Origin of the sequence: Streptomyces sp. NPDC007983 (assembly GCF_042958345.1) — a bacterium.
Taxonomy (GTDB): domain Bacteria; phylum Actinomycetota; class Actinomycetes; order Streptomycetales; family Streptomycetaceae; genus Streptomyces.
In genome coordinates this window covers 115,344-498,232 of sequence record NZ_JBIBJI010000007.1, presented here as the reverse complement: position 1 = coordinate 498,232, position 382,889 = coordinate 115,344, and the positions used below count along the sequence as shown (strand labels likewise).

The 382,889-nt window shown below is 72.5% G+C and carries 335 protein-coding genes and 6 pseudogenes (1 of these 341 only partly in view); 173 read left to right on the top strand and 168 right to left on the bottom strand.

Translation table 11 applies throughout. The features are described 5' to 3' along the window. Positions 1-91: 91 nt before the first annotated feature. The 5 genes and pseudogenes from ACFZCY_RS24825 to ACFZCY_RS24805 all read right to left on the bottom strand — a co-directional run bounded on the left by ACFZCY_RS24825 (position 92) and on the right by ACFZCY_RS24805 (position 2,613). A complete protein-coding gene (locus ACFZCY_RS24825) occupies positions 92-1,045 on the bottom strand; it encodes an IS481 family transposase (protein WP_391177189.1) in 954 nt (317 codons plus the stop codon). A gap of 119 nt (positions 1,046-1,164) precedes the next feature. Then, positions 1,165-1,374, bottom strand: coding sequence for a transposase (locus tag ACFZCY_RS24820; RefSeq protein ID WP_391177186.1), 210 nt, complete (start codon positions 1,372-1,374; stop codon positions 1,165-1,167). Between the two features lie 44 nt (positions 1,375-1,418). Beyond that, positions 1,419-1,937: pseudogene (locus tag ACFZCY_RS24815) on the bottom strand (hypothetical protein); the annotation flags it as partial. Then, the gene (locus tag ACFZCY_RS24810; protein WP_391177183.1) at positions 1,934-2,218 is read right to left on the bottom strand and encodes a helix-turn-helix transcriptional regulator; all 285 of its coding nucleotides are present in this window, start codon (positions 2,216-2,218) and stop codon (positions 1,934-1,936) included. The pseudogene ACFZCY_RS24815 and the gene ACFZCY_RS24810, both read right to left, overlap by 4 nt. 11 nt (positions 2,219-2,229) lie before the next feature. Continuing rightward, on the bottom strand, positions 2,230-2,613 hold the full coding sequence (locus ACFZCY_RS24805) for an ATP-binding protein (protein WP_391177243.1): 384 nt from the start codon (positions 2,611-2,613) through the stop codon (positions 2,230-2,232). Between the two features lie 150 nt (positions 2,614-2,763). Here ACFZCY_RS24805 and ACFZCY_RS24800 point away from each other — a divergent pair, with 150 nt between their 5' ends. Together ACFZCY_RS24800 and ACFZCY_RS24795 are read left to right on the top strand one after the other, a co-directional pair. Continuing rightward, positions 2,764-3,585: a Scr1 family TA system antitoxin-like transcriptional regulator gene (locus ACFZCY_RS24800; RefSeq protein ID WP_391177180.1), complete on the top strand. Its 822-nt coding sequence runs from the start codon at positions 2,764-2,766 to the stop codon at positions 3,583-3,585. Continuing rightward, entirely contained in the window at positions 3,582-3,824 is a 243-nt protein-coding gene (locus tag ACFZCY_RS24795) for a DUF397 domain-containing protein (RefSeq protein ID WP_391177177.1), read from the top strand. Before ACFZCY_RS24800 ends, ACFZCY_RS24795 begins: the two co-directional genes overlap by 4 nt. Here the strand turns inward: ACFZCY_RS24795 and ACFZCY_RS24790 are convergent. Both ACFZCY_RS24790 and ACFZCY_RS24785 read right to left on the bottom strand, forming a co-directional pair. Next, complete coding sequence (locus tag ACFZCY_RS24790; protein ID WP_391177173.1) at positions 3,808-4,713, bottom strand: DNA-3-methyladenine glycosylase family protein; 906 nt, start codon at positions 4,711-4,713, stop codon at positions 3,808-3,810. The genes ACFZCY_RS24795 and ACFZCY_RS24790 overlap by 17 nt on opposite strands. A 3-nt stretch (positions 4,714-4,716) precedes the next feature. Then, complete coding sequence (locus ACFZCY_RS24785; RefSeq protein WP_391177170.1) at positions 4,717-5,085, bottom strand: VOC family protein; 369 nt, start codon at positions 5,083-5,085, stop codon at positions 4,717-4,719. 81 nt (positions 5,086-5,166) lie between these two features. Here ACFZCY_RS24785 and ACFZCY_RS24780 point away from each other — a divergent pair, with 81 nt between their 5' ends. Continuing rightward, positions 5,167-5,628, top strand: coding sequence for a MarR family transcriptional regulator (locus ACFZCY_RS24780; protein ID WP_391177168.1), 462 nt, complete (start codon positions 5,167-5,169; stop codon positions 5,626-5,628). 11 nt (positions 5,629-5,639) lie between these two features. Here the strand turns inward: ACFZCY_RS24780 and ACFZCY_RS24775 are convergent, their stop codons facing one another. Together ACFZCY_RS24775 and ACFZCY_RS24770 are read right to left on the bottom strand one after the other, a co-directional pair. Then, complete coding sequence (locus tag ACFZCY_RS24775) at positions 5,640-6,851, bottom strand: cytochrome P450 (RefSeq protein WP_391177164.1); 1,212 nt, start codon at positions 6,849-6,851, stop codon at positions 5,640-5,642. A gap of 119 nt (positions 6,852-6,970) precedes the next feature. Then, complete coding sequence (locus ACFZCY_RS24770) at positions 6,971-7,429, bottom strand: hypothetical protein (RefSeq protein ID WP_391177161.1); 459 nt, start codon at positions 7,427-7,429, stop codon at positions 6,971-6,973. A gap of 127 nt (positions 7,430-7,556) precedes the next feature. Between ACFZCY_RS24770 and ACFZCY_RS24765 the strand changes: the two genes are divergently transcribed. After that, positions 7,557-8,501 carry a DUF5996 family protein gene (locus tag ACFZCY_RS24765; RefSeq protein WP_391177158.1) on the top strand — a complete coding sequence of 315 codons (945 nt, stop codon included), beginning with the start codon at positions 7,557-7,559 and terminating at the stop codon, positions 8,499-8,501. A 67-nt stretch (positions 8,502-8,568) separates the two neighbouring features. Here the strand turns inward: ACFZCY_RS24765 and ACFZCY_RS24760 are convergent, their stop codons facing one another. Further along, positions 8,569-9,702, bottom strand: a complete 1,134-nt coding sequence (locus ACFZCY_RS24760; protein WP_391177155.1) for a Fic family protein — start codon at positions 9,700-9,702, stop codon at positions 8,569-8,571. A gap of 141 nt (positions 9,703-9,843) precedes the next feature. On the opposite strand from ACFZCY_RS24760, the gene ACFZCY_RS24755 reads away from it, so the two are divergent. Next, on the top strand, positions 9,844-12,252 hold the full coding sequence (locus tag ACFZCY_RS24755) for a SpoIIE family protein phosphatase (protein WP_391177153.1): 2,409 nt from the start codon (positions 9,844-9,846) through the stop codon (positions 12,250-12,252). Positions 12,253-12,380: 128 nt separating this feature from the next. Continuing rightward, positions 12,381-13,058 (top strand): polysaccharide lyase family 7 protein, encoded by a 678-nt coding sequence (locus ACFZCY_RS24750; protein WP_391177150.1) that lies wholly within the window; start codon positions 12,381-12,383, stop codon positions 13,056-13,058. Positions 13,059-13,118: 60 nt separating this feature from the next. Here ACFZCY_RS24750 and ACFZCY_RS24745 read toward each other — a convergent pair whose 3' ends face one another. Then, positions 13,119-13,829 carry a TetR/AcrR family transcriptional regulator C-terminal domain-containing protein gene (locus ACFZCY_RS24745; protein ID WP_391177147.1) on the bottom strand — a complete coding sequence of 237 codons (711 nt, stop codon included), beginning with the start codon at positions 13,827-13,829 and terminating at the stop codon, positions 13,119-13,121. Between the two features lie 124 nt (positions 13,830-13,953). Between ACFZCY_RS24745 and ACFZCY_RS24740 the strand changes: the two are divergent. Both ACFZCY_RS24740 and ACFZCY_RS24735 read left to right on the top strand, forming a co-directional pair. After that, positions 13,954-15,133, top strand: a pseudogene (locus ACFZCY_RS24740) (FAD-dependent oxidoreductase). Continuing rightward, positions 15,130-15,876: an alpha/beta fold hydrolase gene (locus tag ACFZCY_RS24735; RefSeq protein ID WP_391177144.1), complete on the top strand. Its 747-nt coding sequence runs from the start codon at positions 15,130-15,132 to the stop codon at positions 15,874-15,876. The pseudogene ACFZCY_RS24740 and the gene ACFZCY_RS24735 overlap by 4 nt, the downstream one beginning before the upstream one ends. Here ACFZCY_RS24735 and ACFZCY_RS24730 read toward each other — a convergent pair. From ACFZCY_RS24730 to ACFZCY_RS24710, 5 genes are all read right to left on the bottom strand, one after another. After that, complete coding sequence (locus tag ACFZCY_RS24730; protein WP_391177142.1) at positions 15,859-16,446, bottom strand: hypothetical protein; 588 nt, start codon at positions 16,444-16,446, stop codon at positions 15,859-15,861. The two genes, ACFZCY_RS24735 and ACFZCY_RS24730, sit on opposite strands and share 18 nt — an antisense overlap. Positions 16,447-16,531: 85 nt before the next feature. After that, positions 16,532-17,263: an NAD(P)H-binding protein gene (locus ACFZCY_RS24725; RefSeq protein WP_391177139.1), complete on the bottom strand. Its 732-nt coding sequence runs from the start codon at positions 17,261-17,263 to the stop codon at positions 16,532-16,534. A gap of 2 nt (positions 17,264-17,265) precedes the next feature. Then, positions 17,266-17,697 (bottom strand): cupin domain-containing protein, encoded by a 432-nt coding sequence (locus ACFZCY_RS24720; protein ID WP_391177136.1) that lies wholly within the window; start codon positions 17,695-17,697, stop codon positions 17,266-17,268. Positions 17,698-17,772: 75 nt separating this feature from the next. Then, a complete protein-coding gene (locus ACFZCY_RS24715) occupies positions 17,773-18,438 on the bottom strand; it encodes a nitroreductase family protein (RefSeq protein WP_391177133.1) in 666 nt (221 codons plus the stop codon). 159 nt (positions 18,439-18,597) lie between these two features. Then, complete coding sequence (locus ACFZCY_RS24710; protein ID WP_391177129.1) at positions 18,598-19,083, bottom strand: MarR family transcriptional regulator; 486 nt, start codon at positions 19,081-19,083, stop codon at positions 18,598-18,600. Positions 19,084-19,163: 80 nt separating this feature from the next. Between ACFZCY_RS24710 and ACFZCY_RS24705 the strand changes: the two genes are divergently transcribed. Continuing rightward, entirely contained in the window at positions 19,164-19,643 is a 480-nt protein-coding gene (locus tag ACFZCY_RS24705) for a GNAT family N-acetyltransferase (RefSeq protein WP_391177126.1), read from the top strand. Positions 19,644-19,781: 138 nt separating this feature from the next. Here the strand turns inward: ACFZCY_RS24705 and ACFZCY_RS24700 are convergent, their stop codons facing one another. Then, positions 19,782-20,369, bottom strand: coding sequence for a MarR family transcriptional regulator (locus ACFZCY_RS24700; protein WP_391177123.1), 588 nt, complete (start codon positions 20,367-20,369; stop codon positions 19,782-19,784). Positions 20,370-20,467: 98 nt separating this feature from the next. Here ACFZCY_RS24700 and ACFZCY_RS24695 point away from each other — a divergent pair, with 98 nt between their 5' ends. Further along, positions 20,468-21,250, top strand: a complete 783-nt coding sequence (locus tag ACFZCY_RS24695) for an MBL fold metallo-hydrolase (protein WP_391177241.1) — start codon at positions 20,468-20,470, stop codon at positions 21,248-21,250. Further along, positions 21,247-21,870 carry a VTT domain-containing protein gene (locus ACFZCY_RS24690; RefSeq protein ID WP_391177120.1) on the top strand — a complete coding sequence of 208 codons (624 nt, stop codon included), beginning with the start codon at positions 21,247-21,249 and terminating at the stop codon, positions 21,868-21,870. The genes ACFZCY_RS24695 and ACFZCY_RS24690 overlap by 4 nt, the downstream gene beginning before the upstream one ends. A gap of 83 nt (positions 21,871-21,953) precedes the next feature. On the opposite strand, the gene ACFZCY_RS24685 is transcribed toward ACFZCY_RS24690, so the two are convergent. Next, the gene (locus ACFZCY_RS24685; protein WP_391177118.1) at positions 21,954-23,591 is read right to left on the bottom strand and encodes an FAD-dependent monooxygenase; all 1,638 of its coding nucleotides are present in this window, start codon (positions 23,589-23,591) and stop codon (positions 21,954-21,956) included. 160 nt (positions 23,592-23,751) lie between these two features. Here ACFZCY_RS24685 and ACFZCY_RS24680 point away from each other — a divergent pair, with 160 nt between their 5' ends. The 9 genes from ACFZCY_RS24680 to ACFZCY_RS24640 all read left to right on the top strand — a co-directional run bounded on the left by ACFZCY_RS24680 (position 23,752) and on the right by ACFZCY_RS24640 (position 30,752). Further along, positions 23,752-24,927, top strand: coding sequence for a SchA/CurD-like domain-containing protein (locus ACFZCY_RS24680; protein WP_391177115.1), 1,176 nt, complete (start codon positions 23,752-23,754; stop codon positions 24,925-24,927). 63 nt (positions 24,928-24,990) lie between these two features. Then, positions 24,991-25,398, top strand: a complete 408-nt coding sequence (locus ACFZCY_RS24675; RefSeq protein ID WP_391177112.1) for a cupin domain-containing protein — start codon at positions 24,991-24,993, stop codon at positions 25,396-25,398. Then, a complete protein-coding gene (locus ACFZCY_RS24670) occupies positions 25,395-26,657 on the top strand; it encodes a beta-ketoacyl-ACP synthase II (protein WP_391177109.1) in 1,263 nt (420 codons plus the stop codon). The genes ACFZCY_RS24675 and ACFZCY_RS24670 overlap by 4 nt, the downstream gene beginning before the upstream one ends. After that, positions 26,654-27,928, top strand: a complete 1,275-nt coding sequence (locus ACFZCY_RS24665) for a beta-ketoacyl synthase N-terminal-like domain-containing protein (RefSeq protein WP_391177106.1) — start codon at positions 26,654-26,656, stop codon at positions 27,926-27,928. Before ACFZCY_RS24670 ends, ACFZCY_RS24665 begins: the two co-directional genes overlap by 4 nt. After that, positions 27,928-28,185, top strand: a complete 258-nt coding sequence (locus ACFZCY_RS24660; protein WP_391177104.1) for a phosphopantetheine-binding protein — start codon at positions 27,928-27,930, stop codon at positions 28,183-28,185. Before ACFZCY_RS24665 ends, ACFZCY_RS24660 begins: the two co-directional genes overlap by 1 nt. 1 nt (position 28,186) lies before the next feature. Beyond that, positions 28,187-28,651: an SRPBCC family protein gene (locus ACFZCY_RS24655; protein ID WP_391177101.1), complete on the top strand. Its 465-nt coding sequence runs from the start codon at positions 28,187-28,189 to the stop codon at positions 28,649-28,651. A gap of 5 nt (positions 28,652-28,656) precedes the next feature. Then, the gene (locus ACFZCY_RS24650; protein WP_391177099.1) at positions 28,657-28,980 is read left to right on the top strand and encodes a TcmI family type II polyketide cyclase; all 324 of its coding nucleotides are present in this window, start codon (positions 28,657-28,659) and stop codon (positions 28,978-28,980) included. A gap of 334 nt (positions 28,981-29,314) precedes the next feature. Continuing rightward, a complete protein-coding gene (locus ACFZCY_RS24645; protein ID WP_391177096.1) occupies positions 29,315-29,914 on the top strand; it encodes a hypothetical protein in 600 nt (199 codons plus the stop codon). 106 nt (positions 29,915-30,020) lie between these two features. Then, positions 30,021-30,752, top strand: coding sequence for a class F sortase (locus tag ACFZCY_RS24640; protein ID WP_391177093.1), 732 nt, complete (start codon positions 30,021-30,023; stop codon positions 30,750-30,752). A 70-nt stretch (positions 30,753-30,822) separates the two neighbouring features. Here ACFZCY_RS24640 and ACFZCY_RS24635 read toward each other — a convergent pair whose 3' ends face one another. From ACFZCY_RS24635 to ACFZCY_RS24615, 5 genes are all read right to left on the bottom strand, one after another. Then, entirely contained in the window at positions 30,823-31,896 is a 1,074-nt protein-coding gene (locus tag ACFZCY_RS24635; protein ID WP_391177090.1) for a methyltransferase, read from the bottom strand. Between the two features lie 11 nt (positions 31,897-31,907). Continuing rightward, complete coding sequence (locus ACFZCY_RS24630) at positions 31,908-32,984, bottom strand: right-handed parallel beta-helix repeat-containing protein (protein WP_391177087.1); 1,077 nt, start codon at positions 32,982-32,984, stop codon at positions 31,908-31,910. A gap of 72 nt (positions 32,985-33,056) precedes the next feature. Beyond that, the gene (locus ACFZCY_RS24625; RefSeq protein ID WP_391177085.1) at positions 33,057-34,136 is read right to left on the bottom strand and encodes an MBL fold metallo-hydrolase; all 1,080 of its coding nucleotides are present in this window, start codon (positions 34,134-34,136) and stop codon (positions 33,057-33,059) included. Positions 34,137-34,164: 28 nt separating this feature from the next. After that, a complete protein-coding gene (locus ACFZCY_RS24620) occupies positions 34,165-35,385 on the bottom strand; it encodes an aminotransferase class I/II-fold pyridoxal phosphate-dependent enzyme (protein WP_391177082.1) in 1,221 nt (406 codons plus the stop codon). A gap of 84 nt (positions 35,386-35,469) precedes the next feature. Further along, positions 35,470-36,216 carry an ANTAR domain-containing protein gene (locus ACFZCY_RS24615; RefSeq protein WP_391177079.1) on the bottom strand — a complete coding sequence of 249 codons (747 nt, stop codon included), beginning with the start codon at positions 36,214-36,216 and terminating at the stop codon, positions 35,470-35,472. 115 nt (positions 36,217-36,331) lie between these two features. Here ACFZCY_RS24615 and ACFZCY_RS24610 point away from each other — a divergent pair, with 115 nt between their 5' ends. Then, positions 36,332-37,555 carry a PAS domain-containing protein gene (locus tag ACFZCY_RS24610; RefSeq protein WP_391177076.1) on the top strand — a complete coding sequence of 408 codons (1,224 nt, stop codon included), beginning with the start codon at positions 36,332-36,334 and terminating at the stop codon, positions 37,553-37,555. A 23-nt stretch (positions 37,556-37,578) separates the two neighbouring features. On the opposite strand, the gene ACFZCY_RS24605 is transcribed toward ACFZCY_RS24610, so the two are convergent. After that, a complete protein-coding gene (locus tag ACFZCY_RS24605; RefSeq protein WP_391177072.1) occupies positions 37,579-38,427 on the bottom strand; it encodes a SigB/SigF/SigG family RNA polymerase sigma factor in 849 nt (282 codons plus the stop codon). A gap of 234 nt (positions 38,428-38,661) precedes the next feature. Here ACFZCY_RS24605 and ACFZCY_RS24600 point away from each other — a divergent pair, with 234 nt between their 5' ends. The 5 genes from ACFZCY_RS24600 to ACFZCY_RS24580 all read left to right on the top strand — a co-directional run bounded on the left by ACFZCY_RS24600 (position 38,662) and on the right by ACFZCY_RS24580 (position 45,426). Beyond that, positions 38,662-39,627, top strand: a complete 966-nt coding sequence (locus tag ACFZCY_RS24600) for a TIGR03557 family F420-dependent LLM class oxidoreductase (RefSeq protein ID WP_391177069.1) — start codon at positions 38,662-38,664, stop codon at positions 39,625-39,627. Between the two features lie 87 nt (positions 39,628-39,714). Then, complete coding sequence (locus tag ACFZCY_RS24595) at positions 39,715-41,547, top strand: thiamine pyrophosphate-requiring protein (protein ID WP_391177066.1); 1,833 nt, start codon at positions 39,715-39,717, stop codon at positions 41,545-41,547. 13 nt (positions 41,548-41,560) lie between these two features. After that, complete coding sequence (locus ACFZCY_RS24590) at positions 41,561-42,652, top strand: enolase C-terminal domain-like protein (RefSeq protein WP_391177063.1); 1,092 nt, start codon at positions 41,561-41,563, stop codon at positions 42,650-42,652. Between the two features lie 96 nt (positions 42,653-42,748). Beyond that, entirely contained in the window at positions 42,749-43,321 is a 573-nt protein-coding gene (locus ACFZCY_RS24585) for a DJ-1/PfpI/YhbO family deglycase/protease (RefSeq protein ID WP_391177239.1), read from the top strand. Beyond that, positions 43,321-45,426 carry a catalase gene (locus ACFZCY_RS24580; RefSeq protein WP_391177061.1) on the top strand — a complete coding sequence of 702 codons (2,106 nt, stop codon included), beginning with the start codon at positions 43,321-43,323 and terminating at the stop codon, positions 45,424-45,426. Before ACFZCY_RS24585 ends, ACFZCY_RS24580 begins: the two co-directional genes overlap by 1 nt. A 392-nt stretch (positions 45,427-45,818) precedes the next feature. Here ACFZCY_RS24580 and ACFZCY_RS24575 read toward each other — a convergent pair whose 3' ends face one another. Beyond that, positions 45,819-46,424, bottom strand: a complete 606-nt coding sequence (locus tag ACFZCY_RS24575; protein WP_391177058.1) for a TIGR03086 family metal-binding protein — start codon at positions 46,422-46,424, stop codon at positions 45,819-45,821. Positions 46,425-46,652: 228 nt separating this feature from the next. On the opposite strand from ACFZCY_RS24575, the gene ACFZCY_RS24570 reads away from it, so the two are divergent. The 5 genes from ACFZCY_RS24570 (at position 46,653) to ACFZCY_RS24550 (ending at position 50,063) form a co-directional block, all read left to right on the top strand. Then, positions 46,653-47,825: a Vms1/Ankzf1 family peptidyl-tRNA hydrolase gene (locus ACFZCY_RS24570; protein WP_391177055.1), complete on the top strand. Its 1,173-nt coding sequence runs from the start codon at positions 46,653-46,655 to the stop codon at positions 47,823-47,825. A 59-nt stretch (positions 47,826-47,884) separates the two neighbouring features. Continuing rightward, positions 47,885-48,268 (top strand): DUF2795 domain-containing protein, encoded by a 384-nt coding sequence (locus ACFZCY_RS24565; protein WP_391177053.1) that lies wholly within the window; start codon positions 47,885-47,887, stop codon positions 48,266-48,268. 42 nt (positions 48,269-48,310) lie between these two features. Next, positions 48,311-48,691: a CBS domain-containing protein gene (locus ACFZCY_RS24560; RefSeq protein WP_391177050.1), complete on the top strand. Its 381-nt coding sequence runs from the start codon at positions 48,311-48,313 to the stop codon at positions 48,689-48,691. A gap of 173 nt (positions 48,692-48,864) precedes the next feature. Then, a complete protein-coding gene (locus ACFZCY_RS24555) occupies positions 48,865-49,677 on the top strand; it encodes a methyltransferase domain-containing protein (protein ID WP_391177047.1) in 813 nt (270 codons plus the stop codon). 32 nt (positions 49,678-49,709) lie between these two features. Beyond that, positions 49,710-50,063 carry a VOC family protein gene (locus ACFZCY_RS24550; RefSeq protein WP_391177044.1) on the top strand — a complete coding sequence of 118 codons (354 nt, stop codon included), beginning with the start codon at positions 49,710-49,712 and terminating at the stop codon, positions 50,061-50,063. A gap of 61 nt (positions 50,064-50,124) precedes the next feature. On the opposite strand, the gene ACFZCY_RS24545 is transcribed toward ACFZCY_RS24550, so the two are convergent. Continuing rightward, positions 50,125-50,667: a GNAT family N-acetyltransferase gene (locus ACFZCY_RS24545; protein ID WP_391177041.1), complete on the bottom strand. Its 543-nt coding sequence runs from the start codon at positions 50,665-50,667 to the stop codon at positions 50,125-50,127. Between the two features lie 252 nt (positions 50,668-50,919). On the opposite strand from ACFZCY_RS24545, the gene ACFZCY_RS24540 reads away from it, so the two are divergent. Then, complete coding sequence (locus tag ACFZCY_RS24540) at positions 50,920-52,284, top strand: MFS transporter (protein ID WP_391177038.1); 1,365 nt, start codon at positions 50,920-50,922, stop codon at positions 52,282-52,284. Positions 52,285-52,309: 25 nt separating this feature from the next. Here ACFZCY_RS24540 and ACFZCY_RS24535 read toward each other — a convergent pair whose 3' ends face one another. The 8 genes from ACFZCY_RS24535 to ACFZCY_RS24500 form a co-directional block, all read right to left on the bottom strand. Next, positions 52,310-53,035, bottom strand: a complete 726-nt coding sequence (locus tag ACFZCY_RS24535; RefSeq protein WP_391177035.1) for a 4'-phosphopantetheinyl transferase superfamily protein — start codon at positions 53,033-53,035, stop codon at positions 52,310-52,312. A gap of 102 nt (positions 53,036-53,137) precedes the next feature. After that, on the bottom strand, positions 53,138-55,141 hold the full coding sequence (locus ACFZCY_RS24530; RefSeq protein WP_391177236.1) for a prolyl oligopeptidase family serine peptidase: 2,004 nt from the start codon (positions 55,139-55,141) through the stop codon (positions 53,138-53,140). Between the two features lie 16 nt (positions 55,142-55,157). Then, the gene (locus ACFZCY_RS24525) at positions 55,158-56,513 is read right to left on the bottom strand and encodes a M20/M25/M40 family metallo-hydrolase (protein ID WP_391177032.1); all 1,356 of its coding nucleotides are present in this window, start codon (positions 56,511-56,513) and stop codon (positions 55,158-55,160) included. Further along, a complete protein-coding gene (locus tag ACFZCY_RS24520; protein ID WP_391177029.1) occupies positions 56,506-57,339 on the bottom strand; it encodes a M55 family metallopeptidase in 834 nt (277 codons plus the stop codon). The genes ACFZCY_RS24525 and ACFZCY_RS24520 overlap by 8 nt, the downstream gene beginning before the upstream one ends. Positions 57,340-57,394: 55 nt before the next feature. After that, positions 57,395-58,123: a methyltransferase domain-containing protein gene (locus tag ACFZCY_RS24515; RefSeq protein WP_391177026.1), complete on the bottom strand. Its 729-nt coding sequence runs from the start codon at positions 58,121-58,123 to the stop codon at positions 57,395-57,397. A gap of 52 nt (positions 58,124-58,175) precedes the next feature. Then, positions 58,176-60,662: a SpoIIE family protein phosphatase gene (locus ACFZCY_RS24510; protein WP_391177023.1), complete on the bottom strand. Its 2,487-nt coding sequence runs from the start codon at positions 60,660-60,662 to the stop codon at positions 58,176-58,178. Positions 60,663-60,837: 175 nt separating this feature from the next. Continuing rightward, positions 60,838-63,453, bottom strand: a complete 2,616-nt coding sequence (locus ACFZCY_RS24505) for a DHA2 family efflux MFS transporter permease subunit (protein ID WP_391177020.1) — start codon at positions 63,451-63,453, stop codon at positions 60,838-60,840. Between the two features lie 193 nt (positions 63,454-63,646). Next, the gene (locus ACFZCY_RS24500; protein WP_391177017.1) at positions 63,647-64,102 is read right to left on the bottom strand and encodes an SRPBCC family protein; all 456 of its coding nucleotides are present in this window, start codon (positions 64,100-64,102) and stop codon (positions 63,647-63,649) included. A 199-nt stretch (positions 64,103-64,301) separates the two neighbouring features. Between ACFZCY_RS24500 and ACFZCY_RS24495 the strand changes: the two genes are divergently transcribed. Beyond that, positions 64,302-65,336, top strand: a complete 1,035-nt coding sequence (locus ACFZCY_RS24495) for an Rv2578c family radical SAM protein (RefSeq protein ID WP_391177233.1) — start codon at positions 64,302-64,304, stop codon at positions 65,334-65,336. A gap of 59 nt (positions 65,337-65,395) precedes the next feature. Further along, positions 65,396-65,806, top strand: a complete 411-nt coding sequence (locus ACFZCY_RS24490) for a Rid family hydrolase (protein ID WP_391177014.1) — start codon at positions 65,396-65,398, stop codon at positions 65,804-65,806. On the opposite strand, the gene ACFZCY_RS24485 is transcribed toward ACFZCY_RS24490, so the two are convergent. Next, positions 65,803-66,156 (bottom strand): MerR family transcriptional regulator, encoded by a 354-nt coding sequence (locus ACFZCY_RS24485; RefSeq protein ID WP_391177012.1) that lies wholly within the window; start codon positions 66,154-66,156, stop codon positions 65,803-65,805. The two genes, ACFZCY_RS24490 and ACFZCY_RS24485, sit on opposite strands and share 4 nt — an antisense overlap. A gap of 38 nt (positions 66,157-66,194) precedes the next feature. Beyond that, a complete protein-coding gene (locus ACFZCY_RS24480) occupies positions 66,195-66,950 on the bottom strand; it encodes an SDR family oxidoreductase (RefSeq protein WP_391177009.1) in 756 nt (251 codons plus the stop codon). Between the two features lie 90 nt (positions 66,951-67,040). On the opposite strand from ACFZCY_RS24480, the gene ACFZCY_RS24475 reads away from it, so the two are divergent. Continuing rightward, a complete protein-coding gene (locus ACFZCY_RS24475; protein WP_391177006.1) occupies positions 67,041-67,547 on the top strand; it encodes a GNAT family N-acetyltransferase in 507 nt (168 codons plus the stop codon). 646 nt (positions 67,548-68,193) lie between these two features. Here the strand turns inward: ACFZCY_RS24475 and ACFZCY_RS24470 are convergent. Beyond that, a complete protein-coding gene (locus tag ACFZCY_RS24470) occupies positions 68,194-68,847 on the bottom strand; it encodes a HEAT repeat domain-containing protein (protein WP_391177003.1) in 654 nt (217 codons plus the stop codon). A gap of 410 nt (positions 68,848-69,257) precedes the next feature. Here ACFZCY_RS24470 and ACFZCY_RS24465 point away from each other — a divergent pair, with 410 nt between their 5' ends. Together ACFZCY_RS24465 and ACFZCY_RS24460 are read left to right on the top strand one after the other, a co-directional pair. Continuing rightward, entirely contained in the window at positions 69,258-71,096 is a 1,839-nt protein-coding gene (locus tag ACFZCY_RS24465) for a 3-hydroxybutyryl-CoA dehydrogenase (protein ID WP_391177001.1), read from the top strand. A gap of 85 nt (positions 71,097-71,181) precedes the next feature. Next, entirely contained in the window at positions 71,182-72,003 is an 822-nt protein-coding gene (locus ACFZCY_RS24460; RefSeq protein ID WP_391176998.1) for a TetR family transcriptional regulator, read from the top strand. Positions 72,004-72,068: 65 nt separating this feature from the next. On the opposite strand, the gene ACFZCY_RS24455 is transcribed toward ACFZCY_RS24460, so the two are convergent. After that, positions 72,069-73,928, bottom strand: coding sequence for a glycoside hydrolase family 97 catalytic domain-containing protein (locus tag ACFZCY_RS24455; protein WP_391176995.1), 1,860 nt, complete (start codon positions 73,926-73,928; stop codon positions 72,069-72,071). A gap of 171 nt (positions 73,929-74,099) precedes the next feature. On the opposite strand from ACFZCY_RS24455, the gene ACFZCY_RS24450 reads away from it, so the two are divergent. The 8 genes from ACFZCY_RS24450 (at position 74,100) to pssA (ending at position 85,114) form a co-directional block, all read left to right on the top strand. Then, a complete protein-coding gene (locus ACFZCY_RS24450) occupies positions 74,100-76,976 on the top strand; it encodes a Tat pathway signal sequence domain protein (RefSeq protein WP_391176992.1) in 2,877 nt (958 codons plus the stop codon). Between the two features lie 381 nt (positions 76,977-77,357). Next, on the top strand, positions 77,358-78,731 hold the full coding sequence (ccrA, locus tag ACFZCY_RS24445; RefSeq protein ID WP_391176989.1) for a crotonyl-CoA carboxylase/reductase: 1,374 nt from the start codon (positions 77,358-77,360) through the stop codon (positions 78,729-78,731). Beyond that, complete coding sequence (locus ACFZCY_RS24440) at positions 78,731-80,749, top strand: methylmalonyl-CoA mutase family protein (RefSeq protein WP_391176987.1); 2,019 nt, start codon at positions 78,731-78,733, stop codon at positions 80,747-80,749. The genes ccrA and ACFZCY_RS24440 overlap by 1 nt, the downstream gene beginning before the upstream one ends. Beyond that, a complete protein-coding gene (locus ACFZCY_RS24435; protein ID WP_391176985.1) occupies positions 80,746-81,723 on the top strand; it encodes an aldolase/citrate lyase family protein in 978 nt (325 codons plus the stop codon). Before ACFZCY_RS24440 ends, ACFZCY_RS24435 begins: the two co-directional genes overlap by 4 nt. Before the next feature lie 5 nt (positions 81,724-81,728). Continuing rightward, positions 81,729-82,235 carry a MaoC family dehydratase gene (locus ACFZCY_RS24430; protein WP_055549999.1) on the top strand — a complete coding sequence of 169 codons (507 nt, stop codon included), beginning with the start codon at positions 81,729-81,731 and terminating at the stop codon, positions 82,233-82,235. A gap of 1 nt (position 82,236) precedes the next feature. Next, entirely contained in the window at positions 82,237-83,439 is a 1,203-nt protein-coding gene (locus ACFZCY_RS24425) for an acyl-CoA dehydrogenase family protein (RefSeq protein WP_391176983.1), read from the top strand. Between the two features lie 180 nt (positions 83,440-83,619). Further along, positions 83,620-84,267 (top strand): phosphatidylserine decarboxylase, encoded by a 648-nt coding sequence (locus ACFZCY_RS24420; protein ID WP_391176981.1) that lies wholly within the window; start codon positions 83,620-83,622, stop codon positions 84,265-84,267. Then, positions 84,254-85,114 (top strand): CDP-diacylglycerol--serine O-phosphatidyltransferase, encoded by an 861-nt coding sequence (gene pssA / locus ACFZCY_RS24415; protein WP_361480452.1) that lies wholly within the window; start codon positions 84,254-84,256, stop codon positions 85,112-85,114. Before ACFZCY_RS24420 ends, pssA begins: the two co-directional genes overlap by 14 nt. An 82-nt stretch (positions 85,115-85,196) precedes the next feature. Here the strand turns inward: pssA and ACFZCY_RS24410 are convergent. Next, positions 85,197-85,406, bottom strand: a pseudogene (locus ACFZCY_RS24410) (hypothetical protein); the annotation flags it as partial. A gap of 57 nt (positions 85,407-85,463) precedes the next feature. After that, the gene (locus tag ACFZCY_RS24405; protein WP_391177231.1) at positions 85,464-86,639 is read right to left on the bottom strand and encodes a glycerate kinase; all 1,176 of its coding nucleotides are present in this window, start codon (positions 86,637-86,639) and stop codon (positions 85,464-85,466) included. Positions 86,640-86,777: 138 nt separating this feature from the next. Between ACFZCY_RS24405 and ACFZCY_RS24400 the strand changes: the two genes are divergently transcribed. Next, entirely contained in the window at positions 86,778-87,848 is a 1,071-nt protein-coding gene (locus ACFZCY_RS24400; RefSeq protein WP_391176977.1) for an ADP-ribosylglycohydrolase family protein, read from the top strand. Here ACFZCY_RS24400 and ACFZCY_RS24395 read toward each other — a convergent pair whose 3' ends face one another. Both ACFZCY_RS24395 and ACFZCY_RS24390 read right to left on the bottom strand, forming a co-directional pair. After that, positions 87,849-90,137, bottom strand: coding sequence for a PQQ-binding-like beta-propeller repeat protein (locus tag ACFZCY_RS24395; RefSeq protein WP_391176974.1), 2,289 nt, complete (start codon positions 90,135-90,137; stop codon positions 87,849-87,851). Positions 90,138-90,166: 29 nt separating this feature from the next. Continuing rightward, positions 90,167-91,048: a helix-turn-helix domain-containing protein gene (locus ACFZCY_RS24390; protein ID WP_391176971.1), complete on the bottom strand. Its 882-nt coding sequence runs from the start codon at positions 91,046-91,048 to the stop codon at positions 90,167-90,169. 104 nt (positions 91,049-91,152) lie between these two features. Between ACFZCY_RS24390 and ACFZCY_RS24385 the strand changes: the two genes are divergently transcribed. Both ACFZCY_RS24385 and ACFZCY_RS24380 read left to right on the top strand, forming a co-directional pair. After that, positions 91,153-92,133 carry an SDR family NAD(P)-dependent oxidoreductase gene (locus ACFZCY_RS24385; RefSeq protein ID WP_391176968.1) on the top strand — a complete coding sequence of 327 codons (981 nt, stop codon included), beginning with the start codon at positions 91,153-91,155 and terminating at the stop codon, positions 92,131-92,133. Positions 92,134-92,183: 50 nt separating this feature from the next. Next, entirely contained in the window at positions 92,184-92,843 is a 660-nt protein-coding gene (locus ACFZCY_RS24380) for a hypothetical protein (RefSeq protein WP_391176965.1), read from the top strand. Here ACFZCY_RS24380 and ACFZCY_RS24375 read toward each other — a convergent pair. After that, complete coding sequence (locus tag ACFZCY_RS24375; protein WP_391176963.1) at positions 92,819-93,835, bottom strand: MFS transporter; 1,017 nt, start codon at positions 93,833-93,835, stop codon at positions 92,819-92,821. The genes ACFZCY_RS24380 and ACFZCY_RS24375 overlap by 25 nt on opposite strands. Before the next feature lie 61 nt (positions 93,836-93,896). Between ACFZCY_RS24375 and ACFZCY_RS24370 the strand changes: the two are divergent. Together ACFZCY_RS24370 and ACFZCY_RS24365 are read left to right on the top strand one after the other, a co-directional pair. After that, positions 93,897-94,120, top strand: a pseudogene (locus tag ACFZCY_RS24370) (TetR-like C-terminal domain-containing protein); the annotation flags it as partial. Continuing rightward, positions 94,115-94,372: pseudogene (locus ACFZCY_RS24365) on the top strand (ADP-ribosylglycohydrolase family protein); the annotation flags it as partial. The pseudogenes ACFZCY_RS24370 and ACFZCY_RS24365, both read left to right, overlap by 6 nt. Before the next feature lie 357 nt (positions 94,373-94,729). Here the strand turns inward: ACFZCY_RS24365 and ACFZCY_RS24360 are convergent. The 4 genes from ACFZCY_RS24360 to ACFZCY_RS24345 form a co-directional block, all read right to left on the bottom strand. Next, positions 94,730-95,440: a hypothetical protein gene (locus ACFZCY_RS24360; protein WP_391176961.1), complete on the bottom strand. Its 711-nt coding sequence runs from the start codon at positions 95,438-95,440 to the stop codon at positions 94,730-94,732. Between the two features lie 84 nt (positions 95,441-95,524). Further along, positions 95,525-96,967, bottom strand: a complete 1,443-nt coding sequence (locus ACFZCY_RS24355) for a gluconate:H+ symporter (protein ID WP_391176958.1) — start codon at positions 96,965-96,967, stop codon at positions 95,525-95,527. Continuing rightward, positions 96,964-98,247 (bottom strand): MFS transporter, encoded by a 1,284-nt coding sequence (locus ACFZCY_RS24350; RefSeq protein WP_391176955.1) that lies wholly within the window; start codon positions 98,245-98,247, stop codon positions 96,964-96,966. Before ACFZCY_RS24350 ends, ACFZCY_RS24355 begins: the two co-directional genes overlap by 4 nt. Positions 98,248-98,290: 43 nt before the next feature. Continuing rightward, positions 98,291-99,073, bottom strand: coding sequence for a UTRA domain-containing protein (locus ACFZCY_RS24345; RefSeq protein ID WP_391176951.1), 783 nt, complete (start codon positions 99,071-99,073; stop codon positions 98,291-98,293). A gap of 64 nt (positions 99,074-99,137) precedes the next feature. Between ACFZCY_RS24345 and ACFZCY_RS24340 the strand changes: the two genes are divergently transcribed. Next, a complete protein-coding gene (locus ACFZCY_RS24340; RefSeq protein ID WP_391176948.1) occupies positions 99,138-100,001 on the top strand; it encodes an amidohydrolase family protein in 864 nt (287 codons plus the stop codon). Positions 100,002-100,010: 9 nt separating this feature from the next. Next, positions 100,011-100,760 (top strand): Sir2 family NAD-dependent protein deacetylase, encoded by a 750-nt coding sequence (locus tag ACFZCY_RS24335; protein WP_391176946.1) that lies wholly within the window; start codon positions 100,011-100,013, stop codon positions 100,758-100,760. Between the two features lie 15 nt (positions 100,761-100,775). Here ACFZCY_RS24335 and ACFZCY_RS24330 read toward each other — a convergent pair whose 3' ends face one another. The 4 genes from ACFZCY_RS24330 to ACFZCY_RS24315 form a co-directional block, all read right to left on the bottom strand. Beyond that, positions 100,776-101,927 (bottom strand): TolB family protein, encoded by a 1,152-nt coding sequence (locus ACFZCY_RS24330; RefSeq protein WP_391176943.1) that lies wholly within the window; start codon positions 101,925-101,927, stop codon positions 100,776-100,778. Further along, a complete protein-coding gene (locus tag ACFZCY_RS24325) occupies positions 101,924-102,466 on the bottom strand; it encodes a SigE family RNA polymerase sigma factor (protein WP_391176940.1) in 543 nt (180 codons plus the stop codon). Before ACFZCY_RS24325 ends, ACFZCY_RS24330 begins: the two co-directional genes overlap by 4 nt. 102 nt (positions 102,467-102,568) lie before the next feature. Beyond that, on the bottom strand, positions 102,569-103,075 hold the full coding sequence (locus tag ACFZCY_RS24320; protein ID WP_391176938.1) for a methylated-DNA--[protein]-cysteine S-methyltransferase: 507 nt from the start codon (positions 103,073-103,075) through the stop codon (positions 102,569-102,571). Positions 103,076-103,125: 50 nt separating this feature from the next. Beyond that, on the bottom strand, positions 103,126-104,598 hold the full coding sequence (locus ACFZCY_RS24315; protein ID WP_391176935.1) for an AlkA N-terminal domain-containing protein: 1,473 nt from the start codon (positions 104,596-104,598) through the stop codon (positions 103,126-103,128). Between the two features lie 152 nt (positions 104,599-104,750). Between ACFZCY_RS24315 and ACFZCY_RS24310 the strand changes: the two genes are divergently transcribed. Genes ACFZCY_RS24310 through hemC form a run of 5 tightly spaced genes read left to right on the top strand, consistent with a single transcriptional unit; the run spans position 104,751 to position 113,508 of the window. Further along, entirely contained in the window at positions 104,751-105,155 is a 405-nt protein-coding gene (locus tag ACFZCY_RS24310; RefSeq protein WP_391176932.1) for a CU044_2847 family protein, read from the top strand. 3 nt (positions 105,156-105,158) lie between these two features. Continuing rightward, entirely contained in the window at positions 105,159-107,321 is a 2,163-nt protein-coding gene (locus ACFZCY_RS24305) for a trypsin-like peptidase domain-containing protein (protein ID WP_391176930.1), read from the top strand. Positions 107,322-107,373: 52 nt separating this feature from the next. Further along, complete coding sequence (locus ACFZCY_RS24300) at positions 107,374-108,354, top strand: AAA family ATPase (RefSeq protein WP_391176927.1); 981 nt, start codon at positions 107,374-107,376, stop codon at positions 108,352-108,354. Positions 108,355-108,357: 3 nt separating this feature from the next. Next, positions 108,358-112,542, top strand: coding sequence for an SAV_2336 N-terminal domain-related protein (locus ACFZCY_RS24295; RefSeq protein ID WP_391176923.1), 4,185 nt, complete (start codon positions 108,358-108,360; stop codon positions 112,540-112,542). A 30-nt stretch (positions 112,543-112,572) separates the two neighbouring features. Then, positions 112,573-113,508 carry a hydroxymethylbilane synthase gene (gene hemC / locus ACFZCY_RS24290; RefSeq protein WP_391176921.1) on the top strand — a complete coding sequence of 312 codons (936 nt, stop codon included), beginning with the start codon at positions 112,573-112,575 and terminating at the stop codon, positions 113,506-113,508. Positions 113,509-113,524: 16 nt separating this feature from the next. Here hemC and ACFZCY_RS24285 read toward each other — a convergent pair whose 3' ends face one another. Next, positions 113,525-114,931, bottom strand: coding sequence for an FAD-dependent oxidoreductase (locus ACFZCY_RS24285; protein WP_391177228.1), 1,407 nt, complete (start codon positions 114,929-114,931; stop codon positions 113,525-113,527). Positions 114,932-114,993: 62 nt separating this feature from the next. Continuing rightward, on the bottom strand, positions 114,994-115,821 hold the full coding sequence (locus ACFZCY_RS24280) for an inositol monophosphatase family protein (RefSeq protein WP_391176919.1): 828 nt from the start codon (positions 115,819-115,821) through the stop codon (positions 114,994-114,996). Between the two features lie 190 nt (positions 115,822-116,011). Between ACFZCY_RS24280 and ACFZCY_RS24275 the strand changes: the two genes are divergently transcribed. From ACFZCY_RS24275 to ACFZCY_RS24235, 9 genes are all read left to right on the top strand, one after another. Beyond that, a complete protein-coding gene (locus ACFZCY_RS24275; RefSeq protein ID WP_361480548.1) occupies positions 116,012-116,893 on the top strand; it encodes a transketolase in 882 nt (293 codons plus the stop codon). After that, a complete protein-coding gene (locus ACFZCY_RS24270) occupies positions 116,890-117,861 on the top strand; it encodes a transketolase C-terminal domain-containing protein (RefSeq protein WP_391176916.1) in 972 nt (323 codons plus the stop codon). The genes ACFZCY_RS24275 and ACFZCY_RS24270 overlap by 4 nt, the downstream gene beginning before the upstream one ends. Then, complete coding sequence (locus ACFZCY_RS24265; protein WP_391176913.1) at positions 117,848-119,452, top strand: FGGY family carbohydrate kinase; 1,605 nt, start codon at positions 117,848-117,850, stop codon at positions 119,450-119,452. Before ACFZCY_RS24270 ends, ACFZCY_RS24265 begins: the two co-directional genes overlap by 14 nt. Then, positions 119,449-120,237 carry an SDR family oxidoreductase gene (locus tag ACFZCY_RS24260; RefSeq protein WP_391176910.1) on the top strand — a complete coding sequence of 263 codons (789 nt, stop codon included), beginning with the start codon at positions 119,449-119,451 and terminating at the stop codon, positions 120,235-120,237. Before ACFZCY_RS24265 ends, ACFZCY_RS24260 begins: the two co-directional genes overlap by 4 nt. A gap of 88 nt (positions 120,238-120,325) precedes the next feature. After that, positions 120,326-121,348 (top strand): ABC transporter permease, encoded by a 1,023-nt coding sequence (locus ACFZCY_RS24255; protein WP_391176907.1) that lies wholly within the window; start codon positions 120,326-120,328, stop codon positions 121,346-121,348. 76 nt (positions 121,349-121,424) lie between these two features. Further along, positions 121,425-122,402: a sugar ABC transporter substrate-binding protein gene (locus ACFZCY_RS24250; protein ID WP_361480563.1), complete on the top strand. Its 978-nt coding sequence runs from the start codon at positions 121,425-121,427 to the stop codon at positions 122,400-122,402. Positions 122,403-122,437: 35 nt separating this feature from the next. Further along, positions 122,438-123,919 carry an ATP-binding cassette domain-containing protein gene (locus ACFZCY_RS24245; protein WP_391176904.1) on the top strand — a complete coding sequence of 494 codons (1,482 nt, stop codon included), beginning with the start codon at positions 122,438-122,440 and terminating at the stop codon, positions 123,917-123,919. 7 nt (positions 123,920-123,926) lie between these two features. Then, positions 123,927-124,958: a sugar-binding domain-containing protein gene (locus ACFZCY_RS24240; RefSeq protein ID WP_391176901.1), complete on the top strand. Its 1,032-nt coding sequence runs from the start codon at positions 123,927-123,929 to the stop codon at positions 124,956-124,958. A gap of 40 nt (positions 124,959-124,998) precedes the next feature. Then, positions 124,999-125,766: an SDR family oxidoreductase gene (locus ACFZCY_RS24235; protein ID WP_391176898.1), complete on the top strand. Its 768-nt coding sequence runs from the start codon at positions 124,999-125,001 to the stop codon at positions 125,764-125,766. Between the two features lie 31 nt (positions 125,767-125,797). Here the strand turns inward: ACFZCY_RS24235 and ACFZCY_RS24230 are convergent, their stop codons facing one another. From ACFZCY_RS24230 to ACFZCY_RS24220, 3 genes are read right to left on the bottom strand one after another with little or no spacing between them, the layout of a single operon-like run. After that, positions 125,798-126,613, bottom strand: a complete 816-nt coding sequence (locus tag ACFZCY_RS24230; RefSeq protein WP_391176896.1) for a TIM barrel protein — start codon at positions 126,611-126,613, stop codon at positions 125,798-125,800. Positions 126,614-126,643: 30 nt separating this feature from the next. Continuing rightward, a complete protein-coding gene (locus tag ACFZCY_RS24225; RefSeq protein ID WP_391176893.1) occupies positions 126,644-127,564 on the bottom strand; it encodes a TIM barrel protein in 921 nt (306 codons plus the stop codon). 4 nt (positions 127,565-127,568) lie between these two features. Then, positions 127,569-128,744: a Gfo/Idh/MocA family oxidoreductase gene (locus ACFZCY_RS24220; RefSeq protein ID WP_391177225.1), complete on the bottom strand. Its 1,176-nt coding sequence runs from the start codon at positions 128,742-128,744 to the stop codon at positions 127,569-127,571. 219 nt (positions 128,745-128,963) lie between these two features. Here ACFZCY_RS24220 and ACFZCY_RS24215 point away from each other — a divergent pair, with 219 nt between their 5' ends. The 7 genes from ACFZCY_RS24215 to rph all read left to right on the top strand — a co-directional run bounded on the left by ACFZCY_RS24215 (position 128,964) and on the right by rph (position 137,947). After that, a complete protein-coding gene (locus ACFZCY_RS24215; protein WP_391176891.1) occupies positions 128,964-130,241 on the top strand; it encodes an ROK family protein in 1,278 nt (425 codons plus the stop codon). Between the two features lie 151 nt (positions 130,242-130,392). Then, the gene (locus ACFZCY_RS24210; RefSeq protein ID WP_391176889.1) at positions 130,393-131,508 is read left to right on the top strand and encodes a Gfo/Idh/MocA family oxidoreductase; all 1,116 of its coding nucleotides are present in this window, start codon (positions 130,393-130,395) and stop codon (positions 131,506-131,508) included. A 171-nt stretch (positions 131,509-131,679) separates the two neighbouring features. After that, positions 131,680-133,008 carry an MFS transporter gene (locus ACFZCY_RS24205; protein WP_391176885.1) on the top strand — a complete coding sequence of 443 codons (1,329 nt, stop codon included), beginning with the start codon at positions 131,680-131,682 and terminating at the stop codon, positions 133,006-133,008. 36 nt (positions 133,009-133,044) lie between these two features. Further along, a complete protein-coding gene (locus tag ACFZCY_RS24200; RefSeq protein WP_391176882.1) occupies positions 133,045-133,374 on the top strand; it encodes a hypothetical protein in 330 nt (109 codons plus the stop codon). Positions 133,375-133,480: 106 nt separating this feature from the next. Next, entirely contained in the window at positions 133,481-134,290 is an 810-nt protein-coding gene (locus ACFZCY_RS24195; protein ID WP_391176880.1) for a hydrolase, read from the top strand. Positions 134,291-134,427: 137 nt separating this feature from the next. Next, positions 134,428-134,856 carry a hypothetical protein gene (locus ACFZCY_RS24190; RefSeq protein ID WP_391176873.1) on the top strand — a complete coding sequence of 143 codons (429 nt, stop codon included), beginning with the start codon at positions 134,428-134,430 and terminating at the stop codon, positions 134,854-134,856. 475 nt (positions 134,857-135,331) lie between these two features. Beyond that, the gene (rph, locus tag ACFZCY_RS24185) at positions 135,332-137,947 is read left to right on the top strand and encodes a rifamycin-inactivating phosphotransferase (protein WP_391177222.1); all 2,616 of its coding nucleotides are present in this window, start codon (positions 135,332-135,334) and stop codon (positions 137,945-137,947) included. Between the two features lie 32 nt (positions 137,948-137,979). On the opposite strand, the gene ACFZCY_RS24180 is transcribed toward rph, so the two are convergent. From ACFZCY_RS24180 to ggt, 6 genes are all read right to left on the bottom strand, one after another. After that, a complete protein-coding gene (locus ACFZCY_RS24180; protein ID WP_391176870.1) occupies positions 137,980-138,981 on the bottom strand; it encodes a TIGR03842 family LLM class F420-dependent oxidoreductase in 1,002 nt (333 codons plus the stop codon). 11 nt (positions 138,982-138,992) lie between these two features. Then, positions 138,993-140,393 (bottom strand): dihydropyrimidinase, encoded by a 1,401-nt coding sequence (hydA, locus tag ACFZCY_RS24175; RefSeq protein WP_391176867.1) that lies wholly within the window; start codon positions 140,391-140,393, stop codon positions 138,993-138,995. Next, positions 140,393-141,715: an aminotransferase class III-fold pyridoxal phosphate-dependent enzyme gene (locus tag ACFZCY_RS24170; protein WP_391176865.1), complete on the bottom strand. Its 1,323-nt coding sequence runs from the start codon at positions 141,713-141,715 to the stop codon at positions 140,393-140,395. The genes hydA and ACFZCY_RS24170 overlap by 1 nt, the downstream gene beginning before the upstream one ends. After that, a complete protein-coding gene (locus tag ACFZCY_RS24165) occupies positions 141,712-142,554 on the bottom strand; it encodes a nitrilase-related carbon-nitrogen hydrolase (protein ID WP_391176862.1) in 843 nt (280 codons plus the stop codon). The genes ACFZCY_RS24170 and ACFZCY_RS24165 overlap by 4 nt, the downstream gene beginning before the upstream one ends. Before the next feature lie 197 nt (positions 142,555-142,751). Next, positions 142,752-144,818, bottom strand: coding sequence for a hypothetical protein (locus tag ACFZCY_RS24160; RefSeq protein ID WP_391176859.1), 2,067 nt, complete (start codon positions 144,816-144,818; stop codon positions 142,752-142,754). A 166-nt stretch (positions 144,819-144,984) separates the two neighbouring features. Beyond that, positions 144,985-146,856, bottom strand: coding sequence for a gamma-glutamyltransferase (gene ggt, locus ACFZCY_RS24155; protein WP_391176856.1), 1,872 nt, complete (start codon positions 146,854-146,856; stop codon positions 144,985-144,987). Positions 146,857-146,982: 126 nt separating this feature from the next. Here ggt and ACFZCY_RS24150 point away from each other — a divergent pair, with 126 nt between their 5' ends. Continuing rightward, positions 146,983-147,735, top strand: a complete 753-nt coding sequence (locus ACFZCY_RS24150; RefSeq protein WP_391176854.1) for a hypothetical protein — start codon at positions 146,983-146,985, stop codon at positions 147,733-147,735. A gap of 172 nt (positions 147,736-147,907) precedes the next feature. Next, positions 147,908-149,500 (top strand): alpha/beta fold hydrolase, encoded by a 1,593-nt coding sequence (locus ACFZCY_RS24145; RefSeq protein ID WP_391176851.1) that lies wholly within the window; start codon positions 147,908-147,910, stop codon positions 149,498-149,500. A gap of 273 nt (positions 149,501-149,773) precedes the next feature. Here the strand turns inward: ACFZCY_RS24145 and ACFZCY_RS24140 are convergent, their stop codons facing one another. From ACFZCY_RS24140 to ACFZCY_RS24125, 4 genes are all read right to left on the bottom strand, one after another. Next, the gene (locus ACFZCY_RS24140; protein ID WP_391176848.1) at positions 149,774-150,775 is read right to left on the bottom strand and encodes a peptidoglycan-binding protein; all 1,002 of its coding nucleotides are present in this window, start codon (positions 150,773-150,775) and stop codon (positions 149,774-149,776) included. Position 150,776: 1 nt separating this feature from the next. Continuing rightward, positions 150,777-150,923 (bottom strand): hypothetical protein, encoded by a 147-nt coding sequence (locus tag ACFZCY_RS24135; protein WP_391176845.1) that lies wholly within the window; start codon positions 150,921-150,923, stop codon positions 150,777-150,779. Positions 150,924-150,990: 67 nt separating this feature from the next. Next, the gene (locus ACFZCY_RS24130; RefSeq protein ID WP_391176842.1) at positions 150,991-152,145 is read right to left on the bottom strand and encodes a GH25 family lysozyme; all 1,155 of its coding nucleotides are present in this window, start codon (positions 152,143-152,145) and stop codon (positions 150,991-150,993) included. Beyond that, positions 152,142-153,059, bottom strand: coding sequence for a peptidoglycan-binding protein (locus ACFZCY_RS24125; protein WP_391176840.1), 918 nt, complete (start codon positions 153,057-153,059; stop codon positions 152,142-152,144). Before ACFZCY_RS24125 ends, ACFZCY_RS24130 begins: the two co-directional genes overlap by 4 nt. Positions 153,060-153,286: 227 nt before the next feature. On the opposite strand from ACFZCY_RS24125, the gene ACFZCY_RS24120 reads away from it, so the two are divergent. Further along, entirely contained in the window at positions 153,287-157,135 is a 3,849-nt protein-coding gene (locus tag ACFZCY_RS24120; protein WP_391176837.1) for a hypothetical protein, read from the top strand. 8 nt (positions 157,136-157,143) lie between these two features. Here the strand turns inward: ACFZCY_RS24120 and ACFZCY_RS24115 are convergent, their stop codons facing one another. The 5 genes from ACFZCY_RS24115 to ACFZCY_RS24095 all read right to left on the bottom strand — a co-directional run bounded on the left by ACFZCY_RS24115 (position 157,144) and on the right by ACFZCY_RS24095 (position 160,854). Then, positions 157,144-158,007: an ABC transporter permease subunit gene (locus tag ACFZCY_RS24115; RefSeq protein ID WP_391176834.1), complete on the bottom strand. Its 864-nt coding sequence runs from the start codon at positions 158,005-158,007 to the stop codon at positions 157,144-157,146. Further along, on the bottom strand, positions 158,004-158,648 hold the full coding sequence (locus ACFZCY_RS24110; RefSeq protein ID WP_391176831.1) for an ABC transporter permease subunit: 645 nt from the start codon (positions 158,646-158,648) through the stop codon (positions 158,004-158,006). Before ACFZCY_RS24110 ends, ACFZCY_RS24115 begins: the two co-directional genes overlap by 4 nt. 11 nt (positions 158,649-158,659) lie before the next feature. Further along, positions 158,660-159,577, bottom strand: a complete 918-nt coding sequence (locus ACFZCY_RS24105; RefSeq protein WP_391176827.1) for a transporter substrate-binding domain-containing protein — start codon at positions 159,575-159,577, stop codon at positions 158,660-158,662. A gap of 8 nt (positions 159,578-159,585) precedes the next feature. Beyond that, positions 159,586-160,332 carry an ATP-binding cassette domain-containing protein gene (locus tag ACFZCY_RS24100; protein ID WP_391176824.1) on the bottom strand — a complete coding sequence of 249 codons (747 nt, stop codon included), beginning with the start codon at positions 160,330-160,332 and terminating at the stop codon, positions 159,586-159,588. 81 nt (positions 160,333-160,413) lie between these two features. Next, positions 160,414-160,854 carry a DUF6278 family protein gene (locus ACFZCY_RS24095; protein ID WP_391176821.1) on the bottom strand — a complete coding sequence of 147 codons (441 nt, stop codon included), beginning with the start codon at positions 160,852-160,854 and terminating at the stop codon, positions 160,414-160,416. A 154-nt stretch (positions 160,855-161,008) separates the two neighbouring features. Here ACFZCY_RS24095 and ACFZCY_RS24090 point away from each other — a divergent pair, with 154 nt between their 5' ends. Continuing rightward, complete coding sequence (locus tag ACFZCY_RS24090; RefSeq protein ID WP_391176819.1) at positions 161,009-162,832, top strand: GDSL-type esterase/lipase family protein; 1,824 nt, start codon at positions 161,009-161,011, stop codon at positions 162,830-162,832. A gap of 63 nt (positions 162,833-162,895) precedes the next feature. Here the strand turns inward: ACFZCY_RS24090 and ACFZCY_RS24085 are convergent, their stop codons facing one another. The 14 genes from ACFZCY_RS24085 to ACFZCY_RS24020 all read right to left on the bottom strand — a co-directional run bounded on the left by ACFZCY_RS24085 (position 162,896) and on the right by ACFZCY_RS24020 (position 177,112). Further along, entirely contained in the window at positions 162,896-163,675 is a 780-nt protein-coding gene (locus tag ACFZCY_RS24085) for an exodeoxyribonuclease III (RefSeq protein WP_391176815.1), read from the bottom strand. A gap of 30 nt (positions 163,676-163,705) precedes the next feature. Further along, complete coding sequence (locus ACFZCY_RS24080) at positions 163,706-164,350, bottom strand: MBL fold metallo-hydrolase (protein WP_361480644.1); 645 nt, start codon at positions 164,348-164,350, stop codon at positions 163,706-163,708. Positions 164,351-164,379: 29 nt separating this feature from the next. Beyond that, positions 164,380-165,717 (bottom strand): 4-carboxymuconolactone decarboxylase, encoded by a 1,338-nt coding sequence (pcaC, locus tag ACFZCY_RS24075; RefSeq protein ID WP_391176811.1) that lies wholly within the window; start codon positions 165,715-165,717, stop codon positions 164,380-164,382. Positions 165,718-165,750: 33 nt separating this feature from the next. Beyond that, entirely contained in the window at positions 165,751-166,332 is a 582-nt protein-coding gene (locus tag ACFZCY_RS24070) for a hypothetical protein (protein WP_391176808.1), read from the bottom strand. A gap of 32 nt (positions 166,333-166,364) precedes the next feature. Continuing rightward, positions 166,365-167,519: an ROK family glucokinase gene (locus ACFZCY_RS24065; protein WP_361480653.1), complete on the bottom strand. Its 1,155-nt coding sequence runs from the start codon at positions 167,517-167,519 to the stop codon at positions 166,365-166,367. Between the two features lie 190 nt (positions 167,520-167,709). After that, a complete protein-coding gene (locus ACFZCY_RS24060; RefSeq protein WP_391176804.1) occupies positions 167,710-168,495 on the bottom strand; it encodes an ATP-binding cassette domain-containing protein in 786 nt (261 codons plus the stop codon). Next, a complete protein-coding gene (locus ACFZCY_RS24055) occupies positions 168,492-169,544 on the bottom strand; it encodes an ABC transporter permease (protein ID WP_361480659.1) in 1,053 nt (350 codons plus the stop codon). The genes ACFZCY_RS24060 and ACFZCY_RS24055 overlap by 4 nt, the downstream gene beginning before the upstream one ends. After that, positions 169,541-170,524 carry a substrate-binding domain-containing protein gene (locus ACFZCY_RS24050; protein ID WP_391176800.1) on the bottom strand — a complete coding sequence of 328 codons (984 nt, stop codon included), beginning with the start codon at positions 170,522-170,524 and terminating at the stop codon, positions 169,541-169,543. Before ACFZCY_RS24050 ends, ACFZCY_RS24055 begins: the two co-directional genes overlap by 4 nt. 155 nt (positions 170,525-170,679) lie before the next feature. Beyond that, positions 170,680-171,399 carry a UTRA domain-containing protein gene (locus tag ACFZCY_RS24045; RefSeq protein ID WP_391177220.1) on the bottom strand — a complete coding sequence of 240 codons (720 nt, stop codon included), beginning with the start codon at positions 171,397-171,399 and terminating at the stop codon, positions 170,680-170,682. A 116-nt stretch (positions 171,400-171,515) separates the two neighbouring features. Further along, positions 171,516-172,511 (bottom strand): oligopeptide/dipeptide ABC transporter ATP-binding protein, encoded by a 996-nt coding sequence (locus ACFZCY_RS24040; protein WP_391176797.1) that lies wholly within the window; start codon positions 172,509-172,511, stop codon positions 171,516-171,518. Continuing rightward, complete coding sequence (locus ACFZCY_RS24035) at positions 172,508-173,548, bottom strand: oligopeptide/dipeptide ABC transporter ATP-binding protein (protein ID WP_391176793.1); 1,041 nt, start codon at positions 173,546-173,548, stop codon at positions 172,508-172,510. The genes ACFZCY_RS24040 and ACFZCY_RS24035 overlap by 4 nt, the downstream gene beginning before the upstream one ends. Then, positions 173,545-174,444 carry an ABC transporter permease subunit gene (locus tag ACFZCY_RS24030; protein ID WP_391176791.1) on the bottom strand — a complete coding sequence of 300 codons (900 nt, stop codon included), beginning with the start codon at positions 174,442-174,444 and terminating at the stop codon, positions 173,545-173,547. Before ACFZCY_RS24030 ends, ACFZCY_RS24035 begins: the two co-directional genes overlap by 4 nt. Then, complete coding sequence (locus ACFZCY_RS24025) at positions 174,441-175,424, bottom strand: ABC transporter permease subunit (protein WP_391176788.1); 984 nt, start codon at positions 175,422-175,424, stop codon at positions 174,441-174,443. Before ACFZCY_RS24025 ends, ACFZCY_RS24030 begins: the two co-directional genes overlap by 4 nt. 17 nt (positions 175,425-175,441) lie before the next feature. Further along, positions 175,442-177,112, bottom strand: coding sequence for an ABC transporter substrate-binding protein (locus tag ACFZCY_RS24020; protein WP_391176785.1), 1,671 nt, complete (start codon positions 177,110-177,112; stop codon positions 175,442-175,444). A 304-nt stretch (positions 177,113-177,416) separates the two neighbouring features. On the opposite strand from ACFZCY_RS24020, the gene ACFZCY_RS24015 reads away from it, so the two are divergent. After that, positions 177,417-179,366, top strand: a complete 1,950-nt coding sequence (locus ACFZCY_RS24015) for a cellulase family glycosylhydrolase (protein WP_391176782.1) — start codon at positions 177,417-177,419, stop codon at positions 179,364-179,366. A gap of 18 nt (positions 179,367-179,384) precedes the next feature. Here ACFZCY_RS24015 and ACFZCY_RS24010 read toward each other — a convergent pair whose 3' ends face one another. The 5 genes from ACFZCY_RS24010 to ACFZCY_RS23990 form a co-directional block, all read right to left on the bottom strand. Continuing rightward, complete coding sequence (locus ACFZCY_RS24010; RefSeq protein WP_391176779.1) at positions 179,385-180,671, bottom strand: cytochrome P450; 1,287 nt, start codon at positions 180,669-180,671, stop codon at positions 179,385-179,387. A 449-nt stretch (positions 180,672-181,120) separates the two neighbouring features. Next, the gene (locus ACFZCY_RS24005; protein ID WP_391176776.1) at positions 181,121-181,969 is read right to left on the bottom strand and encodes a transporter substrate-binding domain-containing protein; all 849 of its coding nucleotides are present in this window, start codon (positions 181,967-181,969) and stop codon (positions 181,121-181,123) included. Between the two features lie 124 nt (positions 181,970-182,093). Further along, entirely contained in the window at positions 182,094-182,750 is a 657-nt protein-coding gene (locus ACFZCY_RS24000; protein WP_391176773.1) for a bifunctional 4-hydroxy-2-oxoglutarate aldolase/2-dehydro-3-deoxy-phosphogluconate aldolase, read from the bottom strand. A 226-nt stretch (positions 182,751-182,976) separates the two neighbouring features. Further along, complete coding sequence (locus tag ACFZCY_RS23995) at positions 182,977-183,942, bottom strand: PfkB family carbohydrate kinase (protein WP_391176770.1); 966 nt, start codon at positions 183,940-183,942, stop codon at positions 182,977-182,979. 229 nt (positions 183,943-184,171) lie between these two features. Next, positions 184,172-184,597 carry a ribonuclease domain-containing protein gene (locus ACFZCY_RS23990; RefSeq protein ID WP_391176766.1) on the bottom strand — a complete coding sequence of 142 codons (426 nt, stop codon included), beginning with the start codon at positions 184,595-184,597 and terminating at the stop codon, positions 184,172-184,174. 167 nt (positions 184,598-184,764) lie between these two features. Between ACFZCY_RS23990 and ACFZCY_RS23985 the strand changes: the two genes are divergently transcribed. The 4 genes from ACFZCY_RS23985 to ACFZCY_RS23970 all read left to right on the top strand — a co-directional run bounded on the left by ACFZCY_RS23985 (position 184,765) and on the right by ACFZCY_RS23970 (position 187,107). Then, entirely contained in the window at positions 184,765-185,421 is a 657-nt protein-coding gene (locus ACFZCY_RS23985) for a helix-turn-helix domain-containing protein (protein WP_391176764.1), read from the top strand. Next, positions 185,418-185,603: a DUF6126 family protein gene (locus ACFZCY_RS23980; RefSeq protein WP_391176760.1), complete on the top strand. Its 186-nt coding sequence runs from the start codon at positions 185,418-185,420 to the stop codon at positions 185,601-185,603. The genes ACFZCY_RS23985 and ACFZCY_RS23980 overlap by 4 nt, the downstream gene beginning before the upstream one ends. An 81-nt stretch (positions 185,604-185,684) precedes the next feature. Further along, on the top strand, positions 185,685-186,545 hold the full coding sequence (locus tag ACFZCY_RS23975) for a hypothetical protein (RefSeq protein ID WP_391176756.1): 861 nt from the start codon (positions 185,685-185,687) through the stop codon (positions 186,543-186,545). A gap of 88 nt (positions 186,546-186,633) precedes the next feature. Continuing rightward, the gene (locus tag ACFZCY_RS23970; protein ID WP_391176753.1) at positions 186,634-187,107 is read left to right on the top strand and encodes a carboxymuconolactone decarboxylase family protein; all 474 of its coding nucleotides are present in this window, start codon (positions 186,634-186,636) and stop codon (positions 187,105-187,107) included. Here ACFZCY_RS23970 and ACFZCY_RS23965 read toward each other — a convergent pair. Then, a complete protein-coding gene (locus tag ACFZCY_RS23965; protein ID WP_391176751.1) occupies positions 187,104-187,313 on the bottom strand; it encodes a hypothetical protein in 210 nt (69 codons plus the stop codon). The genes ACFZCY_RS23970 and ACFZCY_RS23965 overlap by 4 nt on opposite strands. Continuing rightward, the gene (locus tag ACFZCY_RS23960; RefSeq protein ID WP_391176748.1) at positions 187,310-187,708 is read right to left on the bottom strand and encodes a hypothetical protein; all 399 of its coding nucleotides are present in this window, start codon (positions 187,706-187,708) and stop codon (positions 187,310-187,312) included. Before ACFZCY_RS23960 ends, ACFZCY_RS23965 begins: the two co-directional genes overlap by 4 nt. 143 nt (positions 187,709-187,851) lie before the next feature. On the opposite strand from ACFZCY_RS23960, the gene ACFZCY_RS23955 reads away from it, so the two are divergent. The 3 genes from ACFZCY_RS23955 to ACFZCY_RS23945 are packed head-to-tail and all read left to right on the top strand — an operon-like array spanning position 187,852 to position 192,868. Next, a complete protein-coding gene (locus tag ACFZCY_RS23955; protein WP_391176745.1) occupies positions 187,852-189,120 on the top strand; it encodes a hypothetical protein in 1,269 nt (422 codons plus the stop codon). Beyond that, complete coding sequence (locus ACFZCY_RS23950; protein ID WP_391176742.1) at positions 189,120-189,695, top strand: GNAT family N-acetyltransferase; 576 nt, start codon at positions 189,120-189,122, stop codon at positions 189,693-189,695. The genes ACFZCY_RS23955 and ACFZCY_RS23950 overlap by 1 nt, the downstream gene beginning before the upstream one ends. After that, the gene (locus tag ACFZCY_RS23945) at positions 189,692-192,868 is read left to right on the top strand and encodes an NACHT domain-containing protein (protein ID WP_391176739.1); all 3,177 of its coding nucleotides are present in this window, start codon (positions 189,692-189,694) and stop codon (positions 192,866-192,868) included. The genes ACFZCY_RS23950 and ACFZCY_RS23945 overlap by 4 nt, the downstream gene beginning before the upstream one ends. Here ACFZCY_RS23945 and ACFZCY_RS23940 read toward each other — a convergent pair. Together ACFZCY_RS23940 and ACFZCY_RS23935 are read right to left on the bottom strand one after the other, a co-directional pair. Continuing rightward, positions 192,865-194,130 carry an amino acid permease gene (locus tag ACFZCY_RS23940; protein WP_391176736.1) on the bottom strand — a complete coding sequence of 422 codons (1,266 nt, stop codon included), beginning with the start codon at positions 194,128-194,130 and terminating at the stop codon, positions 192,865-192,867. The two genes, ACFZCY_RS23945 and ACFZCY_RS23940, sit on opposite strands and share 4 nt — an antisense overlap. Positions 194,131-194,182: 52 nt before the next feature. Further along, entirely contained in the window at positions 194,183-195,034 is an 852-nt protein-coding gene (locus ACFZCY_RS23935; RefSeq protein ID WP_391176733.1) for a helix-turn-helix domain-containing protein, read from the bottom strand. 87 nt (positions 195,035-195,121) lie between these two features. Here ACFZCY_RS23935 and ACFZCY_RS23930 point away from each other — a divergent pair, with 87 nt between their 5' ends. Continuing rightward, the gene (locus ACFZCY_RS23930) at positions 195,122-195,916 is read left to right on the top strand and encodes a glucose 1-dehydrogenase (RefSeq protein WP_391176731.1); all 795 of its coding nucleotides are present in this window, start codon (positions 195,122-195,124) and stop codon (positions 195,914-195,916) included. A 57-nt stretch (positions 195,917-195,973) separates the two neighbouring features. Here ACFZCY_RS23930 and alc read toward each other — a convergent pair whose 3' ends face one another. Further along, on the bottom strand, positions 195,974-197,104 hold the full coding sequence (gene alc / locus ACFZCY_RS23925) for an allantoicase (RefSeq protein WP_391176727.1): 1,131 nt from the start codon (positions 197,102-197,104) through the stop codon (positions 195,974-195,976). Next, positions 197,101-198,486 carry an allantoinase AllB gene (gene allB / locus ACFZCY_RS23920; protein ID WP_391176725.1) on the bottom strand — a complete coding sequence of 462 codons (1,386 nt, stop codon included), beginning with the start codon at positions 198,484-198,486 and terminating at the stop codon, positions 197,101-197,103. Before allB ends, alc begins: the two co-directional genes overlap by 4 nt. Before the next feature lie 240 nt (positions 198,487-198,726). On the opposite strand from allB, the gene ACFZCY_RS23915 reads away from it, so the two are divergent. Then, positions 198,727-199,509 carry an IclR family transcriptional regulator gene (locus ACFZCY_RS23915; protein WP_361480725.1) on the top strand — a complete coding sequence of 261 codons (783 nt, stop codon included), beginning with the start codon at positions 198,727-198,729 and terminating at the stop codon, positions 199,507-199,509. 204 nt (positions 199,510-199,713) lie between these two features. Here ACFZCY_RS23915 and ACFZCY_RS23910 read toward each other — a convergent pair whose 3' ends face one another. Further along, positions 199,714-200,025, bottom strand: coding sequence for a DUF5955 family protein (locus ACFZCY_RS23910; RefSeq protein ID WP_391176722.1), 312 nt, complete (start codon positions 200,023-200,025; stop codon positions 199,714-199,716). A 194-nt stretch (positions 200,026-200,219) separates the two neighbouring features. Between ACFZCY_RS23910 and ACFZCY_RS23905 the strand changes: the two genes are divergently transcribed. Together ACFZCY_RS23905 and aceB are read left to right on the top strand one after the other, a co-directional pair. Continuing rightward, on the top strand, positions 200,220-200,828 hold the full coding sequence (locus tag ACFZCY_RS23905; protein WP_391176718.1) for an NTP transferase domain-containing protein: 609 nt from the start codon (positions 200,220-200,222) through the stop codon (positions 200,826-200,828). Positions 200,829-200,942: 114 nt separating this feature from the next. Beyond that, positions 200,943-202,562, top strand: a complete 1,620-nt coding sequence (gene aceB / locus ACFZCY_RS23900; RefSeq protein ID WP_391176715.1) for a malate synthase A — start codon at positions 200,943-200,945, stop codon at positions 202,560-202,562. Between the two features lie 54 nt (positions 202,563-202,616). On the opposite strand, the gene ACFZCY_RS23895 is transcribed toward aceB, so the two are convergent. The 5 genes from ACFZCY_RS23895 to uraD all read right to left on the bottom strand — a co-directional run bounded on the left by ACFZCY_RS23895 (position 202,617) and on the right by uraD (position 207,778). After that, positions 202,617-204,461, bottom strand: a complete 1,845-nt coding sequence (locus ACFZCY_RS23895) for an alpha-L-fucosidase (RefSeq protein ID WP_391176711.1) — start codon at positions 204,459-204,461, stop codon at positions 202,617-202,619. Positions 204,462-204,649: 188 nt separating this feature from the next. Next, the gene (locus ACFZCY_RS23890; RefSeq protein ID WP_391176708.1) at positions 204,650-206,020 is read right to left on the bottom strand and encodes an 8-oxoguanine deaminase; all 1,371 of its coding nucleotides are present in this window, start codon (positions 206,018-206,020) and stop codon (positions 204,650-204,652) included. Positions 206,021-206,046: 26 nt separating this feature from the next. Continuing rightward, on the bottom strand, positions 206,047-206,928 hold the full coding sequence (gene pucL / locus ACFZCY_RS23885) for a factor-independent urate hydroxylase (RefSeq protein WP_391176705.1): 882 nt from the start codon (positions 206,926-206,928) through the stop codon (positions 206,047-206,049). Between the two features lie 5 nt (positions 206,929-206,933). After that, positions 206,934-207,263: a hydroxyisourate hydrolase gene (gene uraH, locus ACFZCY_RS23880; protein ID WP_391176703.1), complete on the bottom strand. Its 330-nt coding sequence runs from the start codon at positions 207,261-207,263 to the stop codon at positions 206,934-206,936. Further along, positions 207,263-207,778 (bottom strand): 2-oxo-4-hydroxy-4-carboxy-5-ureidoimidazoline decarboxylase, encoded by a 516-nt coding sequence (gene uraD / locus ACFZCY_RS23875; RefSeq protein WP_391176700.1) that lies wholly within the window; start codon positions 207,776-207,778, stop codon positions 207,263-207,265. The genes uraH and uraD overlap by 1 nt, the downstream gene beginning before the upstream one ends. Before the next feature lie 103 nt (positions 207,779-207,881). On the opposite strand from uraD, the gene ACFZCY_RS23870 reads away from it, so the two are divergent. Further along, the gene (locus tag ACFZCY_RS23870; protein WP_391176698.1) at positions 207,882-208,334 is read left to right on the top strand and encodes a hydrolase; all 453 of its coding nucleotides are present in this window, start codon (positions 207,882-207,884) and stop codon (positions 208,332-208,334) included. Here the strand turns inward: ACFZCY_RS23870 and ACFZCY_RS23865 are convergent. After that, positions 208,285-208,680, bottom strand: a complete 396-nt coding sequence (locus ACFZCY_RS23865) for a helix-turn-helix domain-containing protein (RefSeq protein ID WP_391176695.1) — start codon at positions 208,678-208,680, stop codon at positions 208,285-208,287. The genes ACFZCY_RS23870 and ACFZCY_RS23865 overlap by 50 nt on opposite strands. Further along, a complete protein-coding gene (locus tag ACFZCY_RS23860) occupies positions 208,677-208,928 on the bottom strand; it encodes a hypothetical protein (RefSeq protein ID WP_391176692.1) in 252 nt (83 codons plus the stop codon). Before ACFZCY_RS23860 ends, ACFZCY_RS23865 begins: the two co-directional genes overlap by 4 nt. Positions 208,929-209,134: 206 nt before the next feature. Between ACFZCY_RS23860 and ACFZCY_RS23855 the strand changes: the two genes are divergently transcribed. Together ACFZCY_RS23855 and ACFZCY_RS23850 are read left to right on the top strand one after the other, a co-directional pair. Further along, entirely contained in the window at positions 209,135-209,827 is a 693-nt protein-coding gene (locus ACFZCY_RS23855) for a hypothetical protein (protein WP_391176690.1), read from the top strand. Positions 209,828-209,863: 36 nt separating this feature from the next. Further along, the gene (locus ACFZCY_RS23850) at positions 209,864-210,583 is read left to right on the top strand and encodes a neutral zinc metallopeptidase (protein WP_391176688.1); all 720 of its coding nucleotides are present in this window, start codon (positions 209,864-209,866) and stop codon (positions 210,581-210,583) included. Positions 210,584-210,589: 6 nt separating this feature from the next. On the opposite strand, the gene ACFZCY_RS23845 is transcribed toward ACFZCY_RS23850, so the two are convergent. Next, positions 210,590-212,299 carry an AMP-binding protein gene (locus ACFZCY_RS23845; RefSeq protein ID WP_391176685.1) on the bottom strand — a complete coding sequence of 570 codons (1,710 nt, stop codon included), beginning with the start codon at positions 212,297-212,299 and terminating at the stop codon, positions 210,590-210,592. 65 nt (positions 212,300-212,364) lie between these two features. Continuing rightward, positions 212,365-214,074 (bottom strand): AMP-binding protein, encoded by a 1,710-nt coding sequence (locus ACFZCY_RS23840; protein ID WP_391176682.1) that lies wholly within the window; start codon positions 214,072-214,074, stop codon positions 212,365-212,367. A gap of 111 nt (positions 214,075-214,185) precedes the next feature. Between ACFZCY_RS23840 and ACFZCY_RS23835 the strand changes: the two genes are divergently transcribed. Then, the gene (locus tag ACFZCY_RS23835) at positions 214,186-215,037 is read left to right on the top strand and encodes a LuxR C-terminal-related transcriptional regulator (RefSeq protein ID WP_391176679.1); all 852 of its coding nucleotides are present in this window, start codon (positions 214,186-214,188) and stop codon (positions 215,035-215,037) included. Positions 215,038-215,069: 32 nt separating this feature from the next. Here ACFZCY_RS23835 and ACFZCY_RS23830 read toward each other — a convergent pair whose 3' ends face one another. Beyond that, entirely contained in the window at positions 215,070-215,654 is a 585-nt protein-coding gene (locus ACFZCY_RS23830; RefSeq protein WP_391176676.1) for a TetR family transcriptional regulator, read from the bottom strand. Between the two features lie 359 nt (positions 215,655-216,013). Here ACFZCY_RS23830 and ACFZCY_RS23825 point away from each other — a divergent pair, with 359 nt between their 5' ends. The 8 genes from ACFZCY_RS23825 to ACFZCY_RS23790 all read left to right on the top strand — a co-directional run bounded on the left by ACFZCY_RS23825 (position 216,014) and on the right by ACFZCY_RS23790 (position 228,541). Continuing rightward, the gene (locus ACFZCY_RS23825; protein WP_391176673.1) at positions 216,014-217,204 is read left to right on the top strand and encodes a CorA family divalent cation transporter; all 1,191 of its coding nucleotides are present in this window, start codon (positions 216,014-216,016) and stop codon (positions 217,202-217,204) included. 200 nt (positions 217,205-217,404) lie between these two features. Then, positions 217,405-217,809, top strand: coding sequence for a hypothetical protein (locus ACFZCY_RS23820; protein ID WP_391176671.1), 405 nt, complete (start codon positions 217,405-217,407; stop codon positions 217,807-217,809). 256 nt (positions 217,810-218,065) lie between these two features. Further along, on the top strand, positions 218,066-219,604 hold the full coding sequence (locus ACFZCY_RS23815; protein WP_391177217.1) for a carboxyl transferase domain-containing protein: 1,539 nt from the start codon (positions 218,066-218,068) through the stop codon (positions 219,602-219,604). A gap of 46 nt (positions 219,605-219,650) precedes the next feature. Then, a complete protein-coding gene (locus ACFZCY_RS23810) occupies positions 219,651-221,426 on the top strand; it encodes an AMP-binding protein (protein WP_391176668.1) in 1,776 nt (591 codons plus the stop codon). Further along, on the top strand, positions 221,423-225,394 hold the full coding sequence (locus ACFZCY_RS23805; protein ID WP_391176666.1) for a beta-ketoacyl synthase N-terminal-like domain-containing protein: 3,972 nt from the start codon (positions 221,423-221,425) through the stop codon (positions 225,392-225,394). The genes ACFZCY_RS23810 and ACFZCY_RS23805 overlap by 4 nt, the downstream gene beginning before the upstream one ends. A gap of 13 nt (positions 225,395-225,407) precedes the next feature. Next, complete coding sequence (locus ACFZCY_RS23800; RefSeq protein ID WP_391176662.1) at positions 225,408-226,358, top strand: alpha/beta hydrolase-fold protein; 951 nt, start codon at positions 225,408-225,410, stop codon at positions 226,356-226,358. A gap of 122 nt (positions 226,359-226,480) precedes the next feature. Further along, positions 226,481-227,818 carry a helix-turn-helix domain-containing protein gene (locus ACFZCY_RS23795; protein ID WP_391176659.1) on the top strand — a complete coding sequence of 446 codons (1,338 nt, stop codon included), beginning with the start codon at positions 226,481-226,483 and terminating at the stop codon, positions 227,816-227,818. A gap of 81 nt (positions 227,819-227,899) precedes the next feature. Beyond that, a complete protein-coding gene (locus tag ACFZCY_RS23790) occupies positions 227,900-228,541 on the top strand; it encodes a cutinase family protein (RefSeq protein ID WP_391176656.1) in 642 nt (213 codons plus the stop codon). A 69-nt stretch (positions 228,542-228,610) separates the two neighbouring features. Here the strand turns inward: ACFZCY_RS23790 and ACFZCY_RS23785 are convergent, their stop codons facing one another. Next, on the bottom strand, positions 228,611-230,353 hold the full coding sequence (locus tag ACFZCY_RS23785; protein ID WP_391176653.1) for a hypothetical protein: 1,743 nt from the start codon (positions 230,351-230,353) through the stop codon (positions 228,611-228,613). A gap of 182 nt (positions 230,354-230,535) precedes the next feature. Between ACFZCY_RS23785 and ACFZCY_RS23780 the strand changes: the two genes are divergently transcribed. Continuing rightward, on the top strand, positions 230,536-231,420 hold the full coding sequence (locus ACFZCY_RS23780; protein ID WP_391176650.1) for a phosphatidylinositol-specific phospholipase C domain-containing protein: 885 nt from the start codon (positions 230,536-230,538) through the stop codon (positions 231,418-231,420). 77 nt (positions 231,421-231,497) lie between these two features. On the opposite strand, the gene ACFZCY_RS23775 is transcribed toward ACFZCY_RS23780, so the two are convergent. The 4 genes from ACFZCY_RS23775 to ACFZCY_RS23760 form a co-directional block, all read right to left on the bottom strand. Further along, positions 231,498-233,048, bottom strand: coding sequence for a glycoside hydrolase family 6 protein (locus ACFZCY_RS23775; protein ID WP_391176647.1), 1,551 nt, complete (start codon positions 233,046-233,048; stop codon positions 231,498-231,500). A gap of 154 nt (positions 233,049-233,202) precedes the next feature. Next, positions 233,203-235,572: a xanthine dehydrogenase subunit D gene (pucD, locus tag ACFZCY_RS23770; RefSeq protein WP_391176644.1), complete on the bottom strand. Its 2,370-nt coding sequence runs from the start codon at positions 235,570-235,572 to the stop codon at positions 233,203-233,205. A 2-nt stretch (positions 235,573-235,574) separates the two neighbouring features. After that, positions 235,575-236,129 (bottom strand): 2Fe-2S iron-sulfur cluster-binding protein, encoded by a 555-nt coding sequence (locus tag ACFZCY_RS23765; protein WP_391176641.1) that lies wholly within the window; start codon positions 236,127-236,129, stop codon positions 235,575-235,577. Continuing rightward, positions 236,120-237,010: an FAD binding domain-containing protein gene (locus tag ACFZCY_RS23760; RefSeq protein WP_391176638.1), complete on the bottom strand. Its 891-nt coding sequence runs from the start codon at positions 237,008-237,010 to the stop codon at positions 236,120-236,122. The genes ACFZCY_RS23765 and ACFZCY_RS23760 overlap by 10 nt, the downstream gene beginning before the upstream one ends. 205 nt (positions 237,011-237,215) lie before the next feature. Between ACFZCY_RS23760 and ACFZCY_RS23755 the strand changes: the two genes are divergently transcribed. Further along, positions 237,216-238,901, top strand: a complete 1,686-nt coding sequence (locus ACFZCY_RS23755) for a PucR family transcriptional regulator ligand-binding domain-containing protein (RefSeq protein WP_391176635.1) — start codon at positions 237,216-237,218, stop codon at positions 238,899-238,901. A 152-nt stretch (positions 238,902-239,053) separates the two neighbouring features. After that, complete coding sequence (locus ACFZCY_RS23750; protein ID WP_391177214.1) at positions 239,054-239,857, top strand: hypothetical protein; 804 nt, start codon at positions 239,054-239,056, stop codon at positions 239,855-239,857. A 316-nt stretch (positions 239,858-240,173) separates the two neighbouring features. Here ACFZCY_RS23750 and ACFZCY_RS23745 read toward each other — a convergent pair whose 3' ends face one another. Next, complete coding sequence (locus ACFZCY_RS23745; protein ID WP_391176632.1) at positions 240,174-240,974, bottom strand: FCD domain-containing protein; 801 nt, start codon at positions 240,972-240,974, stop codon at positions 240,174-240,176. A gap of 369 nt (positions 240,975-241,343) precedes the next feature. On the opposite strand from ACFZCY_RS23745, the gene ACFZCY_RS23740 reads away from it, so the two are divergent. After that, positions 241,344-242,543, top strand: a complete 1,200-nt coding sequence (locus tag ACFZCY_RS23740) for a DUF2637 domain-containing protein (protein ID WP_391176629.1) — start codon at positions 241,344-241,346, stop codon at positions 242,541-242,543. Positions 242,544-242,572: 29 nt separating this feature from the next. On the opposite strand, the gene ACFZCY_RS23735 is transcribed toward ACFZCY_RS23740, so the two are convergent. Next, a complete protein-coding gene (locus tag ACFZCY_RS23735; protein ID WP_391176627.1) occupies positions 242,573-243,025 on the bottom strand; it encodes an ATP-binding protein in 453 nt (150 codons plus the stop codon). Positions 243,026-243,202: 177 nt separating this feature from the next. Between ACFZCY_RS23735 and ACFZCY_RS23730 the strand changes: the two genes are divergently transcribed. Continuing rightward, on the top strand, positions 243,203-246,343 hold the full coding sequence (locus ACFZCY_RS23730) for a glycoside hydrolase family 38 C-terminal domain-containing protein (protein ID WP_391176624.1): 3,141 nt from the start codon (positions 243,203-243,205) through the stop codon (positions 246,341-246,343). Between the two features lie 60 nt (positions 246,344-246,403). Here ACFZCY_RS23730 and ACFZCY_RS23725 read toward each other — a convergent pair whose 3' ends face one another. After that, on the bottom strand, positions 246,404-247,036 hold the full coding sequence (locus tag ACFZCY_RS23725) for a TetR family transcriptional regulator (protein ID WP_391176622.1): 633 nt from the start codon (positions 247,034-247,036) through the stop codon (positions 246,404-246,406). A 74-nt stretch (positions 247,037-247,110) separates the two neighbouring features. On the opposite strand from ACFZCY_RS23725, the gene ACFZCY_RS23720 reads away from it, so the two are divergent. The 6 genes from ACFZCY_RS23720 to ACFZCY_RS23695 all read left to right on the top strand — a co-directional run bounded on the left by ACFZCY_RS23720 (position 247,111) and on the right by ACFZCY_RS23695 (position 251,456). After that, positions 247,111-247,908 carry an ATP-binding cassette domain-containing protein gene (locus tag ACFZCY_RS23720; RefSeq protein WP_391176619.1) on the top strand — a complete coding sequence of 266 codons (798 nt, stop codon included), beginning with the start codon at positions 247,111-247,113 and terminating at the stop codon, positions 247,906-247,908. Positions 247,909-247,928: 20 nt separating this feature from the next. After that, positions 247,929-248,681 (top strand): ABC transporter permease, encoded by a 753-nt coding sequence (locus tag ACFZCY_RS23715; protein WP_391176616.1) that lies wholly within the window; start codon positions 247,929-247,931, stop codon positions 248,679-248,681. Positions 248,682-248,750: 69 nt separating this feature from the next. Continuing rightward, a complete protein-coding gene (locus ACFZCY_RS23710; protein WP_391176613.1) occupies positions 248,751-249,476 on the top strand; it encodes an FCD domain-containing protein in 726 nt (241 codons plus the stop codon). A 106-nt stretch (positions 249,477-249,582) separates the two neighbouring features. After that, positions 249,583-250,668 carry an Ldh family oxidoreductase gene (locus ACFZCY_RS23705; protein WP_391176610.1) on the top strand — a complete coding sequence of 362 codons (1,086 nt, stop codon included), beginning with the start codon at positions 249,583-249,585 and terminating at the stop codon, positions 250,666-250,668. Next, the gene (locus tag ACFZCY_RS23700) at positions 250,665-250,967 is read left to right on the top strand and encodes an antibiotic biosynthesis monooxygenase (protein WP_391176607.1); all 303 of its coding nucleotides are present in this window, start codon (positions 250,665-250,667) and stop codon (positions 250,965-250,967) included. The genes ACFZCY_RS23705 and ACFZCY_RS23700 overlap by 4 nt, the downstream gene beginning before the upstream one ends. Positions 250,968-251,021: 54 nt before the next feature. Next, complete coding sequence (locus ACFZCY_RS23695; protein ID WP_391176604.1) at positions 251,022-251,456, top strand: cupin domain-containing protein; 435 nt, start codon at positions 251,022-251,024, stop codon at positions 251,454-251,456. A 7-nt stretch (positions 251,457-251,463) separates the two neighbouring features. Here ACFZCY_RS23695 and ACFZCY_RS23690 read toward each other — a convergent pair whose 3' ends face one another. The 4 genes from ACFZCY_RS23690 to rsgA all read right to left on the bottom strand — a co-directional run bounded on the left by ACFZCY_RS23690 (position 251,464) and on the right by rsgA (position 257,412). Then, positions 251,464-253,206 (bottom strand): pyruvate dehydrogenase, encoded by a 1,743-nt coding sequence (locus tag ACFZCY_RS23690; protein ID WP_391176601.1) that lies wholly within the window; start codon positions 253,204-253,206, stop codon positions 251,464-251,466. 72 nt (positions 253,207-253,278) lie between these two features. Beyond that, positions 253,279-254,580: a protein phosphatase 2C domain-containing protein gene (locus ACFZCY_RS23685; protein ID WP_391176598.1), complete on the bottom strand. Its 1,302-nt coding sequence runs from the start codon at positions 254,578-254,580 to the stop codon at positions 253,279-253,281. A gap of 132 nt (positions 254,581-254,712) precedes the next feature. Continuing rightward, positions 254,713-256,152 (bottom strand): FAD-dependent oxidoreductase, encoded by a 1,440-nt coding sequence (locus ACFZCY_RS23680; protein ID WP_391176595.1) that lies wholly within the window; start codon positions 256,150-256,152, stop codon positions 254,713-254,715. A 150-nt stretch (positions 256,153-256,302) separates the two neighbouring features. Further along, positions 256,303-257,412 carry a ribosome small subunit-dependent GTPase A gene (gene rsgA / locus ACFZCY_RS23675; RefSeq protein WP_391176592.1) on the bottom strand — a complete coding sequence of 370 codons (1,110 nt, stop codon included), beginning with the start codon at positions 257,410-257,412 and terminating at the stop codon, positions 256,303-256,305. A gap of 275 nt (positions 257,413-257,687) precedes the next feature. Here rsgA and ACFZCY_RS23670 point away from each other — a divergent pair, with 275 nt between their 5' ends. Together ACFZCY_RS23670 and ACFZCY_RS23665 are read left to right on the top strand one after the other, a co-directional pair. Next, a complete protein-coding gene (locus ACFZCY_RS23670) occupies positions 257,688-257,972 on the top strand; it encodes a hypothetical protein (RefSeq protein ID WP_391176588.1) in 285 nt (94 codons plus the stop codon). Then, positions 257,954-258,367 (top strand): DNA-binding protein, encoded by a 414-nt coding sequence (locus ACFZCY_RS23665; protein WP_391176585.1) that lies wholly within the window; start codon positions 257,954-257,956, stop codon positions 258,365-258,367. Before ACFZCY_RS23670 ends, ACFZCY_RS23665 begins: the two co-directional genes overlap by 19 nt. Positions 258,368-258,524: 157 nt before the next feature. Here ACFZCY_RS23665 and ACFZCY_RS23660 read toward each other — a convergent pair whose 3' ends face one another. Then, the gene (locus tag ACFZCY_RS23660; RefSeq protein WP_391176582.1) at positions 258,525-260,363 is read right to left on the bottom strand and encodes a DUF262 domain-containing protein; all 1,839 of its coding nucleotides are present in this window, start codon (positions 260,361-260,363) and stop codon (positions 258,525-258,527) included. Positions 260,364-260,734: 371 nt separating this feature from the next. Here ACFZCY_RS23660 and ACFZCY_RS23655 point away from each other — a divergent pair, with 371 nt between their 5' ends. Both ACFZCY_RS23655 and ACFZCY_RS23650 read left to right on the top strand, forming a co-directional pair. Then, positions 260,735-261,214 carry a MarR family transcriptional regulator gene (locus ACFZCY_RS23655; protein WP_391176580.1) on the top strand — a complete coding sequence of 160 codons (480 nt, stop codon included), beginning with the start codon at positions 260,735-260,737 and terminating at the stop codon, positions 261,212-261,214. Positions 261,215-261,440: 226 nt separating this feature from the next. Beyond that, a complete protein-coding gene (locus ACFZCY_RS23650) occupies positions 261,441-263,648 on the top strand; it encodes a tetratricopeptide repeat protein (RefSeq protein ID WP_391177211.1) in 2,208 nt (735 codons plus the stop codon). Here the strand turns inward: ACFZCY_RS23650 and ACFZCY_RS23645 are convergent. Then, positions 263,549-264,190 (bottom strand): hypothetical protein, encoded by a 642-nt coding sequence (locus ACFZCY_RS23645; RefSeq protein WP_391176577.1) that lies wholly within the window; start codon positions 264,188-264,190, stop codon positions 263,549-263,551. The genes ACFZCY_RS23650 and ACFZCY_RS23645 overlap by 100 nt on opposite strands. 5 nt (positions 264,191-264,195) lie before the next feature. Then, a complete protein-coding gene (locus tag ACFZCY_RS23640) occupies positions 264,196-265,476 on the bottom strand; it encodes a hypothetical protein (protein WP_391176573.1) in 1,281 nt (426 codons plus the stop codon). A 306-nt stretch (positions 265,477-265,782) separates the two neighbouring features. Here ACFZCY_RS23640 and ACFZCY_RS23635 point away from each other — a divergent pair, with 306 nt between their 5' ends. Further along, the gene (locus ACFZCY_RS23635) at positions 265,783-268,926 is read left to right on the top strand and encodes a BTAD domain-containing putative transcriptional regulator (protein ID WP_391176570.1); all 3,144 of its coding nucleotides are present in this window, start codon (positions 265,783-265,785) and stop codon (positions 268,924-268,926) included. A 287-nt stretch (positions 268,927-269,213) separates the two neighbouring features. Here ACFZCY_RS23635 and ACFZCY_RS23630 read toward each other — a convergent pair whose 3' ends face one another. Together ACFZCY_RS23630 and ACFZCY_RS23625 are read right to left on the bottom strand one after the other, a co-directional pair. Beyond that, on the bottom strand, positions 269,214-269,915 hold the full coding sequence (locus ACFZCY_RS23630; protein ID WP_391176567.1) for a methyltransferase domain-containing protein: 702 nt from the start codon (positions 269,913-269,915) through the stop codon (positions 269,214-269,216). 43 nt (positions 269,916-269,958) lie between these two features. Then, positions 269,959-271,194 (bottom strand): YhjD/YihY/BrkB family envelope integrity protein, encoded by a 1,236-nt coding sequence (locus ACFZCY_RS23625; protein WP_391176565.1) that lies wholly within the window; start codon positions 271,192-271,194, stop codon positions 269,959-269,961. 192 nt (positions 271,195-271,386) lie between these two features. Here ACFZCY_RS23625 and ACFZCY_RS23620 point away from each other — a divergent pair, with 192 nt between their 5' ends. The 12 genes from ACFZCY_RS23620 to ACFZCY_RS23565 all read left to right on the top strand — a co-directional run bounded on the left by ACFZCY_RS23620 (position 271,387) and on the right by ACFZCY_RS23565 (position 282,574). Then, positions 271,387-271,920, top strand: coding sequence for a GNAT family N-acetyltransferase (locus ACFZCY_RS23620; RefSeq protein ID WP_391176562.1), 534 nt, complete (start codon positions 271,387-271,389; stop codon positions 271,918-271,920). A gap of 395 nt (positions 271,921-272,315) precedes the next feature. Further along, positions 272,316-274,010, top strand: coding sequence for a nitrite/sulfite reductase (locus tag ACFZCY_RS23615; protein WP_391176559.1), 1,695 nt, complete (start codon positions 272,316-272,318; stop codon positions 274,008-274,010). Continuing rightward, a complete protein-coding gene (locus tag ACFZCY_RS23610) occupies positions 274,007-274,192 on the top strand; it encodes a hypothetical protein (protein WP_391176555.1) in 186 nt (61 codons plus the stop codon). The genes ACFZCY_RS23615 and ACFZCY_RS23610 overlap by 4 nt, the downstream gene beginning before the upstream one ends. Then, positions 274,189-274,890 (top strand): phosphoadenylyl-sulfate reductase, encoded by a 702-nt coding sequence (locus tag ACFZCY_RS23605; protein WP_391176552.1) that lies wholly within the window; start codon positions 274,189-274,191, stop codon positions 274,888-274,890. The genes ACFZCY_RS23610 and ACFZCY_RS23605 overlap by 4 nt, the downstream gene beginning before the upstream one ends. Further along, complete coding sequence (gene cysC / locus ACFZCY_RS23600) at positions 274,890-275,462, top strand: adenylyl-sulfate kinase (protein WP_391176549.1); 573 nt, start codon at positions 274,890-274,892, stop codon at positions 275,460-275,462. The genes ACFZCY_RS23605 and cysC overlap by 1 nt, the downstream gene beginning before the upstream one ends. Then, entirely contained in the window at positions 275,459-276,409 is a 951-nt protein-coding gene (gene cysD, locus ACFZCY_RS23595; protein WP_391176544.1) for a sulfate adenylyltransferase subunit CysD, read from the top strand. Before cysC ends, cysD begins: the two co-directional genes overlap by 4 nt. A 2-nt stretch (positions 276,410-276,411) precedes the next feature. Further along, a complete protein-coding gene (locus ACFZCY_RS23590) occupies positions 276,412-277,794 on the top strand; it encodes a GTP-binding protein (protein ID WP_391176542.1) in 1,383 nt (460 codons plus the stop codon). 206 nt (positions 277,795-278,000) lie between these two features. After that, positions 278,001-279,152 carry an aliphatic sulfonate ABC transporter substrate-binding protein gene (locus ACFZCY_RS23585; RefSeq protein ID WP_391176539.1) on the top strand — a complete coding sequence of 384 codons (1,152 nt, stop codon included), beginning with the start codon at positions 278,001-278,003 and terminating at the stop codon, positions 279,150-279,152. A 60-nt stretch (positions 279,153-279,212) separates the two neighbouring features. Then, complete coding sequence (locus ACFZCY_RS23580) at positions 279,213-280,028, top strand: ATP-binding cassette domain-containing protein (protein WP_391176537.1); 816 nt, start codon at positions 279,213-279,215, stop codon at positions 280,026-280,028. Continuing rightward, positions 280,015-280,938: an ABC transporter permease subunit gene (locus ACFZCY_RS23575; protein ID WP_391176534.1), complete on the top strand. Its 924-nt coding sequence runs from the start codon at positions 280,015-280,017 to the stop codon at positions 280,936-280,938. The genes ACFZCY_RS23580 and ACFZCY_RS23575 overlap by 14 nt, the downstream gene beginning before the upstream one ends. Positions 280,939-280,958: 20 nt before the next feature. Continuing rightward, entirely contained in the window at positions 280,959-281,711 is a 753-nt protein-coding gene (locus ACFZCY_RS23570) for a CbiX/SirB N-terminal domain-containing protein (protein ID WP_391176531.1), read from the top strand. A gap of 290 nt (positions 281,712-282,001) precedes the next feature. Further along, on the top strand, positions 282,002-282,574 hold the full coding sequence (locus ACFZCY_RS23565) for a Uma2 family endonuclease (RefSeq protein WP_391176529.1): 573 nt from the start codon (positions 282,002-282,004) through the stop codon (positions 282,572-282,574). A gap of 30 nt (positions 282,575-282,604) precedes the next feature. Here ACFZCY_RS23565 and ACFZCY_RS23560 read toward each other — a convergent pair whose 3' ends face one another. From ACFZCY_RS23560 to ACFZCY_RS23550, 3 genes are all read right to left on the bottom strand, one after another. Further along, entirely contained in the window at positions 282,605-283,249 is a 645-nt protein-coding gene (locus ACFZCY_RS23560) for a disulfide bond formation protein DsbA (protein ID WP_391176527.1), read from the bottom strand. 75 nt (positions 283,250-283,324) lie between these two features. Continuing rightward, positions 283,325-283,648, bottom strand: a complete 324-nt coding sequence (locus tag ACFZCY_RS23555; protein WP_391176525.1) for a cupin domain-containing protein — start codon at positions 283,646-283,648, stop codon at positions 283,325-283,327. A gap of 140 nt (positions 283,649-283,788) precedes the next feature. After that, on the bottom strand, positions 283,789-285,009 hold the full coding sequence (locus ACFZCY_RS23550; RefSeq protein WP_391176522.1) for a S8 family serine peptidase: 1,221 nt from the start codon (positions 285,007-285,009) through the stop codon (positions 283,789-283,791). 335 nt (positions 285,010-285,344) lie between these two features. Here ACFZCY_RS23550 and ACFZCY_RS23545 point away from each other — a divergent pair, with 335 nt between their 5' ends. After that, positions 285,345-285,506 (top strand): hypothetical protein, encoded by a 162-nt coding sequence (locus ACFZCY_RS23545; RefSeq protein ID WP_391176519.1) that lies wholly within the window; start codon positions 285,345-285,347, stop codon positions 285,504-285,506. A gap of 215 nt (positions 285,507-285,721) precedes the next feature. Beyond that, positions 285,722-286,546 carry an ErmE/ErmH/ErmO/ErmR family 23S rRNA (adenine(2058)-N(6))-methyltransferase gene (erm, locus tag ACFZCY_RS23540; protein ID WP_391176516.1) on the top strand — a complete coding sequence of 275 codons (825 nt, stop codon included), beginning with the start codon at positions 285,722-285,724 and terminating at the stop codon, positions 286,544-286,546. Here the strand turns inward: erm and ACFZCY_RS23535 are convergent. The 8 genes from ACFZCY_RS23535 to ACFZCY_RS23500 all read right to left on the bottom strand — a co-directional run bounded on the left by ACFZCY_RS23535 (position 286,500) and on the right by ACFZCY_RS23500 (position 294,583). After that, positions 286,500-287,798 carry a macrolide family glycosyltransferase gene (locus tag ACFZCY_RS23535; protein ID WP_391176514.1) on the bottom strand — a complete coding sequence of 433 codons (1,299 nt, stop codon included), beginning with the start codon at positions 287,796-287,798 and terminating at the stop codon, positions 286,500-286,502. The genes erm and ACFZCY_RS23535 overlap by 47 nt on opposite strands. A 27-nt stretch (positions 287,799-287,825) precedes the next feature. Further along, complete coding sequence (locus tag ACFZCY_RS23530; RefSeq protein ID WP_391176511.1) at positions 287,826-289,085, bottom strand: extracellular solute-binding protein; 1,260 nt, start codon at positions 289,083-289,085, stop codon at positions 287,826-287,828. Beyond that, the gene (locus ACFZCY_RS23525) at positions 289,085-290,011 is read right to left on the bottom strand and encodes an ABC transporter permease subunit (RefSeq protein WP_391176508.1); all 927 of its coding nucleotides are present in this window, start codon (positions 290,009-290,011) and stop codon (positions 289,085-289,087) included. The genes ACFZCY_RS23530 and ACFZCY_RS23525 overlap by 1 nt, the downstream gene beginning before the upstream one ends. Next, positions 289,936-290,877 carry an ABC transporter permease subunit gene (locus tag ACFZCY_RS23520; protein ID WP_391176505.1) on the bottom strand — a complete coding sequence of 314 codons (942 nt, stop codon included), beginning with the start codon at positions 290,875-290,877 and terminating at the stop codon, positions 289,936-289,938. Before ACFZCY_RS23520 ends, ACFZCY_RS23525 begins: the two co-directional genes overlap by 76 nt. 32 nt (positions 290,878-290,909) lie before the next feature. Then, positions 290,910-291,641 (bottom strand): alpha/beta fold hydrolase, encoded by a 732-nt coding sequence (locus ACFZCY_RS23515; RefSeq protein ID WP_391176502.1) that lies wholly within the window; start codon positions 291,639-291,641, stop codon positions 290,910-290,912. Positions 291,642-291,761: 120 nt separating this feature from the next. Then, a complete protein-coding gene (locus tag ACFZCY_RS23510; protein ID WP_391176499.1) occupies positions 291,762-292,736 on the bottom strand; it encodes a chlorinating enzyme in 975 nt (324 codons plus the stop codon). Between the two features lie 15 nt (positions 292,737-292,751). Further along, positions 292,752-293,012 carry a phosphopantetheine-binding protein gene (locus ACFZCY_RS23505; protein ID WP_391176496.1) on the bottom strand — a complete coding sequence of 87 codons (261 nt, stop codon included), beginning with the start codon at positions 293,010-293,012 and terminating at the stop codon, positions 292,752-292,754. Beyond that, positions 293,009-294,583: an amino acid adenylation domain-containing protein gene (locus ACFZCY_RS23500; protein ID WP_391176494.1), complete on the bottom strand. Its 1,575-nt coding sequence runs from the start codon at positions 294,581-294,583 to the stop codon at positions 293,009-293,011. The genes ACFZCY_RS23505 and ACFZCY_RS23500 overlap by 4 nt, the downstream gene beginning before the upstream one ends. A gap of 346 nt (positions 294,584-294,929) precedes the next feature. Here ACFZCY_RS23500 and ACFZCY_RS23495 point away from each other — a divergent pair, with 346 nt between their 5' ends. From ACFZCY_RS23495 to ACFZCY_RS23460, 8 genes are all read left to right on the top strand, one after another. Then, positions 294,930-295,910: an EamA family transporter gene (locus tag ACFZCY_RS23495; RefSeq protein ID WP_391176491.1), complete on the top strand. Its 981-nt coding sequence runs from the start codon at positions 294,930-294,932 to the stop codon at positions 295,908-295,910. A 323-nt stretch (positions 295,911-296,233) separates the two neighbouring features. Beyond that, positions 296,234-296,536 (top strand): response regulator transcription factor, encoded by a 303-nt coding sequence (locus ACFZCY_RS23490; RefSeq protein ID WP_079038317.1) that lies wholly within the window; start codon positions 296,234-296,236, stop codon positions 296,534-296,536. 258 nt (positions 296,537-296,794) lie between these two features. Beyond that, complete coding sequence (locus tag ACFZCY_RS23485; protein ID WP_391176487.1) at positions 296,795-298,180, top strand: MFS transporter; 1,386 nt, start codon at positions 296,795-296,797, stop codon at positions 298,178-298,180. Positions 298,181-298,301: 121 nt separating this feature from the next. Then, positions 298,302-300,371 carry a molybdopterin-dependent oxidoreductase gene (locus ACFZCY_RS23480; RefSeq protein ID WP_391176484.1) on the top strand — a complete coding sequence of 690 codons (2,070 nt, stop codon included), beginning with the start codon at positions 298,302-298,304 and terminating at the stop codon, positions 300,369-300,371. Continuing rightward, positions 300,368-301,777 carry an FAD-dependent oxidoreductase gene (locus ACFZCY_RS23475; RefSeq protein WP_391176481.1) on the top strand — a complete coding sequence of 470 codons (1,410 nt, stop codon included), beginning with the start codon at positions 300,368-300,370 and terminating at the stop codon, positions 301,775-301,777. The genes ACFZCY_RS23480 and ACFZCY_RS23475 overlap by 4 nt, the downstream gene beginning before the upstream one ends. Next, positions 301,774-303,030 (top strand): FAD-dependent oxidoreductase, encoded by a 1,257-nt coding sequence (locus ACFZCY_RS23470; protein ID WP_391176478.1) that lies wholly within the window; start codon positions 301,774-301,776, stop codon positions 303,028-303,030. The genes ACFZCY_RS23475 and ACFZCY_RS23470 overlap by 4 nt, the downstream gene beginning before the upstream one ends. Further along, the gene (locus tag ACFZCY_RS23465) at positions 303,021-303,566 is read left to right on the top strand and encodes a nitroreductase family protein (protein WP_391176475.1); all 546 of its coding nucleotides are present in this window, start codon (positions 303,021-303,023) and stop codon (positions 303,564-303,566) included. The genes ACFZCY_RS23470 and ACFZCY_RS23465 overlap by 10 nt, the downstream gene beginning before the upstream one ends. 105 nt (positions 303,567-303,671) lie before the next feature. Then, positions 303,672-304,580 (top strand): phosphotransferase, encoded by a 909-nt coding sequence (locus tag ACFZCY_RS23460; protein WP_391176472.1) that lies wholly within the window; start codon positions 303,672-303,674, stop codon positions 304,578-304,580. On the opposite strand, the gene ACFZCY_RS23455 is transcribed toward ACFZCY_RS23460, so the two are convergent. The 3 genes from ACFZCY_RS23455 to ACFZCY_RS23445 all read right to left on the bottom strand — a co-directional run bounded on the left by ACFZCY_RS23455 (position 304,577) and on the right by ACFZCY_RS23445 (position 309,283). Continuing rightward, on the bottom strand, positions 304,577-305,194 hold the full coding sequence (locus ACFZCY_RS23455) for a TIGR03086 family metal-binding protein (RefSeq protein ID WP_391176469.1): 618 nt from the start codon (positions 305,192-305,194) through the stop codon (positions 304,577-304,579). The two genes, ACFZCY_RS23460 and ACFZCY_RS23455, sit on opposite strands and share 4 nt — an antisense overlap. 92 nt (positions 305,195-305,286) lie before the next feature. Continuing rightward, on the bottom strand, positions 305,287-306,006 hold the full coding sequence (locus ACFZCY_RS23450) for an exonuclease domain-containing protein (RefSeq protein WP_391176466.1): 720 nt from the start codon (positions 306,004-306,006) through the stop codon (positions 305,287-305,289). 106 nt (positions 306,007-306,112) lie between these two features. Continuing rightward, a complete protein-coding gene (locus tag ACFZCY_RS23445; RefSeq protein WP_391176463.1) occupies positions 306,113-309,283 on the bottom strand; it encodes a BTAD domain-containing putative transcriptional regulator in 3,171 nt (1,056 codons plus the stop codon). Positions 309,284-309,437: 154 nt separating this feature from the next. Between ACFZCY_RS23445 and ACFZCY_RS23440 the strand changes: the two genes are divergently transcribed. The 8 genes from ACFZCY_RS23440 (at position 309,438) to ACFZCY_RS23405 (ending at position 320,652) form a co-directional block, all read left to right on the top strand. Next, a complete protein-coding gene (locus ACFZCY_RS23440) occupies positions 309,438-312,014 on the top strand; it encodes an FtsX-like permease family protein (RefSeq protein WP_391176460.1) in 2,577 nt (858 codons plus the stop codon). A 51-nt stretch (positions 312,015-312,065) separates the two neighbouring features. Continuing rightward, a complete protein-coding gene (locus tag ACFZCY_RS23435) occupies positions 312,066-312,833 on the top strand; it encodes an ATP-binding cassette domain-containing protein (protein WP_391176458.1) in 768 nt (255 codons plus the stop codon). 2 nt (positions 312,834-312,835) lie between these two features. Continuing rightward, positions 312,836-315,403, top strand: coding sequence for an FtsX-like permease family protein (locus ACFZCY_RS23430; RefSeq protein ID WP_391176455.1), 2,568 nt, complete (start codon positions 312,836-312,838; stop codon positions 315,401-315,403). A 129-nt stretch (positions 315,404-315,532) separates the two neighbouring features. Further along, positions 315,533-316,678, top strand: coding sequence for a radical SAM protein (locus ACFZCY_RS23425; protein ID WP_391176450.1), 1,146 nt, complete (start codon positions 315,533-315,535; stop codon positions 316,676-316,678). Beyond that, positions 316,675-317,655 (top strand): radical SAM protein, encoded by a 981-nt coding sequence (locus ACFZCY_RS23420; protein WP_391176447.1) that lies wholly within the window; start codon positions 316,675-316,677, stop codon positions 317,653-317,655. Before ACFZCY_RS23425 ends, ACFZCY_RS23420 begins: the two co-directional genes overlap by 4 nt. Before the next feature lie 156 nt (positions 317,656-317,811). Then, complete coding sequence (locus ACFZCY_RS23415) at positions 317,812-318,381, top strand: iron-containing redox enzyme family protein (protein WP_391176444.1); 570 nt, start codon at positions 317,812-317,814, stop codon at positions 318,379-318,381. Between the two features lie 109 nt (positions 318,382-318,490). Further along, positions 318,491-318,691, top strand: a complete 201-nt coding sequence (locus tag ACFZCY_RS23410; RefSeq protein ID WP_039937244.1) for an aroma-sacti cluster domain-containing protein — start codon at positions 318,491-318,493, stop codon at positions 318,689-318,691. Positions 318,692-318,816: 125 nt separating this feature from the next. After that, positions 318,817-320,652, top strand: a complete 1,836-nt coding sequence (locus tag ACFZCY_RS23405; RefSeq protein ID WP_391176440.1) for a BTAD domain-containing putative transcriptional regulator — start codon at positions 318,817-318,819, stop codon at positions 320,650-320,652. Between the two features lie 21 nt (positions 320,653-320,673). Here the strand turns inward: ACFZCY_RS23405 and ACFZCY_RS23400 are convergent, their stop codons facing one another. The 6 genes from ACFZCY_RS23400 to ACFZCY_RS23375 are packed head-to-tail and all read right to left on the bottom strand — an operon-like array spanning position 320,674 to position 328,717. Next, a complete protein-coding gene (locus ACFZCY_RS23400; protein ID WP_391176437.1) occupies positions 320,674-321,366 on the bottom strand; it encodes a GAF domain-containing protein in 693 nt (230 codons plus the stop codon). Continuing rightward, a complete protein-coding gene (locus ACFZCY_RS23395) occupies positions 321,367-322,188 on the bottom strand; it encodes a S8 family serine peptidase (RefSeq protein WP_391176434.1) in 822 nt (273 codons plus the stop codon). Beyond that, entirely contained in the window at positions 322,185-325,355 is a 3,171-nt protein-coding gene (locus ACFZCY_RS23390; protein WP_391177208.1) for an adenylate/guanylate cyclase domain-containing protein, read from the bottom strand. Before ACFZCY_RS23390 ends, ACFZCY_RS23395 begins: the two co-directional genes overlap by 4 nt. Before the next feature lie 55 nt (positions 325,356-325,410). Continuing rightward, entirely contained in the window at positions 325,411-326,940 is a 1,530-nt protein-coding gene (locus ACFZCY_RS23385) for an MFS transporter (protein WP_391176431.1), read from the bottom strand. Continuing rightward, positions 326,940-327,635, bottom strand: coding sequence for an iron-containing redox enzyme family protein (locus ACFZCY_RS23380; RefSeq protein WP_391176427.1), 696 nt, complete (start codon positions 327,633-327,635; stop codon positions 326,940-326,942). Before ACFZCY_RS23380 ends, ACFZCY_RS23385 begins: the two co-directional genes overlap by 1 nt. Next, positions 327,632-328,717 carry a radical SAM protein gene (locus tag ACFZCY_RS23375; protein WP_391176424.1) on the bottom strand — a complete coding sequence of 362 codons (1,086 nt, stop codon included), beginning with the start codon at positions 328,715-328,717 and terminating at the stop codon, positions 327,632-327,634. Before ACFZCY_RS23375 ends, ACFZCY_RS23380 begins: the two co-directional genes overlap by 4 nt. 208 nt (positions 328,718-328,925) lie before the next feature. Here ACFZCY_RS23375 and ACFZCY_RS23370 point away from each other — a divergent pair, with 208 nt between their 5' ends. Beyond that, positions 328,926-329,615 (top strand): FCD domain-containing protein, encoded by a 690-nt coding sequence (locus tag ACFZCY_RS23370; RefSeq protein WP_391176420.1) that lies wholly within the window; start codon positions 328,926-328,928, stop codon positions 329,613-329,615. Continuing rightward, positions 329,612-330,460, top strand: a complete 849-nt coding sequence (locus ACFZCY_RS23365) for an ATP-binding cassette domain-containing protein (RefSeq protein WP_391176417.1) — start codon at positions 329,612-329,614, stop codon at positions 330,458-330,460. The genes ACFZCY_RS23370 and ACFZCY_RS23365 overlap by 4 nt, the downstream gene beginning before the upstream one ends. A gap of 102 nt (positions 330,461-330,562) precedes the next feature. On the opposite strand, the gene ACFZCY_RS23360 is transcribed toward ACFZCY_RS23365, so the two are convergent. Beyond that, positions 330,563-331,015 carry a helix-turn-helix domain-containing protein gene (locus tag ACFZCY_RS23360; RefSeq protein WP_391176414.1) on the bottom strand — a complete coding sequence of 151 codons (453 nt, stop codon included), beginning with the start codon at positions 331,013-331,015 and terminating at the stop codon, positions 330,563-330,565. A gap of 250 nt (positions 331,016-331,265) precedes the next feature. Here ACFZCY_RS23360 and ACFZCY_RS23355 point away from each other — a divergent pair, with 250 nt between their 5' ends. Both ACFZCY_RS23355 and ACFZCY_RS23350 read left to right on the top strand, forming a co-directional pair. Beyond that, positions 331,266-332,780 carry an alpha/beta fold hydrolase gene (locus ACFZCY_RS23355; RefSeq protein ID WP_391176411.1) on the top strand — a complete coding sequence of 505 codons (1,515 nt, stop codon included), beginning with the start codon at positions 331,266-331,268 and terminating at the stop codon, positions 332,778-332,780. Between the two features lie 183 nt (positions 332,781-332,963). Then, positions 332,964-333,392 (top strand): annotated as a pseudogene (locus ACFZCY_RS23350) (ATP-binding cassette domain-containing protein); the annotation flags it as partial. A 91-nt stretch (positions 333,393-333,483) separates the two neighbouring features. Here ACFZCY_RS23350 and ACFZCY_RS23345 read toward each other — a convergent pair. The 3 genes from ACFZCY_RS23345 to ACFZCY_RS23335 all read right to left on the bottom strand — a co-directional run bounded on the left by ACFZCY_RS23345 (position 333,484) and on the right by ACFZCY_RS23335 (position 335,591). Further along, entirely contained in the window at positions 333,484-334,716 is a 1,233-nt protein-coding gene (locus ACFZCY_RS23345; protein ID WP_391176409.1) for a serine hydrolase, read from the bottom strand. A 150-nt stretch (positions 334,717-334,866) separates the two neighbouring features. Further along, positions 334,867-335,256 carry a DUF1048 domain-containing protein gene (locus ACFZCY_RS23340; RefSeq protein WP_391176406.1) on the bottom strand — a complete coding sequence of 130 codons (390 nt, stop codon included), beginning with the start codon at positions 335,254-335,256 and terminating at the stop codon, positions 334,867-334,869. Between the two features lie 2 nt (positions 335,257-335,258). Continuing rightward, positions 335,259-335,591 (bottom strand): helix-turn-helix transcriptional regulator, encoded by a 333-nt coding sequence (locus ACFZCY_RS23335; RefSeq protein WP_391176403.1) that lies wholly within the window; start codon positions 335,589-335,591, stop codon positions 335,259-335,261. 166 nt (positions 335,592-335,757) lie between these two features. On the opposite strand from ACFZCY_RS23335, the gene ACFZCY_RS23330 reads away from it, so the two are divergent. Next, complete coding sequence (locus ACFZCY_RS23330; RefSeq protein ID WP_391176400.1) at positions 335,758-336,075, top strand: hypothetical protein; 318 nt, start codon at positions 335,758-335,760, stop codon at positions 336,073-336,075. 378 nt (positions 336,076-336,453) lie between these two features. Here the strand turns inward: ACFZCY_RS23330 and ACFZCY_RS23325 are convergent, their stop codons facing one another. After that, on the bottom strand, positions 336,454-337,242 hold the full coding sequence (locus tag ACFZCY_RS23325) for an SDR family NAD(P)-dependent oxidoreductase (protein WP_391176396.1): 789 nt from the start codon (positions 337,240-337,242) through the stop codon (positions 336,454-336,456). 63 nt (positions 337,243-337,305) lie between these two features. Here ACFZCY_RS23325 and ACFZCY_RS23320 point away from each other — a divergent pair, with 63 nt between their 5' ends. Both ACFZCY_RS23320 and ACFZCY_RS23315 read left to right on the top strand, forming a co-directional pair. Continuing rightward, positions 337,306-337,692, top strand: a complete 387-nt coding sequence (locus tag ACFZCY_RS23320) for a MerR family transcriptional regulator (RefSeq protein ID WP_391176393.1) — start codon at positions 337,306-337,308, stop codon at positions 337,690-337,692. 325 nt (positions 337,693-338,017) lie between these two features. Continuing rightward, a complete protein-coding gene (locus tag ACFZCY_RS23315) occupies positions 338,018-338,350 on the top strand; it encodes a YciI family protein (protein WP_391176390.1) in 333 nt (110 codons plus the stop codon). 181 nt (positions 338,351-338,531) lie between these two features. Here the strand turns inward: ACFZCY_RS23315 and ACFZCY_RS23310 are convergent, their stop codons facing one another. The 3 genes from ACFZCY_RS23310 to ACFZCY_RS23300 all read right to left on the bottom strand — a co-directional run bounded on the left by ACFZCY_RS23310 (position 338,532) and on the right by ACFZCY_RS23300 (position 342,044). Next, positions 338,532-339,782 (bottom strand): SAV2148 family HEPN domain-containing protein, encoded by a 1,251-nt coding sequence (locus tag ACFZCY_RS23310; protein WP_391177205.1) that lies wholly within the window; start codon positions 339,780-339,782, stop codon positions 338,532-338,534. A gap of 94 nt (positions 339,783-339,876) precedes the next feature. Then, entirely contained in the window at positions 339,877-341,187 is a 1,311-nt protein-coding gene (locus ACFZCY_RS23305; RefSeq protein ID WP_391176387.1) for a copper amine oxidase, read from the bottom strand. A gap of 50 nt (positions 341,188-341,237) precedes the next feature. Continuing rightward, positions 341,238-342,044 carry a Tat pathway signal sequence domain protein gene (locus tag ACFZCY_RS23300; protein ID WP_391176384.1) on the bottom strand — a complete coding sequence of 269 codons (807 nt, stop codon included), beginning with the start codon at positions 342,042-342,044 and terminating at the stop codon, positions 341,238-341,240. Positions 342,045-342,287: 243 nt separating this feature from the next. Here ACFZCY_RS23300 and glgX point away from each other — a divergent pair, with 243 nt between their 5' ends. The 5 genes from glgX (at position 342,288) to treZ (ending at position 351,405) form a co-directional block, all read left to right on the top strand. Further along, positions 342,288-344,426, top strand: a complete 2,139-nt coding sequence (glgX, locus tag ACFZCY_RS23295) for a glycogen debranching protein GlgX (RefSeq protein ID WP_391176381.1) — start codon at positions 342,288-342,290, stop codon at positions 344,424-344,426. 138 nt (positions 344,427-344,564) lie between these two features. Beyond that, positions 344,565-346,979 carry a malto-oligosyltrehalose synthase gene (gene treY / locus ACFZCY_RS23290; protein ID WP_391176378.1) on the top strand — a complete coding sequence of 805 codons (2,415 nt, stop codon included), beginning with the start codon at positions 344,565-344,567 and terminating at the stop codon, positions 346,977-346,979. A 132-nt stretch (positions 346,980-347,111) separates the two neighbouring features. Next, positions 347,112-348,209 (top strand): lytic polysaccharide monooxygenase, encoded by a 1,098-nt coding sequence (locus tag ACFZCY_RS23285; protein WP_391176375.1) that lies wholly within the window; start codon positions 347,112-347,114, stop codon positions 348,207-348,209. A 352-nt stretch (positions 348,210-348,561) separates the two neighbouring features. After that, positions 348,562-349,470, top strand: coding sequence for a GNAT family N-acetyltransferase (locus tag ACFZCY_RS23280; protein ID WP_391176372.1), 909 nt, complete (start codon positions 348,562-348,564; stop codon positions 349,468-349,470). 96 nt (positions 349,471-349,566) lie between these two features. Next, positions 349,567-351,405 (top strand): malto-oligosyltrehalose trehalohydrolase, encoded by a 1,839-nt coding sequence (gene treZ / locus ACFZCY_RS23275; protein ID WP_391176369.1) that lies wholly within the window; start codon positions 349,567-349,569, stop codon positions 351,403-351,405. Here treZ and msrB read toward each other — a convergent pair. The 4 genes from msrB to ACFZCY_RS23255 form a co-directional block, all read right to left on the bottom strand. Continuing rightward, positions 351,365-351,772 (bottom strand): peptide-methionine (R)-S-oxide reductase MsrB, encoded by a 408-nt coding sequence (gene msrB, locus ACFZCY_RS23270; RefSeq protein ID WP_055549538.1) that lies wholly within the window; start codon positions 351,770-351,772, stop codon positions 351,365-351,367. The genes treZ and msrB overlap by 41 nt on opposite strands. 13 nt (positions 351,773-351,785) lie before the next feature. Then, positions 351,786-353,255, bottom strand: a complete 1,470-nt coding sequence (gene murC / locus ACFZCY_RS23265; RefSeq protein ID WP_391176364.1) for a UDP-N-acetylmuramate--L-alanine ligase — start codon at positions 353,253-353,255, stop codon at positions 351,786-351,788. Positions 353,256-353,349: 94 nt separating this feature from the next. Beyond that, positions 353,350-353,853 (bottom strand): indole-3-glycerol phosphate synthase, encoded by a 504-nt coding sequence (locus ACFZCY_RS23260; RefSeq protein WP_391176361.1) that lies wholly within the window; start codon positions 353,851-353,853, stop codon positions 353,350-353,352. A gap of 71 nt (positions 353,854-353,924) precedes the next feature. Continuing rightward, positions 353,925-354,746, bottom strand: a complete 822-nt coding sequence (locus tag ACFZCY_RS23255; protein ID WP_391176358.1) for a dihydrofolate reductase family protein — start codon at positions 354,744-354,746, stop codon at positions 353,925-353,927. Positions 354,747-354,812: 66 nt separating this feature from the next. Between ACFZCY_RS23255 and zapE the strand changes: the two genes are divergently transcribed. Both zapE and ACFZCY_RS23245 read left to right on the top strand, forming a co-directional pair. After that, positions 354,813-355,916 carry a cell division protein ZapE gene (gene zapE, locus ACFZCY_RS23250; RefSeq protein WP_391176355.1) on the top strand — a complete coding sequence of 368 codons (1,104 nt, stop codon included), beginning with the start codon at positions 354,813-354,815 and terminating at the stop codon, positions 355,914-355,916. A gap of 313 nt (positions 355,917-356,229) precedes the next feature. Continuing rightward, positions 356,230-357,633: an alkaline phosphatase PhoX gene (locus tag ACFZCY_RS23245; protein ID WP_391176352.1), complete on the top strand. Its 1,404-nt coding sequence runs from the start codon at positions 356,230-356,232 to the stop codon at positions 357,631-357,633. Positions 357,634-357,667: 34 nt separating this feature from the next. Here the strand turns inward: ACFZCY_RS23245 and ACFZCY_RS23240 are convergent, their stop codons facing one another. Further along, on the bottom strand, positions 357,668-358,336 hold the full coding sequence (locus ACFZCY_RS23240; protein ID WP_391176349.1) for an ABC transporter: 669 nt from the start codon (positions 358,334-358,336) through the stop codon (positions 357,668-357,670). Further along, the gene (locus ACFZCY_RS23235) at positions 358,333-359,310 is read right to left on the bottom strand and encodes an ATP-binding cassette domain-containing protein (protein ID WP_391176345.1); all 978 of its coding nucleotides are present in this window, start codon (positions 359,308-359,310) and stop codon (positions 358,333-358,335) included. The genes ACFZCY_RS23240 and ACFZCY_RS23235 overlap by 4 nt, the downstream gene beginning before the upstream one ends. A gap of 69 nt (positions 359,311-359,379) precedes the next feature. On the opposite strand from ACFZCY_RS23235, the gene ACFZCY_RS23230 reads away from it, so the two are divergent. Beyond that, complete coding sequence (locus tag ACFZCY_RS23230; RefSeq protein ID WP_391176342.1) at positions 359,380-360,156, top strand: peptidyl-tRNA hydrolase; 777 nt, start codon at positions 359,380-359,382, stop codon at positions 360,154-360,156. Here ACFZCY_RS23230 and ACFZCY_RS23225 read toward each other — a convergent pair. Beyond that, on the bottom strand, positions 360,127-361,008 hold the full coding sequence (locus ACFZCY_RS23225; RefSeq protein WP_391176338.1) for a helix-turn-helix domain-containing protein: 882 nt from the start codon (positions 361,006-361,008) through the stop codon (positions 360,127-360,129). The genes ACFZCY_RS23230 and ACFZCY_RS23225 overlap by 30 nt on opposite strands. Before the next feature lie 163 nt (positions 361,009-361,171). Between ACFZCY_RS23225 and ACFZCY_RS23220 the strand changes: the two genes are divergently transcribed. Next, positions 361,172-361,648, top strand: a complete 477-nt coding sequence (locus ACFZCY_RS23220; RefSeq protein WP_391176334.1) for a nitroreductase/quinone reductase family protein — start codon at positions 361,172-361,174, stop codon at positions 361,646-361,648. A gap of 204 nt (positions 361,649-361,852) precedes the next feature. Here ACFZCY_RS23220 and ACFZCY_RS23215 read toward each other — a convergent pair whose 3' ends face one another. Then, entirely contained in the window at positions 361,853-362,776 is a 924-nt protein-coding gene (locus ACFZCY_RS23215; protein WP_391176331.1) for a class I SAM-dependent methyltransferase, read from the bottom strand. A 240-nt stretch (positions 362,777-363,016) separates the two neighbouring features. On the opposite strand from ACFZCY_RS23215, the gene ACFZCY_RS23210 reads away from it, so the two are divergent. Next, complete coding sequence (locus ACFZCY_RS23210; RefSeq protein WP_391176328.1) at positions 363,017-364,081, top strand: NAD-dependent epimerase/dehydratase family protein; 1,065 nt, start codon at positions 363,017-363,019, stop codon at positions 364,079-364,081. 23 nt (positions 364,082-364,104) lie between these two features. Here ACFZCY_RS23210 and ACFZCY_RS23205 read toward each other — a convergent pair whose 3' ends face one another. Together ACFZCY_RS23205 and ACFZCY_RS23200 are read right to left on the bottom strand one after the other, a co-directional pair. Continuing rightward, positions 364,105-365,217 (bottom strand): ATP-binding protein, encoded by a 1,113-nt coding sequence (locus ACFZCY_RS23205; protein ID WP_391176325.1) that lies wholly within the window; start codon positions 365,215-365,217, stop codon positions 364,105-364,107. Further along, the gene (locus ACFZCY_RS23200) at positions 365,210-365,983 is read right to left on the bottom strand and encodes a response regulator (protein ID WP_391176322.1); all 774 of its coding nucleotides are present in this window, start codon (positions 365,981-365,983) and stop codon (positions 365,210-365,212) included. Before ACFZCY_RS23200 ends, ACFZCY_RS23205 begins: the two co-directional genes overlap by 8 nt. 116 nt (positions 365,984-366,099) lie before the next feature. On the opposite strand from ACFZCY_RS23200, the gene ACFZCY_RS23195 reads away from it, so the two are divergent. Genes ACFZCY_RS23195 through ACFZCY_RS23185 form a run of 3 tightly spaced genes read left to right on the top strand, consistent with a single transcriptional unit; the run spans position 366,100 to position 368,164 of the window. Further along, positions 366,100-366,825 (top strand): glycosyltransferase, encoded by a 726-nt coding sequence (locus tag ACFZCY_RS23195; RefSeq protein WP_391176319.1) that lies wholly within the window; start codon positions 366,100-366,102, stop codon positions 366,823-366,825. Further along, on the top strand, positions 366,822-367,463 hold the full coding sequence (locus tag ACFZCY_RS23190; RefSeq protein ID WP_391176316.1) for a DUF2064 domain-containing protein: 642 nt from the start codon (positions 366,822-366,824) through the stop codon (positions 367,461-367,463). The genes ACFZCY_RS23195 and ACFZCY_RS23190 overlap by 4 nt, the downstream gene beginning before the upstream one ends. Further along, complete coding sequence (locus ACFZCY_RS23185; RefSeq protein WP_391176313.1) at positions 367,460-368,164, top strand: methyltransferase domain-containing protein; 705 nt, start codon at positions 367,460-367,462, stop codon at positions 368,162-368,164. The genes ACFZCY_RS23190 and ACFZCY_RS23185 overlap by 4 nt, the downstream gene beginning before the upstream one ends. On the opposite strand, the gene ACFZCY_RS23180 is transcribed toward ACFZCY_RS23185, so the two are convergent. Together ACFZCY_RS23180 and ACFZCY_RS23175 are read right to left on the bottom strand one after the other, a co-directional pair. Further along, entirely contained in the window at positions 368,115-368,585 is a 471-nt protein-coding gene (locus tag ACFZCY_RS23180) for a hypothetical protein (RefSeq protein WP_391176310.1), read from the bottom strand. The genes ACFZCY_RS23185 and ACFZCY_RS23180 overlap by 50 nt on opposite strands. Beyond that, on the bottom strand, positions 368,582-369,841 hold the full coding sequence (locus ACFZCY_RS23175) for a molybdopterin-dependent oxidoreductase (protein ID WP_391176307.1): 1,260 nt from the start codon (positions 369,839-369,841) through the stop codon (positions 368,582-368,584). Before ACFZCY_RS23175 ends, ACFZCY_RS23180 begins: the two co-directional genes overlap by 4 nt. Positions 369,842-370,005: 164 nt before the next feature. Here ACFZCY_RS23175 and ACFZCY_RS23170 point away from each other — a divergent pair, with 164 nt between their 5' ends. Next, complete coding sequence (locus ACFZCY_RS23170; RefSeq protein WP_391176304.1) at positions 370,006-371,424, top strand: hypothetical protein; 1,419 nt, start codon at positions 370,006-370,008, stop codon at positions 371,422-371,424. Between the two features lie 174 nt (positions 371,425-371,598). After that, positions 371,599-372,849, top strand: a complete 1,251-nt coding sequence (locus ACFZCY_RS23165) for a hypothetical protein (RefSeq protein ID WP_391176301.1) — start codon at positions 371,599-371,601, stop codon at positions 372,847-372,849. Between the two features lie 78 nt (positions 372,850-372,927). On the opposite strand, the gene ACFZCY_RS23160 is transcribed toward ACFZCY_RS23165, so the two are convergent. Then, positions 372,928-374,961, bottom strand: a complete 2,034-nt coding sequence (locus tag ACFZCY_RS23160; protein ID WP_391176299.1) for a transglycosylase domain-containing protein — start codon at positions 374,959-374,961, stop codon at positions 372,928-372,930. A 340-nt stretch (positions 374,962-375,301) separates the two neighbouring features. Between ACFZCY_RS23160 and ACFZCY_RS23155 the strand changes: the two genes are divergently transcribed. The 4 genes from ACFZCY_RS23155 to ACFZCY_RS23140 all read left to right on the top strand — a co-directional run bounded on the left by ACFZCY_RS23155 (position 375,302) and on the right by ACFZCY_RS23140 (position 380,402). Beyond that, positions 375,302-376,606, top strand: a complete 1,305-nt coding sequence (locus ACFZCY_RS23155; protein ID WP_391176296.1) for a DUF692 family multinuclear iron-containing protein — start codon at positions 375,302-375,304, stop codon at positions 376,604-376,606. Positions 376,607-376,611: 5 nt separating this feature from the next. Further along, entirely contained in the window at positions 376,612-377,637 is a 1,026-nt protein-coding gene (locus tag ACFZCY_RS23150; protein WP_391176293.1) for a TIGR04222 domain-containing membrane protein, read from the top strand. Positions 377,638-377,718: 81 nt separating this feature from the next. Continuing rightward, positions 377,719-378,525 (top strand): TIGR04222 domain-containing membrane protein, encoded by an 807-nt coding sequence (locus ACFZCY_RS23145; protein ID WP_391176291.1) that lies wholly within the window; start codon positions 377,719-377,721, stop codon positions 378,523-378,525. Between the two features lie 83 nt (positions 378,526-378,608). After that, a complete protein-coding gene (locus ACFZCY_RS23140; RefSeq protein ID WP_391176288.1) occupies positions 378,609-380,402 on the top strand; it encodes an alpha/beta fold hydrolase in 1,794 nt (597 codons plus the stop codon). Between the two features lie 15 nt (positions 380,403-380,417). Here ACFZCY_RS23140 and hemQ read toward each other — a convergent pair whose 3' ends face one another. The 3 genes in view from hemQ to ACFZCY_RS23125 are tightly spaced (at most 5 nt apart) and all read right to left on the bottom strand, a layout consistent with a single transcriptional unit that may run on beyond the window. Beyond that, a complete protein-coding gene (hemQ, locus tag ACFZCY_RS23135; protein ID WP_391176284.1) occupies positions 380,418-381,170 on the bottom strand; it encodes a hydrogen peroxide-dependent heme synthase in 753 nt (250 codons plus the stop codon). A 5-nt stretch (positions 381,171-381,175) separates the two neighbouring features. Next, a complete protein-coding gene (gene hemG, locus ACFZCY_RS23130) occupies positions 381,176-382,627 on the bottom strand; it encodes a protoporphyrinogen oxidase (protein ID WP_391176280.1) in 1,452 nt (483 codons plus the stop codon). Continuing rightward, positions 382,624-382,889, bottom strand: partial view of an IclR family transcriptional regulator C-terminal domain-containing protein gene (locus ACFZCY_RS23125; protein ID WP_391176277.1) — the 3' end only. 1,621 nt of this gene lie beyond the right edge of the window; only the last 266 of its 1,887 coding nucleotides appear in the window; its start codon lies off the right edge, out of view — the gene reads right to left on this strand; its stop codon occupies positions 382,624-382,626. Before ACFZCY_RS23125 ends, hemG begins: the two co-directional genes overlap by 4 nt.

The window sequence follows — 382,889 nt, the reverse complement described above, 5'->3', positions numbered from 1 at the left end:
TGAGTTGCCTACGTGTCACACCCAGCGTCCTACCAGGTCCTGCCCCCGCAAGGGACCAAAACCCGAGATTGATCACGACCTCACACAGGCCCTAGGTGTGCTGTCCGGAGAGGTTGGTGATGCGGCTGGCTGGGGTGTGGCCGCTGATTCCGGTGTGGGGTCGGTGGTAGTTGTACCAGTCCAGCCAGCCGGGAAACGCTGCCTGACGCTCGCTTTCTGAGGTGTAGGGCCGCTGGTAGGCCCATTCGTCCAGCAGGGTGCGGTGGAAGCGCTCGACCTTGCCGTTGGTCTGCGGTCGCCAGGGGCGGGTCCAGCGGGGGCTGATGCCCAGGTCATGGCAGGTCTGTTGCCAGGTGTTCTTGCTGTAGGCCCAGGCGTTGTCGGTCAGCACCCGCTCGAGGGTCACGCCGCGTGCGGCGAACCAGGCGGCAGCTCGTCGTAGGAAGGCCGCGCAGGTGGCCGCCTTCTCGTCGGGCAGGTTCTCGGTGTAGGCCAGGCGGGAGTGGTCATCCAGCGCGGTGTGCAGGAAGGCGTAACCGGTGCCGGTGCGGTTCTTGCGGCCGGCCGCGCGGCCCAGGACTTTGTGGCCGCCGCCGTCGGGGATGCGGCCGAGCTTCTTGACGTCGATGTGGACCAGTTCGCCGGGTTGGGAGCGTTCGTAGCGGCGGACGGGTTCGCCAGTGGCCCGGTCGCAGATGGTCAGCGGTGGCAGGCCGTGGCGTTGGAGGATGCGGTGGGCGGTTGAGGCGGCGACGCCAGCACGGGCGGCCAGCCGCAGCGGGCCGATCCGATGTTCACGGCGCATCCGCAGCACCCGCTCCTCCACACAGGCGGGTGTCCGGCGTGGTGAGTGATGGGGGCGGCTGGAGCGGTCCTGCAGGCCCGCTGCCCCGTGGTGGCGGTAGCGGTGGGCCCAGCGGGCGGCGGTGGTGTGGCTGACCTGGAACCGTTCGGCCGCCCGCCGCAGCGGCCATCCGTCCTCGACGACACACCGGGCCAGACGCAGCCTGCCGGTCGGAGTCAGCGGGGCGTTACGGTGGATCAACGAGGGCCTCCTGCGTGTTGGTGAAGATGTCGCAATCCACACCGAAACCAGAGGCCCTCGCCTCGTTCAAGCACCACCCACGGCGCGTCGCCCGTCACCAACGTCCCCGGACAACACACCTAGGCCCAGCGGCGGAAGCGGGTGTGCAGCGTGGCCCACGAGCCGTACCGCTCGGGCACGTCCCGCCAGGCCGTGCCGGTCCGGAACTTCCACACGATCCCATTGAGGACCGTCCGGTCATCCAGCCGTCTGCGGCCCCGCTCGCACCGGGGCAGCAACGGCTCCACGAAGGCCCATTCGGCATCGGACAGTTCATGGCGACGTATCACCCGACCATGATCCATGACCCAAGATCATTTGACGACAGACTCTAGTAGCCCAGGCCCGCCTTGACCTCGTCACCGAAGAACGTACTGCTGTTGAACGTGGCACCGGCGTAGAGCATCGCTGCCGCGGCCGGCAGGGCGATCCACGGCTTGCCGCGCAGCAGGGCGATCAGGCAGACCAGCGGAAGCAGCCCGTAGGGCGGGAGCCGTGTCTGCGCGCCGGGACCTTGCGCCCACGGATACCAGCCGGCGAAGCGGAAGGCGATGGCATACCGGCCGGGATCGATGTGCAGCGCCCAGTGCCACACATCTTGCAGGTACGGCACCAGCGCCAGCGCGGCGAGGACGAGAGCGGCCAGCTGGATGCCGTCCAGCCACCACGGCCGGGCCGTGTCGTCGACGACGGCACGGGCGCGGGCCTGCAACCCGGCACGCGTCAAGGCGACGACCTCCCGCGACGGGGGCCAGGAACGGCCGGGATAGGCCTCGGCCAGGCAGGCCGGCAACTCCTCTCCCTGCCGGGAGCGGTAGGGCTCGGGATAGGCCGCGAGCAGCAGACGGTTCACGCCGGGGCCGTCCCGGCATCCCCGGAGCGTCCGATGACGACGGCCGCCGCCTGCTGCATCCGCAGCGCCTCCCGGCCGAGCGCCTCGGAGCCGTCCTCGGTGAGCCGGTAGTAGCGCCGCGCCCGCCCGTCCACGATCTCCTCGTCACCGGCGGCCACCAGCCCGGCCCACTCCATCCGCTCCAGCGCGCCGTAGAGGGTGCCGACGGCGATCCGGAGCCGCCCGCCGGTGGCCCGCTCGGCGGCCTTGATGATGCCGTAGCCGTGCAACGGCCCGTCCATGAGCGCGTGATTTAGAGACGGACGCGGGCCCAGACGGTCTTTCCGACGACGCGCTCCCGTACGCCCCACGCCTCGGCGAACGCCTCCACGATCGCCAGCCCACGCCCGCGCTCGGCGTCCGGCGCCGCGTCGCCGATCAGCGGTAGGCCGTCGCCGGGGTCGGACACCTCGACGCCGACCAACTTCTCTGCGTCGTATGCGATACGCACCTCGTAGTACCGGCCGGGTACGCGGCCATGTCGTACCGCGTTGGTCGCCAGCTCCGAGAGGACGAGCAGCACGACTAAGGCGGAGCCAGGAGCCACGCCCCACGTGCTGAGTGCGACCTCAACGGCGTGGCGAGCGCGATGGACCGATGGGGGTACGGGCGTGAACCTCTTCACCCAGCGATACATGGGGACGACGTCGTGACTTTGTGCGTTCATGCCTCAACTGTGGGTGTCAATAGCTACCTTGACCAGGGGAAACGACTCAACGCTGCAAAGCGTCAAGTCCAGTCGAACACCCGTTGAGTGACGTTGAGTGGCGTTGAGAGGGCGACAGAGGTGGCCAAACCGAAGAAGAGAGACGCGGCATCACCGACCGTGCAGTACTTCGCTGCCGTACTGAAGCTGCTGCGCCAACAGGCGGGGCTGACGCAAGGCGAGCTCGGCGAGCGGATGGGGTACACCGGCTCCGCCGTGAGTGCGGTGGAGACGTGTACGAAGCCGCCGACGGACGAGTTCATCGAAGCGGCCGAGAAGGCACTTGACGCGGGAGGGTTGCTGAGGGCGGCCATCGGGTTCCTGCGGCTGGAACGCTACCCGGAACACTTCCAGGGCTTCGTAAAGCTTGAGCAGGAGGCGATCAGCGTGTCGTCGTACTGCATGCAGTTGATCGATGGCCTGCTCCAGACTCCGGACTACGCCCGCGCGTTGTTCGATCACGCATTCCCGCCGGTCGACGCGGACGAGGCGGATCGTCTGGTTGCGGCCCGCCTGGATCGCAAGGCGCTGTTCGACCGCAAGCCGGTAGCAGTCGTCAATGTGATCCTGGAGGAAGCAGCGCTGCGCCGACACATCGGCGGGCTGGAGATCATGCGAGCCCAGTACGCGTACCTCATCGAGTGCGCGCGGCGTCCCAACGTGGTCATCCAGGTGATGCCGCAGAGCCGAGGCGGGCACGCTGGCCTTCCGGGCCCGATGAAGCTGATCGAAACCCCGGACGAGACGACCCTTGTCTATCTGGAGGGCCAAGGGAAGAGCATGCTGGTTTCCAAGCCGGACGAGGTAGGTGTCCTGTCCCGCCGCTATGCCATGATCAGGTCCCAGGCTCTCGGGCCCGAGGAATCCGTACGCTTCATCGAGCAGTTGATGGGTGAGCTATGAGCAGACTCAGGTGGTTCAAGAGCAGCTACAGCGACAACACGGGCGGCGACTGCGTCGAGGTCGCCCTCGACTGGCACAAGTCGAGCTACAGCGACAACACCGGCGGTCAGTGCGTCGAGGTGGCACACACCCCCGCCACCGTCCACATCCGCGACTCCAAGATCCCCGACGGGCCGAACCTCCAGATACCCGCCGACGCCTGGTCGGCCTTCCTGACGACCGTCAACCACCCCCGGTAGCCGCCATGCGGGCGCGCAGCAGGAGGGCGACCCAGCTGCGGTACGGGCGCCACGCGTCCGCGATCGCGGCGAGCCGGGAGAGGCCCGGGGCCTCGCCCAAGCCGTACTCGGTGGCCACCGCACGGTGCACCCGGGGTTCGGCGGTGGGGAAGAGGTCGGGGTGGCCCGCGCCACGGATCAGGATGAGTTCGGCGGAGAACGGGCCGATCCCCGGCAGAGACTGAAGGTCTTTGAGGGCCTGGTCGGCGTCCCGCGCCCGCAGCGCCGAGGCGTCCAAGTCCCCGTCCAAGGCGGCTTCGGCGATGGCATGCAGGCGTTCGATCTTGACGTCGGTCAGGCCCGGGATACGGGCCAGGGCCCGCAGCACCGCCGGGGTCGGGAAAGCATGGAGCCGCCGGCCCGCGACGTCGACGGGCCGGCCGTGGTCGCGGGCGAGGCGGCCCTTGATGGCCGCTGCCTGGGTCTTGCGGATGCGGTGACCGATGACGGCCCAGGCGGCGGCCTCGTACGGGGAGTGGAAGCAGACGGGCCGCAGCCCCGGGAACTCGGCCCACAGGCTCGCCACCACGGGGTCCCTCTCACCGACGGCGGGGAATCCGGTGCCGTCGATGTCCAGGGAGAGGATCCGGGCGATCTGGTTCCGGGCGGCCTTCCCAGCCGCGCTGTCGGCGTGGACCGTGAACTCGGCCGAAACTACCCCGGGTTCACCGACCGCCTCCTTCTGGCGCAGGGCGCAGCCGATGACGCTGTGGTGGTCGTCGGCGGGGAAGGCCAGGCGCAGCAGTCCGTCGGCCGCGTGGTCGTAGGAGGCGGGGGTGAAGCCCTCCAGGAACCGGATGGACGAGGCCAGGGAGAACGGGCCTTGGGGGGCGAAGGAGGCGGTGGTCACGCGTCAGGCTCCGTGGGCGGTCAGGACGTAGCCCTCGGGGCCGACGAAGGAGAAGAACGGGCCGAACGGGCTGTCGGCGAGCGGGGTCAGGACCGTGACGCCGTCCGCGGTGAGCTTGTCGTGCAGCGCCTGGGCGTCGGGGGTGGAGAACCACAGGGCGACCCCCAGTCCCGGGCGGCCGGAGTCCAGGTCGGTGCCCGGCAGCGGCTCGCGCACGGCCATCGGGCAGGGCTTGGTGTCGAAGACGACCGCGCCCGGCGGCGAAGCGGGGGTACGGCGCAACCCGAGGTGCTTCTCGCAGAACTCGGCCGCCGCCTCAACGTCACGGACCTGAAGAGCGACGAAGTCGGGGCCGTCGATGCTGATGGACATGAGTGTCCTCCTCGAATCAATGTCAGGACTTTGACATGCGCCAACGCTAGACGTGGCCCACACGTGTGTCAAAGTATTGACATGAAGGAGAGTTCGCAGGCGGAGCCGCCGCACCCGGCAAAGGACGTACTTGATCACGTGGGCTACCGGCTCAAACGCGCACACGCCGCGCTGCGCGGCGCCATGGACCAGGCGCTGCGCGAGCACGGCCTGACGGTGCCGCAGTACGCCTGCCTGGAGGTCCTGGCGGCACGGCCCGGCATGTCCAACGCGGACCTCGCCCGCGCCACGTTCGTCACCCGCCAGTCGATGAACGTCGTCCTGCGCGGGCTGCAGGAGGACGGACTGCTCGCCCGCCCCGACACCGTCGGCCACGGCCGCGCCCGCCCCGTCACGCTCACCGAGGCAGGGTGGCAGCGCCTGCACGCCGCGCAGGCATCCGTCTACGCGATCGAGGCCCGCATGGTCCAGGCCGTCCCCGCGGAGCGTCTCGCGGGGCTCCTCGAAGACCTCGACCGCGTGGCGCAGGCCCTCAAGGACTGACGCTCAGACCCTCACGCGTCCCAGGTGACCGGCAGCCTCCGCACGCCGCGCGTGGACACGCCCACCTTCCACTCCACGTCCCGCTCGGCGTCGGCGAACCGCAACCCCGGCAGCCGTTCCAGCAGCGTCCGCAGGGCGATCTGTAGTTCCATCCGGGCCAGCGGAGCGCCCAGGCAGTGGTGCGGGCCGTGGCCGAAGCCGATGTGGGTCGCCTCGTGGCGGCGCAGGTCGAGCTGGTCGGAGCCGGTGTAGACGCTCTCGTCGCGGTTGGCCGAGTTGATGGCCACGACCACCGGCTCACCGGCCCGTACGGTCACCCCGCCCACCTCGACGTCCTCGACCGCGTACCGGGGCTGGAGGCTGCCGGAGCCGAGCGGGGTGAAGCGCAGCAGTTCCTCGACCGCCTGCGGTACCTGGTCGAGGTCCGCGCGCAGGGCGGCGAGGTGTTCGGGCTGGGTGAGCAGGACGTAGAGGAAGTTCGCGATCTGCGTGGCGGTCGTCTCGTGGCCCGCGATGAGGATCGACTCCGCCAGCGAGAGCAGTTCGTCCTCGGACAGCCGGTCGTCGTTGTCGCGCGCCGCGACGAGGGAGCTGAGCAGATCGTCCTGCGGCGCGGTGCGGCGCTGTTCGACAAGACCGGCCATGTAGTCCCGGAGCAGGGCCCGGTAGCCCTTGATTTCCTCCAGCGTGTACTTCGTCGTGGAGAGGAACGCCTCGGACCACAGCCGGAAGTCGCCCCGGTCCTCGAACGGCACGCCCAGCAGCTCGCAGATGACCGTGATCGGCAGGGGCAGGGCGAAGTCCTCGACGAGGTCGGCGGGGGCGCCGTCGGCCCGTATCGCGTCGACCAGTTCGTCGGCGATCTGCTGGGCGCGTGCCCGCATCCGGTCGATCTGGCGCACGGTGAACGCCTTGGTCACCAGGCGGCGCAACCGGCTGTGCTCCGGCGGGTCGAACGTACTGATCGTGCCGGGGCCGGGAGCGTACGGCCGTACGCGCGGCGCGTCGCGCCCGACGGCCGCCGCCCGGCTGAAGCGCGGGTCGCCGAGGACGAGCCGGGCGTCCTCGTAGCGGGTGGCCAGCCACGCCGGTTCGCCGTACGGGAGCTGGACCCGGGCCAGCGGCTCCTCGCGGCGCAACCGCTCGTACAGCGGGGCCAGGTTCAGCTTCTCGGCCGCGAACGGATAGGTCAGGGGCTCGGCGGCGGGCTGGGCGGACGTCATGCATCCTCCTTGGCGGCCGGGTGGGGGGAGGTCGGCCACCTCGGATCGCATTGTCCCCGCCGGGGATCAGGGAGATCATTAGAAATCCGTGGAGATCCTCAGCGATCCGCGGAGACGTCTCACCTCCTGATGTGCGCGCGGCCGCTCTCCAACTCCTCGCGGGCCGCCTCCATGAACGCCTCACGACGCTCGCGCTTGACCGGCGACCGCCCCTGCTCGCTGCGCATCAGCGCGTGCAGCACGGTGGTGTAGTCGTGCGCGGCCTGGGCGGCCCGCGTGGAACACACCAGCTCGACCGCCTTCTTCGCCAGCCATAAGTCGTGCAGCTTCTCGTCCTCGGGGTCGTCGAGGGTCGGCATGCCGAGCTTTCGGCGGTCCAGGATCAGCTCGACCCGTTGCACCGCCTTCAGATACCCCGATATGGCCTCCTTGCGCTCCGCCCGCGCCGCGTCAGCGCGCTGCCGCTGGTCGCGCTGCACCTCGACGCGGTTCGCCAGTTGCTGCCCTATGAGGGTCCCCGTCGTCCCCAGCAGAACGCCGACCAGGGCGAGACCCGTACCGACCGTGACTCCGTCCACGGCACCCAGCTTTGATCAGGCCGCCACCACTGCGCCACACCCCCCGCAATCCGGGAAGGTTTTTCACTCGCCACGACACGGGTACTCGATGGCCCCGGCTGCGAGTCGCCGACGCGCGGGAGGCGAGATGGCCGAGCAGAGGACACCATGGGCCGGCGCCTGGCCACGGCTCCGCGTGGCGGACTGGGCGGAGGCCCGGGACACGCTGCACATGTGGACTCAGATCGTCGGCAAGATCCGGCTGGCCCACGCCCCGCCGGCCAACCACTGGTGGCATGTCACGCTGTACGTCACCCCGCGAGGGCTGAGCACGTCCGCGATCCCGTACCGGACCGGTGCGTTCGACATCGAATTCGACTTCATCGATCACCGCCTGCGCGTGCGGGCCAGCGACGGAAGCCGCCGCGAGCTGGCGCTGGAGTCCAAACCGGTGTCCCAGTTCTACGGCGAGGTCATGGGCGCCCTGGGAGACCTCGGCATCCGGACTCGCATCCATCCCCGCCCGAACGAGGTGGACCCGGCGATCCCCTTCGCGGAGGACCACCGCCACGCGACGTACGACCCGCACGCCGCGCACCTCTTCTGGGGCCAGCTCACCCGCGCGAACCAGGCCTTCGAGGAATTCCGGTCCGAATTCGTCGGCAAAGCCAGCCCCGTGCACTTCTTCTGGGGCTCCATGGACCTGGCCACCACCCGCTTCTCCGGCCGCCCCGCTCCCCCGCACCCGCCCGACGGCATGCCCAACCTGCCGGACTGGGTGACCGAGGAGGCCTACTCCGTCGAGCTGTCCAGCTGCGGCTTCTGGCCCGGCGGCGGCGAGGAGGGCGCGTTCTACGCCTACGCCTACCCCGAGCCGGCCGGCCTCGCCGACCACCCGATCCGCCCTGCCGCCGCGTCCTACCAGCGGGAATCCGGCGAATTCGTGCTCCCCTACGAGGCGGTCGCCACCGCCCCCGATCCGGACCGGGCCCTGAGCGAATTCCTGCACACCACGTACGCGGCAACCGCCGAACTGGCCCACTGGGACCGCGCGGCGCTGGAAGCGGATCCTCACCGGCTGGAACACCACTGACCGCGCACCGCTGACGTGCGTCGCAGCCGTGAACTCGCCTCTGATCTTCCCGCGATCGATCGGGAGGTCACGCATACGGTTCGCGCAAGGGCCGAGGCCGCAGCACTCCCCGTGTGATGGACTCGGGCATCCCCTCGCCGGCGGTGTAATACCGGCCTTGCGCTTCGCCGTGCGGAACCAGCCACCTCGTGCGCACGAGTTCGCGGATGTCCCGCTGGGCCTGCTGCTCGCTCAGCTCGGCGTCCGCCTGGTACGTCGCCCGGCGGACGCGGTTGCCCATCGCCGCCGGGTACAGGGCGTACAGCAGGCGCTCGGCCCAGCCCTGCTTCTCGATCGCTTCCTCCAGGGCGGCCCATAGCGTCCGAGTGGTTTCCACCTGGCGTTCCACCGTCTGGGCCTGCTGATGGTGGGCGCGCAGGCAGAAGCGCACCCAGGGGCGGGTGTCCCGGTCCGGCGTCCATACGGGACCGCCGACCTCGGCCAGCACGTCGTAGTAGCGGTAGGTGTTGCGGGCCCGCCCGAGCCACTCCTCGATGCTGGAGAACTCCGGTGCCACCAACCCCTCGCGGGCCAGCACCAGGGTCTGCAGGGCGCGGGACATCCTGCCGTTGCCGTCCGGCCACGGGTGGATGGCCACCAGGTTCAGGTGCGCCATGGCGGCCCGTACCAGCGCCGGGGTTTCGAGGTCGCCCTCGTTCAGCCAGGCCACCAGTTCGTCCGCCAGGCCGGGCACACGCTCCGCTTCCGGGGCCGTGTACGCGGCGATGGTGGGGTCTTCGGGCGGCGTGACGTACACGGGGCCGGAGCGCCACCATCCGGGCCGCTTGGGCAGGTGATGCCCCTGCATCATGAAATGCAGGCTGTTGAGCAGCCCCTTGCCGTAGGTGAAGTCGGGCCCGGCGTCGGCCAGCCGCTGGATGTAGGTCATGGCCTGCCGGTAGCCGTCGATCTCCGTGGCCACCGCCCCGCTGGCCTCGATCGGGGCCTCACCGAGAATGATGTCCTCGACGTCGGCGACGCTCGCGGCGTACCCCTCGATGGTGTTCGACCCGGCGATCGCCCGCGCGGTCAGATTGCGGCGGAGCTGGCCTTCCCAGCGCCTGGGCGCCCGAAGGTGCAACCGCAGACGCCCCCGCATCGCGTCGATCTCATCGAGAACGCGCACATCGGCGTCGTCCAGCTCAGGTACCCGGTACAGCATGACCCCATGACACCATCCTCCCATCAAGCGGTCAAACCACCGTGTGTCACCCCACGCTTCAGCAGCGTGACGAGCAAGGCTCCGCGCTCGTTTGAAGGCCCCCGGCGGGAGGTGCATGCTCGGTATGGAGGAGATGGGCGCATGAACGCCGAGGCCCCGCGGACCGCCGTGATCACCGTCGATGAGTCCGGCATCGTCACGGGCTGGAATCGCGGTGCCGAGCGGGCGCTGGGGCATGCCGCCGGGGATGCCGTGGGGCGGCGGGCCGGGGAGTTGCTGGTGCCCGAGAGCGGGACGCCGTTCTGGGACGGTCCGCCGGAGCGGGACCACTGGCTGGGGTGGGTTTCGGTGCGGTGTGCCGATGGGCGGGTGCTGCGGGTACGCGGGACGGGGCACCGGCTGATGGACCGGGATACGCGGGGCCAGTGGGTGCTGGTGGCGCCCGTCGAGGACGCCGCCGGGCCGCGGCAGCGGCCGCTGCCGCAGGAGGTGGAGCGGGCGGTCGTGGACTGGCTGTTCTCGCGCTCCCCGGTGGCCGTGACCATGTACGACACCGACCTCAGGTGCATCCGGCAGAACACCGCCATGACGCGGCTGACCGGGATCTCGGAGGCCGACCGCAAGGGGAAGCGGCTGCCGGAGGTGTTGTCGGGGCCGGACGCGGAGCCGTGGGAGCGGCGGCTGCGGCAAGTGGTGGAGACCGGCGAGGCCGCGTTCAGCGGGGAGATGCGGGGCCGGCTGCCCGCGGATCCGGACCGGGAGAGCGTCCTCCTGGCCACGGCCTCCGCGCTGCGGGGCGCGGACGGGCAGACACTCGGGCTCTGCACGACGGTCGCCGATGTCACCCAGCAGATCCGGTCGCGGGAGCGGCTGACGCTGCTGAACGAGGCGAGCACCCGGATCGGCAGCACGCTGGACGTGATGCGCACCGCGCGGGAACTGGCCGACGCGGCGGTGCCGCGGCTCGCGGACTGGGTCACCGTCGATCTGCTGGAGACGCTGCTCAGGGGCGATGAGCCGGGTCCGTTCACCGGGGTGGTGGCGCTGCGCCGGGCGGCGAACCAGTCGATCATCCAGGGGGCGCCCGAGGCGGTGCGGCAGCCGGGCGAGGTGGACTTCTACCCGCCGTACACGCCCGCCGTGCGCTGCATGGCGACGGGCCGGTCGGCCCGGCACCGGGTCACGGACGGGGACATGCGGGACTGGCTGGCGCGGGATCCGGCCCGGGCGGAGAAGTTCCGGGAGTTCGGATTCCAGTCGATCATGGGGGTGCCGATCCGGGCGCGCGGGATGACCCTGGGCATCACCATGTGCTACCGGCGGACCAAGGAGCCGTTCACGGAGGACGACCAGCTGCTGGCCGAGGAGCTGGTGGCGCGGGCCGCCATCTGCCTGGACAACGCGCGCCGCTTCGCGCGCGAGCGCACCGCCGCGCTCAGCCTCCAGCAGAGCCTGCTGCCGCAGGGGACTCCGGTGCAGGCGGCGGTCGAGACCGCGTCCCGCTATCTGCCCGCGGGAGGCCGGTCCGGGCTGGCGGGCGACTGGTTCGATGTGATTCCGCTGTCCGGGGCGCGGGTCGCCCTGGTCGTCGGGGATGTCGTCGGCCATGGCATCGGCGCGGCGGCCACCATGGGCAGGCTGCGCACGGCGGTCCGCACCCTGGCGGACGTCGATCTGCCGCCGGACGAGCTGCTGACGCATCTGGACGATGTGGTGATCCGGCTCGCCACCGAGGCGGAGGGCACCGGCGCCCCCGGTGATCCCGCCATCCTCGGCGCCACCTGCACGTACGCGGTCTACGATCCGGTGTCCCGGATGTGCTCGCTGGCCCGGGCCGGGCATCCGCCGCCCGCCGTGGTCACCCCGGACGGCGAGGCACGGCTGCTCGAGGTGCCCGCCGGTCCCCCGCTGGGCCTGGGCGGCCTGCCGTTCGAGGTGGCGGAGGTGGAGCTGCCGCCGGGCAGTCTGCTCGCGCTCTACACCGACGGGCTGCTCGGACTCCGCGAACGGGAACGCGAACTGGACGGCGCGCTGGACGCGCTGTGCCGGGCGCTCGGCGAACGCGCGCCCTCCCTCGACGCGCTGTGCGACCGCGTCATCGGCGATCTGCTCCCGGATCACCCCGCCGACGACGCCGCGCTGCTCATCGCCCGCACCCAGGCCCTGGGCACGGACCGGTACGCCGTACGGGATCTGGCGGCCGACCCGGTCACGGTGGCGACCGCCCGTGCGTGGGCGTCGCGCCGTCTCGACGCCTGGGGGCTCGCGGACGCGTCGTACATCACGGAGCTGGTGGTGAGCGAGCTGGTCACCAACGCCATCCGGCACGCGGAGGCCCCCATCCAGCTGCGGCTGATCCACGACCGGACGCTGATCTGCGAGGTGTCCGACGCCAGCTCCACCTCGCCCCATATGCGCCGGGCCCGTCTGTCGGACGAGGGCGGCCGCGGTCTGCTGCTGGTCGCCCAGCTCACCCAGCGCTGGGGCACCCGGCACACCCACACGGGCAAGACCATCTGGTGTGAGCAGCTGGTCGGGTCACATGCTTGAACGGAATCTGTGAATACGAAGAACTCCGTTCATTGATATGGACACGTCACCGCCTCTGCCCTACGTTGACCCTTGGTCCGGACCATGATCCGTAACCGAGAGGGAACCACTGGACTGGAGGTGGGCGTATGCCCGCGTTACGCATGCGGGTCAGAGCCGGCGTCGCCGTCGGCGCACTCGTGGCCGCGCTGGCGGGGACGACGAGCGCGCAGGGCGCGACGGCGGCCGATCCGACGGACGGCTGGACGCAGAAGTCGTTCTCGTACAGCATGCAGAAGCCGTACGACCTGGATCTCGGCGAGCGTTACAGCTACGACTCGGGCACCAAGACCCACACCATGTGGGTGAACTCCACCGACAAGCCGTTCGAGGAGGGCAGTTCGACCAATCCGCGCACCGAGATGCGCTGGAAGAACGACTACACCTCGGGCAAGCACATGTGGGACGCCGACGTGTACGTGCCGTCCGGCACCAACGGCGCGGACATCATGCAGATCCTGCGCACCAAGCGCCCCTCCGGGACCCCGGCCACCGACATCATGTTCCGGGCGTCCAGCGCGAACGGCGGCACGCTCAAGCGCTACACGAACGAGGTCATCAAGACCGGGATCTACAACACCTGGTGGAACCTGAAGGTCGCCCACGACGCGAGCGCCGGAACCATCCAGGTCTACGCCGACAACAAGCTGGTGCTGACCGCCGACGACCGCGGCGAGGCCACGCGCTACTTCAAGAACGGCGTCTATCACCACGGCTCGGGCAAGGCCGAGGCCCGCTTCCGCAACGTGCGCTACTGGACGAAGTAGAGCCGTACGCCACCATGCCGGCCGCCGGGCACGGCGGCCGGCATGAGGCGTTTCCAGCCCCTACAGCGGTCTCGGGACGTCCGGTACGGGGGTGTGCGCCGCGCCGTTGATCAGCACATGGAAGCCCCAGACCAGCCGCTCCTGAGGGGACCCGGAGAGCAGCAGGGCGCCGAGCGCGGCGATGCGCGGATGGGTCCGCTCCGGGGCACCCATCACCCCGGCGGCCATCGCCTCCCAGTCCTCCTCGTTGTGGCTGTCCTCGTCCGCGCCCCGCCAAGCGTGCTCGGCGGCGGTCGCGGTGCCGTACTGGAGCAGTGCGTCGAGCAGCCACGCCGCCCGGTCGGGGGCGACCCCGCCCTCGTGCAGCAGGGCCAGCACGGCCTCCGTGAGGTTCAGGAAGTGCTTGCCGAAGGGGCGCGCGGCCACCGCGGAGCGGGCGAGGCCGGGGTGCTCGAACAGCAGCTCCGTGTACGACATGAGAAGCCGCACCAGCCGCTCGCGCCAGTCGCCCTCGGCCGTGGCCGGGCTCAGGTCGACCCCGGCGAGCAGTTCGTCGAGGACGGCCGCGTGCAGTTCGGCGGTGTTGCGGACGTACACGTAGAGCGAGGCGGGCCCGGTGTCCAGCTCCCGCGCCAGCCGGCGCATGGTGACGCGCTCCAGCCCCTCGGCCCGCATGAGGTCGACCGCGGTGGCGACGATCCCCTCCCGGGTCAGGGCCGGTTTCGCCGGACGTTCGCGGGGGCTCGGGCGCGCGGCGGAGTTCCCTTTCATGGGCTCATGCTATCCGCCGGTGAACGCGTTCGTGACGAACACGTTTGCCACGAACATGTTCGTCCCGCTACTCTCCTCGCGTCCGGCACGACAGGAATCCACCGCTTCGCAGAGGAGGCGACGTATGTCCACCGCACCCACCATCGCGATCGTCGGAGCAGGGCTGGGCGGGCTGACGCTGGCGCGCGTCCTGCGCACCCACGGCATCGCCTCGACCGTCTACGAACGGGACGCGTCACCGACCGCCCGCGACCAGGGCGGCACGCTGGACCTGGACGAGGAGTCCGGACAGCGGGCGCTGAGCGCCGCCGGGCTGCTCGAGGAGTTCCGGGAGCTGAGCCGCCCGGAGGGCGGTGAGCTGCGCCTGCTCGGCAAGGACGCCTCGACCGTGCTCCACGCGCCCGCTCCGGAGGGCGGCGGCGAACGCCCCGAGATCGACCGCAGCGCGCTGCGGGGGCTGCTGCTGGACTCCCTGCCGAGGGGGACGGTGCGCTGGGGGCGCAAGGTATGTGACGTCGCCGCCCCTTGGGCGGGACGCCCCACGCTCACCCTGTCCGACGGCGAGACCGTGGAAGCGGATCTCGTGGTCGGCGCCGACGGGGCCTGGTCGCGGGTCCGGCCGCTGCTGTCCGACGCCTTGCCTGCCTACTCCGGGGTGACGATGTCGGACAGCTGGCTGGAGGACGTCGGCACCCGGCACCGTGCCCTCGCCGAACTCGTCGGCCACGGCTCGATGTTCGCCCTCGGCGACGAGCGGGCGGTGGTCGCGCAGCGCAACGGCGGCGAGCGCGTCCGCGTCTACAGCGCCGTCAAGGCCCCCGAGGGGTGGGCCGATGCGGAGGGCGCCGCCCCCGAGGCCGTCACCAAGCGCGTCCTGGACCTCTTCCCCGACTGGGACGACGCGCTGCGCGCGCTGATCGCCGACACCGACGGCCCCCTCGTCCTCCGGTCGGTTCCACGCCCTGCCCGTGGGACACCGCTGGGACCGGGTGCCCGGCGTCACCCTCCTGGGCGACGCCGCCCATCTGATGTCCCCCTTCGCGGGCGCGGGGGCCAACCTCGCCATGCTCGACGGGGCCGAACTCGCCGGGGCCATCGCCGCGCACGATGACCTGGAGGCGGCGCTGACCCGTTACGAAACGGCCCTCTTCCCGCGCAGCGAGACCGCGGCCGCCCTCTCGGCCGCCAACCTCACCGGCTTCCTCAGCCCCGACGGCCTGCGCATCGCGCGGGACCTCTTCGCCTCACACACCTCAGGCACCTCACACGCCTCGGACGCAACATCAGGAGACGACGCCCGATGACCACCCACCCCACCACCCCTCCGCCGCTCCAGCCCTACCCCGGCCTTCCGCTGACCCTGACGGACGTGGGCGAGGGACGGCCCGTCCTGCTGCTGCACGGCGGCGCCGGTCCGGCGAGCATGACCGCGATCGCGGACCACTTCACGCCCACCCGCCGGGTGCTGACCCCCACCCACCCGGGCTGGAACGACGCCCCTCGGCCCGACTGGTTCACCGGAGTCGACGGCCTCGTGGAGACCTACCTGGACCTGCTGGACGACCTCCGGCTGCACGACGTCCTGGTCCTCGGCAGCTCCTTCGGCGGCTGGCTCGCCGCCGAGATGGCCGTACGCGACCGTGGCCGCCGCCGCATCGGGCAACTGGTGCTGGTGGGGGCCATCGGACCCGAGGTCCCGGGGCACGCGGTGCGGATGCCGACCCCGGCGCCCGGCGTCCCCGGCCCATCCCCGGAAGCCATCCGCACCATGCTGGCCTACACCGGCCCGGCCCTGGCCGACCCGAAGCTGCTGCACCGCCTCGCCCGCGTCACGGTGCCCACCCTGGCGGTATGGGGCGAGAACGATGCCGTGGTCACCCCCGACTTCGGCCGCGCGTACGCCGGCGCCATCCCGGACGCCCGCTTCGAGGTGATCCCCGGCGCGGGCCACCTCCCCTGGCAGGAGGCACCGGACACCGTGCTCTCCGTCATCGACGCGTTCGTGACCGCCGGGACGGCCGACTCACGGTCATCCGAAAGGCTGTGACGTCGCGCTCTTGACGATGGTCACCCGGGGGTTCTCCGGTACCGGACTCCCCGGGTCCCGCGCGGTGAGTTCGGTGGGCCACGAAGTCCCCGGGTAGAGGCCGACCACTTCGCTCTTCATGCGTACCGTCGCGTCGAATCCCCGAGGGCCGGTCACGCGGATGGCGACGTCGTAGAACGTGCGTTGATCGCCATGATTGGTGATCTTCACCGGCACCGTCAGAGCGGATCCGCTGCGAACCGGCTTGAAGACCGTCACGTCGCCCTTTGTCGTCAGGGGGTGCGTGAAGACCTCGCTTTCCTTGCCGTCCCCCGGTGTGACCGGAACGCCGCTGGGAGCCGCCGCGGCCCGTTCCCGGCCCGCTTCCTCCTGCGCGCGCTGCTCGGCCGTCAGGGCGGTGGGAGAGCTTTCCGCCGCCGATGCGGAGGGTTCGGGCGATTCCACGACACGCGACGGAGGTGCCGTGGCAGCGCTCGAACCGCCCGCATCGGCGCCGCAAGCGGTGGTGAGAAGACCTGCCGACATCGTCAGCGCGGTCAGGGTGAATAACGAACCAGCCGATCTGTGCATGCCCCGATTGCTCCTCGGTCCAGACGTGCCGCGGCCCATGAAATCGGGCCTGAGCTTACACACACCTCGGCCGGCGGCGGTGGGCTCAGGACAGCCAGTCGGTGTAGTGGGTGGGGGCGAGTCGGGCGTCGCCCTTGGTGGTGAGGGCATCGCCGCGGACGGCCGCGAACATCCCGGCGGTGTCGTCCACGACGACCTCGCGGCTGTCGGAGCGCGCGCGCAGCGTGATCCGGCCGAGTTCGTCGAGGGTGTAGACATCGGGTCCGCCGATGTCGCGGGTGCCGTTCAGCGGGGGGCCGGCGGCGACTTCGGCGACGGCGTCGGCCACATCCTGGGCGGCGATCGGCTGGATCGGGGTGGCGGGCAGGCGGACGATGTCGCCGTCGCTGGTCCAGGACAGGACCGCGTCCATGAACTCCATGAACTGGGTGGCGCGGACGATCGAATACGGAATCGGCCCGGCCTTGAGAATGTCCTCCTGGAGGACCTTCGCCCGGTAGTAGTCCAGCTCCGGCACCAGTTCCGCGCCGACGATCGACAAAATGACGACGTGCCGCACCCCGCCCTTCCCGGCGGCGGCCAGAAGGTTGTCCATCGATGTCCGGAAGAACGCCGCGGAGGCGGCGTCGAAAGTCGGTGAATTCGTCAGGTTGACCACGACATCGGCACCGGCCACCGCCTTCCCCACCCCCTCGCCGGTGATGATGTCGACCCCGGTGGACTGCGAACACGGCACGGCCTCATGGCCCGCCGCGTTCAGGTTCTTCACGACCTTCGACCCGATCAGGCCGGTACCGCCGACAACTGCGATCTTCATGGTCATCCTCTCTTCCGCGGAGCGCGTCGGTTTGTGCGCCGGGCCAGTTCCTCGTCGTCGACCAGGGTCAGCATGGGCTGGCCCGGGGCGCACATCATCGTCACGAGGAAACGGCTCCAGGAATCCGTTCGGTTGTTCCCGTCCTGGTAATGGATGACGTCGCCACCCGGCTCCCAGAACGTCTCCCCCGCCCTGATCACACGCTCCGGCTCGCCTTCCAGCTCGAAGAGCATCTCTCCTTCGAGCATGTATCCGAAGGCCGGACCGGAGTGCCGGTGCGGAGGGGTGCCCGGGTCACCCGGGGGGAATTCGACGAGGACGGTCATCGCGTGGGCTCCCTCCGGAATGAAAGGCGGCTTTGCCGTCTGCAGCGTGGTCAGCGCCGTCTTCCACGCCTCGGACCGTGGTTTCTCGCTGGGCTCATTGCTCGACATGAGTCATAAGTAAAGACCGGAGCGGCCTTTTGGCCGTGACGACCCGCGCGAGCATTTCCGGCGTTCGCCCGCCGGCTATCCCCCGATGAACGCGACTGTCTCGGCGAGCGGCGCCCGGCCCGTGCGGGTGTCGTCCGCCGTGATGTCCTCGTATCCGATCGACATGCCGCAGAAGAGGATCAGTTCACCCGGGGGCGACAGCACCTCCGCGACGGTCCGGTGGAACTTCGCCCACGCCATCTGCGGGCAGCTGTGCAGTCCTTCGGCACGGAGCAGCAGCATGACGGTCTGGAGATACATGCCGACGTCGGACCACTGGGCCGGGCCCAGGCCGCGGTCGATGTAGCAGAACAGGGCGGCGGGCGCGCCGAAGCAGTCCCAGTTCGCGGACGCGGCCCGCTGGCGTGCCTCCAGGTCCTCGCGCGCGATGCCACGTGCGCCGTAGCGCTGCTCACCGAAGGCGGACCGGCGCTCACGGTACGGGGACTTCAGCGCGGGCGGGTACTGCTCGTACTCCGGCTCGTCCCAGGGGTCGCCCACGGCCAGCCGCTCGCCCGCGCGCTTCTTCAGCTCCGCCAGCGGCCCGCCGGTCAGCACGTACACGTGCCACGGCTGGAGGTTCGACCCGGACGGCGCCCACGCCGCGGCGGACAGCACACGCTCCAGCGTCTGTCGCGGGACGGGCCGGTCGGTGAAGCCGCGCACCGCGCGTCGGCTCGCGACCGCCTCATAGACGTCCAAGATCGCCTGCCTCTCAGCTGTTCGACCCACCGTGTTTCGTTACACTCGCAACAGTATCACTCGATACCATCTCGCGCGAGACCCCCGCCGCCGACAGCGCGGCCTTCGAGAGCACGGCCATGAAGACGGCCGTAAAGGCTGGCAAGGAACGCGTGGCGCTTACGCCTCGTCGTCCACGGGATGAGCGAACCGGGTGAGCAGATCCGTCAGCTGCTCCGACTCGCCGGTGCCCAATTCGGCCACCAGCCGCTCGGCCAGCGGCTCCGCCGCCACATGAGCCGCGTCGAAAAGCTCGACGCCCTGCGGCGTGATCTCCACCGCCCGCACCCGCCGGTCCCCCGGGACGGCCTTGCGCACGGCCAGACCCTTACGCTCCAGGTCGTCCACGATGCGCATGATCCCCGCCTTGTCCGACCCCGTAGCCGTCGCCAAGTCCCGCTGTACGGTGGGCCCTTGGTTGACCAGCACGATCAGCACGGAAAAGTGCCGCAACTCGATGCCGTACGGCCGAAGCGCCTTCGACATCACCGCGGCCACGCGCGCGTGCGCCCGGCGCAGCAGCAAGCCGAGAGCGAAGGGCGACTCGTCCCCGGGGCGGTCCGTAGCACGCGAAACGATGCTTTTGCGGGGAACGTCAGCGGTCACCTTCGCGACGGTATCACGTGAAATCACCCGTGGCGGCTTGGGTGAGCTGGGACAACGCCCCTCGGTGCAGACTTGAGGGCATGAGCGGACCCAGGGTGCGACTGCGTGCGGTGAACCGGGACGATCTCGCGGTCTTCTTCGACTACCACCGGGACGCGGAGGCCAACCGCATGGCGGCCTTCACCGCCGAGGACCCGGACGATCGCCAGGCTTTCGACGAGCGGTGGAACCGGATCCTCGGCGACGACACCGTCGTCAAGCGGACGGTGCTGTACGACGGGCGGGTCGCCGGGAACATGCTGGGGTTCGAGCAGTACGGCGATCCGTCCGTCGGCTACTGGATCGGGCGCGAGCACTGGGGCAAGGGGATCGCCACCCGCGCGCTGGCCGCGTTCCTGGCGGAGGTGCCGACGCGCCCGCTGTACGCCCGGGCTGCCGCGGACAACGCCGGTTCGCTGCGGGTGCTGGAGAAGTGCGGGTTCCGGGTGATGCGGGAGGAGCGGGCGTTCGCGGTGGCGCGGGGGCGGGAGATCGGCGAGCTGGTGCTGGTCCTGGGGTGAGCGCCCGCCGTACCGGCCGTCTGGGCGCAGGCCGCGACGGTCACGCCGTGGTGGCGGCGGGAGACCAGGCCGCTGAGGAAGTGGGTGGCGCCGAAGCCCAGCGCGGAGGTGGGAGCGAGCAGTTCGCCCATCGCGGACTCACTCCTCGGGGGCGTGGTCCGCGGCCTCGCGCTCGGCGGTCGCCGCCCGGTCCGCGGCGCCGACCGGGCACGGTGCGCCCTGGTGGGTGCAGGCGTCGCGGTCGCACATGCGGCACATCCGGTCGGCCGCGCCGCAGCCCTGGTAGAGGCCGTCGAGCAGCTTGGCCAGCAGTCGGCCGAGGTCGCGCACCTCGGTGCGGTCCAGGCCGTTCAGCACTCCGGCGAGATGGGAGGTGCGAGCGGTCAGCAGGTGTTCCGCGGTGCGCCGGCCGTGGGAGGTGGGGTGGACACCGGTCCAGTTGCCGACCGTACGCCGCCGCTCGACCAGACCGGACCGCTCAAGACCGTCGACCATCCGCACCGCGGCGGACTGGGTCAGCCCCACCCGGCGGCCCAGTTCGGTCACGCTCACGCCGGGGTCGGCGTGCAGGACGATCAGGGCGGCGGCCGCGCTCATGCTGAGGCGGGACGCGGCGGCCGGGGCGGTGAGCAGGTCGTCCGTGACGGCGAGCGCCGCGGCGCCGAGCAGATTCGCCACGCGTTCGATGTCGGGTTCGGTGTCGGTGCGGGTTCCGGAGTCATGCATGACTCATGCATACCCTGCTCGGGTGACTGCAATCAGGGGCCGCCGAGGTGAGAGGATCGGTGCGGACGGTGTGGTTCGTGCGCGACGGGAGGCACCGCGTGTCGGTGGAGATCACCTGGTGGGGGCATGCCACCGCGACCGTGCGGGATTCCGGCGTGACGGTGCTGACCGACCCCCTCTTCGTACGGCGGCTGGCCCATCTGCGGCGCCGCCGCGGACCCGTGCCCACGCCCGACGCGGCGGTCGCGGACATCGCGCTCGTCTCGCATCTGCACGCCGATCATCTGCACCTGGGTTCGCTGGCCCGGCTGTGGCCCGGCACCCGGCTGGTCGTGCCGTACGGCGCCGGGCGGGCCGTGCCGGGGCTGCGGCGGGTGGCCGCGGCGGGCGGTCTGCGGGTCACCGAGGTGCGGCCGGGCGACGAGGTGACGGTCGGTGACCTGCGGATCCGGGCCGTGCCCGCCGCGCACGACGGCCGCCGTCTGCCGTTCGGGCCGCACCGTGCGCCCGCGCTCGGGTACGTGCTGCGCGGCGAGGCCACCACGTACTTCGCGGGCGACACCGGGCTGTTCGACGCGATGGCCGACGCGGTCGGCCCCTGCGACGTGGCGCTGCTGCCGGTCGGCGGCTGGGGCCCGTACCTCGGCCACGGCCACCTCGACGCGGGCCGCGCGGCCCAGGCGCTGGCCCGGCTCGGGGCGCGCAGCGCGGTGCCGGTGCACTACGGGACGTACTGGCCGATCGGCATGGACGCGGTGCGGCCGCACGAATTCCACGCGCCGGGGGACGACTTCGTCCGCCACGCGGGGCGGCTGGCCCCCGACGCCTCGGTGCACCGGCTGGGCCACGGCGAGTGTGTGCGGCTGGAGCCCGCCAGGTGATAGGCGAGCTGATACGCACCGTGCCACCGGAGTCGACCCAGCAGGCGGTGGGCTATCCGTCGCTGTTCCTGCTGGTGGTGCTGGGGTCGCTGGTACCGGTGGTGCCGACCGGGGCGGTGGTCAGCTCGGCGGCCGTGGTGGCGATCCACCAGTCCTCGCCGTTCTCGCTGCTGTTCTCCTTCTGCGTCGCCGCGCTGGCCGCGCTCCTGGGGGACCTCGCGCTGTACTGGCTGGGGCGGCGCGGGGTGCGCTCGAAGAACGGTTCGCGGTGGCTGGAGCGCATCCACGACCACGCGGCGCCGGAGCGGCTGGACCAGGCCCAGACGAAGCTGAGCGAGCACGGGGTGGCGGTGCTGGTGCTGTCCCGGCTGGTCCCGGCGGGCCGGATCCCGGTGATGCTGGCCTGTCTGCTGGCCCGCTGGCCGCTGCGGAGGTTCGCCCGCGGCGCGGCCCCGGCGGCGCTGGCCTGGGCCGGGACGTACCAGCTGATCGGCCTGCTCGGCGGCTCGCTGTTCCGCGAGCCGTGGGAGGGGGTGGTGGCGGCCGTGCTGCTGACGGTGGCGGTCAGCGTGGCGCCGGGGGTGTGGCGTCGGGTGGTGCGGCGCCACGACGCGGGTTAGGTGCGGGGGCTCCGCCCCGCACCCCCGCTCCTCAAACGCCGGAGAGGCTTGTTTTGGTGCACATTCGCCCTCAGCCTCCGGTCTCAGTCACCCAGCCGCAAAACGTCCCGCAAAACCTCCGTCAGCAGTGCGTACGGGTCGGACGCCGCGCGTTCCGCGCGCCAGGCGACGAAGCCGTCGGGGCGGACGAGGACGGCGCCGTCGGGGGCGGTGCCGTGGAGTTCGGCCCAGTCGGTGCCCGGCTCGGGGGCCAGTTCGTGGTCCGGTTCGGTGCCCACGCGGTAGCAGTCGAGGGGGACGCCGAGGGCGTCGGCGGCGCGGCGGCCCGCCTCGTGCCAGGCGGCGCCGCCCGGGCCGGTGAGCAGCACGCAGGTGCGCTCGTACAGGTCGAGGGTGGAGAGCCGGACGCCGCAGCGGTGGACCCACATGTGGGGGGCGCGGCTGCCGGGTTCGGCGGTGACCTCGAAGCGGTCGGGTACGGCGGGGGCGGCGGGGTTGGCGCCGAGGACCGCGCCGGTCACGTAGCGGTAGCCCATGGCGACGGCCATGACGTTGCTCTGCGGGCCGGCGGTGGGCGGGGCGGAGTAGCCGGGGTGGCTGTGCTCGGCCGAGCGTGAGGCGGCCCGGGCGCTGGTGGCCTGGGCGACGGGCTGCCGTTCGGCGCCGTAGGTCTCCAGCAGGCCGGCTCCCGCCCAGCCGCCGAGGACGGCGGCGAGCTTCCAGGCGAGGTTGTGGGCGTCCTGGATACCGGTGTTGGAGCCGAAGGCGCCGGTGGGGGACATTTCGTGGGCGGAGTCCCCGGCGAGGAAGACACGGCCGGAGCCGTAAGCGTCGGCCACCCGCTCGGCCGCGTGCCAGGGCGCCTTTCCGGTGATCTCGACCTCCAGGTCCGGCATGCCGACGGCGGTGCGGATGTGCTGGGCGCAGCGTTCGTCGGTGAACTCTTCCAGGGTCTCGCCGCGCTCGGGGTGCCAGGGGGCGTGGAAGACCCACTGCTCCTGGTTGTCGACGGGCAGGAGCGCGCCGTCGGCCTCGGGGTTGGTGAGGTAGCAGGCGATGAAGCGCCGGTCGCCGACCACGTCCGCGAGCCGCTTGGCGCGGAAGGTGATGGACACGTTGTGGAACAGCTCGCCGCGGCCGCTCTGGCCGATGCCGAGCGCCTCGCGCACCGGGCTGCGGGGGCCGTCGGCGGCGATGAGGTAGTCGGCGCGGACGGTGGAGCGGGTCTCGGTGCGGCGGTCCAGGATGTCGGCGGTGACCCCGTCGGCGTCCTGCTCGAAGGAGAGCAGTTCGGTGCCGAAGCGGAGATCGCCGCCGAGGTCCTGGGCGGCCTGTCGGAGGACCGGTTCGAGGTCGTTCTGGCTGCACAGACACCAGGCGGAGGGGCTGATCCGGGCGGCCTTGCCGCCGGGGTCGATGTCCCGGAAGAGCCAGTTGTGCTCGGTTCCGGTGAGCGACGGGGTCTGCATGATGCCGTGGTTGTCGGCCAGGACGGCCGCCGCCTCGCGGATCGCGGACTCCACTCCGGCGGTGCGGTACAGCTCCATCGTGCGGATGTTGTTCCCCCGTCCGCGCGGGTGGTGGGAGGTCCGCGGGTGCTTCTCGACGAGCAGGTGGCCGATCTCCAGACGGCCCAGGAACAGGGAGGCGGACAGGCCCACCAGGGAGCCGCCCGCGATGAGTACGGGCACGTGTGTCGCAGTGTCGGCAAGACGGTTCATCTTGCTGCTATGCCCGGTGTTTCCAGGCCCGTTCGGGGCCCTGACCAGGCGTTCCCTCAGATGGCTCACAAATCTCGCGCCATACGTGGGAGCGCCCCACGATCGGTCTGACGGGCGGCGTGCCCAAGGAAGGGCGCCGCCTCATGAGGAGGAGTGGAACATGAGCACCCTGCCCCGGACTCCACAGCCCGCCACGACACCATCCACGGCCACGCGGCCCTCGCGGTCCTCACTGGCCGATTCGCGGCTGCGCGTGGTGCTGCTGCTGGATGTGCGCAGCGGTGCCGAGGAGCGTTTTCTGCGCGCGTACGACGAGCTGTGCCAGCAGGTGGCCTCGGTTCCGGGGCATCTCAGCGACCAGTTGTGCCAGTCGATCGAGGATCCTTCCAAGTGGCTGATCACCAGTGAGTGGGAGAGCGCCCCGCCCTTCCTGGCCTGGGTGGACAGCGCGGCGCACCGGGAGATGGTCAAGCCCCTCCACGGCTGTGTGGAGGACACCCGCTCGCTGCGGTTCAGCATCCTGCGGGAGACCTCGTCCCACGCCGGGGCGGGGGAGGCGGGGAACCGGGGAAAAGGCCGGCTGCAGGCGGTCCCGCGGATCGGTGACGGGATCGTCCGGCATGCGCTGACGTTCACCGTGAAGCCCGGCACCGAGAAGGACGTGGCGGCCATCCTGGCCGACTACGCCTCCCCCGAGGCGCGGGTGGACGACACCACGCGGCTGTGCCGGACCTCGCTGTTCATGAGCGGCAACCGGGTGGTCCGGGCGGTGGAGGTGAAGGGCGACCTGGTGGCGGCGCTGCGCCATGTGGCACGGCAGCCGGAGGTGCGTGCGGTCGAGGAGGCCATCAACCCGTATCTGGAGGAGGCCCGCGATCTGGACGACCCGGATTCGGCGCGGGAGTTCTTCATGCGCGCGGCGCTGCCCGCGGTGCACCACCAGGCGGCGACGAACGGACACGCGTCGGAGCCCGCGGGCGCGATGCGGCGTCACGCGCTGCTGTATCCGGTCAAGGAGGGCTGCGGCACGGCCGTCGCGCAGCTGCTGGCCCGCCAGGACGAGCTGGCGTTGACCGGTGGCGCCGGGACTCCCCTGGTGAGCAGCACGATCTTCCAGCACGAGGACATCGTCGTCCGGCTGGTGGACCTGCGGGCGCGGCTGGACCGGGACCCGGCCCTCGCGGCCGGTGTCGGCGGCAAGCGTGCCGCGGCCATGATGAGCCGTCTCATCGACCACGGCCCGGACCGGGACCTGTCCCACGAGGACGGGTTGCGGCGCTTCCTCGCGGACTGCGACATGGAGCCGGTCACCGACCGCCGGTCGGCGGACTACTGACGTCCACGATTCCCCTTAGCCCCTTATGTCCCATGTCACGTTCCCTGTCCGGAGGCACCGATCATGACCACGCAGTCCCCCCACATCGTCGACCTCGCCGACGTCGCTCACAACACGCGGCGCGGCGGCGATCTGCGCGCCATGCTCACCCCGAGCACGGTGGGCGCCACCAGCGGCTTCATGGGCCTGGCCCTCATCCAGCCGGGTGACCGCATCGGTGAGCATTACCACCCGTACTCCGAGGAGTTCGTGTTCGTCGTTTGCGGCGACCTGGAGGTGGACCTGGACGGGACCGCGCACCGGCTGCGCCCCGACCAGGGCCTGCTGATCCCCCGCGACATGCGGCACCGCTTCCGCAACGTCGGGGACACCGAGGCCCGGATGGTCTTCCATCTGGGCCCGCTGGCTCCCCGTCCCGAGCTGGGGCACGTGGACACGGAGGCCACCGAACCTGCCGAGGCGTCATCGTGACGCGACGGGTGGCGATCACCGGGCTCGGCGTGGTCGCACCGGGGGGCGTGGGTGTTCCGGCCTTCTGGGACATGCTCACCGCCGGGCGCACGGCGACGCGCGGTATCACGCTCTTCGACCCCGCGGGCTTCCGTTCGCGGATCGCCGCCGAATGCGACTTCGACCCGGTGGCCGCCGGGCTGGCCGTGGAGCAGGTCGAACGCTCCGACCGCTACGTACAGTTCGCGCTGGCGGCCTCCAGGGAGGCCGTACGGGACGCGGGTCTGGAGACCGGCGCGGGCGACCAGTGGCGTACCGGGGTGTCGCTGGGCACCGCGGTCGGCGGCACCACCCGGCTGGAGCACGACTACGTCGAGGTCAGCAACAAGGGCGAGTCGTGGAACGTGGACCACCGGCGGGCCGGGCCGCATCTGCACCGGGCGTTCTCGCCCAGCGCGCTGGCCTCCGGGGTGGCGGAGCTGATCGGGGCGCAGGGGCCGGTGCAGACCGTCTCGACGGGCTGCACCTCGGGTCTGGACGCGATCGGGTACGGCTTCCAGGCGATCGAGGAGAACCGGGCCGACGTGTGCGTCGCGGGCGCGGCGGACTCGCCGATCTCCCCCATCACGGTGGCCTGCTTCGACGCGATCAAGGCGACGTCGGCCAACAACGAGGACCCCGAGCACGCGTCGCGGCCGTTCGACGCGCGCCGGGACGGCTTCGTGCTGGGCGAGGGCGCCGCCGTGCTGATCCTGGAGGAGCTGGAGCACGCGCGCGCCCGCGGCGCCCGGATCTACTGCGAGATCAGGGGCTTCGCCACCTACGGCAACGCCTACCACATGACCGGTCTGACCCGGGAGGGCCTGGAGATGTCCGAGGCCATCGACCACGCGCTCGGCCACGCCCGGGTCAACAGCTCCGACATCGACTATGTCAACGCGCACGGCTCCGGCACCCAGCAGAACGACCGCCATGAGACGGCCGCGGTCAAGCGCTCGCTGGGCGATCACGCGTACCGGACGCCGATGAGTTCGATCAAATCCATGGTGGGGCATTCGCTGGGCGCCATCGGGGCCATCGAGATCGTGGCCTGCACCCTGGCCCTCGCGCACGGCGTGGTGCCGCCCACGGCCAACTACGAGAATCCCGACCCCGAGTGCGATCTGGACTACGTACCGCGCACCGCCCGGTCCCTGCCGCTGCGCCACGTGCTGTCGGTGGGCAGCGGGTTCGGCGGCTTCCAGTCCGCGGTGGTGCTCAGTCATGGGGGTGCGTCATGAACGCGACCGTGAAGACGGACCGGAAGGCCGCGACCGGGCGGCACATCCGGGGCGCGGCGATCACCGGAATGGGGATCGTGGCGCCGGGTGGCGTGGGGACGGACGCCTTCTGGAAGGGCGTACGGGAGGGGATCACCTGCCTCGACCGGCTCACCCGCGAGGGCTGCGAGGACTTCCCGCTGCGGGTGGCGGGCCAGGTCCGTGACTTCGAGCCGGGATCGCTGATCGAGGAGCGGTATCTCGTCCAGACCGACCGCTTCACCCACTTCGCGATGGCCGCGGCCGAGCTGGCGCTGGACGACGCGAGGCTGCCGCGCCGGGACATGTCGCCGTTCGCGGTGGGCGTGGTGACCGCGTCCGGCTCGGGCGGCGGCGAGTTCGGCCAGCGCGAGCTGCAGCAGCTGTGGGGCAAGGGGCCGCGCTATGTGGGCCCGTACCAGTCCATCGCCTGGTTCTACGCGGCCAGCACCGGCCAGATCTCCATCCGCGGCGGGTTCAAGGGCCCGTGCGGGGTGGTGGCCAACGACGAGGCGGGCGGCCTGGACGCACTCGCGCACGCCTGCCGGTCGATCCGGCACGGGGCGGACGCGATCGTGGCGGGCGCCGCCGAGGCGCCACTCGCCCCGTACTCGGTGGTGTGCCAGCTGGGGTACGAGGAGATGAGCCTGGCCCGGGACGCGGGCCGGGCCTATCTGCCGTTCACCGCCGAGGCCTGCGGCTTCGCCCCGGGCGAGGGCGGGGCGATGCTCATCGTCGAGGAGGAGGGCGCGGCGCTGCGCCGCGGGGCGCGCGTGCGCGGCCGGATCCTGGGCCACGGCGCGACCTTCACCGGCCCGTCGATGTGGGAGCGGTCCCGGGAGGGGCTCGCGCAGGCCATCCGCGCGGCGCTGGCCGAGGCCGGCTGCGCCCCGGAGGAGATCGACGTGGTGTTCGCGGACGCCCTCGGCGTACCGGAGGCGGACCGCTCCGAGGCCCTGGCGATCACGGACGCGCTCGGCGCGCACGGCCGCCGGGTGCCGGTGACCGCCCCCAAGACCGGCTTCGGCCGGGCGTACTGCGCGGCCCCGGTCCTGGACGTGGCGGCCGCGGTGCTCGCCATGGAACACCGCGTCGTGCCGCCCACCCCGTACGTCACCGACGTATGCCATGACCTCGACCTCGTCACCGGCAGTTCCCGCGCCGGGCGGCCGCGGACCGCGCTGGTGCTGAGCCGGGGGCTGATGGGTTGCAACGCGGCGCTCGTGCTCCGCGGCCCGGAAGGAGATATCTGATGTCCAGTCAACTGTCCTACGGAGACCTGGCCTCGCTCATGAAGCGCTGTGCCGGACTGACCGTCGACCCGGAGCTGATGCGCACCCGGCCGGACTCCCCGTTCGAGGAGTACGGCCTGGACTCGCTCGGCCTGCTCGCGATCGTCGGCGAGCTGGAGAACCAGTACGGCACCCCGATCGAGCCCGGCGCCGAGAGCTCCAAGACGCCCGGTGACTTCCTCGACGTCATCAACACCTCACTCACCACGGGAGCATGAGATGACCGGCCACACCGACAACGAAATCCTGATCAAGGCCCCTCTGGATCTCGTCTGGAACACGACGAACGACCTGGAGAACTGGCCGAACCTGTTCAGCGAGTACGCGTCGGTCGAGGTGCTCCAGCGGAACGGGGACACCACCACCTTCCGGCTGACCATGCACCCGGACGAGAACGGCAAGGTCTGGAGCTGGGTCTCCGAGCGCGAGACGGCCCGCGATGTGCGGACCGTCTGGGCGCGCCGGGTGGAGACCGGGCCCTTCGCCTTCATGAACATCCGCTGGGAGTACGAGGAGGAGGCCGAGGGCACCCGGATGCGGTGGACCCAGGACTTCGAGATGAAGCCGGACGCGCCGGTGGACGACGCCGGAATGACCGAGCACATCAACCGAAACTCCAAAATCCAGATGGAGCTGATCCGGGACAAGATCGAGCAGCGCGCCCGCGCGCGGGTCGGGGCGTGAGGAAAATGCACCGTGAACTGATCGTGGCCCGCATGAAGGAGAACGCGGCGCAGGAGATAGCCGCCGTCTTCGAGGAGTCGGACCGCCATGGGGAACTGTCGCATCTGATAGGCGTGCGCGGCCGGAGTCTGTTCCAGTTCGGTGATGTGTATCTGCATCTCATCGAGGCCGACAAACCGCCGGGGCCGGAGGTCGCGCGGGTGACCGGCCATCCGGAGTTCCGCGCCATCAGCGAACGGCTATCGGCGTATGTACAGGCCTACGACCCGGCGACCTGGCGCGAGCCGAAGGACGCCATGGCGAGGGAGTTCTACCGCTGGGAGCGCTGAACCGGGCCGGGCGAGGGCCCGGCCCGCTTTCGTACGCGCTCTTCGTACGCGCTTTTCGAACGGGCTGTTTTCGAACCGGCTGCCGCGTCCGCGGAAGCCGGTTTCGGCGTTTGAAAGCCTGTCGTCCGATCAGTTGAATGACCATCAGCCCGTTCGCGCGGCAAAAGAGTGATCAACAGCCGGAACTCCACTCGGAGGGCTTACATCCGTCAGATTTGCGGGCCGCGCCAAGTGGCAGCGGGCCCTCTCTTCGCTGACGGTGGTTAAGACGCCGACGCGATCCCTTTGTCTGGCAAATAGTCAGTAATCGTGCCGGTGCCGGAAGGAATGACTCATGCGATCTACTCGCGCACTCTTCGCCGGGGCGGCGATTGCCGCCACCCTGACCCTGGGCGCCCCCGCCGCCGCGTTCGCTGCCGACGTCTCGGACCCGGGCGGTCACGGCGGGTACTCGAGCAGCCAGGAGTCCTCCGAGGACGGCTACGGTCAAAGCGGCAGCTCCTGGAAGGACAAGGACAAGGACCAGAAGGAAGAGCACGGCAAGGAAGAAGAGCAGGGCAAGGAAGAGCAGGGCAAGGAAGAAGAGCACGGCAAGGAAGAGCAGAAGGGCAAGGACGAGGACCCCAGCGACCACGACTGGTCCGGCAGCAGCAAGGGCAAGGACGAGGACGAAGAGCACGACTGGTCCGGCAGCAGCAAGGGCAAGGACGAGGACGAGGAGCCCCGCGAGCACGACTGGTCGGGCAAGAAGGGCGACTGGGACGGCGGTTCCTGGAAGAGCCACGAGAAGCCGAAGGGTGGCGTCCACACCGGTGGTGGCGGCATGGCCACCACGGGCAGCGGCATGGCCGCCGGTTCGGTTCTGCTCCTCGGTGGTCTCGGCGCCGGCGCCTACGCCCTGCGTCGCCGCAAGCCGTCCGGCACCGCGATCTGAGCCTGACGCTTCGGAAAACCCGTGCTGCCGTGGCACCACCGCTGGCTTCGGCGGAGGTGCCACGGCAGCGCCACGAACGGGCGCTGTGAGAAAGGCGAACACCCGCATGGGCAAACAGGGCAAGCAGGGCGGTACTGACAGCAACACCCGTACGCTCCGATGGGCCGCGGCATCGGCTCTCATCGGTGTCTTCCTCATCTACAACTCGGTCGACGCCTCCTCCCAGTCCTCCTCCCCGGTGTCACCGGCCACGCCCGCGGCCACCGCCGCCGAGACGGATTCGCAGCCGGAGACGGCGGAGGTGCCCCCGGAGGACCGGTCCGACGCCCAGTCACCGGCGGCCAGGCCCGCGTCCCGGCCCGGGCCCGCGCTGCCGCGGTCGGCCCCGAACCGGCTGGACATCCCCTCGATCGGTGTGAGCGCCCCGTTCACCGCGCTGTCGCTCAACCCCCAGGGCACGCTGATCCCGCCGCCCGACACCGACAACAACCTCGTCGGCTGGTACGAGGCCGGCCCCTCCCCCGGTGAGCGCGGCAACGCCATCGTGGCCGGCCACGTGGACACCAAGTCCGGCCCGGCGGTGTTCGCCATGCTCAACTCCCTGAAGGCGGGCGGCAAGGTGACCGTCACCCGCGACGACGGCATCCTCGCCACGTTCGTCGTCGACGAGGTGCGGACCTTCAAGAAGAAGGACTTCCCGGACCGGGAGGTGTACGGGGACACCAACGACGCCCAGCTGCGCGTGATCACCTGTGGCGGTGCGTACGACCACACGGCGAAGGACTACACGGCCAACGTGGTGGTGTTCGCCCACCTCAGCTCGTTCCGCTGGGCCTGAGCCGCCCCGGAACACCACGGTGCCCGCGCCCCTCCTGGAGGGGCGCGGGCACCTTCCTGCGCACCGGCGGCTAGCCGGGCACCCGGCTGTCGATGGCGTGCAGATACGCGTTGACGGGACGGCTCTCGGTGACGCTCAGCCCGGCCTCGGTCATCCGCGCCACCAGGCTGTCCGTGGTGTGCTTGCGGCCGCCCACGTTGAGCAGCAGGAACAGGTCCATGGCCGTGGTGAACGAGGAGCGGCTGTTGTCGATGAGGTTCTCGATGACGAGCACCCGGGCGCCGGGCCGCGCGGCCGCGACCACGTTGGCGAGCGTGCGGCGGGTGTTCTCGTCGTTCCATTCCAGGATGTTCTTGATGATGTAGAGATCGGCCCGCACCGGGACCTCCCGGCGGCAGTCGCCCGGCACCAGCGTGGCCCGCTCCGCCAGCGCGCCGCCGTCCCGCAGCCGGGGGTCGGCGCCCGCCACCACCTGCGGCAGGTCCAGCAGGGTGCCGCGCAGATCGGGGCGCCGCTCCAGCAGGCTGGCCAGCACATGGCCCTGGCCGCCGCCGATGTCGGCGACCTCCTTGACGCCGTCGAGGTCGACGAAGGCGGCGACATCGGCCGCGGACTGCCGGCTGGAGGTGGTCATCGCCCGGTCGAAGACCTCGGCCGACTCGGGCGCGTCCTCGTGCAGATAGGTGAAGAAGTCCTTGCCGTAGAGGTCGTTGAAGACGATGCCGCCGGAGCGCACCGCCCGGTCGAGCCGCGGCCAGACCTCCCAGGTCCAGGGCTCGGTGCACCACAGGGAGATGTACCGCAGGCTGCGCGGGGCGTCCTCGCGCAGCAGCCGGGACATCTCGGTGTGGACGAAGCGGCCGTCGTCGGTCTCGGCGAAGATCCCGCAGCAGGCCAGGGCGCGCAGCAGGCGGCACAGCGGATCGGGTTCGGCGTCCACCGTGGCGGCGAGCTCGCCGACGGAGGTGGGCTGCTCGCCCAGCGCGTCGGCGACGCGCAGCCGGGCGGCGGCGCGTACGGCGGCGGCCCGGGCGGCGCCGAAGGCGATCTCCCGCAGCTGCATGGCCGCCGCCTGGGACGCGGCCGCGGGGGTGTCGTCGCCGGGGGCCGGGGTGTCGGGGGCCGGGGTGGCCGTGGTGGTCATGTCGCCGCCTCTCAGCACCGGCCGGTGGGCACCGACAGCGTGCAGACGTTGCCGGTGAAGGTGTTGCCGGGGCCCTTGTCCCGGTCGGCCACGTCGGCGGGCTTGTTGCCGGTGAGCACATTGCGGCTGATGGCGTTCTTGCTGTTCGCGATGCCGACGACGCTCTTGAACAGCACGATCCCGCCGGACATCGGCGAGGTGCCGACGTTGTTGTGCACCTGGTTGCCGGTCACCCGGGTGCCCTCGGTGCCGGTGAGTACGATGCCGGCGCCCTGGATGAACGGCAGCCGGGCGTTGGGCGCGCAGTAGGCGTTGTTCTCGTGGACGGCGTTGTGGGCCACCGTCAGGTCCCCGGCGCGCGGCTTGGACTCGTCGCCCACGACGAACACCCCGCCGCAGTTGCCGGTGGCGGTGTTCTGCTCGACGGTCAGGTTCCGCAGCCGGCGCACCACGACGCCGATCCGGTTGCCGGACAGCCGGTTCTCGGCGACCCGGGTGCCCTTGGCGTCGGTGGCGCCACCTTCGGCGTCGACGGTGTTGGCGAGGAAGATGCCCGATTCCTTGTTGTTGCGGGAGACGTTGCGGAGGAAGGCCCCGCGGGTGGACAGCTCCTGGCCGATGCCCTGCTGCCCGTTCTTCTCGGCGAGGGTGGCGCGCACGTCCATCCGGACGGTGCGGGAGCCCCAGATGCCGTTCTTGGGGAAGCCGCTGACGGTCAGCGAGCGGATCCGGACATTGCTGACGGGGTGTTGGGCCGTACCGGTGACGCAGACGCCGTGCCCGGCCTTGCCGCAGGCGTTGGCCGACGCCTTGGCGGGCGCGGTGAGGACGGTCGTCCGGCCCACGCCCCGCAGGGTCAGCCGGCTCTTGGTGATCTGCACGTTCTCCCGGTAGACACCGGCCCGCAGCTGGATGGTGTCCCCGGGCCGGGCCGCATTGACCGCGGCCTGGATCGACTGGCCCGGCTTGACGGTGTGCACGGTGGGCGCGCTGGGTGCCGGGGCGGCGTGGGCGCCCGGCAGCTGGGTGAGTTCGATGGCGAGGGCGGCCGTGAGGCCCGCGAGGTAGCGAAGCTTTCGTGTGCGCATGAACAGGAAGTTATGGGCGAGTTGCATCACTCGCCACTTATTCCCCCTTTTGTCCGCTACGCCCTTTGGCCGCTACTCCAGCACCCGGGAGCCGCCGACCGGCAGGTCCCACAGCTCCTCGCGGGGACGGCCCGTCGCCTCGAAGGCGGCGCGGACCCGGTGCAGCGGCTCCAGCGGCGGCTCGGCGGAGAGCAGGAACGTCGACCAGTGCATCGGGACCAGCGTCCGGGCCCCGAGGTCCAGATACGCCCGTACGGCCTCCTCGGGATCGGTGTGCACCGGGCACAGCATCCAGCGCGGTTCGTACGCGCCGATCGGCAGCAGCGCCAGGTCGATGCCCGGGTAGCGGCGGCCGATCTCCTGGAACCAGTGGCCGTAGCCGGTGTCGCCCGCGAAGTACACCCGCTGCCCGTCGGGCCCGGTGACGACCCATCCGCCCCACAGCGAGCGGCAGGTGTCGGTCAGGGTGCGCTTGCTCCAGTGGTGCGCGGGGACGAAGTCGAAGCGGACCGGGCCGCTCTCGCCCGGCAGTTCGGCCGCCTCCCACCAGTCCAGCTCGGTCACCCGGGTGAACCCGCGCGCCCGGAACCACCCGGCCAGCCCGGCCGGGACGAACAGCGGCGTGTCCCGGGGCAGCCGCTTGAGGGTGGGCGCGTCGAGGTGGTCGTAGTGGTTGTGGCTGATGACCACCGCGTCGACGGGCGGCAGATCCTCCCAGCGCACCCCGGGCGGGGTGACCCGGGCCGGGGTGCCGAGGATCCTGCGGGACCAGACCGGGTCGGTGAGCACGGTCAGCCCACCGATCCGCAGCACAAAGCCGGCGTGCCCGGCCCAGGTCAGCGCCACCTGCCCGGGGCCGGCCTGCGGCAGCGGGCCCGGCGCGAAGGGGAGGTCCGGGATCTGGTGCAGCGTCTCCGCCGGCGGCCGCAGCCGCCCCTCGCGGGCCAGCCGGGCGAGGGCGCGCACCCCGGGCAGCGGGGAGGTGAGCCGGTGGAGGAACGACCGCGGCCAGGTGCGGACCTCGCCGAGCGGACGGGGCGCGGACAGCGGCGGGGGCGCGACGGACGACGGATGTCCCGCACGGGGCGGCCGCGGCGCAAAGGGCAGGCCGCGGCCCTCGCCCGCCTCGGTGGGTTCGGCCTGGTCGGTCATGGGGTGCGCTCCCTTCGCGGTGGGCCGGTCATGGCGCCCCGGCCCGGACGAGGTCACCGAATACCCTTTCGAAGGCGGCCAACTTCCCTGCCACAGAGGGAAGTTCCAGCGGGTCCGGGGCGGCCAGCGCGGCGAGCCGCAGCTCGTCCGACGCCCCGAGCAGCGGCAGCGTCGCCAGCCGGACCCGCAGGGTGTGCGGCGGGTCGCCGAACCGGTGGCCGCCGGCCACCGCCGGGCCGAGCCGCCCGGCGAGGTAGCGCTCCAGCTCCACCGAATCGGTGAGGGAGCGGGCGGCGAGCACCCCGCGCAGCTCGTCGAGGTCCGCGTACAGCTGGCGGCCGGCCTGCGGCGGGCGGCAGAGCGCGCCGACGGCGGTCAGCGCCCGGTACGCCGCGGCCGCCACCGCCCCGTGCGCGCGGGCGGCGGCCGCCATCCGGCGGCGGACCGGCTCGGGCTCGGTCAGCGCGTACCCGGCGGCCACCGAGACGGCCGCGGGCAGCCCGGCCCGTACGGCGGTGAGCATGGACAGCACCCGGGCGCGCAGCTCCGCGCCGCGCTCGGTGGCCGGGAACCGGGCCACCGCGGCGGGCCAGCCGACCGGGGTGAGGGCGCCCGCGAGGTCGGTGAGCACGACCACGTCCTCGGGTGCCATCTCGGCGGGGCTCAGCAGCACCGTGCCGTGCGGATGGTGCACCGTGTCCCGCCACGTCTCGTCGCTCACGATCAGCAGCCCCTCGGCCACCGCCGCCTCGCACACCTCGTGCAGCAGCTCGGGCGGGGCCACGGTGCCGGTCGGGTCGTCGGCGACGGACAGCAGCAGGATGCGCGGCACCCCGCCCTCGGCCCGGACCCGGCGGACGGTCTCCAGCAGCGCGAACGGATCGGGCAGCCCGCCGCACTCGGCCGGCACCGGGGCGTGGTGGCCGCGCCGGTCCACCAGCCGCACCAGAGGCTCGTACCAGGCGGCGCAGGGGCGGGGCAGCAGGACGTCGCCGCCGGGGGCCGAGGCGAGCAGCGCGAGCAGCAGCGGCTCGGCGCCGGGGGCGGCCACGACATGCGCGGGGTCGGTCCACAGCCCGCGCCGCGACCAGTAGCCGCAGGCGGCCGTGCGCAGGTCGGCGGAGCCGCCGACCGGCTCCGGCGCGCCCCGGTCCGCGGCCGCCGCGAAGCACGCGGCCAGCTCCGGGAGGACCGGCAGCCCGCCGTCGTCCCGCTCGGCCGGCGCCGGTGCGGTCCACTGCCGTTGCATTCGTCCACACCTTTCGTGTGTGTGCCGACGCTGTCCACCTTCGCAGATCGGCGGTGGTGGCGGCGTGGGACGACACCCGGGCGGTCAGGCGGAGCCGCCGTCCTGGTCCAGTGCCATCAGCCGGCGCTCCATGCCGCGGCCGCGGGTCCGGACGACCGTCTCGGCCAGGCTCACCAGCTTGCGGTTGGTCCGCTGCGAGGTCCGGCGCAGCAGGTCGAAGGCGCGGTCGGCGTCGCAGCCCAGCACGTACATCACGATCCCGCACGCCTGGTCGACCACGGGGCGCGACCGCAGCGCCGCGTCCAGCTGGTCCACCTGGGCGAGGGCGGCGCGGTAGAGGCGGTCCCGGGCCAGGCTCTCGGTGGTGAGGTCGCCCAGCAGCTCGGTGGCGCCCTGAGCCGCCTTCTCCAGGGGGCCGGGCCGCAGGCCGTAGAGGGAGATCGTCACCGTCAGCCCGTCGCATTCGAACGGCAGCGTCGCGCTGGACCGCACCCCCGCGTCCAGTGCCCGGGCCCGGTAGCGCGGCCAGCGCAGATCGTGCAGCAGATCGTCGGCGCCCGTCGGGCGGCCGGTGTCCAGGGCGGCCAGGATCGGACCCTCACCCGACATCATCTGCACCGACACCAGCGCCGACAGATCGGGGTGGGTGGCGGCGGTCGTCCGGTCGTCCTCCGCGTCGACGGGCGCGTCCTGCGGCAGGAGCGCCGTGGCGGTCGCCCCGCAGCTGGCCGGGGTGCACGAGGCGGCCTGTTCCGCCAGCTCCGCCAGGCCCCGTCCGAGCGACGGGGTGTCGGGCTGGCACTGCGGACGGCTGTACGGGCGTTCGGGCATCGCCGGCTCCGGTCCTTTCCTTCCGTGAGGGTCCCTTTCGGTCGGCTTCCCGCTGGCTTGCGCGGAAAACAACACCGGACCAGTGCCCCGCTGCCGGTCCGGCTAACGTATGCGCATGTCCCGGGCGCAGGATTTTGGTGCGGAACTCACGGATTTCCGCAGACGTGTCGATGAATTGCGAACGGCGAGGGCACTGCCCTCGCAGGAGCGGCTGTCCCTGCTGGACGCCGCTCTTTTCGAGCTTCAGCACGTGGTCGACGTGCTGTGGCCGCGGTACGAGGAGCTGGCCGCGGCCAGCCGCGTCCCCCCGGGAGGCCGGTCCGACCCCCATGAACAGCAGCTTTTGCGCGCTCTGTTCCAGCGACTGCCCATTCCCGTCGTCTTGCTGGACCGGGAGTCCGTCGTCCGGCGTATGAACTTCGCCGCGACCCAGCTGTTCAACACCCGCGCCGGATACGCCACCGGCCGCCCGCTGACGTCGTCGCTGCGCCGCGACGGGCAGGCGGCGCTGCGGTCGCAGGTCGCGGCGGTGGCGCGTGGGGAGGGCGGGCGCAGTCTGACCGTGCACCTGTCGCAGCCCGGGCCGGACGGCGCCCTGCGGGTGACGCTGGCGGCCCTGCGGCCACCGGGCGAGCCGCACCCAGCGGTGCTGGCCGCCTTCCAGCCGGACCGCGGCACGGCGGCCACCTCCTCGGTCACCCTCCCGGTGCCCAGGACCGCCGGGAAGGACACGGTGGACGGGACGGCCGCCGCGCAACCGGATCTGGCCGAGGTGACGCGCCACGCCGAGCTGCTGGATCTGGTCGACGACATGGCGACGGCGCTGCTGGGGGCGACCCTCGAGGGCAGCGGGCCGGAGGAGGTGCTGGGGCGGGCGGCGGAGCTGCTGCACGGCCGGTTCGCGGACTGGGTGATCGCCGACGTGGCCACGGACGGCACCGGCGCGCCGCGCCGGATGGTGGCGCTCGGCCCGCCGGAGGCGGCCGGTGAGCGGACCGCGTCGCTGGCCGGGCAGGATCCGGCCGGCTGCCCGCTGGTGGCCGACGCGCTGGACGACGGGGTGGCGGCCCTGCGGGTGAGCCCGCCGGACGCGAACGCCTTCGGCCGGGACGCCACGGGCGCGCCCGTGCTGGTCCGGGAGGAGGTCGTCTCGCTGCTGTGCATCCCGCTGCGGGTCTCGCCCACGGCCCCGGTCCTCGGCGCGCTCACGCTGTTCCGTACGGCCGGCCGGAGCCCGTTCGAGATGGCGGAGGCGGGCGCGGCGGACCGCGTCTCCCGCCACATCGCCCTGGCCCTCAGCCGCCCCCGGGTCCGAGAGGCGGGGGCGGCGGAGGGCTAGGGCGGGTGTCGGGTGGGCTTGGGCTAGGCGGCCTGCGCGTTGACTTCCTCGCCCAGGCGCTCACAAGTGCGGCTGATCAGCCGGGACACGTGCATCTGGGAGATGCCCAGCCGGTCGGCGATGCGGCCCTGCGTCTCGTCGCAGAAGAAGCGCAGGTACAGGATGCGCCGTTCGCGTTCGGGCAGGGCGCGCAGGCACGGCTTGAGCGCCTCGCGCTGGATGACGCGGTCGTAGGAGGGCTCCGGTGAGCCGAGGGTGTCGATGAGCGCGTATCCGTCCTCGGCGCCGCGCAGTTCGGCGTCCAGTGACAGGGGGCTGTAGCTCTCCAGCGCCTCCATGCCCGCCCGGACGTCCTCCTCGCTCAGCCCGGTGTGCTCGGCGATGTCGGCGACGCTCGGGGTGCGGGAGTCCGGGGAGCGGTTCAGCTCCTGGACCGCCGTACGGACCCGGTTGCGCAGTTCCTGGACCCGGCGCGGGACGTGCAGGCCCCACAGGTGATCCCGGAAGTGGCGCTTGACCTCGCCGACCACCGTCGGCACGGCGTAGCTCTCGAAGGCGGTGCCGTGGTCCGGGTCGTAGCGCTTGACGGCCTTGACCAGGCCGAGCATGGCCACCTGACGCAGATCGTCCGCGGACTCGCCGCGGTTGCGGAACTGTCCGGCCAGCCGCTCGGCCATCGGCATCCAGGCCCGGACGACGTCCTGGCGCAGGGCTTCCTTCGACGGGCCCTCCGGCATGGCGGAGATACGGCGGAACTGGGCGGCGGTGTCGGGGGCGTCGTCGTGCGAATGCCGGTGCTTGCGGGAACGCACCTGCCGGGTGTGCGTCTCCCGGGTGTGCGTCTGGCGGGGCTGTGCTCGTACGGCTGTCATGCGGCCGCGCCTCCCTTGGGCTATCGTATGGCACCGTGGGAGCAAATCGGACAAAAGAGGCGACCACTTGGGACACGCCTGTCGCAGTTGTCCTGCTCCTGTGGCGTGCCTCCGGTCCGAAGCACTAAAGGTCGCGTGCCCGTCCGAGACCCTGCCAAACAAGGTTTCCCGCTGTGTTTTCTTCCCTGCGCGCCGGTTACCCGTTTCACCGCATCCGCGCACAAGGAGGGTCCGATGACCGAGTACGGCTACTTCCTGGCCGCCGAGGAACACGGTCCCGCCGAGCTGATCGAGCAGGCGCGGATGGCGGAACAGGCCGGGTTCACCTCGCTGTGGATCTCCGACCACTACCACCCCTGGAACGAGGCGCAGGGCCAGAGTTCGTTCGTCTGGTCGGTGATCGGCGCCCTGGCGCAGGCCACTTCGCTGCCCGTGCAGACCGCCGTCACCTGCCCGACGTTCCGCATGCACCCCGCCATCGTCGCCCAGGCGGCCGCCACCAGCGCGGTGCTGCTGGGCGGCCGGTTCCGGCTGGGCGTGGGCAGCGGTGAGGCCCTGAACGAGCATGTGCTGGGCGACCGCTGGCCCCCGGCCCCGATCCGGCTGGAGATGCTGGAAGAGGCCGTGATGGTGATGCGCCAGCTGTTCGAGGGGCGCCGGGTCAACCACCACGGAAAGCACTACACGGTGGAGAACGCCCGGCTGTTCACGGTCCCCGACGAGCCGGTGCCCATCGACATCGCCGCGTTCGGCGAGTCCGCCTGCGCGCTGGCCGGGCGGGTCGGCGACGGCTTCATCACCATGGGCCCCGACGCGGAGCTGGTGGAGCGGTTCCGGCGCGGCAGCGGCGCGAGCGGCAACCACAAGCCCGTACGCGGCGGCCTGAAGGTGTGCTGGGGCCCGGACGCCGACGAGGCGCTGCGCACCGCACACCGGCTGTGGGCGGTCGAGTCGCTGCCCGGCCAGCTGCTGACGACACTGCCCACCCCGGCCCACTTCGAGCAGGCCGCCGAACTCGTCACGCCCGAGCGGATGGCGCGGAGGGTGACCTGCGGCGACGACATCGACGCGCACATCGGCGCGCTGTCCGCCTACGCCGAGGCCGGGTTCGACACCGTCTACGTCAACCAGATCGGCCCCGACCAGCGCGGCTTCTTCGACTTCTACCGCACCAAGGTGCTGCCGCAGCTGGCCGGTTGAGCCCGCCGGGCGTTCCCGGGCCCTCGCGGTTCCGCCCCGGGCAATCCGACGCACCCCGAGCCACCCCCACAGGAGTGAGTGAGCGCCATGACCACCAAAGTCGCCGACTACGTCCTCGCCCGGCTGCGCGAGTGGGGCGTCGAGCACGTCTACGGGTACCCGGGCGACGGCATCAACGGCCTGCTCGCCGCCTGGGGCCGGGCGGAGAACGAACCCCGGTTCATCCAGGCCCGGCACGAGGAGATGGCCGCGTTCCAGGCCGTCGGCTACGCCAAGTTCAGCGGGCGGCTCGGCGTCTGCACGGCGACCTCGGGGCCGGGCGCCATCCACCTGCTGAACGGGCTGTACGACGCCAAGCTGGACCACGTCCCGGTGGTGGCGCTGGTCGGCCAGACCCACCGCAGCGCGATGGGCGGTTCGTACCAGCAGGAAGTCGACCTGCACAGCCTGTACAAGGACGTCGCCTCCGACTTCCTGGAGACCGTGACCGTCCCCGAGCAGCTGCCGAACGTCCTGGACCGGGCCATCCGCACCGCCTACGCCCGGCGCGCCCCCACCGCCGTGATCATCCCGGCGGACGTCCAGGAGCTGGACTACTCCCCGCCCACCCACGACTTCAAGATGGTGCCCTCCAGCCTGGACCGCAGCGGCTGGTCCGCGGTGCCCTCCAGCCGCTCCCTGGAGCGCGCCGCCGAGGTGCTGAACGCGGGCGACCGGGTCGCCATCCTGGTCGGCCAGGGCGCCGCCGGGGCGCGCGCCGAGGTGCGGCAGGTGGCCGACACGCTCGGCGCGGGCATCGCCAAGGCGCTCCTCGGGCTGGACGTGCTGAGCGACGACCTGCCGTATGTCACCGGGCCCATCGGGCTGCTGGGCACCCGCCCCTCCTACGAGCTGATGCGCGACTGCGACACCCTGCTGACGATCGGCTCCAGCTTCCCGTACACCCAGTTCCTGCCGGAGTTCGGCAAGGTCCGGGCCGTGCAGGTCGACCTCGACCCGCACATGATCGGGATGCGCTACCCGTACGAGGTCAACCTCGTCGGGGACGCGCGCGAGACGCTGCTGCGGCTGCTGCCGATGCTGCGCCGCAAGGAGGCCCGCGACTGGCAGGAAGAGATCACCGCGGGCGTACGGCGCTGGCACGAGGTGATGGAGCAGCGCGCCGAGGTCTCCGCCGACCCCATCAACCCCGAGTACGTGGCCCACTGCCTGAACCCGCTGCTCCCCGACGACGCCATCCTCACCTGCGACTCCGGCTCCGTCGCCAACTGGTACGCCCGCCATGTGCGGATGCGCGGCCGGATGCGCGGCTCGCTGTCCGGCACGCTGGCCACCATGGGCAGCGGTGTGCCGTACGCGATCGGCGCCAAGTTCGCGCAGCCGGACCGGCCCGTGGTGGCCCTCGTCGGGGACGGCGCGATGCAGATGAACGGCATGGCGGAGCTGATCACCGCGGCCAAGTACCGCCACGCGTGGGACGATCCGCGGCTGATCATCGGCGTCTGGAACAACCAGGACCTCAACCAGGTGACCTGGGAGATGCGGGCGATGGGCGGCGCGCCCCAGTTCCTGCCCTCGCAGGAGATCCCCGACGTGTCCTCGGCGCGGTTCGCCGAATCGCTCGGCCTGAAGGGCATCCGGGTGGAGAAGCCCGAACAGGTCGAGCCGGCGTGGCGCGAGGCGCTGGGCGCGGACGGCCCGGTGTGCGTCGAGTTCCTGACCGACCCGGCCGTGCCGCCGATCCCGCCGCACGCGACGTGGGAGCAGATGGAGGCCACGCTCGGATCCATGGTCAAGGGCGACCCGGACCGCACCGGCATGGTGCGCCAGGGGCTGAAGGCGAAGATGCAGGAGTACCTCCCGCACCGGTCGCACCGGGAGCCGCACCGGGCCAAGAAGGCCGACGGCGGCGACGCGTGAGCGCAGGCATCTCGTGAAGATCGAGCGGCTGGACGTCACGGCCTACACGGTGCCGACCGACGCCCCCGAGGCGGACGCCACCCTCGCCTGGGACGAGACCACCGTCGTGGTGGTCGAGGCGCGCAGCGGGACGACCACCGGCCTCGGCTGGACCTACGCACCGGCCGACGCCGGGTCGGTGGTCTGCGACCTGCTGCGCGGCCATGTCCTGGGCCGCTCCCCCATGGACGTCGCGGGGACGAACGAGGCCATGGGCCAGGCCGTGCGCAACGCGGGGCGGCCGGGGCTGGTGTCCTGCGCGATCTCCGCGGTGGACATCGCCCTGTGGGACCTCAAGGCCCGGCTGCTGGAGCTGCCGCTGCCGCAGCTGATCGGCGCGGTGCACGACACCGTGCCGGTCTACGGCTCCGGCGGCTTCACCACGTACCACGACACCCATCTGGCCACCCAGCTGACCGGCTGGGTGCACGGCCAGGGCATCGAACGCGTCAAGATCAAGATCGGTGAGGCGTGGGGCCGGGCCGTCGAACGCGACCTCGCCCGGGTGGGCCACGCGCGCGACGCGATCGGCCCGCACGCCGAGCTGTACGTGGACGCCAACGGCGGGTACAACCGCAAGCAGGCGGTGCGCATGGGCCACGCGCTCGCCGAGCACGGGGTGGGCTGGTTCGAGGAGCCGGTCTCCTCCGACGACCTGGAGGGCCTGCGAGTCGTGCGCGACCTGGTGGTCTGCGATGTCGCGGCGGGCGAGTACGGCTACATGCTGCCGTACTTCGCGCGGATGGCGCCGGTCGTGGACTGTCTGCAGGCCGACGCCACCCGCTGCGGCGGGCTCACCGTCTGGCTGCGCGCCGCCGCCCTCGCCGAGGCCACGGGGCTGGAGATCTCCGCGCACTGCGCGCCGCACGCCCACGCGCACGCGGCCGCGTGCGTACCGAACGTGCGCCACCTGGAGTGGTTTCACGACCACGCCCGCATCGAGTCCACCCTCTTCACCGGCGCCCTCGACCCCACCGGCGGCTCGGTGCGGCCCGGGGTGAGCGGCGCGCCGGGACACGGCATGTCCTTCCGCCACGAAACGGCGACGCCGTACCGGGTGCTGTGAACGGTTTCGGCACGGTCCTGCTGGCTACCCGCCGGGCCGACGACGGATGACATGACTCTACGGATGACGGATGACACCGGAAAGGACGTGAACGCGATGAAGGTCGCCTTTCTCGTCGCCCCCGAAGGCATTGAGCAGGTCGAACTCACCGATCCCTGGCAGGCGGTCCGCGACGCGGGCGGCACGCCCCGGCTGGTGTCCACCGCGTCCGGCCGCGTCCAGGGGTTCCACCACCTCGACAAGGCGGACACCTTCGAGGTCGACCAGACGGTGAAGGACGCGACCGTGGAGGAGTACGACGGCCTGGTGCTGCCCGGCGGGGTCGCCAACCCCGACTTCCTGCGCCTGGACAAGCGGGCCGTCGCCTTCGTCAAGGGCTTCTTCGACGCGGGCAAGCCGGTCGCCGCGATCTGCCACGCGCCCTGGACGCTGGTCGAGGCCGACGTCGTACGCGGCCGCACCCTCACCTCGTGGCCCAGCCTGCGCACCGACATCACCAACGCGGGCGGTGTCTGGGTGGACGAGCAGGTCAAGATCTGCGACGGCGGTCCCAATGTCCTGATCACCAGCCGTAAGCCGGACGACCTCAAGGCGTTCGACGAGGCCTTTGTGGACGAGTTCGCGAAGGCCGCCGGAGCCACGGGCTCGGCGCGGAAGGGAGCGGCGTGATGACCGAGCAGCCGGACCGCAAGGAGCGGCAGCGCGAGGCGCACCGGGCCCCCGACCCCGCCGAAGGGCCGCTGACCACCGACCAGGGGGTGGCGGTCGACCACACCGACGACTCGCTCGCGGCGGGCGAGCGCGGCCCCACGCTGATGGAGGACTTCCACTTCCGCGAGAAGCTCACCCACTTCGACCACGAGCGGATCCCGGAGCGGGTGGTGCACGCGCGCGGCGCGGGCGCCTACGGGTTCTTCGAGCCGTACGAGTCCTGCGCGGAGTTCACCAAGGCCGCCTTCCTCCAGGACCCGTCCGTCCGCACCCCCGTGTTCGTACGGTTCTCCACCGTGCAGGGGCCGCGCGGCTCGGCCGACACGGTGCGCGACGTACGCGGCTTCGCCACCAAGTTCTACACCTCGGAGGGGAACTACGACCTGGTCGGCAACAACATGCCGGTCTTCTTCATCCAGGACGGCATCAAGTTCCCCGACTTCGTGCACGCGGTCAAACCCGAACCGCACAACGACATCCCGACGGGTGCCTCCGCGCACGACACCCTGTGGGACTTCGTCTCCCTCCAGCCCGAGACCCTGCACATGATGATGTGGCTGATGTCGGACCGGGCGATCCCGCGCAGCTACCGGATGATGCAGGGCTTCGGCGTGCACACCTTCCGGTTCGTGAACGCGAACGGCAAGGGCACGTTCGTGAAGTTCCACTGGAAGCCCAAGCTCGGCGTCCACTCCCTGGTGTGGGACGAGGCCCAGGAGTGCCAGGGCCGGGACCCCGACTTCAACCGGCGCGACCTGTGGGACGCCATCGAGGCGGGCGAGTACCCGGAGTGGGAGCTGGGTGTGCAACTGGTGCCGGAGGAGGACGAGTTCAACTTCGACTTCGACCTGCTCGACGCCACGAAGCTCATCCCGGAGGAGCAGGTGCCGGTACGGCCCATCGGCCGCATGGTCCTGGACCGCAACCCGCACAACTTCTTCGCCGAGACCGAACAGGTCGCCTTCCACACCGCCAACGTCGTCCCCGGCATCGACTTCACCAACGACCCGCTGCTCCAGGCCCGTAACTTCTCCTACCTGGACACGCAGCTGATCCGGCTCGGCGGCCCCAACTTCGCCCACCTCCCGGTCAACCAGCCCGTCGCCCCCGTCCGCACCAACCAGCGCGACGGCTACCACCAGAGCACGATCCACACCGGGACGAACTACTCCCCCAACTCGCTGGGCGGCGGCTGCCCCGCCCTCGCCGGGGCGGACGGCTACGCCTACACCCACTACGCGGAGCGCGTCGACGGCGACAAGATCCGCAAGCGCAGCCCCAGCTTCAAGGACTTCTACAGCCAGGCCGCCATGTTCTGGAACAGCATGAGCGACTGGGAGCGCAAGCACATCGTCGACGCCTTCCGCTTCGAGCTGGGCAAGGTCGGCGCGGTGCGGGTGCGGGAGCGTACGGTCGGCGAGCTGGCCCACATCGACTACGGCCTGGCCACCGCGGTCGCCGAGGGCATCGGCATCGCCAACCCCGCCCCGGGCCCCGACAACCACAAACCCGTCGCCTCCCCCGCCCTCAGCCTGGACAACCTGGGCGGCGACCACTCCATCCGCACCCGCACCGTCGCGGTGCTCGTCACGGACGGCGTGGACGTCGAACAGCTCACCCGGGCCCAGGAGGCGCTGACCGCCGAGGGCGCCGTCGTCGAAGCGCTCGCGGCGCACGACGGCAAGGTGCGCGGCAGCGACGGCAACGGTTACGCGGTCGACCGCGCCCTGCCGACCGTCGCCTCCGTCCTGTACGACGCCGTCCTGCTGCCCGGCGGTCCCCCCGGCACCCCCGACCTGGCCTCCGACGAAGCCGCCATGCGCTTCGTCCGCGACGCCTACCGGCACGGCAAGCCGATCGGCGCCCTGGGCTCCGGCGTCGGCCTCCTCACCGCCCTCAACCCCGACGGGCTGCACCTGTCCGCCGCCCACGGCCAGGTCTGTGCCGACCGGGGCGTGGTCACCGATACGACGACGGGTACGGCGAGCGAGGAGTTCACCCGCGCCTTCGCCGAAGCGATAGCCGCCCACCGCCACTGGACCCGCCCCCCGGCCCGCCCCTGACCACACACCACCGCGCCGGCCCTGCCCCCGCCACGGGGTGCAGGGCCGGTCTCTCCCCTACCCCGCCCCTTCCCGAAACCGGGGCGCTGCCCCGGACTCGAGGGGCAGCGGTGGGCTGCGCCCGGCGCCCATGCCGGGTGGCGCCCGCGCGCAACAGGTACCGGGGGCGAGCCGCCGCCCCGGACCCGGGGGGGAGGGGCAGCTGTGGCCCGCGCCGGCCTCCGCCGAGGCCGGCGCGGGCGCCGGCCGGATCGCTGCGCAACAGGTCCAGGGGCGAGCCCCCACCGGCCCGTGGGCACCGCTGCGCCGCCCCGGGGGCGAGCCGCCGGCCCCTGGGCGACCGCCGGCGCGGGGCCTCGGCCCGGCGGGGTCCGGGGCGGAGCCCCGGTTGGCTACGGTTCGCGGCCCAGCAGGGCCAGGAGTTTCGTTTGGGCGTCGGCGTTCGGTGGCGGGTCCACCGGGGCCGCGAAGAGGCCGCTCTTCTCCAGGTCCGCCGCGTACGGCGCGACCTCCCGTACGGAGAAGTCGACCAGCGGCTTGGGGAGCCGTTCGTCGGCGCCGATGGCCCGGGCCAGATCCCACGCGTGGACCGTCGCGTCGGCGGTCATCTGGGCGCAGTACTCCGTGGCGGGGCTCGCGCCGTAGGAGAGGGCTACGGTGCGTTCCAGGGCGCCCGGCTCGTGGAAGGCCGTACGGGCGACGGCGGCGACCGCGTCCCAGGTGGCGATGGGGTCGTCGCCGAGCTGGTCGCCGGACAGGACCTCGTCCTCGCCGCCGGGGCTCGCGCCCTCGCGGAGCAGCGCCGGGACCCACATCTGCTCGACCGCGAGGTGGTTCACCAGGTCCCGCACGGTCCATTCGGTGCAGGGCGTGGGGTCGTCCCACTGGTCGGGCCGTACGGCGTGCACCCGCTCGGTGAACAGGTCCAGCGCCTCACCGTGTCTGGCCAGCAGCGGATTGTCCGCGGCCGGGGTCGGATTCGCGGAGGTGTCAGTCATGCGCGCCGGGTACCCGCGCGCGGAGGGGTTAACAAACACGCAGAGGCGCCGGGCACGGGCCCCTGATCTCCCGTGCCCGGCGCCGCCCTCACTCTCCCTGCGGGCCGCTCGGCCACACGCCGGGTCCCCTGGCCCAGGGGCCTCAAACCTCCCGTAAGAATCCGTGTCGATGCCGTGGTGACGGGTACGCGGGAGGCACGAAACACCCGGACCGCCGGGAGGGAGTACATGCGACTCGGATTTCTGAATCCGCTGTTCGAACGCCCAGGCCCCTGGGCAACCGTCTACGTCGACACCTCGCACCCCGACCAGTCCGCGGCCGAGGAGCACGAACGCTCCGCCCGCGAGGCATGCCGCCGACTGGAGCAGCAGGGCGCCGACGCGCGCACGTGCCGTGCGGTGTACGACGAGCTGATGACGGTGACACCGGCCACCGAGCCGGTGGGCCGGGCCGTCTTCGCCTCGCGCGGCGAGGTGGTGCTCGACCCGTCGCTGACGGCGCCGCCCCAGGGCGCGCCGCACGCGTGCTGGTCGGCGCTGCCGCATGTGGGGCCGCTGATGGAGCTGGCGGGGGACGATCCGTCCTGCCTGGTGGCGTACATCGACCGCACGGGCGCGGACTTCGAGCTGCGCGGCGCGCGCGGCGAGAGGGACGTGGGGCAGGTGACCGGGCAGCAGTGGCCGGTGCACCGCACCGCGTCGGCCGACTGGTCGGAGCGCCATTTCCAGCTGCGCACGGAGAACACCTGGGAGCACAACGCGGGGCTGATCGCGGACGAGCTGCGGGCCCGCCAGGAGGAGACGCAGGCCGATCTGGTGCTGCTGGTGGGGGACGCGCGCGAGCGGCGCGCCGTTCACGACCGGCTGCCGGAGCAGCTGCGTTCCAGGGCGGCGGAGAGCGCGCACGGCGGCCGGGCCGCCGGTTCGGCCTCGCCCGGCACGCACGCCGCCCGCCTGCTGGACCGCGACGTGGACGAGGTGCGGGCCCGGCACGTGCACGACCACACCGAGGAGGCGATGGAGCGGTTCCAGGCCGGCCGCGTGCCCGCGGACGGCCGCGTGACGGCGGCGGAAGGCGTTCCGGCGCTGGTCGACGCGGCGCGTGAGCACCGCATCGGCACGCTGCTGATCCGGCCGGACGGCACCGACCTGTACCGCGAGGTATGGGCGGGGGCCGAGCCGGACCAGGTGGCGATGCGCCGTACCGACCTGCAGTACCTGGGCGACGGCCGGCCCGTCGCGGTGCGCGCGGACGACGCGCTGATCCGCTCGGCCGCGGCCACCGGCGCCGAGGTGCTGACGGTGCCGCCGGGCAGCGGCGGGGAGGAGGCGAACGGCGCCCCGGTCGGGGGCCTGGGCGCACTGCTGCGCTGGCCGTACGAGGGCGGCGCGACGCAGTGAGATCTCGGGGACATGACCATCCCACGAGCACAACGGACCCGTGAAGGAAGGGGACCGACATGCAGCGAGGCAGCAACCGGCTGAGCGTTCACCGGGACGAGGAGATGAAGCAGGAGCTTCAGGGCCTGATCCGTTCCGGCCATCCGACCCGGGTCGAGGAGTGGCACGACCCGGAGCCCGCCGCCGACGACGACCCGGAGGTGACGACCGGTCCGGTGCCGTCGCCGGGGGCGATCGGTGAGGCGGAGACGCTCCGCTTCGAGTTCGCCCGCCATCTGGGCCGTACCACGTTCCCGGCGGAACGGAGCGCCGTGCTGCGCGTGCTGCACGAGCGGCACGCGCCGGACCGGCTGATCGCCCTGGCCCAGGAGCTGCCCGCCCACGAGACGTTCCGCACCGTGCAGGAGGTGGTCTCCGCGCTGGGCCTGCGCCCCCAGGCGTAGGGTCCGCCCGTCCCACGCAGGATCCCGGAGAAGGCGAGCGAGATGCCTCAGTACGTGAAAGACGTCATGACGCCCACGGTCACCTCGGTGCGTCCCGATGCCTCGCTGGTGGAAGCGGCGCAGCTGATGCGCGCGCAGGACATCGGCGGGGTGTTCGTGGCGCTCCACGGTGAGCTGCTGGGCGTGCTCACCGACCGCGACATCACGCTGCGCGCGGTCGCGGACGGCGTCGATCCGCTGGCGGTCAGCTGCCATCTGGTGTGCACCCCGGACCCGGTGACCATCGGCCCCGACCAGGAGATCGCCGAGGCGGCCGCGCTGATGCGACGGCATGAGGTGCGGCGGCTGCCGGTGGTCCGGGCGGGCCGCCCGGTGGGCGTGGTGAGCATGCGGGATCTGGAGCGGGGACGGGCACCCACCTGAAGGTGGGACCGGACGCCAAGAGGGCGGCGGAGAGCGGCGGTTGCCGGTTCCCGCCGCCCTCTTTCACGCTTCCCCATCGTCCATATAGCAAGACAACTCTTCTCGTCATGCGAGATGGCGGCGTACGGTGGTGATCGCTTCCGACCGCGGTCGACTCGATGAGGAGTTCCGTCATGCCGAACGACGCCGTCTACACCCACGGGCACCACGAGTCGGTGCTGCGCTCGCACACCTGGCGCACGGCCGCCAACTCCGCGGCCTATCTGACCGGGCACCTGAAGCCCCATATGCGAATCCTGGACATCGGCTGCGGCCCCGGCACCATCACCGCCGACCTGGCCGAGCTGGTGCCCCGGGGCGAGGTCGTCGGCGTCGACGCGGAGCCCGCCGTCCTGGAGCGGGCGGCGCGGACGGCCGACGAGCGCGGGCTGGCCAATCTCCGCTTCGCGGTCGCCGACGTCCACGATCTGGACTTCCCCGACGACTCCTTCCGCGTCGTCCACGCCCACCAGGTGCTCCAGCACGTCGGCGACCCGGTGCGGGCGCTGCGCGAGATGCGGCGGGTGTGCGAACCGGGCGGCATCGTCGCGGTCCGCGACAGCGACTACGCCGCGATGACCTGGCATCCACAGGTGCCCGGGATGGACACCTGGCTGGACCTCTACCGCCGGGTCGCGCGGGCCAACGGGGGCGAGCCGGACGCGGGGCGCCGGCTGCGGTCCTGGGCCCTGGAGGCGGGCTTCGACGGCGCCGACATCACCTCCACCGCCGGCGCGTGGTGCTACGCCACCCCCGAGGAGCGGGCGTGGTGGAGCGGGCTGTGGGCGGACCGTACGGTCGCGTCCTCGTACGCCCGGCGCGCGGTGGAGGGCGGCCATGCCACGGAGGCGGAGCTGCGGGGCATCGCGGACGCCTGGCGCGAGTGGGGCAGCCGGGACGACGGCTGGTTCGCCGTCCTCCACGGTGAGCTGCTGTGCCGCGTCTGACGTGCGACTGAGGTTCAACTAGGCTCGCCCGCATGGACATCATGGGGACTTCACTGCGGGTCTGCGTCGACGATCTGGACTCCGCCATCAGCGTCTACGAACGGCTCACCGGCGCCGAGGCGTCCCGCTTCCAGCGCGGCGGCGTCTCGGTCGCGGCGGTCGGCTGCTTCTTCCTGATGAGCGGCCCGGAGTCGGAGATGGCGATCCTCCGCAAGATCACGGCGACGATCGCGGTGAAGGACGTGGACGAGGCGATCTCCGACCTGACGGCGGTCGGCGCGCAGATCGTCGCGGGCCCGATCCCCGCCCCCACCGGACGCATGCTGGTGGCCCGTCACCCGGACGGTTCGATCTTCGAGTACGTGGACCGCAATCCCGGCGCCTGACAGCACACCCCCGACCGGCCGGCGGGGGCGCCTCCCCCGGCGCTCCCCGCCGACCGGGTGATTACGCGGGCCCCAGCATGTCGCTGGTCATGGCCCAGCGGTCGTGGTCGCGCCACGCGCCCTCGATGTAGAGGAAGTCGGGCGAGAAGCCCTCCAGCCGGAAGCCGAGCCGCTTGACGAGCGCGGTCGACGCCTCGTTGCCGGGCTGGATGTTGACCTCGATCCGGTGCAGCCCGAGCGGCCCGAAGGCCTGCCGCAGCACCAGCTCCAGCCCCTCGGACATATAGCCGCGCCCGGCGGCGGGCGAGAACGCGCCGTAGCCGATCGAACCGCACTGGAACGCGCCGCGCACGATGTTGTTGATGTTGATGAATCCGGCGATCGCACCGGTCTCCCGTACGCAGACCAGGTAGCCGTGCCGGTCCCCCCGCTCCAGCTGGGCGATGAAGCCCTCGTAGACCTCGTCGGTCGTGGGCATGGTCAGCCAGGGGCGATGGAAAGAGGCGCTCTGCCGCGCGAGCCGGACGAATTCGGGGCCGTCCTCACGCCGATGGGGCCGGATGGCCGCGCGGGTTCCCTCGGCGAGATATGCATGATCAGGCATTGGCCAATGATGGTACGGAGGCCCGTCCTCCGCCACCGCCTTCGATGGCGCCAGACCCATCAGGTCACATTCATGAACGCGCTGCGCGAAGGACTCTCTTGGCTTTTCGGGCCCTCGCGAGACCTCAACACCAGGTCAGCGCTGCGGAATAAGTGCTTCACAGGCCATTGACCGAGTGCATGCAGAACCGTATGGTCCTGCGCACCACTCGTTGACTGTTCACAGGGATGAACATATCGCCAGGAGAGCACCATGGCACAGCAGGGTCCCCCCGGCCAGGACGCGGCGCCCGCCCCGGAGCTGGTCGACCGGGCGGTGAGCAAGTTCTTGCGGCGCGTCATGCCGATGCTGGTGTTGATGCTGGTCGTCAACCAGATGGACCGCACCAACGTCGGGTTCGTCCAGGACGACCTCAGTGCCGACATCGGAGTCGGCGCCGCCGCCTACGGCTTGGGCGCCGGGCTGTTCTTCATCAGCTACGCCATCTTCGAAGTGCCGAGCAACATGCTCATGGAGCGCTTCGGCGCCCGCGTCTGGCTCACCCGCATCATGATCAGCTGGGGAGCGGTGACGCTCGCCATGTGCTTCATGCACGGCGCCACCTCCTTCTACGTGCTGCGCTTCCTGCTCGGCATCGCGGAGGCGGGGTTCTTCCCGGGCGTCATGTACTACATGACCACCTGGCTGCCCGACTCCTACCGGGGCAAGGCCAGCGCCATCTTCCTCGGCGGCTCCGCGACCGCGTACATCGTCACCGGCCCGATCAGCGGCGCGTTCCTCGAAATGCACGGCATCGGCGGCTTCGCGGGCTGGCGCTGGATGTTCGCCATGGAAGGCGCCATCTCTATCGCGGTGGGCCTCGTCGCCGCGTTCTTCCTCGTCTCCCGGATCAACGACGCCCGCTGGCTCAAGCCCGAGGAGCGTACGGCCCTCACCGCGGCGATCGAACGCGACCGTGAGACCCGCAGCCGCGAACCCAAGGTGTCCCGGTGGCGTCTGGTGCTCCACCCGCAGGTCGCGCTGCTCACCCTCGTCTTCTTCGCCATGGCGCTGACCGGCTACGCCATCACCTTCTGGCTGCCGAGCCTGGTCGACGACATCGGCGGGCTGTCGCCCTTCCAGATCGGCCTGCTCTCGGCCATCCCGTGGATCTGCGCGGTCATCGCCATGTACACCATGAGCCGCTACACCGACCGCATGCCGGACCGGCGCCCCTACCTCGCCATCGTGCTGGTGCTCTCGGCCGTCGGCACCTTCCTCGCCACGCTCGGCTCCCCGTGGTTCGGGCTCGCGGCCCTCACCCTGGCCGCCGTCGGCAGCAAGTGCGGCGCCAACCTCTTCTGGCCGCTGGCCCAGTCCAGCCTCGACCTCAAGGTCACGGCCTCCGGGCTCGCCGTGATCAACTCCCTCGGCAACCTGGGAGGGTTCGTCGCCCCGACCCTCTTCGGCTACCTGGAGGAGACCACGGGCAGCACCAACGGCGGGCTCTACTCGCTCTCCGCCGCCTCCCTGGTCGCCGTCATCGGGGTCTACCTGCTGCGCCGCCCGGCGGCCGGGACCGGGGCCGGTGCCGGCACCGAGACCCCCGCCCCGGCGCCCGCGCCCTCCGCGACCTGACCCTCCGGGGTGACCCCGGCCCGGGCTATCCGGCCCGGCCGGGGCCGCGCAGGGCCATGGCCGCCGCGTAACCGGACTCCACGGGGACGTCGATCAGCGCCCACGGGCCCACCGGCACCGGCTCCCGGCCGGTGCCGACGTAGTCCTGCGCCGGGTCCTGGGACAACCCGGTGCCGATGCCCTTGAGATACGCCTCCTTGCGCGTCCAGCAGCGACCGAAGGCGGCGGGCCGGTCCGCCTCCGGGAGCGCGTCCAGCTCGGCGCGCTCCCTGGGGTGCAGGCTCTGGGCCACCTGATCCACCACGGAAGACGGCTGCAGCTTCTCCACATCGGCCCCGACCGGAGTCCCGGCGAAGGCGAAGAGCACCAGGTCACCGGCGTGCGACATATTGAAGTGGAGCGGGGCGCCGACCACTGCGGGGCGGCCGTGCGGACCGCCGCAGCCGGGGCAGGACTCCCGGGTGAACGGAACCCCGGCCGGGTCCACGCCCAGATAGCCGCCGAGCAGCTGCCGCAGCCCCATATGGGCCGCCGTGTACCGCTCCCGGTCCTCGGCACGCAGGAACCTCCCGGCCCGCTCCAGCTCCTCGGCGTCGAGGATCTTGCCAGGTGCGGCGGCGTCCAGACCGGCGGTATACGACGAGACGCTGAGCAGCCAGGTCTCGGGCTCGCCGCCCTGCGGCCATCCACCGGCCAGGGCGGTGGGCAGCGGCTCACGGCCGACGAGGCGCGGGGCCCGTGCGGTGGTCAACTGGCTCCTCCAGAACGAATGATGGCGAAACAGCTCGCATGCCGGATCGTGGCGCTGGCGCTCACGCTACCGCTCCCCCACGGCCGATGCCGCGCAGGGCGCTCATCTCCGCAGCTCCAGCGCCGGCACCCCGGCCTCCGGGAGGCCGAAAACCTCGGCGTACAGGGCCAGTTCGGCCTCCAGGGCGCGGACCATGGTGTCGGCGCGGCGGAAGCCGTGGCCCTCGCCCTCGAAGGTGAGATACGCGTGCGGCACCCCGCGCCCCGCCATCGCCGCCAGGAACCGCTCGCACTGCGCGGGCGGGCAGATCGTGTCCTCCAGCCCCTGGAGCAGCAGGAACGGCGCGGTGATCCGGTCGGCCCGGTGCAGCGGCGAACGCTCCCGGTAGCGGTCCGGGACCTCGGCGACCGGGCCGATCAGCGATTCGGCGTACCGGGATTCGAAGTCATGGGTCTCGCCGGTGGCCCAGGCGGCGGGGTCGAGGATCGGGTAGATGACCGTGCCGCACGCGTACAGCCCGGTGGCGGTGAGCGACACCGCCGCCGTCCAGCCGCCCGCGCTGCCCCCGCGGATCGCCAGCCGGGACCGGTCGGCGACGCCCTCGTCGGCGAGCGCCGCGGCGACGGCGGCGCAGTCCTCGACGTCGGCCACGCCCCACCGCTCGCGCAGCCGGTCGCGATAGGCGCGGCCGTAACCGGTGGACCCGCCGTAGTTGACCTCGACCACGCCGATGCCGCGCGAGGTGAAGTACGCGATCTGCAGATCGAGGACGAGCGGGGCCCGCCCGGTGGGCCCGCCGTGCGCCCACACCACGTAGGGCGGCAGTTCGCCGGGCGGCGCGGTGTGGCCGGGGTTGTGGGGCGGGTAGAGGTGGGCGTGGATCTCGCGGCCGTCCGCGCCGGTGAAGGTGCGGACCCGCGGCCGCGGGTAGTACGCGGGGTCGACGGGGTCGGTGTGGGCGCTGCCGATGACGCGGGCGCGGCCGGTGCGGGTGTCCAGCTCCACGACCTCGTGCCCGCTGCTCGGGCTCGCGGCGACGCCGACGACCCGGGTGCCGTCCACGGCGAGCGTCGGCTCCCACTCGGTCCACGGCCCGGCCACATCGGCCAGCTCACCGGTCTCGGGGTCGAGGATCCCGAGCGTCTGGGCGCCCCGCCCGTGCAGCACGGCGATCAGCCCACCGTCCAGCGGCGCGAACCAGCGGTGCCCGAGCTTCCACAACGGCCCCCCGAACTCCTCCCGGCGGGGGCACAGGGTGCTGCTCGCGATGACGTCCCCGCCCGCCGTGGCGGGGTCGATCCGGTCCAGATTCCACCAGCCGCCGAGGTCCGAGACGAACAGCAAGGAGCCGTCGGCCGCCCACTCGGCCTGCGCCACCGATTCATCGGTGTCTCCCACGAGCGGCCGCACCCCGGTGAACGGGCCGTCGTCCGCCACCTCGGCGACCATCACCACCGTGCCGTCCCACGGCATCCGCGGGTGGTCCCAGGCGATCCACGCGACGCGGCCGCCGTCCGGTGCGAGCCGGGGGCCGGTGACGAAGTCGTGACGGGCGTCGGTGAGTTCGCGCACCGCCGTGCGGTCCTCGGCGGCCGAGCCGTCCAGCGGTACGGCGGCGATCACGCGCCGTACGTCGGTCGGCCGCTCGCCGGTGAACTCCTCCAGGACGCACCACACCTCGCCGCGGTCCGGGTGGAGCCGGAGGTCCGCCCAGCGCAGGCCCTCGCCCACCTCCGACACCGGGGTCAGCGGGCGCGGCGGGGCGCCCGCAGGGGCGTCCGGCTCATACGCGTACAGCCGCTGGTCGGCGAAGTGGACGAACACCACCAGCGGGCCGCCGGCCGGGCGCGGCACGGCGGCCCAGGGGGTGCCGCCGTACCCCATGACCTTGCTGCGCGCGTTCCACGGCGGGGGCAGCACCGGCTCCTCGGTGCCGTCGGCCCGCAGCCGGATCAGCGCGCGGCGGCCGCCCTCGGCGGGGCGGGGCGCGGTCCACCACACCTCGGGCCCGACGGTGCCCAGGTACTCGGGGTGGCCGTCGTACGAGGCGGCGAGGGCGGCGTCGACCGGGGAGGGCCAGGTCCCGTACGGGGCCGTGACCGTCAGCTGCTGCACCACCGGCTCACGCCCTCCGCAGGAAGTGGTCGAGCACCCGGACGCCGAAGTGCAGGGCGTCGACCGGCACCCGCTCGTCCACACCGTGGTAGAGCGCCTGGTAGTCGAAGCCCTCGGGCAGCCGCAGCGGCGAGAAGCCGTACCCGCGGATGCCGAGCCGGGAGAACTGCTTGGCGTCGGTGCCGCCCGACATGCAGTACGGCACGGCGTGGCCGCCCGGGTCGAAGCGCTGGACGGCGGCGCGCATCGCCTCGTACGTGGGCGCCTCGGGCCCGACCGGGGCCTGCAGCGGGACCTCGCGGTGGTGGAACTCCCAGTCGACGTCCGGGCCGGTGAGCCGGTCGAGGGTGTCCCGGAACTCGTCCTCGCCGCCGGGCAGCATCCGCCCGTCGACATAGGCGGTGGCGCTGCCGGGAATCACATTGATCTTGTAACCGGCCTCCAGGACCGTCGGGTTGGCGCTGTTGCGCACGGTCGGCTCGATGAGGGCTGCGGCCGGGCCCAGCTTGGCGAGCAGTTCGTCGACGTCGAAGCCGGGCGCGTCCACGTCGGCCGGGATGTCCTGGAGCGCGGCGATCTCGGTGAGCGCAGCCTTGACGGTGGGCGTCAGCCGGACCGGCCAGCGGTGGTCGCCGATGCGGGCGATGGCGGCGGCCAGCCGGCTGACCGCGTTGGCCCGGTTGACCTTCGAGCCGTGTCCGGCCCGGCCGTGCGCGGTGAGCTTCAGCCAGGCCGTGCCGCGCTCCCCCGCCGCGATGGGGTAGAGCCGCAGCCCGGGCCCGGCGTGGAAGGTGAAGGCGCCGGATTCGCTGATGCCCTCGGTGCAGCCCTCGAACAGCTCCGGGTGCTGGTCGGCGAGGTAGCCGGAGCCCCAGGCGGCGCTGTCCTCCTCGTCGGCGGTGAAGGCCAGCACGATGTCCCGGCGGGGCCGCGCCCCGGCCCGGGCCCAGGCCCGGACGACCGCGAGGACCATCGCGTCCATGTTCTTCATGTCGATGGCGCCCCGGCCCCACACCACCCCGTCGCGCACCTCACCGGAGAAGGGGTGCACGGTCCAGTCGGCGGGCTCGGCGGGCACCACGTCCAGATGGCCGTGGACGAGCAGCGCGGGCGCGGCCGGATCGGTGCCCTCGATCCGGGCGACCACATTGGTGCGCCCCGGCGACCGCTCCAGCAGCGTGGGGTCGATGTCCACGTCGCTGAGCATCTCCGCCACGTACTCGGCGGCCGGGCGCTCCGAGCACTCCCCGCCGCCGCGGTTGGTGGTGTCGATGGCGATCAGCTCGGAGGTGAACCGCACCACCTCCTCCAGGGCCTGGGCGTCTATCGCGTCGTTCGCCTCCGGACGGGCCGTGTCAGCCATATTGCTCCTCCACCGCGGCCGATACGACCGTCGTGACCGCCTTGAAGCAGCGGATCCCCTCGTACATGGTCGGTGAGGTGTAGGCGACGCGCCGCTCGCCGCTGCGCTCCACGCCCGGTACGACGCTCGCCGCCCCCACCAGATGCTCGGCGTCGAATTCCAGCTCGATCGTGAACGGCCCCCGGTGCGGGGGTTCGTGGCGCACCGCCAGCTCGGTGGCCTCCCGCGCCGCCTCCCGGATGTCCGCGGCGGTGCGGGCGGGGGTGCGGCACACAGCCGCATACCGCGAGACGTAGTCCTTGACGGCGACACACCGGGCGTCCGGCGCATAGCCCTTGGCGTCCTCGCAGGTCTTGTCGTCGCCGGTGACCAGCACCACCGGTACGCCGTATTCGGCGACCACGAGGGCGTTGAGCAGGCCCTCACTCGCCCGGGCGCCGTTCGCCCAGACGCCGGTCACGGAGTTGGGGAGGTAGGTGTGGGCGAGCACGCCCTCGGTGCCCGCGCCGGTGTGGTAGCCGATGAACGCCACCCCGTCCACATCGCCGTGCTGCACCCCCTCGACCATGCTCAGCGTCTTGTGCCGCCCGGTGATCATCTGCGCCCGCTGGTCCAGCTTCTCCAGCAGCAGGTTGCGCATGGACCAGTGCGCCTCGTTGATGAGCACCTCATCGGCGCCGCCGTCGAAGAACCCCTGCACCGCCGCGTTCACATCCGAGGTGAACGGATGCCGGAAGCGCTCCCACTGCGGAGTGCCGGGCAGTACGTCACCCGGCCAGGTCACGCCGGTGGCACCCTCCATGTCGGCGCTGATGAGGATCTTCATGGTTCGTTACGTTACGCGCTGCACGGGGACCGAACCACCCCTGTGGATAACCCCTCTAGCCCGCCGCGACACCGGCCACCACGAACCACCGGGCGGGTAGCTCCACCCGTGAACCGTCGGCCCATTGCTCCGTCTGGGCCAGGGCCGTGGGGCCCTCGGCCAGGATCCGCAGACCCGCCTCCGCCAGCAGGTCCGGCACCTCGGCGTTCCCCGCGTCGGCCGGCTTGAGGCCGTGGTCGAAGACGCGGCGGAGCTTCAGCGGCGGGCCGCCGGGGCTCTCGGCCAGCCGGGCCAGCGTCGCCTTGGACTCCTCCGTCAGCTCCGTGACGAAGCCCCGGCCACGGCGGCCGATCAGGGTGGCCACCGCCTCGGCGACGGGACGGCGGTCGGGGGCGTCACTCTGGTGGATGACGGCGCGCATATAGACGTTGACGTCACCGAGATCCTCGCGCAGCTCACGCACGGCCGCCGGGTCGGTGAGGCTCAGCTGCCGGAACTCGGCGGTCCCCGCCGGATCGGCGCGCCGCGCGTGCGCAACCGCCGCATGGGACAGGTCGACGCCCAGGGCGCGGCCGAAGCGGGTGGCCAGATAGCGGGTCTGGGTGCCGTTTCCGCAGCCCAGGTCGACGATGGGGAGGGAGAGGTCGGCGTGCGGGGCCAAGCGGTCGACGTCCCGGGCGGCGCTCAGCGCCGGGTCGGCGTCCCAGATGGCCTCGCCGGGGGCGTCCGAGGTGCCCCGCCAGTAGCTCTCCCAGTTCTCCCGGTAGCTCTCCGACACGCTCATCGCCGCTCCCCACGTCCGTCGTCACGTCCGTACGTACCTACCCCGGCGTGGGTCAGGGATGACGCGCGGGACCGGTCAGCGCCTGCTCGAACCAGACGGTCTTGCCCTGCCGCGTCCGGCTCGTCCCCCACTCCCTGGCCAGCTCGCTGATGACGCGCAGCCCGCGCCCGAACTCGTCGTCCGGGCGGGCGTCCAGCAGGGCGGGCAGCTCGTGGTCATCGTCCGCGACCTCGCACAGCAGCGCCTCGGTGCGGACCAGGCGCAGCACCACATGGTGGGTGTGGGCATGCCGCACCGCGTTGGTCACGGCCTCGCTGACCAGCAGTTCGGCGGTCTCCACGGCCTGCGGGAGACCCCAGCGCAGCAGCCGCTCGCGGACCAGGCGGCGGGCCCGGCCCACCTCGGCCGGGTCGAGCGCCAGCCGCCACTGGGCGACGTCGTCGGAGGGGATGCCGTTGAGCCGGGCCATCAGCAGCGCCACGTCGTCCTTGCGGCCGCCACGCCCATCCTTCTCCCGGGACGAGGCAGCGAGCGCCCGGATGACGGTGTCGCACGCGTCGTCCATCGACGCCGCCGGGTGGGCGGCGGATTCGCACAGCGCCGCGAGACCGGCGCCGATGTCCTGGCCGCGCACCTCGACCAGGCCGTCCGTGCACAGGATGAGCCGGTCGCCGCGCGCGACCCGCACCGTGGCCGTCTCGAAGGGCACCCCGCCCACCCCGATCGGCGCGCCGGTCGGCAGGTCCAGCAGCGCGCTGCGGCCGTCCTGGGCGCGCACCAGCACCGGCGGGATGTGGCCCGCGTTGGCCAGGAGCAACTCGGAGCGGATCGGGTCGTAGACCGCGTACAGACAGGTGGCCAGATAGTGCTCGCCGAGCCGCTGCGCCAGATCGTCCAGGTGCCGCAGCAGCTGCGCGGGCGGCAGGTCGAGAGCGGCCATGGTCTGGACGGCGGTGCGCAACTGGCCCATCATCGCGGCCGAGTTCAGCCCGTGCCCCATCACATCGCCGACGACGAGCGCGGTGCGCGAACCGGACAGCTTGATGGCGTCGAACCAGTCGCCGCCGACCCGGCCGAGCCGGGTGCCGGGCAGATAGCGGGTGGCGGTGTCACAGCCCGCCATGCGCGGCGTCACCTGGGGCAGCATGCTGTCCTGCAGGGTCTCGGCCACGTTCTCCTGGTACGTGTACATGCGGGCGTTGTCGAGCACGAGCCCGGCGCGGGCGGCGAGTTCGGCGCCGGTCGTGCGGTCCATGTCGCCGAACACCTCACGGCCCGCGCGGCGCAGCAGCACCATGAAGCCGAGCACCACGTCGCGCGCCTTGAGCGGCACGATGAGGATCGACCGGCCGTTGATCAGCGGGCGCAGATCGCGCTTCTCGAACTGCCCGGCGATCCGGTCGCCCAACTCGTCGCTGATGTACGGGATGAGCACGGGTTCGCCGGTGACCATGCACTGGAAGAACGGGGTGTGCTCGGGGAACGCGATGCTCTCCCCGACCGGCACCGTGTCGTCCCAGCGCCCCGGCTCGTCGTTGTGCGCGACCCAGACGCGGTGCCAGACGGTGGTGACGTCGGGCGGGCCGTCGGGGAAGCCCTCGCCCGCGAGGACCTGGGCGCGCAGATGCGTACCGGCGAAGTCGGCGAAGCGGGGGACGGCGGCGCTGGTGACCTCGCGGATGGTGCGGGCCAGGTCGAGTGAGCTGCCGATGCGGCCGCTGACCTCGTTCAGGAACTCCAGGCGCTCGCGGACGGCGGCGTGTTCGAGGTCGTCCTCGAGGTCTTCGAGCGCTTCGCGCTCCTCGAGTGCCGCCGGCCCGGGCGGCGGCTGCTCGGCCGCGCGGCGCCGGGCCGCCCGGCGGGCCTGGCGCTCGCGGTAGCGGGGCATGCCCCAGTCCGGGGTCACCGGGACCCGCGCGTGGTGACTGATCTCCAGGACGGGGTAGCCGAGTTCGAGGACCTGGGCGACGATCCGGCCGCCGGTGGCCGGGCCCATGTTCGGCAGGATGTCCGGCAGCCGGTCCGCCAGCAGCTCGGCGCCGGGGAACTCGGTGTGCAGCGCGAAACCCGGCGCGTACCGCTCGTCCGCGGCGGCCCCGGTGAGCGCCGTGGCGTCCGCCGCCAGCACCAGCAGCCGCTCGGGGCCCGGCCCCGCGAGGGGGTACGCCCACCACAGGACGTCGGCCTGGGCGCCGTCGGCCGCGAGGCTCATCCGGGCGCGGCCCGCGGTGGGGTAGGTGCCCGGGCCGTCGAGGGCATCGTCCGGCTCCGCCTGGTGCGTCTCGTACGCCTCGTCCGGCAGGTCCGCCCCGCGCAGGGCGCCCGAGACCGGCATCAGATCGACGGCTGGGGCGCCGATGGCCTGCTCACGGGAGCGTGCGAAGAGCTTGCGGGCGCCGGAACTCCAGTGCGTGACCAGCCCGTCGGCGTCGACGACGACCACCGCGAGCGGGATCCGGCCGGACACCTCCGTCCGCTGCGCCGGAACCCTGGGCGCCCCGCCCTGCCCGCCGTCGCCGCGCGACGTGCCCTGCTCCATAGGCGGAAGACTCCTTCGCACGCAAGATCTGCGACACCGTCTTCAACGGTACGGCGGGGGTGGGGCACGGCGCGGGCCAATACCCGAATAGGTGTCATCTTGGCCGCGCCGTACCGGACATGCCTCCGCCCCGGTCCCCGGCGGAAGGCGGGGGCCGGGGCGGGGCGTCCGGTGGTCAGTCCTCGTGGCCCAGGTGCAGATCGCGTTCCGTACGGCCGCCGCCCGCCACCTGGAGCACCGTCGCCACCGGGGGGTAGCCCGCGGCGATGACGGTGTACTCCCCCGCCGACAGGTCGATGAAGCGGAAGGCCCCGTCCGCGCCGGTGGTCGCGGTGTCGACCACGTTTCCGGCCGCGTCCAGCAGCGTGACCCGGGCGTCCTCGACGATGCGGCCGCCACCGGCCCGGACGACGCCGCGCAGCACCGCGCCACCGGCCAGTTCGATGTCCTGGCGGGTCTCGCGGGCGGCCTGCACGGTGACGGGGAGCGCGGCGGGGCGGAAGGCGGGCGCGCTGGAGGCCAGGGTGTACTCCCCGGCGACCAACTCCGTCATCACATAGCCACCTTCGCGGCCGCTGCGCGTGGAGGCGACCACCTCGCCGCGCACGTCGGTGAGGGTGACCGTCGCGTCCCGTACGGGCGTGCCGTCGGCCGTGAGCACGGACCCGGCGAGGCGGCCCGCGCCGCCCAGGACGACGTCCAGTTCGACCGGCCGGTCGCCGACCGTGACGCTGACCGCCCGCGGCTGGTGGCCGCCGGCCGCCGCGATCAGGACGTACGCCCCGGTGCCGGGCGTGCTCAGCGCGTACCGCCCGTCCTCGCCGGTGGCGCCGCGCCCGATCTGGCGGCCGCTGACGTCGATGAGGGTGAGCGCGGCCCGCGGGACCGAGGTGCCGTCGTGGTGCTGGACGGTGCCGCAGACCGGGATGCCCGCGACGGGCGGCGGCGGAGGCGGCGAGGCGGCGTGCCGGGGCACCGAGCGGGCCGCCGGTACGACGGGGTCCGGCTGGACGCCGGGGTCTGGCTGGACGCCGGGGTCTGGCTGGACGGCGTAGTCGGTGTGGGACACCAGAGGTTTCTCCTTCAGCAGGAAGGCGAGCAGGAAGCCCAGGACGAGCACCGGCACGAGATAGAGGAAGATCCGCGGTATGGCGTCGGCGTACGCCGTGATGTAGCCGTCGCGCAGGGCGCGCGGCATCGCGTGCACGATCTGCGGGGTGACGGAGTCGGGGTCGGGCAGCTCCGGCCCGCCCCCGACCGCCCGGCCGCCCGTCCCCCTGGGGAACTCCTCCACGAGGCGGTCGGCGAGCCGATGGGCGAAGAGGGTGCCGAAGATGGCCGCCCCGACGCTGCCGCCGATCTGCCGGAAGTAGTTGTTGGCGCTGGTGGCCGAGCCGAGGTCGGCGGGGGCCACGGAGTTCTGCACGGAGAGGATCAGCACCGGCAGCACCAGCCCGATGCCGAACCCGAGGACGCCCATCCAGAGGCTGTAGTCCTGGCGCGAGGTGTTCTCCTCCAGCCGGGAGAGCAGCCACATGCCGCCGATCGAGATGAGGCCGCCGAGGATCGGGAACACCTTGTAGCGGCCGGTGGCGCTGATGAGCTGGCCGGAGATGATCGAGGACAGCACCATACCGCCCATCATCGGCACCATCAGCAGCCCCGACTCGGTGGCGGAGACGCCGTCGACCATCTGCAGGAACGTCGGCAGATAGCTGGCGGCGCCGAACAGCGCGACACCGATGACCGCGCCGATGAGCCCGGAGACGCAGAAGACCGAATCGCGGAACATCCGCATCGGCATGAGCGGTTCGGGCACGACGCACTCGACGACCACGAAGAGGATCGCGGAGCCCGCCGCGCCCAGGGCGAGCCCGAGGATGACGCGCGAATGCCAGCCGTACTCGGTGCCGCCCCAACTCGTCAGCAGCACCGTGCAGGTGGAGAACATGGTGAGGAACAGGGCGCCCAGGAAGTCGAAGCGCGGCCGCCGCAGCGGTTCGGGCACCTTGAGGACGGCCGCCACGACGGCGAGCGTGACCAGGCCGAAGGGCACGTTGACGTAGAAGCACCAGCGCCATGAGGCATGGTCGGTGAAGAAGCCGCCGATCAGCGGCCCGGCCACCGACGCGAGGCCGAACGCGGCCCCGATGAGCCCCATGTAGCGGCCGCGCTCCCGCGGCGGCACGATGTCGGCGATGATCGCCTGCACACCGATCATCAGCCCGCCGGCGCCCACGCCCTGCACGGCCCGGAAGACGATCAGCTCGTCCATCGTGCGCGACCATCCGGCGAGCGCGGAGCCCGCGACGAAGACGACGATCGCAAAGACGAAGACGCTCTTGCGGCCGAGGAGATCGCCGAGCTTGCCGTAGACCGGCAGCACGATGGTGACGGCGAGGAGGTAAGAGGTGACGGTCCAGGACATCTTGTCCAGGCCGTGCAGTTCGCCGACGACCTCGGGGAGCGCGGTGGCGACGATCGTCTGGTCGAGGGCGGCCAGCAGCAGGGCGAGCATCAGCCCGAGGAAGACCGTCCGCACCCGGGCCGGGCTGAGCCCGGCCCCCTCGGGGCCGTCGGGCGCGGGGCCGTAGGGCGCGGGGCCCTCGGCGGCGGGGCCGCCGCCGGGTGGCGGTCCGTCGTCGGCCTGCCGTCCCGCGGCCCCGGTGCCGGTGCCGGTGCCGGGGCCCTCGCCGGGCCCGGTTCCGGACGCGGTGCCGTCAGATGCGCGGGCGGGTGCGCCTGCCGGCCGATGGCCCTTCGCGAAGGTGGTCTCGGTGATCCCGCCCACGTCTGTCTCCCCTCGTCACGCCTGCGCCGCCGCCCTGTTCTCGCATTACGAGACAACCAGGGGCAAGCGCGACGAATCGACAAAGAGATGGGTCCGGGCGGCTTTACCGCAAGTGAGAGCATGTGCGCCCTAGGAAGCGCACCGCGGAGAAAACCACCCGAACCGGTGACCGTGACGCCGAGGCGGACGGAAGCTACTGGGCGCTCTGAGCCGGGAGTTCGGCCGCGAGCTTCTCCAGCACGCCGTCGTAGATGCGGGCGAGCCCCTTGGGCGCGAAGGTGCGCTCGAAGAAGCCGCCGATGCCGCCCGCGCCGTTCCACACCGAGGTCACGACGACCCGCGCCCTGCCCTCTCCGGCCGGGGTGACGGTCCAGGTGGTGACCATGGAGGAGTTGCGGTCCTTCTCCACGAGCTGACCGTCGCTCGGCTCGGAGACCTCCAGCAGGCAGTCGCGCACCCGCTTGCTGGTGGCCTGGAGCCGCCAGTGCACGAGGGTGCCCTCACCGTCGCCGCCCTCACGGACCTCGTACTCGCTGAACTGCTCGGTGAGCAGCCGGGGGCGGACCTCGCGGTAGTCGGCGAGCGCGTCGAACACGTCCTCGGGCTTGCCCGTGACGATGCGCTCCGTGGTGGCCTCGACCTGGCCCATGACTCTTTCCTCCGGTGGTTGCGGTTGCACTGCCTCACGCGTACGTGCGCGTCTGCCGCGCGTACGTACGCGTCGGCGCCCTTGCCCTGCGCTGGCAAGCCAACCACCTGCGGGTCACCCGCCCAAATTCGGGGTTGACGGAATCGAAGGGAACATGTGTTCTATTGTGATAGTGAGCGAGACCCCGGAGGTGCGCGCCATGCGCTGGGACAACCTGACAGGCGACGGCGAGACGGCCACCCCGGCCCTCTTCTCCGCCGACGCGGTGACGACGCGCACCTTCCCCGAGTTCCGCGGCATCACCTTTCACGAGATCCGCGCCCGTTCGATCGTGAACCGGGTGCCCGGCGCCTCCCGGATGCCCTTCGAATGGACCGTGAACCCGTACCGCGGCTGCACCCACGCCTGCGTCTACTGCTTCGCGCGCAAGACGCACAGCTATCTCGACCTCGACACCGGGCACGACTTCGACAGCCAGGTCGTCGTCAAGGTCAACGCCCCGGAGCTGCTGCGGCGCGAGCTGGCCACCCCGCGCTGGCGCGGTGAGCACATCGCCATGGGGACCAACGTCGACTGCTACCAGCGCGCCGAAGGCCGCTATCAGCTCATGCCGGGCATCCTCACCGCGCTCGTCGAGCGCGCCAACCCCTTCTCCATCCTCACCAAGGGCACCCTGATCCTGCGCGATCTGGAGCTGCTGCGCCGCGCGGCCCACGTCACCGACATCGGCGTCTCGGTCTCCGTCGGCTTCACCGACAGCGCACTGTGGCGCACCGTCGAACCCGGCACCCCCTCCCCCGAGCGGCGCCTCGACGCCGTGCGGACCCTCTCCGACCACGGCGTCCCCTGCGGGGTGCTGATGGCCCCGGTGATCCCCTTCCTCAGCGACTCCCCCGAGCAGCTGCGCGCGACCGTCCGCGCCATCGCCCAGGCCGGGGCGACCTCGGTGACCCCGCTCGTGCTGCATCTGCGCCCCGGCGCCCGCGAATGGTTCACGGCCTGGCTCACCCGGCACCACCCGCGGCTGCTGAAGCGCTACGACGCCCTGTATGACGGCGGCTCGTACGCGCCGAAGTGGTACCAGCGGCGGATCACCGGCATGGTGCACGACCTCGCCGCCGAATACGGCATCGGGCCATACGAGGCCGGGGCCCACCGGGCCGTCCCCTCCCCCGAGACCCCCACCGAGACCCCCACCGACCCTCCGGGCCCGGCCCAGCTGTCACTGCTGTGAGCGATGATCTCCCCGAGGCCCCACGAGCCGTGGGGTGACGGGGAGTTCGAGGAGGACGCATGTCCCAGCTCAGCCATGTGGTCGCGCCCGACGGGGTCGCGCCGGGGAACGGGTACAGCCATGTCGTCTGGGGCACCGGGCGCTTCGTGGCGGTCTCCGGCCAGATCGCCCTGGACGAGACCGGCGCGCTGGTGGGCGAAGGCGACCCGGCGGCGCAGGCCCGCCAGGTGTTCGAGAATCTGCGGCGCTGCCTGGCGGAAGCCGGGGCGACGTTCGCCGATGTGGTGAAGCTGACCTACTTCGTCACCGATGTCGCCCACCTGCCCGCGATCCGCGCGGCGCGGGACGAGGTCATCGACACCGCACGGCCCCCGGCCAGCTCGGCGATGCAGGTCGCGGCGCTGATCCGGCCGGATCTGCTGCTGGAGATCGAGGCGTTCGCGGTGATCGGGGACGAGCGCGCCGGCTAGCGGGACCTGGCCCGGGTGAGCGCCTCGGCCAGGCGGTCGCGGGCCTCGGTCTGGGCGGCGATCCGGGCGTCCAGCACGGCGAGCCGGGCCTCCGCGATGCGCAGGCCCTCCTGGGCCGGGGGCGCCGTCCCCATGTCGCCGTCCAGGCACGGGAGGAAGCAGCGCACGTCGTCCAGAGTGAGGCCCACCGCGAGCAGATGGCGGATGTTGCGCACCCGGACGGCGGCCCGCTCGTCGTACTCGCGGTAGCCGTTGTGCGCCCGTACGGACGTGATCAGCCCCGCCTGTTCGTAGTGGCGCAGCGCGCGCGGCGTCGTGCCCGTCGCCTTCGCCAGTTCCCCGATCCTCACCGGCCCCCACCTCCGGTGCCGTTCTATCAGCCGGTCTGTCAGCCGACGACCGCCCCGCCGTCGACGGGCAGGACCACGCCGGTGATGAACGACGCGCCGGGCGAGGCGAGTCGGCTGATCGCCCACGCCACCTCCTCGGGCCGCCCGATCCGCCCCAGCGGGGTGTGGGCGAGCTGCCAGGCCCGGACTTCGGCCCGCCGCTCGGGCGACAGCCCCGAGTGGTCCGCGATCGGCGTCTCTATCGCCCCGGGCGCCACGGCCACCACCCGCACCCCGCGCGGCGCCAGTTCCACCGCCCAGCTGCGGGTCAGCGTCTCCAGCGCGGCCTTCGTCGCGGCGTAGACCGAGTTGCCCGGCCAGCCGCGCAGGCCGACCGCGGTGGACACGTTCACGATCACGCCGCCGCTCGCCTCCAGGGCGCCGAGGGCCGCCCGCGCGAGCAGGACGGGCGCGACGAGGTTCGTTTCGAGGTGGGCGGTCGTCGCCTCCCGGGTGATGTCCTCCAGGGGCGCGGAGCGGACGATCCCGGCGTTGTTCACCAGGACGTCCAGCCGCCCGTACGTCTCGACGGCGTGCCGGACGATGTCCTCGGCGGCCCCGGGGGCGGTGATGTCCGCGGCGTACGGGTGGACGCGGTCATGGCCGCGGGCCGTCTCCGCCAGCGGCTCCGGCCGCCGCCCGACGGCCACCACCCGCGCGCCCTCCCCGGCGAGCGCGCGGGCCGTGGCGCGGCCGATACCGGTACCGGCTCCGGTGACGAGGGCAACGGGCTTCGCTTGCGAGGTGTTTCCCATGGCGGAGATCGTGTGACCCTGCCGCCAGTGTCAACGTCAAGCCACCTACGGTGGACGCATATGGACGGGGCATGGGTACCGGTAAGGGAGATGACCGAGTCCGACATCGACGCCGTGGCGACGGTGCGGGTACGGGGGTGGCAGAAGGCGTACACGGGACTGATGCCGCAGACGTATCTGGACGGCCTGAGCGTCGAGGAGGACGCCGAGCGGCGGCGGGAGTTCTTCTCCCGGGGGCTCGGCGACGTGGTCAACCTGGTGGCGGAGGACGCCGCCGGCGAGGTGGTCGGCTGGTCCTGCTTCGGCCCGTACCGGGACCGCGATCTGCCGCCCGGGGACGCCGAGTTGTATGCCCTCTACGTGCACCCCTCCCGGCTGGGCACGGGCATCGGGCGCGCCCTCCTCGACGAGACCCGCCGCCGGGTCGCCGAGCGCGGCTTCCCGCATCTGCGGCTGTGGGTGCTGGAGGAGAACCGGCGGGCCCGTCACTTCTACGAGCGGGCGGGCTTCGTGACGGATGGGGGCGCGGAGAGGTACAAGGTGGAGGGCGCGGCGGTCCCGGAACTGCGCTACGCCCTACGCCTACCCGACCCCTGACCCCACCCGGGGCCCACCCGGGCGCCCGGCCCCTGCGGCCTGCCCTCGACACCGCCGGGGGCGCGCCCCCACCACCTGCCGCACCGCGGGGGCCTTCCCCGAAACCGGGCCCCCGGACTCACCAGGGCTCCGTGCCCCGAACCCTGCCGGCTCCGGGCCGCTTGGCGTGACGTGGGAGCCTTTCCCCCACCCCGCCCCTCCCCGAAACCCGGGGCACAGCCCCGGGCCCTGCCCCGCGGCCCGCCGCCCGCGACGTCACCCGACCCGTGCCGCGCGCCCGCCGCCTGCTGTGGCGCGAGGGCTTTCCCCTCCGTCCGCACCCCGCCGGGGCTCCGCCCCTGAATCCCCGGTCCCTGGCCGCGAGGCCCGACAGGGCACGCAGCGCCTGGCTCGGGCGCTGGGCCGGCGGGGCCGGGGTTCCGCGCCACAGCACGCCGGGCCGGTGGGGGTCCGGGGGCTTGCCCCCGGGTTCGGGGGGCGGGGTGGGGGAAGAGCCGCGCAGCGCCCGGGTCAGCGGAAGCCCGCGCGGCCGGGGCAGAGCCCCACCGGGCCCGAGGCGGACGCAGCCGCAGCGAAGTGCGGGGCGCCCCCGGAGTCCCGCCGCCCGGGGCTCCGGGGCTTGCCGCCAGGCGGGCGGGGGCCCGGGTCAGCGGACGGTTGCCCGGCCTGGGCGGGGGGTGGGGGGTTCGGGGTCCAGGGAGCCGCCGCCGCTGATGCGGGCCAGGGCGGCGGCGGCCGCGGCGCTGAGCCGTATGTGCTCGGCCGCCGCCTTCAGGGCGGGGATGGCGCGTTCGTCGCCGATCGCGCCCAGCCCCTCGACGCAGGCGCGCGCGATGGGCCAGTGCCGGTCGCGGGCGGCCAACTGCCGTTCCAGGGCGGCGACCAGGGCCGGTACGGACTCGGGGGCGCGCAGTTCGACGAGGAGCCGGATGGGGTGCAGGGAGTACGCGGTGCGCAGCGGGTTGGTGGCGAGGGCGGCGGCGGCGCGGGCGGTGCGCGGGTCGCCGAGCCGGGCCAGCACCCGGGCGGCGGTCGCGCAGCGCGCGGGCTCGCGGTAGTTGAGGAGCAGGACGAGCGTTTCGAAGGCCCGCCGGTCGCCCGCGCTGCCGAGGACGAAGGCGGCGGTTTCGCGGGCCCACAGGGGCTGCTCCGGCGCGACCAGGATGCGGGCGAGCTGTTCCCGCGCGGCAGGGGTCCCCTGCCGTACGAGGGCGAGCAGCGAGGCGTGTGCCGCCGTCTCCTGCTGCGATGTGAGCGAGGCCCGTACCCGCTCCGTCAGCGTCCGGAATTCGTCGTCCATGTCGAGGTCTCCCCTCCCCGGTGATCCGCGCCATCGCGCAGGACTCACAGTCGGCTCTGGCGTCTTGGTTACCCGCGAGTTAATATGGCGACACGAGCAGTGCCCCTGCTCGGGCGGCCTGGTGACGCAGCCGCCTTGTGTGACGTCGGTTCGGCAGTTTCAGCAGTACGGCACGGCCCCGGGACAGGGCCCGCCATGTGTCTCCCACGGGCAGTTTCCTCCGTGCGGCGCTGTCCGCCAGGGAGCGTGCAAGCCCTTCCGTCGGAGTTTTCGCATCGGCCGGAGGAGATCCCGCAGCAGGTGCCGGACGCATGTCCGGAATGCGGTTTCGGTCCTCCGCTCTTCACCGAAGACTCCCCTCAGTCGTCACTTCATCCCCGCTTTCCGGGGAACACCCTCTGGAGTCCGCGATGGACCGTCTCCCACAGACCGGCGTCAGCCCCACGTCCTCCTCCTCTGATCTCTCCCCCTCCCGGGCCCCGCTCACTACTGCCGCGGTCGTCGGGCTCGGCACGATGGGCACCGGCATCGCCGAGATCCTGGCCCGTGCGGGGCGTCAGGTGATCGGCATCGACATCAGCGAGAGCGCCTGCCACCGGGCCGTCACGGCGCTGGAGGTGGCCACCGCGCGGGCGGTGGGCCGCGGGCGGATCACCGAGCGCGAGCGGACGGCCGCGCTCGGCCGCTTCCGTATCGCGACCGACGTGTCCGCCGCGGCGGACGCGGATCTGGTGATCGAGGTGGTGCCCGAGGACTACGGCATCAAGCGCGAGGTGTTCGCCGCGCTGGACGCCGTCGTCCGGCCCGACACGATCCTGGCGACCGGCACCAACGCGCTGTCGGTGACCCGGCTGGCGGCCGAATCCGCCCGCCCCGAGCGGGTGTTGGGGCTGCACTTCTTCAATCCGGCGCCCGCCATGAAGCTCGTGGAGATCGTCTCCAGCGTGCTGACGGCGCCCGCCGCCGTCGAGGCGGTCACGGCGCTCGCCCGCGAGCTGGGCAAGGAGCCGGTGGCGCTCGGCGACCGGCCGGGCTTCATCGCCGACGGGCTGCTGTTCGGCTACCTCAACCAGGCCGCGGCGATGTACGAGTCGCGGTACGCGGCGCGCGAGGACATCGACGCCGCGATGCGGCTCGGCTGCGGGCTGCCGATGGGCCCACTGGCCCTGCTGGACCTGATCGGGGTCGATACGGCCCGGACCGTCCTGGAGGCGATGTACGCGGCCTCGGGCGACCGGCTGCACGCGCCCGCGCCGATCCTGGGCCAGCTGGCCCAGGCTGGGCTCACCGGCCGTAAGGCGGGCCGCGGCTTCTACACGTACGAGGCGCCCGGCAGCGGCACCGTCGTCCCGGACGGCGCGGCCCCCGATGCGCCGTCCCCGGACCTGGGCCGTCCGGTGCGCACGGTCGGCGTCGCGGGCTCGGGGACGATGGCGAGCGGCATCGCCGAGGTGTTCGCCAAGGCGGGCCACGAGGTGGTGCTGGCGGCCCGTACCGGGGGGAAGGCGGAGGCGGCGAAGGCCCGGGTCGCCAAGTCGCTGGCGCGGTCGGTGACCAAGGGGCGGATGACGGAGAAGGTGCGGGAGCGGGCGCTGGCCCGGATCACCCCGGCCGACTCCCTCGACGCGTTCGCCGACGCGGACCTGGTGGTGGAGGCGGTGGCCGAGGATCTGGCCGTCAAGCAGGAGCTGTTCACCGTGCTCGACAAGGTCTGCAAGCCGGGCGCGGTGCTCGCCACCACCACCTCCTCGCTGCCCGTCATCGCCTGCGCCCGCGCCACGTCGCGCCCGGGGCACGTGATCGGCATGCACTTCTTCAACCCGGCCCCCGCGATGAAGCTGGTCGAGGTGGTGCGCACGGTGCTGACCTCGGACGAGGCGCGGGCGACCGTGCACACCGTGTGCCGGGAGGTCGGCAAGCACCCGGTGGACTGCGGCGACCGCGCCGGGTTCATCGTCAACGCCCTGTTGTTCCCGTATCTGAACAACGCGGTGAAGATGGTCCAGGAGCACTACGCGACGCCCGACGACATCGACGCCGCGATGAAGCTCGGCGGCGGCTATCCGATGGGCCCCTTCGAGCTGCTGGACGTGGTGGGTCTCGACGTCTCACTGGCCATCGAGAAGGTGCTGCACCGCGCGTTCCGCGACCCGGGCCTGGCGCCCGCGCCGCTGCTGGAACACCTCGTCGCGGCGGGCTGCCTGGGCCGCAAGACGGGGCGCGGCTTCCGCGAGTATGCGAAGGCCTGAGAATCCGCTGGGCTGGGGCGGACTGCTGGAACCCTCCTTCGGTCCGCCCCCGCACCGGCACTCACAAGCGTGTTACGTTCCCCACATGTCCCAGCCCGTAAAGGCCACTCGTACGCAGCGTAACCGCTCGAACTCCTCCGACGGCGGCGAGAGCGCCGGCAGCCGCCGCGCCGCCGCCCAGCGCCTGACCATGCGCCGCAAACTCGCGGCGGCCGCCATGGAGTTGTTCGCGACGCAGGGGTACGAGGCGACGACGGTCGACGAGATCGCGGCCAGAGCGGGCGTGGCCCGACGCACGTTTTTCCGCCATTTCCGGTCCAAGGAAGAGGCCATCTTCCCCGACCACGACGACACCCTGGTGCGGGCCGCCGCGGTGCTGGACGCGGCGCCCCCGCACGAGAACCCGCTGGACACGGTGTGCCGGGGCATCAAGGAGGTCATGCGCATGTACGCGGCCTCCCCGGCGGTCTCCGTCGAGCGCTACCGGCTGACCCGTGAGGTCCCCGCCCTGCGCGAACGCGAGATCGCCTCGGTGGCCCGCTACGAGCGGCTGTTCACCCGCTATCTCCTGGGCCACTTCGACGAAGGCGCCCACCACGACGGCGACGACGACCCCCTGCTGGCCGAGGTCGCCGCCTCCGCGGTGGTCACGGCCCACAACCACGTGCTGCGCCGCTGGCTGCGGGCGCGGGGCGAGGGCGACGTGGAGGCCCAGCTGGACCACGCCTTCGCCATCGTGCGCGAAACCTTCGGCACCGGCATCGGCGCCGGCCGCCCCACCCCGGGCCGCCCCGCGGCGACCGTGTCCTCGGCGGGTGAGGAGGAGGACGTGGTGGTGATGGTGGCCCGCACGGACGCCCCCCTGAACGAAGTCATGCGAACGATCGAACGTGCCCTGAAGCGGTAGCCGAGCCCCGCCGGGGCTCGGCCCCTCCCGGCGCCCGGGAGGGACCGGAACCCTGGGGCGCCCCGCTATCCCGCCCGGGTGAAGCGGGCCGCGAAGCCGCCGTTCTTCGGGACCGGGAGCGACAGGCGCGAGCCCGCCGTGACCTCGCGGGCCTCGGTGACGATCTTGCCGTCCGGGCCGTCCTTGTACAGCTCGGCCCGCCACGTCCCCGCGCCCAGGAACGTCAGCGGTTCGTCCAGGGTGCGGGCCTCGCCGGAGGTGATCGCGCCCAGGTACCAGTCGTCGCCGGAGCGGCGGGCGATGACCGCGCGGTCGCCCGGGTCGCCGTCGACGAGCCGGGTGTCGTCCCACACCGTGGGCACCCGGTCCAGGAACTTCAGCGCCTCGGGGTGCGCCTCGTACGACTCGACGCTGTCGGCGAAGTGCTGCACCCCGGACTCGTACACCACGGACAGCGCCAGCTCGGCGGCGTCGCTGGTGGGGCGCACTCCGGTGAAGGTCACGGGGGTGAAGTCCATGGGCCCGATGAGGTTCCGGGTGAAGGGCAGCGTCGTGTAGTGGGCGGCCGGGAAGGGCTGGCGGCCCGGCTTGGGGCGGGTGCCCTCGGCACCCTTGACCGCCTCGACGCTCATCATCTGCGGCCAGGTCCGCTCCTGGCCGCGCGGGATGGTGGCGCCGTGGAAGTTCAGCATGAGCCGGTGCTTGGCGCTGTCCTTGAACACGGCGTCGTACCACCGCATCCGGTCCTGGCCGTCGGACTCCAGGAAGTCGATCTTGAGGCCGACGATCCCCCAGGACTTGTACTGCGGGAACAGCCGGTCCCGTTCGCTCTGCTGGTCGATGGTCTGCCAGCGCACCCAGGCCCAGATGCCGACGCCCTTCTCCTTGGCGTACGCCGTCAGCTCGGGCATCCAGTCGTTGCTCCAGCCGGAGTCGACCAGGACGTACTCCCAGCCCTCCCGGGCCGCGAAGTCGACGAACTTCTTCTGGGCGGCGAGGCTGGTCGGGCTGTTGCCGTCCGACCACCACGACCAGGCCGCCTTGCCCGGTTTGATCCATGAGGTGTCGGCGACCTTCGACGGGGCGGCGAGATCCGTCGGAAGGTCGCTTTCGGTGACGGTGGCGAGGTCGCCGATGACCATGGTGCGCCACGGGGTGGTGAGGCCCGGGCCGCTCACCTCGGCGGGGTCGGGGAGGGTGAGGTGGAAGCGGTCGGTGGTGGCGTCGAGGGTGAGCCGGGAGCCGCCGTAGGAGCTGTTCAGGTCGGCTTCCTCGACCAGCATCCAGCTCTTGCCGATGTGGAAGAGCGACGGATAGCCGTAGTCGCCCGCCTTGGCGTCGGCGACGCTCCCGCGGTCGTGGGCGGACTCGTAGTCCGAGCGGCCGTTGTCGTACGGCAGCAGGTAGGAGTCGGCGCTCGGCGGCACGGCGAACTCCGAGCTCTCGCCGAGCACGGTGACCGTGTCCTTGCCGGGCAGGGCGTAGCGGTACGCCAGCCCGTCGGCCGAGACGCGGACGATCACCTTCAGCGTGCGTCCGTCCTTGCGGAAGGTGAAGGTCGACTCGGAGGCATCGGAGGTGTGCCGGGTCCGGCGGCCGGTGGTGGTCGTGTACGTCTCGTGGAGGGCGCGGTCGCTGCGCCCGGTGAAGCGCAGCCCCTTGCCGAAGTCGGTGTCGGCGGTGCGGATGCCGAGCGCGGAGGGGCGCAGGACGGTGGTGGAGCCGTGCCGGGCGGTGAGGGTGAGGCCGCCGCCGCGGGTGAGGCTGAGCTGCCCGCTGACCTGGCCCTGCCCCGTCAGCCGCCAACTGCGGCCGTCCGAGCCGTCCGTCGGGCCCGCGGCCTCGGCTTGGAGCGGTACGAGGGCGGCCGCCGTGCAGGCGATGCCCGCGGCGGCTCTGGTGACCCTGGACCGAATGACGCGCATCGTTCCCTCCCACGGGACAGGTGGCGATAGTCAGGCCCATGACAGATCGATGGAACAGGCCGATACATCAGATCTATCCAGTGCCTTGACGCATCATTAGCCGCTTCCTACGCTCCCGTCTAGCCAAATCATCGGATCAATCTCTCTCAGTTCGGACGGAGCTGATCGACGATGGCAGTCAGCAGACGCGGTTTCCTGGGCCGGGTGGCCGCGGGCGCGGCCGCGGGGTCGACGGCGGGGGTGGCCCTCCCCGCGGCGGAGGCGGAGGCGGCCGCGCACGAGCGCTCCGTCGTCCTCACCGGCATGCGCACCGACAGCGAGTGGCAACGCTTCCTGGCCGGGCAGGACCTGGTCTGGAAGCGGATGCCGCGCACCTGGTACGAGGGCCCGTTCCTGGGCAACGGCCTGCTCGGCTCGATGGTGTACCAGGAGCCCGGCGAGAACGCCCTGCGCTTCACCGTCCACCACGGCGAGGTCCAGGACCACCGCCCCACCGAGGGCGGCAGCGACTGGGGCGTGGCGCGGCTGCCGGTCGGCAATCTGCTGCTGCGCCCGGCCGGGAAGATCACCGGCGTCGATCTGCGACTGGATCTGTGGGACGCCGAGTTACGCGGCACGATCACCACCGACAAGGGCCGCCTCACCCTCCGCGCGCTGGTGCACAACGACCGGACGATGCTGCTGGCGACCGTCGAGGCGAGCGCGGGCGAGGAGGGGTTCCGCTGGGAGTACCGGCCCTCCCCCGCCGTCAGCCCGCGCATCGTCCGCGAGGACCCGCCGAAGGGGTTCGAGCCCAACCCGAAGCCGGTCACCCGTACCGAGGACGGGCTCGGCATCACCGTGCAGTCCATGGTCGCGGGCGGGCAGACGGTGACCGCGTACAAGGAGCGCGGCACGGGCCGGGAGCGCACGTACTACCTGTGCGTGGCGCATTCGTACCCCACGACGGACGCGGAGGGCCGGGCCCGCACCACGGTCCGCAAGGCGTCCGCGCTGCCGGTCTCCAGCCTGCTGCGCACCCACCGCGACTGGTGGCACCGCTTCTACCGCAAGAGCTTCCTGTCGGTCCCCGACGGGATGCTGCAGAGCTTCTACTGGATCCAGCTGTACAAGCTCGCCTGCGCGGCCCGGGAGCACGCCCCCGTGATGGCCACCACCGGCCCCTGGGTCGAGCCGACCCCCTGGCCGGGAGTGTGGTGGAACCTCAACGTCCAGCTGGAGTACTGGCCGGTGCTGGGCTCCAACCACCTGGAGCTGGACGCGATTCCGCGCACCCTCTCCGAGAACACCGACGTCCTGATCAGCGCCCTCAAACCGGAGTACCGCGCCGACTCGGCCGGGCTGCGCCGCTCCACCGACGCGCAGTGCGAGGACAACGGCACCGTGGCGGTGCCGGGCGTCGGTGACTCCCCGGAGGTCGGCAACCTGCCCTGGGCGCTGCACAACGTATGGCTGCACTACCGGCACTCGATGGACCGGGGCCTGCTGGAGGACGTGCTCTATCCGCTGCTGCGCCGCTCCACCAACTACTACCTGCACTTCCTGACCGAGCAGGCGGACGGCCGTCTGCATCTGCCGAAGACCTTCTCGCCCGAGTACGGCGCGGCCCCGGACTGCAACTACGACCTGGCGCTGCTGCGCTGGTCGTGCCGGACGCTGCTGGAGTCGGCCGAACTGCTGGGCAAGGACGATCCGCTGGCGCCGAAGTGGCGTGAGGTGCTGGACAAGCTCGTCCCGTACCCGGTGGACGAGAACGGCTTCATGGTCGGCACGGGCGTCCCGTTCGCCAAGTCGCACCGCCACTACTCGCACATGCTCTCCGTCTACCCGCTCTACCTGGTCAACTGGGACCAGAAGGAGAACCGCGATCTGATCACCCGGTCGCTGGAGCACTGGATCGGCTTCGAGGGCGCGCTGCGCGGCTACAGCTTCTCCGGCGCGGCCTCGATCTCGGCCCAGATGGGGCGGGGCGACGACGCGCTGAAGTATCTGCGTGAGCTGGTGGCGCGCTTCATCCAGCCCAACACCCACTACTACGAGGCGGGTCCGGTGATCGAGACCCCGCTGTCGGGCGCGCAGGCGATCCACGACATGCTCTGCCAGAGCTGGGGCGGGATCATCCGTTTCTTCCCCGGGGTGCCGGGCGAGTGGCGGGACGTGGCGCTGCACGACTTCCGCACCCAGGGCGCGTTCCTGGTCAGCGGGGTGCGCAAGGGCGGCAGGACGGTTTGGGTGCGGGTGCGGAGCCTGGCCGGGGAGCCGTGCCGGGTGCGGCACTCGCTGACCGGGCGGATCAAGGTCGCGGGGGTGAGCGGACCGGCGCCGAAGTGGCGCGACCTCGGAGACGGCGTGATCGAGCTGGACCTCGGCCGGGACGAGGAGGCGGTGATCTACCCGGCCACGGGAGCGCGCCCGGACTTCGCGATCGCCCCGGTGAAGGTGTCCAAGCCCGCCGACCGGTGGGGCATGCCGGAGCTGCCGCAGACCGGCCAGGTCACCCAGGTCGATCTGACGGGCGCCTTCGACAACGACGCCATCACCACCGAGATGTACTACGGCGACGGGGACTTCGACGGTACGGGGCGCACGTACCCGATGGTCCAGCTGCCGCAGACCGGGCAGACCGAGGACGACGGGATCACCTTCGCGTTCACCAACGGCAGCGAGGGCTCGAACAACAACGTGATCGCGGCGGGCCAGAAGGTCGCGGTCCCGGCGGGAAGCTACGCCCGGCTCCATGTGCTGGGCGCGGGCGACACCGGCAACGTGACGATCCCGGCGGTGGCCTCCTACGCGGACGGCTCGACCGCGAAGCTGAGCATCCAGCTGACGGCGTGGCTGTCGGGACCGGCGTACGGGGAGACCGAGGCGGTGCGGACCAGCCAGATCCACGCCCGGAGCGGCCCGGTGGGCACCAAGGCGGCGATCTTCCACCAGGTGGTGGCCCTGGACCCGGCCAAGGAGCTGTCCTCGATCACCCTGGCCGCCCCGGCGTCGGGCACCGCCCGGGCGCATGTCTTCGCACTCTCGCTGGAGAAGAACAGCTGAGGCAACCCCACACAACCGAACACCACCGGCAACGGCCGCCCCTCCCGGGGCGGCCGTTTCTTGCTCATGCGTGCAGCCGAGATGACAACTGAGAGAATTTGTTGGCACTCAGTGTCTTGCGAAGTGGCACACCGTGCCATACGGTGAAGATGTCCGGGCGGCCGGCGCGCTGCACACCTCGCGCGTCGGCTGTCCCCGCAAGCCGCCTTGCGCGCCCGGACGCCGCCTGCGTCACCAGGCGGGCCACGGCGCTCACCCGCGCCCACGGCCGAGCACCTCCGCCGAACCGACGGCACAGCAGCCAGCCAGCAGCTTTCACCCCCGTCACGAGCCCAGCGTTCCCTCAGGCGTCCCCTCCCGGACGCTTCGCCGGAGGCACCGATGAACGAGATACTTGACGCGATCCTGGCGTCGGACACCAGCCCCCAGGACTTCGCCGCCCTGCGCGTCCCCGAGTCGTACCGCGCGGTGACCGTGCGCAAGGACGAGGCCGAGATGTTCGCCGGCCTCACCACCAAGGAGAAGGACCCCCGTAAGTCGCTGCACGTGGACGAGGTCCCGGTGCCCGAACTCGGCCCCGGTGAGGCCCTGATCGCCGTCATGGCCAGCTCGGTCAACTACAACTCCGTGTGGACCTCCATCTTCGAGCCGCTGCCCACCTTCGGCTTCCTGGAGCGGTACGGCAAGCTCTCCCCGCTCACCAAGCGGCACGACCTGCCGTACCACATCATCGGCTCCGACCTCGCGGGCGTCGTGCTGCGCACCGGCCCCGGCGTGAACGCCTGGCAGCCGGGCGCCGAGGTCGTCGCGCACTGCCTGTCGGTCGAGCTGGAGAGCGCCGACGGCCACAACGACACCATGCTCGACCCGGAGCAGCGCATCTGGGGCTTCGAGACCAACTTCGGCGGACTCGCCGAGATCGCCCTGGTCAAGTCCAACCAGCTCATGCCCAAGCCGAAGCACCTGAGCTGGGAGGAGGCGGCCGCGCCGGGCCTGGTCAACTCGACCGCGTACCGGCAGCTCGTCTCCCGCAACGGCGCCGGGATGAAGCAGGGCGACAACGTCCTGATCTGGGGCGCGAGCGGCGGACTCGGCTCCTACGCCACCCAGTTCGCGCTGGCCGGCGGGGCGTACCCCATCTGCGTCGTCTCCTCCCCCCAGAAGGCCGAGATCTGCCGGAAGATGGGCGCCCAGGCGATCATCGACCGCACCGCCGAGGACTACCGCTTCTGGAAGGACGAGCACACCCAGGACCCGCGCGAGTGGAAGCGGTTCGGAAGTAAGATCCGCGAACTGACCGGCGGCGAGGACGTGGACATCGTCTTCGAGCACCCGGGCCGGGAGACCTTCGGCGCGAGCGTGTACGTCACCCGCAAGGGCGGCACGATCGTCACCTGCGCCTCGACCTCCGGCTACACCCACGAGTACGACAACCGCTACCTGTGGATGTCGCTGAAGCGGATCGTCGGCTCCCACTTCGCCAACTACCGCGAGGCGTGGGAGGCCAACCGCCTCATCGCCAAGGGCAAGATCCACCCGACGCTGTCCAAGACGTACCGCATGGACGAGACCGGGCAGGCCGCGTACGACGTCCACCGCAACCTCCACCAGGGCAAGGTCGGCGTGCTGTGCCTGGCCCCCGAGGAGGGCATGGGCGTGCGCGACCAGGCGATGCGCGACCAGCACATCGAGGCCATCAACCTGTTCCGTGACGACTTGTCGGAGCGGACCATCGAGCACGGCCGGGACGTCTGATGAGTGGCGAACCCCGCCCCAAGGACCGCCCGTGGCTCATGCGGACGTACGCCGGGCACTCCACCGCCGAGGCGTCCAACGAGCTGTACCGGCGCAATCTGGCGAAGGGCCAGACCGGTCTGTCGGTCGCCTTCGACCTGCCCACCCAGACCGGCTACGACCCCGACCACATCCTCGCCCGCGGCGAGGTGGGCCGGGTCGGGGTCCCGGTCTCCCATCTGGGCGACATGCGGCGGCTGTTCCAGGAGATCCCGCTGGAGCAGATGAACACCTCCATGACCATCAACGCCACCGCCATGTGGCTGCTGGCGCTGTACCAGGTGGTCGCGGAGGAGCACGGCGCCGATCCGGCCAAGCTCCAGGGGACGACGCAGAACGACATCGTCAAGGAGTACCTGTCGCGCGGGACGCATGTCTTCCCGCCGGGGCCGAGCCTGCGGCTGACCACCGACATGATCGCGTACACGGTCCACCACATCCCCAAGTGGAACCCGATCAACATCTGCAGCTACCACCTCCAGGAGGCCGGGGCCACCCCGGTCCAGGAGATCGCGTACGCCATGTCCACGGCGATCGCCGTCCTGGACGCGGTCTTCGACTCCGGGCAGGTGCCCGAGGAGCGCAAGGGCGATGTGGTGGCCCGGATCTCCTTCTTCGTGAACGCGGGCGTCCGGTTCATCGAGGAGATGTGCAAGATGCGCGCCTTCGGCCGCATCTGGGACCGGATCACCCGGGAGCGCTACGGCATCGAGAACCCCAAACACCGCCGCTTCCGCTACGGCGTCCAGGTCAACTCGCTCGGGCTGACGGAGGCCCAGCCGGAGAACAACGTCCAGCGCATCGTGCTGGAGATGCTCGCCGTCACCCTCTCCAAGGACGCCCGCGCCCGCGCCGTACAGCTCCCGGCCTGGAACGAGGCGCTGGGGCTGCCCCGGCCCTGGGACCAGCAGTGGTCGCTGCGCATCCAGCAGGTGCTGGCGCAGGAGAGCGATCTGCTGGAGTACGACGACATCTTCGCGGGCAGCCGCGTCGTCGAGGCCAAGGTCAGCGAGCTGACCGGGGAGGCCGAGGCCGAGATCGAGCGCATCCAGGAGATGGGCGGCGCGATGGCCGCCGTCGAGTCCGGCTACCTCAAGGCGCAGCTGGTCGCCTCCCACGCGGCCCGGCGGGCCCGGATCGAGGCGGGCGAGGAGAAGATCGTCGGGGTCAACTGCTACGAGTCCACCGAGCCCAATCCGCTCACCGCCGACCTGGACACCGCGATCATGACGGTGGACCCGGCGAACGAGGCCCGGGTGGTCTCCGCCCTGCACACCTGGCGCGAGCAGCGCGACGCGCACCGCGTCGACAGCGCGCTCACGGCGCTCCGCAAGGCCGCCATGGGCACCGACAACCTGATGGCCGCGACGGTGGAGTGCGCCCGCGCCGGGGTGACCACCGGCGAGTGGGCATGGGCGCTGCGCGATGTGTTCGGCGAGTTCCGGGCGCCCACCGGGGTCGGCGGGGCGCCGCTGGCCGTCACCGCTGAGGCGGGCAGCCGGCTCGCCGTCGTACGGGAGAAGGTCGGGAAGACCGCGGCCGAGCTGGGCGGCGGGCGGCTGCGGCTGCTGGTCGGCAAGCCCGGCCTGGACGGGCACAGCAACGGCGCCGAGCAGATCGCCGTACGGGCCAGGGACGCCGGGTTCGAGGTGATCTACCAGGGGATCCGGCTCACCCCGGAGCAGATCGTCGCGGCGGCCGTCGCCGAGGACGTGCACTGCGTCGGCCTGTCGATCCTCTCCGGCTCGCACGCCGAGCTGGTGCCCGACGTCCTGGAGCGGCTGCGGCAGGCCGGGGCGCGGGACATTCCCGTCATCGTCGGCGGCATCATCCCGGCCGCGGACGCCGCCGCGCTGCGCTCGGCGGGTGTCGCCGCCGTCTTCACCCCCAAGGACTTCGGTATCACGGAGATCATCGGCCGTATCGTCGACGAGATCCGTTCCGCGAACACGCTTCCCGCACTGGAGGTTCCCGCATGACCGCCCCTGACGGCTCCGCGCCCAACCGGCTGCGTCCGCGCCGCTCCTGCCTGGCCGTACCCGGGTCCAATCCGCGCTTCCTGGAGAAGGCGCAGGGGCTCCCGGCCGACCAGGTCTTCCTGGATCTGGAGGACGCCTGCGCCCCGCTGGCCAAGCCCGAGGCTCGGCACACGATCGTGAAGTTCCTCAACGAGGGCGACTGGACCGGCAAGACGCGGGTCGTGCGCGTCAACGACTGGACGACCGAGTGGACGTACCGCGACGTCGTCACCGTCGTCGAGGGCGCGGGGCCGAACCTCGACTGCATCATGCTGCCGAAGGTGCAGGACACCCAGCAGGTGGTGGCGCTGGACCTGCTGCTGACCCAGATCGAGAAGACGATGGGCTTCGAGGTCGGGCGGATCGGCATCGAGGCGCAGATCGAGAACGCGCAGGGCCTGAACAACGTCAACGAGATCGCACAGGCTTCCCCGCGGGTGGAGACGATCATCTTCGGCCCGGCCGACTTCATGGCGTCCATCAACATGAAGTCGCTGGTCGTGGGCGAGCAGCCGCCCGGCTACCCGGCGGACGCGTACCACTACATCCTGATGAAGATCCTGATGGCCGCGCGCGCCAACAATCTCCAGGCCATCGACGGCCCCTACCTCCAGATCCGACACGTGGACGGCTTCCGCGAGGTCGCCGGGCGCGCGGCGGCGCTCGGCTTCGACGGCAAGTGGGTGCTGCACCCGGGCCAGGTGGAGGCGGCGAACGAGGTCTTCTCGCCGTCGCAGGAGGACTACGACCACGCCGAGCTGATCCTCGACGCGTACGAGTACTGCACGTCAGAGGCGGGCGGAAAGAAGGGCTCGGCGATGCTGGGCGACGAGATGATCGACGAGGCCAGCCGCAAGATGGCGCTGGTCATCGCGGGCAAGGGCCGTGCGGCCGGGATGGCCCGTACGTCCTCCTTCGAGCCCCCGGAGGCGTGAGCACGATGCAGTTCGGCCGCACTTACGAAGAGTTCACGGTGGGCGACGTCTACCGGCACTGGCCGGGAAAGACGGTCACCGAGTACGACGACCATCTCTTCTGTCTGCTCACCATGAATCATCACCCGTTGCACATGGACAGCAACTATGCCGAGAAGACGACCGATTTCGGCAAAAACGTGGTGGTTGGGAACTACATCTACTCGCTGCTGCTCGGGATGTCGGTGCCGGACGTCTCCGGAAAGGCCATCGCCAATCTGGAGATCGAGTCGCTGAAGCATGTCGCGCCGACGTTCCACGGCGACACCCTCTACGGCGAGACCGAGGTGCTGGACAAGACGCCGTCGAAGTCCAAATCCGACCGGGGAATCGTGCATGTGGAGACGAAGGGCTACAAGCAGGACGGCACCCTCGTGTGCGTCTTCCGGCGCAAGGTGATGGTGCCGACCGCCGCGTACATCAAGGAGCGGGGCGGCGAACAGCCGGGCCGCCCGGAGCTGGGAGGGCAGTGATATGGGCCGTCTGGCGCAGACCGAGGGACTGACCGACATCCAGCGGGAGATCCTCGCCACGGTCAGGGAGTTTGTCGACAAGGAGATCCTGCCGGTCGCCAACGAACTGGAGCACCGCGACGAATATCCGACCCGGATCGTCGAGGGGCTGAAGGAGCTGGGTCTCTTCGGGCTGATGATCCCGGAGGAATACGGCGGACTCGGTGAGTCACTGCTCACTTACGCACTGTGCGTGGAGGAGATCGCCCGCGGCTGGATGAGCGTGTCCGGCATCATCAACACGCACTTCATCGTGGCGTACATGCTGAAGCAGCACGGCACCCAGGAGCAGAAGGACTATTTCCTGCCCAAGATGGCACTCGGGGAGATCCGCGGCGCCTTCTCGATGTCGGAGCCGGCCCTCGGCTCCGATGTGTCGGCGATCACCAGCAAGGCGGTGCCGGACGGCGACGAGTACGTGCTGACCGGCCAGAAGATGTGGCTGACCAACGGCGGCACATCCACGCTGGTGGCGGTCCTGTGCCGGACCGGTGAACAGCGGGAGGGTGTCCCTCCGCACAAGTCCATGACGACCTTCCTGGTCGAGAAGGAGCCGGGCTTCGGCGAGGTCCGGCCCGGGCTGACCATTCCCGGCAAGATCGAGAAGATGGGCTACAAGGGGGTCGACACCACCGAGCTCATCATGGACGGACTGCGCATTCCGGCCGATCGGGTGCTCGGCGGAGAGACCAACCGCGGTTTTTACCAAATGATGGACGGAGTGGAGGTCGGCCGGGTCAATGTGGCCGCGCGGGGCTGTGGCGTGGCACAGCGCGCATTCGAGCTGGGCGTTGCGTACGCACAGCAGCGGCACACCTTCGGCAAGCCGATCGCCCAGCACCAAGCCATCCAGTTCAAACTGGCCGAAATGGGAACAAAGGTCGAGGCGGCTCATGCGATGATGGTCAATGCGGCCCGCAAGAAGGACGCGGGTGCGCGCAACGATCTCGAAGCGGGAATGGCGAAGTACCTGGCGTCCGAGTACTGCAAAGAGGTCGTGGAGGACGCCTTCCGCATCCACGGCGGGTACGGCTTCTCCAAGGAATACGAGATCGAGCGCCTCTACCGTGAGGCACCGATGCTCCTCATCGGCGAAGGTACCGCCGAGATTCAGAAAATGATTATTGGACGACGACTGCTGGAGGATTACCGAACCCAAGGCTGATGTCCCTTTTGGGGCGGTATCCACGAGAAGAAGGTCACACCGCGCCATGGGTCTTCGGCCACTGACAAGCCACCGACAGGCCCTGGCGCTTGCCCAGTTACCGCTCGCAACCGATACCATCCCGGGAAAGCCGCCGTCCCCAGTCTTGCGTCGCGGCATCCTCCGCTACGAAGGTCATCCATGCCCCACAGCCAATCCTCTGCACAACGCGGCCGCGTCCGCCTCGCGCGCGGAGCGTCGCCGTGGCTCCTCCCGACCGTCGCCACGGCGGCGGTCAGCCTCACCCGCGCCCGTCGCTCCGGACGCTGGGCGGCAGTAGCCGTGCCCGCCACCGCGCTCGCGGCGGGCATGCTGTGGTTCTTCCGCGACCCCGAGAGAGAGATCACTCAGGGCCGCGTCATCTCCCCGGCCGACGGCGTGGTGCAGAGCATCATGCCGTGGAAGGACGGGCGCACCCGCGTCGCGATCTTCATGAGCCCGCTCAACGTCCACGTGAACCGGGCTCCGCTGGCCGGCACCGTGACCTCCGTGGAGCACATCCCGGGCGGCTTCGTTCCCGCGTTCAACAAGGAAAGCGAGAACAACGAGCGGGTCGTCTGGCACTTCGACACCGAGCTGGGCGACATCGAGATGATCCAGATCGCCGGGGCGGTCGCCCGGCGTATCGTTCCGTACGTGCCGCAGGGCACCAAGGTCGAACAGGGTGAGCGGATCGGTCTCATCCGCTTCGGTTCGCGCGTGGACGTGTACCTCCCCGAGGGCGTCGATGTCGCGGTCGAGGTCGGCCAGGCCACCACCGCGGGGGTGACTCGCCTTGACCGTGATTGATCCCGACACCCAGGCCACCTGGGTCCCCGAGGCCGACATGGACGCCGCCGACGAGACGGACGACATGCCCCTGTCGACCCGGCTGTCGATAGCGGACACCCTGACCCTCGGCAACGCCACCTGTGGCTTCCTGGCGGTCTACTTCACCACCACCGGCGTCCTCATCCCGCACCTCACGGGCAGCGAGGACGGCGGCATGACCCGCCACAGCGCCGCCTCGGCGGTCATGCTGATGCTGCTGGCGTCCGTCTTCGACCTCTTCGACGGGCTCGTCGCACGGAAGCTGCGCAGCTCGGCCATGGGCGCGGAGCTGGACAACCTCTCCGACCTGGTCAGCTTCGGGCTCGCCCCGGCGTACTTCGTCCTCGTCTGGGGCATGGTCGCCGACGACGCCTACCAGCGGGTCTCGGTGGTGGGCGCCATCGTGGTGCTCCTCGCGGTCGTGCTGAGGCTGGCCAGATTCTCCTGCGTCACCCTGCGCGACGGCGTCTTCCAGGGCATGCCGAGCCCCTTCGGGGCGCTCACCGTCGTCTCGGTCGTCCTGCTGGGCCTGCCCTTCGTGCCGACCCTGCTGGCGATCATCGGCATCGCCTGGCTGATGGTGAGCCGCGTCGAGTACCCCAAGCCGCGCGGCCGCCTCGCCGTGGCCATGCTCGGCTGGATCGTCACCAGCATGGCGCTGCTGTCCGCCTGGGCCTTCCAGGCCCCCGGCGGCGAGCTGCTCCTCCAGTCGGCGTGCGCCCTGCAGGTCGTCATGGGCGCGGTGATCCCCCTCTTCGCCACCGCCCGCCGCGTCAACGCCTTCCGCGACAACCGCCGCGAGGCGAGGGCGGCGCAGCTGCCGTAGCCGCTGCCGCAGCAGTCGGAAAACGCCGTGGGGCCCGAGCTTCTCGCTCGGGCCCCACGGCGTTTTCGGGTGACGACCGAAACTACGGCCCCACGTCGAGGACGCGCACCGGCCGCCCCTTCCACTCGTCCGCTGCGGCCGTCGCGACCCTCGCGCCGTCGGGGCGCTCAGGAGTCGGCTGGGCCACGTAGGCGGTGTGGGCGATCGCCCATCCGGCGGTATCGCCCGCTACCGCGAGCGCGGCTGGAAGGTCCAGGTCGAGGACCGTGAGGCCGGGCAAGGCGGCCAAGTACGCAGGGTACGGGTACGCACCCGTACCCGTACCCTGGATGAGCGAAAGGGGCAGGCTTCAGGCCAGGAAGTCCGTCGCCAGACGTTCGGCGGCGCGTTCCAGGAGGGGGCCCGCTTCCGCGATGCAGCGGGCCGCGTCCGGCTCCAGGTCGGTCAGGGGGTACGCGCGGCGGATACCGGCGCCGCCCAGGGCCGCCGGGGAGAGGGCGAGGCGGCCGCAGACCGCCACCACGTCGATGCCGCGCGCCCGCGCCGCCGCCGCGACCCCCGCCGGGGCCTTGCCGTGCAGGGTCTGCTCGTCCAGCGAGCCCTCCCCCGTGATCACCAGGTCGGCACCCTCCAGCGCGGCGGCGAAGCCCAGGACGTCCAGCATGACGTCGATCCCGGGGCGGAACGCCGCGTCGAGGCCCAGCAGCGCGCCGAAGCCGATGCCGCCCGCGGCGCCCGCGCCCGGCGCGGCGGCGTACTCGGCGGCGCGGGCCCCCACGGCCTGCTCCAGGACGCGTACGTACTGCGTGAGGGCCGAGTCCAGGGCCGCCACATCGGCCTCACTCGCGCCCTTCTGCGGGCCGTAGACCGCCGCCGCGCCCTTCGGCCCGGTCAGCGGATTGTCGACATCGCTGGCCAGCACCAGCTCCGTCGCCGCGAGCCGCGGGTCGAGGCCGGAGAGATCCGCCGTGGCCAGTTCGCCCAGCGGGCCGCCGCCCGGCGCGACGGGCGTGCCGTCGCCGCGCAGGAAGCGCGCGCCCAGCGCGCTCAGCATTCCGGCGCCGCCGTCGGTCGTGGCGCTGCCGCCGACGCCGAAGACGATCGTGCGGGCGCCCGCGTCGAGCGCCGCCCGCAGCAGCTCACCGCTGCCGTACGTGGTGGCGGTGAGCGGCGCGAAGACCCCGGCCGGGAGGTGCCGCAGTCCGGACGCCTCGGCCATCTCCACCACGGCCGTGCCGTCGCGCAGCGCGTACGCCGCCGTGACCGGGGCGCCGAGCGGCCCGGTCACCCGCGCCTCGCGCCGCTCGAATCCGGCCGCGACCGCCGCGTCCACCGTGCCGTCACCGCCGTCGGCGACCGGCAGCGCGTCGATACGGAGCTGATCGGCCCCGCCGGACCAGCCGCGCCGCAGCCCCGCCGTCACGCGTTCGGCGACCTCGACGGCCGTGAGCGAGCCCTTGAACTTGTCGGCGGCGATCAGTACCCGCGTCGGGGGCGTCGCCTGCCCCTGCGCCCACGTCTTCACATCTGCCGCCGCCTCGGCCTTCGCAGCGTCCGTCACCCTGGTACCCCTTGCTGTTCGCTCAGGCAGTCGAAGCCGCCCCGACCTTATCCGCTGGAACGGCCACCCGGTACACCCTCATCATCCGGGTACATCTGTCACATGGGCCACGGCGAGAGCGCACTCGCGGACCGGATACTCGGCGGCTGGCTCGGCCGCGTCGCCGGGAACATGCTGGGCAAACCCATCGAGCGCGGCGACGTCTGGACCCGCGACCGCATCGACCGCTATCTGCGCCGCGCCGACGCCCTCCCGCTCACCGACTACCTGCCCGCGCTGGAGCCGCCACCGGACCCGGTGGAGTTCGAGCTGCGCCCCGAGTGGCAGGAGTGCGTACGCGGCCGGATCCACGGCAGCTGCCGGGACGACGACATCGACTACACCGTCCTCGGCCTGCACCTCCTGGAGACCCACGGCTTCGGCTTCACCACCGAGCAGGTGGGCGAGATGTGGCTGCTGCGGCTGCCGTACCTCCAGACCTTCACCGCCGAGCGGGCCGCGTACCGCAATCTCGCGGCCGGGGTGCGGCCCCCGCTCACCGCCACCGTCGACAACCCCTACCAGGAGTGGATCGGCGCCCTGATCCGCGCCGACATCCACGGCTGGGTCAACCCCGGCGACCCGCCCCGCGCCGCCGCCATGGCCCGCCGCGACGCCGTGCTGTCGCACACCGGCAACGGGGTGTACGGGGCGATGTGGGCGGCCGCGCTGATCGCCGCCGCCTTCACGGCCGACGGCCCGCGGACGGCGGTCGAGGCCGCCCTCGACCGCATCCCGCCGCGCTGCCGCCTGGCCCGTACCGTGCGCCGCGCCGCGTCCCTGTACGACGCGGGCGTGACCTGGGCGGACGCGCTGGACCAGCTGGAGCGCGAGACCGGCGGCCTGCCCTGGATCCACACCGTCCCGAACGCCGCCGTCCTCACCGCCGGGCTCCTGTACGGCGCGGGCGACTTCACCACGACGATCGCCCTGACCGTACGCGGCGGCCTGGACACCGACTCCAACGGCGCCACCGCCGGGTCCGTCGCGGGCGTCCTGTACGGCGCGGCCGCCATCCCGCCGCAGTGGACGGAGCCGCTTCAGGACCGGATCCGCAGCGCCGTCTACGGCTTCGACGCCGCCCGCATCAGCGACCTGGCGGCCCGCACCCACCGCCTGGCGCTGCAGTCCTAGTCACACGCGCACCGCCCACAGTGTGCCGCTGCCGTCGAGGATCACGATCGAGTCGCCGCTCGCGGCAGGCTCGCTCACGGCCGTGCTGTCGAACTGGCCCGTCCAGAGCGTGCGGCCGTGCTCCGCTCCGACGATCCGCACGCTGGTCCAGCGCTGGAACACCCGTGCCCGCTCCGCCTTGGAGAGCATGGCGTATGTGCCGGTGGTCCGCACTCTTCGGGTATCGGCGCGCCACCGCCTCGTGCCGTCGTCGGCGGCCAGGCACACCGGTCCCGATCCCGTGGGCAGGACGAACCCGCCCGCCACGCTCGTCGTCGCCTGTTCCTCCAGGTCAACCTCTTGGTACGTACGGCCGTAGGTCCAGGTCTGCTCGCCGGTGAGCCCGTTCAGCGCGGTCGGTTTCCGGCGGGACCCCGCGGCCAGCGGAAGGAACACCGTCGTGCCCGACACCAACTCGTCGAGCGGCTGGAAGGCGCCAGTGGTGAAGGTGTCCGGTTTGGTGTTCTGGAACGGGCTCCGCCACATCACCTCGCCTGTGTCCGCCTTGCGGCAGACGAGGTCGACGGGGACCGTCCTGCCGTCCTCGTAGCAGAGCAGGCCCTCACCCAGGGGCTGCGCCAGGTCGCCCTGCGGCTGGAAGCCGGAGCGTGTCCACAGCACCTTGCCCGTCTTGCCGAGTACCGCCTTTCCGCCGTCGCAGAGGATGAGGTCGCCGGCCAGGACCCATGTGGATCCGTAGGGGGCGGACGCGTCGAACACCCATCGCTGGTCACCGGTGCGCGGATCGGTCGCGGTCACCAGTCCTTCCTCTCCGGTGATCAGCAGGCCGCTGGGCCGGTGCACATCCAGTCCCATGCCGCTGCTGGAGACCGACCGCTGCCACCGGCGCGCGCCGGTGGCGGCGTCGAAGGCGTGCACCAGTCCGCCTTTGCCGCCGAAGTCCTGGGTCAGGGCGAGTACCGTGCCGCCGATGACCGCGAAGCGTGTTTCCCGGGACCAGGCCACGTTCAGGGACACCTTCCACAGACGCTTACCGGTGGCAAGGTCGAAGGTGTGGAGCGCGGCGGTCTCCTTGTAGTAGTGGCCGGCGGCCACATGACACCGGCCGTCGGCCACGACGACGTCCGGACCGTCGGAGTTGATCAGGTCGACGTCTGCGATCTTCTGCGACCAGGCGACCGGGTCCCGCTCGGGGTCGCCGGTCAGATACATCGCCGCCGCCCCTCCGGCGACCGCGACCGCGGCGGCGCCCGCGCCGCCCCGGAGCAGGCTGCGCCGGCTCATGCCCGCTCCATCGGACGGCCCGGCAGGCGCCTGAACCGTCGATGCCGCCGCGGGATCGTCGGCCACGGAGGCAGCCGAAGGCGGTGAGCTCGCCCCGTGCTCCTCCCGGTCGGCGACGGTGGGGGTGTAGCGACGGGCCGCGGGTACGGCCTGCCGCGCACCCCCCAAGCGCCGCAGCTCGTCGGCGAGCGCGGCGGCCGATGCGTATCGCTCACCCGGGTCCTTGGCCAGCAGCCGGCCGACCAGGCGGTCCCACGGAGCGGAGACGCCGGGCACGAGGCTGCTCGGCGCGGGAGGCGGATCGTGCAGGTGCGCCGTGACATATCCGAGGGTGTCCGGGGCGTCGAACGGCAGCCGCCCGGTGAGCAGTTCGAACAGCACGCACCCGAGGGAGTACAGGTCGCTGCGCTGCTCGGGGCGCCCGCGTGCCTGCTCCGGTGCCATGTACGCGGCCGTGCCCACCATGAACCCGGTGTGGGTCAGCCGGTCACCGGTAGCCGAGGGGTCGGCGGCGCGGGCGATCCCGAAGTCGAGCACCTTCAGGCTGCCCGAGGCCGCGACGAACAGATTCGCGGGCTTGATGTCGCGGTGGAGGATGCCCGCGGCATGCGCCTCACCCAGCGCGTCGCACACCTGCGCCCCCCACTGCGCCGCCTCCTCCTCCCCGGCGGGTCCGCGCCGGACAACGGCGTCCAGGCCCTCGCCCCGGAGCAGTTCCATCACGAGGAACGGCGTCGTGCCCTCGCCGGTGGCCGCCTCACCGAGGTCGTGGACGGTCACGATGTGGGGATGCTGAAGCGCGGCGGTGATCCGCGCCTCCCGCAGGAACCGGGCGCGCGCCTCGTCGGCCCGACTGCCGCCACCCGCAAGGACCGAGATCACCTTGACCGCGACCGGCCGCCGCAGGCTGGTGTCCTGCGCCTCCCACACCTCCCCCATCCCGCCGCGCCCCAGCGGGCGCACCAGGCGGTAGCGGCCAGCGAGTATCTGATCCCGATCGTCCACAGCCGCAAGCCCCCGATGGTCAGCGGTTTTCACTCGGCAGCGTTGATCGTAGACCGTGCCTGAGCGCCCTGGGGATGGCCGGCGGCGAGGGAGGCCAGGAGGGCGAGGCGTTCGGCCGTGGGACTGCCGGGCTCGGCGTGGTAGATGACCAGGATCTGGCGGTCGGCGGTGGGCAGCGGCAGCTTCTCGTGCCGCAGCTCCAACTCGCCGACCTGCGGGTTCGTGATCGTACTGATGCCGCTGCGCTTGGGGCGGACGTCGTGCCGGGCCCAGAGCTGCCGGAAGCGTTCGCTGCGTACGGACAGCTCGCCGACGAGCTCGACGAGTGCGGGGTCGTCGACATCGGGGCCGACCAGCGCGCGCAGAGCGGCGACCGAGCCCTCGGTGCTGGCCTCCCAGCGTCCATGGGCAGCGCCGGAGGCGGGGTCGAGGAAGAGGGCGCGGAGCATGTTGGTGCCGGGGGTGTAGAGCAGGGAGAGTGCCTGGGCCAGCGGGTTGGCGGCGAGGACGTCCAGCAGGCGCCCCTGGACGTAGGCGGGCGTGTGCGGCCAGGTCGCGATGAGCTGCCGGATGCCCTCCGGTACGCGTTCAGGGCGGCGGACGGGCGCGCGGCGGCGAGGACGGTCCGGCACGGCGAGGCGGTGCAGATGGGCGGTGGCGTCCTCGTCGAGGCGGAGCGCCCGGGCCAGGGCGTCGACGACCTGGGCGGAAGGGCGCCGGTCACGCCCCTGCTCCAGGCGCAGACAGTAGTCGGCGCTGATCCCTGCCAGCAGGGCCAGCTCCTCCCGGCGCAACCCCGGAACGCGCCGCCGCCCGGCGGCGGGCAGGCCGACGTCCTCCGGGCGGACCTGCTCGCGGCGGGCCCTCAGATACTCGCCGAGCGGGGTGTCCGTCCGGTGGTCGCTCACCATGCCGTCCACGTTAAGGCCGCGGGGCGGCGGTGAGCCTGGTCCTGTCACTACCAGGACCGGCGGGGCTCTGGGTACCGGGCGCCGCCGGGGCCACCGTTGACGGCATGACACGCATCACGACACCCTTCGGGCCCCGGTCCACCGCCGCCGAGGTCGCCGCCGACGCCGACCTGTCCGGGAAGCGGGCCATCGTCACCGGGGCGTCCTCCGGGATCGGCACGGAGACGGCCCGGGTCCTGGCGGCCGCCGGGGCCGAGGTCACCCTCGCGGTCCGCGACCTGACCGCGGGCGCCGCGGTGGCCGCCGGTATCACCGAGGCCACGGGCAACAAGGAGGTGCGGGTGGCCCCTCTCGAGCTGGCCGACCCGTCGTCGGTCGCGGCCTTCGTCGCCGCCTGGGACGGGCCGCTCCATGTGCTGGTCGACAACGCGGGGGTGATGGCCCTTCCGGAGCTCCAGCTCACGCGCGACGGCTGGGAGACCCAGTTCGCCGTCAACCACCTGGGCCATTTCGCCCTCACGGTGGGCCTGCGACCGGCCCTGGCGGCGGCCGGTGGCGCCCGGGTCGTCTCGGTCAGCTCCGCCGGGCACCTGCTCTCGCCGGTCGTCTTCGACGACCTCCACTTCGCCTTCCGGCCGTACGACCCGTGGCTGGCGTACGGCCAGTCCAAGACCGCCAACATCCTCTTCGCCGTCGGCGCCGCCGCCCGGTGGGCCGATGACGGCATCGCCGTCAACGCCATCGCCCCGGGCTCCGTCCCGACCAACCTGACGCGTCACATGGGCAGGGCCCCGGGCGCCACCGTCGAGGAGGGGATGCGCAAGACGGTGGAGCAGGGCGCGGCCACCACCGTTCTGCTGGCCGCGTCGCCGTTGCTGGAGGGCGTCAGCGGACGCTACTTCGCGGACTGCGCCGAGGCACTGCCGGTCACCCGGCGCCCGTCCATGAACCCGGTCACCGCGGAGTTCATGAACGGCGTCGCCCCCTACGCCCTCGACCGCGCGGCCGCCGACCGGCTGTGGGAGGAGTCCGTCACCGCCCTCCGTACGGCATCCCGAGAGGGTGCATCAGGACCCATCGGGTAATCTGAACCGCTCACAATCCGGGGGGACTTGTGCGAAGAAGATCGACCACCGTGACGGCTGTGCTCGCCTGCCTGGCACTGGGTGCCGCCGTCGCCGGATGCGCACACAGCGCCGCCGCGGAGAAGCCCTCCGCCTCGGAGGAGCCCTCCGCCCGGCAGATGCTTGACGCAGCCAACGACACGATGAAGGCGCTCAGGTCGGTGACCGTCGACGCGGACATCATCGAGACCAACGGTGAAGACCGTTCCACCCGCCTGAGGACCGACCTCAAGGGCAGGTGCGCGTCCAAGACGACGTGGGCCACCGGTCGCAGCCTCGAGGAGATGCGGATCGGCAAGACCGACTACGTGCGCGCCAACCAGGGCCGCTGGAGAACGGCACCCGCGCGCGAGGCGAAGCCCGAAGACGGGATCGACGGCTGCGGGTGGGAGTTCGCCACCTTCGGCGTGGCGAAGAAGCGCAAACCGACCGAGGTCAACGGCAGTCCGGCGAGGCGGTTGGTAGTGACCGACAAGGCGGACGAGGGAGGGACCTACACCTTTTACATCGCCACCGAGGGCAAGCCGTACATCCTCAAGGTCGTCTACGAAGGCGCTGTCTACCACAGCGTCACCACGTTCAGCGCCTTCGACGAACCATTGGATGTGCGGCCCCCGGCCAAGGCCGACCCCCTGGACGCGAGTGACTACGGGCCCGGGAGCGGGGTCTGACGCATACGGTCACGCCACCAGGCGCAGCCAGGCCGACGCGAGTGCGGCGTGGCCGGCCGGCGTCGGGGATCTCCTTGTGCCGCAGCCCTGCGTAGGCGGCACCCATGGGCGCGATCATGGCGGCGCACAGAGCGACGCCACGGACGAACAGCGCGGCCATGAGCAGGATTTCGCTGGTGCCGTCGGTGACGAAGGCGAACGGCACGGTGGCCGCGGCGACGAAGGCGAACGCCGTCAAGGCGGCCCCCGCGGGGGCCGACGCGTCGGTGTACGTGCCTGCCAGGCCGCGTGCGAGGAGCGCGCCGACACCTTGCGGGATGAGCAGCAGCCCAGAGCCGAGGGCATCCTCGCCGCGAACCTGCTGGAAGTACAGGGGCAGGAGCAGCATCGACCCGAACAGGGAGGTGCCGCCCAGGAAGAGCAGCGGAGGAGGAGGCCACCGCGCGGTGGCGGAACGGCCGCACATCGACCAGGGCTCCGGTGGTGCGGGGCAGTGCCCGGGCGATGAAGCCCCCGATCAGGGCGAGTCCGCCGATCAGGGGGATGAGGACCGTGGCGGTGGCGAAGCCCGCGCTTCCCTCGACCCGGGAGAGGCCGTAGACGAGGGCGGCGCAGCCCGGGCAGAGCAGGAGCAGGCCGACCGTGTCCAGGCGGGCACGGGGGCGGTCGGGTGCGGGTCGGTCGTCGGGCAGATCGCGCCGGGCGCGCCGGCAGCCGACGACGCAGAAGGGAACGTCGGCGAGGAACAGCCGGCGCCCGGCCAGATGCAGGATGAGGCCGCCCAGCACCGGGCCGAGGATCGGGCCGAGCGCGGTGGGCACGGTGATGACGGCCATGACCTTACCGATGGCGCGGCCTTGGGCGGCCTGCATGAGCAGCGTGGCCATGAGCGGCATCATGAGGCCGCCCGCCAGGCCCTGGACGACGCGGAAGACGATGAGGCCGGTCGCGTTCCACGCCAGCTCGCTCAGGAGCGAGCCGAGCAGGAACACGCCCAGGGCCGCGATCCACAGACGCCGGCCGCCGAGCCGGGACTGGGCCCATTCGGCGATGCACCTGGCCGACTACCACCAGGCGACCGGAACCAGCCCCGGTGACCTGCGCGACCCCCTCGTGACGGGACGCGCGGAAGCTCTCGACGTACTCTTCGGCCACGCCGTCGACCGTGGCGAGGTCACACCGGAACGCCTCAGCGAGCGCGTCACGTCACTCCCCTTCGACCTGCTGCGCACCACGAGATCCTCACGACCTTCGCACCCGTGCCCGACGACGTCCTCACCGCCGGGCTCCTGAACGGCGCGGGCGGCTTCACCACGACGAGCGCCCTGACCGTGCGCGGCGGCCTGGACACCGACTCCAACGGCGCCACCGCCGGCTCCATCGCGGGCGTCCTGCGCGGGGCGGCCGCCCTCCCGCCGCAGCGGACCGAGCCGCTTCAGGACCGGATCCGCAGCGCCGTCTTCGACTCCGACTCCGCCCGCATCAGCGACCTCACGGCCCGCACCCACCGCCTGGCGCTGCGGGCGTAGGTGTGCCGCCCCTCGTCGGGCCCGGCGGCGAGAGATGCCGAACAGGTCCCTGACCTGCCACTTCAAGGCCGCCGCAGCTGCTTGAATGATACGAGACAGGCATCATTGCCTCATGCTCTATCGGGCCCCGCCTCGACCCCATCGACAGCAGGTCCTGGCACAGGTCGACAGCATGCACGAGCAGCTGCGGCACGCGGTGCGACAGGTCCCACGAAGTGGACGCTGGACGTGCGCAAAGCCCTCACGGCCGGCGGCCGCACATGCCGGAAGGCCAGTTCCAGGTTGTCGACGACGCTGCGGAAGTGGCCGATCGCGTTCCAAGCGCGGGGGACGACGAGGGCTGAGCCACGACGCCCGTCAGTCTCGCGCCAAGTCCCAGTCGTTGCCCATCCAGCCCTCATGGCTGCAGAGGAGGGCGACGAGGCCGGCGGTGACGCGGGAATCCCACCAGTCCGCCTTCACCTCCAGCTCGAAGGCGCTGCCGGGGCCGCTGTGGTAGTCGAGGACGACCCGGCGGTCGATGCGCCACCTGGTGCGGCGCGGGGGGCGGGCGACGTCGCCGCTGCCGCTGATGATGCTGCCGACCACGATGGCCAGTTGGACGGGCGAGAACAGCCACCAAACGAACCACCAGAAGGGCCGCCCCTTCAGCCCGACCGCGGGCGCCGCGCCCGCCTGCTGGACGGTCCAGCGGGTGCGGATCCGGCCGCCCTTCATGGCCGGTTCGCGGGTGATGAGGGCGACGGATTCACCGGCGGCACCCAGCACCTCGTACGTGGCCGAGCCGCCCTTGACCGCCGACTTGGTGACCACATGCGCGAACACCTGCTGCCGGTAGTGGTCGGCCCAGAGGGTGAAGGCGCGGGTGCCGTCCTTGCGGGCGGCGCGGTACGCCTTCAGGTCGCCACCGGGTGGGTCGCGGCGCTCGGGGAAGGCGAGGGGATGGACGGCGCGGCCGGGCTCGGGGGCGGAATCGGAGATCCGTATCGTGTGGATGACGCGTCCGTCGTTCGGCGGTTGTTCGTTCTTGCTCCAGGTCCGACCGCTCAGCCATAGGAATTGGCGCATCCCTGTACTCCCCCGTCACACCGTGTTCGTCCTGATGTTGGAGCGGACTCTACCGGTCCGGAACAACGCGTCCGCCGTCGGCCGTCAGGCGAAGACGGACAGGAGGAGCGCCATGCCGAGGCCGAGCACGCTCACCATCGTCTGCACCGCGGTCTGGGTCTTCGCCGCCTGCGTCAGGCTCATGCCGAAGGACTCCTTGACCAGCCAGAACCCGGCGTGGTTGACGTAGTTCAGGCCGAGCGAACCCGAGCCGATGGCTATCACCAGGAGGGACGCCTCGAGGCCGCCGCCGGTGCCGATCAGCGGGGCGATGATGCCGGTGGCGGAGACGATGCCGACCGTGGCCGAACCGGTGGTGAGGGACAGGAGCAGGGCGATCAGCCAGCCCAGGACGATCAGGTTCATATGGGCTCCCTCGGCCGCCGACGCGATGGCGTCGCCTATGCCGGAATCCTTCAGGACCTGATTGAACGCGCCGCCGCCGCCGATGATCAGCAGGATGGAGGCGATGGACTGGAGACTGCCCGTCATCGAGCGGCGGGTCTCCTCGCCCTGGCCGCTGCCGGTCATGACGGTCAGGCCCAGGGCGAAGAGGAATCCGGCGAGCATCGCGATGAGGGGTTCACCGATGAAGACGAGCGCGGAACGCAGCTGACTCGATTCGTCCAGCGTGGTCTCGGCGAGGGTGCGCAGCAGCATGAGGACGACGGGGATGAGGACCGAGGTCATGGCCAGGCCGGTGGGCACGTGGGAGCGAGCCGGGGTGTCGTCGTCCGGGCGGAGCTGAGCGCCGGGGCCGCCCGAATCCGCGGTGGCCGGGGCGGGCCGCTGTCCGGTGCCGGTGAACTGGGCCACCAACGCGGGGTCCGGGCGGACTTCGGCGAGCCGGGGCGCGATCCAGCGGGCGTAGACGGGACCGGCCAGCACGATGGTGGGGACGGCGCAGATGACGCCGGCCAGGAGGGTGAGGCCGAGGTCGGCGTGGAGTCCGGTCATCGCGGTCAGCGGGCCGGGGTGGGGCGGCAGCATGCCGTGCAGCGTGGAGAGCGCCGCGATGGCGGGCACGCCCAGCAGGACATACGGGGAACCCTTCGTGCCGCCCTGCGCCTCCAGCCTGCGTGCCACGCTGAAGATCAGCGGCAGCAGCACGATCAGGCCGACCTCGAAGAACATCGGCACGCCGATGACGAAGGCGGCGCCCGCGACGAGCCACGGCAGCCGCCGGGTGCTGGACCGGTCGACGATGGCGTGCGCGATGGCGTCGGTCGCGCCCGAGTCGGACAGCAGGCGGCCGAGCATGGCGCCCAGCGCCAGCGTGATGCCGACGTCGCCGAGGGTGCCGCCGGCGCCTTCCTCGATGGACGCCGCGAGTCTGTCGACGGGTTCACCGGCCGCCAGTCCCGTGCCGACGGTGACGACGATCAGCGCGACGAACGGATGGACGCGAAGGCGGGAGTTGATCAGGAGGATCAGCGCTGCGATCGCCACGGTCAGGATGAGCAGCAGTGACCAGGCGTGCGTGGTCATACGGTGGTGCCTTTCGGAAGGGACGGTGCGGGCGCGTCGTCGGCGCCGGTTACGGGAGTGTCGAGCTCCCGGTCGGAGGTCTCGGGCAGGAGGGCCACGGCGATGACGGCGAGCCCGTAGGCGCTGCCCGCGAACAGGCCGATGCTGGTGCCCATCCCGAGCCGGTCGCTGAGGAAGCCGACGAAGGCGGGGAAGGCCGCCGCGACGATGCGGCCGAAGTTGTAGCAGAAGCCCTGCCCGGTGCCCCGCATCGCGGTCGGGTACAGCTCCGCGAAGATCGATCCGAGACCGGCGGGGATGCCCGCGGAGAAGAAGCCGAGCGGCATGCCGAGGAAGAACATCTGGGTGTCGCTGATCGGCAGGAACAGATAGGTCACGACCGAGGCCAGGCACATGACCGCGAAGAACATGATGTTCCTCCGGCGGCCGATCCGGTCGGCCAGGACGCCCGAGGTGACGTATCCGAAGAACGAGGCGGCGATGAACGCCGCCAGATAGCCGCTGGTCTCCAGCACCGACAGGCCGTGGGTGGTGCGGAGGTAGGTGGGCAGGAAGGTGGTCAGCGCGTAGTAGCCGCCGTGGCTGCCGAGGCCCAGCAGCGCGCCGAGGAGGGTGACCCGCAGCAGGTCCGGCTTGAAGATCCGCAGCAGGGAGACCCGGTTCCCGCCCCGCGCGGCCCGCTGCCGGTAGAGCGGCGGATCGGTGACGTTGCGCCGGATCACGACGACCAGTACGGCCGGCAGCGCGCCGAGCCAGAACATGACCCGCCAGGCCCAGTCCTCCGGGAACAGGCTGAACAGCACGGTGTACGTCGCCAGGGCCAGCCCCCAGCCCAGCGCCCACCCGCTCTGTACGGCGCCCAGCGCCCGGCCGCGGTGGCGGGTCCCCATGTACTCGCTGACCAGGACGGCTCCGGCCGCCCATTCGCCGCCGAACCCGAAGCCCTGCACGCTGCGCAGCACCATCAGCTGGGAGTAGCCGGCGGTGAAGCCGATGAGGACCGTGGCGACGGAGTACACGACGATCGTCCACCGCAGCACCCGGACCCGCCCGTAGCGGTCGGAGGCCCAGCCCGCCAGCCAGCCGCCGACGGCCGTGAAGAGGAGGGTGACGGAGGCGAGCGTGCCCGCGGCTCCGGTGCTCAGATGCCAGGTGACCAGCAGCGTCGGCAGGACGAGCCCGAACATCTGGGCGTCGGCGGCTTCGAGCGTCCAGCCGCCGAAGGCGGCCCAGAACGCGCGTTTCTGGGGTGTGCCGGTGTCCCGGTACCAGGCGAACATGCGGCGGCTCTCTTCAGTGGTGCTCGGTGGTGCGGGAAGCGGGTCAGCGGATGTCGACGCGGTAGCGGAAGGTGTGCGCCGGGCCGCGTGAGCGCCGGTACTCCAGCGGCTTGCCGTCATGGGCGCGGGCGACGCGCTCGACCACGGCCACCGGCTCGGAGCGTCCGCAGCCCAGGAGCAGCGCGTCGGCCGCGGTGGCCGCCTCGATGGTCAGCTCCTCCGTGGCGGCCGCGACGATCTGGCCGCAGTGGCGTTCGTACGTCGGGTACAGCAGGTCGCCGAGGTCGTCGGCGCCGATGCGCTCCAGCGGCTCGAACAGGGGAAGCGGAAGCCAGATGTCCTCGACGAGGGCGGGCTGCTCGTCGTACAGCCGCAGCCGGTGGAGGTGCAGCACCTCGCTTCCGGGGGTGATACCGAGGGCGGACGCGATGGCCCGCGTGCTCACCTGCCGGGCGGCGGAGAGGATGCGGCTCCGCGGAAAGCCGCTCCCGGCGGCCCCGAACCGGAAGAAGCGGAAGAGGGAGGCGTCCAGGGACGCCCTCCGGATGAACGTCCCGGTCCCCTGGCGCCGCTCGAGCAGCCCCTCGTCCACGAGGTCGCGGAACACCCGCCGCATGGTCCCCAGGGACACCCCGTAGTGGGCGACCAGGGCGGACTCGGCGGGCAGCGGCTCGTCGGGCGACCACTCCCCCGAGCGGACGCGCTCGGCGATCACCTCCCGGAGCCGGGCGTGCAGCGGCAGCCGAGGGTCGGTCCGGGCGAGGGCGGCCGCTCCGGGGCTCTCTGGCGTTCCGGAGCCTTCTGGCGTGGACGGGACGGAGTGCATGGCGAGAAAGCATGGTCCGGATTCCTGCTGACGTCTAGTCCTTCATAGGACTATTCTTCTGTGGGTGACGTTCACCGACCCGCCGCTGCCACCCGCCGCCTTCGACAGCCACGCCCACGTCTTCACGCGCGGTCTGCGGCTGGCGGACGAGCGGCGGTACAGCCCGGACTACGACGCCACGGTGGAGTCCTACGTCTCGCTGCTGGACGCTCATGGCCTCGCGGCCGGGGTTCTGGTGCAGCCGAGCTTCCTCGGCACGGACAACTCCTATCTGCTGGCCGCTCTCCGCCGGGCGCCGGAACGGTTTCGCGGCGTGGCCGTCATCGACCCCCGGACGCCGGGGGAAGAACTCGACCGGCTCGCGGAGGCGGGCGTGTGCGGGATCCGCCTCAATCTGATCGGCCGTCCGGTGCCCCCGCTGGGCGAGGGCCCGTGGCGGCGACTGGCCCGCGAACTCGCCGCGCGCGGACTCCACATGGAGGTGCAGGCGCGACAGCGGCAGTGGGAGGAGCTGGAACCCTGGCTCCTGCGCTGGCCCGGCGCGGTGGTCATCGACCACCTGGGGCTGCCGGCGCTCCCGTCGCTCTCGTATCCCGGTTCCGGCGCGCTCTTCCGTCTGCTCGCCGCACCGCATGTGTGGGTGAAGGCGGCCGCACCGTACCGTTCGGCGCCGCGGGCGGCCACGGCGATGCTGAGGAGCCTGCTGTGCACCGGAACCGTCGAGCGGATGGTGTGGGGCAGCGACTGGCCCTGGACCCGCCACGAAGAGGGCCGCGTCTACGGCACCACCCTGACCTGGCTCACGGCGGAGCTGAGCGCCACGGAAACCCAGCGGATCCTGTGCGCCAACCCGGCCCGGCTGTTCGGCTGGACACCGCCCGTCGCGGCAGGTGACCGCACAGGCACGGCGGCCGCACGGCGCGCGTAGGCTCACCGCATGAGCAGCGAGACGACGCACCGGCCCCTCGTCGCGATCCTCAGCGGGGCGGGCATCTCGACGGATTCCGGCATCCCCGACTACCGCGGCCCGCAGGGGCTGTGGCGGCGCGATCCCGATGCCGAGAAGCTCGTGACGTACGACTACTACATGACCGACCCGGACATCCGGCGCCGGTCCTGGCAGATGCGCCGGGAGAGCAAGGCGCTGCACGCCCGCCCGAACGGCGCGCACGAGGCCGTGGCACGGCTGGAGCGGTCGGGTGTCCCGGTGCGCGTGATCACGCAGAACGTGGACGGGCTGCACCAGCTGGCCGGGATGCCCGAGCGCAAGGTGCTCGAACTGCACGGCACCGCGCGCGTCGTGCAGTGCACCCACTGCGAGGAGCGCTCCGGGATGGACGAGGCGCTGGAGCGGGTCGCGGCGGGCGAGGCGGACCCGGCGTGCCGGGAGTGCGGCGGGATCCTGAAGTCGGCGACGGTGATGTTCGGTCAGGGTCTCGACCCGGAGGTGCTGACCGAGGCGGTCGCGGTGGCGCGGGCGTGCCAGGTCTTCATCGCGGTCGGCACCAGCCTCCAGGTGCAGCCCGCGGCGTCGCTCGCCGGAATGGCCGCCGAGAGCGGCGCCCGGCTGATCATCGTCAACGCCGAACCGACGCCGTACGACGCGCTCGCGGACGAGGTCGTCCGCGAGCCCATCGGCACGGCGCTGCCCGCGCTGCTGGAGCGGATCGCCGCCGAGGGCGGCTGATCCCGGCGGTGGGGTTCAGCGGCGGGTGATCACCGGCTCCCACATTCCGCGGCCCTCGTACGCCCGCCAGCCGGTGAGCGGCACGGCTTTCCGGCCCGCCGGGTCGGTCAGCACCAGCCGCTCGTACCGGTCGTCGGCGCAGTCGTCGCCACAGCCCTCCCAGCGCAGCAGGCGGTCGTCGCCGGTCCAGGCGAGCGGGGCCCCGGTGAACCCGTCGCCGACCGTGCGGCGGGTGCGTACCTCCTTCACCTCGCCCGTCCGCCCGTCGCCGGTGGCGTAGTAGCGGCCGTCCGGGGAGCGGCCCGCGTCCGAGGTGCCGATGCCCTCGTAGGGCGGGGTGCGGGCCGGCCGGCCCTGGAGGTCGTACCAGGCCAGGTAGGGACCGTGGGTCGGTGCCGGGTCCGCCAGCCGCGTGCCGTCCCGGCTCCACCGGACGTCGGTACGGCCTTCGATGGAGGCGGGCAGCGGGCGGTAGCGCTTGTTGCCCGATGCGACGTCGATCACGTAGTAGCCGGTCCGGCCGGGCAGGGTGTCGCGGTCGGCCGGGGCCGCCTCGATGTCCGGGTAGCCGCTGTACGTGGTCACCGCCAGCCGCTCGCCGTCGGGCGACCAGCTCACCCCGCCCGCCTCGTGGTCCAGCGGGATCCACCGGACGACCTTGCCGGTGGTCAGGTCGAGGATGCCGACGCGGGGCGCGGGCAGCGTCCTCTCCAGGACGGCCGCGCGCTTCATGCCGGGGGCCACGTCCACATCGCCCCAGGACGTCTTCTCGTACCGCCGCTTCCCGGCGTCGTACAGATACCAGTCGTAGCTGAAGCGCGCGTACGGGCCGGAGTTCTCCCGCGTCCCGCCCGTCCGGTACGCCGACACCGCGAGATCACCCGCGGCGACCAGGTGGCGCGGCGGCGACTCGTCCTCGCGCGCGAGCACGTCGTCGGTACGCGGCGCGGCGACCGAGGGCGTGGAGTCCCCGTGGCGGGCGTCCGCCACCACCGGCACCGCCACGCCGCCCGCCAGCAGGGCGAGCGCCGCGGCCGCCGTCACCGTGGCGGTACGGCGGCGGCTGCGGCGCCGCAGGGCACGGCCCGCCAGATCGGGCCCCACCGGGGCCGGTGTCTCCTCGGACCATTCCCGCAGGGTGTCCCTCAGCAGCTGATCGGGGTTCACTGGCACACCTCCACGGGTGAGTTGCCGATGCCCAGGCCGCCTACGGCGGGGTCCAGTTCGGGCACGAGGGTGCGCAACCGGGCCAGGGCGCGGTGCGTCGTACTGCGAACCGTCCCCACCGAGCAGCCGAGCAGCTCGGCCACCTCACGCTCCGGGCAGTCCTCGAAATAGCGCAGCACCAGCATGGCCCGCTGACGGGCGGTCAGCCGGGCCAGCGCACGGCGCACCAGGATGCGCAGCTCCGCCGCGCCGGTGCCGTCCTCGCGGGCGGGGGTGTCCGGAAGCTCGGCCACGGTGGTCTCTCGGCGCGAGCGCAGCAGCCGCCACAGGCTCACCTGCTGGCGGTAGAGCACCTGCCGTACGTACGCCTCCGGGCTCTCCAGCCGCCCCCAGCGCCCGGCGGCCTTCGCCAGGGCGGTCTGCAGCAGGTCCTCGGCGGCGTGGGTGTCGCCGCCGGTCAGCAGGGTGGCGGAGCGCATCAGTGCGGGCGAGCGGGCCGCGACGAACGCGCGGAAGCGGCGCTCTTCCTCATCATCCATGGTTCCCCGTGATCGGTTGTCCGTCGGTGGTCGGTCACCTCCTTGGACGTGTGCGGGGCCGCCCCGCTATGCCATGTCGCGGAAGAAAGTGCGGGCGAATGTTCAGAAGAGGGCCGGGAGCTGCCGGCGCCGGGCCTCGAACGCCAGCAGCCGCCGCTTGCGGTCGAGGCCGCCGCCGTAGCCGGTGAGGCTGCCGGTGGAGCCGACGACGCGGTGGCAGGGGACGATGATGCCGACCGGGTTCTTGCCGTTGGCCAGGCCCACGGCGCGGGAGGCGGTGGGCTGTCCGATGCGGTCGGCGAGCCGGCCGTACGTCCAGGTCTCGCCGTACGGGATGCGGCGCAGCTCGTCCCAGACGCGGCGCTGGAAGGGCGTACCGGTCAGCCGGAGCGGCAGGTCGAACTCGGTCAGGTCGCCCGCGAAGTAGGCGGTGAGCTGGCGGATGGTGGTGGCGAAGGGGGCGTCGCCGGGGGCGGCGGGGGTGCCGAAGGTCTCCTCGGGCGGGCGGTGGCGCTGGTCGGTCATGTAGAGACCGGAGAGTTCGGCGCCGGTGGCCACCAGGGTGAGCGGGCCGTAGGGGCTGTCGACGACGGTGTGGGTGCGGGTCACGGGGGGATTCTCCCTGGTTCGTACGGCCTGGTGCGGGCGGTGCGGGCGGTTCAGGCGGGCAGGCGGTTGATGGCGTGGCCGCCGTCGTTGGCCCACAGGTACTGGACGGCGTACGCGCGCCAGGGCCGCCAGCGCGCGGAGGCCCGGGTGAGGGCCCCGGGGGTGGCGGGGAGGCCCAGGTCGGCGGCGGCCTTGCGGACGCCGAGGTCGGTGGGGAGGAACGCGTCGGGGTCGCCGAGGCCGCGCATCGCGATGACCTCGACGGTCCAGGGCCCGAGCCCGGGCAGGGCGGTCAGCCCGGCCCGGGCCTCGTCCCAGTCGCTGCCGACGCCGAGCGCGACCCGCCCCTCGGCGAGCGCGTCGACCAGCCCGGTGAGGGTGGCGCGGCGGGTGCGCGGCATGGCCAGCGCCTCGGGGTCGAGACCGGCGAGGGCCTTGGCGGTCGGGAAGAGGTGGGTGAGCCCGCCGCCCGGGTCGGCGACGGGGTCGCCGTGCGCGGTCACCAGCCGGGCCGCGAGGGTGCGGGCGGCGGCCGTGGACACCTGCTGCCCGAGGACCGCGCGCACCGCGAACTCCTCCGCGTCCACCGACCCCGGCACCCGCCGCCCCGGCGCCTTGTCGACCAGCGGCTCCAGCTGGTGGTCGGCGCGCAGCAGGTCGTCCACGGCGGCCGGGTCGGCGTCCAGGTCGAGCAGCCGACGGCAGCGGCTGATCGCGCCGGACAGGTCCCGCAGGTCGGCCAGGGACAGCTGGCAGGCGATGTGGTCGGGGCGCGGGGCGAGGGCGACGATCCCGGGCCCGTACGGCAGCCGCAGGGTCCGCCGGTACGCCCCGTCGCGCCACTCCTCCACCCCGGGTACGGCGGTGGCGGCGAGGTGGCCGAAGAGGTTGTCCGGGCACAGCGGCGCCCGGAACGGCAGCCGCAGCGTCAGCGCCCCCGGCACGGCGGGCCCTGGCTGCCTCCGGGCGCGCTGCCGCAGCTCGGTCGGGGAGAGCGCGAAGACCTCCCGTACGGTCTCGTTGAACGCCCGGATGCTGGCGAACCCGGCCGCGAACGCGATGTCCGCCATCGGCAGCCCGCTGGTCTCGATCAGCAGCCGCGCGGTCTGCGCCCGCTGCGCCCGGGCGAGCGCGAGCGGCCCGGCGCCCAGCTCGGCCAGCAGCTGCCGCTCGATCTGCCGGGTGCTGTAGCCGAGCCGCGCGGCCAGCCCCGGCACCCCCTCCCGGTCGACCACCCCGTCGGCGATCAGCCGCATGGCGCGGGCCACGAGGTCGGCCCGCTCGTTCCACTGCGGCGATCCGGGGCTGGCGTCGGGGCGGCACCGCTTGCAGGCCCGGAACCCGGCCTGCTGGGCGGCCGCGGCGCTCGGGTAGAACCGCATGTTCTCGGGCTTCGGACCGACGACCGGGCAGCTCGGACGGCAGTAGATGCGGGTGGTGACGACGGCGATGAAGAACCATCCGTCGAAGCGGGCGTCCTTGGCCCGTGCGGCCCTGAGGCACCGGTCGGTATCGGTGTACATGGGTCCAGCATCGGCCACCGCGCGCCGCCGGGCTCGCGGGAATCCGACATCGACGTCGACGCGGGGCGCGCCCCCGCGCGACCCGCTTCCCCGTCCGGGGATTTTGCGGCGAAACAGCAGACCGGGGGCCTGGTGATCGGCATGATGAAGAGGTGACGGAACACCGAGAGATACCGCTGGCAGACGGCACGTCCGTACGGCTGGAACTCGCCCCCGTGGGGGACGCCTCGCCCGCGGACGCCTACGGGGGCGTGGGCGGCGTGGGCGGCGTGACCCCGGTGGGGCGCGCGACGCGGGCCGCGGCCGCGCTCGCCGACGCCGGTCTCGGCGTCGTCCTCCAGGGGCTGGGCTCGGTGCTCCAGGACGTGCACGACGCGGTCCGCTCGGCGCCCCAGCCGCCGCAGGAGTTCACCGTCCAGTTCGGGGTGCAGGTGGGCCAGGACCTCAAGCTCGGCATCGTGGGGGCGAACGGGAACGCCAGCCTCACCATTTCGGCCACCTGGCGGCCGGAGGATCAAACGCCGCGGCAGCCGCCCCGGCCCGACTCCGCGGGCTGAGCCATGGGCTGGTTCCACCCTCGCGGGTCCGCGCCCCGGCCCGCCGTGTCCATCCTGGCCAAGGACGACGGAAGACCGGCGGGGGCGGGGGTCTTGTTGCCCCGCCAGCACCTGCTGACCTGCGCCCATGTGGTCAACAGCGCGCTCGGCAAGGACATGCTGGCCCCCGATCACCCGGGCTCGGTCACCGTCTCGGTGCGGATCCACGGACCGGAGCACACCGTCGAAGCCGATGCCGAGCTGACGGCCTGGATCCCGCCCCGGCGGGACGACGGGGGCCTCGGCGCCTTCGAGTGGAACGGCGACCTCGCCGTACTGCGGCTGGCCGGAGCGCTGCCGTCCGCGTTCGAGCCGCCGCGCTGGCACCCCATGGCCCGGCGGCAGTTCGTCCGCGCCTGGCACGGCAGCGGCGAACCCGGGGTCTTCGCCGACGCCGAAGTGAGCGAATGCGACGGCCGGTTCGGCTACTTCGACGGGGCCGAGCGCACCCTCGACATCGAACCCGCCTACAGCGGCGGCCCGCTGTGGTCGAACGAGGAGAGCGCCGTCGTCGGCCTGGTGACGGCGAAGCTGCGCGTGCGGGGCGAGCTGCGGCGCGCCTGGGGCATCCCCTGGCAGCGCGTGGCCCGGGAGTTGCGGCACGCCGGGGTGGATCACCTCCTGCCCCGGCCCGACGAGGACGTACGCGACCATCCGCTCTACGGGGAGCTGACCGCCCTGCTGGACGGGCCGCTGTCGCTGTCCGAGGGCTGGGTGCGGTGCTGCCGCGCGGTCGCCCGCCAGTGCGGCCTGGACCACCGCGCGGACGGCGCGCCGTCCGCCGACGAGTTCGCCCGGCTGCTGCTCACCCGGGGGCGCGCCCTCCCGGCGCTGGTCGAGGCCGTGCGCCCGACATCGGAACCGATCGCCGACGACCTCCTCGCCCTGGGCCGCCGCCACGGCCTGCCGAAGCTGCTCACGCCGGGCGAGTACGAGCGGCTGCTGCGGCAGCTGCGCGCCTTGCCCCCGGCCTCGGCCGCCGGGGTCCCCGGGGCCGTACGGGCGGCGCTGTCGCTGGCCGCCCTGCCCGGCGCGCTGCTGGCCGGATTCGGCGGCGGCGCCCGCGGTGTAGACGGCAACGGCGACAGCGGCCCCTTCGAGGCGCTGATCGCCCATCTGGAGGGCCTGTACGGCGACAGCGCGCCGACCGGCGACGGCCGCCTGGCCGTCCCGGCGCTGCTGCGGGCCGTGGAGTTCGTGGCCGCGGGCTGCTGCCCGACGGCGGCGGAGCGCGCCGAGCTGTGGGCGTGGAGCGCGGCCGTGGCCCGCCGTCTCGGCGTCCACGACGCGGCCTTGCGGGATCGCCGCCACGACGCCGAGCAGTGGGCCCGGGGCGCGTCCCGGGGCTCCGCGCCGCCCCGGGTCGTGGCGAAGCTGTCGTCCTGCGGGGGCGCGCCGGTGTCGGACGGTGAAGAGCGCTACCGGCTGCGGCTGTGGTGCGACGACGGGGACGGGCTGCGCCAGGTGTCGGACGACAGCGAACGGCCGCGCGGCGCGGAGGAGGCGGCCCGGGAGATCCTGGACGCGGTCGGTTCGCTGCGCCGCCCGGATCCGGCGGGACCGCGCTTCGTCATCGAACTGGTCGTGGACCGGGACGCCTTGGAGGTGCCCGCGGACTCCTGGAAACCGGCCGGGGCGGGGGCCCTGCTCCCCGTCCCGCTCGGCGCGCCGTATCCGCTGGTCGTCAACTGCCCCGAGCTGCGGGAGCTGAACGGCGAGGCGATGCTGGACCAGTGGCGGGAGCGCTGGGCCCGGCTGGACTCCGAGGAGCCCGTGCACATCGACGACGTCACGGCCCCCGACCCGGAGGCGGTGTGCGGTCTGCTCATGGAGCGGCTGACCGCCCATGTCACGGTCGACGTCGCGGCGCACCGGCGGGCGGGGGTGGTGCAGATGTGCCTCGCGGCGGGCGTTCCGGTGGTGCTGTGGGACCGCAGCGGGCAGCCGGGGTCACCGGCCGTGCGGCACGCGGCCGAGACGCGGGCGCGTGAACTGCCCGAGGCGATACGGAGATACCGCACCAAGACCCTGCAGAGACCGGCCGACTACCCCGGGCGGCCGGTCCTGGCCTGGGCCGACGCCGGGCGGGCGCTGCCCCGGCTGGACCTCGTGGACCCCACGGAGTGACGGTGACACGCGCGCGATGTCCGCTGAGGCGGACCGAAAGGGAGGTTCCGCGATGAACGCACGGGAGCAGCAGGGCTGGCGGCTGTTCCGGGGGGACGGCGTGCCCCGGCGGGTGGAGATGCCGCCCGCCCCGCCGTGGCGCCGCTTCGGCAGCGCCGCGACCGGCGAGGAGCGGGAGTCCGAGGTGTCCGGCCCGGCCCGGCCGTCGCCGTATCTGATCTCGCCCGAGCACGCGGACGTCGTCAACGCGGCCCTGCATCTGCGCCGTCCGCTGCTCGTCACCGGCAGCCCGGGCACCGGCAAGTCGTCCCTCGCGCGGGCGGTCGCGCACGAACTGGGCCTGGGCGAGGTGCTGCGCTGGCCGGTCAACAGCCGCTCCACCGTGCAGGACGCGCTCTACCGTTACGACGCGATCGGGCGGCTGCGCGAGACGACCCTGATGCGGGACCGCGGCGAGGCCGAACCCGACATCGGCAGCTTCGTACGGCTCGGCCCGCTGGGCACCGCGCTGGTGCCGGGCGAACGGCCCCGGGCGCTGCTCGTCGACGAACTCGACAAGGGCGATGTCGACCTGCCGAACGACCTGCTGACGGTGTTCGAGGAGGGCGAGTTCGAGATCCCCGAGCTGGCCCGGCTGCCGGAGGACCAGTCGGTGGTGGAGGTGCTCACCGAACGGCCGGGCGAACGGGCCACGGTACGGCGGGGACGGCTGGCGTGCGAGGAGTTCCCCGTCGTGGTGATCACCAGCAACGGCGAGCGCGACTTCCCGCCCGCCTTCCTGCGCCGCTGCGTACGGCTGGAGCTGCCCACGCCCGACGAGGACCGGCTGCGGGCGATCGTCACCGCGCATCTGGGGGAGGAAGCGCTCGAAGAGGTCGATCAGCTCCTGGAGGTCTTCCTGCGGCGGCGCGCGGCGCGCGAGCTGGCCACCGACCAGCTGCTGAACGCGGTGTTCCTGCGGTCGGGCGGGGTGGACGTGACGGGCGAGGGGCTGCTGGAAGCCGTGCTGCACCGGCTGGGCGGGGCGGTGTGACCCATGGGCGGCGGCGCGGGGCGGCTGGAACGGCTTGACGAGGCCATCACGGTCCTCGCCTCCGGGGGCGTGTACATGTCCCGGAAGGAGCTGCTCGACGCCCTCTGGCTGGCCGGGCGACTGCCCGAACACGACGCCGAGGGGGCGCCCCTGGAGCGCGCGGCGGCGCGCTACGGGGCCGCCCCGCCCGACGCGCGCCCGGAGCCCGCGCGTGCTCCCGCCACCCCGGCCGTGCCCGCCGCCCTCACCACACCGCCCGACCCGGCCCCGCCGACCACAGCCCCACCGCGGGACGCCCCGCCGGCCCCGCGGCCGCAGCCGCAGCACGACGCACCGTCGACACCTCTGCGGGACCGCCGCCCCGCCGACCGCGCGCTGCGCGGCCTCTACGGCGGCGGCCACGCCCCCGACGGGCCCGGCCCGGACGCCGACTCCCCCGACGCGCGGCGCGGGCTGCCGCTGCGCGTGCCCGAGGACAAGGCGCTGCACCACGAACTCTCCATCGGCCGTGCCCTGCGCCCGCTCAAACAGCACCGGTCCAATCCGCTCAAGCGGGAGTTCGACGAGGTCGCCACCGCGGCGGCGCTCGCCGAGACCGGTCTGCCCGATGTGGTCACCCGCCCCGCCCGCGAGCGCTGGCTCGACCTCGCGCTCGTCGTCGACGACGGCACGTCGATGCTGCTGTGGCGGCGGCTGGCCGCCGAGCTGCGCACGGTGCTGCAACGCTCCGGCGCCTTCCGCGTCGTACGGGTCCTCGGCCTGCACACCCGTGGCGCCGACGCCCCCGCGCTGCGTACCCGGCCCTACGACCCGGACGCACCCCACCTCCCCACCACGGCGCTGTCGGACCCGTCGGGCCACACGCTGGTGCTGGTGGTGAGCGACGGGGTGGGCTCGGCATGGCGCGACGGGCGGATGGGCCAGGTGCTGGCGCGCTGGGCGGGTGTGGGGCCCACCGCGGTCGTGCACGCCCTGCCGCCCCGGCTGTGGGACAGCTCCGGCATCCGGACGCGGCGCTGGCAGGTACGGACCCGCAGGCCCGGTTCGGCCAACGCGGACTGGGCGGTCGCCGACCCGGTGCTGCCCACCGCCCTGGCCCGCTTCGACGGCGTGCCCGTACCCGTCCTGGAACCGGAGGCCGGGCCGCTGGCCGACTGGGCCCGGCTGATCGCCTCCGCGAGCGGCACCGCCGTCCTGCCCCTGCTGGCCCCGCCGCGCGGCCGCCCTGTGGCCCCCGCGGCCCGCCCGGCCTCCTCCCCGGCCGATGAGCTGGGCCGCGTCCAGCTCTTCCGGGACGCGGCGTCCCCGGAGGCGTACCGGCTGGCGGCCCATCTGTCCGCCGTGGCCCCGCTGCCGGTGCCGGTGATGCGGATGGTGCAGAAGGCGGTGGACGGGCGGTCCGACACCGGGCGGCTGGCCGAGGTGTTCCTCGGCGGGCTGATGCGCCCGGTCGAGCCGCCCGCCTCGGCGGGCCCGGACCCGCTGCCGCCGGAGCACCGGCCCTTCGCCTTCACCGACGCCGCCCAGCAGGCACTGCTGGGCGCGGTGCCGCTGGCCGAACTGGTCGCCACCAGCCGGACGATCGGGCGGCGCCTTGAGGAACTGGCGGGCCGCTCCCCCGACTTCCCGGCCTGGCTGGCCCACACCGCGGGCACCGACCGCCTCCCGCCCGGCGCCCGGCCCTTCAGCACGGTGGAACGACGGCTCGCGGCCCGGCTGGGCGCGCCGCCGCAGTCCTCGGCGTTCGCGACCCGTGCGGCGGCGGCGCTGTGGCGGAGGCTGGAACCCGGCGATCCCCACACGATCGGCCCGTACCGGCTGACGATGGCCGGGCCGCCGAACGCGCGGCTCACTCCCTATCTGGGCCAGGACGCTCACGGCGCGGAGGCAGTCGTTCAGATCGCCCACGGAACCCAGCGGCGCCAAGCCGCGAGACTGCTGGGCGTGCAGGCGGAGGCGCTGCGCCGGATGGACGGACGCTACGCCCGCCGCCTGCTGCGCGAGGGGCTGGACGACGACGTCCCGTGGATCGCGGAGGAAGCCACTGTCGGGGAACGGCTGGAAGACGTCCTCCGTACCGAACCGGAGCGGTGGGACGGGCAAGCCGCCCTCGCACTGGCCCGCCAGGTCGCGGACGCGGTGCGGATGTCCGGGGACGCGAGGCTGGGGCACGGCGATCTCACCGTCGGCGCCGTGGAAGTCGCCGGTGAGGACATCCTCCTGACCGGCTGGTCATCGGCCGCTGTCGACGGGGTGACATCCCCGGGGTTCCTCATTCCGCCGGCGCCCGAGGACGACATCAGCGGATTGGGCGACATCCTGCTGTGCCTCGGCGGCGGGGCGCAGACGAGCCGGCCCGGCGCAGGGCTGTACTTCATGCCGCGCTGGAGCAGCGCCGCCTGGGAGCCCGTCCGCGCCCTGGTGATGTCGTGCCGGGAGAGGCCCGAACAGCACACCGCTCAGCAGGTCTGGGAATTCCTCACGGAGTTCCGGCCGGACGCCCCCAGGGCGCCGAAGAGTGGCCTCCGGCTCGCCGCGAGGGGCGACGTCTGCTCGCTCTGCGAGAACCCCCTCGAAGCGGGCGACCATTACTGCGACGCGTGCGGCGCGAATCTGACCACGGCACCACCACGGTCGACGTCCTCCACCGCGGATTCCGAACCGAGCAGCGGTCTGCCGTCGTTCGGGGAGTACCAGAGCTACCGCAGGCTCGGCGGCAGCGGCGGCTACGACGTCTATCTGGCCCGTGACGAGCGCAGGTCCCGCGATGTGGTGATCCGCACCGCCCCGGAGGCCGAGCGGCAACTGCGGGCCGAGGTGGAGGCGCTGCGGCGGATGGCCGGGCACTACGCGCCCCGGTGGATCGCCGGGGCATTCCACCTCACCCGGCCCTGGATCGTGACGGAGTGCGTCTCCCTCCCCGACGGCTCCCCGGCCCCGCCCCTGTCCTCGTTCCTGACCGGCGACGCACCCCGGCTGGACCCCGTGCACGCCGCCACCATCGGCCTGCGCCTCGCCGAGGCGGTGAACATGTGCGCGCTCAAGGGCATCGTGCTCAAGAGGCTGACGGCGGACAGCGTGCTCGTCGTCGGCCGTACGGTGAAGCTGACCGGCTGGACGGACGCGTCCATCGACAACGTCCGCAACCCGAAGGCTCCCACCCGCGCGGGCAACGTCTACGCCCTGGGCTTGATCCTCCGCGCCATCAGCGACGCGCAGCCGACCGCCCGGCTCAGCCAGACGGACGCGCCGTGGCGCGATCCCCAGCTGCTCGCGATCATCGGCGCGTGCCTCAGCGAGCGACCGGAACGGCGCCCGACGGCGGGTCAGGTGGCGGACGTCTTCGTGCAGTGTCTGCCGTCCGCGCCGACCGCCGTCCACGACGGCGAGTACGCGTACGTCCTCCCCCCGGACGAACCCACCCCCGGCCCCCAGGTGCCGACGCCGGAACAGCCCGCGCCCGCGCCCGCCCCCCGCCCCCGCCGCCTGGCCTCCCTCTTCCGCTTCGGCGGCAAGGCTCAGCGGCAACGCAAACTCGACCTCATCCGTACGCCGCTGACGGCCACCCACCGCATCGTCGTGACCCAGCCGGTGGGGGCCGAGCGAACCGCGACGACACACCTGCTCGGTGCGATCTTCGCGAGCGAACGCGAGGACAAGGTCATCGCGTCCGACGCGGGCCCGTTCGGTCCCTCCAGGGCTCGCACCAGACAGACCCGGTCCGGGCTCGAGATCCTCGCGGGGGTCTCCTACGAGGACCACGGCCGCGTCATCGCCGAGCTGAGCAACCGGTACGCGGTCGTCATCGCCGACACCGGTACGTTCCTCGACACCAGACGGGGAATCTTCGACCTTGCCGACCAGCTGATGATCGTCACCACCACATCCGCGGAGCACCGCTGGAGCGCGCACACGATTTTGGACCGGCTGGAGGAGGACGGGTACGCGGAGCTGGTACGCCGCGCAGTCACCGTGATCGAACGGTCGTCCGAGACCGAGGCCCGGCCGGATGACGAACTGGCGGAGGGCTTCCGGGCCCGCTGCCGCGGCGTGGTCGTCGTGCCGTACGACGGACACGTGGCCGCCCACGGCGAGATCGACCTCGAACAGCTCGCCCCCAAGACCCTCGACGCGTACGTCGACCTTGCCGCGCTGGTCGCGGAGGGGTTCCCCGGGGCCGGGCAATAGCGGTCCCGCGGAGGGCCTATCCTCTACGCCATGTCGTCCGCCGAACTCATCCGCATCGTCTCCCGTTCCTCGCCCATGGCCCTCGCCCAGGTCGAGCGGGTCCGCACCGAGCTGGCCGCGCTGCGGCCGGGCATCCGTACGGAGGTCGTGCCGGTCACCACCTCCGGCGACCGGTGGATGGGCGATCTGTCGAAGCTGGGCGGGAAGGGCGCGTTCACCAAGGAGGTGGACGCCGCGCTGCTGGCGGGCGAGGCGGACCTCGCGGTGCACTGCATCAAGGACGTGCCCGCCGACCGGCCGCTGCCCGCGGGCACGGTCTTCGCCGCCTACCTCAAGCGGGACGACATCCGGGACGCCGTGATCCACCCCGAGGGGCTGGCGCTGGACCGGATGCCGGAGGGGACCCGGATCGGCACCTCATCGGTGCGGCGCGTCGCCCAACTGGCCGTCACCCACCCGCACGTGACGTGCGTTCCGATGCGCGGCAACGCCAACCGGCGGCTGGAGAAGCTGGCGGCGGGCGACTGCGACGCGCTGATGCTGGCCGTCTCGGGGCTGGAGCGGATCGACCGCACGGACGTGATCAGCGAGATCCTTCCCGTGGAGACGATGTGCCCGCCGATCGGCGCCGGGGTGCTGGGGCTGCAGTGCCGGGAGGACGACACCGCCACGATCGAAGCGGTCGCCGGGCTCGGTGACAGCGATGTGTGGAAGGAAATCACCGCCGAGCGGATGCTGCTGCACGTGCTCCAGGGGCACTGCAACTCCCCCATCGCGGGCTACGCCAAGGCCGAGCGTGACGGGCGGCTGTCGCTGCGCGCCCGGGTCTTCAGCCCGGACGGCAAGACGGTGCTGGACGCCCACGAGTGGGCGGGCCCGCTGGACCCGGCCACCCTGGGGACGTCGGTCGCGGTGGCGCTGCTGCGGCAGGGCGCGCGCGAGGTCATCGACACCATCCCGCACTAGTCCCCGCTGCCGTCCCCTACCGTCCCCGCAGCCGCCGCCACACCGCGCGGGCCGCGTGGTGGCCCGACATGCCGTGGACGCCGGGGCCCGGCGGGGTGGCGGCGGAGCAGAGGAAGACCGCGGGGTGGGGCGTGGCGTAGGGGACGCGGGCGAGCCGGGGGCGGATGACGGACTGCAGGCCCTCGAAGGCGCCGCAGGCGATGTCGCCGTCGATGTAGTTGGCGTTGCGGGCGGCGATTTCGGGGGGCCCGGCGACCGCCCGCGCCAGCACCAGGTCGCGGAAGCCGGGGGCGAAGCGGTCGAGCTGGCGCTCGATGGCGTCGGTGAGGTCGCCCGTCCAGCCGCTGGGGGCGTGGCCGTAGACCCAGAAGGTGTGCTTGCCCTCGGGGGCCCGGGTCGGGTCGACCAGGCTGGGCTGGGCGGAGATCAGGAAGGGCACGGCCGGGGGGTGGCCGTCGTAGGCGGAGCGCAGGGCGGTGCCGATCTCGCCCGCGGTCGGGCCGATGTGGACGGTCCCGGCGCGGCGGGCCTCCGGCGCGGTCCACGGCATCGGGCCGTCCAGCGCGTAATCGATCTTGAAGGCGCTGGGCCCATAGCGATACCGGCGGTAGACGTCGCCCAGCCCCGCGATCCGGGCCAGGGCGCGCGGTGAGGTGTCGAAGACGTACGCGCGGGCCGGGGGCAGCTCGTCGAGCCGCTTGACCTCCGCGCCGGTGTGGATGACCCCGCCGTGTGCGCGCAGGTACGAGCCGAGCGCGTCCGCGATCGACTGCGAGCCGCCGCGCGGGATCGGCCAGCCGACCGCATGGGCCGCGACCGCGAAGATGAGGGCGAGACCGGCGGTGGTCGGGGCGCTGGGGGGCGCGATGGCGTGACCGGCGAGCCCGGCGAGTACGGCCCGCGCCTTCTCGCCGCGGAAGCGGCGGCCGAGGAGGGAGACCGGCAGGACGGCGTTCAGCCCGAAGCGGGCCCAGGTCAGCGGGTCGCGCGGCACCCCGTCCCACTGGGCGCGCAGCACATCGGGGGCGAAGGTGGCCCAGTTGCCGACGTACGGCGCGACCAGCCGCCGGTACGCGCCCGCGTCGCGCGGGCCGAGCGACCGGGCGGTCTCGCCGACCGAGCGGGCCAGCACCGCGGCGCTGCCGTCCGGGAAGGGGTGGGCGAGCGGCAGCTCGGGGTGCAGCCACTCCAGGCCGTGGCGGCCGAGCGGCATCCGGTCGAACGCCGGGGAGCCGATGGCGAGGGGGTGCACGGCGGAGCAGGGGTCGTGCCGGAAGCCGGGCAGGGTCAGCTCTTCGGTGCGGGAGCCGCCGCCGATCGCGTCGGCGGCCTCGAAGATCTCCACCGCGCAGCCGCGGCGGGCGAGTTCGACCGCCGCGGTCAGGCCGTTCGGACCGGCACCCACCACTACCGCGTCGAGCATCGACGGCACGTCGGCCTCCTCCTCGTCGCCCGGGCCCGGCCCTCCGGGACCGGCGGATCCACTCAGCCGGCGGCGGCCAGCAGGCCCAGGATATGCCGTACCGTCGCCTCGTTCCGCGCCGCCGTGAAGGGAAGCGCGTTGCCCCCGGCGATACGGAACGGCTCGCCCGCGAGCGTGGCGCTCGCGCCGCCCGCCTCGGCGACCAGCAGCAGCCCGGCCGCGTGATCCCAGGCGTTCTCCCAGGTGAAGGCGATCGCGTCGAGCCGCCCGCGGGCGATGTTCAGGTACTCCAGACCCGCCGAGCCGCAGGGGCGCGGTGCCACGCCTTCCGTCCCCAGCCCGGCCAGGGCGCGCTTCTCCAGGTCGGTGGTGAAGTCGTAGTGGGATATGGCCACTTCGAGGGGCTTGCCGGGCTCCGGGACCCCGGCGCGGATCGGCTCCCCGTTGAGCACGGCGCCGCCGCCCCGGCGCGCGACGGCCATCAGGTCCTGCGCGGGGGCGTACGTCCAGGAGGCGAGGAGTTCGCCGTGGTGGGCGAGGGCGACGAGGGTCGCGAAGCCCGGGTCGCCGTGGACGAACTGCCGGGTGCCGTCCACCGGGTCGACGATCCATACGGGCGCCTCGCCGCCGAGGTGCTTCAGCAGGCCGGGATCGGCGTGCACGCCCTCCTCGCCCACCACGACCGAACCGGGCAGCAGCGCGGTGAGCGAGGCGGTCAGATGCTCCTCGGCCTGCCGGTCGGCGGTGGTCACCAGGTCGTGCGGGCCCTTCTTCTCCACGATCTCGTGGGCGGCGAGCTGCCGGTAGCGCGGCATGATCTCCACGGCGGCCGCCGTGCGCACTGCCTGCTCCACCTCGGAGAGATCACTGGCAAGAAAGTCATCGAACATGTGGTCATCGAATCACGCGCCGCCGACAACCGGTGACCCGGCGGCGGCCGGACGATGGCATCGGCGTGAACCGTTCCCGGGGAGCCGCGAAGGACCCCTGCGCAACCCATTGACACCTGGCTGAAACACGACCTACGTTCCAGGCAACACAATTCACTAGTGAATAAATATTCACACCAAGGACGTTCAGATGCTCAGCACAGACCCAGTCGGCGCCGAACGGTTCCGGGCGCGTCGCCGCCGCATCGCCGACGAAGCCCCGGACGAACAGGTCCGCGAGCTCCGGCAACTGGCCGCCGAGGTGCGCCGGACCGTGGTGCACATGATCGACAAGGCGCAACTCGGCCATATCGGCGGCGACCTGTCGGTGACCGACATCCTCGTCACCCTCTTCGGGCGGGTGCTCGACGTGGATCCCGCGCAGCCCCGCAGACCCGACCGCGACCGGTTCATCCTCAGCAAGGGGCACTGCGCCGCCTCCCTGTACGCCACGCTCGCCCACTGCGGCTACTTCCCGGTATCCGAGTTGTCCACCTTCATGGCCCCGCTCTCCGCGCTCAACGGCCACCCGAACCGGACCAAGGTCCCGGGGGTCGAGACCAACACCGGGCCCCTGGGCCACGGGTTCCCCGTCGCGGTCGGCTGCGCCCTGGCCGCCAGGCTCTCGGGCCGCTCCTACCGCACGTACGTCGTCCTCGGCGACGGCGAGTTGCAGGAGGGCAGCAACTGGGAGGCCGCCATGACCGCCGCCCACTACGACCTCGGCTCCCTCACCGCGATCGTCGACCGCAACCGCCTCCAGCAGGGCGCCGGTACCGAGGAGACCAAGCGCCTGGAGCCGCTGGCGGAGAAGTGGACCAGCTTCGGCTGGGAGGCGCGCGAGGTGGACGGCCACGACCACGCGGGACTGCTGTCCGCGCTGCGCCCCTCCCCCACCGGCCGACCGGTCGCGGTGATCGCGCGGACCGTCAAGGGCAAGGGTGTGTCGTTCATCGAGGACCGGGTGGAGTGGCACCACAAAGTGCCCGACGACGGCCAGGTGCGCACCGCACTGGAGGAGCTGAGCCGATGACCACCGGACTCATACCCGAGAACACCGCCCGGACCTACGACTGCCGCCAGGCCTTCGCCGAGGAACTGATCGCCCTGGCCGCCGAGGACCCGCGCGTCGTCGCCGTCTGCAACGACTCCGTGGGATCGAGCAACCTGGTGCGCTTCCGGGAGCTGTACCCCGATCGCCTGATCAACGTCGGCATCGCCGAGCAGGACCTCGTCGGCGTCGGGGCCGGGCTGGCCAACGGCGGGCTCATCCCCTTCGTGAGCGCGGCGGGCCCGTTCCTCACCGGCCGGGCCACCGAGCAGATCAAGACCGACGCCGCCTACAACGGACTGCCCGTCATCCTGTGCGGCCAGAGCCCCGGCATGGCGTACGGGGAGCTGGGGCCGACCCACCACTCGATCGAGGACCTGTCGTGGATGCGGGCCATCGCCGACCTGGCCGTCGCGGTCCCCGCCGACCCGGCCCAGACACGCGCCGCCGTACGCTGGGCAGCCGCCCATGACGGCCCGGTCTACCTGCGCATCCCACGGTTCAAGATCCCCGCCGTCACTCCCGAGGACGCGCCGTTCCGCCCCGGGCACTCCCTCCAGCTCACCGACGGGGACGACGTGACGGTGATGGCCGTCGGCACGATGGTCTCCCGGGCGCTCACCGCCGCCGAGACCCTGCGCGCGGAGGGCATCGGCGTCCGCGTGCTGAACATGACCTTCGTCGAGCCGATGGACACAGGCGCGGTGCTGCGCGCCGCCCGCGAGACCCGGGGCATCGTCACCGCCGAGGAGGCGACCACCACGGGCGGGCTCGGGGCGGCGGTGGCCAGCGTCGTCGCCCAGAACCGTCCGGTGCCCATGCGGATCCTGGGAGTGCACCGGAGGTTCGCGCCCACCGGCAGCGCCTCCTTCCTGCTGGAACACTTCGGTCTGACCGCCGACGGCATCGCCGTCGCCGTCCGGGAGCTGCTGTCCCATGAGCAGCGCTGAACCGCTCGTCCTCGCCATCGACCAGGGCACCAGCGCGACCAAGGCGGTGCTGGTCGACCGGCGCGGAGACATCGTTGCCCGCGGTTCGGTCCCGCTGGGTCTGTCGACCCCGTACCCGGGGTGGGTCGAGCAGTCGGCGGAGGAGATCTGGACCGGCTGCGGGCGGGCCGTCGCCGCGTGCCTCGACGGCCAGGACGCCTCGCGCGTCGCCGCCATCGGGCTGAGCACCCAACGCGAGTCGCTGCTGCTGTGGGACCGGGCGACCGGGGAGCCGCTGAGTCCGCTGGTGAGCTGGCTGGACAAGCGCACCGCGGGCGATCCGGCGCTGCTGCGGGCCGTGCCCCACGCGGAGCTGGTCCGCGAGGTCAGCGGGCTGCCGCTGGACCCGATGTTCTCGGCCCCCAAGGCCGCCTGGCTGCTGGACCGGTACGACCCCGACCGGCGCCGCAGCCGCGCGGGCGAGCTGTGCCTGGGCACCGTCGACTCCTGGCTGTTGTTCAAGCTCGGTGGCGCCCATCTCATCGAGATCGGCAACGCCGCGCGCACCCAGCTGCTCGACGTGCGCCGGTGTACCTGGGACCGGCGGCTGACCCGGATCTTCGACGTACCGCCGGAGGTGCTGCCCCAGGTCGTACCGTCGCAGGGCCCGTTCCCCAGTACCCGCGGTCTCGCGCCGCTGTCCGACGGGGTGCCGGTCACCGCGGTGCTCGGCGACTCCCACGCCGCGCTGTTCGCCCACGCGGGATGGGCGCCGGGGACGGTCAAGGCGACGTACGGCACCGGGTCCTCGGTGATGGCCGTGGTCCCCTCCGCGGCCCGGGTCTCCTCCGGGCTGTGCCTGACCGTCGCCTGGCAGACCCGCGGTACCCCGACCTGGGCGGTGGAGGGAAACGTCCGCTCCGCCGGAGCCACCGTGAACTGGCTGGCGGGCGTGCTCGGCCGCGACCCCGCCGAACTGGCGGAACTGGCCGCGGACAGCAGCGAGGGCGTGGTCGTCGTCCCCGCCTTCGGCGGGCTGGGCGCCCCCTGGTGGGACGAGAACGCGGTGGGCCTGATCAGCGGGCTCACCCTGGGCACCCACGCCGGGCACCTCGCTCGCGCCGCGCTGGAGTCGATCGCGTTCCAGGTCGAGGACGTGGTGGCGGCGGTCGAGCGGGAGACCGGCCCCGTCACCCGGCTGCTCGCGGACGGCGGGCCGACCGGCAACCCGGTGCTGATGCGCCTCCAGGCGGACACCAGCGGGCGGACCGTCGAACGGGCGCTGGCCCGCGATCTGTCGGCCCTCGGCGCCGCCCACCTGGCGGGGCTGACCCGCGGGGTGTGGGACCGGGCCGCCCTGGAACGGCTGGCCCGCCCCCGGGAGGGCTACGCGCCGACCGGTGACGAGGCCGCCCGGGCCCGCCGGCTCGCGCACTGGCACACAGCGGTGCGGCGCGCCCGCCTCCAGGCCGCCACCTGCGACGACGGCCGGACCGGCGAGGAGGAAGGCCGGTCCGGCGAGGAGCACGGCCACCTCCCGGCACCCCCGCCGCGGGCCACCGCCGCACCGCCTCGCACCCCCGAACCCTCGGCCGCCCAAGGAGCGTCATGACCATGCGATACGCGGGAAAGGGCGTCGTGGTCACCGGGGCCGCGCGCGGTATCGGCCTCGGGATCGCCGCCCGGTTCGCCGGCGAGGGCGCCGATGTCCTGCTGGTGGACGCGGCCGCCTCCGTCGAGGACGCGGCCGCGGAGCTGGCCGCCGACAGCGGCACCCGTACCCTCGGCGTCCGGGCGGACGTCACCTCGCCCGAGGACGTGGCCCGCGCCTTCGCGCTCGCCGAGTCCACGTGGGGACGGCTGGACGTCCTGGTCAACAACGCGGGCGTCATCACCATCAGCAGGCTCGAGGACCTGACCCACGAGGAGTGGCAGAAAGTCCTCGCCGTCAACACCACCGGCACCTTCCTGTGCGCCCAGGCGGCGGCGGCCGCCATGCGGCGGTACGGACACGGCGGGCGCATCCTCAACGCGGCCTCGGGACAGGCGCGGCAGGGGTTCGTCTACACACCGCACTACGCGGCCAGCAAGTTCGGGGTGGTCGGCCTCACCCAGTCCCTGGCCAAGGAGCTCGCCGGGGACCGGATCACGGTCAATGCCTACTGCCCCGGGATCGTCGGCAGCGAGATGTGGGACTACAACGACCGCGCGTGGGGCCGGCTGCTCGGCGACTACGCGCCCGGGGAACTGATGGCCGAGTGGATCGCGGGGATCCCCCTCGGGCGCGCCGGAACCCATGACGACATCGCCAACCTTCTGCTCTTCCTCGCCTCGCGGGAGGCGGAGTACATCACCGGCCAGACGATCAACGTCGACGGCGGGATGTTCATGAACTAACTCCGACGAGGTCGGAGGCGACTGGACGCGCGGGGCCGCGGCTGCCCCGGGTCGGACATGGACGGAATATCACCACTCGGAGGTTTCGATGAGCACGACCGGCAACGCCGCAACGGCCGTTGACGCACCACCACCCCCTTCGGACACCCACCGCGCCCGGCTGCCGTCCTGGGTGACGGGTGTCCTCACCGGATCGCGTGGTCCCGCCCTCGGCCTGATCGGCATGTGCGTCGTCTTCTTCATCGCGACGCCGTACTTCCTCACCCAGAGCAATCTGCTCAACATCGTCGACCAGACCGCCGTCCTCGGTCTGCTCGCGCTCGGCATGACCGCGGTCATCGTGATGGGCGGCATCGACCTGTCCGTCGGCGCCGTGCTGGCCCTCGCGACCATGGTGGTCGGCTGGCTCTCGCACGACCAGGGGTGGCCGCTGTGGCTGAGCGCGGTGGCCGCGATCGGCGTCGCCGGCGTATGCGGGCTCGCCAACGGGCTCGGCATCACCTACACCAGGCTGCCGCCGTTCATCGCCACGCTGGCGATGATGTCGATCGCCCGCGGCCTGGCCAACGTCATCACCGACGGGCAGCAGATCGTCGGGTTCCCCGACTGGTTCGACAACCTGTCCACCACCCGGTACCTCGGCATCTTCACCGCGTGCACCGCCGTGCTCGCCGCGCTGTACGTGGCGGGGTGGGCGTACATGCGCTACCGGAGCGGCGGCCGCGCGCTGTACGCGATCGGCGGCAGCGCCGAGGTCGCCCGGCTCGCCGGCATCGCCGTCAAGAAGCGGACCGTGCTCGTCTACACCGTGACCGGTCTGCTGGCGGGCCTGGCCGGGGTCTTCCTGACGATGCGCCTGGACTCCTCCCAGCCGAGCGCGGGCACCGGTTACGAACTCGACACCATCGCCGCCGTGGTGATCGGCGGGGCCAGCCTCAGCGGCGGTGTCGGCTCGGTCACCGGAACCCTGTTCGGCGTTCTGATCATCGGAGTCCTGCGCAACGGCCTCAACCTGCTGGGCGTCTCGCCGTTCATCCAGCAGATCGTCATCGGCCTGGTGATCGCGCTGGCCGTCATGCTCGATGTGCTCCGCCGCCGCGAGGCGCGCTGACGCACCCCGGCTCTCCCCTCTCTCACCCTCTCCGCTTCTCCTCTCTTCCCCCGGCACAAGCCAAGGAGTGGTTCCCATGAAGACACGAGTGACGACACGCGTCGTGATAGCCACCGGAATCGCGGCCACCATGGTGGTCGGCGTCACCGCCTGCGGACGCGGCAACAGCGGTGCGAAGACCGCCGACGGCAAGCAGATCACCATCGGGCTGGCCGTGGCCAACCTCCAGGCCGACTTCTTCAACCAGATCAAACAGTCCGTGACCGCCGAGGCGAAGAAGAAGGGCATCAAGGTCATCGTCTCCGACGCGCACGGCGACGCGGCCACCCAGGTCAACCAGATCCAGGACTTCATCAGCCGTCAGGTGAGCGCCATCATCTACATCCCCGCGGGCGCGACGGCGGCCGGCGTCCCCGTGAAGGCGGCCAACCGCGCCAAGATCCCCGTGGTCACCGTGGACCGCAACCCGCCCGGCCAGCCCGGCAAGTCGTTCATCGCCAGCGACAGCGTCGCGGCCGCGCGGACGCTGGGCGACTACGTGGTCAAGGAGTCCGGTGGCAAGGGTCAGCTCGCCATTCTCCAGGGCCAGATCGGCACCACCCCGCAGGTGGACCGGCAGAAGGGGTTCGGGCAGGCCCTCAAGAACGCGCCCGGCATCAAGGTGGTGTCCCAGCAGCCCGCCGACTGGGCGCAGGACAAGGCGTACTCCGTCGCCCAGGACATGCTGCAGGCCCACCCCGGCATCGACATCCTGTGGGGCCAGGCCGACGCGATGGCGCTCGGCGCCGCCCAGGCCGTCAAGGCGTCCGGCTCGCACAAGAAGCACCTGATCGTCGGCTTCGACGGCGACATCGCGGGGCTCAAGGCCGTCCGCCGGGGCACCGTGGACGCCACCATGGTGCAGCAGACGCGCAAGATGGGCCGGATGTCGGTGAACACCGCCGTGGACATCCTCAAGGGCAAGAAGGTCCCTGCCGAGCAGCTTCAGCCCGCCTTCCTCCTGACCAGCAAGGACAAGAAGAAGGCCACCCAGTTCATCAACTCCCACCCGTAAACGGCGGCATGGACGGCATGGACAGGAGAGACGGTATGGACAACGGGTCCCAGGGCCTGGTCGTACGGGGGATATCCAAGCGGTTCGGGGTGACCCAGGCGCTCGACCGCTTCGACCTGGAGGTGCGCCCCGGGGAAGTGGTGGCGCTGCTCGGCGAGAACGGCGCGGGCAAGTCCACCGTGTCCAACGTCATCGCGGGCACCTTCCCCTCCGACACCGGCGAGATGACCTGGCAGGGGCGGCCGTACGAGCCGAAGACCCCCGGAGACGCCATCGGCCACGGCATCGGCCTCATCCACCAGGAGATGCGCCTGCTGCCGGACCTGTCCGTGGCCGAGAACGTGTTCCTCGGGCGGCTGCTGCGCCGGGGCGGGCGTATCGACCGGGGCGAGATGAACCGGCGGGCCCGGGAACAGCTGCGGCGGCTGGGCCTCGACATCTCCCCGACCCGCCTGGTGCGCACCCTGCGGGTGGCCGAGCAGCAGCAGGTCGAGATCGCCAAGGCGCTGACCCTGAACGCGCGCCTGCTGATCCTCGACGAGCCCACGGCCGCCCTCGGCGGCGAGGAGACCGATCACCTCTTCGAGCGGATCGGCGCCCTCCGTGACGAGGGGATGTCGTTCGTCTATGTGAGCCACCGGCTGGAGGAAATCGCCCGCATCTGCGACCGCGTCGTGGTCATGCGCGACGGACAGCTCGTCGCCACCCACGACACCGCGCAGGTACCGGTGGTACAGCTGGTGGAGGAGATGGTCGGGCGCAGCATCGAGCGCATCTTCCCCGACACCGGAACCGCCCGTGCCCGGGAGGTGCTCCAGGTGCGGAACCTGGCCGGGCCCTCCTTCCAGGACGTGTCGTTCAGCGTCCACGAGGGCGAAGTCCTCGGCATCGCGGGCATCGTGGGGGCGGGCCGCACCGAACTGGTGCGGGCCGTCGCGGGCGTCGACCCGGTGACCGGGGGCACGGTGGCCGTCGAGGGCCGGGAGCTGCGGCTGCGCGGGCCCCGGGACGCCATCGCGGCGGGCGTGGTGCTGGTGCCCGAGGACCGCAAGGGCCAAGGCGCGGTCCTGGACCTGTCGATCGGCGACAACGTGGCCCTCGCCAACCTCGACCGCATCGCCCGCCGGGGCTGGCTGAGCCCGCGCCGGGTGGCGGCGGTCGCCGGGGAGGCCATCAGCCTGATGACCGTCAAGGGGCGGGCCGGGCAGCCGGTGCGGACGCTGTCCGGCGGCAACCAGCAGAAGGTCGTCATCGCCAAGTGGCTGGAGCGCAAGCCCAAGGTGGTCATCCTGGACGAGCCGACCCGCGGTATCGACGTCGGCGCGCGGGCCGCGATCTACGAGGTGATCGCGGACCTGGCCCGCTCCGGCATGGCGGTCGTCGTGGTCAGCTCCGACCTCGACGAGGTGCTGGGCCTGTCCCATCGGGTGCTCGTCCTCAGCCGGGGACGGCAGCGGGGCATCCTTCCGGCGGAGGAGGCCACCGACGCCGCAGTCATGCGCCTCGCCACGGCATGATGCGGCTATGAATCCCCACAACCGGACCGGCACCCCCGCGACCCGCACCACGCGCATGGCGACCAGCGACGAGCAGCTGCGGCTGATGACCCGGATCGCCCGGCTCTACCACGAGCAGGGGATGCGGCAGCCGCGAATCGCCGAGGAACTGCACATCTCCCAGGCGCGCGTCTCCAGGCTGCTCACCCAGGCCGCCAAGCTCGGCATCGTGCGCACCATCGTGGTGCCGCCCGAGGGGGTCTTCGCCGAGCTGGAGGAGGAGATCGCGGCACGGTACGGGCTGCGCGACGTGGTGGTCGTCGATGTCGAGGGCGAGGCCGATTCCGTCATCCCCGCGCTCGGCGCGGCCACCGCGGTCTACTTGGAGACCACGCTCATGGAGGGCGACCGGCTGGGCATCTCCTCGTGGAGCGCCACTCTGCTCGCGGCGGTGGAGGCCATGCGGTCCCGGCCGGGCGGGCGGTTCCTGGAGGAGGTCGTCCAGCTGATGGGCGGGGTGGGCGATCCGCAGGTCCAGGTCCAGGCGACCCGGCTGATGGGGCGGCTCGCCGAGCTGACCGGCGCGGAGCCCGTCTTCATGTCGGCGCCGGGGCTGGTGGCCGGCGCCACCGTGCGGGACGCCATCCTCGCCGACCCCAAGGTGAGCAGCGTGGCCGCGGCGTGGAAGAGCCTCACCATCGCCATCGTGGGCATCGGCAGCCTCGACCCCTCGCCGCTGCTGCGCCGCAGCGGCAACATCTTCTCCGACGACGACCAGGAACAGCTGCGCGCGCTCGGCGCGGTGGGCGACATCTGCCTGCACTTCTTCGACGAGCACGGCACCCTGCTCGACACCGAGCTGAACGACCGGGTCATCGGCATCACCCCCGACACCTACCGCGCCGTGCCGCGCCGCGTCGCGGTGGCCGGCGGCGACCGCAAATGCGCGGCGATACGCGCCGCCCTGCTGGGCGGCTGGGTCGATGTCCTGATCACCGACCTGGGAGTGGCCCGCCGGCTGGCGGGCCGGCCCGACCGAACCGAACGACAAGCGCCGTAGCGTCGACGAGCGCCGCGGCAGCATCCCTCAAGGAGTCCTCATGCCCGTCCCCTCCTTCCGCCTGGACGACAGCGTGGCCCTGGTGACCGGAGCCGGCAGCGGCATCGGCCGACGGCTGGCGATCGGGCTCGCCGAGACCGGGGCTGATGTCGGATGCCTGGATCTGCCGGGCAGCGATCTGGCCGGCACGGTCACTGCGATCGAGGCCACGGGACGGCGCGCGGTCGCCCTCCCCGCCGATGTGACCCGGGCGGAGGACCTGGCGGAAGCGGTGGCCGTGGCCGAACGCGACCTGGGCCCCCTCCGGCTGGCGGTCAACGCCGCGGGCATCGCCGACGCCGCCCCGGCGGAGGACATGCCGCTGGAGCAGTGGAAGCGGGTCGTGGACGTGAACCTCACCGGAGTGTTCCTGTCCTGCCAGGCCGAGGGCAGGGCGCTGCTGCGCAATGGGGGCGGCGCCATCGTCAACATCGCCTCCATGTCGGGCACCATCGCCAACCGGGGGCTCACCCAGGCCCACTACAACTCCTCCAAGGCCGCCGTGATGCACCTGACGAAGAGCCTGGCCACGGAGTGGTGCACCCGCGGCGTCCGGGTCAACAGTGTGAGCCCCGGCTATACGGCCACGCCGATGAACCTGCGCCCCGAGGTGGCGACGCGCGTCACCCAGTTCGAGGCGGACACCCCGCTGGGCCGGATGGCGACGGTGGACGAGATGGTCGGCCCCACCGTGTTCCTGCTGAGCGACGCGGCGAGCTTCGTCACCGGTACGGACCTGCTGGTGGACGGCGGGGTCACCTGCTGGTAGCGGCGGCCGGCCGGGACCCCGCCCGTCGCGTTCAGGCCCAGCGCGACAGACCCGACTCGGCCAGCAGCCCTGCGTTGGCGGCCAGCAGGTCGAACGGGTCGTGGTCGGTGATGTCGATCTCCGCGACGTGCCAGACCAGCCCGGACCCGGCGGCCCGGACGGCCGCCGGGGCGTCGACGTCGCCGGTGCCGATCGGGGTCTGCGGCTCGCCGCGCCGCGCGGGGCCGTCCTTGAGGTGGACGGACACGGCGCGGGCGCCGAGGCGGGTCAGCACCTCGGCGGGGTCGGCTCCGGCCACGGTGGCCCAGTAGACGTCGAGTTCGGCCAGGATCGCGTCGTCCACCGAGGCCCAGAAGGCGTCGTAGCCGCTGCGCCCGTCTGGCAGCTTCGCCCATTCGAAGTCGTGGTTGTGGTAGCCCAGCCGCAGCCCGGCACCGGCCAGGGCCTCCCCGGCCGCGTTCACGGCGTCCGCGAAGGCCGCCACCCGGCCGGGGTCGCCGAAGTCGTCCTCGCTGAAGCCGCTGACCAGCCGGGGGTGCGGCACGAACACGGTGTCCGCGCCGATCTCCGCGCACTCCTCGGCCAGTGAGCCCACGTCGTCGGGCAGCCCGGCGTGGGTGGCGGAGACGCGCAGGCCCGCGGCGTCCAGTCCGCGCCGCAGCGCCTTGGCGGCCACCAGCCGGTCCGCGGCGCTCTTGTCCGCGGAGCCGAGGCCGAAGGGCTCGACGTAGCGGAAGCCGATCTCCGCGAGGCGGGCCAGGGTGCGGTCCTGGTCCTCGGCGAGCGCGTCCCGGACGCTGTACAGCTGCACGGACAACAGACCGTGCCGGTCACCTTGCTGATCCATGGTGCTTCCTCTCCCGTACGAAATCGTCGTTCAGCCGATGACCAGCGGACGCAGGGTGCGGTGGGCGATCCGCAGCCCCTGGATGACCTTCTCGTCCGTCCCGCCCCAGACCGGGTCCTCGTGCTCGACGGAGAGCGTTCCGGTGAAGCCGTGCTCGTAGAGGCGGTCGACGACGCGCGTCCAGTCGACCTGGCCGAGCCCCGGCACCCGGTAGCGCCACCAGCCGTTGTCCCACGGGTCGGGGCGGCCGACCGCCTTGCCGAAGACGCCGTACCGGTCGATGTCCCCGCTGCCCAGCTCGACGTCCTTGGCCTGGGCGTGCACGATGCGGTCGATGTAGGGCGCGATGGTCTTCACCGGGTCGATGCCGATCCAGGTGAGGTGCGAGGGGTCCCAGTTGAGGTACAGGTCCAGCGAGAACATCCACTCCCACAGCTCCGGGGAGTAGGCCAGGTTGCCCGGGTAGCCGTCGGGGTGCCAGCCCTCCATGACGCAGTTCTCGATGATGACCTTCACGCCGCGTTCGCCCGCGTAGTCGACCAGTTCGGGGAAGACGCGCTCGGCCTCCCTGAGATTGTCCGCGACGGGCCTGGTCCAGTCCCGGCCGATGAACGTGCCGACGTACGGGACGCCGAGCGCCGCGGCCGCGTCCACCGCGTGCTTGAAGTGGGTACGGATCTCCGCCCGGCGCTCCGGGTCGGGGTGCAGGTGGTTCTCGTAATAGGCGAGCGCGGACAGTTCGAGGCCGTGTTTGGCGAACAGCGCGAGCGTCTCCTCCGCGCGCGCCGCCGGGAAGTCGGCGACGGGCAGATGGCTCGCCTCGAAGTCGCGTCCTCCGGTCCTCGGCCAGACGGCGACCTCCAGCGCCTCGTAGCCGTTGCCGCTCGCCCACTCCGCGATCCGCGGGAGGGACCAGCCGGGGAGACATGCCGTCAGGAAGCCGAGTTTCATGCGTTCACACCTCTGTCCAGGAGCCGTTACGGGAGGATCGGAGAACCGCTTCGGTGATGCGGGCGGCGCGCAGTCCGTCGTCGAACGTCGGCAGGCCCTCCGGCCGGTCGCCGCCGATCGCGGCGTAGGTGTCGGCGACGAACGCCTCGAAGCACTCCGCGTACCCCTGGGGGTGCCCCGGGGGCAGGACCGACAGCCGCCGCTGTTCGGCCGAGCCGCGGCCGGGGTCGCGGCTGATGACCCGCGCGCCGTCCTCGCCGCCCAGCCAGATGGTCTCCGGGTTCTCCTGGTCGAAGACCGCGCTGGCCCGCGCGCCGTCCAGCTCGAACCACAGCCGGTTCTTCCGCCCGGCGGAGACCTGGGAGACGGTGGTGGACGCCAGGACACCGGAGGCGGTGCGCAGCAGCAGCGCGGCGCAGTCCTCGGTGCGTACGTCCATGTACTCCGCGTACTCCGCGTGGTCCGAGTGGTCCGTGGGGTCCGCGTGGTCCGTGGGGTCCGCGTGGTCCGTGGGGTCCGCGTGGTCCGTGGGGTCCGCGGCCTCGAAGGTGCGCGCCGCCCCGGCGGCGGGCCGCTTGTCCACGGCGATCGAGGTCGAGGCGACGACCTCGGCGAACCGCTCGCCCGACACCCACTCGACCAGATCGCACCAGTGGGAGCCGATGTCCGCGAAGGCGCGGGACGGGCCGCCGGCCACCGGGTCCACACGCCAGCCCGACACCTGCGGCGAGAGCATCCAGTCCTGCAGATAGCTGCCGTGGATCAGATGCCAGCCCCCGAACTCGCCGTCGATCCGGCGCGCCCGGATCTCACGGACCAGGGGGTGGTAGCGGTAGACGAAGGGGACGGTGGCCACCAGCCCGGCGCTGCGGGCCGTCTCCGCCATGCGTTCCGCCTCCGTGATGGAGACGGCCAGCGGTTTCTCGCAGACCACATGCTTCCCGGCGGCGAGGGCGCGCATCGCGAAGGGCGCGTGGGTGGCGTTGGGCGAACAGATGTGGACCACGTCCACGGAGTCGTCGTCGAGGAGCGCGTCCAGGGACGGAAAGGCAGGAACCCCCCATTCCCCGGCCACCTGCTCGGTGCGTGGGGGTGTGGAGGCCAGTACGCCGGCGATCCGGGCGCCGGCCAGGGCCGCGGCCCTGCGGTGGATCGCGCCGATCATCCCGGCTCCGACGATGGCGGTGCCGAGGGGTCCGGAGCGGCGTTGTGGTGGAGAAGTGATGACAGCCCTCCCATGAGGAACGTGTGCGGGATTGCCTGCTGTCGAGGGCTCGACGGCCCGACCTCGGTTTCGTCCGGCGGTGAGCCTAAGACAGTGATTAGCGCCTCACAAGACATTGAATTTCGCATCTTGTGAGTCATAAAAGCGGTCTGAATTGCTGTACGGTGACCGGCCATGGGAGCGCAGACGACGACGGACCCCCGCCCGATACCCCGGCTCTCGGTCGCCGGACTCCGGCCGCAGAACACCGGCGGCCCCGTCCACAGCTCGCTGGCCCGCCTCATCGCGTCGGGCATCGCCGACAACCGTGCCGACCTGGTCAAGGCCACCGGCCTGGCACGGTCCACGGTGACCCGGCACCTCGACACCATGATCGACGCCGGGGTGGTCACCGAGGGCGGAGCCGTCAGCCGGCCGGGACGCGGACGGCCGCCGCTCCGGCTGGCCCTCAACCCCCGGGCCGGGGTGGTCGCGGTGGCCGACGTCGGCGCCCACAGCGCCCGCCTGGCCCTCGCCGACCTGTCGCAGAACCTCGTATCGCAGGAGGAGATCGCGCTGGATGTGGCGCAGGGCCCCGAGGCGACGCTCGATCTGCTGACCGAGCGGCTGCGCCGCATGCTGGCCGAGTCCGCGGCCGCGTCCACGGGGGCCACGCCCGACCGCCCCTCCGCCCTCGTCGTCGGCCTCCCGGGGCCCGTCGACGCGCGCGCCGGAACTCCGGTACGGCCGCCCATCATGCCCGGCTGGGACGGCTTCCCGGTCGGCCGGACCATGACCGAGCGGTTCGGCTGCCGGACCTTCGTCGACAACGATGTGAACCTGATGGCCCTCGGGGAGGCCCGTGCCCTGCCGGAGGGCGAGGCGCCGCTACTCTTCATCAAGATCGGCACCGGTATCGGCGGCGGCCTCATCTCGGCCTCGGGGGAACTGCACCGCGGAGCGGAAGGGGCCGCGGGCGACATCGGGCATCTGCGGGTGCCCGGCGCCGACGACACCGTGTGCAGCTGCGGGAACATCGGCTGCGTGGAGGCCGTGGCGTCGGCCACCGCGATGGCGGCCCGGCTCAGCCGGGAGGACTCGGGCCTCGCCGAGCACGACAGGCCGCGCGGCGCCGCTGACCTGGCCCGGCTCGTCCGCGACGGCCACCCCGGGGCCGTCCGCGTCGTCCGCGAAGCCGCGGTGACGATCGGCGAGGTGGTGGCGCTGCTCGTCCACGTCTACAACCCGGCGCGGATCGTCATCGGCGGGGCGATCGCCGCCGCCAGCGACGACCTGCTGGCCAGGATCCGCGGTGTCGTCTACCGGCGGGCGCTGCCCCTGGCCACCCGCCGGCTCTCGCTGGCCCAGAGCGTGCTCGGGACGTCCGCCGGTGTCGTCGGCGGGACCGTGGTGGGTGTGGAGCATGTGCTCTCGCCCGAGGGGATCGGCGACGTGCTGGCGCATTCCGCCTGACCGGCCCCCTTGACCCTGCCGGGAAGCCGGTGCTTGCATGTGAGCGGTTTCAGCGACAGCGGTTTCGTCCAACTCCGTTGCCCCGAAGCGTCCTTCCGCCGCGTTCCACAGCCATCGAAGCGGTCGGCGCCCACCCAACCGGGAGAGAACCATGGACGAAACCACACAGCGCGTCCCCGTCGGCGTCATCGGTACCGGCTCGATCTTCAACGCCTACGCGCTCGGCCTTTCGACGATCCCGCAGCTGCCCATCGTGCGCGTCGCCGACCTCGACGGCGAGCGCGCCCGCGCCGCCGCCGAGGAGTGGAACATCCCGGCGTGGGGCACGGCCGAGGAGCTGCTCGCCGACCCCGAGGTGCAGGTGGTCGTCAACATCACCCCGCCCAACGCCCATGCGGCGCTGACCGACGCGGCCCTGCGCGCCGGAAAGCACGTGTACGTCGAGAAGCCGCTGGCCGCCACGGTCACGGAAGCCCGGCGGAACATCGAGACCGCCCGGGAGACCGGCAAGCTGCTCGGCGGCGCGCCCGACACGTTCCTCGGCCCCTCCGGGCAGACGGCCCGTGCCGCCGTCGACACCGGGCTGATCGGGCGGCCGTTCGCCGCGACCTCCTTCGTCCGCTCCTCGCGCGCCGAGACCTGGCACCCGGACCCCACGTTCCTGTTCACCGAGGGCGGCGGCCCGGTCCTGGACTGGGGCCCGTACCACATCGCCGCGCTGGTCAACCTGCTCGGACCGGTCAGCCGGGTGGTCGGGGCGACCACCCGGGCCGCCGACGAGCTGACCGTGACGGCTCCCGAGCGCCGCGTCGAGCGCGTCGACGTCACCGTGGACACCCACGCGACCGCGATCCTGCAGTTCGCCTCCGGTGCCCTGGCCACGGCCATGTACAGCTTCGACGTATGGGACACCACCCTTCCGCACCTGGAGGTCTACGGCACCGAGGGCACCCTTCAGGTGCCCAACCCCAACCGCTTCGACGACCCCGTACTGCTCAAGCGGCGCGGCGATGACGCGTGGAGCGAACTCCCGGCCGTCATGGACCCGGTGACCCCCGCGGGCGCCAGGGCCATCCGCGGCCCCGGGGTGCTGGACCTCGTACGCCACCTGGGCGGAGACCTCCACCGGGCCTCCGCCGACTTCGCGTTCCACGTCCTGGAGGTCCTGGAGCGGCTGAACGGCATATCACCGGCCGACGGCGCCGTCGAGATCACCAGCACGGTGAAGCGTCCGGCGCCCGTCCTCGGCGCCGGAGCGGGACTCTGACCGCGTAGCTCAGCGCCGCCCCGGCCCGCACGGTCCCGCCCGAGGCGGGCCGGGGGCGGCGCCCGTCACCCCACACACAGCTCCTCCTCCCCCCTCACCCGGGCCTCCCCCGCCCGCCCTCCGCCGGGTCATGGGCGGCCGCCCGGGAACGCATCCGCAAAGGAGCGGACCATGCCGCCTGCCCAGAATCCGCCTGCCCAGAATCCGAGCGACGCCCGCGTCCACACGGACGGCCCCGAGCCGCTCAGCGGGCCCGAGCGCTTGGCGAAAGCGACCGGGCAGGAGGTGAACGGGGTGTTCATCACCCTGTTCATCCTCGCCTACATCGGCCTGTGGATCGCCCTGTGCACCCCCGCCTCCGTCACCCTGGCCCTCCGCGTCGCCGACCTCGACCCGGACGGCAAGGCGGACAGCCTGTCGACCATCGCGGGCGCCGGCGCCTTCTGCGCGCTGGTGGCCAATCCCGTCTTCGGCAGGCTCAGCGACCTGTCCACGTCCCGCTGGGGCCAGCGCCGGCCGTACATCCTCGGCGGGATGGTCCTGGGATTCGGGGCGCTGCTGGTGATGGGCACGGCGCCCAACCTGTTCGTCCTGGGCATCGGCTGGTGCCTGGCCCAGGTGCTGTTCAACGCCGCCCTCGCCGCCGCGACCGCACTCCTCCCCGAGCGGGTGACGGACCGGTACCGGGGGCGGGTCTCCGGCCTGATGGGCACGACCACCCAGATCGGCATCGTCAGCGGCACGTTCCTCGTCCAGTTCACCGGGACGGACAACCTCTGGATGTTCATCGCCCCCGGACTCCTCGGCCTGGTCATGACCGGGATCTTCGTCTGCTACCTCAAGGAACTGCCCCGCTCCCGGGCGGAACTCCCCCGGCTCCGGTGGGCGGACATCCCCAGCAGCATGTGGATCAACCCGGTGCGCCACCCCGACTTCGCCTGGGCCTGGTGCGGACGGTTCCTGACCTGGACCGGCGTCAGCTTCCTGACGACGTACAAGGCGTACTTCCTGATGGACCGGCTGGGCTACACCGCCGAGGACGCCACCCCCGTCCTGTTCTGGTCGATGCTGCTGCTGGCCACCACCAACACCCTCAGCAGCTACACCGCCGGCTGGCTCTCCGACCGGGTACAGCGCCGCAAGATATTCGTCGCCGCGGCATCCGTCGTCTTCGCCTGCGCCATGGTCGTGGTGGCCCTGGCCCAGTCGACCGGGATGTTCCTCGCGGGAGTGGCGCTCTCCGGTCTCGGCCAGGGCATGTACATGGGAGTCGACTACGCCCTCGTGGCCTCGGTGCTGCCCAACAAGGACACCGAGGCCGCGAAGGGCATGGGCGTGTTCAACCTGTCCAGCACGATCCCCCAGACCATCGCCCCGATCCTCGCGCCCGTCTTCCTCGCCCTGGGAGGCGAGGACAACTACGCGGCCCTGTACGCCGCCGCCGCGGCCTTCTGCATCGCGGGCGCGTTCGGCATCCGCCTGGTGCGCGGTGCGCGATGACCGGGACCGGGGGCCGAGTCCCGGCAGAATGACCGCATGACTGCGGCGAGGGCATGCTCGCCCGTGAACTCCGGCGGACCGTGCCGGATGCGCGAACTGCTGCGCCCGGGCGGCGTCCTCGCCGTCGTCGGCCTCGCCCGCGACACCCTGCCGCGCGACCTGCCCTGCGTGCTCGCCGGGGTCGCCGTCGGCACCGCCCACCGCGCCGTGAAGGGCACCTGGCAGCACCCTCCCCCCATCGTGTGGCCGCCGCCGGCGACGTACCGCCAGATGCGGGCGCCGGCCGCCGAGTTGCTGCCCGGTTCCGTCTACCGCCGTCATCTGCTGTTCCGTTACAGCATCACCTGGCGCAAGCCGCCGGGCTGAGCCGAAGGGCCCTGCGGACGGGTTCCGGGCTTGTCATGGCTCGGCTAATCTGGCGACAGAGCTTGGGAGCGCTCCCACGCCCCTCTCACCCCCGCCGGAGGACCCGATGACCCTCGTGTCGCACCGCCGCCGCACCGCGTCAGCCGCCGTCGCCGCCCTGGCCGTGACGGGCCTCGCCGCCCCCGCCGCCTCGGCCTCCCCCGCCCCGGAAGCCCGGGCGGCCGCCTGCGGCGCCACCGGGTTCTGCGAGGACTTCGAGTCCCAGACCGGCACCACCCCCGCCGGTCGCTGGACCACGACGGTGGCCAACTGCTCGGGCACCGGCACCGCCACCGTCGACTCCACGGTGGCCCACACCGGCACCAAGTCGGTGCGGGTGACCGGCCGGGCGGGCTACTGCAACCACGCCTTCGCCGGGACCTCCCTGTCCGCCCTGCCGGCGACCGGCGACCTCTACGTGCGCTTCTGGGTCCGCCACACCACCGCGCTGCCCACCCAGCACGTCACCTTCGCGGCCATGAAGGATCCGAACGACAGCGGCAAGGACCTGCGCATGGGCGGCCAGAACAAGGCGCTCCAGTGGAACCGCGAATCGGACGACGCCACCCTCCCCGCCCAGAGCCCGGCGGGTGTCGCGCTCAGCACCCCACTGCCCGTCAACACCTGGACGTGCCTGGAGTTCCGCCTCGGCCGCGGCGCGGGCCGTCTCGACACCTGGGTGAACGGCGCGCTCGTCACCGGCCTGGTGGTCGACGGCACCCCGACCCAGGACGTCGACCAGCAGTGGCTGGCCCGCGGCGGCTGGCGGCCCGCCCCGACCGATCTGCGGCTGGGCTGGGAGAGCTACGGCGAGGGCGACGACACCCTCTGGTACGACGACGTGGCCGTGGGCACCGCCCGCAACGGCTGCGGCTGAGGCCGCGCGCACGCATTTCCCGCCGGTGCGCGCCGGAAAAGCCCCTTCCGACCGGAAGGGGCTTTCGGCATTTCCGGATTGGCGTCAACAGCCGCTGCCCCGCTAGAATTTGAGCGGTTCCAAGAAAAGGGGAAGCAGTGGCAGTTCGCTTTGTGCAGGTTGCGGAAACCGAGAAGGACGAGGAAGGGGTTCAGGAAACCGTCACGCCGGTTGTCGTCAACGGACAGACGGTCGAAACACGAATCTACGGACGTACGGTTCTTCACTGCGATCTCGAAACCGATATCACCGACGATGTGCATTCGGTGGAGATCTTGGTTCCGACCTGGGTCGAGGAAGAATACGAAACCGGGGAAACGAACGAGGACGGCAGCAACGCCATCGCCGTACGGTCGTCCCTGAAGTCGGAGCGCCGGGCCGTGGACCTGGGACCGGACGCGTTGAAGGCCCTCCAGAAGGCGCTGCAGCCGTTCGCGGCGGTGTCCAGGCCGGCGGAGGAGCCGACTTCCAAGAAGCGCGGCCGCCCCGCCAAGAAGGCGGCCGCGACTTCTCCGAGCGCGAGCTAGTCGCCGCGGGGGCGGGACCACATGGTCCCGCCCCCACCGATTTCCCGCGCGGAACCGCGTCGGCCGGTGGAGAAACGCGATTCCCGGCGGAGCGGGTCTCGATCGTTCATGAGTCCGGGCCGTTCGCCGCGGCGGGTGATGCGGCCTTTCCGGGGCCACCGCATCAGAGGCCACCGGTGTGAACACGACATCGGCCAGGCAGTCTCCGCCGGGAGCGGTCGCGAACGCGGCATCCAGCAGGATCTTCCCCGCCGGTACGGCGGGACAACCGGACCACGATCCAATCCGGGCTCCGGCGCAAAACGCAAAGGCAAGGAGAGAGCTCTCCTTGCCTCTCCTAATTTATAGCGCACTGGGGGGCTTGCCACAAGCCCCGGGTCGCGGCGCAGAATCGTCGGCCTACGCCCACAACCTGCGGAAATGGGGGCACGACGTGTGGGGTTCGACGGAGCACGGCTGCCTCGGAGGGATCGCGATGACCGAGCGGTATGTGCTGGACCTTCAAGAGATTGACGAGACGCAGATCTCGGTCGTCGGCGGTAAGGGCGCGCACTTGGGCGGGCTGTCGCGGATCGAAGACATCCGCGTGCCGGGGGGCTTTTGCGTGACGACGGACGCCTTCCGGCGGATCATGGCGGAAGCGCCGTCGGTCGACGATCTGCTCGATCAGCTGTCGCGCTCGAACCCGGACGACCGGGAGGCGATCCGCACGCTCAGCGCGGAGATGCGCCGGACCATCGAAGGGATCGCCATCCCGGACGATCTCGCGGCGGCGGTCACCCGCGCGCTCGCCCGGTTCGGCGAGCAAGCCGCGTACGCCGTCCGGTCCAGCGCGACGGCGGAGGACCTGCCGACGGCCTCCTTCGCCGGCCAGCAGGACACGTATGTGAACGTCGTGGGGCCGACGGCGGTCCTCCGGCACATCAGCCGGTGCTGGGCCTCGCTGTTCACCGAGCGGGCCGTGACCTACCGCCGGCGGAACGGCATCGACCACCGTACGGTCCACATGGCCGTGGTCGTGCAGCAGATGGTCTTCCCGGACGCGGCCGGCATCCTGTTCACGGCCGACCCCGTCACGGGCAACCGGAAGGTCGCCACCGTGGATGCCGGCTTCGGCCTCGGCGAGGCCCTGGTCTCCGGTCTGGTGAACCCGGACATCTTCACGGTGCGAGACGGCGAAGTCGTCGCCAAGACGATCGGCGCCAAACAGCGTGCCGTCCACGCCCTGCCGGGCGGCGGCACGCGGGAGGTGGCGGTCGACTCGCAGCGGCAGGAGCAGCCGGCGCTGACGGATGCGCAGGTCGTGCGGCTCGTGCGGCTCGGGCGGCGGATCGAAGCGCACTTCGGCAGCCCGCAGGACGTCGAATGGTGCCTGGTCGACGACGGCTTCCAGATTGTGCAGAGCCGGCCGATCACGACGCTGTTCCCCATCCCCGAGACCGGCGACCAGGACAATCACCTCTACGTCTCCGTCGGGCACCAGCAGATGATGACCGACCCCATGAAGCCCCTGGGGCTCTCCATGTGGCAGCTGACGGCCATGGTGGCGATGCACGAGGCCGGCGGGAGGCTGTTCGTCGACGTCACCCGGCGCCTGGCCACGCCCGCGAGCCGCGCCGCTCTCCTGGAAATCATGGGGAGGGGCGATCCGTTGGTCAGGGACGCGCTGGAGACCGTCCTCGACCGCGACGATTTCGTCCCGTCACTCCCGGACGCCCCTCCCGGCAGCCCGCAGCCCGGCAGGCCGCCGGCCGGCGGCACGTCCGCCCCGGCCGAGGCCGATCCGGCCATCGTCGCCGAGCTGATCGAGCGCAGCCGGGCGTCCATCGCCGCCCTGGAGCGCGACATCCGGACGAAGACCGGACCGGCGCTGTTCGACTTCCTCCTGGGCGAGGCCTTCGAGGAGCACAAGCGGGTCCTCGGTGACCCGCTGAACGTTCAGGCGATCATGGCGGGGATGGAGGCCACCTGGTGGCTCAACGACAAGCTCCACGAGTGGCTGGGCGAGAAGAACGCGGCTGACACGCTCACCCTGTCCGCCCCCGGCAACATCACCTCGGAAATGGGGCTGGAACTGCTCGACGTCGCGGACGTGATCCGCCCGCATCCGGAGGTGGTGGCGTTCCTGCAGGGCGTCGAGGACGAGGACTTCCTGGAGGAGCTGGCGAAGCTCCCGGGCGGGACCGAGGCGCGCGACGCCATGGAGACCTACCTCGACCGGTACGGCATGCGCTGCGCCGGGGAGATCGACATCACGAGGCCACGGTGGCGCGAGCGCCCCACCACGCTCGTGCCCGCGGTCCTCGACAACGTCAGGAACTTCGAGCCGGGCGCCGCCGGGCGGCGCTTCGAGGAGGGGCGGCAGAAGGCGCGGCAGAAGGAACACGACGTGCTTTCGCGCTTGCGGGCCCTGCCGGACGGGGACCGGAAAGCCGACGAGACCAAGCGCATGATCGACCGGGTCAGGGCCTTCATCGGGTACCGGGAGTACCCGAAGTACGACATCATCAGCCGCTACTTCGTCTACAAGCAGGCCCTGCTGGTGGAGGCCGGGCGCCTGGTGCGGGCCGGCGTGCTTCCCGAGCGGGAGGACGTCTTCTACCTGACGTTCCAGGAGTTCCACGAGGCCGTGCGCTCGAAGCGGGTGGATGACCGGCTCATCCAGCGGCGCAAGGACGCGTTCCGGTCGTACCACGCGCTCACCCCGCCCCGGGTGCTCACCTCGGACGGTGAGGCCCTCACCGGGGCGTACCGGCGCGACGACGTGCCGGCCGGTGCCCTGGTCGGCGTACCGGTTTCCGCCGGGACCGTCGAGGGAAGGGCCCGCGTCATCCTCGACATGGCGGAGGCGGATCTCGAAGCGGGCGACATCCTGGTCACGGCCTTCACGGACCCCAGCTGGTCGCCGCTGTTCGTCGGAATCGCGGGCCTGGTGACGGAGGTGGGCGGCCAGATGACCCATGGCGCGGTGATCGCCCGGGAGTACGGCTTGCCGGCCGTCGTGGGCGTGGAGCAGGCCACCCGGCTGATCCTGGACGGGCAGCGGATCCGCGTGCACGGAACCGACGGGTACGTCGAGATCCTTTCCTGACCGGCCACACGCCTCGACCGGTCAGGCGGTGGTCAGGCGGTCAGTGCCGGGATGACCTTGGTGCCGTAGGTGTCGATCGTCGTCTCCTTCGCGTCGTGCATCGCGTAGACCGCGAACTGGTCCACGCCCAGCCCCCGTAGCGCGCGCAGCTTCTCGATGTGGGCCTCCGCCGGGCCCAGCAGACAGAAGCGGTCGACGATGTCGTCCGGGACGAAGGCCGTGTCCGGGTTCCCGGCGCGGCCGTGGTGGCTGTAGTCGTAGCCCTCGCGCCGCGCGATGTACGACGTCAGGGATTCGGGGATGGCTCCGGAGTGCTCACCGTAGCGGGCGACCAGGTCGGCGACGTGGTTGCCGACCATGCCGCCGAACCAGCGGCACTGCTCGCGCGCGTGGGCCAGGTCGTCCCCGATGTACGCGGGCGCGGCGACGCAGACGGTGATCGCGTCCGGGTCGCGGCCGGCGTCGGACGCGGCGGTGCGGACCGTGTGGACCATCCACTCCGTCAGGAACGGGTCGGCGAGCTGGAGGATGAAACCGTCGGCCTTGCGGCCCGCGAGGGCGAGCGCCTTGGGCCCGTACGCGGCCATCCACACCGGCAGCCGGCCGTCCTTGATCCAGGGGATGCGCACCGAGCTGCCGTCCACCACGGCCTCCCGGCCCTCCGCGAGGTCGCGGATGGCGTCGATGGCGTCGCTCAGCCGGGCGAGGGTGTTCGGGGTGCGGCCCGCGACCCGCAGGGCGGAGTCGCCGCGTCCGATGCCGCATACGGTGCGGTTGCCGTACATGTCGTTGAGGGTGGCGAAGGTGGAGGCGGTCACCTCCCAGGTGCGGGTGCCGGGGTTGGTGACCATGGGGCCGACGATCAGCCGCTCGGTGTGTTCCAGGATGCGGCTGTGGATGACGAACGGCTCCTGCCAGAGCACGGCGGAGTCGAAGGTCCAGCCGTAGCGGAAGCCATTGCGCTCGGCGCGGCCCATCAGCTCGACGACGTCCGACGCGGGCGGATCGGTCTGCAGCACAAGTCCGAAGTCCATGGCGTGGCCTCCTAGGTGAGGTACTGACAGGTCGAGCGGCGCACATACCGGCCGTGGCCGGCGCGCCCGGCGTAGGCGCGGCCGTCGATGACCGGGAGGCCGCGCGAGAGCACGGTCTCGACCTGCCCGGTGATCCGCTTGCCCTCGTAGGCCGAGTAGTCGACGTTCATGTGGTGGGTCTCGGCGGAGATGGTCTGCCGGGCGGCCGGGTCGTAGACGACGATGTCGGCGTCCGAGCCGGGCGCGATGGTGCCCTTCCTGGGGTAGAGGCCGAACATCCGGGCCGGGGTGGCGCACGCGATCTCGATCCAGCGGCGGCGGGTGATGTGGCCGTCCACGACGGCCTGGTGGAGCAGGTCCATGCGGTTCTCGACGCCCGGCATCCCGTTGGGGATCTTGGAGAAGTCGCCGCGGCCCATCTCCTTCTGGCCGGTGAAGCAGAACGGGCAGTGGTCGGTGGAGACGACCTGGAGGTCGTTGGTCCGCAGCCCCCGCCACAGCGCCGCCTGGTGTTCACGCGGCCGCAGCGGTGTCGAGCAGACGTACTTGGCGCCCTCGAAGTCCGGTTCGGCGAGGTTGTCGGTGGACAGGAACAGATACTGCGGACAGGTCTCGCCGAACACCGGCAGCCCCTTGTCGCGCGCCCGCACCAGCTCCTCGACGGCCTCCTCGGCCGACACGTGGACGACGTACAGCGGCGCCCCGGCCACCCTCGCCAGCTGGATGGCGCGGTGGGTGGCCTCGGACTCCAGCAGCGCCTTGCGGACCTCGCCGTGGTAGCGGGGGTCGGTCTTGCCCTCGGCGAGGGCCTGTTCGACCAGGACGTCGATGGCGATGCCGTTCTCGGCGTGCATCATGATGAGCCCGCCGTTGGCCGCGCCGCGCTGCATGGCGCGCAGGATCTGCCCGTCGTCGCTGTAGAAGACGCCCGGGTAGGCCATGAACAATTTGAACGAGGTCACGCCCTCGTCGACGAGGAGGTCCATCTCCTTCAGGGAGCCGTCGTCGACGTCGGAGAGGATCATGTGGAAGGCGTAGTCGATCGCGCAGTTGCCGCCCGCCTTCAGATGCCAGGCGTCCAGGCCCTCCCGCAGGGCGTGCCCCTTGGTCTGGATGGCGAAGTCCACGATGGTGGTCGTGCCGCCCCAGGCCGCGGCCCGGGTGCCGGTCTCGAAGGTGTCGGCGGCGAAGGTGCCGCCGAACGGCATCTCCATGTGGGTGTGCGGATCGACACCGCCCGGGATGACGTACTTGCCGGTGGCGTCGATCGTACGGTCGGCGGTCCAGCCGCGCGCGATGTCGCTGTCGGACGCGGCCAGCGCCACCACCCGCTCGTCCTCGACCAGGACGTCGGCGTGGGTCTCCTCTGCGGCGGTGATGACGAGCCCGCCGCGGATCACGGTACGAGGCATCAGCGCGCACTCCTTCCCGGCTGAGTGGTCTTCCAGGCGGCGTTCAGGGCGGCTTCGAGGATGTCCGCGCCCTCCTCCGCCTCCGCCACGGTGAGGCTCAGCGGCGGGGCGATGCGCAGGACGCTGCTGTTGTGGCCGCCGCCCTTGCCGAGGAGCAGCCCGCCCTCGCGGGCGGCCTCCAGCACGGCCGAGGCGGCCTCGGGCGCCGGGTCGCCGGTGCCCGGCTCGACCAGTTCGACGCCGATCATCAGCCCCCGGCCGCGTACCTCGCGTACGCCGTCGAGCCCGGCGCAGGCCGCGCGCAGCCGCTCGATGAGCAGTCCGCCGACCCGGCGGGCGTTGCCCTGGAGGTCGTGCTCGACGAGATGGTTGAGGTTGGCGAGACCGGCGGCCATGGTGACCGGGCTGCCGCCGAAGGTGGAGATGGAGTTGGCGCCCAGGCAGTTCATGACCTCCGCGCGGGCCACGACTCCGCCGATCGACATGCCGTTGCCGATGCCCTTGGCGAAGGTGAGCAGGTCCGGCGGGCCCGCGGCGTCGTGTGCCTGCCAGCCCCAGAAGTGGTCGCCGGTGCGGCCCCAGCCGGTCTGCACCTCGTCGGTGATCCACAGGATGCCGTGCCGGTCCAGCACCTCGCGGAAGGCGGCGAACAGCCCGTCGGGCGGGGAGGTGAAGCCGCCCACGCCCTGGATGGGTTCGGCGATCAGCGCGGCGACGTTGCCGTGCGCCTGGCCGAGGATGTCCTCGAGGTCGGCCACGCACGCGTCGGTGAACGCGCCGTCCGACAGCCCGGCGAACGGCCCCCGGCTCCGCACCCCGCCGTGTACGTACAGCGTCTGCAGCGGGGAGATGCTGGTCGGCGACCAGGAGCGGTTGCCCGTGATGCCGACCGTCGAGAACGACCGGCCGTGGTAGCTGTTGCGCAGCGCCAGGACCTGGTTGGAGCGGCGGTGGGTGGTGGCGAGCAGCAGCGCCGTGTCGTTGGCCTCGGTGCCGGAGGTGGTGAAGAAGACCCGCGCGTCGGGGATGCCGGACAGATGCGCGACGCGCTCGGCGAGGTCGACCATCGGGCGGTCGAGGTAGAGCGTGGAGCTGTGCAGGATCCGGCCCGCCTGCTCGGTGATCGCCTTGGTGACCTCGGGGAGCGCGTGGGCGGTCATCGTGGTGAGGATGCCGCCGAAGAAGTCGAGGTAGCGGTTGCCGTCCGCGTCCCAGACGTGGCGCCCCTCGCCGTGGGTGATCTCGATCGGGCGCTGGTAGTACAGCGCCAGCCAGTCCGGGAGGACGGCCCGGTGGCGTGCGTACAGGTCCTCGCCGGTCATGGCTTCACCAGCTCGTCGTAGGCGTCGGGGCGGCGGTCCCGGTAGAAGGCCCACTGCTGCCGCACCTCGTCGAGGAGGCCGAAGTCGAGGTCCCGGACGACCAGTTCCTCTTCCTTGTCGCTGGCCACGTCCCCGACGAACTGGCCGCGCGGGTCCACGAAGTAGCTGGTGCCGTAGAAGTCGTTGTCGCCGTATTCCTCGGTGCCGACGCGGTTGATCGCCGCGATGAAGTACTCGTTCGCCACCGCCGACGCGGGCTGCTCCAGCTGCCACAGGTGCGACGACAGCCCGCGGGAGGTGGCCGACGGGTTGTAGACGAGCTGCGCGCCGGCCAGCCCCAGGGCGCGCCAGCCCTCCGGGAAGTGGCGGTCGTAGCAGATGTACACGCCGACCTTGCCGACGGCGGTGTCGAACACCGGCCAGCCCAGGTTGCCCGGCTTGAAGTAGTACTTCTCCCAGAACCCCTTGAGCTGGGGGATGTGGTGCTTGCGGTACTTGCCGAGGTAGCTGCCGTCGGCGTCGATCACGGCCGCGGTGTTGTAGTAGAAGCCGGACTGCTCGACCTCGTAGACCGGTACGACCATCACCATCCCGGTCTCCCGGGCCAGCTCCGCCATCCGCCGCACCGTCGGCCCGTCCGGGACCGGCTCCGCCCACCGGTAGTGCTCCGGCTCCTGCACCTGGCAGAAGTACGGGGCGTTGAACACCTCCTGGAAGCCGATCACCTTGGCCCCCTGGGCGGCGGCCTGCCGGGCGTACTCCTCATGCTTCGCGATCATCGATTCGGTGTCGCCGGTCCAGGTGCACTGGACGAGCGCGGCACGTACGAGGTTGGCCATGATCAGCTCCTTCACAGCAGTGCTCCGGGGCTTGCCCCGTCGTCAACCTGTGTCTACGCACGTAGAATGTGGCTGTGGGAAGAACGTAGAAGCGCACTCACCACTCTGGCAATACCGCCGCCGTTACTCAACGAAGACCATCACATTTCGTGTGATGTCGGGTTCGGCGGGGGTCAGCCGGGTCAGCCGCAGCCTGGTCAGCCGGTGGCCTGTATGCCCGCCACGCGGAGGGCGTGGGCGAGGTCGTGCTGGCTGCCCGGGGACACCGCGCTCGCCGCGTCCAGGAGCGGGGGCACCAGCGCGCCCGGATCCTCGGCCGCCGCCTCGGCCACCTCGGCGGGCGTACGGGCCCGTATGAACGCCGTCAGCAGCAGCGCCACCTCGCGGTGCGCCGCGTTCCCGAGCAGCGCCAGCGCGGTGTGCGCCACCTCGGAGAGCGGCCGCGACACGCTCTGCCGCAGCAGCCGCTCCCCGTCCGCCTCGCGCCCCGCCGCGATCAGCGCCTCCGCGGCGGCGGCGAGCCGCTCGGGCGGCAGACAGGCCATTTCCCACAGCAGCGTGGACACGTCGACACCGAGCCCCGCCCGCTCCAGCTCGGCCGCCAGCACGGGCAGCCGTACGGCGGGCCAGACGGCCGTCTCGCACAGCACGGCGTGCGCCTCCCCGCTGCGCCCCTCCGCCCGCAGCCGCCCCAGCCGTGCGACGGCCCCACCGGCCGCCCGCCGGGCCTCGGCGAGCTCCTGCTGCTCGTTGGCCCGGGCCCGCTGCTCGGCCTCCCGCTCGCGCTTCCGCGCCCCGCCGCGCCCTCCGCCGCGCACCCCGGGAAACCGGGCCCCGCGCGGCTGCTGCCCCGCCCCCGCGAACCGCGCCCCGCGCGGCGGGGGCGGCGGGGGCGGCTCGTCCTCCCCCGCCGGTGCGGGCGCGCCGCCGTCCGGCTGAAGGCGCCCGGCCAGCCCCACGGTCGAGGGATCCTGCAGCACCCCCGCCGCCCAGGACGACCGCCCGGCCCCACCCGCGCCCGCCGCCGGACCGCCGGGCGCGCCGTCGGGCTGCGAGCCGGGTTGCCCACCGGTCGGAGCGCCGGGCCGGGCACCGGGCGAGCCACCGGGCGGCGTGCCGAACGGGTGGCCGGTCGAGGCGCCGGGCAGGCCGCTGCCCGGGACGCCGGGCGGACCGCTACCCGGGACGCCGGGCGGCCCACCGGCCGGGACGCCGGGCGGCCCACCGGCCGGGGCTCCAGACCCTCCAACGGTCGGGGCACCGGGCTGGGCTCCGGGCGGCGTGCCGAACGGGCCGCCGGTCGAGGCGCCGGGCAAGCCGCTGCCGGGGGCGCTGAGCGGCCCGCCGCCCGGAGCGCCATCCGGGCCGCCGCCGGGGGCGCCAACGGGACCACCGCCCGGAGCGCCGGGCAAGCCACTGCCGGGGGCACCGGGCGGACGGCTGCCGGGGGCGCCGGGCGGCCCACCGGCCGGGACACCGGGTCGGCCACCAATCGAGGCCCCAGGCCCCCCAACGGTCGGGACACCGGGCCGGGCGCCGGGCGAGCCACCGGGCGGCGTGCCGAACGGGCCGCCGGTCGAGGCGCCGGGCAGGCCGCCGCCCGGGGCGCCAGCCGGGCCACCGGTCGGGGCGCCGAGCGGCCGAGCGGCCGGGCCGCTGCCCGGACCGCCGGGCAAGCCGCTGCCCGGGGTACCCGGCGGGCCGCTGCCCGGGGTGCCGGGCAGGCCACCGGGCTGGGCGCCGGGGGGCGGGCCGTCGGTGGGGAGGGCGGCCAGGCGGGCGGTGAGTTCTTCGCAGCGGGCCGTCGCGCGGTAGTGGTCGTCCTGGGCCCAGGCCAGGGCCGCCTCGATGGGGTCTCCGTCCGGGCTGCTGTCGGCCCCGGCCCGCTGGGCCTCGAGGAGGTCGCTTTCGCGGTCGGCCGCGGCGAGCCGTTCGCGACGCATCGCGGCCAGCCGGGCGCCCAGCGCCTCACGGGTGCCGGGGGCCGCGTCGTGGACGGTGATCGAGGCGCGGTACAGGGTGGCCGCGCGGGCCGCGGCCGCGTTGGCCGTCTGGGCGCCGCGCTGGGCGGAGAGGTCCTGCAGGAGGGCCTGGACGACGTCCCAGGGCGGGATCTCCTGGCCGGCCAGACACGCGCGCAACCCATCGGGGTCGCGCTGCGCGAAAACGGCGTACCAGCCCTGGTCAGGGTCGATCCGCCGGGCCAGCGCACGCAGGTAGCTCGCGAACTCCTCGATCGCCGCCGGGAGTTGTCTGCCCGCCATCGCCACCCCCGCATTCGACACCCCGCATGTTACGGACCCGGGTAGCGGCGCGCTAGGCGCACATTTCCGGATACGCACACGCCAGGCAAGGTTGTACGGATTCCTGTGGGGATTTTACGGTGGCGGTCCAGACGGGGCCCGACCGCCACCGTGGTCCACATGGTGGTCAGCCCGCGGGCCGTACCACCATCGCCGAGCCGCCGCCGCGCCGTGTCGTCTCGGCGGCGGCCAGCCACCGGCCGTCGCCGAGCCGCTGGACGCCGGTCGCGGCCCCGATCTCGGGGTTCTCCTTGAAGGCGTGGCCCAGCGCCTCCAGCCGGGCCCGCTCCGGGCTGTTCCACAGCCCGGGCTCCAGCTCCGTCTGGGCGGCGTTGCGCTGGCTGGCGCGCGGCGCGGCGATCGCGTCGACCAGCGGCATGCCCCGGTCGAGGTGGTTCAGCAGGGTCTGCAGCACGGTGGTGATGATCGTGGCCCCGCCCGGTGAGCCGAGCGCCAGCACCGGCTTGTGGCCGTCGAGCACGATGGTCGGCGACATCGACGAGCGCGGCCGCTTGCCCGGGCCCGGCAGGTTCGGGTCGTGGACGGCGGGGTCGGCGGGCGCGAAGGAGAAGTCGGTCAGTTCGTTGTTGAGCAGGAAGCCCCGGCCGGGGACGGTGATGCCGCTGCCGCCGGTCTGCTCGATGGTGAGGGTGTACGCGACGACGTTGCCCCACTTGTCGGCGGTCGTCAGATGCGTGGTGTTCTCGCCCTCGTAGGTGGTGGGGGCGGCGTGTCCGCGCGTGTCGCAGGTGCCGGGGGCGCCGGGGTTCCTCGGGTCGCCGGGGGCGAGCGGGCTCTTCAGCACCGCGTCGGGCTTGATGAGGCAGGCACGGGAGTCGGCGAACCGTTGCGAGGTGAGCGCCTTGGTCGGTACGTCCTCGGCGGCCGGGTCGCCGACCCAGCGGCCGCGGTCGGCGAAGGCTATCCGGGAGGCCTCGATGTAGCGGTGCAGATAGTCGCGCCCGCTCAGCTTGGAGAGGTCGGTGCGCTCCAGGATGTTCAGCGCCTCGGCGACGCTGGTGCCGCCGGAGGACGAGGGCGCCATGCCGTACACGTCCAGGCCGCGGTAGGAGGTGCGGGTCGGGGCCTGCCGCTTCGTGCCGTACGCCCGCAGGTCCTCGGCCCGCAGGTCGCCGGGCCGCACGACGCGCGGCGCCTTCGGGTCGACGGGGGGCTTGCGGACCGTGGAGACGATGTCGCGGCCCACCTCGCCCTTGTAGATCGCGCCGACGCCCTTCTTGGCGAGCAGCGCGTAGGTGCGGGCGAGGTCGGGGTTGCGGAGGGTCGAGCCGACGGCGGGGAGCTTTCCGCCGGGCAGGAACAGCTCGGCGGTGGCCGGGAAGTCCTTGAAGCGGTCCTCGTTGTCGGCGGTCTGCTGGCGGAAGGTCTTGTCGACGGTGAAGCCGTCGCGGGCCAGCTTCTCGGCGGGCTTCAGCACCTGGCCGAGCGACCGGGTGCCCCAGTCGTCCAGGGCGTCCCGCCAGGTGGCCGCGGTGCCGGGGGTGCCGACACTGAGCCCGCTGGTGACGGCGTCGTCGAACGGCAGCGGCTTGCCGTCCTTGCCCAGGAAGAGGTTCTGGTTCGCGCTGAGCGGCGCGGTCTCGCGGCCGTCGAGCGTGGACACGGTGTGCCGCTTGGCGTTGTAGTAGACGAAGTATCCGCCGCCGCCGATGCCCGCCGAGTACGGCTCGGTGACCCCGAGCGCGGCCGCCGTCGCCACCGCCGCGTCCACCGCGTTGCCGCCGCGCCGCAGGACGTCGATCCCGGCCGCCGAGGCGTCCGGGTCGACGCTGGAGACCGCGCCGCCGTAGCCGGTGGCCACGGGGGTCTTCTCGGGCGCACCAGCGGCGGGCCCGGCGACACCGGCGGCGTGCGCACCGGCCGGGGCGATGCCGAGCACGGCGACCATTCCGGCCGCGGCGGCGAGCGCGGGCAGCGCGCGCCGGGCGGCTCGTGCCGTGGCTCTGGTTGCTGTGGCGGGTCGTGCGGCGTGCCCCATCCGGACCTCCAAGCGGACGACAGAGAGAGCGGAGCCTACCGGCGACGCTCATGCTCACGACAGGGGGCGAGTGCCCTTCCGCATTCGCTCGAACACGACTCCGGATGGCAGCTACGATGCGCGGCCATGAGTGACACCGTGCAGGACCTGATCGCTTCCGGAGCGGCACTGATCGTGGGGGTGGCGCTCGGCTGGGCCGTGCACGCGGCGGCCGGGCGCCGGGCGCGCGCCCGTGAGCAGCGCTTCTTCGGCCTGCCGGACGGCTCGGAATGTGTGCTGGTCACCCACCGGGACAGCGCCACGGCGCACTGGTCCATCCCGCGCCATGACGCCCTCGCGCTGCTGGGGCTCGCCTCCGTGGTGGAGAACTGCGGGGCGCACGCCGAGGTGGCCCCGCACGACACGGGGCTGCAGGGCTTCGGCGCGCGCACCGAGTTCTGCGTGGGCGACCCGATCGCGCACCGCAGGCTGACCGCGCACATGGCGAACCTGCTGCCGGGCGTGACGGTGCACCAGGGCGACGAGTCCGGCGCGAACCGGGGCGCGTTCACCATCGGTGGCACCGAGTACCGCCCGGAGCCCGGCGCGGTCGAGCACGTCCTGGTGGCCCGGCTGACGGCGGGTGACGGCGGCCGTCCGGTCTTCCTGGCCGCCGGGCAGCGCCCGGTCACCCACCGTGCCGCCGTACGCCATCTGGTGCGCAACCGCGCCAAGCTGGCCCGCAAGTACGGGACGCAGGGCTCGTTCTGTCTGCTGCTGAAGGTGATCAACTCCCAGGCGTACGGCCCGGATGTGGTCGAGCTGGTCGCGGACGTCACCAAGCAGGCCACCGCGGCGGGGGGCCGGGCGGCCGCCAAGACGCTCCTCAAGGAGGGGTGAGCGGGCCGGATATCGCATCGCGTACGGTGTCCGGGTCCCCAACGCCCGCATCGTTACCCAGGCGTAACTTACCGCCCTATTACCAGCGGTAGGGCGTCGAGTTACCGTCAGGTCACTTAGGCCTGCACCGGTGCTCCCCCAGCCCCCCACGGCATCCACGTCTGGAGCGACAGTGACCCCTGCCCGCCGAGCACTGCGTACCACCGCCGCCGCCTCCCTTTCGGCGACCGTCCTGGCCGGTGCGACCTTCGTCCTCGCCCCCGCCGCCGGCGCCGCGCCCGCCGCCCCCGCGTCCGCGGCCGCCGCCGACACCTCCGTACGGTTCGTCGACATCCCGGGCGACGGGGGCGTCACCCTGGCCGCCAACGTCGTCGCCCCCACGGACACCTCGCGCCGCCTCCCCCTCGTCGTGCTGCCCACCAGCTGGTCCATGCCGCAGGTCGAATACCTCGCGCAGGCCAAGAAGCTCGCCGACTCCGGCTATGTGGTGGTCACTTACAACACCCGCGGCTTCTGGCAGTCCGGCGGCCGCATCGAGACGGCCGGGCCGCCCGACGTCGCCGACGCCTCCAAAGTCATCGACTGGGCGCTGGCCAACACCGCCGCCGCCCCCGACCACATCGGCATGGCGGGCGTGTCGTACGGCGCCGGGATCAGCCTGCTCGCCGCCGGTTCCGACAAGCGCATCAAGGCCGTTGTCTCGATGAGCGGCTGGGCGGATCTCATCGGCTCCATCTACAGCGGCCGTACCCAGCACGCCCAGGCCGCCGGGCTGCTCGGCGGCGCCGGAGCCCTCACCGGCCGCCCCAGCGACGAATTCCAGCAGATCCTGAAGGACTTCCTCGGCTCCAACCTGGCCAAGGAACCGGAGATGATCGAGTGGGGCCGCAAGCGCTCGGCGGCCACCTACCTCGACAAGATCAACGCCAATGGCGCCGCCATCATGCTGGGCAACGCCTGGGGCGACTCCATCTTCCCGCCCAACAGCTACGCCGACTTCTACGACAAGCTGACCGGCCCCAAGCGGCTGGAGTTCCGGCCGGGCGACCACGCGACCGCCGAGTTCGGCGGGCTCTTCGGGCTGCCGAACGACACCTGGGAGCACTCCGAGCGCTGGCTCGACCGCTACCTCAAGGGCGAGCGCAACGGCATCGACCAAGAGCGGCCGGTGCAGCTCATGTCCCGCACCGGCGGCGGCTACGAGGGCTACGCCAGCTGGTCCGCCGTGCCCTCGGAGCGGCGCCGGGTGGCGCTCGACCGGGCCGAGACGGTCACCGCGAACCACGACTCGGGCGCCAACGCCGGAACGGTCATGCTGACCGGCGCGCTCGACCAGTTCCTCAAGCTCCCGCCGCTCGCCTCGATCCCGCTGCTGCCGCGCTCGTACGCCGCCGTCTGGCAGACCGGGGCGTACGCGACCGAGCAGCGCGTCCGCGGCACGGTGTCCCTGCACACCACCCTCACCAGCGACAAGGCCGACGGCACCGCGGTCGCCTACCTCTACGACGTGGGCCCCCTCGGCGTCGGCAAGCTCATCACCAACGCCCCCGTCACCTTCCACGACCGCACCCCGGGCAAGCCCTTCCCCGTCGACCTGGACCTGTTCTCGACGGCGTACGACGTCCCGGCCGGGCACAAGCTCGCGCTGGTGGTCGACACCGTCGACCCGCTCTACATCGAGCACAACCCGGACGGCGCCCACCTCACCTTCTCCTCACCGGACGCCGACCCCTCGTACCTGTCGGTCCCGGTGCGCGACCAGTGATCCAGCCCAACCTCCTGTCGAACCCGCTGCCCGTCGCGGGCAGCGGGTTCGACAGGATGCGCCTCACAGCGCGATGCCGACGAAGGCCAGCAGGTAAGCCAGCTATGCGTGACTGCCCGAGGGCGCCGACGGGCACACCCCCGCTCGCATCCTCCATGTTTCCTCTCCAACCCCGCTCGCCCGTCCTGATGATCGCCCCTCGCACTGCTCGGGATCGGGGCCGTTGCCGCCCATGGCCGGCAACGGCCCGATGAGCTCCCCTTCCGACAAGCCCTAGAAGGTACCGGCGTTCAGAGCCTTCTGCAGCAACCGAGTGGTGTCGGCGTCCCAGTCACCACCGCCGGCGGCGCCGACGTGATTCTGAAGGGCGGTGGTGGTCTCCGGACCGACGATGCCGTCCACCGCGACCTTCAGATAGCCCTGCAACGCCGAGACGGTCAGCGGGCCGAAGGCCCCGTCGACCTCCAAGCCCGCCGCGGCCTTGGCGTTGAGGGCGCGCTGGAGGGCGGCGCAGGTGGCCGGGCCGAATATGCCGTCCACCTCCAGCTCACCCGGTCCCGCCACCAGTGCCTTCGGCTTGATGACCGAGCTGCGCCCGGCCAGGGCCGCCTTCATCACGGCGGCGGTGTGCGGACCGTACTCGCCGTCGACGGTGAGCTTGTGCTTGCTCTGGAAGGTGCGGACGGCCTTTTCGGTGGCGGGCCCGAACTCCCCGTCCACCGTGAGGCCGGCCTGCTGCACCGCGTTCAGGTTCTTCTGCAGAGCCTTGACCGCCTTGCCGGTGGAACCGCGGCGCAGGATGCCGTCGTGGGACGGCAGAGGCGCGGCGTTGCTGTAAGCGGGGCGGCCGTAGCCCACCACACAGGCGGAGTTGCGTCGCCTGCGCCGGAAGGCGTCGGAGGTGTTGCCCTCCAGCGTGGTGATGGTGTGGTTGGAATGCACGGCCTCCACGAGCCCGACGTGGTCGATGCCGCTGATGGAGCGGCCACCGGACCAGTCGAAGAAGACGACGTCCCCGGGGCGGATGCCTCCGAGGCCGTAGTGCCAGCGTCCCTTGCTCTGGAAGGCGCGCGCGTGGGCGGTGGTCAGGGCGTACTTGCCCATCACTGCCTTGAGGTTGTCGGAGTGGGCGGCCTCGTAGCTGATGGACATGTCGCACCACGGGCCGGAGAAGCCGTACCAGGAGGTGACGGTGTTGTGGTTGGAGCCCGGTGGGTGCTCGGTGGTCCCCAGCAGCTTACGGGCAACGGCGATCATGCCTTGGGCGGTTCCCATCTCACAGCTCCATGTCTTCGGGGAGGGCGTCGACGTCGGACGTCACTTCCTGGTCGGGGTCCTGGCTGACGCCGTCCTGGTCGGGGTCGACGTCGAAGATCCCCGCACCACCAACCGGGTACGGCGGGGTGGGTTCGGGCTCGGTCATGAGTGCTGCTCCTTCTTGTCCGGTTCGGATGTGGATGTGCACAGGTGGTGAGCGGGTGTGCCGGGGCTCAGGACACGAGCACCAGCCAGGTGTCCGGACCGGCGATGCCGTCGGAGGTGAGGTCGTGGGCGGTCTGGAAGGCCGCGAGCGCGTCGCGAGTGCCCGTGCCGAAGCGGCCGTCGACGGTCAAGGACGCCCCGTGGGCGTTCAGCTCCTCCTGGAGCGCCCGTACCGCCGGGCCGGTGTCACCCTGCCGGACGGTGGCCACCAGGGCCTGCCAGGTCCGGGGGCCGACGATGCCGTCCGCCGTGAGGCCCTGGGTGGTCTGGAACGCGACGACCGCCTCCCGCGTGCCGGCGCCGAACTGGCCGTCCACCGCCAGGGACGCCCCGCGCGCGTTCAGCAGGTACTGCACGGTGGTGACCCGGCGTCCGCTCTGGCCCTGCTGGACGAGAGGCCAGGCGGGAGCTGGCGGCGGAGGCGTGTAGTCGCCGAGGGCGAAGGCCGTCAAGTTCTCGCGAGTGCCGTTGAAGACGTCCTGGTCGCCGGGGAAGTCCCCGGCGCCGGCGGTCTGCCAGACGGTGTACGTGCTCCAGCCCGCAGGCAACGGGGTCGCCTGGCCGGTGTGGTTGGCGATCCACAGCGGATCGGTGGCGCCGAACCCGGCATGCCCGCCGGTGCAGCTCGACCACCAGCCGGTGGTCGTATAGATGACCGGGGCGCGTCCGGTGCGGGCCCGGTACTCGTCCCGGAAGCCGGCGATCCAGCCCACCATCGCCTTCGGGGTGAGCCCGTAGCAGGTGTCGCCATGCGGGTTGTACTCGATGTCCAGCGCGCCGGGCAGGGTCGTGCCGTCGGCGACCCAGGTGCCGCCATGGTCCACGAAGTAGTCGGCCTGCTCCCGGCCACCGGAGACGTCCGGGCGGGCGAAGTGGTAGGCGCCGCGCACGAGTCCGGCGTCGGCCGCACCGTTGTACTGCTGGGCGAAGTAGCTGCTGGTGTAGCCGGTGCCCTCGGTCGCCTTGACGTAGGCGAAGGCCGCGCCCTTCGCGGCCACCGACGACCAGTCCACGTTCCCGTCGTAGCCGCTCACGTCGAGCCCCCGCAGCGCCCCGGGCACCCGGGGCGAGGCAGCCGCCTGATGGGCTGTGACCTCCGGGACCAGGGCCGCGAGGACGGTGGCCACGACGGCGGCGCACCGGGCCAGGCGTCCGGCGGTCACGGGCGCACCAGGCCGTAGAAGACGGACGCGGACAGCGGGTAGGTCTTGTCATAGACGCCGTACTGGCCGGGCTTGTCGGGGTTGGTGGTGTTCCCGGAGACGACCCGCACGTTCTGGCCGCCGACCTGGTCGACGACGCCGATGTGGTAGCGGTTGCCCGCGCTGCCGAAGATGATCAGGTCGCCCGGCCGCGCGGTGCTCAGCTGGTCGGTGGGCACCCACCTGCCCTGGGCGACCGCCCAGTCGTACACCTGCGGCACGCTGTTCAGCGACGGGATCCCGACCCCGGCCTGGCGCCAGACCCAGGTGGCGAAGGCCGCGCACCATTCGTCGCAGATGCTGTACGGCTTGCCGGGTACGCACCGGCCGGCATCCGCCGTGGTGCCCACCTCGCCCATGGCGATCGCGACGGCCTTCTCCCGGATGGCGTCGGTGTCGTGGCAGCTTTCGACGAGCCGCTCGACGCCCATGGACTTCATGGTCAGCGGTCCGGCGAGGCCGTCCGCCGAAAGGCCGTGGGCGCTCTGGTAGTTCTTCACCGCGGCCTTGGTCGCGGCATCGTAGAGGCCGGTGGCGGAGGTTCCGGCCTTCGCCTGGACTTCCTTGACGACGGCGTCGAGGGCACCGAGGGTCTTCGGCCCGATGATGCCGTCGATGCTCAGGCACCGGTCGCTCTGGAACGCCGAGGTCGCCTTCTTGGTCTGCGTCCCCTCGATTCCGTCTTCGGCGAGCGAGCCGTACGCCAGACCGTTCAGGTCGCGCTGTGCCCGCGTGATGTCCGGCGCGGTCGCCGCCGTCGCCAGGTCCGGGGCGGACACCAGGGCGCCGGCCGCGATCACGGCCGTGACCATGCCCAGCAGGGCCCGTCGGGTGTGCCGCCGCGACCGGGCGGCGGGCTGAACGCGTAACGCCATGTGGATTCCTCTTCCGTGGCGGTGGGGGCGGCAAGGCCAGGTGGACGGCACCGGCGGAACCCCCGTGTTCGCCGGTGCCGCATCGGTTCTACGGGAGTCGCGTTGTCCGGTGTCGGTGATGTGGCGCCGGACAAACAGCTCCGGACAATAAGGTGACGTCGACACGTCACGTCCTGGGGGTGGGAATGCCTCGTACCGAGCGTCCACTGGAAGATGACGGCGGCTTATTGACCGCGTTCGCAGCTGATCTCCGCCGGTTGCGCGACAAGGCCGGAAAGCCCACCTACCGGAAGCTCGCCGCGCTGGCGCACTACTCCTCCAGCACGCTCGCGGACGCGGCCGGGGGCCGGAAGCTGCCGAGCCTGGAGGTCACACTCGCCTTCGTCCGTTCCTGCGGGGGTGACGAGAGGGAGTGGGAGGCCCGCTGGCACGAGGTCGCGGCGGAACTGGCCACCGGAGGACCGCCGGACGGGCGCCAGGCCCCCGTGCCCCGGGACGACCGGGAGTGCCCGTACGCCGGGCTGGCCGCGTTCCAGCCCGAGGACGCCTCCCTGTTCTTCGGACGCGAGCGGCTCACCGACGATCTGGTGGCCCGGGTCCGCGGCCACCGGTTCACCGCCGTGTTCGGCGCCTCCGGATCCGGGAAGTCCTCACTGCTGCGCGCCGGGCTGATCCCACGGATACGGGGAGACGCGAACGGGAACGGGGACGGCGGCGCCCGGGTCCCCGGGTGGCCGACGCTGCTGTTCGCGCCGGGCGCGCATCCGCTGGAGGAGTGCGCCGCCCGGCTCGCCGCCTTCGGCCATCGGTCGGCGACCGCCCTGCACGGGGAGTTGCGGGAGAATCCCCGGGCGCTGCATCTGACCGTGCTCCAGGCGCTGGCCGGGGAAGGCCGGGACGAGGACACCGAACTGCTCGTGGTGATCGACCAGTTCGAGGAGGTCTTCACCCTGTGCCAGGACCGGTCCGAACGCGCCCGGTTCATCGAGGCGCTGCTGACGGCGGTCCAGACGTCCAACAGCCGTATCCGACTGGTTCTGGGCGTCCGTGCCGACTTCTACGCCGCCTGCTCCGAGTACCCGGAGCTGGTCGAGGCGCTGCGGGACGCCCAGGTGCTGGTGGGCCCCATGTCCACCGAGGAGCTGCGGCGCGCCGTCAGCCGGCCCGCGATCCGGTCCGAGTGCACGGTCGAGGGGTCGCTGCTGGCCCGCGTGGTCGCGGAGGCCACCGGCCAGGCGAACATCCTGCCGCTCGTCTCGCACGCCCTGCGCGAGACCTGGCAGCGGCGCCGCGGCAACACCCTCACCCTGGCCGGCTACGAGGCCACCGGAGGCATCACGCACGCCCTGGCCAACACCGCCGAGGCCCTGTACCAGGAGCTGTCGGCCGAACAGCGGCGGCTCACCCGGGGGATCTTCCTGCGGATGGTGGCCCTGGGAGAGGGTACCGAGGACACCAAACGGCCCGTGCTCCGCGAAGACCTGGGCTCCGGCGCCGACACCGACACCGTCCTGGACCTGCTGGCCCGGGCCCGTCTGGTCACCCTGGACCGGGACACCGTCGAGATCACGCACGAGGCGCTGCTGCGGGCCTGGCCCCGGCTGCACCGCTGGATCGACGAGGACCGGACCGGGCTGCTGCTCCATCAGCAGGTCGCGGACGCGGCGGCCGCCTGGGACCGACAGCACCGGGACCCCGGGGCGCTGTACCGGGGCACCATGCTGACCACCGCGCGTGCCTGGGCCGACCGGCACGGCGAGGACCTGCGGCTCGCCCCGCGCGTCGCCGAGTTCCTGCGGACCTCGGCGCGGCACGAGACCCGGGCCGCCCGGCTGCGCCGCACCGGTATCGTCGTGGCGTCGGTGCTGGCCCTGCTCGCCTCGGTCGCCGGTGTCGTGGCGTACCAGACCAACGCGACCGCCCGGGCCGAGCACGACAACGCGGTCTTCGGTGAGGTCCGCACCGAGGCCGACCAGCTCCGGGCGACCGACCCTTCGCTCGCCGCCCAGCTGGACGTCGCCGCCTACCGCATCCGGCAGCGCCCCGAGATCCGCACGGATCTGATCAGCGCGGCGGGCACCCCGCTGTCCACGCCGCTGCCCAGCGGGAACCGCACGGTCTACGCGGTGGCGTACAGCCCCGACCACCGCACCTTGGCCTCGGCGGGCAGGGACGGCAAGGTGCGGCTGTGGAACGTGGCCGACCCGTCCGATCCCCGGCCGCTGGGGAAGCCCGTCGACAGCCACGCCGGCACGGTCTACTGGCTCGCCTTCAGCCCCGACGGCCGCACCCTGGCCGGAGCCGGGCGCGACCGCACCGTACGACTGTGGAACCTCACCCGCCCGGCGCACCCCGTCCCGTGGGGGGCGCCGCTGCGCGGCCACACCGGCTACGTCTTCTCGGTGGCGTTCAGCAGGGACGGGAACACCCTGGTCAGCGCGAGCGACGACGGATCGGTCCGGCTGTGGAACATCACCGACCGGGCCCGCCCCGAGAAGCTGGGCCCACCGCTCCGGGGCCACAAGGGCGCGGTGGCCTCGGCGTCGTACAGCCCGGACGGCCGCACGGTCGCCAGCGCCGGGCACGACCACAGGATCGTGCTGTGGGACGTTTCGGACCCGGCCGAGCCCAGGAAGCTGGGGCGGCCGCTCACCGACTCCGGTGACACGGTGTTCGCGACGGCGTTCAGCCCGGACAGCCGCGTCCTCGCCGGGGTCGGCAACGACCGGGTGGTACGGCTGTGGAACGTGGCCGATCCCACGAAGCCCGCCCTGCTCGGAAAGCTGGAGGGGCACACCGACACCGTCTACGCGGCCGCTTTCAGCCCGGACGGCACCGTGCTGGCCACGGCCGGGGCGGACCACTCCGTGCGGTTGTGGAACGTGGCCGACCCCGCTCATCCCCTGCCGCTCGGGCAGCCGCTGGCCGGCCACACGGAGTACGTCTACTGGCTGGCGTTCAGCCCCGACGGCCACACGCTGGCCTCCGCCGGGGCCGACCACACCGTACGGCTGTGGACCCTTCCGCGCATGGTGTTGCCCGGCCCCAGCTACGTCAACACGGTGGCCTTCAGCCCGAAGCGGCACATCCTGGCCGACGGCTCCACCGACGCCGCCGTACGGCTGTGGAACGTCGCCGACCCCGCCCGCCCCAGACCGCTGGGCCGGCCGCTGATCGGTCACCGCAACGCGGTCCGGAAGCTGGCGTTCAGCCCCGACGGCACGGTGATGGCCAGCGCCAGCCGGGACGGCACGATCCGGCTCTGGGACACCGCCGACCCTGCTCGGGCACGACGGCTGGGCGAACCGCTCAAGGGGCATACGGGCGAGGTCAACTCGGTTGCGTTCAGCCCCGACGGCCACCTCCTGGCCAGCGCGGGCTACGACGACCACACGGTCCGGCTCTGGGATGTCGCCGACCCGGCGCGGGCGCGCGAGGTGGGAGACCCCATCACCGTGCACCGGAACTCCGTCACCGCGGTGGCCTTCAGCCCCCGCGGCCACGTCCTCGCCAGCGCGAGCGCGGACGACACCACCCGGCTGTGGAACGTGACGGACCCGGCCCGTCCCAGGCAGCTCGGCCGGGAACTGGCGGTGAGCAGCGGCGGGGTCTACGGGGTGGCCTTCAGCCCTGACGGCCGCACCCTGGCCACGGCCAACGTCGACCACACGGTACGGCTGTGGAACGTCACCGATCCCGCCCGGCCGTCCCAGCTCGGCTCGGCGTTGTACGGCCACACCAGCTTCGTGTACGCGGTGGCCTTCAGCCCGGACGGGAACACCCTGGCCAGCAGCAGCGACGACAGCACCCTACGGCTGTGGAACGTGACCGACCCGGGGAAACCCACCCAGCTCGGCACGGCCCTCACCGGGCACTCCGGCCCGATCGACGACACCGTCTTCAGCCCGGACGGGCGCACCCTGGCCAGTGCGAGCGACGACCACACCGTACGGCTGTGGTCCATGGACCCTGCCCGCAACGTACGGCGCATCTGCGACTCCACGCCCCACACCCTCACCCGGCAGCAGTGGCGGCACTACATCCCAGGGCTCTCCTTCGAGCCCACCTGCCGCTGACCCGTGGTTCAGGCGCGGGTGTCGCCCGGCAGCGGCGCGGCCGGGCCGGGCGGCGCCACCCGCACCTTCTCCGTCTTCACGCTGCGCCGCTCCCGCTTCGCCACCCAGTTCGCGCACCACGACAGCAGCATGCACATCCCGATGTAGACCGGTGAGATGACCATCACGACCGGGATGAACGGCAGGTCGTAGTCGAGGTTGGACGCGATGAGCTTGCCCGCGTGCAGGAACTCCTCGTAGGTGATGAGGAAGCCGAGCGAGGTGTCCTTCAGGGCCACCACCAGCTGGCTGATGATCGCGGGCAGCATCGCCCGTACCCCCTGGGGCACCAGGACGTACGTCATGACCTGCGTCTTGCGCAGGCCCAGGGAGTACGCCGCCTCCCGCTGCCCGCGGTCCACCGCCGCCACGCCCGCGCGGAACACCTCGGCGAGCACCGAGCCGTTGTACAGGGTCAGCCCGGTGACCAGGGCGGGCAGCGGCTGCACCTTCAGGGCCACGAAGACGAAGAAGATCATCACCAGCACGGGCATCGCGCGGAAGAACTCCACGATCAGCGTGGCCGACCAGCGCACCGGGCGGTGGTCGGACAGCCGCCCGGCGGCCAGCACCCCGCCCAGCGCCAGCGAGAGGACGGCGGCGAGCCCGAACGCCTTGAGCGTGTTGCCGAGCCCGCGCAGCAGCAGCTCCTGGATGCCCACGTACGCGAAGGGCATCCACTTCCGGTACGCGAACTGACCCGTGTCGACAAGGAGATGGATCACCCAGGCGATCAGGGCCAGCAGCGCCAGCGTGGCGATCAGCCCGTAGAGGCGGTGGCGGCGGACGGTGCGCGGCCCGGGGACGTCGTAGAGGACGGCGGTGGTGGTCAACGCGGCACTCCCCAGCGCTTCTCCAGCACGGTGAAGATCGCGCTGATGGTCAGGGTCACGAGCAGATAGCCCACGGCGATCCAGACGAAGGACCAGACGACGCTGTAGCCCATCTCGTTGAGCGGTTTGTAGGTGCCGAGCAGTTCGGTGACGCTGAACGACCCGGCGATGGCCGAGTTCTTGGCGAGCGCGATCAGCGTCGAGCCGATCGGCGGGATGACGGCGCGGAACGCCTGCGGCAGCACCACCGCCCCGAGCGTCTGCTCGAAGGTCATGCCCAGGCTGCGGGCGGCCTCGCCCTGCCCGACCGGCACCGTGTTGATGCCCGAGCGCACCGCCTCGCAGATGAACGCCGAGGTGTAGCAGCCGAGGGCGAGCACCGCGAAGGCGGTGAACGGCAGGACCAGCCCGAAGCGCGGCAGACCCAGCATCACCGCGAAGAACAGCAGCGTCAGCGGGGTGTTGCGGAGCACCGTCACCCAGCCGGTGCCGAAGGCGCGCAGGCCGGCGACCGGCGCGACCCGGAAGGCGGCCATCAGGACGCCGAGGGCGAGGGCGAGCAGCGAGGCGTAGACGGTCAGCTCGATGGTGCCGAGCAGACCGCGGCCGTAGAGCGAGAAGTTCTGGGTGAGCACGTCCATGAGCGCGGGCCTCAGTGGTAGCGGTCGACGGCGGGCGGTTTCGGGGCGGGCACACCGGACAGGCCGAGGGTCGCGTTGTACGCCCGTCTCCAGTTGCCGTCGCGCACATGGGCCTCGATGGCGTCGTCCAGCGCGAAGCGCAGCGCGACATCCCGCTTGGGTACGCCGATGCCGTACGGCTCCTTGGAGAACGGCCTGCCCACGACCTTCAGCTCCTTGGGCGCCTTGGCCGCGTAGCCGAGCAGGATGACGTTGTCCGTGGTGACCGCGTCGACCTGGTAGCTGAGCAGGTTGTCCACGCACACCGAGTACGTGTCGTACGCGACCGCGTGGGCCTTGGGGTAGTCGTGCTGGATGCGCTGCAGCGGGGTGGAACCGGCCACCGAGCAGACGGTCTTGCCCGCCAGGTCGCGGGGGCCGTGGATGTCGTTCGTATCGGCGCGCACCAGCAGCGACTGCCCGGCCATGTAGTACGGACCGGCGAAACCGACCAGCCGTTTGCGCAGCGGATTGATGGTGTAGGTGCCGACGTAGTAGTCGATCTGGCCGTTCTGGAGCGCGGTTTCCCGGTTGGCGGAGGCGATGGTCCGGAACCGGATGGTCCGGGGCGGGAAGCCGAGGGACGCGGCCATCATCTTCGCGATCTCGATGTCGAAGCCGGAGTAGCGGCCGGTGGCCGGGTCCCGCTCGCCCAGATACGGCTGGTCCTCCTTGACCCCGACGATCAGGTATCCGCGCCGCTTCGCCTTCCGCCAGGTCGGCGAGGACGGCAGCCGGAAGCCGGTGGCCACCCTGTAGTGCGGCAGCTCCTCGGGCTTGGGGCCCTTGGCGGGCGGGCTGCCCTGCTTGCCGCAGCCGGCGATGGCGCCGCCGGTGAGGGCGAGGAGCAGCGCGAGGACGGCGGTCAGGGTGCGCCTCATGTGCGTCATCACCCGGCTCATTGCTTGAGGATCTTGGAGAGGAAGTCCCTGGCCCGGGCGGTCTCCGGCGCCTTGAAGAACTCCTCCGGGCTGCGGTCCTCCACGATGCGGCCGTCGGCCATGAAGACCACGCGGTTCGCGGCGTACCGGGCGAAGCCCATCTCATGGGTGACGACGGCCATCGTCATCCCGTCCCGGGCGAGCTGCCGCATGACCTCCAGCACCTCATTGATCATCTCCGGGTCCAGCGCCGAGGTCGGCTCGTCGAAGAGCATCACCTTCGGGTCCATGGCCAGCGCGCGGGCGATCGCCACCCGCTGCTGCTGACCGCCGGAGAGCTGCGCGGGGTACTTGTCCGCCTGGTCCGCGAGCCCCACCCGGTCCAGCAGCTCCCGGGCCCGCCGCCCGGCCTCCGCCTTGCCGCGCCTGCGGACCTTCACCTGGGCGAGCATCAGGTTGTCCAGCACGGTCCGGTGGGCGAACAGATTGAACGACTGGAAGACCATCCCCACTTCGGCCCGCAGCCGCGCCAGCTCCTTGCCCTCCTCGGGCAGCGGCCGCCCGTCCACCACGATCGAACCGGACTCGATGGTCTCCAGCCGGTTGATCGTCCGGCACAGCGTCGACTTCCCGGACCCGGACGGCCCGATGACCACCACGACCTCCCCGCGGCCGACGGTGAGGTCGATGTCCTGGAGAACGTGGAGCGCGCCGAAGTACTTGTTGACGTTGCGCAGCTCGATCAGCGGTTCACCCACGGCCATGCCGCGCAAACTATCCACACGAAAGCGGCACTTCGGTCAGGACACGCACCAATGGGTGGATAACGCCCGATAGTGGCCCCCTCAGCCCTCCGAGACCTCCGCGTACAGCTGGGACAGCTCGGGGGCGCCGTCGGCGGCCCATTGGTGGCCCGCCTCGACCACGTCGACCTCCCGGCCGGAGTCGAGCCGGACCACGGGGCGGCCGTTGGGCCACACCTGCCAGACGGCGCCCGGCACGGTGCGGACGATGACCGTGCCCAGATACAGCCCGGCGTCGTTACCGAGCCAGGGCAGCTCCTCCGGGTCGTCGCGCCAGCGCGGTACCAGCTGGTCCAGCGCCTCCAGGGAGGCTGCCGAGTCGTCGAGCCCGATGCCCGCCTGCGCGGCCCGGGCACGCAGCAGTTCGCATTCGGAGAGGAGCTGCGCCACGCCTTGGGGGTCCGCCTCCTGGGCGCTCATCAGAGCCGTACCGGAGACCGCACCGTGCCGCTTGCGCCAGTTGTCCAGGAAGGGGATGTTCATACGGCTCAGCGTCGCACCAAGTGCACGGGCGCACCACAGGGCGCGCGGCGGCGTCCGTGACCCGTTGCTTGTCTTGACGACACCCGGCCGTCTCCCTACGTTCGCCATGCACCTGTCGAATCGCCGGTCGGGTCGGTTACGAGAGGGGACACCTATGCGCGTCGTCAGACCATGGAACGTGGCCGGGATGGTCGCGGGAGGTGCCACCCTCGTACTCCTCGCACCGGCCGCACCCTCGGTGGCGCAAGGCACCACCACCCCCAAGCCGCTCCCTTTGGAGCGGCTTTTCGACAACCGGGCGGTCGGCGACGACACCGCGCCGGGCACGGCGGACTTCGACGGGGCGGGCAACTCCCTCTCCGCACAGGACCTGCGGGCCGCCGGCTGGACCCCCGGCCGCGCCATCGACCTCGACGCGGCGCGGCTCACCTGGCCGCGCAGCGCCGGGTCCCGGCCCGCCCGGCCCGACAACGTGATCGCCGACGGGCAGTCGGTGCGGCTGCGGGGGCGCGGCGACGCGCTCACCTTCCTGGTCGCGAGCAGCTCCCCGGGCGGCCCCGGCGCCGGGGCGAGCGGCACTGGCCGGGTCCGCTACCGGGACGGTTCGTCCGGTACGTACACCCTGAGCGCCCCCGACTGGCGCGCGGGCCCCGCCGCCACCAAGGCGGTCGGCCTCCCGCACGTCAACACCGCCGACGGGCAGCGGGCGGAGGCGGCCCGGCTGTACGCGGTGACGGTGCCCCTGCGCGGCGACCGGCAGGTCGCGTCGGTGACCCTGCCGAAGGACCCTGGCCCGGGGTCCGATCTGCACGTCTTCGCCGCCTCGCTGCGGCAGCCCGCGCGGGGCTGGACCGGCAGCTGGGCGGCGAGCACCGCCGGATACACCAAGGCCGGGCCGTGGACCGACCAGACGCTGCGGCTCGTCGTGCACACCAGCGCGGGCGGGCCGGGCGCCCGGATCCGGCTGGAGAACACCTTCGCCGCCGCCCCCGTCGAGATCGGCCACGCCACGGTCGCCCTCCAGGCGAGCGGCGCGGCGGCGAACGGCACCCCGGTGCCGCTGACCTTCCGGGGCCGGGCCGGTACGTCGATCCCGGCGGGCGCGCAGGCCTTCAGCGATCCTGTGGACTTCGCCGTCCCCGCCGACGCGAACCTTTTGGTCAGCATTCACCTTCCCGGGCCGGTCGCGGCGGTGCCGGTGCACACCCAGGCCACCCAGCGTTCCTTTCTGAGCGCGCCGGGCAGCGGTGACCGTACGGGCGAGACGGGCGCCGACGCGTACACCGGCACCCTCACCACCTGGCCGTTCCTCACCGGCGTCGACGTCCGGGGCGGCCCGGGGTCGGTGGTCGCCCTCGGCGACTCCATCACCGACGGCACCAAGTCCACCATGGACGCCAACCGGCGCTGGCCCGACGTCCTCGCCCGCCGGCTGCGCGCCCCCGGGGCCGGTGTGCCCGCGTACGGCGTCGTCAACAGCGGCATCTCCGCCAACCGCGTGGTCACGGACGTCTATCCCGGCGACGGGGTCTCCACGGTCACCAGCGGGGTGAGCGCGGGCAGCCGCCTGGAGCGGGACGTCCTGGCCCAGACCTCCGCCCGTACGGTCGTCGTCTTCCAGGGCATCAACGACCTGCGCTGGGGCACCTCGGCCGAGGACGTCATCGCGGGCCTGAAGGCCATCGCCGCCCGGGCGCACGCGCGGGGGCTGCGGGTGCTGGGCGGGACGATCACGCCCTGCGAGGGCGAGTCGCTGTGCACCGCCGACGCGGATGCCCGGCGTTCCGTGGTGAACGCCTTCATCCGCGCAGGCGGCGGGGTGTTCGACGCGGTCGTGGACTTCGACGCGGTCGTACGCGACCCCGCGCACCCGTCGCGCATCCTCCCGGCGTACGACAGCGGCGACCATCTGCACCCGGGGGACGCGGGGTTGAAGGCGATGGCGGACGCCGTGCCGTTGCGGGCGCTACGGGGCTGAGGAGGGCCGCACCCGCGCGCGAGAGCCCCGGGGCACCCCGGACAGGCGCACCCGGCCGCCGGGTTACGGCTGGAGGTCCACCACCACCGGGGCGTGGTCGGACGCGCCCTTGCCCTTGCGCTCCTCGCGGTCCACGTAGGCGTCGCCGACGGCACCGGCGAACGAAGCGTTGCCGTAGACCAGATCGATCCGCATGCCGCGGTTCTTCGGGAAGCACAGCTCCCGGTAGTCCCAGTACGTGAAGGGGTGGTCGTACTTCAGGGGGCGGGGGACGACGTCCGACAGGCCGGCCTCGCGCAGGGCGGCCAGGGCCTCGCGCTCCTTGTCGGTGACGTGGGTGAGGCCGTCGAAGCGGGAGCGGTCCCAGACGTCGTCGTCGGTCGGGGCCACGTTGAAGTCGCCGAGGACGGCGAAGGGCCGGGGGCCCTTCGCGTCCTCGGCCACGGCCTCCCGCAGGGCGTCCAGCCAGCGCAGCTTGTAGTCGTAGTGCGGGTGGCCGACCTCGCGGCCGTTGGGCACGTAGACCGACCAGACGCGGGCGGGGCCGCAGGTGGCGGCTATCGCGCGGGGCTCCTGGCCGCCGTCGTAGTCGGGGCCGCCGGGGAGGCCGGAGACCACGTCGCCGAGGCCGACCCGGGAGACGACGGCCACCCCGTTCCACCGGCCGGTGGCGTTGACCGCGGCCTCGTAGCCCAGCTCGCGCAGGGGCTCGAAGGGGAAGGCCGTCTCGGCGCACTTGGTCTCCTGGACGCACAGCACGTCCGTGCCGCTGCTCTCCAGCCAGGCGAGCAGCCGGGGCAGCCGGGCGGTGATCGAATTGACGTTCCAGGTCGCGATGCGCATGGGGGACAACTTACATCCCGGGTCCGACACCTAGAGCGGAAGCGTTTCGCCCGGGGTCAGGCGGATGTGTTCCGCGGCGCCGGTCCCCGGTCCGTCCGGGCCCAGCATCCGGCCGTACACCATCGGGCCCAGATCGGACAGCAGGGCGTCGTGGATGTCGATCGCGCGCCGCGGGGCCACCTCGCGCACGTAGTCGAGGATCTCGGAGAACTTGTTCCAGGGCGCGTGCAGCGGCAGCAGCAGCGTCTCCACGGGGCGGTCCGGGACGGTGAGCGCGTCGCCCGGGTGGAAGACCGCGCCGTCGACCACGTAACCGACGTTGGTGATGCGCGGGATGTCGGGGTGGATGACGGCGTGCAGCTGTCCGTGCACCTCGATGTCGAATCCGGCCGCGGTGAAGGTGTCGCCCTCGCCGACCGTGTGGACCCGGCCGGGGAACGCCGCCGAGATCTGTCCGGCGACGCTGGCGAGGGTCCAGATGTGGGCGGCGGGGTTGGCGTCGAGCGCCGCCCGCAGCCGCTCCTCGTTGAAGTGGTCGAAGTGCTCGTGGGTGACGAGGATCGCGTCCGCGCCGACCGCGGCGTCCTCTTCGCTGACGCCTCCGGGGTCGATGACCAGCAGCTGCCCGTCCTTCTCCAGCCGGACGCAGGCGTGGCCCTTCTTCGTGAGCTTCATGAGGATCATTGTCCTCCCTTTTGCCCGCGTTACTCCTCGGGGCTGGTCTCCTCGCGGATGACCCGCTGGGCGACGGCGAAGGCGGAGTTCGCGGCGGGCACCCCGCAGTAGATCCCGGTGTGCAGCAGCACTTCCTTGATCTCGGCCGGCGTCAGCCCGTTGCGCAGGGCGGCCCGGGTGTGGAAGGCGAGTTCGTCGAGGTGGCCGCGGGCGGCCATGGCGGTGAGGGTGATCACGCTGCGGGTGCGGCGGTCGATACCGGGCCGGGTCCACACCTCGCCCCACACGTAGCGGGTGATGAAGTCCTGGAAGTCGCCGGTGAAGTCGTCGACCTGGGACTCCGCGCGGTCCACATGGGCGTCGCCCAGCACCTCGCGCCGGACCTTCATGCCCTGGTCGTACGTGTCGGCGCGGCCGTCAGGGCCCGGCTCGGGCGGCCGGGTGTAGCCGATCTCGACGGGCGGACCGGCGGGCGCGGCGGTCGGGGCGGTACGCGGCGGGGCCGGGGCGGTGACCGGCGGCGGCACCGGCGTCAGCACGGGCTTGACGGGCGGGGCGGAGACCGCGGTCATCCCGGTCGGGTGGTCCGAGGACCGCCACGAGCTGGAGAAGTGGCGTACCAGCAGGTCGGTGACGGCGGCGGGCTGCTCGACGGGCGCCAGATGCGAGGTGCCGGGGACGAGCGCGAGCCGCGCGTCGGGTATGCCCGCGACCAGGACGCGGGCGTCGGCGGCCGGGGTGACCTGGTCCTCGGCCCCGGCCAGGACGAGCGTGGGGACGCCGATCCGGCCCAGCTCGGGGCGGATGTCGAAGGCGGCCAGCGCCTCGCACGCGGCGATGTAGCAGCCGGGGTCGGTGGTGCGGACCATCTGGACGGCCCAGTCGACGATGGCGGGCTGGGCGGCGGCGAAGACGGGCGTGAACCAGCGCTCGGGGGTGGCGCGGGCGATCGGGTCGAGGCCGTTGGTGCGGACCACGACGCCGCGCTGCCGGAAGGAGTCGGCGGTGCCGAAGCGCGGGGAGGCGGAGACGAGCGCGAGCGAGCCCACTCTCAGGGGATGTCGCAGCGCCAGTTCGGCGCCGATGGCCCCGCCGATCGAGCAGCCCGCGTAGCCGAAGCGGTCGACGCCCAGCATGTCGAGGGTGGCCAGCAGCCGGGCGGCGAGTTCCGCGACGGAGGGGGCGGGGTGGGCGGGCGAGCCGCCGTGGCCCGGCAGGTCGAAGCGGAGGACGCGCCAGTGGCGGGACAGCTCGGGTATCTGGCGGTCCCACATATGCCAGGTCGTGCCCAGCGACGGGCCGAGGACGAGTACGGGCCCGTCCTCGGGGCCGTCGGTCCGGTACTGAAGTGTCTTGGTCTCGCTCACCCGGAAACGGTATCCCGAACGTCGTAGCGGTCCCTACGGCGTAACGGTGGAGACCACGTAGACCTTCGGATGGGCCGGGTTGTCGTTCCTGACCGTGATTCTCAGCTTGGGCTGCGGATCCTTCTGCTTGATCACCATTCCGGACCACTCGTGACCGGCGGCTCCGACCTGCCAGCCGACCTTCTTCGCCTGCTCGCGCGTGATGGTCACCGCGCCCTTCTCCAGCGCGGAGCGACGGGTGCCGAGCTTGGCCAGGAAGCCGTCGAGTCCGTCGCGGGAGGTGACGAACTGCACGTACAGCGAGCTGACCTTCCAGGAGTTCGTCTCGTACGAGGCGACCTTGCGCGAGTGCTGCGGGATCGGCACGTCGTAGATGCGCCGCTGCACCCGGGACGGATAGCCCGCGGAGAGGCCCTTGGACTTGGCCGCCTCCGCCTTCTCCTGGCCGCCGTCGCGGCTCTGCATGGCGGAGATCATCAGATAGCCGGCCGGGATCGCGATCAGCAGGAAGACGATCACGGCCCTGAGCCAGCGGCGCCGCGGACGGCCACCGCCGGACCCGCCGGACCCACCGGTCGCGGCGGACGTATCGGACCCGCCGGGTCGTTCGGACACGGGGGTACCTCCGGGGCGCTGCTCGGCGGCGTTCACTCGCGGCCTGCCTGACCGCGCGGCGCCAGCCGCAGCGGGGAGGAGGACCCGGCGCGCTCGTACCGCTCGACCCGGCGGCGGGTGGCGCGGCGGAAGCGGCGGGCGACGAGCCGGGCGAGGTCGGCGGCGCCGACCATCCCCGCCTCGGGCCCCAGCTGGGCCTTGACGATACGGGCCTCCGGCCGGTAGCCGCGCCCGGTCAGGGTGCGCCGGAAGGCGTCCCGGGCCGGGACGATCAGCAGATCGTCGGCGGCGCTGACGCCGCCCCCGATCACGAAGCAGGAGGGGTCGAGGGCGGCGGCGAGGTTGGCGATGCCCACCCCGAGCCACTGGCCGATGTCCTGGAGGAGTTCGATGCACATGGCATCGCCGTCCCGGGCCAGCTCGGTGATCAGCGGCCCGGTGATCTCGTGGATGTTGCCGCCGACCCGGTCGGTGATCCCGTACGCCACCGGCGACTCGGCGGCGGCCAGCTCACGGGCCTCCCGGACCAGCGCGTTGCCGGAGCTGTACTGCTCCCAGCAGCCCCGGTTGCCGCAGGGGCAACGGTGTCCGGCGGGCACGACCTGCATATGGCCGAACTCGCCGGCGACCCCGTACTTGCCGCGCTTGACCTGGCCGTCCTCCAGGATCGCGCCGCCGATACCGGTGCCGAGCGTGATCATGACGAGATGGTCCTCGCCGCGTCCGGCGCCGAACCGCCACTCGGCCCACGCGGCCGCGTTCGCGTCGTTGTCGACCATGACCGGAACGGCGAGCCGCTCGGCGAGCCGGTCGCGCAGCGGCTCGTTGCGCCAGGACAGGTGGGGCGCGAACAGGACCCGGTTGCGATCCGCGTCCACCCAGCCCGCCGCCCCGATGCCGACGGCGTGCACATCGTGCCGGTCGGACAGGTCCAGGACGAGTTCGGTGATGGTGTCCTCGACGACCTTCGGGCTCTTGGACTTGTCGGGCGTCTCGGTGCGCTTGCTCTCCAGGATGTTGCCGTCGGCGTCGACGACCCCGGCCATCACCTTCGTGCCGCCGATGTCGATGCCGACCGTGGGGACCCGGGGCGCGCTCAGGTGCGAGCGGCGCTCACGCGTGCCGACGGTCCGCAGCACGGTGGCCCGGGCCGAGCCCCGGTGCACTCTTTCGCGGTAGATGCTCATCGGCCGGCCCCTTCACCGGTGCGGGGGGTGCGGTCGCTGCGGGTGCGTGCTCGCAAGAGTTCGTCGTCCCTGCGGGGGTCTCGGGAGGCCGGGGCCTCGGCGTGCGGTGGTCATGACGCGGGTGGGGCCCGCTGTGCGATTGTGCCTCAACCGCCCCTCACGGTGCATGGTGAGCCGGGCCCGGCCCCCCTCAACGCGCCAGCTCGTGGGTGAGCTGTTCCAGCTCGCTGCCGCCCGCCATCTGGCGGGTCAGGTCCTCCAGGGCGATCTCGTCCTTGGCGTGGCTGCCCGCCATCGCGCCGCGCTTGAGGAGGACGAAGCGGTCGCCGACCAGGTAGGCGTGGTGCGGGTTGTGCGTGATGAGGACCACGCCGAGCCCGGCGTCGCGCGCGGCGGCGACGTACTTGAGCACCACCCCGGACTGCTTGACGCCCAGCGCCGCCGTCGGCTCGTCCAGCACGAGGACCTTGGCGCCGAAGTGGACGGCGCGGGCGATCGCCACGCACTGGCGCTGTCCGCCGGAGAGGGTGCCGATGGGCTGGTCGACGTCGCGCAGGTCGATGCCCATGCGCAGCAGCTCGCGGTGGGTGGTCTCGCGCATGGCGGGCACGTCGAGGCGGCTGAAGGGGCCGCGGCCCTTGCGGATCTCGGAACCGAGGAAGAAGTTCCGCCACACCGGCATCAGCGGGACGACGGCGAGGTCCTGGTAGACCGTGGCGATCCCGCGGTCCAGGGCCTCGCGCGGCGAGCCGAGCCGGGTGTCCTTCCCCTCGACGGCGAAGGTGCCCTCGTCGTGCTGGTGCAGCCCGGCGACGATCTTGATGAGGGTGGACTTGCCCGCGCCGTTGTCGCCGAGGACGCAGGTGATCCGCCCGGCGTGGACGTCGAGTGAGACGTCCTCCAGGGCCTTGACGTTGCCGTAGTACTTGCCGATGCCGCGCAGCGCGATCAACGGCACGTCCGGTGTGGTGCTCATGCGCTTGCCTCCGCCCGCTTGCGGACCCACCAGTTGAGCAGCGTGGCGAGCAGCAGCATCGCCCCGAGGAAGAACTTGAACCAGTCCGCGCCCCACTGCGCGTACACGATGCCCTTGTTGGTCATGCCGAAGATGAACGCGCCGACGGCGGCGCCGACGGCCGAGCCGTAGCCGCCGGTCAGCAGGCAGCCGCCGATGACGGCCGCGATGATGTACAGCAGTTCGTTGCCGACGCCCTCGCCGGACTGCACGGTGTCGTACTTGAACAGCAGATGCTGGCCGGAGATCCAGGCCGCCAGCGCGACCCCCATATAAAGCCCGATCTTGGTGCGGTCCACGGGCACGCCGACCGCGCGGGCCGCCTCCTTGGCGCCGCCCACCGCGAAGATCCAGTTCCCGGCGCGGGTGCGCAGCAGGATCCAGGTGGCGAGCGCGATCAGGGCGAACCACCACACCACGGTGATCTGCAGCTCCACATCGCCGATGGTCAGCTGGGAGGCGAAGACCTGGCGGGCGGAGGGGAAGCCCTCCATGTCGGCGATGCTCTTGGTGGAGACGGTCTCGCTGATCAGCTTGGTGAAGCCGAGGTTGCAGCCCTGGAGGATCAGGAAGGTGCCGAGCGTGATGATGAAGCTCGGCAGGTTGGTGCGCACCAGCAGATAGCCGTTGAAGAAGCCGATGGCGAGGGTGACCAGCAGGGACACCCCGGCGCCGACCCAGACGTTCGCCGTCATCTGGTACGAGAACATCGACGAGATCAGCGCGGAGGAGGTGACCAGGACGCCGGTCGACAGGTCGAACTCGCCGCCGATCATCAGCAGTGCGACCGGCACCGCCATGATCCCGATGGTGGACGAGGCGTACAGCACGGTGCTGAAGCTGGACCACTGGAGGAAGGCGTCGGCGGCGATCGAGAAGAAGACGAAGACGGCGGCGGCGCCGACGACCGCGCCCAGCTCCGGGCGGCCCGCCAGGCGGCGCAGCAGCGGGGTGCGCGCCACCGGGCGCGCGTCGGTCTCGTCCTTCGGCGGCAGCGTGTCCGCGCTCATCGGGTGCCCCGCTTCGTGAACGCCGCCAGCTTCTTGGCGTCGTCCTTGGTGACGATCTGCGGGCCGGTGAGGACCGGCTGGCCGCCACCGAGCACGTCGGCGTTGTAGCGCTGGAGCCAGAGCAGGTCCACGGCCTCGTAGCCCTGGAGGTACGGCTGCTGGTCGACGGCGAAGCCGAGCGTGCCGTCCTGCAGCCCGGCCGCGACCTTCGCGTTGAGGTCGAAGGTGTCGATCTCCGCCTTGCTGCCCGCCTGGTCGGCGGCCTGGGCGGCGGTGTCGGCGAACGGCGCGCCGAGGGTGAGGACGGTGTCTATGCCGTGGTCGGACTGGAGCTTGGCCTCGATGGAGGACTGCACGTCGGGCATGTTGGTGCCCTCGACGTAGACCTTCTCCAGCTTTCCGTCGAAGGTCTTGGCCGCGCCGTCGCAGCGCTGCTCATGGCCCACGTTGCCCTGCTCGTGCAGGACGCACAGGGCCTTCTTGCGGCCGCGCTTGTTCAGCTCGTCGCCGACGGCCTCGCCCGCGATGGTCTCGTCCTGGCCGACGTGGGTGAGCGCGCCGAACTTCTTGGACTCCGCGGAGCCGGAGTTGACCGTGATGACCGGTATTCCGGCCTTTTCGGCGCGCTTGACGACGGCCTTCATGGCGTCGGGCTTGGCGAGGGTGACGATCAGGCCGTCGACCTTCTGGTCGATGAACGTCTGGACCAGCTGGGCCTGTTCCTTGCCCTCCTTGTTGTGGGCGTAGAGGAACTTCACGTTGTCCTTGACGGCGGCCTGCTCGGCGCCGTTCTGCACGATGTCCCAGAAGGTGTCGCCGTCGCCGGAGTGGGTGACCATGGCGAAGGTCATCCGTGGGGTGTTGACCGCGGCGTGCCCCGAGGCCGCCTGCGCGGCCCGCTTCTCGGCCCGCAGCCCGCCGGTACTGCTGCATCCGGCCAGGGCCGCGCCCAGCAGTGTCGCCAGCACGGCGGCGGTCATCGCGCGTGCCCCTGTCCCAACTCTGGCCACGAAGAAGCCTCGTCCCTCTCGTCCCGTTTCATGTCCGCGGCCGGGAGCGACATGATCGGCCCCGGCCGCCGCCAAGTATCCGTTACGAGGCGCGGCCGGGGTGGTGGGGGGCTGGGGGGTGCGGGTCAGGGGCGTACGAGCAGCTGGAACTCGAACGCGTAGCGCGAGGCGCGATAGGTGTGCGAGCCGAACTCGACGGCCCGGCCCGTGTCGTCGAAGGTCGTCCGCTCCATGGTCAGCAGCGGCGCCCCCTCGGGCTCGCCGAGCTGCTTCCCCTCGTCGGCGGTGGCCGAGCGGGCGCCGACCGCCTGGCGGGCGCTGTGCAGGGTGATGCCCGCGGCGCGCATCAGCCGGTAGAGGCCGGTGTCCTCCAGCTCCGCGCTGTCCAGCTTGAGCAGCCCGGCCGGGAGCCGGTTGGACAGGTGGGCCATGGGCTCGCCGTGCGCCAGCCGCAGCCGCTCGATCAGCACCACCTCGGTGCCCTCCGCGATGCCGAGCGCGGCGGCGACCTCGGCGGTGGCGGGCTCGGTGGTGTTCAGCAGCACACGGGTGGCGGGGCGCTGGCCCGCGGCCTCCAGGTCGTCGTAGAGGCTGCTCAGCTCCAGGGGGCGCTTGACCTGGCTGTGCACCACCTGGGTGCCCACACCGCGGCGCCGCACCAGCAGGCCCTTGTCGACCAGCGACTGGATGGCCTGGCGGACGGTGGGACGGGACAGCCCGAGCCGCCCGGCCAGCTCGATCTCGTTGCCGAGCAGGCTCCCCGGTGCCAGCCGTCCCTTTTCGATCGCCGACTCCAGCTGCTGGGACAGCTGGAAGTAGAGCGGGACCGGGCTGCTGCGGTCCACGCTGAACTGGAGCGCATCCGCCCCGCCGGAGGAGTCTTCTTCCTGCTTTGCCACGGGGCGAGCGTAGCCGGATGAACAGATGACGGGAAGTCGTGAAGTTCGGTTGTCCGGACAAACTACGCAGAGGAGTCGACAACGCTGTCGTTCGTCTCCGTCCGTAACCAGCAGAGCGACCGATGGCCCGGGCCCACCTCCGTCTCGGGCGGCCGCCGCGTACAGGCGTCCATGGCGTACGGGCAGCGCGGCCGGAACCGGCAGCCGTCCCCGACCACCACCTCCCGCCGCTCCGCGTCCCGCCGCGCCCGCGCCGCCAGCCGCTCCGCGCGGGCCGCCCGCGCCCGCTCACGGCCCGCGGCCGAGCTGGGCGCGGCGGCGGCCAGCGCCTGGGTGTAGGGGTGACGGGGTGCGAGGATCACCTCGTCGCTGGGGCCGCGCTCCACGATCTCCCCCCGGTACATGACCATCACCTCGGAGGCGAAGTGCCGGGCGGTGGCCAGATCGTGCGTGACGTACAGCAGGGCGAGCCCGCGCTCGTCCTTCAGCCGGTCCAGCAGCCCCAGGATCTCCAGCCGGATCGACACGTCCAGCATCGACACCGGCTCGTCGGCCAGCAGCACCTCCGGCCCCGGCGCCAGCGCGCGGGCGATCGCGACGCGCTGCCGCTGCCCGCCGGACAGCTCGTGGGGGCGCTTGTGCGCCATGTCGGCGGCGGGTGTGAGGTTCACCGACCGCAGCAGCTCCCGCGCCTGCTCCTCCGCGTCCGCCCCGCGCCGCGCCCGGCCGTTGACCAGCAGCGGGCGGGTGAGGTGGTGGCCCACGGTGTGCGCGGGGTTGAGCGAGGCGAACGGGTCCTGGAACACCATCTGCACGGCCCGCCGGTAGTCCTTGCCCCGGGTCCGCCGCGCACCGCCGAGCCGCACCTCCCCGGCGGTGGGCGTCACCAGCCGCGACAGGGCTCGTACGACGGTCGACTTGCCGCTCCCGGACTCGCCGACGAGCGCGAGCGTCCGCCCGGCGTGCAGCGCGAACGACACCCGGTCCACGGCCCGGAACGGCACCCGGCCGCGCTGCGGGAAGTCGACGGTGAGGCCGGTTACCTCCAGTGCGGTCACGGCTGCCGCCCTTCCGGTCGAGGGGCCCGGGGGGCCCGGGGGGCCGCCCCCGCCCGCGCCACCGTGTGCAGATGGCAGGCGGCCGAGGTGCCCGGAGCGAGGGGGAGAAGGGGAGGCGTCGTCGTGGCGCAGGGGTCGAAGGCGTGCTCGCAGCGGGCGGCGAAGGGGCAGCCGGGCAGGGCCTCGCGCAGGTCCGGCGGGGAGCCGGGGATGCCGCGCAGGGCGCGGCGTTCGCCCGAGAGGTCGGGGAAGGAGCGCAGCAGGCCCCGGGTGTAGGGGTGGGCGGGGTCGGCGGCGATGCGCTCGGCGGGGCCGTACTCGACGATCGAGCCCGCGTACATCACGGCCAGCCGGTCGCTGATCTCCAGCAGCAGCGACAGGTCGTGGGTGATGAAGACGACGCTGAAGCCCAGTTCGTCGCGGAGCCGCTGCACCTCGTCCAGGATTTCGCGCTGGACGACGACATCGAGCGCGGTGGTCGGCTCGTCCATGATGACGATCTCCGGTTCGAGCGCGAGCGCCATGGCGATGACGACGCGCTGCCGCATGCCGCCGGACAGCTCGTGCGGATACGCCCGCACCCGGGCCGGGTCGATGCCGACCATGTCCAGGAGGGCGCGGGCGCGCTCGTACCGCTCGGGGCCGCGCATGCGGGGCCGGTGGGCGCGGAAGATGTCGTCGAACTGCTTGCCGACGGTGGTCACCGGGTTGAGCGCGTTCATGGCGCTCTGGAAGACCACCGACAGCCGGGACCAGCGGAAGGCCCGCAGCGCCTCCCCCTGAAGCGCGAGCAGATCCGTCTCCGTGCCGGCGCGGTCGCGGTGCACGACCCGCCCCTCGGTGAGCCGCGCCGGTGGCCCCAGCATGCGGGCAACGGCGTACGCGAGGGTCGACTTGCCGCAGCCGGACTCGCCCGCGATGCCGAGGAGTTCGCCGCGCCGCAGCTCGAAGCCGACGTCGCGGACGGCACGGGTGGGGCGGTCGCCCTCGTACGTCACGCTGATGTGCTCGGCGCGCAGCACCACGTCTTCCGTCATCGTCCCGCCTTTCGCAACCGCAGCCGCGGGTTGAGGACCTCGTCCAGGCCGAAGCTGATCAGGGACAGGGCCGTGCCGAGCACGGCGATGCACAAGCCGGGCGGGATGAACCACCACCAGGCCCCGCTGGTGAGCGCTTCCGCGTTCTGGGCGAAGTAGAGCATCGTGCCCCAGGTGAGATGGGACGGGTCGGCGAGGCCGAGGAACGCCAACCCGGCCTGGGTGAGGATCGCGAAGATCACCGCGAAGATGAACTGGGAGACGATGATGGCCAGTTCGTTGGGCAGGATCTCCACCAGCACGATCCGCCACCGCTTCTCCCCGTACACCCGCGCCGCCAGCACATAGTCGCGGCTGCGCAGCGACAGCGTCTGGGCGCGCAGCACCCGGGCGGAGGCGGCCCAGCTGGTGAGGGCGATGACGAGGATGGTGGACCAGGAGCCGCCGCCCTTGACGTACGCGGAGACGACGATGACCAGCGGCAGCCCGGGGATGACCAGGAAGACGTTGCTGATCAGGGACAGCGCCTCGTCCGCGAGCCCGCCGAGGAAGCCGCCGCCGATCCCGGCGACGACGGAGACGACGGTCGCGATGAGGGCGGAGGCGACGCCGATCACCAGCGTGCCGCGGGCGGAGACCACCAGCTGGGCGAAGACGTCCTGCCCGGTCTGGGTGGTGCCCAGCCAGTGCGCCCCGGAGGGGGCCTGGCCGAGGTCGGTGGTGAAGGCGTTCGGGTCGTGGATCAGCCACGGGCCGAGGAGCGCGGTGAGGACGAAGGCGGCGAGCAGGGCGAGGCCGGTGGCGAAGCGGCGGGAGCGCAGCGCGGGCCGAAGCCAGCCGCGGCCGCCCGCCCGTGGGGTGGTCGTCGGGGTCGCGGGGACGGTGGGCGCGGTCATCGGGCCTGCCTGGTGCGGGGGTCGACGAAGCCGTACACCAGGTCCACCAGGAAGTTGGCGGCGAGGACGCCGAAGGTGATGACGAGGAAGACGGCCTGCATGAGCGGGTAGTCGGTGTTCTGGACGGCCTGGAGCAGGGTGAATCCCATGCCGGGGTAGGAGAAGACGATCTCCATCACGAGCGAGCCGCTGACGATGAAGCCGAGCGAGATGGCGAATCCGGCGACCGAGGGCAGCACCGCGTTGCGGGCCGCGTAGCCGACCATGATCGTGCGCGGCGGAAGCCCCTTGGCCTCGGCGGCGACCACGTAGTCCTCGGCCAGGGTGGAGACCATCATGTTGCGCATGCCGAGCATCCAGCCGCCGACCGAGCTGAGCACGATGGTGGCTGCGGGCAGCACGGCGTGTTCGGCGGCGGAGGTCAGGAAGGCGCCGCTGAAGCCGATGTCCAGCGTCTCGTCGTAGCCGCCGCCCAGCGGCAGCACCCCCCACACCTGGCCGAAGAGGTACAGGAGCAGCAGCGCGAGCCAGAAGTAGGGGATCGCGGCGAGGAAGGTGGTGGAGGGGACGAGGGAGTCGAACCAGCTGCCGCGCCGCCACCCGGCCAGGGTGCCGAGGGTGAGGCCGAGGGCGACGCTGAGGAGAGTGGCGGCGCCGACCAGGACGAGGGTCCAGGGCACGGCGTCGCCGACGACGTCGGTGACCGGGCTCGGGAAGTACGTGACGGAGAGCCCGAAGTCGAGGTGGACCAGCGCGCGCAGATAGTCGCCGTACTGGACGAGGAGATTGCCGTGGCCGAGGCCCAGCATGGCGGCCAGGGCCTCTTCCTGGCCGGGTTCGACGGGCCCGGACTGGGCCTGGCGGGCGAGCATCAGCTGCACCGGGTCGCCGGGGATGAGGCGCGGGAGGAAGAAGTTGACGGTGACCGCCATCCAGGCGGCGATGGCGTAGAAGCCGAGCTTGCGCAGGAGGTAGCGCACGCTGCCCGCCCCCGCCGCTACTTGCCCGCGGCCGGTTTGATGCGGGCGGCGACCCAGCCGCCGTCGGGGTCGAGCCAGATGGAGGGCGCGGCGTACAGATTGTCCTCGGTGGGATAGCCGGTGACCCGGTTGCCGTTGAATTCCTGCTCGTTCTGCGCGGAGAAGAGGGGGATCAGCGGCATGTCCTTGATGAATTCCCGCTGGATCTTGTAGTACCAGGGCTTCTGTTTCGCCAGGTCGGTGGTTTCGCCGATCTTGTCGAGGGCGTGGTCGATCGTGGCGTTGGCGTAGCGGCCGAAATTGCCGACGTTGGTGGTCTCACCGATCTTCGGCGGGATGGAGCTGTCCAGCATCTGGGCGTAGTAGGCGCGCGGGTCGGGGGTGTATCCGGCATTGTCCAGCAGCATCTGGAACTGGCCGCGGGCGCGGTTGTTGGACCACTGGCTGTACGACTCGGCCTTGACGACGAGGTCGATACCGGCCTTCTTCAGCTGGTCCTTCGCCATCTGGGCGACGCTGACGTAGTCCGTCCAGCCGGAGACGAGTTCGACCGTTACGGACAGCTTCTTGCCGTTCTTCCGCCACATGCCGTCCGACCCCCGGGTGTAGCCGGAGTCGGTGAGATAGCCGTCGACCTTGTCCTGCCCGGTCTCCACCATGGCGTCCTTCAGCGACGGGTCGAGGACGGACTGGTAGTTGGGGAGCAGCAGCGCCATGGGGTTGGCGGCGGGCGCCTGGCCGTCGTACACGCTTTTGTTCATGAAGTCGCGGTCGAGGGCGGCGCTGATGGCCTTGCGGACCCTGACGTCCGCGGTGGGGCCGCGCTGGGCGTTGGGCACGAAGGACGTGGTGGCCAGCGGAATGTTGACCAGGTCGAACTTCTTGTTCTTCGCGAGGTAGTTCTTCTTGATGTCGGGAATGAAACCGCCCGCCCAGTCGATCTGCCCGGAGGTGACCGCGGCGTTGGCGGCGTTGTTCCCGGTGAAGGCGCGATACCGCATGATCTTGAAGTGCGGGAGGCCCTTGATGTAGTAGTCCTTGCGGGCGACGAGATCGAGCGTCGTGCCCTTGACGGATTTCACCTTCCAGGGCCCGGTGCCCACCGGGTTGGGATTCAGCGTGGTCGCCTTCTCCTTGGCGGAGAGCCCGGACCAGATGTGCCGGGGCAGCATCTTTATCTTGCCGAGGAGGAAGTACTCCTTGGTGTAAGCGGACTTGGTGAAGGTGACGACCACGGTGTGCTTGCCCTCGGCGGTCGCGGAGGCCACCGGGAGGGCGTACATGTTGAGCGCCTTGTTGTCCTTCGTCATCCGGAAGGTGTAGGCGACGTCCTCGGCGGTGAAGGGCTTTCCGTCGTTCCAGGTGACGTTCGTCCGTAACTGGATGCGGATGGATTTCCCGCCGTCCGCCCAGGTGTACTTGGTGGCCAGCCAGGGGTCGACCTCGCCGGTTCTCGCCGCGTTGAAGTGGAACAGCGGCTCGTAGATCATTCCGTTGGTCGCCTGGAGCGGCTGCGGCGCGTACGGATTGAAGTTGCGGACGAAGTTGCCGCCGGCCCCGGAGGACACGGTCAGCACCCCGCCGGCGCCGCCTCCGCCACTGCCGCCACCGCCGCAGGCGGCCAGCGTGCCGGAGAGTGCGAATGCGGCCGCCGCGGCGATCGCGCGGCGCGGACGGCCCGTGCTCATCAACGTCATGGTGTCCCCCTCGGTATGCCCGCGCACCCCCGGCGCCGTGAAATTAAGGGGCTCCGTCAGAGGGTGTCAATAGAGCCGACAGCGCCTCTCGACTGAACCGGCTTAGTGGCGCCCTTGTCGAATCCGTCGAATACCCAGGTCCGGCCGTACAGAGCCGCGTTGAGGTGATCTAGACCGCGGAATCGGCCCTCGTACGACCCTCGTCGGAGCCGTTGACTCTAAACCGGTTTAGCCCTTCACTGCTTGAGTAGCGCGGCACTGCCCGCTTCCCCACCGGCCAAGGGAGAGTCCGTCGATGCAGCGCCCCTCCGCCCGGCTCACCGTCCACGACCGCCCCGTCACCTGGCTCGGCGCCAACTTCTGGTCCAGGACCGGCGGCCCGCTGATGTGGCGGAGTTACGACGGCGAGGTGATCGACGCCGAGCTGCGGGTGCTGCGGGACCACGGGCTGACCATGACCCGCTCGTTCTTCTACTGGCCCGACTTCCATCCCGCCCCCGACCGGCTCGACGAAGACATGTGCGCGCGCTTCGCCGACTTCCTCGACCGGCACCGGGCCCTCGGCATGACCACCGTCCCCACCTTCCTGGTCGGCCACATGTCCGGCGAGAACTGGGACCCGTCCTGGCGCGGCGAGCGCGACCTGTACGGCGACGTCTGGCTGGTCGCCCGGCAGGCGTGGTTCGCCCGCGAGACCGTGCGCCGCTTCGCCGCGCATCCGGCCGTCGCCGGGTGGCTGGTCTCCAACGAGATGCCGATCTACGGGCGCGAGCCCGGCACCGCCGCCCCGCCCGCGCCCCGCGAGACCGTCGCCGCCTGGGCCCAGCTCGTCGTGGACGCGGTCCGCGCCGGGGGCGGCACCCAGCCCGTCTCGCTCGGCGACGGCGCCTGGGGGCTGGAGAACTCCGGCTACGACAACGGCTTCCGGGTCCGCGACACCGCCGGCCTGTGTGACTTCCTCGGCCCGCACGTGTACCGCATGGAGGACGACCCGGTGCGCCAGCACTACGCGGCGGCCTGGGTGTGCGAGCTGACCGGCACCTTCGGGCGGCCCGTGATCCTGGAGGAGTTCGGCGTCAGCTCCGACTTCGCCTCCGGCCCGGGCGCGGCCCGCTACTACCGGCAGACCCTGCACAACAGCCTGCTGGCCGGGGCCACCGGCTGGATCGCCTGGAACAACAGCGACTACGACGGACTGCGCGGCCAGGACCCGTACCGCCATCACGCCTTCGAGATGCACTTCGGCCTGACCACGTCGGAGGGCGCCCCCAAACCGCAGCTCCTCGAACTGAAGGAGTTCGCCCGGGTCCTGGAGGAGGTGGACTTCCCCCGCTGCCACCGCAGCCCCTCCGACACGGCACTCCTGGTCTCCTCGTACCTCGACACGCTCTACCCCTTCACCCGCGCCGAGGACCGCGCCTACGTCCAGCAGACCTGCCGTCAGGCGTGGGTCGCCGCCCGCCTCGCGGACACCCCGGCGGCGGTGGTGCGCGAAAGCGACGGCCCGCTGCCCGCCGGCGTGACGCTGTGGCTCGTCCCCTCCACCAAGCAGCTGCTCTCCCCCACCTGGTACGACCTGGAGCAGCGGGCCCGCGACGGCGCGACCGTCTACGTCTCGTACTCCCCCGGCGCCCACGACGAACAGCGCGGCCCCTGGTACGCCCACCTGAACGAACTCTTCGGCGTCCGCCACCAGCTGGACTACGGACTGCTCGACCCCATCGAGGACGACGAGGTCACCCTCACCCTCACCCGCCCCTTCGGCACCCTCCCCGAGGGGGCCAGGCTCACCTTCCGCGCCGCGGGCGCCCGGGCGTACCTCCCCGTCGAACCCGACGGCGCCGAGGTCCTGGCCGTCGACGGCCGCGGCCGCCCGGCGCTGCTGCTGCGCGCGGTGGGCGAGGGCTCCGTCGTCTTCTGCGTCTACCCCGTCGAGCACATGGCCGCGGTCACCCCGCGCGTCAACCCCGAGGCCACCGCCACCCTGTACGACGCCCTCGCCGCCCACGCCGGAGTCCACCGCCCGGTCACCGTCGGCGATCCGCGCGTCGCGGTCGACCGCCTCGTCCACGAGGACGGCCGCACCTTCGTCTGGCTGGTCAGCCAGGCCGCCGAGGAACTGACCGTCAAACCAGCCGTCACCGGCGGCGCCACCCTGCTGGACCTGACCGGCGGCCCGGCCGGCACCGTCACCCTGCCGCCGTACGGGGTACGGGTGCTGCGGCTGACCACGGCTCAGGACTAGCCCGGTTCACCGGCCCGTTCAGCGGCCGTCCCTGGGGGCCGGGGTGAACGCGACGGGCAGCGCGGACAGGCCCCGTACCCAGGCCGAGGGGCGCCAGAGCAGCGTGTCGCGGGATACCGAGAGGCGCACATCCGGCAGCCGGTCCAGGAGCACTTCCACGGCGGTCTTCGCGATCGTCTCGGCGATCTCCTGGGCCGGGTGCGGGCAGCGGTGCTCGCCGTGGCCGAAGGAGAGAAAGGCGCTGTTGCCCTCGGTGAAGGCCTGGGTGTCCGGGCGGATCAGGGGGTCGGTGTTCGCGCCGTGGAAACCGAGGATCAGCAGATCGCCCTTGCGGATGTACTTCCCCGCCAGGGTGGTGTCCCGGGTGGCCCAGCGGGCGGCGAGGTTGGCGACCGGGGTGTCCTCCCACAGCACCTCGTTCATCGCCTGCCCGACGCTGTGACGGCCGCCGGAGAGCGAGAGCGCGAACCGCTCGTCGGTGAGCAGCAGCCGCAGGGTGTTGCCGATCCAGTCGGCCGTCGGCTGGTGACCCGCCGTCATGATGACGATCAGGTCCTGGGCGACCAGTTCGTCCGGGTACCCCCGGTACGAGGCGACCAGCCGGGAGGCCACGTCCGGCGCGGGCGCCGTCCGCTTCGCCGACGCCAGCTGATGCATCACCATGTAGACGTGCTGGTAGGCCTCGAAGGGGTTCCCCGTGCCGTCGACCGCGTCGTTCATCGCCTGCACGAGCGCGGGGCCCTCGGCGTCGGGGATGCCGTAGATGCGGGCGAGGACCAGTTCCGGCAGCAGCCGGGCGTAGTCGGCGATCAGCTCGGCCTCGCCCTGGTGGCAGAACTCGTCCACCAACCCGTCGGCGATGTGCTCGGCATGGCGGCGCAGTTCGTACGGATCGACGGCCTCCAGGGCTTCCGCGATGGCCTCGGCGCGCCGCCGGTGGTCCTCGCCGGTCGCGTACACCACGGACGTCTGATCGCGGCTGATCATGGGCGCGAGCGGCCAGTTCTCGGGGATGTTGGCCCACTGGTTCCACTGGTTCGCGTCCCGGGTGAACAGCTCGTCGTCGCTGGTGACCTGGTGCAGTTCGCGGTATCCGAGCACCAGCCAGCCGGGTATGTCCCCGTCGAGCAGCACCGGGGCCACCGGCCCGTGCTCGCCCCGCATCTCCCCGTACACCCCGAAGGGGTTGGTCTGGAAGCCGGGCCCGCTCAGCGACCGCGCGCCCTGATGCGCGGGGCAGCCGGGCGGCGGTGTGGCGGAGGTGGCCGCGGCGTTCTCGGAGGGCGATGCGGGGCTGGCTGTCATCGATCGGGTCCTTGTGCACGAGCGGACATAAGCCAGGCCAGAATAGATTGCATAAGCCACTCATGTGCCCGGACCGCCACGATTCTTCCAGGCCGCGCCCGGGCCGCCTTGGACATCGTCGGTGTTGGACGCCAGCGTGGCTTCGAGAACGTCGCGGGGGCCGCCCACGGCCACCCATCCGCCGACAGGGGTACCCGGATTCGTCGACTCGTCGACCGACAGGACGTAGACGTGACCGTTGCACACGGGTCGAGATGTACTTCGCGCCCACTCCGGCCGCAATGACACCTTCGTTACCCGCGGAGTCGACGTCGGTGCAACCCTTCGGCTTCTCGTGCCCTTCGCGCCCGTCGTGCCCGGTGCGGGCGGACTGCGCCGTGCTGGCGGGCTCGGGCTGCGGCTCGGTCGCCGCCGCGCTGGTTCCGATGCGGTCGGACGGGCTCACGTTTTCACTCAACCGGGCGCCCCAGCCACTCGTCCGCGTACTTCCGGTACGTCCCGTCGTGCGTCGCCAGATGCACCCACTGGTCGACGTAACTCTTGAACTGCGCGTCGGCGCGGGGCAGCGCGTACGCCTTCTCCGAGAACGAGAACGGCTTGTCCGGGTGGACCGCGCACAGTTCGGGGTGGAGCTTCGACTGGTAACGCGTCTCGCTGGCGTCCGTCATCATCACATCGGCGCGGCCGTCGATGATCTCGTCGAAGATCGTGGTGTTGTCGGGGTGGACGGTGAGGGTGGCCCGCTTGATGTGGGCGCGGGCGAACTCCTCGTTGGTGCCGCCCGGGTTGACCACCACGCGGACGCCCGGCCGGTCGATGTCGTCCAGCGTCTGGTACTTCTTCTCGTCCTCGCAGCGCACGATCGGCGTCTTGCCGTCGGTCAGATACGGCTCGCTGAAGGCCGCCTTACGGGCCCGGGCCAGCGTCACCGACACCCCGCCCATGCCGATGTCGCAGCGCCCGGCGGCGAGGTCGTCGACCAGCTTCGCCCAGGTCGTGGCGACGAACTTCGGCTTGGCGTCGAGGCTCTTGGCCAGGTTGCCCGCCATCGCGATGTCGATGCCGGTGTAGGCGCCGGTCTTGGCATCGCGATGGCTGAACGGCCGGTAGTCGCCCGTGGTGCACACGCGCAGCACCCCGCGCCGGGGCACCCGGTCCAGCGCAGTGCCCTGCCCCACGGCGGAGTCGGCCGCGGAGCGGGCGGTGGGCCGGGCCGCCGTGGCGTCGGCCAGGGCCGACCCCGTGGCGGTGACGGCGAGCACAGCGGCGACGGTGGCGAGCGTGGCGGCGCGTCTCATGGGGACTCCTCGGCAGCGGCATGATCACGGCGCGCTCAGAGTGGCAGAAGACGCCGCCCAGGAGAACCCGCCGACCACCTGCTGGAATCCGCCGAGCGCGACGATCTGCCGCGCCGAGCCGCCGTCAGTACCGCTCCGGTCCGGGGTCGTCCAGCGGCGGACCGACCTCCGCGAGGCGGGCCAGCAGCTCGGAGGCACGCTTGGCCACGGTGTCCCGGTCGCCCTCGGACAGCGCCGAGCCCATCCCGCAGGCGACCGCCCCGGCGGCGATCCAGTCCGGCGCGTCGGCCACGGTCACCCCGCCGGTCGGCACGAAGGCGGCCTGCGGCAGGGCGGCCCGTACGTCCTTGATCCAGCGCGGCCCGTACGCCGCGGCGGGGAACAGCTTCAGCGCGTCCGCGCCCAGCTCCATCGCGCGCACCGCCTCGGTGGGGGTGGAGACGCCGGGGAAGACCGGCAGGCCGTAGCGGTGGCCGGTGCGGATGACCTCGGGGTCCAGGCTCGGGGAGACGAGGAAGCGGGCGCCCGCGTCGACGGCCATCCGGGCCGACGCGCCGTCGAGCACGGTGCCCGCGCCGATCACCGCGTCGTCGCCGACCTCCCGGATCAGGGTGGTGACCGCCTCCAGGGCGAAGGGCGTGGTCAGCGAGATCTCCAGGCTGGCGATGCCCGCGGAGAGCAGGCTGTCCGCCGTCGCCGTGGCGTGGTCGTAGGTGTCGCTGCGGACGATGGCGAGGACGCGCTGCGCGAGCGCGGCCCGGGTGATCTCCCAGCGGTACACGGCAGTCGCCGCCTTTCCTCTCCTAGGGTCTACTGCCTGATGGTGCCGCACCCCAGTGCCTCCGGGATATGCGGCGGTGTGCGGTGCGGGGTGGGTGCTGTGCGGTGCTGTGGTTGATGGTCTTGCTTCGTCCGAACCGGACGCGAGCGCCGGGCCGTCAGGCCCGGCACGTGGGTCCCGTTTCAGCGGTTCCCACTTCAGCGGGTCCCGCTTCAGCGGGTTCCGATCAGCGGTGGACCCCGTCGCCGCCGTTGACGAGCTCGGCGAGCGCCCGGTCCCGCGCGAGAGCGGACGGCAGCCCGTCCGTGTCCGAGGCGGCCTGGACGACCAGGGCGGCCACGCACGCGGCCTCGGCCAGCGCCCGGGGCTCGGAGAGCCCGCGCAGCCTCGCCGACAGGTACCCCGCGGCGAAGCCGTCACCCGCGCCTATCGGGTCGACCAGCGGGACCGAGTGCGGTGCCTGCTGCCAGCGGCCGTCCGAGGTGATGACGGTGGCGGAGTGGTCGGCGCGCTTGATCACGACCTCCTGGGTGCCGCCCTCCAACAGCTCCTGCGCGGCCTCGTCGGCCGCCTGCGCGGTGAGCAGCTCCAGCTCGTCCTCCCCCGCCAGGACGAGGTCCGCCTCGCGCAGCAGCGGCCCCGCCGTCTGCGCCCACTGGGCGGCACCGCCCAGCTTGCTCCGGACGTTGGGGTCGAACGACACCTTCGCCCCGGCCTCCCGGGCCAGCTCCACCAGGCGGCGGCTGGCGGCCGCGGCGGTCGGCGAGAGCATCGGCGTGATCCCGGATATGTGCAGCAGCCGGGCGCCGTCCAGCGCGCCGGGGCTGATCTCGTCGGGGGTGAGACGGGACGCGGCCGATCCCATGCGGTAGTACTGCACGTCGATCGCGCGGTGCGGATGGCTGTCGCGCAGCAGCAGCCCGGTGGGCGCCTGCTCGTCCACGACGGCCTGCGAGACATCGACCCCGTCGGCGCGCAGCTCGCGCAGCACCGCCTCGCCCGCCGGATCCGCGCCGACCCGGCCGAGCCAGCGCACCCCGTGGCCGAGCCGGGCCAGCCCGGCGGCCACATTGGACTCGGCGCCCGCCACTGAGCGGCGGAAGTGCACGGCCCTGTCGAGCGGGATTCCCGGCTCTGCGAGCAGCAGCAGCATCGCCTCGCCGCACGTGACCACTTCCGGACCGTTCGCCACCACTGCCTCCCCGCGCGTCCACTTCTACCGGAACGGTATCGGCAACCACCGACAAACGGCGGGGCGGGGGGCGGAGATCGTTCGCAAAGAGACCGAGATCTTATCCGGACCGGCGCGTCGGCACAGCACAACGGCCGCTGCCCGGGTGGGGCGGCGGCCGCTGTGCGTGGGGGGTGGCGGGTCTCGCGGTGTCCGCCCGTACGACCGGGGCGGTGGTGGTGACGGCGGTTCAGCAGCCGCGGTCCACCAGGTCGAACGACTCGTAGTGGTCCGCGGTGTAGTAGTCCTCGTCCGTCTTCTTCCCGGTGACGATGCGGCGGGCACCGCGGTCGTCGGAGCCGGGGGTGATGACGGTGTACTCGTGGTAGTAGCCGGAGGACTGGGCCGGAAGAATGCCCTCGCGGTTCTGGAAGACCGTGCCGTCCTGCGGGAACGGGTACGGGCCACCCTTCTCGATCAGGTCGAGGGTGTCATGGGCCTGGGACGGCAGCTTCGAGTAACAGATGTCGCCGACGTCCGCGAGGGCCTGGGCCGACGCGACGGTCGCGGGCGCGGCCGGGGTCGCGGTCGCCGTGACGGCCGTACCGCCGATGACCAGCGACGCGGCGAGGGCGCCGAGGGCGCCGATGCGGGCAATCCGTGGGGGGATTTTCATGGCATCTAGCATGACGCGCGTAGACCATGGCATGTCAATGCCAAGTCACGGGAGTTTTCGCTGAGTTCACATGATGCGGATGAAGCCCGAGGGGGCGTGACCGGACCGTTATTTGCCTCTGAGGCAAGCTTTTTGCCTCAGAGGCGAAGGCCTCGTATACCGGATACATGAACCCGTTCCCCGAGGGGGACCCCGCAGAGCCGCTCGCCCCATCCTCCGGCGAGCTGCCCACCGTCGCTCCCCGCCTGCGGGACCTGCGGCGCGGCAGCGGCCTGACCCTGGAGGCGGCGGCGCACCGCGTCGGACTCTCCCCCGCGCATCTGTCCCGGCTGGAGACGGGCCGCCGCCAGCCGTCGCTGCCCATGCTGCTGACCCTGGCGCGTACCTACGGAACCACGGTATCCGACCTCCTCGGCGAGGTGCCGCCGAGCCAGGACCCCATCGTCCGCGCCGACCGGATGGAGGCGCAGGAGGCGGGCGGCTGGACCTACTGGCGGGCCGGCGGCTCCGGCCGGGCGATGCAGGCCCTGCGGCTGCACGTACCGGAGGGCTCGGGCGCCCAGGACCAACTGGTGCGCGTCCACGCGGGCGAGGAGTGGCTGTACGTCATCAGCGGGCGGCTCCGGCTGACCCTCGGCGACGCCGTCCATCTGCTCGACCCCGGCGACGCGGCCCACTTCGACTCGCTCACCCCGCACCGCATCGCCGCCGCCTCCCTGGGCGGAACGGATCTGCTGTTCGTCCACACCCTGCTGCAGAGCGGGGCCGCCGAGCTGTGCCTCGGCGACGCCGCCCGCCGCGGAGGAAGGCCCGGAATGCCATGAACGACCACCCGACCCCGAACCACCCCCCTGCGGACCCGGCCCGCAGCGCGCCCCCGAGGACGACGCGGGAGCAGGACCGGGCGCCCATCCCGGTCGCCGTCCGGGTCTTCATCTACGTCATCGGCGTGCACGTCTTCGCCGGCTTCCTCTACCTGCTGTTCTACCTGGGCGCCTCCAAGTAGTCCGCCGACCCGTCGGGAGGGGTCCGGGCGTACGCCGGGCATACGGTCCCGTGACCACCCCGCCCGGGAAGGAGCCCACCCATGGAGGACCGCGCGGCGTCGACCGCCCGCACGATGTGGACGCTGTTCGAGCCCATCCACGCCGTCACCTACTTCGCCCCCGAGGCCCTGGCGGCGTACGAGGACGCGGGCCTGCGCGGCTTCTGGCGCGGCTACTTCGCGTGCCGCGCCGCGCCGCTGGGCCCGGTCGGGCCGGAGCCCGTCGCCGCCGCCTTCTTCTCCTTCGCGCCCGCCATGGTCGCCCGCGCCCTGCCCGACGCATGGCAGCTGACCGCCCCCGAACACGCCCTGGAGGTACGCCGCGCGGGCACCGTGGCCGCCCTGCGACGGCTGCTCACCGGCCTTGAGCGCGAGGCCGAGCGGGCGGCCGAGGCCCTGGTCCCCCGGGCCGCCGGGCTCGACACCTCCGGACGCGTCCTGGCCGCCGCCCACGCCTCGCTGGACTTCCCCGACCAGCCCCTGGACCGCCTGTGGCACGCCGCCACCCTGCTGCGCGAACACCGCGGCGACGGCCATGTCGCCGCCCTCGTCGCCGCCGGGCTCGACGGCTGCGAAGCCCTCGCCCTCCGCGCGGGCACCGACATCCCGCGCACCGAACTCCAGCCCTACCGCGGCTGGACCGACCAGGCGTGGGAGACGGCTCGCCTCCACCTCACCGAACGCGGCCTGCTCCTCCCCGACGGCACCGCGAGCCGGGACGGGCGCGAACTGCTGCGCGCCGTCGAGTCCGCCACCGACCGCGCGGCCGAACGCCCCTGGCGCGCCCTCACCCCGGACGCGGTCCGCGACCTCACCACCCTCCTCACCCCCGTCTCCCGCGCCTGCGCCGAAGCCCTCCGCTTCCCGAACCCGATCGGCCTGCCGAAGCCGAGTGGCGGCTGAGACGCGCGCCACACCCGCGCCTGTCACACTTCACCGCTCCGTTCCGTCAAGGAGGTACAACGACCTACAAGAACCCGAGGAGCACCCCATGGACGCTCGCTTGAACCTGTTCGGCAACCAGACCGCGGCCGCGTTCCTCAAGCGCATCAACGCGGCGGGCCAGGCCGTCTCGGACTCGCCCCTGCCACCCGCGACCCAGGAGCTGGTCAAGCTCCGCGCCAGCCAGATCAACGGCTGCGGCTTCTGCACCGACATGCACAGCAAGGAGGCCGCCCACGCCGGGGAGACCTCGGTGCGCCTCCACCTGGTCGCGGCCTGGCGCGAGGCCACGGTCTTCACCGACGCCGAACGCGCCGCCCTGGAGCTGACCGAGCAGGGCACCCGCATCGCCGACGCGGCCGGCGGCGTCACCGACGAGGCCTGGGCGAACGCCGCCAAGCACTACGACGAGGACCAGCTCGCCGCCCTGGTCTCCCTCATCGCCCTCATCAACGCCTACAACCGCCTGAACGTCATCGTCCAGCAGCCCGCCGGGGACTACCAGGTCGGCCAGTTCGGCTAACCGGCCGTGGGCGCGTCGGGTCCGAGGCCCCGGGCCCGGCACAGGGCCTCGATCTCGGCGAGCGGATCGCGGGGCTCCGGGAAGCGGGGCGCACAGCCGGGGCACGCGTACGCCGTCCCGCCGCCGACGCTGCCGCCGTGCTCCACCGTGACGACGACCGGCTCGTTCGTCGGCCGCTGGCAGCGCGCACAGACCTGCGACGTCACCGCGCGTCCTCCTCGCCGAGCGCGGCCACCAGCGCTCCGCGCAGCCGTGCGGCGTCGGTGAGGTAGCGATCCGGGCCGACGGGGACACGCCAATGGGTGCCCGGCCGAGTGGTCCGCTGCGCGGGCGGTACGCCGAGGTAGCTCGCCGTACTGGCCGAGAGACCCAGCACGCGCACGTGCCGCACCTCCCACCCGTCGGCGGTCCCGGGCCGCACCAGCCAGTACAGGGGCCCGTACCGGTCCTGGATGACGGCGCCGGAGTCGGCGCCGAGCAGTTTCAGCGCACGCTCCCCCACGGGCTCGGCCGCCCTGACGGCGTCCCACCACCGGCCTGCGGGCAGGACGGTGAGTTCGTGTCCGCTGGGCGGCGTCCATCGCTGGGCTCTGAACCTCACATCGGGCTCCCCTCGTCGCGCTTGCTCACGACGAGAGAACTGCGGTCGGCACACTGGCGGCCGGACGGGCCGCGTGACGTCGCGGCCGACTTTTCGCGAGATCGCGGACTTTCCGTGTCGGTGGTACCCACTACGGTGAGTGAGTGGACGAATCGCAGACGCCGTTCGCACGTGAGTGCGCGGCACGTGGCTGGGGTCGCAGCAGCGCGTTCCTCCGCGCGTTCGACGCGACGGCGGACCTGTTGGGCGAGCATGTAGCGCTCACCGACCGGCAGTTCCGGCGCTGGCGCTGCCCTCATCCGCCTCGGCCACGGCCACGGGCCTGGCGGGTGCTGCACGCCATGTTCGGGGTGAGCCCGCTGGAGCTGGGCTTCCCCGGCCCGGAGCCGAGTGCCACTCTGGACGGACTACCTGGCCGTTATGAGGGGGTACACGTGGAACGTCGCGCCTTTGTCGCCGATTCAGTCGGCAGCGCCGCCGGGCTGGCAATGGGTTCCCGGGGCACCGTTGGTACGCCACATGTCGTCGAGCTCCGTGAAGGGCTGCGCTCGCTCTTCGCTTTCGACAATGCCCATGGCGGAAACTCGATCCGCTCACTGGCCGCCCGGCACCTCCGCCGCGTCCGTCGCATCATCAACACCGGCACCTATCCGGCAACGATCGGCCGTCAACTCCAGCACGTCGCAGGGGAGTCGGAGGAGCTCTGTGCCTGGTTTTCCTACGACGCCGAGGACCAGGAGACCGCCCGCCGCTACTGGGGCGAGGCGCTGACCACCGCCACGATGCTCCGTGACGACAACCTCGAAGCCATGGCGCTGGCGATGCTCAGCTTGCAGGCCAGTTCCGAAGAGCGGCCTCGTGACGCCTACGAGTTGGCGCACGCCGCCCGTCAGCGGGCCACACCGCTCGGCTCGCCGCGCCTTCTCTCCGTCATCGCCACCCGGGAGGCGCGGGCGCTGACGCTCATGCGCGACCACAGCGGAGCGCGGAAGCGGCTCGCCGAAGCCATGCGGCTGGTGGATCAGTCGGACCGCGAACGCCCGGCTCCCGAGTGGACGGCCTTCCACGGCCACGCCGAACTGAACTACTGGCAGGCCACCCTCTACTCCGCATCTGACAAGCACAAAGCCGCCGTGCCCTTCCTGCGCGCCGCGATATCGCAGGGGGACGGTACGTACAGCCGCAATCAAGCGCTGGACCGGCTGGCCCTCGCCCGCACCCTGGTGCAGGCCGGAGAGGTCGACGAGGGCGCGAGCGAAGCACTCGCCAGCCTCGAACACCTGACCGAGGTCGAATCGGGGCGTGTGACCCGGTCCCTGCACGAGGTCCGGGCGTTACTCAGCGAGGCGGATGCGGTGAGCGCGAAGGACGCAGCCGAGGGGCTGACCGCGTACACCGAGGGAGAACTCTGATGGGCCAGGTGACCTACGAGCGGTACGAGAGCGCCGAGGCGTCCAGGCTCGACGCACTTCTCCCAGCGTACGAAGAGGTGTACGCCGAACCGCCGTACTGCGAGGGTCCCAGCGACGTCGCCGAGTTCATCGAGCGATTCCGGCTCCAGGCCCGGCGGCCGGGCTTCCGCTTGATCCTCGCCCGCGAAGGCAACGAGGTCGTCGGCTTCACCTTCGGCTATCTGCTGCCCGCCGACACCGGCTGGTGGGACGGCCCGGTGGAGGCCGTGCCCGAGAACTTCACGGACGAGACAGGCGAACGGACCTTCGCCATAATCGAGTTGGCCGTGCGCAAGCCGTGGCGCCGCCAGGGCGTCGCGGCCGAGTTGCACTCCCGTCTCCTCAGCGATCTCTCCGCGGAGCAGGTCACGCTGACGATGCGACCGGAACCCGAGGCCGCACCGGCCCAGTCGGCGTACGCGGCGTGGGGTTACCGGACAGTGGGACGGTCCCGGCCATGGGACGACGCACCGCTGTACGACGCCATGGTCCTCGACCTGCGCCGAGACGAAACCGGGGGGCGAAGAAGCGAATGAGCGCTGAGGCGGCGGCCATCAACCTCGGCCGCACCGTGGCGACGCGTGTCGTACGGCTATGGCTGGAGCCGCGTACGCGGGAGCGGGAGAGCCGGATGGAGATGTCCGCGCTCATACGGCGGCGCATACCGGGGCTGCGTGACCAACGCGGTGTGGAGCGGCAGTTCGAGCAGATCGCGGACGCGGTCGCTGCGCGGCTGGAGCCCATGTGCGGCCATGAGTTCCGGGATCTGGACGAGGGGGGACGCCAGGCGGCGCTGGACGCCGTGACGGCGGCGTTCGCCCACGCGGACCTGTCCGACGCGGCGATCCTCGGGTCGGATGCCAACCCCGCCGAACTCGCCCGCCGGGTACGGACCGCCGCTCCCCCGCCGACCGGGCTGGGCGACGCGGCCACGCAGTTCTACGAATTGCTGCTCGCGGAGTGCTGCGACTGCTACGTGCGCATCCTGCTCCGGCTTCCGGTCTTCACCGAGCGGGCCGTGACCGAGCTGCTGGGACGGGTGAGCGAACTCGGCTCGGAGCTGAGCCGGGTGCTGGAGCGGCTCCCCGTCAGGTCGCTGTACGCGCCGCAGGGGGCGGACCATGACGCCGCGTTCCGCCGTGAGTATCTGGAGTTCATCAGCCACACCCTGGATACCGTGGAGCTGTTCAGCTTCACGGCAGGTCAGGCGCCGCGCACCAAGCTGTCCGTCGCATACGTCAGCCTCCGGGTCAGTACGGACGGGGACGGACGGACACCACGGAGGTCGGCCGATGGGCCCGACCATCGCCTGCGGACGGGCATCGGCTCGTGGGGTGGCGACCAGTACGAGTCGTCCGCGAGCGTACGGGTCGAGGCGGCGCTGAAGCGGTCGCCGCGCATCCTGCTGCGGGGCGAGGCGGGCTCGGGCAAGACGACCCTGCTCAACTGGCTTGCCGTGACCGCCGCACGGGGCACGTTCAGCGGTGACCTGGCCGACTGGAACGGGCTCGTCCCGGTCCTGGTCAAGCTGCGGCGTTACGCGTCACGCGACCTGCCGCGCCTGGAAGAGCTGCTGGACGCCACGGCCGGGCCGCTGACCGGCCACATGCCCCGCGCCTGGGTGGACCGCGCGTTCCAGGCGGGCCGGGTCCTGTTGCTCGTCGACGGGGTGGACGAACTGGTTGCGGGCGAGCGGCGCAAGGTCCGCGACTGGCTGCGGCTGCTGCTCAGCGCGTACCCGGACACTCGGGCCGTGGTGACGTCCCGGCCGACCGCGGCGCGCGGGGACTGGCTGCGCGCGGAGGGGTTCGCTCCGGTGGGGCTGGAGCGGATGACACCGGCCGACCTCAGGGCCTTCGTACGGCAGTGGCATCAGGCCGTGGGAGCCCAGGGTGGCGATCTGCCATGCGATCCGCAGGAGTTGCCGCACTATGAACGGGCGCTGCTGGCAGGTCTCCAGGACCGCCCGCATCTGAGGGCGCTGGCCGCGAGCCCCCTGCTCGCGGCGCTGCTCTGCGCGCTGCACCTCAGCCGACGCCGACGGCTGCCGCGCAGCCGCTTGGAGCTGTACCGCATCGCCCTGGAGCTGCTGGTGCAGCGCCGCGACGCGGAGCGCGGGGTGCCCAGCGCGCTGGACGTTCAGCTCAGTCTGAGCGACAAGCTGAGTGTGCTGCGAGATCTGGCCTGGCGGCTGTCGGACAACAACCGCAGCGAGATCGCCATGGACAAGGCGCTCGTTCACACGACGGCCAAGGTGGCTTCGATGCGCCATCTGGACATCAATGGTGATCAGGTCCTGGACCACCTCGTGATGCGTTCCCGGGTCCTGCGCGCCCCGGCCGAGGGCCGTATCGACTTCCTGCACCGCAGCTTCCAGGAATACCTGGCGGCCGAGGAGGCAGCGGAAGAGGACCGCATCGGAAATCTGGTCGAGCGGGCCCATCTGGACACCTGGCGGGAAACCATCATTATGGCCGCCGGGCACGCCAATAGCAGCCAGCGGCAGGAGCTCATCGCCGGAATCCTCGACCGCGCGTCGGCGGAGCGCCGTCACGCGCGGGGGTTGCGGCTGCTGGCGGCCTCCTGCCTGGAGACCATGGGTTCGGTACCGGAGGAGATCGGGAAGCGGCTGGACGAGAACCTGGAGAAGCTGACGCCGCCGCGACGGACGAGCGACGCCACCTCGCTCGCGGCCGTGGGAGATCCCGTACTGCGCAGGCTGCCGCGGTCTCTGGACGGCCTCACCGCGACGGTCGCCAGGAGTGCCGTGCGAACGGCGGCGCTCATCGGCGGAGAGAGAGCGCTCGATCTGCTGGAGGCGTACGCGGAGGGCGGGCGCGCCGATGTGCACCAGGACCTCGCCCATGCATGGGAGTACTTCGAGCCCGACCCCTTCGCCGAACGCGTCCTGGCCAGACTTTCCCTGGAGCGCGTCCTGCTCAAGCTCTCCCACCCCAGCCAGTGGGCCGCGGCCACGCGGATGCGGTCGGCGCGGAAGGTATGGATCGACTTTCCCATGGCCTCCGGGTTCGGGCCGATCGAGGAGTTCCCCGACTTGTCCGTGCTGTGGATCTCACGGCTGAGGGACGACAACGACCTCGGCCCGCTCGTCTCCCAGCCGAATCTCGGCAAGCTCTCGATCTACGGAAACACCTCCCTGCGAGACGTCACGCCATTGAGCGCGCTCCCTCATCTGTCGGATCTGAGCCTCACAGGCTGGACCTCGCTCCCGCCTGTGCCCGACATCCCTCTGCCGCGCACGCTGACAGATCTGAGCTTGGGTTTTCTCCCCGCCGACTCCGATCTGGGGTTTCTGAACTGCCTGCCACCGATCGAGACCCTGAGTCTCGATGGCTCCGGGACTCCGCGCAATATCGCGAACCTTTCCGCCGTGCCGAAGGTGTGGCGACTGCGTCTGAGCGGACTCGACTTGTCCGAATACCTCGATGTCCTCTCGGCGTCCACTCAGGCAACCGATCTGCGTTTCTTCCGCTGTGCCTTTCCGGCCGACCTCGGCGCACTGAACTCCATGGCCTCTGTGACCAAGGTGTTCTTCGGCGAGTGCCACGGCCCCGTCCCCGGCCCGCTGGATCTCTCGTCCCTGGGCAGCCGCCCGGCCCACCGCCCTCTCACTGTCGAGGTGGGCAGCACGCAGACCGTCACCGGGACCGACTGCCTCGGCCCCGGAATTCGCGTCCGCTACCTCTAGCCGCGCCGCAGGCGCGCCCGCACGCCGTACGCCAGCGCGCCCGCCGCCAGCACCGCCGCTCCCGTGGCCACGGACGTGAGCGGCAGCGCGAAGGCCAGGACCGCACAGCCGAGCAGCCCCACGGCCGGGACGGCGCGGGCGGGACGGCCCTCGGCGGGGGTGAGGGTCCGGGCGGAGGCGTTGGCGACGGCGTAGTAGACGAGCACGCCGAACGAGGAGAAGCCGATCGCGCCGCGGACGTCCGTGGTGGCGGCGAGGACGGCGACGACCGTGCCGACGGCGAGTTCGGCGCGGTGCGGGACGTGGAAGCGGGGGTGGACGGCGGCGAGGGCGGGCGGCAGATGGCGGTCGCGGGCCATCGCGAGGGTGGTGCGGGAGACGCCGAGGATGAGGGCGAGCAGGGAGCCGAGCGCGGCGACCGCCGCGCCGGTACGGACGACGGGGGCGAGCCCGGGGGCGCCCGCGGCGCGGACCGCGTCGGCGAGCGGCGCTGTGGTGTGGGCCAGTCGGTCGGGTCCGAGGACGGCGAGGGCCGCGAGGGCGACGGCCGCGTACGTGACCAGCGTGATGCCGAGGGCGAGGGGGATCGCGCGGGGGATGGTGCGCTCCGGGTCGCGCACCTCCTCGCCGAGGGTGGCGATGCGCGCGTATCCGGCGAAGGCGAAGAACAGCAGCCCGGCGGCCTGGAGGGTGCCGCCGACGGTGGCGTCGGCGCCGATGTCGAGGCGGGCGGCGTCGGCGGTGCCGCCGGTCAGGCAGGCGACGACCACGGCGGCGAGCACGGCCAGCACGAGGGCGACGATCAGCCGGGTGAGCCAGGCGGCCTTCTGCACGCCCGCGTAGTTCACCGCGGTCAGCGCCACCACGGCCGCGACGGCGACCGCGTGCGCCTGTCCGGGCCATACGTAGGAGCCCACCGTGAGGGCCATCGCCGCGCAGGAGGCGGTCTTGCCGACGACGAAACCCCACCCGGCCAGATAGCCCCAGAAGTCCCCCAGCCGTTCGCGGCCGTAGACGTAGGTGCCGCCGGAGCGCGGGTAGCGGGCGGCCAGCCGGGCGGAGGAGGTCGCGTTGCAGTACGCCACCACGGCGGCCAGCGCCAGCCCCGGCAGCAGTCCGGACCCGGCCGCCGCGGCGGCCGGTCCGAGCGCGGCGAAGATGCCCGCGCCGATCATCGCCCCGAGCCCGATCACCACCGCGTCGAACAGTCCGAGGTGGCGCCGCAGCTCCCCGGGAGCGGCGGCTCCGGTCGGCGTTTCCATCGCATGGCTCCTCAGCACGGCCGGACGTCGGTCCGCACACGATAGGGGAGCGTCAGGTGCTCACGTCCATGCGCTGCGTGCCGATGACCGAGAGCAGCCGCAGCGCCTCCTCGGAGGATGAGCCGGGCGTGGCGGTGTAGATCACGACCCGCTGGTCGCGGTCGGTGATGTCGAGGGAATCGCAGTTGACGCTGATGGGGCCGACCGTCGGGTGCTGGAAGGTCTTGCACAGGGTCGGCTCGGCGCACACGTCGTGGGAGGCCCACAGCCGGGCGAACTCCTCGCTCCCGGCGAGGAGTTCGGCGATCAGCTCGGCCACCTCGGGGTCGTCGGGGTAGCGGGCGGCGGTGGCGCGCAGCCGCTGGGCCGAGGTACGGGCGAACGCGTCCGCGTCCGACACTCCGTACAGCCGCCGCCCCTGCGGATGCGGCCCGAGGAAGGCGCGGCGCACGAGGTTGCGGTCGCGCCGCGGCAGGGCGGAGAAGTCCTCCATGAGGGCGGCCGCGAGATCGTTCCAGGCGAGCACCTCGAGCGTCGCGGACGTCACGATCGCGGCGGCCTGCGGCAGCCGGTGCAGCAGGTCGAGGATGCTCTGCCGCACCTCGCGCGAGGGCCCGGACGGAGGGGCCGGCGGGGCGCCGGCGAGGTGGTGGAGGTGGGCGCGCTCGGCGTCCGACAGGCGCAGGGCACGGGCCAGCCCGGTCAGCACCTCGCGCGAGGGGCGCGGGCCGCGGGCCTGCTCCAGCCGCGTGTAGTACTCGGTCGAGATGAACGCCAGCTGCGCCGCTTCCTCGCGGCGCAGCCCCGGGGTGCGGCGGCGCGGCCCGGCGGGCAGCCCCACCTCGGCAGGGGTGATCCGCTCGCGCCTGCTGCGCAGGAAGGCCGCCAGTTCTCGTCTGTCCACGGCCCCCAGTGTGCGCGGGGTCGCGAGGCGTATCCAGGTACAGCCGGTGCCTGGATGGGCTCCGCGGCCGGACGCAGGCTCGTTTCCATGAACAACACATCGACCATGGAGACAACCGCCGCACCGGGCCTGCTGGCCGGGAAGGTCGCCTTCGTCACCGGTGCCGGGCGCGGTATCGGCGCCGCCGCGGCGCGGCTGTTCGCCCGGGAGGGCGCCCGGGTGCTGCTCGCGGCCCGGACGGAGGCCCAGCTCGAGGCGGTGACCGACGAGGTCCGGGCGGCGGGCGGCGTCGCGGACCACGTGGTGTGCGACCTGGCCGACGCGGCGAGCGTACGCGCCGCCGTGGACCGGGCCGTGGAGCTGTACGGCCGGCTCGACGTCGCCTTCAACAACGGCGCGACGATCACTCCGCCCGGCCCGCTGGGCCAGGTACCGGAGGCCGACTTCGACCACCTCTACGCCGTGAACCTCAAGGGCCCGTGGCTGGCCATGGCCGCCGAAATCGCCGCCATCCGGGCCACCGCCGGAACGGGGGCCATCGTCAACAACTCCAGCGTCGGCAGCCTGCGGGGCAACCCCGAGCTGCCCGCCTACGGGGCGATGAAGCGGGCGGTCAACAGCCTCACCGAGTCGGCCGCCGTCACCTACGGCCCGGAGGGCATCCGGGTCAACGCCATCGCCCCCGGCTCCACGCTGACCGAGATGATCCGCACCTGGGAAGCGGATTCGCCCGGTCTCCTGGACCGGCTCACGGCGGGGACCCCGCTGGGCCGCATGGCCGACCCCGAGGAGGTCGCCGAGGCCGCCGCGTGGCTGCTCAGCGACCGGGCCTCGTACGTGACCGGCACGGTCCTCCGGGTCGACGGCGGCGCCTGGGCCTGACGGAACCCGCGCAGCCGCCGTAGCCCGCCGTCCTGCGCGCCGCCCGGCCCCGCCGTCCTACGCGCCGCCCAGCTCGACGTACCGCGCGGCCAGCCGCTGCGCGCCGTCGGCCGTCAGGGAGCCGTGGAGGCGCAGGCGGGCCACGCCGCCGTCCGGGTAGATGTCGATGCGGACGTGGGTGACCGGCGGGACCTGGTCGAGGAGGAAGCGGTGGACGGTGTCCGGCTGGAGAGGGCTGCGGGGCAGCAGCTCGGTCCACGGGGCGTCCGCGTCCACGGTGGCGTCCCGGCCGTACAGGGCGGCCCAGCCGGGTGCGTTGCCCTTGTAGCAGCCGGTGTCGATCTCGACGGCGCGGATCAGGGCCTGGGCGGTGAGGCGGTAGCGGACCCAGTCGTTGCGCTGGTCGCGGCGGCGGCGGGTCTCCCAGCCCTCGTCCATCTTCCGGGAGCGGCCCGGCTTGATCGAGTTGGCGGGCGGGGAGTAGAAGCGGTCGGAGGCGTCCTCGGCGGCGCCGCCGTTCTCCAGGGCGGCCAGGTCGAAGGTGCCGAGGGCGGTGAGCCAGGCCGGGTCGGGGACGACCTCGCCGTGCACGCGGAGGCGGGCGATTCCGCCGTCGGGGTGCTGCTTGAGGCGCAGGTGGGTGAAGCGGCGCCCGGGCGTGACCTCGAAGCCGTTGGCCGCGTGGCCGCCGACGGGGGTGCGGGGGACGAGGGTCGTCCACTCGGTGTCGTCGGCGAGCAGGTCCGCCGGGGACGGGGTGCCCGGCAGCGAGGTGCCCTCCACGCTCACGGCCTGCGGATAGTTGCCGCGGAAGTGGGCGGTGTCGACCACGATGCCGTGGATGACGCCGGGTGCGCCCAGCTTGATCAGGGCCCAGTCGTGGTCCTCGTCCGTGGGGTGCGGGGTGGCGGCGGAGGCCCCGCGGCGGCGCCTGGTCTCCCAGCCGTCCATGACCTTGCCCTTGTGGCCGAAGTCCGCGGGGTCGAAGTGCGGCGTCTCGGGGCGCAGCAGGTTCTCGCGTTCGGCGAAGAACTCGTCGTTGGCCGCGGTCACGCTGCCGCCGAGCCGCCGGTCGGCGAGGTCGGGGAGGTGGGCGAAGGGGAAGTCGGCGGTGCGGTAGTCGGCGTACGGGTCGCCGCCGCCGTACGGCTGGGCGTCGCCGGTGAAGCGGGGGGTCGGCGCGGTCATGCGCGGGGCTGCCTTTCGAGGAGTCGGCCGGTCAGGAGCCGGCCGGTGGGGCCGGCCGGTGCGCCGTGGTCGGCGATCTTGTGGCCGCGCAGCCAGGTGGACCGCACGACACCGTGCAGCGTCTTCCCGGCGTACGCGGTGACCTGGTTGCGGTGGTGGAGGGCGGCGGGGTCGACGGTGAAGGTCTCCTCGGGCGCCAGGACCGCGAAGTCGGCGTCCCGGCCCGCCTCGATGGCGCCCTTCTGGCGCAGGCCGACCAGGGCCGCCGGGGCCGTGGACATCCATCGCACGACGTCCTCGACGGTGTGGCCGCGGCGGCGGGCCTCGGTCCAGATGGCGGGCAGGCCGAGCTGGAGCGAGGAGATGCCGCCCCAGGCCTGTCCGAAATCGTCGGTCTTGAGGTCCGCCGTGCAGGGCGAGTGGTCGGAGACGACGCAGTCGATGGTGCCGTCGGCCATGCCCTGCCACAGCGCGTCCTGGTTGGCCGCCTCGCGTATCGGCGGGCAGCACTTGAACTCGGTGGCGCCGTCCGGGACTTCCTCGGCGGTGAGGGTGAGGAAGTGCGGGCAGGTCTCGACGGTGATCCGGACGCCTTCGCGGCGCGCGGCGGCGATGCGGGGCAGGGATTCCGCGGAGGACAGGTGCAGGATGTGGACCCGGGCGTCCAGCTCGCGGGCGAGGTCGATGAGGCCCTCGATGGCCCGGTTCTCGGCGGCGCGCGGGCGGGAGGCGAGGAAGTCGGCGTAGCGCGGGCCGCTGGGCGGCGGGGCGCCGTCGATCAGCTGCGGGTCCTCGGCGTGGACGATGAGCAGCCCACCGAAGCCCGCGATCTCGCGCAGGGTGGCCTTGAGCCCGGCCGGGTCCAGATGCGGGAACTCGTCCACGCCGGAGTGCAGCAGGAAGCACTTGAAGCCGAGGACCCCGGCGTCGTGCAGCGGCCGCAGGTCGGCCGTGTTGCCGGGGATCGCGCCGCCCCAGAAGCCGATGTCGATGTGGGCCGCCGGGCGGGCGACGTCCCGCTTGATCTCCAGCGCCTCGACGCTGGTGGTGGGCGGGACGCTGTTGAGGGGCATGTCGACCAGCGTGGTGACGCCGCCCGCCGCGGCGGCGCGGGTGGCGGTGGCGAAGCCCTCCCAGTCGGTGCGGCCGGGGTCGTTGACGTGGACGTGGGTGTCGACGAGGCCGGGGAGGAGGACGTCGTCGCCGAAGTCCTCGGTCCGTACCCCACGGGGGTGGGTGCCGGTGTCGTACGGGAGCACGGCGAGGATGCGGCCCTCGGCGGCGGAGACGGCGACGGACGCGGCGCGCTGTCCGTCGGGGGTGATCACACGCGTCGACCGCAGTATTAGGTCCGGCTCCAGCTCCGGGTCCAGCTCGGGCACCCCTGCTCCCCTCGATATTTCCGCAGCTCGGAATAAGTTTTCCGTTCGAAGTCTTCCTTTCGCGTCCGATCTGGTCAAGACTTCCCAGGAACCCCCGTTCGATTCCGTACCATGAAAGATGATTTTCGATACGTAGAACGTGACGCCGGGAGGGACCGGTAGGCTGCCGATGGCCGGTCGGCCGCGGTATCCGACGCGGGCACGAGACCGGTGCCGCCCGCTGCGAAAGGAAACGCCGACGTGCCGTCCGCCGAGTCCAAGACCGCCGCCACCAACGGTGGCGTCCAGTCCCTGGAGCGCGCCTTCGACCTCCTGGAGCGGATGGCCGACGCCGGGGGCGAGGTCGGGCTGAGCGAGCTCTCCGGCAGCAGCGGCCTTCCGCTGCCCACCATCCACCGCCTGATGCGCACGCTGGTGGCCTGCGGTTACGTACGCCAGCAGCCCAACCGCCGCTACGCCCTCGGCCCCCGCCTGATCCGGCTCGGCGAAAGCTCGGCCCGGCTGCTGGGCACCTGGGCGCGGCCGTATCTGGCGCGCCTGGTGGAGGAGACCGGCGAAACCGCGAACATGGCGCTGCTGGACGGGGACGAGGTGGTGTACGTCGCGCAGGTGCCCTCCCGCCACTCCATGCGCATGTTCACCGAGGTCGGGCGGCGGGTCCTGCCGCACAGCACCGGCGTCGGCAAGGCGCTGCTGGCCAGCACGCCCCCGGACGAGGTACGCGCCCTGCTGGGCCGGACCGGCATGCCCGCCGCGACGGCGAAGACGATCACCACGCCGGACGCGTTCCTGGACGCGCTGCGGCATGTGCGCGAGCTGGGGTACGCGGTGGACGACAACGAGCAGGAGATGGGCGTGCGCTGCCTGGCGGTGCCGGTGCCGGACTCCCCGACGGCCGCCGCCATCTCGATCTCCGGCCCGGCGGGGCGGGTGACGGACGAGGCCACGAAGGAGATCGTGCCGGTCCTGAAGGAGGTCGCGGCCGACCTCTCGGCGGCCCTGGCCAGCACGGACGCCACCTGAGGGGACCTTCCGCCCTCCGAGCGCCCGGTCTTTCCGGCTGGGCGCCCCCGGCGCTCGGGCAACCCCGCCCAACCGGCGAGAGAGCCGAAGGGGCGCGCCGCTGTCGAAAGGGAGAGCGCGCGCAGGGAGTGAGGAACGAACGACCGAGCACGGTCGACCGTCGACAGGGGCTTTTGCGCCCCGGAGGCGAACCGAGCCTCAAAATTAACGGGGCACCGTGCCGAAGAGGTCGATGGCCGCGCGGACCGCTCGGAGGGCCGGGTTCAGGGCGCTGACCGAGCCCAGGGCGCCGGCCACCAGGAGCAGGGAGCGGCGGAGGCGGTGCAGCTCTGGGGTGCCGGTGCGGGCCATGGCGTCGAGTGCGGCCAGTTCGTCGTCCGCTATCGCCCGGTCCGGTAATTCCGCCGGATGGGCGGCCAGCTCGCGCCTGAGCCGGGCCACGGCCAGGCGCAGTTCCGCCACCCTCGGGTCTTCCTCGGTGCACGCCACTGCGGCGCCCTCCACGTCGGACAACACGGCCCTACTCCCCCTCGCGCGCGGCTGCACGAGCCCGCCCCCTCTCCCCTGCCCCTCCCCAGGCGTCGAATCGGACACAAGGGGCTGCGGATCAGTTAACGCCACCGTGTGCGCGGTGCGCCATACGGAGAGCGAAAATCAGACCGGCTGGGATGAACCGTCCACGCGGCGCCCCGGTGCGGTAAGCAGGGGCCATGGATCGCACCTCTGATGACAACGCGCAGGTCGCCGGGTTGCTGCTGGCGGCGGGCGGGGGACGGCGGCTGGGCGGGCGGCCGAAGGCCCTGCTGGAGTACCGGGGCAGGCCGCTGGTGGAGCACGCGGCGCGTGCGCTGCGGGAGGGCGGCTGCGCACCGGTGCACATCGTGCTGGGTGCCGCCGCCGGGGCGGTGCGGGAGCGGGCCGAGCTGCCGGGGTGCGTCCTGGTCGACAACCCGGACTGGGAGGGCGGCATGGGCACCTCGCTGCGGGCCGGGCTGGCCTCGCTGCGCGGCACGGGGGCGCGCGCGGTGCTGGTCACGCTGGTGGACCAGCCCGGGATCGGGGCGCCGGCGGTTGAGCGCGTACGGGCCGCCTGCCGCGACGCGGGGAGCCTGGTGACGGCGGAGTACGGCACCGGGCGCGGGCATCCGGTGCTGTTCGGCGCCGACCGGTGGGCGGATGTGGCGGCGAGTGCGGAGGGGGACCGTGGGGCACGCGCGTATCTGAGGGAACATCAGGCCGAGATCATCCGGGTCGACTGCGCGGACATCGCCCGGGTGGACGACATCGACACCCCGGAGGACTTGGCGCTGCTGCGGTGAGCCTCACGCCCCGCACGCGGTGGCATGCAGTGAGTCTCACATCGACAGCCGATTGAACTTCCACGATGAGGAAATTAATATCCAGAATCGTTATCGACTGAGGAGTGAACGCCCATGTCCGCCACAGCGCCATCCCCACTGGCCATCGTCGACGCCGAGCCGCTGGAGCGTCAGGGAGAGGTGCTGACCGACGCGGCCCTGGCCTTCCTGGCCGAGCTGCACCACCGCTTCACCCCTCGCCGCGACGAGCTGCTCGCCCGCCGCGCCGAGCGACGGGCCGAGATCGCCCGTACGAGCACACTGGACTTCCTGCCGGAGACCGCGCACATTCGCGAGGACCCGGACTGGCGCGTGGCCGAGGCCCCGCCCGCCCTCCAGGACCGCCGGGTGGAGATCACCGGTCCCACCGACCGCAAGATGACGATCAACGCGCTCAACTCGGGCGCCAAGGTCTGGCTCGCCGACTTCGAGGACGCCTCCGCGCCCACCTGGGCGAACGTGATCGGCGGCCAGCTGAATCTGACCGACGCGTATCGGGGCCGGATCGACTTCACCTCCCCCGAGGGCAAGAGCTACGCGCTGCGCCCCGCCGAGGAACTGGCCACCGTCGTCGCCCGCCCGCGCGGCTGGCACCTCGACGAGCGCCATCTGCGGGACGCCGAGGGCCGCGCGGTGCCCGGCGGGCTGGTCGACTTCGGCCTGTACTTCTTCCACAACGCGCGCCACCTGCTCGACCAGGGCAAGGGCCCGTACTTCTACCTGCCGAAGACCGAGTCGCACCTGGAGGCCCGCCTCTGGAACGACGTCTTCGTCTTCGCGCAGGACTACGTGGGCGTTCCGCAAGGGAGCATCCGCGCCACCGTGCTCATCGAGACGATCACGGCGGCGTACGAGATGGACGAGATCCTGTACGAGCTGCGCGACCACGCCTCCGGGCTCAACGCGGGCCGCTGGGACTACCTGTTCTCCATCGTCAAGAACTTCCGCGACGCGGGCCCCGGCTTCGTCCTCCCCGACCGCAACGCGGTGACGATGACCGCCCCGTTCATGCGCGCCTACACCGAGCTGCTGGTCCGCACCTGCCACAAGCGGGGCGCCCACGCGATCGGCGGCATGGCGGCCTTCATCCCCTCGCGCCGGGACGCCGAGGTCAACGCGGTCGCGTTCGACAAGGTGCGGGCCGACAAGGACCGTGAGGCGAACGACGGCTTCGACGGCTCCTGGGTCGCCCACCCCGATCTGGTGCCGGTCGCCCGTGCATCGTTCGACGCCGTCCTCGGCGACCGTCCGCACCAGAAGGACCGGCTGCGCGAGGACGTCCGGGTCACGGCGGCCGAGCTGATCGACATCGCCTCGCTGGACGCCAAGCCCACCTTCGACGGCCTGCGCAACGCCGTGCAGGTCGGCACCCGCTACATCGAGGCGTGGCTGCGGGGACTGGGCGCCGTCGGCATCTTCAACCTGATGGAGGACGCCGCCACCGCGGAGATCTCCCGCTCCCAGATCTGGCAGTGGATCAACGCCGGAGTGGTCTTCGAGAACGGCGAGAAGGCCACCGCCGACCTGGTGCGCAGGGTCGCCGACGAGGAGCTGGCCGCGATCCGCGAGGAGGTCGGCCCGGAGGCGTTCGCGGCCGGGCGGTGGAGCCAGGCCCACGATCTGCTGCTGAAGGTCGCGCTGGACGAGGACTACGCGGCGTTCCTGACGCTGCCCGCGTACGAGCTGCTGGACTGAGCGCGCGGACGCGGCGAGGGGTCCCGGGGCGTTCCCGGGGCCCCTCGTGTCGCGTTACGACGTGTAGAGCTGGCCGCGCGGCACGATCTGCTGCGGCTGCCCGGGGCTGGACCACAGCAGCTTCATATGCGCCTCACCGGTCTGCTCGGTGTACTCGATCTTGATCGAGTGGCGCTGTCCGGCCCGCAGATCCACGGTCGCCTTGTCGACCTGTGCCCCGTGCGGGGTGGCGCTGTCGATGACCAGCCGGCCGTCGATCCACACCCGGGCCGTGTCGTCGGAGACGGTGGTCAGCGTGTACGTCTGGGTGTAGCGCGGCACCAGGGAGCCGGTCCAGCGGACGCTGAAGCGGTCGGCCGGGACCGCCGCGTCCGGTGAACCGGCGAACTTCCAGGCGTGGTTGACGGTCGGGTCCGTGCGGGTGACGGCCGGCGGCCCGGTGAAGGTGTCGTTCGCGAACACCTCCTGCCGCAGCCCCGTCCCCCGGCCCGGTGGCACCGACGCATCGGACGGCCGGACGGTCAGCTCGATCACCGACGCGATGTCGTTCACCGGCCCGCCGGAGGGGTTGAGGTCGAACCCGTCCCCGGCCGCCGTGACCGCGACCTTCTGCCCGCTGCCCAGCACCCGCGCCCCGGTCACCTCGAACGGCGCCTTCGCGGTGAGGTGGAGGGGCTGCCCGGCGGCGGGCCAGGAGTCCACGGACGCGTAGAGCGTGTTCCCGGACCGGCTGACCGCTCCCCACCCGGGCTCGGCCACCAGCCCGGCGTTCCCCGCGCCGTACACGGCCCGGCCCTGACCGGACGTCCGCAGCCAGGAGCCGATCTCGCGCAGCCGGTCGACGGACGGCTGGGGGATCCGGCCGAGCTTGTCGGGGCCGACGTTGAGCAGGTAGTTGCCGCCGCGGCTCGCGATGTCCAGGAGGTTGCGGGCGAGGGTCTTGGGCGACTTCCAGTTCTGGTCGTACTTCGCGAACCCCCAGTGGCCGTTGAGGGTCATGCAGGACTCCCAGAGCTGGCCGTCCACCGGCGCGTCCGGGATCTCCTGCTCGGGGGTGCCGTAGTCGCCGTCCACGACGCGCCGCTTGCCGACCCGGTTGTTGATGACCAGGTGCGGGTTCAGGCCGCGCAGATACGCCTCGAGCTGTTCGCCGTCCTTCGGGGACCAGGGGTTGGTGGGATTGTCCGCGTCCCATTCGCCGTCGAACCACAGCAGCGCCGGGTCATAGTTGTCGATCAGCTCTTTGAGCTGCGCGTACATCCGCTCGCGGTACCGCGGGAAGGTGGCCGGGTCGGCGAAGTCGGGGTCGTGCCAGTCCCAGATCGAGTAGTAGAAGCCGAGCTTGATGCCCGCCCGGTCGGCGGCCTTCTTCAGCTCGGCGAGGATGTCGCGCCTGTTGTCGAACGAGGAGTGGTCGCGCAGGTTCCAGGTGTTCTGCTTCGTCGGCCACATCGCGTACCCGTCGTGGTGCTTGGACGTGATGACGATGTAGCGCTGCCCGGCGTCCTTGGCCGCCTTGACGACGGCCTTCGCGTCGAAGGACGCGGGGTTGAAGCCCTGCGCGAGGTCCTCGTACTCGCTCATCGGGATCTGGCAGTTCCGCTTGATCCACTCCGCGTCCCGGCACACGGTGCCGTCCGGCCGGGTGTATTCGCCCTCCAGTTGGGAGTACGCGCCGAAGTGGATGAACATCCCGAACCGGTCCTGCCGCCACCACTCGGTGCGGGCGGAGGTGAACGGGTCGTCGGCCGCGTAGTCGGTACCGGGACCGGGCTCGGCCGCGCGCCCGGCCGCCGGTTCCGCGGTGGCGGACGGTCCGCCGAGGGTCAGCGCCATCAGCAGGCCGAGCAGCAGGCTCAGACCTCGGGACAGGGATAACGCCCCTGGGGGCACACGCATGGCGGCTCCTGTGCTCATGGGTGGTCGGACAGGAGGGCTGGCCAGCCGCGTACCGGAACCTAGAACCGCAAAGGTGGGATGTCAACGGGGCGTAAAGCGCCACGGGCGCCCCAACAGCGCCACCTGACCGCCCCGGGCACCCCGACCCCTCCGACGTATCACCTACCGGCGTATCACCTCCCGGTGTATCACCCCTCCGCCGCGATACGGGCCAGCCGCCGCGCCTCGGCCCGCGCGTCGCGCGCGACGGCGTCCTCGTCGGCGGTGAGCAGCCGCCCCGCCTCCACCACCGGCTCGCCGTTCACCAGCGACAGGGTCACCGGCGCCGCCGCGCCCAGCACCAGCGCCGCGACCGGGTCGGCGATGGTCGAGTGGCCGAGGCCGTCCAGCTTCCACAGCACCAGGTCGGCCAGCTTGCCCGGCTCCAGCGACCCGATCTCGTCCTGACGGCCCAGCACCCTGGCCCCGCCGTGGGTGCCGAGCCGCAGCGCCTGGCGGACCGTCAGCGCCTTCTCGCGGTGGTCGCCGAGCCGGTTGATCAGCAGCGCGTTGCGCAGCTCGGTGTGCAGCTCGCCCGACTCGTTCGAGGCGGTGCCGTCCACGCCGAGCCCGACCGGCACGCCCGCGGCGAGCAGATCCGGCACCCGGGCACGCCCGGCGGCGAGCCGGGCGTTGGACGACGGGCAGTGGGCGACGCCGGTGCCGGTGCGGGCGAAGGCGGCGATGTCGTCGTCGTTCATGTGGACGCAGTGCGCCATCCACACGTCCTCACCCAGCCAGCCGGTCCGCTCGAAGTAGTCGGTCGGCCCCATGCCGAACCGCTCGTGGCAGAACTTCTCCTCCTCGACCGTCTCCGAACCGTGGGTATGCAGCCGGACGCCCTTGCGGCGGGCCAGCTCGGCGCTCTCCCGCATGAGGTCGGAGGTGACGGAGAACGGCGAGCAGGGCGCCACCACGATCCGCAGCATCGCGTCGGACGAGGCGTCGTGGTGGGTGTCGATGGCCTCCTCGGTGGCCGCGAGGGCGTCCTCGGTGGTCTCGACGGCGAAGTCCGGCGGCAGCCCGCCGTCCGAGCTGCCGAGGTCCATGGAGCCGCGCGCGGCGGTGAACCGCACGCCCAGCTCGCGCGCCGCGCGGATCTCGGCGCCCAGCAGATCGCCGGAGCCGCGCGGGAAGACGTAGTGGTGGTCCATGGCCGTGGTGACGCCGCCGCGCACCATCATCGCGAGCGAGCCGCGGGCGGCGGCGTACACCATCGGCTCGTCGATCCGGGCCCACGTGGGGTAGAGCGCGACCAGCCAGTCGAAGAGGTTGTGGTCCTGGGCGAGGCCGCGGGTGAGCCACTGGTAGAAGTGGTGGTGGGTGTTGACCAGGCCCGGGGTGAGGAGATGGCCGGTGCCGTCGACCCGGCGGACCACCCCCGCCAGGCCCTCGGGCGCGGGGCCCGGGCCCACCGACTCGATACGGTTGCCCGCGACGACGACATGGCCCGAGGCGTGCTCGGTGTCCTGTGCGTCCACGGTCGCGATGGCGCAGTTCTCGATGACGATGCGGTGCACGGGGTGGGGGCCCTTCAGGTGGGGGGTCAGTCGGTGGGAATCCTGGGCTCGGCGCCGTCCCGCAGGACGGTGGCCTCGATGAGCCCGTACGGCCGGTCGGCGGCGAAGTAGACCTCGTTGTCGTTGGTGAGGCCGAAGGGCGCCAGGTCGACCAGGAAGTGGTGCTTGTTGGGGAGGGAGAGCCGTATCTCGTCGATCCCGGGGCGCCGCTCGATGACGCGCGAGCCCATCGCGTACAGCGTCTGCTGGAGCGAGAGGGAGTACGTGTCGGCGAAGGCGGCCAGCAGATCGGCGCGCGCCCCGTCGTACGCGGCGTCCCAGTCCGGTTCGGGCCGCGCGCCGTCGCTCCAGCCGTGCCGCCAGCGGGCGTGCACCTCGGTGGCGAGGATGCGGTCGCGCGCCTCCGGCAGAGTGGTGTACGCGTCCTTGACGTAGCCGTGGAACTCGGAGTCGGTGGAGTTCATGACCGTGAGGTCCCGCAGGCCGGACAGCACCTCCCAGTCCCGCCCGTCGTAGCGGATCTGGGCGGTACGGGTCTCCTGGCCGCCGCGGACGAAGGAGTGCCGGGCCTCGCCGCCGGTCTCGATCCGCTCCCAGGCGTACTCCTCGATCCGGACGCGGGCGGTGCGGATCGTGTCCTGGCTGCCGACGAAGTGGCGGGCCAGCTCTATGCCGAAGTGTTCGGCGGTGGCGATGCCGTGCTTCTTCGCGAAGGCGTACACCGTGTTCTTCATGGTGTCGGTGGGCAGGACGCCGGTGTTGTCGCCGTGGCGGTGGACGTCCGCCATGTCGCCGGAGAGCGCGACGGAGACGTTCAGGTCCTTGATGTGGTGCACGGCGCCGTCGCGCACCATCCGGACCACGCGGGTCTCCGCCTTGCCGTACTGGTTCTGGCCGAGCATGGGCATCGGGCTCAACTCCCTCGGTATACGGAGTAGCCGAACGGGGTGAGCAGCAGCGGCACGTGGTAGTGCTCGCCGGGCTCGACGGCGAAGACGACCGTCACCTCCGGGAAGAAGGGCCCGCGCGACTCGGTCTCGAAACGCAGCCGTACCTGGGTGGTGCCCTCGGGCAGGGCGGGCAGATCCGTGCAGCGGCCGTCGGCGTCGGTGCGGGAGGCGGCGTGCGCCGCCCAGTCGGCGCCGCCCCCGGGGCGTGCCGACAGCTCGACGGGGACGCCGGTGGCCGGGCGGCCGAGGCTGGTGTCCAGGATGTGCGTGGACACGGAGGTGGCGTTCGCCATCACCGTTCTCCTTCCGCCGCTTCCGCGGTGACCAGGCGGGTCAGCCGGATACGGTTGATCTTCCCCAGTTCGGCGCGGACGATCTCGCGTTCGGTGCCCGTGTCGTTGCCGATCCGCTCGCGCAGGGCGGTGAGCATCTCCTCGCCGGTGCGGCCGGTGGCGCAGATCAGGAACACATGGCCGTGGCGCTCCTGGTACGCGAGATTCAGCTCCAGCAGCTCCGCGCGCGACTCCTCGCCCACCCCGCTCTGCTCGCGCGCCGAGGCGGCGTCGCCCGGCTTCGGCCGCCCGATGGGCGGGTGCCCGGCCATGGCCTCGGCGAGATCGCCGTCGGTCAGCCCGGCCATGGCCGCGTCGGACGCGTCGAGCAGGGCGTCCACGTGGCGGTACGGCCGCCCGGCGGCCACCACCGCGCCCCAGGCCCGGCTGGTGCACACCTCGTACAGCAGCGCGGCCGCGTCCGGCCGGTCCGCCGCGTTGAACCGGGCCAGGCCCGGTGGAGCGCTGGTAGTCACACCCGAAAGCTAGGAGCTTCCCCGGTGCACGTCAACACTTTGTTGAAGACAGGGCTGGAAACGCCGGTTCCGGACACGTCCCCGGGCACGTCAGGATGGGCCCATGACCACTGGCCTCGTCGCCCGGCTGCCGGACCGCTTCTGGTCCGTCCCGTACGCCGGCGCGCGCTTCCCCGGCTCCCCCGCGGTCGCCGAACGCCCGGACCTCGCCGAGGGCGCCAACTGCCAGCTGTTCGCGTACGCGGTGCTCCGCCACTTCGGCCTGCAGCCGCCCGCCCTGCGCTCCAGCGACCTGTGGGCCGACACGGCGACGACGACCCGCGTCGCGGCGGCCCGCCCCCTGGACCTGCTGCTCTTCAACGCCACCGACGACGCCTACGGCGCCCACGTGGGCGTCTGGGCCGCCCCGGACCGGGTCCTCCACCTGTGCGCCGAGGCCGGACGCCCCGCCGTCTGGCCCCTGACCGCCTTCGCCGCCCGCCCCCGCTACCGCACCCTGATCGGCGTCAAGCGGGTCGTCGCGGCTCCGGGCGCTCGGTGCCCTTCTCCCGGTTGAGGTAGTTGTAGACGGTGAAGCGGCTCACCCCGAGCGCGCTCGCGACCGTTTCGACGCCGTGGCGCACCGTGAAGGCGCCGCGCTGTTCCAGGGCGCGGACGATTCCCTGCTTGGTCTTGCGGTCCAGGGCCGACAGCGGCACGCCGTGGCGGCGCCCGAGGTCGGCGAGGATGTGGTCCAGGGACGCCGAGATGTCGGGCAGCCGTACGGCCACGACCGCACGGCCCTCCCAGGACAGCACCACGTCGTCGTCCCGGGCCCGGTCCGGGGCGATCAGCTCGCCGCCCATCGCGTCGACCAGCGGCCGCACGGCCGAGACGAAGGGATGGTCCGCCGGGCCGGTCACGCTTCGGGCTCCGCGACGACGTTGACCTGGAGCGACACCCGGGTGGCGCCCGCATCCAGGGACTTGCGCAGCAGGTCGTCCACGACGGCCAGCACGGCATCCGCCCGGCCCTCCGCGGTGTTGCCGAACGGGCCGACGTCGACGGCGTCCAGCGGCGCGGCCTGAACCGCCTCGCGGGCGGCCACGGCATGCGGCGGCACGTCGTCGAGGTCGAACGGCTCGGTGGTGAACTCAACCCTCAATCTCACGCCGCCAACCTACTGCGCCCACCCGCGCCTCCGGCAGCCCTTGACCCGCGCGCGCCGTGGGCTCCGGCCACCATCCGCCAGGCGTCCAGCCCGGCCTCACGCGGGCGTCCCACTGGAGGTGGGCAGAACGCCCAAGTCCCTCCCGTCACTCCCCCGCTTGCTGGAGCATGGCCCCGTTACCGCAGGCATCCGCTACGGAGCGTCAAATGACAGAGAGCGTGCCGGTGCGCTGCCCCGCGTGCCGCCGCGAGCAGTCGTTCACTCCGCCCACCTTCCCGTGCCCGTGCGGCGCGCCGCTCCCCCTCCCGGTGCTGCGCGACGGCACGCCGGAGGAGATCGAGCACCGCACCTGGCAGGACATATGGGTGGCGGTGGACTGCCCGGCCTGCGGGCGTCAGGGCCACTGGCCGCAGCCGGAGTTCGGCTGCGGATGCGGGGCGGTCGTGCGGGTCCCGGTCGCGCCCGCGCCGGAGGTCCCGGGCCGCGATCAGGAGGACGGGCCCGGGCCGCGCCCGGCGTTCCGGCCGGTGACGATCCGTACCGCGCGGGACGCGGTCACCGCCGCCGCCCAGTATCTGCGGTGGCTCGGCTTCGGCTGTCTGCGGCGCCCGGACGACCCGGGGGCGGCCGGGGTGGACCTTTACGGGAAGGGCGTCGTCGCCCAGGTCGATCCGACGACCCGCCCCACCGGGCTGCGCGAGGTCGAGTGCCTGTGGCTGAACGGTCTCAACGAATCGGCGCTGAGCGTCTTCTTCTCGCTGGCGGGCTACGCCAGGGAGGCGCGGGCGCGCGCGGACGCGCTGCACATTCCGCTCTTCATCATGGACCTGACCGGCACCCCACAGCCCGTCAACGACCCCGCGGACACGCTGATCCGCTGCGGCCCGCCCCGCGGATGAGCCCCACCGTTCACGACCGGCCGGAGGCCGCATTCGATGGTTGTTCCGTGGTGTCCGAGGATCGCGGCGGCGGTCCTGACCCTTCTGACCGTCCTGGCCCTGCTGACCGTCTCCGGCTGCGGCGGGAGCGGGCTGCCGCGGCCTGCGGGGACGAGCCGGAGCGCGGGCGTCCCCGGTCCGGGGACCGGGGACAGCGTGGAGGGGGACATCGACGCGGCGGTGTCCAGCACCACCATCTACTGGTCCACCCACTGGGGCGAGTTCTTCACCGGCGCCTACCGCCCGCCCCGGGTCCTGGGGGCGTACGACGGCGCCGCCGCCGGCGCGCCCTCCTGCGGGGGCACCCCGCTCCCCGACGACAACGCCGTCTACTGCCCGGGCGGCGACTACGTGGCGTGGGACATGGACCTGATGCGGGCAGGCCATCGGCGGGGCGACGCCTGGGTCTACCTGGTGATCGCCCATGAGTGGGGGCACGCCGTCCAGAACCGGCTGGACGCGGGCCTGGTCGACCTGGCCCGCGAACTCCAGGCCGACTGCCTGGCCGGTGCCGTCCTCTTCGGCGCGGCGCGGGACCACACCCTGACCTTCGAGGACGGCGATACGGACGAGCTGGCCGACGCGCTGTCGGCGCTCGCCGACGCGACGCCGTGGACGAACACCTCCGACCACGGCAACGCCTCGCAGCGCGTGTCGGCGTTCAGCCGGGGCGCCGACTCCGGGGTGAGGGGCTGCCTCCCGGACGCGGTGCGGTAGGGCCGCTCATCGGGTGGTCTGGGGCTGGGGGCTGCGGTCCGGGTCGGTACGGGTCTCCGGCACCCCGGCCAGTTCCCGGGCGCCCGCCTCCCGCAGCTCGACCTTGCGGACCTTGCCGCTGACCGTCATCGGGAAGGCGTCCATGACGCGCAGATGGCGCGGCACCTTGAAGGCGGCCAGCCGGCCACGGCAGAAGCGGGCCAGTTCGTCGCGAGTGAGCGTGGTGGCGCCCTCGCGGAGGATCACGCAGGCCAGGATCTCCTCGCCGTACTTCTCGTCGGGGACGCCCACCACCTGCACATCGGCGATCTTGGGGTGGGTGTGCAGGAACTCCTCGATCTCCCGCGGGTACACGTTCTCCCCGCCGCGGATGATCATGTCCTTGATCCGGCCGACGATCTGGACGTAGCCGTCGTCGTCCATCACCGCCAGGTCCCCGGTGTGCATCCAGCCCGCCGGGTCGATGGCCTCGGCCGTCAGCCCGGGCTCCTCCCAGTAGCCGAGCATCACCGAGTAGCCGCGGGTGCACAGTTCGCCCCGGGTGCCGCGGGGGACGGTCAGGCCGGTGGCCGGGTCCATGACCTTGACCTCGACGTACGGCAGCACCCGGCCGACCGTGCCGGTGCGGCGCGCGAGGTCGTCGTCGCGCCGGGTCTGGGTGGAGACCGGGGAGGTCTCGGTCATGCCGTAGCAGATGGACACCTCCGCCATGTGCATCTCGGCGACCACCCGCCGCATCACCTCCACCGGGCAGGGCGATCCGGCCATGATCCCGGTGCGCAGCGAGGAGAGGTCGAAGGTGGCGAAGTCGGGCAGGGCCAGCTCGGCGATGAACATGGTGGGGACGCCGTACAGCGAGGTGCAGCGCTCCCGTTCGACGGCGGACAGCGTGGCGGCCGGTTCGAAGGTGGGGGCCGGGATGACGACGCAGGCGCCGTGGGTGGTGGCGCCCAGGTTGCCCATCACCATGCCGAAGCAGTGGTAGAAGGGCACCGGCAGACAGATCCGGTCGCGCTCGGTGTAGCCGACGGTCTCCCCCACGAAGTAGCCGTTGTTGAGGATGTTGTGGTGGGAGAGGGTGGCGCCCTTGGGGAAGCCGGTGGTGCCCGAGGTGTACTGGATGTTGACCGGGTCGTCGCAGGACAGCCGGGCCTCGCGCTCGGCCAGCTTCTCCGGCGGCACCCCCTCCCCGGCGCGCACCAGCCCGTCCCAGGTGCGGTCGCCGATGTAGACGACGTCGCGCAGGGCGGGGCATTCGGCGCGCACCTGCTCGACCATGCGGCGGTAGTCGCTGTCCTTGTGCACGGTGGACGAGACCAGGACCGACACCCCGGCCTGCCGCAGGACGTACCGCAGCTCATGGTCGCGGTAGGCGGGGTTGACGTTGACCATGACGGCGCCGATGCGGGCGGTGGCGTACTGCGTCAGCACCCATTCGGGGCAGTTGACCGCCCAGATGCCGACCCGATCGCCCTTGCCGACGCCCTTGGCCATCAGCCCGAGCGCGACCGCCTCGACCGACCGGCCGAATTCGGCGTACGTCCAGCGGCGGCCGGAGGGGACGTCGACCAGCGCCTCGCGGTCGCCGTACGCCTCGATGGCCCGGGCGAGGTTGGCACCGATGGTGTCGCCGAGCAGCGGCAGGTCGCCGGTGCCGCTCGCGTACGAGAGGGCGGCGGGAGCCGGTGGCGGGTCGCCGGGGATCGGTTCGGTCATGGTGTCTCCTTGCGGTCACATGCCGTGTCGGTCGCATGAAGGGGAGCATGTAGGGGAGCTGCTGTTCATGAGGTTCCCTCATGAAACTCGACGCCGTCGCCGATCGCCGTGCGTTCGCGTAGTTCGATCCGGCGAATCTTGCCGGACACCGTCTTGGGCAGCTCGGCGAACTCCAGCCGCCGCACCCGCTTGTACGGCGCCAGCACCGCCCTGGAGTGCGCGAACAGCACCTTGGCCGTCTCCGGACCCGGCTCCCAGCCCTCGGCCAGCACGATGTACGCCTTCGGCACGGACAGCCGCACCGGATCGGGCGCCGGGACGACGGCGGCCTCGGCGACCGCCTCATGCTCCAGCAGGGCGCTCTCCAGCTCGAAGGGCGAAATCTTGTAATCCGAGCTTTTGAAGACATCATCCGCGCGCCCGACATACGTGACATAACCGTCCGCGTCGCGCGAGCCGATGTCGCCGGTGCGGTAGTAGCCGCCCGCGGTGGCCTCGGCGGTGCGCTCCTCGTCGCCCTCGTACCCCGTCATCAGCCCGACGGGGCGGCCGTGGCGGCCGGTCAGGTCGAGGCAGATCTCGCCCTCGTCGCCGGGTTCGCCGGTGACCGGGTCGAGGAGGACGACGCCGAAGCCGGGGGTCGGGCGGCCCATCGAGCCGGTCTTGAGCGGCTGGCCGGGGGTGTTGGCAACCTGGACGGCGGTCTCGGTCTGGCCGAAGCCGTCCCGGATCGTCACCCCCCATGCGCGCCGGACGTGCTCGATGACCTCGGGGTTCAGCGGCTCACCGGCGGCCACGGCCTCCCGCGGGGGGCGCCGCAGCTGGGTCAGGTCGGCCTGGATGAGCATGCGCCAGACGGTGGGCGGGGCGCAGAAGGTGGTGACGCCGCAGCGGTCCATCTCGGCCATGAGCCGGGTGGCGTCGAAGCGGGCGTAGTTGTGGATGAAGACGGTCGCCTCGGCGTTCCAGGGCGCGAAGAGGTTGGACCAGGCGTGCTTGGCCCAGCCCGGGGAGGAGATGTTGAGGTGGACGTCGCCGGGCTTGAGGCCGATCCAGTACATCGTCGACAGATGGCCGATGGGGTACGAGATGTGGGTGTGCTCGACGAGCTTGGGCTGAGCGGTGGTGCCGGAGGTGAAGTAGAGCATGAGCGGGTCGTCCGCGCGGGTCGGCCCGTCCGGTACGAAGCGGTCCGCCAGGGCCGTCGCCCCGTCCGGGATCTCGTCGGGCACCGCGTCCGTCCCGGCGTCCTCGTACGCCAGCCAGCCGTCCGGCGCGCCGCCGACCGCGATGCGGGTGTAGTCGCCCGCCACCTCCGTGAACTTGCCGGTGTCCTCCGCCCGCACGATCACGTGCTTCGCCCGGCCGCGGACGATGCGGTCCGCCAGGTCCAGCGGGCCGAGCAGCGGGGTGGCGGGGATGACGACGGCGCGCAGCTTCATCGCCGCCAGCGCCGTCTCCCACAGCTCCCGCTGGTTGCCGAGCATGACCACGATCCGGTCCCCCGGCCGCACGCCCCGGGCGCGCAGCCAGTTCGCGGCCTGGTCGGAGCGGCGGCGCATCGCGTCGAAGCTCAGCCGGGTCTCCCGGCCGTCCTCCTCCACGATGTGCAAAGCGGTGCGGCCGTTTCCTTCCGCGATCTGGTCGAACCAGTCCAGGGCCCAGTTGAAACGGTCCGGGCGGGGCCAGCTGAACCCTTCATACGCCGCCGCGTAATCCTCGCGGCGGTCGAGAAGGAAGTCCCGTGCCACGCGGAATTCGTGAGACGGACTCATTGCTGTCACTTCTTCCTCCTGAATTGCGGTGCCGCTCGCTAGCATCGTGCGACGGGTGATCTGGGTCTCACCACCCCCGGACGGGGGTGGTGACGTTTCGGGGAGGCGACCGTGGCGGAATCGGAGCGTGCCGTCGACGTACGGACAGCGCTGCTGCGGATGCGCCGGCGCGGCGGGCTGCCCGTCGCCTTCGGCGGACTGTTCTCCGGCGCCCAGCAGTTCCGTATCTCCGAACTCACCGGGACCACCACGGACTCCTTGCGTGGGCTCGCCATCGCGGCGGGCAACGGGCTCGGCGGCAAGGTCCTGACCCTGTCCCGGCCGATATCCGTGATCGACTACCCGGTCTCGCGGGCGATCAGCCACGAGTACGACGGCGCGGTCGGCGCCGAGGGGCTGCGCTCGATGATGGCCGTCCCGGTGGTCGTCCGGGGCCGGGTGCGCGGCCTGCTGTACGGGGCGCTGCGGCAGCCGCTGATCCTCGGCGACCGCGCCCTGAGCGCGGCGGTGGAGGCCGCCCGCGAGCTGGAGCGGATCCTCGCCGCGCAGGACGAGGCGCGGCGGCTGATGGCGGTCGCGGAGCAGCCGGTGCCGGAGGCCGGGCCCGACCCGGCGGTCTGGGAAGAGGTGCGCGCGGCCCATGTCGACCTGCGGGCCCTGGCCCAGCGGGTGACCGATCCGCAGCTGCGGGCGGAGATCCTGAGCGCCTGCGGCCGCCTGGCCCGCGCCTCGTCGGGCGGTGGCCGCGACCGGGCGACCCGCAGATGTGTGCAGCTGTCCCCGCGCGAGGTGGACGTCCTGGCCTGTGTGGCCTCGGGCGCGACGAACTCGGCGGCGGCCGACCGGCTGGGGCTGCGGCCGGAGACGGTGAAGAGCTATCTGCGGTCGTGCATGCGCAAGTTGGGGGCGAACACCCGCCTGCACGCGGTGGTCGAGGCCCGCCGCGCGGGGCTGCTGCCGTAGGGGTTCCATCGTGCGGTGACCGTGCGGCGGCGTTACGTCAGCACCGCGGCGAGGGCCGGGGCGTACAGCTCGACGACCTCGTCCGGCGTCAGGGCGGTCACGCCCGGGGCGCGCAGCAGATGGCGGGTGAGGGCGAGGCCGAGGAGCTGGGCGCAGACCAGCCCGGCGCGGCGCGGGTCGACCGCGTCGCCGAGGGCGGGCGCGACCTGCGCGGCGAAGATCTCGCGCAGCCGCTCGGCGGCCCGCTCGTGGGTGACGGCGGAGCGCAGCAGGAGCAGCAGGGCGTCGTCGGCGGGGTCGCCCTCCCAGCGGTCGAGGAAGTGGCGTACGAGGACCCGCGCGAGGTCGTCGCGGGCCACGGCGGTCAGGTCGGGCAGCCGCAGGTCGATGGTGAGGGCCGCGTCGAAGAGCTGGTCCTTGCTGCCGAAGTAGCGCATGACCATCGAGGCGTCGATGGCCGCGTCGGCGGCGACGGCGCGGATGGTGGTGCGCTCGTAGCCGCGCCGGGCGAAGCGCGCGCGGGCGGCGCGGAGGATGGTGGCGCGGGTGCGGTCGGCGCTCCGGGCGCCCGTCAGGCGGGGTTCGCCGCCGCAGGGGCCGGGCCCGGGATCGTCCATGCCAACAATCGTAGGCAAACGGTCGTGGGCACGCCAGGAGCGGGTACCCGTTCTCATGGACGGCACATCGACGCCACGAGACCACTCCGGAGCGAATGGTTCCGGATCCGGCCGCCCCGGCCGCCGCCTGGGCATATCGGGGGATATCCTGCACTGAGGCCCGTGGTCCGCGCTCGGGGCGCCCACGGCCCTCACGCGCCCGGTGCCCAGGGGATGCGCGACAAGGAGGTGAGGTGCACGCGATGACCAGCGAACCTCCCAGTCGTATGCCGCGAGCCGCCACCCCGTCCCGGCCGCACTGAACGCAGCGCGACACAGCTCAGCGCGGCCCGGCGCCAGCTACCCGTAAAGGACCCCTTATGTCCGAGCGCCGATCCCACACCCCGCGCCCGCTGAAGAAGTACCCCTGGCTGCGGCCCGCGGTGACGCGCGCGGCGGGCCACGGCCCGCGCTCCGGGGCCGGGGCGTCGGGCCCGCCGGGCACCGAGTCCGCGCCCGCCGCGGTCGACGGCACGGCGGTCGCCGACGAGCAGAGCGTGGTGGACGCGGCCGTCTACCGCGACGGCCGCCGGGTCGGCACGCCCGACAGCCTGGCCGCCACCTTCCGGCGGCTGCGCGAGGAGCCGGGCGCGATGGCGTGGATCGGGCTGTACCGGCCGACCGAGGCGGAGCTGCTGTCGCTCGCCGAGGAATTCGATCTGCACAAGCTGGCCATCGAGGACGCGATGGAGGCGCATCAGCGGCCCAAGCTGGAGCGCTACGGCGAGACGCTGTTCGTCGTGCTGCGCGCGGCCCGCTACCTCGACGCGGTCGAGGAGGTGGACTTCGGCGAGCTGCACGTCTTCGTCGGCCCCGACTTCCTCATCACCGTCCGGCACGGCGCCGCCCCGGACCTGTCGGCGGTGCGCGCCCGGATGGAGTCGGCCCCCGAGCTGCTGGCCCTCGGCCCGGAGGCGGTGCTGTACGCCATCCTGGACGCGGTCGTGGACGGCTACGCCCCGGTCGTGGCGGGCGTGCAGAACGACATCGACGAGATCGAGACCGAGGTCTTCCGCGGCGACCCCGCGGTGTCGCGCCGCATCTACGAACTCTCCCGCGAAATGGTGGAGTTCCAGCGCGCCACCCGCCCGCTGGTGGGGATGCTGCGCGGGCTGATGGCCGGTTTCGACAAGTACGGCACCGACGATGAGCTGCAGCGCTATCTGCGGGACGTCGCCGACCACGTCACCCACACCAGCGAGCGCGTGGACGGCTTCCGCTCGGCCCTCACCGACATCCTCGCGGTCAACGCCACCCTCGTCACCCAGCAGCAGAACGCCGAGATGAGGGCGCTGGCCGAGGCGGGCTTCGAGCAGAACGAGGAGGTCAAGAAGATCTCCGCGTGGGCGGCCATCCTGTTCGCCCCGACCCTGGTCGGCACCATCTACGGCATGAACTTCACGCACATGCCGGAGCTGCACTGGGTGCTCGGCTATCCCTTCGCGCTGCTGCTGATGGCGGTGGTGTGCGTCAGCCTGTACGTCATCTTCAAGCGGCGCGACTGGCTCTGACGCGGCCCGGAGTCTTCCCGGAGTCGTCCCGGAGTCGTCCTGGACAAGCGCCGGACACGGCTCTGACCAGCCCGGACATCGACAGCCTGTCCGGGACGGCCTGCTGTCATTGCCCCTGTTCAGCGCTTCTCGCAAGACTCGGTGCTCGTTGGAGCAGGCCGACCAACGGCCAGCTGTTCCCACGTCCGAGGAGACGACTCATGAGATCCCGACTGATCACCCTGGCGGCCGCGGCCACAGCGGCCGCGGCTCTCGGCCTTCCGGCCACGCAGGCCCATGCGATCGGCACCGGTACCTCGGCATGCGGCTACGACGTGTGCCTGAGCACGACGAACAATTCGGCCACCCTGTACCTGGACCGATGGGCGGGAGCCGAATGGCAGGTCTGTGACGACGCCTCTGACGGGATGAGGGCCAAGGCGACGGTCAGCTACGCGGGACAGACCCTCAATCTCCAGACCACGGGTGGGTATGGCGCGTGCAGCAGCTCGCAGAGCTTCTACCCGTCGCCCAGCAGTGGGGACGTGATCTCGTACAGGGTCTGGGTGCAGGACGGTGCGAACGGATCGGCGCGCTACGCGAGGAGCGGCAGCTACACCTGGTAGACCCGGCCCGGCGGTGACGAGAGCGGGAGAGGGATGACCTTCCGCGGCAATGCGAAGGCCGGCTGCTGAAGCAGAGAAGCGGCGCCCACTCGGGCTCACCTGTCCGGTGGGCGCTCGGCGCGTCCGTGCGCCGTCCACCTTGTCATCCCCGCACGAACCGCGGCCCCGCGGGACTCACCTCGGCCACACGCGACGGCGATGGACCCGGTCCGCCCCTCCGGCGCTGCCATATTCGAAGGCCCCTTCGGAGGTGGCAGTGACGCCAGAGGCGACAACATCCCGAACATCCGACCGCATCATCGACCTGGAAGGCCGCAGGAAGCTGGCGACCGCGCCGGGCGGGCCGCGCAGACGTGGCGAGTACGGCGCCCGGGAGCGGATCGATCTGCTGCTGGACGCGGGGTCGTTCACCGAGACCGGCCTGTTCGTGCGGGCCCGGCCCACCGGGGACGACGCCGCCCGCCCGTACGGCGACGGAGTGGTCACCGGGCACGGCACGGTCGACGGCCGTCCGGTCTGTGTGTTCGCCCAGGACTCCACGGTCTTCGGCGGCAGCATGGGCGAGGCGTTCGGCGAGAAGACCATCGCCCTGATGGATCTCGCCCTGAAGACCGGCTGCCCGGTCATCGGGCTCAACGACGGCGGTGGCGCCCGCATCCAGGAGGGGGTCGCCTCGCTCGCGCTCTACGCCGAGCTGGTGCGCCGCAATGTGCGGGCGTCCGGGGTGATCCCGCAGATCTCGGTCGTCCTGGGTCCGTGCGCGGGCGGCGCCGCGTACTCCCCGGCCATCACCGACTTCACGGTGATGGTGGACGGCACCTCGCAGATGTTCGTCACCGGACCCGATGTCATCGAGGCGGTCACCGGTGAGCGCACCACCGCCGAGGACCTGGGCGGCGCCCGCACCAGCAACACCGTCAACGGCAACGCCCACTTCCTCGCCGCCGACGAGGCCGCCGCCCTCGGCACCGTGCGCGACCTGCTGTCGTACCTGCCCGCCAACAACCTGGAGCGGCCCCCGCGCTACGCACCGGCGCCGCCCGCCGGGACATGTCTCGATACGGTCGTGCCGGACCGGCTCGGGCAGGCCTACGACATGCGCGACATCCTGCGCGCGGTCGTCGACGGCGGCGAACTGCTGGAGACCCAGGAGCTGTTCGCGCCGAACATCATCTGCGCGCTGGCCCTCGTCGACGGCCATTCCGTCGGGGTCGTCGCCAATCAGCCGCTGCACGCCGCAGGTGTCCTGGACATCGACGCCTCCGAGAAGGCCGCGCGCTTCGTGCGGTTCTGCGACGCGTTCGGCATCCCGCTGCTGACCTTCGCCGACGTCCCCGGTTATCTCTCCGGCGTCCGGCAGGAGCAGGCCGGGATCATCCGGCGGGGCGCCAAACTGCTGTACGCGTACGCCGAGGCGACCGTCCCCAAGGTCACGGTGGTGGTGCGCAAGGCGTACGGCGGCGGGTACGCGGTGATGGGCTCCAAGCACCTGGGCGCCGACATCAACCTCGCCTGGCCCACCGCGCGCATCGCCGTCATGGGCGCCGAGGGCGCGGTGGGCGTCCTCCACCGGCGCGAACTCGCCGCCGCCGACGACCCCGAAGCGCTGCGGGCCCGGCTCCTCGCCACGTACGAGAGCACGTACGGGACCCCGTACCTCGCCGCCGAGCGCGGCTACGTCGACGCCGTCATCGCCCCGCGCGATACCCGCTCCCACGTCTGCCGCGCCCTGCGCGCGCTGCGCGGCAAGCGCGCACCGATGCCGGAGCGCCGGCACGGCAACATCCCGCTCTGACCCGCTCTCCCCTCCAGTTGTCCCGCGATGTGAGGAGCCATGCCCGATGGACAGCCGCCGCACGCCGCTCACAACCGCGTCCGCGCCCGCGTCCGCGCCCGCCTTCCGGAGTCTGCCGGAGTACGTACGGCACTGGGCCGGGACCACCCCGGACCGCCGGGCGTTCACCTTCGTCGAGCACCCCGCCCCCGACTCGCGCGGCGTCCACCGCACGCTGACCTGGCGGCGCCTGGACCTGCGGATCCGGGCGGTGGCCGCGCGGCTCGCCGCCGAGGCCGAGCCCGGGGCGCGGGTCGCGCTGCTGTGCCCGCAGGGGACGGAATACGTGACCGCCTTCCTCGCGGCGCTCGCCGCCGGGCTGGTCGCCGTACCCCTGTACCCGCCGGGCCTGCCGGGCCACGGCGACCGGCTGTCGGCCGTCCTGGCGGACGCGCGGCCCGCGGTCGTCGTGACGACGGGCCGCGCCCTGGAGGAGGTACGGGAGTTCTGCGCGGACCGGTCCCTCCCCGTCGTCGCCGCCGACCAGGTGCCCGACGCCGCCGCCCACGACGGGCCGCCGGGCACACCGGACGGGACGGCGGTCGCCTACCTCCAGTACACATCCGGCTCGACCCGGCTCCCGGCGGGCGTGGAGATCACCCACGCCAACGTCGTCGCCAACGCCCGCCAGGCGCTCACCGCCTACGGCGCCGACACGCGGCCGGTGACCTGCGTGGGCTGGCTGCCGCTGTACCACGACATGGGGCTCGTCCTGAGCGTCGCCGCCCCGGTGGTGCGGGGGCTGCTGTCGGCGCTGATGGACCCGGTCGCGTTCCTGCACGAGCCGGTGCGCTGGCTGCGGCTGCTCGCCGCGCACCCGCGCGCGGTGAGCGCCGCGCCCAACTTCGCCTACGACTACTGCGCCCAGACCGTCACCGAAGCGCAGAAGGCGGGCCTGCGGCTGGACGGCATCACCGCACTGATCAACGGCAGCGAGCCGGTACGCCCCGGCACGGCCGACCGCTTCCACACCGCGTTCGCCGCCCAGGGCCTCGTACCGGACACCCACTGCCCGTCGTACGGGCTCGCCGAGGCGACCGTCTTCGTCAGCGCGGCCCGGCCCGGGGAGCCGCTGCGCCGGTTCGCGCTCGACCGTGACGCGCTCGCCACCGGGAAGGCGCTGCCCGCACGGCCCGACGACCCGACGGCCGTGCTGCTGGCCGGCTGCGGCACCCCGGCGGGCCAGCGGGTCCGCATCGCCGATCCGGTGTCCCGGGCCGCGCTGGGCGAGGGCGAGGTCGGCGAGATCTGGGTGCGGGGCCCCAACGTGGGGCGCGGCTACCGCAACCAGGACCGGTACAGCCGCCAGGTCTTCGGCGCCACGTTCGCCGATACCGGGAGCGATCCGGGTGGCTGGCTGCGCACCGGTGACCTGGGGACGGTGCTGGACGGGCAGCTGATCGTCACCGGGCGGCTGAAGGACCTCATCGTGGTCGACGGCCGCAACCACTACCCGCAGGACGTGGAGGCCACGGCCCAGGAAGCGCATCCGGCCGTGCGGCGCGACCGGCTCGCCGCCTTCGGCATCCCCGGCGCCTCCGGTGAGCGGGTGGTCGTCGTGGCGGAGCACGCGCGGAACACGGCCCTGGACGCGATCGACGTACCGGCCCTGGTGCGGGAGGTGCGCGCGGCCGTCTCGAACCGGCACGGGCTGCGGCTCGCCGACGTCGTCCTCGTCCCGCCGGGCACCGTGCCCCGCACCTCCAGCGGCAAGGTGTCGCGGGCGCTGACCCGCGAACGCTATCTCGCGGGCGCCTACGCGTCGCCGGAGGCCGCGGAATGAGAGACGTGAGCGAGGGCGCGCTGCGCCGCCTGGTCGCCGAGCGGGTGGCCGCCTGGCGGGGCACGGCGGCCGGGGACGTCCCGATGGACCGGCCGCTGGCGGACCTGGGCATGTCCTCCCGGGACGCGGTTGTCCTGGCCGGGGAGCTGTCCCGCGCGACGGGCCGCGAGCTGCCCGCGACCCTGCTGTGGGAGGCACCCACCGGCGACGCCCTGGTGGCCCGTCTGTGCGAGACGGCGCCGGAGGCCGGTCCGGCCGCCACCGTCGTCCCGCCGCCGCCCCCGCCTTCGTCCGGTGAACCGATCGCGGTCATCGGGGTCGGCTGCCGGCTGCCCGGCGGTGTGCACGGCCCGGACGACTACTGGCGGCTGCTGAGCGAGGGCACGGACGCGATCCGGCGCGTCCCGGAGGACCGGTGGCGCGACTTCACCGCGTTCCCGCCCGCCGACGCGCCCCCGTACGGCGGCTATCTGGACGACATCGCCGGGTTCGACGCGGACTTCTTCCGCATCACCCCGCGCGAGGCCGCGGTGATGGACCCGCAGCAGCGGATCCTGCTGGAGGTCGTCCACGAAGCGCTCGACCACGCCGCCGTCCCCGCCGCGTCCCTGGCCGCCACCGCCACCGGCGTCTTCGTCGGGGTCTCCGCGCCCGAGTACGGTCAGCTCACCGGCGCCGACCCGGCGGCCGTCGACCCCTGGGCGCCGGCCGGTGGGGCGCTGAGCGTCACCGCGGGCCGTCTGTCGTACGTCCTGGACGCGCGCGGGCCGTCCATGGCGGTCGACACGGCCTGCTCGTCCTCGCTGGTCGCCGTCCACCACGCGTGCGTCAGCCTGCGCACGGGCGAGAGCGACACGGCGATCGCCGCCGGGGTCAATCTGCTGCTCTCCCCCACCGTCACCGTCGCGTTCCGGCGGGCGGGGGCGCTCGCGCCGGACGGCCGGTGCAAGCCGTTCTCGGCGGCGGCCGATGGCATCGGGCGCGCCGAGGGGTGCGCGGCCGTGCTGCTGAAGCGGCTGTCCGACGCCGAGCGGGACGGGGACCGGGTCCTCGCCGTCATCCGCGCCACGGCCGTCAACTCCGACGGCCGCTCCAACGGGCTCCTGGCGCCCAACCCCGCCGCCCAGCGGGCCCTGCTGACGGCCGCGTACGCCCGGGCCGGGCTGGCCCCGGCGCGCGTCGACCACGTCGAGGCGCACGGCACCGGCACCCCGCTCGGCGACCCGATCGAGGCGGGCGCGCTCGGCGCCGTGCTCGGCGCGGGCCGCGACCCCGACCAGCCGCTGCTGCTCGGCTCCGTCAAGGGCAACCTCGGCCACCTGGAGTCCGCCGCGGGCATCGCCGGGCTGGTGAAGACGGTGCTCGCGCTGCACCACGACGTCGTTCCGCCGTCGCTGCACTGCGCCGAGGGCAGCGCCCTGGACGACGTGACGCTGCGGGTCGTGACGGAGGCCGAGCCGTGGCCCCGGTACGGCGGCACGGCCACCGCCGGGGTGTCCGGGTTCGGCTTCGGCGGCACCAACGCCCATGCGGTGCTGGAGGAGTGGCGGCCGGGCCGCGCCCCGGTCCCGGAGGCGTCCGCCCGGCTTCACCTCCTCTCCGACGTCGACCCCGTACGGGTGCGGGACACCGCGGACCGGCTCGCCGCCTGGCTCCGTACGCCCGAGGGGAGCGCAGCGCACCCCGCCGACGTGGCGCGCACCCTTGCCGGGCGCACCGGACGCGGGCCCGTACGCGCCGCGGTCGTCGCCCGTGACCACGCCGAACTCACCGACGGGCTGGGCGCGTTGGCGGCAGGAAGCCCCCACGAACGGGTCGTGTCCGACGACCGGGATCTGGCCGGGCGCGGCCCGGTGTGGGTGTTCTCCGGGTACGGCAGCCAGTGGCCCGGGATGGGGCGGCGGCTGCTGGCCGAGGAACCCGCCTTCGCGGCCGCCGTGGAAAAGCTCGACGCGCGGCTCGCCCCGGAGTGCGGGCTGTCCCTGTACGACCATCTGGCGTCCGGTGAGGGTCTGGAGGACCTGGAAGTCGCCCAGCCGGTCCTGTTCGGCCTCCAGGTGGCGCTCGCCGAGCTGTGGCGCTCGTACGGTGTCGAGCCCGCCGCCGTCGTGGGCCACTCCATGGGCGAGGTGGCCGCCGCGGTGTGCGCGGGCGCCCTGGAGGTGGCGGACGCGGCCCGGGTGGTCGCCGTACGGGCCCGGCTGCTCAGCGGGCTGCGCGGCGGCGCCATGGCGGTGGTCGACCTCGACGACGGCGAACTCGGCGCGCTGGAGCGGGACTTCCCCGGCGTACACGTCGCCGTGCACTCCTCCCCCGGCCAGAAGGTGGTCACCGGCGAGGAACCGGCGGTGGCCCGGCTGGTGCGCGGGCTGGAGCGGGAGGGGCGGGCCGCCCGGGCCATGCGGGTGGTGGGCGCGGGCCACTCGCCTCAAGTGGAGCCGCTGCTCGCGGAGTTGACCGACGCCTTGGCCGACATCCGGGGCGCGGTGCCCCGCGTTCCCGTCTATTCCACCGTGCTGGACGATCCGCGTGGCGTCAGCGTGTTCGACGCCGCCCACTGGGCCGCGAACCTGCGGCGGCCCGTGCGCCTGGACCGGGCGATCGCGGCCGCGGCGGCCGACTGCCACCGCGCGTTCGTGGAGATCTCGCCGCATCCAGTGCTGACGCGGCCGGTGACCGACACCGCGCCCGGCGCTCTGGCCCTCGGCACCCTGCGCCGGGACGCCGACGGCTACGCCGCCTTCCTCACCCAGGTGGGCGCCCTGTACGCCGCGGGCGTGCGCCTGCCGCCGCCGCCCGGCCGCGTCATCGACCTGCCCGCGCCGCGCTGGCGGCATGTGCGGCACTGGTGGACGGACGGCCGTGCGGGTGCCACGGACGCACCGGTGGCGCCGGTGGCACCGGTGGCAGAAATCCAGGAGGACACCTCGGTCGCCGCCCGGGTGTGCCACCACATCGCCGCCGTCACCGGCCACCCGCCCGCCCGCGTCACACCGGACACCGCCCTCGCCGGGCTCGGGCTGGACTCCCTGATGGCCGTCCGCATCCGCACCGCCCTGCAGCGTGAGTTCGCCATCGAGCTGCCCCTGCGCGAGCTGCTCGGCGCCGCCACCATCGCGGAGGCGGCCGCGCGCATCCAGCGGGCGCTGCCCACGAAGGACTCCCCGCTGCGGACCCTGCACGCCACCGGCTCCCGGCCGCCGCTCTTCCTCGTCCACGCCGCGGGCGGCACGACCGACGTCTACCGGGCGCTCGCCGAACGGCTCGGGGGCGAGCGGCCGGTGTACGGGCTGGAGCGGCTGGAGCAGGCCCGTACGGTGGCCGAGAAGGCGCGCCGTTACGCCGAGGCCATCGTCGCCGCCCACCCCGACGGGCCCTGCCTGCTGGGCGGCTGGTCCTTCGGCGGCTTCGTCGCCCAGGAGACCGCGCGGCAGCTCACCGCCGCCGGGCGGGAGGTGGCGCTCGTGGCGCTCATCGACTCCGTACGGCCCCTCCCGCAGCCCGGCCGCACACCGGCCGACCGGATCCGCGCCCACTTCACCGGCTTCGCCCGCCATGTCGCCGACACCTACGGGGTTCAACTGGACCTTCCGTACGACGAGTTGGTCGCGATGGACGACGACGGCGAGCGCATCGACACCGTGCTGCGGGCCCTGCGCGAGGCCGCCGATGTGCCGCCCGCCGCGCTGGAGCACCAGCGCTCCTCGTACCTGGACTTGAGGATCGGCGACGCCCACCGGCCGGGCCGCCACGACGGGCGGGTGGTGCTCTACCGGGCCGGCGAACCCGCGCCGCACACCGTGCGCGACCCCGCGTACGAGCGGGACGACGAGGCGCTGGGCTGGGACGAGGTGTGCCCGCGCCTGACGGTCGTACGGGTCGCGGGCCACCATCTGTCGCTGCTCGACCCGCCGTACGTGGACGAGATCGCCGCCGATCTGCGGCGGCGGCTCGCCCGCCGAACCTGACCGAGGAGCCGCCATGTCCCACCACCGCACTGCCCGAGTGTCCCGGCGCGCCGTCGTCCGAGCCACGGCGGCCGCCGGGCTGGCCGTCGTGTCCGGCGCCGCCACAGCCCACGCCGCCACCAGCACGACCGTGACCCGGCTCGGGCCGCGCACCTTCGACCTGTCGGTGCCCTCCGCCGCGCTGGGCCGCAGCGCGCCGGTGCGGCTGATCCTGCCGTCCGGCTTCGACGCCCACCCCGAGCGGACGTACCCCGTGCTGTATCTCCTGCACGGCGCCCACGACGACTACACGTCCTGGACCCGGGAGACGGACATCGAGGCGTTCACCGAGGGCCGGGACCTGATCGTGGCGATGCCGGACGCGGGCCCTACCGGGATTCCCACCGCGTGGCGCAGCGGCCCCGACTACGAGACGTTCCAGCTCGGCGAGGTCCCCGCGCTGCTCGCGCGCGACTGGCGGGCCTCCGGCGTCCGGGCCGTCGCCGGGGTGTCCACCGGCGGCTACGGCGCCATGGCGCACGCGGCGCGCCACCCGGGGTCGTTCACCGCCGCGGCCTCCTACAGCGGCATCATCGACACCACCGCGCCCGGTGTGCCCGCCCTGATGGACGCCATCGTGGCCCGTGAGCTGCTGCCACCGCGCTCCCTGTGGGGCAGCCCGGTGCTGAACCTGCTCACCTGGCGCGACTTCAACCCGCGGGCCCGCGCCGAGGGGCTGCGCGGTACCAAGCTGTACGTGTCCAGCGGCAGCGGAGTGATCGGCGGCATCGGCGACTGGCTCCCCGAGGCGCTGGAGAGCGTGCTGTGGCCCTCCGCCCACTCCTTCACCGACTGGCTCGCGCTGCTCCGCATCCCCGTCACGACCCACTACTACGCCGGAGGAGGGCACAGCTGGGCCTACTGGAAGAAGGAGTTCACCGCGTCGTGGCCGATGCTCGCCGGTGCGCTGGGGGTGCCGGAGTGAGGCCGGTGCCGTCGGGGCACGGAACGGAGCGCAGGGGACTTCCGTCCAATCCCGGACGTGTCCCGCGCCCGCCGGGCAACGGCCCGCGGGTGAGTCGCTTCCGGTTGAACGGAGGGCCCGCCGTGGCTGCCCCCACCCCGCACAGCGCACCGGACGGCCCCGAGCGCCCGCCGGTCCCTCCCGAACTGGCCAAACTGCTGCGCGACCAGTTGGAGACCGTCGCCGACGAGGTCGAGGAGGAGGTGCGCCGGCAGGTCCCGGAGTACGCGCGACCGGCCGACGGTACGTACCGCGCGCACCTCAGATCGGGGGTGGTCCAGGCGCTGACCCTGTTCGTCGACCACATCGCCGAACCGCGCCCCGGCCAGGGTGCCGCGATCACCACGACGTACTTCGAACTCGGGCGCGGCGAGGCGCTGGAGGGCCGCAGCCTGGACGCGCTGCAGTCCGCGCTGCGGATCGGCGGCTTGCGCGCCTGGCGGCTGATGGGCCGTACGGCGGAGGAACTGGGCCTGGACTCCGCGGTGGTGGCGGCCCTGGGCGAGCTGGCGTTCCGTACCGTGCACGAGGTCGCCGAGGCCGCCGCGGCCGGATACGCGGAGGCCCGGGTGCAGAGCGCCGACGAGCTGGAGCGGCGCCGCCGCAGGCTGCTCGAACTGCTGCTGGGCGAGGGGCCGGCGGCCCCGGAGGCGGTGCAGGACCTGGCGCACTCCGCCCGGTGGCCGGTTCCGGGACACGTCGCGGTCGTCGCGCTCGCGGCCACCCCGGACCAGCGGGAGGAGGAGTGGCCGTTGGCGGCGGCGGGGGCGCTGGTGGACATGGAGTCCCGGCCGCCCCGGATGCTGGTGCCGGTGGCCGAGGGTTCCGGCGGCTCCGGCGGTTCCGGTGGCTTCGGCGGTTTCGGCGGTTTCGGCGGTTTCGGCGGGCGGGCGTTCGGCCTCGCGCTGCGCGGGCGGCCCGCCGCGATCGGCCCCACCGTCCCGCTCGCCGAGGCCGCCCGGTCGCTGCACTGGGCCACCCGGGCCCTCGGGCTGATGGGCCGCGGGATCCTGCCCCGGCAGGGTGTGGTGCGCTGCGCCGACCATCTGTCGACGCTGCTGCTGCACAGCGACGAGCCGATGCTCGCCCAGATCCGATCGCGCGCCCTCGCGCCCCTCGCCGAGGTCTCGGAGGGCCAGCGCGGGCGGCTCGCCGAAACGCTGCTGGCCTGGCTGCTCAGCGGCAGCAACGTGCCCGATGTCGCCGCCCGCCTCCACATCCACCCGCAGACGGTCCGCTATCGCCTGCGCCAGCTGGACAAGCTCTTCGGCGACGCGCTGCAGGACCCGGGCAGCCGTCTGGATCTCATCCTGGCGCTGCGCGCCGAAGCGCTCCGCAACGAATTCCCCTCACTCGGCCCCGGGCTCACGGGGCTCACGTCCGCACAAAAAGGCGAGGAATATTTGAATTCCCGGCCATAACACTGGGTCAGATCACGCGCATACCTTCGGGACGTCCTTGTTCGCGGCGCACTCCTCGCGCCCCACCCTCAAAGGATTCCCATGCGCATTCGCTTGGGCCTCGCCGTGCTCTCGCTGCTCGGCGGGGCCGGACTGGTCTCCCTCTCCGCCCCCACCGCAACGGCCGCCGCCTGCGCCGACATCGACGTCGTCGCGGCCCGCGGCACCTTCGAGCCGGGCACGCTCGGCTTCATCGTCGGCGACCCCGTCTATGCGGCGCTGCAGAAGAAAATCACCGGCAAGACCCTGTCCGGCTACAAGGTGAACTACCCCGCCGACCTCTCCTTCACCTCGGCCGCGCAGGGCAACGCGGACGTGGTCAACCACGTCAAGAGCCAGGCGGCCGCCTGCCCGAACCAGCGTTTCGTGCTGGTCGGGTATTCGCAGGGCGCGAACGTCGTCGACAACTCGATCGGCATCAGCAGCGCGGGCGCGGTGGTCGGCAGCCCGATCGTGGCCACGATTCCCGCGGCGCTCGAGCCCAAGGTCGCCGCCGTGCTGCTGTTCGGCAACCCGATCCGGGCCCTCGGCAAGAGCGTCACCGGCACCTACCAGAGCCGCACCATCGACTTCTGTGCCAAGGGCGACCCGATCTGTGAGAGCGGCGGGCTCGACGTGGGGGCGCACCTCGGCTACACCGCGAACGCCGACGCGGCGGCCACCTTCGCCGCGGGCAAGGTCTGATCCCCGCAGGCGTACGACCTACGAAAGGGCCCGGGAGGATCACCTCCCGGGCCCTTCCCTTGTGGGCGACTACCGGGGTTCCCGGGCGAACGTCGCGAGGTTCGTGGAGACGGGCTCGGGGCGGCCGTCGTTCTGTACGGGCGCCGCGGTCAGCACATCGAGGTGCTGATAGCCGTCGGCGACCACGGGGTGGAGATCGGCCGGGATACGGCCCGACAGCAGCCCGTCTCCCGCGAGCACGGTCAGCACCGGATTGGCGGTGAGCCCCCTCGGGTGGACGACGAGCCGCTTCACCTGCGGCGAGGTGGCCAGCTGAAGGTCGGTGACCAGCTTGGTCGGGAAGTACTGCTCGGTGAAGTCCAGCGGCTGCTCGGCCAGGCTGCGGGCCAGCTCCTGGATGTCGGTGACCTCCTTGCCCGCGCCGGTGAACGGCGTCCCGTCCGCCGACCGGTACCCCGGGTCGTCGGCGTCGCCCACGCGGTCGAAATTCCGCCATGTGTACAGCGGCCCGCCGGGCCGCTCCGGAATGGCCTTGTACTCACCGCCGAACAGCCCCGGCCGCGTGTCCCCGCCGTTGGCGACGGGGAAGTTCTTGTCGACGATCGGCCCGCCGTCGAAGAAGCCCACGCTGCTCTGCAGGAACGCCAGCGGTACGGAGTGGTCGTCCATCAGCGCGCCGAGCACCGCCTCGTTGGTCAGCCGGAAGTCCTTCACCGCGGGCTTGCCGGTGAGGAACGTGGCGGTGTCCTTGGAGAACAGGAACCGGTTCGTCGCCTCGATGTTGACGTTCGCGGGCAGATAGCGGGGCAGGTCGGCCTCGCCGCCCGGATCCCGTACGGCGCCCAGACCGGCGATGCCCAGCAGGGTCATGGTCTCGGGGTTGAGCAGCACCGGCGCGGACAGCGAACGCGGCAGCACCCCGGTGTCGAGCCCGGCCTGCACCACGCCGTAACCGAGGCCGACGTCCGGCAGGTTGGTGTCGTCCGGGATGCTGCCGCTCAGATCGCCGAGCGAGGTGGACACGGTGGTGTCGAGGGCGAAGTACCCGGCGCACTGGTTGTATCCGGCGTCGGCGGTGGTGGCGGGGTCGCCGTCGAAGTCGGCCGTCGCCAGATAGCCGGTGATCACGCCGCCGAGGGAGTGGCCGCCGCACAGCACCTTCTGCTCGCGCAGCCGCTGGTCGGGCAACTCGGCGGCCAGCAGGTCGTATTCGTCCCGTACGGTCTGCTCGATCCCGAGCTTCGCCATCCACCGCAGCTCGCCGTTCCCGACGTACCCGCCGAAGGTGCGGCCGTTCACCTGCTTGCCCCGGTAGTAGTAGTCGACGGCTGCGTGCTGATCGCCGGAGGCGATACCGGTGCGGTCCTCCAGGCAGTTGGACCGCCGGTCCAGCGCCCAGAACTCGATGTGCCGCCCCCGCTCAGCGGCGCGCGCCACCGTGTTGCGGGCCACGCTGTCGAACGCACCGGCCCCCTCCAGGATCCCCGGCTGGGCCACCAGGATCCGATCGGCGTCGGCCGAGGCATCGGGCCCGTCGGCGGCGCGGTAGCGCAGATACGACAGCCAGTCACACGCCGCGGGCCGCGCCCCGAACGACGCCGGCAGCGGCGCCTTCACCCGCACCACCGACTCGGTCACCCCACCGACCGCGCCCTGCGACGACACCACGGCCGTCTCGGTGCGTGTGCCCCGGCCGTCCTCTCCCCGGGCGTCCGGCGCTCCCGTGGCGAGCATCCCGATCGTCAGCAGCACCGCCGGCGCGGCGCTGCGCAAGCCCTTCGGGGCTCTTCCTCTGCTGCGGCTCGTGTCCATGCTGGGACCGTAGGACCGCGCCGCGTGTGTGCCATGCCCGTGCTCACAAGAACGCAGCGACCGGCGACGCCATTGTCACCAGGAACCAACCCCTCTTCACCCCTTCCCCGTTCTCCCGGGCCCTCGTTTGTGCTTCGATGCCGTGCGCACGGTACGAACGGGTGAGCGACGGGAGTAGGCGTATGGATCGGCGAGGGTTTCTCAAGGGCGCGGCCGCACTGTCCACCGCCGGAGTGGTCACCGCGTTAGGCGGAGTCGCCGCCGCGGCGCCCACCCGGCCGCTGGCCGCCCAGGACTGGCTGTCCGGCATCGCCGACGCCACGCCCGTGCAGCGGCTGACTCTCCCGGGGACACACGACTCCGGGGCCCGTTACGGCGGGCCGTGGACCGAGTGCCAGAACACCACCATCGCCGACCAGCTCAGCAGCGGCATCCGGTTCCTGGACATCCGCTGCCGGGCGTTCGAGAACGCCTTCCCGATCCACCACGGCGCCTCCTACCAGCACCTCAACTTCGACGATGTCCTCGGCGCGTGCCGCGCGTTCCTCGCCGCGCACCCGTCCGAGACCGTGCTGATGCGCGTCAAGCAGGAGTACTCGGAGGAGAGCGAGGCGGAGTTCCGCCGGATCTTCGACACCTATCTCGACGGCAAGGGCTGGCGCTCCCTCTTCCGCCTCGACGCCACCCTCCCGACCCTGGGGCAGGCCCGGGGCCGGGTCGTGCTGCTCGCCGACTCCGGCAACATGCCGGGCGTCCGGTACGCGGATCCGCAGTTGTTCGACATCCAGGACGACTACATGGCGGAGCCGTTCGGCAAGTACCCCAAGATCGAGGCGCAGTTCCGCAAGGCGGTGGCCCAGCCCGGCAAGCTCTACATGAACTACGTCAGCACCGCCGCGCTCCTCCCGCCCCGCTCCAACGCGGACCGCCTCAACCCCCAGGTGAAGACCCTGCTGGAGAGCGCGGGCAACCAGGGCTGGACGGGCCTTGGCATCGTCCCGATGGACTTCCCGAACACCACATCGGGTCTGGTCGACGCCCTGGTGAGGCACAATCCGGCCGGCTGACGGCGGGTCGGCGGCGGCACGGCGGCGGCTCGTGGTGGCTGAGCCGCCGCCGTACCGGTCCGCGGATCGCGTGGGTGTCAGGGGGTGAGCGAGGGGCGGGCGAAGCGTACGAGTTCCTGGGCCTGGTCGGGGAACCACTGGCCCGCCTCGGGGTTCACCGCCCCGCGCACCGGGTCCGAGGGGCCGGAGGTGCCACGGAAGCAGCGGCCGTCGGACTGACCGGGGGTCTTCACCCACAGGGCGGCGTCGTGCAGCGGGTTGCCGGTGGCGGTGGTGGGGCGGGCGCCGAGGCCACGGCGGGGCGGGTTGCACCAGGACTGGGGGTCCGCGTGGCGGCTGTACCGCGGCGTCCAGGGGCCGCGGCCGTTACGGCTGGTGTCGGTGACGAAGTGCTTCATCTCCGACGGGTCGTGCGGTTCGTGGGCGCGCAGCCACGCCCGGAGGTGGCGCCGCGACCAGTCCCGCTCGGGGCAGGCGGCCGGGTCGCCGCCGTCGGCGACGTAGGCCAGGCACGCGGAGATGAGCCGTCCGTACAGGGCGGTGTCCCGGTCCGTCTGGTAGTGCGAGACGTTGAGGGCGAAGCCGGTGGCCTCGTCGGCACCGGCCTTGACGAGGCGCGGCACGATGCTGCTGACGGTGTGCCAGCCCGCGTGGCCCGCGTCGAGGTACACCTTGGCGTTGCCGAGGGCCATGAGGGTGTCGACCGCGTACTTGATCTCGGTGAAGCGGGCCTCGGTCAGCCTGTCCTCGCCGGTCTCCGGCTCCGCTTCGAGTTCGGGCTCGGTGGGCGCCTGGTCGCCGGCCTCGGGCTGCTTGTCGAGGTCGGCGGGGTCGGCGGGGAGGAACGGGGTGGGTTCCGGGGACGGGGGCGGGGTCCCGGCGGTGACGGCCGCGCCGGGGGCGGGGACGGTGCCGGGTCGCGGTTCCGGGGAGGGGGCGGTGGTGGGCTTGGTGAGCGCGGGCTCGGTGACCGAGGGCTCGGTGGGCTCGACCGCGGCAGCGCCCGTGCCCGCGGCCGTGCCCGTCTCCGTACCGGCGGCCGCGGACGGGCCGGCCTCCGGGGTCGTGGTCGTGGCCGGGGTCGGGGTCTCGGCGGGGGTGTCCTCGCTCGCCTGCTCACCGCAGTCGGACGGCAGCAGCGCCAGGGAGTCGGGTTCGAGGACGACCATCACCTCGCGGTCGCCGATGCCCTCGGCCACGGCGTCGATCCACGCCTCGTACTCCTCGGTGGTCCGCGCTCCCCCGGCGGAGTAACTGCCGCAGTCACGGCCGGGCACGTTGTAGAGGGCGAGCACCGGCAGCCTGCCCTGCCTCGCCGCGTCGCTCGTGGTCATCCGGACCAGGCGCGCGACCCGCGCCGGGGACTCGTCCCCGTACCAGACCGCCTGCGGGGTGCGCACCATCGCGAGGAGTCCGGCGGCCGTGCGGTAGTCCCCCCGCCAGGCGAGCCGGGTCACCTGACGGTATGAGGCGCGGTCGGCCGGGGGGACGTAGAGGGGCAGGCCGCGCGAGGGCGCGGCAGCGCGCTTCTGTACGGCGGCCTGAACGGTCGAACCGCTCAGTACGGGAAGGGACGTTGCGGCCAGAACGGCCACCGACACGGCGAGGGTTTTCCGTCTCGTGCGCACAGGCGTACTCCAAGGGGGCGGGTCGCGTAGGTCGGATCTGAGGCTCACTCAGAACCCGGGACCCGGCAACGCGAGCGTCCGCCGGGTGGCGCAACCCGGTTCCCGCCCAGGGGTGGCGCTCCGTCGGACAATCCGACGGAACGCCCCCCGGGGGCTACCTACCCGTCAGATGCTCCGGGCGCACCGGCACCCGCCCCAGCCGGAGGCCCGTGGCGGCGCGGATGGCCGCGACGACCGCCGGGGTGGAGGAGAGGGTCGGGGCCTCGCCGGCGCCCCGCAGGCCGTAGGGGGCGTGGTGGTCCGCCAACTCGAGGATGTCGACCGGCATGGTCGGGGTGTCGAGGATGGTGGGGATCAGATAGTCCGTGAAGGACGGGTTGCGCACCCGCGCGCCGTCCGAGACGACGATCTCCTCCATCACGGCGAGACCCAGCCCCTGCGTGGAGCCGCCCTGGATCTGGCCGACGACGGAGAGCGGGTTGAGCGCCTTGCCGACGTCCTGGGCGGCCGCCAGTTCGATGACCTTGACCAGCCCGAGTTCGGTGTCGACCTCGACGACGGCGCGATGGGCGCAGAAGGAGTACTGGACGTGGCCGGAGCCCTGACCGGTCGTGAGGTCGAAGGGCTCGGTGGGACGGTGCCGGAACTCCTTCTCGATGTCGATGGGGTCATCACCGAGGACGTCCGTCAGGTCGGCGACGACCTCGCCGGTGCCCGTGACCACCTTGCCGTCCCGCAAGCGCAGCTCCGTGTCACCGCCAGGGGCACCGCAGCGGCGGAAGACTTCCTGCCGCACCGCCTCGCAGGTGTGTTTGATGGCGCCGCCGGTCATGTACGTCTGGCGGGAGGCGGAAGTGGAGCCCGCGGAGCCGACCCGGGTGTCGGCGGGGTGGATGGTGACCTGGCTGACGCCGAGTTCGGTACGGGCGATCTGGGCGTGGACGGTGACACCGCCCTGGCCGACCTCGGCCATCGCGGTGTGGACCAGGGCGACGGGTTCGCCGCCGATGACCTCCAGCCGCACCCGGGCCGTGGAGTAGTCGTCGAAGCCCTCGGAGAAGCCGACGTTCTTGATGCCGACCGCGTAGCCGATCCCCCGCACCACGCTCTCGCCGTGAGTGGTGTTGGACAGGCCGCCGGGCAGGGCGCGGACGTCGGCCTCCCCGTCCGCCGTCTCCCAGGCGCGCTCCGGCGGGAGGGGGAGCGACCGGACCCGGCGCAGGATCTCGGCGACCGGGGCCGGGGAGTCGACGATCTGGCCGGTGGGCATGGCGGCGCCCTGCGCCATGGCGTTGCGCTGCCGGAACTCGACGGGGTGCAGGCCGAGTTCCTGGGCGACGGCGTCCATCTGGGCCTCGTACGCGAAGCACGCCTGGACCGCGCCGAAGCCGCGCATCGCGCCGCAGGGCGGGTTGTTGGAGTAGAGGGCGAGCGCTTCGACATCCACGTGGTCGACGACGTAGGGGCCGATCGCCAGGGAGGCGGCGTTGCCGACGACCGCCGGGGAGGAGGAGGCGTACGCTCCGCCGTCCAGGACGATACGGGCCTGGACGTAGAGCAGCCGGCCGTCGCGGGTGGCACCGTGCTCGTAGGTGAGCTTGGCGGGGTGCCGGTGGACATGGCCGAAAAACGACTCGTACCGGTTGTAGACGATCTTCACGGGTTTGCCGGTACGGAGCGCCAGCAGACTGGCGTGCGCCTGCATGGACAGGTCCTCGCGCGCCCCGAACGCCCCGCCCACGCCGGAGAGCGTCAGCCGCACCTTGTCGGGCGGCAGGCCGAGCACCGGGGCGAGCTGGTCGCGGTCCACGTGCAGCCACTGGGTGGCGATGTAGAGGTCGATGCCGCCGTCCTCGGCGGGCACCGCGAGCCCGGACTCCGGGCCCAGGAAGGCCTGGTCCTGCATGCCGACCTCGTAGTCCCGGCGGACGACGACATCGGCGCGGGCCCTGGCGGCGGCCACGTCGCCGCGCCGCACGGGCTGACGGTGGACGACGTTGGGGTGCGGGGCGTGGGCGGCGTGGTGGTCGGCGCGGTCGGGGTGGAGCAGCGGCGCGCCGGGCGCGGTGGCGGTGGCCTCGTCGACCACGAGCGGCAGCTCGGCGTACTCGACCTCGATGCGGGCGGCGGCGCGGCGAGCGGTCTCGGGGTGGTCGGCGGCGACGATGGCGACGGCCTCGCCGTGGTAGCGGACCCGGTCCTTGGCGAGGACGGGCTGGTCGTGGATCTCCAGCCCGTAGTGGGTCGCGGCCGGGAGGTCGTCGTGGGTCATGACGGCGTGGACGCCGGGCAGGGTCAGCGCCCCGCCGATGTCGATGGACCGGATCTCGGCGTGGGCGTGGGGGCTGCGCAGGGTGAAGCCCCACAGCATGTCCTCGTGCCACAGGTCGGAGGAGTACGCGAACTCGCCGGTCACCTTGAGCGTGCCGTCGGGGCGGAGGGTGGATTCGCCGATGTGGCCCTTGCCCCGGCTCTCGGTCAGATGGGCCTGGGTGATCCGGGTGGGGGTGCGGTCGGGTCGCATGGTCAGCTCGCCTCCCCGGACGCCGTGCCGGTCGATGCGGTGCCGGTGCGGGCGGCGGCGAGGCGCACCGCGTCGAGGATCTTCTCGTAGCCGGTGCAGCGGCACAGGTTGCCGGACAGCGCCTCGCGGATGTCGGCGTCGGACGGGTCGGGATGCCGTTCCAGCAGCTCGTCGGCGGCGACCAGCAGGCCCGGGGTGCAGAAGCCGCACTGCACGGCACCCGCGTCGATGAACGCCTGCTGGACGGGGGTGAGCGGAGCCTCCCCCGCTCCGGGCTTGCCCGCACCCGGCTCGCCCGCCGCGCGGTCCTCCGCGTACCGGGGGAGCCCTTCGACGGTCACCACCTCGCGCCCCTCGGCCTGCCCCGCCGCCACCAGGCACGCGCACACCGGCACGCCGTCGAGGCGGACCGTGCACGATCCGCATTCGCCCTGTTCACAGGCGTTCTTCGAGCCCGGCAGGCCCAGTCTTTCGCGCAGCACGTACAGCAGCGACTCGCCCTCCCAGACGTCGTCGGCCTGCTGCGGCCGGCCGTTGACGGTCATGTTCACGCGCATGCCGCCGCCCTCCCTTCGCCCTCGCGGTACGCCTGCCAGGTCCAGCCGAGCGTGCGGCGCGCCATGACCGTCACCGCGTGGCGGCGGTAGGCGGCGCTGCCGCGTACGTCGTCGATGGGGTCGCACGCGCCCGCGCACAGCTGGGCGAACTCCCGGGCGACCGCGGGCGGGATCGTCGCGCCACTGTCCCAGAAGGCGCCCTCCGCGAGCGCCGCGTTCAGGAAGTCCTCCGCCGCCCGGGCCCGGACCGGTGTGGGCGCGGCGGATCCGATGCCGGTCCGTACGGTGCGGGTGCGCGGATGCAGCGCGAGGGCGAACGCGCACACCGCGATGACCATGGCGTTGCGGGTGCCGACCTTGGAGAACTGCTGCGGCCCGTCGGCCTTGTCGATGTGGACGGCCCTGATCAGCTCGTCGGGCGCCAGCGCGTTGCGCTTCACCCCGGTGTAGAACTCCTCGACCGGGATCATCCGGGTGCCGCGCACCGAGGCCACCTCCACCTCGGCCCCGGCCGCCAGCAGCGCCGGGTGCGCGTCCCCGGCGGGCGAGGCGGCGCCGAGGTTGCCGCCCACCGTGCCCCGGTTGCGGATCTGCGGCGAGCCGACGGTGCGCGAGGCGAGCGCGAGGCCGGGCAGCTCGGTGCGCAGCCGCTCGATGATCCGGCTGTACGGAACGCCGGCGCCCAGCCGGACCGTCCGCTCACCGGTCTCCCACTCCCCCAGTTCGCCGATACGGGTCAGATCCAGCAGCCGTTCGGGCCGCCGGTGATCAAAGTTGATCTCGACCATCACATCGGTGCCGCCCGCGATGGGCACGGCGTCGGGGTGCTCGGCCTTCGCGGCGAGCGCCTCCGGCCAGTCGGCGGGGCGCAGGAAATCCATGGGCCTCTCTTCTCACCAGTCCTGAAGGAACTCGTGCACGCGGCTCCCACTCCAGTAGACCCCCGCGGCGGGCCCCGGGGCAGTCACCGAAGGCATGAAGCAATTGGCTGGCCAGCGGCCCGGTCTTGTAGATTCGAACGAACGACGGGGAGCGGAAACCTCGCGGTATTCAACCGGTGACAAAGACAAGATCGGCTGGCACCCCATGCGGCTGCGCGCACTGCTGGAAACCGACGCCCTGGGCCTGCGCCTGCTCGGCGGCGAGGACGAGCTGGACCGCACCGTACGCGGCGTGATGACCACCGACCTGCGCGATCCGAGCCGCTATCTGTCGGGCGGCGAACTGGTGCTGACGGGGCTGGCGTGGCGGCGGGAGCCGGACGACTCCGAGCGGTTCGTCCAGATCCTGGCGGCCGCCGGGGTCGCCGGGCTCGCGGCGGGCGAGGCCGAGCTGGGCCCCGTACCCGAGGATCTGGTGCTGGCCTGCGCGCGGCACCGGCTGCCGCTGTTCTCCGTGGTCGAGGACGTGGCGTTCGCGTCGATCACCGAGCACGTCGTACGCCAGGTCTCCGGCGAGCGGGCCGGGGACCTGGCCGCCGTGGTGGACCGGCACCGGCGGCTGATGACCCCGGGGGCCGCCGGCGGCGGGCCGGAGGTGGTGCTCGACCTGCTCGGCTCGGACCTCGACCTGGCCGCCTGGGTGCTCTCCCCCACCGGCCGACCGATCGCGGGCCCGACCGGCCCCACGGCCGCGGAGCTGCCGCGGCCGGTCCGCGCCCAGCTGGCCGGTGAGCATCTGGCCGCCCAGCGCGCCGGGCGCCACGGCCCGCACCGGCTGACCGCCGCCGACGGCGTGACGTACTCCCTCTTCCCCATCCGCGGCGGTACGAGCGGCGGCACCGGCGCCCCGCACGCGACGCCGCTCGCCGACTGGCTGCTGGCGGTCGCCGCGGACGCCGGGGACTGGCCGGACGAGCGGCTGGACCTGCTGTACGGGGTCACCCAGCTGATCGCGGTCGAGCGCGACCGGCGGGACGAGGCCGGTACGGTGCGGCGGCAGCTCGCCCAGGAGGTGCTGGAGCTGGTCCAGGCGGGCGCGCCGTCCGCCGAGGTCGCGGCCCGGCTGCGGGTCGCGACGCCGGTACTGCTGCCGGGGCTCGGCGGCGCGGCACCGCACTGGCAGGTCGTGGTGGCACGGATGGAGGGGACACCCGGCGGTGAGGAGGGAGAGGTCGCCCAGGCGCTGCTGGAAGAGATCCTGGTGGACCCGCGTTCGACCGGCGCCGGGCCCGCGGACCGGATCGCGGTGGCGCACACCGGCGACGAGGCGGTGGCGCTCCTCCCGCTGCCCGCGCCCGCCTACGACGGCTCCGATGAGGCGGAGGACCATGAGGCGGGGCTGCACGCGGACGCGCTGCTCGCGGCCGTCGGCGAACCGCTCGCCCGCGGGCTGGGCGACGACGCCCGGCTGACCCTGGGCGTCAGCGCCCCCGTGCACTCCGCCGAGGCGCTGCGCGGCGCGCTGGAGGAGGCCCGGCACGCCCGCCGGGTGGCCGCCGCGCGGCCGGGCCGGGTCAGCGCGGCCGGGCACCAGGAGCTGGCCTCGCACGTACTGCTGCTCCCCTTCGTCCCGGACGACGTGCGCCGCGCCTTCACCGCCCGGCTGCTGGACCCGCTGCGCGCCTACGACCGCCGCCACCGGGCGGAGCTGATCCCGACCCTGGAGGCGTTCCTGGAGTGCGACGGCTCCTGGACGCGGTGCGCGGCACGGCTGCATCTGCACGTCAACACGCTGCGCTACCGGGTGGGCCGGATCGAACAGCTGACCGGGCGCGATCTGGCCCGACTGGAGGACAAACTGGACTTCTTCCTCGCCCTGCGCATGAGCTGACGCGCAAAGCCCTCGAAACCACCACTCTCGCCGGTGGTTTGTGAATTCATTCACACCAACCCCTTGGCCGGGCGCTCGCTTCCGTGTTGAGATTCGGCAACGGCTTCCGGCTCGATGGCGCGCTTGGGGAGGGCAATGTGGCGGACACCGCCATGTCACCACCTGGATCGTCGAACTCCGATTCCGGCCTACGGACCGGGCGGGCGGATGACCCGCTCGACACGGCGGTGTGGCGGCTGCGCTCGCGCGCGTGCTGGAAGGACGCCGCCGAACTGCTCGCCCCGCACGCCGCCGGCGACGCGGCCGTGGCCCTCAAGCGCAGCGCGATCCTGATCGAACGGTGCATGTACACCTCCCAGGGCTGGGACGCGGCCGAGGACGCGCTGCGGGCGGCGGAGGCCCTGGCCCTGACCGACGACGAGCGGGGCGCCATCGCGTGCGAGCGCGGCTACCTGGCGTACGCCTCCACTCTGCTCGGCAACCGGGACCGCGCCGACGAGGCGCGCACCGCCCTCGGCCGGGCCGCCGCGCTGCTCGGGCCCGGCTCGCCCACCCGCCCGCTGCTGGACTTCCGGCGCGGGCTGATCTCCCAGCACCTCGCCCACAACCCCACCGGCGCCCTGGCCGCCTTCCAGCGCGCCCACGCGGGCGCCGCCGCGCACGGCGACACGCTGCTGCGCTCGTTCACCTGGCGCCATCTGGCCGGGATGGCCGAGGAGGAGGGCGATGTCGCCGAGGCCCGCCGCGGCTTCGCCGAATCGCTGCGGATCCGCGAGGAGCTGGGCTACCTGGTCGGCATCGCCCCCGCCCTGGCGTCCCTGGCGGACGTCGAGGAGGAGCCGGAGGCGCACCGGCTGCGCGCCGAGGCGGGGCGGCTGGTGCGGCTGCTGGGCGGCGTCCCGGTCTGGCTGGCCGAGCAATTAGTGGCCCACCCGGACGGCGACGGATCGCCCTGACGGCACCGTGACGCTGGGGTTTCGCCGCCGGGTGCGGGCCGGTGACCGGTTGTGCCCACCCGTTCCTCCCCCAGCTACCGCTGGGAGGTGCCCCCTCCGCGGAACGATTGCCCACAACCAGGTCACACGTCCAGCCCCTCGGGCGTGCCCCCTGCTCTTCCGGGCGTACCGCCCAGCCCCTCCGGCGCTTGAGGAGCGGGGTCGGGGCGGAGATGCCCCACTCCCAGCCCCTCCGGCGCTTGAGGAGCGGGGTCCGGGGCGGAGCCCCGGCGGGGGTGCGGGGGCGGAGCCCCCGGAAAACCCACCGGCGTGCGGCTCAGGCCCCGGACGTGAAGTGCTCGCGGACCAGCGACTCCACCACGTCCAGATCGCGGGCGGCGAGCGCATCCAGCAGCGCCATGTGCTCGGCCGCGTCGGCGACCAGATCGGCGGTGCGGACGGCGCGACCGCAGGCCAGCGGCCACTGGGCGCGGCGGTGGAGTTCGTCGGCGACGACGACCAGCTGCTGGTTCCCGGCCAGGCTCAGCACCGACTGGTGGAACGTGCGGTCCGACTCCAGGTAGGCGGCGCGGTCGCCCTTCGCGGCGGCCGTCGCCGTCGCCTCCGCGAACGGCCGCAGCCCCGCCCAGCGCTCGGGCGCGACCGCCCGGGCCAGGCTGAGCATCACCGGGACCTCCAGCAGGGCGCGGACCTCGGCCAGCTCGGCCAGCTCGCGCGCGCTGCGCCGGGCCACCCGGAAGCCGCGGTTCGGCACGACCTCGACGGCGCCCTCACCGGCGAGCTGCTGCATGGCCTCGCGTACGGGGGTGGGCGAGACGCCGAAACGGTCGGCGAGGGCCGGGGCGGAGTACACCTCTCCCGGGGTCAGCTCGCCCCCGACCAGCGCGTCCCGCAGGGCGTCCAGGATCTGTCCGCGCACGGAGTGGCGGCGCGGGGACTGGCGCGCCACGGGCACGCCGGAGGGATCTCGCGGCTCCATCGCCGCCTCGGCTTCGGCCTGCTCCACTCGGGTCCTCCTGACATCCCATCGAAACGATATGCGGATGCCGCCCGAGGACAAAGCCCACGCGCGGCGGTCGCTCCGAGCGTGCGGGGCCCGGCATGACCCTTGCCACATTCTCCGCCCGCGCCGCGCCCCGCCTCCGGCCGGACCGGAACCGGGGAGCGATGCCTTTCGGCCACGCATACGGCGCTCGCGAAGCACTCACTACCGGACAGTAGAGGGGAAAGATCACCTGGAGGTTCGGACAGCGGATGGCAAGGCGATGGATCGGATTTACCCGCGCTCGGGTTCCGTGAATAGAATCAAGCCGCTTGCAACGAGCGAGCGTTCGAACCGTATCGCACCTATCCGCGTGTCCCCCCGCCCACTTGGCGGCCTCTTGTCCAGAAACCGCTTGAGGCCCGGCACGATTCCGCCAGGATGTCGCGCGAGTAGGGCCGTACTGCGGCCAGAACTTCACGGAAGCGAGGCAAGGGGCACCGGATGAGACTGACCGACATATCGCTGGGCTGGGCCCTGCCAGTCGTCATAGCGCTCGTCGGAGTCGTGGGGGCGGGAGTTGTCCTCGCGCGCGGCCGTAACGGGAAGAAGGACGAGAACGGGATCACCGACTCCTGGGAGCGCAGCGAGGAGCGCCGTCGGCGCAAGGAGGCCATCTACGGGATGGCCTCGTACGTCCTGCTGTTCTGCTGTGCCGCGGTCGCTGCCGCGCTCTCCTTCCACGGCCTCGTGGGCTTCGGGCAGCAGAACCTGAACCTGTCGGGCGGCTGGGAGTACCTGGTGCCGTTCGGGCTGGACGGCGCCGCGATGTTCTGCTCGGTGCTGGCGGTGCGCGAGGCCAGCCACGGTGACGCGGCGCTCGGCTCCCGGCTGCTGGTGTGGCTGTTCGCGGGCGCCGCCGCCTGGTTCAACTGGGTGCACGCGCCGCGCGGCATGGGCCACGACGGTGCCCCGCAGTTCTTCGCGGGCATGTCGCTGTCGGCCGCGGTCCTCTTCGACCGGGCGCTCAAGCAGACCCGCCGGGCGGCGCTGCGCGAGCAGGGTCTGGTGCCCCGCCCGCTGCCGCAGATCCGTATCGTCCGCTGGCTGCGCGCCCCCCGCGAGACCTTCGGCGCGTGGTCGCTGATGCTGCTGGAGAACGTACGGACGCTGGACGAGGCGGTCGAGGAGGTCCGCGAGGACCGGCGCGAGAAGGAGCAGAACCGCAACCGCCGCCGGGACCAGGAGAAGCTGGACAAGGCGAGGATCCGGGCGCTCAACCGGCAGCACCGGGCGTGGGGCCGGGGCGGTGGCCGCCAGGTGGACATCACCCCCGCGGCACAGCCGCCGCAGCTCGGCGCGGAGCCCGCCATGGAGGAGAACGCGCTGGGAAAAGCCGAGGCGGCCGAGCTGTCAGCGCCCTCAGCTCGGCCCGCCTTGCAGTCCGCGGACGCGGCTGAGGCCCGCCGCCGCGACAACCGGGAGCGGGACTGGAACCGTGAGCTGGATTTCAGCTTCGGCTTCGGTGACGCCGACGCCACCGAAGCCGACCGGGACAAGGCGAAGGACAAGGACGCCAAGGACGACAAGGACGGGGACAAGGCGCGGACCGTCGACCTCACCGCCGAGGACGACACCCTGACCATTCCCCGGCTGGATTCCCTGGAGGAGAAGCTGGCGCAGATCGAGCGGCAGTTCGGCTGAGCCCCTGACCGGACGGTGTGGCGGTGGCGTCAGCCGCCGTCCGCCTCCAGCTCGAACCAGACCGCCTTGCCCACGCCGTGGGCCCGTACGCCCCACGCGTCCGCGAGCGTGTGCACCAGCAGCAGGCCCCTCCCGGAGGTGCTGTCCTCCGGGGGGTGGCCGCGCAGCGTCGGGTGACGGGACACGAAGTCCCGCACCTCGACCCGTAATCGGCCCGCCACCGGCCCGGCGATCCCCCCGCCCAAGGTGGCCGTGATGTGCGCGCCCCGGTCGGTGTGCACCAGTGCGTTCGTCACCAGCTCGCTCGTCAGCAGTTCGGCGAGGTCGGCCCGGCCGGGCCCGCCCCAGTGGCGCAGCAGCTCACGCAGCGCGGCGCGGACGTCCGCCACCGCCCCGTAGTCGTCATGCCTCAGTCGCTTGCTGAGGGACCGGCCCCGCTCCCCTTCGATGGCCACCGTCCCAGAGTCCGGCCGGTTGGTCATCCGGCCCCGCCGTACAGGCTGACGCTTCATCCTCCCCCGCCCCGGCCGCTCGGCGCGGCCAGCGTCGAATGCCGTCGAACATGCTCACGGAATGCATTCCCGCCTGTTGCCGTGCCACACACCGGGGGAAAGCATCTGGGGTGATGATCCGCTGAGCGCCGAGCCCGAGGAGCCGTGATGCACGACGACCGACTGTTGGTGGAGGGGCGCCTGGAGCGGGCGCTGCACCAGTTCATCCGGCCCGCCCAGTACCCGGCGCGCGTTCCCCTCTCCCTCTACGCCTGGCGTGCCCCCGGCGAGCCGGTCCCGGTCGCCGAGGCGCTCGACGGGGCGTACGAGCCGTTCACGACCGGTACGGAGTGGGGCGAGCCGTGGTCGACCTGGTGGTTCCGGCTGGAGGGCGCGGTACCGGCGGAGTGGGCGGGGCGGCGGGTGGAGGTGGTCATCGACCCCGGCTTCACCGACGACGGCCCGGGCTTCCAGGCCGAGGGGCTGGTGTACGACGCGCACGGCGTACCGCTCAAGGGCATCCATCCCCGTAACCGGCACATCCCCGTAGCGGCCCCGGCCGCCGGGGGCGAGCCCGTACGGCTGCTGCTGGAGGCGGCCGCGAATCCGTCCGTGCTGCGCGACGGCTTCGCGCCGACCCCGCTCGGCGACGTCCTCACCGCCGGGGACCGGCCGCTGTACCGCTTCGCCTCCGCCGATGTGGCCGTCCTCGACGAGAACGTGTGGCATCTGGTGCTGGACATCGAGGTGCTGTCCGAGCTGATGCGGGAGCTGCCCGCGGACCGGCCGCGCCGCCATGAGATCCTGCGTGCCCTGGAGAACGCGCTCGACGCGCTCGACCTGCACGACGTGCCCGCCACCGCGGCCGCCGCCCGCGCCGAGCTGACCGAGGTGCTGAGCCGCCCCGCGCACGCCAGCGCGCACCGCGTCTCGGCGGCCGGGCACGCCCACATCGACTCGGCGTGGCTGTGGCCGCTGCGCGAGACCGTGCGCAAGGCGTCCCGTACGTTCGCCAACGTCACCGCGCTCGCGGAGGACTATCCGGAGATGGTGTTCGCGTGCTCACAGGCGCAGCAGTACGCCTGGGTCAAGGAGCACCAGCCGCACATCTGGGAGCGGATCAAGAAGGCGGTCGCGGACGGCACCTGGGCGCCGGTGGGCTCGATGTGGGTCGAGTCGGACGCCAATATGCCCGGCGGCGAGGCCCTGGCCCGGCAGATCGTGCACGGCAAGCGGTTCTTCCTGGAGGAGCTGGGGGTGGACACCGAGGAGATCTGGCTGCCGGACTCCTTCGGCTACACCGCGGCCTTCCCGCAACTGGCCAAGCTGGCGGGGGTGAGGTGGTTCCTCACCCAGAAGCTGTCGTGGAACCAGTCCAACAAGATGCCGCACCACACCTTCTGGTGGGAGGGCATCGACGGCACCCGCGTCTTCACCCACTTCCCGCCGGTGGACACCTACAACGCCCAGTTCAGCGCGGCCGAACTCGCCCACGCCGAGAAGAACTTCGCCGACAAGGGCCTCGCCACCCGCTCCCTCGTCCCGTTCGGCTGGGGCGACGGCGGGGGCGGGCCCACCCGCGAGATGCTGGAGAAGGCGCGGCGGCTGGGCTCCCTGGAGGGCTCGCCGCGCGTGGAGATCCACAAGCCGTCGGTGTTCTTCGGCGCGGCGGAGCGGGAGTACGGGGCGAAGGCGCCGGTGTGGTCGGGCGAGCTGTATCTGGAGCTGCACCGGGCCACGTACACCACCCAGGCCGCCACCAAGCAGGGCAACCGGCGCAGCGAGCACCTGCTGCGGGAGGCCGAGCTGTGGGCCACGGCCGCCGCGCTCCACGCGCCCGGCTACGCGTATCCGTACGACGATCTGGACCGGATCTGGAAGACGGTGCTGCTGCACCAGTTCCACGACATCCTGCCGGGCTCCTCCATCGCGTGGGTGCACCGCGAGGCGCGCGAGACGTACGCGCGGGTGCGCACCGAGCTGGAGGGGATCGTGGCGGACGCGGTGGGCGCCCTGAACACCGCGGGGTCCGGCGCCCCGGCGGTGCTCAACGCCTCGCCGTACGAGCGCGAGGAGGTCGCCGTCCTGGACGCCGGGACGGCGGCGGCCCTGCCCACCGACACCCCGGTGCAGCCGCTGGGCGACGGGCGCGCGGCCGCCGGGGTCCGGGTGGGCGGGCTGGGCACGGCGGCCGTCGCCGGTACGACGTGGAGCGCGCCGCCGGTGACCTCGCTGAGCGACGGCCACGCCATCGTCCTCGACAACGATCTGCTGCGGGTCACCATCGACGGCGACGGGCTGCTCACCTCCGTCCTCGACCTGACCGCGGGCCGCGAGGTGCTGGCCCCGGGCGGGCGCGGCAACCTCCTCCAGCTCCACCCCGACCACCCCAACCACTGGGACGCCTGGGACATCGACCGCCACTACCGCCGCACCCACACCGACCTCACCGCCGCCGAGTCCGTCGAGCTGACCGAGTCCGGTCCGCTGCGCGCGACCGTCCGCGTGGTCCGCGTCTTCGGCGCCTCGCGCGTCGTGGAGGAACTGACCCTGGCCGCGGGCGGCGACCGCCTCGACATCGCGACCGAGGTGGACTGGCACGAGTCGGAGAAGGTCCTCAAGGCCGCGTTCCCGCTGGACATCCACGCCCGGGAGTCCACGGCGGAGATCCAGTTCGGGCATGTGGAGCGCCCCACCCACGCCAACACCAGCTGGGACGCGGCCCGTTTCGAGATCTGCGCCCACCGCTGGCTGCGGGTCGCCGAACCGGGGTACGGGGCGGCGCTGCTCAACGACTCCACGTACGGCCACGATGTGACCCGTACGACGCACCAGGGGGACGACGGCGCGGTGCTCGGCACCACCGTACGGCTGACGCTGCTGCGCGCCCCGCACAGCCCCGACCCCGAGACGGACCTCGGCACCCACCGCTTCCGCTACGCGCTGCTGCCGGGCGCGACCGTCGGCGACGCGGTCGCCGGCGGGCTCGCCCTGAACCTGCCGCTGCGCACCCTGCCCACCGGCCCGACCGGGCCCGCCCCGCTGCTCTCCGTGGACAACCCGGCGATCACGGTGGAGTCGGTGAAGCTCGCCGAGGACCGCAGCGGGGATGTGGTGGTGCGGCTGTACGAGTCGCACGGCGGCCGCGCGGCGGGCACGCTCGTCGCCGGTTTCCCGGTCCTCTCGGCGGACGTCACCGATCTGCTGGAGCGCCCGCTGCACCCGGCGGCCACCGGCCCGGCCGGGCTGAGCCTGGCTCTGCGGCCGCATCAGATCCTCACCCTGCGGCTGCGGCCGGTGCCCGCCTGAAGCCGTGCTGGACGCCCGGCGGTCCCCCGTACCGCCGGGCGTCCCGCTTTCAGGTGGTGCTCACCGTGTGGCGTACGTACGCAGGGGCTCGCCCAGCAGCCCCTCGTACGCGTCCAGCAGGCCGACCACGGCCGCGGCGATCGCCTCGGGCCCCTCCCCCGCCTCGGTGCGCCTGCCGATCTCGGCGAACACCAGCGAGTGGAACGCCCCGAGCTGGGTGGCCACCACCCGCGGCAGCGGGTCGTCCGGCCCGGCGCCGGTCTCCTCGGCCAGCACGGCGGCCAGCGCGTCGGTCATCTCCCGGCCGAGGTCCTCCAGCCGGGCGGTGAGCGTCGGGGCGGCCCGCATCATCGCGAACACCCGCCCGAAGCCCTCGGTCAGCCCCAGCGCGCGGTCCCGCCGCCCCACCTCCTCCCGTAGCCGCGCCAGCACCGCGCCGGCCGCCGACTCCCCCGGGGCGCGGTCCCGCACCATGTCGGCGAGCCGCCGCGGGGACGCCTGGTCCGGCGGCAGGACCAGGTCCTCCTTCGCCTCGAAGTAGTTGTAGAGGGTGTTGACCGACACCTCCGCCGCGGCCGCGACCTCGGCGATCGTGACGTGGTCGAAGCCACGCTCCACGAACAGTTCGATCGCGACCCGGTTGACGCGCTGCCGCGTCTCCCGCTTCTTCCGTTCCCGTAGCCCTTCCACCATGCCCTGAAGTCTAACCGCACTGCAAACTTGAAGCACATTGCAGTTTTGCAGCGCGCTGTGCTTTTATCGGCGCCATGCCCACACCAGCCACCCCCACGCCCGTCATCCGGACCCGCGGGCTCGCCCGGACGTTTTCGCTCCCGACGGGCCCGGTGCACGCCGTCCGCGGCATCGACCTGACCGTCGACCGCGGCGAGATCCTCGGTTTCCTCGGCCCCAACGGGGCGGGCAAGACCACGACCCTGCGCATGCTCACCACCCTGCTGCCACCCAGCGGGGGCGAGGCCACGGTCGCCGGGCACGATCTGCGGCGCGACTCCGCGGGCGTGCGCCGCAGGATCGGCTACGTGGCCCAGTCCGGCGGCCTGGACCCCGCCTGCGCCGTACGCGAGGAACTGGTCACCCAGGGACGGCTGCACCGGCTCTCCCGGGCCGATGCGCGCGACCGCGCCGCCGAACTCGCCCACGACCTCGGCCTGACGGCCCTGCTGGACCGCCCCACCGGCGCGCTGTCCGGCGGCCAGCGCCGCCGGGTGGAGATCGCGCTCGGCCTGGTCAACCGGCCCGAGGTGGTCTTCCTCGACGAACCGACCACCGGCCTCGACCCCGGCAGCCGCGCCGAACTGTGGGACCTGGTCCGGCGGATCCGCGCCGAACACGGCACCACGGTCTTCCTGACCACGCACTACCTGGACGAGGCCGACGCGCTCGCCGACCGGATCGTGGTCGTGGACTCCGGCGTGATCGTCGCCGAGGGCACCCCGGCCGATCTCAAGGCCCGCCACGCGGGCGGTCCCGCCGCCAGCCTCCAGGACGCCTTCCTGGCCATCACCGGCCGCTCCACCCCGGCCGACGAACCCGTCGCCATCTGACACCCACGTAAGGCACTCCCATGCCCCTGCTCGCCGACACCGGCGTCGTCTTCAGCCGTTACGCCCGGGCCACCCTCCGCTCCAAGACCAATCTCTTCTTCGGCATGCTCCAACCGCTGCTCTTCCTGGCCCTCTTCGGACCACTGCTGACCAAACTCAGCCTGGGCGCGAGCGGTTCGTCCTGGCAGACCCTCGTCCCCGGCGTCCTCATCCAGCTCGCCCTGCTCGGCGGCTCGTACGTGGGCCTCGGCCTGCTGGTGGACCGCAACCTCGGGGTCATCGACCGGATGCGCGTCACCCCGGTGAGCCCCCTGGCCCTGCTGCTCGGCCGGGTCCTGCGCGACGTCGTCCAACTGGTCGCCCAGTCGGTGCTCCTCGTCCTCCTCGGACTGGCCTTCGGACTCCGCGCGCCACTCGCCGGAATCCTGCTCGGCCTGCTGTTCGTGGCCGTGCTCTCGGCGGCCCTGGCCGCCCTCTCCTACGGCCTGGCCATGCACATCAGGACGCCGCCCGAGTTCGCCGCCATCGCCAACACGGCGGGCATGCCGCTGATGCTGCTGTCCGGCCTGCTCCTGCCGATGTCCCTCGCCCCCGGCTGGCTGGACGGCGCCTCGCGCGCCGTACCGTTCCGGTACACGGTCGACGCCGTACGCCAGGCCTACCTGGGTCACTACGCGACCGCCACCGTCACCCTCGGCGCCGCCGTCACCCTGGCCCTGGCCGCCGTCTGCCTCCTCACCGGCGCCCGCCTCTTCCGCCGCGCGGAGCGCTGACGAGGCCGAGCGGAGGAGACCGCTAGCCTGTATACAGGAAGGTGTGCGGGGCGAGCGGCGAGGAGAACCATGGCTCGGGCGGCGGGCAAGAGCGAAGCGGTCTACGAGCGGCTGAAGGGGGACATCGAGTCGTTGCGGCTGCGGCCCGGGGCGAAGCTGAGCGAGGTCCAGCTCGGCGAGGAGCTGGGCGCGTCCCGTACGCCCGTGCGGGAGGCCATCCGGCGGCTGGCCGGTGAGGGGCTGGTCGACTTCGTGCCGGGCGAGGTGGCGCGGGTGGCCGCCATCTCGCTGGGCGGGGTGCGGGCGCTGTTCGAGATCCGCATGCTGCTGGAGCCCCGGGCGGCCGCTTCGGTCGCGGCCTCGGGGGTGGGCGAGGAGCGCGTACTGGCTCCGTTCCGTGAGCTGCTGGAGCGACTGGAGGAGTTCGAGGAAACCTTCCGGGCGCTGGACGCCACCGGGCAGGCGCGCGGCTACCGGGACTTCTACGAACTGGCCGAGGGCTTCGACCAGGCGGTCATCGCCGCATGCCGCAATCCGTATCTCGCCCGTACCATCCGTGATCTGCGCAGCCAGACCGTGCGCCTGCGGAACGTCTCGCACAGTGGTCCACGGCGCATGCTGACGTCGCTGGAAGAACACCGCGCACTGCTGAAGGCGATCACACACGGGGACGCGCAGGCCGCCGAGGCGGCCTGCCGTCATCACCTCACGCAGACCCTGCAGGCGCTCATCGAGAGCCTGACCGGCGAGGGGGCGCCGACCGGCGTGGAGGTCCACGTGGACGCCGCCCGCTGAAGTCCGTGCCGTGGAGGGCATGGCTTTATGCGGGGAGGTTGCTGTATACAGAGCTGGATACATTCAGCTCTGTATACAGCAACCGCCGAGACGCGAGGACGGACCCATGCCGCACATCGTCGGCGCCGACGCACTGCTCCGGTTCGCCGCCGCGGCGACCGAGACCCTCGGGGTGCCGCCCGAAGACGCACGGCTGCTCGCGGACACGCTGGTGACGGCGGAGCTGTGGGGGCATCCCTCGCACGGGATGCTGCGCCTGCCCTGGTACCTGGTCCGGCTCGGGAGCGGGGCGACGGCTCCGGTCGCGCGGCCGGAGACCGTCGTCGACAACGGCGCGGTGCTGGTGATCGACGGCCATCACGGCCTGGGGCAGGTGCTCGCCCACCGGGCCACCGCCCTGGGTGTCGAGCGCGCCCGGCGGCATGGGGTCGGCGCCGTGGCCGTACGGAACTCGGGCCATTTCGGCACCGCCGCGTACTTCACCCGCCAGGCGGCCGCGCAGGGCTGTGTGGCGCTGCTCGCCACCAACGCGAGCCCGGCCATGGCCCCCTGGGGCGGCCGGGAGAAGCGGGTCGGCACCAACCCCTGGTCGATCGCCGCGCCCGGCGGACGCCACGGAACCGTGGTGATGGACATCGCCAACACCGCCGTCGCGCGCGGCAAGATCTACCACGCCAAGGAGCGCGGCGAACCGATCCCCGAAGGCTGGGCGGCCGACGCCGACGGCGTGCCGACCACCGATGCCCGGCAGGCGGTCGAGGGGCTGATCCTGCCGATGGCCGGGCACAAGGGCTACGCGATCTCGTTCATGTTCGACATCCTGGCCGGGGTGCTGACCGGCAGCGCCTACGGGAGCGCCGTGGTCGGCCCGTACGACCCGCGCGGGCGCAGCGGCGCGGGCCACCTGCTGATGTGCGTCGACATCCGGTCGATGGCCGCGCCGGAGGAGTTCGAACGGCGCGTCGAGCAGCTGATCGAGGACACCAAGGCGACCCCCACCGCCCCGGGCACCGAGGAGATCTTCGTGCCCGGTGAGCCGGAGGCCCGTACCGCCGAGCGCCTGCAGGCCGAGGGCATCGCCGTCGCCGACGACACCTGGCGGTCCCTCATCCGCGTCGCCGAGCAGACCGGGGTCCCCTCCCCCGTACCGCACCCGCACCCGCACCCGTACTCCGAGGAGCTTTCCGCGTGATCGCCCTGACCGTGTCCCTGCGGGTCCGGCCCGGTTGCCGCGACGACTTCCTCGCCGCGATCAAGGCGCAGGCCGAGCGGTCCTTCACCGACGAGCCCGGCTGCCTGTCCTTCGACGTCGTCTGCGACCTCTCCGACGACCACCACTTCGTCTTCCACGAGCTGTACGAGGACGAGGCCGCCGTCGAGGCCCACCGCGCCGCACCGCACTTCGCGGTCTGGCGGGAGGCCGCGGCGACGTACGTGGTCCCGGGCAGCCAGGTCAACACCCTCTCCCGCCGCCTGTTCCACCACTCCTGACCCCAGACATCCGGACATCCGAGCATCCGGACATCCAGAACGGAGCCAGCCGCCGTGTGCACCCACCCCACCGCCCCCTCCCTCCTGATCCACCCAGGCGAGGTGACGCGCTTCGACCGCGGCGGAGGCGTCGCCACCCTCCCCTACGTGGGCAAGTGGAATTCGCAGACCGCCTCCATCACCACCGGCCAGACCGTCTTCCAACCCGGAAACGGACTGCCATTGCACAGTCACAACGTCGAGGAGTCGGTGCTCATCCTGGAGGGGGAGGCCACCGCCGAGATCGACGGCGAGACCTTCGACCTCGAGACCGGCGACGCCACCTGGGTCCCGGCCGGAGTGCCGCACCGTTTCCTCAACCGGGGCGAGGGCGTCATGCGCATCTACTGGGTCTACGGCGGCCGTGACGTGACCCGGACCATCACCGCCACCGGCGAGACCTTCGAGCACCTCTCCGACCAGGACAAGGGAGGAGCACCCGTCTCCTGAACACCCTTTACGGCCGGCGGACGTTGCGGAGGTTGGAGCGGGCCATCTGGACCATGCGGCCGACGCCGCCGTCCAGCACCATCTTGCCGGCCGACAGCGCGAAGCCGGTCACCATCTCGGCCCTGATCTTCGGCGGGATGGACAGCGCGTTGGGGTCGGTGACGACGTCGACCAGGGCCGGGCCCTTGTGGTGCAGGGCGGCGCGCAGCGCGGAGCGCAGATGCTTGGGTTTCTCGACGCGTTCGGCGTACGCCCCGGCGGCGCGGGCGAGTTGGGCGAAGTTGGGGTTGTGGTAGCCGGTGCCGTACGCGGGCAGGCCCGAGACCAGCATCTCCAGCTCGACCATGCCCAGCGAGGAGTTGTTGAAGAGGACGACCTTCACCGGCAGGTCGTACTGGACGAGGGTGAGGAAGTCGCCCATCAGCATGGTGAACCCGCCGTCGCCCGACATCGAGATGACCTGGCGGCGGCGGTCGAGGAACTGCGCGCCGATCGCCTGCGGCAGCGCGTTGGCCATCGAGCCGTGGGTGAACGAACCGATCACCCGGCGGCGGCCGTTGGGGGTCAGATAGCGGGCCGCCCATACGTTGCACATGCCGGTGTCGACGGTGAACACGGCGTCGTCGGCGGCCTCCTGGTCCAGGACCGAGGCCACGTACTCCGGGTGGATCGGAATGTGCCGCTCCACCTTGCGGGTGTACGCCTTGACCACGCCCTCCAGGGCGTCCGCGTGCTTCTTCAGCATCCGGTCCAGGAACCGGCGGTCGCTCTTGGGGCGCACCTTCGGGGTCAGACAGCGCAGCGTCTCGCGGACATCGCCCCATACGGCCAGGTCGAGCTTGGAGCGGCGGCCCAGGTGCTCGGGGCGGACGTCGACCTGGACGGTGCGGACATCGTCGGGGAGGAAGGCGTTGTACGGGAAATCGGTCCCGAGGAGGATCAGCAGATCGCATTCGTTGGTGGCCTCGTACGCGGCGCCATAGCCGAGCAGTCCGCTCATTCCGACGTCGTACGGGTTGTCGTACTGAATGTGCTCCTTGCCGCGCAGGGCGTGCCCCACCGGTGCCTTCACCCGCTCGGCGAAGGCCATCACCTCCGCATGGGCCCCGGCGGTGCCGCTGCCGCAGAACAGCGTCACCCGGTCCGCCGCGTCCACCATGCGCGCGAGGGCGTCGATCTCCGTGTCGCCGGGGCGCACGGTGGGGCGTGCGGTCACCAGTGCGTGCTCCTCGGCGCGCTCGGGCGCCGGACGGGCCGCGATGTCGCCGGGGAGCGAGACGACGCTGACGCCACGGCGGCCGACCGCGTGCTGGATCGCGGTCTGCAGGACGCGCGGCATCTGCTGGGGGCTGGAGATCAGCTCGCTGTAGTGGCTGCACTCGCGGAACAGCTGGTCGGGGTGGGTCTCCTGGAAGTAGCCGGTGCCGATCTCGCTGCTGGGGATGTGCGAGGCGAGGGCGAGGACCGGGGCCATGGAGCGGTGGGCGTCGTACAGCCCGTTGATCAGGTGCAGGTTGCCGGGGCCGCAGGAGCCCGCGCAGCCCGCGAGCTTGCCGGTGAGCTGGGCCTCGGCGCCCGCGGCGAACGCGGCGCTCTCCTCGTGCCGCACCTGGATCCAGTCGATGGCGGCGTTGCGGCGGATCGCGTCCACGACCGGGTTGAGGCTGTCGCCGACCACCCCGTACAGCCGCCGCACCCCGGCGCGCGCCAGGATGTCCACGAATTGCTCGGCCACGGTCTGCTTGCCCATCGCGGCGCCTTTCGTCCCTGGGGTTGCGGGTCGTCGTGGTCCATCAACCCCATGAACCCATGAACGGGGCGCTCACGCCTCCCAGACGGCCGCCGCCGTGCGGTCGTCGGCGTACCCCTTCACCCGTACCTGGGCGTCGGCGAGGAACCCGGCGAGCCCCGGCGGCTCGGCCACCGCCCAGCGTTCCGCCAAGTGGGCGGCGAGCGTCCGTTCGGCGCGCAGCGGCTCGGCGAGGCCGGTGCCGCACAGCAGCAGGGTGTCACCCGGTCGGGCGACGGAGGCGCGGAAGCGGAACGGGTCGGCGGGAGGCGGGGCGCCGTCGTGCGGGGTGACTCCCGGGGCGGCTTGGGCGGCTTCCCAGTCGGCGGGCAGGCCGGGGGCGGACGCGCGCCCGTCGCCGAAGGCGAGCACGGGCCCGCCGACGGTGTCGCCCTCCCGGGCGTCCGGTTCCAGGTCCTGCCAGGCGCCGTCGCGCAGCCGGAACAGCCCGCCGTCGCCGACCCCGAAGAACACCCGGACCCGGCAGTCCGGATGGGCGGGCAGCAGCAGGCACCGCACCGGCGCGGTGTACGCGGCCGGGTCGACGCCGAGTTCGGCCGCGCGGGTGCGCAACCGTCCGTAGCCCCGGTCGGTGAGCCGGTGCAGCCCGGACTTGAGCGCGCCGCGCCGGGCGGCGCGGATGTCCTCCGCGAGCCGTGTGTGGCTGCGGCCGACGGCCGTACCGATCCAGTCGCACAGCTCCCGCGCGGCGTCCGGCGCCTCGGTCCCGTTGGCCACGGCCACCAGGACCAGGGCGCCGTCCCCGGTCCCGAACCGGGCCGTGAGCAGCGCGTCCCGCCGGGGCTCGCTCCGGGAACGCGCCGCGTCGCCGCGCTGCGACACGGCCCGGAGGGTGAACGTCCCGTAGCGGGCGCCGTCGAGCACCGTGTCGGGCACCGGGCCGCCCGGCTCCTCCGGGTCGGCGACGGGCAGCGTGGTCGGCTCGGCCTCGTACGCGGGCGGCTCGTCGCCGACGTACCCGGACGCGGCGGCCCGCCAGGGCCGCCGGGGCGCGGGGGCGGGCGGGGGCGGTGCCGCCCCGGGGCCGTCGCCGCCCTCGGCGGGCCGCCGCTCCCGCTGGCCGCCTCCCGCGGCGCCGTCCGAACCCGGCGCACTCCCTTGGGGCTCACCCTCCGCCGGGCCCCAAGGCGCCCCCGCGGAGGGCATCTGGTCCCCGCCCGGCCGCCTGCGGCCGAGGGTGCGGGACGCGGAATCGAAGCGCTCGTCCACCGAGTCGGCCGCGGCGGCGGGCCCGGCGTCGGCCCGCGCGGGGTCGTACAACTCCCCCCACCAGTCGTTTTCGTGACGGCGTCGGTCGTCCCCCTGCTGGCTCATCCCCATATTGTCCACAGGGGGGCTTCACGGGAACACCACGCGATGGCCCCCGGGCCCCCGCCGGGGCCCCGGCCCCGGCGGGCGGCCTCGCCGTACGAGGCCCCCGGCGCCGTGGGCCGGGGGGGCGGCCGCCTACCCCCGGTACTCCTCCAGCAGCCGCAGCCACACCTCGCTCACCGTGGGGAACGACGGCACCGCATGCCACAGGCGCTCGATCGGCACCTCACCGGCCACCGCCACGGTCGCCGAGTGCAGCAGCTCCGCCACGCCCGGCCCCACGAACGTCACGCCGATCAGATGGCCCCGGTCCAGGTCGACGATCATGCGGGCGCGGCCGCGGTAGCCGTCCGCGTACAGGGCGGCGCCGGAGACCTGGCCGATGTCGTAGTCGACGACCCGGATGCTGCGGCCCTCGGCCTCGGCCTGCTCCGCGGTCAGCCCGACCGCGCCCACCTCCGGATCCGTGAAGACGACCTGCGGCACCGCCCCGTGGTCCGCGGTCGCCGCGTGGGCGCCCCAGCGGTCGGTCTCCAGCAGCGGTACGCCCTGGGCGCGGGCGCCGATGGCCGCGCCCGCGATCCGCGCCTGATATTTGCCCTGATGGGTGAGGAGCGCGCGGTGGTTGACGTCGCCCGCCGCGTACAGCCAGCCGCCCGGCACGTTCCGCACCCGGCAGGTGTCGTCCACGTCCAGCCAGCCGCCGGGCGGGAGCCCTACCGTCTCCAGGCCGAGGTCGTCGGTGCGCGGGGTGCGGCCGGTGGCGAACAGCACCTCGTCGGCCTCGACGGTCTCCCCGCCGTCCAGCGTGAGCGTCACCGGCCCGCCCGTGCCGTCGCGTCGTACGGCCGTCACGGACGTCCCCGTACGGATCTTCACCCCCGCCTCGGCCAGCGACTCCGCCACCAGCTCGCCCGCGAACGCCTCCATGCGCTCCAGCAGCCCGGAGCCGCGGATCAGCATGGTCACCTCGGAGCCGAGGGCGCTGTACGCGGTGGCCATCTCGACCGCGACCACCCCGCCGCCCACCACGGCCAGCCGCCGCGGCACCGTGGACGAGCTGGTCGCCTCCCGGCTGGTCCACGGGCGGGCCTCCGCCAGACCGGGCAGGTCCGGCAGCGCGGCCCGGCTTCCGGTGCAGATGGCCACGGCGTGCCGGGCGGCCAGGAAGCGCTCCTGCCCGTCCGGCTGGGTGACGGCGATACGGCACGGCTCGACGAGCCGCCCCTGGCCGCGGACCAGGTCGATGCCCGTCGAGTCGAGCCAGCCGACCTGGCCGTCGTCCTTCCAGTTCGACACGAACGCGTCCCGGTGGGCGAAGACGGCCTCCACGTCCAGCGGCACGTCGGCCCCCTGCCGGGCCCCGGGCGTACGACGCGCCTCGGCGCGGGCGATGACCGGCCGCAGCAGCGCCTTGCTGGGGACGCAGGCCCAGTACGAGCACTCGCCGCCGACCAGTTCGCTCTCCACGATCGCCGTGGAGAGCCCGGACGCGCGGGCCCGGTCGGCCAGGTTCTCCCCGACCGGGCCCGCGCCCAGGACGACGACGTCGTACTCATCCGTACCGGAATTCATCGCGACCCGCTCTCTGCCGGCAGCCGGCCGTGCCGGCTGCCGACGGTGTACCCGACCATGGGATGACGCTTCCACCATCCTCGCGTCGAGTCACCGCCGTCGGCCACCCGAATCGGAAAGCACCGGCAACCACCCGCGTGCCGCGCAGCGCTACGGCTCGCGCCGCGCCCCGCGCTTGCGCTCGACCATGTGCCGGCCGAGCGCCTGCCGCTGCTTCCACTCCCGCCGCATCTCGGACCGCAGCCGGGCGTCGGTGCGGGCCGCGAGGTAGGCGTTCTCGCGCAGCAGCTTGCGGTAGCTGTCCAGCCGCCGGGGCGGCAGCGCACCGTCCTCGACCGCGGCGAGCACCGCGCACCCCGGCTCGGTCTCGTGCGCGCAGTCGTGGAAGCGGCAGTCCTCGGCGTACGCCTCGATCTCGGCGAACGCCCGTGCCACCCCGCCCTCCGCGTCCCACAGCCCGACCCCGCGCAGCCCGGGTGTGTCGATGAGCGCGCCGCCCGAGGGGAGCGGCAGCAGGTTGCGGGTGGTCGTGGTGTGCCGCCCCTTGCCGTCGCTGTCCCGGATCGCGCGTACGTCCTGGACGTCCGCCCCCGCCAGGGCGTTGGCCAGCGTCGACTTGCCCGCGCCCGACTGGCCGAGGAGTACGGAGGTCCCGGCCGCGAGCAGCGCGCCGAGGACCTCCACCCCCTGCCCGGTCGTGGCGCTCACCGCCACCACCCGCACCCCGGGCGCGGAGGTCTCGGCGTCGGCGACGAGATGGGCGAGCGTGCCCGGGTCGTCCACCAGATCCGCCTTGGTGAGCACCACCACCGGCTGCGCCCCGCTCTCCCAGGCGAGCGCCACGAACCGCTCGACCCGCCCGAGGTCCGGCTCGGCGGCGAGCGACACGGCGATCACGGCGTGGTCGACGTTGGCGGCCAGCACCTGGCCGTCGGAGCGCTTGGACGACGTCGAGCGCACGAAGGCGGTACGCCGCGGCAGCAGCGTCCGTACGTAGCGCGGCTCGCCCCCGGCGTCCACGGCGGCCCAGTCGCCGGTGCACACGACCTTCATCGGGTCACGGGGAACGACGAACTCGGTGTCCGCCCGGACGGTGCCCTCGGGCGTCACCACATCGCACTGGCCCCGGTCCACCCGCACCACGCGCCCGGGGACCAGGCCCTGCCGTGCGTACGGACCGAACTCGGCCTCCCACCCCTCGTCCCAGCCATACAGGGCGAGAGGATGCGAAGCAGGAAACTGAAAGGAGGAGAAAGACAAGGGGTGACCCTTCACAAGGGTGGCCCCGGCGCCGCGCTCACTGGCGCGGGGAGAGAGATATCAGCCGGAGACCACGGAGGTGGACCTGATGAACTTCCGGATGCGGGCAGCGCCCGTCTCAAAGACAGCCATCGTTCACACCTCCCCAGCCAAGTCACCCGCGGCAGCCCCGGCCGCCGCTCGGACAACTCCGACTTTAGAGATGCGCGGGCCGCGGCGCCATCGAATTAGGCACCGCAGCGACGAGATTCCTACTCTTTTGATAAAGTTGCTCCATGGCTGAGACTCCGTACAGCGTCGGAGAGGGGCCGGCGACCCGAGTGAGCCTCTCCCTCCCTGAAGGGACGGCAGAGGCGATTCGTCAGCGGGTGGGCAAGCGCGAGTTCTCCGCGTACATCACCGCAGCCGTCGAACGCGACCTGCGCGGTCAGATCCTGGACGAGTACCTGGCGGACTACGAACGCCGCAGGGGGCCGGTCTCCGAGCAGGAGCAAGAGCGGGCGCGTCAGGTCTTCGACGAGGTGTTCGCCGAGGAGGGCCAGTGGCCCGCCGCAAGCTGAGTCACGAAGGCACCATCGTGCTCGACCGTGAGGGCCTGTCCAGGCTCGTCAACGATCACGAACCCGTCGTCGCCCTGGTCGCGGAAGCCCGCAACCGAGGCATGGAAGTAGTGATCAGCGCCCTGACCATCATCGAGGCCGCGCATCGCCGTACCGACAAGGCTCGGCTCGCCTGGCTCCTGTCCGGTATGCGGATCGTGCACATCGGCGACGAGGAGGCCAAGGCCGCATCGGCCATGCTGATCAACGCCGGACTGCACGGCCACAAGTACGCGATCGACGCCGCTGTGGCCGAGATGGCACTGCGGCAACGCCGCCCAGTCGTTGTTCTCACGTCGGACATCGACGACATGGCAAAGCTCTGCGGCGACAAGGTGCGCCTCGTGGCCGTGTAGCCACAATCGCAACCCGACAGGGCCACGAGGATCTCAAGAATCTCGGTGTGCCACCGGCCGTGGCCGGTCCTGGCCGGCACCAGGACGGCAAGCACGCCCGCAGGGTCGGCGCTTGGTCTTCATCTCCTGCCGCGGGGCTCCATCCACCTCGCAGTGATCACAGATCGTCGGTGTCGTCCGCCACGTCGAGGCTTATCCCCGGATCATCGGCAGGCGATTCTTCGTCCAGGATTGCCTTACCCATCGCGGCCGAGATGCTGCGGAGCAGCGCGGTCTTACGAGCAGTGAAGAACTGGTCGAAGTCGTCGGTGGCCATGAGTTCCGGTTGCGCGAGGTGGGAGCGGATGCGCTCGGCGACGTCTTCGCGGGGAGTCTCTGCGGCCTTGACCAGCCGACCCAGGTAGTCGGAGGGAGCGGCACCTCCGATGATCCGGTTGGTACGGGCGGTCAATGGGGTCTTGTTGATGATCGAGTTGTAGTCGGCGGGTTCGTATCCGGCCTTCTCGCACCAGGTCTTGGGAAAGATGTGATGGATGTCGATGGACTCATCGAAGTACCCGGTGACCTCGGCCTTCTCCCCGGTGCGCCAGTCCACGGCCCCCGCTTTGAGCAGCAGCGCGTAAATCCCCTTGTAGGCAGCGCTGTTGCGGGTACGGAGGGTCAGCAGGCGTCCGGGAGTGAACTGTGCGGCGGTGACGGTCCGGGGCTCGACCGCATTCCCACGGATCCAGTCCACGACGTCCGGCAAGTCCTGGCTGAAGCGGGTCTCGGTCGAGCCGCCGTAGAGCTCCCCAAACACACCACACCAGTACCAACGGGCAAGCTTGTGCTGGGCTCCGGCGCTCTGTGCGGCATCCCCGGCGAGGGCCAGGATCGCGGCGAGCGGTATCAATTGGGTTCCGTAAGGAAGGAACTTCGTATCGAAGAGGAACTGCTGGCGCAGAAACTTCGCTGCCGTCTTGAATGCGACGATGACGGATGGCGCGAAGCGTACGTAGTCCTCCAGAGAGAGGGCGAGCATGTCCTTGCGCTTGCAGCCGATGCGCGGCAGCCGCTCCTCCTCCGTCCCCTGTTCGGCCTCGTGCCTGCGCCGCTCGGCCGTAGCCAATAGGGTGACTGCTTGAAGGAAGTCGGTGTTGGAGACCTCGCGAAGGATGCGGTACTCAGGTGCCTTCCAGGCAGCCCGGCACTCCCGCTCCCAGTGATTGCGCAGGTCGAATTCGTCCGCCGCATAGGTGGCCGTCAGCAGCTCGAAGACGGTCAGGGTGACACCGCCGGTGTTGACCTTCTCGAACACCTGGCAAACCGCTTGGCGCGGAGTCGTCCGCCCCAGCTCGATGACCGGCACGTGGTAGCGGTCGAAGGGGCGAACGAATGCCTCGTTGAAGTCGCGCCAGAGTTTGCGCTTACCCTTGTCGCCATCCCAGTGGTCGGTGAACTCGTACCCCCAGTCACCGCCGTCGAAGACCGCGTGGAGCGGGAAGAGATGTGCCTCGTACTCTCGCTCGGGAGTCGAGTAGTCCTCGACGACCTGCCCTCGGAAGTTGAGCACCTTGCGTGATGCCGGCAAGAAACGGATGGCGTCCTCGCGGTCGCCGTTGTCATCTAGGGCTTGGACCATGTCGACGTAAAACCAGCCAGACACCTGCTGCTTGCGCAGGTCCTGGGTGATCACCGGACCCTCCAGTTTCAGAGACTGGAACAGCGACGTCAGCCGCTGCTGCCCGTCGAGCACAAGCGAGTCGGGTTCGGGGTTGCCGACTGGAGTGGCCCCTTCGATCGGCCGGTATTTGAACCGGACATCGCCCCCCGCCTTGAGCAACATGACAGTGCCGACGGGATAGCTCAGCGAGATCGACGCCAGGAGACTGGCAATGTTGGGGTAGGGCCACACCCAGCCCCTCTGGAACTCGGGCAGTTGCGCCTTGCCGACCTCGACCTGCTGCAGCAGGTCGCGCAGCGGTCGCTTGTCGATACTGAACGCTTCGTCGGCCACATCGGCTCCTCAGGGCAGTCGGCCACCAGAACGCCTGAGTCCGACCATCTCGCGTCACAAGTAAATAACTGGGTGTCACGGTATCGGGTACCAGAGAGGCAGAACAATCCGCATCTCGATCGAGCGAGGAACTGGCGGAGCTTGCGAGATTCGACCTCGCAAGGAGGCACCCCCGGCACACTCTCGATGGTGCGCCACGCCGCTGTCCCCGCAGGTCCGCTCTCCCAGGCGAGCGCTACGAACCGCTCGCCCCGCCCGCAGTGTCCGTACGTGGCGCGCAGCAGAATCCGCGGAAACATCAGCCGGAGACCACGGTCGGGTAAGCGGTACGCTCCACTCCGGCCATGTACCTAGGTTAGGTAAGCAAACCCATGCATGACGACGACCTGCTCGCGCAGCTGCTCCCCCGGCTGACCCAGCTCAGCAACGTGCTGAACCGCGGCCGCATGTACGAGCAGGCCGCCGCGGCCGCCGGAATCACGCTGGAGCGGCCCGCGATGGCGGTCCTCGGCGTGCTCAAGGCGTCCGGCAAGCCCCTGCGCATCGGCGAGATCGCCGACCGTATGCAGGTCGCGGGCCCGCACGCCACCCGCCAGGTGCAGGGCCTCGAACAGCGGGGGCTGGTGCACCGCATCGCCGACCCCGACGACCAGCGCGCCCGGCTGATCGAGCTGACCCCGGAGGGCGCGTCGACCGCCGACCGCTACATGCGCACGATCCTCGGCTGGTTCACCGGCGCCCTCGCCGACTGGCCCGCCGAGGACCGCCGGGACCTCGGCCGTCTGCTCGGCCGCATGGTCGACGACCTCACGGCCCACCTGAAGTCCCTCGACGGCCCCGGCCCGTCCTGAACGCCCCGGCGGCGATCGGGTCAAGGCCGCCGCGACCGCCGGCGAGGAGAATGTCCCCGACCTGGCCGCCGGCGATTTCCCGACCTTTCTTCGATTTTCGAACGAATATGTAAGCAGAATATGACCTAGGCATATTGCACTAACCTCGTCACGGGAAGCGACCCGGCAGCGGAGAGAGAGTCATATCACCCCCGAGCGGCGAATATCAGTTCGGGCGAGGGAAATGATGCTCTTCAAGGGCCGTGTCACTCATGCGTTCGGAGGGGGACGGGTGCAGGGGCAAGCGCGCGGTGACCACAACGAGTTGAGCGGGACCGTGCACGGCGGGGCCGTGCAGGCGGGGGCGGTGTACGGGGGGATCCACATCCGCGCCGAGGGCGCGGGCGAGGGGCCGCGGCCCCATGTCCCCTGGCAGCTGCCGCCGCCTGTGCCGATCACCGACCGTACGGCGGAGCTGGGGGCGCTGGAGGGGCATCGGGAGCGGGCGGCCGCGCAGGGGTACGGGACGCTGGCCGCGGTCAGCGGGCTGGGCGGGGTCGGCAAGACGGCGGTGGCACTGGCGTGGCTGCACGGGCTGCGCGAGCGGTTTCCGGACGGGCAGCTGTACGCCCACCTCGGCGCCGAGTCCGCGACCGGTCCGGTGACGCCCGAGGAGGTGATGGGGCGGTTTCTGCGGGCGCTGGGGGTGCCGACCGGGCAGATCCCCACGGCGCTCGCCGAGCGGTTGGCGCTGTACCGGTCGCTGACCGCGGACCGGCGGCTGGTCGTGCTGCTCGACGACGCCGCGACCGCCGCGCAGGTGCGGCCGCTGCTGCCCGGCGGCCGGAACGTGACGGCCGTGACCAGCCGGTGGCGGATGCCGGGGCTGACGGTCGACGGGTGTTACGCGGTGCATCTGGACCCGCTGGCCACGGAGGCGGCCGTCGAGCTGCTGGAGGTCACGCTCGCCGACGGCCGGGTGGCCGCGCAGCCCCAAGAGGCGCGGGCGCTGGTCGAGTTGTGCGCCGGGCTGCCGCTCGCGGTGCGGGTGGCCGGGGCACGGCTCGCGGCGCGGCCGCGACGGCACCTCACGACGATGGTGCGCGCCCTGACCGAGGAGCGCGGCCGGCTGGAGGCGTTGGCCATCGAAGGGGATCACGACGTACGGGCCGCTCTGGACCTGTCGTACCAGGGGCTTCCCGCCGAGGCCGCCCGGCTGTACCGGCGGCTGGGGCTGCATCCGGGCCCGGAGTTCGGGAGCGCGGTGGCGGGGGCGGCGCTGGGCGGCGGCCGGGACGCGGCCGGTCCGCTGGACCTGCTGTACGACGCGAACCTGCTCATCGACGCCGGGGACGAGCGCTACCGCTTCCACGACCTCGTACGGCTGCACGCCGCCGAGAAGGCGGAGGCGGACGAGACCGCGGAGGAGCGCGCGGCGGCCCTGCGCCGCATCGCCGACCACTACCTCGCCACCGCCACCCGCGCCGAGGAGATCGTCGATCCGCAGCACCGGACGCTGGACCGAAGTTACGGCGAAGAAGGCGAACCCGAACCGGCCGACTTCGGCGAGGGCACCGACGCCGCGCTCGACTGGCTGGAGGGCGAGCTGCCCAACCTGATGGCGGTGATCCGCATCGCCCGCCCCGCCGGATTCCCCACCGTCGCCTGGCAGCTCGCCGACGCGTTGTGGCCGCTGTTCCTGCGCCGGAAGTTCTACGAGGACTGGCGTGCCGCCGACCGCGAAGGGCTGCTGGCGGCGGAGGAGTTGGGGGACACCGTCGCGGAGTGCCGGATGCTGACCTCCGGCGGGATGGGCGAGCTGGGGATGGGCGACCACGAGCGGGCTCTGGAGATGTTCGAGCGCGCGGCGCGGACGTTCCGCGCAGGCGGCAACGCGCTCGGCCACGCCCGTACGCTCAACTACCAGGGCCTGGCCCATCAGCGGCTGGGCCGCCTGGACCGGGCGGCCGAGCTGTTCACCCGGGCCGCCGCGGAGTTGCCCAGGGCCGGCGACCGGCGGGCGGGCGGACTGGCCCGGCTCAACCTCGCCGACATCGCCCTGGAGCGGGGGCAGTGGGAGCAGGCGGAGGCCGAAGCCGACGCCGCGCACACCACGCTGGACGAGGCGGGCGACGCGTACAACGCCGCCCGCGCGGCCACCCTCCTCGGCCGCGCCCACCTCGGCCGGGACCGGCTCGACCTCGCGGAGGAGCGGCTGTCCACGGCGCTGGCCACCCTGCGCGGCATGGCCGCGCACTACGAGACGGCCCGCGCCGTGGAGAGCCTGGCCACGCTCGCCGAGCGGCGTGGCCGGACGGACCTGGCCCGGGAGCGCTACCGGGAGGCGCTGGACCTCTACTCGGCGGTGGGTCGTTCGAAGTCGGCCCACGCCGAGGCCGTACGCACCCGGCTCGGGCGGCTGGACGACCAGGCCACGGACGGCACCGCTGGCTGAACCCACATCAGCCGCAGCGGTGCCGCGCCCAGCTCCTCGGCCGGGAGCCCGGCCACCAGCCAGGCGTGGGCCACCGAGGCCCAGACGGCCCACACCGCCCACGGTGGCCCGGCCGCCGGGCACCGCGCGCGCAGCGTCAGCGTGCGCCCGTCGGGGCCCAGCCGCATCCACAGGTCGAGCCCCCGGTGCACCGCCACCACCAGGGCACCGGGGTGACGGGCGGCCAGCGCGGCGGTCTGCCGGCGCGGCTCGGTCCCGGCCTCCGCCCCGGCCAGCAGCACGTCCGCGAGGGGGGAGAGCGAGGGCATCGGGGTGGGGAGCAGGACGCGCAGATGCTCGTCCACGGTGCGGGAGGCCGCGGGCCGGGAAGCCACCGTCCGGGAGGCCATGGCCCCGGAGGCCACGGTCCGGGAGGCCACCGCCCGGGAAGCCACCGCCCGGGCGGCCCGCGTCCGCCGCGCGCCGCGCCCCGGGGGCAGCAGCGCGACCTGGACGCGGCCCGTCAGGACACCACGGGCGGGCTCCTTCACCACAGCGGTCACCGGCGTCATGACACGGCCCCCGGCGGCATGCCACCCGGCGCCACGCTGCCCGGCTCGTCGTACGGCACCGTGAACGGCAGCCGCGCGGGCTCGGTGGTCGGCCGCCCGGCGGGGGCCCGCAGCCGCAGCTTGCGGTAGAGCAGTGTGCGCATCTTGCGGGCGAACCGGCCCGGTTCCGAGGTGATACGGGCCGCCACCCGCTGGTGGCGGTGCGCCCGGTACGTCGCCGAGCTGCGCTTGAACTGCTCGCGCAGCGGACGGTCCTCGTGCAGCCGGGGTGCGAACGAGCCCAGTTCGGCCAGCGGCGACCGGGGGTCGACATCGGCGTCGGGCAGGGTGGCCATCAGGACGGGCACTCCGGTCATCGCGCCGTAGAGCGTGACCGAGCCGTGGTCGCCGACGATGTAGTCGGCCGCGACGAGCGCCCCGACCCAGTCGGCGTAGTGGCTGAGCACGGTGAGCCCGGAGCGGCCCAGCCGGGCGAGCCAGCTGCGGACCTGCCATTCGCCGTGGGCGTTCCACACATGCGGGTGCAGCAGCGCGGCGACCCGGAACTCCTCCCTCGGCAGCTCCGCCACCAGCCGCTCCAGCACCTCGAAGCCGCGCCCCAGCAGGGAGTTCGGGCCCCAGGTGGAGCAGGCGAGCACGAGCCGCTGCCGGGCCCGGGCGCCCAGCGCCTCCCGGTACAGGGCGCGGGCGGGCAGGCTCGCGGTGATGCGGTCGAAGCACGGGTCGCCGACCACCTCCGCGACCGGCAGCGCCTCCGGGCACTCCCGGCCCAGCCGGGCCAGTTCCTCCTGGTGCGCCAGGACGATGGCCTCGGGCACCACGGCCCCGTCACGGACCAGCCGCTGCCTGCTGAGCCCGTAGACGCTGCGCTGTGCCACCGCGCCTCCCCGCCGGCGGCCGGGCACGATCTTGTTGTGTCCGGCGCCGTGCGGCAGCACGATGACGGGCGCGTGCAGTTCGTGCAGGCTGCCGTGGCCCGCGGCCAGCGCGAGGTCGAACGGCGTCTGCACCGCCTGGCTCCAGGGCAGCACCAGCCCCCGCAGCCCCTCCAGGAACGCCGCGACGCCGTTGCTGAACACATCGGGCGCCGCGGTGAAGAACACCTGCACCCGCGCGTCGCCCTCCAGCAGCCGGATGGCGTCCAGCAGCCGCTGTCCGGCGGTCACGGTGTGCACCACGGCCAGGACCCTTCGGCGGATCTCCCGGGTGGCCCAGTACTCGACGTCCGGGCGCACCGGCACATGGCGCGGGTGGGCTTCCAGCATGGTCACGCTCATTGGTTCGACTTCCCCCGGTCTTCCCTTCGGGCCCTGCGCCCGATTCCGGCCGGCGACCCGGTCGGCCGCCGGTGGAGGGCGTGCCCGGGAGACTGGACGCGGTGGTTGCGGAATTCCTGCATCCGTCCTGCGGCGCTGATCGTCCCCATCACGCCTGATCACAGCGGTGAGGACGTGCGCCCGCCACGCATCCGTGCGCCTCTGTCCGCCACCCCCGGCCGCACGGCAACAGTGAAGTGAGTGCCGTACGCACGGGCGCGGGCTGCCGGAAACGGCGGGGAGAAGCACACCCATCGGGGGCCGACGGTGAAACTGCTTGCTCTGGGACCCCTCGAACTATGGCATCACGAGCGGCCGTGCGCGCTCGGTTCGATCAAAGAGCGCTGTGTGCTCGCCGTGCTGGTGCACGCCCGGGGCGAGCCGGTCACCGCGGACACCCTGATGGAGCGGGTCTGGGACGGTGAGCCGCCGCCGACCGGCCTGGACACGCTGCAGAGTTATCTGTCCCGGCTGCGCAGACGGCTCAGCCAGGCCGTCGGGGACCGGGCCGGGGTCGAGCGGCCGTCGCCGCGGCTGTACCGGCTGCGGGTGAACCCGGAGGACATCGATCTGCTGCGCTTCCAGCGGCTGCGCGGCGACGCGGGCGCGGCGGCCGCGCGCGGCGAGCGGGAGCGGGCCGTCGGGCTGCTGCGGGCCGCCGAGGAGCTGTGGCGGGGCGAGCCGCTGGCGGAGTTCACCGGCGCCTGGGCGGCGGCGGCCCGCACCCGGCTGGTCGAGGACCACCGCCGGGTCCGGGAGCAACGGATCCGCCTCCAGCTGGAGTTGGGTCAGCACGCGGACCTCATCGGCGAACTGCGCGAGCTGGCCGCGCAGAACCCGTACGCCCAGAAGGCGATCGCCTCCCTGATGCTGGCGCTCTACCGCTCCGGACGGGACGACGAGGCGCTCACCGTCTACCGGGACACCCGGCGGCTGCTCCGGAAGGAGCAGGGCATCGAACCCGGGGCGGAACTGCGCGAACTGCATCAGCGCATCCTCGATCAGGACCGAGCGCTGATGGGCGTCGACCGTCCGGCCACGCCCTCCGCGGAGGCACCCGTCGTCCGGGAGCCCGGGAACACCCTTCCGCGTGATGTCCGGGAGTTCACCGGCCGGACGAGCGAACTCCGCATCCTGCTCACCTCATCGGCCGCCCCCGCCACCTCCCTCCCCCTCACCGTCATCCACGGCATGCCCGGCGTCGGCAAGACCGCGCTCGCCATCCGCGCCGCCAACGGCCTGTGCGAGGCGTACCCGGCCGGGCAGTTCTACGTGGACCTCCACGCCTACGGCGGGCAGCAGCCCTGCGACCCCGCGGAGGCGCTCGCGGTCCTGCTGCACGCCTCCGGCGCGCCCGGGCCGCTCCCCGACTCGCTCGACGAACGCGCGGCCCGATGGCGGGCCTGGACCGCCCGCCACCGAGTGCTCGTCATCCTCGACAACGCCCGCGACGCCGCCCAGGTCGGCCCGCTGCTGCCGGGCTCCCCCGGCTGCCGGGCGATCGTCACCAGCCGCAACCGGCTGGTCGGGCTGAACGGCGCCGCCTCGCTCCATCTGGACGTCCTCTCCGAGGCGGAGGCCGTCGCGCTCTTCACCCGGATCGCGGGCCCCGCCCGGCTGTCCCCCTCCCCGTCCGCCGCCGACGCCGAAGCGCTGCGGCGGGTGGTGGCCGCGTGCGGCTGCCACCCCCTCGCCGTCCAGCTGCTCGCCAGCCGCTTCCGGCACCGGGACGCCTGGGACCTGCACCACCTCCTCGACCGGCTGGCGGAGGCCACCGACCCGCTGGAGGAGTTCGACCCCGCGGTGGCGTCGGCCTTCCAGCTCTCGTACGCCGAACTCAGCGCCCCCGCCCGGCGCCTGTTCCGCAGGCTCGCCCTGCACACCGGCCCCGACATCACCCTCCGCGCCGCCACCGCGCTCGCCGGACCGGAGGCCGCGCGGATCCGGCGGGTGGTCGAAGAGCTGCTGGACAGCCATCTGCTGGAGGAACCGGTGCTCGACCGCTACCGGTTCCACGACCTCGGCCGCGCGTTCGGCCTCCAGATCTGTGCCCGGGAGGAGCCGGAGACCGCCCGCCACGCTGCCGTCGAGCGGCTGCTCGGCTACTACCTCACCGCCGCACACCGCGCCGACCGCCTCGTCCATCCGCAGCGACGGCCACGGCCGCCCGGTCCGCCCCAGGAGTCCCCGTACGCACCCGAGTTCGCCGACGCCGACGAGGCGTCGGTGTGGCTCACCCTGGAGCGCGCCAACCTGCTGGCCGCCGCCCGCACCGCACCCGGCCGGAGTCCGTCGTACGCGGCCCTCTTCCCGCATGTCCTGGCGGGCGCGCTGAACACCTGGGGCACCTGGGACATCGCGGCCGAGCTGTACGGCGCCGCCCTGACCGTCCTGCGCGCCCGCGCCGACCGGCCCGCCCTCGCCAGAACGCTCGTCGAACGCGCGGAGGTGCTGGCCCAGAAGAGCCACGACGAGGCCCAGCGCTGCGCCACCGAAGCCCTGATCCTCTTCCGCGGCCTCCGCGATCCGCACGGCTGCGCCGACGCCCTCCTCCAGTCCGGGCGCGCCCATCTCGCGGCGGGACACGGCGAGATGGCGCTGCGGGTCCTGGACCGGGCCATCGGGCGCTTCCGGCAGGTCGGCGACCGCGGAGGGGAGGCGGACTGCCTCAACATCCAGGCGGCGGCGCTGCACTACGCGGGCCGGTACGCCGAGGCGCTGGAACGGGTGCGGGTCATGCTCAGCGTCCACGAAGCGCTCGGAAATCTGCGGGGCCAGGCCAAGGCCCTCAACAACCTGGGCGAACTCGCGTACCTCCAGGCCCGCTACGACGAGGCCCGCGCCCACTACGAGCGGTCCCGCACCCTGGCGCGGCAGTTCGGCGGCCGTCAGGAGCTGGCCATCCTCGACACCAACCTCGGCCGGGTGCACCAGGCCACCGGGGACACCGCCCGGGCGCTGAGGTGTTTCCGGCGCGCCCTCGACAGCCACCGGGCGGGCGGCGACACCCTCGGCGAGGCGAACGTGCTGATCAGCATGGGGACCGCGTACGCCGAAAGCGGCCGTACGGACGAGGCGTTACGCCACTTCGCGCAGGCGGACCGGGCGGCCCGCAGCATCGACAACACGTACGAACGGCAGCGGGCGCTCATCGGCACGGCCGACGCACACCACCGCTCGGGCCACCTCGCCACCGCCACCGAGGTCTACCGGCAGGCGCTGGACCTGGCCCAGGGCATCGGCTTCCCGCTCGGCTGCGCCCACGCCCTCGCGGGCCTGGCCCGTACGGCGCTGTCCGCCGCCGACCGGGAGACCGCGCACCACTACGGGGCGCAGGCGATGGCCCTGTACGAGAGCCTGGAGGCGGGGGTGGAGGCCGAGCGGCTGCGGTGCCTGCTCGCCGGGCGCTGACGCAGCGTCAGCGCCCGGCGGATGGTGCGGGTTGTCGGTCAGGCGCTCACCTGGCTACCTGCCGACTGCCGTGCGAACCACATCCACTGGTCGGTTCCGGCGAGTATCGTCGTCGCACCCACAGCGAGTACGGCCGTGGTGGCCACGGCGACGAAAACGCTCCTTGCGTTGATCACAACACTCCCATTGAGGAATGGAGTTACTGGGTCGGGACCCCTTGATCAAAAGGCGTGATCCGCAAGGTACACCCAATCGCAGTAGCGAAGAAACGTTTTGCATACGCCCCGTCAGATTTTCTTGCGCCACACCAGCGCACACGACACCGGGTGGTGGCGGAACCGCTCCCACTTCGGCTTCACCGCCAGCCACCGCTCGTCCACCACGCCCTCCCGCATCTCGGCGAGCGTCCACCCCGCGCCCAGCCCCGCCGTGATGTGTTCGCTGAGCAAATGGACATGGGTGCTGATGGCGACCGACTCACCCGTGTCGCTGGTGAAGTGGGTCGGCATGCCGGTGGCCATGATGAAGTGCGGATGGAAGGCCACCACCACACAGGCCGCGCCGGGCTCCGCGAGCCGCCACGCCTCGTCGTAGAACGGGCGCAGCTCGGGCAGGTGTTCGTCGATGAGCGAGGCGATGACCAGGTCGTACGCGCCCTCGTCGAGGCCGGTGGCGCGCACGTCGCCCTGGAACAGGCGGTCGTGGACGCCACGGGCACGGGCGCGGTCGAGCATTTCGGGGGTGAGGTCGACGCCGTCGATCGCGGCCACCCCGTTCCGCCGCAGCCAGGCGCCGGTGCGGCCGGTGCCGCAGCCGAGGTCGGCGGCGCGGCGGACGGAGGTCCACGAGGGTTCGGTGAGCTCGTCGAGGAGGGCGAGGTCCATCACGTCCTCGACGCTCTGCTCGTAGGTCTCGACCCACTGTCCGTAGCCGGTGGCGACGTCCACCGTGCGGTATCCGCGCGTGTCGAAGTCGGAGAAGGAAACCATGCGCCGCAGTATCGGCGAGCGCCGGTGCGGAGCGCGACGCGTTTTACGCCGGGGGCGCCCCGTCCCGTGTGGCACCGTCCTCGGCGGCCCTGACCTCGGGGCGTTTCGCCTCGGGCTGCTGGGGGGCGGTGGGCCCCGCCTCGGCGCCCTTCGGTTCGTCCCGTTTCGGCTCGCGGTCGCGCTTGCCGTGGTGGTGCAGCCGGCTCCGTATGTCCGCGTGGGGCAGGAACTGGGCCCAGCGCTCGGGGAACTCCGACGGCGGGGTGATCTCGGCCGCCCCGTCGTCGGCCGTGCGCTGGTCCCTGGCGCGCTCCAGGGCCACCTGTTCCCGGGTCCAGGCCGCCCGCTGGGCGCGGCCGGCGGCGGTGGCCACCGAGGGCCACACCCGGTCGATCGCGGCGTTGACGGCCGCGCCGACGAGCACCGCGAAGGCGGCCACGCCGATCCACAGCAGGACGGCCACGGGCGCCGCCAGCGATCCGTAGATCGTGGGGCCCTCCACGGTGTGGATGAGGTAGATCCGCAGCAGGAAGCTGCCGAGCACCCACATGGTGAGCGCCACCAGCGCCCCCGGGATGTCCTCCCGCCACGCCGACCGCACCGGCACCGACACGTGGTAGAGCGTGGTGAGGAAGGCGACGGACAGCAGGATCACGGTGGGCCAGTACAGGACCCGCACGAGGGTGGCGCTGGACGGCACGAAGTCCACCAGGGTCTCCGGGCCGATGACCATCAGCGGCAGCGCCACCGCCCCGATGACGAGGGCCACCAGGTAGAGGTTGAAGGCGAGCAGCCTGGTCCGGACGATGCCGCGGCGCCCCTCCAGCCCGTACATGATGGTGATGGTGTCCACGAACACGTTGACCGCGCGGGAGCCGGACCACAGCGCGATGCCGAAGCCGAGCGAGATGACGTCGGGGCGGCCGCCCTCTATGACGTCGTCCAGGAGCGGCCGGGCGATCTCCTTGACGCCCTTGTCGGAGAGCACGGTGCCCGACGCGTCGAGGATGTTCTGCCGGATGGTGGCCACGGTCTCGGTGTCGGTCCACGCGTCGAAGTAGCCGAGCAGCCCGATCAGGCCGAGCAGCAGCGGTGGCAGCGACAGGAGGGTGAAGAAGGCGGCCTCGGCGGCGAGGCCGGTGACCCGGTACTCCATGCAGGAGTCGATGGTGTCCTTCAGCAGCAGCCAGGCCATCCTGCGCTTGGACACGTTGCGGTACATGGCGCGGGCCTTGTTCAGCCGCCCGGACGGCTTCGGAATGTCTTCTGCTGGCTGCACGCCCCAACCGTATCCGGCACACTTCGGCGTGACCGACACGATCACCGGCGCACCCGGCCGGAATGCGTCGGCGGAGGGGGACGCCGCGCCGACTCGGCACCGCCCTCCGCCCGCTGCGGACACTGTCCGCGCCCGGTGCGCCGGGCGGCAAAGGTTGCGTCGCGTTGCACGATCCATGGTTGGCTTGCCCCCATGACCATCGATGTGACCACCTGGTCCCTGGAGCAGACCTCGTCCGCGGACCTCGGCCCGGCGCGGGAGCCAGCGGCCGAGGCGGGGGTGCGGATCGTCCGCGCCGAGGTGGCGAGCCCGGAGTTCAGCCGCTTCCTCTACACGGCCGTCGGCTCGGACAACGACTGGACCGACCGGCTGGAGTGGTCGCACGAGCGGTGGCTGGAGTTCCTGGACCGGCCCGGGGCGGAGACGTGGGTCGCGTACGAGCGCGGCACCCCGGCCGGGTACATCGAGCTGGACCCGCAGGACGCGGGCGTCGTGGAGATCACGTACTTCGGGCTGCTGCCCGCCTTCCGCGGCCGGGGCATCGGCGGGCACCTGCTGACCTGGGGCGCCCGCCGCGCCTGGGACCTGGCCGACCGCTGGCCCGGGCTGCTGCCGACCAAGCGGGTGTGGGTGCACACATGCAGCAAGGACGGGCCGTACGCGCTCGACAACTACCGCCGCCGGGGTTTCCGGGTCTTCGACGTCAAGACCGAGACCGAAGGGTGACCAACCCCACACCATCTCACAAAACGAGACTGAGACGTCCGGATACTGGACAAAGGTGGACTCGCCGAAGATGCGCGTGCCACGCTTCCCTCATGTCTCGAGCTGGAATTGCCTTGGTGAGTCGACGCCACGTCGACCTCGGCCGCATGTCCAGCGCGATCTGTCCGGCGAGCTGACGCACTCAGCAGGGCCCGTATCGGCCCCCGGACAGCCTCCCCGCACTTCCCGCCGCCCCCGATGACGTGGGCGAGCGCGCACGCCTCGACACCTCCCCGTCGTATCCACCCGCACCGGTATCCGCCGCAGCGCCGTGCCCGCCTGCGCTCCTGCGCAGGTCAGAGCGTGCGCGCGAGATCATCCGCCGCACCGAGCCGCTCAGAAGGACACATACCGCCATGCCCGCCACACCGGAACGCGCAGCAGCCACGCCCCGCCGTAAGGCCGGACGCCATCGCGGCGAAGGCCAGTGGGCCGCGGGTCACTTCACCCCGCTCAACGGCAACGAGCAGACCAAGAAGGACGACGACGGTCTCAATGTGCGGACACGCATTGAGACGATCTACGCCCACCGTGGCTTCGACGCCATCGACGGTGCCGACCTGCGCGGCCGGATGCGCTGGTGGGGCCTGTACACCCAGCGCAAGCCCGGGATCGACGGCGGCAAGACCGCCATCCTGGAGCCGGAGGAGCTGGACGACGAGCACTTCATGATGCGGGTCCGGATCGACGGCGGGCGGCTGACCACCGAGCAGCTGCGGGTCGTCGGCGAGATCTCGGAGGAGTTCGCGCGCGGCACGGCCGACATCACCGACCGGCAGAACGTCCAGTACCACTGGATCCGGATCGAGGACGTGCCCGAGATCTGGAAGCGGCTGGAAGCCGTCGGTCTGTCCACCACCGAGGCGTGCGGCGACACCCCCCGCGTGATCATCGGCTCCCCGGTGGCCGGGATCGCCGAGGACGAGATCATCGACGGCACCTCCGCCATCGAGGAGATCCACCGCCGCTACATCGGCAGCAAGGAGTTCTCCAACCTGCCGCGCAAGTTCAAGACCGCGGTCTCCGGCTCCCCGGTGCTCGACGTCGTGCACGAGATCAACGACGTCGCGTTCGTCGGGGTGCGCCACCCCGAGCACGGCCCCGGCTTCGACCTGTGGGTCGGCGGCGGGCTGTCCACCAACCCCAAGATCGGCGTCCGGCTCGGCGCCTGGGTGCCGCTGGAGGACGTCCCGGAGGTCTGGGCCGGGGTCACCTCCATCTTCCGCGACTACGGCTACCGGCGGCTGCGCAACCGCGCCCGGCTGAAGTTCCTGGTCGCCGACTGGGGCCCGGAGAAGTTCCGCCAGGTGCTGGAGGACGAGTACCTCAAGCGCCCGCTGGCCGACGGCCCGGCGCCCGAGCAGCCCGTCCGGCAGTGGCGCGACCACATGGGCGTGCACCGCCAGCAGGACGGCCGCTACTACGTCGGCTTCTCGCCGCGCGTCGGCCGGGTGGACGGGGCGACCCTCACCAAGATCGCCGACCTGGCCGAGGCCCATGGCTCCGGGCGGCTGACCACCACCGTCGAGCAGAAGATGATCGTGCTCGATGTGGCCGAGGACCAGGTCGAGTCGCTCGTCTCCGGGCTGGAGGCGCTGGACCTCCAGGTCAAGCCGTCCCCGTTCCGGCGCGGCACGATGGCCTGCACCGGCATCGAGTTCTGCAAGCTCGCGATCGTCGAGACCAAGGCGCGCGGCTCCTGGCTCATCGACGAGCTGGAGCGGCGGATGCCCGAGTTCGACGAGCCGCTCACCATCAACCTCAACGGCTGCCCGAACGCCTGCGCCCGCATCCAGGTCGCGGACATCGGCCTCAAGGGCCAGCTGGTCATGGACGACAACGGCGAGCAGGTCGAGGGCTACCAGGTGCACCTGGGCGGCGCGCTGGGCCTGGACCCGGGCTTCGGCCGCAAGGTGCGTGGCCTGAAGGTCACCGCCGCCGAACTCCCGGACTACATCGAGCGCGTGCTGCGCCGCTTCCAGGAGGAGCGCGAGGACGGCGAGCGGTTCGCCACCTGGGCGGGGCGTGCCGGTGAGGACGCCCTGAAATGAGCGAGAGGGCGGCGCCGTTCTACTGCCCCTACTGCGGGGACGAGGACCTGCGGCCCTCCGAGGAGGGTCACGGGTCCTGGGAATGCGCGTCCTGCAATCGGGCGTTCCGCCTGGCGTTCCTCGGGCTGTTGGCCAAGGGCCTGCGGCGCGACCAAGCCGGAGAAGGGGACTCAGCGATATGACCCAGCTTCAGCAGCACACCGACCTCGAAGCCCTCGCCACGCGGGCGGGCCGCGACCTCGAGGACGCCCCGGCGCTCGACATCCTGCGCTGGGCGGCCGACACGTTCGGGCCGCGGTTCTGCGTCACCTCCTCGATGGAGGACGCGGTGGTGGCCCATCTCGCATCCCGGGTGTTCCCCGGTGTCGACGTGGTGTTCCTCGACACCGGATACCACTTCCCGGAGACCATCGGCACCCGTGACGCGGTGGCGGCCGTGATGGACGTCAACGTCATCACCCTCACCCCGCGCCAGACGGTGGCCGAGCAGGACGCCGAGCACGGGCCGAAGCTGCACGACCGCAACCCCGACCTGTGCTGCGCCCTGCGCAAGGTGCAGCCGCTGGAGGAGGGGCTGAAGGCGTACGACGCGTGGGCCACCGGGCTGCGCCGCGACGAGTCCCCGACCCGTGCGAACACCCCGGTCGTCAGCTGGGACGCCCGGCGGCAAAAGGTGAAGATATCGCCGATAGCCCGCTGGACGCAGGCGGACGTGGATACGTACGTCGCTGAACAGGGTGTACTGACCAATCCCCTGCTCATGGACGGATATCCTTCCGTCGGCTGCGCGCCCTGCACTCGTCGGGTGCTGGAGGGCGAGGACGCCCGGTCGGGCCGCTGGGCGGGGAGCAACAAGACGGAATGCGGACTGCACGGCTGATGGCTGTCGACCAGGAGAACGAGATGAGCGCGCCGATACACACCGGGGCCACCGTGTGGCTGACCGGTCTGCCGAGCGCCGGAAAGACGACGATCGCGTACGCGCTCGCGGAGCGGCTGCGCAGCGAGGGCCACCGGGTGGAGGTGCTGGACGGGGACGAGATACGCGAGTTCCTCTCCGCCGGGCTCGGTTTCTCCCGCGAGGACCGGCACACCAATGTGCAGCGGATCGGCTTCGTCGCCGAGTTGCTGGCCTCCAACGGGGTCAAGGTGCTGGTGCCGGTGATCGCGCCGTTCGCGGACAGCCGGGAGGCGGTGCGCAAGCGCCACCAGGCCGAGGGGACCGCGTATCTGGAGGTGCACGTCGCCACGCCGGTCGAGGTGTGCTCCGAGCGCGACGTGAAGGGGCTGTACGCGAAGCAGGCGGCGGGCCAGATCACGGGGCTGACCGGGGTCGACGACCCGTACGAGGCCCCGGTCGACCCGGATCTGCGGATCGCGGCGCACGAGCAAGGTGTCCAGGAGTCGGCGGCGGCACTTCGGACTCTACTGAGCGAGAGGGGACTGGCATGACGACCGTGGCTCCGATCAATGGAACCGGGTCCGGTTCGGACGAGGGCGACCTCTACGCGCTCTCGCACCTGGACGCACTGGAGTCCGAGGCGGTGCACATCTTCCGCGAGGTGGCGGGCGAGTTCGAGCGGCCGGTGATCCTGTTCTCCGGCGGCAAGGACTCCATCGTCATGCTGCATCTGGCGCTGAAGGCCTTTGCGCCCGCGCCGGTGCCGTTCTCGCTGCTGCACGTGGACACCGGGCACAACTTCCCCGAGGTCATCGAGTACCGCGACCGCACCGTCGCCGAGCACGGGCTGCGCCTGCATGTGGCGTCCGTGCAGGAGTTCATCGACGACGGGCGGCTGCGGGAGCGCCCGGACGGCACCCGCAATCCGCTGCAGACCGTTCCGCTGCTGGACGCCATCGAGAAGAACCGCTTCGACGCGGTGTTCGGCGGTGGCCGCCGGGACGAGGAGAAGGCGCGCGCCAAGGAGCGGGTGTTCTCCCTGCGGGACGAGTTCGGCGGCTGGGACCCGCGCCGTCAGCGCCCCGAGCTGTGGCAGCTGTACAACGGCCGGCACTCCCCCGGTGAGCACGTCCGCGTGTTCCCGCTGTCCAACTGGACCGAGCTGGACGTGTGGCAGTACATCGAGCGCGAGAAGATCGAGCTTCCGCAGATCTACTACGCGCACGAGCGCGAGGTGTTCCGGCGCGGCGGCATGTGGCTGGCCCCCGGCGAGTGGGGCGGTCCCGGGGACGACGAGACGGTGGAGCGGCGCCAGGTGCGCTACCGCACGGTGGGCGACATGTCCTGCACCGGTGCCGTCGAGTCGGACGCGGTCACGATCGAGCAGGTCATCGACGAGATCGCGGCATCCCGGCTGACCGAGCGGGGTGCGACGCGCGCCGACGACAAGCTGTCGGAGGCCGCGATGGAGGACCGTAAGCGCGAGGGGTACTTCTAGCCATGACGAGCAATCTCAGTGCCGAGGAGCAGGCCGTGGTGACCGCGGTGGAGCAGTCCGCGGCCTCTTCCCAGCTGCGCTTCGCCACCGCCGGTTCGGTGGACGACGGCAAGTCGACCCTGGTCGGGCGGCTGCTGCACGACTCCAAGTCGGTGCTCGCCGACCAGCTGGAGGCGGTCGAGCACGCGTCCCGCAGTCGTGGCCAGGAGACCCCGGACCTGGCACTGCTGACCGACGGGCTGCGGGCGGAGCGTGAGCAGGGCATCACCATCGATGTCGCCTACCGCTACTTCGCCACCCCGCGGCGGCGGTTCATCCTCGCCGACACCCCGGGCCATGTGCAGTACACCCGCAACATGGTCACCGGCGCCTCCACCGCGGAGCTGGCCGTCGTCCTGGTGGACGCGCGCAACGGCGTGGTGGAGCAGACCCGGCGGCATGCCGCGGTCGCCGCGCTGCTGCGGGTCCCGCACGTGGTCCTCGCCGTCAACAAGATGGACCTGGTGGACTACGCGGAACCGGTGTTCGCCGCGATAGCCGAGGAGTTCACCTCGTACGCGGCCTCGCTGGGCGTCCCCGAGATCACCGCGATCCCGATCTCCGCGCTGGCCGGGGACAACGTGGTGACCGCGTCCGCGAACATGGACTGGTACGGCGGGCCGACCGTCCTGGAGCACCTGGAGACGGTGCCGGTGGGCACCGACCCGTCGCAGGACCCGGCGCGCTTCCCCGTGCAGGTCGTGATCCGTCCGCAGAGCGCCGAGCACCCCGACTACCGCGGCTACGCGGGCCAGGTGTCCTCCGGTGTGCTGCGCGTCGGCGACGAGGTGACGGTGCTGCCGTCGGGCCGTACGAGCACCATCACCGGGATCGACGCGCTGGGCCAGTCCGCCGACCTGGCCTGGGCGCCGCAGTCGGTGACGATCCGGCTCGCCGACGACCTCGACATCTCGCGCGGCGACGTACTCGCCCCGAGCGCCTACGCGCCCACTCCCACCCAGGACGTCGAGGCGACCGTGTGCCATCTGCACGACCGTCCGCTGCGGGTCGGGGACCGGGTGCTGCTGAAGCACACCACCCGCACGGTGAAGGCGATCGTCAAGGACATCCCGTCCCGGCTCACGCTCGCCGACCTCTCGCACCACCCGGCGCCGGGTGAGCTGGCCGCCAACGACATCGGCCGGGTCGTCCTGCGGACGTCGGAGCCGCTGGCGCTGGACGCGTACGCCGCGTCGCGCCGCACCGGGTCCTTCCTGCTGATCGACCCGGCGGACGGCACGACGCTGACCGCGGGCATGGCGGGCGACTCGTTCGCCGAGCAGGCGTCCGCCGCGGACGGCGAGAACGCCGCCGACGCTGCCGACGACGAGGGCTGGGATTTCTGACCATGACCGGTGAGGTGTTCTCGACGTTCGCGAAGGAGGGCGGCCGCGTGGGCAGCGGCGCCCGGGGCAGTGGTCAGGGCGGAGTCGGGCGATGTGTGCGCTGAACCGCGCCCTCCCCGCTGTGCCGTGCCCCATTTCCCCGAGACCTTGTGAACCGCCGGGCGTCCCCTGACGCGGCGCCCGGCCCTCCGAGAGGAACACATCCCGTGTCGTCTGCCGCTTCCCGCGCGACATCCCCGTCGCGCCGCCGCCACACCACCCGCCTGCTGGCGGCCGCCGCCGTCCTTCCGCTGCTGATCGGCGCGCTCGGTGGCTGCGGCTACGGTTCGCAGAAGAAGACCGACGACACCGGGTCCTCGGCACTGCCCGCGGCCGGCGGCAAGAAGGTCGACGGCCTGGACAAGGTGAAGGTGGGCTACTTCGCCAACCTCACCCACGCCACCGCCCTGGTGGGGCTGCGCAAGGGCGGCCAGATCCAGCAGGCGCTGCGGGGCACGAAGGTCGCGCCGTACGTCTTCAACGCCGGGCCGTCGGAGATCGAGGCGCTGAACGCGGGCTCGATCGACATGGGCTGGATCGGCCCGTCGCCGTCCATCAACGGCTATGTGAAGTCGCACGGCTCCAACCTCAAGATCATCTCGGGTTCGGTCTCCGGCGGGGTCAAGCTCGTCGTCAACCCGAAGAAGATCAAGACGCTGGACGACGTCAAGGGCAAGAAGATCGCCACCCCGCAGCTGGGCAACACCCAGGACGTGGCGTTCCTCAACTGGATCGCCTCCAAGGGCTGGAAGGTCGACGCGCAGAGCGGCAAGGGCGATGTCTCCGTGGTCCGCTCGGACAACAAGGTGACCCCCGACGCCTACAAGTCCGGTTCCATCGACGGCGCCTGGGTGCCCGAGCCGACCGCCTCCAAGCTGATCGCCGAGGGCGGCAAGACCCTGCTGGACGAGTCGTCGCTGTGGCCGGACAAGAAGTTCGTCATCACCAATCTGATCGTCAAGCAGTCGTTCCTCGAGGAGCACCCGAAGGTGGTCGAGGCCGTGCTGCGCGGATCGGTGAAGACCAACGCCTGGATCAAGGCCAACCCCGATAAGGCGAAGGCCGCGGCGAACGCCGCCCTCAAGGAGGAGACCGGCAAGCCGCTGCCCGCCAATGTGATCGACCCGGCCTGGAAGTCCATCCAGGTCACCGACGATCCGCTCGCCTCGACCCTCAACACCGAGGCGGAGCACGCGGTCAAGGCCGGGCTGCTGGAGAAGCCCGACCTCAAGGGCATCTACGACCTGACCCCGCTCAACAAGGTCCTGAAGTCCGAGGGCAGGCCGGCCGTCTCGGCCGCGGGCCTCGGCGACCAGTAGCCGCCGCCCGCTCCCGTACGCACGTGACCACACGTACGCCACCCATCAGGAGGTGACCGGATGTCCCCGGCACTGACCACCGAGAAGGCCGACCTGGCGGGCCCGGCCGCGCCCGGCGCCGCCGACTCCGCCGGAGCGGTCCGGATCGACCACGTCCACAAGTCCTTCGGCCGCCCCGGCGCCGCCCAGCCCGTCCTCGACGACATCAACCTGGAGATCAAGCCCGGCGAGTTCGTCTGCATTCTGGGGGCCTCCGGCTGCGGCAAGTCGACGCTGCTGAACCTCATCGCCGACCTGGACCGCCCGACCAGCGGAACCATCGAGGTGCCCGGCAGCCGCCCGGCCCTGATGTTCCAGGAGCACGCGCTGTTCCCGTGGCTGACCGCGGGCAAGAACATCGAACTGGCGCTGCGGCTGCGCGGCGTGCCCCGCGCCGACCGCAGGCCGGAGGCCGAGCGGCTGCTGGAGCTGGTGCGCCTGAAGGGCGCGCACGGCAAGCGGGTGCACGAGCTGTCCGGTGGCATGCGGCAGCGCGTGGCGCTGGCCCGCGCGCTGGCCCAGGACTCCAGCGTGCTGCTGATGGACGAGCCGTTCGCCGCGCTCGACGCCATCACCCGGGACGTGCTGCATGGCGAACTGACCCGGATCTGGAGCGAGACCGGCGTCTCGGTCCTGTTCGTCACCCACAACGTCCGCGAGGCCGTCCGGCTGGCCGAGCGCGTGGTGCTGCTGTCCTCGCGCCCCGGCCGGGTCGTCCGCGACTGGTCGGTCGACATTCCGCAGCCGCGCCGCATCGAGGACGCGGCCGTCGCCGACCTGTCCATCGAGATCACCGAAGAACTGCGTGGGGAGATCCGCCGCCATGGCCAGCAGTAGGACCGCCGCGGCCGACACGGCCCCGAATACCGACGGCGCGAAGAAGTCCGCCGAGGACCTGGAGGGCCTGGAGGCCGGGCTCGACGCACTGGACACGGTCCAGATCAAGCGGGTCCCGGTGACCCAGGTGCTCACCCAGAAGGTGCTGCCGCCCATCGTGGCCGTCATCGCGGTGGTGGCCCTGTGGAAGGTGCTCGTCTGGGCCAAGGTCACCGAGGACTACAAGCTCCCCGACCCCAGCCTGGTATGGGACTCGCTGCGCCAGTTGTGGCTGCAGGGCGAGCTGTTCGACATCATCTGGACCAGCGTCTCGCGCGGACTCTTCGGCTTCCTCATCGCGCTCGCGATCGCCACCCCGCTGGGGCTGATCGTCGCCCGGGTGAACTTCGTCCGCGCCGCCTTCGGCCCGATCCTCTCCGGACTGCAGTCGCTGCCCTCGGTCGCCTGGGTGCCGCCCGCGGTCATCTGGCTCGGCCTCAACGACCAGATGATGTACACCGTCATCCTGCTCGGCGCCGTGCCCTCCATCGCCAACGGCCTCGTCGCGGGCATCGACCGGGTGCCCCCGCTGTTCCTGCGCGCCGGCCGCACCCTCGGCGCCCGCGGCCTGGTCAGCGCCTGGCACATCCTGCTGCCCGCGTCGCTGCCCGGCTACGTCGCCGGACTCAAGCAGGGCTGGGCCTTCTCCTGGCGCTCCCTGATGGCCGCCGAGATCATCGCCAAGTCTCCCGACCTGGGCCTGGGTCTTGGCCAGTACCTGGAGAACGCGCGCAACAACTCCGACATGGCGAGCGTGCTGCTCGGCATCATCATGATCCTGGTCGTCGGCATCGCCATCGAACTGCTGATCTTCGCCCCCATCGAGCGCCGCGTCCTGCGCAACCGCGGCCTGGCGCCGAACGCCCGCTGAAGGAAACCACGGAAACCACCATGTCTGCCCCGACCCTCCTCGTCGTCGCCCACGGCAGCCGCGACCCCCGCCACGCGGCGACCGTCGGCGCGCTGTGCGCGCGCGTGCGGTCGCTGCGGCCGGGGCTGCGCGTCGAAGCGTCCTTCCTGGAGTTCAACGCACCACGGGTGGGCCAGGTCCTGGACCGGCTCGCCGCGGAGGGGGCGGACGAGGTGGTCGCCCTCCCCCTCCTGCTGACCCGCGCCTTCCACGCGAAGGCCGACATCCCGGCGGTGCTGCGCGAGGCCACGGCCCGCCACCCCCGCCTGACCGTCCGCCAGGCCGATGTCCTGGGCCCCTCCCCGCTGCTCGTGGAGGCCCTGGAACACCGCCTGTACGAGGCCGGGCTGCGCCCGGCCGACCGGCACCGGACCGGCGTCGTCCTGGCCTCGGCGGGCTCCACCGACCCGGAGGCGATCGCGGTGATCGCTGAAATCGCGCGGGAGTGGCGGCACACCGGTTGGTGCGCCGTGCGACCCGCGTTCGCCTCCGCCTCTCTTCCCCGCACCGAGGACGCGGTGCGGGCCCTGCGCGCCGAGGGCGTCGAACAGGTGGCCGTGGCCCCGTACGTCATCGCACCCGGCCGCCTCCCCGACCGCATCGCCCGCGGCGCCGAGGCGGCGGGCGCGGACGTCCTGGCCGACGTCCTCGGCCCGGCTCCCGAGCTGGCCCGGCTGCTGCTGGCCCGCTACGACGAGGCCCGGGTGGCGCGGCGGGTTCTGCTGACGGCCTGAGCGCTCCGCGCCACCGGGTGCGAGGTGCCGCACACCTCCGGATAGGCCACCTCGTCGGGCAGCCGGTAGCCCAACGCGGTCAGCCTCGACACGAGGTCTGCGGGGCTGCGTCCGCCCAGCAAGCTGCGAGCACACTGCGCGCCCACGTCACTCCGAAGGGTGATCGCATCCTTTTCTGGCAGCGAACTCGCGGCTCGGCCTGGAAGTCTCAGCGCCTACTCCGAGCTGCGTGCCATGCTGGAGCCAAGGAACACGAGGAGGCGGTGGTGACGGTCATGAGCGTCCCTGAGATGCGAGTCGACGATCACGAAGGCCCCTGGACGGTCGAGGACGTCCTTGCGTTTCCGGAACACCCGGCACGCGCCCGCATTGAACTTGTGGACGGTGCCCTCATGATGTCCCCCACTCCCAGCTGGGACCACCAGATCGTGTCCCTCAGGCTGAGCAACCAGATCACCACAGCGTTGGACCGGTCCGGTGCCCCGTTCCTCGCCGCCGAGGCGGTGAATGTGACGGGGGAATCCAGGCTGTTCATCCCCGACATCGCCGTCGTCGACCGCTCCGCCGTCCAGCGGGGGACGTTGGCCGTGCCGCTGGAGGCGGTACTGCTGCTGGTGGAGATCGTGTCTCCGTGGAACCGGTCCACCGACCGCATCCTCAAGCCGGCGCTCTACGCCCAGGCCAAGGTGCCCGCCTTCTGGCGGGTGGAGCTGGAGCCCGAGGTGCGGGTGGTCGTGCATGAGCTGGAGGCCGATACGTACCGCGAAGTCACCACGGTCACCGGCAAGGAGTCCGTCCAGGTCGCCGGGGAGTTCACCGTCGACCTGGAGGTTGCCCCGCTGCTCGGCGGTCTCGAGGGCTGAGTCGGAGCGGTCCCGCCGTGCCCGTCCGGCTCAGCTGAAGTCGAGGCCGCCCGTGCGGGTGCGCTTCAGCTCGAAGAAGTCCGGGTAGCCCGCCAGCAGCCGTACGCCGTCGAAGACCCGTACGGCGTCCTCGCCCCGGGGGATCGAGGAGAGCACCGGGCCGAAGAAGGCCACCCCGTCGATGTGGAGGGTGGGGGTGCCGACGTCCTCGCCGACCGGGTCCATGCCCTCGTGGTGGCTCGCGCGGAGGGCGTCGTCGTAGTCGGTGGAGTGCGCGGCCCCGGCCAGGTCGGCGGGCAGGCCCACCTCGGAAAGGGCCTCCTCGATCACGGTCCGGTGGTCCGGTTCCTCCTCGGCAGTACCGGTGTGGAGGCGGGTGCCGAGGGCCGTGTAGAGGTCCCGCAGCACCTCCTCGCCGTGGTGCTGTGCGGCCGCGATGCAGACGCGAACCGGGCCCCAGCCCTTGTCCAGCAGATCGCGGTAGCGCTCCGGCAGGTCCTCACGGCCGTCGTTGAGGACCGACAGGCTCATCACCCGGAACCGGAGGTCGAGGTCGCGGTGGCGTTCGACCTCCAGGATCCAGCGGGAGGTGATCCAGGCAAAGGGGCAGATGGGGTCGAAGTAGAAATCGACCTTGGTGGGGGCATCGGTGTCGGTAGGGGTGTTCGTCGTCATGCCCGGTGAGCGTAGTCGGCGGCCGGCCTACGCCCATGGGACATTCCCCCGCTCATCCCATGGGCCACTTGCCGGTCAGCCTTCGGGGTAGAAGACGAAGAGCGTGCAGCCGGTGGTGGTCTGCGGGATGTGCGAGGAGCCGGCCGGGGCGTGGAGGAAGGTGCCCGCGGGATAGTCGCGGTGGCCGTCGTTGAACGTGCCGGAGACGACGAAGACCTCCTCGGGGCCGGGCTCGTGGACGTCCAAGCCCTCCCAGGCGCTGCCCGGGTCCATCTCCACGACGTGGGCCTTCGCGCCGTTTTCGCCCGTCCACAGGGGGCGCAGCCCGATGCCCGGGAAGAGTTCCTTCACCGGCGCGTCCTCGACCGCCGCCCATGTGTATCCGTCCGTGATGTTCATGCCGATCAGGCTGCCACGACGGAGCAACGGGCCCAAGGCGTCAGCCAGTTGCTTCCAGTACCACGCTGAAGCGGCCGCCGCGCCCAGTGGGGTGGACGCGGCGGCCGGGTCGGTCATGTGTGAGGGGAAGGCCCCCGGGGCTACTTGACGATCTTCAGCAGCTTGTTCGGGGTGCCCTCGCTCGGGTTGGAGATCTTGTCGGCGGTGGCGCCGTCCGTGAGCGCCTTCGCCACGTCGGCCGGCTTGGCGTCCTGGTGGCCGCTCAGGTAGACGGCGGCGGCGCCCACGACGTGCGGGGTGGCCATCGACGTACCGGAGATGGTGTTGGTGGCGTCGTCCCCGGTGTTCCAGTCGGAGGTGATATCCGAGCCGGGGGCGTAGAGGTCGACGACCTTGCCGAAGTTGGAGAAGTCGGACTGCTCGTCCGCGTCGGTGCTGGAGGCGACGGTGATCGCGTCCTTGACCCGGGCGGGCGAGCTCTGGTCGGCGTCGGCGGACTCGTTGCCTGCCGCGACGGCGAAGGTGACACCGGAGTCGATGGCCTTCTGCACGGCCGCGTCCAGGGCCTCGTCGGCGGTGCCGCCGAGGCTCATGTTGGCGACGGACGGTCCCTTGTGGTTCTTGGTGACCCAGTCGATGCCGGACACGACCTGTTCGGTGGTGCCCGAGCCCTGGTCGTCCAGGACTCTCACGGCCACGACCTTGGCCTTCTTGGCGACGCCGTGCTCGGTACCGGCGATGGTGCCCGCGACATGGGTGCCATGGCCGTTGCCGTCGTCGGCGTCCTCGTCGTTGTCGATGGCGTCGAAGCCGGAGGTGACGCGGCCGCCGAAGTCCTTGTGCGAGGCGCGGACCCCGGTGTCGATGACGTACGCGGTGACACCCTCACCCGCGCCGTCCGGGTAGGTGTACTTCTTGTCGCCCTTGGTGTCGGCCTGGTCGATCCGGTCCAGACCCCACGACGGCGGGTCCGCCTGGGTGGTCTTGATGGAGTAGCGGTGGTTCTGGACGACCTTGGCCACCGACGGGTCGGCGGCCAGCCGCTTGGCCTCGGTCTCGCTGAGGCCGTCCGCGGAGAAGCCGTTGACGGCGGAGTCGTAGCTGCGGCGCAGCTTGCCGCCGTATTCCTGGGCCAGATCCTTGCCCTGGGCGGCGGCCTTGACGGTCTTTCCGCCCTTGAGCATGACGATGTAGCTGCCGTCGACGGCGTTCTTGGCCTGGGTGCCGTAGACGGTGCCCTCGGCGGGTTTCGCGGTGGCGGCGCCGGCCGGGACGGCCACGAAGGCACCGGCGGTGACGGCACCCGCCGCGGCTATCGCAAGGGTGAGTCGACGCGCGTTGCGCTGCTTGTGTACTGCCATGACGAGGGATCCTCCTCGTGCGGTTGTGGGGGGATTGCGCGCTCGGTGATCGCTCACGCGGGCGCGCCGGCGCCGGAGCGTGTTCGGATCACTCCGGGCTGAGACGAAACCCTGGCGGATCGAACCGGGCAATTCAAGATCCTGGTCCATGTGTGACATATGCAACGTCTTCTCGGGACGATCATGACAAGTCCCGTTACCGGTACGCGACTTGGACCGGCGAGGGCCGGAAAACCCGTTGCGGCGCGCTCCGTCCCGTCCGTACGGTGCCGAGGAAACGGCGGAGATCCGCATACGCGTCGAATCGCGTACGCGCGCACGGGAGGAGTGCACCGATGGGCGGAAGTCCCGGCATCGGCGTGTTCACCCGCCTCACCACCGACGGCCGTGCCGCGGTGGCGCGTGTGTGCGCATATCTCTCGCTCGACCGCCGCCCGCGGCGTGGCCCCGGTGCCCTGGCCGGACCGGACGCGCCCCGTCTCTCGCCGAGCTGCTGACCCACTGACCCGCTGCCCTGCTCACGCGCTGAACCGCTGACGCGCAGGGTCCGTTGGTCCGCCGGCTCGTCCCCTGAGTCTCCGTTTCCCCCCGCTTCCGCATGCCCGTGGCCAGGGCCTTCCGCCAGTCCAGGAATCACACCTTCCGGACGGGCGGCAGGGCCCGCTCGTCCGTGTGCCGCTGCCGTCCGCCCGGCTCCGAAAGGACCGTGGCCGTGACCCGCGACCGAAACACCCAACACCCCCGTACCGCACGCGATGAGGCGCGGCGTGCGTACGGGCAGAACTTCCTGACCGATCCGGACGCCGTCGCCCGGGTCGTCCGCGCCGCCCGCCCCGGACCCGCCGATCTGCTGGTGGAGGTCGGCGCGGGCAAGGGGGCGCTCACCGAGGCGCTGGCGCCGCGCTGCCGTGAGCTGATCAGCTATGAGATCGACCGTCATCTCGTCCCGGGGCTGCGCGAACGGCTCGCCGCGTATCCGCGGGCCCGCGTCGTCCACCAGGACTTTCTGACCGCCGTGCCGCCGCGTGAGCCGTTCGCCCTGGTGGGCAATGTGCCCTACGCCCGCACTGCCGAGATCGTCGGCTGGGCCCTGGCGGCGCGTCGGCTCACCTCGGCGACCTTCCTCACCCAGCTGGAGTACGCCCGCAAGCGCACCGGGGACTTCGGCCATTGGAGCCTGCTGACCGTACGGACCTGGCCGGAGGTGGAGTGGCGGCTGTGCGGGCGGGTGGAGCGGACCGCCTTCCGGCCGGTGCCGAAGGTCCACGGCGGGATTCTGCGGCTGATCCGCCGCCCGCGCCCGCTGCTGGCGGATCCGGACCAGCGGGCGGCGTACGCGCACCTGGTGGAGCTGGGCTACTCGGGCGTGGGCGGCTCGCTCCACGCGTCGCTGCGGCGGGCCTGCCCGGCCCGGCGGCTGTCCGCCGCGTTCGGGCGGGCGGGGATCGGGCGGGACGTGGTGGTGGCCCGGGTGTCGCCCGGGCAATGGGTCACGCTCGTACGGGAGTTGACTGCAGGGAGCGCCCCGAACCGCTGAGCCGCCCGGCGGGGAGTTCGTCCTCGATCAGGTCGGCCGCGAGCTTCGGGCCGCCCTGGGCGGCCATGCTGGCCTTGACCTCCGCGCAGCGGGCGGCCACCCCGGGGTCGTCCGCGAGCGCGAGGACCGCCTCGCGCAGGGTTTCCGCCGTGACCTCTTCCTTGGGCAACTGGCGGGCCACACCGAGCGATTGGAGGGTCTGGGCGTTGCGGAACTGATCGACGGCCTGCGGCACGGCCACCATCGGCACGCCGCGGCTCAGCGCCTCCTGGCTGCCGCCCGCGCCCGCGTGGGTGACGAAGGCGTCGGCCTGCCGCAGGACGCTGGGCTGCGGCACCCAGGGGTGGGCTTCGATGTTGGCGGGCAGGCCGCCGAGGCCGTCCGGGTCGACGTATTCGCCGATCTGCAGGACGACGTGCCAGCCGGGCAGCTCACCGAAGGCGTCGACGCAGGCGCGGTAGAAGCCGGGTTCCCTGGTCCAGGTCGAGCCGAGCGAGATCAGCAGGACGCGATCCGCCGGGGCGAGGCCGTCCGGGCGCCGCCACTCCCCCTCCTCGTGGCGGCTGCCGTGGCAGTCGCCGACGAAGGAGTAGACGGACGGGTCGACGCGGTCGGCGTGGGGCTGGAACAGCTCGGGGATCAGGGCGAGGCAGCGGCGGGGGCGGCCGGTGAGCCGGTCGGGGTCGGTGCCGGGCAGACCGTGCTCGGCGAGCCAGGCGCGGAAGCGCGCGTAGTAGGCCCGGCCCCGCTCGGACGTCCGCAGATGCCCGTACTGGGGGTCGAAGACCTCTTCCTTGTAGCCCTCCCAGGCCACGAAGCTCGGCGCGAGTTCGATGGCGGGGACGCCCCAGCGGTGGGCGAGGATGTGCGCCGGGTAGGCCGTGAGGTCGTAGAGGATCAGGTCCGGCTCGTCGCCCTCGTACGCCGCCAGATGCTGCGGCAGCGCCTGGATGGCTTCGGTCAGGAACGGCTCGACGTAGTCGATGAGTTCGGCGCCCTCCGGTATCTCGTCGCGGAAGAGGACCGTCTCGTACGTCCTGGGCTCGGCGCCGGTTCCGGCGACCTTCGCGGCGAACGACGCGGGAATGGCGTAAGTGACCCGGTGGCCGCGGGCCACCAACTCGCGGATCACCTCAAGGCTGGGGTTCACGTGCCCGTGCGCCGCTATGCCGAACATGGCTATATGAGCGGGCTCTTGGGCACGCGTTGCTGAGGTCATGGTGCGGAACTTAGGCGAGGCCAATTGCCTCATGCAACTATCGACACACCCGTCCACACCTTAGCGCTGGTATCGAGCGAGCACCAGCCCTCCGTCCTTGATCAATCTTTTTCTCAGTCTTTCCATTCCTATGGCTCCGCTGTAGTACTCCTGCAGCGCGGGCGTGGCCACCTTGTCCTTCCACTCCGGATAGCCGCGCACCGACAGGGCGGGGGCCGGGCGCAGTCGGGCGGCCAGCGCCGTGCCGGTCGCCCAGCCGTGCTCGGGTGTGCGCAGCGCCCGGTCGCGCAGCGCCCCCGTGCCGGTGGGCAGCATCCAGTCGCCGAGCGCGAGCCGCGCCATGTTGCGCGGGCGCAGGAAGAAGTCGAGGAAGCGGGCCGCCTCCCGCCGGTACGGGCTGTCCTCGGCGATGGACAGGGTCTGCGGACTGACGCCCTGCCGCTGGTCGCCGCCGGGCCCGGCGGGCGCGGGCAGCACCGTCCAGGCGAAGCCCTCGGGGGCCTGCTGGACGATCTGCTGGCGGTAGGAGAAGCCGAGCGGCACCATGGCGTATTTTCCGCCGAAGAAGCCGGGGAGGGTGTCCGAACCGCCCATGCCCAGCGTGGACTTGGCCGCCGTACGGGCGATGGCGCGCGGGACACGCTGGTCGGCGGCGTCGAAGCGGACCGTGACCTTGCCGTCGGCGCCCCGGTGGAAGACCCGGCCGCCGGTGGAGAGGGCGAGGCCCAGGGTCGCGGCGACGGGTTCCTTGAGCGGCCAGGCGACGCCGTACGTCCCGTCCCGGGTGAGCGCTCGCGCCACGTCCTCGAACTCCGCCCAGCTCCAGGGGTCGCGCACGGTCGGAATGCGCACCCGTGCCCGCTCCAGCAGCTTCCGGTTGGCGATGATCACCCGGGGTTCCTGGAGGAACGGCACGCCGTAGACACCGTCGCCGAAGGTGGTGGTCGCCCAGCTGTGGGCCGGGATGTCGGCCGTCAGGCGGTCCGGCAACAGCCCCCGCAGATCGGCGAGACAGCCGCCGTACGCGAAGTCGGCGAGGTCGTCGGCGGCGTCGTGGATGATGTCGGGCGCCTCGCCGCCCTCGAAGGAGGTGAGGAGCTGGTCGTGGACGCCGTCCCAGCTGCCCTGGACGTAGTCCACCCTGATGCCGGGGTGGGCCGCGTTCCACTCCGCCACCAGGCGCTTGTTGGCCTCGACGGACTCCTTCTGCCAGGCCAGCGACTGGAAGCGCAGGGTCACTTCTCCCCCGCGGGCCCGGCGGCGCGCGGGCGCGCATCCGGCCAGCAGCGCGGCGCCGGTCAGCAGCGTACGGCGGCGCATCAGGACTTCACCGCCCCGGCCAGGGTCCCGCTGGTGATCCGCCGCTGGATGACGGCGAACAGGACCAGCGAGGGCAGGGTGGCGAGCAGCGAGGCGGCGGCCAGCGGCCCGAGGTCGGCGACACCTTCCGCCCCGATGAAGTGGGTGAGGACGACCGGCATGGTCTGCTTCTGCGGCGTCTTGAGCAGCACCAGCGCGAAGAAGAACTCGTTCCACGCGGTGATGAAGGCGAAGAGGGCGGTGGCCACGAGGCCGGGCGCCAGCAGCGGCATGGTGACGGAAACCAGAATGCGCAGCCGCCCCGCCCCGTCCACGGCCGCGGCCTCCTCCAACTCCCTGGGCACGGCCCGGGCGTACCCCGCGAGCATCCACAGGGCGAACGGCAGGGACCACACCACGTACACCATGATCAGGCCGGACAGGGAGTTGATCAGGTACAGGTTCTTCAGCACGAGGAACAGCGGGATGATCACCAGGACGAAGGGGAACGCCTGGCTGACCACGACCCAGCCGGTGGCCGCCCGGGACAGCGGGGAGCGGTGGTGCCGGGCCATGACGTACGCCATCGGGGTCGCGATGACGACGGTGATGGCCGCGGCGGCGACGGAGGCGGTCAGGCTGTTCGCGGCCGCCCGCAGCAGCGGCTGCTCGTCGAACGCCTGCCGGAAGTTGTCCAGCGTCGGGTGATCGGGGATCCAGCTGGGGTCCGGGCTCACCAGCTCGCGCGGCGGCTTGAACGCGGTGGACAGCAGCCACAGCAGCGGGAACGCGAGGAAGACGAGATAGCCCAGCAGGGCGAGGTACTGCCCGGCGCGGGCGGCCCGGCGCCTGCGCAGCGCGGCGGCCCGGTTCACGCGTCGTCCCGCTTGAGCCGGCCGACGAGGAAGAGCGCGAGGAGCACGGAGACGACCGCGACCAGCACACATCCCATGGCGGCCGCGTACCCGAACTGCCCGTAGCGGAAGGCCTCCTCGTACGCGAAGAGCATCGGCAGCCGGGTGCGGCCGCCGGGCCCGCCGCCGGTCAGGACGTAGACCAGCGCGAAGGAGTTGACGTTCCAGATGAGGCTGAGCGCGCTGATCGCGAGCGCCACGGGCCGGATGGCGGGCCAGGTGACGGTGCGGAAGCGCCGCCAAGCGCCCGCGCCGTCCATCGCCGCGGCCTCGTGCAGCTCCCGCGGTACGCCTCCCAGCGCGGCCAGCAGCGTGACCGTCACCTGCGGCAGCCGCGCCCAGACGCCGACGACGATCACGGCGGGCAGGGCGGTGGCAAGGCTGCCGAGCCAGTCCCGGTCGGTGCCCAGCGTGTCGTTCAGCAGCCCCGCGTCGGGGTGGTAGACGAGCCGCCACATGATGCCGACGACGACCTCGGGCATCGCCCACGGCACGATCGCCAGGGCCCGCGCCAGCCAGCGGAAGCGGAGGTTCTGCGCCAGCAGCAGCGCCAGCCCGAGGGCCAGCACGAACTGCGGAACGGTCACCGCGACCGCCCACACCAGGCCGATCCGGAACGACTCCCAGAAGAGCGTGTCGCGGGCCAGGTCCTGGAAGTTGAGCAGCCCGGTCCACTGGGTCGGCCCGGTACGGCCGGACTGGGCGTCGGTGAAGGCCAGCCCGATCCCGTACAGCAGCGGGCCGACGCTCAGCAGCAGGATCGGCAGCAGCGCGGGCAGCACCAGGAACCACGCGCCGTGGCCGGTTCCGGGCCCCCGCCGCGCGGCGGGGGCGCCGCCGCCGCCCGGCCCGCGGGCCGGAGGCTTGTCGGACCGCGCCGTCGCGGTCGTGGGTGTCACGCCGTCATCCTGCGGACGGTGCGCGGCGCGCGTCAAGGAGTGCGGCCGGCCGGTCCCAGCAGCGTACGGGTGATGGTCTCGGCCAAAACGGCGGCCTGGGCGGGCTGTTCGAGGTAGAAGTGGCCGCCGGGGAGGCGGGGCGTGATCTCCGCCCGCCCGGTCGTGCTGTGGCGCCAGCTGTCCAGCTGGGCGTCGGTGAAGACGTCCTCGGCGCCGCAGCACACCACGAGATCGGTGGCCACGGTGGTGGCCCGGCGCTTGCGCAGAAACGAGTCGCCGAGCGAGAAGTCGGCGCGCAGCAGGGCCGCGGTGCGCTCCCGCAGCATGGGGTGGTCACGGATCTGCGGGGAGATCGTGCCGCCGGACTTCTCGGCGATGGCGAAGATCTCCTCGTCGGTGGTGAGCAACGGTGAGCCCTCGCAGGGCAGTTCGGCGCTCACCGGGCCCGCGTTGGCGGAGACGATGAGGGCGGAGCAGCGCGGCCCGCCGGTCTCCGCGAGCCGGGCCGCCAGGCAGAGGCCGAGGTAGGCGCCCACGCTGTGGCCGAAGACGGCGATGTCGTCCCGGTGTCCGGAGACCGCCCGCAGCAGGTCGTCGACCGCGTCCTCGATGGTGGTGACGGGCGCCTCGCGCCACCGCTTGCCGCGCCCGGGCAGCTCCAGCGGCAGCGGCTGGATGCCGTCCGGCAGGGCCTCGGCGAGCCGGTCGAAGACGGCGGCGGAGCCGCCCGCGTGGTGCAGCATGATGAGGGGGCGGGGCGTCATGGGTACCTCCTGCGGACCGTCATACGTACCTCCTGCGGACCGTCGCGGCGAGCACCGCGGGTGCGCGAATGGGGCACGGCGGGGCGGCCCGGGGCCGCCCCGCCGTGGTGCCGGACGAGGTCAGCCGGCGGCCGGCCGGCCGGGGACCTGGCGCGCCACGAACTCGTAGCCGCGCTGGCTGGTGCGGGCCATCCGGTTGTGCTTGTACTCGTCGACGCCGGAGACGAGGACCGCGCCGTACTTTTCGAGGTTGATGCCGTCGCCGTACTCGGTCAGGCCCTCGGTGCCGGGGTAGACCTGCACCTGAGTGGGCACGTAGCGGGCGGCGAAGCCCATGCGGTAGTCGGTCTTGCTGCCGGTGTGCGGCAGCGAGGCGTGCATGGTGTTCGACCAGAAGATGACGGCCTCACCCGGCTTGAGGACCATCGGGTAGGCCTGCGACTCGTCCGGCTTCCAGTCGGGGTCCTTCTGCAGGGTCCGGTAGTCGTAGCCGAAGAAGCCGCGCTTGATGCCGTCCTTCTCGCGCTGGTTGATGGCGTCCGCGTCGTAGTCCATGCCCTTGGACTCGTCGTAGTTCATCGACGTGTGGGTGCCCGGCATCAGCTGCAGGCAGCCGTTCTGCTCGGTGGAGTGGGTGAACGCGGTCCACACCGTGATGGTGCCGATGAAGGCGGGGCGGCCCTCGTCCGACGGCCAGATGATCTGCCGCTTGCCGGTCGCGTGGGCGAAGGTGGCGGCCTGGTGCCAGTCGGTGCCCTCGTCGCCCTGGTACTTGGGGAAGAACTCGCTGCGCCAGCACAGCAGGTTGGGGCCGATGAGGGACGCCACGCGGTCGACGATCTCGGGCCGCATGATGTGCTCGGACAGCAGGTCGATGTCCAGGTGGCGGTCGTAGTTGGAGATGTTGGCCTTGCCGTTGCTGTCCGGGTAGATGGCCAGGGAGCGGTCGAGGAGCTGGCGCCGGATGGTGTTCCAGCGGCGGGTCATCTCCTCGGGCTCGAAGATCTTGACCGGGCCGATGTAGCCGTCCCGCTCGAACCGGGCCACCTCTTCGGGGCTGAAGGTGAAGTCGGCCTGCTCGCTCACTGTGGTCATGGCAACTCTCCTTTACTACTTGGCGGTCCGGGCGCGGGCGACGGCGTCGGCGAGGGCCTCGCCGATGCTGCGCTCGAAGAGGATCTGCATGTCCAGGTCGACGCCGAGGGTCTTCTTGACCCGTTCGCTCAGCTCGAGGGCCAGGACGGAGTGGCCGCCGAGGTCGAGGAAGTTGTCCTGGGCGGACAGGTCGGACTCCTCCAGCACCTCGCCCACCCAGGTGACGGCGAGGTCGTCGGGATTCGCCGACTGCGTGTCGATGATCGGTTGCGTCATGAACGTGCCACCTCTTCCTCCCAGGACCGGACGACGGCCGCCCGGTCGACTTTTCCGTTGACGGTGCGGGGCAGCCCCGGCAGCCGCAGGTAGCGCGCCGGATGCATATAGGCCGGCAACAGGGTCTTGATGTGGTTCCGCAGCTCCCGTGCGGTGGTCGCGCTCCCCTCGCGGGCCACGTAGGCGCAGACCAGCCGGAGGTCACCGGGCTTGAACTCGCGCACCGTGACGACCGCGTCGAGGACGTCGTCATGGCGGCGCACGGCGGTCTCGATGTCGCTCAGCTCGATGCGGTAGCCGCGCAGTTTGATCTGGAGGTCGGCGCGGCCCTCGTAGGCGAACCGGCCGTCCGGCAGCTCGCTGACCAGGTCCCCGGTGCGGTAGTAGCGGACGGATTCGCCGGTCTTCCCGTCCGTCACCACCGGGAACTTCTCGGCGGTCAGCTCCGGGCGGCGCAGATAGCCCTCGGCCAACTGGGCACCGGCCAGCCACAGTTCACCGGTCCCGCCGAGCGCCACGTCACGGCCGTCGTCGCCGACGACCCGGGTGGCGAACGACGGCAGCGCGCGCCCGATGACCGAGGCGTCCTGCGACAGATACGCCTCGCCGATCTCCTCGAAGGTCGTGAACACCGTGGTCTCGGTGATCCCGTAGCCGTTGACCAGCCGCGGCCGGTCGAGCCCGAACGCCTTGGCCCAGGGCCGCAGCATGGGGGCGGTGAGCTTCTCGCCGCCGAAGATGACGTAGCGCAGCCCCGAGACGTCCCGGCCGCCGCGCACCGCCGCTTCGGTGAGCGCGAGGAAGGCGGTGGGCGTCTGGTTGATGACCGTGACACCCCGGTCGATGATGACCGTCAGATACTGCTCGGGCGTACGGGCCGACCAGTGCGGCAGCACCACCAGCTCCGCGCCGGTGGAGAACGCCCCCCACATCTCCCACACCGAGAAGTCGAACGACAGCGAGTGGAAGAGCAGCCAGCGGTCGTCCGCGGTGAAGTCGAACACCGAGGGGGCGCCGGTGAGCAGGGCCAGCACATTGGCGTGGCGCACCGGCACGCCCTTCGGGTTCCCGGTGGTCCCGGAGGTGTAGATGACGTACGCCATGTCCTCGGCGCCCGGGCCCGGGGCACCCGTCACGGGCCCGGGCCGGGCGTCCCGGCATTCCGTCACGGCCGCGGTGCCGACGACCCTGGTGACCGCGCATCCCTCGTAGACCTCGCCGATCAGCGCGCTCGCACCGCTGTCGGCGAGGATGAAGTCGCTCCGGGAGACCGGGTTGCGCAGGTCCACCGGGACGTACGCGGCACCGCACTTGAGGATGGCCAGGATCGCGACGATGGCCTCGGCCCCCGGCGACATGCGCAGAGCCACCCGGTCCCCCGCCCTGACCCCCTCGGCGAGCAGGGTGCGGGCCACCGCGTCCGACCAGGCGTCGAGCCGCCGGTAGGAGACGCGGTCGTCCTCGGCGGACAGCGCGGTCCGCTCCGGTGTGGTCGCGGCGACCTCGCGGAAGAGGCTCACGAGATCGGAATTCCGCGCGATGGGGTCCGATGTCATGGATTGCAGCAGCATTTCGGGAAACCCTTCTTGCGGCCGTCGGGAATGACAGAAGACATTGCGCAGCGCACCGCGCAGGGCCGTGCCCGCCACGGGTGTTCGCGATGACCCGGCGCCGGGCCGGGATGCGATTCACTATCACCGCCGGGCCTCGGGGGCCTCAATTGAACCTTCGTACAGGCACGTTCGGGCGCCGTCGGCGAGGCGGGGGCACGGGCCCTTCACCCGCCCGTTACGCTGTGGCCGACCACTACAGGTGACGGGACGTCATCTGGACGGCCCCGCTCCGACGCGGCCGGGCGCCCAGCCACATCAGCATCAGTCGCACCAGCAGCCACGCAGCAGGCAAAGGGGGAAGCGCATGTCGCAGAAACAGCAAAAGCCCGGAGGGGGCACGAACCCCTATCTCTTACTGACGACCACGATGGTCCTCTGGGGAAGCGGCTTCAGCAGTTCCAAGGTCGTTGTCGACCATCTGCCGCACGCCGTGGCGGCCCTGCTGCGCTTCGGCGGCGGGGCGGTGATCCTGCTCATCGCGCTGCGCTTCGCCCCCTCCCGGCAGGCCACGTCGAAGCGGGACGTGGGGCGGGCCGCCGGGGCGGGGGTGCTCGGCGTCTTCCTGTACAACCTGCTGTTCTTCTGGGGGCTTTCACTGGCCCCGGCGATGGACAGCACCACCATCATCCCGGTCATGAGCCCCGTGCTGACCACCGGGTTCCTGCTGGTCACCCGCAAGGAGCGGGCGTCGGCCGGGCGCGTGGCGGGGCTGGCGCTGGGGCTGACCGGGGCCGTGATCTTCCTGATCGGCGCGCGGACCGACGCGGGCGCGGGCGGCGACCGGTTCATCGGCGATGTGCTGTTCCTGCTGAGCGCGGGCTGCTGGGCGGCGTTCACCCTGCTCGGCCCCCGGGTGCTCGCCGGGATCGAACCGCTCCGGGCCACGGCGTACGCGATGAGCTGCGGCGCCATCCTGCTGGGGCTCTACAGCGTGCCCTCCGCGATGGACGCGGACTGGGGCGCGGTGCCCGCCACCACCTGGATCAACGCGGTGTTCGTGGCGATCGGGCCGACGGCCGTGGCGAACCTCTTCTACTACCGGGGCGTCGGCGCGGTTGGCCCGGCCTCCGCCTCGATCATGATGTTCATGGTGCCCGCGGTCGGCACCCTGTGCTCCTACCTCTTCCTGGGCGAGACCTTCGGCGCGGTCCAGGCGATCGGCGCGGTGGTGCTGCTGGCCGGCGCGGTGCTGGCGGTCACCCGGGGCCGGGCGCGGCCGAAGCCCGAGGAAGCGGCCGGGACGATGGCCGTCGCGGAAGCGGAGGACCGTGAACGGCTGCGCTGAGCGGCGCGGTTGACCGGCGATTGACCGGCGATTGACCGGAAATCGAGTGAATCTAGCATGATCGCCCGTCCACGCCTTGAGCGAGAACGCGCCATTGCGGCCCGCCGGTGACGCCGTCTCAGAGAGCAAGACGATTCCGCATCGTCCGCCACCACAGACCCGCAGGTCGACGGCGGCATCCGGCCGGCCGCGGGAACGGGAAGTGAATCTCGTCACATGCCTCTGACATCGGCGTCTCCGTATACTGCCCGGGCCCATAAGGCTGACGTGAATTCACCTATTGCCCGGACCCCGCGACCCGCGTTTTCGGGAGAGGGAGATACATGGCCACACAGGGAAGCCTGATCGGTTTAGCCGCCAGGAAAGCACCACTGGCACCCAACGCTCGCCGGACCTGGCAGGAAGAGCTGGACCGGGTGCCCTCACTTTCGAGTCGCGAATTCGACGTGTTCCGCTTGCTCGGTGACGGGGAGTCCAACCGATCCATAGCGTCCCGGCTCGCCGTCACCGAACGCACGGTCAAAGCCCATGTGGCGCAGATCCTGACCAAGCTGCGCGTGGAGTCCAGGCTGCAAGCGGGCCTGGTCTCGTATGCCTGGATTGAATCATTGCGCACGACCATGTGACGGGGTATAGGCGCCTCCAAGAGCCGGCCGGCCTCTGCTGCCCTGCGTGAGGCCGGTCTGTCGTGTGTACCAAGGTTCAATTGAGCCCGCTTTCCGCATCCCGGCACCCTGGGATATGCCTCTGGAGCTTCCACACCCCTGGAGGAATCCGGCATCAGCATTCTCGTGCCACACCAAGCACCACCTTCAACACCATCACCATCACCACCACTGATGACTGTGACCGTGTTCAGATGCGAGTGGAGGCCGAGGCAACTCATGGGCAAGGCTCGGGGCGGTTCCGGCCGCTGGATAGATCACTGGGACCCCGAGAACCGGGAGTTCTGGAAACGCGAGGGCAGCCGCGTCGCACGGCGCAATCTGGTGTTGTCCGTCGCGACCGAACACCTCGGCTTCTCGGTATGGAGCCTGTGGTCGGTCCTGGTCCTCTTCATGTCCCCCGCGACCGGATTCACCTTCGACGCCGGGCAGAAGTTCCTTCTGGTCGTCGTCCCCACCCTGGCCGGGGCGGCACTCCGGCTGCCCTACCGCTACGCCGTGACCCGCTTCGGCGGCCGCGACTGGACGGTGTGCGCCACCATCTCCCTGCTGCTCCCCCTCGCGCTGGCCGTCTGGGTGATCCAGCGACCGGACGCCCCGCTGTGGGTGTTCCTGGTGGCCGGGGCGGCGGCGGGGCTCGGCGGCGGCAACTTCGCCTCGTCGATGACCAACATCAGCGGCATCTTCCCCCGCCGCCACCAGGGCCGGGCGCTGGGGCTCAACGCGGGCGGCGGCAATCTGGGCGTGGCCGTGGTGCAGCTGCTCGGGCTGCTGGTGGCAGCCACCGCCGGTCTCGGCCACCCCGAGTACTTGGCCGCCGTCTATCTGCCCCCGGCCGCCGTGCTGGCGGTGCTGGCCGCCCGGCGGATGGACAACTTCGCGACCGTACGGGCCCGGCCCGGGGCGCTGCGCGAGGCCCTGGCCAGCCGCCACACCTGGTGGATGTCGCTGCTGTACGTCGGCACCTTCGGCTCGTTCATCGGATACGGCTTCGCGTTCGGCCTGGTCCTGCAGTACGAGTTCGGCGCCTCCGCGCTGGAGGCCGTCTCGTACACCTTCCTCGGCCCGCTGCTGGGCTCGCTGTTCCGGCCGCTCGGCGGGTGGCTTGCCGACCGGTGGGGCGGCGCGCGGGTGACGCTGGTGGACCTCGCCGCCATGGCCGCCGGAACCGGGGTGCTGCTGCTGGCCTCCGCGACCCACTCGTTCCCCCTGTTCGTCGCCGCCTTCTGCGTGCTCTTCGTGCTGTCGGGGATCGGCAACGGCTCGGCGTACACCATGATTCCGGCGGTCTTCGCGCAGGACGCGGAGAAGGCCGTCACCGCGGGCGAGGACGCCACCCGCGCCTTCGCCCGGGCCCGCGAGCTGTCCGGCGCGGTCATCGGCGTCACCGGCGCGGTCGGCACGCTCGGCGGCGTCGCCGTCAACCTGGCCCTCCGCGCCTGCTACGACGGCCCCGGCGGCACCGGTGACGCCGCGTTCGCCGCCTTCCTCGGCTACTACGCGGTGTGCGCGGTGGTGACCTGGGCGGTCTATCTGCGCGGCGCGCCCGGCGGCGGGCCCGGAGCCGGCCGCTCCGTGCCGCGCGCGGAGGTCTCCCATGTCTGAATCACCGCCCGTGTCCGCATCACCGCCCGTGCCCGCATCACCGCCCGTGTCCGAATCGCCGCCCTCCACGGCCCCTTCCAGTCCCTCGGCGCGCTCCGCGTCCTCGTCTTCCGCGTCGGCCGTGGCGACCCACTGCCCGTACTGCGCCCTGCAGTGCGGCACCCGGCTGGACCACGAGGACGGCGCGGTGGTCGTCACGCCCTCCGACTTCCCGGTCAACCGGGGCGGGCTGTGCCAGAAGGGGTGGACCGCACCCGCCCTCCTCGACACCCCGGTGCGGCTCCACGATCCGCTGATCCGGGACGCCCACGGATCCCTGGAACCGGCGGGCTGGCACCGGGCGCTGGACACCGTCGCGGACCGGCTGCGCCGGATCCGGGACGTGCACGGCCCCGACGCGGTGGCGGTGTTCGGCGGCGGCGGGCTGACCAACGAGAAGGCGTATCTGCTGGGCAAGTTCGCCCGGGTGGCGCTGGGCTCCAGCCGCATCGACTACAACGGCCGGTTCTGCATGTCCTCCGCGGCGGCCGCCGGGAACGCCGCCTTCGGCCTCGACCGCGGGCTGCCGTTCCCGGTGGCCGACCTCGACGACGCCGAGGTGATCCTGCTGGCCGGGGCGAACCCGGCCGAGACCATGCCGCCGCTGATGCGCCATCTGGCGGGCGCGCGGCTCATCGTCATCGATCCGCGCCGGACCCGGACCGCCGAGGCGGCCGCCCTCCACCTCCAGCCGCAGCCCGGTACGGACCTGGCGCTCGCCCTCGGCCTGCTCCATCTCGTCGTCACCGAGGGCGGGATGGACGAGGGCTATCTGCACCGGCGCACCGTCGGGTTCGACGCCGCGTGGCAGCGGGCCGTGGCCTGGTGGCCGGAGCGCGTCGAACGGGTCACCGGGGTGCCGGTGGCCGCCCAGCGCGCGGCGGTACGGATGCTCGGCGAGGCCCGGCGCGCTTACGTCCTCACCGGGCGCGGCGCCGAACAGCACAGCAAGGGCACCGACACGGTCGCGGCCTTCATCAACCTGGCGCTCGCCCTGGGCCTGCCCGGCCGGGCGGGCAGCGGCTACGGCTGCCTCACCGGGCAGGGCAACGGACAGGGCGGCCGGGAGCTGGGCCAGAAGGCCGACCAGCTGCCCGGCTACCGGTCGATCGCCGACCCAAGGGCGCGCGCCGAGGTGGCCGCCGTCTGGGGCGTGCCGCCGCAGGAGCTGCCCGGCCCCGGGCCGAGCGCCTTCGAGCTGCTGGACTCCCTCGGCCGCGCCGGCGGGCCGCGCGCGCTGCTGGTGTTCGGCTCCAACCCGGTCGTGTCCGCGCCGCACGCCGCGCGGATCACCGAGCGGCTGGCCGCGCTGGAGCTGCTGGTGGTGGCCGACTTCATGCCGTCGGAGACGGCGCTGCTGGCCGATGTGGTGCTGCCGGTGACGCAGTGGGCCGAGGAGGAGGGCACCATGACCAATCTGGAGGGCCGGGTGCTGCGCCGCCGCCGGCTCTCCGGGCCCCCGCCGGGGGTACGCGGCGACCTGGACGTGCTGCGCGGGCTCGCGATCCGGCTCGGTCAGCCGCCGGAACGTTTCCCCGCCGTACCGCGCGAGGTGTTCGAGGAGCTGCGCCGCGCCACCCGGGGCGGCCGGGCCGACTACTCCGGCGTCAGCTACGAACGGCTCGACGCCGGCGAGGCCCTGCACTGGCCCTGCCCCGCCACCCCGCCCGGGCAGCCGCCCCACCCGGGCACGCCCCGGCTCTTCCTCGACCGCTTCGCCCACCCGGACGGCCGGGCCCGGTTCCGCCCGGTCGACCACCGGGACGCCGCCGAACTCCCCGACGATCGCTTCCCCCTGTTCGCCACGACCGGCCGGGTGCTGGCGCACTACCAGTCCGGCGCCCAGACCCGCGAGGTCCCCGAACTGCTGGCGGCCGAACCGGAGTCGTATCTCGAAGTGCACCCGGACACCGCCGAGCGGGCCGGGCTCGCCGAGGGCGACCTGGCGCGGGTCAGCTCGGCCCGGGGCACGGCCGTCGCCCGGGTGCGGCTGGTGCCGACCCTGCGCGCCGACACCGTCTTCCTGCCGTTCCACTTCACCGCGGACGGCCGGGCCAACCTCATCACCAGTACCGCCCTCGACCCGGAGAGCCACATGCCCGAGTTCAAGGTCTGCGCTGTCCGCATCGCACCCTGGACGGACACGGCATGAGCGCCGTCGTCGTCGTGGGCAACGGCATCGCCGCCCACCGCCTCGTGGACCGGCTGCACCACCACGGCCACCGGGGCACCGTCACCGTCCTGGGGGCGGAGCCGGTGGCCGCGTACAACCGGGTGCTGCTCCCCTCGGTGCTGGACGGCACGCTCCCGGCCCGCGCCCTGGCCCTGCCCGGTCCGCCGGACGGCACCGTGGTGCGGCTGGGCACCCGGGTCACCGGCATCGACCGGGAACGCCGCCTGGCGCACGCGTCGGACGGCACCAGCCACCCGTATGACCACCTGGTGCTCGCGACCGGCGCCCGGCCCCGGATACCCGCCGTCCCCGGCCTGCTGACGGAAGCCGGCAGGCTCGCCGACGGCGTCACCCCGCTGCGTACCGTCGCCGACTGCCGGCGCGTCACCGGCGGGCAGGTGGCGGTGGTCGGCGCCGGGGTGCTCGGGGTGGAGACGGCGCTCGCCCTGCGGCGCGGCGGCACCCGCGTCACCCTGGTGCACCCGCGCCCGTACCCGATGAACCGCCAACTCGACGCCACGGCCGGGGCGATCCTCGCCCGCGGGCTGCGCGACCACGGCATCCGGCTGGAGCCGTCCCGGCAGGCCGTCGCGTACGCCCCCGGCACCCTCACCCTCGACCGGGGCCAGGCCATCGGCACCGACAGCGTGGTGGTGTGCGCCGGTGTCCGGCCGGACGCCCGTATCGCCCGGGCCGCCGGGCTCGCCGTCGGCACCGGCGTGGTGGTCGACGACACGCTGACCACCGACGATCCGCACATCCACGCCATCGGCGACTGCGCCGAGGAGCACGGCACGGTCCCCGGGCTCGCCACCACCGCCTGGGACCAGGCGGAACGGCTCGCGGCGACGCTCTGCGGCGGCCGGGCCCGGCCCCGCGCGAGCGTGCCCGTGACCCGGCTGAAGGCGCCCGGACTGGACGTCGCCGCGTTCGGCCCGCCCGGACCGGCCGCCGATGTCGAGGAGACGGTGACGCTCCAGGACCCCGCCCGCGGCCGCTACGCCCGGCTGGAACTGCGCGACCAGCGGCTCGTCGGCGCCGTCCTGGTGGGCTACCCCCAGGCCATCGCCGCCCTGGGCGCCCTGGGCGACCAGGGGCTGCCGGTGCCCACGGACCGGCTGGCGTTCCTCCTGGGCGCCCCCGCCGAGCGCCACGGACCGGTCGAGATGCCGGACGACGCGGTCCTCTGCCACTGCAACAACGTCACCAAACGCACCCTGGCCGACAGCTGGCGCCGCGGCGCCCGGGACGCGGCCGCGCTCGCCGCGGCCACCCACGCCACCACCGGCTGCGGCAGCTGCGCGGGCGCGGTCCGCGACCTGTGCGCCGCCCTGCACGCCGCCGAGCCGCGGCCCGAACCCGCCGTGGCGGAGGCGGTCCGGTGACCCGCACCCTCGTCGTCGTCGGCCACGGCATGGTCGGCCACTGGCTGGTGGAGCGCATCCGGGACCGGGACCTGGAAGACCGGTGGCGCATCGTCATCCTCGCCGAGGAACCCCGGCCCGCCTACGACCGCCTCTCGCTCTCGTCGCACCTGGAAGGCGGGGCGGACGGGGAGGACGGGGACGCCGCGGCGCTCGACCTGACCGGCCCCGACCTCCTCGACGACCCCATGGCCGACATCCGGCTCAACACCACCGCCGTCTCCATCGACCGCCGCGCCCACACCGTCACCAGCGCGGACGGCACCGTGACGGGCTACCACGCGCTGGTCCTGGCCACCGGCTCCCGGCCCTTCGTCCCGCCCATCTCGGGCCGCGACCTGCCGGGCTGCTTCCGCTACCGGACCATCGAGGACGTCGAGGCCATCCGGGCGGCGTCCGTCCCCGGCCGGGCGGGCGTCGTCATCGGCGGCGGGCTCCTCGGCCTGGAGGCGGCCAACGCGCTGCGGCTGCTGGGCATGCGGCCGCACGTGGTGGAGACGGCCTCGCATCTGCTGCCGCTCCAGATCGACGCCGGAGCCGGGCAGGTCCTCGCCGACCTCGTCGGCAAGCTCGGGGTCCAGCCCCACTGCGGAACCATCACCCGCTCCGTCGACCCCGGCCCCGACGGGCGGGTGTGCGCGGTGACCCTCGACGACCACACCCGCCTGGACGCGGCCCTGGTCGTCTTCGCGACCGGCGTACGTCCCCGCGACGACCTGGCCGAACCGTCCGGTCTGCCGCGCGGGCCCCGCGGCGGCATCCTCGTCGACGACCACTGCCGCACCACCGACCCCCGGATCTGGGCGATCGGCGAATGCGCCGCCGTGCAGGGGCGCTGCTACGGGCTCGTCGCGCCCGGCTACCGCATGGCCGAATCCGTCGCCGCGCAACTCCTCGGCCTCCCGGCCCGGCCCTTCGCCGGGGCCGACACCTCCACCCGGCTCAAACTGCTCGGCGTCGACGTCGCCAGCTTCGGCGACTGCCACGCCGAGACACCCGGCGCCCTCGAGTTCGTCCGCCACCACCACCGGGCGGGCAGCTACGCCAAGCTCGTCCTCGCCGACGACGCCCGCACCCTGCTCGGCGGCGTCCTGGCGGGCGACACCACCGCCTACCCGCTTCTGCACTCCCTGATGGGCCGCGCGTTGCCCGCCGGCCCCGAACAGTTGCTGCTCGGCACGCCCCACCAGAGAAGGGAACCCGCATGGACGTGATGACGGCCATCCTCACCCGCCGCAGCGAGCAGAAGCTCGCCGGTCCCGCCCCCAGCCCCGAAGAGTTCCGCTACCTGCTCAAGGCCGCCTCATGCGCCCCCGACCACGGCATGCTGCGGCCCTGGCGCTGGCTGCTGATGTCCGGCGACGCCCGGGACGCGCTCGCCGCCGCCCTGGCCGAGGACAACGGCAAGAGCGTCGAGGCGATGCGGGCCAAGACCCGGCGGGCACCCCTGCTGGCCACGCTCGTGTTCTCCCCCGACACCACGTCCCCGGTGCCGGAATGGGAGCAGATGGCCGCCGTCAGCGCGATGACCACCTCCCTGATGCTGCTGCTCCACGCCCGCGGCTTCGGCAGTATCTGGCGGACCGGCGCCCAGCTCGACGCCGAACCGGTCCGCAAACTGCTCGACCTGGACCAGCCCGAACGGGCCCTGGGCTGGCTGTACATCGGCACCGTGGAGCCGGGCCGCCCGACCCGCCGCCGCCAGGCCCCGGACGTAGGCGACCGCCTGCAGATCTTCAGCCCGGTTTAAGCGCTCGGTTCGCCGCCGTGGCCTGCGCTGCCGGGTGGGAGACTGGGCCGTCCGGGGCCGGGCGGTCCGGGACCCGGTTCGGCAGTGGCGGCGGAGAGGTACGGCGTGGCGGACGCGGGGTTCACGGAGGAACGGGCGCGGGAGGTGCTCGGCGCAGCGCTGCCGCACGGCACGGCCGACGCCGCCGGGGCGCGGCTGCTGGCGCTCGGCGAGAACGCCGTCTTCGCCCTCGACCGCCTCTCCCTGGTGGTCCGCGTCAGCCGCGACCTCGGCGTACGGGAGCGGGCTGCGCGGGAGCTGCGGGTCGCCGACTGGCTGGCCCGTGAGGGGGTGCCCGCGGTGCGTCCGGACCGCCGTTTCGGCGGCGCGGAGCAGCCGCTCGCGTACGACGGCCACCTGGTCACCTACTGGCAGCGGCTCCCGCCGCCGGAGCGCCCCGCCGGGCCGCGCGACCTCGCCGCGCTGCTGCGGCGGGTGCACGCCCTGCCGGAACCGCCGCCGGACCTGACACTGCCACGCCGTGATCTGCTGGGCGGGGTCGAACGCTGGCTGCGGCTGGCCGGGGAGGCGATCGATCCGGCGGACGCCGCGTATCTGCGCGCCCGCCGCGACGACATCGCCGCGGCCACGGCGGAGCTGACCCCGCACCTGGCGCCCGGCCCGATCCACGGCGACGCGCTGCCGCGCAACGTGCACATCGGACCGGACGGTCCGGTCCTGCTCGACCTGGAGACGTTCGCCACCGATCTGCGCGAGCACGACCTCGTCGTGATGGCGCTGACCCGGGACCGCTACGGGCTCGGCGCGGCGGCGTACGACGAGTTCACCGCGGCGTACGGCTGGGATGTGCGGGAGTGGTCCGGCTGCGCGGTGCTGCGGGGCGCGCGGGAGACGGCCAGCTGCGCGTGGGTGGCCCAGCACGCGCCGGGGAACCCGGCGGCACTGGCCGAGTTCCGCCGTCGGGTGGCCTCGCTGCGCGAGGGCGACGCGTCGGTGCGCTGGTACGCGTTCTAGCCGGCGGCCCGCCACGCGGGGTCGCGGCCGCTGAGCCCGACCGCGCGGTCCAGCGCGGACGCGTCCTCGGGCACCGTCACCACGGGACCGAACCCGCTGCCCCGCGCCTCCTCCGGGAACGCGGACAGCAGCCCGACCACGGCCTCGGCGCTGGGCCGGTCGCAGTCGAAGGGCTGGCCGGTGGCACGGGCCAGATCCCAGCCGTGGATCACCAGCTCGTCCAGTGCGAAGAGCCCGATGGCGTCGGCGGCCATGGTGACGCCCCCGGCCTGGGTGGTGCCCTGCCAGGCGGCCGGGTCGCGCCAGGCCGCGGCCAAGTCGTCCAGCCGGCGCGGCAGCTCCCGGCGCCAGCCGGGGTCCAGCCCCTCGGCCGCCCCCTGGCCCGGCCGGGGCTGCGGGTCCGGCCCGCCAGTGGTCTTCCGCGCCGCGTCGCGCATGCCGATCGTGAACCCCATGAAGTGGTCGAGCAGCTCTCCCACGGAGTAGTCCCCGCAGGGGGTGGGCGCCCCGAGCTGGTCGTCCGAGACGCCGCTGAGCAGCGCCGTCACCCGCTGGGCCGCGGGGCCGAGATCAATGCGCCCAGTCTGGTCCGTCTGGTCCGTCCGGTCGGTCATCGGTAGCTCTCCTCTTGCTTCGGTTCTCCGGTCCACTCCCCCTCACCTCTACGGACCGGCCGGACGGCGGAAACTCATCGGTGACACCGGGACTACCCGACCGCCGCCCGCGCCTCGCGCAGCGGCCAGCCCCCGTCCACGACCGCGTCCGGGGTGCCCTCGCGGCGCAGCCACGACTGGAAGTCGGCGGCCCAGTGCGCGTACCACCCCACCTGCTTGTGGTGCAGCTCCCACAGCTCCAGCCCGGCGACCTGACGGTGCCGCTCGGCGAGCGCGCAGGCGACCCGCACCGCGGCGAGGGCGTCCGCCCCGGCCTCGTGGGCGCGCTCGTGCGCCACCCCGTACTCCCCGCAGACCGCCTCCAGCGTGCGCTTGCCCTTGCGGTAGCGGTCGACGGCGCGGTCTATCGTGTACGGATCCACGACCGGGCCGGTCGGCGCGCCGCCCAGCCGCTCGCTCAGCGAGCGCAGCCCGTGGCGGTCCAACTCGGCGGCGAGCAGGCTCAGATCGAACGCCGCGTTGTACGCCACCACCGGCGCGCCCGTGCGCCAGTGCGCCACCAGCACGTCCGCGATCTCGTCGGCCACCTCGCGTATGGGCCGGCCCGCCGCCGCCCGCTCGTTGGTGATCCCGTGCACGGCCACCGCATCGTCCGGAATGGGGACTTCCGGCGCGGCCAGCCACTCGTGCCGACCGATCGGCTCCCCGTCCCGCACCTCGACCACCGCGGCCGTCACGATCCGCGCCTCGCGTGGGTCCGTGCCCGTCGTCTCCAGATCGAACCCGATCAGCAGCTCCCTGTGCCAGCCCATGGCGGTTGCCCTCCCTTTGTTGTGCTTCCCCCAGGTGTCGCCACCTTCGCACGCGCCACTGACAACGGGTGGCGGGCGGGCCACCCGCGGCCAGGCGCCGGGGGCGTCAAGGGCCGGGCACGGCTCGGGCGGTCGCGTCGCACGCGACCGAGGAGACCGCGAGATGGAACGGGCACTCGGTGGTGCGCGACGGCGAGGCCTCGCGGACCGTGCGCTCCAGCCGGTCGCGCAGCTCGGCGGCGGCCGGCTCGTCGCCCTGGGCCTCGCGCAGCGCGAGGAGGCCGCGCAGCGGCAGGGCCTCGGCGTAGCGGCGGCCGGACAGCCGCGCGGTGCGCAGCGCGTGTTCCCAGCGGACCTGGGCGAGCACCGATTCGCCGCGCTCGGCCGCGACCACACCGAGCATGGTGAGGTCGTGGGCGGCGCATTCGGGGCGGTTTCCGTTCTGATAGCGCTCGGAGGCGCGCAGGTGCAGCCGCTCGGCCTGGTCGAGGTCGCCGCGGGCGCGGGCGGCCAGCGCCCGTACGGTCTCCACCTTGGCCAGCAGATAGCCCTCGGCGCTCTCGCGGGCGTACGTCTCCAGGGCGTCGGCGAAGGAGGTGGCGTCGTCCCATTCGCCGTCGCCGGCGGCCGCGTACGCGAGCACGGCCTTGACGTAGGCGGCCTCGTGTTCGGCGCCGATGAGCCGCAGTTCGTCGTGGGCTGCGCGGAAGGCGCGCACCGACAGGGCGCGCTCGCCCAGCCGCTCGTACGCCATGCCCGTCATGATCTGCGCGGTGGCGGCGGAGTGCGGGTCGAGGGTGGTCAGCAGCTCCCGGGCGGTCATGGCGGAGGTGAGGGCGGCGCGCCGTTCGTCCTCGGCGACCAGGAGTTCGCTGTGGAACAGCTGCCACACCCCGGTCTCCCAGCGGTGGCCGTGCTCGTCAAGGGCGGCGGCGGTGCGCCGGGCCACCTCGCGCGCCTCGGCCAGCCGCTCCTGGCGGACGTGGACGGTGAGGGCGAGCGCTCCGACCAGGGTGACCTGGGCCGGGTCGCCGCGCTTCTCGGCGGCGGGGAGGGCCTGCCGCAGCAGTTCGTCGTCGTCCCCGGCGCGGCGGATGTTGACGCCCAGCCAGCCGCACCAGGCCAGGATCTCGGCGTACCAGTCGGCGGTGGGCGGGGTGGATTCCAGGGCCCGCAGCAGCCGCCGGTGGCCCTCCTGGCGCTGGCCGGCGGCCATCCAGTAGAGGGAGAGGTGGGTGGCGATGCGGGAGCCGAGCAGCCGGTCGGCGGGGTCGGCGCTGTCCTGCAGCCAGTCCAGGCATCCGGCGACTTCGGGGGTCACGGTGTTCATCTCGGCGAAGGCGGCCGGGCCGCTGCCGGTGCGCAGCGCGGCGTCGGTGCGCTCCGCGAGGGCGGCGACCCAGTCGGCGTGGCGGCGCAGCGCGCCGGTCTCCTCGCCGCGCTCGGCGAGCGCCTGCCGGGCGTACTGGCGCAGGGACACGAGCATGCGGTAGCGGGGGCTGCCGGGGCCGGGGTCGTAGACCAGCAGCGACTTCTCGGCGAGCAGGGCGAGGGTGTCGCCCGCGCCGGGCCCGGCGACCGCCTCGGCGGCGTCGACGGTGAAGGGCGCGGCGAACACCGACACCGCCCGCCACGCCTCCCGCTCCTCATCGGTGATGAGGCGGTAGCTCCAGTCGAGGGCGGCGCGCAGGGTGCCGTGGCGGGCGTCTGCGGAGCGCAGCGGCACCTCCAGCAGCCCGCGGCGGGTGCGGAGCTGGCGGACGATGACGGGCAGCGGGGTGGACGCGGCCTTGGGGGCGACGAGTTCGATGCCGAGCGGAAGCCGGTCGACGGCCTCGCACAGGTCCCGGACCTCGTCCCAGTCGGCGGCGCGGGCGGCGGCCGGGGAGACCCTGGCGAGCCGGTCGAGGAAGAGCCGGGTGGCGTCCTGGCCGGTCAGGGGCCGCAGGGCGAGGCGGGATTCCCCGGCCACGCCGAGTCCTTCGCGGCTGGTGGCCAGCACCCGCAGCCGGGGGCAGTCGTCCAGCAGCCGCGTGGCGAGATCCGCAGCGGCCTCGGTGAGGTGTTCGCAGTTGTCGAGGAGCAGCAGGCATCGGGAGGCGCGCCCGATGGCCAGCCGCATCCGGTCGGCGAGGGTTTCGGCGGGGCCGGGCGCCACGCCCAGTGCCGCGGCGACGGCGCCGGGTACGTCGGCGGGTGAGCAGGGCACCAGGTCCACCCGCCAGACGGTGGCACCGGCCTCCTGTTCGCGGGCCGCGGCGGCCAGGGACAGCCGGGTCTTGCCGATGCCCGCGGTGCCGGTCACGGTGACCAGCCGGGCCTCGGCCAGCTGGGCGGCGACGGCCGCGAGTTCGGGGCCGCGCCCGACGAAGTCGGTGCCGGGCGGGAGGCTCGGGTGGGCGGCGGGATCGGGCGCGGGGCCGCGCCGCGCGCGTACCGCCCCTGCCGTGGCGCCGTTTCCGGCCGCCGCCCCGGCCGTGGTGCCGTTCCCGGGGCCCGCCGCGGTTCCGGTGAGGGAGAAGCCGCGCAGGACGGCCTGCTGGGCGGCGCGCATCTCCGGGCCCGGCTCGATGCCCAGCCGCTCGCGCAGATCGGCGCGCGCCGCCCGGTACACCCCCAGCGCCTCGGCCTGCCGGCCGCACGCCTGGAGCGTGCGGATGAGCAGGGCGTGCAGTCGCTCCCGGTCCGGGTCGGCGCGGGCGGCGGTCCGCAGCGCCTCGACCAGATCGGCCGGATCCGCTCCACCCGCGGGCCCGCCCGCCGCGGCGTGCGCGGCCAGTTCGGCGTCGGCGCGCTCCTCGAGGACGGTGAGCCGCAGTGCCTCCAGCCGGGCCCGCTCGGCCTGGACGAACGGCAGCGCGGGCAGCCCGGCGAGCGGGGTTCCGGACCACCGGTCGAGCGCGGCGCGCAGCAGCGCCGCCCGGCGGCCGGGGTCCTCGGCGGCGCGCGCCCGGGCCAGCTCCCCCTCCAGCAGCCGCACATCGACCGTGTGCCCGGTCAGGTCCAGCCGGTAGCCCGCTGGACCCGTGACGACCAGGCCAGGTGCGTATGGCTGGAGGGCGCGGCGGAGCTTGGCCACCGCCGTGTGGAGGGCCGCCATCGGGTCCTTGGCCCGTGCCCCCGTCCACAGTTCGTCCAGGATGCGGCCGGTGCTGACCGCCGAGGGGGCGTGCAGCAGCAACAGGGCCAGCAGGGCGCGCGGCCGGGCTCCGGCGATGGCGAGGGCCAGGCCGGAGCCGTTACGAACCGTGAGGTCGCCGAGTAATTCGAACTCCATGGGTGATATCGGACCATGGGACGGGTACGGCTGTCCCGCGAACCGGTCCGGACCAGCCGACACGAACGGCCCAGAAGGACAGACGGCGGACAGAATTCGGACAGACCACCGGAGGATCCTGCCTAGACACCCCTGGGTCGACACGAATCACGACATGAGGAGCGCCGTGCTGCGGCTCGCCTTCAGTACGCTTCGCGCCCGGCGTTCCCTGTTCGCGGGGTCACTCGCGGCGGTGACGCTGGCCCTGATGCTGCTCACTTCCGCCGGGATCCTGCTGGAGTCCGCGCTGCGCGGCCACGGCGAGCCGAACCGCTTCCACGGGGCGTCCCTGGTGGTCGCGGGCAACTCCGACGTGGGTCTGGACGGGAAGGAGCACCGGCCCGGGTTCGGCGACGTGGAGGCGCCGCTGGTGCCGCGCCCGCCGGTGCCGGCCCGGCTGGTGGAGCGGGTGCGCGGCGTCGAGGGCGTCCGCTCGGCCGTCCCCGACCTGGCCTTCTACGCGCAGGCGGTGGGCTCGGACGGCAGCCCGGTCACCCCCGAACAGGGCACCCGGTCCTACGGCCACTCCTGGGCGAGCGCGCGCGTCACCCCGTACACGCTGCGCGCGGGCCGGGCCCCGGGCGCGGACGGCGAGGTGGTGGTGGACGCGGCCACGGCGCGCCGCGGGGGCCTGCGGGTCGGCGGTCCCGTGACCGTGCTGACCGGGGCCGAGGGCCGCCGTACGTACCGGCTGAGCGGCATCGTCGCCGGGCCGCGCGCGGGGCTGACGAAGGATCAGTCGGCGCTGTTCTTCGCGCCGGACACCGCGGCCCGGCTCGCCCCGGAGGGGGGCCGGGTGCACGCGATCGCGGTGACGACCGCCGCGGGCGCCGATCCGGGCGCGGTGGCCGGCCGGGTGCGCGCGGCGCTCGGGGCGGGCCCGGCGGTCGAGGTGCTGACCGACACCGGCAAGGCGGAGGTCTCCTCGAGCGATGTGCTCTTCATCGACACCCTGGTCTTCGTGGTGTCCATGGGGTCGCTGGCCGTGTTCGTCGCCCTGTTCGTCATGGCGGGCGGCTTCGCCTTCGCGATCCTCCAGCGCTACCAGGAGATCGCGCTGCTGCGGGTGATCGGCGCCACGCCGCGTCAGATCAAGCGCATGCTGGGCTGGGAGACGCTGCTGGTCGCGATCGTCGGCGCGGCGATCGCCATCCCGGCGGGCGCCGCGCTGGCCGGGCCGCTGGCCGGCGCGCTGGTCTCGCTCGGCATCGCGCCGCAGGAACTGAAGGTCGAGGTCGGGCCGTGGCCGCTGGCCGGGGCCGCCGTCGCCGGGCTCGTCATCACCCGGCTCGCCGTCTGGTCGGCCGCGCGCCGCGCCGCCCGGGTGCGCCCGGCCGAGGCGCTGCGCGAGGCGGCGGCGCCGGAGCGGCGGATGCCGCGGTCGCGGCTGCTGACCGGGCTGGCCTTCCTCGTCTTCACCGGGCTGTTCCTGGCGTTCGGCATCTCCATGGGCGGGGTGTCGGGGGCGGGGCTGGCGTTCGGCGGCGTCCTGACGCTGCTGATCGCGGCGGGCGCGCTCGGCCCCGCCCTGGTCCGCCCCCTCACGCCGTTCGTGGGAGCGCTCCTACGGGCCTTCTCGCGGCGCACCGGGCAGCTGGCGCTGGCCAACACCTCGGCCGCGCCGCGCCAGGTCGCGGCCGCCGCGGTGCCGATCGTGCTGATGGTCGGCTTCGCCGTATCGGCGCTGTTCATGCAGACCACCCAGCAGAGCGTGGCCGCCGACTGGGCGGGGCAGCGGCTGACGGCCGGTCATGTGCTGCTGCCGCACGACGCGGAGGGGCTGCCGCCGGGCGTCGCCGAGGACGCGGCGCGGCTGCCGGGCGTCACCGCGGTCTCCTCGACCAGCACCGCCTGGGTGCGGACGTCGGTGCACACCGACGAGGCGGAGAGCGTCACCGCGCGGGCGCTCGGCGCCGACGCGCACGTGACCCACGCCCTGGACATCCACCTCAAGGACGGCGATCTGCGCGGGCTGACGGCCGGGCGGGCGGTCGCGGTCAGCGAGGAGCAGGCCAAGGAGTACGGCTGGAAGACCGGCGAGCGGATCCGGCTGCGGCTGCCCGACGGCACCCGGAAGGAGCTGACGATCGGTGCCCGCTTCGACCGCTCCCTCGGCTTCGCCGACCTCGTCGTGCCCGCCGCCGTGCTGCGCCCGCACACCCCCGACCCGCTGCTGGACGCCGTCTACCTGATCACCGGCCCGGACCACCGGCCGTCCCTGGACCGGGACCTGGCGCGGCTGACCCAGCGCTGGCCCTCGGCCCGGGCAGCCGACCGCGCCCAGATGCGGGAGGCCGGGGCGGCGGGCGCGGTGGAGGAGACCTGGCCGGTCTATCTCTTCAGCGCGCTCATCGCCGCCTTCACGGCGCTCGCGCTGGCCAACACGGTCGTCATGGCGACGCTCGTGCGGACCGGGGAGTTCGCGATGCTCCGGCTGATCGGGGCCACCCGGCGCAACGTCCTGGCCCTGGTGGCCTGGGAGAGCCTGGTCGTCGCCGGCTGCGGGGTGGTGCTCGGCGCGGCGGTCGCCGCGATCGTGCTGTCCGCCACCAGCATGGCGCTGACCGGCGGCGTCCACATCAGCGGCCCGCCCGGATTCCTCCTCGCCGCGGCCGCGGGCGCGGTGGCCCTCGCGCTCGCCTCGGCCCTGGTCCCGGCCTGGCGGATGCTGCGCGAGCGGCCCGCGCGCTGACCAGCATCTACGGATGACGCGAATGAACCACCACGGAGAGGAAGGCATCTGATGACGCTGCCGGATCAGACGGCGCGCATGACCCCGCGGGGCGCGCTCCCCGCCATGCGGCTGGAGAACGTGACCAGGCGCTACGGCCGGGGGGACGGCACGGTCCACGCGCTGCGCGGCGTCACCGTGGCGCTGCCGCCCGGGTCGTTCACCTCCATCATGGGTCCGTCCGGCTCGGGCAAGTCCACCTTCCTGCGCTGCGCCGCCGGTCTCGACCGCCCCACCTCCGGCGGGGTGTTCCTGGGCGACACCGACATCAGCAGGCTGCGCGAGCACAAGCTGACGCTGCTGCGCCGGGAACGGATCGGCTTTGTCTTCCAGTCGTTCAACCTGGTGCCGTCCCTGACCGCGAAGGACAACATCCTGCTGCCGTTCCGGCTCGCCGGGAAGCGGCCGGACCGCGACTGGATGCGGGACGTGGTGCACCGCACCGGGCTCACCGAGCGGCTGGGCCACCGGCCCGCCGAGCTGTCCGGCGGCCAGCAGCAGCGGGTGGCCGTCGCCCGCGCCCTGGTCACCCGGCCCGAGGTGGTCTTCGCGGACGAGCCGACCGGCGCCCTGGACCTGTCGTCCGGCCAGGACGTGCTGCGCCTGCTGCGCGACGTGGTCGACGGCACCGGCCAGACCCTGATCATGGTCACCCACGATCCGGGCGCCGCCGCGTACGCGGACCGGGTGCTGTTCCTCGCCGACGGCACCCTCGTCGACGCGATGGAGAACCCGACGCCGCAGCGGGTCGCCGACCGCATGGCCCGGATGGGGGCCTGACGGTGCTGCGCCTCGCTCTCGGCGGAATCCGGCACCACCGGTACGGATTCATCGGCGCGCTGTGCGCCTCGGCCCTGGCCGCGATGCTGCTCGCCGCGTGCGGAGTGCTGATCGAGTCGGGGCTGCGGGCCGTCCCGGAGACGGACCGCTTCGGCGCCACGGCGGCCGTCGTCCGCATGGACCCCGATCTCGTCGTACGGACCGGATCCGGGCAGAACGTCGACCATGAGCACTACCCCCTGGACCAGCCGCCGCGGATGAGCCGCCAGGCCGTCGAGGCGGTGCGGGCGGTCGAGGGCGTGGGCCGGGTGGTCACCGACACCCCGTTCTACGCCCAGGCCGTCGGCCCGGGCCGGGTGCCGCTGGCCGGACCGGAGGACGGGCCCGCCCAGGGCCACGCCTGGGAGGCCGCCGCGCTGACCCCGTTCACCCTGCGCTCGGGGCGGGCGCCGGGCGCGGACGACGAGGTCGCGGTGGACGCCTCGGTCGCGGCCCGCGCGCATCTGAAGACGGGCAACGCCGTCACCGTGGTCACGGACTCGGGCACCGAGCGGTTCCGGGTCTCCGGAATCGCCGCGCCGCGCGGCCGGAACGGGCTGCCCGACCAGTCGGCGCTGTTCTTCTCCGCGGCCACCGCCGAGCGGCTGTCCCGGTCCGGCGGCGAGGCCGCGGCCGTGGGCGTCTTCCCCGCGCGGGGCGTGGACGCGGACGAGCTGGCCGGGAAGCTGAGGAAGGCGCTCGACAAGCCTGGCACCGACGTGCTCACGGGGGACGCACGGGCGGAGGCCGGGGCTCCGGACACCACACGGCAACTGGACGACGCGACGCTGCTGTTCGGGCCGATGGCCGGATTCGGCGGCTTCCTCGCCGTCTTCGTGCTCGGCGGCACCATCGCCCTCGGCGTCCTCCAGCGCACCCATGAGATCGCGCTGCTGCGGGCGGTCGGGGCGACGCCCTGGCAGGTGCGGCGCGTCGTCACCTGGGAGACCGTGCTGGCCTCGGTGATCGGGCTGGTGCCCGGGTTCGCGCTCGCGGTGCCGCTGGCGAAAGTGGTCCTCGGGACGCTGCGGGACCGCGGCTCGGTGCCGTCCGCGTACCAGCTGGTGGTGGGGCCGCTGCCGTTCCTGATCGCGGCGGCCGCGACGCTGCTGCTCGCCCTGCTCGCCGGGGTCTTCGCCGCCGGGCGGGTCGCCCGCATCCGGGCCGCGGACGCGCTCCAGGAGGCGGCCGCGCCGCGCCGGATCATGCCGGTCACCCGGCTGCTGCTGGCGCTGGTGGCGCTCGGCGGCGGGATCGCGCTGTTCCTCGCCACCCAGCACATCGGCGGCGAGGTCGGGGTGGCGTTCCAGTACCTGGTCGTGATGCTGCTGATGGGGGCCGCGGTGCTGCTGGGGCCGCTGCTGACGCGGGTGCTGGAGCCGCCGCTGGGCGCCCTGGTGTCCTGGATCGGCGCCACCGGACGGCTCGCGCACGCCAACTCCCGTACCTCGGTGCGGCGGGTGGCTTCGGTGGCCTCCGCGCTGATGCTCACCACGACGATGGCGTGCACGGTGCTGCTGGTCACCGGGTCGCTCAACCGGATCACCGCCGAGCAGACCGACCGCCGCACCCGCGCCGATGTGGTGCTGCTCCCCCGGGACGCGCCGGGACTGCCGCCCGATGTGGTGGCGGCGGCGCGCCGGCTGCCGGGCGCGGAAGCGGTGGCGACGACGCGTTCGACCACCTTCGTCTCGTACGTGCTGGGCACCCCGGACGTGCTGGGGGCGCAGGCGCTGGACCCGGCGGCCGCGGCCAAGGTGCTCGACCTGGGGCTGCGGGAGGGCTCGCTGACCAGCCTGGCGAAGGACGGCACGGTGGCGGTCAGCCGCACCCACGCCAAGGAGCACTCGCTGCACGTGGGCGACCGGCTGCGCGGCTGGCTCGGTGACGGTACGAAGGTGTCGCTGACCGTCGGCGCGGTATTCGACCGGCCGCTGGGGCTCGGCGACATTCTGCTCTCCGAGAGCTATCTCGCCCCTCATATGCACCAGAAACTGGACGACTCGGTGCTGGTGCGGGCGAAATCCGGTGAGGAGAAGCGGCTGCGGGAAGCGGCCGACGCGCTGGTGCGCGACCATCCGACGGCCAAAGCCACGGATGTCGGGGAATACGCCTCCGCCACCCGCACCGCCCTCGCGCAGAACACCACCGGCACCTATCTCGTGCTGTCCGTGCTGGTGATGTTCACGGCGGTCTCGGTGGTCAACGGGCTTCTCATGGGAACGGCCGAGCGGGCACGGGAGTTCGCCCTGCTGCGACTGCTGGGCGCGAGCCGGGGACAAATCAGCCGCATGCTCTATCTGGAGACCTTCATCGCGGTCCTGATCGGTGCCGCGGTCGGTACGGCCATCGCCTGCGCGGGACTGGCGGGAGCCAACGGGGCGCTCACCGGGTCCATGGAATTCAGCATTCCTCCCGGGGGCTACCTCCTGGTGCTCGCGGGAGTCGCCGCACTGGCCCTGGTGTCCACGGCGCTTCCGGCCGCGCTCGCCCTGCGTAATCGGGCGGACGGCGCCCTTCCGGCGGCCTGACGCTTTTTATCACCGAACTAGAAAACCAGTTCGCAACCGGCACGAAAGTTCGATTCAAGGCCGGCGCCGCAACATAGAAAGCGCAACACCCAATGAGCCGTCACAGGAGGGGGATTCCTGGTGCACCTCATGGAGATCTTGCGTTACCGACCGGTGCCGGCCTCGGCCGTGTTTTTCGGTATCACCCGAAGGTGCCCGCTGCACTGCAAGCACTGCTCCACCAGCTCGATGCTGGACAGTGAGGAATATCCGGAAGAGATGTTCCGGAAATTCGCGGAATCCTTCACCCCGGAAAACCGCCCGGAGTTCGTGCTCATGTCCGGGGGCGAGGCCCTGCTGCGGCCGCGCCTGGTGCGGGAGATCGCCGAACTGGCGCGTGCCGCCGGGTCCCGCTCCCACGTCCTGTCCGGCCTCTACTTCGCGGACCGCGGCCGCATTCCACGGCCGCTCAAGCGGGCCATCGACGCGGTCGACCACTTCTCGGCCAGCCTCGACCGCTTCCACGAGGAGGAGGTGCCCCGGGCCTCGGTCTTCCGGGTCCTGCGGGAGCTGCTGGACGAGGGCAAGGACGTCAGCCTCCAGCTCACCGGCCTCGGCCCTGACGATCCGTATCTCGCCGACATCACCGCCGAGGTGCGGCGGGTCTTCGACGACCGGGTGCCGATGCTGGTGGCGCCGGTCAGCCCGCACGGGCGCGCCGACGCCTGGCTGCTCAAGCGCGTACCGCTGCCCAAGTCCACCGTCGACCCCGCGCCCTGCGCGGTCTCCGCCTGGCCCGTGATCGGCTTCAACGGGCAGGTGACGGCGTGCGGCAATCAGGACGTGATGGACGGCAAGGTACCGCTGCCGCCCCACCTCTACCTGGGCCACATCGCCCGCGACGACTGGCCCGCCATCAAGGAACGCGCGCTGGAGAATCCGATGGTGCGGGCGATCCGCGCCACCGGACCCGAATACCTGATGGACCGCCACGGCAGCCTCGGCGCCGACGCCAGCAGCGGCGGCAACGGCGGCAGCATCGGCGACCCCGGCTGCGGCAGCCCCGGGTACTGCGAGACCTGCTGGGTGCTCTCCAAGGACAGCGCCGTACCCCGGGCGGTCCGGGAGCTGGCCGACCGGCCCGCCACCCGGCTGATCGAGCGGCAGACCGAATCGCTGCTGGTGGAGGCCGGGCCGCTGGCCTTCGCCCGGCAGTACGGCATCGCCAAGTACGCCGACCTGGTGTCCCTGGGCCACGATCCGTCGCGCAGAACTCCCGCGGGGAGCCTGGTGTGAACCGGCTCGGCCACCGGGAGGTGCTGGGCATCCGGCGCACCCGGGGCGCCTCGGTGCTGCTGTTCATCACCGACCGCTGCCCGGTGGGCTGCGCCCACTGCTCGGTGGACTCCCGCCCGGACAGCCCGCGGATCACCGACCACGCGCTCTTCGCCTCCATCGTCGACCGGCTCGCCGCCCTGCCGGAGGTGCGGATGGTGGGCATCTCCGGGGGCGAACCCTTCGTCGAGCGGCGCGCCCTGGCCCTCGCGGTCACCCGGCTGGCCACCGCGGGCAAGCATGTGGTGCTCTACACCAGCGGCTTCTGGGCCCGCAGCGACCACGCCCCGCAGTGGATCCACCGGGTCCTGGAGCGGTCGGCGGCCGTCTACCTGAGCACCGACGCCCACCACGTCGCGAGCCAGGGGCCCCAGCGGTTCCGGAACGCGGCGCGGGTGATCGCCCGGCACGGGCTGCCGATCGTCGTCCAGGCCATCGACGAGGGCGACACCCTGGACCGCACCCGCGAGTCGCTGGCCGCGGCGCTGGGCCCGGGCTGGGCCGACCACGCCGAACTGGTGCCCACCCATGGCCTTCCGCACGGCAGGGGCGCCGGGCTGTACGACCGGCCGGTGCGCCACTCGGGGCGCTCCTTCGGGCCCTGTGACGTCGTGGACGCCGCGGTGGTGCGCTACGACGGCCGCGTCACCGCGTGCTGCAACGAGTCCGTGATCATGGGCGCGGGTCCGGCGGCGCTGCGCCGGGACTGCGCGGACGGCTCCGAAGTGGCGGCCGCCGTGACCGGCTTCACGAACGACTCCTTCTTCACCGCGCTGGGGTCCGTCGGACCGGGCCCGCTCACCGCCCTCCCGGGCTTCAGCGACCTGGCCGACCGGCAGTTCTCGTCCATCTGCGGACTGTGCTGGACGATGACGAAGCGCAGGGCCGAGGGAGAAAGCGACCGGATGCTGGCGGCGATCGCCACCCTGAATTCCTAATCCACGGGAACATCACGGAAAAGACGATCTCATATGACACGGCACAGCCAGGCCCTGCGCGCCAAAACCGGCCTTCTGCTCCCCCAGCTCATGGCGACGACCCGCAGATTCTGGAATTCTCCGCGGCTGGGCGAGCTGTATCCTGAATACCTCTGCATGCTGCACAGTTCCATTCGCTCGACGGTGCCGCTGATGGAATGCGCACTGGCCCGCTGCGGGGAACTGGCCGACGACGATCCGGTCGCGGCCGCGCTCGTACCGTACTTCACCCGGCATATCCGCGAGGAACAGGGCCATGACGAATGGCTCCGGCAGGACCTCGCGGCGATCGGAGGCGATCCGGACGAGCCGCTGCGCCGCCTTCCGTCCGCTTCCGTGGCCAATCTGGTCGGCGCCCAGTACTACTGGATCCAGCATTATCACCCGGCCTGTCTGCTCGGCCATATCGCGGTCCTGGAGGGAAATCCGCCGTCCGCGGAGCTGGTGCCCGAGCTGATGCGCCGCACCGGATTCCCACGGACCGGTTTCCGCACCCTGGAGCGCCATGCCGCGCTCGACATCAAGCACCGCGACGAGCTGATGCGCACCCTCGACGAGGCGCCGCTCACGCCGGACCTGGTCACGGCGATCGGGCTCAGCGCGCTCCACTCCATCGACGCCGCCAACAACGCGCTCGCGGCGGTGCTCGATGCCACGACGGTTCCCATGACGATCGCCAACGCCTAGGTCCGAGGAGGGACATGGGGGACGGGAGCGGCAGATCGCCGCCCGAACAAAGAGGCAACGGCGCGACTGAAAAGTTTCTCTCACTCACACCCTACGAAGGAGATTCACCATGTCGTTCGACGCGCTCAAGGAACTGGCCGCCGCGGGGCACAACTTCAAGGGCGCCAACCCGCAGCAGCTGGAGGCCATCTCCTCCCTCAGCCAGGAGGAAGTGACTCTGCTCAACTCCATCAAGCAGCGCCTGGACTCCGCCGAGGACGTCGTCCCGCACGGCGTGGACGCCCCGCTGAGCGGCGCCTTCGTCTGGTAATCGACCGGACACCGTGATGAAAAGGGCCCAGGCGGTGTACCGCCTGGGCCCTGCGGCCATTGCCCAATACCACCGATCGCATACGTAACGGGCACCAAAAAAGACGGGGAAGGAAACGCGGGGATATGCAGTTCAGTGTGCTCGGCCCGCTCATCGCCACGACAGCGACGGGATCCGTAACCCTGGGTCCGCACAAACAGCAGCTTCTGCTCGCCGCACTCCTGTGCCGGCCCGACCAGGTCGTCTCCGTGGACCACCTGGTCGACGCGCTGTGGAACGAGGACCCGCCGAAGAGCGCGGGGAAGAACATCCAGGTGTACGTGCATCATCTGCGCCGTACGCTCGCGGCGGCCGACGAGACGGCCCGGGTCGTCCACCAGCGCCCCGGCTACCGGCTGGCCGTCGACCCCGAGAAGATCGACACGGTCCGCTTCGAGCACACCGTCGACCTCGCGCGCCGCGCGGCCACCGCGGGCGACCCGGCCCGCGTCGACCGGCTCACGGGCGACGCCATGGCGCTGTGGCGCGGCCGCCCCTTCACCGGTCTCGAGGGGCCCGCCCTGCTGGAGGACGAGGCCGCCCGCCTGGAGGAGCGACGGCTGTCCGCGCTGGAGGTGCTGTTCACCGCGCGGCTGGGCCTCGGGCTCTACCACGAGGTCCTGGAAGAGGTCGAGCCGCTGATCCTGGCCCACCCCTACCGGGAGCAGCTGCGCGCCCAGTACATGCAGGCCCTGCACGGGGTGGGACGGCAGAGCGACGCGCTCATCGCCTTCGACGACGCGCGCCGCCTCTTCTCCCTCGAACTCGGCCTGGAGCCGGGCACCGTCCTGCGCCAGCTGCAGCAGGACATCCTCGCGGGCATCTCCCCCACCCCCGCGCCGCGCGACCCGCTGTACGCGGCGCCCCCGGGCGCGGCCGCCCCCGCCGGACGGGACACCGCCGCCGTCCAGCTGCCGCCCGGGCTCGCGGACTTCACCGGCCGGCGGCGCGAACTGGCCGAGCTGTTCCCGGCCGTGAGCGCCCATACGGCCGAGGCGCCCGCCCCCTGGCAGATCACCCTGATCACCGGCCGTCCGGGGGTGGGCAAGTCCTCGCTGGCGGTGGCCGCCGCGCACGCCGCCGAAGGGGCGTTCCCCGGGGGCCGGTACTACGTGGACCTGATGGATCCGCAAGGCCGCCCCAAGGACGCCTCCCAGGCCCTGGCCGAACTCCTCCAGGAACTCGACCACGCCGCCCCTCCCCTGTGCGAGCTGAGCGAACTGCTGTGGCGGTACCGCGCCCACGCCGACGACGCGGAACCGGCCCTGGTGGTGCTCGACAACGCCACCAGCGCCTCCCAGGTACGGCCGCTGCTGCCCAACTCGCCCGTCTTCACCACCGTCGTCACCAGCTGCACCCCGCTGGCCGGGCTGGACGGCGCCCGGGTCGTGGAGCTGGACCCGCTGCCCCCGGAGGACTCCCTGGCCCTGCTGCGGCACATCGTCGGCGGCCAGCGGGTCGCGGCCGAACCGGCGGCCGCCCGGCGCATCGTGGAGGCGTGCGAGGGGCTTCCGCTCGCGCTGCGCATCGCGGGCGGGCGGCTGGCCGGGCACCGCCGCTGGCCCATGGACGGGCTGGCGGACGCGCTGGAGTCACCGGACCGGCTGGACGAGTTCACGGTCGGGGACGTCGATCTGCGCAAGCGCCTGATGCGCGGCTACGCGGCCGCCGGGGAGGCCGACTGGTCCGCGGTGCGGCTGCTCGCCCACGAGGGGGAGTTCTCCTTCCGGGAGGCGCTGCACCGGCTCGGCGCGGGCCCCGCCGAAGCCCGGCGGGTGCTGGGCAGGCTGCTCGACGCCCAGCTGATCGGCTTCGCCCCCGACCCAGGCCCGGACGGCCACTGCCGGTTCCGGCTGTCCCGTCTGGTGCTCGACCTGGCCCGCGACCAGATGCGGGCCGATGTGGAGCTGCTGGGGCTGTAGGAGTCCGGGCCCGGCGGCTGGTCACCTCTCCCCGCTCAGCAGCTCTTCGAGCGACATGACCAGCCGCCGGCCGGCCTCGCGCCGTTCGCCGCGCAGCGCGGCCAGGGCCCGCGCCAGCCCGTCGACGCCCGGACCGTCCAGACCGTCCAGACCTTCCGCGCCCAGCCCCTCCATGCCCGGTGCGCCGGGCCCGTCCTCCGCCGGGCGGGTCCGGCGGCCGTGCCGTACCAGCCGCAGCGCCACCGACGCCTGCGCGCTGAAGAGCGCCAGCAGGTCCATGGCTGCCAGGGTGGTCCGTATCTCCCGGCTGCGGTCGAGGACTTCGAGGACGCCCAGCACCTCGTCCCCGTGCAGCAGCGGCGCGGCCATCAGCGCCCGTGGGACGTAGTCGGTGGACTCGGCGAGGTCGCGGGCGAAGCGCTCGTCCTCGTCCACGTCATCGACCTCGATGGGCTGACGGGACTGCAGCACCCAGCCCGCCACCCCGCGCCCCGCCGGGAAGCGGCGGCCGACGAGGTCGCCCTCCCCCTTGCCGGAGACGGCCTCGAAGACCAGGGCGCCGTCCGCCTCGTCCAGCAGGAAGATGGAGCTGGCCTGGGCCTCGAAGATGGCCCGCGCGGTCTCCACCACGGACTGCAGCAGCAGCCGGTGTTCGGCCTCGGGCTCGTACTGCTGGTCCTGCCCGTCCCGCTCGTCCTGCTCGTACGCGGTCATCTAGGCCCTCCTGACGTTGGCCGAGGCGAGGAAGAGCGCCTGCTTGACCTGGAACGGCGTCATGTCCGGGTGCTTGCCGAGGATCCGGGCGCACATCCCGGCCACATGCGGGGTCGCGAAGCTGTTGCCGGTGCAGCGGCGGGTGGTGCCGCCGGGCCAGGCGGCGGGGACGCGGACGCCGCGGGCGAAGAACTCCACCGGCGGGGCCGGGTTGTAGAGCAGCAGCTCGGAGCGGTCCTCCTCGTGGCTGCCCACCGAGATCACCGAGGAGAACCGCCATGGGAAGCTCTCCACCGGCATGTTGTGCGCGGAGGCGACGAGCAGGCTGCGGCCGAAGTAGGCGCGGTCGGCGATCTCGTGCAGGGCCTGGGCGAACTCCGGCCGGGTGGTGGACAGGCTCATGTTGATCACGTCGTAGCCCTGGTCGACCGCCCAGCGCACGCCCTCGATCAGCGCGCCCCCGCTGCCCCGGTAGCCCGAGCGCAGCACCTGGACGCTGTGCAGTTCGCACTCCGGGGCCATCCTGCGGATGATCGACGCGCAGGCGGTGCCGTGTCCGCAGGAGTCGCCCCCGGTGTCCGCCACGACCTCGTTTCCGCCGCCGGCCGCCTCCCGGACCGTGTGCGAGGACGCGACGGGGCCCACCGAGGGGTGGCCGACGTCGACCCCGCTGTCCAGGACGCACACCCGCACGCCCCGGCCGTCGGCGCCGCCCCAGGCCCATTCGGCCCCGTCCGCGCCCGCCCAGTCGGTGCGGACCTCGATCTCGGCGCGGTCGCGGCCGAGGAGGCTCCAGGTGAGCCGTGCTCCGGTGGCCGTCATCCGGCGTCACCTCCCAGCGCGGCGGCGAACGCCGCGGCCCGTTCCGCCCCGACCAGATGGCCCTTGGCGGTGAAGTGGCGCCGCGCCTCACCGGCCGCCGCCACCGCCTCGGGCGCGCGGCCGAGCGCGGCGGCGGCCTGCGCCCGGTCGAACTCGGCACCGGCCAGGCACACCGGCGAATCGGTCCCGCGGGCCGCGTCCAGGGCCGCCGCGAGGTGGTGGGCGGCGATGGCCGCGTCGCCGCCCGCCGCGGCCAGCCGGGCGCGTATCCCGTGGACGTCGGCGGCGGCCGCGGGCAGCGCGTCCAGGTCGGTGCCGAGCAGCCCGCCGACCAGCCGCGCCACCTCGTCGTCGGCACCACCCCGGGAGAGCAGCACCCGGGCCAGATCGCGGGTCGCGGTGGCGTGCAACTGCCCGTCGCCCAGCCGCTCCAGCTCGTCGCGGGCGGCGCGCAGCAGCCGTATCGCGTCGTCCCAGCATCCCGCCGATTCCTCCACCGTGGCCTGGAAGAGATGGACGGCCGGTACGGCGAAGAGGTGGCCGAGGTCGCCGAGGGTGCGTACGGCGTCGGCGAGCAGCCGCCGCGCCTCGGTGTGGTCGCCGCGCATCGCCAGCAGGGCGGCCATCGGGCAGGACACCGTGGCCCGCGCCATCCGGCGCCCGGCGAGCAGATCGTCCAGGGACCCGGCGCAGCGGCGCAGCGCCACGGGTGCCGGTTCCGGGCCGAGCCACAGGGACACGGCGAGCGCGCCCAGGCTTCCGGCGCGCTCCAGACCGGCCCCGGCGCGGACCGATTCGTGCAGGGCGCGGGTCAGATAGCGGGCGGCCTCGCCGTGCCGGCTGCGGCTCTGCCGCTCCTGGCCGATGGCCAGCCAGGCGCGGGCCAGGCCGAGCGCGTCGTCCGATCCGGTGAAGACGGCGACCGCGTCGCGGGCCACGTCGAGGACGGCGCCGAAGCCGTCCGCGCCCGGCTCCAGATAGGCGAGCTGGAGCCGGACCCGGGCCTCGACGCCCCGGTCGCCCGCGGCGCGCGCGTCGATGAGCAGCTGCCGCAGCGCGCCGACCGCCTCGGCCGCGTCCCCGGCGGCCAGCCGCGCCTCGGCGAGGGCGGTCCGTACGGCGAGACCGGCGTGGGGCTGGGGTTCCGGGAGGGCGTCGGTGAGGGCGAGCGCCCGGCGCAGCAGGTCGACGGCCCAGCGGACGTCGCCGCGGCCGAGCGCCGCGGTGCCCGCCGCCGCGAGGTGGCGGGCGGCGCGGGCGCCGGTATTCCGGGCGGTGGCGTCGGCGGGGCCCAGGTCCAGCCGCAGCCGGAACGCCTCCTCCAGGTGGGTGCCGATGGTGTGGTGGTCGGAATGCTCCTCGGTCTGCTCCCCGTTCTGCTCTTCGGTCTGCTCTTCGGTCTGCTCTTCGGTCTGCTCTTCGGTCTGCTCCTCGGGGGCGTGTTCGGCGTGGTATTCCGCGAACCGCTCGTGCTGCCGGGCCCGCACCAGCTTGGACATGCCGCTGTAGACCTCGTCGCGGATCAGCTGGCTGACGAAGCGCCAGCGGGCCGCGCCGGGCTCCGCCGGGGCGGGCGCTCCGGCGGCCTCCAGGAGGCGGCGGCGCACCAGCGTGCGGACCGCGTGCTCGACCGGACCGTCCCCGGCGGGCAGCAGCGCGGTGAGGTCGGCGGCAGTGAACTCGGCGCCGGTGACGGCCGCGCACTCCAGCACCGCCCGTTCGGCGGGCTCCAGCCGGTCCAGCCGGGCGGCGACGACGGCCCGCACCGACGGGGGTACGAAGCGGGGGTCGTCGCTCTCGCTGACCATCCCCACGATCTGCTCGACGAACAGCGGGTTGCCCTCGGAGCGGTGCACCAGCCGCTCCACGATCCGCTCGTGTGCGGCGGCGGCCGTGTGCGGTACCACCTCGGGGTCGTGGGCGCCGTCCGGCTCGTACAGCCGCAGCACCAGTTCGCGGCAGTCGTCGGCGGCGAGCGGCGGCACCACCAGCGCGGTGGCGTTGAGCTTGCCGCTGCCCCACTGGGGGTTCCGCTCCAGCAGCTCGGGCCGGGCGACGCACAGCAGCAGCACCGGCGCGCCCTGGACCCAGTCGGCGAGGTGGTCGAGCGCGCCGAGCAGGTCCTCGTGCGCCCAGTGCAGATCGTCCACGACGGCGACCAGCGGACGTGTGCCCGCCAGCGCGGTGCACAGCAGTTGCAGCGCCCAGCGGGTCTCGTCGAAGGAGGTACCGGAGACGCCGGTGCGGGCGAGCCGCGCCAGCGCGGTGGCCGCGTCCCGTTCGGCGTCCCCGCCGCCCAGCACCTCGGCCAGCCGCGCCCGGGGGTTCGCGCCCAGCGCCTGGGTCAGCAGCGGTGCGAGCGGGGCCAGCGGCCCGGCGCTGCCGTACGGCGGGCAGTGGGCGCCCGCGACGAGCGCGCCGTCGCGTTCCGCCTCGGCCGCGAACGCGCGGGCCAGCCTGCTCTTGCCCACGCCCGGGTCGCCGAACAGGGTCACCAGATGGCACGAGCGGTCGCGCACCACCCGGGCGAACGCCATGCGCAGCTGGGCCAGTTCGTCGCCCCGGTCGACCATGGGGACGCCGGGCGGCCCGGCGAGCGTCCGCGTCTGCGGCCGGATCCCGGTCAGCCGCCAGGCGGGCACCGGCTCGGACTTGCCCCGTACGGTCAGCGGCTCCACCGGGACGGTCTCGGCGTGTGCCGCGATGAGTCCGTGGGTGTCGGCGCCGACGAGGATCTGCCCGGCGGGGGCGTGCTGTTCGAGCCGGGCGGCGACGTTGACCGCCTCCCCCGAGACCAGGGCGTGGCCCGCGTCGGCGGCGCCCGAGGTGACCACCTCGCCGGTGTGGATGCCGATGCGCACCGCGATCCGGGCCCCGGTCTCGCGCTCCAGCTCCTCCCCCGACGCCTCGACGGCGGCCAGCATGTCCAGGGCCGCGCGGGCGGCACGCAGCGCGTCGTCCTCGTGCACGACGGGGATGCCGAAGACGGCCATGACCGCGTCGCCGATGAACTTCTCCACGGTGCCGCCGTGCCGCTCCAGGCAGGAGCGCAGCAGGTCGTAGTAGCGCAGCATCACATGGCGCAGCGCCTCCGCGTCGAGCCGCTCGCTGAGCGCCGTGGAGCCGACCATGTCGCAGAAGACGACGGTGATGGTCTTGCGGCTCATGTCGTGCACGGCGCCCCCTTCGTGATGGCGGCCGACGGGTCGCGGCGGGCCGGGCTCAGAAGAGGACCCCGCCGATGATGGGCTCCCCGCTGTGCGCCTCCACCTCGTCGGCGGTGGCGTGGAGCCGTAGCTGTACGGAGATCAGCAGGTCGGCCTCCTCGTCGCTGAGTCCGTGGAGCGCGTCGAGCTGCCCCGGGGTGAGTGCGTCGACGGGGAACCCGGCGGCCCGCAGGGCGTCCAGGCGCTGTGTGTCCGGCATGGTGTCGGCCCTCCCGGTGGGTGGTGGGGGTTGGTCGTCGTCCCGGTGCGGGTTCGGGTGCTCGCTCGAGTGCTCGCTCCGGCGCCGTACGCGCGTGCCGTAGAGCCAGACCACCGCTCCCAGCGCCGCGAGGGCGGGCCCGGCGGTCAGGAACACGAAGCCGACGCCCGCCCAGTCGGCGAGCGCCGCGCCCAGCGGCGGGGCGGCGAGTTGCAGCAGCACCGGGAACGCGTTGGCGATCGCGGTGACCCGGCCGGTCAGCTCCGGGGGCGTCTCGCGGTGCAGTACGTACGGGAAGACGACCATGATCCCGGCGGCGGCGAAGCCGAGCACCCCGGCGATCGGCATCCACAGCCAGACCATGCCGTGGGCGTCGAGGCCGAGGCCGGTGCCGATGCCGCTGACCGCCGCGCCGACCACGATCTGCGCCACGCCCAGCACCACGAACGGCCCCGCCCGCATGACCCGCCCGCTGATCGCCAGGGTGCCGAGCGCCGCGCCGAGCCCCACCGCGGCCACCACATAGCCCAGGGACGATTCGCCGACGCCCAGTTCGCGCATGGCCAGCGGGGAGAGGGTGTCGAAGGTGAGGACGAGGAAGAGGGTCGCCGCGACGCTGCCGATCAGCGCGATCAGCGCGGGGGTGCGGGCGATGAACCGCATCCCCTCGGCGATGTCGGCGCGCAGCCCCGTGCGCCCCGCGGACTCCTCCGCACCGTCCGGCGCGGCCGCCTTCGGGTCCGGCCGGGGTGGCAGTCGTACGGCGGACAGCAGGACCGCGGAGACGACGAACGTCGCCGCGTCCACGATGAACGCCGCCCGCACCCCGAAGCCCGCGATGAGCAGCCCGCTCAGCGCCGGTCCCGCCACCTTGGCGGCCTGGTTGGTGAAGACGGTGAGCGACATCGCGGAGAGCAGATCCGCCTCCGGGACGACGGAGCGCAGCGTGGACTGGTGGACGGGGGTGAACAGGGCCCCGAACGACACCTTGCACACCACGAGCACCAGCAGCACCTGCAGATTGGGCGCGGCGAGATAGCCGAGCGCCAGCCCCGCGCGGATCACATCGCAGCCGACCAGCACCCGTATGCGGTCGCTCATCCGGTCGGCCAGCGCCCCGGCCACCGGGGCGAGCGCCACCATCGGAACGGCCACCGCCACGCTGAGCGCGGCGAGCGCGCCCGCGCCGTGGCCCCAGGTGTAGGTGAGGAGGACGACGAGGGCGAGATAGTCCAGCCAGTCCCCGACGCTGGAGATCGCCTGGCCGCCGTAGAGCAGGCGGAACGGGCGGTGGCGCAGGGCGGCGGTGAGCGAGAGCCGGTCCATCACGCGCTCCCCGTGTCTCGTCGCGTGAACCGGTCGGCGAGTGCACCGAAGGCGGCGACCAGCAGCTGAACGGTGTTCAGGGCGGACACGCCCACCGCGCGCCGCAGCCGGGCGTCGAGCGGCAGGGTGTCGAGCAGCCGGCGCAGGGCATCCCGGTGGCCGGGGTCCTCCTCGGCGTGGCGCGCGAGGGTGCGGAACGCGGCGCGCGGATGTCCGGTGCGCGCGCGTAAGTGCTCGGCCGCCCGGGGGTGCGGAGGATCGCCCTCCAGTACTGCGATGTAGCCGAGCAGGCAGACCGGGTGGAGCTGCCGGATCCAGAAGTACTGGGCGCCCACCAGCGCCGCGACCGGTGCGGGCGGAATCCGCCGCCAGGGCTCGCCGGGGTCGTGGCCGAGGGCGGCCAGGTCCTCGCACACCCAGATGTCATGGCCCCGCTCCTCGGGGATGTGACGCGCCCAGTACGGCACGAGCGCGGCGGCCACCGGGTCGGCCGCCCGGTCGGCGAGCTCCCGGCTGCGGGCGGCGGCGGCCTCCATCACGGGGACGGTCGCGCGGATGATCTGGTGCGTCAGATGCAGGTATTCGGGATAGACGGCGGCCGGGTCCGGCACCGCCCAGACCCGGGCCAGGGTCGCCCGCAGCCCCGGCCGCAGCAGCCCGATCCTGGCGTCGAGCGCGGCGCCCGCCGGGGTCATGACGCACCTGCTTCGTGCCCAAGAGCGGCAAGCTCCCGATACCCCTCGGTCCCGTAACGCCGCAGAAACGCCTCCGCCCCGCCCTCGCGCACCACCTCGTCGAGCCGCCGCTCCACCACCCGCACCCCCGGCCGTTCCAGCAACGCCCCCACCCGCGCGGCGGTCCCCGGCTCGCCCAGAGCGCTCACGCACGCCGCGCAGTAGCCCTCGCAACCGGCGCCCGCGAGCGAGGCCAGATGGCGCGGGCCGAAGGCCCGGATGCCGCGCAGCAGCGGGCGGCTCAGCTGGCGTGCGCGGATCGTCGCCCAGTCGTCGCGCGCGATGTGCCCCAGCCGCAGATGGGCGGGGAGGCGGCCGAGGGCGGCGGCGTCGACCACGTCCTGGTTGCAGCAGGCCGCCACGGTCCCGTCGAAGCACACCACCGGCCACGCGGCGAGCGAGCAGGGGGCGGGCACGCTGCGGTGGGCGACGGCCTCGGCCCCTTGCTCCGGCAGCCAGGTGCGGGCGCGTCCGGCCCGCCGTACGACGGTGACCAGGATCGGCACCCGGTCGTCCAGCTCCCGGCGGATGTCCTCGGCGGCCTGCCGCAGATACGGATCGTCGGGCGTGAGCCCGGTGAGCTGGACGCTGACGTCCTTGCCCTCGTCCAGGAGCCGCCGCAGGACGCGCAGCACGGCGGCGCGCGGCACCTGGCGTTCGTGGAAGGCGTCGACGCTGGCCGCGAAGTGGTCCACCGCGTCGATGGCCCGCCGCACCGGTGCGGGCGTCCGGCCCCGGGCCGCGAAGAACATCCCGGACAGCAGCTGGGTCCGGCCCCCCACCTCCCGTACCCGCTCCGCGATCTCCCGGACCAACTCCGGCCGCAGCAGCGGTTCACCGCCCGTCAACAGGACATACGCGGGGCGGTCGCCCGGGGTGAACGTCCCGACGAAACGCTTCAGCACGGCGGCGTCGATCTGCTCGCTCCCCATCGTGGAGGCGGTCGAGCAGTGCGCGCAGGCGAGCGGGCAGCGCCGGGTGACGGTCAGCAGGACCGCGGCCGCCGGTTCGGCACGGGCCGCGAGCAGGTCGAGCAGATGCACGGGACCACTCCCCCCGGTTCCGGCCTGTGGTGTTTGCCCCGAGGGCAGCTTGGGCCCGGCCGCTTGGGCGCCGGTTTGCGGGCGGTTGCACACCTCTTGCGCCCTCCGGCGACGCTTCCGGAGCACCCGAGTCCTCAGACGTCTGATGACTTCTGTTAGAGTCCACGACGCCATCGGACCTGATCAACAGCCTGCCGGGAGGGACGAGATGGCGAAAGCCTCACGGCTGCGGCACGGGCGCGTGGTGCCGCAGGTCGAAAGCGCCCTGCGCGCGATGCTCGCCGAGGGGCGCTGGCGCCCCGGCCAGCGCCTCCCCAGCGAGGTGACCCTCGCCGCCGAACTGGGCGTCGGCCGCTCCTCCGTGCGCGAGGCCGTCCGGCTGCTGGCCCACGACGGCCTGCTGGACGTACGCCACGGCTCGGGCACCTTCGCCGCCACGGAGCCGCCGGAAGCGCGCGACGTACGGCAGCTGCTGCGCCGCGCCCGGCTGCTGGAGGTCTACGAGGTCCGCCGGGCCCTGGAGGTGGAGGCCGCCCGGCTGGCCGCGCGGCGGGTGCGCCCCGAGGACATCACCCGGCTCACCGACGACCTGAAGCGCCGCCAGAAGGCCGCCGGAGCCGGGCCCGCCGCCTTCGTCGACGCCGATCTGGACTTCCACCGCACGGTCGTGGAGCTGTCCGGCAACGCCGTGCTGCTCGGCCTGTTCACCTCCGTCCTGCCGGCGCTGCGCGAGGAGCTGATCGAGATGGTCGTCCACGAGACCGGTCTGCCCGATCTGACCTGCGCCCATACGGCGCTGCTCGACGCCCTGGCGGACGGCGACCCCGACGCCGCGATCGCCGCCACCGTGAAGAACCTGGAGTCCGTCATGACGCTCATCGCCGAGGAGGCACGATGACGACCGGCACCCCCGTCCTGAGGGCCGACGACGTCGATGTGGTCCGCGACGGCACCCCTCTGCTGCGCTCGATCTCGCTGACCGTCCGCCAGGGCGAACACTGGGCCCTGCTCGGCCCCAACGGCGCGGGAAAATCAACTCTGCTCGGCCTGCTGGGCGCGCACGCCCACCCCACCCGGGGCACGGTGGAGGTGCTGGGCCGCACCCTGGGCCGGGTCGACCTGCGGGAGCTGCGCGCGTACGTGGGCCATGTCGACCCCCGGCATCCGCTGCGCTCCCCGCTGCGGGCGCGGGACGTCGTCCTGACCGGGCTCACCAACACCGTCGAGCCGGTCCCCCGCCGCCACCCCGACCCCGCCCAGCGCGAGCGGGCCGAGCGGCTGCTGACCACCCTGGGCATGGCCGGCAAGCTCGACGCGCGCTGGCCGACGCTCTCCCAGGGGCAGCGCGGCCGGGTGCTGATCGCCCGGGCCCTGATGCCCCGCCCCCGGCTGCTGCTGCTCGACGAACCCGCCACCGGCCTCGACCTGGCCGCCCGCGAACAGCTGCTGGACAGCCTGGACGCCCTGCGGCTCGCCCACCCGGAACTGGCCACGGTCCTGGTGACCCACCACCTGGAGGAGCTGCCCGCGTCCACCACCCACGCCATGCTCCTGCGCGGCGGGCAGTGTCTGGCGTCGGGCGCCGTGGACGAGGTGGTGACCACCGACACGATCACCACGTGCTTCGACCACCCGGTCCGCATCACCCGCACCGACGGCCGCTGGACGGCCCGCACCGTGCGGTCCCCTCATTCGGACGCCGGCGCGGCCATCGCCGCAGCCGGTTCGGGTGCCGGCCGGTAGATGCCCCGCACGCCGTGGGAGCGGGTCAGCTCATCGTCCACCCTCGCATGGCTCGCTGGGAACCGAAGGAGGCTTCACCGAAGCGATGCTGCGGGTGCCGTGTCATGCGGGCTGACTGACAGTGGTGTGCGTGGCGCGGTACTGACCGGGAGGCATACCCACCGCCCTGCGGAAGACGCGGCTGAAGTCGTCGGGACGGGGAAACCCCCACCGGGCGCCTATGGCGTGGACGGGCACATCCTGCTTGGCCGGATCAGCCAGGTCCTTGCAGCAGTGACTGATACGTCGGCGCCGAACGAAGTCGCTCACGGTGGTTCCCTGCTCCTGGAAGATGCGCTGCAGGTACCGCAGGGAGATCTGGTGCGCGGAGGCGATCACGGCCGGTGACAGGGGATAGCCGAGGTGCTCCTCGATGAAGGCGCTGATCCGTAGGAACAGCAGACCCGGCCGGGTGGCAGACGCTGCTGCCGGTGAGCCGTCGAGGTGGTGAGACAGTATGGCCGTGACTAGATCGATACCGATGCCTCCGAGCTGGACTAGCGTTGTTCTGGGCATGGACGAGAAGGCAATAATCGGCGACGTCCCGCAATCTCCCTCCCAGCGCAGCGCGGGCGGGGCTCGTCGGCGCCCGGGTCGTACGCGAAGTCGCCGCCGCGGGCTGGGAGACCACCGCACTGGACCGGGACGCCGATCACACTGGAAATTCCAGCCTCGCCGGGGGCTGGGTTTCTTGGGGGACGACCCCACCCGGTTTCGGGGTTTTCCCGGAGTGTGCCGAGATGTCCGCCGCCCCTATCGTGCGGGCATGTCAACTTTCAGAGCCTTCGCGGTATGTGCGGCAGTGCTCGCCGCCACCGCGACGACCACCGCCGCCGCCGACCCGGACCCGTTAGCCCGCTTCCGCAGCCAGCACGCCGACTGGCACGCCTGCACTCTCGGCCCCGGCGACGAGCTCGGCCAGAAGCTGGACGCCGCCGGCGCCGACTGCGCCGACATCACCGTGCCGCTCGACTATGCCGAGCCCGGTGGTCGCACCATCACCGTCGCCATATCCCGCCTGAAGGCCACCGATACCGCCCACCGCGTCGGCCCACTGCTGCTCAACGACGGAGGACCGGCCGGCCCCAGCCTCCACATGCCACTGACCAAGTCGGAGGTGATGGGAGAGGCCGCCGACCGCTACGACCTGATCGGCATGGACCCACGCTTCGTCGGCCGGAGCACCCCGCTGGACTGCGGCTGGGACCTCGGCTCGGCCCCCCTGCGCTCCGCGGGCGCGAACCGGGCGGCGTACCGCCAGGAGGTCGCCGTCGCGCGCGACCTGGCCGGGCGGTGCAAGCGCGCCCACGGCGACGTGCTGCCGTACGTCACCACCCGCAACACCGCCCGCGACATGGATGTCATCCGCGCCGCCCTTGGGGAGGAGGCCCTGTCCTACCTGGGCTACTCCTACGGCAGTTACCTCGGCGAGGTCTACACCGAGCTCTTCCCCGACCGCACCGGTCGCATGGTGCTCGACGGGGTCATGTCCCCTGAGCACTACAGCCCCACCCTGCTGCGCGGCGCCGAGGCGGCCAACGAGGAGGCCCTGCGCGCGTGGGCGTCCTGGGCCGCCGCACGGCACGCCACCTACCGGCTGGGCGCAACGCGCGGCCAGGTCCTGGCGACCGTGAGGCACATCCTCGACGCCGCCGCGCAGAAGCCGCTGCGGATCGGGGAGGAATACCTGCTGGACGAGCACGTCCTCCCCGCCGTCCTCATCGGCGGCCTCGGCAGCGACCTCGACGAGCAACGCGCCAAACTGGCCGCGACCGTACGGCTGCTGGCGCACGCCGCGGACCGGGAGCCGGTCGAGCCGTCCGAAGCGCTCGCCGGGCAGCTGGAGTTCCTGCTGACCGGGGCAGGCTCGGCCCCCGCCAGCCAGATGACCGCGATCGTCTGCGGCGACGTCGCCGAGCGGCGCGGCGTCGGCAGCTACTGGCGCGCGGTCCAGGCCTCCCGCGAACGGTTCCCCCTCGCCGGGCCGCTGTCCAACAACATCACCCCCTGCGAGTTCTGGGACCGGCCCGCCGAGGCGCCGACCGTACTCGACAACGACGCCCCGGCCCTGCTCGTCAACGCCACCGGCGACCCCCGCACCCTCTACGCCGGCGCCCAGGCCATGCGCGAGCAGTGGCCCAGCTCCCGCCTGCTCACCGTGGACGGCGCCCGCCAGCACGGCCTGTACGGCGAGTACGGCAACGCCTGCGTCGACGAGCGCGTCAACGCCTACCTGCGCACGGGGCGGCTCCCCGCGCACGACCTGACCTGCGAGGCGTAGCCCTCCCTGGCAGCGACATTCGGCATCGCGGGCGGAGCTGACGTCACCGGGGCGCGCACACCGAGACCGGCCTCGGGGAACATCGGTGCAGTACCAGCGAGAACGATCATGGTCCGTCTGTAGCCGTTGGGAGAGCGTTGACGCGGTTCTCGTACCCGCGATGGGCCTTGCGTTGGACCTCGCGCCCGCTGGCCGACGCTCTCCCAGGGACAACGCGGCCGGGTACTGATCGCCCGCGCGCTGATGCCCCGTCCCCGGCCGCTGCTGCTCGACGAACCCGCCACCGGCCTCGACCTGGCCGCCCGCGAACAGCTCCTGGACAGCCTGGACGCGCTACGGCTCGCCCACCCGGAACTGGCCACGGTCCTGGTGACCCACCATCTGGAGGAGCTGCCCGCGTCCACCACCCACGCCATGCTCCTGCGCGGCGGGCAGTGCCTGGCGTCGGGCGCCGTGGACGAGGTGGTGACCACCGACACGATCACCACGTGCTTCGACCACCCGGTCCACATCACCCGCACCGACGGCCGCTGGACGGCCCGCACCGTGCGGTCCCCTCAACCGACCGCGGGCGCGGCCATCGCCTCGGCCGACTCGGGGGCCCTTCGGTAGACGCTCCTCACATCGCGGGGGCCCTGGTCTCGTATGGCCGGGGAGCCTTGTCGAGGTCTTCTGCCGGACCGGCCTCGACCAGGTGGGCAGGTCAGTCGTCGATTGCCTGGTAGAGCGTGGTCCAGAAGTCGTGGATGGCCCGCGCCGAATCCGGGGTGGACATCCCGGTCTGGGTGAGCAGGATGCCGACGAGCTGGTTGTCCGGGTCGGCGAATGTGGTGGTGCCGGCTCCGCCGTCCCAGCCGAACTGGCCGATGGGCGCGTAGTCGCCGCGGTAGGTGCGCACCGCCATCCCGAAGCCCCAGCCGCCGTGCTGCCCCTGGCCGTGTGACAGATGGACGATGTTGCGGGCCCAGGCTTCCCGGGCGGCCAGCTGCTCGGAGGTGAGGCGGTTGGTGGTCATCAGCTCGACGGCGGGCCGGGACAGGATCCGTTGGGTGCCGTGCGTCCCGTGGTTGAGCAGCATCCGGAAGTAGGCGTGGTAGTCGTCGACGGTTGAGTCGAGTCCGCCACCGCCTGACGGGAACGCCGGGGGCTTGCTGTGGTGTCCCCCTTCGACCTCGTCCGCCACGATGAACTCTCCGGTCTGCGGATCGGGGGCGTACAGGGGCGGCAGCCGGTCGATCTTGTCGGCGGGCACGTGGAAACCGGTGTCCTTCATGCCCAGCGGATCGAAGATACGTTCGCGCAGGAAGGTCTCGAACGACTGGCCGGTGACCCTGGCCACCAGCACGCCGAGCAGGTCGTCGCTGACGTTGTACAGCCATCGCTCGCCGGGCTGGTACATCAGCGGCAGCGTCCCCAGGCGACGCATCCACTCATCCGGTTCCGGCGCCGGCAACATCCATTCCGTGCCGTAAACCCCCTGCTCGAAGAACGCGCTCATCATGGGGGAGCCCATCGCCGTCGTATCCAGTCCGAGCCCGCACGTGGAAGTGAGCAGGTCCCGCACGGTGATCGGACGCCGCGCCGGCACGGTCTCCTCCAGTGAGCCGTCGGCCCGCTTGAGCACCCGCCGGTCGGCGAGTTCGGGCAGCCACTGGTCTATCGGGTCGTCCAGCCGCAGCCGGCACTCGTCCAGCAGGACCATCGCCGCCGACACCGCGACCGGCTTGGTCGTCGAGGCCATCCGGAAGATGGTGTCCCGGCGCATCGGTAAGCCACCGTCATGACGCATCGTCCCGATCGCTTCGACGTGTACCTCCTCGCCCCGGCCGACCAGGGCTACGAGCCCCGGAATCTTCCCGGACTCGACATGCCGTGCCAGCACCTCGCGCAGTCTGCGCAGCCCTGCTTCGGAGAAGCCGTTATTGCCTTTTCCCATCATGAATCTCCTTGCACACAGTGTTCGATCTCGACGCCGCTGACATGCGGCGGGAGGTGGCCGACCGGGCATGACCCCGTGGCCGTGTGGTGCGGACAGGCGATGAAAGTGGCGCTCGGCCCTCCCGGAGCACGATGCGCCGTGCCGCTATCAGACCGTCTTGTCTTCTCTTCCGGTCTCTTCGCCGGCGGCGCGCTCGATGTCGTCGGTCAGCTGCTTCCGCGCCCGGGCGGGGACATAGCCACCCTCCGAGTAGTTCTGGGTGAACGCCTCGACGAACTCCACCGGGTCCGCCCCGACGACCTCGCGGATCGGCGTTCCGTCCGCCGCGGCCTGTTCGAACAGGTCGGCGAGATCTTCGAACATCGACGCACTGCCGTCGGCGTCCGACGGCACGAAGTGCATCAGGTACCGCTCGATCGCTTCGACCGTCGCGCGGTAGTTCTCGGGAAGCTCCTTGACGCGCGCCTTGTACGCCCTCCAGCGCTTCCTGGGCCCGATCACCTTCGAGACGAAGCCGCTCTTTTCGACGTCGGACATGGTTACCCGCCCTCCCCTTCGCGGAGCTGTTCCAGTCGTTCCGTGAGGAAGCTCCAGGTCCTCCAGAACTCTTCGAGGTACTCCCGCCCCTGAGCGTTGAGGGAGTGCACCTTGCGTGGCGGCCCCTTCTCGGAGGGGACCTTCTCCACGTCGACCAGGCCGCGCTTCTCCATCCTGACGAGCAGCGCGTAGATGGTCCCTTCGGCGATATCGGGGAAACCCTGCTCCCGCAGTCGTGCCGTGATCTCGTAGCCATAGGCGGGCCGACCGGACAGGGACGCGAGAATGACGCCCTCCAGCGTGCCCTTGAGCATCTCCGTCAGCAGCTTGGCCATAGTGGGGGTGTCGGCGAAGGCCGGGTGGCCCCTTTCAGCCTGCGCGTGTCTCGCCCGCACAACCTCGGTCTCGCCGGGTCACCGGCAGGCAACAGTCAGGACGGCCCATTCCACGGAGAGCCACGAAGCGAGCCGGCTACGACTCCATTCCCCATCGCGCCCGGGTATGAGTGTCCAAGCTGTCATGTGGGCCCACGCGGGAGAGTTCGGCACCGCCGCGCCCCAGGGCCACGATGACAGGACGGGCTCCACGGCTGCTGTGGGGCGACGTCCACACAGCGATGAGACTGCGCTGCCCGGAAACCTCGATACGGCGGGCACCGATGAGAACGTGACGCACATCCCGCCCGAGGCGCACTTTGACACACGCGATCCGTGGGGCCGCGATGAGGGAGCGGGGAAGGTCAAGACCGCGGGTAAGGCTGAGGACGCCCCCGCCGTCGCACACGTCGAGCACATCGACGTTGACAGGATCGTCCCCTGAGCCGCTGCCGCCCCCCACATACCGCCACTGCTCGCCATGCCACTCCACGAGCGCAAAATGCTCACGCGTCCGCGGTGACTTCGGACGCCACACGATCCAGATCGCCCCGACACCGGCAGTGACGTCGACATCGGCCGACATCACATTCAGCACGCGCCGAGGCATCCACCACGGCTGGAGCTCATCTCCCGCCAGCGCCCGCCTCACCACACCCCGCAGAAAAACCTCCCACCGGGGCCCCGTCCACACGGCCTCTCCCCATGCCTGCATGCGCCTGCGATACCCGGCGCACGAGGGCGTCAAGCCCCGAGCCGCTGAGGCAACGCCTCACGCCGGGCCATGAGAGATGTCACCAATATCCGGGACGGGCGCGGAACTTCAGTTCCCGAGCGCCGCCTTGCGCAGGGATCGCTCGGCGATCCGGGCAGCCGCTGACGGGGGCAGCAGGCGACCGAAGACGAAGGTCTGGAACGTGTTGAGACGGCCGTCGACGACTGCCGGGCCCCGGCCGCGCAAGGCGGACATCACGGTGTCCGCGACGAGATCGGGCCCGCGCTTGCCCGGCACGCGCCGGGTGTTCATCGCGGTGTCGGTGGGACCGGGGCTGACCGCCACGACCCGCACCCCCGTCGTCCTCGTCTCGGCCCACACCGCCTGGGTGAAGGACAGCACGAACGCCTTCGAGGCCGCGTAGGCGGCCACATACGGAGCGGGCGCGTACGCACCGGTGCTCGCGATGTTGACGATCGCTCCCCTCCCCCGCGCGACCATGGCGGGCAGCAAGAGCGCCGTCAGCTCCGCCACCGCGCCGGCATTGAGGTCGACCAGGCCCCGCACCCGCGCGGGATCGCTGTCGGCGACCGGCGCCATCAGGCTGGCGCCGGCATTGTTGACCAGCACGTCGACCTCGGTTCCCGCATCCGTCAGCCACTCGGCCAGCCGGGAAGGAGCACCCTGGTGCGACAGGTCCACAGCGAGCGTCGACACCTGGGCCCCGTGCTCGGCATGCAGCCGCTTGGCCGCCGCCTCCAGGCGTGCGCCGTCCCGTGCGACCAGGACCACGTCCATGCCCTGCCTGGCCAGCCGCTCGGTGATCGCGGCCCCGATGCCTGTCGCCGCGCCGGTCACGACCGCGGTTCGCCGCCTCGTCTCTTCTTTCGTCTTCATGATCGGAACGGTAAACTCTGACATTAACGTGAATGTCAAGGCTGGCTCGATGGAGGAGACGGCGTGCGCATCGGAGAACTCAGCAGGGCCACCGGGGTCAGCGCCCGTTCGCTCCGGTACTACGAGGACCAAGGGCTGCTCTCCAGCGACCGCCGCTCCAACGGATACCGGGACTACGGTGAGGAAGCCGTACGCCAGGTCGCCTTCATCCAGGACCTCTACCGCGCGGGACTGCCCTCCCAGATCATCCGGGACATCCTTCCCTGCACCGCACCGACACCGCCCGCAGGCGAGTGCACACAACTCCTGGCCCGCGTCCGGCAGGTCCGCGACGAACTCGCCCGCCAAGAGCAGCAGATCGCTCAGCGCCGTGAGATGCTCGACCGGTACCTCTCGGGCGCGGCGGCCCCCGCCAGCCTCGGCGGCCAACCCCACTGCCGAGAGGGCTGAGCGGCGGAGCAGCCGGTGACAGGCAGCGCGCCGATCTGGTGACCTCACCGTGCTTCACTCGGCCAAGGCCGCAGGTCACCACGTGCTGCTGGTGACAACCATCGTGCGTCGGCTCACCGCATCATCGCTGCTCGTGGGCGTCGACCTGCCGCAGCGGTTGGTTCCGCGTACTTCTCCGCCGAACACCTCGCCTGGCTGCGTGAACGCGGACTCGTCCCGCGCCTCACACGGCCCGGGATGGATCTCCCGACACAACGATGAGTTTGGGCTCGGACACAGGTCGGTACCGATGAGCACTCCACACGAACGAGAGGAAGGTCCCGTCATGGCGACATTCGTGACCATCGGATATGGGGACCAAGACGGCTACGACCGTACCGACGCGGCGGTGCGCGACGAGGCACACGCGCATGACGCCCGCCTGCTTGAGGCCGGTGCCGTGATGGGCATCGCCGGCTCGCCTGTACAGGTGCGCAACCACGACGGTGCCCGCTTGACCGTGGAAGACGGTTCCTTCATGTCCTCGGCCCTCCCGGTGGCCGGGTTCGGGATCATCGAAGCAGCGACCATCGAGGAGGCCGTCGAACTCGTGTCGAAGACCCCATGCGCGGTCACGCAAGGGGTGGTCGAGGTCTGGCCATTGCGGGAGGTTCCGTAGAGCGTTCGGAGCAGAGGCCGACGGAACACTCAGCATCTCCGTGCGCGTCGGGAGTCCTACTCCTTGAGGTCACAGACCCCGCTGCCGCCCTGCCCGCCGGTCGAGCCCGCGCAGGGGCCCCGCAGTCTCCGCAGACCGGGGGCACCCGCGTTCCGCGCATCCGGAGATGATGCCCGGGACCTCAGGACACCGGGCGGGAATCCGACCAGACGCTCTCGAACTCCTCCCGGTAGGTGCCGAAGAGCCCGCCGTCGCCCTCGTTCGGGTCGCGCCCCTCGCGCACCACCTCGCGCCCCCGGCCGCCGCCGCGCAGGACCAGGACCGGGGCCTCCATGCCGCGCGCCTTGCGCAGGTACGACTGGACGACCGCGAGCCCGTCCGAGCCGTCGCCGTTGACCAGGTAGGCGGTGAAGCGGGGGGTCTCGTCGAAGACGTGGATCTCGAAGGCGCCCGGGTCGCGCAGGGCGGCACGCACCCGGCGCATATGGAGGATGTTCATCTCCACCGAACGGCTCAGCTCGCCCTTCTTCAAACCCAGCTCGCGCTCCCGGCGCCGTACCGCGCTGCTGGCGGGGTTGAGGAACAGCAGCCGGGCCCGGCAGCCGGCCTCGGCGAGCCGGACCAGGCGGCGGCCGGAGTAGTTCTGGACCAGGAGGTTGAGCCCGATGCCGACCGCGTCCAGCCGCCGGGCGCCCGCGAACAGGTCCTCGACGGGCAGCTGCCGCTGGAGCCGCACCCGGTCGGGGTGGACGCCGACCACGTCCGCGTAGCGGTCGCCGACCAGATCCTCGACCGCGTCGATGGGCAGCCGGTCGGTGGCGGGGTTTCCGGTGCCGCTGCCGAGGATCTCCAGCAGCCGGGCCGAGGCCCGCTCGGCCTGGGCCAGCACGGTTCCGGACAGGGCGCGGTTGCGGGAGACGACGTTACGGGCGACCTCCAGCTCGTCCAGGGCCAGCTCCACCTCGCGGCGGTCGTCCAGGTAGGGCTCGAAGCACGGCCAGTGCTGGACGAGGAGTTCGCGCAGCTGGGGCAGGGTGAGAAAGCTGAGCGTGTTGTCGTCGGCCGGGTCGAGCAGATAGCCCTTGCGGCGGCTCACCTCCCGTACCGCCACGGCCCGCTGCACCCACTCCTGGCCGGCCGGTCCGGCGGCGGCGATGACCCAGTCGTCGCCGTGGACCGGTTCGTAGATCGGCCGGAGCACCGCGCCGACGACCGCGCGCAGCCGCTGTTCGACCAGATTCAGCCAGATGTAGGCCCGCCCGGCCCGGCGTGCGCGCGTCCGCACCTCGTCCCAGGCGTCCGCGCCCCAGTCCAGTTCCGCTCCGATCTCCATCGGACGCACCAGGGACACCGCACCGGGGGGTGCCTCGGTGGAGCCGTCACCCCCGGGACCTCCGTCACCAGGGGGCAGCTCCAGCCCGCCCGAGCTCACCTGCACACCGCCTTCCGCCCCCGCTCCAACGATCACCGCAGACTACTGCTCAGGCGGGGGCGGTGCGACACTCCGGTCGGCCCGAAGGTCAACCTTAATCTTCTGTATGGCCGTTGTGACCGGCGAGTGCGGGAGGCGTGAGCGGGTTCATCGCGGTCACGTCGCGGGGTGCGAGTTGGAAGCCCTGCCAGTGCAGCGGCATCGGTTCCTGGTCCTCGTCACGGGCGATGTGGTGGAACCCGATGTTGACCCACACGACCGGGTGGGTGAGCGTCTGGCCGTTGACCCACTTGTCGACGCTCTTACCGGCCCGGGCACCGCAGTTCGCCAGGTTGTTGCTCGCAAACTGTTCACATTTGTTGTACTGCGTGAAGTAGACGTCGTGCTTGGTGAAGCTGCGTCCCTGGTACTTGGTGGTGTGGCCGGGCACGATCTCGTAGCTGCGCGGATGGCCGTCCTTGTTCTTGCCCGCCGTGCTCACCACCCGCCACCACCGGGACCCCGCCGCGTCGCCCGCCAGCTCCTTGCCGACCCGGGTGCGGGTGGTCTTGGTCGTGGGGATCCGGCCGGCGACGGCCGTGGTCTTGGAGTCGTACTGCTCGACCTTGCTCTTCGGCGAGCCGTCGAGGCCGAAGTTCAGCCGCCAGAAGACGTTGTGGGCGTGGCTGGTGGCGTAGTCCTTGGCGCCCTTGCCGATCGGCCAGCCGCGGCCGTCGCCCGCGTCGTAGTCCATCGGGGAGAGCGTGCCGGTGGCGCCGACCTGCATCGACATGGTGCCGTCGCCCGCGAACCGCCACTCGGTGATGTACTCGTACCAGCCGACCTGGTTGACGGTGTAGACCAGCAGGTCCTTGCCCTGGGCCTGGTAGAGCTTCTGGCCGTCGTTCATCCGGTAGGCGTGGCCGCGGGCCCGGGTGGTGGCGCACAGCCCCTTGATGTCCGGGTGGGCGGGGTCCCAGGCGTCCGGCACCCGCACGGTCTTGATGGTGCCGCCGGGGCACTCGGCCGGAGCCAGCTGCTGCAGCCCCTGGGCGAATCCCTGCCCGGTGAGGTCGTCGTACTCGGCCTTGCCGTCGTCGTACGGGACGTGGATCTGGCCGATTTTCGCCGAGGTCAGCACCTTGATGGGACGGGCCTCGCCCTTGGGCTGGTACGAGACGTTGTCGAGCACCAGCCCGGCCTTGCTCTCGTAGTGCCAGCACATTCGCCAGACGGTGCCGCCGTCCAGGGTCTCCTGGATCTTGTACGCGGCGCTGCAGTCCGCGGCGGCCGCCGGGGCCTTGGCGGGTGCCTGCGGCGCGGCCTGTGCCGGTCCGGCGGCGACCGCCACCGAGCCGATCAGCGCCGAGGCGCCGAGGGCCGCCGCGAACCGGTTACGGGCCCGGCGCAGCCTTCTTTCACGCATGGAGGTGTGCTCCTGTCACAAAGGGGGGTGGAGGGGCGTACGCGGGTGTCCTACGAGCCCAGCCGGGCGACGGACCGGGCGCTCAGGTCGATGACCAGCTGCCGGGTGTCGATCCAGGGGCCGCCCGCCACCCTGGTGAACAGCCGCACGCAGCGGTGCTTGCCGCAGTCCCGGGTGGCGGCGGGGCCCGGGGCGTCCACGCCCGTGCGGTAGACGAAGCCGGTGACGGCCAGCTGGTCGGGGCTGGTCAGCGTCTTGCCGGTGGCGTCCTTGAAGTCCTTCTTCAGCCCCTCGCCGAGCTTGTCGGCGATCAGCAGCCGGGCCGCCTCGCGCGCCTCGTCCCGGTTGGGCGGCGGCTGGACGCCGCGCTGGGTGTCGGTGTGCTCGACCTTGCCCGAGCCCAGGTCGACGGTCTTCGTCACATAGGTGTTGTCGCTGTAGTCGTAGTACGTGACGTCGGCCCGGCGGGGCGGATCGGCGGCGCCGACCTCGTCGGGGGTCAGCTCGGCGAGGTCGGTGGAGAGCTGCTCCGGGCCCTTGCCGCCCTTGACGTCCTTGCCGCTGTCCCGGAAGCCACGGCCGAGCGCGAGCGTCCGGGCGCGGTTCAGCTCGGCGTCGGTGAGCGGGTCCCGGCCCGTGCCGGTCTTCCGCTGGGCGGGCGCGTCCTCGACCACGCCGGGCAGCTGCCGGGCCGCCTGCCCCTGCTCCGCCGCGGAGCCCTGCGGTCCGCCGCCGCGCCCCTCCTTGCCGGAGGCGCTGTCCGGCAGCGTCACCCCGACCATGACCGCCGTGGCCGTGGCGGCCACGGCCACGCCCGCCATCACTCTTCCCAGATGGCGATGGTTCAACTTGCGCAAGGTTCTTCCCCAATCCCCCCGGCGATCCCATCTATCCGTATGCCCTGCCATAGCGGGATATCGCATACGTCAAGGTCACTCGGTAGGACGAACCGATATGGCCGTAGGTTGCCTCCCGCTCGAGGAAGTTCCGCCGAAACCACCGCTCTCCCAGTGAAGTTGGGAAAGGATGCGTCGTCGGTCGGTTCGGTCCGGGGCGGGCGGTGCTCGCGGCCCCGGGAGGAGAAGTGGAAGAGTCGTCGTATGCAGGTCTGGCCGGGACACGCTTATCCCCTGGGCGCCACGTACGACGGCGCCGGAACCAACTTCGCGGTGTTCTCCGAGGCCGCCACGCGCATCGAGCTGTGTCTGCTGCACGACGACGGCTCGGAGACGGCCGTCGAGCTGCGCGAGACGGACGGGTTCGTGCGCCACGCCTATCTGCCGGGCATCATGCCGGGCCAGCGCTATGGCTTCCGGGTCCACGGCCCGTACGCACCGGAGAACGGCGACCGATGCAATTCCGCCAAGCTGCTGCTGGACCCGTACGCCAGGGCCATCAGCGGGAAGATCGACTGGGGCGAGGAGGTCTACGGCTACCACTTCCACCGGCCGGACAAGCGCAATGACCTGGACTCGGCCCCCCACACGATGGCCTCGGTCGTGGTCAATCCGTACTTCGACTGGGGCGACGACCGGCCGCCGCGCACCGACTACCACCGCACGGTCATCTACGAGGCCCATGTGAAGGGCCTGACCATGCGCCATCCGCGGCTTCCGGAGGAGCTGCGCGGCACCTACGCGGCGCTGGCCCATCCGGCGATCATCGAACACCTGACGGAGCTGGGCGTCACCACGCTGGAGCTGATGCCCGTACACCAGTTCGTGCACGACCACCGGCTGGTCGACGAGGGCCTCGCCAACTACTGGGGCTACAACACCATCGGCTTCTTCGCCCCGCACAACACCTACGCGTCCTGGGGCGACCGGGGACAGCAGGTGCTGGAGTTCAAGTCGGCGGTGCGGGCGCTGCACCAGGCGGGCATCGAGGTCATCCTCGATGTCGTCTACAACCACACCGCCGAGGGCAACCACCTGGGCCCGACGCTCTCCTTCCGGGGGCTGGACAACGCCTCGTACTACCGGCTGAGCGAGGACCGGCGGTACTACATGGACACCACCGGCACCGGAAACTCCCTGCTGATGCGGAGCCCGCACGTCCTCCAGCTGATCATGGACTCGCTGCGGTACTGGGTGACCGAGATGCGGGTGGACGGCTTCCGCTTCGATCTGGCGGCGACCCTGGCCCGTCAGTTCCACGAGGTGGACCGGCTGTCGTCGTTCTTCGACCTGGTGCAGCAGGACCCGGTGGTCAGCCAGGTGAAGCTGATCGCCGAGCCGTGGGACGTCGGTGAGGGCGGCTACCAGGTGGGGAACTTCCCGCCGCTGTGGACCGAGTGGAACGGAAAGTTCCGGGATACGGTGCGCGATCTGTGGCGCGGTGAACCCCGCACCCTGGCCGAATTCGCCTCCCGGCTCACCGGCTCCTCCGACCTCTACCAGAACGACGGCCGCCGCCCGCTCGCCTCCGTCAACTTCGTCACCTGCCACGACGGCTTCACCCTGCGCGACCTGGTGAGCTACGACGAGAAGCACAACGAGGCCAACGGGGAGTCCAACCAGGACGGCGAGAGCTACAACCGCTCCTGGAACTGCGGCGCCGAGGGCGAGACCGACGACCCCGGGGTGCGCGCCCTGCGCCGCCGTCAGATGCGCAACTTCATCGCCACCCTGATGCTCTCCCAGGGCGTGCCCATGCTCAGCCACGGCGACGAGTTCGCCCGCACCCAGGGCGGCAACAACAACGCGTACTGCCAGGACAACGAGACCTCCTGGGTGCGGTGGCCGCTGACCGGCAAGGACGCGACCGACGAGGACCGGGAGGCCCAGGAGCTGCTGCGTTTCACCCGCTCCCTGATCTGGCTCCGCCGCGACCACCCCGTCTTCCGCCGCCGCCGCTTCTTCCACGGCCGCCCGGTGGAGGGCACCCACGACGAGCTGTCCGACATCGCGTGGTTCACCCACGAGGGCGAGGAGATGCGCCAGCGGGACTGGCAGGCCGCCCACGCCAAGTCCCTCGCGGTCTTCCTCAACGGCAACGCGATCTCCGAGCCGGGCGTGCGGGGCGAGCGCATCACCGACGACTCGTTCCTGCTGCTCTTCAACGCCCACCACGAGCCCCTGGACTTCGTCGTGCCCGTCGACCACGGCAAGCAGTGGCAGGTCATCGTGGACACGGCGGTCCCCGAGGGCGTGGAGCCCGGCAGCGGCCAGAAGGTCGCCGCGGGCGACCGGCTGACCCTGGTCGACCGCAGCCTGATGGTCCTCCAGCGCCCGGCCTGAGGTCATCGGCCGTCCTGCCGGCGAGCCGCCTCACGGGCTCGGGCGACCTGCCGTACCGGCGAACGCGTGCGCCCGGATGGGGGTCCGGACGGGGGTCCGGCATCTCTTGAGCCGCCCCTTGTGGGTACGTACGTTCATATGACGGCTGACCGCACCGTGCCCACCGCCACCTACCGGCTGCAGCTCCAGCCCGGTTTCCCCTTCGCGGCCGCCGAGCGGGCCGTGCCGTATCTGGCCTCGCTCGGCGTCTCCCATCTGCACCTGTCACCCGTGCTGGAGGCCCGCCCCGGGTCGACGCACGGCTACGACGTCGTGGACCACACCGCCGTACGGGCGGAGCTGGGCGGCGAGCAGGGGCTGCGCGCCCTCGCCCGTACCGCCCGGGCCCACGGCCTGGGGCTGATCGCCGACATCGTGCCGAACCACATGGCGGTCCCCGTGCCGGAACGGCTCAACGGGCCGCTGTGGGAGGTGCTGCGGGACGGGCCCGAGTCGGCATACGCGCGGTGGTTCGACATCGACTGGGCCGAGCACGGCCGCAAGGTGCTGCTGCCCGTGCTCGGCGGGCCGCTCGGCGACGAGTGGGAGCGGCTGCGACCCGGGGACGACGGGGTGCTGCGCTACTACGACCACGAGTTCCCGCTGCGGCCCGGCACCGAGCGGCTGCCGCCGGCCGAGCTGCTGGACGCCCAGTGGTACCGGCTCGGCTGGTGGCGACTGGCCCGCACCGAGCTGAACTACCGCCGCTTCTTCACCATCTCCGAGCTGATCGCGGTGCGCGTCGAGGACCCGGAGGTCTTCGACGCGACCCACGGCACGCTGCTGGAGCTGGTGCGCGACGGGGTGCTCGACGGGCTCCGGGTGGACCACCCGGACGGCCTCGCCGACCCCGAGGGCTATCTGCGGGCGCTGGACGCGGCGGTGCGGGCCGCGACGGGCGGCGACGGCCGCTGGACCGTCGTGGAGAAGATCCTCGCCCGGGACGAACCGCTGCCCGCCCACTGGCCCGTCGCCGGGACGACCGGCTACGACGCGCTGCACCACATCGACGGCCTCTTCGTCGACCCGGACGGGCTGGAGAAGCTGACCGCCGCCTACCGCGCCTTCACCGCCGCCCCGCCGGACGAGGGCGGCGACTGGGCGGCCACGGTCCACCGCGCCGCCCGGCACGTCGTCCGCCACGAACTGGCCGCCGAGGTGGAGCGCCTGACCCGCACCGCCTCCCGGATCTGCGCCGCCTCGCCGCCGCTGCGCGACCACGCGCCCTGGGCGCTGCGCACGGCGATCCGCGCGCTGCTGGTACGGCTGCCGGTCTACCGCCCGTACGCCACCGTCGACGCCCCGGCGGCGGAGGCGGACGCCCCGGACGCGGCGATGCTGCACCGGGCCGCGCGGGACGCCCGTACCGCCTTCACGGCCACGGCCTTCACGGTCGAGGCGGAGGCCCGGGCGGTGGACACCGTACGGGACGCGGCCCTCGGCAGGCTCGGCGACGGCCCGGACCACCGCGACTTCTGCGCCCGCTTCGCCCAGACCGCCGCCGCTCTGCGCGCCAAGTCCGTCGAGGACACCGCCTTCTACCGCTACACCCCGCTGCTCTCGGCGGCGGAGGTGGGCGGCGACCCGGGGCGCCCGGCCGTCTCCCCCGAGGAGTTCCACGTCTTCGCCGCCCGCCTCTTACGTGACTGGCCCACGACCGGCACGGTGCTGTCCACCCACGACACCAAGCGCAGCGCGGACGTACGGGCCCGCATCGCCGCCCTCACCGAGTCCCCGGCCCGTTGGGGCCGGCTGCCGGCGGACCTTTCACCTCATCCGGATGCCCCCGATCCGCAGCTCGCCTGGACGGCCTGGCAGACCGCGCTCGGCCTGGGCACCGCGGACGCTCAGCGGCTCGTACCGGCGATGCTCAAGGCGGTCCGGGAGGCGGGGCTGCGCACGACCTGGACCGAGCAGAACGCCGCGTACGAGGACGCCGTGACCGCCTACCTGGAGTCCGGCCCGTGGGCGGCGCTGGACGCCTTCGCGTCCGACATCGCCGCCCCCGCCCGGGTCAACACGCTCGGCGCGGCCCTGCTGCACCTGACCATGCCGGGCGTGCCCGACCTGTACATGGACACCGAGCGCGCCTACCGGGCCCTCGTCGACCCGGACAACCGCCGCCCGCCCACGCTGGACGGCCACGCCGCTGACGACCTGTCCGCCGAGAAGCTGCTGCTCACCCGGGCCGCGCTGCGGCTGCGCCGGGACCACCCGTCGTGGTTCGGCCCCGGAAGCGGCTACACCCCCCTGATCGCGGCAGGCCCGGCGTCCCCCCACTGCGTGGCCTTCCTCCGTACGGACGGCACGAGCGGCGGGGGCGGTGGCGCGATCACCGTCATCACCCGCCTCTCCCGTCGCCTGGCCGAGGCGGGCGGCTGGGACCCCCGCACCCGGCTGCCCCTGCCCCCGGGTCACTGGCGGGACCTGCTGACCGGCCGGGCGGCCGGTGGAGCGACCCCGCTGGCCGAGCTGCTGGACCGGCTCCCGGTGGCCCTCCTGGTCCGTGACTGAGGACAGGGCGCGCGTGTTCGTGTCCTGAAGCATTTACAGTCACACCCCCGCGCGCTACGTTCACAAGGAAATTGGGAGCGCTCCCATACCGACGGTTCCTCACCCGATCACGTCGAAGGGAAGACCAGCGCAATGGCTCGACGATTACTGGCCCCCGCACGCCCCCCACGCCCGCCGGGCAGCCCCCGCGCCCGCAGATCCGCCCTGCTGGTACTGCTCTCCGTACTGCCCGCCCTGGGCCTCGTCTTCTTCTCCGGAGGCAGCGCCTCCGCCCACGGCGCACCCATGGCGCCGGGCAGCCGCACCTATCTGTGCTGGAAGTACAGCCTGTCCAGCACCGGTGAGGTCAAGCCGACCAACCCGGCCTGCAAGGCCGCGTTCGACAAGAGCGGCGCGACCCCGTTCTACAACTGGTTCGCGGTGCTCCGCTCGGACGGCGCGGGCCGGACCAAGGGCTTCATCCCCGACGGCAAGCTGTGCAGCGGCGCCGCCACCGTCTACGACTTCTCCGGCTTCGACCTGGGCAGCAAGGACTGGCCGGTGACCCATCTGACGTCCGGCAAGTCGATGCAGTTCTCGTACAACGCCTGGGCCGCGCACCCGGGTTCGTTCCGCAGCTACGTCACCAAGAACCCGATCGACCCGACGAAGCCGCTCACCTGGAACGACCTGGAGGACCAGCCGTTCGACACGGTGACCAACCCGCCGCAGTCCGGTCCGGTCGGCACGGTCGACGGCAAGTACACGTGGAACGCCACCCTGCCCTCGGGCAAGAGCGGACGCCACATCATCTACACCGTGTGGACCCGCTCGGACAGCCAGGAGACCTTCTACAGCTGCTCCGACGTGGTCTTCGACGGCGGCAACGGCGAAGTGACGGTCCCGGGCGCCACCTCCGGCGGCAGCGACCCCACCGACCCGCCGACCTCCAAGTGCACCGCGACCCAGAAGACCACCAGCGCCTGGAACGGCGGCTACCAGGCCGAGGTGACGGTGACCAACTCCGGCGCCACGCCCATCTCCTCGTGGATGGTCGACTGGACCCTGCCCGCCGGACAGCGGGTCGACAGCGCCTGGAACGGCAAGCTGACCACCAGCGGCACGGCGGCCTCGGTCACCAACGCCGACTGGAACGGCTCCCTGTCCGCCGGGGCCTCGACCACCTTCGGCTACGCCGCCAGTGGCGGATCCCCGGACACCGCGGCCGCCCCGATCTGCATGGTGCACTGACCCTGCCCGAAGAGTCCTGTCCGCGTGCCCCTGATCCGCTCGCAATATGTCAGGTGCACCTCACCCAGCCGGTCTGCCGCCCCCGTCCCCTCCGGACGGCAGACCGGCCCGGCGGCTTCCGCGTCGGGTCGACGACACGGGACGGGGGAGGTCGCGTCAGCGGTGCCGGAAATGGCGTGGACAGGGGCGCGTCGGCGTCCTTAGGCTGCGCAGCACGCCCATGAGACGAGGAAGGAGGCGTCGAGCCATGAACATGTTCGTCATTCCGCGCTCCCGCCCCTTCCCCCCAGGGCGTACCCCCGTCTGATCAGGCATCCGACCGGGAGCGCATCGCGTATCCGGAAGGATCACCATGACCGATCTGGTCATCCGCGCGCTCACCGAGAGCGACGCGCATCTGTTTCACGCCCTGTCCGGCCCCGCGCTCGTCGGCCGCGGCCGTTTCGGGCATACGTACGCCACCGTCGGCCAGGGCGGCGACTACCGGCCCGAGTGGTCGTGGGTGGCGCTGCGCGGGGAGCGGGTGGTGGCCCGTGCCGCGTGGTGGGGTGGGCCGGAGGACACCGCTCCGGTGGCGCTGGACTGGTTCGACTTCGCCGAGGGCGAGGCCGAGGCCGCCGCGGAGCTGCTGCGCGCCGCTCCCCTGCGCGCCGAGTACAGCCTGCTGGCGCCGCCCGGCTGGCGCGACCGGCCGGAGGAGAGCGCGGCGGTGCGGGCCCGGGTCGACGCGGCCGTGGCGGGCGGGCTCAACCCCCTGGTCGAGCGCTACCGCTACGAGTGGACGCCCGCCCTCGGGCTGCCCGAGCGGCCGGGGCGGCTGGAGTTCCGGCCGGAGCCCGACGACGCGGTGATCGCCGACGTACTGCGCCAAGTCCACCGGGGCACGCTGGACGCACACGACCGGCGGACCATCGCCGAGAGCGGCATGGAGGCCGCGGTCGCCGAGAACCTGCGGCTGTTCCACTGGTTCCCGTCGCCCCGCGCGTGGTGGCGGCTGGCGTGGACACCGGGCGGGGAGGTCGTCGGCATCCAGGTGCCCGCGCACAACCCGGCCGGGCCGTGCGTCGGATTCATCGGGGTCGTCGCCGGGCAGCGTGGCCACGGCTACGCGTACGACCTGCTCGTGGAGTGCACCCACGACCTGGTGGAACGCGGCGCGACCAGGATCGCCGCCGCGACCGACCAGGGGAACCGGCCGATGGCCGCGCACTTCGCCAAGGCGGGCTATCCCGTCACCCAGGAGCGCATCGACCTCGTTTGACACCTTCACCGGCCGGTGCCGCCCTGCTGCGCGATCGGTGCTCCGTCCCCCAGCATGGTCCCGGACCCGTTCGCATGACGAGGTGAGGAGAGGTCAGTGCTGTTCGAGGTGTGGGCGCCGCATGCCGAGCGGGTCGGGCTGCATGTCGCCGGAAGCGGGCAGGGCCGTACGCGTCCCATGGAGCGCGATCCCGCGCGGGACGGATGGTGGCGGGCCGAGGCCGAGGCGGGGCACGGGACGGCTTACGGCTTCGCGCTCGACGACGGCCCGCCGCTGCCCGATCCGCGCTCCCGCCGCCAGCCGGACGGGCCGGAGGGGCTGAGCGCGGTGGTGGACCCCTCCCGCTTCGGCTGGGAGCGGGAGTGGTTCGGGCGGCCGCTGCCGGGCGCGGTGCTGTACGAGCTGCACATCGGGACGTTCACCCCGGAGGGCACCTTCGACGCGGCCGCGACGCGGCTGCCGCACCTGGCCGGTCTGGGCGTCACGCATGTGGAGCTGATGCCGGTGTGCCCGTTCCCCGGGACGCACGGCTGGGGGTACGACGGGGTCGCGCCGTGGGCCGTGCACGAGCCGTACGGCGGGCCCGAGGGGCTGGCCCGGTTCGTGGCCGCCGCGCACCGGCACGGCCTCGGCGTCGTCCTGGACGTGGTGCACAACCACCTGGGGCCGTCCGGCAATCGCCTGCCGGAGTTCGGGCCGTACTTCACCGACACCCACCACACCCCGTGGGGCGCGGCGGTCAACCTGGACGCGCCCGGCTCCGACGAGGTCCGCGCGTACTTCATCGGCAGCGCGCTCGCCTGGCTGCGCGACTACCGGCTGGACGGGCTGCGGCTGGACGCCGTGCACGCGCTGCACGACACCCGGGCCCGGCACTTCCTGGCCGAGCTGTCCGCCGCGGTGGACGCGCTGGCGGCCCGGGTCGGGCGGCCGCTGTTCCTGATCGGCGAATCGGATCTGAACGACCCGCGCACCACGACGCCGCGCGAGGCGGGCGGCCACGGTCTGCACGCCCAGTGGAACGACGACTTCCACCACGCGCTGCACACGTACCTCACCGGCGAACGGCAGGGCTACTACGCCGACTTCGCGGAATTCGGCGATTCCGGCGATTCCGGCGCCGGGGGGTCCGCGGCCCTGGCGAAGACGCTGAGCGGCGGCTTCTTCCACGACGGTACGTACTCGACCTTCCGCGGCCGCCGCCACGGCAGCCCGCTGCACCCGCCCGCCACCCCGGCGCACCGGCTCCTCGGCTACGCCCAGACCCACGACCAGATCGGCAACCGGGCCACCGGCGACCGGCTGTCCGGGCGGCTCTCCCCCGGGCTGCTGGCCTGCGCGGCGGCCGTCGTGCTGTGCGCGCCGTTCACCCCGATGCTCTTCATGGGCGAGGAGTGGGGCGCCGGTACGCCCTGGCCGTACTTCACCGACCACCGGGATCCGGAGCTGGCCGAGGCGGTACGGCGCGGCCGCCGCCGGGAGTTCGCCGCCCACGGCTGGGCGGAGGCGGACATCCCGGACCCCCAGGACCCGGCGACCCGGCTGCGGTCCTGCCTGGACTGGACGGAGCCGGACCGGGAGCCGCACCGCGCGCTGCTGGACTGGCACCGGCGGCTGATCGCGCTGCGCCGCGCCGAGCCCGCCCTGACCGACCCCGCCTGGTCGTGCACCGTGCTGCCGACCGGCTCGGACGGCTGCTTCGCTTTTCGGCGCGGCCCGCTGTGCGTCGTCCTCAACCCGCACGGCCGCCCGGCGGACGCCCGGCCGGAGCCGAGCCCCGCCGGGGTCACCGAGGTGGTCGCCGCCTGGCGGCCGGTCGAGCCGCCGGGTCAGGACGGCACGCTGCGGCTGCCGCCGGAGACGGCTGTGGTGCTCAGGCCGGCCCGAGGGCCGCTCAGCCCTCCTGGGGGGCGAGCCGCAGCGAGATGGAGTTGATGCAGTACCGCTGGTCGGTCGGGGTCGGATAGCCCTCGCCCGCGAAGACATGGCCGAGGTGCGAGCCGCAGCGGGCGCACCGCACCTCGGTGCGGACCATGCCGTGCGAGCGGTCGTCGATCAGCTCGACCGCGGACGAGTCCGCCGGGTCGTAGAAGGACGGCCAGCCGCAGTGGCTCTCGAACTTCGTCTCGGAGCGGAACAGCTCCGCCCCGCACGCCCGGCACGAGTAGACGCCGGTCGTCTTGGTGTCGGTGTATTCACCGGTGAAGGCGCGCTCGGTGCCCGCTTCGCGCAGGACGTGGTACTCCTGCGGGCTCAGCTCCGCGCGCCACTGCTCCTCCGGCTTGTCGATCTCGTACGCCATGGAAGGACCCTCCTCAGCTCTCCCGGCTCGCCGGGCTCCTCAGGGCGCTCCGGGCTCGCCGCGTCTGCAGACGGGCGAGGATCTCCGGACCGAGGTCGGTGACATCGCCCGCGCCCATGGTGAGAACAAGGTCACCGGGCCTGGCCATTCCGGCGATGAGGCCGGGGATCGCGGACCGGTCGTGCTCGGCGGTCACATCGGCGCCGTGGCGGGCGGCGGCGTCGATCACCAGGGCGCTGGTGATGCCCGGGACCGGGTCCTCGCGGGCCGGGTAGATGTCGAGGACCACGGAGGCGTCGGCCAGCGCCAGGGCCTCGCCCAGCTCGGCGCCCAGCTCCTGCGTACGGCTGAACAGATGCGGCTGGAAGACCACCAGGACCCGGCCGTCCCCGGCGCCGCCGCGGATGGCCTCCAGGTCGGCGGCGATCTCGGTGGGGTGGTGCGCGTACGAGTCGATGACCCGCACCCCGGCCGCGGTGCCCTTGGGCTGGAGGCGCCGCTTGACGCCGGTGTACGAGGCGATCGCGGGGGCGAGCTCGCGGGCGGGCACGTCCAGGGCGGCGCCCGCGGTGAGGGCGGCGACGGCGTTGAGCGCGTAGTGGCGGCCGGGCACGGAGACGGTGAAGGTGATCTCACCGTCGTCGTCACCACCGTCGAGGCCCTTCGCGAGCTGGACGGTGACCTCGCTGGTCAGCCCGTCCGGGACGACGCCCAGGACCCGTACGTCCGCGTCGGCGGCCTCGCCGTAGGTGAGCACCCGCAGGCCCTCGCGGCCGGCGACCATGCCGGTCAGCTCGCGCGCCCCGGGGTGGTCGGCGGAGATCACCAGGGTGCCGCCGGGGCGGACGCGCTCCACGAAGGTCCGGAACGAGTCGTAGATCTCGTCCATGGAGGCGTAGTTGGCGTGGTGGTCCAGCTCCACGTTGAGGATGATCGCGACCTCGGGCGCGTACTTGTGGAAGCTGCGGTCGCTCTCGTCGGCCTCCGCGACGAAGATCTCGCCGCCGCCGTGCTCGGCACTGGAACCCGGCACGTCCAGGTCCCCGCCGATCACGTACGACGGGTCGCGGCCGAGGGTGCCCAGCGAGACGGCGAGCATCGAGGTCGTGGTCGTCTTGCCGTGCGTACCGGCGACCGCGATCGGGCGGTGGCCGTCCATCAGGGCCGCCAGCGCGTCGGACCGGTGCACGACGGGGATGCCGCGCTCGCGCGCGGTGACCAGTTCGAGGTTGTCGGCGCGGATGGCGCTGGAGACGACGACGCTGGTGGCGTCGGGCGCGACGTTCCCGGCGGCGTGGCCGAGGTGCACGGTCGCGCCCAGCTCGCGCAGCGCCGCCACGATCGGGGAGTCCTGGGTATCACTGCCCGCGACCCGCGCGCCGCGCTGGACGAGGACCTTCGCGACGCCCGACATACCGGCGCCGCCGATGCCGATGAAATGCGGACGGTCCAGCGCGTCGGGGGCAATGCCGGCCGGTGCCATGTACGGGTCTCCCCTGGGTGAGCGGTCTTCTCGGTTCTGTCGGCCCCGATTCTCGCACCCCGCCGGACCCCGCCCTGCGGTTCCCCCGCGGTGCTCAGCCGCCCGTGGGCGTCCGCCCCTCGCCGACCTCGTCATCCGTGTGCGAGAACAGCTTGAGCACCGGGACGCCGACCTTGTGGCGGGCCCGGGAGGCCCAGTCGCGGTGGAAGAACTCCTCCACGAAGTGCGGCGCGGTCAGGACGATCACCTCGTCGGCGCCGGTCTCCCCCACCACTGCGCGCAGAACGTCCAGGGGGTGCCGCTGCACGACCTGGCCGCGGGCCTCGCCGCCCGCCGCGCGCAGGGCCGCCACCGATTGGCCCAGGGCGCGCTCGGCGGGCTCCAGCGCCTCGCTGCCCTCCGGCTCCTCGCCTTCCTGGGCGGCCTGTTCCAGCTCGCCGAGGGCGATGTCGTCGATGGCGCGCAGCAGCCGGTCCTTGCTGCCCCGCGGCTGCATCAGCACGACGAACGAGACCGGGTCATCGCCGTGCAGGGTGGTGACGAACTCCACGTCGGCAGCGGTCAGCGGCTTTTCGATCATCAAAATGCTCGTGAACACGACGTGCGCCCTTCTCGTTCCTTCGAGGAAGCGGTGGAAAACAGGGGGAACGGGGTCTGTTTAGCGTAAAACTATGAGTAAATCCGACAGTAGCGGGTGAAAAGGAAACCGGCGTCCTCCAGCACGGAAGCGAGAGCGAACCGTTCCGGTTCCGCGGCCAGGGGACCGTTCGCGATCCGTGCCGCGTCGCCCGCGACCATCAGCGGGGCCACCGCCAGGCACAGCTCGTCCAGCACCCCGGCGGTCGCGAACTGCGCCAGCAGCCTGGGGCCGCCCTCCGTCAGCAGCCGGGTGTAGCCCAGCTCGGCGAGCGCCGTCGGCACCGCCGCCACGTCGACCCGCCCCGAGGGCCCGGCCCCCGCGCGCACCACCTGGGCCCCGGCCGCCTTCGCCGCCGCGACCCGGTCCTCCGCGGCCTGCGCGCCGGTGATCACCACGGTCGGCACCAGCGGCTCGGTGAACAGCGGCAGCGAGAAATCCAGCTCCAGGCTCGCGCTGACCACGGCGATCGCGGGCGCCGGGGGCTGCCCGAGCGCCGCCCGCCGCTCGGCGAACGCCTCCCGGGCACGGGCGGGCCGGTAGCCCTCCTTGCGCACGGTCCCGGCGCCGACCACCACCGCGTCGGCGAGGCCCCGCAGCATCCCGAAGATCCGCATGTCGGTGTCGGACGACAGCGGCTTCGACCGGCCGTCGTGGTGCGCCGCGCCGTCCAGCGAGGACACCATGTTGGCCCGCAGATACGCCCCCGAGGCGCTCTGCGGCCGCTCCGGATAGGCGTACGCGTCGGCCAGCTCGTCGAGCCCCCACTCGCGGTCCCGGACGGGATCCGCGGCAGCCGAGGGCCGGGCGGACGGTTCGGTGGGCAAGGCGGGCAAGGGGAACAGGCGTCGCATGGCCGCAGTGTGACATGGCTCCCTCCGGGACGGTCCACTCGGAAACAGCGACTACCCTGGACACCCGTGTCCGCACCAATCACCACGTCCGGCTCGGCAGGCTCCATAGCCGCCGAAGCCCCCGTCGCCCTCACGGCCCGCGCGCCGCAGGTGCCCGCCGAGCGCCTGGTGGCCGAGATGGTGCCGCCGCCCCGGTTCGCCACGGTGAGCTTCGACAACTACATCCCGGACCGCGACCAGCCCAGCCAGGCCGAGGCCGTCACCGTGCTGCGCGGCTTCGCCGAGCGGCTGGGCTCCGGGGCGGGTACGGACAAGGGCGGCCGCAGACACTGGTTCCGCCGGGCGGCCAAGCCCGCCGCCGCCGGCGGCCCGCGCGGGGTGTACCTCGACGGCGGCTACGGCGTCGGCAAGACCCATCTGCTGGCCTCGCTGTGGCACGCCACCCCGGCCGCGCCCGAGCGGAAGGCGTTCGGCACCTTCGTGGAGCTGACGAACCTGGTCGGCGCGCTCGGCTTCCAGCAGACCGTGAAGACCCTGAGCGGTCACCGGCTGCTGTGCATCGACGAATTCGAGCTGGACGACCCGGGTGACACCGTCCTCGTCTCGACCCTGCTGGGCAAGCTGGTCGAGGCGGGCGTGGCGCTCGCCGCCACGTCCAACACCCTCCCCGGCAAGCTCGGCGAGGGCCGGTTCGCCGCCGCCGACTTCCTGCGCGAAATCCAGGGTCTGGCCGCCCACTTCCAGCCGGTGCGCATCGACGGCGAGGACTACCGCCACCGCGGGCTTCCCGAGGCCCCCGCCCCGCACTCCGACGACGTGGTCACCCGCGCGGCCAAGCGCACGCCCGGCGCCTCCCTGGACGCCTTCCCCGCCCTGCTGGAGCACCTGTCCCGGGTGCACCCGAGCCGCTACGGCGCGATGTGCGACGGCGTCCAGGCCGTCTGCCTGACCGGGGTCGGGCCCGTGCCCGACCAGTCGACCGCGCTGCGGCTGGTGGTGCTCGCGGACCGGCTCTACGACCGCGAGGTGCCGGTGCTGGCCTCCGGGGTGCCGTTCGACCAGCTGTTCAGCGAGGAGATGCTGAACGGCGGCTACCGCAAGAAGTACTTCCGGGCGATCTCCCGCCTCACCGCGCTCGCCCGCGACGCGCGGCAGCTGGCCGAGGCGTAGGCCGGCGCGCGGCTCCCGGCTGGAGGCGAGCCGAATGAGTGCCTATTGCGCTCGGGTGCCCCCATTTCTCCGGCGAGTGAGCCGAAGGGGCGCGCCGCTGTCGAAAGGGAGAGCGCGCGGAGGCCCTGAGGAACGAGGGGCCGAGCACGGTCGACCGTCGACCGGGGGCACCTCCCAGCGGTAGCTGGGGGCGGGCTTTTGCGCCCCGGAGGCGAACCGAGCCTTCAAAAAAAGGGGGATGGTTCCCGGGCAGCCCGGGCGCGTGATACACACGTGCGGTCATCTTTCCTGTCCGCCAGCAGGGAGTTACCGCATGTCAGCGACACGACGTCAGATCCTGGGCCGCACCGGCGCGCTGGGCGCCTCCATCGCCTTCACCGGCAGCGTCCAGGAGCTCTTCGCCGGTACGGCCACGGCCGACGCACCGGACCGGGCCGCCTCCGAGGCCGCCGGGCGCGGCGGCTACGGCCCGCTCGTACCCGATCCGGACGGGCTGCTCGACCTCCCCGAGGGCTTCCGCTACCGCGTGCTGTCCCGCGAGGGCGACGCGCTGCGCTCCGGTGAGGGCAAGGTCCCCAGCCACTGCGACGGCATGGCCGCGTTCCCGGGCCGCGCGAGCGGCCGGGAGGCCCGTACGCACCTGGTCCGCAACCATGAGAACCGTAAGGACGCCGCGATCCGCGTCCCCGCCGTCAAGGGCCTCACCTACGACCCGATGGGCATGGGCGGCTGCACCGCCCTCGCGCTCGACTCCGCCAACCGGGTTCTGTCCGAACGGGTCGCCATCGCCGGTACGGCCGTCAACTGCGCCGGCGGCCCCACCCCCTGGCACACCTGGCTGACCTGCGAGGAGACCGAGGACAAGGCCGGTACGAACGGCTACACCAAGGACCACGGGTTCATCTTCGAGGTCGACCCGTACGATCCGCGCCGCACCGGCGCCGTACCGCTCACCGCCATGGGCCGCTTCCAGCACGAGGCGATCGCCGTCGACCCGCGCAGCGGCGTCGTCTACGAGACCGAGGACGCCTTCGAGCGGCCCTTCGGCCTCTTCTACCGCTTCCTGCCCCGTAAGCCCCTCGGCGGGACCGGGTCGCTGCGCGCGGGCGGAAAGCTCCAGGCCCTGCGGGTGCCGGGGGTGGCCGACCTGTCCACCGTCCAGGAGCCGGGGACGTCCTTCAGCGGCATCGAGTGGGTGACCGTCCCCGATCCGCTCGCGACCGAAACCCCCATCCGCTTCCAGGACTTCGGCCCGGGCGGCATCACCCACGCCCAGAAGCTGGAGGGCTGCTACTGGGGCGGGACGTCGGTCTACTTCGTCTCCAGCTTCGCCAAGAGCGCGGACGGCTCGGCCGCCGACCACTTCGGGCAGATCTGGCGCTACGACCCGCAGCGGCACCGGCTCACCCTGGTGATCGTCTTCGGCCCGGACACGGACGTGCAGCTGCCCGGCGAGTCACCGGACAACATCACGCTCGCGCCCAGCGGCGGGCTGATGGTCTGCGAGGACGGCGACGGCGCGCAGCACGTCTTCGGGGTGACCCGGCGCGGCGAGGTCTACGCCATGGCGCGCGGCCGCCAGAACATTGGCACGGAGGCGGAGCCCGCGTGGGGCGAGTTCGCGGGCGTCACCTTCGCCCCGGACCGCCGCACGATGTACGTGAACTGCTACACCCCGGGCACCACCTTCGCGATCACCGGGCCCTGGCAGCACTGACGGGCCTCGCCGACGCCCCTGCCGTACCGCCCGCTCACTGCCGGCGCGAGCTGAGCGCGCACGCGATCGCCGTCGCCCCGGCGGCGATCGCGGCGGTCACGGCCAGGGGCAGCAGCGGCATGGTCACGGTGCCGCTGCGCGAGCCGTTGACCAGCCCCGATACGGCGGCGTTCGCGGGCGAGGCGCCGACCACGGACGCCAGCAGCGCGGCGAGCACGGTCGCGAGGACGGCCCAGCCGGGGCGGCGCAGCAGCGGCCGGTTGCACAGCGCGCCGACGGCCGTGCCCAGCAGCGCGCAGGCGAGCGCGGCCAGCAGCCCGGCGACCGTCGCCGGGACCACGGGCACCTCGACCCGGCCGTCCGCGCTGCGCGGATCGCCGACCACCGCGACGAACAGCGTCCCGGCCGCCCCGAGAACGACCGCCGCGCCCAGCGCGGTCAGCACACCGGCCAGATGCACCCGGCCGGGACTCTGCGCGGCGGCCGCGCAGGAGCGCGCCGCGGCGGGCTCGTTGGTGACGCATACCCGCACCAGCCAGGCGGCGATCGGCAGCACTCCGGCGGCGGCGAACCCGAAGGAGTCGAGGATCGGCTGCCCGGCCTGCACCCCGATGCCCATGAAGACGACATAGAGGAGAAGCGGCGGCAGCCAGCGATGCGAACGGGCCAGCAGCGCGGCCTGATAGCGCAGCAGGGCGGTCATGACGTCTCCGGATCGGCGGGAACTTCGGTCACCGCGCGGATGTGCCAGGGCGGCCGGGCGGTGAGGAGGGCACGCAGCAGAGCGTCGGAGTACGCGGCCCCGACCGTGAGCCGCACGACCCGCGGATCGCCGGGGCCCGGCGCGGGCTGCCCGGCCTCCGCACCGCGACTCGGCGCGGCCTCGGCGCCGGGGGTTGGCGCAGGCGGTGGGGCGGGGGCGGGCTCGTGGACCGGCGTGCCGGGGAGGTTCGCGGGGAGGGCCGCTCCCGGCGGGCGCTCGGCCTCTACGCGGATCCGCGGTTCGGCGGCGGCCGGGGGCCCGCCGGGGTCCGGCAGTTCCCCGGCCGCCGGTCCCGGCACCGGGACCGGCACCGGCTCCAGGCGGGCGTCCGCGACCCGGAGCACCGCGTCCGGCGCCCCGGCCAGCCGGCGCGGGTCGTGGTCGACGAAGACGACCGCGGCGCCGTCGGCGACCCGCTCGGCGACCGCCTCGTCCAGGACGCCGCGCGCGGTCCGGTCCAGCCCGGTCCACGCCTCGTCGAGGACGAGCAGGGCGGGCGCGGCCAGCAGCGCCTGCGCGACGGCGACCTTCTGGCTGGTGCCCTTGGACAGCTCGGCGAGCGGGGTGGCCGCGTACTCGTGCGCCCCGAACCGCTCCAGCCACTCCCCCGCGCCGCGCGCCGCCTCGGCCCGGCCCAGGCCGTGGACGCGGCCCAGGTGGGTGAGGTAGCCGAGGACGGAGAAGGGCAGTTCGGGCGGGAACCGCTCGGGGACGTACGCGGTGCGCGGGCGTCCGGTGATCCGGCCCGAGGTGGGGGCGTCGATTCCGGCGAGCAGCCGCAGCAGGGTGGATTTGCCGCTGCCGTTCGTCCCTTCGACCCGGGTCAGCGAGCCCGGCGGCACGTCGAGGTCGACGCCGCGCAGCACCCAGGGTCCGGCCAGGCCGTAGCGGCGCCCGACTCCTCGCAGTCTCATGCTGGTTGAGCATAGGCAGTCGGGCGGCGGCCCGCCGCAGCTGACGGCGGGTGCTGGCAGACTGGAGCGGTGACCAGCTCAGACGCCATCCCCCACAGCAGCCCGTTCCGGCACGCGGAGACGGACCGGGACGCTGCCCCGCAGTTCGTGCTGCCCCTTGTGGTGCGGATCGAGAAGACCGCGCCCCCGTCCCGTACGGACGCCCTGGAGACGGCGGCGCGGGCGGTGCTGGTGCTGCTGTCGGACGAGCGGTCGACGGCGGAGGACGGCGAGTGGGCCGAGGCGGTGCGGGACTGGCAGGACGCCCGGATCCGCAAGGTCGTACGGCGGGCACGCGGCGCGGAGTGGCGGCGGGCCCAGACGCTGCCGGGCATCACGCTCACGGGCCGGGCGGCGGCGGCCGAGGACGCGCCGGAAGCCGAGGGCGCTCCGGCGGCCGAGGTGCGGGTGTTCCCGCCGGTGCCGCTGGACGGCTGGCCCAAGGAGCTGGCCAAGCTCCAGGTCTCCGGCACCGACCTGGACGACCCCGCGCCCCCGCCCCCGCCGGGCCCGGCCGGTCCGGTGCTGTGGCTGAGCCCGGAGGTCAAGATGTCGGCGGGCAAGGCGATGGCGCAGGCCGGGCACGGTGCGCAGCTGGCGTGGTGGGAGCTGGACGACGCGCGGCGGGCGGCGTGGCGCGAGGCCGGTTTCCCGCTGGCGGTGCGGATGGCGTCCCCCGAGCGGTGGGGCGCGCTCACCCGGAGCGGTCTGCCGGTCGTACGGGACGCGGGCTTCACCGAGATCGCACCCGGGGAAACCGTTGTGGTCGAGGGGCGGTCACCTGCCGTGTTCCGGCGTCGGCCTTGACGCCGTAGACCTCCCACGGCCCCGTGCCGGAGCCGTGCGCCCAGCCAGGCCGAGCGTTCGGGCCGAGGGCGAGCCCGGCTCAGGCGTGTAGGTGACGAGCATCTGGTTGGGCGACGCGGGCGTCGTCCAGGTGACGTAGGTGAGGTCGATGTCGCCGAGCTCGGGATGGCGCAGGAGCTTGATTCCGCTGGCCTTCTCGTGGACGTGGTGTTCGGCCCACAGTTGCCGGAATGTCTCGCTGCGCGCAGCCAGGTCACCTACGAGGGTGGAAAGTTCGGGGTGATCCGGGTTCTCGCCCGCGGTCATCCGCAGGATCCCGACGGTTTCGCGCGCGGAACCTTCCCAGTCGCGGTGTCGGGCGGCGAGATCCTCGTCGAGGAACATCAACCAGGCGGTGTTGCGCTCACGCTCGGGCAGGGCGGCGAAGTCGGTGAACAGTGCGCAGGCGAGGTCGTTCCAGCCGATCACCTGCGTGCTGCGGGTCATGACGAGCGCCGGCACGGTCAGGGTTTCGAGGAACATTCGGGTGGAGTCGGCCATCCGCTCCTGCCCCGCGCCCTGGGCGGGGCCGCGTCGGCGCGGCGGGTGTGCCAGGTGGTACAGGTGCTCACGCTGGGTGTCGTCGAGCAGCAGCACGTGAGCGATCGCATCGAGCACCGACTCGGACGGCCGTCCCCCGCGGCCCTGCTCGAGGCGCACGTAGTAGTCGGTGGACAGTCCGACTAAGGCGGCGACCTCCTCGCGGCGCAGTCCGGGCACGCGGCGGCGACCGAGGTCGGTCAGCCCCGCCGAAGCTGGTGACACGCCGGCCCGGCGCGCCTGCAAGAAACACCCCAGCTCCGACTTGCTCATGTCCCCATGATGCCGCACGGGCGTCGGCGGTAGGGGGGCGTGCGAGTACCCAGGTTGCTGAGTACCCAGGTTCCCCGGACCGCTGGTCGAGGTCGGCCTGGATGGAAATGACGTGGTATCCGACGCTGGTCCGTGCCGCACCATCCAGGACATTGAGGGAACCATGGCCGAACACCACACGGACGCCGCCATCAGTGCCATAGGCCGATCGCACCTTCGGGACGATCCTGAGGCGCTCAAGGCGTTCAACGAGAATGTCGTCGAGGAATTCCGAGCCAACGGCGGAAAGGTCGGCGGCCCTTTCGAAGGTGCCGACATCGTGCTGTTGACCATGACGGGCGCCAAGTCGGGACGGCCACGACTGACTCCGACGGAATACTTCACGGTCGACGGCCGTCTCTTCATCGTCGGGTCCTATGGCGGACTGCCGAGAAACCCGGCCTGGGTGCACAACCTCCGTGCCGACGCCAGGGCACACGTCGAGATCGGCACGGACACCTACGACGTCATCGCTCGTGAGGTGCCGCCGGACGAGCGCGACGCGTTGTTCACCCAGCTCGTCGAGCTGGCACCCCGTCTCGCCGGATACCAGGCCAAGACCGTCCGAAAACTCCCTCTCTTCGAACTGCACAGCGCTTAGGGCGTATCCGCACAGTCCCGCCGGGCCCGCGACGCCTGGCACCGTGAGCCCCCGGGGACAGGGAAGGCCGATGGCCCGCTGCGCCCGGTTGGCCGAGGTGCGCGGAGATCGCGCCCGGGTCCCGCGGCGACCATACGAACGTACGCAAGGCCGCCACGGACACCGTGCGCCGCGGCGCGCACACCGCGAGACGCCGCGGCCGGATCAGGCGCGGCGGCGCTTGCGGATCGCGCGGGTCACCACCGGGGGCAGCACGTCGGCGGCCAGCCGGCGGACCTGGCTGGGGCGGCGCGGCGCGCCCGCGGACGCCGGGGCGGCGGGCGCGCGGCCCGCCTTCGGGGCGGGGGCGGACGCGGGCGCGTCGTCGGCGTAGCGGGACCGCGGCGCCGCCGGGTTCTTCGGCTTTCCGGAGAACCGCAGCACCCGGCTGCCCGCGATCTCCTGCCGGCTGGTGTGCATGCCGCGGCGCCACTCGTCGTCCGCGAGCATCTCGTCCTGGATCGGGCCGGGGTCGCCCCACATGCCGTAGAGCTTCTGGGTGGTCAGGCAGATGGGCCGCAGGCCGCGGTTGAAGACCGCCTCCCACGCGGCGGCGGCCACGCCGGGGGTGTGCTCGGAGCGGAAGTCGTCGAGCACGACGATGCCGCCGGGCAGCAGGACATCGCGCGCGGCGATGATGTCGCCCTCCACGTGCTCGTACAGGTGCGAGGCGTCGACGTGGACGAAGCGGCAGGTGTCGTCGTCCACGTGGCTGGGCACGATCGAGGTCGTTCCCTGGAGGATGTCGGGCAGGGCGTCGTGGAACGCCAGGTAGTTCTGCTCGAAGGCAGTGCGGGTGAGGGTGGAGTAGGACTTCCGGGCCTCCGCCGCGTTGTTCTCGTCCGGCGCGTCCTCGGCGTCGAAGAGGTCGCAGACCGTGAAGCGTTCACCGGCCCGCAGGTACGCGGCGGTGAAGATGGCGCTCTTCCCCATGTAGGCGCCCATCTCGAGGATGTCGCCGTGCTCCCCGAGGCGCTCCTGACGCCTGAGGAAGAAGTCGAACAGCACTTGGTCAAGGCTGGGGAACCACCCCTTGACGTCATTGAGGCTGCGGGGACGCTGCGCTGCTTCGGCGGTGGTGGCCGTCATGGTGCTCTCTGTTCCTCGGAGGCGGGGGTCGGGAGAGACGTGAATCGCGGGCCACGCTGGCAGTGACAGGCAACGCCGGGACGTCACGGTTGTGTGTTTTATGTGACCGGAACATCGGGCGACCGGGCAGGTACAGGGGGTAAGTGGACGGAAGGCGTCCGGAAATAGGGTCTTACGGACCGATGACGCCACGGCGCGGACACGGGCCCCGTGGCCGGTCGAACGCCTAGCGTCGGACCCATGCGCGTACTGATCACCGGAGGCGCGGGCTTCATCGGCTCGCACATCGTCACCGCTCTCGTCGACCGCGGCCATGAGCCGGTCGTCCTCGACGCCCTGCTGCCCGCCGCCCATCCGGCGCCGCCGCAGCCTTCCGGGGCCGAGTGGGTCCACGCCGATGTGCGGGACCGGGCGGCGGTGGAGTCGGCGCTGCGCGGGGTGGACGCCGTCTGCCATCAGGCGGCGATGGTCGGCCTCGGCAAGGACTTCGCGGACGCGCCGGACTACGTCGGCTGCAACGACCTGGGCACGGCGGTCCTGCTGGCGGTCATGGCCGGGCGCGGGGTGCGCTCGCTGGTGCTGGCCGGGTCGATGGTGGTGTACGGGGAGGGGCGCTACGACTGCCCCCGGCACGGCCGGGTGCGCCCTGGCCCGCGCGCCGAGGCCGACCTGGCGGCCGGGCGGTTCGAACCCGGCTGCCCGGACTGCGGCACCCCGCTGCGGCCGGGCCTGGTCGACGAGGACGCACCGGCCGACCCGCGCAACGTCTACGCCACCACGAAGCTGGCGCAGGAGCATCTCGCGGCGGCGTGGGCGCGGGCCGTGGACGGCCGGGCGGTCTCGCTGCGCTACCACAACGTCTACGGGCCGGGCATGCCGCGCGACACCCCCTACGCGGGCGTCGCCTCCTTCTTCCGCTCGGCCCTCGCCCGCGGCGAGGCGCCCACGGTCTACGAGGACGGCGGGCAGCGCCGCGACTTCATCCACGTACGGGACGTGGCCTCGGCCAACGTGGCCGCCCTGGAGGCGGCCGCCGCCGCGGCGGCCCCGGGCGGCCTCACCGCGTACAACACCGGCAGCGACGACCCCCATACGGTGGGCGAGATGGCGGAGGCGCTGGCCGAGGCGTGCGGCGGGCCCGCGCCGGTGGTCACGGGGGCGTACCGGCTGGGCGACGTACGGCACATCACGGCCTCGTCGCGCCGGCTCCGCGAACAGCTGGGCTGGCGGCCCGCGATGACGTTCAGCGAGGGCATGACCGAGTTCGCCCACGCGGCCCAGCGCCCGGCGGCCACCGTCCGGTAGTCCGGAGAGCCGCCCGGGCCGGGCTACGCCGGGGCGGCGGGCAGGCGGACCTCGAAGCGGCAGCCGCCGGCCACGTTCGTCACGGCCGCGTGGCCGTCGTGGGCCTCGACGATGCCGCGGACGATGGCGAGGCCCAGCCCGGCGCCCGCCGGGGGCGTACGGGCGTGGCTGCCGCGCCAGCCGGTGTCGAACACGCGCGGCAGATCCTCCTCCGGTATGCCGCCGCAGCCGTCGGTGACGGACAGCACGACGGTGTCCGCCTCGCGCCGGGCGGCCACGGCGACCGTGCCGTCGGCCGGAGTGCGGCGGATGGCGTTGATGAGGAGGTTGCCCAGGACGCGGGTCATCTCCTTGCCGTCGACCTCGACCGGGATGGGGTCCACGCGGTCGCCGATCAGCTGGACGCCGAGCTGGCGGGCGAGCGGGTCGGCGCCCGCGAGGGCGTCGCCGATCAGGTCGTAGACGGAGACCCGGGTGGGGGCGAGGGACAGCGCCCCGGCGTGGATGCGGGAGAGTTCGAAGAGGTCGCCGACCATCGTGTTGAGCCGCTCCACCTCGGTGCGGATCTGGCGGTGGTAACGGGCCGGGTCCCGCACCACGCCGTCCTCCAGCGCCTCGGACATCGCCCGCAGCCCGGCCAGCGGGGTGCGCAGATCGTGCGAGATCCAGGCGACGAGCTCGCGGCGGGAGGACTCCAGGGCCCGTTCGCGCTCCCGGGACTCGGCCAGCTTGGCGCTGGTCGCGGCCAGCTCGCGGCCGAGTTCGGCGAGTTCGGCGGTGGCCGCACCGCCGGGGGCGGCGAAGCTGCCGCCGTCCCCGAAGGAGCGGGCGGCGAGGGTCAGTTCATGGCTGCGGGCCACCACCCAGCGGCCCAGCAGCAGCGCGGTGGCCAGGGACACCACCGCGGCCATGGCGCAGACGGTGGTGACGACCGTCAGGTCGTGCGGGGACAGGAACATCGCCCAGGCGACCGCGAGCGTCCCGGCGAGCATGGCCGTCACCGCGACGGTGGCCACGACGGCGAGGGACACGACGACGGACCGGCCGCGCAGCAGCCGCAGGGCGAACGCGCCGAGCAGCCCGGCCGCGGCGGCGCCGAGGAACGCGAACAGGGCCATCAGCAGGACGTCACGCACGGCGGTCCGGCTCCTCCGCCCTGTCGGCCCCGGCCGGGGCGTCCGGCGCGTCGAAGCGGTAGCCCACGCCCCAGACGGTCTGGATGAGGCGCGGCGCGGCCGGGTCGTCCTCGATCTTTCCGCGCAGCCGCCGCACATGGACGGTGACGGTGGACAGATCGCCGAACTCCCAGCCCCAGACGTCCCGCATCAGCTCCTCGCGGGTACAGGCGAGCCCGGGGTGGCGCAGCAGGAAGGCCAGCAGGTCGAACTCGCGGAGCGTCAGGGCGAGTTCGCGGCCGTCCTTGGTGGCACGGCGGGCCATCGGGTCGAGGGTGATCCCCGCGCGGCTGAGCAGGGTGCCGGTCGCGACGCGAGCGCCGGGGGCGGCGGAGGCGCGCGGTCCGGTACGGCCGCGGCGCAGCACGGACTCCACCCGCAGCACCAGCTCGCGCGGGCTGAACGGCTTGGTGACGTAGTCGTCCGCGCCGATCTCGAGACCGAGGATCCGGTCGTCCTCGTCGCCGCGGGCGGTCAGCATGATCACGGGCACCGGCCCCTTGCCGCGGAGCGCGCGGCACACGTCCAGGCCGTCCATGCCGGGCAGCATGAGGTCGAGGACGACCAGGTCGGGCCATTGGGCGTCGGCGCTGGCGAGCGCGCCGGGGCCGTCGGCGGCCCGGTCGACGGCGAAGCCGGCGCGGGTGAGATACCCGGCGACGACCTCGGCGACGGTCGGATCGTCGTCCACGACGAGCACGCGGCCGGGGAGTGGGGTCTGCTGCATGCCCTCCAGCCTGGCACCCGGCCGGCCGGACCGTCCCGCCCACGGCCGGGGGACGGGGGCGACGTCCGCGTTTCGTAAGGACCTGAAGTCCGGAATGTGGCTTTTTCGCTCGTAGGGTGGGCCGGGTGACCAACTCGACCGCTCCTCGTGCGGACGTCGTCCTCCCGTGTCTGGACGAGGCCGCCGCCCTGCCCTGGGTGCTGGAACGCATCCCCGCCGGCTGGCGCGCCATCGTCGTCGACAACGGTTCGACGGACGGCTCGGCCGCGCTCGCCCGCTCCCTCGGCGCCACCGTCGTCCATGAGCCCCGCCGGGGCTTCGGGGCCGCCTGCCACGCCGGACTGCTCGCCGCCGACGCCGACTTCGTCTGCTTCTGCGACTGCGACGCCTCGCTCGACCCCGGGCTGCTGGCGGGCTTCGTACGCGGCGTCGCCGAGGGCGACGCCGATCTCGTCCTGGGGCGCCGCCGCCCCGAGGGGCACGGCGCCTGGCCGGTGCACGCCCGGCTCGGCAACGCCGCCCTGTCCCGGATGGTGCGCCGGCGCACCGGAGCCGCGCTGCACGACCTCGGCCCCCTGCGCGCCGCCCGGCGTGAACCGCTGCTGGCCCTGGGCCTCACCGACCGCCGCAGCGGCTATCCGCTGCAGATGGTCGTGCGGGCCGCCGACGCGGGCTGGCGGATCGAGGAGCGCGACGTGCCGTACCGGCCGCGGACCGGAAGGTCGAAGGTCACCGGCACCTGGCGGGGCACCTGGCACGCGGTGCGCGACATGCGGGCGGTCCTGCGTCAGCCGCCGCCCGCGGCCACCTCCCCCGGCGACCGCGCGGGGGCCACCCGGTGAGCCCGGAGAGCACGGTGATCGTCATCGCCAAGGAACCCGTGCCCGGGCGCGTGAAGACCCGGCTCACGCCCCCGTACACCCCGGCGGCGGCCGCGGCGCTGGCCGAGGCCGCCCTCGGCGACACCCTGCACGCCGTGCTCGGGATGCCCGCCCGGCGCAGGGTGCTGGCGCTGGACGGGCGCGCCGGGCCATGGCTGCCGCCGGGCATCGAGGTCGTGCCGCAGGGCGGCGGCGGCCTGGACGAGCGGCTGGCCGCGGCCTTCGCCGGATGCCAGGGGCCCACGCTGCTCATCGGCATGGACACCCCGCAGGTCAGCCCCGCCCTGTTGGCGCCCGTCCTGGGCCGGGACGGCTGGCGGGACTGCGGCGCCTGGTTCGGGCCGGCCGCCGACGGCGGGTTCTGGGCCCTGGGCCTGGCGGAGCCCGATCCGGAGCTGCTGCGCGGCGTGCCGATGTCCACCCCCACCACGGGTGCCGCACAGCGGCGCCGTCTTGACGACGCCGGGCTGCGGGTGCGCGAACTGCCCGTACTGCGCGATGTCGACACGGCGGACGACGCCGAGTGGGTGGCGGCCCTCGCCCCGGGCAGCCGGTTCGCCCGCACCCTCGCCGGACTGTCCCGGGCCGCCGCCCGATGAGCACGGCGATACGCGAAGACGCGGGCGGCGCCACGTCCGGATCGTGGCGCGCCGACCCCTATACGCGGGCGCTGAGCGCGGGCCGGGGCCCGCTGTTCCTGCGCCGCGCGGACGGCTGGCTGCTCCCCCTGGAGGTCGAGCGATGGTGCGCGGACGCCGACGCGGCGGACCGCACCGTGCTGCGCCGGTGCCAGGGGCCCGTCCTCGACATCGGCTGCGGCCCCGGACGGCTGGTGGCCGCGCTCGCCCCGCACGGCCACCCCCGCCTGGGCATCGACGTGAGCCGGGCGGCGGTCGCCCGTACCGTCCGCACCGGCGGCCCGGCCCTGTGCCGCTCGGTGTTCGAACCGCTGCCGGACGAGGGGCGCTGGGGCACGGCGCTGCTGCTCGACGGCAACATCGGCATCGGCGGCGATCCCCCGGCCCTGCTGGCGCGCGTGGCGCAACTCCTCGCCCCCGAGGGGCTGCTCATCGCCGAGGCGGCCGCGGCCGACGTCGACGAACGGGTCCGGGTGCGGGTGGACGACGGACGCGGCCGGGCCGGTACGGCGTTCCCCTGGGCCCGGGTGGGCGCCCCCGCGCTGCTGCGCCACGCCCGGGCGGCGGGCTGGACCGCCGTAGAGCGCTGGACGGCCCGGGGCCGCGACTTCATCACCCTGCGCCGCGCCGCCGTGCCCGGGCCCGCGACACCGCCGCCCTGACGCACAGCCACAGCGCGGAGGCGGCGAACAGCCCGGCGGTGATCAGCAGCCAGCGCTGCCAGAAGCCATCGGCGGAAAGCCCGGTGTAACGCTCGTAGCGGCGCCACTGCGTTCCCGCGATCAGCGGGAACCACACCAGCAGCAACAGCACCGAGACGAAGGCGGGCACCCGTACGTGGTTGACGTACGAGGCGGGCGCCGGAACCGCCCGCCGCAGCGCCCGGTCGGCGAGCCCGTACAGCGGCAGCAGCACCAGGTCGTGCAGGACGGCCGCGCCGACGAACCAGAGCACGATCCCGAACCAGTCTCCGCTCAGCAGCCGTACCCCCGCGTAGCCGGTCAGCGCGAAGGAGCACAGCAGCAGGAGCAGATGCGGCGGCGAGTCGCCGTACCGCCGCCGGAATCCGGAGCCGGCCTTCACACCGTCTCCCCGAAGCTCAGCCGGGCGACCCACTTGGTGTTGTGCACGCCCGGGGCGCCCGGGACGATGACGCGCGCCGGGTAGCCGTGGTCCGGCGACAGGTCCGCGCCGTTGACCCGCAGGGCGAGCAGGGAGCGCGGATCGCGGACCTGGTTGTCGCGCAGCACGACCGACCGGAACGAGCCGTGCCGCTGGAGCGATTCGACGAAGACGGCCGGTGGCCGCTCGCCCAGGCCGACGAGCCCCGCGAGGTCGGCCAGCCGCACCCCCTCCCACCGCTGGTCGGGGGTGGACCACCCCTCGACGCAGGCGATCGGCAGCGCCGCCCCGTGCCGCGGCAGCCGCAGCACCTGCTCACGGGTCAGGACGGCCTCACGCCCCGGGCCGCGCACCACCAGCCGCCACCCGGGGCCGATGTCACGGGCCCTGATGCCGACGGCCGCGGCGGTCTTGTTGATCTGGAAGCCGTTCGGCCCCCGGCCCGGCTCCCGGCCGTGCGGGGCGAGCAGCGCGGTGTGCCGCAGCGGCCCGTCGAGGCTCTGCCCGGCCGTCACCACCAGCAGCGCGGCCGAACCGGTGCCCACCATCGCGAGCGCGCCCCGCCGCGACATGGTGGGCGGGGCGGGGTCCGGGCTGACCAGACCGGTCTCGTCGGGCGGTTCCGGCCGGGTACGGGAGACGGGAGTACGCAGCTCCGCCCGCAGATCGCGACCGCGCAGCGAGCGCACCATACGGGGGAAGCGGAGCGCCACGTGGACGGCGAACGCGCCCATGAAGATCCACGCCCCGTAGAAGTGCAGCGGGTAGAAGGACCCGGGGAAGGCGTACTCCAGCTGGACGTTGAGCACCCCGGTCACGAACTCGAAGAGCCCGCCGCCGACCAGCGCGAGCAGCGACAGCCGCTCGAGACCGTGCCCGAGGGAGCGCACCGGCGGCCGCTCGAACAGCTTGGGGGCGACGGACCACAGCTTGGCCAGCAGCACCGGGACCAGCACGATGCCGAGCGTGACATGCACCCCTTGGGTGAGGCGGTACAGCCAGACGGGGTGGGTCGGCCAGGAGAAGAGGTAGAAGCCGAGCAGTCCCTTGTCAGGGGTCTTGTCGTTGACCGGCGACAGATCCGGGTTGTACGCGGCGTACGACAGCAGCCCGGTGACGAACAGCAGCGGAATCCCGAACAGCAGGATCAGACCGAAGACGGACGTCAGCCAGGGGCCGCGCAAGGGGCTTCGCCAAGCGGGTGGACGGGGGCTCATGGCACGACGGTATGGCCGCCGGACCGGTCATCAGGGGTTCCGACGCATGACGAAACGCTGACGTCGGTCCGCTCGGCCGTACCCCGCGGCCGGGATCTGACGGTTCGGTGACGTCAGCGCGCCACAGCGGCCGATCCGGCAGGTCACCGGCTTAGCGTGAGGCCGTGAAGCTCCCCCTCCGCACCGATGACCAGACCCTTCGTACGCCGGACGGCGACGAGCGGACCGGCCGCCGCCGGGATGTGCTCGCCGCCGCTGCCGCCGCGCTCCTGTTCGCCGTCGCGGCCGTCGTCGGCACGGTGATCCAGCGGACCGACCACACCCTGTACGTCGACTGGGCGCCGCTGTACGCCGACTGGCTGCCCCACGCGGGCCCCGGCACGCCCGCCGCCGTCGCCCTCGCCGTGGCCGTCGTCGCCTACGGCCCGCGGGTCGCGGCGACGCTGCCGTGGCGTCGGCTGCTGTGGACGGGCTGGGCGGTGGCGATGGCCTGGACCTGGGCGCTGGCGCTCGTCGACGGCTGGGGGCGGGGCGTGGCCGGGCGGCTGACGCAGCGGCACGAGTATCTGCGCGGCGTCGACCGCTTCCAGGACATCGGCGCCGCGCTGCGCGGCTTCACCGGTCACATCCTGATCACCCAGCCCGACCACTGGCCCGCGCACATCGCCGGGCATCCGCCGGGCGCCGTGCTCACCTTCGTCGGGCTCGACCGCCTGGGGCTCGGCGGCGGCGGATGGGCGGGGGCGTTCTGCGTCACCGTGGGAAGCTCGGCGGTGGCCGCCGTCCTGGTCACGCTGCGCGCGCTGGGGCAGGAACGGGCGGCGCGCACCGCCGCGCCCTTCCTCGTCCTGGCCCCGGCCGCGGTGTGGGTGGGGGCGTCGGCGGACGGCTACTTCACGGCGGTCGCGGCCTGGGGGATCGCGCTGCTCGCGCTGGCGGCGAGCCGTACGGCCCGGGCGCCGGGCGCCGTCGCGCTGGCCGCCGGGCTGCTGCTCGGCCTCACCGGGTACGTCTCGTACGGGCTCACGCTCATGGCACTGCCCGCCGCGGCCGTGCTCCTCCTCGCCCGTACGGTGCGGCCGCTGCCGTACGCCCTGGCCGGGGCGGCGGTGGTGGCGGGCGGCTTCACGCTGGCCGGTTTCGCCTGGTGGGAGGGGTACGAGCTGCTGGTCGAGCGCTACTACCAAGGGGTCGCGGCGGACCGCCCGTACGGCTACTGGGTGTGGGCCAACCTCGCCGCCACGTCGGTCGCGGCCGGTCTCGCGTCCGTCGCCGGGGTCCGCCGGGCGGTCGGGGCCGCGCCGGGAGTGGCACGGCGGCTGCGCCACGGCGGTCAGGGCGGGCACAGCGGTCACGGTGGCGCGGACGGGCTCGTGGTGCTCGTCCTCGCCGCACTGCTCGCGCTGGCCGTCGCGGATCTGTCCGGGATGAGCAAGGCCGAGACGGAGCGCATCTGGCTGCCGTTCGTGCTCTGGCTGCTGCCCTCCGCCGCGCTGCTGCCCGCCCGGGACCTGCGCCGCTGGCTGGCGGCGCAGGCCGGTCTCGCGCTGCTGGTGAACCATCTGCTGCTCACCGGCTGGTGACTGCCGGTTGATGAGTGGCCGATGTGAAGAGCAGGTGATACTTCTGTGATACTGAGCGGGGCACACAACTGAACCGTTGCCAGGGGGCGGGACCCGTTGAAGGCGTTGAAGACCTTGAAGGCATCGCAGTCCTTGAAGGCGTTGAAGGCATTATCGGCGCGGAACGCCTATGGCGTGGCCGCGCCCCTGGGGGCGCTCGCGGCCGTGGCCGTGGTGGTGGCGCTGCTCATCGCCCTGACCTCGCCGGGGGATACGAGCGGCGCGGTGGACGGCAGCGTCCAGGCCGCCGCGCCCGTACCGCGAGCCGACAAGATCCCCAAGGGTGCCAAGAAGAAGAACAAGTACGCCGACTGGGACGGCGTGGTGAAGGTGATCGGGGACGGCTCCATGGCCTACACCGGTCCCCAGCCCCATCAGCCGAAGATCAAGAAACTGAAGCCCGGGGAGAAGCCCCCGCAGTTCGTGGTCTTCTCCTGGGACGGCGCGCTGGAGAACAACGACCACCTGTTCTCCCGCTTCCGCAAGGTCGCCAAGGAAAGCGACGCCAATATGACGTTCTTCCTCAGCGGCATGTATCTGCTGCCCAAGTACAAGAGCGACCTCTATCGGCCGCCGATGCACAAGCGGGGCTCGGCCGCCATATCCTTCCCCACCGACGAGCACATACGCGAGACGCTGGAGCAGCTGCGCGAGGCGTGGCGGGAAGGCAATGAGATCGGCTCGCACTTCAACGGGCACTTCTGCGGGTCCAAGGGCGGCGGCGAGTGGACCACCGAGCAGTGGAAGAGCGAGGCCGAGCAGGCGTACTCGTTCGTGGAGCACTGGAAGACCAATACGGGTTTCACCGACGTCGAGCCGCTGCCCTTCGACTACGACGAGGAACTGGTCGGCGGCCGCGCCCCCTGTCTCGAAGGACAGAAGAATCTGATCCCGGCCATCAAGTCGCTGGGCTGGCGCTACGACGCGAGTTCTCCGGGCGACTTCCAGATCTGGCCGTCCAAGATCGACGGGATCTGGAACTTCCCGCTGCAGCTGGTGCCGTATCCGGAGAGCGAGAAGCAGGTCCTCTCCATGGACTTCAACTTCCTCTACAACCAGTCCGGTGACAGCACCGAGGGCGATCCGGCGAAGTACACGGAATGGGAGCGGCTGACCCGCGAGGGCTATCTGAACGGTTTCGAGCGCGTCTACAACGGCAGCCGGGCACCGCTGTTCATCGGCAACCACTTCGAGACCTGGAACGGCGGCATCTATATGCAGGCCATCGAAGACGTGATGCGCAGCGTGTGCAAGCGCCAGGGTGTGCAGTGCGTATCGTTCAAGCAGCTCGCCGACTGGCTGGACGCCCAGGATCCGAAGGTCCTGGAGAAGCTGCGGATGCTCGACCCGGCGGAATCGCCGGACTGGTCGACGTACACGAAGTAGTCATACGCAGGTAACAGCGGGCCCGGCCCGGTCGCGTTCTGTCGACGCGACCGGGCCGGGCCTTTTCCATAACTCCGGCTACTTCTTCCCGGCACCCGCCATGTAGCGAGTCCAGATGTCCAGGGGGTAGGTGTCGCTCGCCTTTCCGGTGGCGTCCCCGCCCATTCCCTTGAGCGGCAGCAATTCCTGGGTCTTGGGGTCCACCCGCGACAGCGAAACGGCCGTGGACACCTCGTCGGTGTAGCCCACGAACCAGGACGAGGTGCCGTCCTGCGCCCTGCCCGTCTTACCGGCCGTATCCGTCCCGACCGCGGCCGCTTCCTGCCCGGTGCCGCTCTGGACCGCGCCGTGCAGCGCGTCGTCCACCTGCGCCGCGACCTCGGCGGTGAACGCCTGCTTGGCGCGGTCCTTGCGCAGGGCGAACTTCTCGCCGTTACGGGTCAGTCCGCTCACCGAGTACGGCGGCACATGGGTGCCGTCCGCGGTGAACGTCGCATAGGCGCTGGCCATCCGGATGGAGCTGGGGGTCGCGGTGCCGAGCGAGAACATGGGCACCCGGGCGCCGAAGCTGCTGGGCAACAGGCCCGCGTCGATGGCGGCCTGGCGGACCCGGTCGAGGCCGACGTCCATGCCGAGCTGCATCATCGGGGTGTTGATGGACTGCACGATCGCCTGGCGCAGGCTGACCTGCCCATAGGACTGCTCGCCGTCGTTCTCGCCCCGCACGATCTTGCCGCCGCGGTCCCAGTAGGGCCCCTCGGGGGTCTTCACGGCGACCTTGTTGTTGCCGTCGTAGAGCGTGGTGGGGGCGACGGGCGTGCGGGGGCTGTTGCGCTCCTTGAGTACGCCGTCGCGCAGGGCCGCCGCGTAGACGAAGGGCGTGAAGGCGGTGCCCGCCGGGACGGTGGAGGCGTTCGCGTCGTTGAAGCCCTGCTCCAGATAGCCGGGGCCGCCGTACAGCGCCTCGATGCGCCCCTTCGGCGTCACGGAGGCGGCGCCGATGCGCACGTACCGGTCCTCCTGGCGGTTCTTGGGGTCGAGACCGTCGCGGGTCTTCTTCACCGAAGCGGCGAGCGCCTTGACCTTCGACTTCTCGAAGGTGGTGTGAATCTGATAGCCGCCCAGGTCGAAGTCGGCGTCGGAGATGACGGTATGGGAACTCACATACGCCTTCGCGGTCTCCACCAGATAGCCGACCTGGCCGGTGAGCCCCGCCGGCCGGGGCGCCTGCTGGGGCTGGGGGAAGGTGGTGTACTTCGCCCGCTCGGCTTTGGAGAGCTTTCCGATGTCGACCATCCGGTCCAGCACCCACTTCCAGCGCTCGACCGCCCGTTTGTGGTTCTTCGCGCTGAGCGTCGGGTCGAAGGTTGCGGCGCCCTTGAGCAGCGAGGCGAGCATCGCGCCCTCGCTCGCGTTGAGCCGGGAGACATCCTTGCCGTAGTACGCGTAAGAGGCCCGCTGAATGCCGTAGGTGCCGCGCCCGAACCAGCTGGTGTTCAGATAGCGCTGAAGAATCTCCTGCTTGCTCATCCGGTCGTCGAGCTTGATGGCCATGAACATCTCGGTGAGCTTGCGGGAGAACGTCTGGCGCTGATTCAGATAGGCGTTCTTCACATACTGCTGGGTGATGGTCGAGCCGCCCTGGGTCTCACCGCCCGTCACCATCCGGGTCACGGCGCGCATCAGACCGCTCGGGGAGACACCGCTGTCCGAGTAGAAACTCGCGTTCTCGGCGGCGAGGATCGCCCACTGGACCTTTTCCGGCACCTTGGACAACGGCACCTCCTGACGGTTCACCGGGCCCGTGCGGGCCATCTCGGAACCGTCGGCCCAGTAGTAGACGTTGTCCTGCTGGGTGGCGAAGTCGTTGAGGTTCTTGGGTATGTCGGTCTGCATGTAGAGATAGCTCAGGACACCGGTGAGACTGCCGAGGCAGAACACGAAGAGGAGGCCCACCTGACGCCACGACGGCAGCCACCTCCGCGCACCCTGTCGCCCGGCCCGGGGGTAGTCGAGCCGGATATGACGGGCCGCCCAGCGACGCACTTGCATCCCCCGGCCGACCGACGACGGCGGCGGCTTACGGTGTGCGTTACGGCGGTGCTTCCCCATGGCATTGTTGCTGCTGCCCAGCACGTGTGTTCCCCCACGCTCGCTCCGCGCGCGGGCGCGGCACAAAGGTGTGATCTTCCATCCCCCCAGACCACACGACCTTATTCTCCCTTCCGAACATCTGTCGCCACGGGGCCCCAAAATTTTGTAACAGTGCGGATATCGCACAACTCAGCGCCCTGCCATGGCCGTCGGGGGGACCACGGTGGCCCGGCACGGCAGGGCGTAGCGTGACACCCCGAAGCTCAAATGAACCTCTGAACCGCGAGCGCCGTGGATTCGTCCTCCCCTCAGAGGGTCATTACCTCGACAGACGAGAACGGCAGGAGAAGGGGGAGCCATGACGCGTCTCGGGACCGGAATCGGCTGGCGACCGGAAATCGCCGAGGACATCGCGCGCCTGCCCGGCATCGACTGGGTGGAGGTCGTGGCCGAAAACGTCTGCCCCGGACATGTGCCCGACGCGCTGCTGCGGCTGCGCGAGCGCGGCACGACGGTGGTTCCGCACGGCGTCTCCCTCGGCCTCGGCGGCGCCGAGCGGCCGGACCCCGAGCGGCTGTCGGCCCTCGCCGAGCGGTCGGAGGCGCTGGGGTCGCCCCTGGTCACCGAGCACATCGCGTTCGTACGGGCCGGAGGGCCGCTCACCGGCTCGCCCGCCATCGAGGCAGGTCACCTGCTGCCCGTGCCGCGCACCCGGGACGCGCTGGACGTGCTGTGCGAGAACGTGACGATCGCCCAGGAGGCGCTCCCGGTGCCGCTCGCGCTGGAGAACATCGCGGCGCTGATCTCCTGGCCCGGCGAGGAGATGACCGAGGGGCGGTTTCTGGCCGAGCTGGTCGAGCGGACCGGCGTACGGCTGCTCATCGACGTCGCCAACCTGCACACCAACCACGTCAACCGGGGCGAGGACCCGGCCGAGGCGCTGGACGAGCTGCCGACCTCCGCCATCGCGTACGTCCATGTGGCGGGCGGCGTCGAGCGGGACGGGGTGTGGCACGACAGCCATGCCCATCCGGTGACGCGGCCGGTGCTCGACGTGCTCGCCGAGCTGTGCGCCCGTACGACGCCGCCCGGGGTGCTGCTGGAGCGGGACGAGGACTTCCCGGCGGCCGAGGAGCTGGCGGCCGAGCTGGACGCGATCCGCGCGGTGACGGCGGCCGGGGCGACGGCCACCGAGGCCGCGCCTGCACCGGAGCACCGTCCGGGCGGACCGGGCATATCCGGTACCGACGCCGCCCGGGAGCGGCTGGCGCGCGCCCAGACCGCCCTGCTGTCGGCGCTCGTCGCGGGCGCCCCGGCGCCGGAGGGCTTCGACCGGCAGCGGCTCGGGGTCCAGAGCCGGGCGCTGACGGCCAAGCGGGCCGGGGTGGTCGCCAAGGTCGCCCCCGAGCTGCCGGAGATCCTGGGCGACGGCTACCGCCGGGCGTTCGAGCGGTACGCCGACGGCCGCCCCATGACCGGCGGCTACCGCCGCGACGCGATGGCGTTCGTCGAGCAGCTGCTGGCGGCCGACGACGTGGCGAACGCCGGGACGCGGCGACGGCTGACGCTGTGGTGGCAGGAGCGCTCCGGGCCCGCCCCGCTGCCCTCGCACCCGCTGGCGCGCTTCGCCCGCCGGGCCCGGCTCGTGCTGAGCGGAGGGTGAGCGGCATGAACGCGATCGTGATCCTGGTGTACGTGGCGGTGACCGCGTCGTCGGTCTTCGTCATCAGGGGCACCGTACGAACGCGGCGGGCCGCCGCGGGCGCGCCGGACAGCGGCGTGAACGACCTGATGGAGGCCGCGTTCCTGGCGGGCGGGCCCGGCCGGGTGGCCGACACGGCGATCAGCGAGATGCACACCGACGGGCGGATCGCGGTCGGCGGGCCCGGGGTGGTCTCGGTGCGTCAGCCGGTCGCCCGCAATCCGGTCGAGAACGCGCTTCTTACGGTGCTCACCCATTCCCCGAACGGCGCCTTGGACCGGCTGCGCCGGGAGCTGATGCGCACCCCGGAGGTGCAGGGGATCGGGGACGAGCTGGCGCGACGCGGGCTGATGGTGCGCCCCGACGCCCTCCGGTTCTGGCGGAAGGCGGCACGAGCGCAGGTGATCGGCTGCTGGCTGTGCGTCCTCCTGGGCATCCTGGCGAGTTTCGGCCAGGCGGTGGTGGACCGGGTCCCGGTGATCTTCATGCTCATTCCGGCGCTGTTCTTCGGCTTCGTGATCGGCGCAAGTTGCGGGCGGCTGGCCAAGGGACGGCTGACCCCCGCCGGACGGCGCGCCCTGGACGCCTTCCGGCGGGACACCGAGTCGGCCGCTGCCGGGCCGTGGGACGGGCCGCCCCAGGGGCCCTGGTCCGGCGCGTCCGCCGCCACGGCGGGGACCGCGCCCGTCGCGGCCGCCGTGGCGCTGGGCGGCGTGGGCGCCCTGAGCGCGGACACGCTGCTGCGGGACCAGCTGACGCAGGCGCAGCGGATGACGGGCGCGGGATCGTCCTCGGCCGCCGCGGGTTCGGGTTCGCCGGGCTACTCGGACTCCTCCGGCGGCGCCTGGTGCGGTGGCGGCTCCGGGGGCTCCGGTTGCGGCGGCTCGTCGTGCGGCGGCGGCTCCTCATGCGGGGGCGGTGGTTCCGGCTGCGGCGGGGGCGGGGGCGGTTCGAGCTGTGGCGGCGGAGGCGGCTGCGGCGGAGGCAGCTGACCGCTCACGAACCGTGGCGCCGAATCGTGCATATCGCGAAATCTGTGGCGCGGAACCGGTCGGGTCCAGTAGAACTCGGCCATGTTGTGGGTCCTGTTCCTGCTCGTCGCATGGTGCTCGGCAGTGGTCAGCTGCACCCGCCTGTGCCTCGCCGCGGTCGCGGCCGCCCAGCCGATGGACGCCGGTCCGGAGCCGGAGGGGCGGACCCTGAGCCTGTACGAGGCGGCGTTCCTGGCCGGAGGGCCGCGGCGGGTCGCCGATCTCGCCCTGGTGTCGATGTCCCGTGAGCGCCGGCTGCTGCTCGCCCACACCGGCTGGGTCACCGTCGTGGACCCGGACGGCCGGGACGACGTCGAACGCTCGGCCATCGCCGCGATAGGCCCGCTGGGCCAGTCCCCCGTGCCGCCGGTCCGCACCGCGCTGGCCGACGCCGACCCGGTGCGGGCGCTGGCCGACCGGCTGGTGGCGGCGGGGCTCGCGGTGCCCGCGGGGGCGCAGGCGGACGTGGCGGCCGCGGTGCGGCAGGTGCGGCTGGCGTGCGTCGTGGTCCTGCTGACGGGGGTGGTCGCGCTGCTGATGGTGCCGCCCGCGTCGGGCCCGGGGCCGGCGCTGGCGTGGTTCGCGCTGCCGCTGCTCCTCACGGCGAGCTGTCTGGTGATCGCGCGGATCGAGGTGCATCCGTACTCGTGCTGGGCCTCCCCCGCCGGGCAGCGGCTGCTGGGCCGGATCGACGTGCCACCGCGACGGCCCGTCGCCCAGCGCGCCGGGGGCGGGGCCGACGAGGAGCACGACGACGGCGAGTTGCTCACCGCGCTCGCGGTCCACGGCACCGTCGCCCTGCCCGATCCGGCGCTGCGCGCGGCACTGAGGGCGCATTGGGGTCATTGACCCCGACACCGCGGCCCGGTGCTTTACATGGCCAATCACCGCACCAAGTATCCCCTTTATCGCGATGTGCGGAGGGACGGCTTGTGAGAGCAGCAGCGCTGTACGGCATCCTCGGCCCGCTGTCCCTGTCCCTGGCCATGACCGCGCTGTTCGCCACCCCCGCCACCGGCAGACCGCTCGCCGCGCCGCCCGCGCGCCCCACCACGGCGGTCGTCGCCGGGGGCCCGGCGGTGACCGCCGTCGAGGCGGCCGCGCCCCCCTGGTCCGCCTCGCCCGCCTCCGCCGTGCTGGCCTCCCCCGCGCTGGCCGTGCCCCGGGGCGGCGCCGCCGAGGCCCGCGGGGTGGCGGTGGCGGCCCGGAAGGCGGCCGCCCGGGGCATCGCCTTCGGCCACTGCCCGCGCGTCGAGGAACTGTCGTCCGGCGTTCGCTGCGGCACCGTCTCCGTACCGCTGGACTACGCGCGGCCGCACGGCAAGCACATCCGCCTCACCGTCAGCCGGATCCGCGCCTCCGGCCCCGAGGCACGGCGGCAGGGCGCGCTGGTCTACAACCCGGGCGGGCCGGGCGCGTCCAGCATGACGTTCCCCGAGTACGCCGCCGAGGACGCCTTCCACAAGACGGCCGCGGTCTACGACTTCGTCGGCTATGCGCCCCGCGGAGTCGGCCGCTCCGCGCCCGTGTCCTGCCGACGGCCGGCGGACTTCGCCAAGACGCCCACCAGCTCACCGCAGCGCCCCTCCGCGGCGTATCTGCGGGCGATGGTGACGCGGGCGCGCGCGTACGCCCGGGGCTGTGCGCGCCGTACGGGGGCGGCCCTGCGGCACATCACCACGCTCAACAACGCCCGTGACCTCGACGTGCTGCGCGCCGCGCTCGGCGAGCAGCGGCTGACCTTCGTGGGCGCCTCGTACGGCACGTACTACGGCGCCGTCTACGCGACGCTCTTCCCCCGCCATGTGCGCCGCATGGTGTTCGACAGCGTGGTCAACCCCGGCCCCTGGCAGATCTGGTACCGCAACAACCTCGACCAGTCCCTGGCCTTCGAGCGGCGCTGGACGGACTGGCGCCGCTGGGCCGCCCGGCACCACGCCGTCTACCATCTCGGCACGACCCCCGCCCGGGTGCTCGCCTCGTACCGGAAGGCGGCGCACCGCCTGGCGCGGAAACCCGCGGGCGGCCGCGTCGGCACCGGCGAGCTGCAGGACGCGTTCGTACGGGCGGGCTACAACGACGCCTACTGGGATCCCAGCGCGCGGGCCCTCTCCGCCTATCTGCGCGGCGATTCCCGGCCGCTGATCGAACTGGCCGCGTCCGAGTCCGGGGACGCGGTGGCCGACGAGAACGGCAACGCCGTCTACACCGCCGTGGAGTGCAACGACGCGCCCTGGCCGCGCGACTGGGCGAGCTGGAAGCGGGAGAACACCGCCCTCGCGCGCCGCGCGCCCTTCGAGACCTGGGACAACGTGGCGATGAACCTGCCCTGCGCCTACTGGCCGCTCGGGCACGACACCCCCATGGACGTGACCGCCCGGCCGGGGCTGCCGCCGGTGCTGCTGCTGGCGGCCGAACGGGACGCGGCCACCCCGTACGCGGGCGCCAAGGAGCTGTGGCGCAGGCTCCCCACCGCCTCCCTGGTGACCGAGCGGAAGGCCGGTACGCACGGCCTGTGGGGCGGCCCGAACGCCTGCGTCAACCGCAAGGTCGACACGTATCTGCTGACCGGGAGGACACCGGGCCGGACGGCCTACTGCGCGCCGCGCGCGGCGCCGGAGCCGCGCCCGGCGCCGATGCCCGAGTCCGGCAAGCAGCCCGCGCTGCCCGGCGCCCCGGGAGCGCCCGGCACCCCGGGAGGGTCCGGGGCGCCCGGGATGCCGTGACCGTCGGACCGGCCGTCAGGCCAGACCGGCGACCAGCTCGGAGACCGGCTTGCGCCGCCCGGTGTAGAACGGCACCTCCTCGCGCACATGACGGCGCGCCTCGGAGGCACGCAGATGGCGCATCAAATCGACGATCCGGTGCAGCTCGTCCGCCTCGAAGGCCAGGATCCACTCGTAGTCGCCGAGGGAGAACGACGCGACGGTGTTGGCGCGCACATCCGGGTAGCCGCGCGCCATCTTGCCGTGGTCCGCGAGCATCGTGCGGCGCTCCTCGTCGGGGAGCAGATACCAGTCGTAGGACCGTACGAAGGGGTAGACGCTGACGTAGTCGCGCGCGTGCTCGTCCGCGAGGAACGCGGGGATGTGCGACTTGTTGAACTCCGCCGGGCGGTGCAGCGCCATGTTCGACCAGACCGGCTCCAGTGCACGGCCGAGCCGGGTGCGGCGGAAGAGGTTGTACGCCTCCTGCAGGGCGTCGGAGGTCTCCGAGTGCCACCAGATCATGACGTCCGCGTCCGCCCGCAGCCCGGAGAGGTCATAGGTGCCGCGCACGGTGACGTCCTTGGCGGCGAGCTGCGCGAAGAGCTGCTCGACCTCGTCGGCGTAGCCGGTGCGGTCCTCCGGCAGCACATCGCGCAGCCGGAACACCGACCACAGGGTGTAGCGGATGACCTCGTTGAGGTCCTTGGCCTTCTTCCCGGCGTTGGGAGCCTTCGGAGACGGGGTGGTCTCGGGCGTGTCGGGGGTCTCGGGAACAGCAGCAGTCATGGCTCCTATTCTCGCTCTCCGCCGTGCGGGCCCGCCGCCAGGGTCGCCGTGAGCGGCTTCAGCAGCTCATCGGCGGCCGTGCGGGCGGATCCGACGCACGCGGGGATGCCGACGCCGTCGTAGAGCGCGCCGCACACCCGCAGTCCGGGCAGCTTGGCGACCTCCGCGCGGATCCGGGCGACGCGGTCGAGGTGGCCGACCGGGTACTGGGGCAGTCCGCCGTCCCAGCGGGTCACCCGGGTCGCCACCGGCTTGGCGGCGAGGCCGGTGGCCGCGCCGAGATCGGCGAGCGACATCCCTACCAGATCGGCGTCGTCGCGCTTCAGATGCTCCTCATCCTCAAACCGCCCGATCGAGGTACGCAGCACGAAGAGATCGGGCGCGGAGTCGCGGAGCCAGCCCCATTTGCGGCTGGAGAACGTGGCCGCCTTGATCGTGTGGCCGTCGACCGGCGGGACCAGAAAACCGCTGCCCTCGGCCAGCGACGCCACGTCCTCGCGGCGGAAGGCCATGGTGATCAGCGCCATGGAGGCGTAGTCGACGGTGGCCAGCTCGGCGGAGGCGGCCGGGGAGTCCGCCGCCAGGAGCCGGGCGGCGGCGGGCGCGGGGGCCGCCAGCACGACCGCGTCGGCCCGCAGCGCCCCGTCGTCGGTGACGACGGTCCAGCCGTCGGCGGCCCGCCGCAGCTCCCGTACGGGCGCGTCGGTGCGGATCTCGCCGCCCGCGGCCCGTACAGCGTCGGCCACGGCGAGCGGCAGGCGGCCGATGCCGCCGTCGATGCCCATGAACACCGGCCCCTCCTGCCGCTGGGCCGACCGCTCGGCCAGCGCCCGGACCCCCTCGGACAGCGGGCGGTTCGCCTTGGCCAGTTCGAAGAGGGCCGGCACCGCGGCCCGCATCGAGGTGCGGTACACATCCCCCGCGTACACCCCGCCCAGCAGTGGCTCGACCAGCCGGTCCACGACCTCCCTGCCGAGCCGCTCCGCGATGAATCCGCCCAGCGCCACGTCCTCGCCGACCGGGGTGGGCGGCAGCTCCGCGTCGCGGGCGATGCGGGCCAGCCCCTCGTCCGAGATCACCCCGGACGCGGCGAGCGGCGCGAGGTCGCCGGGCACGCCCATCACATGGCCCCTGGGCATCGGCCGCAGGGCGCCGCGCGTCCACAGGGCGGCGGTCGCGGTCGCGGGCGGCTGCAGCCGCTCGCCGAGGCCGACGGCGCGCGCCAGCTCCACCGCCTCCGGGCGCCGGGCGAGCATCGATTCGGCGCCAAGGTCCACGGTCACGCCCTCGATCTCGCCCGAGCGCAGCTTGCCGCCCAGCCGCCCCGACGCCTCCAGCACGGTCACCCGCGCCCCGCCGGACTGCAGCCGGTGGGCGGCCGCGAGGCCCGAGATCCCGCCGCCGATGACGACGGCATGGCCGGTGTGCCGGGGGTGCGGGGAGGTCGCTGCGCTCATGCCCCCACTCTCTCACCCGCCCCCAGGGGGTGATGGGCGGAGGCCGTGGCGAGGTCGGCCTCGATGCGGGCGGCGGCGGTCCGCAGCGCCGGAAGCAGCTCCTCCCGGGTGGCCTCCGCGCTGCCGCGGCCCGCGTGGGTGGCGATGTTGAGCGCGGCCACCACCTGGCCGTCCGCACCCCGTACGGGCACGGCCAGGGACCGCAGTCCCTCCTCCAATTCCTCGTCCACCAGGGCGTATCCGTCCCTCCCGGTGCGCTCCA

What these genes read in the sequence shown, in the direction of transcription:
- ACFZCY_RS24810 (WP_391177183.1), bottom strand. Translation starts at nt 2,218, where the DNA reads ATGGACGGGCCGTTGCACGGCTACGGCATCATCAAGGCCGCCGAGCGG.
- ACFZCY_RS24805 (WP_391177243.1), bottom strand. Translation starts at nt 2,613, where the DNA reads ATGTATCGCTGGGTGAAGAGGTTCACGCCCGTACCCCCATCGGTCCAT.
- ACFZCY_RS24795 (WP_391177177.1), top strand. Translation starts at nt 3,582, where the DNA reads ATGAGCAGACTCAGGTGGTTCAAGAGCAGCTACAGCGACAACACGGGC.
- ACFZCY_RS24785 (WP_391177170.1), bottom strand. Translation starts at nt 5,085, where the DNA reads ATGTCCATCAGCATCGACGGCCCCGACTTCGTCGCTCTTCAGGTCCGT.
- ACFZCY_RS24780 (WP_391177168.1), top strand. Translation starts at nt 5,167, where the DNA reads ATGAAGGAGAGTTCGCAGGCGGAGCCGCCGCACCCGGCAAAGGACGTA.
- ACFZCY_RS24775 (WP_391177164.1), bottom strand. Translation starts at nt 6,851, where the DNA reads ATGACGTCCGCCCAGCCCGCCGCCGAGCCCCTGACCTATCCGTTCGCG.
- ACFZCY_RS24765 (WP_391177158.1), top strand. Translation starts at nt 7,557, where the DNA reads ATGGCCGAGCAGAGGACACCATGGGCCGGCGCCTGGCCACGGCTCCGC.
- ACFZCY_RS24760 (WP_391177155.1), bottom strand. Translation starts at nt 9,702, where the DNA reads ATGCTGTACCGGGTACCTGAGCTGGACGACGCCGATGTGCGCGTTCTC.
- ACFZCY_RS24755 (WP_391177153.1), top strand. Translation starts at nt 9,844, where the DNA reads ATGAACGCCGAGGCCCCGCGGACCGCCGTGATCACCGTCGATGAGTCC.
- ACFZCY_RS24750 (WP_391177150.1), top strand. Translation starts at nt 12,381, where the DNA reads ATGCCCGCGTTACGCATGCGGGTCAGAGCCGGCGTCGCCGTCGGCGCA.
- ACFZCY_RS24745 (WP_391177147.1), bottom strand. Translation starts at nt 13,829, where the DNA reads ATGAAAGGGAACTCCGCCGCGCGCCCGAGCCCCCGCGAACGTCCGGCG.
- ACFZCY_RS24735 (WP_391177144.1), top strand. Translation starts at nt 15,130, where the DNA reads ATGACCACCCACCCCACCACCCCTCCGCCGCTCCAGCCCTACCCCGGC.
- ACFZCY_RS24730 (WP_391177142.1), bottom strand. Translation starts at nt 16,446, where the DNA reads ATGCACAGATCGGCTGGTTCGTTATTCACCCTGACCGCGCTGACGATG.
- ACFZCY_RS24725 (WP_391177139.1), bottom strand. Translation starts at nt 17,263, where the DNA reads ATGAAGATCGCAGTTGTCGGCGGTACCGGCCTGATCGGGTCGAAGGTC.
- ACFZCY_RS24720 (WP_391177136.1), bottom strand. Translation starts at nt 17,697, where the DNA reads ATGTCGAGCAATGAGCCCAGCGAGAAACCACGGTCCGAGGCGTGGAAG.
- ACFZCY_RS24705 (WP_391177126.1), top strand. Translation starts at nt 19,164, where the DNA reads ATGAGCGGACCCAGGGTGCGACTGCGTGCGGTGAACCGGGACGATCTC.
- ACFZCY_RS24700 (WP_391177123.1), bottom strand. Translation starts at nt 20,369, where the DNA reads ATGCATGACTCCGGAACCCGCACCGACACCGAACCCGACATCGAACGC.
- ACFZCY_RS24685 (WP_391177118.1), bottom strand. Translation starts at nt 23,591, where the DNA reads ATGAACCGTCTTGCCGACACTGCGACACACGTGCCCGTACTCATCGCG.
- ACFZCY_RS24680 (WP_391177115.1), top strand. Translation starts at nt 23,752, where the DNA reads ATGAGCACCCTGCCCCGGACTCCACAGCCCGCCACGACACCATCCACG.
- ACFZCY_RS24675 (WP_391177112.1), top strand. Translation starts at nt 24,991, where the DNA reads ATGACCACGCAGTCCCCCCACATCGTCGACCTCGCCGACGTCGCTCAC.
- ACFZCY_RS24665 (WP_391177106.1), top strand. Translation starts at nt 26,654, where the DNA reads ATGAACGCGACCGTGAAGACGGACCGGAAGGCCGCGACCGGGCGGCAC.
- ACFZCY_RS24660 (WP_391177104.1), top strand. Translation starts at nt 27,928, where the DNA reads ATGTCCAGTCAACTGTCCTACGGAGACCTGGCCTCGCTCATGAAGCGC.
- ACFZCY_RS24655 (WP_391177101.1), top strand. Translation starts at nt 28,187, where the DNA reads ATGACCGGCCACACCGACAACGAAATCCTGATCAAGGCCCCTCTGGAT.
- ACFZCY_RS24650 (WP_391177099.1), top strand. Translation starts at nt 28,657, where the DNA reads ATGCACCGTGAACTGATCGTGGCCCGCATGAAGGAGAACGCGGCGCAG.
- ACFZCY_RS24645 (WP_391177096.1), top strand. Translation starts at nt 29,315, where the DNA reads ATGCGATCTACTCGCGCACTCTTCGCCGGGGCGGCGATTGCCGCCACC.
- ACFZCY_RS24640 (WP_391177093.1), top strand. Translation starts at nt 30,021, where the DNA reads ATGGGCAAACAGGGCAAGCAGGGCGGTACTGACAGCAACACCCGTACG.
- ACFZCY_RS24635 (WP_391177090.1), bottom strand. Translation starts at nt 31,896, where the DNA reads ATGACCACCACGGCCACCCCGGCCCCCGACACCCCGGCCCCCGGCGAC.
- ACFZCY_RS24630 (WP_391177087.1), bottom strand. Translation starts at nt 32,984, where the DNA reads ATGCGCACACGAAAGCTTCGCTACCTCGCGGGCCTCACGGCCGCCCTC.
- ACFZCY_RS24625 (WP_391177085.1), bottom strand. Translation starts at nt 34,136, where the DNA reads ATGACCGACCAGGCCGAACCCACCGAGGCGGGCGAGGGCCGCGGCCTG.
- ACFZCY_RS24620 (WP_391177082.1), bottom strand. Translation starts at nt 35,385, where the DNA reads ATGCAACGGCAGTGGACCGCACCGGCGCCGGCCGAGCGGGACGACGGC.
- ACFZCY_RS24615 (WP_391177079.1), bottom strand. Translation starts at nt 36,216, where the DNA reads ATGCCCGAACGCCCGTACAGCCGTCCGCAGTGCCAGCCCGACACCCCG.
- ACFZCY_RS24610 (WP_391177076.1), top strand. Translation starts at nt 36,332, where the DNA reads ATGTCCCGGGCGCAGGATTTTGGTGCGGAACTCACGGATTTCCGCAGA.
- ACFZCY_RS24605 (WP_391177072.1), bottom strand. Translation starts at nt 38,427, where the DNA reads ATGACAGCCGTACGAGCACAGCCCCGCCAGACGCACACCCGGGAGACG.
- ACFZCY_RS24600 (WP_391177069.1), top strand. Translation starts at nt 38,662, where the DNA reads ATGACCGAGTACGGCTACTTCCTGGCCGCCGAGGAACACGGTCCCGCC.
- ACFZCY_RS24595 (WP_391177066.1), top strand. Translation starts at nt 39,715, where the DNA reads ATGACCACCAAAGTCGCCGACTACGTCCTCGCCCGGCTGCGCGAGTGG.
- ACFZCY_RS24585 (WP_391177239.1), top strand. Translation starts at nt 42,749, where the DNA reads ATGAAGGTCGCCTTTCTCGTCGCCCCCGAAGGCATTGAGCAGGTCGAA.
- ACFZCY_RS24580 (WP_391177061.1), top strand. Translation starts at nt 43,321, where the DNA reads ATGACCGAGCAGCCGGACCGCAAGGAGCGGCAGCGCGAGGCGCACCGG.
- ACFZCY_RS24575 (WP_391177058.1), bottom strand. Translation starts at nt 46,424, where the DNA reads ATGACTGACACCTCCGCGAATCCGACCCCGGCCGCGGACAATCCGCTG.
- ACFZCY_RS24570 (WP_391177055.1), top strand. Translation starts at nt 46,653, where the DNA reads ATGCGACTCGGATTTCTGAATCCGCTGTTCGAACGCCCAGGCCCCTGG.
- ACFZCY_RS24565 (WP_391177053.1), top strand. Translation starts at nt 47,885, where the DNA reads ATGCAGCGAGGCAGCAACCGGCTGAGCGTTCACCGGGACGAGGAGATG.
- ACFZCY_RS24560 (WP_391177050.1), top strand. Translation starts at nt 48,311, where the DNA reads ATGCCTCAGTACGTGAAAGACGTCATGACGCCCACGGTCACCTCGGTG.
- ACFZCY_RS24555 (WP_391177047.1), top strand. Translation starts at nt 48,865, where the DNA reads ATGCCGAACGACGCCGTCTACACCCACGGGCACCACGAGTCGGTGCTG.
- ACFZCY_RS24550 (WP_391177044.1), top strand. Translation starts at nt 49,710, where the DNA reads ATGGACATCATGGGGACTTCACTGCGGGTCTGCGTCGACGATCTGGAC.
- ACFZCY_RS24545 (WP_391177041.1), bottom strand. Translation starts at nt 50,667, where the DNA reads ATGCCTGATCATGCATATCTCGCCGAGGGAACCCGCGCGGCCATCCGG.
- ACFZCY_RS24540 (WP_391177038.1), top strand. Translation starts at nt 50,920, where the DNA reads ATGGCACAGCAGGGTCCCCCCGGCCAGGACGCGGCGCCCGCCCCGGAG.
- ACFZCY_RS24525 (WP_391177032.1), bottom strand. Translation starts at nt 56,513, where the DNA reads ATGGCTGACACGGCCCGTCCGGAGGCGAACGACGCGATAGACGCCCAG.
- ACFZCY_RS24520 (WP_391177029.1), bottom strand. Translation starts at nt 57,339, where the DNA reads ATGAAGATCCTCATCAGCGCCGACATGGAGGGTGCCACCGGCGTGACC.
- ACFZCY_RS24515 (WP_391177026.1), bottom strand. Translation starts at nt 58,123, where the DNA reads ATGAGCGTGTCGGAGAGCTACCGGGAGAACTGGGAGAGCTACTGGCGG.
- ACFZCY_RS24510 (WP_391177023.1), bottom strand. Translation starts at nt 60,662, where the DNA reads ATGGAGCAGGGCACGTCGCGCGGCGACGGCGGGCAGGGCGGGGCGCCC.
- ACFZCY_RS24500 (WP_391177017.1), bottom strand. Translation starts at nt 64,102, where the DNA reads ATGGGCCAGGTCGAGGCCACCACGGAGCGCATCGTCACGGGCAAGCCC.
- ACFZCY_RS24495 (WP_391177233.1), top strand. Translation starts at nt 64,302, where the DNA reads ATGCGCTGGGACAACCTGACAGGCGACGGCGAGACGGCCACCCCGGCC.
- ACFZCY_RS24490 (WP_391177014.1), top strand. Translation starts at nt 65,396, where the DNA reads ATGTCCCAGCTCAGCCATGTGGTCGCGCCCGACGGGGTCGCGCCGGGG.
- ACFZCY_RS24480 (WP_391177009.1), bottom strand. Translation starts at nt 66,950, where the DNA reads ATGGGAAACACCTCGCAAGCGAAGCCCGTTGCCCTCGTCACCGGAGCC.
- ACFZCY_RS24475 (WP_391177006.1), top strand. Translation starts at nt 67,041, where the DNA reads ATGACCGAGTCCGACATCGACGCCGTGGCGACGGTGCGGGTACGGGGG.
- ACFZCY_RS24470 (WP_391177003.1), bottom strand. Translation starts at nt 68,847, where the DNA reads ATGGACGACGAATTCCGGACGCTGACGGAGCGGGTACGGGCCTCGCTC.
- ACFZCY_RS24465 (WP_391177001.1), top strand. Translation starts at nt 69,258, where the DNA reads ATGGACCGTCTCCCACAGACCGGCGTCAGCCCCACGTCCTCCTCCTCT.
- ACFZCY_RS24460 (WP_391176998.1), top strand. Translation starts at nt 71,182, where the DNA reads ATGTCCCAGCCCGTAAAGGCCACTCGTACGCAGCGTAACCGCTCGAAC.
- ACFZCY_RS24455 (WP_391176995.1), bottom strand. Translation starts at nt 73,928, where the DNA reads ATGCGCGTCATTCGGTCCAGGGTCACCAGAGCCGCCGCGGGCATCGCC.
- ACFZCY_RS24450 (WP_391176992.1), top strand. Translation starts at nt 74,100, where the DNA reads ATGGCAGTCAGCAGACGCGGTTTCCTGGGCCGGGTGGCCGCGGGCGCG.
- ccrA (WP_391176989.1), top strand. Translation starts at nt 77,358, where the DNA reads ATGAACGAGATACTTGACGCGATCCTGGCGTCGGACACCAGCCCCCAG.
- ACFZCY_RS24440 (WP_391176987.1), top strand. Translation starts at nt 78,731, where the DNA reads ATGAGTGGCGAACCCCGCCCCAAGGACCGCCCGTGGCTCATGCGGACG.
- ACFZCY_RS24435 (WP_391176985.1), top strand. Translation starts at nt 80,746, where the DNA reads ATGACCGCCCCTGACGGCTCCGCGCCCAACCGGCTGCGTCCGCGCCGC.
- ACFZCY_RS24430 (WP_055549999.1), top strand. Translation starts at nt 81,729, where the DNA reads ATGCAGTTCGGCCGCACTTACGAAGAGTTCACGGTGGGCGACGTCTAC.
- ACFZCY_RS24425 (WP_391176983.1), top strand. Translation starts at nt 82,237, where the DNA reads ATGGGCCGTCTGGCGCAGACCGAGGGACTGACCGACATCCAGCGGGAG.
- ACFZCY_RS24420 (WP_391176981.1), top strand. Translation starts at nt 83,620, where the DNA reads ATGCCCCACAGCCAATCCTCTGCACAACGCGGCCGCGTCCGCCTCGCG.
- ACFZCY_RS24400 (WP_391176977.1), top strand. Translation starts at nt 86,778, where the DNA reads ATGGGCCACGGCGAGAGCGCACTCGCGGACCGGATACTCGGCGGCTGG.
- ACFZCY_RS24390 (WP_391176971.1), bottom strand. Translation starts at nt 91,048, where the DNA reads ATGGTGAGCGACCACCGGACGGACACCCCGCTCGGCGAGTATCTGAGG.
- ACFZCY_RS24385 (WP_391176968.1), top strand. Translation starts at nt 91,153, where the DNA reads ATGACACGCATCACGACACCCTTCGGGCCCCGGTCCACCGCCGCCGAG.
- ACFZCY_RS24360 (WP_391176961.1), bottom strand. Translation starts at nt 95,440, where the DNA reads ATGCGCCAATTCCTATGGCTGAGCGGTCGGACCTGGAGCAAGAACGAA.
- ACFZCY_RS24355 (WP_391176958.1), bottom strand. Translation starts at nt 96,967, where the DNA reads ATGACCACGCACGCCTGGTCACTGCTGCTCATCCTGACCGTGGCGATC.
- ACFZCY_RS24350 (WP_391176955.1), bottom strand. Translation starts at nt 98,247, where the DNA reads ATGTTCGCCTGGTACCGGGACACCGGCACACCCCAGAAACGCGCGTTC.
- ACFZCY_RS24345 (WP_391176951.1), bottom strand. Translation starts at nt 99,073, where the DNA reads ATGCACTCCGTCCCGTCCACGCCAGAAGGCTCCGGAACGCCAGAGAGC.
- ACFZCY_RS24335 (WP_391176946.1), top strand. Translation starts at nt 100,011, where the DNA reads ATGAGCAGCGAGACGACGCACCGGCCCCTCGTCGCGATCCTCAGCGGG.
- ACFZCY_RS24325 (WP_391176940.1), bottom strand. Translation starts at nt 102,466, where the DNA reads ATGGATGATGAGGAAGAGCGCCGCTTCCGCGCGTTCGTCGCGGCCCGC.
- ACFZCY_RS24315 (WP_391176935.1), bottom strand. Translation starts at nt 104,598, where the DNA reads ATGTACACCGATACCGACCGGTGCCTCAGGGCCGCACGGGCCAAGGAC.
- ACFZCY_RS24305 (WP_391176930.1), top strand. Translation starts at nt 105,159, where the DNA reads ATGGGCTGGTTCCACCCTCGCGGGTCCGCGCCCCGGCCCGCCGTGTCC.
- ACFZCY_RS24300 (WP_391176927.1), top strand. Translation starts at nt 107,374, where the DNA reads ATGAACGCACGGGAGCAGCAGGGCTGGCGGCTGTTCCGGGGGGACGGC.
- ACFZCY_RS24295 (WP_391176923.1), top strand. Translation starts at nt 108,358, where the DNA reads ATGGGCGGCGGCGCGGGGCGGCTGGAACGGCTTGACGAGGCCATCACG.
- hemC (WP_391176921.1), top strand. Translation starts at nt 112,573, where the DNA reads ATGTCGTCCGCCGAACTCATCCGCATCGTCTCCCGTTCCTCGCCCATG.
- ACFZCY_RS24285 (WP_391177228.1), bottom strand. Translation starts at nt 114,931, where the DNA reads ATGCTCGACGCGGTAGTGGTGGGTGCCGGTCCGAACGGCCTGACCGCG.
- ACFZCY_RS24280 (WP_391176919.1), bottom strand. Translation starts at nt 115,821, where the DNA reads ATGTTCGATGACTTTCTTGCCAGTGATCTCTCCGAGGTGGAGCAGGCA.
- ACFZCY_RS24275 (WP_361480548.1), top strand. Translation starts at nt 116,012, where the DNA reads ATGCTCAGCACAGACCCAGTCGGCGCCGAACGGTTCCGGGCGCGTCGC.
- ACFZCY_RS24270 (WP_391176916.1), top strand. Translation starts at nt 116,890, where the DNA reads ATGACCACCGGACTCATACCCGAGAACACCGCCCGGACCTACGACTGC.
- ACFZCY_RS24265 (WP_391176913.1), top strand. Translation starts at nt 117,848, where the DNA reads ATGAGCAGCGCTGAACCGCTCGTCCTCGCCATCGACCAGGGCACCAGC.
- ACFZCY_RS24260 (WP_391176910.1), top strand. Translation starts at nt 119,449, where the DNA reads ATGACCATGCGATACGCGGGAAAGGGCGTCGTGGTCACCGGGGCCGCG.
- ACFZCY_RS24255 (WP_391176907.1), top strand. Translation starts at nt 120,326, where the DNA reads ATGAGCACGACCGGCAACGCCGCAACGGCCGTTGACGCACCACCACCC.
- ACFZCY_RS24250 (WP_361480563.1), top strand. Translation starts at nt 121,425, where the DNA reads ATGAAGACACGAGTGACGACACGCGTCGTGATAGCCACCGGAATCGCG.
- ACFZCY_RS24245 (WP_391176904.1), top strand. Translation starts at nt 122,438, where the DNA reads ATGGACAACGGGTCCCAGGGCCTGGTCGTACGGGGGATATCCAAGCGG.
- ACFZCY_RS24240 (WP_391176901.1), top strand. Translation starts at nt 123,927, where the DNA reads ATGAATCCCCACAACCGGACCGGCACCCCCGCGACCCGCACCACGCGC.
- ACFZCY_RS24235 (WP_391176898.1), top strand. Translation starts at nt 124,999, where the DNA reads ATGCCCGTCCCCTCCTTCCGCCTGGACGACAGCGTGGCCCTGGTGACC.
- ACFZCY_RS24230 (WP_391176896.1), bottom strand. Translation starts at nt 126,613, where the DNA reads ATGGATCAGCAAGGTGACCGGCACGGTCTGTTGTCCGTGCAGCTGTAC.
- ACFZCY_RS24225 (WP_391176893.1), bottom strand. Translation starts at nt 127,564, where the DNA reads ATGAAACTCGGCTTCCTGACGGCATGTCTCCCCGGCTGGTCCCTCCCG.
- ACFZCY_RS24215 (WP_391176891.1), top strand. Translation starts at nt 128,964, where the DNA reads ATGGGAGCGCAGACGACGACGGACCCCCGCCCGATACCCCGGCTCTCG.
- ACFZCY_RS24210 (WP_391176889.1), top strand. Translation starts at nt 130,393, where the DNA reads ATGGACGAAACCACACAGCGCGTCCCCGTCGGCGTCATCGGTACCGGC.
- ACFZCY_RS24205 (WP_391176885.1), top strand. Translation starts at nt 131,680, where the DNA reads ATGCCGCCTGCCCAGAATCCGCCTGCCCAGAATCCGAGCGACGCCCGC.
- ACFZCY_RS24200 (WP_391176882.1), top strand. Translation starts at nt 133,045, where the DNA reads ATGACTGCGGCGAGGGCATGCTCGCCCGTGAACTCCGGCGGACCGTGC.
- ACFZCY_RS24195 (WP_391176880.1), top strand. Translation starts at nt 133,481, where the DNA reads ATGACCCTCGTGTCGCACCGCCGCCGCACCGCGTCAGCCGCCGTCGCC.
- rph (WP_391177222.1), top strand. Translation starts at nt 135,332, where the DNA reads ATGACCGAGCGGTATGTGCTGGACCTTCAAGAGATTGACGAGACGCAG.
- ACFZCY_RS24180 (WP_391176870.1), bottom strand. Translation starts at nt 138,981, where the DNA reads ATGGACTTCGGACTTGTGCTGCAGACCGATCCGCCCGCGTCGGACGTC.
- hydA (WP_391176867.1), bottom strand. Translation starts at nt 140,393, where the DNA reads ATGCCTCGTACCGTGATCCGCGGCGGGCTCGTCATCACCGCCGCAGAG.
- ACFZCY_RS24170 (WP_391176865.1), bottom strand. Translation starts at nt 141,715, where the DNA reads ATGACCGGCGAGGACCTGTACGCACGCCACCGGGCCGTCCTCCCGGAC.
- ACFZCY_RS24165 (WP_391176862.1), bottom strand. Translation starts at nt 142,554, where the DNA reads ATGGCCAACCTCGTACGTGCCGCGCTCGTCCAGTGCACCTGGACCGGC.
- ACFZCY_RS24160 (WP_391176859.1), bottom strand. Translation starts at nt 144,818, where the DNA reads ATGGCGGGCAGACAACTCCCGGCGGCGATCGAGGAGTTCGCGAGCTAC.
- ggt (WP_391176856.1), bottom strand. Translation starts at nt 146,856, where the DNA reads ATGGGGCACGCCGCACGACCCGCCACAGCAACCAGAGCCACGGCACGA.
- ACFZCY_RS24150 (WP_391176854.1), top strand. Translation starts at nt 146,983, where the DNA reads ATGAGTGACACCGTGCAGGACCTGATCGCTTCCGGAGCGGCACTGATC.
- ACFZCY_RS24140 (WP_391176848.1), bottom strand. Translation starts at nt 150,775, where the DNA reads ATGGGAACCGCCCAAGGCATGATCGCCGTTGCCCGTAAGCTGCTGGGG.
- ACFZCY_RS24135 (WP_391176845.1), bottom strand. Translation starts at nt 150,923, where the DNA reads ATGACCGAGCCCGAACCCACCCCGCCGTACCCGGTTGGTGGTGCGGGG.
- ACFZCY_RS24125 (WP_391176840.1), bottom strand. Translation starts at nt 153,059, where the DNA reads ATGGCGTTACGCGTTCAGCCCGCCGCCCGGTCGCGGCGGCACACCCGA.
- ACFZCY_RS24110 (WP_391176831.1), bottom strand. Translation starts at nt 158,648, where the DNA reads ATGGACGTGCTCACCCAGAACTTCTCGCTCTACGGCCGCGGTCTGCTC.
- ACFZCY_RS24105 (WP_391176827.1), bottom strand. Translation starts at nt 159,577, where the DNA reads ATGACGCACATGAGGCGCACCCTGACCGCCGTCCTCGCGCTGCTCCTC.
- ACFZCY_RS24100 (WP_391176824.1), bottom strand. Translation starts at nt 160,332, where the DNA reads ATGGCCGTGGGTGAACCGCTGATCGAGCTGCGCAACGTCAACAAGTAC.
- ACFZCY_RS24095 (WP_391176821.1), bottom strand. Translation starts at nt 160,854, where the DNA reads ATGAACATCCCCTTCCTGGACAACTGGCGCAAGCGGCACGGTGCGGTC.
- ACFZCY_RS24090 (WP_391176819.1), top strand. Translation starts at nt 161,009, where the DNA reads ATGCGCGTCGTCAGACCATGGAACGTGGCCGGGATGGTCGCGGGAGGT.
- ACFZCY_RS24085 (WP_391176815.1), bottom strand. Translation starts at nt 163,675, where the DNA reads ATGCGCATCGCGACCTGGAACGTCAATTCGATCACCGCCCGGCTGCCC.
- ACFZCY_RS24080 (WP_361480644.1), bottom strand. Translation starts at nt 164,350, where the DNA reads ATGAAGCTCACGAAGAAGGGCCACGCCTGCGTCCGGCTGGAGAAGGAC.
- ACFZCY_RS24065 (WP_361480653.1), bottom strand. Translation starts at nt 167,519, where the DNA reads ATGAGCATCTACCGCGAAAGAGTGCACCGGGGCTCGGCCCGGGCCACC.
- ACFZCY_RS24060 (WP_391176804.1), bottom strand. Translation starts at nt 168,495, where the DNA reads ATGAGCACCACACCGGACGTGCCGTTGATCGCGCTGCGCGGCATCGGC.
- ACFZCY_RS24055 (WP_361480659.1), bottom strand. Translation starts at nt 169,544, where the DNA reads ATGAGCGCGGACACGCTGCCGCCGAAGGACGAGACCGACGCGCGCCCG.
- ACFZCY_RS24050 (WP_391176800.1), bottom strand. Translation starts at nt 170,524, where the DNA reads ATGACCGCCGCCGTGCTGGCGACACTGCTGGGCGCGGCCCTGGCCGGA.
- ACFZCY_RS24035 (WP_391176793.1), bottom strand. Translation starts at nt 173,548, where the DNA reads ATGACGGAAGACGTGGTGCTGCGCGCCGAGCACATCAGCGTGACGTAC.
- ACFZCY_RS24030 (WP_391176791.1), bottom strand. Translation starts at nt 174,444, where the DNA reads ATGACCGCGCCCACCGTCCCCGCGACCCCGACGACCACCCCACGGGCG.
- ACFZCY_RS24020 (WP_391176785.1), bottom strand. Translation starts at nt 177,112, where the DNA reads ATGAGCACGGGCCGTCCGCGCCGCGCGATCGCCGCGGCGGCCGCATTC.
- ACFZCY_RS24015 (WP_391176782.1), top strand. Translation starts at nt 177,417, where the DNA reads ATGCAGCGCCCCTCCGCCCGGCTCACCGTCCACGACCGCCCCGTCACC.
- ACFZCY_RS24010 (WP_391176779.1), bottom strand. Translation starts at nt 180,671, where the DNA reads ATGACAGCCAGCCCCGCATCGCCCTCCGAGAACGCCGCGGCCACCTCC.
- ACFZCY_RS24005 (WP_391176776.1), bottom strand. Translation starts at nt 181,969, where the DNA reads ATGAGACGCGCCGCCACGCTCGCCACCGTCGCCGCTGTGCTCGCCGTC.
- ACFZCY_RS23990 (WP_391176766.1), bottom strand. Translation starts at nt 184,597, where the DNA reads ATGAAAATCCCCCCACGGATTGCCCGCATCGGCGCCCTCGGCGCCCTC.
- ACFZCY_RS23985 (WP_391176764.1), top strand. Translation starts at nt 184,765, where the DNA reads ATGAACCCGTTCCCCGAGGGGGACCCCGCAGAGCCGCTCGCCCCATCC.
- ACFZCY_RS23980 (WP_391176760.1), top strand. Translation starts at nt 185,418, where the DNA reads ATGAACGACCACCCGACCCCGAACCACCCCCCTGCGGACCCGGCCCGC.
- ACFZCY_RS23975 (WP_391176756.1), top strand. Translation starts at nt 185,685, where the DNA reads ATGGAGGACCGCGCGGCGTCGACCGCCCGCACGATGTGGACGCTGTTC.
- ACFZCY_RS23970 (WP_391176753.1), top strand. Translation starts at nt 186,634, where the DNA reads ATGGACGCTCGCTTGAACCTGTTCGGCAACCAGACCGCGGCCGCGTTC.
- ACFZCY_RS23950 (WP_391176742.1), top strand. Translation starts at nt 189,120, where the DNA reads ATGGGCCAGGTGACCTACGAGCGGTACGAGAGCGCCGAGGCGTCCAGG.
- ACFZCY_RS23945 (WP_391176739.1), top strand. Translation starts at nt 189,692, where the DNA reads ATGAGCGCTGAGGCGGCGGCCATCAACCTCGGCCGCACCGTGGCGACG.
- ACFZCY_RS23940 (WP_391176736.1), bottom strand. Translation starts at nt 194,130, where the DNA reads ATGGAAACGCCGACCGGAGCCGCCGCTCCCGGGGAGCTGCGGCGCCAC.
- ACFZCY_RS23930 (WP_391176731.1), top strand. Translation starts at nt 195,122, where the DNA reads ATGAACAACACATCGACCATGGAGACAACCGCCGCACCGGGCCTGCTG.
- alc (WP_391176727.1), bottom strand. Translation starts at nt 197,104, where the DNA reads ATGACCGCGCCGACCCCCCGCTTCACCGGCGACGCCCAGCCGTACGGC.
- ACFZCY_RS23905 (WP_391176718.1), top strand. Translation starts at nt 200,220, where the DNA reads ATGGATCGCACCTCTGATGACAACGCGCAGGTCGCCGGGTTGCTGCTG.
- aceB (WP_391176715.1), top strand. Translation starts at nt 200,943, where the DNA reads ATGTCCGCCACAGCGCCATCCCCACTGGCCATCGTCGACGCCGAGCCG.
- ACFZCY_RS23895 (WP_391176711.1), bottom strand. Translation starts at nt 204,461, where the DNA reads ATGCGTGTGCCCCCAGGGGCGTTATCCCTGTCCCGAGGTCTGAGCCTG.
- pucL (WP_391176705.1), bottom strand. Translation starts at nt 206,928, where the DNA reads ATGCCCATGCTCGGCCAGAACCAGTACGGCAAGGCGGAGACCCGCGTG.
- uraH (WP_391176703.1), bottom strand. Translation starts at nt 207,263, where the DNA reads ATGGCGAACGCCACCTCCGTGTCCACGCACATCCTGGACACCAGCCTC.
- ACFZCY_RS23870 (WP_391176698.1), top strand. Translation starts at nt 207,882, where the DNA reads ATGACCACTGGCCTCGTCGCCCGGCTGCCGGACCGCTTCTGGTCCGTC.
- ACFZCY_RS23855 (WP_391176690.1), top strand. Translation starts at nt 209,135, where the DNA reads ATGACAGAGAGCGTGCCGGTGCGCTGCCCCGCGTGCCGCCGCGAGCAG.
- ACFZCY_RS23850 (WP_391176688.1), top strand. Translation starts at nt 209,864, where the DNA reads ATGGTTGTTCCGTGGTGTCCGAGGATCGCGGCGGCGGTCCTGACCCTT.
- ACFZCY_RS23845 (WP_391176685.1), bottom strand. Translation starts at nt 212,299, where the DNA reads ATGACCGAACCGATCCCCGGCGACCCGCCACCGGCTCCCGCCGCCCTC.
- ACFZCY_RS23840 (WP_391176682.1), bottom strand. Translation starts at nt 214,074, where the DNA reads ATGAGTCCGTCTCACGAATTCCGCGTGGCACGGGACTTCCTTCTCGAC.
- ACFZCY_RS23830 (WP_391176676.1), bottom strand. Translation starts at nt 215,654, where the DNA reads ATGGACGATCCCGGGCCCGGCCCCTGCGGCGGCGAACCCCGCCTGACG.
- ACFZCY_RS23825 (WP_391176673.1), top strand. Translation starts at nt 216,014, where the DNA reads ATGTCCGAGCGCCGATCCCACACCCCGCGCCCGCTGAAGAAGTACCCC.
- ACFZCY_RS23820 (WP_391176671.1), top strand. Translation starts at nt 217,405, where the DNA reads ATGAGATCCCGACTGATCACCCTGGCGGCCGCGGCCACAGCGGCCGCG.
- ACFZCY_RS23810 (WP_391176668.1), top strand. Translation starts at nt 219,651, where the DNA reads ATGGACAGCCGCCGCACGCCGCTCACAACCGCGTCCGCGCCCGCGTCC.
- ACFZCY_RS23805 (WP_391176666.1), top strand. Translation starts at nt 221,423, where the DNA reads ATGAGAGACGTGAGCGAGGGCGCGCTGCGCCGCCTGGTCGCCGAGCGG.
- ACFZCY_RS23800 (WP_391176662.1), top strand. Translation starts at nt 225,408, where the DNA reads ATGTCCCACCACCGCACTGCCCGAGTGTCCCGGCGCGCCGTCGTCCGA.
- ACFZCY_RS23790 (WP_391176656.1), top strand. Translation starts at nt 227,900, where the DNA reads ATGCGCATTCGCTTGGGCCTCGCCGTGCTCTCGCTGCTCGGCGGGGCC.
- ACFZCY_RS23785 (WP_391176653.1), bottom strand. Translation starts at nt 230,353, where the DNA reads ATGGACACGAGCCGCAGCAGAGGAAGAGCCCCGAAGGGCTTGCGCAGC.
- ACFZCY_RS23780 (WP_391176650.1), top strand. Translation starts at nt 230,536, where the DNA reads ATGGATCGGCGAGGGTTTCTCAAGGGCGCGGCCGCACTGTCCACCGCC.
- pucD (WP_391176644.1), bottom strand. Translation starts at nt 235,572, where the DNA reads ATGCGACCCGACCGCACCCCCACCCGGATCACCCAGGCCCATCTGACC.
- ACFZCY_RS23765 (WP_391176641.1), bottom strand. Translation starts at nt 236,129, where the DNA reads ATGCGCGTGAACATGACCGTCAACGGCCGGCCGCAGCAGGCCGACGAC.
- ACFZCY_RS23760 (WP_391176638.1), bottom strand. Translation starts at nt 237,010, where the DNA reads ATGGATTTCCTGCGCCCCGCCGACTGGCCGGAGGCGCTCGCCGCGAAG.
- ACFZCY_RS23755 (WP_391176635.1), top strand. Translation starts at nt 237,216, where the DNA reads ATGCGGCTGCGCGCACTGCTGGAAACCGACGCCCTGGGCCTGCGCCTG.
- ACFZCY_RS23750 (WP_391177214.1), top strand. Translation starts at nt 239,054, where the DNA reads ATGTCACCACCTGGATCGTCGAACTCCGATTCCGGCCTACGGACCGGG.
- ACFZCY_RS23745 (WP_391176632.1), bottom strand. Translation starts at nt 240,974, where the DNA reads ATGTGGCAAGGGTCATGCCGGGCCCCGCACGCTCGGAGCGACCGCCGC.
- ACFZCY_RS23740 (WP_391176629.1), top strand. Translation starts at nt 241,344, where the DNA reads ATGAGACTGACCGACATATCGCTGGGCTGGGCCCTGCCAGTCGTCATA.
- ACFZCY_RS23735 (WP_391176627.1), bottom strand. Translation starts at nt 243,025, where the DNA reads ATGACCAACCGGCCGGACTCTGGGACGGTGGCCATCGAAGGGGAGCGG.
- ACFZCY_RS23730 (WP_391176624.1), top strand. Translation starts at nt 243,203, where the DNA reads ATGCACGACGACCGACTGTTGGTGGAGGGGCGCCTGGAGCGGGCGCTG.
- ACFZCY_RS23725 (WP_391176622.1), bottom strand. Translation starts at nt 247,036, where the DNA reads ATGGTGGAAGGGCTACGGGAACGGAAGAAGCGGGAGACGCGGCAGCGC.
- ACFZCY_RS23720 (WP_391176619.1), top strand. Translation starts at nt 247,111, where the DNA reads ATGCCCACACCAGCCACCCCCACGCCCGTCATCCGGACCCGCGGGCTC.
- ACFZCY_RS23715 (WP_391176616.1), top strand. Translation starts at nt 247,929, where the DNA reads ATGCCCCTGCTCGCCGACACCGGCGTCGTCTTCAGCCGTTACGCCCGG.
- ACFZCY_RS23710 (WP_391176613.1), top strand. Translation starts at nt 248,751, where the DNA reads ATGGCTCGGGCGGCGGGCAAGAGCGAAGCGGTCTACGAGCGGCTGAAG.
- ACFZCY_RS23705 (WP_391176610.1), top strand. Translation starts at nt 249,583, where the DNA reads ATGCCGCACATCGTCGGCGCCGACGCACTGCTCCGGTTCGCCGCCGCG.
- ACFZCY_RS23690 (WP_391176601.1), bottom strand. Translation starts at nt 253,206, where the DNA reads ATGGGCAAGCAGACCGTGGCCGAGCAATTCGTGGACATCCTGGCGCGC.
- ACFZCY_RS23685 (WP_391176598.1), bottom strand. Translation starts at nt 254,580, where the DNA reads ATGAGCCAGCAGGGGGACGACCGACGCCGTCACGAAAACGACTGGTGG.
- ACFZCY_RS23680 (WP_391176595.1), bottom strand. Translation starts at nt 256,152, where the DNA reads ATGAATTCCGGTACGGATGAGTACGACGTCGTCGTCCTGGGCGCGGGC.
- ACFZCY_RS23670 (WP_391176588.1), top strand. Translation starts at nt 257,688, where the DNA reads ATGGCTGAGACTCCGTACAGCGTCGGAGAGGGGCCGGCGACCCGAGTG.
- ACFZCY_RS23655 (WP_391176580.1), top strand. Translation starts at nt 260,735, where the DNA reads ATGCATGACGACGACCTGCTCGCGCAGCTGCTCCCCCGGCTGACCCAG.
- ACFZCY_RS23650 (WP_391177211.1), top strand. Translation starts at nt 261,441, where the DNA reads ATGCTCTTCAAGGGCCGTGTCACTCATGCGTTCGGAGGGGGACGGGTG.
- ACFZCY_RS23640 (WP_391176573.1), bottom strand. Translation starts at nt 265,476, where the DNA reads ATGAGCGTGACCATGCTGGAAGCCCACCCGCGCCATGTGCCGGTGCGC.
- ACFZCY_RS23630 (WP_391176567.1), bottom strand. Translation starts at nt 269,915, where the DNA reads ATGGTTTCCTTCTCCGACTTCGACACGCGCGGATACCGCACGGTGGAC.
- ACFZCY_RS23620 (WP_391176562.1), top strand. Translation starts at nt 271,387, where the DNA reads ATGACCATCGATGTGACCACCTGGTCCCTGGAGCAGACCTCGTCCGCG.
- ACFZCY_RS23615 (WP_391176559.1), top strand. Translation starts at nt 272,316, where the DNA reads ATGCCCGCCACACCGGAACGCGCAGCAGCCACGCCCCGCCGTAAGGCC.
- ACFZCY_RS23610 (WP_391176555.1), top strand. Translation starts at nt 274,007, where the DNA reads ATGAGCGAGAGGGCGGCGCCGTTCTACTGCCCCTACTGCGGGGACGAG.
- ACFZCY_RS23605 (WP_391176552.1), top strand. Translation starts at nt 274,189, where the DNA reads ATGACCCAGCTTCAGCAGCACACCGACCTCGAAGCCCTCGCCACGCGG.
- cysC (WP_391176549.1), top strand. Translation starts at nt 274,890, where the DNA reads ATGGCTGTCGACCAGGAGAACGAGATGAGCGCGCCGATACACACCGGG.
- cysD (WP_391176544.1), top strand. Translation starts at nt 275,459, where the DNA reads ATGACGACCGTGGCTCCGATCAATGGAACCGGGTCCGGTTCGGACGAG.
- ACFZCY_RS23590 (WP_391176542.1), top strand. Translation starts at nt 276,412, where the DNA reads ATGACGAGCAATCTCAGTGCCGAGGAGCAGGCCGTGGTGACCGCGGTG.
- ACFZCY_RS23580 (WP_391176537.1), top strand. Translation starts at nt 279,213, where the DNA reads ATGTCCCCGGCACTGACCACCGAGAAGGCCGACCTGGCGGGCCCGGCC.
- ACFZCY_RS23575 (WP_391176534.1), top strand. Translation starts at nt 280,015, where the DNA reads ATGGCCAGCAGTAGGACCGCCGCGGCCGACACGGCCCCGAATACCGAC.
- ACFZCY_RS23570 (WP_391176531.1), top strand. Translation starts at nt 280,959, where the DNA reads ATGTCTGCCCCGACCCTCCTCGTCGTCGCCCACGGCAGCCGCGACCCC.
- ACFZCY_RS23565 (WP_391176529.1), top strand. Translation starts at nt 282,002, where the DNA reads ATGCGAGTCGACGATCACGAAGGCCCCTGGACGGTCGAGGACGTCCTT.
- ACFZCY_RS23560 (WP_391176527.1), bottom strand. Translation starts at nt 283,249, where the DNA reads ATGACGACGAACACCCCTACCGACACCGATGCCCCCACCAAGGTCGAT.
- ACFZCY_RS23555 (WP_391176525.1), bottom strand. Translation starts at nt 283,648, where the DNA reads ATGAACATCACGGACGGATACACATGGGCGGCGGTCGAGGACGCGCCG.
- ACFZCY_RS23550 (WP_391176522.1), bottom strand. Translation starts at nt 285,009, where the DNA reads ATGGCAGTACACAAGCAGCGCAACGCGCGTCGACTCACCCTTGCGATA.
- ACFZCY_RS23545 (WP_391176519.1), top strand. Translation starts at nt 285,345, where the DNA reads ATGGGCGGAAGTCCCGGCATCGGCGTGTTCACCCGCCTCACCACCGAC.
- ACFZCY_RS23535 (WP_391176514.1), bottom strand. Translation starts at nt 287,798, where the DNA reads ATGAGGCAATTGGCCTCGCCTAAGTTCCGCACCATGACCTCAGCAACG.
- ACFZCY_RS23530 (WP_391176511.1), bottom strand. Translation starts at nt 289,085, where the DNA reads ATGCGCCGCCGTACGCTGCTGACCGGCGCCGCGCTGCTGGCCGGATGC.
- ACFZCY_RS23525 (WP_391176508.1), bottom strand. Translation starts at nt 290,011, where the DNA reads ATGTGTGCTGGTCGCGGTCGTCTCCGTGCTCCTCGCGCTCTTCCTCGT.
- ACFZCY_RS23515 (WP_391176502.1), bottom strand. Translation starts at nt 291,641, where the DNA reads ATGACGCCCCGCCCCCTCATCATGCTGCACCACGCGGGCGGCTCCGCC.
- ACFZCY_RS23510 (WP_391176499.1), bottom strand. Translation starts at nt 292,736, where the DNA reads ATGACCACAGTGAGCGAGCAGGCCGACTTCACCTTCAGCCCCGAAGAG.
- ACFZCY_RS23505 (WP_391176496.1), bottom strand. Translation starts at nt 293,012, where the DNA reads ATGACGCAACCGATCATCGACACGCAGTCGGCGAATCCCGACGACCTC.
- ACFZCY_RS23500 (WP_391176494.1), bottom strand. Translation starts at nt 294,583, where the DNA reads ATGCTGCTGCAATCCATGACATCGGACCCCATCGCGCGGAATTCCGAT.
- ACFZCY_RS23495 (WP_391176491.1), top strand. Translation starts at nt 294,930, where the DNA reads ATGTCGCAGAAACAGCAAAAGCCCGGAGGGGGCACGAACCCCTATCTC.
- ACFZCY_RS23490 (WP_079038317.1), top strand. Translation starts at nt 296,234, where the DNA reads ATGGCCACACAGGGAAGCCTGATCGGTTTAGCCGCCAGGAAAGCACCA.
- ACFZCY_RS23485 (WP_391176487.1), top strand. Translation starts at nt 296,795, where the DNA reads ATGGGCAAGGCTCGGGGCGGTTCCGGCCGCTGGATAGATCACTGGGAC.
- ACFZCY_RS23475 (WP_391176481.1), top strand. Translation starts at nt 300,368, where the DNA reads ATGAGCGCCGTCGTCGTCGTGGGCAACGGCATCGCCGCCCACCGCCTC.
- ACFZCY_RS23465 (WP_391176475.1), top strand. Translation starts at nt 303,021, where the DNA reads ATGGACGTGATGACGGCCATCCTCACCCGCCGCAGCGAGCAGAAGCTC.
- ACFZCY_RS23455 (WP_391176469.1), bottom strand. Translation starts at nt 305,194, where the DNA reads ATGACCGACCGGACGGACCAGACGGACCAGACTGGGCGCATTGATCTC.
- ACFZCY_RS23450 (WP_391176466.1), bottom strand. Translation starts at nt 306,006, where the DNA reads ATGGGCTGGCACAGGGAGCTGCTGATCGGGTTCGATCTGGAGACGACG.
- ACFZCY_RS23445 (WP_391176463.1), bottom strand. Translation starts at nt 309,283, where the DNA reads ATGGAGTTCGAATTACTCGGCGACCTCACGGTTCGTAACGGCTCCGGC.
- ACFZCY_RS23440 (WP_391176460.1), top strand. Translation starts at nt 309,438, where the DNA reads ATGAGGAGCGCCGTGCTGCGGCTCGCCTTCAGTACGCTTCGCGCCCGG.
- ACFZCY_RS23435 (WP_391176458.1), top strand. Translation starts at nt 312,066, where the DNA reads ATGACGCTGCCGGATCAGACGGCGCGCATGACCCCGCGGGGCGCGCTC.
- ACFZCY_RS23425 (WP_391176450.1), top strand. Translation starts at nt 315,533, where the DNA reads ATGGAGATCTTGCGTTACCGACCGGTGCCGGCCTCGGCCGTGTTTTTC.
- ACFZCY_RS23415 (WP_391176444.1), top strand. Translation starts at nt 317,812, where the DNA reads ATGCTGCACAGTTCCATTCGCTCGACGGTGCCGCTGATGGAATGCGCA.
- ACFZCY_RS23410 (WP_039937244.1), top strand. Translation starts at nt 318,491, where the DNA reads ATGTCGTTCGACGCGCTCAAGGAACTGGCCGCCGCGGGGCACAACTTC.
- ACFZCY_RS23405 (WP_391176440.1), top strand. Translation starts at nt 318,817, where the DNA reads ATGCAGTTCAGTGTGCTCGGCCCGCTCATCGCCACGACAGCGACGGGA.
- ACFZCY_RS23400 (WP_391176437.1), bottom strand. Translation starts at nt 321,366, where the DNA reads ATGACCGCGTACGAGCAGGACGAGCGGGACGGGCAGGACCAGCAGTAC.
- ACFZCY_RS23395 (WP_391176434.1), bottom strand. Translation starts at nt 322,188, where the DNA reads ATGACGGCCACCGGAGCACGGCTCACCTGGAGCCTCCTCGGCCGCGAC.
- ACFZCY_RS23390 (WP_391177208.1), bottom strand. Translation starts at nt 325,355, where the DNA reads ATGAGCCGCAAGACCATCACCGTCGTCTTCTGCGACATGGTCGGCTCC.
- ACFZCY_RS23385 (WP_391176431.1), bottom strand. Translation starts at nt 326,940, where the DNA reads ATGGACCGGCTCTCGCTCACCGCCGCCCTGCGCCACCGCCCGTTCCGC.
- ACFZCY_RS23380 (WP_391176427.1), bottom strand. Translation starts at nt 327,635, where the DNA reads ATGACCCCGGCGGGCGCCGCGCTCGACGCCAGGATCGGGCTGCTGCGG.
- ACFZCY_RS23370 (WP_391176420.1), top strand. Translation starts at nt 328,926, where the DNA reads ATGGCGAAAGCCTCACGGCTGCGGCACGGGCGCGTGGTGCCGCAGGTC.
- ACFZCY_RS23365 (WP_391176417.1), top strand. Translation starts at nt 329,612, where the DNA reads ATGACGACCGGCACCCCCGTCCTGAGGGCCGACGACGTCGATGTGGTC.
- ACFZCY_RS23360 (WP_391176414.1), bottom strand. Translation starts at nt 331,015, where the DNA reads ATGCCCAGAACAACGCTAGTCCAGCTCGGAGGCATCGGTATCGATCTA.
- ACFZCY_RS23355 (WP_391176411.1), top strand. Translation starts at nt 331,266, where the DNA reads ATGTCAACTTTCAGAGCCTTCGCGGTATGTGCGGCAGTGCTCGCCGCC.
- ACFZCY_RS23345 (WP_391176409.1), bottom strand. Translation starts at nt 334,716, where the DNA reads ATGGGAAAAGGCAATAACGGCTTCTCCGAAGCAGGGCTGCGCAGACTG.
- ACFZCY_RS23340 (WP_391176406.1), bottom strand. Translation starts at nt 335,256, where the DNA reads ATGTCCGACGTCGAAAAGAGCGGCTTCGTCTCGAAGGTGATCGGGCCC.
- ACFZCY_RS23335 (WP_391176403.1), bottom strand. Translation starts at nt 335,591, where the DNA reads ATGGCCAAGCTGCTGACGGAGATGCTCAAGGGCACGCTGGAGGGCGTC.
- ACFZCY_RS23330 (WP_391176400.1), top strand. Translation starts at nt 335,758, where the DNA reads ATGAGTGTCCAAGCTGTCATGTGGGCCCACGCGGGAGAGTTCGGCACC.
- ACFZCY_RS23325 (WP_391176396.1), bottom strand. Translation starts at nt 337,242, where the DNA reads ATGAAGACGAAAGAAGAGACGAGGCGGCGAACCGCGGTCGTGACCGGC.
- ACFZCY_RS23315 (WP_391176390.1), top strand. Translation starts at nt 338,018, where the DNA reads ATGGCGACATTCGTGACCATCGGATATGGGGACCAAGACGGCTACGAC.
- ACFZCY_RS23305 (WP_391176387.1), bottom strand. Translation starts at nt 341,187, where the DNA reads ATGCGTGAAAGAAGGCTGCGCCGGGCCCGTAACCGGTTCGCGGCGGCC.
- glgX (WP_391176381.1), top strand. Translation starts at nt 342,288, where the DNA reads ATGCAGGTCTGGCCGGGACACGCTTATCCCCTGGGCGCCACGTACGAC.
- treY (WP_391176378.1), top strand. Translation starts at nt 344,565, where the DNA reads ATGACGGCTGACCGCACCGTGCCCACCGCCACCTACCGGCTGCAGCTC.
- ACFZCY_RS23285 (WP_391176375.1), top strand. Translation starts at nt 347,112, where the DNA reads ATGGCTCGACGATTACTGGCCCCCGCACGCCCCCCACGCCCGCCGGGC.
- ACFZCY_RS23280 (WP_391176372.1), top strand. Translation starts at nt 348,562, where the DNA reads ATGACCGATCTGGTCATCCGCGCGCTCACCGAGAGCGACGCGCATCTG.
- msrB (WP_055549538.1), bottom strand. Translation starts at nt 351,772, where the DNA reads ATGGCGTACGAGATCGACAAGCCGGAGGAGCAGTGGCGCGCGGAGCTG.
- murC (WP_391176364.1), bottom strand. Translation starts at nt 353,255, where the DNA reads ATGGCACCGGCCGGCATTGCCCCCGACGCGCTGGACCGTCCGCATTTC.
- ACFZCY_RS23255 (WP_391176358.1), bottom strand. Translation starts at nt 354,746, where the DNA reads ATGCGACGCCTGTTCCCCTTGCCCGCCTTGCCCACCGAACCGTCCGCC.
- ACFZCY_RS23245 (WP_391176352.1), top strand. Translation starts at nt 356,230, where the DNA reads ATGTCAGCGACACGACGTCAGATCCTGGGCCGCACCGGCGCGCTGGGC.
- ACFZCY_RS23240 (WP_391176349.1), bottom strand. Translation starts at nt 358,336, where the DNA reads ATGACCGCCCTGCTGCGCTATCAGGCCGCGCTGCTGGCCCGTTCGCAT.
- ACFZCY_RS23235 (WP_391176345.1), bottom strand. Translation starts at nt 359,310, where the DNA reads ATGAGACTGCGAGGAGTCGGGCGCCGCTACGGCCTGGCCGGACCCTGG.
- ACFZCY_RS23225 (WP_391176338.1), bottom strand. Translation starts at nt 361,008, where the DNA reads ATGAGCAAGTCGGAGCTGGGGTGTTTCTTGCAGGCGCGCCGGGCCGGC.
- ACFZCY_RS23220 (WP_391176334.1), top strand. Translation starts at nt 361,172, where the DNA reads ATGGCCGAACACCACACGGACGCCGCCATCAGTGCCATAGGCCGATCG.
- ACFZCY_RS23215 (WP_391176331.1), bottom strand. Translation starts at nt 362,776, where the DNA reads ATGACGGCCACCACCGCCGAAGCAGCGCAGCGTCCCCGCAGCCTCAAT.
- ACFZCY_RS23210 (WP_391176328.1), top strand. Translation starts at nt 363,017, where the DNA reads ATGCGCGTACTGATCACCGGAGGCGCGGGCTTCATCGGCTCGCACATC.
- ACFZCY_RS23200 (WP_391176322.1), bottom strand. Translation starts at nt 365,983, where the DNA reads ATGCAGCAGACCCCACTCCCCGGCCGCGTGCTCGTCGTGGACGACGAT.
- ACFZCY_RS23185 (WP_391176313.1), top strand. Translation starts at nt 367,460, where the DNA reads ATGAGCACGGCGATACGCGAAGACGCGGGCGGCGCCACGTCCGGATCG.
- ACFZCY_RS23175 (WP_391176307.1), bottom strand. Translation starts at nt 369,841, where the DNA reads ATGAGCCCCCGTCCACCCGCTTGGCGAAGCCCCTTGCGCGGCCCCTGG.
- ACFZCY_RS23160 (WP_391176299.1), bottom strand. Translation starts at nt 374,961, where the DNA reads ATGGGGAAGCACCGCCGTAACGCACACCGTAAGCCGCCGCCGTCGTCG.
- ACFZCY_RS23155 (WP_391176296.1), top strand. Translation starts at nt 375,302, where the DNA reads ATGACGCGTCTCGGGACCGGAATCGGCTGGCGACCGGAAATCGCCGAG.
- ACFZCY_RS23150 (WP_391176293.1), top strand. Translation starts at nt 376,612, where the DNA reads ATGAACGCGATCGTGATCCTGGTGTACGTGGCGGTGACCGCGTCGTCG.
- ACFZCY_RS23145 (WP_391176291.1), top strand. Translation starts at nt 377,719, where the DNA reads ATGTTGTGGGTCCTGTTCCTGCTCGTCGCATGGTGCTCGGCAGTGGTC.
- hemQ (WP_391176284.1), bottom strand. Translation starts at nt 381,170, where the DNA reads ATGACTGCTGCTGTTCCCGAGACCCCCGACACGCCCGAGACCACCCCG.
- hemG (WP_391176280.1), bottom strand. Translation starts at nt 382,627, where the DNA reads ATGAGCGCAGCGACCTCCCCGCACCCCCGGCACACCGGCCATGCCGTC.